The organism is Pseudoalteromonas ardens (genome assembly GCF_030125445.1).
In the GTDB taxonomy this organism is placed as follows: Bacteria; Pseudomonadota; Gammaproteobacteria; order Enterobacterales; family Alteromonadaceae; genus Pseudoalteromonas; species Pseudoalteromonas ardens.
Window position 1 is genome coordinate 57,672 of record NZ_JASJUV010000002.1, and the last position, 461,373, is coordinate 519,044.

Annotated in this window: 398 protein-coding genes, 4 tRNA genes and 1 pseudogene (2 of these 403 running past the window's edge); 184 read left to right on the forward strand and 219 right to left on the reverse strand. The window is 46.0% G+C overall.

All coding sequences use genetic code 11. The annotated features are described in order from the left end of the window. The 12 genes from QNM19_RS05255 to QNM19_RS05310 all read left to right on the forward strand — a co-directional run. On the forward strand, positions 1-2,959 hold the 3' portion of the coding sequence (locus QNM19_RS05255) for an NAD-glutamate dehydrogenase (protein ID WP_284026439.1). The gene continues 1,880 nt to the left of window position 1, outside the view; only the last 2,959 of its 4,839 coding nucleotides appear in the window; its start codon lies beyond the left edge, outside the window; the stop codon is at positions 2,957-2,959. Between the two features lie 247 nt (positions 2,960-3,206). Beyond that, the gene (pyrD, locus tag QNM19_RS05260; RefSeq protein ID WP_058795247.1) at positions 3,207-4,217 is read left to right on the forward strand and encodes a quinone-dependent dihydroorotate dehydrogenase; all 1,011 of its coding nucleotides are present in this window, start codon (positions 3,207-3,209) and stop codon (positions 4,215-4,217) included. A 242-nt stretch (positions 4,218-4,459) separates the two neighbouring features. Next, positions 4,460-4,990, forward strand: a complete 531-nt coding sequence (locus tag QNM19_RS05265) for a cell division protein ZapC domain-containing protein (RefSeq protein ID WP_049865510.1) — start codon at positions 4,460-4,462, stop codon at positions 4,988-4,990. 111 nt (positions 4,991-5,101) lie between these two features. Continuing rightward, positions 5,102-7,213 (forward strand): bifunctional 23S rRNA (guanine(2069)-N(7))-methyltransferase RlmK/23S rRNA (guanine(2445)-N(2))-methyltransferase RlmL, encoded by a 2,112-nt coding sequence (gene rlmKL / locus QNM19_RS05270; protein ID WP_049865511.1) that lies wholly within the window; start codon positions 5,102-5,104, stop codon positions 7,211-7,213. Then, on the forward strand, positions 7,206-7,436 hold the full coding sequence (locus QNM19_RS05275) for a glutaredoxin family protein (protein WP_010386060.1): 231 nt from the start codon (positions 7,206-7,208) through the stop codon (positions 7,434-7,436). Before rlmKL ends, QNM19_RS05275 begins: the two co-directional genes overlap by 8 nt. A gap of 1 nt (position 7,437) precedes the next feature. After that, complete coding sequence (gene uup / locus QNM19_RS05280; RefSeq protein ID WP_049865512.1) at positions 7,438-9,351, forward strand: ATP-binding cassette ATPase Uup; 1,914 nt, start codon at positions 7,438-7,440, stop codon at positions 9,349-9,351. A gap of 11 nt (positions 9,352-9,362) precedes the next feature. Then, entirely contained in the window at positions 9,363-11,084 is a 1,722-nt protein-coding gene (locus tag QNM19_RS05285) for a DUF3466 family protein (protein ID WP_049865513.1), read from the forward strand. A gap of 696 nt (positions 11,085-11,780) precedes the next feature. Then, positions 11,781-14,942: a glycosyl hydrolase family 18 protein gene (locus QNM19_RS05290; protein WP_284026440.1), complete on the forward strand. Its 3,162-nt coding sequence runs from the start codon at positions 11,781-11,783 to the stop codon at positions 14,940-14,942. A gap of 48 nt (positions 14,943-14,990) precedes the next feature. Then, positions 14,991-16,580: a lytic polysaccharide monooxygenase gene (locus QNM19_RS05295; protein ID WP_284026441.1), complete on the forward strand. Its 1,590-nt coding sequence runs from the start codon at positions 14,991-14,993 to the stop codon at positions 16,578-16,580. Between the two features lie 19 nt (positions 16,581-16,599). After that, positions 16,600-19,242 (forward strand): glycosyl hydrolase family 18 protein, encoded by a 2,643-nt coding sequence (locus QNM19_RS05300; RefSeq protein WP_284026442.1) that lies wholly within the window; start codon positions 16,600-16,602, stop codon positions 19,240-19,242. Between the two features lie 83 nt (positions 19,243-19,325). Further along, the gene (locus tag QNM19_RS05305) at positions 19,326-22,082 is read left to right on the forward strand and encodes an Ig-like domain-containing protein (RefSeq protein ID WP_284026443.1); all 2,757 of its coding nucleotides are present in this window, start codon (positions 19,326-19,328) and stop codon (positions 22,080-22,082) included. A 149-nt stretch (positions 22,083-22,231) separates the two neighbouring features. Next, complete coding sequence (locus QNM19_RS05310) at positions 22,232-22,948, forward strand: hypothetical protein (RefSeq protein ID WP_049866389.1); 717 nt, start codon at positions 22,232-22,234, stop codon at positions 22,946-22,948. A gap of 99 nt (positions 22,949-23,047) precedes the next feature. Here QNM19_RS05310 and QNM19_RS05315 read toward each other — a convergent pair whose 3' ends face one another. From QNM19_RS05315 to QNM19_RS05325, 3 genes are all read right to left on the reverse strand, one after another. Then, positions 23,048-23,455, reverse strand: a complete 408-nt coding sequence (locus QNM19_RS05315; protein ID WP_010386095.1) for a type 2 periplasmic-binding domain-containing protein — start codon at positions 23,453-23,455, stop codon at positions 23,048-23,050. A 10-nt stretch (positions 23,456-23,465) separates the two neighbouring features. Then, complete coding sequence (locus tag QNM19_RS05320; RefSeq protein WP_284026444.1) at positions 23,466-24,539, reverse strand: porin; 1,074 nt, start codon at positions 24,537-24,539, stop codon at positions 23,466-23,468. 184 nt (positions 24,540-24,723) lie between these two features. Continuing rightward, positions 24,724-26,343, reverse strand: a complete 1,620-nt coding sequence (locus QNM19_RS05325) for a methyl-accepting chemotaxis protein (RefSeq protein ID WP_235412632.1) — start codon at positions 26,341-26,343, stop codon at positions 24,724-24,726. A gap of 553 nt (positions 26,344-26,896) precedes the next feature. Here QNM19_RS05325 and QNM19_RS05330 point away from each other — a divergent pair. Both QNM19_RS05330 and QNM19_RS05335 read left to right on the forward strand, forming a co-directional pair. Further along, complete coding sequence (locus QNM19_RS05330) at positions 26,897-28,096, forward strand: porin family protein (RefSeq protein WP_284026445.1); 1,200 nt, start codon at positions 26,897-26,899, stop codon at positions 28,094-28,096. 10 nt (positions 28,097-28,106) lie between these two features. Further along, positions 28,107-28,511, forward strand: a complete 405-nt coding sequence (locus tag QNM19_RS05335; protein ID WP_010386100.1) for a type 2 periplasmic-binding domain-containing protein — start codon at positions 28,107-28,109, stop codon at positions 28,509-28,511. On the opposite strand, the gene QNM19_RS05340 is transcribed toward QNM19_RS05335, so the two are convergent. Then, positions 28,508-29,227, reverse strand: coding sequence for a substrate-binding periplasmic protein (locus QNM19_RS05340; RefSeq protein ID WP_284026446.1), 720 nt, complete (start codon positions 29,225-29,227; stop codon positions 28,508-28,510). The genes QNM19_RS05335 and QNM19_RS05340 overlap by 4 nt on opposite strands. Positions 29,228-29,563: 336 nt before the next feature. On the opposite strand from QNM19_RS05340, the gene QNM19_RS05345 reads away from it, so the two are divergent. Then, positions 29,564-32,365, forward strand: coding sequence for a tetratricopeptide repeat protein (locus QNM19_RS05345; RefSeq protein WP_049866277.1), 2,802 nt, complete (start codon positions 29,564-29,566; stop codon positions 32,363-32,365). Positions 32,366-32,488: 123 nt separating this feature from the next. Continuing rightward, on the forward strand, positions 32,489-32,899 hold the full coding sequence (locus tag QNM19_RS05350) for an MAPEG family protein (protein WP_049866276.1): 411 nt from the start codon (positions 32,489-32,491) through the stop codon (positions 32,897-32,899). Between the two features lie 15 nt (positions 32,900-32,914). Here QNM19_RS05350 and QNM19_RS05355 read toward each other — a convergent pair whose 3' ends face one another. The 6 genes from QNM19_RS05355 to QNM19_RS05380 form a co-directional block, all read right to left on the reverse strand. After that, positions 32,915-33,391 (reverse strand): hypothetical protein, encoded by a 477-nt coding sequence (locus tag QNM19_RS05355; protein ID WP_049866275.1) that lies wholly within the window; start codon positions 33,389-33,391, stop codon positions 32,915-32,917. 101 nt (positions 33,392-33,492) lie between these two features. Further along, positions 33,493-33,882: a DUF6463 family protein gene (locus tag QNM19_RS05360; RefSeq protein ID WP_049866274.1), complete on the reverse strand. Its 390-nt coding sequence runs from the start codon at positions 33,880-33,882 to the stop codon at positions 33,493-33,495. Further along, complete coding sequence (locus QNM19_RS05365) at positions 33,879-34,418, reverse strand: TetR/AcrR family transcriptional regulator (protein WP_049866273.1); 540 nt, start codon at positions 34,416-34,418, stop codon at positions 33,879-33,881. Before QNM19_RS05365 ends, QNM19_RS05360 begins: the two co-directional genes overlap by 4 nt. After that, complete coding sequence (locus tag QNM19_RS05370; protein ID WP_049866272.1) at positions 34,415-34,915, reverse strand: DUF2867 domain-containing protein; 501 nt, start codon at positions 34,913-34,915, stop codon at positions 34,415-34,417. The genes QNM19_RS05365 and QNM19_RS05370 overlap by 4 nt, the downstream gene beginning before the upstream one ends. Before the next feature lie 371 nt (positions 34,916-35,286). Continuing rightward, a complete protein-coding gene (locus QNM19_RS05375; RefSeq protein ID WP_284026447.1) occupies positions 35,287-36,072 on the reverse strand; it encodes a nucleoside-binding protein in 786 nt (261 codons plus the stop codon). A 129-nt stretch (positions 36,073-36,201) separates the two neighbouring features. After that, a complete protein-coding gene (locus QNM19_RS05380) occupies positions 36,202-37,515 on the reverse strand; it encodes a Na+/H+ antiporter NhaC family protein (RefSeq protein ID WP_049863426.1) in 1,314 nt (437 codons plus the stop codon). A gap of 453 nt (positions 37,516-37,968) precedes the next feature. On the opposite strand from QNM19_RS05380, the gene dapB reads away from it, so the two are divergent. From dapB to QNM19_RS05415, 7 genes are all read left to right on the forward strand, one after another. Next, positions 37,969-38,772 carry a 4-hydroxy-tetrahydrodipicolinate reductase gene (dapB, locus tag QNM19_RS05385; protein WP_049863425.1) on the forward strand — a complete coding sequence of 268 codons (804 nt, stop codon included), beginning with the start codon at positions 37,969-37,971 and terminating at the stop codon, positions 38,770-38,772. 206 nt (positions 38,773-38,978) lie between these two features. Beyond that, a complete protein-coding gene (carA, locus tag QNM19_RS05390; RefSeq protein ID WP_010386112.1) occupies positions 38,979-40,115 on the forward strand; it encodes a glutamine-hydrolyzing carbamoyl-phosphate synthase small subunit in 1,137 nt (378 codons plus the stop codon). A 17-nt stretch (positions 40,116-40,132) separates the two neighbouring features. Beyond that, on the forward strand, positions 40,133-43,351 hold the full coding sequence (gene carB, locus QNM19_RS05395) for a carbamoyl-phosphate synthase large subunit (RefSeq protein ID WP_010386113.1): 3,219 nt from the start codon (positions 40,133-40,135) through the stop codon (positions 43,349-43,351). A gap of 45 nt (positions 43,352-43,396) precedes the next feature. Further along, positions 43,397-43,873 carry a transcription elongation factor GreA gene (gene greA, locus QNM19_RS05400; protein ID WP_010386114.1) on the forward strand — a complete coding sequence of 159 codons (477 nt, stop codon included), beginning with the start codon at positions 43,397-43,399 and terminating at the stop codon, positions 43,871-43,873. Between the two features lie 130 nt (positions 43,874-44,003). Further along, on the forward strand, positions 44,004-44,318 hold the full coding sequence (locus tag QNM19_RS05405) for a TraR/DksA family transcriptional regulator (protein WP_049863424.1): 315 nt from the start codon (positions 44,004-44,006) through the stop codon (positions 44,316-44,318). A gap of 13 nt (positions 44,319-44,331) precedes the next feature. Beyond that, positions 44,332-44,583 carry a YdcH family protein gene (locus QNM19_RS05410; protein ID WP_049863423.1) on the forward strand — a complete coding sequence of 84 codons (252 nt, stop codon included), beginning with the start codon at positions 44,332-44,334 and terminating at the stop codon, positions 44,581-44,583. Positions 44,584-45,613: 1,030 nt separating this feature from the next. Further along, entirely contained in the window at positions 45,614-47,005 is a 1,392-nt protein-coding gene (locus QNM19_RS05415; protein ID WP_049863420.1) for a hypothetical protein, read from the forward strand. Between the two features lie 107 nt (positions 47,006-47,112). Here the strand turns inward: QNM19_RS05415 and QNM19_RS05420 are convergent, their stop codons facing one another. After that, positions 47,113-48,096 (reverse strand): IS30 family transposase, encoded by a 984-nt coding sequence (locus QNM19_RS05420; protein ID WP_049863419.1) that lies wholly within the window; start codon positions 48,094-48,096, stop codon positions 47,113-47,115. A gap of 264 nt (positions 48,097-48,360) precedes the next feature. Here QNM19_RS05420 and QNM19_RS05425 point away from each other — a divergent pair, with 264 nt between their 5' ends. The 3 genes from QNM19_RS05425 (at position 48,361) to QNM19_RS05435 (ending at position 53,136) form a co-directional block, all read left to right on the forward strand. Beyond that, entirely contained in the window at positions 48,361-48,657 is a 297-nt protein-coding gene (locus tag QNM19_RS05425) for a hypothetical protein (protein WP_049863418.1), read from the forward strand. 843 nt (positions 48,658-49,500) lie between these two features. Further along, positions 49,501-52,278 (forward strand): collagenase, encoded by a 2,778-nt coding sequence (locus QNM19_RS05430; protein ID WP_156202175.1) that lies wholly within the window; start codon positions 49,501-49,503, stop codon positions 52,276-52,278. Between the two features lie 90 nt (positions 52,279-52,368). Beyond that, positions 52,369-53,136 (forward strand): transporter substrate-binding domain-containing protein, encoded by a 768-nt coding sequence (locus QNM19_RS05435; protein ID WP_284026448.1) that lies wholly within the window; start codon positions 52,369-52,371, stop codon positions 53,134-53,136. A gap of 77 nt (positions 53,137-53,213) precedes the next feature. Here the strand turns inward: QNM19_RS05435 and QNM19_RS05440 are convergent, their stop codons facing one another. The 4 genes from QNM19_RS05440 to QNM19_RS05455 form a co-directional block, all read right to left on the reverse strand. Then, the gene (locus QNM19_RS05440; RefSeq protein WP_049863414.1) at positions 53,214-53,654 is read right to left on the reverse strand and encodes a VOC family protein; all 441 of its coding nucleotides are present in this window, start codon (positions 53,652-53,654) and stop codon (positions 53,214-53,216) included. Between the two features lie 95 nt (positions 53,655-53,749). Further along, positions 53,750-55,708, reverse strand: coding sequence for a pre-peptidase C-terminal domain-containing protein (locus tag QNM19_RS05445; protein WP_049863413.1), 1,959 nt, complete (start codon positions 55,706-55,708; stop codon positions 53,750-53,752). 21 nt (positions 55,709-55,729) lie between these two features. Then, the gene (locus tag QNM19_RS05450) at positions 55,730-56,410 is read right to left on the reverse strand and encodes an Lcl C-terminal domain-containing protein (protein WP_049863412.1); all 681 of its coding nucleotides are present in this window, start codon (positions 56,408-56,410) and stop codon (positions 55,730-55,732) included. Further along, the gene (locus QNM19_RS05455; RefSeq protein ID WP_284026449.1) at positions 56,407-57,822 is read right to left on the reverse strand and encodes an ethylbenzene dehydrogenase-related protein; all 1,416 of its coding nucleotides are present in this window, start codon (positions 57,820-57,822) and stop codon (positions 56,407-56,409) included. The genes QNM19_RS05450 and QNM19_RS05455 overlap by 4 nt, the downstream gene beginning before the upstream one ends. Before the next feature lie 263 nt (positions 57,823-58,085). Here QNM19_RS05455 and QNM19_RS05460 point away from each other — a divergent pair, with 263 nt between their 5' ends. The 7 genes from QNM19_RS05460 (at position 58,086) to QNM19_RS05490 (ending at position 66,795) form a co-directional block, all read left to right on the forward strand. Continuing rightward, positions 58,086-59,294 carry a sensor domain-containing diguanylate cyclase gene (locus QNM19_RS05460; protein WP_049863410.1) on the forward strand — a complete coding sequence of 403 codons (1,209 nt, stop codon included), beginning with the start codon at positions 58,086-58,088 and terminating at the stop codon, positions 59,292-59,294. Positions 59,295-59,405: 111 nt separating this feature from the next. After that, the gene (locus tag QNM19_RS05465; RefSeq protein WP_197094235.1) at positions 59,406-60,461 is read left to right on the forward strand and encodes a DUF2066 domain-containing protein; all 1,056 of its coding nucleotides are present in this window, start codon (positions 59,406-59,408) and stop codon (positions 60,459-60,461) included. 1 nt (position 60,462) lies between these two features. Beyond that, a complete protein-coding gene (hda, locus tag QNM19_RS05470; RefSeq protein WP_049863408.1) occupies positions 60,463-61,167 on the forward strand; it encodes a DnaA inactivator Hda in 705 nt (234 codons plus the stop codon). 192 nt (positions 61,168-61,359) lie between these two features. Continuing rightward, complete coding sequence (gene pheS, locus QNM19_RS05475; protein WP_049863407.1) at positions 61,360-62,340, forward strand: phenylalanine--tRNA ligase subunit alpha; 981 nt, start codon at positions 61,360-61,362, stop codon at positions 62,338-62,340. A 13-nt stretch (positions 62,341-62,353) separates the two neighbouring features. Beyond that, positions 62,354-64,741, forward strand: a complete 2,388-nt coding sequence (gene pheT, locus QNM19_RS05480; RefSeq protein ID WP_049863406.1) for a phenylalanine--tRNA ligase subunit beta — start codon at positions 62,354-62,356, stop codon at positions 64,739-64,741. A 2-nt stretch (positions 64,742-64,743) separates the two neighbouring features. Beyond that, positions 64,744-65,043 (forward strand): integration host factor subunit alpha, encoded by a 300-nt coding sequence (gene ihfA / locus QNM19_RS05485; protein WP_010384797.1) that lies wholly within the window; start codon positions 64,744-64,746, stop codon positions 65,041-65,043. A gap of 189 nt (positions 65,044-65,232) precedes the next feature. Next, complete coding sequence (locus QNM19_RS05490; protein WP_284026450.1) at positions 65,233-66,795, forward strand: EAL domain-containing protein; 1,563 nt, start codon at positions 65,233-65,235, stop codon at positions 66,793-66,795. A gap of 53 nt (positions 66,796-66,848) precedes the next feature. On the opposite strand, the gene QNM19_RS05495 is transcribed toward QNM19_RS05490, so the two are convergent. Then, positions 66,849-68,471, reverse strand: coding sequence for an alpha-glucosidase family protein (locus QNM19_RS05495; protein WP_049863405.1), 1,623 nt, complete (start codon positions 68,469-68,471; stop codon positions 66,849-66,851). Between the two features lie 727 nt (positions 68,472-69,198). On the opposite strand from QNM19_RS05495, the gene QNM19_RS05500 reads away from it, so the two are divergent. The 7 genes from QNM19_RS05500 to QNM19_RS05530 all read left to right on the forward strand — a co-directional run bounded on the left by QNM19_RS05500 (position 69,199) and on the right by QNM19_RS05530 (position 82,085). Then, a complete protein-coding gene (locus QNM19_RS05500; protein WP_049863404.1) occupies positions 69,199-72,108 on the forward strand; it encodes a TonB-dependent receptor in 2,910 nt (969 codons plus the stop codon). A gap of 66 nt (positions 72,109-72,174) precedes the next feature. After that, complete coding sequence (locus QNM19_RS05505; protein ID WP_049863403.1) at positions 72,175-73,683, forward strand: tryptophan halogenase family protein; 1,509 nt, start codon at positions 72,175-72,177, stop codon at positions 73,681-73,683. Between the two features lie 166 nt (positions 73,684-73,849). Beyond that, positions 73,850-75,706, forward strand: a complete 1,857-nt coding sequence (locus QNM19_RS05510) for an alpha-amylase family glycosyl hydrolase (RefSeq protein WP_417712152.1) — start codon at positions 73,850-73,852, stop codon at positions 75,704-75,706. Between the two features lies 1 nt (position 75,707). Continuing rightward, the gene (locus QNM19_RS05515; protein ID WP_049863402.1) at positions 75,708-77,198 is read left to right on the forward strand and encodes an MFS transporter; all 1,491 of its coding nucleotides are present in this window, start codon (positions 75,708-75,710) and stop codon (positions 77,196-77,198) included. 20 nt (positions 77,199-77,218) lie between these two features. Continuing rightward, positions 77,219-79,612: a glycoside hydrolase family 15 protein gene (locus QNM19_RS05520; protein ID WP_284026452.1), complete on the forward strand. Its 2,394-nt coding sequence runs from the start codon at positions 77,219-77,221 to the stop codon at positions 79,610-79,612. Between the two features lie 343 nt (positions 79,613-79,955). Continuing rightward, complete coding sequence (locus QNM19_RS05525; RefSeq protein ID WP_284026453.1) at positions 79,956-81,344, forward strand: fibrinogen-like YCDxxxxGGGW domain-containing protein; 1,389 nt, start codon at positions 79,956-79,958, stop codon at positions 81,342-81,344. A 354-nt stretch (positions 81,345-81,698) separates the two neighbouring features. After that, a complete protein-coding gene (locus tag QNM19_RS05530) occupies positions 81,699-82,085 on the forward strand; it encodes a DUF805 domain-containing protein (RefSeq protein WP_049865911.1) in 387 nt (128 codons plus the stop codon). Positions 82,086-82,107: 22 nt separating this feature from the next. On the opposite strand, the gene QNM19_RS05535 is transcribed toward QNM19_RS05530, so the two are convergent. Then, on the reverse strand, positions 82,108-82,482 hold the full coding sequence (locus tag QNM19_RS05535) for an isochorismatase (protein WP_049865912.1): 375 nt from the start codon (positions 82,480-82,482) through the stop codon (positions 82,108-82,110). A gap of 108 nt (positions 82,483-82,590) precedes the next feature. Between QNM19_RS05535 and QNM19_RS05540 the strand changes: the two genes are divergently transcribed. Beyond that, positions 82,591-83,463, forward strand: coding sequence for a LysR family transcriptional regulator (locus tag QNM19_RS05540; RefSeq protein ID WP_049865913.1), 873 nt, complete (start codon positions 82,591-82,593; stop codon positions 83,461-83,463). A 12-nt stretch (positions 83,464-83,475) separates the two neighbouring features. On the opposite strand, the gene QNM19_RS05545 is transcribed toward QNM19_RS05540, so the two are convergent. Continuing rightward, a complete protein-coding gene (locus tag QNM19_RS05545; protein ID WP_082225562.1) occupies positions 83,476-84,255 on the reverse strand; it encodes a substrate-binding periplasmic protein in 780 nt (259 codons plus the stop codon). 370 nt (positions 84,256-84,625) lie between these two features. Here QNM19_RS05545 and QNM19_RS05550 point away from each other — a divergent pair, with 370 nt between their 5' ends. The 5 genes from QNM19_RS05550 (at position 84,626) to QNM19_RS05570 (ending at position 89,493) form a co-directional block, all read left to right on the forward strand. Further along, positions 84,626-85,819: a serine hydrolase domain-containing protein gene (locus QNM19_RS05550; protein WP_049865915.1), complete on the forward strand. Its 1,194-nt coding sequence runs from the start codon at positions 84,626-84,628 to the stop codon at positions 85,817-85,819. Between the two features lie 111 nt (positions 85,820-85,930). Then, a complete protein-coding gene (locus QNM19_RS05555; RefSeq protein ID WP_049865916.1) occupies positions 85,931-86,830 on the forward strand; it encodes an NAD-dependent epimerase/dehydratase family protein in 900 nt (299 codons plus the stop codon). A 79-nt stretch (positions 86,831-86,909) separates the two neighbouring features. Continuing rightward, entirely contained in the window at positions 86,910-87,893 is a 984-nt protein-coding gene (locus QNM19_RS05560) for a hypothetical protein (RefSeq protein ID WP_058795297.1), read from the forward strand. 121 nt (positions 87,894-88,014) lie between these two features. After that, the gene (locus tag QNM19_RS05565; protein ID WP_049865918.1) at positions 88,015-88,818 is read left to right on the forward strand and encodes a DUF2071 domain-containing protein; all 804 of its coding nucleotides are present in this window, start codon (positions 88,015-88,017) and stop codon (positions 88,816-88,818) included. A gap of 45 nt (positions 88,819-88,863) precedes the next feature. Continuing rightward, a complete protein-coding gene (locus tag QNM19_RS05570) occupies positions 88,864-89,493 on the forward strand; it encodes a DsbA family protein (RefSeq protein ID WP_049865919.1) in 630 nt (209 codons plus the stop codon). 51 nt (positions 89,494-89,544) lie between these two features. Here QNM19_RS05570 and QNM19_RS05575 read toward each other — a convergent pair whose 3' ends face one another. The 3 genes from QNM19_RS05575 to QNM19_RS05585 form a co-directional block, all read right to left on the reverse strand. After that, complete coding sequence (locus QNM19_RS05575; protein ID WP_049865920.1) at positions 89,545-90,222, reverse strand: hypothetical protein; 678 nt, start codon at positions 90,220-90,222, stop codon at positions 89,545-89,547. A gap of 4 nt (positions 90,223-90,226) precedes the next feature. Further along, positions 90,227-90,988, reverse strand: coding sequence for a HEAT repeat domain-containing protein (locus tag QNM19_RS05580; RefSeq protein ID WP_284026454.1), 762 nt, complete (start codon positions 90,986-90,988; stop codon positions 90,227-90,229). A 230-nt stretch (positions 90,989-91,218) separates the two neighbouring features. Then, positions 91,219-91,347, reverse strand: a complete 129-nt coding sequence (locus tag QNM19_RS05585; protein ID WP_257721228.1) for a hypothetical protein — start codon at positions 91,345-91,347, stop codon at positions 91,219-91,221. 619 nt (positions 91,348-91,966) lie between these two features. Between QNM19_RS05585 and QNM19_RS05590 the strand changes: the two genes are divergently transcribed. Further along, positions 91,967-92,905, forward strand: a complete 939-nt coding sequence (locus QNM19_RS05590) for a hypothetical protein (protein WP_284026455.1) — start codon at positions 91,967-91,969, stop codon at positions 92,903-92,905. Positions 92,906-93,187: 282 nt separating this feature from the next. Here QNM19_RS05590 and QNM19_RS05595 read toward each other — a convergent pair whose 3' ends face one another. After that, positions 93,188-94,399: an endonuclease/exonuclease/phosphatase family protein gene (locus QNM19_RS05595; RefSeq protein WP_284026456.1), complete on the reverse strand. Its 1,212-nt coding sequence runs from the start codon at positions 94,397-94,399 to the stop codon at positions 93,188-93,190. Positions 94,400-94,515: 116 nt separating this feature from the next. Between QNM19_RS05595 and QNM19_RS05600 the strand changes: the two genes are divergently transcribed. Beyond that, a complete protein-coding gene (locus QNM19_RS05600) occupies positions 94,516-94,956 on the forward strand; it encodes a hypothetical protein (RefSeq protein ID WP_049864360.1) in 441 nt (146 codons plus the stop codon). Between the two features lie 69 nt (positions 94,957-95,025). Here QNM19_RS05600 and QNM19_RS05605 read toward each other — a convergent pair whose 3' ends face one another. Continuing rightward, a complete protein-coding gene (locus QNM19_RS05605; protein ID WP_284026457.1) occupies positions 95,026-95,859 on the reverse strand; it encodes an alpha/beta fold hydrolase in 834 nt (277 codons plus the stop codon). Positions 95,860-96,016: 157 nt separating this feature from the next. Between QNM19_RS05605 and QNM19_RS05610 the strand changes: the two genes are divergently transcribed. The 6 genes from QNM19_RS05610 (at position 96,017) to QNM19_RS05635 (ending at position 101,657) form a co-directional block, all read left to right on the forward strand. Next, positions 96,017-97,381, forward strand: a complete 1,365-nt coding sequence (locus QNM19_RS05610) for a DASH family cryptochrome (RefSeq protein ID WP_049864359.1) — start codon at positions 96,017-96,019, stop codon at positions 97,379-97,381. Next, positions 97,378-98,829 (forward strand): FAD-binding domain-containing protein, encoded by a 1,452-nt coding sequence (locus tag QNM19_RS05615; protein ID WP_049864358.1) that lies wholly within the window; start codon positions 97,378-97,380, stop codon positions 98,827-98,829. Before QNM19_RS05610 ends, QNM19_RS05615 begins: the two co-directional genes overlap by 4 nt. Before the next feature lie 3 nt (positions 98,830-98,832). Then, positions 98,833-98,985 carry a DUF2256 domain-containing protein gene (locus QNM19_RS05620; protein ID WP_082225421.1) on the forward strand — a complete coding sequence of 51 codons (153 nt, stop codon included), beginning with the start codon at positions 98,833-98,835 and terminating at the stop codon, positions 98,983-98,985. After that, positions 98,978-100,540 carry a cryptochrome/photolyase family protein gene (locus tag QNM19_RS05625; RefSeq protein ID WP_284026458.1) on the forward strand — a complete coding sequence of 521 codons (1,563 nt, stop codon included), beginning with the start codon at positions 98,978-98,980 and terminating at the stop codon, positions 100,538-100,540. The genes QNM19_RS05620 and QNM19_RS05625 overlap by 8 nt, the downstream gene beginning before the upstream one ends. A 62-nt stretch (positions 100,541-100,602) precedes the next feature. Next, positions 100,603-101,253, forward strand: coding sequence for a flavin reductase family protein (locus QNM19_RS05630; RefSeq protein ID WP_049864357.1), 651 nt, complete (start codon positions 100,603-100,605; stop codon positions 101,251-101,253). A 26-nt stretch (positions 101,254-101,279) separates the two neighbouring features. After that, positions 101,280-101,657, forward strand: a complete 378-nt coding sequence (locus QNM19_RS05635; RefSeq protein WP_049864356.1) for a hypothetical protein — start codon at positions 101,280-101,282, stop codon at positions 101,655-101,657. Positions 101,658-101,673: 16 nt separating this feature from the next. Here QNM19_RS05635 and QNM19_RS05640 read toward each other — a convergent pair whose 3' ends face one another. The 3 genes from QNM19_RS05640 to QNM19_RS05650 all read right to left on the reverse strand — a co-directional run bounded on the left by QNM19_RS05640 (position 101,674) and on the right by QNM19_RS05650 (position 103,502). Beyond that, on the reverse strand, positions 101,674-102,030 hold the full coding sequence (locus QNM19_RS05640) for a DUF6768 family protein (protein ID WP_049864355.1): 357 nt from the start codon (positions 102,028-102,030) through the stop codon (positions 101,674-101,676). After that, positions 102,027-102,545: an RNA polymerase sigma factor gene (locus QNM19_RS05645; RefSeq protein WP_049864354.1), complete on the reverse strand. Its 519-nt coding sequence runs from the start codon at positions 102,543-102,545 to the stop codon at positions 102,027-102,029. The genes QNM19_RS05640 and QNM19_RS05645 overlap by 4 nt, the downstream gene beginning before the upstream one ends. A gap of 63 nt (positions 102,546-102,608) precedes the next feature. Beyond that, on the reverse strand, positions 102,609-103,502 hold the full coding sequence (locus QNM19_RS05650) for a LysR family transcriptional regulator (RefSeq protein ID WP_049864353.1): 894 nt from the start codon (positions 103,500-103,502) through the stop codon (positions 102,609-102,611). 98 nt (positions 103,503-103,600) lie between these two features. Here QNM19_RS05650 and QNM19_RS05655 point away from each other — a divergent pair, with 98 nt between their 5' ends. Next, the gene (locus QNM19_RS05655; RefSeq protein WP_049864352.1) at positions 103,601-104,587 is read left to right on the forward strand and encodes a zinc-dependent alcohol dehydrogenase family protein; all 987 of its coding nucleotides are present in this window, start codon (positions 103,601-103,603) and stop codon (positions 104,585-104,587) included. Positions 104,588-104,939: 352 nt separating this feature from the next. Continuing rightward, positions 104,940-106,277 carry an N-succinylarginine dihydrolase gene (astB, locus tag QNM19_RS05660; RefSeq protein ID WP_049864351.1) on the forward strand — a complete coding sequence of 446 codons (1,338 nt, stop codon included), beginning with the start codon at positions 104,940-104,942 and terminating at the stop codon, positions 106,275-106,277. Positions 106,278-106,288: 11 nt separating this feature from the next. On the opposite strand, the gene QNM19_RS05665 is transcribed toward astB, so the two are convergent. Next, on the reverse strand, positions 106,289-107,059 hold the full coding sequence (locus QNM19_RS05665) for a transcriptional regulator (RefSeq protein ID WP_049864350.1): 771 nt from the start codon (positions 107,057-107,059) through the stop codon (positions 106,289-106,291). 175 nt (positions 107,060-107,234) lie between these two features. On the opposite strand from QNM19_RS05665, the gene QNM19_RS05670 reads away from it, so the two are divergent. The 12 genes from QNM19_RS05670 (at position 107,235) to QNM19_RS05725 (ending at position 119,505) form a co-directional block, all read left to right on the forward strand. Further along, a complete protein-coding gene (locus QNM19_RS05670) occupies positions 107,235-108,257 on the forward strand; it encodes a M23 family metallopeptidase (RefSeq protein ID WP_284026459.1) in 1,023 nt (340 codons plus the stop codon). Positions 108,258-108,364: 107 nt separating this feature from the next. Beyond that, positions 108,365-108,799, forward strand: a complete 435-nt coding sequence (locus QNM19_RS05675; RefSeq protein WP_284026460.1) for a GNAT family N-acetyltransferase — start codon at positions 108,365-108,367, stop codon at positions 108,797-108,799. 107 nt (positions 108,800-108,906) lie between these two features. Then, positions 108,907-109,794 carry an ABC transporter six-transmembrane domain-containing protein gene (locus tag QNM19_RS05680; protein WP_049864348.1) on the forward strand — a complete coding sequence of 296 codons (888 nt, stop codon included), beginning with the start codon at positions 108,907-108,909 and terminating at the stop codon, positions 109,792-109,794. Beyond that, on the forward strand, positions 109,784-110,926 hold the full coding sequence (locus tag QNM19_RS05685) for an efflux RND transporter periplasmic adaptor subunit (RefSeq protein WP_049864347.1): 1,143 nt from the start codon (positions 109,784-109,786) through the stop codon (positions 110,924-110,926). Before QNM19_RS05680 ends, QNM19_RS05685 begins: the two co-directional genes overlap by 11 nt. Then, on the forward strand, positions 110,923-114,015 hold the full coding sequence (locus tag QNM19_RS05690; protein WP_049864346.1) for an efflux RND transporter permease subunit: 3,093 nt from the start codon (positions 110,923-110,925) through the stop codon (positions 114,013-114,015). The genes QNM19_RS05685 and QNM19_RS05690 overlap by 4 nt, the downstream gene beginning before the upstream one ends. Positions 114,016-114,069: 54 nt before the next feature. Beyond that, a complete protein-coding gene (locus QNM19_RS05695) occupies positions 114,070-114,969 on the forward strand; it encodes an AraC family transcriptional regulator (RefSeq protein WP_049864345.1) in 900 nt (299 codons plus the stop codon). A gap of 22 nt (positions 114,970-114,991) precedes the next feature. Further along, on the forward strand, positions 114,992-115,315 hold the full coding sequence (locus QNM19_RS05700; protein ID WP_049864344.1) for a gamma-glutamylcyclotransferase family protein: 324 nt from the start codon (positions 114,992-114,994) through the stop codon (positions 115,313-115,315). A 161-nt stretch (positions 115,316-115,476) separates the two neighbouring features. Further along, positions 115,477-117,222: a PAS domain S-box protein gene (locus QNM19_RS05705; RefSeq protein ID WP_284026461.1), complete on the forward strand. Its 1,746-nt coding sequence runs from the start codon at positions 115,477-115,479 to the stop codon at positions 117,220-117,222. Positions 117,223-117,494: 272 nt separating this feature from the next. Continuing rightward, positions 117,495-117,662, forward strand: a complete 168-nt coding sequence (locus QNM19_RS05710) for a hypothetical protein (RefSeq protein ID WP_156202262.1) — start codon at positions 117,495-117,497, stop codon at positions 117,660-117,662. A gap of 328 nt (positions 117,663-117,990) precedes the next feature. Next, positions 117,991-118,419 carry a hypothetical protein gene (locus QNM19_RS05715; protein ID WP_049864343.1) on the forward strand — a complete coding sequence of 143 codons (429 nt, stop codon included), beginning with the start codon at positions 117,991-117,993 and terminating at the stop codon, positions 118,417-118,419. Positions 118,420-118,511: 92 nt separating this feature from the next. Beyond that, the gene (locus QNM19_RS05720) at positions 118,512-118,871 is read left to right on the forward strand and encodes a MerR family transcriptional regulator (protein ID WP_284026462.1); all 360 of its coding nucleotides are present in this window, start codon (positions 118,512-118,514) and stop codon (positions 118,869-118,871) included. 61 nt (positions 118,872-118,932) lie between these two features. After that, positions 118,933-119,505 carry an NAD(P)H-dependent oxidoreductase gene (locus QNM19_RS05725; RefSeq protein WP_049864342.1) on the forward strand — a complete coding sequence of 191 codons (573 nt, stop codon included), beginning with the start codon at positions 118,933-118,935 and terminating at the stop codon, positions 119,503-119,505. 321 nt (positions 119,506-119,826) lie between these two features. Here QNM19_RS05725 and QNM19_RS05730 read toward each other — a convergent pair whose 3' ends face one another. Together QNM19_RS05730 and QNM19_RS05735 are read right to left on the reverse strand one after the other, a co-directional pair. Beyond that, positions 119,827-120,222 carry a hypothetical protein gene (locus QNM19_RS05730; protein ID WP_284026463.1) on the reverse strand — a complete coding sequence of 132 codons (396 nt, stop codon included), beginning with the start codon at positions 120,220-120,222 and terminating at the stop codon, positions 119,827-119,829. A 157-nt stretch (positions 120,223-120,379) separates the two neighbouring features. Continuing rightward, a complete protein-coding gene (locus QNM19_RS05735) occupies positions 120,380-121,189 on the reverse strand; it encodes a fascin domain-containing protein (RefSeq protein ID WP_284026464.1) in 810 nt (269 codons plus the stop codon). Between the two features lie 276 nt (positions 121,190-121,465). Here QNM19_RS05735 and QNM19_RS05740 point away from each other — a divergent pair, with 276 nt between their 5' ends. Both QNM19_RS05740 and QNM19_RS05745 read left to right on the forward strand, forming a co-directional pair. Then, entirely contained in the window at positions 121,466-122,329 is an 864-nt protein-coding gene (locus tag QNM19_RS05740) for a hypothetical protein (protein ID WP_284026465.1), read from the forward strand. Positions 122,330-122,965: 636 nt separating this feature from the next. Beyond that, on the forward strand, positions 122,966-124,417 hold the full coding sequence (locus QNM19_RS05745) for an alkaline phosphatase (RefSeq protein WP_197094396.1): 1,452 nt from the start codon (positions 122,966-122,968) through the stop codon (positions 124,415-124,417). Between the two features lie 220 nt (positions 124,418-124,637). Here QNM19_RS05745 and QNM19_RS05750 read toward each other — a convergent pair whose 3' ends face one another. The 7 genes from QNM19_RS05750 to QNM19_RS05780 form a co-directional block, all read right to left on the reverse strand. Beyond that, positions 124,638-124,979 carry a hypothetical protein gene (locus QNM19_RS05750; RefSeq protein ID WP_049866192.1) on the reverse strand — a complete coding sequence of 114 codons (342 nt, stop codon included), beginning with the start codon at positions 124,977-124,979 and terminating at the stop codon, positions 124,638-124,640. Beyond that, a complete protein-coding gene (locus tag QNM19_RS05755; RefSeq protein ID WP_284026466.1) occupies positions 124,976-127,027 on the reverse strand; it encodes a right-handed parallel beta-helix repeat-containing protein in 2,052 nt (683 codons plus the stop codon). The genes QNM19_RS05750 and QNM19_RS05755 overlap by 4 nt, the downstream gene beginning before the upstream one ends. 205 nt (positions 127,028-127,232) lie before the next feature. Beyond that, positions 127,233-127,679: a ferric iron uptake transcriptional regulator gene (gene fur, locus QNM19_RS05760; protein WP_049866190.1), complete on the reverse strand. Its 447-nt coding sequence runs from the start codon at positions 127,677-127,679 to the stop codon at positions 127,233-127,235. Between the two features lie 102 nt (positions 127,680-127,781). Then, positions 127,782-128,309: a flavodoxin FldA gene (gene fldA, locus QNM19_RS05765; RefSeq protein WP_010384732.1), complete on the reverse strand. Its 528-nt coding sequence runs from the start codon at positions 128,307-128,309 to the stop codon at positions 127,782-127,784. A 14-nt stretch (positions 128,310-128,323) separates the two neighbouring features. Continuing rightward, positions 128,324-128,602 carry a LexA regulated protein gene (gene ybfE, locus QNM19_RS05770; protein ID WP_010384731.1) on the reverse strand — a complete coding sequence of 93 codons (279 nt, stop codon included), beginning with the start codon at positions 128,600-128,602 and terminating at the stop codon, positions 128,324-128,326. Next, positions 128,602-128,823: a DUF2788 domain-containing protein gene (locus tag QNM19_RS05775; RefSeq protein ID WP_010384730.1), complete on the reverse strand. Its 222-nt coding sequence runs from the start codon at positions 128,821-128,823 to the stop codon at positions 128,602-128,604. The genes ybfE and QNM19_RS05775 overlap by 1 nt, the downstream gene beginning before the upstream one ends. A gap of 86 nt (positions 128,824-128,909) precedes the next feature. Continuing rightward, on the reverse strand, positions 128,910-129,683 hold the full coding sequence (locus tag QNM19_RS05780; RefSeq protein WP_284026467.1) for an alpha/beta fold hydrolase: 774 nt from the start codon (positions 129,681-129,683) through the stop codon (positions 128,910-128,912). Between the two features lie 125 nt (positions 129,684-129,808). Here QNM19_RS05780 and seqA point away from each other — a divergent pair, with 125 nt between their 5' ends. From seqA to QNM19_RS05865, 17 genes are all read left to right on the forward strand, one after another. After that, entirely contained in the window at positions 129,809-130,351 is a 543-nt protein-coding gene (gene seqA / locus QNM19_RS05785; RefSeq protein WP_049866480.1) for a replication initiation negative regulator SeqA, read from the forward strand. Positions 130,352-130,360: 9 nt separating this feature from the next. After that, positions 130,361-131,998: a phosphoglucomutase (alpha-D-glucose-1,6-bisphosphate-dependent) gene (gene pgm / locus QNM19_RS05790; protein WP_284026468.1), complete on the forward strand. Its 1,638-nt coding sequence runs from the start codon at positions 130,361-130,363 to the stop codon at positions 131,996-131,998. Positions 131,999-132,115: 117 nt separating this feature from the next. Further along, positions 132,116-133,147 carry a succinylglutamate desuccinylase gene (gene astE, locus QNM19_RS05795; protein WP_049866481.1) on the forward strand — a complete coding sequence of 344 codons (1,032 nt, stop codon included), beginning with the start codon at positions 132,116-132,118 and terminating at the stop codon, positions 133,145-133,147. Between the two features lie 244 nt (positions 133,148-133,391). Further along, entirely contained in the window at positions 133,392-134,609 is a 1,218-nt protein-coding gene (locus QNM19_RS05800) for a thiamine pyrophosphate-dependent dehydrogenase E1 component subunit alpha (protein WP_010384724.1), read from the forward strand. Then, positions 134,609-135,586 (forward strand): alpha-ketoacid dehydrogenase subunit beta, encoded by a 978-nt coding sequence (locus tag QNM19_RS05805; protein ID WP_010384723.1) that lies wholly within the window; start codon positions 134,609-134,611, stop codon positions 135,584-135,586. Before QNM19_RS05800 ends, QNM19_RS05805 begins: the two co-directional genes overlap by 1 nt. Before the next feature lie 10 nt (positions 135,587-135,596). Further along, positions 135,597-137,147, forward strand: coding sequence for a dihydrolipoyllysine-residue acetyltransferase (locus tag QNM19_RS05810; RefSeq protein WP_284026469.1), 1,551 nt, complete (start codon positions 135,597-135,599; stop codon positions 137,145-137,147). A 192-nt stretch (positions 137,148-137,339) separates the two neighbouring features. Further along, positions 137,340-137,897: an LON peptidase substrate-binding domain-containing protein gene (locus QNM19_RS05815; protein WP_049864139.1), complete on the forward strand. Its 558-nt coding sequence runs from the start codon at positions 137,340-137,342 to the stop codon at positions 137,895-137,897. Positions 137,898-138,000: 103 nt separating this feature from the next. After that, entirely contained in the window at positions 138,001-138,660 is a 660-nt protein-coding gene (locus QNM19_RS05820) for a sigma-70 family RNA polymerase sigma factor (protein WP_010384719.1), read from the forward strand. Beyond that, positions 138,653-139,303 (forward strand): ChrR family anti-sigma-E factor, encoded by a 651-nt coding sequence (locus QNM19_RS05825; RefSeq protein WP_049864163.1) that lies wholly within the window; start codon positions 138,653-138,655, stop codon positions 139,301-139,303. Before QNM19_RS05820 ends, QNM19_RS05825 begins: the two co-directional genes overlap by 8 nt. Positions 139,304-139,564: 261 nt before the next feature. Next, the gene (locus tag QNM19_RS05830; protein ID WP_049864140.1) at positions 139,565-140,050 is read left to right on the forward strand and encodes a nuclear transport factor 2 family protein; all 486 of its coding nucleotides are present in this window, start codon (positions 139,565-139,567) and stop codon (positions 140,048-140,050) included. Then, on the forward strand, positions 140,035-140,760 hold the full coding sequence (locus tag QNM19_RS05835) for an SDR family NAD(P)-dependent oxidoreductase (protein ID WP_049864141.1): 726 nt from the start codon (positions 140,035-140,037) through the stop codon (positions 140,758-140,760). The genes QNM19_RS05830 and QNM19_RS05835 overlap by 16 nt, the downstream gene beginning before the upstream one ends. Then, the gene (locus QNM19_RS05840; protein ID WP_284026470.1) at positions 140,757-142,010 is read left to right on the forward strand and encodes an NAD(P)/FAD-dependent oxidoreductase; all 1,254 of its coding nucleotides are present in this window, start codon (positions 140,757-140,759) and stop codon (positions 142,008-142,010) included. The genes QNM19_RS05835 and QNM19_RS05840 overlap by 4 nt, the downstream gene beginning before the upstream one ends. Then, positions 142,010-142,822 (forward strand): DUF1365 domain-containing protein, encoded by an 813-nt coding sequence (locus QNM19_RS05845; RefSeq protein ID WP_049864142.1) that lies wholly within the window; start codon positions 142,010-142,012, stop codon positions 142,820-142,822. The genes QNM19_RS05840 and QNM19_RS05845 overlap by 1 nt, the downstream gene beginning before the upstream one ends. 3 nt (positions 142,823-142,825) lie before the next feature. Next, positions 142,826-144,103 (forward strand): SAM-dependent methyltransferase, encoded by a 1,278-nt coding sequence (locus QNM19_RS05850; protein WP_049864143.1) that lies wholly within the window; start codon positions 142,826-142,828, stop codon positions 144,101-144,103. After that, a complete protein-coding gene (locus QNM19_RS05855; RefSeq protein ID WP_049864144.1) occupies positions 144,081-144,593 on the forward strand; it encodes a DUF2878 domain-containing protein in 513 nt (170 codons plus the stop codon). Before QNM19_RS05850 ends, QNM19_RS05855 begins: the two co-directional genes overlap by 23 nt. Next, positions 144,586-145,173, forward strand: a complete 588-nt coding sequence (locus QNM19_RS05860) for a chalcone isomerase family protein (RefSeq protein WP_049864145.1) — start codon at positions 144,586-144,588, stop codon at positions 145,171-145,173. Before QNM19_RS05855 ends, QNM19_RS05860 begins: the two co-directional genes overlap by 8 nt. A gap of 6 nt (positions 145,174-145,179) precedes the next feature. After that, the gene (locus tag QNM19_RS05865; RefSeq protein ID WP_082225407.1) at positions 145,180-145,707 is read left to right on the forward strand and encodes a DUF3833 domain-containing protein; all 528 of its coding nucleotides are present in this window, start codon (positions 145,180-145,182) and stop codon (positions 145,705-145,707) included. 349 nt (positions 145,708-146,056) lie between these two features. On the opposite strand, the gene fabA is transcribed toward QNM19_RS05865, so the two are convergent. Next, positions 146,057-146,572 carry a bifunctional 3-hydroxydecanoyl-ACP dehydratase/trans-2-decenoyl-ACP isomerase gene (gene fabA / locus QNM19_RS05870; protein ID WP_049864164.1) on the reverse strand — a complete coding sequence of 172 codons (516 nt, stop codon included), beginning with the start codon at positions 146,570-146,572 and terminating at the stop codon, positions 146,057-146,059. Positions 146,573-146,943: 371 nt separating this feature from the next. On the opposite strand from fabA, the gene QNM19_RS05875 reads away from it, so the two are divergent. The 5 genes from QNM19_RS05875 to QNM19_RS05895 all read left to right on the forward strand — a co-directional run bounded on the left by QNM19_RS05875 (position 146,944) and on the right by QNM19_RS05895 (position 150,381). Then, the gene (locus QNM19_RS05875) at positions 146,944-147,798 is read left to right on the forward strand and encodes a 6-carboxytetrahydropterin synthase (RefSeq protein ID WP_049864147.1); all 855 of its coding nucleotides are present in this window, start codon (positions 146,944-146,946) and stop codon (positions 147,796-147,798) included. Beyond that, positions 147,791-148,639 (forward strand): M23 family metallopeptidase, encoded by an 849-nt coding sequence (locus QNM19_RS05880; RefSeq protein WP_049864148.1) that lies wholly within the window; start codon positions 147,791-147,793, stop codon positions 148,637-148,639. Before QNM19_RS05875 ends, QNM19_RS05880 begins: the two co-directional genes overlap by 8 nt. Beyond that, positions 148,636-149,067 (forward strand): acyl-CoA thioesterase, encoded by a 432-nt coding sequence (locus QNM19_RS05885; protein WP_049864149.1) that lies wholly within the window; start codon positions 148,636-148,638, stop codon positions 149,065-149,067. Before QNM19_RS05880 ends, QNM19_RS05885 begins: the two co-directional genes overlap by 4 nt. Before the next feature lie 277 nt (positions 149,068-149,344). Next, positions 149,345-149,899 (forward strand): GNAT family N-acetyltransferase, encoded by a 555-nt coding sequence (locus tag QNM19_RS05890; RefSeq protein WP_049864150.1) that lies wholly within the window; start codon positions 149,345-149,347, stop codon positions 149,897-149,899. Between the two features lie 134 nt (positions 149,900-150,033). Then, the gene (locus QNM19_RS05895) at positions 150,034-150,381 is read left to right on the forward strand and encodes a hypothetical protein (protein ID WP_049864151.1); all 348 of its coding nucleotides are present in this window, start codon (positions 150,034-150,036) and stop codon (positions 150,379-150,381) included. 47 nt (positions 150,382-150,428) lie between these two features. On the opposite strand, the gene QNM19_RS05900 is transcribed toward QNM19_RS05895, so the two are convergent. Genes QNM19_RS05900 through QNM19_RS05920 form a run of 5 tightly spaced genes read right to left on the reverse strand, consistent with a single transcriptional unit; the run spans position 150,429 to position 155,951 of the window. Beyond that, the gene (locus tag QNM19_RS05900) at positions 150,429-151,766 is read right to left on the reverse strand and encodes a Na+/H+ antiporter family protein (RefSeq protein ID WP_049864152.1); all 1,338 of its coding nucleotides are present in this window, start codon (positions 151,764-151,766) and stop codon (positions 150,429-150,431) included. 4 nt (positions 151,767-151,770) lie between these two features. Then, positions 151,771-153,717 carry a transglutaminase TgpA family protein gene (locus tag QNM19_RS05905; protein ID WP_049864153.1) on the reverse strand — a complete coding sequence of 649 codons (1,947 nt, stop codon included), beginning with the start codon at positions 153,715-153,717 and terminating at the stop codon, positions 151,771-151,773. Further along, on the reverse strand, positions 153,707-154,657 hold the full coding sequence (locus QNM19_RS05910) for a DUF58 domain-containing protein (protein WP_049864154.1): 951 nt from the start codon (positions 154,655-154,657) through the stop codon (positions 153,707-153,709). The genes QNM19_RS05905 and QNM19_RS05910 overlap by 11 nt, the downstream gene beginning before the upstream one ends. Before the next feature lie 2 nt (positions 154,658-154,659). Continuing rightward, complete coding sequence (locus tag QNM19_RS05915) at positions 154,660-155,571, reverse strand: AAA family ATPase (protein ID WP_049864155.1); 912 nt, start codon at positions 155,569-155,571, stop codon at positions 154,660-154,662. Continuing rightward, positions 155,568-155,951 carry a response regulator gene (locus QNM19_RS05920; RefSeq protein ID WP_010384695.1) on the reverse strand — a complete coding sequence of 128 codons (384 nt, stop codon included), beginning with the start codon at positions 155,949-155,951 and terminating at the stop codon, positions 155,568-155,570. Before QNM19_RS05920 ends, QNM19_RS05915 begins: the two co-directional genes overlap by 4 nt. A gap of 548 nt (positions 155,952-156,499) precedes the next feature. Here QNM19_RS05920 and QNM19_RS05925 point away from each other — a divergent pair. Continuing rightward, complete coding sequence (locus QNM19_RS05925; protein WP_049864156.1) at positions 156,500-157,408, forward strand: substrate-binding periplasmic protein; 909 nt, start codon at positions 156,500-156,502, stop codon at positions 157,406-157,408. Between the two features lie 198 nt (positions 157,409-157,606). On the opposite strand, the gene QNM19_RS05930 is transcribed toward QNM19_RS05925, so the two are convergent. The 7 genes from QNM19_RS05930 to ggt all read right to left on the reverse strand — a co-directional run bounded on the left by QNM19_RS05930 (position 157,607) and on the right by ggt (position 164,786). Further along, positions 157,607-158,179, reverse strand: a complete 573-nt coding sequence (locus QNM19_RS05930; RefSeq protein WP_049864157.1) for a MiaE family protein — start codon at positions 158,177-158,179, stop codon at positions 157,607-157,609. Positions 158,180-158,298: 119 nt separating this feature from the next. Further along, on the reverse strand, positions 158,299-158,940 hold the full coding sequence (locus QNM19_RS05935; RefSeq protein ID WP_049864158.1) for a sulfotransferase: 642 nt from the start codon (positions 158,938-158,940) through the stop codon (positions 158,299-158,301). Continuing rightward, positions 158,940-159,314: an MAPEG family protein gene (locus tag QNM19_RS05940; protein WP_049864159.1), complete on the reverse strand. Its 375-nt coding sequence runs from the start codon at positions 159,312-159,314 to the stop codon at positions 158,940-158,942. Before QNM19_RS05940 ends, QNM19_RS05935 begins: the two co-directional genes overlap by 1 nt. A gap of 48 nt (positions 159,315-159,362) precedes the next feature. Further along, complete coding sequence (locus QNM19_RS05945; protein ID WP_049864160.1) at positions 159,363-160,061, reverse strand: SIMPL domain-containing protein; 699 nt, start codon at positions 160,059-160,061, stop codon at positions 159,363-159,365. Between the two features lie 83 nt (positions 160,062-160,144). Next, the gene (locus QNM19_RS05950; RefSeq protein WP_049864161.1) at positions 160,145-160,960 is read right to left on the reverse strand and encodes an ABC transporter substrate-binding protein; all 816 of its coding nucleotides are present in this window, start codon (positions 160,958-160,960) and stop codon (positions 160,145-160,147) included. 194 nt (positions 160,961-161,154) lie between these two features. Then, positions 161,155-162,849: an NAD-dependent malic enzyme gene (locus QNM19_RS05955; protein ID WP_284026471.1), complete on the reverse strand. Its 1,695-nt coding sequence runs from the start codon at positions 162,847-162,849 to the stop codon at positions 161,155-161,157. 173 nt (positions 162,850-163,022) lie between these two features. Continuing rightward, complete coding sequence (gene ggt, locus QNM19_RS05960; RefSeq protein WP_049865235.1) at positions 163,023-164,786, reverse strand: gamma-glutamyltransferase; 1,764 nt, start codon at positions 164,784-164,786, stop codon at positions 163,023-163,025. Positions 164,787-164,868: 82 nt separating this feature from the next. Between ggt and rrtA the strand changes: the two genes are divergently transcribed. After that, positions 164,869-165,441, forward strand: a complete 573-nt coding sequence (gene rrtA, locus QNM19_RS05965) for a rhombosortase (protein WP_049865233.1) — start codon at positions 164,869-164,871, stop codon at positions 165,439-165,441. A gap of 42 nt (positions 165,442-165,483) precedes the next feature. Here the strand turns inward: rrtA and QNM19_RS05970 are convergent, their stop codons facing one another. The 5 genes from QNM19_RS05970 to QNM19_RS05990 all read right to left on the reverse strand — a co-directional run bounded on the left by QNM19_RS05970 (position 165,484) and on the right by QNM19_RS05990 (position 171,255). Beyond that, the gene (locus tag QNM19_RS05970) at positions 165,484-167,958 is read right to left on the reverse strand and encodes a S9 family peptidase (RefSeq protein WP_049865232.1); all 2,475 of its coding nucleotides are present in this window, start codon (positions 167,956-167,958) and stop codon (positions 165,484-165,486) included. Positions 167,959-168,281: 323 nt separating this feature from the next. Then, positions 168,282-169,223, reverse strand: a complete 942-nt coding sequence (locus QNM19_RS05975; protein WP_049865231.1) for a YeiH family protein — start codon at positions 169,221-169,223, stop codon at positions 168,282-168,284. 68 nt (positions 169,224-169,291) lie between these two features. After that, positions 169,292-170,440, reverse strand: a complete 1,149-nt coding sequence (locus tag QNM19_RS05980; protein ID WP_082225487.1) for a 5-(carboxyamino)imidazole ribonucleotide synthase — start codon at positions 170,438-170,440, stop codon at positions 169,292-169,294. Positions 170,441-170,442: 2 nt separating this feature from the next. Then, positions 170,443-170,925, reverse strand: coding sequence for a 5-(carboxyamino)imidazole ribonucleotide mutase (gene purE / locus QNM19_RS05985; protein ID WP_049865230.1), 483 nt, complete (start codon positions 170,923-170,925; stop codon positions 170,443-170,445). Between the two features lie 129 nt (positions 170,926-171,054). Continuing rightward, complete coding sequence (locus QNM19_RS05990; RefSeq protein WP_049865229.1) at positions 171,055-171,255, reverse strand: hypothetical protein; 201 nt, start codon at positions 171,253-171,255, stop codon at positions 171,055-171,057. A gap of 238 nt (positions 171,256-171,493) precedes the next feature. Here QNM19_RS05990 and QNM19_RS05995 point away from each other — a divergent pair, with 238 nt between their 5' ends. Continuing rightward, a complete protein-coding gene (locus QNM19_RS05995) occupies positions 171,494-172,015 on the forward strand; it encodes a TetR/AcrR family transcriptional regulator (protein WP_049865228.1) in 522 nt (173 codons plus the stop codon). A gap of 70 nt (positions 172,016-172,085) precedes the next feature. On the opposite strand, the gene QNM19_RS06000 is transcribed toward QNM19_RS05995, so the two are convergent. The 4 genes from QNM19_RS06000 to QNM19_RS06015 all read right to left on the reverse strand — a co-directional run bounded on the left by QNM19_RS06000 (position 172,086) and on the right by QNM19_RS06015 (position 174,792). Further along, entirely contained in the window at positions 172,086-173,705 is a 1,620-nt protein-coding gene (locus tag QNM19_RS06000; RefSeq protein WP_049865227.1) for a PepSY-associated TM helix domain-containing protein, read from the reverse strand. Continuing rightward, positions 173,702-174,013, reverse strand: a complete 312-nt coding sequence (locus QNM19_RS06005; RefSeq protein WP_049865226.1) for a hypothetical protein — start codon at positions 174,011-174,013, stop codon at positions 173,702-173,704. The genes QNM19_RS06000 and QNM19_RS06005 overlap by 4 nt, the downstream gene beginning before the upstream one ends. Continuing rightward, complete coding sequence (locus tag QNM19_RS06010) at positions 174,013-174,267, reverse strand: hypothetical protein (protein ID WP_049865225.1); 255 nt, start codon at positions 174,265-174,267, stop codon at positions 174,013-174,015. The genes QNM19_RS06005 and QNM19_RS06010 overlap by 1 nt, the downstream gene beginning before the upstream one ends. Positions 174,268-174,339: 72 nt before the next feature. Next, positions 174,340-174,792, reverse strand: a complete 453-nt coding sequence (locus QNM19_RS06015) for an HPP family protein (RefSeq protein ID WP_082225488.1) — start codon at positions 174,790-174,792, stop codon at positions 174,340-174,342. 136 nt (positions 174,793-174,928) lie between these two features. On the opposite strand from QNM19_RS06015, the gene QNM19_RS06020 reads away from it, so the two are divergent. From QNM19_RS06020 to QNM19_RS06035, 4 genes are all read left to right on the forward strand, one after another. Further along, a complete protein-coding gene (locus tag QNM19_RS06020) occupies positions 174,929-175,495 on the forward strand; it encodes a TetR/AcrR family transcriptional regulator (RefSeq protein WP_049865223.1) in 567 nt (188 codons plus the stop codon). 76 nt (positions 175,496-175,571) lie between these two features. Next, the gene (locus QNM19_RS06025) at positions 175,572-176,879 is read left to right on the forward strand and encodes an oligosaccharide flippase family protein (RefSeq protein ID WP_284026472.1); all 1,308 of its coding nucleotides are present in this window, start codon (positions 175,572-175,574) and stop codon (positions 176,877-176,879) included. 119 nt (positions 176,880-176,998) lie between these two features. After that, on the forward strand, positions 176,999-177,394 hold the full coding sequence (locus QNM19_RS06030; protein WP_049865323.1) for a glutaredoxin family protein: 396 nt from the start codon (positions 176,999-177,001) through the stop codon (positions 177,392-177,394). Between the two features lie 102 nt (positions 177,395-177,496). After that, entirely contained in the window at positions 177,497-178,537 is a 1,041-nt protein-coding gene (locus QNM19_RS06035) for a tetratricopeptide repeat protein (RefSeq protein ID WP_284026473.1), read from the forward strand. Between the two features lies 1 nt (position 178,538). On the opposite strand, the gene QNM19_RS06040 is transcribed toward QNM19_RS06035, so the two are convergent. Then, positions 178,539-179,165, reverse strand: a complete 627-nt coding sequence (locus QNM19_RS06040; protein WP_049865320.1) for a hypothetical protein — start codon at positions 179,163-179,165, stop codon at positions 178,539-178,541. Between the two features lie 90 nt (positions 179,166-179,255). On the opposite strand from QNM19_RS06040, the gene QNM19_RS06045 reads away from it, so the two are divergent. Further along, positions 179,256-180,125, forward strand: a complete 870-nt coding sequence (locus tag QNM19_RS06045) for a LysR family transcriptional regulator (RefSeq protein ID WP_049865319.1) — start codon at positions 179,256-179,258, stop codon at positions 180,123-180,125. A gap of 434 nt (positions 180,126-180,559) precedes the next feature. On the opposite strand, the gene trhO is transcribed toward QNM19_RS06045, so the two are convergent. Next, positions 180,560-181,546 (reverse strand): oxygen-dependent tRNA uridine(34) hydroxylase TrhO, encoded by a 987-nt coding sequence (trhO, locus tag QNM19_RS06050; protein ID WP_049865317.1) that lies wholly within the window; start codon positions 181,544-181,546, stop codon positions 180,560-180,562. Between the two features lie 237 nt (positions 181,547-181,783). Here trhO and QNM19_RS06055 point away from each other — a divergent pair, with 237 nt between their 5' ends. Both QNM19_RS06055 and QNM19_RS06060 read left to right on the forward strand, forming a co-directional pair. Then, the gene (locus QNM19_RS06055; RefSeq protein WP_049865316.1) at positions 181,784-183,115 is read left to right on the forward strand and encodes a DEAD/DEAH box helicase; all 1,332 of its coding nucleotides are present in this window, start codon (positions 181,784-181,786) and stop codon (positions 183,113-183,115) included. Next, positions 183,112-183,954, forward strand: a complete 843-nt coding sequence (locus QNM19_RS06060; protein ID WP_417712156.1) for a CvfB family protein — start codon at positions 183,112-183,114, stop codon at positions 183,952-183,954. The genes QNM19_RS06055 and QNM19_RS06060 overlap by 4 nt, the downstream gene beginning before the upstream one ends. 57 nt (positions 183,955-184,011) lie before the next feature. Here QNM19_RS06060 and QNM19_RS06065 read toward each other — a convergent pair whose 3' ends face one another. Further along, on the reverse strand, positions 184,012-184,863 hold the full coding sequence (locus QNM19_RS06065; protein WP_284026475.1) for a GNAT family N-acetyltransferase: 852 nt from the start codon (positions 184,861-184,863) through the stop codon (positions 184,012-184,014). 659 nt (positions 184,864-185,522) lie between these two features. Here QNM19_RS06065 and QNM19_RS06070 point away from each other — a divergent pair. From QNM19_RS06070 to QNM19_RS06085, 4 genes are all read left to right on the forward strand, one after another. Beyond that, the gene (locus QNM19_RS06070; RefSeq protein WP_284026476.1) at positions 185,523-186,809 is read left to right on the forward strand and encodes a hypothetical protein; all 1,287 of its coding nucleotides are present in this window, start codon (positions 185,523-185,525) and stop codon (positions 186,807-186,809) included. 157 nt (positions 186,810-186,966) lie between these two features. Further along, positions 186,967-187,440: a peroxiredoxin gene (locus tag QNM19_RS06075; protein ID WP_049865313.1), complete on the forward strand. Its 474-nt coding sequence runs from the start codon at positions 186,967-186,969 to the stop codon at positions 187,438-187,440. A 122-nt stretch (positions 187,441-187,562) separates the two neighbouring features. Continuing rightward, positions 187,563-187,859, forward strand: coding sequence for a DUF6966 domain-containing protein (locus tag QNM19_RS06080; RefSeq protein ID WP_049865312.1), 297 nt, complete (start codon positions 187,563-187,565; stop codon positions 187,857-187,859). Continuing rightward, positions 187,849-188,433, forward strand: coding sequence for a GNAT family N-acetyltransferase (locus QNM19_RS06085; protein WP_049865311.1), 585 nt, complete (start codon positions 187,849-187,851; stop codon positions 188,431-188,433). The genes QNM19_RS06080 and QNM19_RS06085 overlap by 11 nt, the downstream gene beginning before the upstream one ends. 60 nt (positions 188,434-188,493) lie before the next feature. On the opposite strand, the gene QNM19_RS06090 is transcribed toward QNM19_RS06085, so the two are convergent. The 4 genes from QNM19_RS06090 to QNM19_RS06105 all read right to left on the reverse strand — a co-directional run bounded on the left by QNM19_RS06090 (position 188,494) and on the right by QNM19_RS06105 (position 191,939). Then, positions 188,494-188,781 (reverse strand): transcriptional regulator, encoded by a 288-nt coding sequence (locus QNM19_RS06090; protein ID WP_284026477.1) that lies wholly within the window; start codon positions 188,779-188,781, stop codon positions 188,494-188,496. Next, positions 188,774-189,253 (reverse strand): hypothetical protein, encoded by a 480-nt coding sequence (locus QNM19_RS06095; protein ID WP_284026478.1) that lies wholly within the window; start codon positions 189,251-189,253, stop codon positions 188,774-188,776. The genes QNM19_RS06090 and QNM19_RS06095 overlap by 8 nt, the downstream gene beginning before the upstream one ends. 160 nt (positions 189,254-189,413) lie before the next feature. Beyond that, positions 189,414-190,541: a PAS domain-containing protein gene (locus QNM19_RS06100; RefSeq protein ID WP_284026479.1), complete on the reverse strand. Its 1,128-nt coding sequence runs from the start codon at positions 190,539-190,541 to the stop codon at positions 189,414-189,416. Positions 190,542-190,730: 189 nt separating this feature from the next. Next, positions 190,731-191,939 (reverse strand): metallophosphoesterase, encoded by a 1,209-nt coding sequence (locus tag QNM19_RS06105; RefSeq protein WP_156202506.1) that lies wholly within the window; start codon positions 191,937-191,939, stop codon positions 190,731-190,733. Between QNM19_RS06105 and QNM19_RS06110 the strand changes: the two genes are divergently transcribed. Then, positions 191,926-192,054: a hypothetical protein gene (locus QNM19_RS06110; RefSeq protein WP_284026480.1), complete on the forward strand. Its 129-nt coding sequence runs from the start codon at positions 191,926-191,928 to the stop codon at positions 192,052-192,054. The genes QNM19_RS06105 and QNM19_RS06110 overlap by 14 nt on opposite strands. Here QNM19_RS06110 and QNM19_RS06115 read toward each other — a convergent pair. The 3 genes from QNM19_RS06115 to QNM19_RS06125 form a co-directional block, all read right to left on the reverse strand. Next, positions 192,046-194,835 carry a TonB-dependent receptor gene (locus tag QNM19_RS06115; RefSeq protein WP_284026481.1) on the reverse strand — a complete coding sequence of 930 codons (2,790 nt, stop codon included), beginning with the start codon at positions 194,833-194,835 and terminating at the stop codon, positions 192,046-192,048. The two genes, QNM19_RS06110 and QNM19_RS06115, sit on opposite strands and share 9 nt — an antisense overlap. 522 nt (positions 194,836-195,357) lie before the next feature. Then, positions 195,358-196,284, reverse strand: coding sequence for an electron transfer flavoprotein subunit alpha/FixB family protein (locus QNM19_RS06120; protein ID WP_284026482.1), 927 nt, complete (start codon positions 196,282-196,284; stop codon positions 195,358-195,360). After that, on the reverse strand, positions 196,281-197,033 hold the full coding sequence (locus tag QNM19_RS06125) for an electron transfer flavoprotein subunit beta/FixA family protein (RefSeq protein ID WP_049864465.1): 753 nt from the start codon (positions 197,031-197,033) through the stop codon (positions 196,281-196,283). Before QNM19_RS06125 ends, QNM19_RS06120 begins: the two co-directional genes overlap by 4 nt. A gap of 175 nt (positions 197,034-197,208) precedes the next feature. Here QNM19_RS06125 and QNM19_RS06130 point away from each other — a divergent pair, with 175 nt between their 5' ends. Together QNM19_RS06130 and QNM19_RS06135 are read left to right on the forward strand one after the other, a co-directional pair. Beyond that, complete coding sequence (locus QNM19_RS06130) at positions 197,209-198,858, forward strand: electron transfer flavoprotein-ubiquinone oxidoreductase (RefSeq protein WP_049864464.1); 1,650 nt, start codon at positions 197,209-197,211, stop codon at positions 198,856-198,858. Positions 198,859-198,972: 114 nt separating this feature from the next. Then, positions 198,973-199,455: an acyl-CoA thioesterase gene (locus QNM19_RS06135; protein WP_010384630.1), complete on the forward strand. Its 483-nt coding sequence runs from the start codon at positions 198,973-198,975 to the stop codon at positions 199,453-199,455. A 28-nt stretch (positions 199,456-199,483) separates the two neighbouring features. Here the strand turns inward: QNM19_RS06135 and QNM19_RS06140 are convergent, their stop codons facing one another. Further along, positions 199,484-200,278: a MipA/OmpV family protein gene (locus QNM19_RS06140; protein ID WP_049864463.1), complete on the reverse strand. Its 795-nt coding sequence runs from the start codon at positions 200,276-200,278 to the stop codon at positions 199,484-199,486. 345 nt (positions 200,279-200,623) lie between these two features. On the opposite strand from QNM19_RS06140, the gene QNM19_RS06145 reads away from it, so the two are divergent. Next, positions 200,624-201,385 carry a response regulator gene (locus QNM19_RS06145; protein WP_049864462.1) on the forward strand — a complete coding sequence of 254 codons (762 nt, stop codon included), beginning with the start codon at positions 200,624-200,626 and terminating at the stop codon, positions 201,383-201,385. Here QNM19_RS06145 and QNM19_RS06150 read toward each other — a convergent pair. Beyond that, on the reverse strand, positions 201,382-201,735 hold the full coding sequence (locus tag QNM19_RS06150; protein ID WP_049864461.1) for a hypothetical protein: 354 nt from the start codon (positions 201,733-201,735) through the stop codon (positions 201,382-201,384). The two genes, QNM19_RS06145 and QNM19_RS06150, sit on opposite strands and share 4 nt — an antisense overlap. A gap of 150 nt (positions 201,736-201,885) precedes the next feature. Between QNM19_RS06150 and tsaA the strand changes: the two genes are divergently transcribed. The 3 genes from tsaA (at position 201,886) to QNM19_RS06165 (ending at position 205,409) form a co-directional block, all read left to right on the forward strand. Beyond that, a complete protein-coding gene (gene tsaA / locus QNM19_RS06155) occupies positions 201,886-202,596 on the forward strand; it encodes a tRNA (N6-threonylcarbamoyladenosine(37)-N6)-methyltransferase TrmO (RefSeq protein ID WP_049864460.1) in 711 nt (236 codons plus the stop codon). Positions 202,597-202,754: 158 nt separating this feature from the next. Beyond that, positions 202,755-204,479 carry a proline--tRNA ligase gene (locus QNM19_RS06160; protein WP_049864459.1) on the forward strand — a complete coding sequence of 575 codons (1,725 nt, stop codon included), beginning with the start codon at positions 202,755-202,757 and terminating at the stop codon, positions 204,477-204,479. Between the two features lie 129 nt (positions 204,480-204,608). Then, positions 204,609-205,409, forward strand: a complete 801-nt coding sequence (locus tag QNM19_RS06165; RefSeq protein WP_010384619.1) for a UDP-2,3-diacylglucosamine diphosphatase — start codon at positions 204,609-204,611, stop codon at positions 205,407-205,409. A gap of 48 nt (positions 205,410-205,457) precedes the next feature. Here the strand turns inward: QNM19_RS06165 and QNM19_RS06170 are convergent, their stop codons facing one another. Genes QNM19_RS06170 through QNM19_RS06180 form a run of 3 tightly spaced genes read right to left on the reverse strand, consistent with a single transcriptional unit; the run spans position 205,458 to position 208,262 of the window. After that, positions 205,458-206,666 (reverse strand): ABC transporter permease, encoded by a 1,209-nt coding sequence (locus tag QNM19_RS06170; protein ID WP_049864458.1) that lies wholly within the window; start codon positions 206,664-206,666, stop codon positions 205,458-205,460. Continuing rightward, positions 206,659-207,444 carry an ATP-binding cassette domain-containing protein gene (locus tag QNM19_RS06175; RefSeq protein WP_049864457.1) on the reverse strand — a complete coding sequence of 262 codons (786 nt, stop codon included), beginning with the start codon at positions 207,442-207,444 and terminating at the stop codon, positions 206,659-206,661. Before QNM19_RS06175 ends, QNM19_RS06170 begins: the two co-directional genes overlap by 8 nt. Then, on the reverse strand, positions 207,441-208,262 hold the full coding sequence (locus QNM19_RS06180; RefSeq protein WP_049864466.1) for a DUF3025 domain-containing protein: 822 nt from the start codon (positions 208,260-208,262) through the stop codon (positions 207,441-207,443). The genes QNM19_RS06175 and QNM19_RS06180 overlap by 4 nt, the downstream gene beginning before the upstream one ends. A 182-nt stretch (positions 208,263-208,444) precedes the next feature. Here QNM19_RS06180 and QNM19_RS06185 point away from each other — a divergent pair, with 182 nt between their 5' ends. Both QNM19_RS06185 and QNM19_RS06190 read left to right on the forward strand, forming a co-directional pair. Further along, entirely contained in the window at positions 208,445-210,076 is a 1,632-nt protein-coding gene (locus QNM19_RS06185) for a M28 family metallopeptidase (protein ID WP_049864456.1), read from the forward strand. A 72-nt stretch (positions 210,077-210,148) separates the two neighbouring features. After that, on the forward strand, positions 210,149-211,315 hold the full coding sequence (locus QNM19_RS06190; RefSeq protein WP_049864455.1) for a putative manganese transporter: 1,167 nt from the start codon (positions 210,149-210,151) through the stop codon (positions 211,313-211,315). Between the two features lie 666 nt (positions 211,316-211,981). Here the strand turns inward: QNM19_RS06190 and rmf are convergent. From rmf to lrp, 7 genes are all read right to left on the reverse strand, one after another. After that, positions 211,982-212,152: a ribosome modulation factor gene (gene rmf, locus QNM19_RS06195; RefSeq protein ID WP_049864454.1), complete on the reverse strand. Its 171-nt coding sequence runs from the start codon at positions 212,150-212,152 to the stop codon at positions 211,982-211,984. 517 nt (positions 212,153-212,669) lie between these two features. Then, a complete protein-coding gene (gene serS, locus QNM19_RS06200; protein ID WP_049864453.1) occupies positions 212,670-213,959 on the reverse strand; it encodes a serine--tRNA ligase in 1,290 nt (429 codons plus the stop codon). Between the two features lie 11 nt (positions 213,960-213,970). Beyond that, the gene (gene crcB, locus QNM19_RS06205) at positions 213,971-214,357 is read right to left on the reverse strand and encodes a fluoride efflux transporter CrcB (RefSeq protein WP_417711866.1); all 387 of its coding nucleotides are present in this window, start codon (positions 214,355-214,357) and stop codon (positions 213,971-213,973) included. Continuing rightward, complete coding sequence (locus QNM19_RS06210; RefSeq protein WP_049864452.1) at positions 214,357-215,709, reverse strand: replication-associated recombination protein A; 1,353 nt, start codon at positions 215,707-215,709, stop codon at positions 214,357-214,359. The genes crcB and QNM19_RS06210 overlap by 1 nt, the downstream gene beginning before the upstream one ends. Then, positions 215,702-216,355 (reverse strand): outer membrane lipoprotein periplasmic chaperone LolA, encoded by a 654-nt coding sequence (lolA, locus tag QNM19_RS06215; RefSeq protein ID WP_284026483.1) that lies wholly within the window; start codon positions 216,353-216,355, stop codon positions 215,702-215,704. The genes QNM19_RS06210 and lolA overlap by 8 nt, the downstream gene beginning before the upstream one ends. Beyond that, positions 216,355-219,021 carry a DNA translocase FtsK gene (locus QNM19_RS06220; RefSeq protein ID WP_284026484.1) on the reverse strand — a complete coding sequence of 889 codons (2,667 nt, stop codon included), beginning with the start codon at positions 219,019-219,021 and terminating at the stop codon, positions 216,355-216,357. Before QNM19_RS06220 ends, lolA begins: the two co-directional genes overlap by 1 nt. A gap of 68 nt (positions 219,022-219,089) precedes the next feature. Next, on the reverse strand, positions 219,090-219,569 hold the full coding sequence (lrp, locus tag QNM19_RS06225) for a leucine-responsive transcriptional regulator Lrp (protein ID WP_010384600.1): 480 nt from the start codon (positions 219,567-219,569) through the stop codon (positions 219,090-219,092). A 139-nt stretch (positions 219,570-219,708) separates the two neighbouring features. Between lrp and ald the strand changes: the two genes are divergently transcribed. From ald to QNM19_RS06270, 9 genes are all read left to right on the forward strand, one after another. Beyond that, positions 219,709-220,830: an alanine dehydrogenase gene (ald, locus tag QNM19_RS06230; RefSeq protein WP_284026485.1), complete on the forward strand. Its 1,122-nt coding sequence runs from the start codon at positions 219,709-219,711 to the stop codon at positions 220,828-220,830. Between the two features lie 136 nt (positions 220,831-220,966). Beyond that, on the forward strand, positions 220,967-221,803 hold the full coding sequence (locus QNM19_RS06235; RefSeq protein WP_049866214.1) for an HDOD domain-containing protein: 837 nt from the start codon (positions 220,967-220,969) through the stop codon (positions 221,801-221,803). A gap of 169 nt (positions 221,804-221,972) precedes the next feature. Beyond that, a complete protein-coding gene (locus QNM19_RS06240) occupies positions 221,973-223,847 on the forward strand; it encodes a methyl-accepting chemotaxis protein (protein WP_049866213.1) in 1,875 nt (624 codons plus the stop codon). Between the two features lie 86 nt (positions 223,848-223,933). Then, positions 223,934-224,527 (forward strand): PilZ domain-containing protein, encoded by a 594-nt coding sequence (locus QNM19_RS06245; RefSeq protein ID WP_049866212.1) that lies wholly within the window; start codon positions 223,934-223,936, stop codon positions 224,525-224,527. Between the two features lie 54 nt (positions 224,528-224,581). Beyond that, positions 224,582-225,625, forward strand: coding sequence for an agmatine deiminase family protein (locus QNM19_RS06250; RefSeq protein ID WP_284026486.1), 1,044 nt, complete (start codon positions 224,582-224,584; stop codon positions 225,623-225,625). Positions 225,626-225,630: 5 nt separating this feature from the next. Continuing rightward, complete coding sequence (locus QNM19_RS06255; protein WP_049866211.1) at positions 225,631-226,521, forward strand: carbon-nitrogen hydrolase; 891 nt, start codon at positions 225,631-225,633, stop codon at positions 226,519-226,521. A 115-nt stretch (positions 226,522-226,636) separates the two neighbouring features. Then, a complete protein-coding gene (gene mfd / locus QNM19_RS06260) occupies positions 226,637-230,110 on the forward strand; it encodes a transcription-repair coupling factor (RefSeq protein ID WP_284026487.1) in 3,474 nt (1,157 codons plus the stop codon). Next, entirely contained in the window at positions 230,107-230,952 is an 846-nt protein-coding gene (locus tag QNM19_RS06265; RefSeq protein WP_049865996.1) for a CsiV family protein, read from the forward strand. The genes mfd and QNM19_RS06265 overlap by 4 nt, the downstream gene beginning before the upstream one ends. Positions 230,953-230,963: 11 nt before the next feature. Continuing rightward, positions 230,964-231,212 (forward strand): hypothetical protein, encoded by a 249-nt coding sequence (locus QNM19_RS06270; RefSeq protein WP_010384588.1) that lies wholly within the window; start codon positions 230,964-230,966, stop codon positions 231,210-231,212. Between the two features lie 124 nt (positions 231,213-231,336). Here the strand turns inward: QNM19_RS06270 and QNM19_RS06275 are convergent, their stop codons facing one another. Continuing rightward, on the reverse strand, positions 231,337-231,864 hold the full coding sequence (locus QNM19_RS06275; RefSeq protein WP_049865995.1) for a GNAT family N-acetyltransferase: 528 nt from the start codon (positions 231,862-231,864) through the stop codon (positions 231,337-231,339). A gap of 100 nt (positions 231,865-231,964) precedes the next feature. Here QNM19_RS06275 and QNM19_RS06280 point away from each other — a divergent pair, with 100 nt between their 5' ends. Next, positions 231,965-232,168, forward strand: a complete 204-nt coding sequence (locus QNM19_RS06280; protein WP_049865994.1) for a hypothetical protein — start codon at positions 231,965-231,967, stop codon at positions 232,166-232,168. Between the two features lie 564 nt (positions 232,169-232,732). Here QNM19_RS06280 and QNM19_RS06285 read toward each other — a convergent pair. The 11 genes from QNM19_RS06285 to bioB all read right to left on the reverse strand — a co-directional run bounded on the left by QNM19_RS06285 (position 232,733) and on the right by bioB (position 241,825). Next, entirely contained in the window at positions 232,733-233,137 is a 405-nt protein-coding gene (locus QNM19_RS06285; RefSeq protein ID WP_082225570.1) for a DUF3574 domain-containing protein, read from the reverse strand. A gap of 75 nt (positions 233,138-233,212) precedes the next feature. After that, a complete protein-coding gene (locus tag QNM19_RS06290; RefSeq protein WP_049865992.1) occupies positions 233,213-234,547 on the reverse strand; it encodes a hypothetical protein in 1,335 nt (444 codons plus the stop codon). Positions 234,548-234,667: 120 nt separating this feature from the next. Then, the gene (locus QNM19_RS06295) at positions 234,668-235,015 is read right to left on the reverse strand and encodes a 2OG-Fe(II) oxygenase (protein ID WP_284026488.1); all 348 of its coding nucleotides are present in this window, start codon (positions 235,013-235,015) and stop codon (positions 234,668-234,670) included. A gap of 50 nt (positions 235,016-235,065) precedes the next feature. Next, complete coding sequence (locus QNM19_RS06300; RefSeq protein WP_284026489.1) at positions 235,066-237,054, reverse strand: methyl-accepting chemotaxis protein; 1,989 nt, start codon at positions 237,052-237,054, stop codon at positions 235,066-235,068. Positions 237,055-237,228: 174 nt separating this feature from the next. Beyond that, positions 237,229-237,447, reverse strand: a complete 219-nt coding sequence (locus tag QNM19_RS06305; protein ID WP_049865946.1) for a DUF7661 family protein — start codon at positions 237,445-237,447, stop codon at positions 237,229-237,231. Positions 237,448-237,516: 69 nt separating this feature from the next. Beyond that, the gene (locus QNM19_RS06310) at positions 237,517-237,762 is read right to left on the reverse strand and encodes a Rho-binding antiterminator (protein WP_049865945.1); all 246 of its coding nucleotides are present in this window, start codon (positions 237,760-237,762) and stop codon (positions 237,517-237,519) included. 4 nt (positions 237,763-237,766) lie between these two features. Further along, on the reverse strand, positions 237,767-238,198 hold the full coding sequence (locus QNM19_RS06315) for a hypothetical protein (protein ID WP_156202433.1): 432 nt from the start codon (positions 238,196-238,198) through the stop codon (positions 237,767-237,769). A gap of 5 nt (positions 238,199-238,203) precedes the next feature. Next, on the reverse strand, positions 238,204-238,899 hold the full coding sequence (gene bioD / locus QNM19_RS06320; RefSeq protein WP_049865943.1) for a dethiobiotin synthase: 696 nt from the start codon (positions 238,897-238,899) through the stop codon (positions 238,204-238,206). Continuing rightward, positions 238,896-239,651 carry a methyltransferase domain-containing protein gene (locus QNM19_RS06325; RefSeq protein WP_049865942.1) on the reverse strand — a complete coding sequence of 252 codons (756 nt, stop codon included), beginning with the start codon at positions 239,649-239,651 and terminating at the stop codon, positions 238,896-238,898. The genes bioD and QNM19_RS06325 overlap by 4 nt, the downstream gene beginning before the upstream one ends. Next, positions 239,648-240,781 carry an aminotransferase class I/II-fold pyridoxal phosphate-dependent enzyme gene (locus QNM19_RS06330; protein WP_049865941.1) on the reverse strand — a complete coding sequence of 378 codons (1,134 nt, stop codon included), beginning with the start codon at positions 240,779-240,781 and terminating at the stop codon, positions 239,648-239,650. The genes QNM19_RS06325 and QNM19_RS06330 overlap by 4 nt, the downstream gene beginning before the upstream one ends. Further along, positions 240,782-241,825 (reverse strand): biotin synthase BioB, encoded by a 1,044-nt coding sequence (gene bioB, locus QNM19_RS06335; protein ID WP_049865940.1) that lies wholly within the window; start codon positions 241,823-241,825, stop codon positions 240,782-240,784. A 114-nt stretch (positions 241,826-241,939) separates the two neighbouring features. Between bioB and bioA the strand changes: the two genes are divergently transcribed. After that, a complete protein-coding gene (gene bioA / locus QNM19_RS06340) occupies positions 241,940-243,229 on the forward strand; it encodes an adenosylmethionine--8-amino-7-oxononanoate transaminase (RefSeq protein ID WP_049865939.1) in 1,290 nt (429 codons plus the stop codon). Between the two features lie 173 nt (positions 243,230-243,402). After that, positions 243,403-244,740, forward strand: coding sequence for a KamA family radical SAM protein (locus QNM19_RS06345; RefSeq protein WP_010384549.1), 1,338 nt, complete (start codon positions 243,403-243,405; stop codon positions 244,738-244,740). A gap of 68 nt (positions 244,741-244,808) precedes the next feature. Here the strand turns inward: QNM19_RS06345 and QNM19_RS06350 are convergent, their stop codons facing one another. After that, positions 244,809-245,243 (reverse strand): AAA family ATPase, encoded by a 435-nt coding sequence (locus tag QNM19_RS06350; protein ID WP_010384547.1) that lies wholly within the window; start codon positions 245,241-245,243, stop codon positions 244,809-244,811. Between the two features lie 361 nt (positions 245,244-245,604). On the opposite strand from QNM19_RS06350, the gene asnS reads away from it, so the two are divergent. Then, the gene (gene asnS / locus QNM19_RS06355) at positions 245,605-247,002 is read left to right on the forward strand and encodes an asparagine--tRNA ligase (RefSeq protein ID WP_010384545.1); all 1,398 of its coding nucleotides are present in this window, start codon (positions 245,605-245,607) and stop codon (positions 247,000-247,002) included. 54 nt (positions 247,003-247,056) lie between these two features. Here asnS and QNM19_RS06360 read toward each other — a convergent pair whose 3' ends face one another. The 4 genes from QNM19_RS06360 to QNM19_RS06375 all read right to left on the reverse strand — a co-directional run bounded on the left by QNM19_RS06360 (position 247,057) and on the right by QNM19_RS06375 (position 250,627). Continuing rightward, a complete protein-coding gene (locus QNM19_RS06360; protein WP_049865363.1) occupies positions 247,057-248,277 on the reverse strand; it encodes a glycoside hydrolase family 18 protein in 1,221 nt (406 codons plus the stop codon). Positions 248,278-248,424: 147 nt separating this feature from the next. Further along, the gene (locus QNM19_RS06365) at positions 248,425-249,006 is read right to left on the reverse strand and encodes a cytochrome P460 family protein (protein WP_049865362.1); all 582 of its coding nucleotides are present in this window, start codon (positions 249,004-249,006) and stop codon (positions 248,425-248,427) included. A 10-nt stretch (positions 249,007-249,016) separates the two neighbouring features. Further along, entirely contained in the window at positions 249,017-249,622 is a 606-nt protein-coding gene (locus QNM19_RS06370) for a cupredoxin domain-containing protein (protein ID WP_049865361.1), read from the reverse strand. Between the two features lie 12 nt (positions 249,623-249,634). Further along, positions 249,635-250,627 (reverse strand): cytochrome-c peroxidase, encoded by a 993-nt coding sequence (locus tag QNM19_RS06375; protein WP_049865360.1) that lies wholly within the window; start codon positions 250,625-250,627, stop codon positions 249,635-249,637. Between the two features lie 169 nt (positions 250,628-250,796). Between QNM19_RS06375 and QNM19_RS06380 the strand changes: the two genes are divergently transcribed. Further along, entirely contained in the window at positions 250,797-253,217 is a 2,421-nt protein-coding gene (locus QNM19_RS06380) for a methyl-accepting chemotaxis protein (protein WP_049865359.1), read from the forward strand. A 113-nt stretch (positions 253,218-253,330) separates the two neighbouring features. Here QNM19_RS06380 and QNM19_RS06385 read toward each other — a convergent pair whose 3' ends face one another. The 16 genes from QNM19_RS06385 to gyrA all read right to left on the reverse strand — a co-directional run bounded on the left by QNM19_RS06385 (position 253,331) and on the right by gyrA (position 267,446). Then, positions 253,331-253,639 carry a hypothetical protein gene (locus QNM19_RS06385; protein ID WP_049865358.1) on the reverse strand — a complete coding sequence of 103 codons (309 nt, stop codon included), beginning with the start codon at positions 253,637-253,639 and terminating at the stop codon, positions 253,331-253,333. Positions 253,640-253,696: 57 nt separating this feature from the next. Then, positions 253,697-254,314 (reverse strand): FKBP-type peptidyl-prolyl cis-trans isomerase, encoded by a 618-nt coding sequence (locus QNM19_RS06390; protein ID WP_049865357.1) that lies wholly within the window; start codon positions 254,312-254,314, stop codon positions 253,697-253,699. Positions 254,315-254,490: 176 nt separating this feature from the next. Beyond that, positions 254,491-254,856: a hypothetical protein gene (locus QNM19_RS06395; protein WP_049865356.1), complete on the reverse strand. Its 366-nt coding sequence runs from the start codon at positions 254,854-254,856 to the stop codon at positions 254,491-254,493. 51 nt (positions 254,857-254,907) lie between these two features. After that, a tRNA-Ser gene (locus QNM19_RS06400) sits at positions 254,908-254,998 on the reverse strand. Positions 254,999-255,129: 131 nt separating this feature from the next. Next, a complete protein-coding gene (locus tag QNM19_RS06405; RefSeq protein WP_049865355.1) occupies positions 255,130-255,501 on the reverse strand; it encodes a hypothetical protein in 372 nt (123 codons plus the stop codon). A gap of 184 nt (positions 255,502-255,685) precedes the next feature. Then, positions 255,686-256,123, reverse strand: a complete 438-nt coding sequence (locus QNM19_RS06410) for a nucleoside deaminase (protein WP_049865354.1) — start codon at positions 256,121-256,123, stop codon at positions 255,686-255,688. Positions 256,124-256,421: 298 nt separating this feature from the next. Beyond that, positions 256,422-256,835 carry a UBA domain-containing protein gene (locus QNM19_RS06415; protein WP_049865353.1) on the reverse strand — a complete coding sequence of 138 codons (414 nt, stop codon included), beginning with the start codon at positions 256,833-256,835 and terminating at the stop codon, positions 256,422-256,424. Positions 256,836-257,057: 222 nt separating this feature from the next. Further along, a complete protein-coding gene (gene pyrF, locus QNM19_RS06420; protein ID WP_049865352.1) occupies positions 257,058-257,768 on the reverse strand; it encodes an orotidine-5'-phosphate decarboxylase in 711 nt (236 codons plus the stop codon). 35 nt (positions 257,769-257,803) lie between these two features. Beyond that, positions 257,804-258,967, reverse strand: coding sequence for a lipopolysaccharide assembly protein LapB (lapB, locus tag QNM19_RS06425; protein ID WP_049865351.1), 1,164 nt, complete (start codon positions 258,965-258,967; stop codon positions 257,804-257,806). Then, complete coding sequence (locus tag QNM19_RS06430) at positions 258,964-259,227, reverse strand: lipopolysaccharide assembly protein LapA domain-containing protein (RefSeq protein ID WP_082225503.1); 264 nt, start codon at positions 259,225-259,227, stop codon at positions 258,964-258,966. Before QNM19_RS06430 ends, lapB begins: the two co-directional genes overlap by 4 nt. Positions 259,228-259,242: 15 nt before the next feature. Next, positions 259,243-259,533: an integration host factor subunit beta gene (gene ihfB / locus QNM19_RS06435; protein WP_010384523.1), complete on the reverse strand. Its 291-nt coding sequence runs from the start codon at positions 259,531-259,533 to the stop codon at positions 259,243-259,245. Positions 259,534-259,591: 58 nt separating this feature from the next. Beyond that, on the reverse strand, positions 259,592-261,259 hold the full coding sequence (gene rpsA, locus QNM19_RS06440; RefSeq protein WP_125717586.1) for a 30S ribosomal protein S1: 1,668 nt from the start codon (positions 261,257-261,259) through the stop codon (positions 259,592-259,594). 94 nt (positions 261,260-261,353) lie between these two features. Continuing rightward, the gene (cmk, locus tag QNM19_RS06445; protein ID WP_049866296.1) at positions 261,354-262,061 is read right to left on the reverse strand and encodes a (d)CMP kinase; all 708 of its coding nucleotides are present in this window, start codon (positions 262,059-262,061) and stop codon (positions 261,354-261,356) included. Positions 262,062-262,276: 215 nt separating this feature from the next. Then, entirely contained in the window at positions 262,277-263,554 is a 1,278-nt protein-coding gene (aroA, locus tag QNM19_RS06450) for a 3-phosphoshikimate 1-carboxyvinyltransferase (protein ID WP_049866295.1), read from the reverse strand. Then, positions 263,554-264,636: a 3-phosphoserine/phosphohydroxythreonine transaminase gene (gene serC, locus QNM19_RS06455; RefSeq protein WP_049866294.1), complete on the reverse strand. Its 1,083-nt coding sequence runs from the start codon at positions 264,634-264,636 to the stop codon at positions 263,554-263,556. The genes aroA and serC overlap by 1 nt, the downstream gene beginning before the upstream one ends. Before the next feature lie 146 nt (positions 264,637-264,782). Beyond that, a complete protein-coding gene (gene gyrA, locus QNM19_RS06460) occupies positions 264,783-267,446 on the reverse strand; it encodes a DNA topoisomerase (ATP-hydrolyzing) subunit A (protein WP_284026490.1) in 2,664 nt (887 codons plus the stop codon). A gap of 182 nt (positions 267,447-267,628) precedes the next feature. Between gyrA and ubiG the strand changes: the two genes are divergently transcribed. The 5 genes from ubiG (at position 267,629) to yfaE (ending at position 273,089) form a co-directional block, all read left to right on the forward strand. Further along, positions 267,629-268,339, forward strand: a complete 711-nt coding sequence (gene ubiG, locus QNM19_RS06465) for a bifunctional 2-polyprenyl-6-hydroxyphenol methylase/3-demethylubiquinol 3-O-methyltransferase UbiG (protein WP_284026491.1) — start codon at positions 267,629-267,631, stop codon at positions 268,337-268,339. Continuing rightward, positions 268,336-268,983 carry an HAD family hydrolase gene (locus tag QNM19_RS06470; RefSeq protein WP_049866283.1) on the forward strand — a complete coding sequence of 216 codons (648 nt, stop codon included), beginning with the start codon at positions 268,336-268,338 and terminating at the stop codon, positions 268,981-268,983. The genes ubiG and QNM19_RS06470 overlap by 4 nt, the downstream gene beginning before the upstream one ends. Before the next feature lie 366 nt (positions 268,984-269,349). After that, complete coding sequence (gene nrdA, locus QNM19_RS06475) at positions 269,350-271,635, forward strand: class 1a ribonucleoside-diphosphate reductase subunit alpha (RefSeq protein ID WP_049866282.1); 2,286 nt, start codon at positions 269,350-269,352, stop codon at positions 271,633-271,635. Positions 271,636-271,686: 51 nt separating this feature from the next. Next, on the forward strand, positions 271,687-272,817 hold the full coding sequence (gene nrdB, locus QNM19_RS06480; protein ID WP_049866281.1) for a class Ia ribonucleoside-diphosphate reductase subunit beta: 1,131 nt from the start codon (positions 271,687-271,689) through the stop codon (positions 272,815-272,817). Further along, on the forward strand, positions 272,817-273,089 hold the full coding sequence (gene yfaE / locus QNM19_RS06485) for a class I ribonucleotide reductase maintenance protein YfaE (protein WP_284026492.1): 273 nt from the start codon (positions 272,817-272,819) through the stop codon (positions 273,087-273,089). The genes nrdB and yfaE overlap by 1 nt, the downstream gene beginning before the upstream one ends. On the opposite strand, the gene QNM19_RS06490 is transcribed toward yfaE, so the two are convergent. Beyond that, positions 273,081-273,605 carry a YaeQ family protein gene (locus QNM19_RS06490; RefSeq protein WP_049864701.1) on the reverse strand — a complete coding sequence of 175 codons (525 nt, stop codon included), beginning with the start codon at positions 273,603-273,605 and terminating at the stop codon, positions 273,081-273,083. The genes yfaE and QNM19_RS06490 overlap by 9 nt on opposite strands. A 141-nt stretch (positions 273,606-273,746) precedes the next feature. On the opposite strand from QNM19_RS06490, the gene QNM19_RS06495 reads away from it, so the two are divergent. Next, a complete protein-coding gene (locus QNM19_RS06495) occupies positions 273,747-276,314 on the forward strand; it encodes a TonB-dependent receptor (protein WP_049864700.1) in 2,568 nt (855 codons plus the stop codon). A 267-nt stretch (positions 276,315-276,581) separates the two neighbouring features. Here QNM19_RS06495 and QNM19_RS06500 read toward each other — a convergent pair whose 3' ends face one another. The 3 genes from QNM19_RS06500 to QNM19_RS06510 all read right to left on the reverse strand — a co-directional run bounded on the left by QNM19_RS06500 (position 276,582) and on the right by QNM19_RS06510 (position 280,018). Then, a complete protein-coding gene (locus QNM19_RS06500; RefSeq protein WP_049864699.1) occupies positions 276,582-277,130 on the reverse strand; it encodes an NAD(P)H nitroreductase in 549 nt (182 codons plus the stop codon). An 82-nt stretch (positions 277,131-277,212) separates the two neighbouring features. Further along, positions 277,213-277,914 carry an HvfX family Cu-binding RiPP maturation protein gene (locus QNM19_RS06505; protein WP_049864698.1) on the reverse strand — a complete coding sequence of 234 codons (702 nt, stop codon included), beginning with the start codon at positions 277,912-277,914 and terminating at the stop codon, positions 277,213-277,215. Positions 277,915-278,056: 142 nt separating this feature from the next. Beyond that, complete coding sequence (locus QNM19_RS06510; RefSeq protein WP_284026493.1) at positions 278,057-280,018, reverse strand: FAD-dependent oxidoreductase; 1,962 nt, start codon at positions 280,016-280,018, stop codon at positions 278,057-278,059. A gap of 241 nt (positions 280,019-280,259) precedes the next feature. Between QNM19_RS06510 and sppA the strand changes: the two genes are divergently transcribed. Both sppA and ansA read left to right on the forward strand, forming a co-directional pair. After that, positions 280,260-282,131, forward strand: a complete 1,872-nt coding sequence (gene sppA, locus QNM19_RS06515; RefSeq protein ID WP_284026689.1) for a signal peptide peptidase SppA — start codon at positions 280,260-280,262, stop codon at positions 282,129-282,131. Positions 282,132-282,220: 89 nt separating this feature from the next. After that, complete coding sequence (ansA, locus tag QNM19_RS06520) at positions 282,221-283,231, forward strand: asparaginase (RefSeq protein WP_049864696.1); 1,011 nt, start codon at positions 282,221-282,223, stop codon at positions 283,229-283,231. 68 nt (positions 283,232-283,299) lie between these two features. Here the strand turns inward: ansA and gndA are convergent, their stop codons facing one another. Further along, positions 283,300-284,673 carry an NADP-dependent phosphogluconate dehydrogenase gene (gene gndA, locus QNM19_RS06525; RefSeq protein WP_049864695.1) on the reverse strand — a complete coding sequence of 458 codons (1,374 nt, stop codon included), beginning with the start codon at positions 284,671-284,673 and terminating at the stop codon, positions 283,300-283,302. Between the two features lie 319 nt (positions 284,674-284,992). Here gndA and pyk point away from each other — a divergent pair, with 319 nt between their 5' ends. Further along, positions 284,993-286,426: a pyruvate kinase gene (pyk, locus tag QNM19_RS06530; RefSeq protein ID WP_049864694.1), complete on the forward strand. Its 1,434-nt coding sequence runs from the start codon at positions 284,993-284,995 to the stop codon at positions 286,424-286,426. Positions 286,427-286,495: 69 nt separating this feature from the next. On the opposite strand, the gene QNM19_RS06535 is transcribed toward pyk, so the two are convergent. The 4 genes from QNM19_RS06535 to QNM19_RS06550 form a co-directional block, all read right to left on the reverse strand. Further along, complete coding sequence (locus tag QNM19_RS06535) at positions 286,496-287,320, reverse strand: LytR/AlgR family response regulator transcription factor (RefSeq protein ID WP_049864693.1); 825 nt, start codon at positions 287,318-287,320, stop codon at positions 286,496-286,498. 4 nt (positions 287,321-287,324) lie between these two features. Further along, a complete protein-coding gene (locus tag QNM19_RS06540; protein WP_049864692.1) occupies positions 287,325-288,395 on the reverse strand; it encodes a sensor histidine kinase in 1,071 nt (356 codons plus the stop codon). 164 nt (positions 288,396-288,559) lie between these two features. Beyond that, positions 288,560-289,804 (reverse strand): amidohydrolase family protein, encoded by a 1,245-nt coding sequence (locus QNM19_RS06545; protein ID WP_049864691.1) that lies wholly within the window; start codon positions 289,802-289,804, stop codon positions 288,560-288,562. Between the two features lie 10 nt (positions 289,805-289,814). Next, the gene (locus tag QNM19_RS06550) at positions 289,815-291,197 is read right to left on the reverse strand and encodes an amidohydrolase (protein WP_049864690.1); all 1,383 of its coding nucleotides are present in this window, start codon (positions 291,195-291,197) and stop codon (positions 289,815-289,817) included. A gap of 620 nt (positions 291,198-291,817) precedes the next feature. Between QNM19_RS06550 and QNM19_RS06555 the strand changes: the two genes are divergently transcribed. Then, positions 291,818-292,177, forward strand: a complete 360-nt coding sequence (locus QNM19_RS06555) for a DUF3718 domain-containing protein (protein ID WP_284026494.1) — start codon at positions 291,818-291,820, stop codon at positions 292,175-292,177. 85 nt (positions 292,178-292,262) lie between these two features. On the opposite strand, the gene QNM19_RS06560 is transcribed toward QNM19_RS06555, so the two are convergent. After that, entirely contained in the window at positions 292,263-292,955 is a 693-nt protein-coding gene (locus QNM19_RS06560) for a DUF445 domain-containing protein (RefSeq protein ID WP_049864688.1), read from the reverse strand. 135 nt (positions 292,956-293,090) lie between these two features. On the opposite strand from QNM19_RS06560, the gene QNM19_RS06565 reads away from it, so the two are divergent. After that, positions 293,091-293,945 carry a fructosamine kinase family protein gene (locus QNM19_RS06565; RefSeq protein WP_049864687.1) on the forward strand — a complete coding sequence of 285 codons (855 nt, stop codon included), beginning with the start codon at positions 293,091-293,093 and terminating at the stop codon, positions 293,943-293,945. Positions 293,946-294,023: 78 nt separating this feature from the next. Then, a complete protein-coding gene (locus QNM19_RS06570; RefSeq protein ID WP_010384490.1) occupies positions 294,024-294,227 on the forward strand; it encodes a CPXCG motif-containing cysteine-rich protein in 204 nt (67 codons plus the stop codon). Between the two features lie 156 nt (positions 294,228-294,383). Here the strand turns inward: QNM19_RS06570 and QNM19_RS06575 are convergent, their stop codons facing one another. Then, positions 294,384-295,025 (reverse strand): riboflavin synthase, encoded by a 642-nt coding sequence (locus tag QNM19_RS06575; RefSeq protein ID WP_049864702.1) that lies wholly within the window; start codon positions 295,023-295,025, stop codon positions 294,384-294,386. A gap of 138 nt (positions 295,026-295,163) precedes the next feature. Between QNM19_RS06575 and QNM19_RS06580 the strand changes: the two genes are divergently transcribed. The 7 genes from QNM19_RS06580 (at position 295,164) to QNM19_RS06610 (ending at position 302,202) form a co-directional block, all read left to right on the forward strand. Then, on the forward strand, positions 295,164-296,519 hold the full coding sequence (locus tag QNM19_RS06580; protein WP_049864686.1) for an MATE family efflux transporter: 1,356 nt from the start codon (positions 295,164-295,166) through the stop codon (positions 296,517-296,519). Then, the gene (locus QNM19_RS06585) at positions 296,491-297,480 is read left to right on the forward strand and encodes a DUF3080 family protein (protein WP_049864685.1); all 990 of its coding nucleotides are present in this window, start codon (positions 296,491-296,493) and stop codon (positions 297,478-297,480) included. The genes QNM19_RS06580 and QNM19_RS06585 overlap by 29 nt, the downstream gene beginning before the upstream one ends. A gap of 126 nt (positions 297,481-297,606) precedes the next feature. After that, positions 297,607-297,683: transfer RNA gene (locus QNM19_RS06590), tRNA-Val, on the forward strand. Between the two features lie 42 nt (positions 297,684-297,725). After that, positions 297,726-297,802, forward strand: a tRNA-Val gene (locus tag QNM19_RS06595). Positions 297,803-297,843: 41 nt separating this feature from the next. Then, a tRNA-Val gene (locus QNM19_RS06600) sits at positions 297,844-297,920 on the forward strand. Between the two features lie 891 nt (positions 297,921-298,811). Then, the gene (locus QNM19_RS06605) at positions 298,812-300,008 is read left to right on the forward strand and encodes a sugar ABC transporter substrate-binding protein (protein ID WP_284026495.1); all 1,197 of its coding nucleotides are present in this window, start codon (positions 298,812-298,814) and stop codon (positions 300,006-300,008) included. Next, the gene (locus QNM19_RS06610; protein WP_284026496.1) at positions 299,980-302,202 is read left to right on the forward strand and encodes an ATP-binding protein; all 2,223 of its coding nucleotides are present in this window, start codon (positions 299,980-299,982) and stop codon (positions 302,200-302,202) included. The genes QNM19_RS06605 and QNM19_RS06610 overlap by 29 nt, the downstream gene beginning before the upstream one ends. Before the next feature lie 171 nt (positions 302,203-302,373). Here the strand turns inward: QNM19_RS06610 and QNM19_RS06615 are convergent, their stop codons facing one another. Further along, on the reverse strand, positions 302,374-303,120 hold the full coding sequence (locus QNM19_RS06615; protein WP_284026497.1) for a type 1 glutamine amidotransferase domain-containing protein: 747 nt from the start codon (positions 303,118-303,120) through the stop codon (positions 302,374-302,376). A 290-nt stretch (positions 303,121-303,410) separates the two neighbouring features. Here QNM19_RS06615 and QNM19_RS06620 point away from each other — a divergent pair, with 290 nt between their 5' ends. The 4 genes from QNM19_RS06620 to QNM19_RS06635 all read left to right on the forward strand — a co-directional run bounded on the left by QNM19_RS06620 (position 303,411) and on the right by QNM19_RS06635 (position 310,094). Continuing rightward, on the forward strand, positions 303,411-305,489 hold the full coding sequence (locus QNM19_RS06620) for a winged helix-turn-helix domain-containing protein (RefSeq protein WP_284026498.1): 2,079 nt from the start codon (positions 303,411-303,413) through the stop codon (positions 305,487-305,489). A 197-nt stretch (positions 305,490-305,686) separates the two neighbouring features. Further along, positions 305,687-306,958: an efflux RND transporter periplasmic adaptor subunit gene (locus QNM19_RS06625; RefSeq protein ID WP_049866519.1), complete on the forward strand. Its 1,272-nt coding sequence runs from the start codon at positions 305,687-305,689 to the stop codon at positions 306,956-306,958. A gap of 12 nt (positions 306,959-306,970) precedes the next feature. Further along, positions 306,971-307,687, forward strand: a complete 717-nt coding sequence (locus QNM19_RS06630; protein ID WP_049866520.1) for an ABC transporter ATP-binding protein — start codon at positions 306,971-306,973, stop codon at positions 307,685-307,687. Next, positions 307,680-310,094, forward strand: coding sequence for an ABC transporter permease (locus QNM19_RS06635; RefSeq protein WP_284026499.1), 2,415 nt, complete (start codon positions 307,680-307,682; stop codon positions 310,092-310,094). The genes QNM19_RS06630 and QNM19_RS06635 overlap by 8 nt, the downstream gene beginning before the upstream one ends. A gap of 48 nt (positions 310,095-310,142) precedes the next feature. Here the strand turns inward: QNM19_RS06635 and QNM19_RS06640 are convergent, their stop codons facing one another. The 4 genes from QNM19_RS06640 to QNM19_RS06655 all read right to left on the reverse strand — a co-directional run bounded on the left by QNM19_RS06640 (position 310,143) and on the right by QNM19_RS06655 (position 314,757). After that, positions 310,143-311,699, reverse strand: a complete 1,557-nt coding sequence (locus tag QNM19_RS06640; RefSeq protein WP_284026500.1) for a SulP family inorganic anion transporter — start codon at positions 311,697-311,699, stop codon at positions 310,143-310,145. A gap of 112 nt (positions 311,700-311,811) precedes the next feature. Beyond that, positions 311,812-312,270: an Lrp/AsnC family transcriptional regulator gene (locus QNM19_RS06645; RefSeq protein ID WP_010387187.1), complete on the reverse strand. Its 459-nt coding sequence runs from the start codon at positions 312,268-312,270 to the stop codon at positions 311,812-311,814. Between the two features lie 54 nt (positions 312,271-312,324). Beyond that, positions 312,325-312,966 carry an MBL fold metallo-hydrolase gene (locus QNM19_RS06650; RefSeq protein WP_049865654.1) on the reverse strand — a complete coding sequence of 214 codons (642 nt, stop codon included), beginning with the start codon at positions 312,964-312,966 and terminating at the stop codon, positions 312,325-312,327. Continuing rightward, positions 312,967-314,757 carry a M14 family metallopeptidase gene (locus QNM19_RS06655; protein ID WP_049865655.1) on the reverse strand — a complete coding sequence of 597 codons (1,791 nt, stop codon included), beginning with the start codon at positions 314,755-314,757 and terminating at the stop codon, positions 312,967-312,969. A 141-nt stretch (positions 314,758-314,898) separates the two neighbouring features. Here QNM19_RS06655 and QNM19_RS06660 point away from each other — a divergent pair, with 141 nt between their 5' ends. After that, positions 314,899-315,729 (forward strand): SDR family oxidoreductase, encoded by an 831-nt coding sequence (locus QNM19_RS06660; protein ID WP_284026501.1) that lies wholly within the window; start codon positions 314,899-314,901, stop codon positions 315,727-315,729. A gap of 57 nt (positions 315,730-315,786) precedes the next feature. Here the strand turns inward: QNM19_RS06660 and rplT are convergent, their stop codons facing one another. The 4 genes from rplT to thrS all read right to left on the reverse strand — a co-directional run bounded on the left by rplT (position 315,787) and on the right by thrS (position 319,113). Then, positions 315,787-316,146, reverse strand: a complete 360-nt coding sequence (gene rplT / locus QNM19_RS06665) for a 50S ribosomal protein L20 (protein ID WP_010387194.1) — start codon at positions 316,144-316,146, stop codon at positions 315,787-315,789. Between the two features lie 15 nt (positions 316,147-316,161). Beyond that, positions 316,162-316,362, reverse strand: coding sequence for a 50S ribosomal protein L35 (rpmI, locus tag QNM19_RS06670; protein ID WP_010387195.1), 201 nt, complete (start codon positions 316,360-316,362; stop codon positions 316,162-316,164). 204 nt (positions 316,363-316,566) lie between these two features. Then, on the reverse strand, positions 316,567-317,130 hold the full coding sequence (infC, locus tag QNM19_RS06675) for a translation initiation factor IF-3 (RefSeq protein WP_010387196.1): 564 nt from the start codon (positions 317,128-317,130) through the stop codon (positions 316,567-316,569). Between the two features lie 72 nt (positions 317,131-317,202). Next, positions 317,203-319,113: a threonine--tRNA ligase gene (thrS, locus tag QNM19_RS06680; protein WP_284026502.1), complete on the reverse strand. Its 1,911-nt coding sequence runs from the start codon at positions 319,111-319,113 to the stop codon at positions 317,203-317,205. Between the two features lie 237 nt (positions 319,114-319,350). On the opposite strand from thrS, the gene QNM19_RS06685 reads away from it, so the two are divergent. From QNM19_RS06685 to QNM19_RS06695, 3 genes are all read left to right on the forward strand, one after another. Further along, positions 319,351-320,355, forward strand: a complete 1,005-nt coding sequence (locus QNM19_RS06685; protein WP_049865658.1) for an endonuclease/exonuclease/phosphatase family protein — start codon at positions 319,351-319,353, stop codon at positions 320,353-320,355. A 75-nt stretch (positions 320,356-320,430) separates the two neighbouring features. Next, positions 320,431-320,892 (forward strand): DUF3010 family protein, encoded by a 462-nt coding sequence (locus QNM19_RS06690; RefSeq protein ID WP_049865657.1) that lies wholly within the window; start codon positions 320,431-320,433, stop codon positions 320,890-320,892. A gap of 208 nt (positions 320,893-321,100) precedes the next feature. After that, a complete protein-coding gene (locus tag QNM19_RS06695; protein WP_284026503.1) occupies positions 321,101-322,945 on the forward strand; it encodes an ABC transporter ATP-binding protein in 1,845 nt (614 codons plus the stop codon). Positions 322,946-322,961: 16 nt separating this feature from the next. Here QNM19_RS06695 and QNM19_RS06700 read toward each other — a convergent pair whose 3' ends face one another. Next, entirely contained in the window at positions 322,962-323,576 is a 615-nt protein-coding gene (locus QNM19_RS06700) for a TetR/AcrR family transcriptional regulator (protein ID WP_284026504.1), read from the reverse strand. Between the two features lie 460 nt (positions 323,577-324,036). Between QNM19_RS06700 and QNM19_RS06705 the strand changes: the two genes are divergently transcribed. The 3 genes from QNM19_RS06705 (at position 324,037) to QNM19_RS06715 (ending at position 330,390) form a co-directional block, all read left to right on the forward strand. Beyond that, a complete protein-coding gene (locus tag QNM19_RS06705; protein ID WP_049866022.1) occupies positions 324,037-325,212 on the forward strand; it encodes an efflux RND transporter periplasmic adaptor subunit in 1,176 nt (391 codons plus the stop codon). A 4-nt stretch (positions 325,213-325,216) separates the two neighbouring features. Then, complete coding sequence (locus tag QNM19_RS06710) at positions 325,217-328,390, forward strand: efflux RND transporter permease subunit (protein WP_049866021.1); 3,174 nt, start codon at positions 325,217-325,219, stop codon at positions 328,388-328,390. A gap of 296 nt (positions 328,391-328,686) precedes the next feature. After that, positions 328,687-330,390: an AMP-binding protein gene (locus QNM19_RS06715; RefSeq protein ID WP_049866020.1), complete on the forward strand. Its 1,704-nt coding sequence runs from the start codon at positions 328,687-328,689 to the stop codon at positions 330,388-330,390. Positions 330,391-330,451: 61 nt separating this feature from the next. Here the strand turns inward: QNM19_RS06715 and QNM19_RS06720 are convergent, their stop codons facing one another. Beyond that, on the reverse strand, positions 330,452-331,873 hold the full coding sequence (locus QNM19_RS06720) for a flavin monoamine oxidase family protein (RefSeq protein ID WP_284026505.1): 1,422 nt from the start codon (positions 331,871-331,873) through the stop codon (positions 330,452-330,454). A gap of 414 nt (positions 331,874-332,287) precedes the next feature. On the opposite strand from QNM19_RS06720, the gene QNM19_RS06725 reads away from it, so the two are divergent. Continuing rightward, complete coding sequence (locus QNM19_RS06725) at positions 332,288-336,376, forward strand: hybrid sensor histidine kinase/response regulator (protein WP_284026506.1); 4,089 nt, start codon at positions 332,288-332,290, stop codon at positions 336,374-336,376. Positions 336,377-336,884: 508 nt separating this feature from the next. On the opposite strand, the gene QNM19_RS06730 is transcribed toward QNM19_RS06725, so the two are convergent. Next, positions 336,885-337,280 (reverse strand): hypothetical protein, encoded by a 396-nt coding sequence (locus QNM19_RS06730; protein WP_049865245.1) that lies wholly within the window; start codon positions 337,278-337,280, stop codon positions 336,885-336,887. Positions 337,281-337,592: 312 nt separating this feature from the next. After that, the gene (locus tag QNM19_RS06735; protein ID WP_049865244.1) at positions 337,593-338,594 is read right to left on the reverse strand and encodes a hypothetical protein; all 1,002 of its coding nucleotides are present in this window, start codon (positions 338,592-338,594) and stop codon (positions 337,593-337,595) included. 677 nt (positions 338,595-339,271) lie between these two features. On the opposite strand from QNM19_RS06735, the gene QNM19_RS06740 reads away from it, so the two are divergent. Beyond that, positions 339,272-339,859 carry a formylglycine-generating enzyme family protein gene (locus QNM19_RS06740; protein WP_082225490.1) on the forward strand — a complete coding sequence of 196 codons (588 nt, stop codon included), beginning with the start codon at positions 339,272-339,274 and terminating at the stop codon, positions 339,857-339,859. A 142-nt stretch (positions 339,860-340,001) separates the two neighbouring features. Here the strand turns inward: QNM19_RS06740 and QNM19_RS06745 are convergent, their stop codons facing one another. The 6 genes from QNM19_RS06745 to QNM19_RS06770 all read right to left on the reverse strand — a co-directional run bounded on the left by QNM19_RS06745 (position 340,002) and on the right by QNM19_RS06770 (position 346,840). Then, positions 340,002-340,622 carry an ankyrin repeat domain-containing protein gene (locus QNM19_RS06745; protein ID WP_284026507.1) on the reverse strand — a complete coding sequence of 207 codons (621 nt, stop codon included), beginning with the start codon at positions 340,620-340,622 and terminating at the stop codon, positions 340,002-340,004. A 165-nt stretch (positions 340,623-340,787) separates the two neighbouring features. Further along, positions 340,788-341,501, reverse strand: a complete 714-nt coding sequence (locus QNM19_RS06750; protein WP_049865241.1) for a hypothetical protein — start codon at positions 341,499-341,501, stop codon at positions 340,788-340,790. 514 nt (positions 341,502-342,015) lie between these two features. Then, entirely contained in the window at positions 342,016-343,737 is a 1,722-nt protein-coding gene (locus QNM19_RS06755) for an FAD-binding oxidoreductase (RefSeq protein ID WP_049865240.1), read from the reverse strand. A gap of 149 nt (positions 343,738-343,886) precedes the next feature. Further along, positions 343,887-344,783, reverse strand: a complete 897-nt coding sequence (locus QNM19_RS06760; protein ID WP_049865239.1) for an ADP-ribosylglycohydrolase family protein — start codon at positions 344,781-344,783, stop codon at positions 343,887-343,889. Positions 344,784-344,911: 128 nt separating this feature from the next. After that, positions 344,912-345,382, reverse strand: a complete 471-nt coding sequence (locus tag QNM19_RS06765; RefSeq protein WP_049865238.1) for a DUF3291 domain-containing protein — start codon at positions 345,380-345,382, stop codon at positions 344,912-344,914. Between the two features lie 330 nt (positions 345,383-345,712). Next, positions 345,713-346,840, reverse strand: coding sequence for a serine hydrolase domain-containing protein (locus QNM19_RS06770; RefSeq protein ID WP_284026508.1), 1,128 nt, complete (start codon positions 346,838-346,840; stop codon positions 345,713-345,715). A 501-nt stretch (positions 346,841-347,341) separates the two neighbouring features. Between QNM19_RS06770 and QNM19_RS06775 the strand changes: the two genes are divergently transcribed. After that, positions 347,342-348,313 carry a transposase gene (locus QNM19_RS06775; protein WP_284026509.1) on the forward strand — a complete coding sequence of 324 codons (972 nt, stop codon included), beginning with the start codon at positions 347,342-347,344 and terminating at the stop codon, positions 348,311-348,313. Between the two features lie 219 nt (positions 348,314-348,532). Here QNM19_RS06775 and QNM19_RS06780 read toward each other — a convergent pair whose 3' ends face one another. The 10 genes from QNM19_RS06780 to QNM19_RS06825 all read right to left on the reverse strand — a co-directional run bounded on the left by QNM19_RS06780 (position 348,533) and on the right by QNM19_RS06825 (position 364,100). Continuing rightward, positions 348,533-349,129: a hypothetical protein gene (locus QNM19_RS06780; protein WP_284026510.1), complete on the reverse strand. Its 597-nt coding sequence runs from the start codon at positions 349,127-349,129 to the stop codon at positions 348,533-348,535. 518 nt (positions 349,130-349,647) lie between these two features. Beyond that, the gene (locus QNM19_RS06785; protein WP_049865819.1) at positions 349,648-350,235 is read right to left on the reverse strand and encodes a hypothetical protein; all 588 of its coding nucleotides are present in this window, start codon (positions 350,233-350,235) and stop codon (positions 349,648-349,650) included. A 1,428-nt stretch (positions 350,236-351,663) separates the two neighbouring features. Beyond that, positions 351,664-352,107: a hypothetical protein gene (locus tag QNM19_RS06790; RefSeq protein WP_049865818.1), complete on the reverse strand. Its 444-nt coding sequence runs from the start codon at positions 352,105-352,107 to the stop codon at positions 351,664-351,666. A 358-nt stretch (positions 352,108-352,465) separates the two neighbouring features. Next, positions 352,466-355,171: an nSTAND1 domain-containing NTPase gene (locus tag QNM19_RS06795; protein ID WP_049865817.1), complete on the reverse strand. Its 2,706-nt coding sequence runs from the start codon at positions 355,169-355,171 to the stop codon at positions 352,466-352,468. 357 nt (positions 355,172-355,528) lie between these two features. Continuing rightward, complete coding sequence (locus QNM19_RS06800) at positions 355,529-358,339, reverse strand: bifunctional aconitate hydratase 2/2-methylisocitrate dehydratase (protein ID WP_082225549.1); 2,811 nt, start codon at positions 358,337-358,339, stop codon at positions 355,529-355,531. Positions 358,340-358,578: 239 nt separating this feature from the next. Then, entirely contained in the window at positions 358,579-360,588 is a 2,010-nt protein-coding gene (locus QNM19_RS06805; RefSeq protein WP_284026511.1) for a ThiF family adenylyltransferase, read from the reverse strand. A 9-nt stretch (positions 360,589-360,597) separates the two neighbouring features. After that, entirely contained in the window at positions 360,598-361,347 is a 750-nt protein-coding gene (locus tag QNM19_RS06810; protein ID WP_284026512.1) for a PEP-CTERM/exosortase system-associated acyltransferase, read from the reverse strand. A gap of 357 nt (positions 361,348-361,704) precedes the next feature. Then, positions 361,705-362,760 (reverse strand): succinylglutamate desuccinylase/aspartoacylase family protein, encoded by a 1,056-nt coding sequence (locus QNM19_RS06815; protein WP_239444754.1) that lies wholly within the window; start codon positions 362,758-362,760, stop codon positions 361,705-361,707. Then, entirely contained in the window at positions 362,747-363,652 is a 906-nt protein-coding gene (gene rimK, locus QNM19_RS06820; RefSeq protein ID WP_049864791.1) for a 30S ribosomal protein S6--L-glutamate ligase, read from the reverse strand. Before rimK ends, QNM19_RS06815 begins: the two co-directional genes overlap by 14 nt. 1 nt (position 363,653) lies before the next feature. Beyond that, the gene (locus tag QNM19_RS06825) at positions 363,654-364,100 is read right to left on the reverse strand and encodes an ATP-dependent zinc protease family protein (protein ID WP_049864792.1); all 447 of its coding nucleotides are present in this window, start codon (positions 364,098-364,100) and stop codon (positions 363,654-363,656) included. A 339-nt stretch (positions 364,101-364,439) separates the two neighbouring features. On the opposite strand from QNM19_RS06825, the gene QNM19_RS06830 reads away from it, so the two are divergent. Then, on the forward strand, positions 364,440-366,959 hold the full coding sequence (locus QNM19_RS06830) for a TonB-dependent receptor plug domain-containing protein (protein ID WP_049864793.1): 2,520 nt from the start codon (positions 364,440-364,442) through the stop codon (positions 366,957-366,959). A 105-nt stretch (positions 366,960-367,064) separates the two neighbouring features. On the opposite strand, the gene QNM19_RS06835 is transcribed toward QNM19_RS06830, so the two are convergent. From QNM19_RS06835 to QNM19_RS06845, 3 genes are all read right to left on the reverse strand, one after another. Beyond that, positions 367,065-367,532 (reverse strand): hypothetical protein, encoded by a 468-nt coding sequence (locus QNM19_RS06835; protein WP_049864794.1) that lies wholly within the window; start codon positions 367,530-367,532, stop codon positions 367,065-367,067. A gap of 249 nt (positions 367,533-367,781) precedes the next feature. Then, complete coding sequence (locus QNM19_RS06840) at positions 367,782-369,134, reverse strand: M24 family metallopeptidase (RefSeq protein ID WP_284026513.1); 1,353 nt, start codon at positions 369,132-369,134, stop codon at positions 367,782-367,784. A 252-nt stretch (positions 369,135-369,386) separates the two neighbouring features. After that, entirely contained in the window at positions 369,387-370,094 is a 708-nt protein-coding gene (locus QNM19_RS06845; RefSeq protein ID WP_284026514.1) for a hypothetical protein, read from the reverse strand. Between the two features lie 348 nt (positions 370,095-370,442). Between QNM19_RS06845 and QNM19_RS06850 the strand changes: the two genes are divergently transcribed. Further along, a complete protein-coding gene (locus tag QNM19_RS06850; RefSeq protein WP_049864797.1) occupies positions 370,443-371,387 on the forward strand; it encodes an energy transducer TonB in 945 nt (314 codons plus the stop codon). Between the two features lie 144 nt (positions 371,388-371,531). Here the strand turns inward: QNM19_RS06850 and QNM19_RS06855 are convergent, their stop codons facing one another. Continuing rightward, positions 371,532-372,533 carry an FHA domain-containing protein gene (locus QNM19_RS06855; RefSeq protein ID WP_049864798.1) on the reverse strand — a complete coding sequence of 334 codons (1,002 nt, stop codon included), beginning with the start codon at positions 372,531-372,533 and terminating at the stop codon, positions 371,532-371,534. A gap of 301 nt (positions 372,534-372,834) precedes the next feature. Between QNM19_RS06855 and QNM19_RS06860 the strand changes: the two genes are divergently transcribed. After that, the gene (locus tag QNM19_RS06860; protein WP_049864799.1) at positions 372,835-375,429 is read left to right on the forward strand and encodes a serine/threonine-protein kinase; all 2,595 of its coding nucleotides are present in this window, start codon (positions 372,835-372,837) and stop codon (positions 375,427-375,429) included. 6 nt (positions 375,430-375,435) lie between these two features. Here the strand turns inward: QNM19_RS06860 and QNM19_RS06865 are convergent, their stop codons facing one another. Next, positions 375,436-375,966, reverse strand: a complete 531-nt coding sequence (locus QNM19_RS06865; RefSeq protein WP_049864800.1) for a hypothetical protein — start codon at positions 375,964-375,966, stop codon at positions 375,436-375,438. 209 nt (positions 375,967-376,175) lie between these two features. On the opposite strand from QNM19_RS06865, the gene QNM19_RS06870 reads away from it, so the two are divergent. Beyond that, entirely contained in the window at positions 376,176-376,934 is a 759-nt protein-coding gene (locus QNM19_RS06870; protein ID WP_049864801.1) for a glycoside hydrolase family 18 protein, read from the forward strand. Positions 376,935-376,948: 14 nt separating this feature from the next. Here QNM19_RS06870 and QNM19_RS06875 read toward each other — a convergent pair whose 3' ends face one another. Next, a complete protein-coding gene (locus tag QNM19_RS06875) occupies positions 376,949-377,350 on the reverse strand; it encodes an ACT domain-containing protein (protein WP_049864802.1) in 402 nt (133 codons plus the stop codon). A 356-nt stretch (positions 377,351-377,706) separates the two neighbouring features. On the opposite strand from QNM19_RS06875, the gene QNM19_RS06880 reads away from it, so the two are divergent. The 4 genes from QNM19_RS06880 (at position 377,707) to QNM19_RS06895 (ending at position 382,762) form a co-directional block, all read left to right on the forward strand. After that, positions 377,707-379,215, forward strand: a complete 1,509-nt coding sequence (locus QNM19_RS06880; protein WP_049864803.1) for a helix-turn-helix domain-containing protein — start codon at positions 377,707-377,709, stop codon at positions 379,213-379,215. Between the two features lie 239 nt (positions 379,216-379,454). Then, positions 379,455-380,585 (forward strand): DcaP family trimeric outer membrane transporter, encoded by a 1,131-nt coding sequence (locus tag QNM19_RS06885; protein ID WP_049864804.1) that lies wholly within the window; start codon positions 379,455-379,457, stop codon positions 380,583-380,585. A 10-nt stretch (positions 380,586-380,595) separates the two neighbouring features. After that, positions 380,596-381,453 (forward strand): substrate-binding periplasmic protein, encoded by an 858-nt coding sequence (locus QNM19_RS06890; RefSeq protein WP_049864805.1) that lies wholly within the window; start codon positions 380,596-380,598, stop codon positions 381,451-381,453. Positions 381,454-381,463: 10 nt separating this feature from the next. Then, the gene (locus QNM19_RS06895) at positions 381,464-382,762 is read left to right on the forward strand and encodes a dicarboxylate/amino acid:cation symporter (RefSeq protein ID WP_284026515.1); all 1,299 of its coding nucleotides are present in this window, start codon (positions 381,464-381,466) and stop codon (positions 382,760-382,762) included. A gap of 49 nt (positions 382,763-382,811) precedes the next feature. On the opposite strand, the gene QNM19_RS06900 is transcribed toward QNM19_RS06895, so the two are convergent. The 9 genes from QNM19_RS06900 to QNM19_RS06940 form a co-directional block, all read right to left on the reverse strand. After that, positions 382,812-383,804 (reverse strand): hypothetical protein, encoded by a 993-nt coding sequence (locus QNM19_RS06900; RefSeq protein WP_284026516.1) that lies wholly within the window; start codon positions 383,802-383,804, stop codon positions 382,812-382,814. A gap of 104 nt (positions 383,805-383,908) precedes the next feature. Further along, positions 383,909-384,571, reverse strand: coding sequence for a hypothetical protein (locus QNM19_RS06905; protein WP_284026517.1), 663 nt, complete (start codon positions 384,569-384,571; stop codon positions 383,909-383,911). 184 nt (positions 384,572-384,755) lie between these two features. Further along, complete coding sequence (locus QNM19_RS06910) at positions 384,756-385,661, reverse strand: hypothetical protein (protein WP_284026518.1); 906 nt, start codon at positions 385,659-385,661, stop codon at positions 384,756-384,758. 110 nt (positions 385,662-385,771) lie between these two features. After that, the gene (locus QNM19_RS06915) at positions 385,772-386,590 is read right to left on the reverse strand and encodes a lamin tail domain-containing protein (protein WP_284026519.1); all 819 of its coding nucleotides are present in this window, start codon (positions 386,588-386,590) and stop codon (positions 385,772-385,774) included. Between the two features lie 2 nt (positions 386,591-386,592). Beyond that, a complete protein-coding gene (locus tag QNM19_RS06920; protein ID WP_049866134.1) occupies positions 386,593-387,228 on the reverse strand; it encodes a glycoside hydrolase family 19 protein in 636 nt (211 codons plus the stop codon). A gap of 155 nt (positions 387,229-387,383) precedes the next feature. Then, a complete protein-coding gene (locus tag QNM19_RS06925; protein WP_049866133.1) occupies positions 387,384-388,190 on the reverse strand; it encodes a hypothetical protein in 807 nt (268 codons plus the stop codon). Further along, positions 388,183-389,220 carry an MlaD family protein gene (locus tag QNM19_RS06930; protein ID WP_284026520.1) on the reverse strand — a complete coding sequence of 346 codons (1,038 nt, stop codon included), beginning with the start codon at positions 389,218-389,220 and terminating at the stop codon, positions 388,183-388,185. Before QNM19_RS06930 ends, QNM19_RS06925 begins: the two co-directional genes overlap by 8 nt. Then, a complete protein-coding gene (locus QNM19_RS06935; RefSeq protein WP_049866130.1) occupies positions 389,192-389,890 on the reverse strand; it encodes an ATP-binding cassette domain-containing protein in 699 nt (232 codons plus the stop codon). The genes QNM19_RS06930 and QNM19_RS06935 overlap by 29 nt, the downstream gene beginning before the upstream one ends. Beyond that, positions 389,890-390,642 carry an ABC transporter permease gene (locus tag QNM19_RS06940; protein WP_049866129.1) on the reverse strand — a complete coding sequence of 251 codons (753 nt, stop codon included), beginning with the start codon at positions 390,640-390,642 and terminating at the stop codon, positions 389,890-389,892. Before QNM19_RS06940 ends, QNM19_RS06935 begins: the two co-directional genes overlap by 1 nt. Before the next feature lie 300 nt (positions 390,643-390,942). Between QNM19_RS06940 and QNM19_RS06945 the strand changes: the two genes are divergently transcribed. Beyond that, positions 390,943-392,292, forward strand: coding sequence for a dicarboxylate/amino acid:cation symporter (locus QNM19_RS06945; RefSeq protein ID WP_049866128.1), 1,350 nt, complete (start codon positions 390,943-390,945; stop codon positions 392,290-392,292). A 37-nt stretch (positions 392,293-392,329) separates the two neighbouring features. Here QNM19_RS06945 and QNM19_RS06950 read toward each other — a convergent pair whose 3' ends face one another. Both QNM19_RS06950 and QNM19_RS06955 read right to left on the reverse strand, forming a co-directional pair. Further along, positions 392,330-392,767 carry an energy transducer TonB gene (locus tag QNM19_RS06950; RefSeq protein ID WP_049866127.1) on the reverse strand — a complete coding sequence of 146 codons (438 nt, stop codon included), beginning with the start codon at positions 392,765-392,767 and terminating at the stop codon, positions 392,330-392,332. 84 nt (positions 392,768-392,851) lie between these two features. Continuing rightward, positions 392,852-393,031 carry a DUF6435 family protein gene (locus QNM19_RS06955; RefSeq protein ID WP_049866126.1) on the reverse strand — a complete coding sequence of 60 codons (180 nt, stop codon included), beginning with the start codon at positions 393,029-393,031 and terminating at the stop codon, positions 392,852-392,854. A gap of 272 nt (positions 393,032-393,303) precedes the next feature. On the opposite strand from QNM19_RS06955, the gene QNM19_RS06960 reads away from it, so the two are divergent. Further along, positions 393,304-394,563 carry a phosphatidylserine decarboxylase gene (locus QNM19_RS06960; RefSeq protein ID WP_049866125.1) on the forward strand — a complete coding sequence of 420 codons (1,260 nt, stop codon included), beginning with the start codon at positions 393,304-393,306 and terminating at the stop codon, positions 394,561-394,563. Between the two features lie 138 nt (positions 394,564-394,701). Here QNM19_RS06960 and QNM19_RS06965 read toward each other — a convergent pair whose 3' ends face one another. After that, the gene (locus tag QNM19_RS06965; RefSeq protein WP_284026521.1) at positions 394,702-395,580 is read right to left on the reverse strand and encodes an SDR family oxidoreductase; all 879 of its coding nucleotides are present in this window, start codon (positions 395,578-395,580) and stop codon (positions 394,702-394,704) included. Between the two features lie 88 nt (positions 395,581-395,668). Further along, complete coding sequence (locus QNM19_RS06970) at positions 395,669-396,514, reverse strand: type 1 glutamine amidotransferase domain-containing protein (protein WP_049865274.1); 846 nt, start codon at positions 396,512-396,514, stop codon at positions 395,669-395,671. Between the two features lie 126 nt (positions 396,515-396,640). On the opposite strand from QNM19_RS06970, the gene QNM19_RS06975 reads away from it, so the two are divergent. The 5 genes from QNM19_RS06975 to QNM19_RS06995 all read left to right on the forward strand — a co-directional run bounded on the left by QNM19_RS06975 (position 396,641) and on the right by QNM19_RS06995 (position 406,817). Further along, a complete protein-coding gene (locus QNM19_RS06975; RefSeq protein ID WP_049865275.1) occupies positions 396,641-397,549 on the forward strand; it encodes a LysR family transcriptional regulator in 909 nt (302 codons plus the stop codon). Positions 397,550-397,838: 289 nt separating this feature from the next. Then, positions 397,839-398,123 carry a hypothetical protein gene (locus tag QNM19_RS06980; protein ID WP_049865276.1) on the forward strand — a complete coding sequence of 95 codons (285 nt, stop codon included), beginning with the start codon at positions 397,839-397,841 and terminating at the stop codon, positions 398,121-398,123. A 22-nt stretch (positions 398,124-398,145) separates the two neighbouring features. Then, a complete protein-coding gene (locus QNM19_RS06985; protein WP_049865277.1) occupies positions 398,146-398,517 on the forward strand; it encodes a hypothetical protein in 372 nt (123 codons plus the stop codon). 170 nt (positions 398,518-398,687) lie between these two features. Continuing rightward, complete coding sequence (locus tag QNM19_RS06990; protein WP_284026522.1) at positions 398,688-405,296, forward strand: LamG-like jellyroll fold domain-containing protein; 6,609 nt, start codon at positions 398,688-398,690, stop codon at positions 405,294-405,296. A 219-nt stretch (positions 405,297-405,515) separates the two neighbouring features. Then, complete coding sequence (locus tag QNM19_RS06995; protein WP_049865280.1) at positions 405,516-406,817, forward strand: peroxidase, FMP-type; 1,302 nt, start codon at positions 405,516-405,518, stop codon at positions 406,815-406,817. 78 nt (positions 406,818-406,895) lie between these two features. On the opposite strand, the gene QNM19_RS07000 is transcribed toward QNM19_RS06995, so the two are convergent. Beyond that, positions 406,896-407,243, reverse strand: a complete 348-nt coding sequence (locus QNM19_RS07000) for an Mpo1-like protein (protein WP_049865281.1) — start codon at positions 407,241-407,243, stop codon at positions 406,896-406,898. 65 nt (positions 407,244-407,308) lie between these two features. Further along, positions 407,309-408,301 (reverse strand): CHAT domain-containing protein, encoded by a 993-nt coding sequence (locus QNM19_RS07005; RefSeq protein ID WP_049865282.1) that lies wholly within the window; start codon positions 408,299-408,301, stop codon positions 407,309-407,311. Between the two features lie 414 nt (positions 408,302-408,715). Here QNM19_RS07005 and QNM19_RS07010 point away from each other — a divergent pair, with 414 nt between their 5' ends. Then, positions 408,716-409,462: a hypothetical protein gene (locus QNM19_RS07010; protein WP_049865283.1), complete on the forward strand. Its 747-nt coding sequence runs from the start codon at positions 408,716-408,718 to the stop codon at positions 409,460-409,462. 112 nt (positions 409,463-409,574) lie between these two features. Here QNM19_RS07010 and QNM19_RS07015 read toward each other — a convergent pair whose 3' ends face one another. From QNM19_RS07015 to QNM19_RS07025, 3 genes are all read right to left on the reverse strand, one after another. Beyond that, positions 409,575-410,684, reverse strand: a complete 1,110-nt coding sequence (locus QNM19_RS07015) for a nuclear transport factor 2 family protein (RefSeq protein ID WP_284026523.1) — start codon at positions 410,682-410,684, stop codon at positions 409,575-409,577. An 81-nt stretch (positions 410,685-410,765) separates the two neighbouring features. Further along, positions 410,766-411,794 carry a helix-turn-helix domain-containing protein gene (locus QNM19_RS07020; RefSeq protein ID WP_284026524.1) on the reverse strand — a complete coding sequence of 343 codons (1,029 nt, stop codon included), beginning with the start codon at positions 411,792-411,794 and terminating at the stop codon, positions 410,766-410,768. Between the two features lie 93 nt (positions 411,795-411,887). Next, positions 411,888-412,682: an MBL fold metallo-hydrolase gene (locus QNM19_RS07025; protein ID WP_284026525.1), complete on the reverse strand. Its 795-nt coding sequence runs from the start codon at positions 412,680-412,682 to the stop codon at positions 411,888-411,890. A 325-nt stretch (positions 412,683-413,007) separates the two neighbouring features. Here QNM19_RS07025 and QNM19_RS07030 point away from each other — a divergent pair, with 325 nt between their 5' ends. Beyond that, positions 413,008-414,078 carry an esterase-like activity of phytase family protein gene (locus tag QNM19_RS07030; protein ID WP_284026526.1) on the forward strand — a complete coding sequence of 357 codons (1,071 nt, stop codon included), beginning with the start codon at positions 413,008-413,010 and terminating at the stop codon, positions 414,076-414,078. Positions 414,079-414,251: 173 nt separating this feature from the next. Here the strand turns inward: QNM19_RS07030 and QNM19_RS07035 are convergent, their stop codons facing one another. Continuing rightward, positions 414,252-416,747 (reverse strand): GH92 family glycosyl hydrolase, encoded by a 2,496-nt coding sequence (locus QNM19_RS07035; protein WP_284026527.1) that lies wholly within the window; start codon positions 416,745-416,747, stop codon positions 414,252-414,254. A gap of 549 nt (positions 416,748-417,296) precedes the next feature. On the opposite strand from QNM19_RS07035, the gene QNM19_RS07040 reads away from it, so the two are divergent. Then, the gene (locus QNM19_RS07040; protein WP_049863099.1) at positions 417,297-419,129 is read left to right on the forward strand and encodes a peptide-N-glycosidase F-related protein; all 1,833 of its coding nucleotides are present in this window, start codon (positions 417,297-417,299) and stop codon (positions 419,127-419,129) included. A 417-nt stretch (positions 419,130-419,546) separates the two neighbouring features. On the opposite strand, the gene QNM19_RS07045 is transcribed toward QNM19_RS07040, so the two are convergent. The 3 genes from QNM19_RS07045 to QNM19_RS07055 all read right to left on the reverse strand — a co-directional run bounded on the left by QNM19_RS07045 (position 419,547) and on the right by QNM19_RS07055 (position 422,974). Further along, a complete protein-coding gene (locus tag QNM19_RS07045) occupies positions 419,547-419,978 on the reverse strand; it encodes a hypothetical protein (protein WP_156202143.1) in 432 nt (143 codons plus the stop codon). Positions 419,979-420,081: 103 nt separating this feature from the next. Beyond that, positions 420,082-420,327, reverse strand: a complete 246-nt coding sequence (locus tag QNM19_RS07050) for a hypothetical protein (RefSeq protein WP_049863097.1) — start codon at positions 420,325-420,327, stop codon at positions 420,082-420,084. Positions 420,328-420,673: 346 nt separating this feature from the next. Further along, positions 420,674-422,974 (reverse strand): CocE/NonD family hydrolase, encoded by a 2,301-nt coding sequence (locus QNM19_RS07055; RefSeq protein ID WP_049863096.1) that lies wholly within the window; start codon positions 422,972-422,974, stop codon positions 420,674-420,676. Between the two features lie 145 nt (positions 422,975-423,119). On the opposite strand from QNM19_RS07055, the gene QNM19_RS07060 reads away from it, so the two are divergent. Then, positions 423,120-425,183, forward strand: coding sequence for a winged helix-turn-helix domain-containing protein (locus QNM19_RS07060; protein WP_049863095.1), 2,064 nt, complete (start codon positions 423,120-423,122; stop codon positions 425,181-425,183). Between the two features lie 545 nt (positions 425,184-425,728). Here QNM19_RS07060 and QNM19_RS07065 read toward each other — a convergent pair. Beyond that, positions 425,729-426,085, reverse strand: a complete 357-nt coding sequence (locus tag QNM19_RS07065; RefSeq protein ID WP_284026528.1) for a hypothetical protein — start codon at positions 426,083-426,085, stop codon at positions 425,729-425,731. Between the two features lie 1,049 nt (positions 426,086-427,134). Between QNM19_RS07065 and QNM19_RS07070 the strand changes: the two genes are divergently transcribed. Further along, positions 427,135-427,314 carry a hypothetical protein gene (locus QNM19_RS07070; RefSeq protein ID WP_049863092.1) on the forward strand — a complete coding sequence of 60 codons (180 nt, stop codon included), beginning with the start codon at positions 427,135-427,137 and terminating at the stop codon, positions 427,312-427,314. 431 nt (positions 427,315-427,745) lie between these two features. Here the strand turns inward: QNM19_RS07070 and QNM19_RS07075 are convergent, their stop codons facing one another. From QNM19_RS07075 to QNM19_RS07235, 34 genes and pseudogenes are all read right to left on the reverse strand, one after another. Then, complete coding sequence (locus QNM19_RS07075; RefSeq protein ID WP_284026529.1) at positions 427,746-428,228, reverse strand: DUF6265 family protein; 483 nt, start codon at positions 428,226-428,228, stop codon at positions 427,746-427,748. 574 nt (positions 428,229-428,802) lie between these two features. Further along, on the reverse strand, positions 428,803-430,251 hold the full coding sequence (locus tag QNM19_RS07080; protein WP_284026530.1) for a P-loop ATPase, Sll1717 family: 1,449 nt from the start codon (positions 430,249-430,251) through the stop codon (positions 428,803-428,805). A gap of 519 nt (positions 430,252-430,770) precedes the next feature. Continuing rightward, on the reverse strand, positions 430,771-432,132 hold the full coding sequence (locus QNM19_RS07085) for a sensor histidine kinase (RefSeq protein ID WP_049863088.1): 1,362 nt from the start codon (positions 432,130-432,132) through the stop codon (positions 430,771-430,773). Then, complete coding sequence (locus tag QNM19_RS07090; protein WP_049863087.1) at positions 432,129-432,794, reverse strand: response regulator; 666 nt, start codon at positions 432,792-432,794, stop codon at positions 432,129-432,131. Before QNM19_RS07090 ends, QNM19_RS07085 begins: the two co-directional genes overlap by 4 nt. Positions 432,795-432,835: 41 nt before the next feature. Next, positions 432,836-435,898 carry an efflux RND transporter permease subunit gene (locus QNM19_RS07095; protein ID WP_049863086.1) on the reverse strand — a complete coding sequence of 1,021 codons (3,063 nt, stop codon included), beginning with the start codon at positions 435,896-435,898 and terminating at the stop codon, positions 432,836-432,838. A 3-nt stretch (positions 435,899-435,901) separates the two neighbouring features. Continuing rightward, positions 435,902-436,969: an efflux RND transporter periplasmic adaptor subunit gene (locus tag QNM19_RS07100; protein ID WP_049863085.1), complete on the reverse strand. Its 1,068-nt coding sequence runs from the start codon at positions 436,967-436,969 to the stop codon at positions 435,902-435,904. Beyond that, positions 436,959-437,702, reverse strand: coding sequence for a MipA/OmpV family protein (locus QNM19_RS07105; RefSeq protein ID WP_049863084.1), 744 nt, complete (start codon positions 437,700-437,702; stop codon positions 436,959-436,961). The genes QNM19_RS07100 and QNM19_RS07105 overlap by 11 nt, the downstream gene beginning before the upstream one ends. A 426-nt stretch (positions 437,703-438,128) precedes the next feature. Then, a complete protein-coding gene (locus tag QNM19_RS07110; protein WP_049863082.1) occupies positions 438,129-439,124 on the reverse strand; it encodes a hypothetical protein in 996 nt (331 codons plus the stop codon). 661 nt (positions 439,125-439,785) lie between these two features. Beyond that, positions 439,786-440,226 carry a hypothetical protein gene (locus QNM19_RS07115; RefSeq protein WP_049863081.1) on the reverse strand — a complete coding sequence of 147 codons (441 nt, stop codon included), beginning with the start codon at positions 440,224-440,226 and terminating at the stop codon, positions 439,786-439,788. Positions 440,227-440,488: 262 nt separating this feature from the next. Beyond that, positions 440,489-440,797 carry a hypothetical protein gene (locus QNM19_RS07120; protein WP_049863080.1) on the reverse strand — a complete coding sequence of 103 codons (309 nt, stop codon included), beginning with the start codon at positions 440,795-440,797 and terminating at the stop codon, positions 440,489-440,491. A gap of 84 nt (positions 440,798-440,881) precedes the next feature. Further along, complete coding sequence (locus QNM19_RS07125) at positions 440,882-441,319, reverse strand: DUF6174 domain-containing protein (RefSeq protein ID WP_049863079.1); 438 nt, start codon at positions 441,317-441,319, stop codon at positions 440,882-440,884. Between the two features lie 253 nt (positions 441,320-441,572). After that, the gene (locus QNM19_RS07130) at positions 441,573-441,830 is read right to left on the reverse strand and encodes a hypothetical protein (protein WP_049863078.1); all 258 of its coding nucleotides are present in this window, start codon (positions 441,828-441,830) and stop codon (positions 441,573-441,575) included. A gap of 165 nt (positions 441,831-441,995) precedes the next feature. Beyond that, entirely contained in the window at positions 441,996-442,286 is a 291-nt protein-coding gene (locus tag QNM19_RS07135) for a DUF1330 domain-containing protein (RefSeq protein ID WP_049863077.1), read from the reverse strand. Positions 442,287-442,768: 482 nt separating this feature from the next. Continuing rightward, positions 442,769-443,095 (reverse strand): annotated as a pseudogene (locus QNM19_RS24475) (DUF7684 family protein). Positions 443,096-443,117: 22 nt separating this feature from the next. Then, positions 443,118-444,191, reverse strand: coding sequence for an SMP-30/gluconolactonase/LRE family protein (locus QNM19_RS07140; protein WP_049863076.1), 1,074 nt, complete (start codon positions 444,189-444,191; stop codon positions 443,118-443,120). A gap of 303 nt (positions 444,192-444,494) precedes the next feature. Continuing rightward, positions 444,495-444,815: a hypothetical protein gene (locus QNM19_RS07145; RefSeq protein WP_049863075.1), complete on the reverse strand. Its 321-nt coding sequence runs from the start codon at positions 444,813-444,815 to the stop codon at positions 444,495-444,497. A 281-nt stretch (positions 444,816-445,096) separates the two neighbouring features. Then, positions 445,097-445,885: an alpha/beta hydrolase gene (locus tag QNM19_RS07150; protein ID WP_049863074.1), complete on the reverse strand. Its 789-nt coding sequence runs from the start codon at positions 445,883-445,885 to the stop codon at positions 445,097-445,099. Positions 445,886-445,995: 110 nt separating this feature from the next. After that, positions 445,996-447,126: a serine hydrolase domain-containing protein gene (locus tag QNM19_RS07155; protein WP_049863073.1), complete on the reverse strand. Its 1,131-nt coding sequence runs from the start codon at positions 447,124-447,126 to the stop codon at positions 445,996-445,998. Positions 447,127-447,428: 302 nt separating this feature from the next. Next, entirely contained in the window at positions 447,429-448,613 is a 1,185-nt protein-coding gene (locus tag QNM19_RS07160) for a flavin monoamine oxidase family protein (RefSeq protein WP_284026531.1), read from the reverse strand. 90 nt (positions 448,614-448,703) lie between these two features. Then, positions 448,704-449,306 (reverse strand): hypothetical protein, encoded by a 603-nt coding sequence (locus QNM19_RS07165; protein WP_049863072.1) that lies wholly within the window; start codon positions 449,304-449,306, stop codon positions 448,704-448,706. Positions 449,307-449,448: 142 nt separating this feature from the next. Then, positions 449,449-449,769, reverse strand: coding sequence for a DUF2834 domain-containing protein (locus QNM19_RS07170; RefSeq protein ID WP_049863071.1), 321 nt, complete (start codon positions 449,767-449,769; stop codon positions 449,449-449,451). A 155-nt stretch (positions 449,770-449,924) separates the two neighbouring features. Beyond that, positions 449,925-450,422 carry a DinB family protein gene (locus QNM19_RS07175; protein WP_284026532.1) on the reverse strand — a complete coding sequence of 166 codons (498 nt, stop codon included), beginning with the start codon at positions 450,420-450,422 and terminating at the stop codon, positions 449,925-449,927. A gap of 136 nt (positions 450,423-450,558) precedes the next feature. After that, positions 450,559-450,942, reverse strand: coding sequence for a DUF6678 family protein (locus QNM19_RS07180; RefSeq protein WP_465250999.1), 384 nt, complete (start codon positions 450,940-450,942; stop codon positions 450,559-450,561). A gap of 562 nt (positions 450,943-451,504) precedes the next feature. Further along, complete coding sequence (locus QNM19_RS07185; RefSeq protein ID WP_156202142.1) at positions 451,505-451,882, reverse strand: hypothetical protein; 378 nt, start codon at positions 451,880-451,882, stop codon at positions 451,505-451,507. A 113-nt stretch (positions 451,883-451,995) separates the two neighbouring features. Then, positions 451,996-452,727 (reverse strand): leucine-rich repeat domain-containing protein, encoded by a 732-nt coding sequence (locus QNM19_RS07190; RefSeq protein ID WP_049863067.1) that lies wholly within the window; start codon positions 452,725-452,727, stop codon positions 451,996-451,998. A gap of 581 nt (positions 452,728-453,308) precedes the next feature. After that, positions 453,309-453,818, reverse strand: a complete 510-nt coding sequence (locus QNM19_RS07195; protein ID WP_049863066.1) for a ClbS/DfsB family four-helix bundle protein — start codon at positions 453,816-453,818, stop codon at positions 453,309-453,311. 83 nt (positions 453,819-453,901) lie between these two features. Further along, the gene (locus tag QNM19_RS07200; protein ID WP_049863065.1) at positions 453,902-454,300 is read right to left on the reverse strand and encodes a hypothetical protein; all 399 of its coding nucleotides are present in this window, start codon (positions 454,298-454,300) and stop codon (positions 453,902-453,904) included. A 139-nt stretch (positions 454,301-454,439) separates the two neighbouring features. Next, positions 454,440-454,997: a VOC family protein gene (locus QNM19_RS07205; RefSeq protein ID WP_049863064.1), complete on the reverse strand. Its 558-nt coding sequence runs from the start codon at positions 454,995-454,997 to the stop codon at positions 454,440-454,442. Positions 454,998-455,102: 105 nt separating this feature from the next. Next, positions 455,103-455,288, reverse strand: a complete 186-nt coding sequence (locus tag QNM19_RS07210; protein ID WP_049863063.1) for a hypothetical protein — start codon at positions 455,286-455,288, stop codon at positions 455,103-455,105. 402 nt (positions 455,289-455,690) lie between these two features. Further along, entirely contained in the window at positions 455,691-456,365 is a 675-nt protein-coding gene (locus tag QNM19_RS07215; protein WP_156202141.1) for a DUF6896 domain-containing protein, read from the reverse strand. 111 nt (positions 456,366-456,476) lie between these two features. Continuing rightward, on the reverse strand, positions 456,477-456,848 hold the full coding sequence (locus QNM19_RS07220) for an Imm32 family immunity protein (RefSeq protein WP_049863061.1): 372 nt from the start codon (positions 456,846-456,848) through the stop codon (positions 456,477-456,479). 107 nt (positions 456,849-456,955) lie between these two features. Further along, positions 456,956-457,243, reverse strand: coding sequence for a hypothetical protein (locus QNM19_RS07225; RefSeq protein WP_049863060.1), 288 nt, complete (start codon positions 457,241-457,243; stop codon positions 456,956-456,958). 92 nt (positions 457,244-457,335) lie between these two features. After that, positions 457,336-457,740 carry a hypothetical protein gene (locus tag QNM19_RS07230; protein WP_049863059.1) on the reverse strand — a complete coding sequence of 135 codons (405 nt, stop codon included), beginning with the start codon at positions 457,738-457,740 and terminating at the stop codon, positions 457,336-457,338. A 69-nt stretch (positions 457,741-457,809) separates the two neighbouring features. Further along, complete coding sequence (locus QNM19_RS07235) at positions 457,810-458,151, reverse strand: winged helix-turn-helix transcriptional regulator (RefSeq protein WP_049863058.1); 342 nt, start codon at positions 458,149-458,151, stop codon at positions 457,810-457,812. 106 nt (positions 458,152-458,257) lie between these two features. Here QNM19_RS07235 and QNM19_RS07240 point away from each other — a divergent pair, with 106 nt between their 5' ends. Beyond that, on the forward strand, positions 458,258-459,031 hold the full coding sequence (locus QNM19_RS07240; protein WP_049863057.1) for an SDR family NAD(P)-dependent oxidoreductase: 774 nt from the start codon (positions 458,258-458,260) through the stop codon (positions 459,029-459,031). A gap of 25 nt (positions 459,032-459,056) precedes the next feature. Then, entirely contained in the window at positions 459,057-459,719 is a 663-nt protein-coding gene (locus tag QNM19_RS07245; RefSeq protein WP_049863105.1) for a cupin domain-containing protein, read from the forward strand. A 96-nt stretch (positions 459,720-459,815) separates the two neighbouring features. Here QNM19_RS07245 and QNM19_RS07250 read toward each other — a convergent pair whose 3' ends face one another. The 3 genes from QNM19_RS07250 to QNM19_RS07260 form a co-directional block, all read right to left on the reverse strand. Next, the gene (locus QNM19_RS07250; protein ID WP_049863056.1) at positions 459,816-460,235 is read right to left on the reverse strand and encodes a hypothetical protein; all 420 of its coding nucleotides are present in this window, start codon (positions 460,233-460,235) and stop codon (positions 459,816-459,818) included. 111 nt (positions 460,236-460,346) lie between these two features. Beyond that, on the reverse strand, positions 460,347-460,709 hold the full coding sequence (locus tag QNM19_RS07255; protein ID WP_049863055.1) for a hypothetical protein: 363 nt from the start codon (positions 460,707-460,709) through the stop codon (positions 460,347-460,349). A 464-nt stretch (positions 460,710-461,173) separates the two neighbouring features. Then, positions 461,174-461,373: the 3' end of a hypothetical protein gene (locus QNM19_RS07260; RefSeq protein WP_284026533.1), read on the reverse strand. 439 nt of this gene lie beyond the right edge of the window; the window shows 200 of its 639 coding nt (coding positions 440-639); the start codon falls outside the window, past its right edge; it ends in the stop codon at positions 461,174-461,176.

The window sequence follows — 461,373 nt, forward strand, 5'->3', positions numbered from 1 at the left end:
TGATAAAGTTTCAGCCCGTTTCCGTGCTGCGCTGACGAACGTTTGGAATAATCGTCTTGAGAGCGATGGTTTCAATCGCATGGTTCTGCTGGGTGGCATGACTGGACGCGAAGCGTCAATTTTGCGTGCGTATGCTAAGTACATGCGTCAGATTGGTGTGACATTCTCTCAGTCATACATCGAAAATACGTTTGAGCATTACCCGCACATCGCAGCACAAATTGTTGAGCTGTTTGTGAAGAAGTTCTCACCGGCGAAAAAAGCGGCTGAGAAGACGCTTGAAAAACTGATCGAGAAAATCTACCAGGAACTCGAAAACGTTGCTAACTTGGATGATGACCGCATCATTCGCATGTATGTTGATATGATCAACGCCACATTGCGTACCAACTTCTATCAAAAAGAAGCGGACGAAAGCAACAAATCTTATATTTCATTCAAGATCAACCCGCATGCGATCCCTGAGATGCCTCTGCCGCTGCCTGCGTATGAAATCTTCGTTTATTCACCACGTGTAGAAGGTGTCCATTTACGTGGTGGTAAAGTTGCGCGTGGTGGTCTGCGTTGGTCAGACCGTCGTGAAGACTTCCGTACCGAGGTCCTTGGTCTGGTTAAGGCACAACAGGTTAAAAATACGGTAATCGTTCCTGTCGGGTCAAAAGGTGGTTTTGTTTGTAAGCAGCTGCCAAACGATCGTGAAGGCTTCTTTAAAGAAGGTCAGGAATGCTACAAGATGTTCATCCGTGGTCTGTTAGACATCACAGATAACATCATTCATGGCGACATTATCCCGCCAGTTGACGTAGTACGTCACGACGAAGATGACCCATACCTGGTTGTTGCCGCTGATAAAGGCACCGCGACATTCTCTGATATTGCTAACGGCATTGCTGAAGAGTATAACTTCTGGCTGGGCGACGCATTTGCTTCTGGTGGTTCAATTGGTTATGACCACAAGAAAATGGGTATTACTGCGAAAGGTGCGTGGGAGTCGGTTAAGCGTCATTTCCGTGAAATGGACATTGACTGTCAGACAACTGACTTTACAGCGGTTGGTATCGGCGACATGGGTGGTGACGTATTTGGTAATGGTATGTTGCTGTCTAAGCATATTCGCCTGCAGGCAGCCTTCAACCACATGCACATCTTTATTGACCCGAATCCGGATGCGGCAAGCTCTTATGTAGAACGTGATCGTTTGTTCAATTTGCCTCGTTCAAGCTGGGAAGATTACAACAAAGAGCTTATTTCTGAAGGTGGTGGTGTATTCTCTCGTGCAGCTAAGTCAATCACATTGACCGCTGAAATGAAGAAAATGATTGGCACCAAAAAAGCCAGCATGACACCAAATGAGCTGATTAAAGCGCTACTTAAAATGCCAGCTGACCTACTTTGGAACGGTGGTATAGGTACTTACATTAAAGCTAAGTCTGAATCTAATGCAGATGTGGGCGACCGTGCGAATGACGGTCTACGTATCGATGGTTCTGAGCTGGGTGCGAAAATCTTCGGTGAAGGTGGTAACCTGGGTGCAACACAGTTGGGCCGTATTGAGTTTGCCGAGAAGGGCGGACGTATCAACACCGACTTTATCGATAACGTAGGTGGTGTGGCGTGTTCAGATAACGAAGTAAACATCAAGATCCTGTTGAATGGCCTGGTTGCTGAAGGTGACTTGACTAAGAAACAGCGTGATGAACTTCTGTATGCCATGACTGATGAAGTATCTGAGCTGGTACTGGCAGACTGTTACCGTCAAACACATACGCTGTCTATCACTAAGTCGAAAGGCCCGGCAACGCTGAAAGAGAAAATCCGCTTTATCCATGCATTGGAAAAAGACGGTAAGCTTGACCGTACGATTGAGTTTTTGCCTACCGATGAAGAACTGGCAGAGCGTGCAGCGGCAGGGTCAGATCTGACTCGTCCAGAGCTGTCTGTGTTAGTTTCTTACTCTAAAATGGTGTTGAAAGAATCACTGGTTGTTGATGAGATTTCAGAGAATCCATACTATCGTCAGCTGTTAGTAAATTCATTCCCAATCCCACTGCGTGAGCGTTTTAACGCGGCAATGGATAACCACCCACTGCGTAAAGAGATTATTGCAACTAAACTTGCGAATAATATCGTGAACGACATGGGTCTGAACTTCATGATCCGTATGCACGAAGAAACTGGTGCAACGGAAGCAGAAATCGCGCTGTGTTACTCAATTGCCAGCGAAATTTTTGAAATGAAAGAGACCTGGCAGTCAATTGCAGCATTGGATAATCATATTCCATCAGCAGTACAGACTGAAATGTTGTATCAGTTGCGTCGTACAGTACGTCGTACGACACGTTGGTTCCTGCGTCACCGCAACAAGGGTATGACGATTGAAGAAACCATCGCGTTCTTTGCTCCGACCTTTGCTGATCTGAGCAATAACCTGAACAACTACATGGTTGAAGATGAAAGTGCACGTTTGACAGAAAAAGCCGATGCGCTTGTCGCACAAGGTGTACCAGAGCAAATTGCTATGCGTATCGTTTCTCTGTCTAGTCTGTTCTCTGTAATGGATCTGGCTGAAGTAGCAGCAAACTCCGGTCGCGCGATTGATGTGGTGTCAAACACCTACTTCAAACTGGGTGCGAATATGGGTCTGCACTGGTTCCTGGATCAGATCACTGCACAACCTGTCGCCAACCATTGGCAAGCTCTGGCGCGTGCATCTTACCGTGAAGAGCTGGATTGGCAGCAACGCGCTTTGTCTGAAGTTGTATTGAACAGCTTTGAGGGAGATGACCATGATGTCGATTCACTGATCAATCAGTGGATGGAAAATCAGTCTACCTTGTTGCTACGCTGGCAACAGATGCTGGCTGAATTCAAGACCTCACAAAGCCATGACTTTGCGAAGTTCTCAGTGGCATTGCGTGAGCTGATGTTGTTGAGTCACAACTGTGACACTTCCAAATAAAAAATAACCCGTTAAAATACCCCGGCTTTGCTGGGGTATTTTTTTATCTCAGATTTGAAATTGATACCAAGCCGCTTCATTAAATGAGTCATTTTGGCAAAAATTTTCGGCGATAGTCTGGCAGTAAGTCTACTGTTCGGTGTACTAAATAATAAATTTTAGCACCGTTAGCAGATTCTACTCTTCAAATTAGCTATGCATGAATGCGGGTTGGTGTCATACGTTACTAGGAACTTAAGGAGTCTCAATGTTTTATGATTTAGCGCGTCGTTATATGTTCAGTAAAGATGCCGAGTGGGCTCATGATTTCGCACTCGGAAACTTACGCCGCTTCGCGAATACCCCATTAAGTATGGCCTGGTCACAATCACTTCCAAAGAAACCGGTTAATTTCCTTGGCCTGGAATTTGACAATCCGGTTGGGTTAGCGGCGGGACTCGATAAAAATGCAGAATGTATTGATGCATTCAGCCAGATGGGCTTTGGCTTTATAGAGGTGGGTACAGTTACACCCAGACCTCAGGCAGGTAATGATAAACCGCGCATTTTCCGACTGCCTGAAGCAAACGCAATTATTAACCGGATGGGCTTTAATAATAAAGGGGTCGATAATCTGGTTAACAACGTAAAAGCAGCACGTTATAACGGGATCCTGGGTATCAACATAGGGAAAAACAAAGATACGCCGAACGAGCAGGGCAAAGATGATTACATTCATTGTATGCGTAAGGTATTTGAGCATGCGTCTTATATTACAGTGAATATTTCGTCACCCAATACACCGGGGTTGCGCGACCTGCAATATGGTGAAGCACTGGATGACCTGCTACAAAGTTTAAAGAATGAGCAGATTGACTTGATCGAGAAGCACAAAAAATCGGTTCCGATGTTAGTGAAAATCGCACCTGATGTTGATGCCGTTCAGTTGCAACAAATTGCCGAGTCATTAGTGAACAGTCGTATTGATGGTGTTATTGCAACTAATACCACCTTATCGAGAGAAGCGGTTAAAGGGTTAGAGCACGCCGAAGAAGCCGGTGGCTTATCGGGTCGTCCGGTACGTGAAAAGTCCACACAAGTCGTTAGCGAATTGAAACGGATGACTGAAGGCAAACTACCTATTATTGGTGTAGGTGGGATCGACAGTGCCGCTGCTGCAAAAGAAAAGCTTAATGCAGGCGCAGATTTAGTACAGGTTTACACAGGCTTTATCTATGAAGGACCTCAGTTGATCAAAAAGATCCTTACTGAGATCTAACTGGCTGTTTTATAAGCTTATGAAATAGTTTGTAATTATTTTGCAATATACAGGCGAATTCTGACGCTGGTTTGAAAAACGATCGTTCCTTTGTGGGAAGGATCGTTTTTTCCTTATAAAGATCATTCATATAGCGCGATGATCTAAAACAATTTGTTATTACAAAAATTTTTACACTGTGATAATTCGCGATATACTTCTTCACAGGCTCACACACATAACACATTGATATTGGGAGGTCCATTTTGCAAGCATCCAAAGAGTGGCGTTGGATAAGATGTAGCCACAGAAACAGACTGCTTGTTGATTTGGGTGAAGACCTTCAGTTGTGCACGCCTTTTCGCTTGAGACAGTTAACCGAAGATTCCCTGCATAGCGTCGATTTGAGTGTCGACGAAGCCGCCTTTTATCGTAACGTGTATGATTATTTGCTTGGTTTTAAAGTTTGGTCTGAACCTCAGTGCTGCCAGATAGCGCTTAATGCCACCGCGGCAAAGTTTCATTTACTTCCCGTACAGGCTAAAAGTTGGTTTTTCAATTGTTATAACGGAGGCCAACCCTTGTGCGAAGCTGTGGTTACGTTGCAATCAAGATGCCAGTCAGGTGAATTTCTGATTGTAGATCACAATCAGGAAACCAGCATGTGTATCAATCTGACGCAGGGTTTTATGCTGGATGAAAACATCGAGCTGGAGCAATTTCAGGCCATCAAGGTACTGAATGACAGAGTACACCCCCTGATCCAGGCACATAAGCTGACCCAAACCGCCTGATAGCTTTGCGTATCGGTTTTACCATGCGACACTGCGTACACCCACTCTGATATCCCAGTCTGCCACTTGCTGTGTTATACTCGCTGCAATTGAAATTATTGAGTATTTACATTGCAGTTTATCGCCTTAACGTCCATCGGAATTGAAAACCTGTTGCTTGAAGAACTTCAGTCTCAGGGACTTGAAGTCGTGAAGCAAAGCGTTGGCTCTGTCCGCTTCACCGCGGATAGCCTGGCAGTTCAAAAGTTCTGTATGACAACGCGTTTTGCCACGCGCGTCATGATGCTGATTGATGAACATGAAAACATCAACAATAAAGATGACTTGTACAAGTTTGCGCGTTTTCAGGGCTGGCAGGAGTGGTTCGGTCCTAAACAAACGTTTGCCGTTGAATTCAATGGTACTAACCGGGAGCTAAAGAACACTCAGTTTTCCGGCCTAGTCATCAAAGATGCCATTGTAGATTATTTTCAGGATCTGTATGAGCAACGTCCGTCTGTTGATAAACAAGAAGCCAATGTACGCGTTATTGCCAAGCTCAATAAACAAAAAATCGCGCTATATATCGACTATTCTGGTCCGCGCTTGTCTGACCGAGGGTACCGAACCAAGCAAGGTCGGGCACCGATCCGGGAAAACCTGGCAGCGGCTCTAGTACAACGAAGTGGCTGGCTGAGTGATACCTCTAAGCCATTATTTGATCCCTGTTGTGGTTCCGGTACTTTATTGATTGAGGCGGCCAGTATGGCCCTGAATATCCCAGCTAATCTGAATAAAGATTTTGCCTTCAAACGCTTGCCTGGTTTTCGCGATGCTAAATTTAAAGAGCTAAAAACTGAGTTGAAACAGGCGCAGCTGGATAAACCCTTATGGATCATAGGTCAGGACATTGATGCACAGGTGCTGGAAACAGCCAGAGGGAATGCTAAACGCGCCGGGCTTGAGCAATATATCCGCTTCAATGACGGAGACGCCAGTCAGCTCACTTGTGTCGCCAAGCGTCCAGGCACGTTATTAAGTAACTTGCCTTATGGTGAGCGCCTGGGCTCTATGGCTGAGCTGATTAACCTGTACAGGGGCATGGGGGATCGCTTTAAGAAGCATTACAAAGACTGGTCATTGGCATTGCTTGGCACAGATGAAGCGCTGTTTAAAACACTTAAGCTGTCGTCTAAAAAACGCTACAAATTCAAAAATGGTCCGCTCGACGTGTCCCTCTATTTGTATGATATGGATGAGCGTCAAGTTGCACAAAACGAACAAGCAGGCGCACTGCATTTTGAACAGTCACGGGCGTTCGCAAACCGGGTAAAAAAGAACAAACAAGCCCTGAAAAGCTGGCTCAAGAAAGAGCAAGTAGAGGCCTACCGAGTCTACGATGCGGATATTCCGGAATATAATGTAGCGGTCGACGTCTATGGTGAGAGTGCCGTCGTCTTTGAGTACGCAGCGCCAAAAGAAATTGATGAGCTGGTTGCTAATAAGCGTCTCCAGGACGTGATCACGCTCACCGCCGAAACATTGGATATTGACCCCTCTAACATTGCGGTCAAAGTCCGCAAAAAGCAAAAAGGTCAGGAACAATACAATGCACTCAGTAAGCAAAACCGGGTGCAAGTCGTTGAAGAATTTGGTGCCAAATTCAAAGTAAACTTGTTTGATTATCTGGACACCGGGCTGTTTCTAGATCACCGTCTGGCCAGACGATATATTCAGCAAAATGCTAAGAACAAGCGGGTTCTTAACTTGTTCGCGTATACTGGCAGCGCCTCAGTTCATGCGGCTCTCGGTGGTGCAAAAGCGGTGACGACAGTCGACATGTCCAAGACGTATCTCAAGTGGGCAGAAGAAAATTTTGCCTTAAACGAGTTGCGTAACCCTCGTTTTAGGTTTGAACAGGCAGATTGCCTGAAATGGCTTGAACATGCGCAAGGTCAGTATGATCTGATTTTCCTTGATCCGCCGACTTTTTCGAATTCAAAGCGCATGAAAGAGGTCTTTGATGTGCAGCGTGACCATATTCAGTTGCTAGAATGGGTCAAAAAGATTCTCAGTCCGGGCGGTACCTTGTTATTCTCCAACAACAAACGGGGTTTTAAAATGGATGAAATCGGTTTGATGGGACTTGGCCTGAAAGCCGAAAATGTGTCAGACCAAACCCTGTCGCCTGACTTTAAGCGTAACAAGCAGATCCACAACAGTTGGTTGATCACCCATGGCTAAACTTACCCTGTTTTATACCGATGGCTGTCACCTTTGCGAGCAAGCCTATGAATTGGTGCTACGTTGCGTCGCCAGTGATGCTGTGCAGCATCAGGATATTGTGGAAGATCCGCAATTGATGGCTGAATATCAGACGTCTATTCCCGTACTTAAGTCAACAGACAGTGCCAGAACTTTGTTCTGGCCCTTCACAGAACAAGATATAAAAGAGTTGTTAAAGTAAGATGGATTTAATCAGAATTGCACGGGCCCAACTGGCTTTTGGTACTCATCCCCTGTTAGATCAGGCAGATGCAGTTATTGAAGCGGGTGAGCGGGTCTGTATCGTCGGGCGCAACGGTGCCGGTAAGTCAACCCTGCTCAAAGTCCTGGACGGGCAAGTCCAATTGGACGACGGTGAAATCAACCAGGTCTCCGGGCTAAAAGTGTCGCGGCTGGAACAGGATCCGCCTAAAGGGGCCCAGGGCAGTGTATTTGATTATGTAGCGGGTGGCCTGCCAGATATTGCCCAGCTGCTGATTGATTATCATAACGTCAGCGAAGCGTTGCAGACCGATCACTCGAGTAGCCTGTTGAGCCGTTTGGAACGTTTGTCTGCAGACATTGAAGCTAAGGATGCATGGCGGTTTGAAAGCCGTATCAAGCTGGTACTGACACAGTTGCAATTGACTGCCAATATGAAGCTCGAAAAGTTATCTGGTGGCTGGCTACGTAAAGTGGCTCTGGCTAAGGCTTTGGTGAGTGACCCGGATCTGCTATTACTTGATGAACCGACCAACCACCTGGACATGAGCAGCGTTGAATGGCTGGAGCAGTTCTTAAAAGAATTTAAAGGCGGCATTGTTTTTATCTCGCACGACCGGGCATTTATTCGCGGTGTTGCAACCCGAATACTCGACTTAGATCGCGGTAAGCTTATTTCTTACCCGGGCGATTATGCCAAGTACCTGGACCAAAAAGCCCATGACCTGAAAGTTGAAGAGGCGCAAAATGCCTTGTTTGACAAGAAACTCGCCGAGGAAGAGGCTTGGATCCGTCAAGGGATAAAAGCGCGACGCACACGCAACGAGGGACGAGTCAGAGCCCTTAAAGCACTGCGGGTTGAGCGTAAGCAGCGTGTTGAGCAAGTCGGCAAGACTGACTTTAACATTGAGTCAGCTGAGCGTTCGGGCAAACTGGTATTTGAGGCTCAACATATTGGCCATGCCTTTAAAGATAAGCGCATTGTCAATGAATTCTCGACTTTGGTTATGCGTGGTGATCGGGTTGGCTTAATTGGCCCTAACGGCGTAGGTAAAACGACTTTACTGAAAATTCTATTTGGTGATATTTCTCCGGATAAAGGTAAAGTGAAGCAAGGCGTTAACCTTGAAGTGGCCTATTTTGACCAGTACCGGGAAAAACTGGATGAAGAAAAAACGGTTCAGGACAATGTCGCTGAAGGTAAACAAGAGGTGCAAATGGGCGGTCGCAGCCGTCATGTACTGGGTTACCTGCAAGATTTCTTATTTCCTCCTGCACGCGCTCGTACCCCGGTTAAGGCATTATCAGGAGGAGAGAAGAACCGTCTGTTGCTGGCTAAATTGTTCCTGAAACCTTCGAATGTGCTGGTGCTGGATGAGCCGACCAATGACTTAGACATCGAAACGCTTGAGTTACTCGAAGAGATTATCAATCAGTATCAGGGAACTATCCTGATCGTCAGCCACGACAGGGAGTTTATCGATAATACCTGTAACAGTGTTTGGGCATTTGAAGGTCATGGTAAGGTAACTGAAATTGTCGGCGGCTTTAGTGACTTTGAAGCGTACCGAACACAGCAGCAGGCGCAGCAAAAAGCGCTAGAAAAGCTCGACAAAGAGAAACAACAAGCGAGCGATAACAAAAAATCTGCCAATAAAAACAAATCTGGCAAATTAAGCTACAAATTAAAGCTTGAACTAGAAGCATTGCCGGGTAAAGTAGAGGCTCTGGAAAACGAGCTGGAAGAGCAGCAAAACCTGGTGAATTCACCGGAGTTTTTTAAGCAAGATCCTGAAACGACCCAAACCGCGTTGAACCATTTGGCTGACCTTGAGTCCAAGCTTGAAGCCGCGTTTGAGCGTTGGGAAGAATTAGAAGCATTACAGAATCAGTAGTAAGGATTGAAATGAAATATTCACTTATGGCCGCCAGCATTATTTTCGGCCTATCTGGTCAGGCGATTGCCGCGACCTACAAACTCACTGAATTACCAACCAGCGACATTGGCAAAATGCATTATGTCACTGACGTCAATGAAAGCGGCGATGCTATTGGCCGCGTGACAGGCTTGTTTAATTTGCCAGTCGACATTAGCTATATTGACTTTCAAGACAATTCGATCACAAGTTACTACAATAGCTACAAGGATATCCTGGAGGATAGAGACGAAACCATTTCTTTCACTCTGGATGATATAGAAAATGGTAACGCGCTTTCAACAGATTCAGAAGCACACAACTTTATGCTGGGCTACTTATCGTCTGGTACCCAAAGTGCCAGCGCTGAATTCCAAAAAATCAGTTCTGTCGCTGGCCTCGAATTCACAGGCACCAGTGTTAACCTGGTCGATATATTCGATATAGAATCGCCCGATTATGCAGGTCTGACACGTTCAGTCAGTAATGCGATGACCGCTGTCGCGGCAGACGGCACTGTGGTTGGCTGGGGCTCTGCACCTTTTAAAAAAATCACTTTCACGCCAGAGGGAGAAAGTGAGGAAAAAACCTACTTTGTGCGTGACTGGCATGCTCGCGGGATCGTGATATCTCCGGGTGGCAAGCGCGTAGTATTGGAACCTGCATTCACTGAATATGGTGGTTACAGCATTGCCTCTGATATTACGCTGACTGATGAAGGCAATTATCTGGTTGTTGGCCAGGCGTCGGTAGGCTTGTCTGAAAACAGCCAGACGACGATTACGGACAATTGTGATGACAAAGATGAGCCTGAAGCTGTGTGTATCTGGCGTCAGGGCAGGGGAGTCTATGATCTGCGCGCTTACCAATGGACGCTGGATAAAGACTTCAATGTCATTGATACGAAAGACCTGGGTATCGGTTTGGAGCGCAAAGACGATGAAGATAATCCGTTTTACAGCTCGGCTTATGCCATCAACAAAGCGGGTATTGCAGTTGGCAGGTCCCGAGTCAGGATCGATGATAGCTTAAAGGCTTATGAAGAGCCTGGCTATTACCAGGATGGTCAGTTTTTCACTTTACGAGAGCATGATGACTTTTATCAGTCCGGATATGCTCTGGACATCAATGATAGTAATGTGATTGTGGGGTACGTAGGCAGACAAAACCAGGGCACGTTATTTGACGTGAACGGGTTTTACTACGATATGAATGATAAAACCTTGGTAGAGATCCCAAGTTATTTCAGTGGCTCCGACACGCATGTCCGAGACATTAACAACGCCGGTTATATGGTCGGTGACGGCGAGACTGAGAAAAACGTATCTAACTCTCGCAGTGAAGCCTTTATGTATAAGATTGGTGATGAAAAGCTAACTAACATTAATGATTTACTACCTTGTAAAAGCGATGAATTCCCCTATACCGTATCCGAGGCGATCCGGATAACGGATGACAATACGATCTATGCGGTTGCTACCAAAACGGTGACCAAGCTAGACTCGTTTGGGAACCCAGACAAGGATTCAGATGGCAACGAAGCATCAGAATCCGTTGTGGTGCCAGTGGTTCTGACTAAAACGGGTAGCACAGAGCTCAGTGAATGTGTTGCGCCGGAAACAGAGACGTATGAGCGTCAGTCTGCATCTCTGAGCTGGTTGTCTTTACTTGCACTTCCTCTATTGTGGGTACGTCGCAGACGCCAGAAATAAGCTATCCGAGGCATACATGAGTATGCCTCGCGCCTCCTTCGATTACAGCTGCTTCTTAATATTACCCGCCCGGGCACTGCTGTGGCATTATTTTTAGCTTCAAAAACGCTCACCATAGGTCATGCAGATTTAGCCTGGCTGACACAGACTCTTTCCTTCACCTTAATCAAAGCGACTTTATTAGCTCGAAAAACGAAATATCCTTTCTTGTCGAACAGATAATTACGCCTCTCTGATTCGTTGCTTTTGTGGCTTCTTGCACTTATGCGTAGGCTTTGAACATTGTTCAATCTTTGATAACGCCTTATTTTTTGTAAATATATCGTATTGAACCGTGCAGTAAATACTGTTTTTTAGATCCTTAAGTACTACCATTTAAAAATTTAGCCATCCTTACGGCTGTTCTTACCAGTTCGCTTTGTAAATCTAATGATACAATGTGGAACCTTCCAAATACCTCGCCATTCATAAATATGCAACAAATAAATAATCTTTATATTTATCATATGCATGGTGCGAATTTTTATCGATGTAGTTGTGTTTTTAACAGTAAAAATGTACTAGATTATTATTGTTGACTAGTTACTTGTTATGTTTTTTTGTCTCGATAAACTTCATCCGCCTGCATCTGAGATAGAGATGTAATGAAGTTCTATTGATGTCAGGTTAAAAATAAAAACAAGTGAGGATGCATTTATGCAACTAGTTAACATAAAAAAGCCAACCGTTAAGCTTAGCGCAATAGCGCTGGCATTAATGGCACACCACGCGAGTGCGGCGGTGGATTGTAGTGAGATACCTCAGTGGCAGGCAGGACAGGTGTATACATCTGGCCAGCAGGTGCAACAAGATAACATAGCTTATCGGGCAAATTGGTGGAACCGTTCATCACCTAAGCTTCGCTCTGGCCAATGGCAGGAGTGGCGTAAACTGGGTGATTGCCAGGGAGGCGAGCAACCTAATCAATCACCAGTGATTGACATGGAGCAGCCGGGTAGTGATATGAGCGTGACGGAAGGCGAAAAGCTTCAGTTCGTTTTCAGTGCACATGACAGCGATGGCATCGTCAGACAGGTTTCTGTGTATCACAATGACGCTTTGGTGAAAGTACTGGACGAGGCCCCATACGTACTCAACTGGAAGGCACGCGTCGGGGATCACATTTTCCATGCTGTTGCGATTGATGACGATGGTGCAAAGTCGGTATCAGCAAAGCGTACTGTTCAGGTAGCAGCATTGCCGCCGGAAGAAAAAAATACCGCACCTGTCTCACGCCTCACAGCTGAATTGCCCAATGAACTGGAAGTGGGTAGCCAGGTCCGGTTGACACTGCGAAGTCACGACAAAGAAAATGACCGCTTAACTCAGGTGTTGACGTTGAATGGTCAAGAGATCAAACGTACTGATCTTGCGCAAGCACACTACGAGTGGTCAGCTGCATCGGCCGGGCGTCATGAGTTCTCTTTGCAGGCAACGGACGAGCATGGCCTGGTGTCAGAAACCATCACGCGTACTTTTATTGTGAAAGCGCCGGGTGACGATAAAACCAGTCAGTTGGATTGTTTGCCTGCCGGTTTATATCGCACACCCGGCGTAACCAGTGCTTATTGTGATGTGTACGATAGCGAAGGCCGGGAGAAAATGGGCGCTGATCATCCGCGACGCGTGATTGGTTACTTTACCAGCTGGCGCCATGGTAAAAATAACCAGCCAAGCTATCTGGTTAATGATATCCCCTGGGACAAGATCACCCATATTAACTATGCCTTTGCCCATGTAAACAGTCAGAACGAACTGAGTATTGGTGACCCAAAAGCTGAAGGCAACGCTGCGACCAATATGACCTGGCCGGGCGAGGCGGGTGCTGAAATGGACCCAAGTCTGCCTTATACCGGGCATTTTAACTTGTTAAACCGTTACAAAAAGCAGTATCCGCACGTTAAAACGATGATTTCTGTGGGCGGCTGGGCTGAAACAGGCGGTTACTTCGATGAAACCGGGACGCGCGTTAACAGTGGTGGGTTTTACACCATGACCACCCATGCCGACGGCAGTGTGAATCATGAAGGGATACAAGCGTTTGTTGCCAGCTCTGTGGCTTTCTTACGTCAGTACGGGTTTGATGGTCTGGACATCGACTACGAATATCCGTCGTCAATGAAAGATTCGGGTCACCCTGAAGATTTTGACATCAGTAACCAGCGCCGTGCTGGCCTGAATAAGTCTTATCAGGTGCTGATGAAATCTTTGCGTGAAGCGCTGGACAAAGCGGGTGAGCAGGATGGTAAGCATTACATGCTGACCATAGCGTCTCCTTCTTCGGGTTACCTGTTAAGAGGCATGGAAACGTTTCAGACTGCACAGTACCTGGATTTTGTGAACATCATGAGTTACGACCTGCACGGTGCCTGGAATGACCATGTTGGCCACAACGCGCCTTTGTATGATACCGGTAAAGACACTGAACTGAAAACCTGGAATGTATACGGTACCAAGGAGTTTGGTGGAATTGGCTACCTCAACACAGACTGGGCCGTGAATTATTTCAGAGGTGCATTACCAGCCGGGCGGATCAACATAGGTATTCCCTATTACACCCGTGGATTTAAAGATGTGCGTGGTGGTGAAAATGGTCTTTGGGGTCGAGCGCCACTGCCTGATCAAAATGCCTGTCCGAAAGGAACAGGGATTGGTGAGAAGAACAAATGTGGTAATGGTGCCATTGGCATCGACAACCTGTGGCATGACATAGAAAATGGTCAGGAAGTCGCTGCCGGGTCGAACCCTTTATGGCACGCCAAAAACCTGCAACATGGTATCAATCCAAGTTATCTGGCTGACTATGGCCTGACGCCTGCTACAGATCCGGATGATGTGATGCGAGGCGACTATGTGCGGCATTACGATGACATCGCTGTCGCTCCCTGGTTGTACAATGCACAGAAAAAAGTCTTCTTGTCGATGGAAGATACTGAATCCATGCAAACCAAGCTTAATTATGTGCTTGAAAAAGGCCTGGGTGGCGTGATGTTCTGGGAGCTGGCCGGCGACTTTGACTACCATGCAGATAAAGGTGAGTACTTCATGGGCTCGACTATGACCAGTCTCGCCTACAACACTTTTAATCAAAATGGCACAGACTACGCCACGGTGCAGGGTGATGCAGAATTTGTTGTGCCTGAGTCAGCGGTTGATATCCGTTTTAACGCCAAAGATTTCCCGGTTGGCGATCAGAATTACCCAATCAGACCCACATTCGCGTTCACCAACCACTCTGAGCTGGACCTGAGCGGGGCGACAATCAGCTTCAATGTGCCGGTCTCAACCTCTGCGATCTTTAAGTCCAACTGGAATGCTCGCAAAAAGCTGGGCATGAAAGTAGAGCATGATGCCAGCAATACACGCGGTAACAACATTGGTGGCTTTGACAACGCATTCCATCGTTTCTCAATTACCCTGAAAAACGAGTGGGGCGGTCAGCTGGAGTCGTTTAAACCAGGCGAGACTGTCAACGCTCAGGTTATGTACTACATGCCGATCACGGGGCCCGTTAACTTTGTCATCGAAAAAGACGGCAAACAATACGCCTTCAGTAGCGAATATCCTCAGTTGCCTGTAGCGAAAAAGTCAGACGACACATCCGGTGGTAATCCACCATCCGGCACGCTTTGCGAGGGGGTTGAGCTGAATAATATCAATCATTACCCACAGTGGCCGCGCACCAACTGGGCCGGCACACCAAGCCATGCGCTTGGTGGCGATATGCTGATCCACAACGGCTACGTTTACAAAGCCAAATGGTGGACCAATGCCACGCCATCCAATGGTGGTGCCTGGCAGCAGGTTTGCTCGCTGTAATCCTCAACAAATAGCGGTGGCATCACTGCCACCGCAGGAGATATCCCTATGAAATATAATAAAACCCTGTCGGCTTTTGCCGTGGGGATGACCTTGGCTGCTGCCAATCAGGCATTAGCGCACGGCTATATGGACTTTCCCAAGGCTCGTCAGGCGATTTGTCAGGAGCAGGGCGGATTCTGGTGGCCAAAAGATGGTTCCAAGATCCCCAATGCAGCCTGCCGCGCCGCATTTTTGAAATCCGGCCATGTACAGTTTATTCAAAAACATGAATTCGCTGCCAATACGGCACATTTTAACGATCAAAGCGCGGTTGAGGCGAATATTCCTGATGGCACTTTGTGTCATGCCGGCGATAAAAACAAAGCGGGCATGGGTTTACCCTCAAAAGACTGGCAGACAACTCCAGTAACGGTCGACAGTCAGGGAAAAGTTAAAATTCGTTATCGGGCGACAACGCCACACAACCCCAGTTTTTGGCAGTTTTATCTGACCAAGCCGGGTGTTGATTTTAAAAACAAAGCACTTAGCTGGGCTGATCTCGAACTGGTACAAAGCCATGGCAATATCGACTTTTTTATGGCACCCGACGGTAAACGTTACTACGAGATGACAGTCGCCATTCCCGAGCGCTTTTCGGGGGATGCGATCCTGTACAGTCGCTGGCAGCGGGACGATGTAGTCGGAGAAGGTTTTTACAACTGTAGTGACATTACCATTGTCAGGGGATCAGAACCTCAGCCACCACAAAGCTGGTATAGCGCCGGGTACTATCTGCGTCAGGGGCAGCAAGCGCATGTTGGCGATACAGTTTGGGTGCGCGTGTTCGACACCAACGGTAAAGAGTTGATCCAGGAAAAGCTCACTATTACTGAGGCTCATCACAACAACTGGCCTGAGTATTTTGCGACTCAGCTCAATGAGGCGTTTGCTTCGCTGATCCGTATTGGCGTGCGGGATGAGAATGGCAACATTCACTTTGATGCAACCAGTCTGGCGAGTAATCAGGTTTTTGTTACTGATCAGACGCATAGCTTCAATCTCAGTGTGGTGGCTAAACCTGCGAATACACCACCTACGGTACACACCCCAGCAATATTGACCGTACAGGAAGGGCAAAGCGCTCATTTGCATGTGCATGCTTTCGATGATCAGCAAAGCACACTGCATTTCGACTGGCAGCTACCGGCTCAAATCGAGCACACCGGCAGAGGCTCAACCATCACGGTCACGGCCCCACAGGTTGATAAAGACACGCAGTTTAGTGGCAAGGTCACCGTCTCCGACGGACAGCTAAGCACCTCTGTCAATGTGGTTATTGCGGTGACTAATCAGGATACCACTCCAACACCACCCGATAGTGACGCCTGGCAGACGGATAAGGTTTATACCGGTGGAGACATTGTCAGCTTTAACGGGAGTCAATACCGGGCCAAGTGGTGGGTTCGCGGACAGCGGCCAGACAGCAGCCATGCCTGGGAGCGCATAGCATCACCTTCTGAACCTCAAGACCAATGGCAAGCCTCAGTGGCTTACGCGGGTGGTGCCGTTGTGCGTTACCAGGGTCAACGTTATCAGGCCCGTTGGTGGACCAGAGGGCAGCAACCAGGCAAGCACAATGTGTGGAAAAAACTATAACAATTCAAGAGGAAAAAACATGTTTAACTATTTGATCAGTGCGGCTGCGGTCGCATCAGCTATATCTGTAGCGACAGCTGTCGCCGCACCATCAACCCCGAGCATCAACTGGAAACCGCAAAACTACTCCTTTGTTGACGTCAACATTTACGGCAGAGGCTCCTACAAACAGCTGATCCAGGCCAAAGAGGTGGTCGATATCGCCATCGAATGGAATGCCTGGTCGGGCAAAGGGGGTGACAGTTACAAAGTGTACTTTGATGACGAGGTGGTTAATGAAGGGCAGCTGGCGAAAGGCACCACCAGTGGGGTGATCCGTTTCCCTTATCATAAATCAGGGCGGCATGAATTGCGCATTGCATTGTGTGATGCGTCGGGTTGCGCCACCTCTGCCAGTAAGCCCATCGTAATTGCTGATACCGATGGTGGACACCTGGAACCACTCAAGCTGAACGTCAACCCCAATAACAAGCAATATGACACCGACCCCAATACCGTGGTGGGTGCCTATTTTGTCGAGTGGGGCATATACGGCCGCAACTTTGATGTAACCCAGCTCCCGGCGGATAACCTGACTCACCTGTTGTATGGCTTCATTCCTATTTGTGGGCCGAATGACTCGCTGGCAGAAATTGAAAATGGCAATAGTCTGCGCGCGTTGAAGTTGGCGTGTGGCAGCTCTGAAGACTATGAAGTGGTGATCCACGACCCCTGGGCTGCGGTGCAAAAAGCCCTGCCGGGGATCAGCAGTAAAGATCCAATTCGCGGTACCTACGCGCAATTAATGGCGCTTAAACAGCGTAACCCGGACCTGAAGATCTTACCTTCGGTGGGGGGCTGGACTTTATCCGATCCCTTCTTTGACTTTACCGACAAAGCGAATCGCGACACCTTTGTCAGGTCAATGCGCGAGTTTCTGACGACCTGGAAATTCTATGATGGTGTAGATATAGACTGGGAATTCCCGGGCGGTGATGGTGCCCACACGGACTTAGGCGCAAGCACGGATGGTGAAACCTATGTGTTGCTGATGAAAGAGCTCAGAGTGATGTTGGATGAGCTGGAAGCCCAGACGGGTCGCGACTATGAACTGACATCAGCCATTGGCACTGGATGGGACAAAATCGAAGATGTGGATTATCGCGATGCTGCGCAGTACATGGATTACATCTTTGCCATGACCTATGACTTTTACGGTGGCTGGAACAATGAAACTGGTCATCAGACGGGCATATATTGTGGTTCACACCTGAGTTCAGATGAATGTCAGGGTACCGGGTTAGATGAGCAAGGGGAGGCAAGAAAAGGTCCTGCTTATACCCTGGATAATGCAATTCAGTTATTACTTAAGCAAGGTGTGCCCAGTGAAAAGCTGGTAGTTGGTGCAGCCATGTACGGACGTGGCTGGGAAGGTGTTTATCCGAACAATGCCCAAATTGCAGATAACCCGATGACCGCGCCGGCCAACGGTAAGTTGCGTGGCAGCACGTCACAGGGCGTTTGGGAAGCCGGTGTCATTGACTATAAAGGGCTCAAGGCACACATGATTGGCCGTGATGAGCAGGGCATTAATGGCTTTGAAGTGGGTTATGACACCACAGCCGAAGCGGCTTATGTTTGGAACCGCGATACAGGCACACTTGTGACCTATGACAGCCCGCGTTCCGTCAGAGCAAAGGGGCAATATGTCCGTGAACACAATCTGGGTGGTTTGTTTGCCTGGGAAATTGATGCGGATAACGGTGATATTCTCAATGCGATGCACGAAGGATTGGCCGGGAAAGTGACTGAGCCGGTACCAGTGAACAAAGCACCAGTAGTTACTATGCCGACTAACCTGACGCTGGCGGCGGGTGACATCTTTATTCTGACTGCTGATGCGCGCGATCCCGAAGGCAAAGCGCTGACTTATCGTTGGTCTGGTGATGCTCAACTGAATCTGCAAAGTGAGGATGACAGCGTTATCGTAACGGCGCCGAATGTCACTCAGGATGCGGTGTATACGGTTAACTTGCAGGTTTCCGATGGGGTGAACAAGGTACAGCGACAGGTCAAAGTACTGGTTAAAGCGCCGGTGGTTGAAAATAAAGCCCCCGTTGTTGGAGATATAGCAAGTATTAGCCTGGATGAAAAGTCCAGCAAAACGCTGACTGTGGGTGCCACTGATCCGGAAGGTAAAGCACTGAGTTATCGTTGGCATGTGCCGGGTCATACCATCAGCGGCCAGGGCGCATCTGTCACTCTGAACGCCTCTGAAGTGGAAAAAACACAGACTGTGACCGGCACTGTGACCGTCAGTGATGGCGTCCACGAAGTGCAGCGTCAGTTTAACGTCACCGTGAAAAACCTGGCTGATACGCCTGATCCGATGCCTGGCGATGGCAAAACCACCTGGGATGCCAGCAAAGTGTATGTAGGCGGTGACAAGGTGTTTTACAAAGGCGTTGAATATCGCGCTCGCTGGTGGACACAGGGGGCGGCGCCTTCCAACGGGGGCGTGTGGCAGGAAATCATCCCAGACGACGGCAAAGTGCGAGCCTGGCGTAGTGACCTGGTTTATACCGGCGGAGACAAAGTTACACACGGCGGAGAAACCTGGCAGGCACGCTGGTGGACTCGAGGTCAGACGCCAGGCACTAACGGTGTGTGGCGCAAGCTATAAATTAACCTGCTGTTATGGATAACCCGATTAGCGCAGGGATGCGCTTCCAACAAATAAAAACAACGAATAATAAGAGTATAATCATGTACAAATTATCACCCATAGCGTCTTTTCTCGGTGCGATGAGCGTGTTTGGTGCCGCAGCCAGCACAGCACCAGTGAGCATTCATAGCGATCAGCAACTTGAGTCACAGCTCATTGAACAATTGCAACAATCAACGCGTTTTTTCCAATCTCGTCAGGCAGGCACGCAGCCGGGTTTTGATTTTAAAACCCACAGTCGCAGCAAAGATGGCAAACACCTTCGTCGTAGCCAGTATTATCAAGGGGTCCGCGTACACGGAGGGGAAATTGTAACTCACCATGATGCACAAAACTTGTTTAGTGTGTGGTTTTCACCGGAAGGGGATATCACTGGGATCAGTGGTTCAGTGGTACCGGCTCCCAGGCTGGATTCAATTGTTGCGTCAATTGATGAAGCACAAGCACTGAGTAGTGCAAAGGACAGTATTCCGGATCTATTGCTCACTCATGATGAGCAGGTTGAACTGGTGGTTTATCCATACCAGAATGGCTTTAGATTGGCATATATGATCACTTTCTTTGCTGAGACAGAGCACGCCCCCAGCAGACCGGAGTTTTTCATTGATGCACACAGTGCCGAGATCCTGAGTCATGTTGAGACTCTGACCCATGGAAAAATTGGCACAGGCCCCGGCGGCAATGAGAAAATCGGCCGCCATTACTACGGCGAGGATAAGCCTAAGTTTTATGCGACTGAGCGTGACGACGGACGCTGTGCGCTGGCGCATGATGACATTCGCGTGATCGATATGGAACATGACATCAGCAATACCGAGACCTTCGTGTTTGATTGCCATGAGAACCAGCATAAGTCAGTCAATGGTGCCTATTCTCCGCTCAATGATGCCATGTACTATGGTAAAGCGACGCTGGAGATGTTTGATGACTGGTACAGCAGCCGAGCACTGGAAGGCGATTTGGTGATGCGGGTGCACTACCGCGAAAATTATCTCAACGCGTTCTGGAATGGCAAAGAAGTGACGTTTGGTGATGGCAACTTGTCTCGTTATGGCGTATATCCCTTCACATCGCTGGGCGTGGTCGCCCATGAAATTGCCCATGGTGTGACTTCGCAAAACTCAAAGCTGGTTTACAGCAGCATGTCAGGTGGGGTGAACGAGGCGTTTTCAGACATGACGTCGGAGGCATTGGAGTGTTTTCTGAATCAGGACGCCGATGGCAATTGTGAAGTGGATTGGTTAATCGGTGCCAGCATTTTCAAAAACCGCACAGCGCTGCGCTATATGGATGATCCAACCAAAGACGGCAAATCTATTGGTCATGCGGATGACTACACCATAGGGCTCGACGTTCATTATAGTTCAGGGGTATTCAACAAAGCTTTTTATCTGCTGTCTACCACACCCGGTTGGGGCGTAAAAAAAGCCTATGAGGTGATGTTGCATGCAAATAAACACTACTGGGTGTATAACGGTAATTTTGAGTCGCTGGCTTGCGGTGTAACGGATGCGGCTGAGGAACTGGGTTACGATATCAAGGAGGTTGGCGCGGCATTCAAACAGGTCGGCGTGTTTGCCTGCACAGAAAATAAAGCCCCTGAAATCACCATAACTAACCCGGAAGAGGGCAGTCGTTTTAAGATTAACTCAGCGCTGACTTTCAGTGCTGATGCGCAAGATGACTATGGTGAAGTTGCTAAAGTGACCTTTATGGTGAACGGTGAGCAATATCAGACATTAACCGAGGCACCTTTTGAGGTGCGCTGGCAAAGCGATCAAACCGGGACGTATCAACTGAGTGCGATAGTAGAAGACAATGAAGGCTTGCGCGTGAATTCTGAGCCGGTGCGGTTTACGTTAATCGACCCGAGCCAATGTCAGACACCCCAATGGCAAGAAAGTCAGGTCTATGTGCAGGGCAATAAAGCTGCCTTTGATGGCTATGAATACACCGCTAAATGGTGGAATCGTGGTCAAAGTCCTGCGCATAACTCGGGTTCCTGGGGAGTATGGCAGCGCGGCGTTGAGTGTAGCCAGACTCAGGAGCAGCCAAACCAGGCACCTGAACTGATCTTCTTGTCACCTGAGAACAACCGCGAAGTCACAGAAGGTAGCCGGGTAGCGGTGGCACTAAGCGCAATCGATCAGGATGGTGAAGTGAAAGAGGTGCTGATCAGCGTGAATGGCCAGCTATTGACTGAGCTTACCCGAGCACCTTACACGTTTAATTTTAATGCTCAGCAAGCTGGCGAATACACCTTGAGTGCGGTTGCAGTGGATGATGACGGTGCGCGCTCTCATGTTGTCACACGGGCTATTAAAGTGACACCAAGTCAGGGTGAGGTAAATGCACCTGAGGTGGTTTTAACCAGCCCCAAAAATGGTAGTCAGTTTGCCCCTGAGCAGCCAATTATGCTTCAGGTTCAAGCGTCGGATAAAGATGGTGATTTGGCTCAGGTCCGATATTTCATTAACGGCAAACAAGTCGCAAGCAGCAATCTTGAGCCTTTCAGTGCGTCGACGACTCTGAGCGAGGCAGGGACCTACGAGTTGTATGCCGTGGCCAGCGATAAGAGCGGCTTGCAAACGCGTTCAGCCACACACCAAATTAGCATCAAAACGAAGGCACCTGGCTGTCGGACTCGTGACTGGTCTGCTGGCACAGTATATACCGCTGGTGATCAGGTGAGCTATAACGGAAAGCTGTATCAGGCAAAATGGTGGACACGTAATCAAGTTCCGGCTGATAACTCAAGCCGCTGGGCAGTGTGGAAAGTAATTGGGGAGTGTAAGTAATCAACTTAAGGGCCTGAACTGCTTTTGTATCAGGCCCACTTTGCCTATTGCGTAATGAGACAAAAGGTAACATTAAATAACACGCAACTGGTTGGTCACTATTATACACCCAGATAGAATGCAGCGTAGAGCTCGTTTAAGGAAAAATAATGAAGAAACGCACATTCATAGCACTCATACTATCGGGTATTCTGCTTGGCTGTGGTTCAGGCAACAGTGAGCCCACGTATGGTATAACAGGGCCTGTAAAGCCACCGAAACCGAATGTAAAAAGCACTAAGATAGTCACTCAGGGGTTTGAAGTGAGCATCTATAATCGACTGGTCGAGCAAGATGCAGACGATCCTGAGTACAATCGAGATACACCTTATCAGGTGAATGAACCTGTCACTTATCGGGATATCGTATTTGGCCTCGATACGCAAACAGAGTCGGTAAAATTGGCGTCCGGGTTTGACACATTTACACCGTTTCAGTTGATCTCTAAAGCCTATGCTTTGTCGCCGATGCCCCCTCAGACAGAAGAAAGTATTGTATCATTGGATATCACTTCAGCAATGGATTTTAGTCAGCAATACCCCTCCGGGAGCAATCTGAATGCATTATTTTCGGTGACTTATGATGACGCACTCAACAGGTATTATTCCTATCATAACGACACGAAAACGTTTTTCACAGTGGATGAGTTTTTGCAATACGGTCGCGATGGAGAGGCGTTGAACGCAGGCTTTACACGCAACCTGGTGTTAAATACAGGACCTGAGTATCCTGTAAACATGACTTTTTACATCAGGATAGAATTGGATAACGGGAAAGTCTTCTCGTTAGAGACGCAAGAGATAACCTTTCAGGTTCAGGGCGAATAAGGTAGGAATAATTCACTGTTGTTTAATGCCGGAATTGCAACATGAAAGCCGGTTCAGATGAACCGGCTTCAGACTGATATAAAAGCACCCTCAAAGCTGTTAAAACTGTTGCACTACTTTCACAGCATCAGTGACCGAATCGGAAGAGACAAAGCCAATTGTATCCGGGTTTGCAGAAACCATTTTGATGACTTCTGCGTCATTAGAAACTTCCTTAGGTGGTGTGCCTTTACCTGTAAAGATAAGTTTAGACCAATATGCCTTGAGCTGAGCAGAAGACTTATTGAGTGCTTTGCTATTAAACTCATCGGTGATCGGGTTACCCGGCTCTTGTGACACCGGGATCGCTTTATTCCCATTGGAAAAAGATTTCTCTTTGCCAGTAAAAATACGGTTGATTGTTGAGGTATCAAAGCTACTGCCGTTGCTGGGGTGAACAATCACGGATACGCCAGCATAAGCATTAAAAGCCGACGACAATAGCACTGCGTATATTAAATTTCTCATGTCATTTCCCCTAAAAAACCAAATCAATACCAAAAGTGAGAGATTCACTGTCGCCTGCTACTGCCAGTGCAGTCGAATCATCTTCGACTTTGTCATATTGTACTTTGAAGGCTGCGGAAGGATGGAAGTCCCATCTAACCCCAACGGCACGAGTGTCATGCTTCTCCGGATCGTCTCCATCTTTTTGTTCAAAGTTGGAATACATAATGTATGGGGTGATGGTGTCGAATCGGTAACCAGCACTGATCATGTAAGTATCTAAGTCACCATCTAGGTCCAGCCGGTTAAACTCAGTTAAGATAAAGACATTGCCAAAATCTGCATTGGCGGCCAGACCATAAAATTTGCCATCCCGGCTGTCTTTACCATTCCAAAGCTCAGGTTCACCATTGCGAAAACGCTTGTTCGTATAGCGCATGTGAGTGACTCGCAACTCAAGCCAGTCATAGCTGAGTTGTACCACACCGCCTAAAATATCTTCCCAAATCTCCCGGGTAGGGGTTTGGAAGAAGAACTCAGACAAGAGTTTATTTTCTGTGTCGTCTTCGCGCCCTGTATATACGTTAGCAGAAATGCCCCAATCTCCGATTGCCCCGCTGTACAACAGATTGGCACCTTCATAGTTAAATATCTGCCAGGTATAGTTGTCGGCCGGGGCCCGCATCCACACATATGCGTACCCTACATCATAAAAATCAGAGTAATAAAACAAAGGTAAACGCTTTTTACCGACCTGAAATGTCCAATTGTCGTTTATTTCGTATGAGGCATAGGCCCATTCAAACTCTGCATCGTAATCATTGGCACCCCTGGCGACAATTTGACCCGTGACGCTTAAACCTTCACCCAGGTCGCTGCTGATCTGCAAACCAATCAGGGATTCAGGCGAAAAGGATAAGTCCTCTTTATAGGCGCTCACGATGGGATAGTCAGCCAGAAAAGTAGGTTCCAGACCGAACTGAGGGACACCCGAACCACTTAACACCTGGCCACCTGTCATACTGGCGAACCCAGATATGTTGACCTCGGCATGAAGTGTCGTTGATGCTAACGCTGTGACCAAGAGAGTATATTTTAGTTTCATGGATAGCTCCGCTAAACTCGTGTTGTTGGCACTGCTAAGTATAGTTATATATGCAAAAAAGAAAGGTTTTTTGCATAAAATGTGAGCAGTTTCGTGGGCTTTGTGAAGGAAGCCAGGAAGCTTTAGACACATGCCTTCGACCGGGCTGAAGAGCCCGGGAAAGACACAATTTGGCACGCCAAATCTAGAGTTTGAACTGACTGGTCGCTGACACTAACCGATCAGAAGCCTGATGCAGTCTGTGAGAAACATCATCGAGGTCGCTGAAGGATGCGTTAACCTGTTTCTGTCCTTCATTCATTTTTTCAATCGTATCGGCAACCTGAGCTGCCACAGAGCTCTGTTGTTCTGTTGCAGACGCAATTTGATTGTTCATTAGCGTAATATTGGCGATTTTACTTTGGATCTCTTCTAATGCCTGCCCGGCTTTTAGCGCTCTGGATTCATTACTGCTTGCCTGTTCATCCGCCTGGCTCATCATTTTAACGCTGCGCTCAGCAGCATTTTGCAGTGAGTCGAGCATTGTGCGTATTTCTGTCGTGGCATCACCAGTGCGCGAGGCCAGCGTACGCACTTCATCAGCAACCACCGCAAAACCCCGGCCTTGTTCACCTGCCCGGGCAGCCTCGATGGCAGCATTAAGCGCAAGCAGGTTAGTTTGCTCAGCGATTGAACTAATCACGTCCAAAATGGATGAGACATTGCCGGTGCCTTTAGCGAGATCATTGACCGCCTCGGCCGCTTCGCCAATCTGTTGGTTTAGCTCTTTCGAATTAGCTATGGTATCGGTTACCGCTGAAAGGCCATTGTGTGCTTCTTGCTCGGTTTCATGCGCAGCGGTGTTCGCCGCAGATGCAGAGTCGCTGATGCTGTCGATGGATTGAATGAGTTCATTAATCGACTGTTGTGTTTGCGCTGCCTGGGCTGATTGCTGATCTGTCACTCTTCTTACTTTTTCAGTGCTGTGTACCAGCTTCTCTGAGGTATCAAGGAGTGGTTGTGAAACGGACATAACCCCATTGATAGCAGTGGTGAGTGTATCCATAAATTTATTGAAGTTGAGCGCTGTGCGGCCTAGCTCATCGTCACCTAGTACTTCAATACGCTGATTTAAGTCACCATGCCCATCTGCAAGTTCACTTAACGAGCTCCGTAATTCATTGGCAGTGAAGCTGATATTGCGAGCAACAGACAGTGCCACAATTACCAGCAGAATCGTCAGCACCACGCCTGACTGGATTGATAGCCACAAACCGTCATTACCGCTTTCATATGCTTTTCTTATGGTACTTTGAAACAACTCGTCGACACTTTTTTGGTAGGCCGTCAGGCCGTTTTCAGCTTTTTCAAACAGGTCTGATTTTTGTTTCGCAAGCGTAGGAAGTGTACTGAAATCAATGGTGTCATTGATCATGCCTTGTGCGAGCCGCTCAGACAGTGTTTTGTATTCGGCAATGACTTCGAGCTGGTTTTTGATCAGTGTACTGTTGTCAACATCTAATACGCGCAGTTCATCGAGGTTGGCTTTCAGATCTTGCACCGTTTGCAAGGCTTGATTCATGACATCGTTATCGGCAAACGAGACGGCCTGGCTGAACAGCTCATCTGCCCGGCGGATGAGAACACTGTTAATTGTGGACAGTTGAACCGTTTTGTAAATTTGCCGTTCTAGCAGTACGAGCTCTTTTTGAGTGTTCTGAAAGGCAAAGAAATTGATGAGCAGGTTAGCAGTGAACACGGAGACAGACAGAGCAACAATCAAACTTATTTTGTAAAACAGTGGTAGGTTTTTAAACCAATGCATAACCGAGTTCCCCAGTATTAAAACACCAAACTATCAACTGAATGACCGCCCATACCTGCACAGGCGCGATGCTAGTCCAACACAGTAACAAGTCTTAGCCATAAACGCTCAATTTGCCAATTGTTTGTAAAAATTAAATAAAAAAGGAATGACTTAGTCTTTGTTACATTGTCAGCGGCCTGTATCGGTCTGTGTGTACGGCACTGTAATATAAGCGCCTTGCCCAAGTCTTGTGACTTTTTAGTAGTGCAATGGGTGCTCAGGAACAAGTGGTTATATGTCTTTAACTGTCAGAAATATAATGGTTTTTAGCCTCTGAGAAATCCGCTTTGCTCAGTATTTGCTGCTGTTAAGAGGCGCTCAGGCGCATGAATGTTGTGAGAATAATCTGTAAGTCGTCCTGTTGACGACAGCGTGAGAGGCTGACCAGAGCCGGTATTACCTGCATCAGGAAATTAAAATATCCCTGCTAGCAAAAGGATTAAGTTGCGCTAGGGTTAAAAGGCGTTATGTAACTCTGCGCGCACTGAAAGACTAACGGGTAGGACTAACTATGAACTGTAATTATGCTTTGAAGTGGGTAATTGGAGGCGCTTTGGTGACGAGCAGTTTCGCCAGCTACGCCGACGTCGTGTTTAATGGCTTTGCTTCTCTCAGGGCGACTGCTGCCGATAGTGATGGGGGCACGTCACCATTCGAGACACTTGAGGGGGACGGCGATATCTCGTTTTCTGACGAATCTCTTTTTGCGCTTCAGGCACGAGCGGACCTGGGGGGGGGCCTCAGTGCGACTGTTCAGTTGCTCGCTGAAGGTAAAGGCGATTTTGACGCAGAAGCGAGGTGGGCGTATGTCAGTTACGAAATTAACCCACAGCATACTATCAGCATGGGGCGCTTTGCCAATCCCAGCTTTTACCAGTCTGAGTACCAAAATGTTGGCTATACACACAACTTTGGTCGTTTGCCCAAAGCCGTCTACATCGGATTTGATTTCACCACAATTGAAGGGGTGTCTTTAGACAGCAACTTTATTTTTGGTGACTATGCATTGTCGACCAAAGTACTGTACGGCAGCTGGCGCGGAACGACCTTTCTGGCCGCAACACAGCAGGACGAATCTTTTGGCTTCAAAGACGAGCTGTCTGTCAGGCTCGAATTATCTAAAGACTGGTGGACCGTGTACGGTGGTTTCTTCATAGTCGAAATAGAAGGCGGCACGGTAGATACTAATGCGATCCTTGGAGGCGCTCAGGGGGCAATTGAACTGGCTAAGTCTCAGGGGGCAACAGAGCAGCAGGTTCAGGCGTTCAGAGACGCTGTGGTTTGGGATGGCAAAAATGGCCTCTATGGTTACACGGGTTTTCACATAGATTATGACCGCGTCATTTTGGATGTGGAATATGCCGATTACGGCGTTGAAGACTCGAGTGATGGATTTAATCAGGTCTGGTACACCGCAATTGGTTACCGTGTAGTCGATGATGTCATCGTTACAGTACATCACGAAAGGTTTTTGCAAGATAACAAAGACTTGGATTTCCTCAATGGCGTAGACCAGCCAACTTTGAGAGCGACCGGGGTTGCGATTCGAAATAACCTGGCAATGCGAGAGTTTGATGGTGTCGGCCTGTCTGTCAGATACGATTTCCATCCTAATGCAGCGTTGAAGTTTCAGTATGTAAGCGGTGAAGACTCCCGGCCTTCAGTCGGAGATTATTCGATTTGGACCGCGGGCGTCGATTTGGTCTTTTGAGGGGAAAGTAATGAAAGCGATTATATTTACGGGCTTGATTGGCTTGTCTTCTTCATGCTGGGCTGTTGATGTCGTTGTCCATCCCTCAAATACGGCTGCGTTGGACAAGAATCAGATAGAGCAAATATTCCTGGGCAAGTTGAAAACCTTTAATGGTGCCGGTAAAGCCGTGCCAGTCAGTCAGTCCGATACAAGTGCTGCCAGTGAAGAGTTTTACAGCAAAGTGATCGGTCGCAGTGCCAGCCAGTTAAAAGCCTACTGGTCTAAGCTCCTGTTTACCGGTAAAGGACAACCGCCAAAAAAGCTGGCCAATGATCAGGAAGTACTGGATATGGTGAAAGGAGATGCCAGTATTATCGGTTATGTCACCAGTGGCAGTGCGGATGACAGTGTCAGGGTCATCGCCTCTTTTTAACGTAAAAGATCATGAAACTGATCAACCACGTTTGAGTACAGGAAGCTTTGTTCCAGCAAAGCTTCCATCAGGCCTTCTTTCTGTGCTTTTATGATTGCGGCTTCCAGCTCTGATTTATAGGGTAGGCAGGCGCTTTGGTTAGAAAGCACTAAGTAAACAGGATTGATATGCACGGGCTCCGGGAGCATAGCCAGTGGCAGAGCTTGCGCGCTGTAGAGGTTCAGCCAGCTACTGATGGCCTGCCACTGAGGCGCAATAAAGTAGTCGATACGTTTCATGGACAGCATCTTTAGTGCTTTCTCAACGCTGTCTGCGGTAGTGAGGGTAAGCTGAGTCAGATCAAAGCCTGTGTGACTTAGAGTCGCTGATTTTTCGCCGCGCAAGGTAGCACCTCTGAGCTGGATAAGCTCTGTCATGTTAGTGAGGGATATTTCCTCACGTCGATAGAACACACTGTGCGCTGAGGTGGTTAAAGCAGGCTCCAGGTAGGTAAACCACTCACGAGGATAGTCCGCACTTTGCAGCCCAACCAGCATGTCAATGTGACCGTCTCTGGCCCATTGTATTGCCCTGAGCCAGGGCATGGGTTTAGTGACTTCAATTTGCGTGTGTGCAGGTAAAACTTGCCGTACAAAATCAAAGCCAATGCCACGCAACTTGTCTTCATGGATAGCATAACTTATCGGCGGGGCATCCGGACTACCTCCCATGCGCATCAAGGTACACATTGCAAAGCTCGGAGCACTAACAAGAAAGCAAAACAAGAAGGTTGTTAAATTTGCATTATTCCACACAACTTTGCCAGATAAACGTGAGTACTTGCTGGTATTAGTTATAGCTCAGTTTCGGTGGTTTTTCTTGATGAACTGTGTCGTATAAGGGGATTGGTGCCCCACAAAAAATGGTATTCAAGTTGAAAATGGTCGTGATTGATTATTGATGGGCTGGTGAAACGGACGGGGCGGCAAAACAATATCATTGAATTATACTAACATATTCAATAACAGAGATGCGCCTTCTTAACATCTGAAGTAAGGGAAACGGGTGGTTATATGTCCGAAAACACCGCTGATTTTAAATATCTGGTGTGCTTTGTTTTGTGCCTGACATTCAGTGTGGCCGCTGTCGCTCAAACGTCTTTATCGGCCGAGCTGATGGCAGAGAAGATAGCAAGCGCAGAAGGAAGTGAAAAAGTAGAAGCAATCATAGACTATGTTGCGCAACACTTTCATTTTCATACTGCCGAATCACTCACTTATGGCCAAGTAGGGCTTTCATTGCTGGCGGACAACCCCAATGATGACCAGAGTGCCCGATTGTTGAGTCACCTGGCCCGTGCCCACATATCGAAACGAGAACTTAACCAGGCTAAAAAGCTGGCTGAGCGTGCGAATATACTGGCAGTACAAAGCCGGATCGAGGCTAATCAGATATTGGCTAAGCTGGTCTCTGCGGATATTGCGACGCGACAGCAGAATGTTGATATTGCTGAAGCTGATCTTGTTACCGCTATGCAGTTAGCAACGAATACTGGCCATGACAGGTATCTTGCTAGAGCCCGCCAGTTGTCAGGTGTACTCAATATTCGGTTGATGCGCTTCGATGACGCCTTAGCTGACTTTCTTCATAGCCTGAATTTATATCGCAAATTACAGGATAACTACCGGGCATCTTCGATACACCAAAGCCTGGCCTCTTTGTACAGAAGAATGAACCTCTATGAAAAGGTGTTGTTTCATCAAAACAAGGCCATCCAGATTGCAACAGAGCTAAACGATGAAAGAAAGCTGGCAATTTATTACAGTAACATGGGCACTTATTTTGAAGAGATTGACGACTTTCCCAATGCCATCGACATGCACCTTAAGTCACTTGCCTATAAGGAAGCACTAGGCTATAGCATGGGCATGATCCACACCTACAATCGCCTCGGGTCTGTGTACCGGTTAGCGGAGGATTATAGCAACGCTGAAAGCAGTCTGATGGAAGCCTTGAATCTGAAACAAGCGACCAATCGCTTTGACACGAACATTTCGACCTATCTGGATCTGGGGCGTTTGTATATAGATACCGGTGAGCTGAAAAAGGCCGAAGCGTATCTTAATAAAAGCTTGCCGTTGTATCTGGGCTCCCCGTGGGAAGATCGCATTGCTGAGATTTATCAGGCGTTCGCACAATTGTCGTTGCAGCGGGGAGCAACCCTGCAAGCAATCGATGAATATCTCAGAGCCATTGAGATAGCCACTGAGCATCAAAGAGATGCCCTTGTGATGCAGTATCAGCGCGAACTTGCGCAAGTCTACGAGCAGGCCGGGCAGCCTGTGCAGGCAGTTCACTACCTTAATGCCTATTTATCTTATCAAAACGAATGGGAAAACAGGAATAACCAGTACCGGCTCAGCGCATTAAGTGTTGAGTTCGATGTGGAAGAAAAGGAACGTGAAATTGCTGAACTGGTGCAAGAAAATCGCATTAAAGACTTACAGATAGAAAAGCAGGCATTTCAAAAGGGGGTCGTTCTTATTGCCTTGGTGCTGGTATTTGGTACTGTGTTTTTCTTGTATTTCTGGTACAGCAAGAATAAACAGCTAAAAATCGAGCAGCTGGCGTTAAAGCAGGTGAGTAGTGTTAAAGAGCGACTCAGTCTGGCTCTATGGGGGAGTGGTGATGAGCTGTGGGACTGGGATTTGGCAGCAGGCGTGATTACACGAGACAACCAACAGAGTAATTTGCAACTACCTGCTGCCGAGATTGGCTCAGATCTCAGTGTCATAAAAGGATCCGTACACCCTGAAGACTATCCCGAATTAGAACAAGCATTTAATAAGCACCTGGAGGGGGAAACAGAATTCTATGAGGTGAGCTACCGCGTCAAAACCACTCAGGGGAACTGGCTTTGGGTATTAGATAGAGGAAAAGTGACAACCCGGCATGAAAGCGGTACGGCCGTCAGGGCATGCGGTACAATTAAGGATATCTCAGCACTTAAGCGTACGGAGGTCGCTTTGGCTGAACTGAATAAATCCCTTGAAGAGCGTGTTGAGGAGCGAACCGAACGCTTAAAACAATCCAGGGATGAGCTGGCCAACACGCTGGATACGCTGACCAGGACGCAGTCAACGCTGGTAGAAGCACAAAAAATGGCCTCGCTTGGGCGTCTGGTCAGTGGTGTTTCTCACGAGCTCAATACGCCTTTGGGCACCACGGTTACAGCCTGCTCGGTGCTGACCCAGGCACTGTATGGATTTAAGGACAAACTGGCGCAAAGCAAACTGACCTTAAGTGATACGCAGGCGTTTATTGATGTGTCCGAGTCCAGTGCACAGCTGATAGAGAGTAACACAACGCGGGCAGCGCAATTGGTGAAGCGATTTAAGCAGGCATCTGCCCACGAATACACCAGCAATCAAGATCGTGTTGAGTTAAAGGCATTCCTTGATGCGTTTGTTGGGTGTCATGTTAGCAAATCAGTCAGTTTCAATGTTGACTGTCCCGCGTCTGTTTCCGTGCGCTTTAATAAACAGGCATTGGAGCGGGTGTTAGAAGATTTACTTATGAATACGATACAGCATGGGTTTGATTCATCTCACGGGGACGTTTGGATCACATTATCGTACGATGAAGCGCAGGTTAAACTGAGTTTTAAAGATGCAGGCAAAGGTATCGCAGACGACACACTGGCGCACATTTTCGAACCATTTCACACTACCACCCGACACCAGGGCAATGTAGGGCTGGGTCTTTATATGGTATTTAATTTGGTGACTTTTGTACTGAACGGCGAAATTAAGTGTATATCTGCGCCTGATAAGGGTTGTCTGTTCGAAATGGTCTTTCCGGCAGACAGGGCATAGTCAAGGTTGCGTTAGGGTTAGGTCATCTATTTTACTGCAGATTTAATCCTACAGCGATTGACACACCTGGACAAAATAGGTCACTGTGTTTGCACCTAAATTTTATACAGCAAGGAAGTCAGTATGACAGACCTTTTGGCCCCATACCAGTTGAGTATTTTAGTGCTTGGATTATCAGGCTCTTTGTTCTTAGTTCAATTGGCGATTGTAGATATTATGGCAATTAAACAAAAGCACCCGCCGGGTGTGGCGGTGACGCAGGATCCGAATGATCTCTTGTTTCGCTGTAATCGCGTGTTCGCTAACAGCAATGAGACTGTGGGGATCCTGATATTGGTGGTGATGTTTGCGATGTTTTCAGGGGCCAACCCCAGTTGGTTAAATGGACTGGCTGTGGTGTATTTAGCCTCCAGAGTCGGTCATATGGCTTGTTACTACCTAGGAAAAAAGCTTATGCGCAGCGTCTCTTTCGGCGTCTGTTATATTAGTTTATTCGCTATCTTTGGCATAGGGTTGTCTGCCTGGATACGCTGAATGAGGCAGTAATTGTCAGGTTATGGCGCGAATAATGATCCCGGGGTCCGTGATCCCTTCTTTTTTCAGCGCCTCCTGAATGTTCTTGATTATGTCGAAATATTGCTCCTGCAACTGCATCAGATACTGGCTTTTCATTTCAGTGAGCTGCTGTGTTGCTTCATCGGGCGTACGCTCAGCTTGCAACTCCATCAGCTCCTCTTTAAGTAACGTGATTTCTTCTTTAATCTCCTCCAGGCGCTCGAGCATACGTTGAATGTATGCCGGCACATCCTCATATTTTTCTTCATCTTCTTTGGCTTTTTCCCCGGACAACACATGCTTGTCTTCATTAGACAAGGTGATACCCTGAGCTTCCTCAGCTGTGTCAGTAGCCGCGGCAGCTGCCTGCTCTTCGCTGGTCTTTTCTCCGGCTGGCTCTTTTGCAGGCGCTGGTGGCTTAGTTTGAAATGCGGAAATATCAGTGGTGGCCTGATGGATGATAAATGTCATTGCACGTTCCTTGGGTCATTCATGCGCGAAATACACACCGAATAATACTTTTATCTTATTCTGTATCGGCAGGGATAGTGACACCTTTAGGAAAAAAGTAACTATAAATGCGATGACTTGCGGTACCTTAGGCCTGTTATTGATGGCACTAACGCCAGGAGAATGAGCAGGTAGCCACCCGAGAGCGGCATAATGAACACTATTAGCAGGCCGAGGGTGAATAAAGCCGGGCAAAGCAGCTCTGGCAAAGGCACATCGTGTTTCTGGAGGTGTTTCAGGACACACCCTAACAGAATAAACAGCGACCCGCAGACCAAAAACCAAACGATGGCTTCGCGGTCAAATAACATCATGTCTTGTTTTATGGTGCTTGCGAACCAGCCTTCCTGATGCATTGCAGTAAGCACCTCCCAGCCCATCAATAGACCTACCAGGTTATGTAGCAGGCCGATGGCAATCAGGCCATAACTCATGAAATAGGGGTGTTTCATAATAGTTCCTTCAGTTGTGTTTTTGCCTGCTGTGAACTCAGTGCCAGACAGTCCTGAACGGACAGGCGAGGGTAGAGCTGTTGCAGCCCGAGGAAGCTGGCATAGCTGGTTGTTGCCAGGTGTTCTGCGCGCGTTTGATCCAGACCTAATTCGAGATAGCAGGTTTTAAGATAGTGCTGGCGCTGCGTGTCTATGGTACACAAATGGTGCTGGATGCTGGCATCTTTCAGTGCCCAGGCGCGAATATGCAATTCGGCTTCAATGTCTGTGGCTGCAATGGCCTCATCAAGACGTTCCAGTCTGGTCAGCGGACAGGGCTGCGTATCCGCAATGGCGATCAGACGTGTTGTAGCCTGTTCATACCAGTACGTCATGAGCGCATCTATGAATGCCTGGCGATTTTTAAAATGATGATAAAAAGAGCCTTTGGTCACTTTTTTACGGGCGCAAAGTCGGTCTATTGTCAGGGCATCAGGGCCACTGCTGATCAGCGTTTTTAAGGCAAATGCCAGCCAGCCTTGTTTTGCATCACTCATAATCGACCCGCCTTCTTTGCGCCCTGTATAACACTGCGAGCAACGACATAATGAAAGGGCAAGATGGCGTTGAGGTAAATACGCCCCGTTAGGGTCTTTGGGTTGACCAAGGTGGATACAATCACGGAACTTTCCTGCTTTTTTACACTGAGATAAAAAACCATGTGGCGATCTTCCGAATAACTGATGATCTCCTCCGGGTATTTCTCACACACGTTCAGAAAACCAGCCTGATCACCTACGGCAAGCTCATTACTGGCTGGGGTCATGGTCTCTTGTCCGGTGGAAAAGCCAAATACAGCGACCAGCTTGTTTCTGAGTCGCATCAGCCGTGTTACCCAACCAGGCATGGTATTAAAAATCCGGTATTGCAGCTGACTGGGGGTCAGGGTGGGGGTGTCGAGCGCAATTTGTAATGCATCACGGAAATGGTGTGGGCCTGCTTTTGCCTGAAGGCGATCGGGCTCAGGGGTCAGGCTAGTGATAAGACTGAACATAAAACAACTCCTTCTGAGATTGAATGAACATACCATACAGTATGGTATGTTTTGTGGCAATGAATTTGCCCGTTTTTTATTCAGGAATATTTATAAGACGTATTTAATACCAATTTCACTTAATACCTGATCTATTTGAAGGAGCAAATAGGACGCTAACAGCGTTAAAAATTTCTCATTTAGAACAACTAAATAGCAAAATTTTTGCCTCGCCTATAGGGATGTAGGTGCCTCAGCGGTAGCAGGACGCGGGAGCGGTGTTATCGACCCTATTTTCTCGCCTCAAAATAGCTCACTTAATTAAGCAAATTGGTATAAAAGTGAAATGAGAAAGCCGGGCCTGAACAGAGGGCCCGGTCAAACAGTGTAGCTTAAAACGTCCAGGCAAGGTGGATCTGGGGGACTGATTCGTCGGTGTCAGTGCCCAGTTTATTTTGCCAGTATTGCCATTCGAGACCGAGCATGAGCTGGTTTTCAGGCATCTCCAGCGCGTGACCCAGATCCCAGCGTAAAATAGGTTGTGCCAGCAGCCAGTTCTTCACATCGCCACCGACTTCATTATCACGGCCCGTGAGGTATTCAACGTGACCGGTGAATTCAAACTTGTGGTCGCCCAAAGAGAATGGATAGCTCCAGGCTACATCCAGTATGTAACTGTTGGTTTCTTTCGGTGCGCCACCGGCGTTAACGCCGCGGCTGTCATCGATGTAGGCAGTTAAAGTGGTCGCGAAGAAATTAAACCCTTCGAGGTTCCAGGACAGCTTCACGCCTGGCAGGTATTTCATGACTTTGGCATCACCGGCGGCGTTAAAGCCCATCACAATGCCCACGTCTTGTAATGGTGAGTTATTAAACTTCAGGCCCGCCAGTTTCCCCAGGCTAAAAGTCGAATACCATTCACCGTAAAAGTCGCCATCTTGATGACCATCATCCAGGTCATCTGTACTGTAATCGATAAAGAAAAAGTTATCGCCATAGCGGTAGCCCGAGGCATGTTGCAGGGAGTAGATTGTCTGATTTGCTTTTTGCTGACTAAACGGGTTTTTGAACTCGCCATGGTTAATGTGTAATTGCGTATTACTCCAGTCCGCGGCAGTGACCGAGGTTGTTGTGAGCGTAAATCCCAGTGTGAGCGCAGTAAAAATAGGTGTTTTCATTGTTTCTCATGTTTGTGGGGTTATAAACAGCTGAATTATATACGCAAAATACTACAGAAAAGGAATAAAAAACTAATAATTTATTAATGCGAGGGAATGAATGGCATCCGCTTGGATGCCATTGAAGTATCAGTCTTTATGACGACGAATACAAATCACAGCGACCGCTGTAAATGCCAGAATAAAGCAATAAAAAGACGAGGTAGACACTTCCCACGGGCTGATCTTAAAGGTTGCACCCAGTAACAGCGCTTGTGCGCCATAAGGGAGGGAGCCTTGCATTACACAGGCAAAAATATCCAGCAGGCTGGCTGAACGTTTGCCTGAGATCTTTCCATCATCGGCCAGCTTTTTAGCAACGGGCCCAGCAACAATGATACTGACAGTGTTGTTCGCAATACACAGATTGCTGGTCAATACGAGCGCTGCAATGCCCAGTTGATCAGCCACTTTTCTGTGCCATTTGGCGATGAGCGCAGTGATTGCCTGGATCTTATGTGCCAGATAATCCAGTCCACCATTAACGCGAATAAATTCAGACAAACCGCCAATGAACATAGAGAGCAGGAAAATCTCTTGCATGTCACTGAAGCCTTTATACACGTCTTTGACAAAGGCAGCGCCCTGGTAATCACCGGTGAATCCCATCAGGGCGGCGAAAATAATGCCACTAAAGAGCACCACAAAAACGTTAATACCTACCACAGCCAGTACCAGAATAAACGCATAAGGTAACACCAGCAGCCAGTCAAAAGGCTTGGTTTCAACGGCTTGTGGCTCAGGTGTCAGGAACACCAATAAGGCAACGGTGAGTGCGGCAGCGGGCAGAGCAATTTTCAGGTTTTCCCTGAATTTGTCTTTCATTTCACAGCCCTGAGTACGGGTTGCCGCTATGGTGGTGTCAGAAATAATTGATAAGTTATCTCCAAACATCGCGCCTGAGACTATGGTACCGGCCATCAGAGCCGGATCGATCCCGGTTTTGATGGAGACAGCGTAAGCAATGGGGCCGATGGCGCCTATGGTACCCATGGACGTCCCCATCGCGGTTGAAACCACGGCCGCGATTAAAAACAGTCCGGGTAATAGCAGACTGGGTGGGATCAGCGATAAACCGGCATTGACCACTGCGTCAACGCCCCCTGTGGCACTGGCCACCGACGAAAAGGCGCCGGCAAGCAAGTAGATTAAACACATGGTGATGATATTGCTGTGCCCGGCACCTTTGATAAAGGTTTCAACGCTCTGGTTGATGGTACCTTTGTTGATCCAAAACGCGATCACTATGGCAGGTAAAATGGCTACCGGTGCAGGTAACTGATAGAAAGCATAATCGACCCCCTGTGATTGCAGGTACAGACCCGCGCCCAGGAATAGGCCAACAAAGGTTAAAAGAGGTAGCAAAGAAAGCTTTGCTTGTGTGTGATTTAAGTTTGGCTGCATAGCACTCCCCAAAAACTAACCACAGCCAACGGATCCATTATTAGCTGCATTTAAACTACGTCGCCCGCAATAATTGAAATCGGCGAGGGCGGAAGTTTATATGGTTAGACGTCCAAAGTCCATGGTGTTTCGTTATTATGTTTATCTTCCCGGTAACGGAGTGTGCGCTGAGCACATCGACATGATTTACAGCGGTTGAAACGCCTTTTTGGTAAAGCCAGTCTTACTCGAAGTATTAATCAGGCCTGCTTCACAGCGGTCCATGACGGGATAGATTAGTATTATTGTCAACTGACTATGACACAGAGATCGGGTAAACTCTAGGCCACAAAATCAATCATCCAACTAAAAAGCTGGGTGACTGGGCTTATCTCTCTTGCGCTGAAAATCGGGAAAATACGTTTCCGTACCACTGAACAGGGTGGAAAATCTAATACAAAGGAAAACCGCAATATGACGAAAATCGGTATTTTTGGCGCCAATGGCCGCATGGGTCTGGCGCTGATTGAAGCAGTCCAACAGTCTCAACATTGCCAGTTAGGTGGCGCGTTTGTCAGAGCATCATCGCCACATTTGGCTCAGCCCATTGCTAATTTACAGCCGCAAGCGCCAGCCGGGTCAACTTTTAGCGCTGAGCAACAACTGGGCGATGAGCTGGATGTACTGATCGACTTTACACTACCAGAAGGCATGCTCGGCCACCTTAAGCAAGCTGTGGCGAACAAAACGCCGATGGTGATCGGCACAACAGGGCTCAATACAGAGCAAATGCAGGCATTGGAAGACGCGTCCAGGTCAGTCCCGATCGTCTTTGCACGTAATTTTAGTGTGGGTGTCACTCTGATGCTGGACCTGGTACAGACCGCCGCGGCAAAGCTTGCAGATGAAATGGACATCGAAATTTTTGAAGCCCACCACCGCAACAAAGTAGACGCGCCTTCGGGCACTGCACTGGCGATTGGTGAAGCCATTGCAGAAGCAAAAGGCTGGGATCATGAGCAGGTTGCACGCTATGACCGAACTCAGGTACATGAGGCAAAAAGTCAACAAGAAATTGGCTATTCAGTGCTCAGAGCTGGCGATATAGTTGGTGAACACACAGCTTATTTTGCCACCATGGGAGAAAGGCTGGAATTAACACACAAAGCAACATCAAGATTAACCTTCGCATCAGGTGCTGTAAGGGCTGCACAGTGGTTAAAAGATAAGCCAAACGGACTTTATTCCATGCAAGATGTGCTTGGATTGAAGAAGTAAGCTTACTATTTTAGCGTGTTCGTTATAAAAAGTCGCTAAAAACCTTATTTTTTTATTTTTTACGTGAATTATTAGACGAATCTAAGAATGTGCTGTAGACTATAACGAATTTGCCAAAATTTTAATAACTGCGTGTTACCAAGCGCTTTGTAGACGGGAAGATAAGCGCTGGCTTGCTCCCGTTTTTTACTATCTAGGAGGTTAACTTGACTAAATCCGCTCTCTTAGTCCTTGAAGACGGCACTGTGTTTCGCGGTACTGCCATCGGCGCTGACGGCCTGTCCGTTGGTGAGGTAGTATTCAATACGTCTATGACGGGATATCAAGAAATTTTGACGGATCCTTCTTATGCAGAACAGATTGTGACGCTGACTTATCCACACATCGGGAATACCGGTACTAATAGTGAGGATGAAGAAGCCGATAAAATCTGGGCTAAGGGTCTGGTAATTCGGGATTTGCCATTGCTTGCAAGTAATTTCCGTAACGAGCAATCGTTAAGTGACTACTTAAAAGCACGCAATATCCTTGGGATTGCCGATATAGATACGCGTAAGCTGACGCGTATCCTGCGTGATAAGGGCGCTCAAAATGGCTGCATCATCGCGGGCGATGAGATTGATGAGCAGCAGGCACTGGAAGCGGCAAAAGCGTTCCCAGGCCTTAAAGGGATGGATTTAGCGAAAGTCGTTACAACAGAACAGACTTATGAGTGGCGTGAAGGGAGCTGGACTTTAGGTCAGGGCTTCCAGACTCTGAGTTCTGAGGAAGAAAAATTTCATGTTGTAGCGTATGATTTTGGTGTGAAAAAGAACATTCTTCGTATGTTGGTTGACCGTGGCTGTAAACTGACAGTAGTACCTGCAGAAACCTCCGCTGCAGAAGTGCTGGCGATGAATCCAGACGGTATTTTCCTGTCTAACGGCCCTGGTGACCCTGAGCCATGTACTTATGCAATCGATGCGATTAAAGCCTTCTTAGAAACTGATACGCCTATCTTTGGCATTTGTTTGGGCCATCAGTTACTGGCACTGGCTTCTGGTGCGCAGACGGTGAAAATGAAATTCGGTCACCATGGCGGTAACCACCCGGTGAAAGACCTGGAGCGTGACGTGGTAATGATCACAGCACAGAACCATGGTTTCGCAGCGGACGAGGCCACTTTGCCAGATAACCTGCGTGCAACGCATAAATCGTTGTTCGACGGTACCTTGCAGGGTATCCATCGTACTGACAAGCCGGCTTTCAGCTTCCAGGGTCACCCTGAAGCGAGCCCGGGTCCGCACGATGCAGCACCGCTGTTCGACCACTTCATTGAATTAATGCAAGCACGTAAAGCCTAATTAGAACCGGAGTAACAATGCCAAAACGTACCGACTTAAACAGCATACTGATCCTGGGCGCAGGCCCAATCGTCATCGGCCAAGCCTGTGAGTTTGACTACTCTGGTGCTCAGGCGTGTAAAGCGCTGAGAGAAGAGGGCTACCGGGTTATTCTGGTTAACTCAAACCCGGCAACCATCATGACTGACCCGGAAATGGCAGATGCGACTTACATCGAACCAATTCACTGGGAAGTGGTTGAGAAAATTATTGAAAAAGAAAAGCCAGATGCGGTTCTACCGACTATGGGTGGCCAGACTGCGCTAAACTGTGCGCTTGACCTGGACAAGCATGGTGTACTGGCTAAGCACGGTGTTGAGCTGATCGGTGCAACTGCGGATGCCATCGACAAAGCAGAAAACCGCGAGCGCTTCGACGTTGCGATGAAAAACATTGGCCTTGAGTGTCCTCGTGCCGAGATTGCGCACTCAATGGACGAAGCGCACGACGTTCTGTCGCGCATTGGCTTCCCGTGTATCATTCGTCCTTCTTTCACCATGGGTGGTACCGGTGGTGGTGTTGCTTACAACATGGAAGAGTTTGACGAAATTTGTACCCGTGGTCTCGATTTGTCTCCGACCAACGAGCTGTTGATCGACGAAAGCTTGCTGGGCTGGAAAGAATACGAAATGGAAGTGGTGCGTGACAAAAACGACAACTGCATCATTGTGTGTTCTATCGAGAACTTCGACCCAATGGGTGTTCATACTGGTGACTCAATCACAGTTGCACCAGCACAAACGCTGACTGACAAAGAATATCAGATCATGCGTAACGCCTCGATGGCGGTACTGCGTGAGATTGGCGTAGAAACCGGTGGTTCAAACGTTCAGTTCGGTGTTAACCCGGACGATGGCCGTATGGTTATCATTGAAATGAACCCGCGTGTATCGCGTTCATCAGCACTGGCATCTAAAGCAACCGGTTTCCCGATCGCTAAGATTGCAGCTAAGCTGGCAGTGGGTTATACCCTGGACGAGCTACAAAATGACATCACAGGCGGTGCAACTCCTGCGTCATTCGAACCGTCAATCGATTACGTTGTGACTAAGATCCCACGCTTTAACTTCGAGAAGTTTGCCGGCGCTAACGACCGTCTGACTACACAGATGAAGTCAGTGGGTGAGGTGATGGCCATTGGTCGTAACCAGCAAGAATCACTACAAAAAGCACTTCGTGGTCTGGAAGTGGGCGCAACAGGTCTTAACCCAATCGTTGCACTGGACGACCCGAAAGCGAAAGAAACCATCATTCGTGAACTACGTGAGCCAGGCGCTGAGCGTATCTGGTATATCGCCGATGCAATGCGTCACGGTATGAGCGTAGAAGAAGTGTTTGAGCTGACCAAAGTTGACCGCTGGTACCTGGTTCAGATTGAAGACATTCTGAAAGACGAAGCAACCATCGCTGAAGTGGGCATGGCCGGTCTGAACAAAGACTTCCTGCGTCGCCTGAAGCGTAAAGGTTTCTCAGATCCGCGTATCGCAGAGATTGCGGGTGTGTCTGAAAAAGAAATTCGCAAGAAGCGTCACCAGCTGGATATCCTGCCGGTTTATAAGCGCGTTGATACTTGTGCAGCAGAATTCAGCTCAGACACGGCTTACATGTACTCATCTTACGATGAAGAGTGTGAAGCGGCACCATCTGACAAAGATAAAATCATGGTAATTGGTGGTGGTCCTAACCGTATCGGTCAGGGCATCGAATTCGATTACTGTTGTGTACACGCTGCGCTGGCAATGCGTGAAGATGGCTACGAGACCATCATGGTTAACTGTAACCCTGAAACGGTTTCAACTGACTACGATACGTCAGATCGTCTGTTCTTCGAGCCAATCACATTGGAAGATGTGCTTGAAATCGTTCGCGTTGAAAAGCCAAAAGGTGTGATTGTTCAGTACGGTGGTCAAACACCACTGAAACTGGCACGTGACCTTGAAGCGAATGGTGTGCCTGTAATTGGTACTTCTCCCGACGCAATCGACCGCGCGGAAGACCGTGAGCGTTTCCAACAGCTGGTTGAGCGTCTTGATCTGCTTCAGCCTGAAAACGCAACGGTCACGTCACTGGAAGAAGCGATTGCGAAATCTCAGGAAATCGGCTTCCCACTGGTAGTACGTCCTTCCTATGTACTCGGTGGTCGTGCGATGGAAATCGTGTATGACGAAGATGATCTGCGTCGCTATATGACCGAAGCGGTATCTGTGTCTAACGAAGCACCAGTATTGCTGGACCGCTTCCTAGATGACGCCATTGAAGTAGACGTTGATGCGATCTGTGACGGTGAGAACGTCATTATTGGCGGTATCATGGAACACATTGAACAAGCCGGTGTTCACTCTGGTGACTCAGCTTGTTCATTGCCAGCACACTCTCTGTCTCAGGAAATCCAGGACGTAATGCGCAAGCAAGTGCGTGACATGGCACTTGAGCTGGGCGTGGTTGGTCTGATGAATACTCAGTTCGCAGTCAAAGACGGTCAGGTTTACCTGATTGAAGTGAACCCGCGTGCTGCGCGTACCGTGCCGTTTGTTTCTAAAGCAACGGGTGTTGCGCTAGCAAAAGTGGCAGCACGTTGTATGGTTGGCCAGTCTCTGGAAAGCCAGGGTGTAACTAAAGAAGTAATCCCACCTTACTACAGCGTAAAAGAAGTGGTACTGCCATTTGCTAAGTTCCAGGGGGTTGACCCAATGCGTGGCCCAGAGATGCGTTCTACGGGTGAAGTGATGGGTGTTGGTGAAAACTTCGCCGAAGCCTTTGCAAAAGCGCAATTAGGTGCATCAAACGCTTTACCACGTGGTGGTCGCGCGCTACTATCTGTTCGCAATGGTGACAAGGCACGTGTTGTTGAGTTGGCTAAGACCATGAAGGCCATTGGCTTTGAGCTGGATGCAACCAAAGGTACAGCACAAGCTCTGGAAGACGCCGGCATCGAAGTACGTCGCGTAAACAAGGTATTCGAAGGTCGTCCGCACATTCTTGACCGCATCAAGAATGGTGAGTACAGCTACATTGTTAATACCACAGAAGGCCGTCAGGCTATCGAAGATTCGAAGGTGTTACGTCGTGGTGCACTTCAGCATAAGACTAACTACACCACTACGCTCAATGCAGCGTTTGCAAACTGTACAGCTAATGAGGCTGATGACAGAAGTTCTGTAAACTCTGTTCAGGAGCTACACCAGCGTTTGAACTAAGAAGAACAAGGCCAGAGCGTAAGCTCTGGCAATGAGTGAGATACTATGCAATCAATTCCGATGACAGTACGAGGCGAAGAAATGCTTCGTGAAGAACTGAACCACTTAAAGAAAGTCGTCCGTCCAAAGATCGTTGCCGATATCGCGGAAGCCCGTGAACATGGCGATCTGAAAGAAAACGCCGAGTACCATGCTGCACGTGAGCAGCAGGGATTCTGTGAAGGCCGCATCCAGGAAATTGAAGCCAAGCTGTCAACATCACAGGTCATTGATGTCACAAAAATGGCAAACAATGGCAAAGTGATCTTTGGCAGCACGGTGACCATAGTCAATGTTGATACGGACGAGGAAGTGACCTACAAAATCGTAGGTGATGATGAGGCAGATATTAAAAACAATCTGATCTCAGTTAACTCGCCAATTGCACGTGGTCTGATCGGAAAAGAACTGGATGATTCAGTGAGCATTCAAACTCCTAACGGTAGCGTTGAATACGACATCATCGAAGTTGAATATGTCTAGATTTGTCTAACCTATAGCACCAAAAACCCGACCCAGTGTCGGGTTTTTTATTACCCACTCCTTAACCTTGTGCCAGATCAAAGAGCCACAAAAGCAGCGCGTTATGATGAGTTTAACAAAGGAGAACATCATGACTGCTGACCAACTAAATAGTTTTCTCAAAACTAAACAAAACGAACTGAGTCAACGGATAGCCGCCATTGAAGCCGATTTTAGAAAGGGCCGGTCGGCCAACTTCGCAGAGCAAAATACAGAGCGTGAAAACGACGATGTACTGGATGAAATTCACCAGGAAGCGAAGCAAGAGCTGGTAATGGTGAACCAGGCGATACTGCGTATAGAGCAGGGGGCTTATGGCTTGTGTCAGCATTGTGAAGAACAAATCAACCCGGAGCGCTTAAACGCTCTGCCTTACACAACGACTTGTATTAAATGCGCAAAATAGAAAGGACCGTATTATGACAATTGAAAAACATGATCTGCACCACGAGTTTCCTGAATACAAAGACGAGATCCACCACCTGAAGATGAACGACGCACACTTTGCTCGTTTGTTTAAAGAATACCATGAGTGCGATCATGAGGTACATCGCATAGAAACCGGCGCAGAGAACACCTCTGACGCTTACCTTGAATCACTGAAAAAACAGCGCTTGCACCTAAAGGACCAGCTGTTCTCTATTATTAAGAAGTCGCAAACCGTTGCTTAAGATGAATAAGGCTTAACTTGAACTGTCAGATTTGGTTGATAGAGCTTAATCTGACAGTTTTGTGTGTTAGAAGCGGGGGTTTAGTTATTAGTCGTTTGTGCTCCATAACGAGCTGACGTTAATGCGTTAAGTTCGGCTTTGAGCGAATAATGTACGTTGGTAGCAAGCAAAGCTATGTAAGCCTTTTTACAAAGTTCCCTGATTTCGTCCTGTAACATTATTACTCGCCGGTTTGGGGATAAGGTGACAAGCTGGAATTTGCCGCTATGTTATCTCATGTTTACATTAGCAATTATTAGTGGAATTATGAAGGTATGGGTCTGTGAATTTATCGGTGTGCCACTTAAAAAATTGCTTGGATGAGTTTGGAAATGATCTAGATATCAGCACACTGATACGTAAGACACCTAATGCCAGACATTTAGCGTTTGACTTGAAAAGTTGTACGCGGACTATAGCGAAGTTGCACATTCTTATGTCCCAGAAAAATTAGATCTTCTTAGCCTGTGTGTAGATAAAGAAACTCTAGCACCCTCTCCAGAATTTGATGAAAATAGCTTTGTTAACTTCCGTCGTCTTTTTTACTTGTAGCTCAGTATTATTATTGGATAACAGAGCAATATACAACGTGGTTTCCCGAATACTCTAAAGAGGAAGACTGCAAGCTATTTACACGTTGTTAGCAAGCGTATGAACGGGTCTATTATACTAATCCAGAGTTTTCTAAAGTCGGAGCCGCGGAATAAAACATAACAAATTGCTTAACAGAGACTCTTAACGTTTGGCGAATTCAGTCGCAATCTCAGCTCCGTGTTTATGACACAATATTCAAGTTAAGTGGCATCGCGTTGTCGATTATTAGCAAGGCTTTAACTGTTTTTGCATAGGTGCCTACCTTATCTATTGAAATATAAGAGTATATGTGTAGAATGTTTTCGTGATTGACGAGGTGGTCGTTAGAGACTCTTATCATTAACTTGATAAGCACGGGTGCGAGCCCCGTCGCCTCGTCCCATTCAGAGGTTATATAATGAATTGTGAAAATCTCTTATCGTGGAAAATCGTACTGGAACTTCCCGAATCATTGCAGCCGGAAGTTGAATTAAGTAATTTGTTTAACTCGAAAACAGGTAACTCATTCTTAAAGGGAATTGGTGGGTTTTCTGACCGAACTTTCTCTCCTGAAGTTCTAGATCCTACAAATGTATTTCATAATGCCTTAAATAAAGTCAAGTTATCGCTTGGGTTTAAAGGCAGGCGTTTTCCGTACACTCGCTCTGATGATCAGCAACTGAATGTAAATATTCGTCGTTTTGGTGCTCGAGTTGTTACAGTTACAATTCAGCTTAAAAAGCCGTTAGTATCAGATGAAACGGAAATCTATGAATTACAAAAAATTTCCAATCATCCAGATGTTTACACAATGGCTAAAAGCATATGTGGTTTAATCTTATCTGGTGACTTCAACGATTTTAATACAGTACACTCCCCTAAAGTCTACCCGTGTACGCAGAGTTTAATTTTAGGGGAAGATAATTGGATTTCGGATAGTAGAGCGGTTGAAATATTAACGAGGCATATTGAACCTAATAAAAATATTGTTTCTAACGTTATTTCAAAGAATGCGAATCATCAATTAGACGCCAGTAATATATTGGTTGATCGTCAAGGTATATTTTACAGAGTTCCAGAAAGATTGGTGAATAGTTATTCTGTAAACAAAAAATACCTTGGAACATGTAATATTTTTGAATATGCAGTAGCTTTGTCAAAAATGTTAGAGAAGAAACACTTTGAGAATTTAGATTTTGTTACGAAAGACTTCTTAAGGAAATTAATATTAGAGCCAGAGCTGGTCATTTTGCATAGTGTTACTTCTCTTGAAACATGGAAGCTGTTAGTTTTAGAATTCAAACTTGATTCATTACTTTCCAAAGTTTCTCTTGAGCCAGAACCTAAAACAAGGCGAAAAAATTGGTGGGAATTTTTCACTAATATCTCAACCGAATCAAAACGGTTTTGGGTTATAAGCTTGATTTTTGCAGCTGTTTTTTGGGCATTCCAGCAATCTATATATTTCGATAAACTGACAGGTGTTTTCTCTATGCCTGAAATTGAGGTGATTACACCCGGTGATCAAGAATCAATAGAAGTTTCTGATAACATAGTCTTTATCAAGTGGGAGGAAGTTGACGAGGCTTCTAAATATGTTCTTCAACTTAAAGTTCTTGATTCAGGCAAATGGGTTCTACCGCCAGTTGGTCATCGTTTAGTAGTAACAACCGCGCAAGCTGAACTAACTGTGTTACAAAAAGGCTCTTATAAATTTTCAATTGAAGCTTATGATAGTCACGATGATCAGATTGCTAACTCTGGTGAATCCTTTTTCGATGTGGCTGCCAAGAAAGTCAAGGATAATTAAATTGGATTGAATGGATATATATGGACGCTCCAGCGATGTGGTAAATGTCCAAATAGCACAAATAGCAGACACCCATTCCAAAACTTGTCTGTCATACAACGGCAGGTTCAACTTGGAAGTGCACCAACTCTTTCATTATAGATTTCAAGTGGAGTTTTGTAATCAAGGCACCTCCTGGGCCTTGAGTTTAAATTATGCTCTATTTCTTGTATCTGTTTATGGCTTACAGTTGAAAAATCAGTACCTTTTGGTAGGTACCTTCGAATTAGGCTATTTATCTGCTCAACAGCTCCTTTTTCCCAACTATGATAAGGCTGACAAAAGTAAGAGTTGCACTGCAAGGCCCCGTTTACTTTTATGTGCTGGGCATTTTCAGATCCATTGTCATAAGTAATCGATAGAACAAATTCAGCAGGATGTGGGCTTAAGCGTTTTATTATTGCATTGCTTGTTACTAATGCACTCTTGGAGCCTAGCTTGGTTATATGCACTAGCCGTGTTGCTCTTTCCATGATGACATTCAGTGCTGACTTTTTGTGCTTGGACACTATGGAGTCGCTCTCCCAGTGGCCTAATTGAGAGCGTTCATTTATAAATGCGGGCCGTTCCAGGATGCTTGTTTTCATTAAGCATTTTTTACTATATCGACGTGATGGGTACTTTTTTCTGCGCCTTTTGTGTTTTCTAGCCAAGCACGCTATGAGTTCAGGGGGCGAGCTGTAAACGAACTGATAGATTGATTCATGGCAGACATAGGGGGCTTCATTAGTAAGCTTGAGACGTCCTGATATAACCTGAGGGGACCAGCCTTTCCTGAGCTTATCTAAGACATACAGGCGTGTCTCTGAAGTCTTCAGCTTTTCACGTTGAGCGCGTTTACTCATTCTGGCCTTGTACATATCATGAGCTGGATTTGGATAATAGGTTGGTACGTAATAGTCATAGATATTCCTTTTGAGCTCTCTACTAATAGTGGAATGAGAGCGATTTAGTAAACGTGCAATTTCACGTATCGTTTTATCCTGATAGTGAAACCAATTAAAAATAAGCTTCCGTTCTTGATGACTCAAATGACAGTATTTTTGACCCATTTTGCACCTCCAAAATAGCTAACTTAAACTATAGTGGTGCACTTCAATCTAGAACATAGGCACAATAGGTCTGTGAATTTACCGGTGGGTGTCACTTAAAAAAATTGCATGTCTAGAGAGCGAAATAAAAAAAATGTTAGAGCGGCCGTCCGCTGCTCATTCACCCAAGCACACACCTACATACTTTGAAACGATTTGTCATACTCATCTGGACCCACCTTTGCTACACTTCCTGAATCGTCGTCACCGCATATTGGAAGTTTTATGTTTTCTTTAATCAAAGGGTTATTGTTTAAGTCTCTAAAGCACAAGGCGGGCCGAAAAGTAGCCGATGCTGTTATTGAAAAGTGTGTTGAGCAGGGTATGGAGTATATGCGCGGACGAGGTGGCGCTGCGCCACAGAAGACCAGCGAGCTGGACGGACTGATTGTCGGGCTCAATAACCTGACTGCCAGGCGATTGCCTGATGGTCAATATCCGATCAGATTAGAGCATCAAACCCTGATAGTTACCATTGAAAACCATGGGATTGTGTCTATTACGGAGTTACACACCGATTAGTTAAGATCAGACAGAGCTTTGACTTATTTGAAGTTAAGCACAGAAGTGGATTGTAATATTCCTGTCTGAACGCTATGTAAGTATTTGGAAATGTTTAAAAAACATTAACCACCTACGAAAGTCGTTAGCCTGAGTCAGCTGTCGGCTTAGTAAAAGGCTTCCTTTTCCTCACCCGTGTTTAAGGTTGCGCGCTATACAAGCTGAGAAACAGACTCTTGGCATCGTGTCCCACTTCGTATGCTGGCGCGCAAAGAGACTTTGGGTGTCTTCTTCGGGTTGTACATTTGAGTACCATTTTACTTGCCAATTCTTCCAATCCATATCAATAACACCAGGGCCACTCAGAAAGCACCGATGTTTATGGGCTCTGTTGAGTGGATTCAATTACCGCGCCTGTAATGTGAGTAGTGTGCGTTGGTACGTCCCTCATTTTGCTGCAATCGCGCAACTCTCTCATTCCGGCATGCATCTTCGCCAGTTTAACAGTCAGCCTTACGGCAACTAACTGACTTTTTTGGTTCAACCTGCTGCACTTTCTTTTGAGTATGAGTTAACAAGTGGTGGCTATACAACCACCCGCGGAGCAGCCTTTGTTGATGAATTTGCTACTAATTTTTTGCTCAATTGTCTTTTTTATGAGCAATCTCGTGAAGTTAAACATTTTTATTCTTTTCATAAAACCGATAACTTTCTGACTTAAATGAATAAATTATGCTTAAAAGGAAATGCTAGGTGGTATATTCAATAAAATTATATAAATTATATTGTATACACTGTGTGCGTGGTGTTAATAATATGTCACCTCTTCTGGGGTTTGGATACACATTTTAAAAAGGTCAAATTATGAAAATAAAAGCAATACTCGCTGCGCTGCCCTTGCTCTGTGCAAGTGTAGAAGCCGCGCAACAACATGTTGAACGACACTTTAAACCACTGAGCGTGGCCGATCTGCAGTTAGCACATGGCGATGAGGGCCATAATCACGCAGTACAGGACAACGCGCCGACAGCAGCACGTGATACTGCGCTGCATTCTCATTTGCCCGTGATGATGCAGATGGCGTCTGAGCAGGTTGATCTTGCCAGTGGCTGTGACTTAACCGCATTTGCTAACGCGAGTGCTTCGACAATCGTGGCACAGATCACGGGGCAGGGTGCAACCTGCGTTAATGATCTATTCAGTGCACCGTCGGCGACTCAGGTGGCGACATTTACATCGGCCAAAATGTTGGCTGCGGCGCAGCAAGCGACGACCCTGTCAGGCAGCTATAGTGGCACCGGCAGCAGCGAGCTGGAAGCGCTGTTTTTGTTTATTCGCGCGGGTTTTTATGTTGAGTTTTACAATGACTCAGTGAGCTTTGATCCCACAGTGCAGAGTACAGTTCGAAGTGCCCTCGATGCCTTTGTGAATAACCGTCATTTCTATGACAATAATGATGCGCACGGAGAGGTGCTGAGTGAAGTCATGACGACGATGGACTCTGCTGAGTTACAGCACGTTTATCTGCCTGTAGTCAAAGCCTGGTTATCTCGCTGGAGTGAAAGCTATGCAACCAGCTGGCATATGCGTGGTGCGGTGAATGGGATCTTCACCATTTTATTCCGGGGTCAGTGGAATAGCGATTTCGTTACGCTGGTTGGTAAAGATACCGAACTGGTTAGCTTGCTGGCTAATTTCACCAAGCAAAGCTGGATGGTGGGCTCGGACGCAGAATTCATGATTATTAACGCGGGCAGAGAACTTGCCCGACTGAAAAACTATCAGGGTACGCCTATCCAGAGCTCGGTTGATACTGCCCTCAAAGCGCTATTTTCGACTTATCAGAGCTATGGTTATGGCGATGGGATCTGGCTTGGTGCCGCTGATGTTGCGACCTACTACGCGGATTGTAATGATTTTGGGATCTGTGGATTTAAAGAGGAGCTGACCAACAAGGCCTTGTCACAGACCTATCAGTGCAGCAGCACAATCCGTATTCGATCGCAAGATATGACCCAGGCACAACATCTGTCAGCGTGTGACACCATGGCGGCGGAAGAGACCCGCTTCCATACCATGCTGGAAACCAATCAAACGCCAGTTGCTGATGACAACAATACAATGCTGCAGGTGAACATTTTCAACAGCAGCAGTGACTACAAAAAGTATGCTGGACCAATTTTTGGTATTGGCACGGATAACGGCGGTATGTACCTGGAAGGTGATCCGAGTGTGGTTGGCAACCAGGCAAACTTCATTGCCTATGAGGCCAGTTATGCCAAGGCTGATCACTATGTCTGGAATCTTGAGCACGAATACGTGCATTACCTGGATGGCCGTTTTGACCTGTATGGTGACTTTAACGCGCCAACCGAGGCAATTGTGTGGTGGAGTGAAGGGGTTGCTGAGTATGTGGCAAACCTGAACGACAATCAGCGCGCCATTGATACGATTAAAGACGGCAGCACCTATCAGTTAGGCGAAGTATTTGAAACCACTTATGATGGTTTTGACCAGGATCGTATCTATCGCTGGGGTTATCTGGCAGTACGCTTCATGATTGAAACACATAAAGATGAAGTCAATGCAATGCTGGGGGAGACGCGGGTTGGCAACTGGAGCGCCTATAAAACGCGTATGAATAAGTGGGCCGCACAGTACAGCAACGAGTTTACTCAGTGGACCCAGCAACTGGCCGGGGACACCAATCAGGCACCAACAGCCGTGATCAATGGGCCTTACCAGGGCACTGCTGGGTCATCGGTCAGCTTCAGCAGTCAGGGCAGTTCAGATCCTGAAGGACAAAGCCTGAGCTATCTGTGGCAATTTGGCGATGGCGCGCAGAGCACCCAGGCAAGCCCCACACATACTTACGGGGATGCCGGAAATTACACGGTGACATTGAAAGTAACCGACAGTGAGGGATTGGCACATCAAGTGACCACTCAGGCCGTGATTGACGCAGATCAGGGGATCACTGAGCTGCAAAATGGTCAGGCAGTGCGAATCGCTGGCGCCCAGGATGAGCTGAAGTACTTTAAAGTCCAACTGCCGGCCGGGGCAACTGATCTGACGGTCAGCACTAGTGATGGCACGGGTGATGTTGATTTGTACCTGCGTCATGGTCAGCAGCCCACGCTGGACACCTACGATTGTCGACCTTATGTAGGCGGTAACGCTGAGCGATGCGATGTTGCGACACCTCAGGCCGGAGAGTATTACATAATGCTCAGAGGCTATAACGCATACGCTGATGTGAGCTTGGTTGCAAGCTATACAGCACCGGTTGCGGGTTTGCCGGATACTTGCGTGGATCAGGGCAGTGTCTCTGGTGGCCGACTATCTGCTGATCAGGCTGTTTGCTTAAGCGATCAGGATCCTATGTGGTTTAGCCTGGAGAATGTGAGTGGTCAGCAGAGCATTCGCATTGAAACCGCGCATGGCAATGGTGATTTGACGCTTGAGTACAGCAACCAGGGCTGGCCTGACGGGAGCAATGTTGACGCCCGCTCTGAGCGTGCAGGCAATGGTGAATGTATCAACCTCAGCGGGCAAAGCCAGTACTGGGGATATTTGAAGGTGAGCGGTGCACCAAGTGGAGCCACTATCCAGGTTACTTATAACGATGGCTGGTGTAACTAAGGTTAAGACTATTTAACAAATGTGCTTGAAGGTTGGAGAGACAGGCTCTAGATTTAAAGGGTCTTCTCCAGCCTTTTGTGGCAGCTATTTGTGAAATTAAACCTGTTGATTAATGGCCTTATCTTACTTTTACTCAGTGTACTATTGCCGTTGCACGCAGCTGAGCGGCTGAACATCTATGTCTACCACAACAAACCACCTTATATCATGAATCAGACAGAGCAGCGCGGCCTGTATTTTGACTTTGTAGCCTTACTCAATGCGTCTCAGTCCCATACACGTTATCAGCTGGTATATCTGCCACGCAGGCGTATTGAACGAGATCTTAACGAGCAAACCCTCGATGGTGCTGTTTTGGGGGTTCACCCTGTGTGGTTTAAAGATCCCGACAAATCGCGTTATTTGTGGAGTGCAGCGCTGATGTATGACACCGATGAATTTGTCTCTTGTGCAGAAAACCCCTTTGAATACGATGGTGCAGCTTCTATGGCCAACAAAAAGTTTGGTGGCATTTTAGGCTATCATTATTTTCGCACGGTTAAGCCGGTAAACGCGGGTGCGCTGGAGCGAGTTGATGCAAACAGTGAAGAAGGTTTGTTGGAGCTGGCACTGAGAGAGCGTGTTGATTTTGCGATTGTCAGCCGTTCAACACTAAACTATTTTATCAAAAAAAATCGCTGGCAGGAGCACTTCCATCTGTCCAAACAACCTCATGAAACTTACTATCGGGCAATGCTTTTACCAAAACAACTTCAGCTCCAGTTTGAAAAGTTATCAGCCATACTCAGCGATGAAGAATTTCGCAGCAAGCTGACTCAATTATTAAGCCGTTATCAGATAGATGCAGGTCCGGGCTGAGTCTTGCGTGTTTATATCGGGCCCAGGTTTTGAACCCGAATGTGTCAATCAATGACTGTCGTTAAGACAGAACCGCGCTACCAGCTGCCGGTATTTTCCATGCTTAGCCAGGGCTCTTGTGGTGGCAGTGGCTCGCCTTGTTGCAATAATTCAATGGAAATACCATCAGGGGATTTGATAAAAGCCATGTGCCCGCATCTTGGTGGGCGGTTAATGGTGACACCTGCAGCCTGGAGCTTTTCACACAGTGCGTAAATATCTTCTACGGCAAAGGCTAAATGCCCGAAGTTGCGCCCGCCAGTGTATTGTTCAGTATCCCAGTTATAAGTCAGTTCAATGGTGGGAGAAAAGTGCGTTTTAGCTTCTTCCAGTTGGCCTGGTGCCGCCAGATAAACCAGTGTAAAACGGCCTTTTTCACTGTCTTTACGTTTGACTTCCACCAAACCGAGTAGGTCACAATAAAAGCTTAATGATGCGTCGAGGTTCTCGACCCGAACCATAGTATGCAGATATTTCATAAATTTGCCCCTTTAAAGTCAGGACTGAAAGATAAGGGCATATCGAGAAAAATCAAGGAGAGCAGGCGGATTGCTCTCCTGATTGCGTCAGACTATCAATACTCTGCGGTCAATGTGACATCGCTGAAGCCTTTATAGGCTTTCACAGAAATATGCCATGTACCGGTTTGAGGTTGAGTTTGTGTGCACGTTTCGGCATTGCCATCTTTGTAAGGGCGGCAATCGTAGCTTGAAGAGGTTGGCTGGGCGCCATAACGAACATACAGATCGGCATCACCGCTGCCGCCGGAGGTACTGACGGTGAGCTTAGTGGCACTGGCTGGCACATCAAAGGTTTTATGGATCCAGTTGCCTGTTGTTGCATTCAACCCAGTCCAGACTTGTTTATTACCATCTCCCGGTGGGGTGCCCAGATCATATTGGCCGACAATGGATACACCGGAAAACGCCTGATAACCCCGAACCACGATATAATAAGTGCCTGCTTGTGTCGGATTGATGCTGCAACTTTCATTATTACCATCTTTATAGGGGCGGCAATCATACGTTGAGGTCGTGGGTTTTTGTGCAAAGCGTACGTAGAGATCGGCATCGCCACTGCCACCGCTCATGGTAAAGCGCAGGTTGCTTGCTCCTTCTGGTACAAGCATGGTAAAGACCTTTTCACTGTCAGCGGCGCCTGACAAGTTACCGACAGACTGGCCGTTTTGCAGCTCATTGCCCGGGTCAACCGGGCCACTGTCTCTGTCGATGATTGACAGTGAATTGGCTGCGCGCTTGAGTGTCATGGTTTCTCCAAGCTCACTGGCATACCACCAACTGATATTGGCAGGCAGCGCCAGCGCATCGGCAGCACGTTGTTCGCGTGTGAGCGTATCAGCGCCAGCTGTGAATTGGGCGGTTTGTACTTTCAAAGTGTCGGGTGCCACACTCAGTACTTTAAACTGTTGAATGCTGGCTAAATCAATCGTCCAGCTTTTCGGATCGTTGGCAGAGCGTGCCGGGGCACCCCAGCTGCCTTCACCCACATACACGGTACCGCCAGTGGTGGTTTTGGTAAATCCGGATCCTGAAGGCTGCAAAGCTTCGGTCAGCTTGTTGATGTGTGTATCGGATTCCACGACCAGGTTCATACCATGCTGATAGAACAAATCAGCCCACCAGGTATGTAAAATCGTATTGTCTGACTTACCAGAGTAATGGGGATACATGGGCTTATGGTATTGGGCAATACGCCACTTGGTGCTAGCGCCATTACTTTGCAAGTCTTGTTTCAGCCAGTTGTTCATAGCCGTCGCATAGGCAGACCAGCCGCTGTCTTTATATTGGCTGTTTAGTGTGTATACACGCAGGAGATTGGCAATATTAAAAGCGCCATAACTGTCTTTATTGGTGCAGGCACCATCTTTGTCAAAATCTACGCCGAATACCTGACAAAGCGTTTTAAAATTGTCGCCTTCATGGTTACCAAATGTTGCCACAAACGGGTAGATGCGTTTGTAGTTTTGCCCGTCGATCACGTCGTTTGAAAATGTCAGTTGCCAGTCTTTGAGGTACTCTCGCATTTCCTGAGCAGAATTGGCATTGGTATAGTCACCACCATGCATGATAAACAGAGGACGGATCTTTGCGACCAGTGCGTTGCCTTCACGTCGAGTCGTCCAGCCTGTGCGGGTGTCTCCGCCAGCGATGGCGACGAACCCTGTACTAGTTTGAGGGGCAGTCTTGAACCATAAGCGCTGGCCACATCCGGTGCTGTCGCATACACGATAGTAAATAGCAGTATTGGCACTTAGTCCGGTTAACGTCACAAACTCGCTTTGCAGGCTCCCATCAAAAACACTCGTTGCTGTTGGTTGCACTGTCGTCCAGCTTTGCTCATTCGTTGTGGTGCCATATTTAACGTAATGGTTATTGCCGCCAGTAGGGGTATACCCCACAGTGGCCTGATGACTGGGGTTGGCGTCCCAGATCAGACGATGATAATCACTGGCGCTGTGGGCAGTGGTGGCATATAAAGCAACCGTGGTGAGGCCCGCTAAAAGCACTCTCATAGACTCGTTTCCTGTTGTTGGTTAATGGGTCACACCTTTGAGGCGTGTAGATTGAAACTCTGTGGGTAAGTCGGCCACCAGTAACACAAACGCTGCATTACGATAGGGTAGTGGGTATTGCTCCCCGGTATGAAAGTTGACAGCAGTCGCACCTTGTTTGAAGCGTTGATAATGGCCCGAAAGAGGCTGTGAATGATCTGAGCTCCAGTAATCTCCATGCTTCATATGAGGGAAAAAGTCCTGGGCGATATGCACATGTCCGGGGCGTGCCGGGTTTTGCAGCAAGCTGCTTAATTCACCACTGGTAGGCAGGCGCCAATGTGTCAGACCACATAAGGCTGTCTGTCTGGCTCGGTTAATCAAATCCTGAGTGTCACATCGCGAAGATTCGAAGTAACAATCTCCCAGGTTTGCTTCGCCTCTGGCCTGGCTTTGCTGGGTCTCGTCAGCAGACAGATACCAGGAATACGTCCAGTAGCCGTCATGGATGTTTTCGCTGTCGGTTTTGACTTCCCATACGAGGTCTCTTTGGGTGTCTAACACACAAGACCAGGGACCTTGCCAGGGGGACAATGCATTACCTGATTGATCCAATTTAACAAATCTAGGGTGTGGCTGGACGACTGGACTCAAAGGTTCTATCCACAACAATGAGATAACAATGACAGCGGTCGCCAATGACATTAATAGACGTGTGATCATAGCGGGTACCTTAAGATGGCTGGACGAATGTGGCGGGTATGTGCCACCTGAGCATGGTCAAAAGCGGAAAACCACATGCAAGTACCACTTTCAAGTGGCACATCATGTAAAGAGCCGGTGTTGTGCTTGCGCACTAATTCAAGGGTCCAGATACCACTGTCCCAGCTACCTCGCGCTCTGACATCGGCTCGATCTCCCTCGAATCGATTAGAGCGGTACAGAATAGATGAGAGCTTGCTTCCGGGTACAAACATATCCTTTTTCTTGTGATAAGGCGTACTGCCAAACCAGGGTAAGACGTTCAGGTGCACATTGTCTTCGTCTGGTAACCGTTTTGGGATGACGGTTTCTGATGTGTACCACTGCCAGTTCATCACATAGGCACCACTTTCTTTGCCATCAGGCTGATACCCGGCGGTATAGCGGCGCTGCCCTTGCTGCACCAGGGCCGGTGGCCCAAAAAAATTATCATCAGCCTGATACATGTCATTGGTTCGCACCGCTTTCCAGTGCCATAAGTCTCGTATTTGTCCATCCATACTGGCGTGGAACCCCTTGCCGTGCCAATTGGGTGGTTTGCCCTCTAGGGGGCGATGGCCGAGATAGGTGGTATTATCGGCCCCGCTTGAACACGAGCGGGAAAGCATCACAGCCAGTTTGTCTTCGTAGAAAGTTCGCTCGTCAAATTGGTAAAAGCCATTTTGTTGGATTTTCCAGCCGGCCTTAGTTTTTAATAAAGGCAGGTGGTTGGTACTCATGCTGGGATCGGTCCAACGTATCAGAAAGTAGCTTTCATACTGATTGGCCAGCGCCTGCACGCGAATGGTGCTGCGGCCATCATTAAAGTTTGCGCCGCCATGGGTTTCTATGGTGTAAACAGGTGCCCTTGTCCAGTGCGTTTCATCACCGTGCCCATCTATGTCAATGAACTCACTTGGACTCAGTGACGCGACTTCAAGTGTGTCTGCCGAATAGCGAGTGCTGGTGAATAACAGAAACCCCAGTATGCATACAGAGGCAAGGATAAGCGCACCTTGTTTCTCAATGTGTGACGGGAGGAGCGCAAACAACACGCGCTTGCCATACTGAATAAAATAAATCCAGCCATGGATGAGCAGGTAAAGCAGCAATAGCCAGACACTATAGAAGTGCAACGGCTGCATCTGTGCAACATATACACCGGCCCAGAGAAACCAACCCGAGCAGAGCAGGCTTAATATAATCAGATACCCCAGACGGTTAACCCAAAGGTGGTATTGGTTTGGGTTGCTGCGATAGGGTCGCCATAGTGAAAGCGACAAATAACTTATCGCCAGTACACTAAGGATACTGGCACTGGCTATATGCCATGGGTATAAGTCGCCCTCAGGCAGCAGTGGACTAATGACCATCAGCCAATCTTGTGTTAGCAAAGAAAATCTTAAACCGGTAAGCAGGCTGCAAACCACCAGTAAGATGACCAAGGCATGAAGAAGGACAAACGTGACTCTACGCATCGTGATTTTTGTTATTCGTATGTTTAAATAGTGTAAACATAAATGGTTGCAGTTTTATGTCAAGCACTAACTTATGAGTAAATTCATATGTGCACCACCGAATTATTCACAACGCAATCTGATAAAACCTCGACTAAACTAAATAAGTGCCCGACGAAAGGTGAAAAAGTGAGAACCGGATGAATGAGTTTTTGTCAGAGACGACGGAAGAAGCCCTCGACAGCGGAGAAGTGATTGACAGCATGACAGACATAGTGGCCTGCTTAAATACCAGTGATTCTATCCAACGGTTTTTGTTGGACATACACTGTATTTTGCAAAAGGTGACGTATGCGGATAACTTTTATGTCGTGCTATATCGGGAAGATGGCAGTCTGACCTTCCCTTATTTTCATGACGTAAAGGATGACATTGACCCGGAAGATTTAGAAGCACTGTCTCTGGACGAAATCGCCCATTCATTAACAGCCTATGCTTTGCAGTCGCAAAATGTGTGCAACTACACCACAGAGCAATTGAACGAAATGGTGGCAGAGGGACGGTTAAATATCATCGGCACAGTACCAAAACAATGGCTTTGTTTTCCCCTGGTTAATCGCAACAACTTTATGGGCGCATTTATCATTCAGTCTTATCGTCGTGAGGATGAGTACTCTGGTGTGATTGTCGATGTGCTGTTTACGATTAGCCATGTGATCTCCTCGGCCCTGGATGCGTTCAATAACCAGCAAGCTTTGGTCGAAGCGAATACGGTTTTGCAAAACTACCAGGGTGAATTAGAAATCAAAGTCGCGGAGCGCACCCAGGAGCTCGAATCGAGCCTGGCTGAGTTGCAAAAAGAAATTGGTATTCGTGAGGCATTGCAACAACGGTTGGAGCACGAAGCGTTACACGACACACTAACGGGCCTGACGAACCGGAAATTTCTGTTCCGTGAGCTGAATAATCTTGCAGAGCGGTCAAAGCGTGGTTCGGTTACCGTACATATTTTGTATCTGGACTTAGACGACTTTAAACCGATCAATGATAATTATGGCCATCACAGTGGTGATATCGTGTTGCAGGAAGTTGCCAAGAGAATACAGGGTGAACTACGTGTTTACGATGTGCTGTGTCGCCTGGGTGGGGATGAGTTTGTGGTGGTCCTGTCTGATCCACTCGAAAAATCAGTGCTAATGCAGATCTGTTCGCGCCTTATTACTTGTATCTCTTCCCCTATTCAACTTGAAGGTGGTCAACAGGTACAGTGCGGGTGCAGTATCGGCGTTGCCAATAACAATGGGGTGTTCAGTGCTGAGGCCCTGCTAAAGTGCGCTGACAGTGCACTCTATTCATCGAAAGAGCTGGGCAAAAACCAGGCATACTTTTATGAACAAGCGTCGGTTTGACGATAAATCCCGCAACCCGGCATCTGCTAATTAAATTCTCTCTGCACTGGCTTTTGCTTTGCAGCGTCGATTGCATTAGGATCGGGTTTTCTCCTTAACTTTTTGGTTGTTATGGCACTGAGATTATTTTTACTGGGTTTGTTTGGCTGGTGTATGGCTGCAAGCGCGGTTGAGGTAACAGACCTATACGAAGCCACCTTACAGGTGGACAACAAAACTCGTGCAAAGCGCGTTGTAGCCAGTCAGCAAGCGCTGGACCGTGTGATCCAAAAGTTGACAGGCCGCACGGAGCATTTAAATCACCCACTCATTCGGCAAAGCAAAAAACGTATTTCTGATTATATGCTCAAGTATGAGTATATCGAATCTGCGGATGGTGATATCAAAATACGCGTCAGGTTTGAGGCAGACAAAGTAGAGCAGCTGGTCAGAGACAGCAACTTGCCGTTATGGGGCAACCGCCGTCCCATGATTGCAATCTGGCTGGTGATAGAAGACAACCTGAGACGAGAATTTGTTACCCAGGAAAGTTACCCCCAATTGGAGCGGTTAATTTATGACACCGCAGCAGAGTGGGGGATCCCCGTTGTTGTACCTTTGATGGACTTGACCGATCGCGCGCAGGTCGGCATTGCTGAAGTGTGGGGAAATTTTTCGGAGCCGGTTGAAGCCGCTTCGATGCGTTATAACGCAGAGCGGGTCATAACCGGCCGTTTGTTTAAACAACCTAACAGCAGCAGTTGGCAACTCGATTGGCGTTACACAGATACGGATCAGTTTGAATCGACCCAACAAGTGGGTGACAAGCAGCAATTACTTATCGCCATGATTAACGATATGTCAACGGCACTGGCCGCTGAATATGTGATAGATCCTAATCGTTCATATGCGACCAGTAGCACCGTATTGACTGTAGATAAGCTGACTTCATTTAGCAAAATTGAACTGGCCAGAAGACAGTTGCTAAGCATTAGCACCGTGCAGGACGTCGATGTCATTTATCGTCAGGGGGATCTGGTTAAGTTTGAAGTTGAACATGGTTCATCAGTCGTTGATCTGCAAAAGTCACTCAAATTAGAACGCGCATTTAGTGTCTATGTTGACCCTCGTGCGTTTTATCAGGTTGCCAGTGCAAATAACCTCAGATATAGCTGGGTAGGGCAATGATATGATGCAGCCAATGCAAATGGCGTTACCCGTTACTTTACCTGATGACGAAACTTTCAGTGCTTATTTTGGTGGTGAGGGGTCGCTTGAAGTGACGCATCTGAAAAGTGCGCTTGAATCGGGCCAGCAGGATTTTCAGTTCACTTATTTGTGTGGCCTGGGTGACTCAGGTAAGTCGCATTTACTTTATGCCACTTGTATCCATGCGCAAGAGCAGGGCCTGTCGACCATACTGCTGTCGCTCAGAGAGGTGATTAACTTTGGTCCGGCGGTGCTCGATGGCCTGGAAACTCTGGATGTTGTGTGCATTGATGATGTGCATTTGGTAGCAGGTGATGAGCCCTGGGAAAAAGCCCTGTTTAATTTTTTCAATCGCTTCAACGAACCCGGAAAGTGCCTGGTTGTGACCGCAGATCTGCTGCCGAACATGCTCAATTTGAGTTTGCCTGATCTGGAATCAAGATTTACCTGGGGGACCACCTTTCAGATCCGTTCAATGAGCGATGACGATAAGGCCGAAGCACTGGTAAAACGTGCAAAAATGCGGGGCCTAGAACTTAGTGATGAATGCGCGCGATTTTTACTAACCCGGCTTAGCCGCGATATGCGTGCTTTGCTGGATGTGCTTGATAAACTGGATCATGCTTCAATGGCTGCCCAGCGAAAATTAACTATCCCATTCATTAAGACGACTTTGAATTTGTGAACCTCACTTGTGGAATTTTTGACCGTCGACGTCACAAATTCCACAAGAAACGCTAAACCAGCCCAAAATCAACCAACAACCAGCAAATTGTCCATGAAAAGCCCCTAATTTGGGCTAGAATCTGCCCCGTTGTTTCAGTTATTATAATCGATTCAATGAAAGGCAAATGACCTCAACAAGATCAGGTATAGAATGAACTTAGAGAATATTTTAGCGCAAGCGCTAGACGCCGTTGCTAACGCGAGCGAAGTTGCGCAACTTGAGGAAGTCAGAGTTAACTACCTTGGTAAAAAAGGTGAGATCACTGGACTACTAAAAACCCTGGGTAAACTGGCACCAGAAGAACGTAAAGAAGCGGGTCAGGTGATTAACCAGGCAAAAAATCAGGTTCAGACCGCGATCAACGAAAAGCGTGACGCGCTGGAGCAGGCTGCTCTTGCTCAAAAACTGGCGGCAGAAACCATTGATGTAACACTGCCTGGCCGTACGGCACCACAGGGCGGTTTACACCCGGTAACACGGACCATTGAGCGTATCGAGCAGTTTTTTGGAGAACTGGGCTTTGCGGTTAAGTCAGGCCCGGAAGTAGAAGATGATTTCCATAACTTTGACGCGCTGAATATTCCAGAGCATCACCCGGCTCGTGCTGATCATGACACCTTTTACTTTAACCCTAAACTGGTTCTGAGAACACAAACCAGTGGTGTTCAGATCCGTACAATGGAAGCTGAGCAGCCGCCTCTGCGTATTATTTCTCCGGGTCGAGTGTATCGTAACGATTACGATCAGACACACACGCCGATGTTCCACCAGGTAGAAGGCCTGATGGTCGATACGGATGTGAGTTTCACTGAATTGAAAGGTATTTTGCACGACTTTTTACGTAACTTTTTCGAAGAAGACATGGAGATCCGCTTCCGTCCTTCTTACTTCCCGTTTACTGAGCCGTCAGCAGAAGTGGATGTGAAAGGTAAAAATGGTAAGTGGTTAGAAGTGTTAGGCTGCGGAATGGTGCATCCGAACGTATTGCGCTCTGTGGGCATTGACCCTGAGAAGTACACTGGATTTGCATTTGGTATGGGCGTAGAACGTCTGACCATGCTGCGCTATGGCGTAAACGACTTACGTGCTTTCTTCGAAAACGATTTAAAGTTCCTAAACCAATTCAGATAAGAGCGATACAACAATGAAATTTAGTGAAAAGTGGTTAAGAGAATGGGTTAATCCTGCGATTGATACCGAGGCTCTATCTGAACAGCTTTCAATGGCCGGACTGGAAGTCGATGGTGTCGACCCGGTTGCGGGTGACTTCGAAGGCGTGGTGATTGGTGAAGTGGTTGAGTGTGGCCAACACCCGGACGCAGACAAATTACGTGTAACCAAAGTCAATGTTGGTGAAGACGAGTTGCTGGATATCGTGTGTGGTGCTGCGAATTGCCGCACAGGTCTGAAAGTCGCAGTGGCGAAAGTGGGTGCTGTACTGCCAGGTGGCTTTAAAATCAAAAAAGCAAAATTACGTGGCCAGCCGTCTCATGGCATGTTGTGTGCTTTTGAAGAGCTGGGCATGGCAGAAAGCTCTGACGGTATTTTAGAGCTGCCAGCAGATGCGCAAATTGGTCAGAACATCCGCGAATACTTTAACCTAGACGACGTCACCATCGACGTTGACCTGACTGCTAACCGCAGTGATTGCCTGGGGATCAAAGGCCTGGCACGCGAAGTGGGGGTGTTAAATGGTATTGATGTCAATGAGTTGGCTATTCCAGCTGTTGAGCCAACCATTGATGACAAAATTGAGATTGAGCTGGTAAACAGTCAGGCTTGTCCTCGTTACCTTGGCCGCGTGGTTAAAGGTATCAACCTGGATGCAATCACACCTCTTTGGATGGTTGAAAAGTTACGTCGTTCAGGCATTCGCTCAATCGATCCGGTTGTTGACATCACTAACTACGTATTACTTGAGTTGGGTCACCCTATGCATGCGTTTGACCTAAGTGCCATTGAAGGTGGTATCAAAGTACGTAGTGCTGCTGAAAACGAAGAGCTGGTATTGCTTGATGGCAATACGGCCAAGCTGAAGCCAAGCACATTAGTGATTGCTGATCACAATAAAGCGCTGGCGATGGCCGGTATCTTTGGTGGTGAAAGCTCAGGTGTTAAAGAAGGCACTACAGACATCTTGCTTGAAAGTGCATTCTTCAGTCCTTTAGCAATTGCTGGTCAGGCACGTAGCTATGGCCTGCACACTGATGCATCACACCGTTATGAGCGAGGAGTGGATTATCAGTTACAGCATGATGCAATGGAGCGAGCAACGGCCTTGCTACTTGAAATTGCTGGCGGTCAGGCCGGTCCGGTTGTAGAAGCCGTGTCTGAAGCTGATTTGCCTGAGGCAAAATCTGTGACACTGCGCCGTGCACGTCTTGATCGTGTCATTGGTTATCATATTGCTGATGAAAAAGTGACGGATATCCTGACGCGCCTTGGTCTGGATGTGGCGTTTGCTAACGATAGCTGGACTGCAACTGTACCAAGTTATCGTTTCGATATTAGTATTGAAGAAGATCTCATCGAAGAAGTTGCACGTGTGTTTGGGTATAACAATATTCCAAATGTAGCACCGACAGCGGCATTAAAGATGACCGATCACCAGGAAGCGCGTTTACCCGTTTCTCGCCTGCGTAATGAACTGGTCGCACGAGGCTATCAGGAAGCAATTACCTACAGCTTCGTTGATCCTAAGAAACAACAACTGCTGCACCCTGAAAGCGATGCTTTGGTACTACCACATCCAATTTCGGTGGAAATGTCTGCGATGCGCGTAAGCCTGATGCCAGGGTTACTTAATGCTGTAGCCTACAACCAAAACCGCCAGCAGGCTCGCATCCGTTTGTTTGAACATGGCCTGAAATTCGTTAAAGACGACACCGCAGAGAACGGGGTTCGTCAAACACCGGTGATCGGTGGTGTTGTATATGGCAACACGCACAATGAACACTGGGGCATTGAAAGCCGTAAGACTGATTTCTTCGACGTGAAAGGTGATGTAGAGGCGTTGCTGGCTTTATGCAATGATAAAGCGCGTTTTAGCTTCAAAGCGCAACCAAGTGATGGTCTGCACCCGGGTCAATCTGCTGCCATTTATGCCAATGGTGAGAAAGTGGGTTATATCGGCGCGGTTCATCCGCAGCTGCAAAAATCACTGGATCTTAATGAAACTGCGTATGTTTTTGAAGTTGAAACAGCAGCGATCGCTGAGCGTAAGCTTCCAGAAGCCGTTAGTATCTCGAAATTCCCGTCAAATCGCCGTGATATTGCTATTTTAGTTGCAGATGATGTAAAAATAGGCGATATTTTAGAAAGCATTGAGAAAGTTGGCGGAAATCAATTAGTTGACCTAAACTTATTCGATGTGTATAAGGGCAAAGGTATTGAGCCTGGTTATAAGAGTTTAGCCATTGCTCTAACACTGCAAGCCGTTGATAGAACGCTCGAAGAGAAAGACATCAACGACACTGTAGAAATCGTCGTGGCCGAATTGGCCAAACAATTTAATGCATCGTTGAGGGACTAGATATGGCGCTTACTAAAGCCGACATAGCTGAACACCTATTTGAGAAATTGGGGATAAATAAAAAGGATGCCAAAGACTTAGTTGAAGCGTTTTTTGAAGAAATCCGCTCAGCGCTGGAAAGTGGAGAGCAGGTAAAGCTGTCCGGTTTTGGTAATTTCGACCTGCGTGATAAAAAAGAACGCCCTGGTCGTAACCCTAAAACTGGTGAAGACATTCCCATCTCGGCACGTCGTGTTGTAACTTTCAGACCTGGTCAGAAGTTAAAAACACGTGTAGAAGTGGGAACCAGCAAAAACCTGTGATCACGCAGACGTCTTTGGGTTAGTGCGCAGGCATGTTCTGCTGCGTTACCTTCAGCTAGATATCTGTATGATAATTAAGAAACCCCGGCATCAACCGGGGTTTCTTGTCATAAAAATTTAATTTACCTGTTTTACCATCTGGCCTTTGTATTTGTTTGGAGTGCGAAGTTGATCCAGGGTAATCACTCCTTGACTAATCGTATAAAAAATATCTGTGTTGCGTGGTTGATAAGCTCTCTGCTATTTGGCTCGTTGGCGATTTTTGTCTACGTGCAACAGAAAGAAGCCGCAAAGCAATCCGTTCAGGCCGCCTCCGAATTGATCCGCCAGGAGCTCGATTCGCAGCTTCATAATATTGATGTCTTTTTAAAACATGCTGAGCGCCTTGATGAAACGTGTGACGCTCACACCATCTCTTTGATGCGAGAGCAGGTGTTCATTAATCCGGCGTTGAGTGAGATTGGCATCGTCGATGAATATGGCCGATTACTGTGTAACTCATTTGGCCGTCTGATGCCCCCCGTACAAACCACAGAGCCCATAAAACAACCCGGCTTGAGATATCATGGCCCAATCATTACTGACTTTTTGCAAGTCCCTGCGTTTGTGTTGGCGCGCACACGTAGTGATGGATTTGAAGTTAATGCCTTACTACCAACCAGCTGGTTGAGTGATACGTTAGATATTACCCGGCATAGAAACCTGGCTTTTATTGCTTTGCTCGATGGTGAGTCCGGCGTGCCCATATTTTTGCGTGGTAAGTACACTTTACCTTTGGGCGAGACGATATTTCCCATGACGGATGTGCTGGAGTTTGAAGGGCACTTTGACGATGGCACGCAGAAATATATCTTTGCACGTCCGCTTGCCGCTTTACCGCAGCTAACTATTATGGTGTCGAGCGATGCCAAACGACTTTCCACCATCCAACCTGTATGGTTGTTAACGCTGTTGCTTCTATATTGTGGCTCATTGGTGGGGCTTACTATGTTGCTCAACCACTACGATAGCCGGGTATTGAGTAGCCGGGCATTATTGCTTGGGGCTATTAATAAACAGGAACTATTTAATGTTTATCAGCCTCTGGTAGATGCAACGACCCGGGAAGTTGTTGGGGTTGAGGTGCTGATCCGCTGGCAACATCCTGTGGAGGGGGAGCTGAGCCCAGCCTATTTTATTCCCGAAGCAGAGCGGGATGGCAGTATTCTTGATTTGTCGATTTATCAGATAGAAAGAGCGCTGACTGAATTGCGTGCGATTTTACAAAGTAAACCTCACTTCAAGGTGTCGTTTAACGTGAACGGGTATTTGTTGACTTGCGCAGATTATCTTGAAGTTCTGCACAAAGCGAACCAGGTTATCCCGAAACTCACCATAGAGCTGACAGAGCGGGACGTGTTATCACAGGCACAAATACACTCCGTTCTGCAGTCGTTGGTAAGCTCTGGGGTCGAGATAGCGATAGACGATTTTGGTACGGGCTACAGCGGGTTGCATTATCTGCAGAGTTTTCCGATTGACTTGTTGAAGATAGACCAGACCTTTGTTGCCTCTATTGGTATGGATAACCTGCAGTCCCCTGTACTGAATGCGATGATAGAGATGGCAGCTAAGCTCGATAAAAAGCTGATTGCAGAGGGCGTAGAAACGGCGCATCAGGCAGAGTATTTATCCCGTCAGGGTGTGTGTGTGCATCAGGGCTGGTACTACTATAAAGCGATGCCAATACATAAACTCAAACAGGTGTGTTAAGGCCAGCCTGTGAATAGAAAAAGCCCCGAAATCGGGGCTTTTAGGTCAAGGGGTTATAATGAGGCAAAGTAACAGCCATATCCGGGCAGGGACAGCAGGCCTTGTTCATAGCGACCATTATGATGGACTAACTCCTGGTGTTGCGCATGGTGGCTAATGTTCAGTGCGAGCTGAGCAGGCTGCTCGCTCAGGTTGAACGCACATAGCACTGTTTTTCCCTGATAGCGCCGATAAAATGCCAGCACAGGTTCCGGGCTATCTATGAACTCGATATCACCAACCTGTAATTCGGGCATTGTATTCCGCCATGCCATAAATGCCTGATAGCGGGCCAAAATTGAATCTTCCAGGCCAGCTTGCTGAGAAACCGCTTGTGACAGATGTGCTGGTGATACAGGCAACCAGGGTTTTCCTTCGCTGAAGCCTGCATGCTTAAGCTCGGTATGCCAGGGCATTGGCGTGCGACAGCCATCACGTCCCTTAAAGTTCGGCCAGAACGTAATGCCATAAGGATCCTGTAAATCTTCAAATGCGACATCGGCTTCACCCAGGCCCAGTTCTTCGCCCTGGTACATACATACACTGCCACGTAATGACCCCAACAACGCAGTGAGCATGCTCGCCTGGCATGCGTCAACGGTTTTACCGTCTTTAGACCAGCGGCTTGCAACGCGTTCTACGTCGTGGTTACTGAACGCCCAACATGGCCAGCCTTCGGTCATGACCGCTTCAAGGCGAGAGACGGTTTCACGAATGTAGCTTGCACTGTAGTCTTTGGTCAGTAACTCAAAGCTGTAGCCCATGTGCAGCTTATCACCGCCGGAGGTATACTCAGCCATGGTTTGAAGAGAATCCTCGGATGAAATCTCTCCCAGACTGACCGTGCCAGGGTAGCGGTCGAGCAGGGTGCGGATTTCTGCCATAAACGCGAGGTTTTCCGGCTGAGTATTGTTGTAATAATGGTACTGAAATGCATAAGGGTTGTCTTCGCTAAAACCACGGCCCTGACGTAATTCCTTTGGTTTTGCAGGGTTGTCACGCAGCTGTTGATCATGGAAGCAAAAGTTAATGGCATCCAGGCGGAAACCGTCAACACCTTTTTTCAGCCAGAATTCGACATTATCCAAAACCGCCTGACGTACTTCAGGATTGTGGAAGTTCAAATCCGGCTGCTCAGTCAGAAAGTTATGGAGATAGTACTGACAACGGCGAGAATCCCACTGCCATGCAACACCACCAAAGATAGACAGCCAGTTGTTTGGCGGGCTGCCATCAGGCTTGGCATCAGCCCAAACGTACCAGTCAGCTTTGCCGTTTGTTTGGCTGGCACGGCTTTCGCTAAACCAGGCATGTTCATCGGAAGTGTGGCTAAGTACCTGATCAATAATGATCTTAATATTACGCTGATGTGCCTTGTCGATTAATTCGTCAAAGTCATCCAGGTTACCAAACATCGGGTCAATATCACGGTAGTCGCTGATATCATAGCCGAAGTCTTTCATAGGAGACTTGAAAAATGGCGAGATCCAGATGGCATCTACGCCGAGCGACTTAATGTAATCGAGCTTGCTAATGATCCCCTGAAGATCGCCAATTCCATCATTATTGGTATCGCAAAAGCTGCGGGGGTATACCTGATAGATAACCGCGCCTTTCCACCATTCATTATGAGCCATGCACTTTCTCCTGCGCCGTGCAGCTGGTTGCCGTATCCGCTCTGCCTCTGGAGCCATCTCGCAACTCAATGTATTGAGGGGCTTAATAACTGTAGTCAATTCAAACGAGGTGAGGTCAGATTATGATGTAAACAAGATACGACAACACTAAATATTAACAATGGCGAAGAGCATACGACATGCGTTGATATGAGTAAAAAGTCTGCATACGTATGCAGCATAATTAGTTGTCATTAGATTAATATAAAAGCCGGATTTCAAACTTATTGGTGCTCTTTACCAATATGTGATTCTACCTAACATTACCTTCTCTCACCTGTGTTACAGTTAGATTAATTGGTAATACCAATTATCAAATTGGGTATGCAGCAGAAAAACTCGATAATTTTGGCGGCGTAATCGTTGGCAGTTATTTGATTTTCGTTAAAACTTAGTAAATTGAGCTAAGGTGTAGCACGGACTGTTTGCCATCAGATTGTTGCGATAACATTTATAAAGGTAACAGGGGGTTAGCGCGATTAGGAGTGAATGTTCTGTGAACAAAATGAAATGGAGGTTGCGTTGAATACGTATGCATAAAGTTGTTTGGACGTTGAAGGCAGCGCTACTATTGCCGCTGACAACAAAATTACCGCCTTTAAAATCGTTGTAGCGCTTCACGGTTCACCGTGTGACGAATAAACAAACAACTAGGCGTCATAAAAATGGTTAATTGGGATAAAACACTATGTCTATGTTCAAACCAAGCATGCTAACAGTTGCGCTTATGGCCGCTGGCGTTAGCCACTTTTCGGTCGTTGCAGAAGAAGAGAAAGCAGCAAAGAAAGAGGATGTTGAAGTTATCGAGGTACGTGGTATCTCTCGTAGTATCATCGCGTCAATCGATAAAAAGCGTTACAGCGACACAGTAGCAGAAGTCGTTGATGCTGGTGATCTGGCATCTTTGCCCGATGTTTCCATTGCAGACTCTCTGAGCCGTTTGCCAGGTGTGACAGCGGTGCGCGCAAGTGGTCAGTCATCTCAGTTGAATATTCGTGGTATGAACGGCGACTTTATTCAGACAACACTTAATGGCCGTGAACAGGCAAGCACCAGTGGTTATACAGCGGGTAGCCGCTGGATATCGTTTGACCAGTACCCGTCAGAGTTGATCAACCAGGCTGCTGTATACAAGTCGCCAAAAGCCTCTTTGGTAGAAGGGGGTGTTGCAGCAACAGTTGAACTGAAAACAGCAAACCCGCTTGAGGCTAAAGAGCAGCACAACTTCAATTCATCAGTTCGCTATTCATACAATGACGCGGCATCTGATGTTGGCGCCGATTCAAGTGGTGAGCGCATCAGTTTCTCTTATCAGGGCAAATTCCTGGACGAAACTTTGGGTTTTGGTATTGGCGCAGCATTTCTAAACCAGCCAAATAATGCGATTGATTTTTCAGCACACAAGCCAACGCGTGTTAAGAAAGAAGTGCTCGATGAAAATGGAAACGTCATAGAGAAAATTGATAACTGGCAAGACTTTGATGGCGACGGCGTTACCGAAAACTCTTTAGATGGCTTTCAGCTTCGCTCTGCGAAGGGAAGTGATGAACGTGTCGGTATAATGAGTACCTTGGTATATCAACCAAACGACGCTTTAAAAGTTCAGTTTGATTACTTCCGCTCTGAGTTTGAGTCTGAAGATAAAAAAAGTGGTCTCAATATTGAAGGCATTTCCAAAAATGTAAACGAGCTATATACCATTAGCAATGTGGCTGTGAACGATGAGTTCCTGACCGCAGGCGATGTGGTTGTAACAGATACTGCTGGCCCTTGGCTTGAAATGCGTAGTGAAGACCAGTCAACCGAGTCTACAACTGATAGCTTTGGTTTGGGTCTTGAGTATGTTACTGATAAGTGGGAACTGAAGCTAGATTTCGCACACAGTGAAGGCGAGAAGACTCGTCGCGATATGATTGCGTCAATGCATGCATATGAATATTCAACTATCACCCTTGAAGACGGCAGTTCTGCACTGGCCTGGCAGGAACTGAGAAACCAGACTTTTGGTTTCGAACAAAGAGCGAAAAATTCTCCTATCCTGACACTGGGAACGGACTACACGGACCTATCTCATATGCGCCTTGGTGACTGGGAGCAGTTCCCGCATGAGTATACGGACGAGCTGGACAGCTTTAAGGTTGATTTTAAATACCATGTAGAAGCTGGGTTCATCTCGTCTATTGAAGTCGGTGCACGTTGGTCAGATCGTGAATTTACCGATAAGCGTTCAACATTCCGTTGGGGTCAACGTGAAGGCCAAAATGGCTATCAGATGGCAGATGGCACGATTGTGACCAACAAAGGGTGTGAATTCAATCACCAGAATCATGCCTGTATGCCACATAAATTGGACGGTTTTGTAACTGTTGAACACACGCGCGGCTTCGATTACCTCGAATTAGATCTTGTAGGTATCGCGGACGCGGTATTTGGCCCGGGCAATTACGATGCACAGCAAACCTGGGAACACAACTGGACACTGATTGAAAGTGGTGCGGTGAAAGAGGAAGTGCTTGCCGGTTATGTCATGGCAAATATTGACACCGAAGTTGGAGATATTCCGGTCACAGGTAATTTTGGTGTGCGCGTTGTTAAGACAGATACAAAATCTGTTGGTATTCAACAAATCCAGGGTGGAGAAGTCGGTGACAAAATTGTTGACGATAATGGTGTAGAGCGCACTGACTACCGTCATGTGGAATATGGCCCTGAATATACAGATACTTTGCCATCACTGAACCTGAACTTCCGCATCAGCGATACAGATCAAATTCGCTTTGCTGCGGCAAAAGTGATGGGGCGTCCGCCAGTGTATCAGCTTCGTGGTGGTGCTGGTTCATGGGCTGATACCGCTAATGACGGAACAAGCCAACGATACAATGTGTGGTCCAAAGGTAACCCGAATCTGGACCCGTTCCGAGCGGATCAGTTCGATTTGTCTTATGAGCGCTACTTCGAAGATGGTGGTGCGTTCGTTGCTGCAATTTTCTGGAAAGACATTGAAACTTTGATCAAGAGCACCACTTATTTGGAAGGCGAAGTAGATTGGTCGTCGATTGGTCTTGAAGCGCCAGAAGGGTTTGTTGAAGGTCAATATCAGACATCTCACAACATCGAAGGTGGTTACATCAAAGGGGTTGAGTTGGCATACACCACAATGTTTGACAATTTGCCTGGTATTTTCTCTGGACTGGGCTTCAATGCGAACTACTCATACAGTGACAGCGAAATTGGTGTTGAGGGCGGAGCAAGCTTCAATGATGCTAAGCTAGCACTACCTGGCTTGTCAAAAAATGTCTGGAGTGCCACGATATTCTGGAATATCGATGCGTTCACAACACATTTGAATGTCCGTTATCGTGATGAGTATGTCTATGAAGGTGCAACTCCCGGAGGTTCAGCATTTGCAATGGCGGATGAGTACACTGTGGTTGACTGGCAGGGCACTTATGATTTTGAAAATGGCTTGCAGGCCGTGCTTCAAATCAACAACCTGACTGATGAGCCAAACACCACCAACTATGGTACGGCATTGGCAACTGGCGAGTACAAAGAGTTCGGTCGCCAGTACTTCTTAGGGTTTAACTATAGCTTCTAAGCACCGAGCGTGATCTGATATAAAGCCACCAGTTTTCTGGTGGCTTTGTTTTATGAGGTGAAAATGATGAATAAAAAGAGAATCGTGATTTTAGGCGGTGGTACAGCAGGCTGGATGGCGGCTAACCTGATGGCCAAAAGCTGGCAGGACCAGCCGATTGAGATTGCCCTGGTCGAGTCACCGGATATTGGCATCATTGGCGTGGGCGAAGGCTCTACTCCCCAGTTCAAGGGGTTTATGGACTTTATGGGGATCAGTGAAGCGCAGTGGATGCCAGCGTGTAACGCAACTTATAAAAATGGCATTCGTTTTATTGACTGGTCAACGCGTCCTGGCTTTAGCAGCTACTTTCATCCCTTTCCTTCACAGCCCGACGATTATTCAGCGCCAGCCTTCTTTCATAACAGCTTTGTTCGAAGAAAAGCGATTGATGTAGCAGGCCATCCAGACCCATTTTTTCTTACTACCTATCTGGCCGAGCAGGCTAAAGCCCCAATCGCTGCGCATCATTTTCCGTTTGAAATTAACTATGGCTATCATTTTGATGCCGGTAAGCTTGGGCTCTTCTTAGCTCAAACAGCCCGCGATTTGGGCGTTGAGCACATTCAGGCCAATGTCAGCGATGTGCGTAAACATACAAATGGTGACATTGCAGCGTTGGTGTGTGAGCAGGGAACGGAAATTACAGGTGATGTATTTATCGACTGCTCGGGCTTTCGCAGTTTGTTAATGCAGCAGCATCTGGACGTGGGCTTTGAGTCTTTTGCCAACAACTTGTTTAATGACGCCGCTGTGGTTTTGCCAACAGAACAGGGTGATGTGATTTCTTCTGAAACCCAGTCCATTGCCCGCAAGTTTGGCTGGAGTTGGCATATACCTCTGACCAACCGCATTGGTAACGGCTATGTCTACAGCCGACGCTATTGCGATCCGGATAAAGCTGAAACCGAATTACGTACCGCACTGGGTTTGCTGGACAGTGACGTTGAAGCCCGTCACTTGACCATGAAGGTGGGGCAGGTCAAAAAGCATTGGCACAAAAACTGTCTTGCCATTGGATTGTCACAAGGGTTTATTGAGCCGCTGGAAGCGACTGCGCTTCATATTGTTCAGGAAACCGTTCAAAGCTTTATTGAATGCTATCAGGACGGCGAGTTCACCGATAAGCTCAAAACCAGGCATAACCAGTCACTCGATGCCCGTTACCAGGCCATTCGCGATTATATTGTGGCGCATTATCGTGTAAACAGCAGAGCCGATACACAATACTGGCGTGATAACGCGAACAACAATCAGCTTTCGCGTTCTTTATATGACGTATTGCAAACCTGGGTGTCGGGCAAAAATTTATCGGATGAATTACATCGTCAGGATATCGACAAGTATTATCCCTCCGTCAGTTGGCACTGTTTGCTCGCTGGTTACGGTATCTATCCCGAGCAGTCTCAGTTGATCGCTGGCAATGAGGCGGCAAACAAGTACGACTTATCACAGGTACAGGATTACATTGCCCGATGCGGATTAAACTTTGAAGACCACCGCGCGCAACTTGAGCGTTTGGCCCAGATGCGATAAATCGACGATCTTTGTCCCTGAGCAGAGTTTACATTTGGGCACTAAGAATATTGAACATGACGTGCGGATGAATAGGGGCTCTGAATACGTATGCAAGCGGTTCACCCGTGATTACCAAGTCAGTAGACTCATTGAAAATACTAAAAATGACAACATTATGATGACAATAAAACCGTTGGTGGTCGCGCTTGGGGTGATCACGGGCTCTGTGGTACTGAGCGCTTGTAACAGTATCAATGACAACAAGACTTCATTAGCTGTAGCGAGCAACGCTGCAGCAGCAACACAACAGACAGAGGCAAAGCCAGTTGTTTATCAGGTATTTACCCGCCTGTTTGGGAATACCAACAGTAACAACACTCCGTGGGGTACAAAGGCGCAAAATGGAGTTGGAAAATTTGCCGATTTCACGCCTAAAGCGCTGGCTGAAATTAAAGCCATGGGCGTTAGTCACGTCTGGTACACTGGCGTATTGCATCATGCTTTAGTAGGCGACTATACCAAATATGGGATATCAGTGGACGACCCGGATGTAGTCAAAGGCCGCGCAGGGTCCCCTTATGCCGTTAAAGACTATTACAACGTTAATCCGGATCTGGCCATTGACCCAGCCAACAGACTGGCAGAATTCGAAGCCCTGATAGACCGCACTCACGAAGCGGGTATGAAAGTGGTGATTGACATAGTCCCCAATCATGTCGCTCGTAATTATCAATCGCTTAGTGCGCCACAAGGCGTAAGCGACTTCGGTGCGAACGACGACACGTCAAAGACCTATGCCCGTGATAACAACTTTTACTACGTTACTGGCCAGGATTTTCGTGTCCCGAGCTCAGATGATTATCAGGTGCTTGGGGGCGAGCAACACCCACTTGCCGATGGTCAGTTCGTTGAAAGCCCGGCCAAATGGACAGGCAATGGCGCACGTAAAGCGCAGCCTCATATTCATGACTGGTATGAAACCGTTAAGGTCAATTACGGTGTAAAACCCGATGGCAGCTATGACTTTGCCACCTTGCCGGCACACTATGCCACGCTTGACTACCGTGCCCACTATGCATTCTGGCAAGATAAAAAACTGCCAGACAGCTGGTATAAGTTCCGCGACATCACCTATTACTGGCTTGATAAGGGCGTAGATGGCTTTCGTTATGATATGGCCGAAATGGTCCCCGTAGAGTTCTGGAGTTTTCTCAATGCTTCAATCAAGATGAAAAACCCCGACGCCTTCTTGCTTGCTGAAGTATACAACCCAACGCTTTATCGTGCTTATATCGAGCAGGGCAAAATGGATTATCTGTACGACAAAGTGGGCTTTTATGATTCACTGAAAGCTCTTATGCAGGGCACAGGTACCGCCCAGGCAGTACTGGATGTGCATACCAGCGTAGAAGATATCGCACCGCACATGCTGCACTTTCTGGAAAACCATGATGAGCAACGTATTGCCAGCCCGGAGTTTGCAGGCGATGCGAATAAAGGTAAGCCGGCGATGGTGGTCAGCCATTTGATTAGTAAAGCGCCAACACTGCTGTACTTTGGCCAGAGTGTAGGTGAAGACGGATCAGAAATGGCCGGATTTGGCAAACCCAGTCGCACCAGTATCTTCGATTACATCGGTGTACCGGCCCATCAGGCCTGGATGAATGATGGTAAGTTTGATGGTGCTTTACTGAGCGAAGAGCAAAAGGCGCTGCGTGCTTATTACCAAAAACTGATGAACATGGCCTCTTTCAGTGCGATAGCGCAGGGCGAGTTAGTCTCGACACCAGTCATAACGCGTGGCGGTCAACCCGCAACCAAAGTCATTGGGTTTGCCCGTCAGAGCGATTCACAACGTCTGGTTGTGATCAGCAACTTTGATGCAGATGCCCCTCAAACTGTCACTGTCACTTTGCCAGATGGTTGGCAGGGCAAAGCGGTTGACAGACTTGAGCAATATGGGCAGGTTTCGCTCAGCAATCATCAGCTGACAGTCACTCTGGCCCCGCTGGCCAGTGCGGTCTTTGAATTAGAGAATTAATATGCAAAAACATAAACCACAACTCAGCTTCTGGCAGATCTGGAATATGTGCTTTGGCTTTCTGGGGATCCAGTTTGGCTTTGCACTGCAAAACGGTAATGTCAGCCGGATCTTTCAGACATTGGGTGCCAAAGTTGATGATATTCCAATCCTTTGGGTTGCCGCGCCACTTACAGGCTTGATCGTACAGCCAATTATTGGTTACTGGAGTGATCGAACCTGGGGGAAACTTGGCCGCAGAAGACCCTTCTTCCTGTATGGCGCCATTCTGACGACCTTGTCGTTATTCTTTATGCCTAATTCTCCCACGCTCTGGATAGCAGCGGGTATGCTGTGGATCATGGATGCCTCTATTAACGTGACCATGGAGCCATTCAGAGCACTGGTAGGTGACAACCTCAACGAAAAACAACGTGCCAATGGTTATGCCATGCAGAGCTTCTTTATTGGTATAGGTGCTGTCGTGGCATCGGCTTTGCCCTGGATGATGACCAACTGGTTTGGGATCAGCAATACCGCAGAGCCGGGTCAGATCCCAGAGTCTGTAAAGTATGCTTTCTACTTCGGTGGTGTGGTGTTATTTCTGGCGGTAGGCTGGACCATTCTGAAAACCAAAGAATATAGCCCGCAACAGCTGGCTGAGTTTGCCGGTGAAGCGGTTGAAACGCAAGCTAAGCAAAGCTATCAGGTGATCAATTATGCCCGTGCCGCACTTATTTCCGGCGTGATTGGGGGGAGCATTTTGGCTGCTGTGATTGGGCTGCAGCTGGAAAAAGAGCTGTATTTGCTGAGCGGGCTGTTTTTATCCTTTACGCTTGTCCTGCTAATTGCTGGTTACCTTCAGCAGCGCGGTAGCACCTCAGGTGGCTTTTATAACGTTATCTACGATGTCTTTACTATGCCAGGCACCATGCGCCAGCTTGCAGTGGTGCAATTCTTCAGCTGGTTTGCCTTGTTTGCTATGTGGATATATACCACCTCGGCGGTCACCAGCTTTCACTATGGTACGACAGAAGTAACCAGTAAAGCCTATAACGATGGTGCTGACTGGGTGGGTGTACTGTTTGCCGCCTACAACGGTTTTGCCGCACTGGCTGCGGTGTGTATCCCGGTAATGGTGAATCGTCTTGGCATGCGCGGCGCACACTGTATCAACCTGTTGTTGGGTGCTGGTGCGCTATTGAGTTTTAAAATGATAACTGATCCTGGCTTGCTCTGGTTGCCTATGGTTGGGATTGGCTTTGCCTGGGCCTCAATCCTTTCACTGCCTTACGCCATGCTGAGTAACTCATTACCAGCGCATAAAATGGGCGTATTTATGGGGATATTTAACTTCTTCATCGTGATCCCGCAGTTGATGGCGGCCAGTGTACTAGGGCTGATCCTGAGAAACCTATTTGATAATCAACCGATTTTTGCATTAGTGGTTGGTGGTGTGTCGTTCCTGCTTGCAGCAGTTGCTGTAATGCGGGTGAAAATCGAACAACAATAACACCACCGCAAGGAGACTTTATGAAAAAACTTTCTAGTTTAACTCTGGCATTGGTTGCCGCCGGACTTGTTGGCTGTGGCAGCGCGAATAACGCGGTTGAGTCACAACAGGCTGCGCCGGGCGCACCGGGTGACAAGCCATACTGGGCCTATTCAGGAAAAACCGGGATTGGTACCTCTTATGAGGCCTACAAGCAAGGGCAGTATTCTGATGAGGCAAGTACAGAAACCGTTTCCAAAGTGTGGTTTTCTATTGCCAAAGGCATGATCACAGAAACTATGTTTGGCCTGATCCATCAGGCTCAGATCAAAGACATGCAGTTTATTGTCACCGGCCCGGATTTTACGGTAACGGAGCAAGACGCACTGGATGTCAGTATTGATTACCTGGACAAAGACGCACAAGGTCGTCCGCTGTCTTTAGCATACAAAGTGATCAGCAAAGACAAGCAAGGCCGTTTTACGCTTGAAAAACACATATTCACCGACCCTGACGGGCAAACCTTGTTCGTTCGCGCGAAAGTGGAAACTGAACTGGATGGTGTGAAGTTGTTCGTTAACGTAAACCCGTACGTAAATAATAATGGGTTGAATGACTTTGCTAAGGTAGCGGACGAGGGTCTGGTTGCCTGGGAAGGAGACAACTACCTGACATTGCAAAGCAGCAGTGGTTTTAAACAGGCAAGTGTTGGCTTTACTGGTCAAAGCGATGGTCTGGCGCAGCTTAAGGCAAGTCATTCAATGGCACAGCGTTACACCAGCACAGGCGCACAAAGCGGCAACGTTAATTGGCTGGCGGAGCTGGGTGACGTGGATCAGCAGGCGACATTCGACCTGGCACTGAGTTTTGGCAAATCGCAAAGCACGAGTTTCCAGGAAGGCGCTCAGTCACTTAAGCGTGGCTATCACCAGGTACTGGCCCACTACAACGGTGAGGGCGATATGATTGGCTGGCGCGATTACCTGAGTAGCCTTGAGCCTATGCAGAAGCTCAGCGGTTATACGGCCGATCAGGGCAAACTACTTTATACCAGTGCTTTGGTGTTAAAGGCGCAGGAAGATAAAACCCATGCAGGAGCGCTCATTGCGTCTTTGTCTAACCCTTGGGGTGACACGGTTGCAGCTGAGCAAGGTCATACCGGTTATAAAGCGGTGTGGGTGCGCGATTTCTATCAGGTGGCGATGGCATTTTTGGCCATGGGTGACCCACAAACGGCATTGACTGCGTTTGAATATCTGGAAAAAGTACAAGTTACGGATAAGACGCCTGGCAATCAAGGTGACACGGGCTGGTTCTTACAGAAAACCCATGTTGACGGTGAGCTGGAGTGGGTTGGTGTGCAACTGGACCAGACTGCCATGCCAATTATGCTGGCGTGGAAACTCTGGCAGGCCGGTGTGCTGAGCGATGAGAAGCTTGTCTATTGGTATAAGCGCATGTTGCAACCCGCAGCTGAGTTTTTAGTCGAAGGTGGTCTGGCCAAAATCCTCTGGAACGATACCCAGATCACACCACCAGCCACACAACAAGAGCGCTGGGAAGAGCAGGATGGCTTTTCTCCGTCGACTACTGCGGCCATTATTGCCGGGCTGGTTGCCGCCAGTGACATTGCGAAACTGGCCGGTGATAACGCAGGCAGTGATCGTTACATGGCAACCGCTAAGCGTTATGACAGTGAAGTGGAATCGACCATGTTTACAACTGAAGGCAATCTGCCGTCTAAGCAAAGTGACGGTAAATACTTCTTCAGGATCGGTAAAGATGCTAACCCGAATACAAATACCAAGCTGAGTGACAACAATGGCCGTGCGGGTATGGACAAGAAGCAGATCATTGATGGTGGCTTCCTTGAGTTAGTACGCTATGGCGTAAGAGCCGCTGATGCGAGTAGCATCACGAATACGTTGCCAGAGTATGAAGATGAAAACCTGCCTGAGAATCTACGCGTAAAATATAGCTTTAATTTTGCCGGCGACCCGAATAGTTATCCGGGCTACCGTCGTTATGGCAACGACGGTTACGGTGAAGACGAAATACGTGGCACGAACTATGCTGAGCAGGGTCAGAACACGGCCGGTCAGCGTGGTCGGGTATGGCCTTTCTTTACCGGTGAACGCGGCCACTACGAGATTGCGGCAGCCAGCCAGGCTAATACATTGAATGACAAAGCGGTACAACGTATCAAGTACACTTACATCAAAGGCATGGAACATTTTGCCAACGAAGGCCTGATGCTCCCTGAGCAGGTCTGGGATGGCGTGGGCGTAAATCCGTTTGGCTACACGCTGGGTGAGGGCACTAACTCTGCAACACCACTGGCATGGACACATGCTGAGTATGTGAAGCTGGTTCGCTCTTTGGCAGACAAGCAAGTCTGGGATCATTATCCGATCGTGGAGCAGGCGCTTAAATAAGCGTGCTGCAATACTGATAAAACGCGGTATTCCATACAGGACGCCGCGTTTTTTATTGTCTCAAAACTTTTATGCTGTTACTCATCAACTATTGGTCATCAATAACTAACCATTGATGTTGTTTATTGGCCTGGTAATGCGAAACACGGGAATTGTAAGCGATACCTTAAATTATCAGTGTCAAACGGGCTTGCAACTCGTCTGTTCAATTGTTTCATTTCATACTTTTGTTTATTAACTTCGAAATTTTTAATGTTTTATGGCGAGTTTTCTGGGGGTGTTGTAACATTACTATCTGATTTTACTTAGGAAAATAAATACCCAATACCCATAAAGGAAAAAAATGACTAAAAAAACTATATTGTCGTTGGTTTTGGCATCGGCATTTACCGCCAATGCACAGGATCTGCAATCTAACCAGCTGACAAATCAGGGAACAGTTATCACTAAAACCGCTCAACAGGCGCTCTTTGCCGGTGTACCGAGTTTTAACGATTCCAGTGCTGGCACTGTATCAGTTATTGATAACGGCGATGGTACGGTGAGCGTTTCATTTTCACAGTGGCCCTATCAGAATGGCGCGCATCTGAGTGAAACGGTACCAACCTTTGTAATGGCTCATGGACGTCATGTACAAGCAGATGGTTCAATCTGGGAAGTTGGTACAGTTGACCTCAATGGCAGCAGCACAATGCAGTCCTATACTGAAACAATGCCGCAGATACCCTATGTCTTTTTGACCGGGCAAACGCGCAACGGGTCGGAGTCCTACACTGCAAGAGCGAGCCATGTAACACGCCTTGGCTTTAACGCGCAAGTCCAGTATCAGGAAAGCAGCGTCGGTACAGAGGTAAGTGAAACCGTCGCTTATCTTGCAGTTTATGCGCCTTATACCGAAGGTCGACTGGACTCTGGTATCTCTTATAAATTTGATCAGGTAAAAGCGACAGACCAATTAACTCCGGTAGGTGAGCATGACATTTTCCTTCAGGAAGAACAGTCTAAAGATGCTGAAATAACGCATACTACCGAGGTTATTAATGTACTTGAATTGAATGGCCATTTGTTTGCACAGGATATGACGACTCTGGGTGGTGATACAATGACCATTCGCGCTAATCTGAACGTTCGCGAACCAGAAGCGCCAGAACCACAAAGCTGTCAGGCAATTCTGAGTGCAGATCCAAGTGCACAATCCGGTTACTATACGCTTGATGTCGATGGTAACGGTGGCCTGAGCGAATTCACGACTTACTGTGATATGGAATATCAAGGCGGTGGCTGGACTTTAGTCAGTATCAGGTTTGCGCCCAATAAAAACTACGATGGCTGGCCAAATGACTTAACTGGCTTCATGGTTGAGGCGCAAAACATTACATCTTTTGATGACAATTACCACTTACCAGATGCACATTGGCAATATATCAAAGATACCTATAGCGAACTGATGATGACAATGCCTACGTTCAATGGTGCCTATGCGATCGCTGATATAGCAGTGCTTAAAAATGCCAATTGTGTGCCTCTTCAGGATACGCTAGGTTTAATTCCGGGCGAGACTGGAGAAAGAAGTTATCGGTTGTTCTGGCATGAAAACTCAGGTTGTTCAGGCTCTGGTTCTGATTATTCAATGCTGAATTATCAGAATATTTACGGCTATTCCAAAATTTATAAGTCCACAAATATTGTGACTTACGTAAGCCAACAGACTTCATATGTGTATGTTCGCTAATGTAACCTAATTAGATACAGTGTTTTAAGCAATGCTGTTTTGTAATTAGGCAGGCCTGTCTGAGCAAATCTGGGATCACTACCCAATTGTTGGGCAGGCACTTAAGTAATTGTGCGATATGCTGATAAAACGCGGTGTTCCATACAGGGCGCCGCGTTTTTTATTGGCCGTATGTACAATAAGTCTGTCCATTGGCATGTCTACACGTATTTGGCTGCGAAAAGGGTTGTGACTTTGTTTTGTCAAAAATAATATATAGTCTGATAAGAGGTAAACGCTAATGGTGCTTTGGACGCCATTAACTGTTACGCCTATGGTACAAGAATTATGGAAAATTCATAAGGAGAAGGGATCGTGTTAGAAATTTACTTATCTGTTTTTAAAAACTGTTTCGAATTTAAAGGACGGGCAAGGCGTAAAGAGTACTGGGTGTTTATACTAGGCACTCTCTTAGTCTCTGTGGCACTTGGCCTGATTGACGTTATGCTTGGTCTTTATTCAGACGAAACCGGTCTCGGTCTTTTAAGCGGCCTTTATGCCCTGATTATAATCATTCCCAGCATTGCCCTGAGCATTCGCCGTTTGCACGACACCGGGCGCAGCGGTTGGTGGATCTTGCTCTCTTTAATCCCACTGATAGGTCCAATCGTGTTGATTGTGTTTTATGTCATGGACAGTAAACCGGGTGAGAACGAATATGGTCCTAACCCGAAGGAACAATTACATAATACCGTTTCGTAGTGTATGTCAGTAACTGGGTGGACTAACGTTCACCCAGGATCTCAAAATCATCACTGTGCAGGCGGGCTTTGCCGTCTTGCCCGACAACCCAATGTTCACCATGAATTTTGCCAAACGCTTTGTTCATGGTCCAGTTGGCACTCAGTAAGTAGCCAGTTTCCGGGTGTTTCTCCCAGACTACATCGGTATAGATAACATCGCAAAAACCCTGCTCGATGATACCGCGCCAGAAAGTTTCTATGTCCTCTGGAGAGGTAAATTCGCCAATTGGCCGTGCCAGCATAGTGCAGGTTGTCGAGTATTGCTCGGCACAACCGCGCGCATCTCCGTTATTAAATGCATTCTGCCATGCAGCTATACCTGCTTTGCAAAGGTCAAGTTCTTGTTGTGGTGTCATTAGAAGATTCCGCTCTTTTTGTTTTCAGTAAGATAAGTGTAGAGGTTTTCATTGGTATGAAAAACAGAGATAATTAAAAACACTGTTTAATTAAATTACACAATAAGAATGCGCCAACTTGGAAAAATGTCGCTGTTTGCCCATGTTGTAGAGGCCGGTTCGGTATCCGGTGCGGCAGATAAATTAGGTTTATCAAAATCTGTGGTCAGCCAGCATTTAAAAACGCTTGAGCAAGATCTCGGGGTCGTGCTTATCAAGCGAACAACCCGTCGGCAGTTTCTGACTGAGCCTGGCAAACGCTTTTATGAGTCCTGCAAGGCACTCAATCAGATTGCAGCAGATGCCTGGGAGAATATTCAGGCGCAACAGAGTGAGCCGGAGGGCAAGGTGCATATCACCGCACCCAATGCACTGGTAGAAACATTGCTCGCGCCTGTTATTGCAAATCTGATACAGCAATATCCGGGCGTCATTATTAAGTTAACCTGCGAAGACCAGCAATTGGATTTGATGGCACATGATATTGACATTGCTATTCGTATTGGTGTTTCGAAAGACAGTACGCTCAGGCAAAAGCGTTTAGGGGCATTTCGTGATGTGTTGTGCGGACATCCCCGTTTTAAAGAAACCTCACTGGAACAGTCGCCCTATGTTGCTAACGCCTGGGAAGGTGAGACTATTGCATATCAGTTTGTCTCCGCTAACGGTGAGCTTCAGACGTTCAGCCCCCAAGTGAGTTGTATCACCAACGCATTTCATAGCACGGTCTCTTTGATCCGTAGCGGGGCGGGAATCGGTTTGATCCCAGATTTTTATTTGCATAAAGGTCTGCCTGATATCACAGCCTTGTTGCCAGATGAAAGTTTGCCAGAAAACCCGGTGTATTTACTTACCCCTTTTTCAAAGCATGTTCCCATGGCTGTAAAAGTGTGTATAGACGAACTGAGTAAGCACATTCAGGCTCAATTATTAAATACATAGCAAGCGCATGCACTATCGATAGTGTTCATCTCTGAGCCCATACTTTTCAGCAATACTCGCCAGGCGACCGTCCAGTTGCAGCCTGAGAACACCGAGGTCGAGTGCCAAAGTTAATTGCTCGCTATTTTCAAGGCGCGGAGAAAAGGCGATGTAAGCAGGCTCCAGCGGGCTGACCGAACCAACTGATTTGATTTTGTCACTGATCCCGAGCTGTTTGGCCTGGTACCAGACAACGGGGCCCGCATCAACATAAGCATCTATCCGTTTACTGGTTAATAATCTGAGACTGCGTGCCACAACATCGTCACCCGTTATCAGCGTAATGTACTTATTGGGAGAACTACGATGTGATTTTATGTATGCATTCAGCAAATGGCCATAGTCATATCCCTGTACAGCGCCGAGGCGGACTTTGTTCAACGAGTGTTGGTTTTTGTATGTCCATGTGTTGTCGGAAAGAGTAAACAAAGTGTTTGGACTTAGCCTCAGTATGGGCACTTTTGGAAAGAGAAAATCCGGTGCATCGTCTTTGAAGGCACCCACAATGGCGTGTATTTTTCCTTCCCTGGCCTGATGGATGGCCCTGAGCCAGGGCATTTCAATGTAACGAACTTCATACCCCGAGATGGCGAGCGCCTCTGTGGCAACATCAATCATGAATCCCTTATTTTTGTCTGAGTCGCGACAATTTACCGGGCACCAGTTATCGCCTGCGATCAGCACTAGCTTGTCGTTACTTGAAAATACTTCAATCGAGAACACGGATAGGCAAAAAAGTATGATGCGTAGCATATCGGGGTAAATTGGTGGCGATACTGGGAGTCTAGTCAATAAACGGCGGTCCGGCAATGTCACGAATTATCGTGTGGTCCATCCGGGCTTGCAGTCGAAATCTCAGTATGCCAAAACCGGAATGTATATAGGGTGAGCTTTGCGTGCTCTATGACTAGGCTAAGTAGAATTTTTACTATAACAGGTGTTGGCATGAGCATAAGAAGGCTGGCAGGGTGATGGACTTATTTTGAATTGATTTTTACAACTGTATGATTTTACTGTTTATATCTCGACCTGAAGACAAAGTCATTGAGAAGTCATGGGTAAATCAGGTGTTATGAGAAGAAATTAACTAGCTTAACCACCTGTAGATAACAGGAGGGTTAACATGACCAAATATACATTCGCTACACATTTTATCGCTGCCGCAATATTAGGTAGCGTGAGCTGCCTTGCCGCGGCAAACTGTACCAAACCAGCAGAAGCCACCGCAGCAGAGCTGCAAGGCGGCTATCGGGATGTTTCTGAACTCAGTCAGGCTTTTATCGATACAACGCCTGAGCGCAGGGGCGACGGAGTGACTGTTGGTACCTTAAATACCAAAAGTCGCAAAGACATGTTGGTGAAGCTCGCTAAAGAGATAGAAAATAACGCACATGGGCATTTCGACAGCTTACTGATTGCACATAAGGGGCAGTTGGTTTTCGAATCTTATTTTTCTCGTGGCCGTATCAACTTGCCGCATTATCAGGCATCTGCGACTAAGGTATACACGGGCCTGGCACTGGGTCGGGCAATCCAACTGGGTTATCTGAGCATGGCCGATTTAGACAAGCCTTTGGTAAGTTTTTTAAAGGATCTGGATCATAGCAAACTTACCAGGGGGAGCGATAAAATTACGCTTAATATGGCACTCACCATGCGCTCCGGGATTCGGCTTGATGACAGCCAAAAAGAGGCGCTGGACAAAATCTCTAAACAACTGAAAGGGCAGCAGCATGCACAGGCATTATTGGAGCGCAGTGCGCCAATCGGTGCTGATTCACTGACATTCAAATATCAGGATGACCCTATGTTAGTGATGCATGTGATTGATGCTGTGGTGCCGGGAACTGCTGAAGCTTTTATTAAAAAAGAACTACTTGATAAACTTGATATCAAAGCATATCACTGGCAAACCGCTGACAATGGTCTGCCTGAAGCAGGCTGGCGGGTCAATATGACGTCACGAGATATGCTTAAATGGGGGACTCTGGCACAAAACAAAGGCGTGTGGCAGGGTGAGCAACTCATTCCTAAGGAATACATTGCGAAGGCAGTCAGCCCGCAGCTCTATACTGGCGATGACGACATGTTTGGTGGTGGCAAAGATGTGTCTAAACAGGGCTATGGTTACTACTGGTGGAACGCTGAGTTGAAAAATGGTGACAGACAATTTTACAGTGCATCGGCTCAGGGAGGTGGAGGTCAGTACATTATTTTAATTGAGGAACTCGATCTTGTCGCGGTTGTCACAGCGAGTCGCAGGGAAAATAACACGCTGCAATTAATGGCCGAGCGAGTAATCCCTGCCTTTATGTAGTTAACAGTACAGACAACGTCTATCGATGCGGCGTTGTCTGTTGAAGTGGTTCAATAACCGCTGTAAAGTCCGCAACTGCTCTTTGTTCAATAATCAAATAAGGTTGAAATAATGAAAGTGCTGGTAACGGGCTCTGCGGGCAGAGTTGGACGCGCCATCTACATTAAGCTCATGGCACAGCATCAGGTGGTTGGGATTGATAAAACACCTTGTTCAACTGCGGATTTTGTCGGGGATATCAGGGACAGCCAGTTGCTCAACGAGGCGCTGCAGGGCGTAGAAGTGATAATACATACTGCGGCTTTACATGCACCGCATGTCGGGCGTGTTGAAGACAGTGCGTTTCAGCGCATTAATGTTGATGCAACAGAGCAGTTGGCATTGGCCGGCATAAATGCGGGTATAAAGCACTTTGTATTCACCAGCACTACTGCACTGTATGGTTATGCATCGACTCCCAAGGGGATGGCAGGTTGGGTAACGGAAGAGACTCAACCGCAGCCCAAATCGGTATATCACCACAGTAAAATAATCGCAGAACAAAAATTAGCCGAAATAGCAAAGCGCTTTAATTTACCTGTTACTGTACTCCAAATGTCCCGGTGCTTCCCCGAGCCTGCAGATTTGATGGCAGTTTACAGGTTAACACGCGGAATTGACGCCCGGGATGTGGCCAGCGCGCATCTGTGTGCAATAGAAAAACGCTTGCCTGGCTTTCAGCGCTTTATTGTGTCTGGTGCAACACCTTTTAGCCCCGCTGACTGCAAACGCTTATACCTGAATGCCGCTGAGATTATTTCTGAAAGATGTCCGGGGCTGCTTTCGGCATTTGAACAACGAGGCTGGGCTTTACCCGATTCATTGGACAGAGTATACGACTCATCCGCGGCACAGCTGCATCTTGGCTGGCGATCAGAGCATGGGTTTGAGCAGGTTCTGGAGATGTTAGATGCAGAATTCGCCGAGGTATTGCCTGCTATAAATCAAAACAGAGATACTCAGGCCCAATAAACACATTTGCTGTCAATTGTTGCTCAATATTTGTTCTCCTTTGCCGATATCAAACTACATGGATGGGAGCGGAGGAGCTATGAAAATTGAAAATGCACAAGTCAACATCAGTAACCAGCATGAGGGTCAGAGTCATGTTTATGAAAAGCGTACAGAGATCACTGAGTTGCCCGGGCCTGAGAACGTCAATTCGGCACAGCCGGGTAATGGTGAGCAAGGGATGGCGGGCGAGGTGGCTGATGTAGACAATACAGCCACTGATCTGGATATGCAAACCAGTGCCAGAATGTACATCTTAAAGTTGCTGGTAGAAAAACTCGCGGGCAGTGACGTGCAGTGGTATGACGCTGTGGTCGGAAAAGACATCTCGCATGCTGAAATGTCACAGATTATGTCTGCGTCAGAGCAAGCACCCGCCACAGAAGTGATCGTAGAGCGGTTATCGCACGAGAGTCAGGCCAACGTCTTTAAGGCGGATGGTCAAATTCAGCTGGAAAATGGTGAGACTATTAGTTTTGCCTTTAAATCTGTATTTGCTCAGTCTCATACCAGCTATGAGCGAACCATTGAGAATGTTGATATGAAGGACCCGTTGATCATCAGCTTTACCAATCGCGCTGTTGAGCTGGATACTGAACGTATGGACTTTGATATTGATGCAGATGGCAATAAAGACAATTTTGCTCAGCTGAAGAAGGGATACGGCTATCTGGCATTGGATCTAAACCAGAACAATCAGATAGATGATGGTAAAGAACTGTTTGGTGCGCTCAGTGGTAATGGGTTTGCCGACCTGACTCAGTATGACGATGATGGTAATGGCTTCATTGATGAAAATGACGATATTTTTGATAGCCTTAAAGTCTGGGTCAAAAACAAAGAGCAGGACGAGTTAATATCACTCCATGACGCCAATATAGGCGCCATTGCACTACACAATGCTGATACGCCTCTGAATATCAGAACGGATGGGGCGTTGCAGGGCGCGATCCGTAAGTCCGGTTTTTATCTCGATGAAAATGGTAAACCTGGCCTGGTCCAGCAGGTTGATTATGTGGTGTAGGAGTCGAGTTTTATACCAGCGCGACCAATAAGTTCACTCATTCCGGGGGCGCGTGTAGGGTAAAGGAACGGCCTTGTAGGGAAAATGACAAGGCCGTTTACCGAGAAAGAAGGAGCGACCTATGGACTCTTTGTCATTCAAAGACTTTTTAAAGCCGAGACCTGCACCTACGGGCATAGATGTGCTGTGTAAGCTTCAGCATTTTGCGATCATTACGTATGCTGTTGATGTTAGGAAATTTGCCGGCCTATTTCCGGCGCGCTTCAAGCTCGATACGGTGATGATAGATGGCGTGGAAAAGGGGTTAGTTTCTGTCGTGCCCTTTATCGATGTTGACTTTACTTCGGCTGTTTATCCTTTCCCCAAGTACACGATGGGGCAAACCAACTACCGTATCTATATCATCGACAGGGATTCAGGGGAGCGGTGTGTCTGGTTTCTTGGTACCACGCTTGATTCTTGGACGCGCATTGTGCCCAGCATGCTCTGGAAGCTTCCCTGGTATAGTGGCAAAGTGGTTTTTGATTGTGATTATGACCAATCACAGGAGGTATACCGCCGTTATAAGATGCATACCACAGCACACTGGGCACCCGCCAGTGTTGAATTGATGCAGCACAAAGATGCGCTTATTGAGTTACCCGGATTTCCTGATACTGAAACGGGGCTTGTTTACCTGACTCACCCTTTAACCGGGTTTTACTACCGGCGTGATGGGCGTTTGGGCACTTACCGTGTATGGCACAAAGAACTCAAGGTTTCGTCTGCGATTTTGAAATCCGCGAACTTTGGTTTACTCTCTCGTCTGGATCTGGTTTCTGACGCGGAGCAGCAAAAGCCACATAGTGTGTTAGTGGAACCAATCAATGAGTTTACAATTTACCTGCCTCCAAAAGTACTGAATACCAGCCCGGAGCATGCTTGAACAGTAACTGGATTGCGTCGGGTTATACAGCTGAGTGAGAATACAATGCAATTTATCTATGTAATGGACCCCATGTGTGGCTGGTGCTACGGATTTCAACCTGAATTAGAGCGGTTTTTAACGCCTTATCCCGATGCACAGGTGAGCTGGATAATGGGGGGACTGGCACCAGATACGACGCAGCCCATGGCGGAAAGCTTAAGAGATACGATTGCTTCGTATTGGGTTGAAATAGAGCGAAGAACATCGGTTACGTTTAATCATGACTTTTGGCATCTCAATACCCCTGTGCGTTCAACCTATCAGGCTTGTCGAGCAGTCATTGCTGCGCAAAGCCTGGCAGAGCAAGGATCACAAAAGCATGGTGCAATGGTTATGGCTAAGACCATTCAGGCAGCCTATTACCAGCAAGCTAAAAACCCTTCGTTAGATGCCACCCTGGTTGGATGTGCAATGGCCATTGGCCTGGACGACGTGCAGTTTGAATCGGCATTGCATGCGGCTGAAACTGAAGCGCAATTTCAGCAACATCTGGATATTGCGCGGCAGCTTCAGGTAACAGGCTTTCCGGCACTGTTTTACGTTAACGAAAATGGATACGCTTATCCGCTGACTCTGGGGTTTTGCTACGCTGACGACCTGGCCCAGCGATTGGCGTCCTGCATCAAGAAATAAAGTACCGAATGTCACCAAATATAAACAGGTTCATTACAGGCAGGTCGCTCTTCAGGTGAGTACTTGCTGGAGTTTTTGCAAGTAATGCGCGCTATCCATGGCATTGCCAAAGGAGATCACCCGTTTCGATTGTGTATCAACGAACAGAGGCTTGGCTTTTTCACCACGATCGACAATGATATTCAATGACATAGATAATTCGTCTGGTGGGCTCTGTGAATGCAGGTCTCGCGATTTATCCATGTAGAGCACACACCCTTCGTCTAAAATGAAGTCTCCATTAAAGTGAATATCAATTTCTTCACCTTCTTTATAGGGGCTACCTTTATGCTGATATTCATACATATGCGTAGTATAGCCAGTGCCAGAAAGCCCCAAGGTTAATAGTTCAAAATTATGGTCGTGGCACAAGCCGTATGCGAACAGATTCTCGTCTTCTTGTGAGTATTGATGGTCTGTTCTTGGTTCCCACACGACAGCCCTTAACATAAGGGTATCATCCTGATATAGGACGAATGAATTTTTGCCATAGGAGTTGGGCGTTGCTTGCTCTAACGAGTGGACAATATGGTCGAGTACGTCAGAAATACTATGCCTGAGCCCCATTAACTGCTCTACTAACCCTGGGGTGTCACACAGCCTCTGACCTTCAACTAAATTGTTTTTAATAAATGTCAGTAACCCTTCAATTGAAGTGGCTGCAACGGCTTTTGGGGGATAAAATTCCATAGAACTAACACGCCTTTTCAAATTCAGTTAATTGGGTGAGTGTGGCATTGGCTTGCGCCCTGACGATGTGACAAGGGTCCTCTAAAAACTCGATTAAAATGACCTTAGCCTGTTGGTGGTCGACTTTAAATAACTCAACCAGGGCTTGCCAGCGTATGGCGTTGACTTTGTGCTTGGTTAGTTTTACGAGGTAGGGGGCCGCTGTTGTGCCAAATTGAGGTAAAAAACCAGTCAGGACCTTATATCTTTCGAGGTCGTGTGTGCCTGAGTAAGTTGCGATCTTTCTTCCCGAGACAGTGTCGTAATAAGGGCAAACCTCTCTGGCTACGGACTTATTGTGTAGTGCGACCACCACCTTTTCTTGTGCGCCATGAAATACATAGGCATGGTTGTTTGGGCTGATTTTCAGTTGCCTTGTATTAATTGGCAAAGTCTCTGTTGAGAGTATGAGTGAGTCATCGTGTTCTGAGTAGATACTCACAGCATAATGATGTTCGGAAACAACGCTGTATAAAGATTCAGAGGAAAATGTTGTTGCGACGTCGCTTGGTGTTGTATATGTATCCAGCGTGAGCAGCAAAGACCAGTTATCGTCTTCGTACAGTGTTATGCCTTTGCGGCAAATTTTACCAAGCGTTGTGTGCTCAACCATGTTCAAAACTTGCGTTTTAAAGTCTTGCCTTTCAACAAAGTCATGGAATGCGCTCTCAACACACTCAACTGAGTTGCTGACAGACAACACACGGATAAAACTATCAGCTATCATGTATTTTCCTTACCTGCTGGGTAGTATTAAAACCTGAAATGGAGATAAAAGAAGTAGCGACAGAGCAGCCGCTACTTCTTTTGTGTCATCGCGTATTGCGCTTATTTGATGCCGATGAACTCAGGCGGAATAGACGTGCCGGTACCGCCAGCGATATCTTTCAGGCTCAATGCATCGATAGTGACTGGAGTAAATGTTTTAGATTTGCTCATTTTATTTTTCCTTAATTATTAGAATTTAATGTTGTCGATAGGGTCTTTGTAGCCGATAAAAATTGGCCGATCGATACCGCCACCTGCAACATCTTTTAGGTGTAGTGCTTCAATTGTTTTTGGTTTAAATGTTTTGGATTTACCCATAACTTTTAACTCCTAAACGTATTTTTTATTTGTATTAGTAACCTTCAGGAAAAGTAGGTGTAGTTTGGGGCTCCTTTGCGACCCGAAACAACATCTAAACTGTCAACGGATTGCGTCTTCATAGATTGTTACCTTTTTCCTTCTTGTTCTGATGTCGATAATCAGAGGTTTCTTGGTGCTTTCCCTGATCCCGACAACCCACAGAATGAATAACAAAAGCGCTAAATGCAAAATCTTCAATAAATACATATATCTATTAATTACAATTAGTTAGGGGGTTTTGTTATAGCCCGATAACAACTAGGTTGGTCTGTTATATGACTTGGTTAAATAATGGCTTGTTGATTGCTATTTGAAATGACGATGCTTGCACTTCTTTGGCTCAATTCTGTGTTGCTTGAGTATATGTATGTATGTATTGTGGCGGACGTACTTTGTGCTGTTGTCAACAACGAAATTAAGCCGGGTGAATGCTATGGGGCATAAGATAGAGAAACGCGCCTTTGTCATATACCGGATAAAAAAACAGTGGGTACATGTTTTACATTAGTTTACACGGCGCGCTGCACCAAACCTGATACATTGCCCTTAAATGTTTGCAGAACTTAAGGACAAAACCATGAAAATCAAACAATCTATTTTGCATTTTCTATTCGTTGCCGGTGCGATGGTCGCTGATGTAACTGCCGCTGAACCAGCACAAGGCAGTGATACATTATGGCTAGGTCAGAAACCGCCAGGTACTCAGCCACAGCAGTTTGCCCCCGATGTGGTATCTGTTGAAGGTCGGTATGAATTTGGCGTGTCGTTTTCTCCGGACCTGCGAGAAATGTACTTTACCGCTTTAGAAGTGGTTGAGGGAGCAGATACCTACCCACAGATTTACCATACAAAGCTGTCAGAAGGGCACTGGACTAAACCTGAAAAAGTGAATTTCACCCAGGGCAAAATGGCCTATGAGTTAGTCCCCTATGTGAGTCTGAATGAAGACAGGGTATATTTTACAGCACGTCAACCTGACTCAGAAGACTCCGGTATCTGGTATGTACCTCGCAGCAACCGCAGCCATAAAGCCAAAAGGTGGGAGTTATCACTCAATACTGGTCGCTTGTCTGATTTTAACCAGGCAAGAAATGGCGATTTGGTCTTTACCAACATGAAAGAGCGAAAGATGTATATTGCCGAAAATAATGCCGGGGATATCTCAACACCCAGGCCGATGGATATCGCGTTTGGGATCCATGGCTTTATGTCACCAGATAATGATTACTTGCTGGTAAATGCAAGACACCGAAAGGACGTGAGCAGAAAAGACAGCGATTTATTTGTGTATTTCAGAAAGGAAAGCGGCGGGTGGTCTGAACCTGTAAATCTGGGCAACCACATTAATACACCCCATTTTGAAACCGTACCGCGTGTTACCCCTGATGGTAAATACCTCTTTTTTGGTCGATATAATGAGCCTGGCGGTATTTCAAACATTTATTGGGTCAGCACGAGTGTGATACATGAACTAAAAACGACCTATTTTGAAGGGCTAAATGCTGAACGGTTGTGATCATAGCGAAAGGTGTTGACCCCGACTTTGCATAAAGTGATTTGCCGGGTCCTATGTGATAGGCGCTAACCAGCAGTTATGGTCGTTTGAACTATTAGATTATATGTTCAAAAAGCGCCTTGTTGATGTGATGATGTCAGAAGGTCATTTTAAAGAAAGCCAAATCAGTTAAAGCTGCTAGTGGCTTTCTTATACATTTTGTGAGGGCTCGTAAGGCACTGTTATGCCATGTGCCTTATCTAAAAAACAGTCAAGAGTAGGTGAACCAGTTAGCCTGTTTTGCTAGTTGTTACAATGTGCATCTGGCAGCGTGATATCGACCCATACCAGACGGTGATCGGAAGAGGATGCTCTGTCGGCTACAAGCTCTGCACCAGCCTGGTTATTTGCAGGCCAAAATACGCCGCTGGCGCTGACTGTCAGGTTGGCAGACGGTAATACATAGTCTGCGCGCATGCCCCAGTGCGCGGTGTGTGAAGCCGCATGTTTGTTGTCGGGCTTATTGAGCCGTCCCCCCTCAGAGGTAGGAGCCGGGTAATGATTTACACGCGGATGCTTCAGTAACTGATCAATCGCACCTGGATATGCATCGCCATCGACAGAGCTGGCATTTAAATCACCTAAGATGACAAATGACTGAGCGGCAAATCCACCACGTTGACCCATATCATCATAAAGGTAGGCGTTACCGGTTGAGCTAATGTAGTCTTTCCACAGCCTGAGCTCATCGTGATTACGCTTGCCGTTTCTGTCCTCGGGTCCATCAAAAACGGGAGGAGTTGGGTGACTGGCTAATACGTTGATCTGCTGATTGCACACTTGTACCGGAATATCCCAATGCGACTTGGATGACAAGCGCATGGCCGCAACTTCTTCTTTTGAGTACCAGCTGCTGCCATCTGCCTGAGTCGGCATCAGATTGTTTGGCATATCTTTCCACAGAAAGTGTTGAAAAGTTCTGATCTGATCCTGCTGAATTGGATATCTGGATAACAACACCATGGCATATTGGCCCGGGTATTTGCCAAAGCCATAATGTGTCAGGCGGGCATTTTTGTCACCAGCAAACGGCGTCTCTACACCCGTGTTGACCGGCGCCAGATACACGTAGGGGTATTTAATCGGATCAAAACCGTTCTGAGATACTTCAAGATAATCGCGCTGGAACAGGTGAATGCCTTGCTGGGGATCTGCAATGTAATCGAACTCGTTCAGCAGAATAATATCAGGTCGGGTACGCTGGATGATCTCTGCGATATTATTGATTTGACTGAAATCACCACTTTTCAACGCCACAGTTAACGCATTATCCGATTGCATTTTGTGGTTTGTCATATCGTAATTGGTTGCTTCCATACTGACGTTAAACGTCGCTACTCGTAGCGTTTGATTATCTTCCGACATTTTTTCAGAGGCCGTATTGGTTAATGTGCTCTGACAGCCTGCGCTCAACACAGCCGTTGCCAGCACGACAGGTAAAAAGTTTGCTTTCATTGTTTGCCTGGTCAAATTAAAACTGGCTTAACTATAGCGTTTTTCGACAACAATATGTGTTAATATTTCGTTGGATGTTTGATTCTAAGTCTAGGTTATATAAGGAGCTTGCCTGCATGGGTCGTCAATATGGTATCGCTTTGTTGTTGTTTGCTGCGCTGAGCGCCTGGCTGGTCGCTGGTGCGCATTTATCTTGTATCTATTTCGGTCCACAGTGTTATGCCGCACAAATGGCACCGCCTTTTGTTGTAGAATCGGCGCAGGTAGGCACTATGCTGGCGCCTATTGCCACCATCGCGGCGTCTGCAATTTTTGTTATTCTAGGCTGCTATGCTTTATCTGCAACCGGACTCATGCGGCGATTACCCTTGCTTAACGTCGGGATATATAGCATCGCCTTGGTGTGCATTATTCGTGGGTTATTGCCAATTCAGTTATATGTTCGCCACCCTGAAAAAATTAGCAATGCGGTATTTTGGATTGGTGTTGCCTGGCTGATTGTTGGATTGTGCTACTTGTTGGGGTATCGTGCGGTGAAAAAACAACGCGCGGACTAGCTTTTGTTTACTACGTGCCCGGCACAAAGATCAGGGCACTGTAGAGTGCCCTGTACGAGGTCATCAAACTCAGAGCCTGGCTTTTGCTACCATGGCCTCTATGTGTTTTATCGCAATCCAGGGGTCTGATTCATCAAACAGGTGTGAGGCGTATTTCATCGTGACTGCCTCGGTGTTTTGATTCAGCGTAGCCAGTTTCTTTTGGGCGTCATTCCAGGTTTGTGTGTAAACGTCTATATCCGGGTAACTCATTTTGGTTTGTCTGATTGTCACGTGCGGAATACCGCGAGAAAGCACGGTAACAGGCAAGTCTGCTTTTATTGTATAGAGCGCAGAGTGGCTTGAGGCTTCTTCAAAATCTTCGAACGAATTATGCTCGCGTTCCCAGTTAATAATCATCTTCATCGTGTCCCAGCCTGATTTGGACATCTGCGCTTTCATCGCGTCGTACCAGGATTCATGAACCGTGTCTATCAGGACCAGGCCTTTTACTTTATCCGGATATTTGCTGGCATAGGCACGTGCAACAAACCCGCCGAATGAATGGGGCACCAGGACCAGTGACTCAACCTTCAGGTGCTTAACCAGCCCGGCCAGCTCATCACGCAGTTCGGTCATGGTTCTGACCTTGGGGTTGTCATATTGACTCTCGCCATACCCAGCGCGGTCGTAAAAACATAGCCGGTAGCCTTTGGGGTTGGCGTTGTGGTAGGTATTTTTATAAGTGGTGTGTGCATCCAGGCCCATACCGGATACCAGCAGGGCGGTGACTTTGCCTTCGCCCTGACACGCATAGGCGATTTTCTTCCCGGCAACCTCCGTATACTGGTATTCGTGTTGGTGCTGGGCGGCATGGCCCGAAAATGTTGCGCCTATAAGCACGGCGGCGGCGAGTTTGTTCATAGTGCAAGTTCCTGTTGTTGATTATTATTTAGTCCGCTGATAAATAGCATAGCGCAGAACTTACTGAACTTTCAATAAATAATGAAAGTTCAGTGTTGAACTTTTTCTCTGCTCAGTCCGTAAGACAAGGCATGCTAACAATCCGACAGGGCTGCGCGTGAAAAGAACGCTTTACTGGTTTACTCAAGACCTTAGGCTGGACGACAATCTGGCACTCGATTTTGCCACTCAAAACAGTGACCAGATATTGTTTGTGTATGTGATAAACCCAAGGTATCGCATACAGACCAATTATCATTGCAAGCTGCTCGGCGACAGGCAGGCAACTTTCATTGCTGATTCACTATTAACACTCAGTAGCCAACTCGATAGTTGTGGGCACAGTTTGTTGGTTGTTGAAGGTGAGCCACATCAGGTTTTGCCACACCTGGTATCAAAATACGAGATAGGCCAGGTGATTTGCGCTGAACAGGTAGGGCTTTATGAACGCAAGTCCGTGCAAAAAATACGCAACGAGTTGGGATCTGTCCCGCTGCACAGCTTCTGGCAGCATACTTTGTTTGAGCACACCCAGATACAAACTGTGAGTCGTGATTTAGGCAACTTTACTCAGTTCAGAAAACGCGTAGAAAAAGCGCCCTTATCGGTTGTAACATCGTGTCGCTTCGACCCATCGCGGCTACCTGCTCCCCTCGTCACAGTATGCGGTGCAAATGAGCAGGGCATATTGCATCAGTGGCATGCACAGCGCCAGGATCGATTGACTGAAACCAGAGTGCCGCTGGACTTTCCCGCCGGGGAGGAAGCCGCGCAAGCTCATCTGAGGGATTATTTCGACAGTGGTGTTGCCCGCAGATACAAAGAAACCCGCAACGCGCTGGATGGCTGGCTTAACTCAACCAAAATGAGTCCCTATCTGGCGTTAGGTAATCTGTCTCCGCGCCAGGTTTGGTGGGCGACAGAAGCATTTGAAAAGCAGGTTGTGGCGAACGAGTCGACCTACTGGATCAAGTTTGAACTGCTGTGGAGAGAATATTTTCAGTGGCTTTGTCTCAAGCTTGGGCCGCAACTTTTTCGATTTCAGGGGCTAGCTAAATCCAAGCCTTTGACCACCTTTATGCCAGAACGTTTTACTCGCTGGTGCCAGGGTAATACACCTGTGCCTTTAGTGAATGCGCTCATGAACCAGCTTAATGAAACCGGTTACATGTCAAACCGGGGCCGGCAAATTGCAGCCAGTTATTTTGTGAATGAACTGGGACTGGACTGGCGCTATGGTGCAGCTTACTTCCAGCAGCAATTACTCGATCATGATGTCGCATCAAACTGGGGAAATTGGCAGTACATAGCGGGTGTGGGTGTCGACCCGCGCGGCGGACGCCATTTTAATATTGAAAAACAGGCTCAATTGTATGATGAGCTGGGTCTGTTCGTGCAAAAGTGGCGCGGTGAGCAGGGCGTTTCATCTGTGGACAGTGTGGATGCAGCAGACTGGCCAACTTTTGCTGAGGAAGACATATGAGTGTGGCGGTCGTCTGGCTCAAGCGTGATTTAAGGTTATCCGACCACGCACCTTTGTGCCAGGCCATTCAAAGTGGTCATCCCGTACTACTCTTGTATTGCTTTGAACCCATGTTACTGGACGACCCGCATTATTCAGCTCGCCATTGGCAGTTTGTTCTGCAGTCTTTACAGGACATCAATGAGCGAGTTTCGTACGGATCTTTGTGGGTATCGGACAAACCTGCATTAGACGCTTTACAGCAGGTCCACGAGACCTACCAAATCGCCGGATTGTACTCTCATCAGGAAATCGGTCTGGCAAACACTTTTGAGCGGGACAAGGCAGTAGCAACTTGGTGCGCGGCAATGGGGATTACCTGGGCCGAATTTCGTTGTGGCGCAGTACTAAGAGGGCTGACACAGCGGCAAAACTGGGATAAACAATGGCAAAAAACCATGCGTGAACGCTGCGCTGATCCTGATTTGTCACAAGTAAATTGGTTTTCACCAGACACGACGTATGCCCAACTGAGCGATATTCAACAACGCTTCAATGCACCGCCGGGCACTTTTCAGCCTGGTGGTGAAGCTCAGGCACACCGTATTTTAGCCGAGTTCTACCAGGGACGAGGCAAAGGGTATGCCTATAGTTTATCCAGCCCGTTACTCAGCCAGCAGGCGTGTTCGCGTATGTCTGCTTATCTGGCCTGGGGCAATATCAGTTTGCGTCAGGTGTATCAGAGTGTGTTAGCTCACTGGCAAATGGTGGGCTGGCGTCGCACTCTGGTGGCCTTTTCTTCCAGGCTGCATTGGCATTGTCATTTCATTCAAAAGTTCGAAAGTGAATGTGACATGGAGTTTCGGCACATTAATCGGGGTTATGACCTCTTGCCTCGCTGCACCGGAGAGGAAGCGCAACAAAGGCTAGCCGCCTGGGAAACAGGTAATACTGGCATTCCTATGGTGGACGCCTGTATGCGGTGTCTGATTGCCACGGGTTACATCAACTTCCGTATGCGCGCTATGTTGGTGAGCTTTTTATGTCACCACCTGGAGCTCGACTGGCGTTTGGGTGTTGCCCATCTTGCCCGGGTCTTTTTAGACTTCGAACCGGGTATTCACTATAGCCAGTTTCAGATGCAGGCGGGTGTGACTGGCATCAACACCATTCGCATTTACAGTCCGGTTAAGCAAGGCGAAGAAAAAGACCCGCAAGGAGAGTTTGTCAAAACCTGGCTACCAATGCTCAAAGATGTGCCTGCTCCTTTGGTTCATAAACCCTGGGAGCTGTCGCAGATGGAACAGCTGATGTATGGCGTGGTGCTTGGGGAGGATTATCCTGAGCCCATTGTCGATTTAAAGCTAAGCTATAAAGCAGCGCAGGAATTACTGTGGCAATGGCGCAAAAGGCCTCAAGTGAAAAAAGAAGCCCAGCGGATCCTGAAACGGCACGTACGTCCGAGCTAAGGTATGAAGAAATCCCGGTTACCAGAAAAAACCTGCCCGGTTTGCCTGCGTCCTTTTTCCTGGCGCAAAAAATGGCAACGCGACTGGCCCAATGTGAAATATTGCTCCAAACGGTGTGCGGGCAACAGGCAAAAAAACAGAGAAACACATGAGTAAACAACTTAGATTGATCCTGGGCGATCAACTTAATGCGGGTCATAGCTGGTATACAGAAAAGTCCGATGAGGTGCTTTATGTTATTGCTGAACTGTATCAGGAGACGAATTATACCCGGCACCATGTCCAGAAAATATGCGCGTTTTTTGCTGCAATGAAAACATTCGCACAGGCACTTAAGTCGGCAGGGCACCATGTATTGCATCTGACACTGGATGATACGCAGGACTTTGCATCGCTACCTGAGCTGCTGACCCATCTGATCAGGGAGCATAATATCGGTCACTTTGCTTATCAGTTGCCGGATGAATATCGGTTGCGCACTCAGCTGTCACAGTTTTGCGACACACTGTCAGTTACTTCGAGTGTCTATGATACTGAACATTTCTATCTGGCTAATGACCAGCTTGGCAGTTACTTTAAGCCTGATAAACGGCATCGGCTGGAACATTTCTATCGCAAGATGCGCGGTGAGTTTAATGTGCTCATGGTCGATGGAGAACCGCTTGGAGGACAATGGAATTTCGACAGTGATAATCGCAACAAACTCAAAGCGGCCGATCTTGCAGAGATACCCGAACCGCTGGTGTTTGCTAACGAGGTTGGTGATATTTTGGCACGGCTCAAGCGACATCAGGTCAAAACCATGGGGCAGGCAGATGAGCATCTGCTGTGGCCCGTTAACCGTGTGCAGGCAAAGTCCCTGCTGACGTTCTTTTGCCAGCATTGTTTACCGTCATTCGGGCGTTTTCAGGATGCCATGACGGGCAAACTAATTGAGCTTGGCGAAGACCGTGGCTGGAGCTTGTATCATTCTCGCTTGTCATTTGCCATTAACGCCAAAATTCTCAGCCCCAAAGTGGTGGTAGATGCTGCGATTGCTGCATTTGAGCAGTCTCAGGGAGCCATCAGTCTGGCACAGATAGAGGGATTTGTGCGCCAGATCATTGGCTGGCGTGAGTTTGTCAGGGGCATTTATTGGGCCAATATGCCAAAGTATGCTGAGCTCAATCATTTGCAGGCCACACGCAGCTTGCCTGCCTGGTTCTGGACGGGCGAGACCAAAATGCGCTGTCTCAGTCACGCTATCACACAATCTTTGACCTTTGCGTATGCCCATCATATTCAGCGCCTGATGGTCACTGGTAACTTCTGTCTGGTGGCTGGCATAGACCCAGATCAGGTGGACGCCTGGTACCTGGGGATTTACATCGACGCCATAGAGTGGGTAGAAATGCCAAACACCCGGGGTATGAGCCAGTTTGCCGATGGTGGCATTGTTGGCTCCAAGGCTTATGCAGCCAGCGGAAACTATATTAAAAAAATGAGTGACTACTGCGGCGACTGTGCTTACAAAGTGACAGAAACGGTCTCTGAGTCAGCCTGTCCGTTAAACGCCTTGTATTGGCACTTTATGCAGCAACACCATACGCAATTCGCCAGTAACCCGCGTACAAAAATGGTGTATAGCAACTGGCTGAAGAAGTCTGAAGAAGATAAGCAGGCCGTGCTCAAACGCGCACAATACTTGCTTGACCATATCGAACAGCTTTAACACTGCCGTCCAAACAAACGTAACAATACACAGAAACAGTGAAAAATGAGGAATTTATACAGATGATCAAACAGCTCAGCCGGGAAGACATAGCCAATATGCAAGAGCGGGAAAGGGCACGACTGATAAACAGCTTGTCTGGATTTAAAAGTGCCAATCTGGTCGGTACTCAGGATGCACAAGGTAACCCCAATTTGGCTATCGTCAGCTCGGTCTTTCATATTGGTGCCAATCCGCCGCTGATAGGCATGATCATCCGCCCTGATACGGTGCCCAGAGACACACTGAGCAATCTCCAGGCCACAGGTCATTACACGCTAAACCATGTTAACTCGACCATTTGGCAGCAAGCCCACCAAACCTCGGCGCGTTATGCCCCGGGCGTATCTGAGTTTTCAGAGGTCGGACTGGACACTCAGCTGGCTGATGGCATCACAGCACCTTATGTCGCACAGAGCCAGTTGAAATTCGCTTTGGCATTACGAGAAGTACAGAAACTGGAGATCAATGGCACCCTCTTAGTGATCGGAGAGGTCTTTGATATTCAACTGCCGCACGACAGTATAAAAGCGGATGGTTACATCGACATTGAATCTTTGCATACCGTGGCTATTTCCGGACTGGATAGTTATCATGAAACACGAAGGCTTGGCCGATTGAGCTACGCCAAACCTGAGCACCTACCCAGACAACTTAACCTGAATGGGGAGTAAATCACTGAGCGTGAATAAGGAGTTTTATGACCAAAGAGGCACTGACATTAAAAAAATTGGCACACGTGATGGCCGCTGTTCAGTTGGTGTCGTTCAATAGTGTGGCACTGGCTGGGCCAAAAATAGCGGTAACCAATACCCGGGAGACTGGTGTTTATATTGTGTCAGTGTCCGGCTCTGAACAAAGCACCACTTCGTTGTTGGCACGCTGGCAAAATAAAGCAAGTGCCTTGTGTAAAGGTGGAGGTTACCGGGTTGAGCCCAATGGTCAGCCTGTGGTGCATGACAAGCGATGTAGTGATGCAGTGGTGTCTGGTCCTGATGGCCTGCGCTGCCTTGAAGTTGATGCCAGCGTATTTGGCAAAGTAGTATGTGAGCAGGCCCCACCTTCAGTTTCGCGCTAAAAGCAGGGCCCGACAATTATTTGGCTTGAAGTCTTACTGCGAGGTGCGCTATTTCTCTTAGGACACTCTGGCGATTCATTTCCATAAAAATCCAAAGTTTGGTGGCGATCTGTACAAGCAATCCGGTGATAAACCACACAGCCCAGAACACCTGATCCATGACTGCGGTGGCGATATAAAACCGATAACCGCTGTACACAAAGCCGATGGTGATCAGCAAAGCGCTGATTGAAGCCAAGATCACCCAGAAACGGGTATTGCCCTGATACACGTTGCCCAGCATAGTGAACAGGCCTTTTTCCTGAGCAAGAATGGGATCTATCTGATGTTGTTCTTGCTGTAATGCTCTACTTATCTCTTTGTCTAAATTCATGCTGTTTGCTCCTCGTTAACCATGGCACGCAATTGTGCCCGTGCGCGGTTTAATCTTGATTTAACGGTACCCTGGGGGATATCCAATATATTGGCAATGTCTCTGAGCGACATCTGCTCTAAGTAAAATAAGTACACACAGTGGCGCTCTTCGTCGGCCAGCCGGTTTATAAGCGTCAGGACACTCAGCGAGGTATCCAGATCTGGTGTCTCGAATGCCTGCGCCGGCTGGGTCTCTTCGAAACGATGTTCTGCCTGTTTAAGGTCGACAAAGCGACGGTAAATGGCGCGGAACACCCAGGCACGAAATGCACTGGGCTCTTTAAGCTGATTGAGCTTTTTGGCGATGTTAGTCCAGACATCCTGGCAGATATCATCGGCACTGGCACTTTGGCCACTGAGCTTCATCGCAAACCGCCAGCTTGGCTGATAAAACGCTTCACATAAGCTTTCGAACGCACGCCGGTTGCCCTGTTGGGCTGACAATACCAGTAATGCGGCCTTTGATGGTTCCATGCTATTCCTTTGGGCTTTTCCTACAAGACGGCGCAGCATGTAAAAAGGTTCACGCGCAGCAAATTATTTTTCCCAATAGGGGATTTCGCCAAAGTAGCTCACCAGATAATCAATAAAAACGCGCACTTTGGGCGCCAATAGTCGGGAGCTGGGGTACACCAGCCAGATAGCGGTATTAGATTCGAGCGGATAGTCAGGTAATACCTCGACAAGTTGACCCGAGCGCAATGCTTTATAGGCACTCCAGCGCGAATTAATGGTTATCCCTAGCCCCAGTTGACAGGCCTCTCTGATGGCGTCTCCGTTATCAGCACGTAGCTGACCTTGCACTTTAATGGTTTGATGACCTTGAGGTGTCTGAAAGGACCAATGTTCCAACCCGGCCAGGGTGATACAGGCATGCTCCGCCAAGGCTGAGGGGTGTTCCGGGTGCCCATTTGTGGCCAGGTAATCCGGTGAGGCGCAGAGTAATCGGGTGTCGGTGGTCAGCTTTTTGGCAACTAGTGTGGAGTCCTTGAGTGCGCTGTTACGTATCGCGAGATCAAAGCCGCCCTCGACCAAATCGGAAATGGTGTCAGACAGTTTCAGGTCGAGTTTAATTTCCGGATACCGGGTAAAAAAGCCGGGCAGAGCAGGCAAGATGTGCATTCTGCCAAAGGATGCTGGCATGGTTAGCCTCAGCGTACCACTGGGTTTAGTACTGCCGGCGCCAATGGCGGCTCGTGCGGCCTCAACCCCATTCAACACATCTTCGGCATGGGGCAAAAACGCCAGCCCTTCTTCGGTCAAAGACACTTTGCGTGTTGTGCGATGTAGCAGTCTGACCCCGAGGTCGGTTTCGAGCTTACTAATATGACTGCTTGCGACTGCGGCTGACAGCCCCAGATCCTGGCCGGCCTGGCTAATGTTACAGGTGGCGGCGATGCGTACAAACAACTTGAGATGCTCAATGTTCATTATTAATAAAATGTATAAAGTGATTATTAAATTCAGTCTATTATCAATAAATAAAAAGGCAAGTATAGTTTTAGTCATCAATACAGGAGAGCATAATTATGAAAGCAATGGTTTTAAATCAATACGGTGAAGAGGCTGCGTTTACTTTAACTGAGGTAGTTAAACCTCAAGTGACGGCAGGTCACGTTCTGGTGCAAGTAGCGGCAAGCAGCGTCAACACGGTTGATACTATGATCCGCACCATGGGCGACGCCTTGCCTTTGTCACCGGCCTTACCAGCTGTACTCGGGATGGACTTTGCGGGTACCGTGGTTGAAGTTGGAGAGGGCGTAACGGACTTTGCCGTAGGAGACGAAGTCTACGGGTGTGCCGGTGGTCTGGCTGACTTACCAGGCGCATTGGCGGAATTTATGCTGGCCGATGCCCGACTCATTGCGCGTAAACCCAGTAATCTGAGTATGCGAGAAGCGGCTGCTTTACCTTTAGTAGGGATCACGGCTTATGAAGGGCTGCAACGGGCTGGGATCGGGGCAGGCCAGCAAGTGCTGGTACATGGCGGCTCTGGCGGTGTTGGACACGTTGCTGTGCAATTAGCTAAGCACTTTGGTGCACGAGTATATTCGACCGGTGGCGGCGATGCCCAACTTGAGCTGATCAGTCGCCTGGGCGCGGTACCGATTAACTATAAAACCGAACAAGTTGCAGACTATGTGACTACCCATACCGAGGGCAGAGGATTCGATGTGGTCTTTGACTCAGTAGGCGGCGCCAATATGGCCAACTCGTTCGAAGCCGCAGCATTGAATGGTCATGTCGCCTCAACTGTGGCTATGGTGGACCTTGACTTGTCAGTGGCGCACTTTAAAGGACTGTCTTTGCATGTGGTCTTTATGCTGATCCCTATGCTGCATAACCATAAGCGTGAAGATCATCAGCAGATCCTGAATGCCCTGACAACGATAGTTGAAGCCGGAGCGCTGGTACCCGTGTTGGATGAACTAGGTTTTGAGTTGTCGCAAGCAGGTCTGGCGCATGCGCGGCTGCAAAGTGGTCAGGCGATGGGCAAAGTGGTGATTGACGTATAACGAATACGCGCTTAGTGCTTAATTTTAAAACCCCCGGGTTGAGTGTGGTATACCGCACTCAGCCTGTACTTAAAACAACTCATTTAATTGCTCCCCCACACGATTGCTTTCTTTTTGTCATTTCACGCTCAAATTTTTGTCATATTGATTGAATTACGACTAACTTATAGAAGTTTTGTCTGCTGGCACAGGTTTTGAACTTACCTTTGAGCTAACGTGCACAGGCACAATAGTAACCTTATGAATAATATTGATTTTTTATTTCATTCTCTTAGTTGAAAATAGAACAATAATAACCAATCTGGTGCAATGCTCAGCAAAATAAAGGCGCTCTGCACCAAAAGGGGGCAACATGAACTACTACGAAGTAAATTTTGATGGCCTGGTCGGCCCAACACACAATTATGCGGGATTGTCTTATGGCAATGTAGCATCCAAATCAAATGCCAACAAAGTATCCAACCCGAAACAGGCGGCATTACAGGGGCTCGAAAAAATGTGGCACCTGGTTCAGCTTGGCTTACATCAGGGCGTCATAGCGCCTAATGCTCGTCCGGATCTGCGTACCCTCAGAGTATGTGGGTTTAATGGTACAGACGCAGAGGTGATCAGCCAGGCTGCGAAATCTCAGCCTCAGTTGCTCAAAGCCTGTTACTCGGCGTCTTCGATGTGGACTGCGAATGCAGCGACGGTATCACCCAGTTGCGATAGCGCGGATGGCAAATTGCACCTTACACCTGCAAACTTAAACAATAAATTGCACCGGGCTATCGAAGCGCCTCAGACCAGCCAGATTTTAAAAAGTATTTTTAACAACAATGACTATTTCAGCCATCATGACGCATTACCTCAGCATCCGATGTTTGGAGATGAAGGTGCAGCTAACTATACTCGACTGGCTGACAGCTACGGACATCAGGGGCTGGCGTTATTTGTCTATGGTGAAGATGCTCAGACTCAGGTTAAGCCGCAGCTATTCCCTGCGCGGCAAACTCGCCAGGCTTCTGAAGCGGTTGCGCGAAGTCACCAGCTCGACCCGCATAGCACCTTATTTATTCAACAGAATCCTGAAGTGATCGATCAGGGTGTGTTTCATAACGATGTCATAGCCATAGGCAATGAGAATGTGTTTCTGTTTCATGAGCAAGCCTTTTATCAGCAGCAAAAGGTGATTGAACAAATAAACTCCGCCTATCGGGGTGACAGACCACTTCACCTTATTGAAGTAAAGAATGCCGATATCAGTGTTGAAGAAGCGGTAAAAAGCTACATATTCAATAGTCAGCTTGTTAGTTTACCTTCAGGCGGTATGGCCATCATAGCGCCGGGGGAATGCCAGACCGTGGGGAAAGTTGAGCAATATCTGTCGGCGCTGTGTCAGGCCAGCAACCCGATCAGTGAAGTAATATATATGGATCTTAAGCAAAGTATGCAAAATGGCGGTGGACCGGCTTGTTTGCGACTAAGAGTGACGTTATCGGAGCAGGAACTCAATGCGGTGAATCAGGCATGCTTGCTGGATGAACACACCTATCAGCGCTTGAGAGACTGGATAAACAAACATTACCGCGACAGGCTGAGTGAGGCCGACCTGGCTGATCCCAATTTGTTAACTGAGAGTCAGCAGGCGCTGGATGAACTAACGCAGCTGATGAACCTGGGCGCCATTTACCCGTTTCAACAAGAATAAGCCGAAGGGCCCTAATCTAACGCAATGATGGGGGCTTCATTAAATACGTCGGTATTGAGCGGATGCATAACCAGAGTAACCTGAAAGTCAGGTTGCTCACTGTGCTGCGCAAAGGCCTGCTCCGCTATGTGGGCGTATTTGCTGACGCTATCTTGTAATTCCTGCCACATTTTATCCCGTAGTATGGACGGCATTCTCATTGGCTTAATTAAGACATGCTGCTCTGGCGTACTGGTCGGAGCCATAACAGCATCAAGTGTTTGCGCCATGTGTTTACAGACGGACTGTTTTATTACCAGACTGTCTGGAGCAAACCCCAATGGCGGGTGTACTAAAAATTTGAATTGGTTATTGGGGTGTAATGTCAAAAGCTCAATATCCTCAAGCGCCCGTAAATATCGGTAACTGGAAAGTGCGCTCAAATTAAACTCAGTGGCAATGTGTTCTACTGTTTGCTGATGATAAAACAGCCGGGAAAAGTAGCTTAACAAATGTGGTTGTTTTGCAAAGGCCTGATCCTGGCGCGCCGTAAAGTAGGTGTGCTCAGGGGTATCTTGTACACTCTCGCTCAGTAATTTTGCGGCGTCCAGGTCGCACAGTTCTGCCAGCGTTAACAGCCGGTTCAGGCTGATGTCATCCTGATTGAGCATTCTCTTCACGGTATTTTCTGACACATCAAACAACCCGGCAACGTCCAGGTAGGTCAACTCCCTGACCTTTAGTTGTGATTTAATTTTATCAAGACAGCGCCTCACGACGTGCTTGTTCAGCTCCTTGGTCATTCGTGTTACTCCGGGATAATAAGCATCAAGGTATCACAATATAAAAATTTAAGTATCAAAATATGGTCCTTTATAACTTGTTATTGTTGAACCATTGTACTGAATGGCGGGGATGGCTAGAGTGTCAGCCAGACAGTAAGCAGTTTATTGAATATCAGGCAAAGGAGTAAAGAGTATGGCCAAAGAGTTAGCATCGAGCCGGCACAAGGCGTTTGCATTTACCTGGCTGATCCCCATGGTGATGGCAGTATGCGCTACTATCGGTGTGCAGCTGCTCTGTCAATGGGCCTGGCAGTTCCGTTTGTCGGTTCCAGCCAAGTTGGGCTTGTACTTTTCTGTTCATTTTGTCAGTGCTTGGTTACTAAAAAGATATATTGTGATTCTCTCTGGTGAAGACGGTGAGCGACATCCCGGATTAAACTGGCCTCGTCCGGGCATTCATCGTTATCTTGGTCGTTATGGTATGGTCTTGACGGCGCTTCCCTCTATGGCGCTGACGCTTTTGAATCCCATGCTGTTATTTCAACAGGTTAAATTACTTGTTTGTCAGCTGTCGGTTGGAAAAAGAATATCGACACGGGCAACAGACATTGCTGGATACAAAAATAAGGTGTGTTATCGCTTGCCGTTTGAAGGTCGCTGGCTGGTTTACAACGGCGGCAACTCACCTGCAACCTCTCACTCCTGGGATGTGCTCTCGCAAAGATATGCACTGGACTTTGTGATGGTCGATCACACTTATTCACGCCATAAAGGTAACGGTCTGAATGTGCGGGATTATTATTGCTTTAACCAGCCAATTGTTGCGGCGGCAGAGGGGGAAGTGATTTCGGTGTTTGATAGAGTCGCTCAGGCACCACTGCCAGGGTTTGGGTTAATAGACTTTCTTTGTTGTCACTTTGCTGGTAATCATGTTGTGATCAGGCATGCACCCGGTGAATATGGTTATTATGCTCATCTTAAAAAAGGGTCAATTTCGGTTAAACCTGGAGACAGCGTAGGCCAAGGGGAGCTACTAGGGGTATGTGGATTTAACGGTTTTACCAGTGAACCCCATTTACATTTCCACCTCCAGGATCGTCCCGATATTTATTATGCAATGGGGTTGCCTGTTGAGTTCATTGGGGTTGAGGGTGAAGGCGTGCATTCTGACGCTATACACCTTAGCCGTGGCATGCAGGTGAACCAGAGGAAATAACTGGCCTGCACACTTTTTAATTAAGTGCTTGCTTTAGTGTTGGGGTCAAAGGTTTAATGGGGCAATAACAAAAAATCAATCATGCCACCATTTTTAGGGAGTATAAAATGCCGGCCTATACAATTAGTTGCGATCCTAAACGACTCAACTTTGATCTCATTCACGATTTTATTTCAGACTCCTACTGGGCTAAGGAAATCCCCCGCGAGGTCATGAAACAGGCCATTGAGCACTCCTTGTGTTTTGGCGTCTACACTGACACGGCTGAGCAGGTAGGATTTGCCCGAATGATCACGGACAAGGCAACGTTTGCGTATTTGGCGGATGTATTTATTGTGGAGGCGCATCGAGGCAAAGGGCTAAGCAAGCAGCTTGTCGATACCATTATGCAACACCCGGACCTTCAGGGCTTACGCAGAATCATGCTGGCGACTAAGGATGCGCATGGTTTGTATGCGCAATTTGGTTTCGAGACGCCGGACGACCCTAGTTTGTTGATGCAGATCTGTCGTCCTGATCTATACACAAAATGCGCTGAATAATGACCTGTTTTAAGTGACCCGGAAGCAAAAGCGCAATCTGGGACACTTTTTTATCGCTTTGATCTGTAACACTGGCCGCAAGTTTTGTAGTACTTGCGGAGCCAGTTGTGAAACTCCTGAATAAAATTTCTTTTGCTGCGATTATTCGCACCAGTCCTTTCAAGATCTTTGTCACCTGGAGTATGGTGATCTTAGAGAACATTCTGTTGATCTTACTCCCTTTGTTTATTGGCTATGCCATCGATGGGGTGCTTGACCAGTCTCTGACGCCTTTGTCCTGGTTCGCCTTAGTGCTGGTGGCATTGGTAGCGATAAGCGTGATCCGTCGCTTCTATGATACCCGTGTATTTGGTGATATTCGGGTCAGACTGGCCGAAATGTTGGCATTTAAATTACGCGCCGCGCCTGTATCGATCAAGGACGCGAGGCTAACCATGTCACGTGAACTCGTCGATTTTCTGGAAAATGATTTACCTGGCGTATTCACGGCTGTGATACAGCTTGTCGCGACTGTGGTTATCCTAGCTTCTTTTCATCTCTATCTAGCATACAGCGTGATACTTGCCGCGGCGTTAATGTGTCTCATCTATGCTTTGTTTCATGATCGTTTCAGTATTTTGAATAGCAAGCTCAATGATCAGCTGGAACAGCAAGTCTGGGTGTTGAGTCACCGACCACTTGGTGCGATCAGTGCGCATTTTGAGCGACTTAAACGATGTGAAATTCGCCTGTCAGATACTGAAGCCTGGGTGTATGGGTTGATCTTTCTAGTGTTGTTTACGGCTGTACTGGGTAATTTATGGATGGTGCAGTTTATCCCTGATATCAGTGTCGGTCAGGTGTTTTCTATTGTGACTTACTCCCTTGAATTCGTAGACACGGCAATCATGCTGCCTGTCACACTACAAACCCTGTCAAGACTGAGCGAGATCAGTAAACGTCTTAATCAGCCGATTGACTCAGTGACCCAGATGGAGGTGATCCATGACGTTTAAAACCCGTTTTCCGGCCATTGTAGCCGCGAGCACACTAACACTGGCCCTGTTAGTTGTTGTGCTTCTGACACCAGAAGAGCCGCAACCAGAGAAGGATGACGAGCACTTCCCCGTGGTATCTGTACTTGAGGTAGAACGCTCTGCTGTCACCCCGGGCTTAACAGTGCAGGCAAGTACTCAGGCGCGCTGGCCAATCGAGTTAAAAGCGACCAGCCGTGCTCGCGTGGATTATCTGGATGTTGAAATGGAACCTGGCCAGTTAGTGCAAAAGGGCAAAGTACTGGCTCAGCTTGATACCCATTTACTTGAAGCTCAATTATATGACGCTCAGAGCACGCTCAAACAGGCAGAGCTTAATTTACAGCGACACTTACATGAACAGTCGGTTGCTAAGACGATGCGAACTGCTGTAAACAGCAGCGCATTTGCCACAATGGAACCCCACATTGCCGCAGCCAGAGCTGAGCTAAAACGTGCGCAACAAAGCCTGTACAGCGCACAGCGACTGCTCGACGATGCTGTTATTGTGGCACCATATGATGGTTTGATCACGCAGCGTCTGGTGAGTCCGGGAGAGTGGGTTGAAGCAGGACAGGCTTTGTTTGAGCTGGTGGCCAGTGACAGCCTGGATGTTCATGTACCTTTGTCGCAGCGAGACTGGAACAGGGTCTTGGATAGCCTCGAAGATGGGCGCATAACCGTGCGTGGTTATACCGGGGGGACGTGGCCGGCATCTGTTCGCTATCTGTCTCCGCTTATCAATGAAACTACGCGTCAGCGCACACTGGTGCTGTCTATACCGGATCCTTATCGACAGGTGGTTCAGCTAAGACCTAATCAACAGGTCACCGTGCGTTTTGAGCTAAAAGCTGAAGACGGTTTATATGAATTGCCATTGAGCGCAGTAGATCCCGATGGCGCAATCTGGATTGTGACAGAGAAGCAAACGTTACGACGGGTAACGGTGACCACTGTAGAAGTCAGAGCAGACACCATGATTGTGTCGCTTAACGAAGCGCTGCCAAATGCCTTTCAACTGGTACGTTATACACTGCCCTCCATGGTGGCAGGGAAACGTGTAGAGCCACATAGCGAGACGGTGCAGATAGCTGACAAACTGGAGGCGCTATGAGCTGGTTAAGTAAATGGTTTATCAATAACCCGGTGGCTGCCAATTTGCTGATGGCAATGGTGATCGCGGGCGGCCTGCTGGCATTCGGTCAGCTTAGGGTGGAATCGTTTCCACAGATTGCGCCGTCCAGTATTAGTATTCAGGTCGCTTATCCGGGTGGCACAGCCAGGCAAATTGATGAAAGTATCACACAGCGTGTTGAAGAGTCCGTCAGTGCTATTGCAGGCATTAAACAAATAACCAGTCAATCACAGGCTGGGTTATCAACTGTGACGGTGCGAAAAAAGCCTGATGCGGATTATGACAAGTTGCTGGAAGACATACGTAATCAGGTGAATACGATTAGCCACTTTCCTGCGCAAGCAGAAAAACCTATAGTAACACGCGATGAATTTACCAATCTGGCAGCGTTTGTCATTGTCTCTGCTCCACGCAGTGACGATGCATTGCAGCAGGTGGCAAGGCAGGTAGAGCTGGCGCTAAAAAAACATCCGGATATTTCCAGTGTCAGCAACTGGGGCGCACGTGAGCCCAGGTTATTTATCGAGCCACAACCTGCTGCCTTGTTGAGATATGGTATGACGATAGAACGGCTAGCCAGTGCGATAACACAGGCGTCGCTTGAAACACGAAGTGGACAACTTAAACATGAGGGAAGCCGCATAACCTTGCGTGGTGATGGCTATATTAATGCGTTGGGCGAATTGAGAAAGTTGCCCGTGATCAACGGGTCTGCTGGTGAGGTTACCCTGGGCGAAATTGCCACTGTGCGCCGTGGCTATGAGCAAAGCGATGCTATCGTGCGTAATAATGGCATGCCAGGTATCGCGTTGATGGTCAGCACCAGTCAGAGCGACAATTTACTGGATGTGAGCGAAGCGATCAGTGACACCCTTGCTGAACTTAAACCTCTGCTGGCAGAGGACATCATCATCACCACCATGGCAGATATGGCCCCTTACATAGAAGAGCAGCTGGAAAGGCTCGGCACGAGTGCCTGGCAGGGGTTACTCATTGTGATCATATTATTGGGCATATTTCTGAATCTCAGGCTGGCGTTCTGGGTAGCGGCCGGTATCCCGGTCGCTATTTGTGGCACCTTGTATGGCATGCAGCTGCTTGACTACAGCCTGAACGATATTACTTTGTTTGGATTCATTCTCGTATTGGGTATTTTGGTAGACGATGCAGTTGTGGTAGGTGAAGCGATTGATGAACACCAAAATCGCAATTCGAATTACAAGCAAGCGGCATACACAGGAGTTGAATCTGTCACAGTGGCAACCGTATTTGGTGTGCTGACAAGTATTGCGGCATTTTCACCTATGCTGTGGATCAACAATGATCTGGCGAAGCTGTTCGCTGGCTTTTCAGCGGTTGTGATTCTGGCGCTGTGCTTTTCATTGGTTGAGAGTAAATTTATTCTGCCATCTCACCTGGCCGCGATGTCTCGTCAGGGCACCCGCAGCGGACTCATAGCAAGCATTCAGAGCAAGGCACGCTGGGCGCTGAGTCAGTTTATACTTCATATCTACACACCCGCATTGCGCATAAGCCTGAGGCACAAAAGGTCAACCCTGGTGGTTTTTCTATCCGCTTTTATACTGGCTTATGGTTTATGGCTGGGTGGTGCGATACGCAGTACTTTGTTTCCTGAAATTCCGGGTCGATATGTGACCGCCAAAGTAACTTTGGAAGAGGGGGCGCCCTTGGGCTTGCAGGTCCGGGCATTGAGTCAGCTTGAATTGAGTGCAAGAGCCACAGGTCAGGCATTGCAAGCCGAGCATGGCCTGAGCACAAACCCGATGAAGAACATTCTGGCCTGGTCCAATGGTTATGGCGACCTTGAAGTCACTGCTGAACTGACATCGGGAGCATTAAACGCGCTACCTGCAAACACTTTGAGCAATACGTGGCGCAAGCAAGCTGGTAAAATAGAGGGGAATTATGCGCAGCACTTCAGTGCAGCGGAGCCTCCAGCAGGTGGAACTTTCCTGGCTATTTCATCGCCCGATGGGCGCTTAGCTAAGCAGATCAGTGATCAACTCCGTGACAGGCTAACTGCATTACCCGGCGTAAAAGACGCCCGAGATGATTACCAGGCTGCACAACGGCAAATTCGGGTCAGGCTGAATGCATTTGGTCGACAGCTGGGGCTGACGCAGTCACACATAGCTGAACTGGTAGCTAATACCTTGGGTGAGCGCGAAGTACACCGATTACTTTATCAGTCACAGGAATTAAAAGTTGTACTGCGTTTTCCACAGCATGCTGTGCGAACTGAACATGAGTTACTGGATATGCGCGTGATGCTCGATGATGGTCAGAGTGTTGCACTGGGAGATGTTGCTGAACTGAATTATCAGCATGAGCCTCAGATGTTGCAGCGTCGTGATCGTGAACGGGTGATCAATCTATACTGGTCTCAGGATCGGGCTGCAGGATCGCCAGAGCAAACACTGGATCTGTTGCAAAGTGATATTGAAAAACTCACCAGCCAGTTTCCACAAGTGACCGTTAAACCTGCGGGAGAGTATGAGGAAATAGAAGAGGTCAACAAGGGCTTTAAGGCTGCGCTTATACTGACCTTAATGCTCATTTACGTGTTACTGGCAATCCCGCTGAAGTCCTATTGGCAGCCCTTAATTATTATGGCTGTGATCCCATTCGGATTTGCCGGTGCTATTTTTGGCCACGCCATCATGGGCCTGCCAGTTAGCTTGCTGTCTTTGTTTGGCATGATGGCCATGACAGGTATTGTGGTAAATGACGCACTGGTACTGATAACGCGCTTCAACACTGAATACCGTCAGGGCATTACGCCATCCCAGGCATTGCTTAATGCAGGCACCGGTCGTTTTCGGGCGATTTTTCTGACCACTATAACCACAGTGTGTGGCTTGTTACCTTTGTTGTTTGGTACGTCTGAGCAGGTACAGTATTTAAAACCTGCGGCGGTATCTTTGGTGTTCGGAGAACTGTTTGCTACCTTGATCACCTTATTTTTAATTCCGGTGTTGTTAGGCATGTTTCATCGCAAACCTTTGCCCGCAGCGCAATCTGCACATGAGGCAGCCACGCAAAGTTGACTTGGGGCACGGCCTGGGCGATAGTGTTCGCCCCGGAAAAACCTGTGAGCCCGTATGTCAGCAGACAAAGATCCCGCTTTTAATCTGGTGCCAGAAATTGCTTTGCTGGCGCCGCTACCTGAACATATGCGAAAGCGATTTGAGCAAGCATTGTTACTGATGCACGAGCAGTTAGAAGAGGGCTTTAGCTGGCAGCAAATAGCCAAAAAGAGCGCTATTTCATCTTTTCATTTTCATCGCCAGTTTAGCAAACTCTTCAACGAAACACCGGGCCGATACCTGAGTCGGATCCGGCTGCAATATGCGGTTTACTATTTGCTATATCACGAGACGCTGTCTATTACTGACATTGCGCAGTTATGTGGTTTTGCGTCGTCGCAGGCATTGGCTAAAGCGCTTAAGCGCGAGCTGGGAACCACCGCAAAAGCGATCCGCCTGATGGCACAGCAGGCAACGCCTCAACAAACCAAGGTTTTGATGGATAAACTGGCACATCCAGGAGATTCCGGGTCGCTGGAAAAGCAGCTGGCAGAAGCGCTGCCATGTACGCTCGAGTACTGTGAAGCGCGTTACATCAAAGCTGTTCCCAGTGATACCTCTGACTGGGATCAGATCCTGGATCATTATGGGGAGCAGTCAGTAGGCTTGCTGGGTATTACAAAAACGACCGAGCTGGAGAAAAGCTGGTCGGCCATAGAGACTCAGATTGCAAAATCAGTCGAGCCAGGTGAACCCCATGATGCGGTGATTAAAAGCGGTCATTATTTTTGTTGCCGGGCATATCTGTTGTCCGATGTAGCCTATAGTCAGGTACTTCAAACTTTGTTTGAGAAAGCACAGCAGGCAGGATATAACATTGATCCCGAAGGTCATTTCATCGAGTGGATCGAGGGGGTGGATCTGGAGCAATATGGTGGGATCACGATGCAGTTTCAGATCCCCGTTATCGCCTAATCAGATAGTCCAGGAGCAGAAAATGGCGCGTTTATTTGTCTACGGAACATTAGCACCCGGTCGTCCAAACGAGCATATTCTCGCTGGGCTCAAAGGCCAGTGGCAACCTGGCTTTGTCAAAGGCCATTTGCAAAATCAGGGTTGGGGGGCTGAGTTAGGTTATCCGGGCCTGACTTTAGACACGGGCGCGGGGGAAGTATCAGGTTTGGTGTTTTGCTCACCTGAGCTTGATGATCACTGGCAGAGGCTCGATGAATTTGAAGGCGAGCACTACAACCGCGTAATAGCGCAAGTGCGGTTAGACAATGGTGAAATAATATCTGCTTACGTCTATACCTTAGCTTAGTGAGCGGGTAGCCAAATCTGATCAGTCAAGCGTATCAATAATTGACACTTTTCGAAAATTCAGTCTACGTTTAATTAACCGCAGTTTAATGCCTGTGTGATTATTGCGCAGTTTGTTGAGCTTGCGAGCGCGTGCTTTCACCTTTGCTCAGAGGTTAATTGATGATCCAGTCACTCTTCTCTAATAAGTCGGATAACACTCAGGCTATCCTAGATCAGGCTATTGATGCCGTGATCAGTATTAACACCAAAAACAATGTTACGTATATGAACGAAGCAGCGGAAAAGCTGTTTGGCTACAGTAGAACGGAGGTGATTGGGAAAAACGTGAAAATGCTCGTCCCGCGTGAATTTTCAACCAATCACGATCAGTACGTCAATGCTAATCGTAATGGCGGCCCGGACAAAATTGTTGGCACGGCTCGTGACATTCAAATAGAAACCCGCAGTGGTGACAAGAAGTGGTGTAGCCTGTCTTTATCTAAAGTACGTCAGTCTGACGGTATTCATTACACTGCTTTTATTAAAGACATTACGGTGCAAAAAGAGGCTCAGGAGCGCATTGATCAGACGCTTGAGCAGTGTATTGATGCCGTTGTGTCGATTGACCACAATAATATCGTGACTTTTTTTAACCCGGCTGCGGAGCGCTTGTGGGGTTATCAGCGTGACGAAGTCATTGGCCATAATGTGAAAATGTTAGTGCCCAGAGCGATACAGGGAAACCATGACGAAATGGTTAATCGCAATCGCCGCACCGGTGAAGATAAAATCGTTGGTACTTCCCGGGATGTTGAGATTGAACGTAGCGATGGTGAGGTGCTTTGGGCCAATTTGTCGCTATCCAAAGTCAACGTGGCTGGGAAAATTGCCTACACGGCATTTGTTAAGGATATTACCGAAGAAAAAGCACAACGTGATCAGATAGCATTGCTTTCTCTGGTTGCTAATGAAACCGATAACTCTGTGATCATTACCGATTCAAACGGGTTAATTGAATATGTGAATCCCGGCTTTACAAAGCTGTCTGGCTACGAACAGCACGAGGTGTTGGGTAAAAAACCTGGTCATGTTTTACAGGGAAAACATACTTCACCCGATACCAAGAAGCGCATTAAAAAGAATCTGGAACAACGCACCCCGTTTTATGAAGAAATCCTGAATTACACCAAAGAGGGTGAGCCTTATTGGATCAGCCTGGCTATTAACCCGGTATTTGATGAACAGGGCAGCTTGATACGCTTTGTCTCAATTCAGGCGAATGTTGATAGCACTAAACGCGTCGCATTAGAAAATGATGTGCGACTGAAAGCAATTGGTGAGGCAAATATTGTTCTGGAGTTTGATCCACAGGGAGAGCTGACGTTGATCAATCCTATGGGACTCAGTGCACTGGGCGCCACGGATCAGCGAGCAGTACAACAACTGCTTAAAACGCTGTCAAGCTATCTCAGTGATGAACAATGGCAGTCGATACGCACAGGCCAGTTCGTGAAAACACAACTTGCTTTGCCTACCGGCCTAAGCGAAGTACAAATAGACGCTGCAATTTCTCCGGTGTTGGATGAAGATGGCAAGCTCAATAAAATTCTGCTCTATGGTACGGATGTTTCAGAGCGCAACGCAGTCCTTACTGAAACACATCACGCAATGGCACAAGTGCTGTCTAAGATCAGCACCATCATTAATACCATCAACAGCATCTCAGATCAGACTAACTTACTTGCACTGAATGCGGCGATCGAATCAGCCCGAGCCGGTGATGCTGGCAGAGGCTTTGCCGTAGTTGCTGATGAAGTAAGAAGTCTTGCGATGCGAACCACAGAGTCCGCAGGAGAAATTGGTGGCCTGATCGACGAAACTCGCCAGCACGTTGATCAACTGAGCAGTTATATTCAGGCCAAGTGAATAATGGCAGAGAACAGTTAGTGCTGGCAGGACAGACATGTTGATGGAGGTTGTACAGGGAAATGAATTGGAGCGCTGGACAATAGAATTAGCTTGGCCTGTTCTTCAAAAAGAAGTTGAGTCCTTGTTTATAAACTAGGTAATTGGTGTGCCTGAAATATGAAGTTTCCATGAAATATTTTTTCATCTGGGTTTTGTGATTGCTTTTTGAACAAAATAGCAACACACTGGTTGTTACCAATATTGGTGCAATCATGTAAAGGAGAATAACAATGACATTGGTACTCAACAAGAAGAAGGTAAAAAACCTGTCTGAGCAGGCGGTCCTGACAAATGGTAAAACTCGTCAGATTGGCGGCGCTATGTCTGCAACGGGATGCGGTCCTATCTCAGATCCAAACTATTCTTGCCCTGTTTCTGTTAACGGCTATTCTTGCTAATTAAGGGCAACACTAAGGGGTAGGTCTGCATACGGCCTGGCCCTTTACTAATACCTATTTCACTAAATACCTGTTCAATTTGAAGGGGCAAGTGTGACGCTAACTGCGTTATAAGGTATGAGCTCGAAAAATTTCGCCTCGCCTAAATGGATGTAAGTGCCTCAGCGATAGCAGGACGCGAGATCGGTGTTATCGATTCTATTTTCTCGCCTCAAAATAGAACACTAATATTAAGCGAATCGGTATAACACTTCTTCGAGACGCGTATAATTTCAAGAAAACAATATGGAGAAGTAGCTCTGTAGAATCCAGTACAGGAGAAAGAACAATGGACTATAAACATACCCAAATCGGCACCGCTATATTGGCCGTTATGGGCACATCTGCCTTGGTGCTTGCATACAGTGCTATTGTTAAACCCGAAGACAACGCGAATTTTGCCTTTCTGGTTGTTGGCGTTATCGCCATTTTGTTTAGTTCGCTGACTATTAAAATAGGTGAGGGGCAGATCCGTTGGTTTTTCGGCCCGGGTTTTTGGCGTAAATCACTCGATTACACACAAATAGACTCGGCAAAAATTATAAAAACTAAATGGTACAATGGCCTGGGTATTCGCCTGCTATCTACCGGCTGGCTATATAATGTCTCCGGTCTGGACGCCGTAGAACTCAAACTAAAAGATGGGACCACTGTCAGCTTAGGCACCAACGAACCCGAGAAACTGCTCGAAGCGATTAAAAAGGCGCTTGAGAGTTGATGGCATGTTGAGGATGGGCCAAGCCTAGTATTTATTTAAGGATTTAACCTTATTGTGATTATAATTGACGCAGGCGTCGATTTTTCAAGGAAATGGCAGTGTATATAGGTGAAGTGGCAAAGAAAACCGGTTTATCCGTCAAAGCAATCCGATTTTATGAAGAGAAAGATCTGATCATAGCACCGAAGAGAAAAGGGGTGTATCGGGTTTATACCCCAGAACATATTGAGGTGTTGAAACTGATCTCAGAGGCTAAGGACCTGGGGGTAACCTTATCAGAGCTGAAGGGGGTCATTAAATATCACAATGGCAGCGCAAATTGGACTGAGATTAACGCTTTTCTTGTGGTGGTAAAGCAAAGACTTGAAAACGAGTTGCAGGCCATTTCTGAAAAAATAGCCAAGTTAGATATCTGCATAGGCTCAATCAATTCTTGTCAAAAAACAGCTTGACTCTTCCCTTAACGGGAGACTCTAAGATGTTCATTGTTTACCTAAATTGAAGAGGAAAATAATGAAAAAAGTCTTACTGTTGAATGGCAACCCAAAACAAAGTAGTTTTACTCATCATCTGAGTTCTGAGTATCAACATCAAGCTGAAAATTCAGCAATGGTTCGTCGCTTTAATTTATCAGAGATGAATTTTGATCCAAACTTGGCGTCGGGCTACGATGAAGTTCAGGAGCTGGAAGCTTGCCTGAGTGATTTTGTTGAAGCGCTTATTTGGGCCGAACATATTGTAATTTTTACACCTGTCTGGTGGGGCGGGTTGCCTGCAAAACTCAAAGGGTTATTCGATAGGGCGCTCTTACCCGGAATGGCGTTTTCTTATAAAGATGACAGTGCCAGCGTTGTGCAACTGCTGACTGGTAAAACGGCAAGAGTCATATTAACTATGGATGCGCCACAAGAGTTTGCTGAACAACAATCCGGGCCGGTCCTGGAGCAGCTGAGTCTTTATACGCTTGAATTTTGCGGCATTAACAAAGCTGAGGTTACGCTATTTGGCTCAGTTATTCTATCGGATGAAAGTCAACGGAATACGTGGCTCAAAGAGGTACGTTTTCTGGGGGCCAGTATAAGTTAACAATTAGCCGTCTGTCGCAGCAATGCCAGTCAGTTAAACTGATTGGCATATTTATAGGGTATTTCGTTGGCTTTCTCTTTTTTCCTGGAGTCTTTTCTGTCAAATCTTGCGTCCGCTAATGCAAATGGTCGCAGCGTCCCCATTAGCCGTTCATAATACATTGTTACTTTAATGGCACTTAGCGTGGTAACGGCGATACAAAATGCTTTTATGTACTTCATTGAAAGGCCAAAACTCAACCTTACGGTTCTCGTTTTTATGATCCCTTGTTGGCTTTACACAGCTGTCTGAACCAGGATTTCATCTCCACTAAATTTGATTTCAGTTCTTTAATGTTCGCTTTAACCGTATTTTTTCAAATGAAATGCCAACAGTTATAAAGAGCAGTAAGACCCCGATATATGCAGTGCCCAGGTAGAGAGGAGGTAAAGAAAAGTTTCCTAATCGAAAACTTGAAAGTGACATGGCAAAAAGCCCGCTCATTAAAGAACAAATAGTGACATGTGTATAGGATAATCTAAGCGAGAATTTGCCGCAGATAGAAAAAATTGCTGCACAGCCAGATAGTACACAAGTAATGATTGCTTCTGTTCGATGTATGATTGCCATACTTGTTATGTCAGGTGCAAACGGATAGATTGGATTTTCCGGCGCGAGAAATACGCCAATCAATAGTCCCAAAACAGAAAGCGCTTGAAGTAAAACCAGCTTTTTCAATATGTTTTCTCGCGACACAGAGCGCTTCACTATGACATATCTACCTTGGTTGATCAGGCCCTACAAGCTGACATTTTAATGATTACTCTCAAGTGTACCGGATATCATGATAATCGTAGCATGGCTGTTTTTACAGCCATGCGGATTTTTGGTTTGTCTAAAAGTGAATTTTAAACATTTCCCAGGAACATGGGTATGTAGCATTGCAGCCAATCACCGTTGGGTAGACATTTGCGCCAGATCCTCCGTTACCAGCCGCTTGCACGTAATATCCGTTAACAGACTTGAGGGCGACTTTGTCTCCGTTTTGTATCAAAGCGCCAGGGTTGTTTGGTATTTCGATGGTAAACGTTTCCCAAATGGATGCTGCGGTTCTGTTGGCGTTGAGTTCAGCACCTCCACCTTGCTCTGCAACAAAGTAGTAGCCTGAAGTAGTCTGAATATGGACCTGATCGCCACTATTTAAGTCGCCACCGTTGATATCAATCAGATTAAACTGCTCCCAGGGCCCAATAGCCAGACGGTTTGCATTCACCGTGCTACCACCATTACCTTCCGCGACGAAATAGTATTGTCTACCTGTTTCAAAGGATACGTTCGAATAGCTTGTCGGGCCGCAGGGGAGGGTAGTAAAGGTGAGATCTTCACCCTGAATGGTTGTGCGGGGTGGTTTGGGGTCACCTCGAAACCGAAAGTGATACTGTGTGCCGCAATTCAGGTTGGAAATTTGTGCGCTCACAGGACCATTAACACCAGGGGGAATTGCCAGTGCACCACTTCCGTAGCTAGTCGTTTGCCCATAGTCAAAAACCTCACCACTGAGACCGATTGTGGAAGAGGAATATCCGTTCAATTGAGCTGAAGTTTGCGTGATATTACTGGCTGGTTGGGTTAGATACTGGGTTCCGGCATGTGCCAAAAAAGTGCTACTAAATAACGCACACAACATAAATTTTGAGATAGTCATAGCCTGGCTCCTTGTGTGAAAGGCTGTCAGGGATAACAGCCTTGAAAGTTTAGGTGCCGACGCTACAAATACTATTACACTGCCTTACATGGCTAAACATGTATAGAACATGAATTCAGGTCGACTACGCGTATTAGCTTTGTAAATAAAAAGGGGTGTTTGTGGTGCCTGGTAATTGATTGTAAGCAACTGTCATTTAGACTTTTTAACATTTCAAAAAATGTTAGTGTGCACATGTTTTCGGATGACAACTCATAACTAAAAAGGAATATCAGTATGAAAAACAAATTAAATGCACTACTAAAAGTATCATCACTTATCGTGTGTAGCTTTGCAGCCACAGTCTACGCACAGGACAGCTCACCTATGTCTTGCTATTGGCAAGTAGAGAAACAAAACGAGGTCGGTACTTGGAAAAACCAGGTATGTACAAACCCTGTAGATGCGAATTTACCGGATGTATTAGTCGCCAATAGAGTGAATATTCCGAGCTACGGCGTTTGCAGTATAAATTGGCTAGATGGGTACCGAACTGAGCTTAAAGGCACAGTGAAAGTCGAGGGAAATAAGGCTGACTGTTGGGGACATGCTTTGTCTTTTAAGCCGGCGTTAGATACACGAGTAGTCGATGGGTTTGAAGAAAAGCGCCTGGATTGCCGCTGGAGTGATGAGGGAAATAGCGCTCATAAATTAATGTGTGAAGACATTGAAGGACGCGAACTAACTACGCCCATTGCGGCTAAAATGCAAGCTGCCGGTTCTACAGATTGTGTCATGAGCTTTAACGACTTTACGCTCAACTATTTCTCAGGTGGAGTAGCCGTCGTAGACAAGAAGCCCACCCATACTGCCTGTGACGCAGGTCCTGTTTACTTTAGAGCTTACCCGGCTCACCGTATGGTGGACGGATTTGAAGACACCTTGCTGCAATGTACGTGGCGAGATGTTAACGCCAGTGCTCGTATTAAGTCTTGTTCTAACGTAGGTACATCAAATAAAGACGTGACCGTAGCGATTGAAGTGAATGGCAGACTGCAGTCCTTAATAGATACGGTAAATAATCAATTATCCGATGGGGAAATTGTCGAAGACAACACCCTTAACCCTATCTATCCGGCGCTTTACTTTAGAAAATACTAGAGCGGGATGAAAAGTGTAAGTCAAATGGCCGCTGGGTCCGTTTAGGATAATGAAATAGGGCTGTATGGGACACTAGACAATATATTTGCTTAAGAGCCCAGTATTATCTGGGCTCAACATCTATGTAACTCCTCCGAAAACCCTTTTTAAATTGCTACTTCAACATACTTTATATGGGAAGGGTGTGTTGCTCCGCAGATTGCACTTTCCTGTGATCTTTCTTTCTAACCTGCCCGGGTAATAGAGATAAAATCCACCAGTCAGATGAGCTTAATAATTGTGCTAATCAAATGTCGTTACATACCATGCATTTAGCTTTACTACAGTTGGCTCCCGAAAACTCTGCTTAAATACGGCAGGGTGGGACCCGATAAGCAAATATAGAATTATTTGGTGGTGTTATGTTATATAATAACATTTGTTTGTGTGCTAAAAGCACGAAATACATTGATACGACATTGGTATGTCATTTATATGACTACTGAGATCCATTTGAAAAACGAGTACCTGATGATGATGCATACTCTCTTAAGAACAACCCTTGTTACATCTGTAATATTTGCGACTTCCTGTGCTAATCACACCGAGTCTGATCCCAAAACGACAAAAACCGCAGCACCTAAAAATATCATTTTAATGATATCTGATGGTAACGGATTCAATGGCTGGCTGGCCGCTGACTATTATCAAGGCCTGGCTGGTAAGCAAACTTATCAGGTTACGCGCCCGGATGGCACTGCGCCATTGGTCTTTGGGCTTGCTCACAATGCGCTCAATCTGATTGATGCGCAGGGATTGCCATTACCAAAAGGGACAGACGTTGCTAATGCCGCAGGGGCTGTTGCGCAGGGGTATGACCCGACAACTCGCTGGACGCGTTTTGAAAATGCCATGATCAATGATTATACGGCCTCTGGTAGCTATACCTCCTATACTGACAGTGCTGCCGCGGGTACGGCACTGATGAGTGGCCGAAAAACTTCGGTTGGCCGCATCAACATGGACTGGAGCAACAGTGAGCGATTTGAAACCATTGCGCAACTCGCCATGAAAGAGGGCCTGTCCGCAGGGACGGTAACCTCCGTGATGATATCTCATGCGACACCTGCTGCGGCGATAGCGCACAATAGCTCTCGCAATAACTACGCAGATATCTTTAATGAAATGCTGGCATCAGATCTGTCTGTTATTATGGGTGCTGGCCACCCGTTGTATGGTGCGAGTGGGGATATCAAAGCACTTGCTGATGATAACGATTATAAATATGTCGGTGGGGAGCAAACATATACGTCACTTACTAATCAAGATGCTCGCGAGGGTACGTCTTATATCGATTCGCTCGCCGATTTTAAAGCGCTTGCTCAGGGTAAAAATGTCCCTCAACGCGTGATTGGTATTGCTCAGTCGGGCTCTACATTACAGGCCGGAAGAGAAGCTTTACCTGATGACAATACGCCTTCGGGTATGGCGTACAACACCAATGTTCCGGGCTTGGCAACTATGAGTCTGGGAGCGCTGAATGTACTTGAACAAGATCCCGATGGTTTTTTTGTCATGATTGAAGGCGGTGCAGTTGACTGGATGGGTCACGCCAACAACATGCCCAGATTTATAGAAGAGCAGATTGACTTCAATAAGGCGGTTGATGCCGTTATTCAATGGGTAGAAACAAACTCAAGTTGGGATGAAACATTGTTGATCATAACTTCGGACCATGAGTGCGGTGGGATCTGGGGAGAAGGGACCTGGACAAATAGCGCTGGCGGCTATGTGGCAGAAGACAGAAGCAAAGCATCCCTGGAAACAGCACGTTTTCATCCTGAAGAAGATACATTCAATGCGTTTTTTGCCGTTCAGAACCGTGGTAAAGGTAATATTCCCGGTTATCAGTGGGCTTCACGTAATCACACCAATGAGCTAGTACCGTTGTGGGCAATAGGAGCCGGCAGCCAGCGTTTTAATGAGTTTACTCGCACAGATTTAAAAGCAGCGGAACTGTGGGGTGAGCACTATAAGTGGGACGGTAACTACGTTGATAACACAGTTGTGTTTGAAGTGATGGAAGCTGCGCTACTACGCAAGCCATAATTTATATTAGAGTTTCAAAGAAAAAGCCGACACCTGTCGGCCTATTCGATTAAAAAACAACTTTATTAGTTAGCGTATTATTCAATATTTTTACACGCATCTTCGTTGTTGTCCTTACTACGCAAGTAAAGAGAATAGTTGGTTAGCCAGTTTAAAGCGGAGTGAGCATTTAATAGAGACACTAACCAAAATTTAAGGTACCACGCGCGAAATTTATATTTTAGTTTAATGATGGCATCAATCTAAGTTTTTCCGCAGCCACATTGTAGTTACTCACATGACAGTCATAACCCACGGGATAACTTAGACTGATTGGATTATTCGTTGCATAAGCTGTTAGTAGTACTGACAACATACCGTTAACCTCTGGCCGGCTCATTTCTCCAATATAGCGCCATGTCGCAACCCCTGCGTTATTTACTTGAGTTTTAGCTAACAATTTACCATTATTTTCAATTTGAATGTTTTCAACATATAGATTACTACATTCTATGGCTTGAACCGACATGGCTTGAACAGAAAATAGTAAAGAAAGTGCGTATATACGAGGTTTTATTGTCATAATATTCCTATGGGTAAAGTAAAGAATGGGGGGTTATTAGTAGCTGTCCAGCTTCCAGTGTTGCAAACTGCTTTGGTGCGAGTACCAGAAGCTTTGGGCTCTAAATAAATACAGTAGGGTAGTAGATCTTCTAGATCAATCACTGGTTCGTAAAACGTTGCTTTCCAATTTCCATTATAACATACATCTTGTGTATGAGAGCCGAGTGAGCCAGCCTCCCAATACATACAGTATCTTGATAGTGCCTTTAAGTCAGGTGTAGCTCCGTCAAAGCTGGGGTAATTCGCATATTGGGGGCCCATATAACTAATCAAGCGCCTGTCTGAAAAAAAGGTTTCGACACTCAGCTTTTTGCTTTTATCAACAGATAGAGTTGAATTCTCATTACAGTGAAAATCTACTTCTGTAACAAATTTATAAAAATTACTATCCTTAATAGTATGATTTTTCGGGCAAGCCTTTAAGTTTTCATGATCGTAGAATGTATAACTGTTAAACTTTCTGCAATCTGAATTTTTATGGCAAAGCTCAATTTTTTCATTGCTGTTTTTATTTGTCAATATACTTAATGTGCTGTATAGCCAAGCCGGCTGTTCATATTTATATTTATTTTCATTTTCCTTATTATGGAGGTTGTTCATTGGTTTTCTAACATTGCCAAAGAGGTGTGAATCAATAGTATCTTCTAAGATAATACTACCATTGTTGGTGGAAATGTTTCTGAGGAACGTATTATGTGGACCATTTACACCCCAATACTTGTCGGCATGTATGACATTCACCATGTTTCCCTCAAACAAATTGGCATAAGGGAAGAAGCCATGAATTGAAATGTCATTCTTGCCTTGCGCTTCTCTAGAGTAATTATATGCAATAACATTATGATTAGCGCCACGAGATACTATCATTGAGTGTCTGAGCTTTCTAAATACATTGTTATATACTAGGTTACCCGTTGAAGCATCATTAATAAAAACACCATAGCCAAGGCCTTTATCATAACTTCTGGAATCAAGAAAATATGAGTTAGAGACAGCTATGCTCTTGCTATAAGATATTTCAACATGCGCATGCTTTGACATATAGCTATAGATGTTTTTTACCCAGGAGTCAGCCGCATATTTAAAGTAAATATGTTTATTTCCAGCATAAGAGTTTTCACAGACATAGCGGTCTTTGTCGCTCCACTTTTCGCAACCTCTGGTTGACATGATGGATATATTTTCTATGCCGACTTTTCTGATAGCATTAATCTTAAAGTGATTGAAAATGTTACCTTTTTCTTTATTTGGTTTTAGCCTTTTGTTTTCATCAATATAGTTAGAGTAGTATTCATTTCCATCATTCTCATACGGGTCTTTTGATTTGTATTTGCTTTTGAATTCTTCTAATAAAAGTAAACCACCCGAACTCTCTTGTCCTTCATCAGATATTGTTCCAACAACATCATAATGTGATACATGATCTTTTTCGTCTTTGCGCCTAAAGTTCCAAATCATGTTTTCATCTGGTAGTGAATATAAGTTTAGGTTTCCAGCAATACTAGAATCTTCTTCAAGGCTTCCCAACACATTTATGACGGAATTATCTTTGAAAGAAGAGTAGTTTAAATGTGGATCATATAGAAATGTAGTTCGTAGTGTTTTTTTAAAACGTCCTTTTATATCATCTGTATGTATAGGGATACCTCTCAATATGGTATAACTCTTCATGTTTATTGGTGAGTCGAGGATAATTTTTAGAGCCGGAAAATTAATAACAGAAATATTACCTTTTCGACCACAAATTTCAAATTGGTCAGCTATGACGTTGTTGATAATCTTGCTGTTAATCAAATCAGAGCTTAAAAAAGTATAATTACACTCTGGTTTTACATCTATCTCTTCTCCTAAATTGATGAGCCTAGTTGTATTTTCCCACTTACGTTGCATTTCAATAGGAATGTTACTTAATATTGTTGAAGCTTTGCTACCTTGGGCTAGAGCTTCGAAACTTAAGCACAAAACTAAAACAGAAATAAGAGTTGAGCTTAGTTGCTTTGTTATCAACGTTTCTCTTCCTTTTAATATATAAATCAATCTTTGGCCATCTATAAAATAAGAGTGGGGCCTTTAATTTAAGTACTAGCCTTAAGGTATGCCCTATGGTGTTGGTTTATGAATTGAGTTTACAAGCGTGAGTGTCATAGAGGTTGGATAAATCAAGTGCATAAAAAAGGCCGACAATAGTCGGCCTATTTTAAACAGCAATTTATTAGTTACCGTTTTCATCCGCGTAGTTTTTACACGCTTCTTCATCGTTACACTCGCCGTACAAATACAGTGAGTGGTTGGTCAGTTTAATGCCGTTTTCTTTAGCAATTTCTTCCTGACGTCGCTCGATGAGTTCGTCTTCAAACTCGATTACTTTACCACACTTAAGACAAACCAGGTGGTCATGGTGTGTACTGCCTGACAATTCAAATACAGACTTACCACCTTCAAAGTGGTGACGGGTCACAATGCCAGCGTCATCAAACTGGTTTAATACGCGGTAAACGGTAGCAAGACCAATTTCTTCGCCTTTGTCCAGTAGGATTTTGTATACGTCTTCGGCACTGATATGCTGGTTATCAGGACACTGCAAGATCTCTAAGATCTTAATGCGTGGCAGGGTAACCTTTAAACCCGCTTTTTTTAGCTCTAAGTTGTGATCAGTCATTAATCTGTCTCAATTTGTCTAATTTCAGTTACTACATAAGTCTAGCACGACACAGACTTAAAAATAGTGCGCTTGGGATACTTACCCGGGGTTAAAGTGGAATTAGTCTTCCAGCTCGCTTAGGCACATTTCTTCATATACCTGAGCAGACCACTTCTTCACGCGCTCTTCAGTTAACTCTGGCTGACGGTCTTCATCAATACCCAGGCCAACAAAGTGACTATCGTCTACCAGGCCTTTTGATGCTTCAAAGTCATAGCCTTCAGTAGACCAGTTACCAATCACGATTGCACCGCGCTCAGTTACAATGTCGTTTACCATACCCATTGCATCTAAGAAGTACTCGGCATAGTCTTCCTGATCGCCACATCCAAAGATAGCTACTAGTTTACCTTCAAAGCTGATCTCTTCCAGTTCCGGGAAAAAATCATCCCAGTCACATTGAGCTTCACCGTAGTACCAAGTAGGGATACCAAAAAGAAGTAAATCGAATTCTTCGATATCTGCTTTGCTACTCTTGGCAATGTCTTTCACATCGACTAATTTTTTACCCAATTCTTTTTGGATCATTTTTGCAACGTGTTCGGTGTTACCCGTGTCACTGCCGAAAAAAATACCTACGCTTGCCATTAACTACTTACCTTTTATCTATTAATCGCTAATTTTTCTTGCAAAATGGTTTCTATTAGCGCGCTACGACTGATGTTTTGCTCTTCCGCCATATCGCTTAACGCCTGATATAGCTCAGAGGAAATTTTAAACTCAACGCGCTTTAACCCTCTTGCCCTGTCTCTTTTAATCTGATTGCGCTTATTGATCTTTAGCTGCATCTCTCTGGGGAGAGGATTTGTCTTAGGCCGACCAGGGCGCTTTTCATTTTCAAACAAGTCGATAGTGGTTCTATCTAATTCAGACTTGGCCATTAACCAACACCCGCACCTTGCCAAAATACCTGTATCAGGCCCTTGGCGATAAAGCCTGAGCACCCTAAAAATAGCACTAACCAGACTATGTATCGACCAAACTTGGGCACGTCTCCCTTCTTTAGGACGTCCTGAATGGCCATACCTATAAAAAAGAAAATCCCGGCGAGAGCAAAGTAAAGACCAAGGGTTTCAAACTCATTCATAAATTCGTTGATCATCTTTGCACTACTCAAAACATAAACGGCGGCTACTATACCATACCTATAACCGATAAATTAAGTTTGCAGCGAAAAAACTGCGGTAATTATTGAATAAAATCAATAATTGAACGATTGACTGCCTGTGGTTTTTCTGCGTGCAGCCAATGTCCGGCACCTTGGATAATTTTTGCTCTGGCATTGCTAAAGGACTGCATAATGGCGTCTCTATGCTGGGCCTCGATATAATCTGAGTTGTTTCCTTTCAGGAACAGCGTATCACACAAACAAGAATGAGTTGTATTAATATTTGAAATGATCTTATTGTAATTGGCTTCTATGACGCCGAGGTTAAAGCGCCACTCAAGTTGGCCTTGCTCATTTTTAGCCAGGCTCTTAAGCAAAAAGCCACGTACGCCTTGTTCTTCTATATAGGTTTGCATTATGGCATCGGCTTCGGCGCGACTGGCAACCTGAGCCGTTGCAACCGCATTTAAGGCGCGGATAATCGTGTCATGGCGAGGGTGGTAATCTACCGGGGCAATGTCCAGGACAACCAATTTGTTGATTTTACGCTCGTCCAGCATCGCAACTTGCATTGCTACTTTACCACCCATGGAATGACCGACCAGGTGTGCTTGATTAATTTTCAGGTGTTCAAGCAAGTTAAGGACGTCCTGAGCCATACTGGTGTAATCCATCACATCGCTCTTAAACGACTGACCATGATTGCGCAAGTCCAGGTTTATTACAGTGAACGATTCACTTAGTGCGCGGGCTATAATATTCAGGTTCTCCAGCGAGCCAAACAGGCCGTGAAGTAACACAACAGGCTCGGCACTGCCCAATGGCTGTCCCGATAATTTGTAGTTAAGCAACATAATACCTCCGGATACGGCGCATAGTGTGCCAGTGTTGAAAGCAAAATCATAGCCGTAGAGGAATAAGTTAAATTTAGATATAATCCCGTGAAGATGCAGTAGATGTATAAAATGACAGGACAAGCATGAAAAAAATAGAGATAGATGACGAGCTATATCAGTACATTGCCAGTAACACGCAAAGTATTGGTGAAAGCGCTTCCCAGATCCTGCGTCGTTTATTAAACCTGAACTCAGTAGCACAGCCAGCTGAGGAGACCGTACAAGCAGCAGAACCCGCTGCGCAACCAGAAGCCGAACCGCAGCAACCAGTGGTTTCAAATGAAGCTTCAGGTAACGTATTTGATATTCTCAACAAAGAAGAGCTAGCTATGCAAAAAGGCGTAGTAGGGCGCTTTTTGTTTATTCTGGCGGCGTTTCACCGTAGCCACAAAGCAGATTTCCACAAAGTGTTGGAGATCAAAGGGCGAGATCGCATTTATTTTTCGACCAGCAAAGCTGCGCTGCTCGAAAGCGGTAGTAGTACAAACCCGAAAAACATCGCGGACAGTCAGTATTGGGTTATGACAAACTCAAACACGACACGCAAGAAAATGATGTTGCATGAAGTTGCGCTCATACTTGGTTATTCGGCGCAACATGCAGAAACTATCCGAGACTACCTATAAGGAAATGTGATGGCAAATCACCCCAATGCAGGCAAACCAGCACCGTTAAGTCAGCTGGCGAATATTCCCAAACTGGTATCGGCTTACTACTTGAACGAGCCTGATCTTGAGCAAAATCCGGAGCAGTGTGTTGCTTTTGGTACGTCAGGTCACAGAGGCTGTTCGTACAATGTGAAATTCAATGAGTCTCACATTCTGGCCATTACTCAGGCTATCTGTGATTACAGAAAAGCGAACAATATCTTTGGGCCACTGTTTTTAGGCAAAGATACGCATGCTTTATCTGAGGCTGCGTTTAACTCTGCCATCGAAGTACTGGTTGCCAACGAAGTCCATGTTGTTACGCAGGAAAACGACGATTACACCCCAACGCCTGTGATCAGTCACGCTATTGTATGCCATAACCAGACTCATCCACATGAGCTTGCTGACGGTATCGTGGTAACACCTTCACATAATCCACCTGAAGATGGCGGCTTTAAATATAACCCTCCCAATGGTGGTCCAGCCGACACCGATGTAACTAAATGGATTGAAGATCGCGCCAACCAGTTACTGACAGAAGATTTGGTTGAGGTGGAACTGTTTCCGTTTGCTAAAGCGAGTCGCTCAGGTTTTGTAAAATATGTCGATTTGATCACACCTTATGTTGAAGACCTGGCAAATATTGTCGATCTGGATGCGATTGCTAAAGCGGGAGTGCGCATCGGTGTCGATCCTTTAGGTGGTTCTGGCATTAATTTCTGGCCGGTCATTGCCAAACAATATGGGTTGGACTTAACCGTTGTCAACGAGCAGGTTGATCCACGCTTTGCTTTTATGCCGTTGGATAAGGATGGAAAAATCCGTATGGATTGTTCCTCGCCATTTGCAATGGCGAACTTGGTAGAGATCAAAGACGACTATGACATTGGCATTGGTAATGACCCGGATTATGACCGCCATGGCATCGTCACCAAAGACGGACTAATGAACCCAAATCATTTCCTGGCGGTATCCATTGACTATTTGCTTAAACACCGTAACTGGCGCAGTGATATTAAAATCGGTAAGACGTTGGTTTCGAGTGCCATGATCGACAAAGTGGTCAAGGGCAATCAGCGAGAAGTATACGAAGTACCGGTTGGCTTCAAGTGGTTTGTCGAAGGCCTGAGCGAGCAATGGTTGGCATTTGGGGGTGAGGAAAGTGCTGGTGCCTCTTTCTTACGTTTGAATGGTGAGGTCTGGAACACGGATAAAGACGGCTTTATTCTTGGTCTGCTTGCTGCGGAAATTCTGGCTGTAACAGGTAAAACTCCGTCTCAATATTATCGTGAACTTGAAGCACAATACGGCGCACCGGTTTACAAACGGATTGATGCACCTGCAACGTCTGAGCAAAAAGCCAGGCTGAAAGCGCTTAGTCCGCAAGACGTTACGGCAAACACGCTTGCAGGCGATGCAATTACAGATATTTTAACTGAAGCACCGGGCAACAGCGCGGCCATTGGCGGTTTGAAAGTTGTCACTGAATCGGGCTGGTTCGCCGCACGCCCTTCAGGCACAGAAGACATTTATAAAATCTACCTTGAGTCGTTTAAAGGCGAAGCACACCTCGCAGAGCTGGAGCAGGCGGCCAAGGCATTAGTGGATGGCGTGATCCGCTAATTAATATTATAAAACAAGGCCATACATGTGTGATGGCCTTTTTTATACCTACTATCTTAGTTGTGGAAGTCTGACTTCCCGGCTACTCTCATTTCTCTCACAAAAGGTGGTGTTTGTATGTACCTTGATACGTTAAAACAAACTGGAGATTTCCTGACTTTGACTCGTAATAACGAGTTTTCTCTTGCCGCTGAGCAATTTACGCTAAGCAACGGCACTTTGGTTGAAGTAAAAGATACCGGCGTCATCCAGTTTACACCTGCCACTTATGGCGATAAAGACATTGTTCTGTCCAGTGCAGTCCATGGTAATGAAACTGCCCCGATCGAAATATGCGACGCGTTTATTCAGGATGTCATTCTGCAACGAATTGAACTGGCTCATCGTGTATTATTTATATTTGGTAACCCAAAATCCATCAATATTGCCGAGCGTTTTGTCGATGAAAACCTCAATCGACTGTTTAATGGTGCTCACGAAAACCGCACCGATAATCCGGAGCAGATCCGTGCTGCGAAACTCGAAAGCTATGTAAGTGACTTTTTCACCAGCGTGCCAGAAGGGCGCTATCGTTGTCATTATGACCTGCATACCGCAATTCGTGGTTCAAAAAATGAAAAGTTCGCCGTTTATCCATTCTTGCATGGAAAACCCTGGAAGAAATCACAGCTTCAATTCATGTTGGCATGTGGCGTCAACACCATATTAATGATGCGCTCAGCGGCCACGACATTCAGTTATTTTTCGTCATTTCAATTCGGTGCTGATGCCTTTACTGTGGAACTGGGGCAGGTCAAGCCTTTTGGGCAAAATGACATGTCGCGCTTTAGTGCAGTAAAACAAACCTTGAAAGCATTAATTAGTCAAGAAAGTGTTGAATATGATGAATTCAATGCAAGTGACTTCGAATTGTTCCAAGTGCACCGTACGATTAACCGAACTTGCGATGCGTTTTCATTCCCATTCCCTGATTCTGCGGTAAATTTCACCGGTTTTGCAAAAGGTGAGTTGCTTGCAACAGATGGCGATACAACCTATTTTGCGGAGGTTGAGGGTGAAGCAATCATTTTCCCGAATGCCAAAGTTGCGCTGGGTCAACGTGCATTATTAACAGTCGTGCCGCTTGAAGTCGACGAAAACTTTGTATAACCCTTTGTAAGTAAAGCGCTTATCAAAGCGTATCAAAAACTTTCCAGATCAAAATGTGCAAATTAGCGGTTATTCATCTAGGATTAGTTGAATAACCGTTTACGTTAACGTAAAGTGGCAAAAGCTTTAATTTAATTAATTTGCATTTACCGCACTAATTATTCAAATCTCTAATCGCGGATCCGGCCCATTTTTAGCGGCTTTGGCGTTGCAAATTAGTTATGACAACAAGAGAAGGTAGGTTATGACTAACCCCAATAACATATCGTTGAATATCAGCCATGCGCTCGAATTTATCGATGGCCATGCACTTAACATCCCGACGCTGAAGATACTCAGCGAAGACGGTGACATTTTAGATGGCGCCACTGCACCTGACTTAGATAAAGAGACGGCGCTGCGTATTTACTCAACCATGCGCTTTATCCGCCTGTTAGATGAACGTATGCAGGCGGCACAGCGTCAGGGCCGGATTAGCTTCTACATGCAATGTTTAGGAGAAGAGGCAGCAATTACCGCTAGTGCGGCTGCGCTCAAGCAAGAAGATATGATTATGGCGCAGTACCGTGAGCAAGCTGCGCTTCATTATCGTGGATTCTCACTTGAGCAGTTTATGAATCAGCTGTTCTCAAACGAAAAAGATTTGGGTAAGGGCCGTCAGATGCCGGTTCACTATGGTTCGAACGAATTACATTATCTGACCATTTCATCGCCACTTGGCACACAGATCCCACAAGCGACGGGCTATGCCTATGGTCAAAAGCTTAAGCACATTGATGCACAAAGTGGTGAGCTCAGCAGCGAGATTGACAATGTAACCATCTGTTACTTTGGTGAGGGTGCCGCGTCAGAGGGTGACTTCCATGCTGGTTTAAACATGGCCGCAGTACACAAAGCCCCAGTGTTATTTTTTGCACGTAACAATGGATACGCTATCTCGACCCCTGCTGATGAACAGTTTAAAGGCGACGGTATTGCTTCTCGTGGTGTTGGTTATGGCATTAAAACCATTCGTGTGGATGGTGCAGACACCCTGGCTGTGTATGCCGCCACACAAAAGGCTCGGGAAATTGCAGTGACTACTGGCGAACCTGTGCTGATTGAATCCATTGCTTACCGCCTCGGTGCGCACTCTACATCTGATGATCCTTCTGGTTATCGTACGAAAGATGAAGAAGCTGAATTCAAGTCAAATTGCCCGGTGGCGCGCTTCAAGGCTTGGTTGCTGAAGCAAGGCTGGCTGAACGAAGAAGAAGATGAAGCACAAAAAGACAAGATCCGTGAAGAGATCCTGGCTGCACTGAAAGTCGCTGAGAAGATACAAAAACCTGCATTGGAAGAGTTGGTTTCCGACGTTTACGATACGCCAATTCCGGCACTACAAAAACAATACGAAGAATTAAAAGAGCATATTAAACAGCATCCGGATGCGTATCCAATTACGGCTGGGAGGATCAAATAATGGCTAAAATGAACATGCTGCACGCCATTAACTCGGCGCTAGACATTACCATGGCAGAGCACCCGCAAGCGTGTATTTTTGGTGAAGATGTGGGTTATTTTGGTGGCGTGTTCCGTGCTACCTCCGGCTTACAGGAAAAATACGGTAAACATCGTGTGTTTAACACGCCACTGACAGAGCAGGGTATTTTGGGCTTTGCGAATGGTCTTGCTGCGTTTGGCGCACCTGCACTGGCTGAAATCCAATTTGCTGATTATATCTTCCCTGCATTCGACCAGATAGTGAACGAGTCTGCGAAATTCCGCTATCGTTCAGGTAATGAGTTTAATGTGGGCAACCTGACTATTCGTACACCTTACGGCGGTGGTATTGCGGGTGGCTTGTATCACTCACAATCACCTGAAGCTTATTTTGCTCATACGCCAGGTCTCAAGCTGGTTGTGCCGCGTAACCCATATCAGGCAAAAGGCCTGCTGCGCGCCTGTATCAAAGATGATAACCCGGTGATTTTCTTTGAACCTAAGCGTCTGTACCGCGCCTCAACAGGTGAAGTGCCTGAGGGCGATTACACCATCGAAATTGGCAAAGCTGAAGTGGTTAAAGAAGGTAAAGATGTGACCGTGCTAGCCTGGGGTGCCCAGATGGAAATCATTGAGCAAGCAGCTGCTAAGGCTGAAGAAGCCGGGATCAGCTGTGAGATCATCGACCTGCGCTCGATTTTGCCGTGGGACGCTGAAACAATTGCTAAGTCCGTGACTAAAACTGGTCGTCTGGTTATCAGCCATGAAGCGCCGATCACCAATGGATTTGGCGCTGAGATTGCAGCCACGATCCAAAAAGAGTGTTTCCTGCACCTGGAATCGCCCATTGAGCGTGTGTGTGGTCTGGATACGCCTTATCCACTGGCACTGGAAAAAGAGTATGTACCGGATGCACTTAAAGTATTCGCTGCAATTAAGAAGTCAGTAGAGTTTTAAGGGACGGGTCATGTCAAAAGAATTTATTTTACCTGATATTGGCGAAGGGATCGTTGAATGCGAACTGGTCGAGTGGCTGGTTAATGTCGGTGATGAAGTGAAAGAAGATCAGCCAATTTGTGATGTGATGACAGATAAGGCGCTGGTTCAGATCCCGGCCGTTCATGACGGTGTGATCACCCAGTTGCATTATGCTAAGGGTGACATTGCGAAAGTGCATGAACCACTGTTTGCTATGGATGTTGCTGGCGAAGCACCTGCACCCGTTAGTAACGTGAGTGACAGTGATTCTGTGGCCCCGACATCAGCTGCGCATTTAGAAGACTTTATTTTGCCAGACATTGGTGAAGGTATTGTTGAGTGTGAGATCGTAGAATGGTTGGTCTCAGAAGGCGACGAGATTAAAGAAGATCAGGCTGTTTGTGATGTAATGACAGATAAAGCGCTGGTGCAAATTCCAGCTAAGTATGATGGTGTTGTTGAAAAACTATATTATCAGAAAGGCGATATTGCTCAGGTTCACAGCCCGCTATTCCAGATGCGCCTGGGTGCTGATCATAGCCCGAAACAAGATGAACTGGCTGTACATAAACCACAATCTGTGAAAGAAAGTAAAGCACCGTCTACACAGGCTACCGCGCCGGCGAAAGTAAATGGCAAAGCGGTCGCGTCTCCGGCAGTCAGACGCCGCGCGCGTGAAATGGACATCGATATTACCCTGGTACCTGGTTCAGGCAAGAATGGTCGAGTATTCAAAGAGGATCTGGAACGTTTTGCGCAGGGTGGTAACACGGCCGTTGCTCAGGCTACACCAGCTCAAGTTGAACCTTCAGCAACTACGCCGGTTGGTGCAGGATCAACTCGGGTTGAGGCTATCCGAGGTATGAAAGCAGCGATGGCCAAGCAAATGGTGGCGTCTGTTTCTACCATCCCACACTTTACCTACAGTGATGAAATTGATCTGACAGAACTGATTGCACTACGTAAGTCTCTTAAAGAGCAGTATGCAAAACAAGGTATTAAGCTGACAATGATGCCATTCTTCATTAAAGCTCTGTCTCTCGCAATTAAAGAGTTTCCAATCCTTAATTCGCAGGTCAACGATGAGTGTACAGAGATTACTTATTTTGATGATCACAACATAGGTATGGCTGTTGATAGTAAGCTCGGCTTATTAGTTCCTAACATTAAGCAATGTCAGAATAAGTCAATTGTGGATGTGGCTGAAGCAGTTACGCAGTTAACAGATGCAGCACGCGAAGGGCGAGTATCACCAAATGACCTTAAAGGTGGTACGATTTCAATTTCGAATATCGGTGCAATTGGCGGTACAACGGCGACCCCAATCATTAATAAACCCGAAGTTGCTATTGTGGCATTAGGTAAATTACAACATCTGCCACGTTTTGATGCACAGGGCAACGTGGTCTCACGCTCGATTATGCAAGTCAGCTGGTCTGGTGACCATCGCGTAATTGATGGCGGAACCATTGCAAGATTTAATAATTTGTGGAAGTCTTACTTAGAGGAGCCGGCTAAAATGATGATGGCTATGCGCTAATCGTCGATTTTGCTAGTTTCTTACTTGTTGTAAAGGGCCTTTACGGCCCTTTTTTAATGGCTTCTATTGTAAAAATTTAAGAAATGCACTCAAAATGGCTACATGGATTTTGATTGATCCGTGCTACCTCCTCACTCGTATTAACAGACAGATTCAACTGTTTGGCCTTATTTTATGATCCAAAGCGTGCAAATGGCACTTTTTCCATTACCTGTATTCCTATTACCCGGCGGTGTCACCCGGTTGCGGATTTTTGAGCAAAAATATTTGCGTATGGTTAAAGAAGCCGGCGATGACCGTCATTTTGCTATTGGCTTGTATAAGTCTGCTACTGAGTATCAAACTGCGCCATGGGCAAGTTGGGTCGAAATCATTGATTTTGGCTCAGCAGAAGATGATATTCTTACGATAGACGTGAGATCAAAGGGATTGCTGGACATTGAGAAGGTCTGGATGGAGTCCGATGGACTGCGTCAGGCACATTTTACTGAGAGAATGCATTGGACGAGGACAGAGCTGCTGCCCAGATATCAACATATCAGTGATGAACTGGCTCGCATCTTTAATCAGAACCCAGAATTAGCTGCACTTTACCCTGAGCCCAGGTTTGAGGATGCAGCCTGGGTGGCGGGACGTTTTCTGGAAGTCTTACCTTTTTCTCCAGAGCACAAAGAGGGATTTTGTGAATCAGACACTCTCCCTCAGGCGCTAAAATTCCTCGATACCATTTTAACAGGACAAGAAGACTGATAAATTCGCTGACTTAGTGATCTAACTTATTTGGTCAGGCGTACAATAATCCGAGAAGCAATAAAACCGTTTTTATACTTCCATAATCTATGGATGTGAGCTAATGATAGAAAAGAGCCGACAGCAAAGTACCGAAACGCCACAGGGGTCAGTTATGAAAGACGTTGCTGCTACACAAACATCGGAGCAACGCTTGCTCAGCGCTGAGCAACAGGCGCAGTTGTGCGATTGGATGGATCGTATTGCAAATCAAAGAGACAGAAAGGCGTTTGCCTGCTTATTCAAGTGGTTTGCACCAAAAGTACTGCATTTGGGTCGTCAACGTTTTGGTGATGCAAGTCAGGCGCAGGAGCTTTTGCAGGAAAGCATGGCAAACGTGTGGCGAAAAGCACATTTATTTAATTCTGAAAAGGGTGCTGTAACTACGTGGATATACACTTTGGTCCGTAATCAGTCTTTCGATATGCTGAGAAAGATGCAGACCAACCGAGAAGACAATCTGAGTGAAGATATTTGGCAGCAACACAGCAACGAGCGTGATGACAGTGCCGAGTTCTCTGACCACCTCCTTGACAGACAGCTTGTTGAATACGTAGAAAAGTTGCCTGAAGAGCAAAAAAATGTCGTTAAGGGCATTTACTTTCAGGAACTGAGTCAGGAAGAGCTGGCAAATCAACTGGGGATACCTTTGGGTACAGTTAAGTCTCGGCTTAGATTGGCATTAGGTAAATTAAAGGCACACATGGGGGAGCATCATGATTAAATACCACCCATCCGAACAAATCCTGCAATCTTATGTTCAGGGAGAACTGTGTGCTTCGTTGAGCGTAGCCGTGAGTATGCACATAGATATGTGCCCGCAGTGTCAGAGGCTAGCACATCAGTTTGAAACAAGCTGTGCCCACAGTTTTATTGGCGAAGATTTTGAGCCGCAGAGTGAAGACAACTGGGATGACCTCATCGCGCAGATCACTGAGGATACCCTGCTTGAGGAAAGGCCATCACCTGTACCCCTCGAGATAGAAGTAAAAGGGGAACAATTCGTACTGCCTTCGAGCTTACATAACGTCGGCCTCAGTGGGTGGCTGAAACTGGGTAAGCTGTCCCGGTCGAGGCTGAATCTGGGCGATGGCAAATTACACGCAAGCCTATTGCACATTGAAAAGGGCGGGAGTGTTCCTCAGCACACACACAAAGGGTTTGAGCTAACGTTACTACTGTCCGGCGAGTTTAAAGATGAGATGGACAGCTATGTGCCCGGCGATTTTATTATGCTTGATGGTGAGCACGAGCATTCGCCAGTCGCCACTGAATCGTGCTTGTGTTTTACCTTAGCTGACGATGCATTGCATTTCAGTCAGGGCTTGAGCCAGTTATTCAATCCTATTGGTAAATTGATCTACTAACCCAGAATTAAGTCTCGACTTAATTCCTCCTTCGACTTGAGCACAAAGCCAGCCTTTGTGCTTTTTTCGTTTCTAGGGTACTGATTTCAGGCGCTTTATCAAAAAACCTGCTAATGTACTAAAGAGAACGACAGTATCCAGTGAACAGCTGCTACATACCTTTACATCAGTCAGGGAAACGATGACAGGAACCTGAGGCTGATTGATCTTATGCCGGTTTGAACACGTATTACAGGACATAGTGACAGAAAGGATAAAGTAATGACCGAACAACCAGACTGGCTCGACAACTTTGTAAGGATTTACAATAAGCTAGACAGAGATACCTTACATTTATTAGCAGAGATCTATCACCCCGACATTCAATTTAGCGACCCGCTTCATGGGATCAATGGGCTGACCAACCTGAGCACATACTTCAGCGATATGTATAGCAACGTGATTAGTTGCCAGTTTGATATTCACCACAGCTTGTCGCAGGGCGATCAGGCCGCTTTGTACTGGACAATGCGCTATCGTCACAACCGCCTTGGCAAGGGACAGGAAATATGCGTTGAAGGCCACTCTTATCTTAAAGTTCAGGATGGCAAAGTAATAATGCACCGGGATTATTTTGATGCAGGCAGTTTGCTCTATGAACACATTCCACTAATGGGAATGGGGATACGTTGGTTAAAAGCCCGGGTGTCTGGCGAGCAAAGTGGTGGTGTGGCGAACAAGGGAGCGCAGGCATGCCCGAAGTTTTAATTACTGGCGCAAGTTCCGGAATAGGGCTGGCTCTGGCCAGGCGTTATCTTGAAGCCGGATATATAGTGCACGTCTGCGGCCGTAGCAAAGAAAAACTTGAATCGGTGTTACCTGAGTCAGAATACATCCGTCACTGGTGTTTCGATTTAAGCGATAAAGCTGCAATATTTGATGTAGCTGAACGATTGCCACCTTTAGATGGCATCATTCTCAATGCCGGAGGCTGTGAGTACATAGACGATGCACGTCACTTTGACTCTGCATTGTTTGAGCGCATCATCAGTGTCAATCTAATTTCAGTCGGGTATTGTCTGGAGGCCTGGCTTGGCAAGCTTGCTCCAGGCGCTTTTTTGGTGTTTGTCAGCTCATCAGCCAGCTATTTGCCGTTACCTCGGGCAGAAGCCTATGGCGCGTCGAAAGCGGGCCTTACATATCTTGCTAAAACAATGGACGTAGATTTGGCAGGCAGCGGTATTCAGGTGAGCGTTGTCCACCCAGGTTTTGTTGATACGCCTTTGACGCAAAAGAATGATTTTCCGATGCCTTGTCAAATTACCAGTGAACAGGCTGCTGAACGCATTTTTAGGGGTGTGGAGAACAAGCAGTTTGATATTCACTTTCCACGCAGGTTTACCTATCTGCTCAAATTCTTTGGTTGGTTGCCACATACCGTTTGGCGCCGCCTTGCCGCAAAATGGATAAAAAGATGAAAAAAATAGCCGTCATTGGCAGTGGCGTTTCAGGTATGGTCTGTGCGAGATTGCTCAGTACCAGGCACGAAGTACACTTGTTTGAAAAAAGAGAGCGTCTTGGCGGGCACACCGCGACAAAAGACGTGGAGTATCAGGGGCAAACTTACCAGGTTGATACAGGCTTTATAGTTTATAACGACAGAACTTATCCGAACTTCATTAAGCTGATGGACAAGCTTGGGATCCAGGGGAAACCGACGGAAATGAGTTTCAGTGTTCATAACAAGGACTCCGGCCTTGAGTACAATGGTCACGACCTAAATACCTTGTTCGCACAAAGACGTAACCTCTTCCGGCCTCGGTTTTGGCGTCTCATTCGGGAGATTGTGCGTTTTAATACATCAGCAAAACAGCGCTATGCTGACGATAATTTTTCGAGTCAGGAAACGTTAGGCACTTTTCTTGAAACCAACAACTTCAGCGACTTTTTTGCAGAGCATTACATTTTGCCGATGGGCGCTGCTATCTGGTCTACTAGTTTACAGAAAATGAAAGAGTTTGAACTGAAGTTTTTTGTGCGATTCTTCTATCATCATGGTTTGCTGAATATCAGTGACAGGCCGCAATGGTATGTGATCCCTGGTGGCTCAAAGCAATATATTGCCCCATTATTACGGGGTCTTGAGGGGAATATTCATCTCAGTGCCGCTATATCCAAGGTCACGCGTGAAAATGGCCTTGTGCAGCTTCACTTTAGCGACGAAGTTCGTGAATTTGATGAGGTGGTATTTGCGTGTCATAGTGATCAGGCGCTTAGTTTGCTGGGCGACCCGAGCTCGGATGAAACCAGTGTGCTGTCAGCAATTCCCTACGCTCAAAATAGTGTGATACTGCATACAGATACGCAATTATTGCCAAAACGCCGCCTCGCCTGGGCTGCCTGGAATTACCTGCTCGATAATAACGAGTCCCGGCCAGCGGCAGTTACCTACAATATGAATATATTGCAGGGCATCGAAGCACCTTGCACATTCTGTGTCACCCTGAACCAGGAAATTGAGCAGGACAAGGTGCTAGGCCACTATCAATATGCACATCCTGTATTTAATACTCAAAGTATGGCAGCGCAGCTGCGTCGAAAGGAAATTTGCGGGAAGACACAAACGCATTTTGCCGGTGCCTATTGGTACAACGGCTTCCACGAAGACGGTGTGCGCAGCGCCGTCGATGTGGCTGCAAGATTCGGTATTAGTCTGGACGATTTGTAATGAGTGATAATGCGACGCAGACATCACCTTTATATGTTGGTCAGGTAAGACATAGACGCTTTGCGCCTGTCTATCACGGTTTTTCGTACCGCTTGTACATGCTTTGTCTGGATGTTGAAAGCGATGCTTTCACCCAGGCCGGTCAGAGTTTAATTGGTCCACAATGGTATCGGCCAATCCGCTTTTGCCAAAAAGACTACCTCAAAGGTGATCGCGGAACATTACAACAACGTATAAAAAACAAAGTCATAGAGCTTGGTGGGCAGTGGCCCGGCGGGCGCATCAAAGCGCTGGTTCAGGGACGTTGTTTGGGTTTGTACTTTAGCCCACTCAATGTCTACTTCTGCTACGACGAGCAGGGAAACTGCAATCTAATGCTGGCCGAGGTGAGTAACACACCATGGAACCAGCGACACTACTATCTGGTGGATATTAGTGAGTCGCAAAGAACAGATAAGGCATTTCATGTGTCACCATTTATGTCACTGGATATGCAATATCTGTGGCGCGTTAAGGCGCCTCCTGAACATGGCTCCGGGCAGCTGTTGTTGCATATCGAAAATCATGCCACGGCAGAACACGACTATAAACAGCAGGGGACTTTGGTGAACGATAAACTCTTTGACGCCACTATGGCACTCAAGTCAAAGCCGCTCTCGTTGAGAAACTTGCTTGGTCTGGGGTTGTGTGTGCCCTCTATGACATTGAAGATATGCCTGGCAATTTACTGGCAGGCCTTAAAACTTTGGGTGAAGCGTGTGCCGTTCATACCGCACCCCGAAACTCACTCTAACTGTAATAAAGCGAAGTGACACATGGAACAAAATAGCCAAACCATCCCCAAGCCTGCCACGGCATCATGGTGGCATAGTTTAATGATCAATAAAGCCAGAGGATTTATCTTTAAGCTGTTGGAAAATCTGGAGCATGATCGTCTCGAAATCATCGAAGGAAGTGAGAAGGTTGTGTTAGGCGCGATGCAGCCCAGGATCCATGCCACTATATTCGTGTCCGATCCAAGCTTTTACCTGGATGTATTGAAGGGTGGTGGGATTGGTGCTGCTGAAGCATTTATCGATGGCAAATGGGCAAGTTCAGAGTTGACTAGGGTCATACGCATTTTTGCTTGTGCTCAGTCACAACTGGACGAACTTGAAGGCAAGATGTCCTGGTTAACTTCACTCAAAAACCGCGTTTTTCATTTCGGCAACCGTAACAGTGAATCCGGCTCAAAACAGAACATATTGGCACATTATGACCTGAGTAATGATTTATATCAGTCGTTTCTTGACTCGACTATGATGTATTCCAGCGCGGTCTTTGACACGCTCGATCAGTCCCTTGAACAGGCGCAAAACAATAAGCTCAAGATCATATGCGATAAACTCGACCTGACCGAGCAGGATCACCTGTTAGAGATTGGCACGGGGTGGGGCGCACTGGCATTATTTGCAGCCCAAAATTACGGTTGTAAGGTGACCACGACGACCATATCAGATGCACAGCATGAGTTTACTGCGCAGCGAATTAAATCAGCTGGCTTAGAAGGCCAAATCACTTTGTTAAAACAGGATTATCGGTTGCTGGAAGGCAAGTACGATAAGCTGGTTTCTATCGAAATGATTGAAGCTGTGGGACACAGTTACATGGCTGGTTTTTTTGCAAAGTGTAGCAGCTTGCTGAAGGATAATGGTTTGATGCTGTTACAGGCCATCACCATCGCAGATAAACGCTATGACCACTACAGAAACAATGTTGACTTTATTCAGCGCTACATATTTCCCGGTGGCTGTTTACCATCGATCGCAGTGATGTCTGATCACCTTGCCAAGCAAACAGATATGGTTGTGCGAGACATAGATGATATCGGTCTGCATTACGCTCAAACACTTAAGCGTTGGCGTGAGCAATTTGAGCAAAACTGGCAGCAGATCCGTACTTTTGGCTTTGACGAGCGATTCCGACGGTTGTGGCTGTTTTATCTACAGTACTGTGAAGGTGCTTTCTTAGAACGTGTTATAAGCACGCATCACCTGGTAGCTCGTAAGCCACGACATATTGGGGTGAATGATGCGCAATTTTTGGCTGATTAATCTCATAATCTTTCAATCTGTGTGGTGGTTGTGCGCCTTATTCACAGATCAGGCTGTGCCTTTGGTTGGGCTTTTGTTTTTGCTGCATTTTGCCCTTTCACCAAGCAGGAAAGCTGACGCCCGGAGTTTGTTGATTTTACCGCTTGGGTTGGTTGTTGACCAATCGCTCTTTCTTTTGGGTGTAATAAGTTTTGTGGACGGCTATCAATGGCTACCGCTGTGGCTTGCTCTACTTTGGGGTCACTTTACGCTGACGCTCAACCATAGTCTGAGTTGGATGAGTCGCTATCACTTTGGCATACAGGGGGCGCTTGGTGCGGTATTTGGCGCACTCAGTTATATCGGTGGGATAAAGCTCGGTGCGCTGAACACGGCACTCTCACTGACAAATGTGTTTTTGATTTTTGCTGCTGTTTGGGCCGTCGTTTTACCTTTGGTAGTACACCTCAACGGTCGAGTGGGACAGCGCCCGGGAGTACAACATGTTTAATCAATTGAGTAAAAAGCTAGTCGCGTTGGCGATGTTGTCAGTACCTTTATTAGTTCCGTTGCAGGCAAGTGCCTCGACGGCAACACAATTGTCTACGCTAGAACTTCGAGGTACGGCCGATTTACGCTATCTGTTTTGGGATGTCTATTCAGCAGCATTGTATACCGGTGGAGAAGCATATCAGGCAGACCAGTTTCCACAGGTGTTGAGTTTAACTTACAAACGCGACATAGAAGCGCAGGAGCTGGTTGATGCCACGCGAGAACAATGGCAAAAGCAAAAATTGGTACTGGACAACGCTGAGCAGTGGCTGAGGCAACTGGTACAACTCTGGCCTGACATACAAAAGGGCAATCAACTTATCCTGGTTGTGGACCGTGACAAGCAAAGCCGCTTCTATTTTCGTCCTGACCCGGGGGCAGAGGTTAAAAGTGCTTTGTCAGAAGCTGAGCTGAAAACGTCTGCGCGTTTTCTCGGCGCGATTAATGACCGAGCCTTTGGCCCTGCGTTTTTGGCCATATGGCTATCAGAAAAAACCACAGAGCCAAAGCTGAGAGAGCAGCTCATTGGAAAAAGGTAAATCATGATGAAAGTAATTATGGCCTTGCTGCTGATTTTTGTACTCAGTAGCTGTACCAGCAAAACCATTGCTGACTATAGTGAAACAAAGCCGGACCTGGCACTGGAGCATTTTTTTAGTGGTGAGTTGACCGCATATGGTATTGTTCTTGACCGAAGCGGCAATCTGACACGACGTTTTGAAGCCGATCTGGTAGGCACCTGGGAGGGCAACAAAGGCGAGTTAAAAGAATGGTTTCGATTTGACGACGGAGAAAAGTCAACCAGAATCTGGCAGCTTGAAAAAACGGCCGACAATCTTTATAAAGGCACCGCAGGGGACGTGATTGGCGTAGCGCAGGGTGAAACTGCAGGCTCGGCGTTGTACTGGCGCTACCAATTGGAGATCCAATATCAGGGCTCCCCATTGGAAGTTACTCTGGACGACTGGATGTATCTGGTGAATGAAAAGCGCTTGTTTAATCGCACTGAGATCATTAAATGGGGCTTCAAAGTCGGCGAGGTTATTCTAATCATAGAGAAACATGACAGTTGAAGCTGTTTGTCATGTTCACTAACAAAGGCCTGTAAATCAGGCCTTTATTGTTTTCAGCGTATGAGTGCAACCTACCAAGTTCTCTGCCAAATTTATGCTTACCATTACCTTATATCGAGAAAACGTGTTTTTTATCTACGGTTTTAATAGCGTCATGATTGCTTTGGGGCAGAAAGAAATATGTCACTTATTGGCTTTTTTGTTAGCTGAGGGAATAGCAGTACATTGCGTGTGACTCCAAAAACAAAATCAAGGACATCGTTTTGGTTTGAGGCTGGTGCGAATGCGTTGAAATAATAAAAGCCCGTCTAATTCAGACGGGCTTTTACATCAGTGCGATTGAAATAGATTAAAACGCACTTGTATCCTGAAACAGGCCTACTTTTAGATCTTTTGCTTCGTATATAACGCGACCGTCAACCTCTACTGTGCCGTCAGCAAGGCCCATAAACAATTTACGCTTGATAACGCGCTTCATGTCTACACGATATGTTACTTTCTTAGCCGTTGGTAGGATCTGGCCTGTGAACTTAACTTCACCTACACCCAATGCGCGACCAAGGCCCGGTCCACCAGACCAGCCCAGGAAGAAGCCAACGATCTGCCACATGGCATCCAGGCCCAGACAACCTGGCATTACCGGATCGCCACGGAAATGGCAGTCAAAAAACCACAGATCAGGGTTAATATCTAGCTCAGCGACGATCTGACCTTTGCCAAACTGGCCACCATCTTCATTAATCTCGATGATACGATCCATCATCAGCATGTTATCGATTGGCAGACGACAGTTGTTCTCACCAAACATTTTCCCTTCAGCGCACAGGATCAGTTCTTCTTTTGTATAGCTATTTTTTGGTTCCATAATCATCAGTCTTAGTCTTAAATTGTCGCTACTTTAGCTTACACTTGTACGCCAAACAACTCTGAACAGTTAAAATTTGCATGTTCCATGAGCACTTTACTTATCAGGTGATATATTTTTATCTTCCTGGCCTTGTAAGCTTGGCTGCTTTATAACCGCAAGGTTGTTTTTTATACATCAATTGGCGTGCATTTTTATCTATCAGAGCCATAACTAAGGCACACTATGCTCAGGGGGTTCTAAAGTGAATGAAAATCATTCAATGAGTGCCCCTAGATAGATTATTTCTTTGTTTCTGGACCTTTCAAGGCGATTTTTGCTTTAAAAATCTTTATAATTGAATCAGTCATTCTTAATGTTAGCGGAAGTTTATGATCCTTTTTGTAGATGCCTTGACGGTAATTGATTTTTCTTACTTGTGTGGTAAACGAGGCGCGGTGGGTGAAAGCTGGATTGTCGATATGACACTGCATGGCCAGCTAAATGAAGAGTCTATGGTATTAGACTTTGCCAAAGTAAAAAAGCAGATCAAGGCCATTATAGATGACACGATTGATCATAAGTTGGCTATCCCAAGCCAGTTGTCATGCAACTACGCATCACAAGATGGCAGAGTGAGTTTTGACGGTTTGTTCGGCGGGCATCACCTGGCAATGAGTGCGCCTGAAGAAGCCGTTTGCATTGTCGAAGGTGCTGAAATTAATGAAGCCAGTGTCATTGCTTTTCTTAAGCAACAAATTTTGCCAAAAATGCCAGATAACGTAAAAGATGTAGAGATTGAATTACGTCCTGAGCCGAGCCGCAGTTTCTATTACCACTACAGTCATGGCTTGAAAAAGCACGATGGTAATTGTCAGCGTATTATTCATGGCCACCGCTCTGATATTGGCATCTACCTGGACGATATTAGTATGCCGCGCTTGCAAAAAGAATGGGCAGAGCGCTGGCAGGATATCTACCTGGGGAGTCAGGAGGATCTAATCGATGTGAGTGACTTACAATACGTTAAACCACACGGTGATGATTATGCATTTGCCTATACGGCCTCTCAGGGCTATTTTGAATTAGCCATCAGTAAGGCGCGTTGTGATTTGATCCCCTGCGACAGTACTGTAGAGTGCTTAGCCGAATATCTTGCTGGAGAGATCAAGGCTCAGTATCCTGATAGAAAAGTTAAAGTTAAGGCGTTTGAAGGCGTCGGAAAAGGAGCGATCGCTTATGCCTGATTGGCTGAGTAAAGCGAAAAAGACCGGTATACTACTGGCCGGTATGCTGGTGAATGTTAGCTCGGGTCATACCGTTGAACTAAAAGGTTCGTTGACCCAGGGGGGGTTGGTAATCGCCGAGTTGGCTGGAGTACAATCTGCCAGACTTAACGACAAAGAGTTAGCTATCTCACCTGAAGGAAAATTTGTTTTTGGTTTTGGTCGAGATGCTGAAACAGAACACACCCTAAGCTGGGTTGATCAAGGCGGCAAAGCACATTCAAAAACCTTGATGATTACCACGCGCGATTATGACATTGACCGTATTACTGGTGTAGAGAAAAAGTATGTATCTCCGCCAAAGGACGTTTTAGCCCGGATCCGTAAGGAAGGTGCGCAAGTTAGTGCTGCCAGAAGTAAGCTAAGTACTTTATCTTATTTCGACGATCCGGTTTATCGGCCAGCAAAAGGTAGAATATCGGGTGTGTACGGCAGCCAGCGTTATTTTAATGGTCAACCCAGAAGGCCACATTTTGGGTTAGATATTGCCAATAAAACGGGCACGCCAGTACTTGCTCCCGTAGCTGGTAAAGTTGTATTTGCCAACCCTGATCTCTACTACAGTGGTGGTACGCTGATCCTGGACCATGGATATGGCATTACCTCTACCTATATACATCTCAACAAGCTTCATGTTGAAGAAGGGCAGATAGTTGAGCTGGGCGATCATATCGCCGATATAGGTGCCACAGGCAGAGTAACCGGACCTCACCTGGACTGGCGTTTTAATTGGTTTAATGAACGCTTAGATCCTCAACTTATTATGATTGATAAACTCGCAACGAAAAGCAGTAAAGAATGACACAAACAGATAAAGACGCAGTAATTGCACAAAGAATTAAAGACTCGCAAACCTCGGTTACTAAAACCGTTTTCCCAGGTCGAACGAACCACCACAATACACTGTTTGGTGGTGACGCACTCGCATGGATGGATGAGGTTGCGTTTATCGCAGCGACGCGTTTTTGCCGCAAACCTTTGGTTACCATTTCATCAGACAGAGTCGACTTTAAAGAAGCAATCCCGGCTGGTACATTTGCCGAATTGGTTGCTAAAGTAGCCCATGTAGGTAATACCAGTTTAAAAGTCGAAGTTCATATCTACCTGGAGACCATGCATAAGGACGATAAGCACTTAGCTATCTCTGGTAGCTTCACGTTTGTTGCTGTTGATGACAACCACAGACCAACACCTGTTGTATGCGATCAAATGCTAAATGGGTTTAGCTAATCAATTTTTAAATCTTTAGGTTACAATAGCCAGATAGGAGTTTTTAACTCCTTTACACCATAAAGAACACATCATACATAGGTGTGACTAATAATTATCTTTGCATCAGAAGGGGTTGTTTAGATAAGCTCTGCCAAAGGGAGGTTAGTTCGACTCTACTTTTACGCTCGAGATTGCAAAAATCTTTCACAGGCTTTATAAAAGAAAAGACTTAACGTGACACTCGGGACAACGCAAATAACCAAGAGCAATAAGGAATATTATCCAGAAGGAAGTTATGGAACATCGCATTTCTACACACTTATACCTCACTCCGTTAAATACTGACCATGCAGGCACATTGTTTGATGCAGTTGAAGCGAGTCGTGAAAGCTTGCAAAAATATTTACCGTGGGTACAAAAGCTAACTGAGCTCCGAGATGCAGAGACTTACATTGACGAGCGGACTCAGTTAGCAAACACAGAATATTTTGCCATCATGCAACGGAATCGTTTTATCGGAGTCTTTGCGATTAAACCCGCTAGAGCCCACAGCACTTGTGAAATAGGCTATTGGCTTATTAATAAAGCAAGGGGTAAGGCGGTAATCAGCAGGGTATTGGGTGTCGTGTTGCCTTATCTGAAAAACGTTCGCCAAATAGATTATGTAGAATTTCACTGCCTGGAAAATAACAAGGCGAGTATCAAAATAGCAAAGCGGGCAGGAGCCTCGCTTATTGAGTGTTATTCAACTAAATCTGAACTCAATGCAGCACCACGTTTGATGTGCCTTTATCGGACTTACTTGCAGGAGTGTGAGTCTTTATGCTCAGGTTATACGAGATTTTCATAAATCTCAGGTACAATTGCGTTCCTTTTTTTAAAACTACCCGCAATTCTGGGGTAGTCATAACCTGTAAAGCAGTGGGAAATAACTGCTTATCATTTAAACTTAAGGCTAAGCAACAGGAATTTCAGGATAAATTCATGATAAAAAAAACACTACTATCTGTGGGCTGTATACTTGCACTAAGCAGTTTTGGCACGTATGCCAGTGGCAAATGGCATACATCAAAAATCAATTCAGTATACCCAACCTCTCAAGGCGGTTTTGTGCTGACCTTTAAAACCAATGCGCCTGGTTGCTCACAAGCAATTAATTCAGCAAATAAGTATCACTATGTTGAAGTAAATAAAAATAGTATGACTATGGAAGGCGCCAATAAGATCTATTCATTAGCCCTGATGGCAGCAGCGTCAGGTAAGGCAATGAGTTTCTACTATGATAGTACAAGCGACAAGTGTTACATCAACAGAGCCCACGTGCAGTTTTAATTAAAACTATGATCAGAAAAGTCGACCAAAGGTCGACTTTTTTGGTTTTACAGCACCATTGCAGCTATCCAGCCAAAGACTAACAATGGAATGTTGAAATGAATAAATGTGGGCACCACCGAATCCCAGATGTGATCATGTTGACCATCTGCATTTAAACCCGAGGTTGGGCCTAATGTAGAATCAGACGCCGGTGAGCCTGCATCTCCCAGTGCGCCGGCTGTTCCGACAAGAGCAACTGTGGCCATTGCAGAAAACCCGACTTCCATAGATAAAGGAACGAATAGGGTTGCAATGATAGGCACGGTCGAAAAGGAACTGCCTATGCCCATAGTGATAAGCAAGCCTACCAGTAAGATCATGGCTGCTGCGAGCGGTTTGTTCTCTCCAACAAAGTCAGCACAGGCGCTCACCAGGCTGGCCACATCACCGGTTTCTTTCATAACGGAAGCAAACCCTTGCGCTGAGATCATAATAAAACCAATCATGGCCATCATAGCAACACCTTTGCTGAAGACGTCTGAGCTTTGATCCCATTTGACAATTCCGAACAGGCTGAACATCATAACCCCAACAAGGCCACCTAATATCATTGAGCCGCTGACGTTTTGTGCGAGTAGCGAGCAAATGATCGCTAGGGTACCAGCAACAATGACTTTACGTTTTTCGGCATTATTAAGTTGGGGTTTGTCCGTTAGTTCTTTCGCCTGAGATTGCTCATCGTAAGTATAGTCGCGCTTTTTTCGGTAACTCACAAACACAGCAATAATCAAACCTGCCAGCATACCCAGAGCAGGAATAACCATAGCGTAAGGCACCTGTGTATTGACAATCTCAAGGCCATTATCAACCAGGTTTTTATGCAAGATAGAGTATAAGTAAATACCACCAAAACCATAAGGCAATACCATATAAGACGTTGCTAAACCGAAAGTTAAAATACATGCAATGGCACGACGATCGATATTTAACTGATTAAATATCACCAACAATGGAGGTATAAGGATCGGGATAAATGCAATGTGTACTGGAATGAGATTTTGTGAGGCAACTGAACAACCCAGAATAATGACCATTATGAGCATACTCAGCAGCTGGCTTGAGTTTTGTTGATTGCCATGGACCAGAGACAGTAATTTATCCGCCAGGATTTGGGTTAAACCAGACTTAGATATCGCCACTGCAAAAGCACCTAACATCGCGTAGCTAAGGGCAATCTCTGCGCCACCGGATAACCCGGAGTTAAATGCATTCAGCGTATCTGATAGCCCTAAACCTGCACTCAAACCAGCAACCATAGCACTAATTGTCATTGCAACAATCACGTTCACTCTAAATAGTGTCAGGCCGAGCATCAGCAAAACACCAATAATAACAGCATTCATAATGTTATTTTTTCGCCTTTTTTATTATTAAACGGCCAAGCGCTTTCATCCTTGTAGCTTCAGCTTTGGTTAATTGCGCTCGGGAAAATCTTGATTTTACAAAATATTGGTTAAATTCTTCCAGTTCTTGAGACAAGCCAGGATACTGCGACTTTAAACTCAATAATGCCTGTGAGGGCGTCAACTTATGTAACTCTTCTCCTGCTATTTTACAAATAGCATGATGAAGTTTGACTGCCTCAGGTAATTTTACCAATTGCTTGCGTTGCAGATACCAGAATCGGGCTATAAATATGGCTATTAGCAATAAAAACACGCTCAATGCCGGCAATAATCTGTGGTACTGCCCAAATAAATCTCGCAATAATCTGGATTGTTTTTGATGATCAAAGTTCAGTACCCAACGGGTCCACTGATAATCAAGTTGTTCAATCTGGAGTCTTACCCAATTTACCAACGCCAGATTAGAATAGGTCATCAGACTCAGGCCAAGGTTGTCTTTAAATTCTTCTTCCAGCTGGGTTAATTCAGACAAAGATCCGATAAGCCTATCCGGTGCTACCCAAGCGGTAGGGTCCAAACGATACCAACCTTGCTGAGGAACATAATACTCTACCCAGGCGTGCGCGTCGTATTGATAAACACTGTAATATCCGCGCTCTTCATTATATTCTCCGCCTAGGTATCCCGACACGAGCCGGGCAGGGATACCAGCTGCTCGCAACATAAAGGCAGCACTAGCAGCGTAATGACCACAGAACCCCTCTCGTGTCTCAGTTAAGAAAGTGTCAATACTGTCTCGGTCGCTTATCGTTGCAGGCTTAAGTGAGTAACTAAATCTATGTTCGATAAAGTACTGCTTCATCAGCTCTATAAAATCAGCGGTATTGTCTGTCGTACTATCCCATCGCATTGCCATGGCTGTTGCAAGCGGATTGATTTCTTCTGGTAATGCGGTATTGAGCCGATATTGCCAATTGACCATACCAGCCCCTGAAACATGAATAGGCGTAACCTGATATTCCATACTACTACTCAGGTGATTCTGCATAAATAAAGTGCCAAAATGATTGGTATTCACACCCCGTGTAGCAGACTTTGCCTGGCCCAGATTGTATAACCAGGTTTTACCTGATGGCCTGGCGATGACAGTGTAACTTGCGCCGACTGCACGATAAGGTGCTTGTAAGGGGACGTCGTGATGTGCTGAAACCCGCCAGCGCTTGCCGTCAAACTTGTCATGGATTAAGGTTCGCCAATAAAATGGCGGTTTCATCTGAGCATTATCAGGAAGAATCGCCCTGAAAACTAACTCGTCAGAGCGAGATAACTCTGATATTTCAAACGGGTCTATGTCCTCAGAAAGCCCGGTTTGTGTTTTTTTTGCGCCGGGGAGCTGCCAAAATGGAGAAACTTTCGGCAAGAGTACCACCATAATGGCGGCCAGAGGGAGCGCGAGTAGCAAATGCTTTGTGGCTTGTTTCATTGCGCTGCGTAATTCTATGTCATGTTCGATCCACAACATTTGCGCCAGGTTGATCACCAGAAGTGCAAGCACAAATAGTAAAGACAGAACATTCTGAGAGAAGATAAAAAAGCAAGGGTAAACGAAAAAGTTGAGTAACTGCACAGACATGGCTTGTTTCTTTGTTTTTGCCTGAATGGTTTTTAATGCGCATGCCCCCAATAGTAATGAAACGAACATTTCTACCAGATTAGAAAAGCCGATTGCGACAAACACAACCAGTATAATCGTGAAGGCCAATAGGTTAATCAACTTTTCGGATGGGCCTTTAACCAACTGTTTATGAATAGAGAGCTTGAAAAGCACGATAAGCAACATGGCACAGGTAAATACCAGGCCGAAACTGTCCACAAGCAGGATGCTGACTAAGCCATAGAGAAGTGTTGTCAGTAAGGTTTGAGACCCTAGCAGTTTGTCAGAAATCACTCAACGCCTCCAGACACTTCTCTCTATGCTTATCTCCTCGATCAGCGCTCACCTGAGCGGCATTGCTTAATCGCAGGGCAAACATATCACCTTGCTTATCTGCTTCAAGTACCTGATAACACAATTTCGACAAACGACTTTCCTTGTTGCCATCGTGTGCTGAATAATCAAATGTGTGCTGAGAATAATAGCTATCACCACTGTATTGCTTCACCAGAAGTTGCTGACTCTTTGCAAAATGCCGCCAGGAAATACGGCTTTTACTTACCCCTGGCCTAAAGCGCTCTAAACCATCGAAGTTCTCATGACTTTGTGTGCTTTGATGTACGTACTGTCCCTGTTCAGCCGTTGCTTCTTGCTCACTGAATGTCAGCTGACAAGCCAGCGGAGCAGGGTAGACACAAAATGTCTTGTCTGTGTTCAGGTAAGTCCAGACGCGGACCAGGCCGAAAGGGTAGCTACTCGATAGTTTAAGCCTGCCAAGCTGGTAGCGTCCTCGTAGCTCAGGGTGCAAAAACATAGAAACCACCTTAGTACCTTGCTTATGGTTTTCATTACAGTCGCTAAAATCAAAGTCCTGGCTGACAATATCCAGTGAGTAGCAATCATGGGGCATATTGAGCTTTACCAAAACTTCTACCGGTTTAGAAGCAAAGTTGTTCTTAACATCCAGCAACTGAATCGTCAGGCCATGTAAGTTAAGGTAACCGTATATCAAAGCCAAAACCAGAATAAGCAGCATCACATAAGCGACCCCAAGGATCAGATTATTCTGATAATTACTACCTAAAATAAAATTGAGGATCACCATGCACAAAAAAAAGGCGCCCTGTTTAGAAGGGACAATATAGATATTATGGTGAGAAAGGGTAAGTTGCGCAGCGCTGTGCTTACGCTTGATCATGTCAGCCAGCCAGGACTGTAACCAGTCACTGCCCATGATTACAATACAACCGCAACGTTATCAAAAATCCCTTTTACCACATCATCGAGTTCATTGGCGGAAATATTCAAGCGATGTCCTGCGACGGCCGCAAACACAGCCTGCACATCATCAGGTAATGCGTAATCACGCCCTTGCGTAAGTGCATAAGCACGCGTGGCAAGGCCTAATGCGATACTTGCTCGTGGTGAAAGAGGATCACTAAACTGACCACTGTGGCGTGTGAAATTCACCAGGTTAATGATATATTGTACAACTGAGTCAGACAGATTAACGGCGATCACTGCCTGCTGCAGGGCACCCAGCGCAGTCAGTTCTAATACGCATGACAGCTCGTTGAGGGATTGCCTTTGCAGGTTATTGCCCAATATCAGGCTCTTCTCGGCATGCTCATCAGGGTAACCCAGGCTAATCCGCAGGAAAAAACGATCTAGTTGAGATTCTGGCAAAGGATGTGTACCTGACTGATGCAAGGGGTTTTGCGTGGCAATGACAAAAAACGGTTCTGGTAATGGGTGTGACTTACCATCAACTGTCACCTGGCGCTCTTCCATTGCTTCTAGCAGGGCACTTTGCGTTTTTGGACTGGCACGGTTGATTTCATCTGCCAGTAACACCTGACTAAAGATGGGGCCAGGGTGAAAGTCGAAACTCTGTTGTTGTGTGTTAAATACACTCGAGCCGGTAATATCGGCGGGTAACAGATCACTGGTAAACTGAACACGCTGGTAACTTAATCCAAGTACATTGGCAAGGCCGTGGGAGAGGGTGGTTTTACCCATTCCGGGTAAGTCTTCAATTAGCAGGTGCCCTTTACATAGCAAACAAACAACGGCCAGCCGGATCTGCTCTTCTTTACCTAATATCAGCTCTGAGAGCTGAACGATTATCGCTTCTGTGGTTTTATTCATGCAATCATTTCAAGTCTTTTCATTACTGAATCAACTTTTTTCGCGTTAAAGGGCTTAGCAATAAAGCCTTTCGCTCCCAATTCCCAGGTATTTTGCACGTTTTCCAGGCTGTTGTGTCCTGAACACATAATGACATGAACATTGGGGTAGTTTTCATTAATATACTCAAGGATTTGTGTACCATCGGTATCAGGCAGCTCGATATCCAGGAAGATAACATTAGGAGATTTTTCTGCCATCAAAGGCATCGCTGATTTAAAGTCCTCAGACTCATAGACTTCTTCAAAACCCAAGTTTTCAAGAATATCTATCAGGTAACTGCGCACATCCTCAACGTCATCGATGATCAAAATTGGTTCTAGGGGTCTGACAAGTTCCATATTGTATTTTACTTCTTTTGAACGACAAGGCTAATACTAAGACAAGCGCAATGTGAGCTCAATGGCAATTTATAAATTAACGGTAAATTCATCATAGCGATAAGATAGCGTGTAAGTAGAAAACCCATTTAACGTCCCAGCTTGGCATGATGGCCATGATAGTTATCGCAGTGAGATGCGCTAACAACGAATAGTGCCAAGGCATGGCTGAATGCAGGCACATGTCGTTTCCATTCAATTTTCCTGACTAAGATAACCAACTCAGAACTAGAACTAGCATTGTGGGCTAAGCTCTGAAATGTCTGTTTTGGGTTGAGTAAGGATTGACTGAATTCGGAGTAAGGAAAAGAGTGACAATGCCAAATATTCACAAATGTCCGATACCGTCTAGTATAGGACATTACTTCAATCATAAAGCTATCAAAAGAGAGCTTGTGTTCATCATATTATTTACTTCCCATAATTTACGTTATGTTAAATTAGGTATTTGTGACAACTACTCTGATTGTGACTAAGCTTAAGATCAGTGACATTATGAGCTTTTAGCAATGCCAGTTGCCTTGTTTTTGTTATACAGTTTATTTTCGAGCTACTCTTTTGCTACCGATACAAATGGTAAGCAAATCAGCGTGACCTATCGAGATTATAAAGGTACGCATATTGTTACTGGTCGAAAAATCGATGGCTACTCCTTTCAGTACAATATGAATGCAGCCAAGCAGGTTCAAGTGACAACCCTGGAATGGCAGCCCTACATTGGGCAAAACCTGTGTAAACAAGGCTGGGTTATGCAGGCAGTAATTGCGTTACTGCACAGTCAAAATTATGGTGCAACAGTTACATTCTATCCCTGGGCGCGAGCTGTAGCCTATGCGGAAAGTGGCAAAGTAGATGTACTGGTCCCGGAATACTTCATTGAACCAGAAGCCCCCTCGGATACTTTTCCTGGCACACGTCGTTTGGATCATCTCACACTCAGCGAGCCATTTGGCTGGGGTCTCATTGCGCTTTATAAACGAAAGAACTACAACACAGACCATTTTACCAACCTGGCAGCACTGGCGGATGAACGGATTGGTGTTGTCCGGGGTTATCAGAATACTCCCGAGTTTGACCGTTTAATGGATGCAGGCAAATTCAATGTCATCGAGGCTGTTGATGACGCCCACAATATCAGGCTGTTAATGGCTGGGCGCGTAAACTTAATTATTGGCGATCCGGAAGTCATTGAGATGGAGTTCGAAGCATTATTTCAAGACAATAGCAATTTATCTCGAGTGCAAAACTTGGTGATGGTTGAGCCCGTATTGCAAATGAACGGCTTGTTCTTTGCTGTTTCAAAGCACAATAAAAACGGGAAAACCCTGTTATTTGAGCTTAATCAGGCTATCGCTGAATTTAAAAAGTACGGCGTTCTGGATGAAATAAAATACAACACTGCTAAAAGCTGCAAATAGTGTTTATTTTCAGTTGTGTTATAGGAAATACCGGAGCGCCCTGCTTTTCGTGCCCAATTCATTGACTCGTCACTTTTAATTGTCGTTGAAATGTCTCGTGTGTGTCAAAAAAGGGAGCAGAGTTACCGTCCCTTTTTCATTCTACGATCAATTTAACATAACAGAGATTAGCCTGTTTTCAGGTTAGCTAATGTTCGATTAATGCAATGCAGCGGTAAATGGAATACTTTCGCAGATCTCGGCTTCCGCAGTCAGTATTTCTTCCAGACGCGCATCGATTATAGCCTTGTCAAAATATTCGTAGCCGAGTTCAACAAACAGGTTTTTATGCTTTTCTTCTGACTTAGCAATGGTTACGTAAAAGTCTTTTTCTTTACCTTCAGGCAAGGCTTCTGCCACCAGAGAAAAACGCTCATGCCCCCTCGCCTCAATCACCGCGGCAACTAACAGGCGATCAATTAGAAACTCTTCTGAGCCCTGACGAAATAAGGCACGCATTTTTTTAATGTAAGGGTCGGCTTTGTCATTGCCCAAAGTCACACTGCGATCGGTCAATAACTTAAGTACCTGCTTAAAATGAATCATTTCTTCTATCGCAAGATCTGCCATCGCCTTTACCAGCTTTATTCGATCAGGATAATGACTCAACATTGACATGGCCATGCCAGACGCTTTTTTCTCTGCTGCTGCGTGATCTTGCAAAAAAGTATCAAATTCAGCCATCACTTTATGAGTCCATTCAAATGGAGTATGGAATTTTAATTCAAACATGTTTTATTTGTTTAGTTACCAGTTTCCTGGCATTTTACCCAAGTACGGCATTGTATTACAACGCTGCTCTAAGCCAATTTTGATTTACGCCGGTTGGTATCGGACATTACTTTTACCCACTATGTAATTGAGCTGTATAAAATACTATCTCTGTCTGCTTTACCTTTTCTGGTCGACTCGATTTTTAGTGGATGAACAATTTGTTTCCAGGCTGTCACCTTTCCGCCCTGATTAAGGTTTGGCATACGGCTATCCGCGTTAGTATGAATATCGAGAAAGCTCGAAAGGCGATGTATGCTATCCTGGTGCGATACATCTAGTATTAAATGCCCTATCTGCTTCGCCTCTAAAAAAACCAATAGTTCATTACGATGCTTGTTATAAATATCAATAAGATACTGATCAGATGCGATGTTTTCAGCACTTAAGTTTTCAAAGGTATCAAAGTAACAACGTTTAAGAGTGTCATTGAAGCCCCCTTGCTGAGTCTCTAACCTGGGTAGCATACGAGTGAGCAATTGTCTGACAGAGGGCACCCAGTTTGCCATCGCTCTTTCGAGATAAACAAAGCGACTGTCTGGGTATAAATCAGCAAGTTTTTTATAGTCGTTAAAGACAGGTGTATCTGCAATCACCTGTGCCTGATCCAGTGCATCACGGGTGTAGGCTGTATGTGCTGTTTTAAACCCAAATTCGAGAAATGCAGCACATACGCTGGTAGTACCGGTTCTTGGCAAACCAGCAATAAAGATTTTTTTCATTAAACAAAATAACAATAAAGATTAATAATCGACAGGGCCAGTAATGACAGGAAACTGAGTGCCATACCTATGACGCGCATTTTAAGCTTCGTCTTGTTGAGCGCAATCGAATGTAAAACCCGACCAGCTAAATAGGTGCCGCCTGTGATGTATAACCAAATTACCTGGCCTCCCTGAAATTCCAGGGCAAACAACAAGATTAATAGTAATGGCGTGTATTCCATGAAATTACCATGGGCACGGATCGCACGTTCCAATTCGGGGTGCCCACCATCTCCAAGGGAGACTTGATTCTTATGACGTAAACCTATGATATCAAAGCTGAGTTTGATATAAAAAAGTGTAAATATTGCAGCAAAAAATCCTGTTATCATGACGCAGACCTACTTGTAAGTATTATAAGTAGGTCCAGTATAGGGGGTTTACTCAATAAAATATACTGCATAGACCTCTGCGGTTAATGTCGTATCACCAGTATTGTAAGCTTGGCTTACGTCCATAGATTCAGCAGCCATCATTTTACCTCGGGCGTAAGGCTGTACCGGCACGCTCATCGGTGAAAATGAAACAGAATACAAACGGCCCAGGTCAACATCAAAGTCATCGGCCAGCTCTCTGGCTGCCGCCTTTGCCTCTTCAATGGCTGATTTCTTAAGCTTTTTCATATATTCGGCTTTGTCTTCAACGACAAATTCAGTGTTATTAAACTGATTGATGCCACTGTCCACAAAAGCCTGAAGCAAGTTTGGATATTCGGCGAGATCTTTTAGTTTAACAGTCAGGCTGCGATTGACTCTGAAACCTTCGAATTCCTCTTCATTAGATTTGCGATTGTAACGTGTTTGACGATGAACATTGAGCTGTTGCGCATGGATATCCTTGCTCTTAATGCCAAAGTCTTTCGCTATCTGGATCGCCTTTGCCATGATTTGGTCAACATTCGACTTGGCTTCAGGCAACGACTTGTGTTTTTCTGTTATCGCGACACGAATGATGGCGGCATCAGGCTGCACTTCCATAGACGACATCCCTTTAACGTACAAATGTGGGCCCTCTGGTAAACTGCCTGCGTGTGCACAGGTACTGATCGCAAATGCAGCAGCGGCTAAAAGTGAGCGCATGAACGCCTCCTTACTTGGATTCAACAAAATGTGTGGTTTATAAAACCACATGCTTTGCGCCAATTAAAGCACAAGTTTGTTAATCAATGCTGAATGTTATACGCTTTGTGTAAAGAGCGAAGTATAAAGGGTTCTTCCTGCTCAAAGAATAAGCCGGTATGCGCTGATATAATTGCGCGCTGTAAGTCTGGTCTTTGCAGCGCGGATTGTAAAAAGTCGACGGCGCGCTTACCCTCATTTGACTTCGCACAAGCGATATAACCAAAAATGGTTAACCCGGCTTCTTCTATCGCATGAAAACTATAGCCGTTGAGCGCCTGCGCTGATGGATGTTCATTAATGAACACAGAGCTATATTCAATAATGCCATCCAATTTCCCCTGACTTAACATAGTTCTTAGCCGAAAAGCGCTTTGATTCCCTTGTGATATCCAAAAAGCCCTTCGGTTTTCTAAAATAAAATTGTCGATATCCAGACCATAAGAGCGACCCTCTGAGACGCCTATATTAAGCCCCATTCTGACTATGGTGCCTAGTGACACTGTATCTGGAATATTCGGTTGATCTTTTAATATCAGTCGGTTGGCAGGAAAAGACATCAGCGGATAAGGTGTAAACAGTGCCATGGCTTCTCTTTCTGGCGTTTTTACTTTGTTATACAGGCATGCTTTGGGATTACGTACCAGCTCACGCCATTCTCTTTTTCGGCTGGCCGGCATGAATGTCAGGATTAACTTATCCTCGAGTGTTTCTTCGAGTTTAAGCAGCAGTTGTGTGGCGAGGTCGGCCGGGGCTTTGTTTGAATCAGGAGAATAATCCGACACAATGTCTATGTGAATAGGATCACTGCGTAACCCAATAGAAAAAAACAACAGTGCTATCATGAAGGCATAGCGCATTTAGTTCACCTACATCGAACATCAATGCAAAGCCGGTTTTGCTGGGATCCTACTACAGAGCAAAATGGGGTCGGATTGCACAGACTTTCTATCAGTGCTCCATGCACAGCCCAACGCTATGTGTATAGCGTTTCATACTGATAATAAGTGTGGCGCAAAATGTGTAATTGCGCCACACCCTTTATATTGCTGGTTTAAACACTACAACGTTTGTAGTTACGGTACTCAGGCAACCAGTAGTTTTTCTCAATTGCAGCCCAAATGAGGTCTTCCGGCATTTCCAGCGCCACGCCCTCTTCCATCGCTTTTTTTGCCACAGCAAACGCAATGCGTTTACTGAGTGGTTCGATTTCAACAAGTGAAGGAAGTAAGCTGCCTTTTCCTGTATTAGCCCAAGGAGAAGACTCTGCCAACATTTCACTGGCAATCATCAGCATAGATTCTGTGATGCGCGATGCTTTTGCTGCCAACACACCCAGACCAATACCTGGGAAAATATAGCTGTTATTACATTGTGGAATAGTGAATGTTTCACCATTAAATTCCACTGGATCGAACGGACTACCAGTCGCGACTATCGCCTGGCCTTTGGTCCATTCAATCACATCTTTCGGATGGGCTTCAACCTGACGAGAAGGATTACTCAGTGGGAAAATAATAGGCCGTTCACACCCAGTGTGCATAGCCTTTATGACCTGTTCAGTGAACAGCCCCGGCTGACCTGATACACCGATCAGAATGTCAGGTTGCGCGCAATGCATAACATCCAGCAAAGAGGCATATTCACCACTGAAGCTCCAAGCCTCCAGTGCAGATTTCGACTGAACCAAAGCTGCCTGGAAGTCACGTAACCCTTCCATGCCTTCCGTTAGCAGGCCATAACGGTCAACCATAAATATCTGGCTACGCGCCTGTTCATCAGAAATGCCTTCGGACACCATCTGCGCAATGATCTGCTCTGCAATACCACAACCAGCAGAACCAGCACCGACAAAAACCACCTTCTGTTCAGATAATCTGGTGCCTTTAACACGACAAGCTGCCAACAGTGAACCTACGGTAACAGAGGCTGTTCCCTGAATGTCATCGTTAAAGCAACAGATCTCATCACGGTAACGGCTCAGCAATGGCATAGCATTGGGTTGTGCGAAATCTTCAAATTGCAGCAAAACATTAGGCCAACGGCGTTTTACAGCTTTGATAAACAAATCCAGGAACTCGTCGTACTCTTCCTGAGAAATACGTTTGTGGCGCGCCCCCATGTACATTGGGTCATTAAGTAGCTTTTCGTTATTTGTACCTACATCAAGCATCACAGGCAAAGTGTAGGCCGGGCTGATCCCACCACAGACGGTGTACAACGCGAGCTTACCAATCGGAATACCCATACCACCAATCCCCTGGTCTCCCAGGCCCAGAATGCGCTCACCATCTGTCACAACGATGACTTTTACCTTATTTTTAGTCGCGTTGCGCAAGATATCATCGATTTGATGACGCTCTTCGTACGAAATAAACAAACCGCGAGAGCTACGATAGATGTCTGAAAACTTTTCACATGCATCCCCCACCGTCGGGGTGTAAATGATGGGCATCATTTCTTCAAGGTGATCACGGACCAAACGGTAATATAAAGTTTCGTTGTTATCCTGAATGGCACGCAGATAAATATGCTTGTTGAGGTTGTCACTGAAACTAGAGAACTGTTGGTAACAGCGTTCGACTTGCTCTTCAATGGTTTCAAAGCGTGGCGGCACGAGACCTGTGAGGTTAAAGTTTTCTCGTTCGCGCTGACTAAATGCACTGCCCTTATTTAATAGCGGAGTTTCTAAAAGCGTTGGGCCAGAGTATGGAATGTAGAGATAATTGGGATCGGATTGTTTAGTCATATTTACAAGCTGTGACTCGGTAATTTAAGTACAAGGAATTATTATTGCGCAAATGCATTAAAATTCAATGAATTTTAAGCATGTCAGACCAATAAAAAACGGCTCTGTTTACACATGGACAATGCGTAAACAGAGCCGTACATTATACGATAAATCCCAAATAATCGCCAAGGTTACTCGCTGGATTCTCCCATAGCAGCCCCTTCTCTGCGAGGATCCGCTCCCCCCACTAACTGGCCATCAGTAACTTCTATGGCGTGAATACCAGAATTAAGGTCTCTGACGCGTACAACATGGCCTTTTTCCTCTAGAATTGGCTTCAACTTTGCCACGTCAGTGCCTTTCTCAAGTGTTGTGTATCGGTTGCGATTGGTTACCCGAGGTAAGTCTATCGCCTGTTGTACAGACAAGTCCCAGTCGAGTACGCCAATCACCGTTTGCGCGACATAATTTATAATTCGACTGCCACCTGGAGAGCCAACTACCAATTTGAGTGAACCATCTTTATTAAACACCATCACCGGCGACATCGAACTACGTGGCCGTTTATTCGCTTCTACCCGGTTAGCAACCCATAAGTCACCCACTTTAGGTGACAAAGAAAAATCTGTCAGCTGATTATTCAGCAGATAACCATTTACCATCACGGTTGAACCAAAAGCCATCTCAATCGATGAAGTCATGGAAACAGCATTCCCCTGAGCGTCAACAATCGACAGGTGTGTGGTTGAAGGTAATTCGTAACTGTCGTCCTGAGCATAAGCTAACGCGCCCATACTCGGGTCACCAATAGGAAAATCATTATTGTCTTTATCGCTAATTAATGAGGCACGTTGCTTAAGGTATGCTGGGTTTAACAAGCCTTGTGTTGGCACCTCAACAAAATCAGGATCTGCGATATAGTAGTTTCGATCGGCAAACGCCAGGCGAGAGGCTTGAGTAAACAGATGAATGGCCTCTGGGTCGTTTGGTTTATACTGGCTAAGCTTCTTACCCTCCAGTAGTTTTAGGATCTGTAACACAGCAATACCACCGCTGCTGGGCGGTGCCATCGAGCATACTCGGTAACTATGATAGTTGGTACAAATGGGCGCTCGTTCTTTACTATGATAGTTTTTTAGATCCGTCAACGACAAGGTACCCGGGGCAATTTCGGCTTTTTGCACAGCACGTACGATGTCATCGGCATTTTTACCTTCATAGAAGCCTTTGAGGCCAAATTCAGCTACTTCCCGGTACAACTTTGCCAATTGAGGGTTACGTAATAATGTTCCTGTTTCAAGTGGTTTACCGTCAGGATAAAAATACTCTTTGGCAGGAGACAATTTAGTTAGTCCCGGGTTCAGTTCCTTCTTTAATAGCATGTGTAACCGAGGAGATACCTTAAAGCCATTTTCAGCTAACGCGATTGCCGGTTTGAACAAGTGACGCCACTTGAGTTTGCCATACTTGTCATGTGCTTGTTTTAAAGCATGCAAAATACCTGGCGTACCAACAGAGCGGCCACCTACAACGGCTTCAATCCACCGCACCGGTTTGCCTTCTTTGTCTAAAAATAACGATGGTTTTGCCCCTTGCGGCGCCGTTTCACGACCATCAAAAGTTGTCAGGTATTCATTTTCTTTATCATAGTGAAGAATAAACGCACCACCGCCAATACCCGAAGACTGCGGTTCTACCAGTGTCAGTACCAGCTGAGCAGCAATAGCAGCATCAATAGCACTACCACCTTGTTGCAGCATTAACTGTCCTGCTTTACTGGCATGTGCATTGGCTGCAACTACCATATACTTTTTGGCGATTTTTTCTTTTTTAAGCTGCAATCCGGTCGCAGCCTCGGGTTCTCTGACTTCTCTGGTGTTACTGTCTAAAGCTGAACAAGTGAATGGCAATACGGCGCCAAGCGCCAGAGCGGCTAGTGATAGGCGATGTTTCATAGAGTCTGGAAATTCTTCTGATAGATGATTGGCATCATAAAAGTAAACAGGCACAATATGCAAAAAAATTCTAAGAAATATTATGTTTGATCTGCCATTAGCGCCCCGTTACGTTTTGCCGCCTGCGATTTTGATTGCCTTTTGTACTTTGCTTATGTTGCCGCCTGTTCAGGAGTTATTGCTCTTTAACCGTGAGTTGATCGAGCAAGGCGAGTTGTGGCGGGTCTGGACCAGCCAGTATGTTCACACCAATTGGATGCACTGGTTACTGAATGTCATTGGTATCGGGTTTATCTGGGTATTACATGCAGAATACCGCACGCCCAAAACTTATGCGATACACCTGCTGCTACTCGGGCTTTGGACCGGAATTGGTATTTGGCTATTGTGTCCGGATATCCGTATTTATACCGGATTAAGCGGGCTCCTTCACGGTGTGATCGTCTGGGGAGCGATAAAAGACATCAAAGTCGGTGAAAGAACCGGAATTCTGTTATTTTTAGGTATTCTAGGTAAGCTCGCCTGGGAACAGTACGCCGGACCCAGCGCTGAAGTGGGTGCGCTTATTTCATCGCGCGTTGCCATTGAGTCGCACTTGATTGGTGCTGTTGGCGGTATGGTATTGGCCTTGCCTTTACTATGGCAAAAAAAATAGCACAGCGGTGGCGCAGCCCGAATGACCTGCGCCACACATCAACTATAAGTTTTCTTTAAACAACTTATAGATGCGACGATATTCGTCCAGCCAGCTCGAAGGCTGCACAAAGCCATGCGGTTCTACCGGATAAATTGCCGTTTCATAGTTTTCTTTCTCCAGTTCAATCAATCTCTGCACTAACCGAACCACATCCTGGAAAAACACATTGTCATCAATCATTGGGGCATTGATCAACATAGGCTTGTTGAGGCCTTCAGCAAAATAAATCGGTGAACTACGACGATATGCAATTGGATCATCCGCCGGGCGATTCAGAATATTAGACGTGTAAGGGTCGTTATAATAAGCCCAATCTGTAACAGGTCTAAGTGCTGCCCCAGCCTGGAATAATTCAGGCTGCGTGAACAAAGCCATAAAGGTCATAAATCCACCATACGACCCGCCATAGGTGCCGACTGCGCCCTTATCAACATTGACGTTCTCAACCATCCAGTTTACGCCATCAGCCAAATCTTCGATCTCTGGCTTACCCATATGACGATAGATGGCCGTACGCCAATCTCGTCCGTATCCCTTTGATGCCCGGTAGTCCATGTCCATTACCACATAGCCTTCGCTGGCAAGTAAAGAGTGAAACATAAACTCGCGGAAGTACACTGACCAGCCAAGATGAGAGTTTTGCAGATATCCCGCACCATGGTTAAAAATCACCGCTTTACGCGTATTGCCTTGCTCTCCTTCCTGATAATCTGCAGGATAGTAAACTTTCGCATAAATAGGTTGATCGGTATGGCTAGATGGTACCGCAACGACTTTAGGTGCAATGAGCTTTTTACTTAAAAACGCGTCTGATACTGTATTTGTAATTTGTTTTACTTCACTTCCAGGTTCAGCGTTTGCAATGTATAGCTCTGGAGGCATAACAATTTTTGAATGCGTCAACAAGAGTTTGCTTTCATCCGGACTCAATACATAATCTGTCATACCATTGAGATTGGTTAATGTCTCCAAATTGCCAGATTGCACACCTACGCGGTATATTTCGTAAATACCAGGGTGCTTTTTATTCGCTTTAAAATAGATTGCAGCGTTGTCTTTGGTTAGCGTCAACTCTGAAACTTCGAACTTTCCTGATGTTAATTGGGTCGCTTTTCCATTCAGGGGCTTGGTGTACAAATGGCTGTAACCTGACTCTTCAGACAGATAGTACAGCGTGTCTTTGTTATTGAGCCAACCAAAATCGTTGTGTGTGTAGTTCACCCATGCTTCATCGTGCAGACGATGCTGAGACACGAGTTTGTTGTTACTAAAGTCAACTGTGGCTATCCAACGATCTTTGTTATCCCAGGATTCAAGCATCACCGCAACTTCAGTTCCCTGCGTATTCCATTGGATGGGAGATTGGTCCCAGCCCCAATCAAGTATCAGTGTGATATGACGTGGTGCTTGTTTACTGCTATAGGTCTTACCCTGTGCCTCTGCATTTTCTCTCCTGACATCAGCGAGCACATCTTCATCAAAACCTGGTAACGCGTCGTATCTCAGTGATTGCTGCTGCTTGGTGTTCAGGTCAATAACTATCAGTGTGTGTTCAACCGGTTTATTATCAGCAACGCGACTACGAGCCTTTACCGGGTCGATGTTGCCATCCTGAGTCACATAGTTTGGCATGATGTCCTGAGCACTACGTTCAGGTATGTCTTTGGTCGTAGCTACGATGAGTTTGTCGCCTGACGGAGACAAACTGCTCTCTACAATGCGCTGGTCTTTGCCCAGGTAAAAGAGATTATTGTCTAAGGTGCTATTTTGATCTACCAACGCTTTTTTCCGGCTCTGTGCGTCTTTGGCGTTCTTGTGCTGCAGCGCTACATAGCTAATCAATTGATGCTGTTCTTGTGCAATATAACTGGTTGGCTCAGTGACTCCCAATGGTGCATCTTTGACAATCAATTTAGCCAGCTCGGTTGTCAGGCCGGTGTTAAGGTCAATCGCATAAAACGTATTGTCTGCTAGATACGCAAGTTGTCCTGAAGTCAAAAACTGAAGTTGCTCAGCTTTTTGACTTGATTTGGTCAACTGCCTTACCTGGTCACTGATGATATCTTTAACAAACACATTTCCCGCAAAAACATAAGCCTGTAGCTTACCATCTTGTGAATAAACAGCATCACCTGCACCTACCTGGTGTTTATCAGATAAGTCGACCTGTTCAATTCCTTGTCCATCGTACTTAAACGTGTCTCTTAATTTGCTCCCTGATTGTTTTTGCTTAAACAAAACAGATTGGCTATCTGCACTCCAAAATCCGCCTTCAGGCTTTCTGCCAAGCCAGTCTGGATCAGCCATTGCCTGTTCCAGGGTAATCGCCTGAGAGCCGGTTGCTTCGACAGTTGTCGCTATAGTTGCTTGGGACGTGATTTGGGAGTTTTGATTGTTATTACTGTTTTGTGTGACCTGACAGCCAGCTAAAAATAACGCGGATGCCACGGCGAGAGAAGTAAGAGATTGTTTCATTTTATGAATTATCTAAAATTGCAATTGAAGCCTAATTTAAGCAAATGAAGCCAGATAATTCGAACAATTTTAGACAAACAACCAGACAGAGCGTTTATTGCAAAAAAAAGGCCAGTAAAGCTACTGGCCAAATACTCTCTGCGCTCACATAGTCGTTGATGGACAACGAGTATGAAATGAGGCCTATCCACGCCTCATAAAAGTAGACCAGCGATTGACAGAATAAGTTCCAAAAAAATTCATTTTTTTTATTTTTTTTGTAATCCCCTGATCTGCTATGCGGTATTAACCCTTCAGTACTTATTTCGCAAGGCCTGTGCCCTTTAAAGTGTGATCAGCCCATCCAAAATCAGTAACAGCATAACGCCACTGACGATAAACCATAGTATCGATGCCATAGCGAACGGCCGCCAGCCACTTTGACGCAACATTGCCATGGACACACCACTGCCTATCAGAAACAAGCTCGCAACCAACACTGATTTAGCACCACTATAAAGTACGGACCACACAGATTGGTAGTTTGGCAACCAGGTATTGATCATAGCCGCGGCAATGAAGCCGATAATGAACAAAGGAATACTGGCTTTTTCAGAAGAGCGCCAGAACACACCTGCCATAGCAGCATAGGGCACGATCCACATCGCTCTGGTAAGTTTAATCGTTGTTGCCATCGTAAGAGCAACGGGCCCATATACTGAGGCTGCAGCTACGACGCTGCTGGTGTCGTGAATTGCCAGTGCACTCCATAAAGCAAATTGACTTTCTGAAAGCGAGAAGTAATGCCCAAGCCAGGGAAAAATGAGCAGGCCTAGCGCATTCAAAGCGAAAATGACACTCAGCGAAATGGCGATTTCATCCTGCCTTGCTTTGATCACTGGGGCCATCGCTGCAATCGCACTGCCACCGCAAATTGCTGTGCCAAATGAGATCAGGGTGCCTGTATTACGATTAAGTCGAAATACCTGACTAAGAATTTCGCCCAAACCTATGATTGCGGTGATACTGATGATGGTTAAAACCAGGGAGCTACGACCGACAGCGAGTACTTCTTCGATATTGACGTTAAATCCCAAGCCAATGACGGCCAACTTTAATAACCATTTTGATGCGTTGTTGGATAAATCAGGTAACGGATTACCCAATATAAGAGCAAAGCCAAGTCCGATGAACAGTGCTGAGGAGGCGCTGGCAAATGGCGATAGCGCAAATAAGAAGACTAATAAAAATAGCGCTTTGTGAAAGCCGGGTCGTTCTAATAACATATGTACGCTCGCACGCAGTCACCAGATAAAATTGCGCCGGATAATGATAATCACGGCGCACTTATACCCTAGTTAAGGATTAGGGCATGGCTTGTTTCGGCTATCCCTGGGTAAGCTGATTCAGGGAGTATTTCAGCCAGGTCAGCAAGACGCTCGCCAAGCTCGTGCAGACTGTTAGCTGACACGTTGATATGACCCATTTTTCTGCCTGGTTTTGCGGCTTTTCCATACCAGTGGCTGGTTACACCTGGTATCTGCAATACGTTAGTTGGAATGTTTTCCTGTCCCAAAACGTTGACCATGGCTGTTGGCCTGATCAGAGTGGTATCACCTATAGGCAAGCCCGCGATGGCACGGATATGATTTTCAAACTGACTAACGTGACTGCCTTGTTGTGTCCAGTGCCCGGAATTGTGCACTCGAGGTGCTATTTCATTGACCAATAACGTGCCGTTGACGTCAAAAAACTCAATTGCCAGGACACCAACATAATCAAGCTCACTGGCTAATGCTGAGAATGCCGATTCTGCCTGAGCTTGAATTGCCGACTTTTCTTTACCTGCGATAGATAATGTTAGCACGCCGTTGGTATGCTGATTTTCCGTCAGCGGATAGATGCGACATTGACCACTGCGATCTCGCACACCTATGATTGACACTTCACGGTCAAATGGGATCATTTGCTCAGCGATAATGGCATGAGGTGCTGCATCGGTACCGGCTGCCAAAAACTCGGACATTTCCTGCCAGATTGTCTCAATTTCATCATCATGCTTTACACGCCATTGACCTTTGCCGTCATAGCCTGCCTGACATGTTTTAACGACAAGCGGTTTGCCCAACTTTTCAATTGCTGCCAAAAAATGGGGTTTTTCTGTGATCAATGCATATGGGGCACAGGCTACCTGCGCTTTTTCAAGCAAGGCTTTCTCTTTAGCTCGGTCACCACCGGTTAGTATGGCTTCGGCTCCAGGGTAAAATTTCCCCGTTTGCTGACATACCGACAAAACATCCGCCGGAATATGTTCAAACTCAGCAGTAATGGCGTCGACATCCGCTATTGCTTGCTCCAGTGTTGCACTGTGTGCTTCGAACGTTACCGGGTTAATAATTTGCTGAGTCGCGACATCGTATGCAGAGACCTGAATATCTAAGTGCGTAGCAGACAAGCTCATCATGCGAGCTAACTGGCCTGCGCCTAAAACTAATACTTTCATTACTACTCTGCTGGGTTAGGGTTAGCCAGAATGGTTTCAGTTTGCGCCTTTCGGAACGCCTCGACCTTGTCGAAAATCTCTGGCTGTTGACAACCCAGTATTTGAGCCGCGAGCAGCCCTGCGTTTGCTGCTCCAGCGTCACCAATTGCCAGTGTGCCGACAGCGACACCTTTTGGCATTTGGCAGATAGACAATAATGAATCAACACCATTCAGCGTTTTCGATTTCACAGGCACACCTAACACGGGCAAACTGGTAAATGCAGCAGCCATTCCAGGTAAATGTGCAGCTCCGCCGGCGCCTGCAATAATAACTTTGATGCCCCGCTCTGCCGCTGAGGAAGCGTAGTCAGCTAACAACTGCGGTGTACGGTGCGCAGAAACAACTTTTGTTTCGTATTCAATACCGAACTTATCCAGCATATCTGCTGCATGTTGCATTGTAGGCCAATCGGACTTGGAGCCCATAATGATGCCAACGGTCATAATTATTCCTCAGTTTAAATTGAACGATTTAGGCGCAGTTTTTTGGGGTATGCGCCAACTTCAGGCGTATTATACCCAAGTGGCGCGGCAAAGCGAATCGACATTTCCATACTAAGTAGATTCGCCAGATTAACCCTCCTGTACTCCAATCTCGGATTGACCAACTTGCGCTTCGCGCCAATGGTAGAAAAATGCGTCAGGGCCTAAAATCAAAAAGAGTAACGCTAATCCGCCTGGGACCAATACGGCTTTAAGCACCGGGCCAAGGACATAACTGTAAAACAGAATAAAAGGAATAAACAAAACATAACCAATCATTCGCTGCAACATATAACCTCCTTCATAATTATTGAGCGCGCTCACATTTTTAAATGAGCACGCTCAATTGTCAATATAAAGTGGCCTGTATACATTACCAATACACAAAAATGATCTGCTCTATCGCATCAAAGTGATTACCTTCTTAGTTACTAGAAAGTCTGCTAAGATACTGATTAAACGGTTGTTGTTTATATTTGGGTGGTCGTTTATCATGGTATGATGATGAAAAACATGATACTAAACCGCAATGAAGAAAAGCGAAAAAACAAAACAGCTAATCCTGGACGAAAGCTGGCAATTGTTTATTGCACATGGCTACCAGGAGACCTCTACCCGTCAGATAGCCAAAGCAGCGGGTATCGCAGTGGGAACTGTTTTTAGCCATTTCCCAAGTAAAGTGGACATTCTCAAAACAGCAATGCACCAGCGTATCGATGCAGTTATCGAAAATGCCATCAGTACAGATCAACATCATTCTGCCCGGCTAAAGTTACGCCACTATGCCAGCCACCTATTCACTTTTTATTTGCAACACCGTGAATTCAGTCAGGCACTACTGAACGATTTGCTTTGGCATCAAGCCTACTTTGCCGATCAAATATCGGCCTTTAAAGCGCTCCTTTTTGCAGAGCAAGAGTACGACGAAATAAAAGCAACCGTGATGATGGACTGTTACTTTATGACCCTGATCCAGGGCTTGTCCGATCCCGCCTCCTGTAAAGACAGTATGCTGCGACTTCTTACTAATAAGCTGACCTTGCTTTACTAAAAGATATGTATGATGTGTTCTACTAATGGGGTAAGTAAAGGCAGAGCAAACCATGCCCTGCCTTTATCACTTAGCTGTGTTTGACAGCCAGTTCAGATTCAGACGTATTCGCGTTCCTTTTTGGTAAATACCAAATACTACCAGGCTCATTATCTGCCGCCCTACGTTCAACGTATGCAGACATAAACCAAAATAAACATCCAAACAAGAATGCAACACACTCCACCATCAAAGTGCCCAGACTATCCGGCGTCCACAGGTCTAATGCAGGCGCCGTGGCAGCCAGTACAGAGGTTATGGGTATCAAAGCACACAATAGTGCCAGCACTTTCAATCCGTAAATCGCTGTTCTGGCGGGACCATAAACGAAGGCACTTATCAGCACACATGCAAAACACGCATAGTAAACAAACATATAGGCCTGATTAATATTGACCGGTGTGAATGTCAGCCATTTGTTGCTAGCAAATACGGCTGCGATACCAATCATTGCTCCAAGGCTTACACCTACGGTCAGTGCGCCCATAACACGATAAGAACGCCGCTGCACGGTGCCCTTTTGTCGCCTTTTTTCTAACCAGAGAATGTTACCCGAATAGAACAAACAGGCACCCGCCATTCCCATGAAAAAATACGCCCAGCGAACAAGGTCACCACCATAACTACCAAAGTGCAAACTGAAGAAACTTGATACAATCCTCGCCCAGATCGTTTGTTCTGGATTTGCAACGCTGGAAGACACCACCTCAAGTGTATAAGGGTTTATAAAGATAAAGTCGTGTAGCGCCCCTCTAGCCACTTCAGCGTCATTAACGACATCAATGGTCGCAAAAGCAGTTGGCTTATTGAGATTGTTGAGTTTTATCTGAACGACCTGATAGCCTGGAGCATGAGATTGGGCCGCTGCAACCAACTCGCTCACCTTAGGTAAATCGGCAATATTGCGTTCAATCTGTGAAGGTGGATTGCGAGGGAAAAGAGGTTTATCACCATACAACTGAGCAAGCCCACCATATAGCAGATCATGGAAAGCAAATACGAACACCGTAAATGCAATCACAACATGAAATGGCAAACTGGCAATACCCAACAAATTATGTCCATCCAGCCAGAACCGTTTTCTCTCTCCCTGGTTGCGAACAGCAAGGAATCGTTTTACTAATGTGGGTAACAGAAAGATCACGCCCGACACCAAAGCCAGGAAATACAAACCGGCAGCAATGCCTAGTACGAAGACGCCAGCCTGTGTATGACCAATTTCTCCTCCGATCCCTGCAGTTCGGTGTAGCATATCCAGTAACGCAGATAAAGCATTGACGGGAACCAGTTCAGTAACCAGCTGGTTATTTTCATCCAAGGTTGCATGCCAGCGAATATCATCCAGCCTCAGTCCCCGTGTCGACCCCTGTTCATACCAGCTTACCGGCGATAGTGCTTCATTAAAATGCAGACTGACACTGTCGCTGGCTTTAGGATGGGTTTGTAAAACGGTATCCAGTAGTACATCGTAGCGCTCAGGTTCAATTGAACTCATCTGATGTTTTGTTGGCGTCGCCCAACGGTCAATCTCAGGCGCAAACATCACCAAAGCGCCTGCAAAGAAACCGATAAACAGCAATAAACTGGAGGTGATCCCCGTCCAGGTGTGCAAACTCTGGTAAGTTCTCAGAATATCAGCTCTTACCTTCATGACACCCCCCTTAAAATCGCTAATACGGCAAAGCACGCAGCACTGACGGAAAGCAGGTATAACCAAGCCTGAGCACCACTTCTAAACATATAAGTAAAACTCAGAGCCAGCAACCAAATAGGTACACTCAGCCACATGTTAAACTGAGTCCGCCACAATAATTCCGTGCCACTAATGGAAGACGTCAGCCCCGACGGACCAAACCAGGCGAACAGCCCGACCATAGAGAAGCTTAATAGCCCGCCTCCAATAACGCCGGCCAGCGTTTTACTTAACCAGTCAGGTTGTATTGGCGTATAGTTTTTCATTATTTATCTCTCACCATCAAAACCAAAAACGGAATAAACATATGCGATAACATAATCACCATTAAGCAGATAAACAGGCTAACAGGTAAACTCATACCGCTATAAAAGCCAAACAATGCGACTATGAATAAGAAGTAAGCCAGGATACGCCAGCGACTGTTTATGTGTTTTTTCCGCCAGCGCTGGTTCTTGTTGCTGAGATAAATTACTGCGGACCCTGCGATGAGCGCAAAGACCAGTATAAAAGTAAGCACTTTTCACTCCCTGTCATAACGTGAAGACTACCCTGTCCATTATACACAAACAGCATTGATAATCACTATTATTTACCTTACTGTAAATTTGCTATTCGCGCTTCGTTTTTTGAACGTCAATTTAGGCCAACGCGCGCATAATGAATGGTAACTTCGGCCCAGTATGACCAAGCAAACTGCGCCGGTTAAAACAGGAAATAACAAGAATGTCCAGCTCTGAGCGCTTAGCATAATAAACAGTGGATTTGCGCCGGCTGGCGGATGCAGTGTTTTAGTTAACACCATGAGCGATACAGCCAGGCCCGTTGCCAGTCCAAGCGTAATCGCATTAACAGGTAAAAAAGCAATAAACACAACACCGACCAAAGCAGTCAGGCAATGACCAACAATCACATTACGTGGTTTAGCAAGCGGGCTATCGGGCACAGCAAAAATTAACACACAAGATGCTCCAAAAGCAGCCATCAATAGCCAATATTCTTGCTCGTTAGGCCCAAGCAGCGCGAGTACGGTGATGGCCATCATAGAGCCCAACCCTGCTGATAGAGAAACTGTCCAGTTAGACACACACCCTCCTTTAAGTAGACAGATTGTTCTACAGCCAATGTAGACAAATCTGTCTACTCATGTCAAGATAAGCTCAAACGTAAGGAGGCAAGATATGTCAGACAAGCGAGCGTTATTACTAAACAGTGCATTAGAGTTATTTTATCAAAAAGGCACAGGCGCTGTTGGGATCAATGAGATCATTGCATATAGCGGAGTTGCTAAAAAAACTCTCTATCATCACTTCAGTTCAAAAGACGATCTAATCCTTGCTGCTTTAACACTTCGAGATCAGAAATATTTGCGATGGCTCGAAGCAAAACTGGCTGATGCCCAAAGCAATGAAGAGCTGGTTAAACGCCTATTCTACGCGCTTCATGACTGGTTCAATGATAGTGTCACAGAACTTGGCGGATTCCGGGGTTGCTTTTTTATTAATACAGCCAGTGAGTCAGTGACGCTGGACCGGCAAATTCAGGACCGCTGTGCCAGTCATAAAGTAGCTGTCAGACAGCTCATCACGGATAACCTGCCCCAACCCAACGACCGGCTCGTCGATGCACTGTGTTTACTCAAAGAAGGTGCTACGGTATCTGCGTTTGTACAAGGCGATAAGCAAGCTGCGCTACGCTGCATAGATATTGCTCTGGCATACGATACACAAGCGCCTTTTCAGGTGTAATGTCGTGAAATTTAACCAGGTAACTCGGTACACTATAATTACAAAAGTCCAATCAAATTCACTAGTGGCCTAAATCGTGCAGCAAGACAAATATCTGAAACAGGGTGCTCTGACACTCTGTGCATCCGTTATCATCGGCTTTTTGGCTGATTATGCCTTTAACCTGAGCCTGAGTCGTACACTAAGCGCACACGAATATGGTGATTATAAAGTAGCTTATGCCTATGCCACTATCTGCGGCGTATTGGCCCTGCTTGGTGGCGATCGCGTCGCGCCTAAATTTTTGGCCAAGCCACTGGCCAACAAAGCAACGAGTGAAGTCGGTGGATTCGTCATTTTCTTCTGCAAAATTGCAGCCGGTATTTCGTTTGTGCTCTTTTCACTCGCTTATCTGAGTGGCTACCTCCATTTAGGGAGTTGGTCGCCAGATGAACATCATGCGCTGCTTTGGATCTCGGCAGCAATTCCCCTTATCGCGGTGGGTGCGATGTTGAGCCGGGTGTTACAAAGTGCAAAATTATTGATATACGCTAATCTGCCATGGCGCATCGTGCTACCTGTTGGGAAAACGCTGGCAATCTTGCTATTAGCCTCTTCATTGGACCAGGTGCACCTTTGGCAAGTGATCATTGCTGGTATCGCAATCTTAGCAATCATCACGACATCACAACTTTTCATTCTCTACAGAAAAAACCTCCTTACTTTGTCCCCTGTCATACCGGTTCGCAACCAGTCGCAGCTTTTGGCAACCTCTATTCCGATGATGCTGGCTATGTTAGTGACAATTGCTATCTCCCAGCTGGATTTATATATGCTTGAACTATTGGCGCTGGAGCATGAAGTTGGACACTATGCTGGAGCTGTTACAACCTCACATATGATCCCTGTTGCACAAGTCAGTGTGATTGCACTTTTTGTACCTTTACTTGGGCAAGCGTTAGAGAGAGGCGAAGAGTACGCCGAGCGCGTGCTATGGCAAGGGCAGAGGGTTATGCTTGTCATCATTTTAATACTGACAGTTGGACTATTGATCTCAGGCGCACATCTATTACAACTATTTGGGAAAGATTTCTTTTCCGCCCATGACGCACTCAAATACCTGATTTTGGGGTCATGCTTTTGGGCGGTCACAGCATTTGTTTCTACCTGGCTGCAATACACAGGTAGAGGGAAGTACGTGGTCATCATTGGCCTGTTAACACTTGTTACGGATGCAGTGCTAAATTGGCTGCTTATTCCCATACATGGTATTACTGGTGCCGCAATTGCAACCTGCATTGCGCTCTGTGTAGCGTCATTACTCACCTGGAGTACATTCATAATATGCAGAAAACGATCTTATTCCAGTGCGACTATTCAATCAACTCAGTCAGGTCATCGTTAATTTATCGACTGTCGTCGATTATTTATTAAAATAATTGACACAATCTGTACCCTTTTGTAACTTTAACGTGCCTGCTAGTTTGCAGACTGGATCAAATAAAAACAATAATAAGGAAAATTATGGAGCAACGAGCTAAACGAAGTGCGGTGTTTATTCTGATGTTATTACTGGGTTTAAGCCTGGGCGTCATGCTCAAATATGGCTATCTAAAACTGCTTCATCATCCGAATATAATCACGCAAGATACATCTGCCCATTACGAGGGAACTAACAAGCGTGTGATTTTATACACCACGCACTGGTGCCAATACTGTAAACAGGTCCAAGATTACTTTAAAAAGCATAATATTGATTACCTGAGCAGAGACATAGAATCCAATGATCAAAAGATCAACTTTCTGTTTGACAGCCTTAAACGCGCTGACATCCCACAGATCATTATTGGTAACAAAGTCATTACTGGTACAAACCTGAGTGTGGTGGAGAAAACGCTACGAGAACACGCTTTTCTCTGATGCAGACCTTTTCAAGGCGTATACCTAATACGTAGACGCCTTTCCTTTATTGCGCTATCTTAAAAAGTGTTTCGTCGTTCACTCACTTTTCTGGAGTATGCGTTGCACTATAAGTTGTTACTACTATTCATCAGTATACTATATGGCTTAGCTGCTTCAGCCACACCTCAAACACAATCTGGCCAACGATCCTCCGCGGATATCCTGAGAGAAGCCGAAGACTATATTATTGTTGAACCTTCACATTCTTATCAGCTGCTCAGACAAATTAATTCAATAGACAACCTCACGCCCGCACAGCAGATCCGCTGGCATTTAATCAAGGTACGTTCTGCTATAGCCACAAATAATTTAAGCGACATAGAAGCAGAGCTGGCTGCCCTTATTAAGTTACAGCAACACACTGACTTTAAAGATCGCCTTCCGAGTATACTCAGTGCAATGGGCATCGCGCTAAGACGCCTCGGCTATCTGGCAGAGGCCAAATCTCTATATACCTGCGCGCTGGCACTTGATGTGACTGAAAAAAAAAGAATGGCGCTACTGATCAATCTTGCCGTTTTATCCAGGCATATGAATAACTACCAGCTTGCGAGACGATCCTACAAATCTGCAAAAAGCATCGCACTCAGGCTCCATCATGAACGTGCACTGGCAAACGTCAACAATAACCTGGGCACATTGGCACTAGACGAAGGCAAAGTCGACATGGCAGAAGTTTACTTCCGAGAAGCCCTGGTTGGTTATCAGTCTAGTGACAAGCGCTCGGGCAATATTACAGCGGGCACAAACCTGCTACTGGTGTTTGCAATTCAGGGGCATACGCTGAATTTCCAGCGTCTTATCAGCCCGATTTCAACCTTGATAGATGCTTATCCAGATGCGACCAAAAAAGCGCTGTTACTGTGGCTAATAAGCGCGAATGATGCAAACCTAGGCGTGACACTCCCGCAAAACACGAAAGACAACCTGATTTCAGCTTTTGAGCAACTTGAGAGCGTCAAGTTGCAGCAGCTGATCCAGCGGCATCTGGCCCCCAAAGTGCAGGTTGTAGTCACGCCAGGCGAGCCCCCTGCCCGCTTTACAAAAACAACACCAGCCTGGTTACAGGGGCGCTCTTTTTGTATTGCTAAGGAGTCGTAGCTTAACGTTCAATAAAGTCCTGTGTTTCCAGGTATAAGGAACGAACAAATTCTAAATTCAAGGGGGTAGTTTTATCCAAAGGTTTACCGGTCTTGCTATCCAGCAAACGCGGTAAAGTTGCATGGTCACGACATCTCGCTTGAATAAGCTGATCGAAGCTAGGTAAATGGCCGATTTTATGCACCAGCAAACAATCATTCATCTTGAGTGGTATGATGTAGTACTGGCCGTTGTCAACCAATGCCACAGGCTCATCGAGCAATATCTTTGTTACTTTGAGTGTTACCCCAGTTAGCGCCTGAATACCACCTCGTTCAAAATGCCCTTGATAAACATGACCGTTCACCCGAACCAAATCCCCACTGCGTAACTTGTCAAGTTCGAAGGCTCCAGGCGCAAACGTCACTAATGAGTTTGAGTTAATTAACTGCATCAAAGATTTTTGTTGCTGCTCTTGGGCTTGCACTTCAAAGATGAGTTGTCGAGCATGCATCCCCCTCGGAAGTGGCAAATGAGAAGCGATAATTTTGTGTTCAACGTTTACCAATGCCAGTCCATGCACACCAAAGCTATTGTGCTGATGAGCGAAAACAATTGGCGTAAACAATACCAATAACCACTTAAACAAAGAAAGGTCCTCTATTTTTATCAAGTTCCTGGCAAGTTTAGGGTATATTTAGTTCCACATCGTTACCAAATTTTAAATTATGATTCCAAAATGGAAATATTAGAACTAATTCGATTTGTCGAGATTGCGAATGCAAAGACGCTTCAGAGTGCAGCGACCAACCTACACACTACACCAGGCGCATTATCCAAATCATTGAAAAAATTAGAGTCTTCACTGGGTATATTGCTATTCGACCGAGTCGGAAAGCAATTGGTCCTTAACGAAAATGGTAAACGCCTGTTACCTGAGGCGATTAAGATTTTAGACATCAAAAATAACGTAAAAGCCATGTTGACCCCCACCAGCCCTGTTTTTAATTGCCGAATCTCCGCGCCGGCTATCCTCCAATATCGCTGGATAGGCATTATCGGTGCTACGGCTCGCGATATCCAAATAGAATATGAAACCGACTTCGAACTGACTGCACTCGAAAAAGTTAAAAAAGGCGTGGTTGACATAGCACTGACAACTCAACTGATCCAGCCCCATTTGAATGAGGACCTCGAAATGGTCACAATTGGAGAGCTAACGTTAAACTTAGCGGTTGGTAAAACCCACCCATTAGCCGGCAAACGCTCAGTGACCTCAGCAGAGCTTGTGAACTACCCATTCGCTGTACCAAATACGTCTCCATTCTGTGGTGAATTACGTGGGTTAAGTTGTGATGGCTGGTCAAACAGCAGTCTAAAAAGAGAAGCAAAATGGATTGTTAACGATTACGCAGCGCTGTGTGAACTGGTCAAGTACGGCCTGGCCGTTGCTTATTTACCTGATTACATGATTGAGGCCTGGCAGCTCATTCAACTTGAAGTGGCTTCAAATCTAAACAACGATACTGAACAGGTGTGTTTGATTTACCGGCAACATGCGCCTGCCTGGATAAAAGCACTGGCTGAAGAGGTTAAACCATTTAGTTGATGAATAGCAGTACGCATCTCCCCCTGTTCAGATATTCATATTCTAATTGATATGTTATAAGCAACTGATTTTTATATATTTATTACTTTAACAGTGCAACTATGCTATTACTGTCATTGAGCTTTGTAAATAAAAAAAGGAAATTTAGAAATGAAATTAAAAGCACAGAAAATCAAACAACTTTCCAAGTCAGCTCAGTCACTTAATCCTATAATGACACCTCAGATAGGCGGCGGTTCTGCAAACTGTCACACAGATGGCGTCACATGTGCTTCAGAGTTTTGTTATTCTCGCGAAGCCCACACAGACTGTAGTGACCTGCTTAAATAATTGCCAGGGTTTAGTTTGCCTAGCCAGACACAAATCAAATGCACTTGATTTATAAACTAAAAAAGCCAGCAATGTGCTGGCTTTTATGATCTTAATACACAGTTTTAAGCTGATTTAGCGCGTTGTGCGTCTTTCTTCGCTTGTTTTTGCTCTTTACGGGCACGTAAAGTTTCCTGCGCTTCATGACCGATATGGCCCTCACCACGCTGCTTTGCCAGTTCCATTTGTCTTTGACGCTCTGCAAAACGGGCTTTTTGCTCTTCGGTCACATTATCATGACAGTGATGGCAGGATACACCTTCCATATATTCCGGACGCTGCATTTCTTCTGCGGTGATCGGCATACGACACGCGTGGCACTGGTCATATGAGCCCTTGTTCAAATCATGATCAACGGCAACGCGGTTATCAAATACAAAGCACTCGCCTTCCCACATCGTTTCTTCTTTGGGCACGTCTTCCAGATATTTAAGAATACCGCCCTCAAGGTGGTAAACTTCCTCAAATCCCTGCTCCTTCATATAGGCAGTAGACTTTTCGCAGCGTATGCCACCAGTACAGAACATCGCTACTTTTTTATGCTTAGCTGGGTCCAGATTCTTCTCGGCCCACTCTGGGAACTCGCGAAACGTTTTTGTATTCGGGTCGATGGCATTTTTGAACGTACCGATTTCAATCTCATAATCATTCCGCGTATCAACCAAAACAACGTCAGGATCAGAAATCAAGGCGTTCCAGTCTTGTGGCTTAACATAGGTACCAACCACTTCTTTAGGATCGATGCCCTGAACACCCATTGTCACGATTTCTTTTTTCAGCTTAACTTTAGTGCGATAAAATGGGCACGTCTCGTCGTATGATTCTTTAAAAACGATGTTGTCCAGGCCTGGTTGTTTATCAAGCCACGCCAGTAAGGCATCAATACCTTCACGTTTTGCAGCAACCGTACCGTTGATCCCCTCTTCTGCCAGTAACAAAGTACCACGCACTTCATTGGCTTCCATAACATCCAGCAAAGGCTGACGGATCGCCTGATAATTTGGCAAAGAAACAAACTTGTATAGCGCACATACAACAAAATGGTTATTCATAACTTTCTCTTTAATAAGCTTTATAACAGCCTACACTTAAGCACGACGTGTAAGCACTTAACCGGATCGCAAATCCGGCGCCAGGCGCGATATTTTACGGATTTTAAGGATAATTGCAAAACCGTTTATCCCTAGTGACCAAAGAACTCACACAAAGCACTGCAAAGTTATGGTGGTAGTGGAAGTTAGTTTGTTATAATGCTGCGTTTTAGAAAATAATTACTGGAGAAAAGTACCTTGAGATTTTCCGAACTGGGTCTTGACCTGCGCTTTGAAAAACAATTAGAACACCAGGGGATCACAACCCCGACCGAGATCCAGGCTCAGGCCATCCCTACAGCCCTTGCCGGGCATGACACCTTTGCTCAGTCAAAAACGGGCTCCGGAAAAACTCTGGCATTTTTACTTCCTGCCGTGCAACGTGTGATGAAACAAAAGGCGCTCAGTAAACGAGACCCACGTGTGCTTATCGTTGCTCCAACCCGAGAGCTGGCCACACAGGTATTCAACCAATGCCGTTTGTTAATTGCAGGTACCGCCATGTCTTGTACAAAAGTACTCGGTGGTGAGAACTTTAACGACCAGGTAAAAGCGCTTCGCAAAGACCCACACTTTGTTATTGGTACGCCTGGTCGTATAACCGATCATATCGAGCAACGCAGTTTGCAGCTTCACGGCCTTGAATTGTTGATCTTTGATGAAGCCGATCGGATGCTTGACTTAGGCTTTGAAAAACAGCTTTCTACAATTAACAATGCGGCTGATCACCGCCTGCGTCAGACTTTGTTATTCTCTGCAACGCTTGAGCATGCTCAGGTCGAGATCACATCAAGAGATTTACTTAAATCGCCAAAACGTATCCTGCTCAGTGGCAGTAACGAAAAGCATGACGATATTCGCCAGGCAATGTACTTTGCTGATCACCTGGATCATAAAGAAGCACTGCTTAAACATTTTGTACAACAAAGCGATGTAAAACAGTGCATTATTTTTACTGCGACTCGACAAGATACTAATCGCTTCAGCGACATGCTTAATGAACTGGGAATAAAGGCCGTTGCGCTCGCAGGCGACCTGGCACAGAGCAAGCGTCTGGATATTATGGATGCATTTAGCCGTGGCTTATTTAAAGTGCTGGTTACCACAGACGTGGCATCGCGAGGCCTGGATCTGCTAAATGTATCACACGTCATCAACTTTGATTTACCCAAGCAGGCAGAAGAATACGTTCACCGAATTGGTCGTACCGGGCGTGCTGGTTTCAAGGGAGACGCGATTTCCTTTGTAGGCCCTAAAGATTGGAAAAGTTACGAAGCCATTGCTGCTTATCTCAAAGAGACAGTCCAGTTTCAGTCTGTCGAAGGGTTAGAAGCCAAGTTTAAAGGCTTTAAGCCAAAAGTAACTAAGCCTAAACAGAATACCAAGCGTAAACCAGCGGACACCAAAGCTAAGGCAAAGCGCGTCCTTAAGCGCAAACCACAACAACCGAAAAAGGCGATCCCGGCACCGTTTGATGTCGATGGACACGCACCACTAAGAAGAAAGCCTAAGAAGCCAACCGAGGAATAAAGATGCTAGGTACTACACAGTTTTTAATGATCGAAGAGATCTGTGCCGAAGGCGCATACCTGGACGGCAAAGAACAGGGCGATGTTTTCTTGCCTCTCAAAGAGCTACCGGACCACCTCGAAGCGGGTGACAACGTTGAAGTATTTGTGTTCAGTGATAATCAGGGCCACCCCTGTGCCACCACACAAAAGCCGCTTGCGCAACTGGGCGAGTTCGCCCTGCTGCGTGCCAAGCAGATTAATAAAGTAGGTGCCTTCTTAGATCTTGGGATCAGTAAAGATGTATTAGCGCCATACAACGAGCAAAAACCTAAAATGCGCGAAGGATACAGCTACCTGGTAAAACTCTATCTGGATAACGCCAGTAAACGTCTGTGTGCTTCAAGTAACCTTGGGAAATTTTTAAATAAAACGCCTGCGCAGTACAAAAAATTTGAGCAAGTTGACTTAATTGTCGCCGCGAAAACCGACCTTGGCTATAAAGTCATTGTTAATGAACAACACTTTGGCATGGTATTTTTCAATACCGTATTTAAGCGTATGTATATAGGTCAGCGCATGACGGGTTATGTCAAACAAGTTCAGGAAGATGATAAGATTGACATCTTACTCGAAAAACCGGGCATGGATAAAATCTCAGAGCTGGGCGACCAGATCCTTAAAAAACTCGAAGATAATAATGGGTTCTTGCCACTTGGTGACAAATCAGACCCAGAGCTGATTAAGAAAACTTTCTCCACCAGCAAAGCCAACTTTAAAAAAGCCATCGGTGGCCTGTTCAAACAGGAAAAAATCCAAATAGAAGCGACATCTATCTCTTTGACTAAATCAAAAAAGTAATCTCGCTTTTAACTTTCAGCAAAAATGGCGCCATCTAGTGCGCCATTTTTGATGTATTTACCCTATCTCAAAGGACGTTACACCAAATGTTCTTTTAATTTCAATATCAGGGATCGTTTGCGTATACATACGCGCAGTGTCAAATACCGGTATCATATTGCACTTTTCAGCAAGGTTAACAGCCTCTGCATTACACGCTGGCACATCCAGGAAAACAGGCTTCCCCTGTGCAACCTTTGAACACAAAGCCCCAATTATCGCGTTGGCCTGCGCCTGTTCTTTGGTAAATAATGGGCCTATTTTATAGCCCTCCCGGCATTGCCTGATCACCCCTATTCCATGAAGCACGCCGTCTACCACCACACCAACTGACGATGCGTTTTTCTGGGCCAACCAGGCACGCCAAAATTCAGCTCTTTGCACAGGAAAAAATGGCATTAGAAAGTGCTCTATGGTTTCGATAGACAAGGAACTAAGATCTACGAGGTACTCTGATCCTTGAGCTGCCAACATATGACTCATGCCCTGGTAGCGGCGATTGGCATGCGCCAACACAAAGCCAGATTTTTTGTAATTTTCTTGCTGCTCAACCACACCATCCAGACCAATATTACATCCTTCCAGTCTGGCTATGGCCGCCTCCCAGATTTTCAAACCAAGCCCCTTGCCCCGGTATTCAGGTTTGACTATATAAAACCCGATAAAGCCAAACGAACTGCCATATTTTACGGCAGAAATCACAGCGACCGGCTCATCATTCAGCAGCCCAATGAGAAACCCCTGAGGATCAGCCTGATAGTAACAATGTGCATCTTCAAGCCCCGGGTTCCAGCCTTCTTGTGCCGCCCAGTCGATTGCTAAATTCACCTCATCACGGGTCATAGTACGAATTGTATACTCTTTATTCATAGCGCTAGCTCCTTGTGTACAGCGATGGCTGACATAACAGTGTACCAGCACTATAAACCTATGGGTGGGAAAATAAAGTCCGACTAGCGCTAGTTAATGAACGCAACGTAATGCCACAAACCGGGATAAAGGCAGCCCAGTGAAACTAAAAAGAGTGATAAAAGAGCTGCCACCAGGACCACCCATTTAGGATGTAATTCATTACCATCCGGGTTGTCCGGCCCACCAGGGAGCTCTTCAGGCAAATGAATTATTTGGCTTAGAATTATGAACAAACACAGGCATATGGCACAGAAAAGTAAACTCAACTCAGTAATATAAGACAGCCCGAGTGCCATACAAGGCACGGTTAAAGCCGCATTTCCAGCGCACTGCCAGTATCTGTTCATCAGGCTTACACCTCATATTTGATTTATATTGATCTCCTGTACCAATTAAACACTTAAGACTGAAGATACCGAAGCACGCTCAATTGTCACTATAACACCATTTGGTTAAACAACGTTCAATGTGTTTCGCACACCAAAATGTTTCAGTGCATAGCCCGGATCACACATACAAGACTCGAAATGAACAGATCAGTGTAATACCCAGTAATGGTAACTTCTTGCCATTGCTCTACAGTAGAAAGGACCGTCTCGATATTGAAAGGAATTGTTATGCACCCCCTTAAGCTTTCCCTGATCACAGCTGCTATTACAACATTGCTGGCCTGCTCCACCGAGCCTACAGGCTCTGGAAATACAGCTTCCAGTCAGGACCCCCTGTTTTGCCCAGCCAATATGAACTGGGTCACTAATCCTAATAATCCACCCAGTGAAATTCCGGGTGGCGGGCAAAACTTGTGTCAGTTTTATCAATTCTCCTGGCAATGGTTTATTTCCTTGGTGAATGCGCCAGATGGCAATGAGCGTACCTTTTTAAATGAGGAGCGCTATCGCATATTCCTCGGTGGTGGCCAGGATTCCTGTGCGCCTAATACATTGCAATCTAAATTATTTGTCAGAGGTGGTAAGGACCCCCAAACCACAGACGAAGACTTTAAAGCGCCCCACGAAATGAACCAGGCGTTAAACAATGCCGTCTTGTACGACCAAAATGGCAACATCGTATTGTACGAAACCCGGTTTGATAGTGGTATGTGTGATGTCGCTCAGGGCTCATCAACACTGCCAGCCGGTACAACCGAGATTAAAACCTCCTGGCGCAAGATCAGCGAAAAAGACAGACCTAATTATGTCTGGGTAAGATCAGATACCAATAACAATGGAGAGCTGGATGCTGATGAATTATATGGCATGGTAGGCTTTCACTTAGTAATTAGCACCCCAGAACACCCTGAATTTATCTGGGCTACCTTTGAGCACAAATACAATGCGCCAGATTGCCAAAAGGCCAACCAGCCCATCTCAGACTGGAGCTTTGCCAGCGAGCAATGTACCGCCTCATTGCCTACGCCGGATGCTAACTGTGAATTCAACAAAACCTTAGATCCTGACAAGAAAGGTGATTCACCACTGACGGGCACGCCCACTGAAGTCTGCCAGGTTTATGCGCAAGGTACAGCTCAGGGCGACAACCAGGCCGAACATAACAGAGCGAATATCATCTCCCTCAATGAGCAACTGAATAAAGTGTTTAAGCGCATGCCTACCTACAATTCACTGCGTGTGCTCGCAAAGTATGAACTGGTGGGTGGGCTCTGGTTGAACGATGTCACACAGCCCTCAAGCAACCGCGACAATCAGCGCGGCTCCATTCAGCTAGCCAACACCACCATGGAAACCAACGCACAACAAGGACGCAAGTTCAATGAAGTGATCTATACGGGTCCACATAACTTGACACCCGCGACAAACTGCTTTGATTGCCACGCTTATTCAGGCCCGACCAAAAACGCTGGCGTTAGCCATATTTTTAACTCTATACATGGCTCAAGCAAATAACGCCCCAAAATCAGTGATAACCTGAGTCGTTCAGGTTATCACTATGAAGCCAAAATAATTGCAAAAACATGTATTAACCCTGCATTTTATCTGTGTTTAAGCTGCGATTTTAAGTCTAAAATAAGCTTAATCTTAGTAATATCCGATGAGGAAAATCATGATTGAACAAGGGCAAGCCTTACCAAAGACGACATTAAGTGAATTGACTGCAGATGGCATGGTCACGCATCACAGCGACGTGCTGTTTGCAGATAAAAAAGTTGTCTTGTTTGCATTACCTGGCGCATTTACACCAACCTGCTCTGCAGCTCACTTGCCTGGTTACGTCGCTCTGGCCGACAAAATCAAAGCCAAAGGTGTCGATATCATAGCGTGTGTATCTGTAAATGATGCGTTTGTAATGAAAGCCTGGGGAGAAGCGCATAATGCAAGCGAAATTATGATGCTCGGTGACGGCGATGCCAGCTTTACTAAAGCATTGGGGCTGGAAATGGATACTGAAGGGTTTGGTGGGATCCGCTCACAGCGCTATGCCATGATAATCGACAATGGTGTAGTGACAGAGCTTCTGGTTGAAGCACCAAAAACCTTTGAAGTTAGTAAAGCAGAAGTGATCCTTGAAAAATTGTAATTTACAATAACATGTCCTGAGGGAGTGTCGGCACTCCCTCTGTATTTCACCGGTTATACTTTTTACTTTCCTACCGTATTAAAACACAATAAGCTAATACAAAAAGCCAGGCAGGTAACTTCATGTCACAACTCAGTGAATCATTGATGACTGTGCTTGACGACCTTATTAGAATTTCAAAAGAAGATAGGAATGGCAACTGGCTAGTCTGGTACGAGCCAGTCAAAACCCAGCTCAATCGATGCGAACTAAGCGCTCCTATCAAAATACTTCAGGCTTATGGAGGTATGTGCTCTTTTAATGAACATGTGCTCACTGAGCTATCGAGGTTTGATGCGCATTTCAGTCCGCTTCAATCACAAGTCTGGCAGCGTAATCATCAAAGTCCAGACTCTACAGGCTTACCTAATGCAGATTAACATTGAGCACGGTTGGGATATCATACACAGTCAAACCATTGCGCAAATTTACGACAATGCGTTTGGTGCTAAACTTGCCCGTGCAATCCCCGACAAAGCAAAACGGCTCGACTTGCTCGAACATTGTTTTATGCCAGAATATTCCTTTGTTGCTTTCAATAATGGCCAGCCAGTCGGAGTCGCAGGCTTTAGTGACCAAAATGGTGCGCTCACAGCGGGCATCGAATTTAACGGATTATTCCGTCATCTTGGCATTCTTGGGGGACTGCGTGCTTGCGCTATTCTTAGTTTATACGAGCGCAAGCCACAATCACGAGAGTTAGTGATGGACGGCATCGCGATTAACGAGTCACATCGCAGCAGAGGCATCGGCACTCAGTTACTGGACAGCATTATCAGTTATGCACAGGCACATCACTATTCATCAATCCGCCTGGATGTGATCAACAGTAACCCCAGAGCGAAAAAATTGTATGAAGCAAAAGGTTTTGTTGCAGTTAAAACAGACTACTTTCCATATCTGAACTGGTTACTCGGCTTTTCAGGGTCAACCACCATGCAGTTAACCCTGTAGCTAGTTACAGAAACGACCCGTCCTTTTAATAACTGCGAGCTCATCTTATTTCAAACAACCTCAGAGGCCAACAATCTTCCGTAATGCGGCAACATGCCCTCTGTAAGCGGCCTCTCCCTGTACAGTCAAAGAAAGCCAGGTGCGCTGACGAGCAAAGCTGGTCCTTTTGTTGACTCTGAGATAGCCAGCCTGCTCAAGGGCTTTTACGTGCTTAGATAAAACCGAATCGCTGACCTCCAGCTGTGTCTTTACTAAAGAAAACTCCATTTCCGCTATGTTTTCGAGTAATGCGCAGATCTGTAAACGGTTATGTGCATGGATCAGTGGATCAAAACAAGATTCAGTCATTGCCTTTATCCTGCGATATCCACTCCCCCGTGGGAAGCTTATGCAATACTGCAAAACTCAGCATGCCGATCACAATCCCGGCGACGTAAGCAAAATGCCAGTACCCCTGCTGAGTAAAATAGTGGCCCAGTAACACGATAAGTGCACTCGTAAAAGCCAGTGCAATATTATGGACTCCGGCTTGAGACTTAGAAATCATGCTTTTTGCTTTTATGCCGAGGCCTTTAAGATAAAAAGACCAACTCATTACCAGTACAATTAATGTACCTACAGACACGAAAGTTACGAAAGTCCACATACTACTCTGACTTGCCTGGGCACTCGCCGCAGTTGCAAGTGCAGCTAACACACTTATTAACCCGTTGAGCCAAACAGGTGGCCTGAATTTCAACAGGGCAAACCTTTTGCCTTCGGCAGACATCGCCAACAGAGCTTCAGCTGATTCTACCCCTACCTTATTTTCTTTATTCATAGTCACTCCTTTACTTTCCAACATGGAAACTAAATGCTAGCAGCGACTTTCCACGTTGGCAAGTGAATAAATATTACACTGCTTTATTCAAATTCACAGTGCGGTACGTAGGAAGGTAAAGATCAATAGTTGGATAGGATTTTATTACCTGAATGAAGAATTATTGACCGCCGATGAGGGATAACAGCTGCTCACCCGCCATAATGGCATTACTCTCCCCGGCAAATACATTATCCGTTTTGCGCTCTATAAACACCTCATTCAGCCAGCTACTGATGTCCTTGTTAAACATCAGCAAAAATTCAATGGGAAAAGACGGGTCCGTTGCGTGACTGTCCAAACGCTCTGCGACCTCATCAATCATCAAAGCACCATCATTAAACTCAATGCAAAAGTACAGTGTGTTTGCCAGCTCTTTATATAATCGCGCCACATTTTTAAACCTTGCTTCAGAGTATCCATTGAGTTCTATAAGACCCGTTTCTGATTCCAGCTCATTGAGTGCCCCAACAATAGACTCCACATCATCTTCCTCAATGGGGCTGTCCGCCCAGAAATCATCTGCGCTCATAGCCTGTTTATTCAGGCGCTGATCAGTGCTCACATCCGATTGTTCATCCAGATCAAAAAACAACTCATCAAAACTGTTCTCATCAGGTTCCTGATAAGGAAAAGCTTCCTGAAATAGCTCGACATTGTCCTTCAAGTGCAGTCTGCCGTTTAACAACTTAGCACTTCTTTTTAGCGCCCTTAGCACAGAATCCGAAGCATCGCCAAAGCGATTGCCCTGACGCGCTGAATCCTGATAAAACTGTTTAAAAACATCGGTTGATTCGCGTATTTGCCTGACCAGGCGGCGCATGTTTGTCAGGTCTTTTTGCAACGAAATATAATGAGTGACCTCTCCTGCCTCATTGGTTATTGCCGAGATATTCCATTCCACCGGATACATTGAGCCGTCTTTTCGGTAGTTGACCGAAGACCCATAGAAATAGCCGTTTTCCTCCAGTGCCGGGCTCAATCTGGCCAGGACTCTGCGATTACTTTTTGGCCCTTGTAAAATGGCCGTTGACTGGCCTATCAGTTCTGCCAGCTCATAGCCTGTATGACGGCAAAACACCCGGTTTGCATAAACAATCCGATATCCGTGGTTACGATCCGCATCCGTGACAACTATGGCATGCTGTGAGCGCATCAATATTTGCTTGAGTAGTTCAATTGGAGAAGAATTCTCAAGCAACTGACCAAAAAACAAGGTTTCTTCCATCGAGGGATCATTGGTATTCATTGGCAACTCAACTCATATTCGACCATAACAACGCTCTGCCCGACTCATGACAGCAAGCGGTATACGCGTCATATTGTGTGAGTTTAACTATAGTGCAATTTACCGAATACCATGATTTTTTTGATCTGCGTCAAAGTAATTTTTCTGGGGTAACACGCCTGTCAAGTCGCAAAGCCACCCCAGTTGTCATCAGTCACTGCGTTTTGCAAAACTGAATACCTGCTCGGCCTCGAGCTTACCGCTTTGATCATGGGGTGTGGTATAAAAAGACACATTCAGCTTATCCTGGTCATTATCCAGTTCAATGTGTGCAAACCCCCAAATAAAGCTTTTAGACCACACCAGGTCATATTCCGGATAGCGCTTTTCCTGTTGCTGCGCAAACGGTGTATGGGTGCCACGCATTTTTGCAGCGGCCCCGCTGATTATCAGGGGTAGTTTAGGTTTAGAATTACCGGGCATAACGCGACTACAATCATCCGTTAATAGCTCTAGATCATGTTCGTGACCGGCGATGTACGCATCTGCATATTGGCATAACTCGGGTAAAATCAGCCGTCTCAACACATGGCCTTCATCATATTTAGTGCCACCTATCGACCATAATATATGATGCCCGTACACCAGTTTCCACTTTGCTTTGGAGTTTTTAAGGCCATTGGCCAGCCAAGCTAATTGCCGGTGATCTTCTCCATTAACCGGCTCTTCATGACGCTCAATATCTTCTACTTCTGCCTGTCCGGCAGCCAGAGCACTTGCCAACCCCTGTTCGCTGCCATCCGGGCGTAACGGGATCTCGTAGTAGTGTTGGCCCGAAAGCAGCATATTGGTATCGAGTACAAACAGTTCGACATCATTACCCGGCTCACCTATGGTGTAGCTGTAGTAACCTTGCTCAGACATAGTAAAGTTTGGTTGACTTGCCATCCATTCAGTTTGTAGCTTGACCCCTTTACGTGACGTTTTCCAGTCGTGGTTGCCCAGAGCAGAATACACAACTAACTCTGGTTGCTGCGTAAATAACGGCTGCAATGGTTTTAGGATCAGATCGTTCATGCGTTGTTGATCATCTTTCCCATCATTTGCGCCGGCGCCATCAGGGTAAATATTGTCGCCCAGTTGAATGGCAAAATCACACCGTTTTAGCTGACACAATGTTGCCATGGCCTTACCCGTTGCCAGCGCCCCCGTCTGCTCGGTGGCAATGTCTGTGTCAGGGTAAACATAAACGGGGGCATGATTGAACTCACTCATCGGGCGATGATCTTCGAGCCAATCCGCTTTTTCAGCCGCGATAAATTGCGCCTTATTTTTAGGCTTCTGAATATGTTTTACTTTCGGATAATCAGGGTGATAACCCCCATCACCAAACGCCAGGAAAGAAATGTTGGCCGACATCACAGGGCTCGATATTAATAAAGAAGCGCTGATGCAGGAAAATGCAATGCGTTTTAAAGTCATAATTTTAAATGTGCCGGGTCAGCCCGGCACGCTCCAACAAGGATTAGAATGAAGTGTAGGTAAAGCCTAATTCGAATGAACGACCATATTGCTCATACTGAAAGTTGTATCTTTGCTCACCGTGATAAATGTAGAGTGGTTCATCCGTCAGATTGACGGCGTTAAAGTACATCTGCATTTGCTCATTGAAGTAGTATTTAACGCTCAAATCTAACTGCATGTGGTCATCCTGATACACACGTGCATCATTCTCGGTGCTCAGGTAGGCCTTACTTTTGTAGTTACCACTCAGACGCGCACTTATGGTGTCATCTTCGTATCCAACCATCAGGTTTGCCACGGTATCCGACTGACGAGTCAGTTTGTCATCTGCGTCAATTAAGGTGGTATTAGCTGAAAACATCAGGCCATTTTTGAAGTTTTTGCTGTAAGCCAGTTCAATACCTGTTAAGTCTGCCTCGCCACCATTTACGAATTGCATGACCTTTTTATAGCCCGCCCACTGTACCTGATCCTGCACTTCCTGCTCAGTGATAAAGTTATCGATTTGCTTGTGGAATAAACCAGCAGACATAACGCCTATACTGCCTGTGTAGTATTCAATGGACAAATCCAGGTTCTGAGACTCATACGGGTCCAAGTTTGGATTGCCAACTTCACCTTCTCGCTCTGTCACCACCTGACCATCGTCTTCGTCTGTTTCACTTTCGAGTAGCTGATAGGCTGCAGCCTCTTCAAATCCCGGACGCGCAATGGTTTGGGTATAAGCAAAGCGTGAAATCAGATCATCGTCCAGCTCGTAGCGCAGAGTCAGATTTGGTAGCAAATGGTCGTAGGATTTCTCAACTTCCCAGGGGGTGATATTGACTTGCTCGGTGTCCGCTAATTTATCTTTTTCCAGTGAAACCTGATAACCCCGCGTGGTGTAGTCAGTATCCTCGTAACGTACACCCGTGATCAGGTTTAGTTTACCAAAATCAATGTTGACCATGGCATACAACGCACTGACGGTTTCATCTGAGCGATAGCTGCGGCCCTTTGACTCGATATCGGTTTCCTGATCGTTTCGCTCAAATGCAGCCTGATTTTGCGCAAAGTAGGCCTGCAATCCGGATTCGGATAAACCCGGACCAAAGTCGCCCAGGTCATACTCTGGTGCACCCGTTTTAAACTGCTCTGCCGTCACATCATCAAATCCGCCGTCGTATACCACAGCGTTGACTGAGTTCAGCTTTTCACGGTCGCGATACTTAGCGCCAAACTTAAGCTCTGCATTATGTCCAGCGATAACCAGATCTTTAGTCAGATCTAATTTAAAGCTGGTTGCTTCATCTTCGCTCAGATTATTTTCGTGAACAATTTCGTCGAGTTCAAAACGGCTTAATTGATGTGCGGCCTCACTCCGAGACAAAATCGGGGTGTCTCCCAGACTGGCATAGCCCAGAGTCAAATCTTCCCCGGCAAACGCTATATCCAGTCGATCAGGCTCTTGCTCATCTGATTTTGAGTAAACCAGACTGTATTCTACAAACCAGTCTTTGATCAGATGCTCACCACCCGCGACCACAGACAAAATGCTTTGTTCCTCGTAGCGATCTTTGCTGTCCCGGTCCATTTCAGCACCGCTAAAGTACGCCATCGTATCGCCTGATTGCCCGCTTAAATAATTGCCTTTATCGAACTTGTATTCATTGCGCAGACGGAACTCGTCGTCTGAGAATTCGCTGTACATGGTTCTCAGATAGTACTTATTGAACAATCCCTGATGCAAATCCAAATTCAGGGCAGCCCCCAGGCGCTCTCGGGTGATGGTATAGTGACGCTGTTCAATTTCCTCTGCACCAAAAAAAGCCACTTCCTCGCCGGAATTGGCATCTTCCATTTCCAGCTCCATCCAGCCGCCATCGGTTTCCATATTATGTGAGCCAAATTTGCGTTCAAACCAGGATACCGCCGTCGCTACGCCCAGCTGAGTCTGGCTGCTAATGTCATAAATATCGCTGTAGCTAACGGACAGTTTGGGGCTGCTTTTTTCAACCTGTTCATTGTAAGCGCCCTGAACATTAAAACTGTAGCTTTCCCCTTCACGGTCAAATGCACTCAGGCTTTTCACTTCGATACTGCCACCAATCGCATTGGCATCCATATCTGGGGTGACTGTTTTGCTCACCTCGAGGCTCTGAATAATTTCACTTGGCAGCACGTCCATTGCTACACTGCGCACACCCCCTTCAGGAGAAGGTACAGCTGCGCCATTGATAGTCACATTGTTGAGATTAGGATCAATTCCCCGGATCCCAACAAAACGGCCTTCACCCTGATCTCGGTCGATGAACAAACCCGGCAGACGTTGCAATGCCTCGGCCGCGTTCTGATCTGGTAACTGTCCGATGCTGTCTGCACTGACGATGGACTTGATACCATCCGCATTTTTTTGCCGGTTCAATGCGCCTGCTTGCCCGGCGCGTTGCCCTTTAACGATTATGTTATCCATTTCCCCCTGGTAGGCGCTAAGCTGAACCCGGGTTTTGGTCACTTCATTGTCTTTGATCACCACTTGTTTAGTGACAGATTGCGCACCAATATAGCGCACTTCAAGCGTGTAGGTTCCGGCTGGCAGATTGATGAACCTGAACTCACCATTGCGCTCGGAGCTGACTTCACGTCCCAGCTCCTTAATAATAACTTTGGCCCCTTCAAAGCGGGCTTTGTTTTGCTGATCCGTCAGTTCACCTTGCAACGTATTAGCAAGTGCTGGTGCACTCATCACGCCAAGTGCTAAAGCAACGCCCGCACAGGCCTTGGAAATCACGGAAGGTAGATTATTTTTCATATTTTTTCTCGCACAGGAAGAGTCGTTTATAAAATCCGCGAAGACCTTAACCGGGCTCAATGACCGAATTATTGCAATCCCTGTGGGTACAGCCTCTATTCGACTGCAATGAGGGCCGTTTAAAGCCATTTTGAGCTAAAATGTCCCCTCTTCAGGCTTAAACCTGCTGCCATTTATGAAAAAAGCTGAATTCTTCTGCGCGCCTAAACACTTCCATGAGCTATTTTAACCCAGTAAGAACATTGTTCGGTGATTCACTATGCTGCAACCATGGTTCGCTAACTACATGATCACTGTTACTTTTGATTAGAGTAACTGACTGATGGTAAGCAGTGCGCAGCACCTTATAATTGCGATTTCATAAATAGCATGGGTTCAGAAAATAAAGTGAGAGCAATCTGCGGACTGAGTTCTTTTGCGGCTATTGAGTGGAGTGAAAAGGCAATCAGGTTTAGTGAGCAGTAAATGAGAAAAAAGCCGCGGCACTATCGTACTCACGGCTTTAACAACCAGAATTTATTTTTACAAAGCTTGTTCGAGCTGAGGTAATACATCGAACAGATCGGCGACCAGGCCGTAATCAGCCACCTGGAAGATAGGTGCTTCTGCATCTTTATTGATGGCAACGATGACTTTCGAATCTTTCATGCCTGCCAGGTGCTGAATTGCACCGCTGATACCAACAGCAATATACAAGTCTGGTGCAACAATTTTACCTGTCTGACCTACCTGCATATCATTGGGTACGAATCCAGCGTCAACCGCCGCACGAGATGCACCAATAGCAGCGCCTAATTTGTCGGCAATACCATCTAGCAATGAGAAGTTCTCACCATTTTGCATGCCGCGACCACCGGAGATAACCACAGGGGCCGCCGTCAGCTCAGGGCGCTCTGATTCTGTTTGTTCAACACCAACAAAACTACTTTGGGTATTTTCAACCGAGGTAGCCAGTGTCTCAACAGCAACAGGTGCTTGCTCACCAGCCGCATCAAATGCGCTGGCACGAACAGTAATGATTTTCTGCGCTTCCAGTGACTTAACTGTCGCAATAGCATTACCTGCGTAGATCGGGCGCATAAAGGTGTCGGCATCAACAACGCCAACAATCTCAGAAAGTTGTGACTTGTCCAGTAACGCAGCAACGCGCGGCATGATGTTTTTACCTGTGGTTGAAGCCGCAGCCAGAATATGACTATAACCTTCAGCCAGCGTAATCACTAGATCAGCGGTACTTTCTGCCAGTTGATGATCCAGCACACTGTCGTCAGCCAGCTTTACCGCCGTTACACCGGCAATTTGTGCAGCAGCCTCTGCAACAGGACCCACATTATTACCCGCAACCAGAACATGAATTTCAGCGCCAAGCTGGCTAGCTGCATGAACGACTTTTGCCGTTTCAGGCTTTAATACACCATTTTCGTGTTCAGCAATGACTAGTACGCTCATGAGATCACCTTAGCTTCAGTTTTTAATTTATTGACCAGTTCTTCTACGCTTTCAACAATGATGCCCGCTTCACGTTTAGCAGGCTCTTCCACCCGCACAAGTTCAATACGTGGCGCAAGGTCAACGCCCAGCGTGTCTGCTGCGATAACATCCAGCGGTTTACGTTTAGCTTTCATGATATTTGGCAATGAGGCATAACGAGGCTCATTCAAACGCAGATCTGTGGTTACAACCGCAGGTAAGTTCAAGGCCACTGTTTGCAGACCACCATCTACTTCTCGGGTCACAATGGCTTTACCATCTGCAATCTCAACATTAGATGCAAAGGTTCCCTGAGGACGCTTCGTTAATGCTGCTAACATCTGACCAGTTTGATTGTTGTCAGAATCGATAGACTGCTTACCCAAAATAACCAATTCAGGGCTTTCCTGCTCTACCAGCTTTGCCAGAAGTTTAGCTATATGAAGGGATTCAAGTTTTGCATCCGTTTCAATATGAATTGCTTTGTCAGCACCTAAAGCCAGCGCGGTGCGTAGCTGTTCCTGACACGCTTTGTCACCGATTGAAACAGCGATCACTTCGTTGGCTTTACCGGCTTCTTTTAAGCGAATGGCTTCTTCTACCGCGATCTCACAGAACGGGTTCATTGCCATTTTTACATTGGTCAGATCAACATCGCTGTTGTCGGCCTTGACTCTTGCCTTGACATTGTAGTCAATCACGCGTTTGATTGGCACAAGTACTTTCATGGTTACTCCATCATCTGGTTATTCTATGGGCTGACGTACACGTCAACAAAACAATTTAATGAAACCAGACTACTTCCTGTTGACGTAAACGTCAACCTAAAATAACCTTAGCTTAACCTTAACAAAACTAAAGCCTCGTTTTAGTTAAACTACCGTCAATCTATGTGAGGTAAAAATGGTCGAACGCGAAACCATGGAATTTGATGTCGTGATTGTTGGCGCGGGCCCTGCGGGCCTGTCGTGTGCGATCCGACTTGCGCAACAGGCACAGGAAAAACAACAAGAACTGATGATCTGTGTCGTTGAAAAAGGCTCTGAGGTCGGAGCACATATATTGTCTGGTGCTGTCTTTGAAACTAAAGCGCTGGACGAATTAATCCCGGATTGGGCCGAAAAAAATGCCCCTGTCACCACAAAAGTGACGGAGGACGAAATCTACCTGTTTAAAGATCAGGACAAAGCCACCAGCATTCCGCACTTTGCGGTCCCCAAAACGTTTAAAAACGACGGCAATTATATTGTCTCTATGGGCAATGTCTGCCGCTGGCTGGCTGAACAGGCTGAACAACTGGGCGTGGAGGTATTCCCTGGGTTCAGCGCTCACTCGCTGATAGTCGAAGATGATGAAGTGAAGGGCATCATCACCGGTGATATGGGTGTTGGCAAAGATGGCGAGCCAAAAGACAGTTACATGCCCGGTATGGAATTGAGAGCCAAATACACCGTCTTTGCAGAGGGTTGTCGTGGCCATCTGGGCAAACAACTGATCAGCCAGTTTGCACTGGATAAAGATGCCACACCTCAGCACTACGGTATTGGCTTTAAAGAGATCTGGCAAATTGACCCGGCAAAACATCAGGAAGGTAAAGTTGTCCATGGTACGGGCTGGCCACTCGATAACGAAACCCACGGTGGTTCGTTTATGTATCATGCAGAGAATAATCAAGTCGTGATCGGGTTGATCATAGATCTGAACTACAAAAACCCGTATCTGAGCCCGTTTGATGAGTTTCAGCGCATGAAACATCAGCAGGTCTTTAAAGACACGCTGGAAGGTGGTGAACGCGTTGCATACGGCGCCCGCGCCATTGCCAAGGGTGGCCTTCATGCTTTACCTAAAATGCACTTTCCGGGAGGTCTGCTAATAGGGTGTGATGCCGGTACGCTGAACTTCGCTAAAATCAAAGGCAACCATACGGCGATGAAATCGGGCATCATTGCCGCAGATACCATTGTCACGGCGCTGGAAGAAGACGCTCATCGTGCTGAGTTAAACGAATTTGCTGATAACTTCAAAAGCAGCTGGCTATATGACGAGCTTTATCAGTCACGTAACTTTGGCCCGGCCATGCACAAGTTTGGCCGTATCTTAGGCGGTGCTTACAACATGGTTGACCAAAACCTGTTTTCAGGTTCATTGCCATTTACACTCAAAGATACCACGCTGGACCACGCATCTCTTCGACTGGCAAAAGATTCTCAGGAAATTAACTACCCCAAGCCTGACGGCAAGCTGAGTTTTGACAAGCTTTCATCGGTGTTTTTATCCAACACCAACCACGAGGAAGAGCAGCCTTGTCATTTGCAGCTCAAAGATGTGACCATTCCGATCCAGGTTAACCTTGAGCAGTATGCAGAGCCCGCTCAACGCTACTGTCCAGCAGGCGTCTACGAAGTCAGCGAGACTGAAAACGGCGATAAGCAGTTTGTGATCAATGCACAAAACTGTGTCCACTGTAAGACCTGTGACATCAAAGATCCGAGTCAGAACATCACCTGGATGACTCCAGAGGGTGCCGGCGGCCCCAACTATCCAAATATGTAATCCAACCCGGCAGGTGCCACCTACCTGCCGTAAACACCCTTTATCCTAAATTGCCGGGGCAAAATGCCCCTTTTTTTCTATACTTAAGCAAACGTTGAGATAATGAGGTGCCCCATGGCGCAGCAATCGGAAGTCGTGTTTCGCTTTTTAGCAGAGCCAACAGACGTAAACTTTGGTGGCAAAGTACATGGCGGTGTGGTGATGAAGTGGATAGATCAAGCGGGCTATGCCTGTGCAGCAGGCTGGAGTGGCGCCTACTGTGTTACTGTATCCGTCGCAGGTGTACGTTTTCACCGCCCTATTTTGGTTGGCCAGATTGTAGAGGTTTCAGCGCGGATTGCACACACCGGCAAAACCAGCATGCAGATATTCATCCAGGTACGATGTGGCGATCCACAAAAACAACACATGGTAGAAACCAATCACTGCATAATCAGCTTTATCGCTATGGATCAGGCTGGGTACCCCATTCCGGTTGCCAAGTTTGAGGCAAAAACGAAAGAACAAAAAGCGCTGGAGCAATATGCCATTCAGATGAAGGAAATTGCGATTCAAACAGAGTCTTTATTACAAAACACGCTGGATCAGGGTGACTGATCCAGCGCTTACACAAGCCCTTTAAGGACTAAAACTGATACATTGCACCGATGAAGGCCACATCCATCGTATCATCGCCAACAAGCGGGCTCTTGCTGATAACATCATCCAGCTCCGTTCTGCTGACACTGCCAATCAGTGTTATCTCAGGCGTGATTTGATAATACGCGTTAAGTCCAAAGGTGACGTTTATCGCATTGTCATCAGTCTGATAGGCTGTCCGTCCAACTGATGCGTTGATGTTCTTACCGCTTATCCCGTAAACAGTGTTCACATAATCCGAATCAAGCCAACGCACCTGTGCCTGTGCGGAAATGCCAAACCCGTGGCTGCTCTCATATAATGGAACTTCTGCGCTCAGAGCGAAGTTGGTGGCATCTGATTCATCAGACAAATCAGTGTGGCCGGATAAACCAAACCATAAAAACTTTGCCCCGTAATTCAGTACCAGCTCGCCATCTGGCGCATCATAGCCTTCAAACACTTTGCTATCAGAGCTGTTGTCTCCAAACAGACTATCATATCCTTCGTTACGGTAGCCCAGACCCGCATAGGCACTGAACACGTCATTAATGTTCAAAAACTGATAGCCAATGGTACTGTCTTCATTAGAAAACCAGTTGCCTTTTTTAATGTCTGCCATCGGGACCAGAGCAAATTCACTTTTACTGCCCTGCCAAGGCAGATCCGCAACCAGCACACCTGCCCCCATTTTTACGTCCCAATCGTCGTTGGCTGGCTCTTCTGCGTGACTGCATACGCTTGTTATTGCCATGCACAAGCCAAGCGCTCGTACTACGTTGTGTTTAGTAATCCCGTTCATAATGAGTTCCTTTGTCTCTATAAATTTGCATTAGCGCTGAGGTATTAATCATCAGAGGGCTTTGGAGACCTAAGCAGAATGCCTGGCCAACTGCCCCTGAACTTCACGGCTTCATAATGCGCTGAAATAATGCAAAACTCAGTGAGGACCTTGTGAGCAACTGTTATTTTGTGCGACATTTCAAAACAATTATTCACATAACCAGCTTTTAACGGCTCTATCTTGTGGGTAAGTCACTCATTTTGGAACGGTTTAAAATTATCTGATCCAACCCTTATCAGCTGGTAAGAGCTGTGCTATGATTGCCGCCGGCTTAAAGAGTGGTCAAATATAGAGCAAACAGTAGTGAGAAATGTCCGATTTTTGGTGGTCGATGATTGTACCACTGTACGCAATGTTGTGCGTAACATCATTAAGACGCGTCTGGGTTCTGAACAGGTGATGATGGCCGCTGATGGTAAGCAGGCACTCCAGATCCTAAAATCAAAGCCAGTCGACATTATTATCTCTGACTGGCAGATGCCTGAAATAAACGGCGAAGAGCTGCTTTATGAGGTCCGCAACAGCGCAAAGTTTAAGGACATCCCTTTTATCATGATGACCTCTAACGGTGAACGCGATTTTGTGATTACTGCAATACAAAATGGAGTGAGTCATTTTGTCGTTAAGCCTTTCAGAGCAGACAAACTGGAAGCCGCAGTCAATAAATCATGGAACAGTGCCAGTAAACGAGACTCAGTCAGGCACTCGGCTCTGCCATCACATGCAATGCGGATCATTGCCTCTGATGCCTTATTGGAAGCCAAAGTGCATAACATCAGTCATACTGGTATGCAGGTTTATACCAATTATGTTGATGCCCTGAAGCTATACAAACTTACTGAATTTAACCTCAGCTTTGACAATTTTGACGGGACTCATGCACTGAGCCTCTCCCCGCTCTATGGCACCATAGTGCGAATAGAAGCAAATGACGGACCTGAACAGGATTGTTTGCTTGGTGTACGCTTTGAGTTAGAAAAGTGCAGTGAACAGGTTCAGAGGAACCTGGACAAATTGATGAAGCGCCTCAACAACGTGGTGCCGGATATCGTTGATAATAGCTAGATGACCTGCCTAGCGAGTTCAAATACCGTTTTATTGGTGTGTTTAATCAGCTCATGACGCGGCATTTCGCATTGTGACATCACCTTGTTGACGACTAACTCTATTTCACATTGTAATGCCGTATTAAACTGGGTGGCACGCACACTGCCGTCGCCCACACCAGCGAATAAAGGCTGTAAGAATGCCCGGCGCTTACGCAACTGCTCAACCACCAGGGGGGTCACCGGTGACTGCTCCGAAAACACTTTGCGACAAATATTGCTGACCAGGCGGCTGTAAGTCGGCTCCATCATATTTGAGATTAACCCCGTGTGTTGCCCACCTGCCTGACTACTTTCTAAACTAAACATTTAACAAACCAATACATAATGTAATAACCCGATCCTAGCTACAAACCTAAGTCTATGGAATTACACTCGATTACAGCGCTCGGCAGTTACATTTGTTCGATGCGTATTACATCGTTACAATACGCGCAAATTTACTAGCCGGAATAAAGCGTGCAATTCGATATACAGCCAATCGGTGTGATCCGCTCACCATACAAACAAAAGTTTGCCATTCCCAGACAACCCCGCTTAGTGCCAGAGGCAAAGGCCAAACTGGTATTTTGCGACGAATTCAACCGCGAAGAATTTGTACGAGGGATAGAAGAGTTCAGTCACCTTTGGTTGTTATTTCGCTTTCATGAAACCGCTGACAAAGGCTATTCTGCATTAGTGCGGCCACCACGGCTGGGGGGCAACGAGCGTAAAGGCGTATTCGCAACCCGCGCCACCTTTCGACCTAATGGTATTGGTATGAGCGCAGTGAAACTCGAAGGCGTTGAGTACAAAAATGGTCAGTTAGCACTCTTGCTATCTGGCATTGATTTGCTGGACGGCACGCCCATTGTTGATATAAAGCCTTATCTGCCCTACTCTGACGCGCTGACAGACGCTGCTGCCGGATTTGCAGATACTCGCCCTGAAACGGCAATGACCGTCAGTTTCACTGAACAAGCCGAAACATTTATTCGCACCCAGAGTGATTACCCTGAGCTTAAAGCCTTTATAACCAATGTGCTCAAGCAGGACCCACGCCCGGCGTATAAGAAAAAGAAGGCAGAAACGCAGAGTTATGGTATGAACCTGTATGACTTCAACATTCGCTGGATGGTTGATGGGGAGCACAACCAGGTGCTAGAAGTGACTCATATCCAGCCGGATTGAGCAAAAACTCCTCAGCCATCGGAACAGTCGCTTTTTCACGATAAATAAAGCTTTTTAAGCGGTTTTAGCGCTGTTAAACTAACCCGACAAAAATACTACAACAACGTAGGGTTGCGTGGTCGATTGGCCGAAGCAATCTTCATTTGAACGGAACAAGTATGCGTACCAGTCAATATATTTTAGCGACTCAAAAAGAGACGCCTGCAGATGCAGAAGTGATCAGCCACCAGCTGATGTTACGTGCGGGCATGATCCGCAAGTTAGCCTCAGGTTTGTACACCTGGTTACCCTCCGGCCTGAAAGTGCTGCGTAAAGTAGAGAACATCGTACGCGAAGAGATGGATAAAGCCGGCGCCATCGAAATGCTGATGCCCATCATCCAGCCTGCGGATCTGTGGCAGGAATCTGGCCGTTGGGAACAATTTGGTCCTGAGCTGCTGCGCATCAATGACAGACATAACCGTCCATTTGCGCTGGGTCCGACACACGAAGAGGTGATCACCGATCTGGTACGCCGTGAAGTCAGCAGCTACAAGCAGCTACCTCTGACTTTGTACCAGGTTCAGACTAAGGTACGCGATGAAGTACGCCCTCGTTTTGGTGTGATGCGCGCGCGCGAATTTACGATGAAAGATGCCTACTCCTTCCACCTGGATGAAGCATGTCTGGAAAAAACCTATCAAGTAATGCACCAGGCTTATTGTAACATCTTCGAGCGCCTGGGACTGGATTACCGCCCGGTTATCGCAGATACCGGCTCTATTGGTGGCAGCGTATCACATGAATTCCACGTTCTTGCTGAATCTGGTGAAGATGCCATTGCATTCAGCACCGACAGTGATTATGCCGCTAACATCGAAAAGGCCGAAGCCGTTGCGCCATCAGAGTCTCGCCCTGAGCCTTCGAAAGAACTGAATACTTTCGATACGCCTGAAGCAAATACCATTGCCGAACTCAAAGAAAAGCACGGTGTTAAACCACACCGTGGTGTTAAAACACTGATCGTCTACGGTGCACCGGACGAGGACGACCAGCGTGGTCTGGTTGCTCTGATCCTGCGTGGCGACCATGAGCTGAATGAGCTCAAAGCAGAAAAACTGCCACTGATAGACGCGCCGCTGGAAATGGCCAAAGAAGAAGACATAGTTTCAGCCATTGGCGCTAAGCCTGGTTCACTGGGCCCGGTTGGTCTGAACATGCCGGTTATCGTTGATCGCAGCGCTGCGGTAATGGCCAATTTTGTCGCAGGTGCAAACCAAAATGGCGTGCACTACAGCGGCATTAACTGGGATCGTGATGTCACAGATTACACGGTTGCTGACCTTCGCAATGTGGTCGAAGGCGATCCAAGCCCGTGTGGCAAAGGCACACTGCAAATCAAACGCGGCATTGAAGTGGGTCACATTTTCCAGCTGGGATCTAAGTACTCAGAAGCCATGAGCGCCGGTGTATTAGGTGAAAGCGGTAAAAACCAGGTGATGACCATGGGTTGCTACGGGATTGGTGTATCACGCATTGTCGCCGCTGCGATTGAACAGAACAACGACGATTACGGGATCAAGTGGCCTCAGGCCATTGCTCCATTCGAGCTTGCGATTGTACCGATGAACATGCACAAATCTCATCGTATTCCGGATATTGCTCAGAAGTTCTATACCGATCTTCAAGCGGCTGGCGTTGAAGTGTTATTCGATGACCGTAAAGAGCGCCCGGGTGTGATGTTTAACGACATGGAATTACTTGGTGTGCCATACACGCTCGTGATTGGTGAACGCAACCTGGATAACAATCAAGTTGAACTGAAAAACCGCCGTACAGGTGAAAAACTCATGCTGGACATCGATTCTGCGGTAGCAGAAATTGCCAAAGCCTTGAGTAAATAAACCTTCAGACAGAGCGCAGATGGCTGCGCTCTGTATCTTTCTTTGCTGTCATAATAGCTTCTCTTAACTGCCCTGATTTTGTCATCCGCCGTCTCTAACTTAGGGTTTATTACGCTCGAGAACATGGCTATGACACAAACCTACTATCCAACAATTTGGATCTCCGATGTTCACCTCGGCTATAAAGACTGCAAAGCCGACTTTCTGCTGGACTTTCTTAACAGTACTCGTTGCGATACCTTATATTTGGTTGGCGACATCGTTGATCTTTGGTCTTTAAAACGTCAGTTCTTTTGGCATCCAAGTCATTATCAGGTGCTGGAGTGTATTCAGCGCAAAGCGGAAAATGGTACCCGGGTTATCTATATCCCCGGAAACCATGACGAAACCTTTCGCAATTATGTGGGTAAAACGCTGTTTCACGTCGAAGTGCACAAAACATACGTGCATACCACGTCAGCGGGTAAGCGGTTCTTACTTTTACACGGCGATGACTTCGATTCCGCAACCCGATACAACAAACTGATCAGCATTATCGGCGACGCGGCCTATGACTTTTTGCTATTTCTCAATCGCTGGACTAACCGGATCCGAAGATTATACGGCGGTCATTACTGGTCTTTAGCATCCTGGCTCAAAAACCGTGTGCACAAAGCCCGTGAAGCCATCCATGCCTTTGAACAAGCCGCTGTACACGAAGCCAAAAAGCACGGTGTCGATGGCATCATTTGCGGCCATATTCACCAACCAAGAATCTCGGTTATGGATGGTATCGTGTATTGCAACGATGGTGACTGGATTGAAAATTGCACAGCGCTGGTTGAAAATGAGCAAGGCCGTATTGAGCTGTTGCATTGGTCAGATATTAAGAAAGTGCTGACTGTCGTTGAGCCTGAAGCCAGTTCACCACAAGATGTGAAAGCCGCTTAAGCAACTAGCATGGTTAAAGTCTGCTTTTATCCATGCTAGTTTTTTGTTTCATCTGAATAACACCTCTTCGCGGCTAAACCAGCGCACACAGCATGCCAGCAGCGCGGCTGCGAGCAGGATTGAAGCCAGGAAAATCATGCCCACGGCCTGATAGTCTACCGTTCCTTTCACGATTTCTTTAATCGCCAGCGCCACATTGGTGATGGGGATCCAGGCAGTTTTGGCATTTAACGTCATATTGGGTAAAACAGACACTACTATGGGCACAAACACCAACATACTCAAAGGCCCCATATAATTTTGCGCCTCTTTGAAGCTACGCGCATATATCGATATCGCCAGTACCAAAGATGACAACATCATCGCTACAGGCAATAATAATGCAAAAATGAGCAAAAAATCCCATTGGGTCACACTCGCAAATGCACTCAGGATAGGGTCAAGCGCCCCAAAACCGCTGGCTAATCCAATCCAGATGGACATACTGGACACAGTTACCAGTGCACAGGCTATAGAACTGAGCAGTATAGTGAGAAACTTGCCCAAAACTAGCTGAGTACGAGTCAATGGTGTCAGCAACAAAGTTTCCAGTGTACCCCGCTCTTTCTCACCAGCCCCGAGGTCAATAGCTGGGTAACTGGCTCCCATTAGTACCAAAGGGATCAGCATATAAGGGATAAAAGCACCGATTTTCTCGCCGATATTTTCTCGCCGATCAGCTGTGTCCACTTTTTCCATCAGCACCGGCTGAAGCACCGCGTCTTGCTTATCAGTGTCCACACCGAGCTCACTGAGCGCTTGCTCCGTCAGTTTGGCTGAATAGGTATCAATGACCTTTTTTATCCTGCTATAAATGTAATTGATCGACTGAGCATCATTAAACACCACCTGAAACCGGCTCTGTTCGCCCAGAGCTAACTGTTTGTCTGGCGCCGCCGGGATATAGATACCCACATCGATAATGCCCTGCCTGACTGCATCACGCAGTGCAGAGACACTGTCAAGCTGAGCCTCTCCTTGGTATCGTTTAAAACTGCGGTGGTAGAACAAGGTGTCTGAAAAAGCAGGTGCGTAGTCTTCGTTGACGACAAAATAGGTATGGACTTTTTGCTCTGCTTCGAGCGCCGCCTTAGACGTTAAAAAAAACACAAAAGCGAATAAAACAGGAAAGATTACAATGGGCAACGCAATCACAAAGAACAGGGTTTTTCTGTCCCTAAGTAGCTCTCTGAGTTCCTTGAACATGACCTCAAACATCTTGTGCCTCTCGAACAATGTTTAAAAACGCCTGGTTAAGCTCCCTACTATTCCCTTGCTCACGAAACGTCGCCAAATCTCCGTCAAAGCAACTGACCCCCTTATCAATCACGCACACCCGATCACACAACATATCCACTTCATCCAGATGGTGAGTAGAAAAAATGACCGGCGTGCCCTGTTCTTTTAACTGCCTGATAAAAGTCAGCACGGTTTGCTTGGTCATGATGTCCAGGCCTGTTGTCGGCTCATCCAAAATAACCACCTGGGGTTCGTGCACCACGGCCCTGGCGATATTGGTTTTTTGTTTCATTCCGGTTGACAGGCTCTCGGCTCGCTTATCAAGAAATGAGGTCATATCGAGTGTCTCATACAACAACTCACAACGAGCTTTCAATGGCTTGCCTTTAAGGCCGTGTAATCTGGCAAAGTACTCAACGTTTTCTTGCGCACTCAGTCGCCCATATAACCCTGTTGTGCCAGACAAAAAACCGATACTACGCCGGCCGTGAAGCGGTTTTTTAACGATATCCTGTCCACCGACAAAGATTGCACCACTGTCAGGTGTGAGCGCAGTAGATAGCATCCTGAGGGTGGTGGTTTTGCCCGCCCCATTGGGCCCAAGTAACCCAAGTACCTCCGCCTGCTGGCATTGAAACGAGACAGACTCGACAGAATGAAAATAACCATCGCGTTCTCGAGGATCGCTACTGGTTTTATTTTTGTTGTGCTCCTTGCTGAGCTTGAAGCGTTTTTTTAAACCTTCAACCTGTATCACTGAGTATCCTTTTTCTTAATCGGCTGCCGCTTGGGGCGAAAGTAGTCGGTATCACTGTAAAAAGCCAGATCCTGTTGCCCCTGATACCATTGTGGGATCCCAAGCAAGGGTAATGGCGACATCTGTTGGTTATTATCTAACAGTCCTTGATGCTCTATCATATTAACCAGTTTCTGGTCCAGATGGCGATACTGAAGTTGCAAAGGCAGATGATAAAAGGCTTCATCAACTTCGACACAAACCACTTTACCCGTTAAACCGATAAAGGGCTTGGTCAGCATTTCATAATTCGCATGACCAAAGGTAAATGGCAACAGATTATGATGCCACATCGCACCGTATTCATAGAAAATCTCCTGCCACTGATGCGCTCTTAACGCACTTTGCCAACTCAAGTCAGGTATCGCGAGCACGACACCACATTCGTCAAACAGCGTCAGGGCATTGCGCTTTTTACTGCGTTGCTTCAGGCCGTGCTCTGCGATTTCCTGCATATGCAAACGGTTAAGCAAAGACTTAGTTTGTGGAAACAGGCACCAAATCAGGGCACCAAAAAAATCGTGCCAGTTGTTCTCACGGGTCGGAATGCGATGTGTATGCGCAATGATCTCCTCGTAGTACAAAGTTTCGCTTTCCAGCTCACTGTTTGGCGTAAACACAATATCGCGGCTTTGCGTGCTGTCTTTTTGTTCATTCAGCCAAGTGAAAGATGGCCAGTCAGAATGATGACTGAGTGCAAATAACTCTTCTAAATGCTCAAATGGCGCCTGATTGAACAGGTCTGCATGCCAGTGTTCTGGCGCGGTAAATTTATTCATATTGCCGATTTGTCTTTCTCTGGCATAGTTCAAAGCCGCCATTTTACCTCAGCGCGCCCCCTTATCCCAGCCGACTCTGTTCAGTAAATGCACAAACCCGTCAATTGTCGCCAAAAGTCGAAATATCAATACAAATGACGTTATACTAACGGCGTATAACAACAAGCGAAGATAATAACACTATGAAACTAAAACTAGCGCTAAGCGCACTTTCTGTTGCTGTGTTAGCTGGCTGTATGGCAACACAAACTAATCAGCCTGGCGACGTAAATGCCGCTTATAACAGCATTAATGCAGAACAACTGGCCGGACATATCAAAACCCTGGCCTCTGATGAGTTTGGCGGTCGAGCGCCGTCTACAAAAGGTGAAGAGCTAACCCTTGCCTACCTGAAAAAGCATTTCACAGAGCTTGGCTTCCAGCCGGGCAATGGCGATAGCTTCTTCCAGGAGGTACCTCTGGTCTCAATCGAAGCCGATGCAAACATGACGTTGAGCATTGGTGGAAAAGACTACGAATACAAGAAAGACATGGTAATGGGCACAGGTCGCATCAGCAAACTGGAGTCTATTAAAGACTCTGAGCTGGTCTTTGTCGGCTATGGTGTGAATGCTCCGGAGTATGGCTGGAACGATTATGAAGGCCTGGATGTGCGTGGAAAAACGGTTGTCATGTTGGTCAATGATCCGGGCTTTGCACGCAAAGATCCAGCTCTTTTCACCGGCGAAGCCATGACCTACTATGGACGCTGGACCTACAAATATGAAGAGGCGAGCCGTCAGGGTGCCGCTGGTGCGATTATCGTTCACGAAACAGCACCTGCCTCTTACCCGTGGAGTGTTGTTGAGAACTCCTGGAGTGGTCCTCAGTTTGGCTTCCAAAAAGAAAACAACAATATGGACCGTGTCGCGGTAGAAGGCTGGGTTACCAGTGACGTTGCCAAAGAGCTGTTTGCAAAAGCTGGCCTGGACTTCGCACAAGCGAAAGAAAAAGCCGCAGCTGGCGCGTATCACGTCGATATGGGTGATTTGACCGCTTCTGTTACCGTGAAAAGTAAGATCAGTACGTCAACGTCTTATAACTTCATCGCGACTTTGCCTGGCGAAAAACACAGTGATGAGCACATCATCTATTCTGCTCACTGGGACCACTTAGGCACTGATCCTAACCGTAAAGGCGATAAGATCTACAATGGCGCGCACGATAATGCAACCGGCACCGGTGGCATGATCGAAGTGGCAGAAGCGTTCAGCAAACTACCAGTGAAACCAGACCGCTCTATTACTTTCCTGGCGGTTACCGCGGAAGAACAAGGTCTTTTAGGCTCCAAGTTCTATGCAGCGAACCCCGTGATTGCAGCCGACAAAACAGTTGCTAACATCAATATGGACAGCCTGAACTTGCTAGGTAAAGTGAAAGACATCAGCGTCGTAGGTATTGGCAAATCATCACTGGATGAGATGCTGGAAACGGCTGCTAAAGAGCAAGATCGCGTTGTTTCCGGCGATCCGCGCCCGGCAGCTGGCGGCTACTACCGTTCAGATCACTTTGCCTTCGCTAACATGGGTGTACCAGCAATGTACGCAGGTGGTGGTACAGAAGCGCGTGATGAAGCCACGGCACAATACCGTAAGCGCATGAGTCTGGTTTTACGTGGTTGTTATCACCAACCGTGTGACCGTTACCGCGATGAGTGGGATTTGAGCGGTGCTGTACAGGATCTTCAATTGTTCTTCCAGGTCGGTTATGACATTTCACAACAAAGTGAATGGCCAACCTGGAAAGCAACCTCGGAGTTCCAGCGCAACAAATAAATGCAAATGATATTGATTTTCATTTGATAACATTTTAAAGTGCAACTGTGTTTTTAACCGGTTGCACTTTTTATGCTCTCACAATCCTACTCTGTCACAACCAGAGGTAAATCAGCACTCTCCTCCTTTATAGCCAACAAGCGATTACTGCTTCCTTTGTTGATCTGCCTGGCGATTCTTTTCGAACCATTACGTGAACTGACTATCGGAACACTTGCCGATGCGTTTTTTCAGGTAAGCGTATTTGTTGCCGGCACACTCGCAATTTATTACTTTCTGGTCGACCGACTGCCACAACTAGAACTCAGCTACCTCAAAGCAAAATCCCCGGCACTGGAAATTTCTATGGCCGCAGTATTGGGTGCTCTGCCAGGCTGCGGTGGCGCCATTATAGTAGTTACTCAGTTTACAAAAGGCCAGGCAAGCTTTGCTTCAGTAGTCGCCGTGCTGACAGCAACCATGGGAGATGCGGCTTTTTTACTTCTGGCTAAAAAACCAATTGAGGGGCTTACAATCATCACTCTGGGTATTGGTGTAGGGATAATCAGTGGTTTGGTCGTTAATCTGCTACACAAACCCGGATTTTGCCAGCCGGATGCTCAGAATAAAAATATGATTGAATGTAAAGCGCCCTCAAGTGCTATCCGTTTCAGTGAACCTGTATGGCGCTGGGTACTTGTGCCCTGCCTTGTGATAGCTTTACTTATCGCATTTAACACGGATTTAGGCATACTAACACAGCCAATTGAACTGGCAGGTGCAGCACTTGCCCTGTTCGCACTCACTATCTGGGCATTGTCTTCTAAAGGCCAAAGCTATCGGGAAGTCACCGCCGAGGACGATGAACAAGATCCCCCTTCTAAGCTTGCCAAGGTGATCCACGATACGCACTTTGTCACAGCCTGGGTGGTCGCCAGCTTTATGCTCTATGAGCTGTCTGTCGCTCTGTTTGGCTTAGATCTGGCCGCCTGGTTTTCTCAATACGCCGTTTTCGCCCCACTTATCGCAATTGCCATAGGTATGTTACCAGGCTGTGGTCCTCAGATAGTGGTAACCAGTTTATATATTCAGGGAGTTTTACCCTTTAGTGCGCTGGCGGCCAATGCTGTGGCGAACGATGGAGATGCATTATTCCCGGCTATGGCACTCGCCCCCGGTGCTGCGGTCATGGCCACACTCTACTCAGCCATACCGGCACTTTTTGTGGGTTATGGGCTATATTACTTTGCCCATTTGTAATTTCTCGCGCTTTGCCCAATAGACTTGATAGACAGGCCAGGCACCCAGTCGTGCCTGGTCGAGCATAAGCCACCAAAGCTCCTTACTCCGAACCTTGACTTTCGCACTCTCAGCGCTACCAGATAGGCATTCGCGCGAGTTTCTTTGTCCATACCTGAAAACCCCTCTAGTACTTCGGCTCATTGCTCTCGAAACGACTCCACAATCACGGTAATGAACTGTCTCATAACTAATACGCTCATTAGCCCTGGTCTCATACCAATTTGCTTAATGAAGTGTTCTATTTTAAGACGAGAAAATATAGTCGATAACTAGGCGAAAATTTGTGAGCCTATGTCTCAGGCATAAGGTTCAAAATGAGAATTTTTTAGCACCATTAGCGTCATATTTGCTCCTTCAAATAAAACCGGTATTTAGTGAAATTGGTATTAGCTATAAGTTAACAGGTGCATTGTGCACCACAGCGATACATGCACTTTGCCGTATTAACAGCGGTAAAAAGCGCAATGAATTTAATGCGGGGTAATACCAAATCTAAACACGCTATTTTGATGCCCTGATGGTGCAAGAAGATCAGAAGTTAAGAAGAAGGGCTAAAATACAAAAAAACAAAGCCCCATGGGAGGGGCTTTCGACCTTGCTTAGTCATTAGATATTTATAGGAATTTAGGTTTTGTACATGTTGCGGTTATCAATGGCCTCTCGCCAACCCCCCAACCATTCTGATCTGTGCTCTATTTGCTGATATGGACATAAATCTTTGGACCGGCCCGCTAAACCTGCTTTGAATCCCTGGGCATGTGCTCTTTCTAAACGGTCTCTTTTCTGTCTCTTCATAGGTAAATTCCTCACCTTTCATATTTTTCGAGTTGCTTTCGTCTTAACGACATCCACATTTAATAAATAGTTAATAAATTCGTAAATATCAATCCGTACGAAGCACGACAGGGTCCTCTGTACACTTTGATTCAGTGCTTCGCCGCAGGCTGCCTGACAGCCGATAGCTCGAATTTCATCTAACTACTAACATTTCTACTATTGCATATGGTTAAACAACGGCCGACTGTGAACGCGCTTTTTCGCCAGACACACGTCGACTAATTCAGGATTGGCCAAACCTTCAAAAACAATAAATCATATATCGTTTTCACATGCAACAAGCGAACGATGACTGGCAAGTAACAAATATGGGGAATGAGAAAATTAATGCATAAAACAAGGGGGAACCATAAAAATCATCTAATTTAAGTAAAATATCAGATTGTTCATTAAAGAATTAACGTAAAAAAACATTCATTAATTTGTAATAAAAAAGGCCGCTAGAATGCGGCCTTAGATCAACGCGTTAAGCGTTTTACTGGATTTTCTCAAGACCACCCATGTACGGTCTCAATACAGTAGGTACGACAATAGAGCCATCTGCTTGTTGATAGTTTTCCAATATTGCGACCAAAGTACGGCCAATCGCCAAACCTGAACCATTTAGTGTGTGCAGCAACTCAGGCTTTTTCTCACCTGCACGACGGAAACGCGCTTGCATGCGGCGCGCCTGGAAGTCCTGCATGTTTGAGCAAGAAGAAATTTCACGATAAGTGTTTTGCGCTGGCAACCAAACTTCAAGGTCATAAGTTTTTGCCGCACCAAAGCCCATGTCGCCGGTACACAGAACGACTTTACGATAAGGCAGCTCCAGTGCCTGCAAAATACCTTCAGCGTGGCCTGTCAGCTCTTCCAACGCAGCCATTGAATCTTCAGGCTTAACCAGCTGTACTAATTCTACTTTATCGAACTGATGCTGACGGATAAGACCACGTGTATCACGACCATAACTGCCCGCTTCACTTCTGAAACATGGCGTATACGCAGTCATGCGAACTGGTAGCTCTTTCTCGTCGAAAATCTCGTCGCGTGCGCAGTTGGTCAGAGGTACTTCAGCAGTAGGAATTAGGCTGTAACCGTCTTGGTCTTCGCTTAAGGCTTCCGTATGAAACAAATCTTCAGCAAACTTAGGTAACTGTCCCGTGCCGTACAAGCTTGCTTTGTTGACCAGGTAAGGCACACACATTTCGGTATAACCGTTTTGATCTGTATGCGTATCCAGCATAAATTGCGACAATGCACGGTTAAGACGAGCAATACCACCACGCATTACCGTAAAGCGAGAGCCGCTGAGCTTAACGCCGGTTTCAAAATCCAGGCCCTTGCCCAACGCTTCACCCAGATCGACGTGATCTTTAACTTCAAAGTCAAACGCTTTTGGCTCGCCCCATTTGCTCACCTCAACGTTTTCGCTTTCATCAGCGCCAACAGGTACATCTTCAGCAGGTAAGTTAGGTAAGGTGGCAGCAATATCCTGCAGCTGAGCCAATACTTCATCCTGCTCTGTTTTTGCGGCACTTAGCTGATCACCCAGATCAGCAACGGCATCCAGTAATGGCTGAACGTCTTCACCTTTTGCTTTGGCCTGGCCTATCGCTTTGGAACGGCTGTTACGCTCGCTTTGCAGTTCCTGCGTTTTGATCTGAAGTGTTTTTCGTTTTTCTTCCAGCGCGTTAATAGCAGCCACATCGAGCTCAAAGCCACGTTTTTTCAAACGCTCTGCTGCTTCCTCAATGTCCTGACGTAAATACTTTGCATCTAACATAGTTTATTCTTTTAACCTTTTTGCATGACTAAGCACAGGCCTATCCAGGCCATGAAAATACACATCACGACATTCAACACTATATTCAGTACCATTTTCATTATCTGGCCTTGCTGAAGTAACAGCAAAGAGTCCATAGAAAAGGTAGAAAATGTCGTTAAAGCACCCAAGAAGCCAATCCCGACCAAACTTTTGGCCGGAGATACTTCAATGATCTGCTTATCAATTAATCCGTAGAGAATGCCCATCAACAGTGAACCCAGAATATTAACGGTCAACGTACCAAAAGGGAATCCCTTACCCAAGAGTTTTAAGGTGATATCACTAATAAAAAAGCGCAGGCAGGCGCCAAAAGCACCACCGGTTGCAATCATCAGGTAAGTTTTAATCAAATCCATCAGTGATTATCTTCGTCTTGATAGCGTTTCTGAACACTTTGTTCATTTAAAGAACGCAAGTAGCGGAGTTTTTCGGAAATTTGTTTTTCTAACCCTCTGTCACTGGGCTCATAGTAGCGACGCTGCTGTATCTCCGCTGGAAAGTAACATTCACCGGCGGCAAACGCACCCGGTTCATTGTGTGCATATCGATACTCCTCACCAAAGCCGAGTTCTTTCATCAGCTTGGTGGGTGCATTACGCAGGTGCTCCGGCACCGGGAAGTCAGGATCGCTGGCGGCATCCTGCTTAGCCTGATTGAACGCCATGTAGACGGCATTACTTTTAGCCGAACTGGCCAGATAAATCGTTGCCTGCGCTATGGCCCGCTCTCCTTCACTGGGACCAACCCGGTGATAAATATCCCAGGCATTCAACGCCACTTGCATGGCACGAGGATCAGCATTGCCTATATCTTCAGTCGCAATTGCCAGTAACCGTCTGGCTACATAGAGTGGATCGCCACCACCGGCAAGGATCCGACAATACCAATACAACGCGGCATCCGGGTCGCTGCCTCGCACAGATTTATGAAATGCCGAGATCAGGTCGTAATAGATATCGCCACCCTTATCGTATTTCGCAAGGTGCGACGGTAAGACTTGTTTTAGCACTGCTTCATCGATTAACACTTGCCCTTCACCATTGGCACCCAGATCAGTGGCTTGCTCAAGCAGATTGAGCGCTTTTCTGGCATCGCCATCCGCAGCACGAGACAATGCATCTACAACGGCATCATCCAGTGTAATTTGCAGGCTTCCAAGCTCGGTGTCCTGAGCCAGTGCCTGACGCAATACCTGAGTAAGCTCGTCAAGGCTAAGCGGCTTTAGCGTATAAACGCGCGCACGGGATAAAATCGCATTGTTCAGGGCAAATGAAGGGTTCTCAGTGGTCGCGCCGATAAAGATAAAAGTGCCGTCCTCGATATGTGGCAAGAAGGCATCCTGCTGTGACTTATTGAATCGATGAACTTCATCGACAAACAAAATCGTGCGAGTGCTACTTTGGCTTAGGCGATTCTTCGCATCGAGCACTTGCTCACGGATCTCCTTGACACCAGCTGTAACCGCAGATAACTTGCACAGTTGTGCATTGGCATGGTGTGCGATGATTTCAGCAAGCGTGGTTTTACCCACGCCGGGAGGCCCCCACAAAATCAAGCTATGGCAACGCCCCTGAGCAATGGCCCGACGCAACGGACTGTCAGCACCAAGAATATGACTTTGCCCAATATAGCCATCCAAGTTGGACGGGCGCATTCTCGCCGCCAAAGGCCTGACATCGGGCGCAAAATCAAAACCCAGGTTAGTCACTTTGTGTCTGGTCGTCGACGACCACCCCTTCTGGGATCACAAACTTAAATTGATCGGCTTCCACCGGACCATTTATCTGCGCATCGCTGAACTTAAAGCTGGAGATCTGACCTGAAGAATCTGTGACGTTCAACTGGCCAATTTTCAAACCGCTGTCAGCAAACAAAACATCCAACCGCTCCACCTGAGCACCGGATTGAATAGGCTCAATACGATAGCCGCCAGAAATTTCTGACACCTGATACTTCTGCCATTGCTTTGGGTCTTGTGTCGTCAGCAACACAAATGGCGTTGTGTCTATCAGACCAAGTGTATTAAGAATCGTTGCTTGCTCAGCAAAGCTGTCAAAATAAACCGTACGAAGCCCATCTGAAACCAACAAAGTTTCATCAGGCTCATTCTGTTGCCAGCGTATTTTAGCGGGGTATTGCAGTACTATTTCGCCCTTACCGGATTGGATAAGGTGTCCGTCCTGATCAATCACACTTTGTTCAAACTCGGCCCGAAAGCTCTCCAATGCTTTTAACTTATCTTTCAAAGACTGCGCAGCAACACTCACTGTTTGCGTTTTATTCGCTTGTGTTGCATATACTGCCGGATTAGCCCCGACAATACATAAAGCCAGAATAAGTGGTTGTAACTTCATTAATTTGCTCCACCTTTAGGCACCAATACTTCTCTGGCACCATTGTGCCCTGGCGCACTCACGACGCCGGACATTTCCATTTGTTCAACCAGGCGAGCCGCGCGGTTATAACCAACGCGTAATTTTCGCTGAACGCTAGACACAGAAACCTTACCGGTTTCAATGACAAACGCCACAGCTTCATCGTAGAGTGGATCAGACTCCTCGTCTTCTCCCTCACTTGCCTCACCTGGCAGTAAAATATCTTCTGTGGCTTCGCCACACAGTATGTCATCGATATAGTTAGGTTTACCACGGGCTTTCCAGTCACTGACGACCGCATGCACTTCATGATCATCAACAAATGCGCCATGAACACGTATCGGTACACTGGTACCTGGTGGTAGATACAACATGTCACCCATACCCAACAGGTTTTCAGCACCTTGTTGGTCCAGTATGGTACGCGAGTCGATTTTGCTCGATACCTGGAACGCCATTCGGGTTGGAATATTGGCCTTGATCAGGCCAGTAATCACATCCACCGAAGGTCGCTGCGTTGCCAGCACAAGGTGGATCCCTGCTGCACGCGCTTTTTGCGCGATACGGGCAATTAACTCTTCCACTTTTTTGCCCACAATCATCATCATGTCGGCAAATTCATCGATAACAACAACAATACTCGGCAGCTTATCCAGCTCTTCGGGTTCGTCTGCCATGCCGTCCGTGTCTTTGAACAAGGGATCCAGAATTGGATGGCCGGCTTCCTTTGCATCCAGGATCTTCTGGTTGTAGCCCTTCAGATTTCGTACGCCAAGCGCTGACATCAGCTTGTAACGACGTTCCATTTCGCCCACACACCAACGCAACGCATTGGCTGCTTCTTTCATGTCCGTGACCACCTCACACAGCAAATGCGGAATGCCCTCATACACCGATAATTCAAGCATCTTAGGGTCAATCATAATCATGCGTACGTCTTCAGGTGGTGATTTGTACAACAAGCTTAATATCATAACATTAACGCCGACTGACTTACCTGATCCAGTTGTACCGGCGACAAGTAAGTGAGGCATTTTGGCCAAATCGGCCACCACCGGCTGCCCGGCAATGTCTTTGCCCAGTACCATGGTCAGTGGCGAAGCATTCTGCTCAAACTTAGGGGCATTTATCACCTCTGATAAACGCACGATTTCTCGATTTTTATTTGGTAGTTCCAGACCCACAAAAGTCTTGCCCGGAATAACTTCAACCACACGCACACTGACAGCTGACAGAGAACGCGCCAAATCTTTTGCAAGGCCAGTGATCTTAGCGACTTTAATCCCTGGCGCCAAATCTAGCTCAAAGCGCGTAACAACCGGGCCCGGATAAACCCCCATAACCTTAGCCTGAATATTGAAATCCAATAGTTTTGACTCAACAAGACGAGATACCGCTTCGAGCTCTTCTTCGGAGATTGGGTTTTTCGCTTTATCTGGTCTGTCTAGCAAATCGAGTGACGGTAAAGGATCTTTTGGAGGTTCAGCTTCCAATAATGCTTCAAATTGCTCTTTGGCACTCGGTGGTGGCTGATAACCCGACGTAGGCTTTTCTTTAGGTTTTAAAGGCCGTGCGGGTGATACCACTTTGGTTTCAACAGGCGCAGGTGTATCGTCCAATGCATTCAGCGCCGCTACCGTATCAAACGCTTCATCGTCGACTGCTGAGAAGTTAATTTCCTGCTCAAGAATGTCATCCAGTTCATCGAACACACTGGGTGCTACGGCGATGTCATCGTCATTAGCCATCGCTAAATCGCTTGCCTCAGCGTGACGTACCTCAGGTTCAGGCAAAGACGCCGGTTTTGCGCCAAACAACTTATCTTTTAACTTTTGGGGCTTACTCTTGTTGGACTGTAGTGGGGCATCCGAAACATGCTCGACCGTATCAGACGTTGTGGCCTCAACCACATCTTCAATGACATGCTCATTGGGCTCGTCTTCAACTTGCGCAGCTGCTTGATTTTGCTCAGTACTTTCGAGCAAAGTAGCATTCGGTGGTACAGCGTCTTTACTCTCATCTTGGCTACCACTCTCTGTGACAGCTGCCTTAGGTTCGCCACGATGCTTTATTTTTGCGAAACACCATTTACAGAACGCAACTACTTTTTCGCCAATATAATCGACAAACTCAACCCAGGATACGCCTGTCAACAGTGTCAGGCCCGCAAAGAAAAAGCACAATAACAAGATTGTGGTTCCTGTAAAGTTAAATGCAGGCATCATGGCACTGGCGACCACATCCCCCACTACCCCACCGGAAGAAAAGCTATAAATATCGTCAAAATTGATGCTGCTGATTGCGCTGGCTGATGTGATAAACAAAGTACCGCCTATCAGTCTCAGTCCCAAAGTTGTGTAGTCTAGCTGCAGTAGTTTATGTGGTTTTTTGAACAACAGATAGCCAAACAACTGAATGACTGCCGGCACTAAAAATGCCAGCCAGCCAAAACTGAGTAATAAAATATCAGCAACCCAGGCACCAGCTGCACCTGTGATATTGTTTACCTTGATAAACTCGCCTGTTTGCGTCCAGGCTGGGTCTGCCGGGTCAAAGCTGATAAGTGCGCACAGCGTAAATATCGCTGCCGCGGTGCTGACGATCAGGCCAGTCTCCAGCAGGCGCTGAATACCATTTAAGCGCATTATGTAATACCTAAATACTGTTTCGTTAATTCTAACATGACTTTTTGCACACCTTAGCAAGAATTTCCCTAGGGTGCACAAGGTTTTATCACTTCACCTTGCTCCCCTTTTACTTCTTCCATTACAACATAGGTACGACTTTCACTAATACTGGGTAATTTTAAAAGTATCTCACCTAAAACGCCGCGATACTCAGACATATCCGTTACCCGGGTTTTTAACAGGTAGTCAAAGTTACCTGACACAAGGTGACATTCGATAATTTCATCATGTTGCTTTACTGCCTGATTGAACTGATCGAATACATCAGGCGAGTTTTTATTGACGGTGACCTCAACGAATACCAACAAGCCCTGGCCCAGTTTCACCGGGTCAACAACCGCTTTGTATCCTTTTATGTATCCTTCGCGTTCGAGCTTTTTTACCCGCTCCAGGCAAGGTGTAGCACTCAGTCCTATTCTTCTGGCTAATTCTACATTAGAAATTCTTCCGTCTTTTTGCAGTTCAACTAAAATCTTTCTATCGGTTCGGTCTAACTGAGTATGCATGATCAGTTTTATATCCTGAATATTAACTTAATATAGTGTTATCAACTGCACTCTACACTAAAAAAGGTAGGACATACTAGCAAACCATATCTATAATAGTCGAAAATTTTTACCCCGTTCTTAATTGAGGCGAATTGTTATGATTATTGGTGTACCTAAAGAGATAAAAAACCACGAATACCGTGTTGGTATGGTTCCAGCGAGTGTTCGTGAACTGATTAATCACGGCCACCAGGTAATAGTTGAAACAAATGCAGGTATCGGTATTGGTTTCACTGACGAAGATTATGTTCAGGTTGGTGCAGAAATCCGTGACACAGCGGCACAGGTTTTCGAACAAGCTGACATGATCGTTAAAGTAAAAGAGCCACAGGCTGTTGAGCGCGCAATGCTACGTGAAGACCAAATTCTATTCACTTACTTGCACCTTGCACCTGATTTGCCTCAGACAGAAGATCTGGTTAAAAGCGGCGCAATCTGTATCGCATACGAAACGGTTACTGACAACCGTGGTGGGTTACCATTATTGGCACCTATGTCAGAAGTTGCTGGCCGTATGTCAATCCAGGCTGGTGCTCAGGCACTTGAAAAGTCAAACCTGGGTCGCGGTATGCTACTGGGTGGTGTACCTGGTGTTGAACCGGCGAAAGTTGTTGTGATCGGTGGTGGTATGGTTGGCCGTAACGCAGCACAGATGGCTGTTGGTATGGGTGCTGACGTGACAATCCTTGATCGTAACATCGACGTACTGCGTAGCCTTAACGCGCAATTTGGTAGCCAAGCAAAAGTTATCTACTCAACAGTTGATGCACTAGAGAAGCACGTTATTGGAGCAGATTTAGTGATCGGTGGTGTACTAATCCCAGGCGCAGCTGCTCCTAAACTAGTTACAGCTGATCACATCAAAGCGATGAAGCCTGGTGCTGCAATCGTTGACGTTGCTATCGACCAAGGTGGTTGTATCGCTACTTCTAAAGCAACAACACACGCAGAGCCAACTTACATCGTTGACGATGTTGTTCACTACTGTGTAGCAAACATGCCAGGTGCAGTACCACGCACTTCTACGTTTGCTTTGAACAACGCAACCCTGCCTTACATCATCAAGCTTGCGAACCAGGGCTACAAAGAGGCGCTATTGTCTGACGAGCACTTCCTGAATGGTCTGAATGTTATTAAGGGCCAGATCACATGTAAAGAAGTCGCTGAAGGCTTTAACATGGAATACGTTGAAGCACGTACAGCGCTTGCCAACGCATAATTAAACACTTGGTGTTTACAAAGCCTCGCTTATGCGGGGCTTTTTGCTTTTTATACGCCAGGCTCGCACAGAGTTGCCTGCACCGCTTTTTATTGTCTATCTTTTTATAATAGTCAGGTAGTAAAGGTAGCGTTGCATGGCCATATCTCTCACACAGCAAGAAAAACTCATTTTAAAAACGGTCAATATTCCGCCAAGACCACAAGCACTGTTGCAGTTTTCAGAAGAAGCTAAGCTCCCGGAACCCAACATCACCAAAATTTCAGATATACTACAAAGCGATGTGGCGATCAGTGCTGCTATATTACAGGTAGTGAATTCCGCCGCCTTTCGTCGCAGCCGCGAAATTGACTCCATTGAACAAGCTGTCATGATCCTGGGTTTAAAGCGGCTCATTCCGTTAGTTAAAGCTGTGGCTTTAAAGTCCTCAGTTGATTTACCTGCTGCGCTAAGTGATTTCTGGGAAACGCAATCCGATATTGGTCAACATGCTTCTGTCATTTGTAACCGCCTTAACCGGCCTGCACTGGCAAATCACGCCTACATGCTTGGTTTATTCCATGGCGTTGGGATCCCCATTTTATGCCAGCACTTTGATGACTATCAGAACGTACTGGACAAAGCACAGACAGACGGCTGGACCGAAGCCAGTCAATTTGAGTTTGCCCGGTACCACACCAGCCATGGCACCATAGGTGCATTGCTCGCTCAACAGTGGCGCCTGCCAAAGATCGTGATTAACGTTATTTATTACCAACATGACGTAGACGGTATTCTCACGTCCGGGGAGTTAGATAACATTGGTAATGACCTGCTGTCGATTTTAAAAATTGCCCGCCATAAATCCTATTTAGCAACAACCCCAGTAAGTGAACAAAATCCGGAGTGGCAAGTGATCAAAGACGATGTCATGGATTATCTGGATATTTCTGACGAAGAGCTCGACGAGTTGTGGGGTGAATCATCAGAGTAGAGATAATCCACCCAGCACCTACAAATAAGAACACGATAGGCCGAGATAATTAACCACAGCAGATCTGTTGCGGATCCGCTTAAAACTAATAAAAACTGCATTTAAATGCCTAAATAATTGAAAGTTTCCCCCAATGATTTACCTTTATAAAGGGAAGCAGTTAGGAGATATGCCTGTGAAGTTCAAATTTAAGGTAATAGCCGTTTCAGCCTCAGTGCTCTTTCTGGCCCTGTTATTACTATCACTTAAACAGTATTTTTTACTGAAAGATAATTTACAACAACAAGTCAATGATAGTGTAGGAGAAATCATTCAGGGGATCAGTAATACTGTGACCTCGCAGATGCAAGGTGCCATTGATTTGGCGGTACTGACCACCGGACTGGTGGAACAAAGCGACTCACTTAAACAAGCCCTGCCCCTGATCTCACAGCCCAAATTAAAAGAAACATTTTTATTGATTGGCTATGGTGAAGACGCAACCGGAAACTATGTTGCAAGCGATCCCGGCTGGGATCCAGGACCAACCTGGGACCCTCGGGTGCGCCCATGGTTTGCCGGCGCTAAACAGGCCAATCAACTGATTGTGACTGCACCTTACGCCGATTCAGTGAGTAAAGAAATTGTGGTGTCTGTCGGCACACCCGTTAAAAAAGGTGGCCGTTTCCATGGCGCAATCTTCTTTGATGTTAGCCTCGCCAAACTCGGTAATATGATCAATTCTTTTGAACTATTTGACTCCGGTTTTGCGTTTATGGTGAGTAAAGATGGCACCATTATTTCGCACCCAGATACCGAGTTAAATGGTCAGCAAGCAAGTCAATTTTTAGGCCGAACCCAGGTGTCCCAAACGGTGCAGGAAATCAGTATGAATAACCGCACCTATTTGATCACCTTTAAGGACGTCGAAGGTTTGGACTGGTATGTGGGTGTCGCGCTCGAAAAAGACAAAGTATTCGCTGCTGTCGATACGATGGCTCAGGACGCCACTTTGTTTTCACTCATCGCAGTGATTGCGGCCGTTGTTGTATTGTCATTGGTCATTAACTTGCTCCTTAAGCCCCTTGAAGACATCAATGTGGCGATGGCCAATATTGCCCAGGGGCACGCTGATTTGACTGTTCGCCTTGAGGCGTCTAACGAGCCCGAATTTGCGTCACTGGCTGAAAACTTCAATCGCTTTACTTCCCGGTTACAAACACTCATTGCTGATATTCAACAACTTGGACATGAAGTATTAGAAGATGCCCGACAAACTTCCACAGGGGCCAATCAGGCCACTATGGCCATAGAGCAGCAGCTTAACGCGCTCAATACGTTAACGACTGCCACTGCGAACATGTCTAGCACAGAACAGCAAGTCGCAAGCACAGCACAACAGGCCGCCGACGCCATTCAGAACACCGACAACCTCGCCAGCAATGGTGAAACCATAGTTGCAGAGTCAACCGACGCCATTACGGATTTATCGGCACAAATCAAACGCGCTGTGGATGTTGTCGCTGAACTCGAAGTATCGTCCTCAGGCATAGAGCAGATATTATCGGTCATCAATGGGATTGCCGAGCAAACCAACTTGTTAGCGCTAAACGCTGCCATTGAAGCCGCACGGGCTGGCGAATCTGGTCGCGGGTTTGCGGTGGTTGCTGATGAAGTTAGAACCCTGGCACAACGCACACAAGAAGCAACAACCGAAATTAAAGCAATGATAGATCAGCTGCAAAGCGGTGCTCAAAGCGCGGTTGGTGTTATGAATCAAAGTCAGACCATAGTGGAAAAGTCGGTCAGCAAAGCCAATGACACCCGTGAAGCACTGGACGCTATTCGTCAGTCTATTGCCAGCATTGTCGATTTAAATGTCAGTATCGCTAATATGATCAGCGAGCAGAAACACGTAGTAGAAGAAGTCAATAACAATGCTTCTCAGATCCGTAACCTGTCTGACACTGTGTTTGATGAAGCCAAAGCAGTTGATCACACAATGCAGTCTCAGGTGGAAAAAATTGCTAAGCAGGAAGACATGTTAGAACAGTTCAGAGTGTAAACTTGCCACTGATGTAATACTAGCGAGTGAGGTTAAAACTCGCTAGTATATGGATATAAAGACAGTAATAAGTAGCATTTCGGCATATGCATAGCGACCTTAAAGACACTTTCGAGCAATATTTTCAGATTGCCGAATCTAACCAGATTAACCTGTACCCTGTTGACGCCAACATGGTGCCCAAAAGTCAGGCTCAACTAGAAGCTGCCATTCCGCCTCTGTTCAGGCTCGCAAACGAAATTAATGAACTAGACCTAAATGCGCTTAGGCCACTGCGAAACCTGGGTGATATCGCCAGCGATTTGGCTGCGTATCTTCAAGCCCAGTCACGTAAAATCGACCTAATCATGAGTCATATTCTGGCCACGGAACAACCTGAGGATGAACTACTCAGATGTGACAGTTATGGTGGTGGTGGCATCACAGCCACACTTGAGCAAGACTACGACCTTGGCCAGGACTTCAGAACCAAAGTATTCTTACAACATGAAGCCAGCGCCATATTTTGTTATGCCCAGGTGATAGACAAAGAAACGCTTGATGCGGGCTTTCGTTATACCCTGGCCTTCACTCAAATTCGCGATAACGATCAGGAACTGTTAGTCCGCGCCAGCTTGCATGCCCAAACCCGGCAGTTAAAAAAGCGTCAGTCACCTGACGAAAATGAACAAAATAGCTGACAGCTAAGCTGTCAGTGCTAAACTAGTCGTCTACTATTTTTGATTGATTACACCATGAGTTTTACACTTTTACCCGAGTGGGCAACACAAGATGCCGTGATGCTTACCTGGCCACATCAAGATACTGATTGGGCAGACATATTACCCCAGGTTGAACCCGTTTATATCGCTTTGTGTCAGCAGATCTCTCAAGTTGAGAAGGTCGTTATCGTAGCGCATAATACCGAGCTCAAAGCACATATAGAACAAAAACTCACAGCAGCAGATGTCGACATGACACAAATTGTGTTCGTGGATGCCCCCAGTAACGATACCTGGGCGCGTGATCATGGACCACTGACTACGCAAGACGCGTCAGGTCGACTCTCTATAAAAGACTTCACCTTTAATGGTTGGGGTAACAAGTTTGCAGCTGAGCTTGATAATCAGGTTAATGCGCACCTGCACGCTCAGGTGATTAATCCCCAAAACCACTATGAAACTATTGACCTGGTGCTTGAAGGCGGTGGGATAGAAATCGACGAAGCAGGCACTTTGTTAACCACGTCTGAGTGCTTGCTTAACCCAAATCGTAATCCGCACCTGACTAAAACCGAGCTAGAGCAAAAACTGAGCGAAATTTTAGGTGCCAAACAGTTTCTCTGGGTAGACCATGGCTTCCTGGCCGGTGATGATACCGACAGTCACATTGATACGCTGGTCCGCTTTGCTCCTAATAATACGCTGGTGTACGTCAGCTGCGACGATCCAAAAGATGCGCATTATGCAGCCCTCAGTGCGATGGAGACACAACTGAAGTCATTCCGTACGCCACAAGGCCAGCCATATAACCTGATAGCCCTGCCCTGGCCTAAAGCCGTATTCAATGATGAAGGCGACCGTTTGCCGGCCACCTACGCAAATTATCTGATCATCAATGATACCGTTTTGATGCCGCTCTACGGCGATGACAACGACGCCCGCGCACTGACTCAATTGCAAAGCGCACACCCGGAGCGTACCGTCATTGGCATTGACTGCCTGCCTATTATTCATCAGTTTGGCAGCCTCCACTGTATCACAATGCAGCTACCCGCCGGATTTTTAAAACAGGACTAATTTTAATGAGTAACAACACGTTGAAAGTCGCACTGGTTCAGCACAGTAATAGCGCCGATTTACAAAACAACCTGGATAAGTCCATTGCCGGGATCCGCGATGCAGCGGCTCAGGGCGCGAAACTCGTGGTATTACAAGAGCTGCACCGCAGCCTGTATTTTTGTCAGACTGAAGACACCGACCTGTTTGACCTGGCTGAGACTATTCCGGGCCCAAGCACCGATGTATTTTGTCAGCTTGCCAAAGAGCTAAACCTGGTAATTGTCGCTTCGCTTTTCGAAAAACGTGCAACCGGCTTGTATCACAATACAGCAGTTGTCTTTGAAGCCGATGGCAGCATTGCCGGTCAGTATCGAAAAATGCACATTCCTGACGATCCGGGCTTTTATGAAAAATTCTATTTTACACCAGGCGACATGGGCTTTACGCCTATCCAAACCTCTGTAGGTAAACTGGGTGTATTGGTATGTTGGGATCAATGGTTCCCGGAAGGCGCGCGCTTAATGGCCATGGCCGGTGCTGATATGCTGATTTACCCAACTGCAATAGGTTGGGACCCTCGCGACGAGCAGGACGAACAAATTCGTCAGCGCGACGCCTGGATGATCGCACAACGCGCCCATGCCGTATCAAATGGCCTGCCCGTTTTAAGTGTTAACCGTGTTGGCCACGAAGCCGACCCAAGCGGCCAAAGTGAAGGGATCCAGTTCTGGGGTAACTCCTTTGTCGCGGGGCCACAGGGCGAGTTACTGGCACATGGCAGCGAATCTGAAGAACAACTTTTGGTGGTTGAACTTGATCAGAGCCGCAGTGAGTCCGTCAGACGCATTTGGCCATACCTGAGAGATCGTCGTATCGACCATTATCAGGACCTGTGCAAAATTTACCGGGATTAACCTATCCCAAAACGGCCTCGACATAGCGTCAGGCCGCTTTGCTTTATTATCGCTAAGCGCGAGTCGAATTACATTAAGTGCAATAAAAACAACATGCAGTAACAGGAGTATATGAATGGCAACAGCGCAGTGGAACAAACTTCCCTGGGTCAAATCACAAAAGGATAAAATCCATTGGGGCCAGCTGGTCGGTAGCAGTATGTCCATTGCCATCAGTGAAGGCGTCAGACAACATGATGCACTGGTTGTGGTGGTGACACCTGATACGCCAAGTGCATTGCGCCTGGAGACTGAATTAGGTTACTTACTGGGTGAGGACAAGGTTCATGTTTTCCCCGACTGGGAAACCTTACCCTACGATCACTTTTCACCCCATCAGGATATCATTTCGCAGCGCCTTGCCAGCCTGAATTCCCTGCGACATCAGCATCAGGGCGTATTATTACTGCCTGTGTCCACGTTAATGTTGCGTACTGCACCACCTGAATTTATTTATGGCAATGCCTTACAGTTTAAGGTCGGCGACTCACTGGATGCACAAAAGCTCAAAGAAACACTGGCTCAGGCCGGATACCGTAACGTACAGCAAGTGATGGAGCACGGCGAATTCGCTGTCAGAGGTTCTATCATCGACCTGTTTCCAATGGGCAGCACCACGCCATTCCGACTCGACTTTTTCGATGATGAACTAGACAGCATTCGACTCTTTGATATTGAGACGCAGCGCTCCAGCGAACAAATAAAGTCCATCGATTTATTACCCGCTCATGAGTTCCCAACCAACGACGAAGACATTGAACGTTTTCGTATTGCATATCGGGAAACCTTTGGTGCGAGCAGCGAACAAGATTCCATTTATATGCAGGTGACCCGAGGCAACTGGCCTGCCGGTATTGAGTATTACCTGCCGCTATTTTACGAAGAAATTGCAACCATTTTTGATTACCTGCCAGAACAAGCCGTGTTTATGCACCTGGGTGACATCGAACAGGCTGCCTCTGAGTTCTGGCTGGACGTCAATAATCGCTATGAGAACCGACGGGTTGACCCATTGCGCCCCCTGCTGGAGCCAGTGCGCCTTTATCAGAACGTCGAAACCCTGTTTGAAGGGTTTTCGCGTTACCCCAGAATTCGCCTGAGCGAAGCAAGCCTGGGCACCAAGGCCGGGCATACCAATCTCGGCGCCCAGCTGGTGACTGATGTCCGTGTTGACCACAAACAGACTGATCCCTACAAGCCACTGCTGGATTACATTACCGTACAGAAAAAGAATAAAGGCCGGGTGTTATTCAGTGTGGAGTCGGATGGTCGCCGCGAATCTCTGATGACCTTACTCAAGCCAAGTGGCCTGAAGCTCAAAGAGTTCGATAATTTTGCTAATTTCGCCAGTGCGCGCAACGATGTAGGTCTGATTGTCAGTCCGCTCGAGCGCTCTGTTATGCTCGATGGAGACAAGCCTCTAAGTATTCTGACTGAGCAAGAATTACTGGGTATTAAGGTATCACAGCGCCGTCGTCGTAAACACAAATACGATCAAGGCCAGGATGCACTTATACGCAACTTGGCAGAGCTCAAAGAAGGCCAGCCAATTGTCCACCTGGATCATGGAGTCGGTCGATACCTTGGCCTGCAAACCATTGATGCCGCTGGTGTTGCCACAGAGTTTGTGACCATCATCTATGCCAATGAGGCCAAGCTCTATGTGCCCGTATCTGCACTACACATGCTAAGCCGATATTCCGGGGGCGAAGAAGCCTCAGCTCCGTTGCATAAACTCGGCTCAGACGTCTGGGAAAAAGCCAAACGCCGCGCCGCCGAAAAAGTCCGGGATGTAGCCGCAGAGCTGTTGGACATCTACGCTAAACGTCAAAGCAAACCGGGTCATTTATTCAAACTCGACGGCCAGGCCTATCGCGAATTCAGCGATACCTTCCCGTTTGAAGAAACTGACGATCAACGTAACGCCATTGACGCCGTACTGGGAGATATGCAAACCCCTCTGGCAATGGACCGGCTGGTGTGTGGTGACGTTGGTTTTGGTAAAACGGAAGTGGCCATGCGAGCGGCCTTTGTGGCGATAAATGACAACAAACAAGTTGCCGTGCTGGTGCCTACCACCTTGCTGGCGCAGCAACACTATGAGAACTTCCGCGACCGCTTTGCCTCCTTGCCCATTGAGGTTGGCGTATTGTCCCGCTTTAACAGCACGAAAGAGCAAAAAGACACCTTGGACAAGCTTGAAAACGGCCAGCTTGATATTGTGATCGGCACCCACAAGCTGCTGCAACAGAGCATCAAGTATAAAGACCTGGGCTTATTGATTGTCGATGAAGAACACCGCTTCGGGGTAAGACAAAAAGAAAAGATCAAACAGCTGCGCGCCGATGTAGACATACTCACGCTCACAGCGACGCCCATTCCACGAACCCTAAATATGGCCATGAGTGGCATGCGTGATCTGTCTATTATTGCTACGCCACCCGCAAAACGCCTGGCAGTAAAGACCTTTGTGCAGGAGCGCAACGATGAGGTGATCCGCGAAGCCATCCTGCGGGAAATTAAACGGGGTGGTCAGGTATACTTCCTGCACAATAATGTCGAAACCATAGATAAAACGGCAGCCGACATTGCCGCACTGGTGCCTGAGGCCAGCATTGCCATTGCGCATGGTCAGATGCGCGAAAAAGAACTCGAACAACTGATGAGTGACTTTTATCATCAGAAACACAATGTGCTGGTATGTACCACCATCATAGAAACAGGTATAGATATTCCGTCAGCCAATACCATCATCATGGACCGTGCCGACAAGCTGGGTCTGGCACAGATGCACCAGTTACGTGGCCGGGTTGGTCGTAGCCACCATCAGGCTTATGCCTACCTGCTGACCCGCAACAGCCAGACGCTGACCAAAGATGCCGTGAAACGGCTTCAGGCCATTGAATCACTTGAAGACCTCGGCGCCGGTTTTGCCTTGGCGACGCACGATTTGGAGATCCGGGGCGCGGGTGAACTACTGGGTGACGAACAGAGCGGTCAGATTCAGACTGTGGGCTTTACCCTCTACATGGAAATGCTGGAGCAGGCTGTACAAGCGCTCAAAGACGGAAAAGAGCCGACCCTGGAGAATCTGTTACAACAGCAAAGCGATGTGGACCTGAAAATTCCAGCACTACTGCCCGATGACTATATCCATGATGTGAACATGCGCCTGAGCATGTACAAGCGCATTGCCAGCGCCAATGATGAAGACACGCAGGACGAGCTAAAAGTTGAGCTGATTGACCGCTTTGGATTACTACCGGATGCCGCGAAAAATCTCTTTAGCGTTCAACTTTTGAAATCAAAAGCGGCTAAACTGGGGATCACCAAAGTGGAAGCCAACCAAAAAGGCGGCTACTTTGAGTTCAGTGCCAGTACCACGGTTAACCCGACATTCATCATTGCTCTGATACAAAGCAACCCGACTGTGTACCGCATGGAAGGTGCCAGCAAATTGCGCTTTAATATCGAAGAGAAAAATGGTCAGGAACGTTTAAAACTGGTAAATGCAATGATTGACGACTTTCAGAAAAAGGCGGTGGCATGATAAGGACAGCCCTTTCCCTGACATTACTGAGCGCTGCGCTGCTGACCTCTGCTTCGGCCAGCGCAAAACGCTGGTATGAAGTTGAGCTGATTGCCTTCGCTCAGCAGGATAACGAGCAACTGCAAGAGGATTTTACAATTGAAAATCCCGAGCTGGATTTAAACCGAACACTGGACCTGCTCACTAAAGGCTACAACAGTGCCGGCCAGCAGGCTTGTCTCAATGGTGACAGTCGTTTTGATCCGCGCACTGTTACCAGCCGCTTTGTGCAGCAAGATGCGTCTTGGCACTGCGCCGATGGCGTAGACTATATGGCACAGTATCAACAACTGCCGCTGACGCCCCATGCAGAGCCACAGGACCATAAGCAAAACATTTACTTGCTCAACGAGGAGCAGCTTAAGTTTGACAGCGTGCTCAATAAGTTAAAAAAGAAAGGGCTGGAGCCAATTTTGCACACAGGCTGGCGCTTTCCCGACCAAAGTAAAAAGCGCGCACCAAACATACTCGTATATGGCGGACAAAAGTTCGAGCAACCCGCCAGCTATGTGGCCCGCTTAGGTGCCCCGGACGATGGCTTTATCAGCCTGCTGGGCGAACCTAAACAGGTTGCGCAAAAAGAACAAGATCCAACCCTGTGGCAGCTACAGGGTTGGATGAAAATCCACATACGTCATTATTTATATGTTACAAGTAACTTTGACTATCATTACAAAAGTGATGAAGGCGACCTACAAAGCGCCAGAATGTCTCAGTTTACCCGTGTATACAGCGGCGACATTCATTATTTAGATCATCCCAAAATGGGGATCATCTTCCAAATCAGAAAATACAGACACTGACGGACACTATTATGAAAAAAATTTTAACCCTGACTCTGCTCCTCGGCCTGGCCGCCTGCTCCAAAGTAAGCATGGAAAACTACGACAAAATCGAAGTGGGTATGGACAAAACTGAGCTGGAACAAATTCTGGGATCTGCAGATCAGTGCGAAGAAAAAACCCTGCACACTAACTGCACCTGGGGCAACGACAGTAAACACATTAAAGTGACTTTGGTATCGGATAAAGTCACGCTGTATAGCAAAAAAGGGCTGGAATAGGCGCTACTCGTTAGCTAATACACATTTGAGGTACCCGGCATCAAATCCGGGTATTTTCTTTTGCTATAGGTGCCAGCTAACGATCACTTAATATCACTAAACTCAACATACAAAAGTATCACGCTTAACTGGCAGCTCTCGATCTCGATACAACAGGCAACTGGCTTGTATAAAGCTCAAAAACACATACGCTCCCGCTGCCAACTTGCTGAAACCCACTCCTGCCGAGTAACCGCTGACAGGCGATATTTGCCTGATGTACCTTGCCAATGACCCGGGAAACCTTGCAACCAGGCACCAGCTTGTCCAGCACATTTAAAGCTGCACTGAGCACCTCTGAGGCCAGCCCCTGATGCCAAAATTTTGGTTCAAGCTCGATGCCGAGGTGAATATGTTTTGCCTTTACGTCACAGTCATATAGTCCAATAGTCCCTATAAACACACCCTCATGTTCAATGGCAAAGCGCCCGCCATATCCTTCATAAAAGTCGTCTAAATCGGCCTGTAACATTGCTCTGACTTCCTGCTGTGTCAGTTGCGTTCCGTAATCATTATACTGACTTACCAAAGGGTCATTTAACAGCGCCACCAGCGCCGGTACATCACGATAATTCACCGGCCTCAGCAGTAATCTGGGTGTTTTAATTTGCATGGGGTTCCATCATCTAAAAGCTTTCAATAAAGCCCTCTCTTTTACTCAGAATTAGTATAAACTATCGGACCTTAAGTAACAGCCGTCAGGAGTCGTTAAGATGAGCGAAGAGTATATTGTCATTCCCCCCACCACCAAAGTATGGTGCCCGGAAAAAGGCGAAGGCTGGACACTGACCGGGATCACCGGTATTGAAGAAAATACCTCAGTAATGTTCAGCGGCGTGCGCTACACCATTCCGGCACAGAAGATTGTAGAAGAACTACTGCCAAATTATCAGGCAAGAGAAAAGGAGCAAGGGTAATACCCCCTGCTCAACCCCGCGATGTTGACATTGAAAGTCTCGCTTCAGTCAGCTGGGGTTATTCACTCTGAATAAAGACTGATTCTCACCAACCTAATTTCAGAGCTGTCATATACAAGAGAATATTTCTCTTCCAGTATTTCCAAGCAAAAAGTGCCTATAATGTGATTTTCAACCGATAAAAAGCGTTCATAAAGCCTCGCCGATAACGCTTCCTGCCTGGGCCCTTCTCCCGCTTCTTCAACACCATATAGGATATCATCCGATGTATCCGATAGCCTTGCTTGGAGGGTGTCCGTTCCAAACCGATAACGTACCTGAGACAGTTTTACAAGGATTTGCATATACTGACGCGCACAAAGTTAAAACACTAAAAGACTAATAATTTTACGCATTAATGCTCTCATACATTGCCAGGAAAACACTCGGATTTTGATTTTCCCAAAGAGCCATAAACAGTGCCGACCAAAAGACAATGCTTAAAAACAGTATTTGCCTCATCATTACTTCTGGATTCATGGCGTGATCTCTCACCTATTGAATACGCTTTTAAAATATAAAAGGCTATTGGCCATTGGAAGTACTGCCATAATCAGGCCCGATAAAGCTCCACTCAGCAACCGGCACTTTCACTATCATCACGGAATCCTGTTTGAATTTTTTAGCATACAGAGATGCCAGTGTTTTGGCCTTTTTAACGCCTTGTTCGTCTACAATCACGGTCACGACTTTCGAGCGCTCTGGCTTACCTTTGTAGTAACCCACTGAGTCCACGACATTAAAGCCATCAAAGGTCTTCACTATCTCGCCATTTTGAAACGCCTGCCATTGCTCCAGCGAGACACCGCCGCCATCTGGCAATGACAGCCCAAAGAACAACCTGAGCCGATAGACCTCATCGGCGTAAGAAGGGAATGTACTTAGTAGTATAAGGATCAGCATGAAAAAGGAACAAAGCATCCTTATCATTATTCACTCCATCAAGTAAATTTATATTATCTCTATCAATGAGATATATCACTCAAAGCCCTGACTCGACAATAACTACCAAGCAAGAGGCTTATCTTCATTTTTCCAAAACAACCAGCGTCTACACTCTGTGTGCCCGCCAGTTCCTATTTCATATTCTTTTCGCTTGCCCGTATCCAACTCTATAATAGAGATATACCCAGCACAGGTAGAACAGACTAGCTTAGATTCGTCTGATGATAAATCAATGTCACCAATATTAGCACCGATATAATGCTGCCAATGTCGTTCACCGTTTTCACCAAACGCCCTCAAGTGACCATTTGCATCGCCAATTATAAATTCATTGTCCCTGTGAACGCCTGCGTATACTCTTGCTCCATCTTCGAGAATCGGTGTGTATTCATTATCTTCGTATGGTTCAGTTTTAAAATCGGGTAAGTGGCTTGTTGATAAGCCAATCGTAACGCCATTGTAGAAGTGACAAGAGTTCAAGGCGATCATGTCTGAGTGTTTACTAAAAATGGCATAGTGCGCGTATTCACTGAGATTCCCAATATCACCGATGAGGTTGTAATTTGCATCCAGAATTCTATGCGTACTGTTTTGCTCACCTATCGCAATAAACCTCCCATCTGGAGAAATAGCGCCATGCGCCATGCTCAAGTCCACGGTCAACTCACGATCTGGTAGCTCTGTTTGCATCCATTCGAACTGTCGAACTAAGTCTTCTTTTGTCGGTAACAAACGAACACTCTCATTATTACTTAAAACAAAAATGCCTTGTGAGCTTACAAATAACACCTTTTTACCATCTGGAAACGGGATCAACTGTGATGGCCTTGGTGGCGCATCAAAAGCTTTAACATCAAACTTATCTGGCACACTTTCAAGACCCGTTGGGTAGGAAAATGATGACACCTCCCGTCCCAGCCAACCTTCAGTCACCGAAACACCATTATCCTTACAATAGGCGAAAAACTTTTTATTCGGACTGCTACCGAAATAACTGATGCCCTCTATGAGTTTAACCGACAAGTCATCGATTTCTGCCACATACCCTTCTTCATGGAAGGCCCCAACTCTCGCGACAACCCGTCCGTCATCGAGAATGGCAACAACGGGAATGCTTTGACCATTTGATTCCAGTTCAGGGATCATGGGGCTATGAGCCAAAGGCCAATCTTCCCTTAGCTTAGTTACATCCCCTTTTTCATTAGCTTTCCTTATTTCTTTCAGCAAATGAGAAACTAACTTTTCCCGTCCGTTATCCTCAGGTACCGCACCTGCCTCTTCCCAGCCATCTTTCAGTCCTTTGTCTACATAAAGGTTTACCTTTTTCGCAAAGTCCAGAGTTTTTACTTTCCATTCTTTTTGGACACTTTTCTTAGTTCTAAATATATTTATCATTTCTAGTCAGTTTCGAACTTGCACCTAATTTCACAACAACAACACAAATAGCTCTCATCGTGAAGTCTTTTCAATTAAGCTTGCCCAGTTTAGAGCTATGATCATTAAATTAACGCAGTATCAACTTGTTCTCACCCAACCAATACTCAATACGTAGCGACTACCCTCAGCGATTCTGCTTACAGCATGAGGTTCTGTATCAGGTCTGAATAATTTAACCCTTGACCAGTTCAGCAAGGTATTCTGGCAGATGAATTCGCCGCCTTGTTTGGCATGTTTGAGGATAATATTGAGCCGGTAATGTTTACCGGTGGTGACCTGATCCACGTGCTGTTTGATTTCACTGCCCGCCGGGAAATGGATCAGGTAACAGTCGAATTTAATGGGCCAAATTGCACCGCCTAACAGCATTTTATCGTAGCCCGAGTCCTGTCTTCCTGGTTCCCAGCGCCATAATTTGTTCCACATAACCTGCACTCACATAATGTCCCGCGCAGAGCGTGTTGATAATACTGCGCTTAATCAATTTTAAAATTGTCCATAGTACGCTGTAGTGTATCACTGTTCAGTTTCATGTCATCAAAGAGTCGCTTTAACGCCTGCGAGGTCTTCAGTTCCTCATTTGCTGCATCTAATACTGCTGTGGTGTTACTGGAAATATCCTGTGCAACAACCGATTGCTGCTGCGCTGCCGTTGCGACTGAGGTCGTGAGTTGCTCCACATGAGTACTATGGTCACTCACCTGCATGGAGACCTGCCGGGTTTGTTCCACCTCACTCATGATATTGCTGGCCAACCCGGTATTTTCTTTAATAGCATTCACCACATTGCGACTAATGTCATTCAGGTTGCTGAGTAATGTCGAGATCTGCTCTGATGAGCCTTTACTGTTATTGGCAAGCCCCCTTACTTCATCAGCAACCACCGCGAAACCCCGACCATGCTCACCTGCTCTGGCCGCCTCAATAGCCGCATTAAGCGCTAACAGGTTAGTCTGATCGGCCACACTGCGGATAGAATCCAGGATGGTGTTGATCTCTTCCACCTGTTGCTCCATATTCAATGCCATTTCATTGACCTGCTCCATATTCTGCGACAGTACATGCATGGCATCCAGATTACGCTGATTGTCTTCAAGTAACTTTTTAGATTCATCGTTAAGCTGGTCACTGGCGTTTAACGTGTCTGATGCCGCTTTTGCGATGTCTTCGCTGGTTGCCGCCATTTGTTCAATGGCCGCAGCGATATTGGTGGCGAGACTCTGGGTGCGCTGCGCATCTTCAGTCACATGACCAGCGGCTTTTTCCATTTGATTACCAAGCTTAGTCCCTACATTAATGGACTTAGATAACCCCACCAGCAGATCCTTAAAGGCATACACTGTATTGTGAATAGACTCTGAGATTTTACCCAGCTCATCACTGGTTTTTAGCCTCACATCTAAGGTCAGGTCGCCATTGTTTGCGACTTTAGTCAAAATACCGGTTAACTCATTCAGCTCACTTCGCAACGAAGTAAACAAATGTGTATTGATCACTATGATAATAAGCATAAAAATCATGAACAACACAAACAACCAGGTCATTTGACTGATCAGATCTGCTTTATACGCCTCACTGATTTCACGCGTATGTGCCCACTGGCTGTCGAGTAAAGCTTTGACGTCCTTAATTTGCCCGGTCGCCTGCGAAAACCACTGTCCACTATTGGGCAGCTGTGTATAATCAATGTTATCACCCGTGGCAATGGCGGTGATCACTTTGTCAAGCGCCTGCGCACGGCTATCAGACATCAGCTGTTTATAGGTATTCAGCGTATCTCCTGACAGCGCCGTTTCTAACTGCTCTTTTAACAAAGTAAGTTGCAGCTGATAGTAAGCGAGGTCTCGTTTAACAGCGTCATTGGCAGATTGCCTCGCCAGCACCCCATTCACTTTGCCCCGTAATTGCCCTTTGCGCTCCTTGCTCTGCGCCATCAAAAATGCGATGGACAAGTTGGACGCCAGCTCCCGGTTTGTGACATAAGCCTGCATACGCATCGCGGTATTCAGAGCAAGTTGATTGACATGACTGTAATAATTAAATGCATTTTTGCCCTGCTGTTGATCCACCTGACGCCGCAATGCGCTCTTTTCTCTCAGCAGTGTAAACAAATTAGGTAGCCACTTTTGCACTTTGTCATCTTCTTTAAACGCACCATTGTACAAACCTTCCAGCGCAGCAACGGAAGCATCCGCTTTGATACGTTGCGCCGCAACAGCTTGTCGGGTTTGCCCGGTAGGATTGCCCAAAAAGCCAGCCGTGAGCCCACGCTCAACGGCGTGATGATGCGCCACCTTTTCCATTGCATCCAGTAACCCTATGTAAGCAATATCTTTCGAGGTTGCTTCAATATCTTGCCAATATTGGTAGACGACTTTGCTAAGCAGTATAAGAATAAAAATAAGTAAGGCAGCTGAGCTAATAATAGACAATTGAATTATAGAAAAGCGCTTAAGCAGATTCATGGTGTCTCCGGTATTCACTTAATGAACCCAATCAACTGCTTAATGACTGGATATCCTTATTGCTATTAAAGATAGTCAAAAATCTGCAAAGTCGACACTATCTGAGCTGCGACTATCGTAGGCATGTCTGCGCTTTGAAGGTACAGCTAATCATCCCAAGAGGCGACACACCTACTATTCGAGCAATATCACCCTGGGATAGGCTTCTGAAGAGCGTTCATGATAAATGTCGTCGAGATATCGAGCTAGTTCAGATTCATCCAGCTCGGGTGGGATCACGACATCATATACCCTGGCGCGCATACCCGTGTCAGAATCATTAAACAGCTGCCATTGTGCCTCAACCCGGCTTACTGACATACGTTTGCCAAATACATTAAACCTGAATGTCATCCGTACTCCTAAAAAATAAAACAAAGCATAACAAGCAGTTTTTACTATTTGGCCAGGAAAGTCGACAGGCTAGCTAAAAAGCTTTTCACTAAAGTGTGGGTTGGTGGTATTGATTGTCAATTTGGTGATTTGGGTCAGTTGCACTAGGCTGGCTTGGTCCCCCACACTCAGCTTTAAACACTCATTCTTCTGCGTATCACGGCACAAGTCCAGGGCCACGCCCGAGAGCTGTTCACCGCTACGCAGGTTGATAGTCACCGGATAGTGAAACAAGCAAACAATCTCAAAATAGTCGTAGTCACTACAACTGATCATACACTTATTCTCCTGTTTCAAGTTTGCCAATGACGATCCGGTTCACTGAGTGCTGTCGGAACAAGTTTGACGCCGTAATGACATCTTCAACTGACGCGTCTGGAGATATATACAACCAAACACTTTGAGTTGAGTCCTCAAAGCGTAACTTATCTATTAATTCACCAAGCTTGCGGCTCTCACTCTCAGCCAGAGGGTAACTGATCTTTTCATACCTAAAGTATATATGGCCACTCGCTAGCAATTGCACTTTAATCGCTCTGTCATGCGCACAACGGTAGTGGCAATGGTTGATTGCCTTTCCCTGAATAACAGGCACAACCTGAATGGGGGTTTCTCGAGGAATAACAAACAGTAGTAACAGCAGGGCCAAACTCAGACCCGCGTAACTCAGTATAGAAAATACCGAGTTATCGCTGCGGTGCTGTTGACGCAAGTGGGTCACGCATTTGCGCTGTGCTGAAGGCCCAATAAATCGAGCAAAGCACTGTGGATTTGCAATTTAGGTGTCCCTTCGCTGTACGGCGCTACTCCAAGCAAAGGTGCATTTAATCGTTGTTTTAAGGTCTCCAGGTTGGCTTCATATTCCTGCATGGCAGGATCTACCTGGTTGGCCACCCACCCTACGCAGTTCAAACCGGCTGCACTAATTGCTTGCTCAGTCAAAAATGCATGGTTCAGACAACCCAGTTTCATCCCAACAACCAGGATCACGGGCAATTGCTCCTGTTTAATCCAGTCGTACAAGAATTGGGTGTCGTTGATAGGTAACGCCCAGCCACCCGCGCCTTCAACAAGCGTATACTCTGCACCTAAGGTACTTAACTCACGATATTTTTCACTCAATGCCTCACAGCTAATGGTCACCCCGGCACGCTGCGCAGCGATATGTGGTGCAATAGGTGGCTCGAAACAAAATGGATTGATCTGCTCATATTTGCCGTGCACAGAAGCCGCTTCCATGAGACTCAGCGCATCTTCGTTCACAAGCTGGCCAAAGGCTTCTTCAGCGCCTGCTGCAAGCGGTTTAAAGCCGAGCGCTTTCTTGCCTCTTTGCGCCAATAACTTAAGCAGCAGCGAAGACACATGGGTTTTGCCCACTTCAGTGTCTGTACCAGTGATAAAGAATGCACTCATAATTTAGTTAGCTCCATTAAGGCGACCTGATAACTCAACTGTGCCCGACCATTCGTAAGCGGGTACCCAGCCAATAATTTACGATATTGTGCTTTTCCCAGCAAGCCGCGACGCTGGCCTTCATGCTGTAATTGATTGGCGCCAATCGCCTTTACTGATTTAAAGGCCGCCTGAGCCGTGCTAAAGGTTTCTTTCAGACACATCAATTCAGCATCATCAATGTCAAACCCTGCATCATCGGCGTATGTCAGTAGCGCATCAAATGGGGTAAAGCGATTAACATGACAGTGCGCGTCGACGCTTTGCCAGGCCTGCTGTATTTCATACAAAGAGCCGTCGGCTACAATACTCAAGTAGGCTTTCCCCCCGGACCTTAAAATCCGCTTTAGTTCTGTAAATAACGTAGCGTGATCCTGACTCCATTGAATCGCAAAATTACTAAAAATAGCATCAACGCAGTTATCCGCGAGCGGCAAACTGTCCATATCCGCACAAATTTTAAGTGCACCTTCAGGGCCTTGCCCTAACATACCAGCGCTCAAATCCAATGCTACTAATTGCGCACAACGCTGACTTAACGCGTCGTAATGCTGCATGGGACCTGCGCCTAAGTCTAATAGCCTGTTACATCGCTGAGTGATTTTCTTAAGTAAGATTTCTGCGGCCTGTTGCTGGACATTCGCATGCTGCACGTAAACCTGAGATGCACGCGAAAAACGCGAGGCAACCTGTGCTTTTACTGAAACACTCATATCGCCTCCTTAAGTGCATTGAGCAAGGTATCTATGTCTGCTGAGGTGTGTGCCGCCGTCAGCGTAATACGTAACCGGGCTGCATTTTGCGGTACTGTCGGTGGCCGGATGGCAGTCAACCATATTCCCTGCGCTTTCAATTGCTGTTGGGCTGCGAGCGCGTTATCTGCCGAGCCAAGCACGACAGGCTGTATGGCCGTTGTCGATGGTAGAACCGGAATACCCAGTTGCGCTGCCGTTTGGGTAAAATAGGCAATGTTATCTTTTAATACTGCTCTTTGTAAGCTGGCACTGCGTAACTTAGCAAACTGCTTAATTGCAATTTCTGTCAGCATTGGTGACATCGCCGTGGAGTAAATGTATTCGCGGCTAAATTGCAATAAATACTGCTGCACGCGCTGACTACATAACACCGCTGCGCCCTGACAAGCCATCGCTTTACCAAAGGTGATCACCAATAACTCCGGTTTAATACCACTGTCGATGCTGCCAAGCCCGTTATCACCCAGCACGCCCAGTGCGTGGGCATCGTCAACCATCAGCCAGGCATTGTGCGTCTTTGCAAGCTGAGCGATATCCACCAAAGGCGCGCAATCGCCGTCCATCGAGAATACACCTTCAGTCACGATCAGCTTGTTTTTTGCTTTAGACTTTTCCAGTCGCGCACGCAAATGAGTGATATCGTTGTGATTGAACCGCGTCAGCTTAGCCTGACTGTTTAATGCACCATCCAGCAAGCTGGCATGATTAAGCTTGTCCTGAAACAACTCAGATTCACGCCCCACAGCAGGATCGTTAAATAGCGCCTGAATCACGCTGGTATTCGCTGCAAAACCACTGGCGAACAGCAATGCCCTGTCGTAACCAAAAGCATCACACAATTGTGCCTCAAAAGCCGAGTGGACTGATTGAAACCCCGTCACCAGCGCCGAGCTGCGACTGCCAGGTTGTGCCGTCAGGCTCAGCGTTTCATCGGCCAAGGCAAGATAATCATTACTGGCAAAATTCAGGTAAGCTTCGCCGTCAACTTCGATTTCACGGGCTGACACTTTACCAACACACTGACGATGACGCAGTAAAGATGCCGCAGCCCGAGCTTGGAGGGCTGCATCGATGAACTCAAAAGCCATTTAGTTGGCTTCGTAGAACAATTCAGACGTTGCTTTATCTGCGATTGCAGAATTCAGAGACGCTTCATAGGCCTCGTCTGAGTAATCCTGACGTTTCTCCGGTTGCATGCCCAGCTTTTTAAGCAGGTTCATATCTGCATCAGCTTCCGGGTTTTCCGTGGTGAGTAGCTTGTCGCCATAGAAAATAGAGTTTGCACCAGCAAAGAAACACATAGACTGCATTTGCTCATTCATTGCTGTACGACCCGCAGATAAACGCACATAGCTGTACGGCATCATAATACGTGCAACCGCAATGGTGCGGACAAACTCAAAGTGGTCCAAATCATCAACGTCTTCAAGGGGGGTACCAGCCACTTTAACCAGCATGTTAATTGGCACACTTTCTGGTTGTTTAGGCAGATTCGCCAGCTGCATAAGCAGACCGTACCGGTCAGAGGCTTGCTCGCCCATACCCACAATCCCGCCCGAACAGACTTTCATACCTGCATCACGGACGTGGTCGAGTGTATCCAGGCGGTCCTGATAAGTACGTGTAGTAATGATCTGTTCATAATACTCAGGTGACGTGTCCAGGTTGTGGTTATAGTAATCTAAGCCTGCTTCTCTGAGCGCATGTGCTTTGTCATTATCCAGCTTACCCAGCGTCATACATGTCTCAAGGCCCAGCTCTCTGACTTCGCGCACCATCTTTTCGATGTAGGGCATGTCGCGATCTTTTGGATCAGACCAGGCAGCACCCATACAAAAACGCGTTGCGCCCTTTTCTTTGGCCACCTTGGCTTGCGCAACCACTTTTTCGACTTCCATCAGGCGTTCACGTTCCAGATCGGTTTTATAGTGGCCCGACTGAGGACAATATTTACAATCTTCAGGACAAGCGCCGGTTTTAATAGACAAGAGTGTAGAGATCTGTACTTCATTGGGATTAAAGTTTTTTCTGTGGATGCTCGCGGCATAAAACAACAGATCGTTGAATGGCATTTCAAATAGTGATTTAACTTCTTTATGCGTCCAATCGTGACGTACTGTGCCCAATTCCATAATTATTCTCTTCTTTTGACTGACATTTTTTAGTCAGTTGTTATGACGGTCATTGGCTTAGTCTACTTCTTGCTTTACCATTGTCAACACAGACCACTTAAGCAAGGTTTACAAGTGAGCAATAATAACGCAATTGATTTAGCCTTTGATAAAGCACATATCTGGCATCCCTATACCTCCATGCTGGATCCGCTGCCCGTTTATCCGGCCAGTCATACACAAGGCAATCGCATCCATCTGGAGACTGGCGAAGAATTAATTGATGGTATGGCATCCTGGTGGAGCGCTATTCATGGCTATAGTCACCCTGATATTGTGGCAGCAATCACTGAACAAGCAGGCAAGATGAGTCATGTGATGTTTGGCGGACTCACGCACGCTCCGGCTGTTGAGTTATGCAAAAAGCTGGTGGCAATGACGCCAGCACCACTTAAAAAGGTGTTTCTGGCTGACAGCGGCTCGGTCAGTGTTGAGGTGGCAATTAAAATGGCCCTGCAATACTGGCTAAGTAAAGGGCATACGCGCAAAACTAAACTCATGACTGCCCAAAAAGGGTATCATGGTGATACCTTTGCCGCCATGAGCGTGTGCGATCCAGTCAATTCCATGCACAGTATGTATCAGGGTTTCCTTCCGGAGCATATTTTCGTACCCGCACCATCCGGGCGCTTCAATGAGCAAGCCTGCGAAGAAGAGTTACAGCAACTCGAAGCGTCATTTGAGACGCATCATCAGGATGTTGCGGCATTTATCATTGAGCCAATAGTGCAAAACGCCGGTGGCATGAACTTCTACCACCCGGACTATCTGAAAAAGCTCCGTTCACTGTGCGATAAGTATGACGTTTTGCTGATCCTTGATGAAATAGCCACAGGCTTTGGCCGCACCGGAAAGTTATTCGCCTGTGAGCACGCTGACATCAGTCCAGATATCCTTTGTCTGGGCAAAGCTCTAACCGGGGGCACAATGACACTCTCTGCAACGCTTACCACTGATGAAATAGCCGTTGGGATCAGCCAGGGCGAAGCCAAAGTACTGATGCACGGCCCTACTTTTATGGGCAACCCACTGGCCTGCGCTGCCGCTAATGCCAGTCTGTCACTATTGCAAAGCAATGTATGGCAGCAGCAAGTGCAGCGTCTGGAGCAAAGTTTACGGATGCTTGAACAGTGTAAAGCGCTGGATGCCGTGCAGGATGTCAGAGTGCTCGGTGCAATTGGAGTTGTTGAATTAAACCGTACAATTGACGTGGCGAAAATACAGCGTTTCTTTATCGAAAAAGGCATATGGATCCGCCCGTTTGGCAAACTCATTTACCTCATGCCCCCCTATATCACATCGGATGAAGATATTGCACACCTGGCAAAAGGCATCTATCAGGCCATCGAACAGGATGCGTATTAATTAAGAGCAGCACCGCAATAAAGTTCGACAAAAAATGCAAAGTTGGTAATTTTTTTGCCAATTTTGCAATTATTTACGATATTTCATCGATTGTACCTGAAATCATTTCACGGCTTTGTTAGACTAGGCGACTTTGATTGTAAATTCCGAATAAAGTCGAGAATCGAGCTACTATGCAACAAACCGTCAAATTGCAGCCAGCTGAAGCTTATCAGCCGCCACGCTTTACTGTTTATCAACACCGTCAGATTGATAAAATTGAGCAACTTGAAAAACTGCCTGAGCACCTGCGCTTCCAGATGAAGGTGGTTGCAAACGTTTTCCCTTTCCGCGTTAATAACTATGTTATTGAAGAACTCATTGACTGGGACAAGGTGCCCAACGATCCCGTTTTCCAGCTTACTTTCCCGCAACGTGGCATGCTGGACGATGAGTCTTATGAAGAAATGGCAGCGCTGCTAAAGCGCGAGCATACGCCAGAAGAAGTCTTCGAGCTGTCGACTAAACTAAGACAAAAGCTCAACCCGCACCCGGCCGGTCAGATGGACAAAAACGTCCCGACCTTTGACGGAGAGCGTGTAGAAGGCATTCAGCACAAATATAAAGAAACCGTCTTGTTCTTCCCGGCACAGGGCCAGTACTGTCACTCTTATTGTACTTTCTGTTTCCGTTGGGCACAGTTCGTAGGTAAAGCAACACGCTTTAACAACAACGATGAAGAGCTGCTGCACAGCTACCTGGAAGAGCATACCGAAGTCACCGATCTTCTTATGACAGGTGGCGACCCAATGGTAATGCGTACAGTAAAACTGCGTAAGTACCTAGAAGCGCTAAAAGAGCCGCGCTTTGATCACATTCGTACTATCCGTATTGGGACCAAATCTCTGACTTTCTGGCCATTCCGTTATGTCACAGATCCAGACGCACAAGATTTATTAGCACTGCTCAAAGAGCTGGTTGATGCCGGAAAGCATGTGTCAATCATGGCACACGTTAACCACAAGCAAGAACTGCGCACTGACATTGCCAAAGAAGCGATTAAGCTGCTGCGCAAAACGGGTGCCCAGATCCGGACGCAGGCCCCGCTACTTAACCACCTCAACACCGACCCTGAAATGTGGTCTGAGATGTGGAAAGAGCAAACTCAGATGGGCATGATCCCATATTACATGTTTATTGAGCGTGACACCGGCGCCAAGCGTTACTTTGAGTTGCCGTTGTATAGGACCTGGGAAATTTTCCGTGATGCTTATAAAGAAGTTTCGGGTGTGAGCCGCACGGTGCGCGGACCTTCTATGAGTGCGGGTCCAGGTAAAGTCGAGGTCTCAGGAGTGACTGAAATCAACGGTGAGAAAGTATTCGTGTTGCGTTTCATTCAGGCACGTAACCCGGATTGGGTGCAAAGACCTTTCTTTGCCAAATATGATGAAGAAGCGACCTGGCTGGACGGCCTCAAGCCGGCATTTGGCGAAGAGAAGTTCTTCTGGCAGGACGAATACGACGCCATGTAAGACATCAATGCATAAGAAAGCCGACATTCATGTCGGCTTTTTTTTATTTGGTAAACCACTGTTTATGTTTACCATTCAAACATATACGCCATTTTGCTAATGGTTCTCAATGCGACGCCATGTGTGTTGCGCTTGGCATACAAATGCTGCATCGACTTATCTTTAACTTCACCAACAATCACTTCTTTGACCTGATACCCCATCGCCTGTGCGGCACTGGCATAGGCCACAAACTCCCAGCGTTTGATATTGGGGTTATCAGCTATCACCAGCGGGATCCCCTCAGCCAGCGCATTGATAAAGCGTGCCAGGTTCAGATTATGATATTCCGGTAACCTGAACTTCTCAAAATGGTACTCGCCTTGCTCATTATGAAAGTAATCATCTGTTGCACATATGACAAATTGTGTCTCGTCACCCGCCACCAGCTCGTCAGCCAGCGCATAGGCGTAATGTGTTTTCCCAGAGCCAGGTAATCCCCGTAATATAAATGCCTGTTTCATCTATTGAACGACTTATATCCAGTTTTTCTTAGTAGTAGAGTGACATAATGCCATAATTTTCGCATTTAAGTAATTCATCGAGTACCTGCAAGCTGTTTTTTAGTATCGAATCACCAAACCACTCTCTATCTCCAGGAAGGAACAGATCAAATGGTCAATTATCGAGCTTACATCCCCTTTCAGTTGCTATTAGATGTAAAAAAGCCCAAAGAAATTACCCTACTCTGGCATTTGATGGTTTTTTTATGTGTCTATCGCAGGTAAGATACGACATAGCTGACTGCGCAAAAAGCGTGGTCATGGCAGTGAGTTAAACAACACACGCAACAGACTAATTATAAATAATCATTTTGGAGTAAAGATGAGCCACACAGCGATAACGGAGCTACTAGCAGGCACCGTTGCGGTAGACAGCCAGGTTACTGTAAAAGGCTGGATCCGTACACGACGCGATTCAAAAGCGGGTATTTCATTCCTAGCCGTCCATGACGGTTCTTGTTTCGATCCTATTCAAGCCGTAGTCCCTAATTCGCTTAATAATTATGAAGAAGTGACTCGTCTTACCGCAGGCTGCTCTGTAGCCGTTACCGGCGTTCTGGTAGCCTCTGAAGGTCAGGGCCAGGCATTTGAAATTCAAGCTAACAAAGTTGAAGTACTGGGTTGGGTTGAAAATCCGGATACCTATCCAATGGCCGCTAAGCGTCACAGTATCGAGTATCTTCGTGAGCATGCTCACCTGCGTCCGCGCACTAACGTAATTGGTGCGGTTACCCGTGTTCGTAACTGCTTGTCACAGGCTATCCACCGTTTCTTCCACGAGCGTGGCTACATGTGGATCAGCACGCCTATCATCACAGCAAGCGACTGTGAGGGTGCCGGTGAAATGTTCCGTGTTTCTACACTGGATATGCAAAACCTGCCACGTACTGACAAAGGTGATATTGATTACAGCGAAGACTTCTTCGGTAAAGAAGCGTTTCTGACTGTATCTGGTCAGCTAAACGGTGAAACCTATGCCAGCGCAATGTCAAAGATTTATACTTTCGGCCCAACATTCCGTGCTGAAAACTCCAATACATCGCGCCACCTGGCTGAGTTCTGGATGGTTGAGCCAGAGGTTGCTTTTGCCGATCTGGACGACATCGCTGCCCTTGCTGAAGATATGCTGAAATATGCCTTTAAGGCCGTATTGGATGAGCGCCGTGATGACATGGAGTTCTTTGCCCAGCGTATCGAAAAGCAAGCTATCACACGTCTTGAGTCATTCATCGACAAAGACTTTGCTCAGGTAGACTATACCGATGCTATCGAAATCCTGAAAAATTGTGGTAAGAAGTTTGAATTCCCGGTTGACTGGGGCGTTGATCTGCAATCAGAGCACGAACGTTACCTGGCTGAAGAACACTTTAATGCACCAGTCGTTATCAAGAACTACCCGCGTGACATTAAAGCCTTCTACATGCGTCAGAATGAAGACGGAAAAACCGTTGCGGCGATGGACGTTGTAGCACCGGGTATTGGCGAAATCATCGGTGGCTCTCAGCGTGAAGAGCGCCTTGATGTTCTGGACCAACGCCTTGAAGAAATGGGCCTGGATAAAGAAGATTACAGCTGGTACCGCGACCTACGTAAGTACGGCACAGTGCCACACTCGGGCTTTGGTCTGGGTTTTGAGCGTTTAGTTGCTTACGTAACAGGTATGGGCAACGTCCGTGACGTTATCGCCTTCCCGCGCACAAAAGGCAGCGCAACCTACTAATCTTATTGAGTGTTAAAAAGCCCCTTCCGGGGCTTTTTTTATGTCAGCTGAACCTTATCGGGCTGCTACATAATTCTGACATGCACCCAATTCGGTATATCTGTGTGCATGACCTTCAGTCATGGGTGCAACACCATGTAATGGACCTCCATTAACACGCCAGTTTTTCCCTTCAAAACTCACAACATCCCCTGTTTGATACACACTGGGGTATGGTTGCCAGGCGTCACTGCAAGGCTGACACTTAGGTAGCACCTCACCAATGGCATCTAACAACTTATTCTTATCTCCGCGTGCGTCCTGATGGAGCTCCCAGATAAAAATGCCGGGATAGCCATTGTCGGCAACAAATTGCGATTTTGTGCGAACCAATTCAGGGGTTTCCCAAAAGTGCAGATAATTATCCATTTCATAGAACCCTGCGTTGTAGTCCACACCTAACCCATCAACAAAGGTTTCTACAATCTCACGCGCTGTGTACGTTATCACCGGGCCACTGACGCCATCAGGGAATGATTTGTTATAAAAAGGGATCCCCAGACTGGTTTTACTCACGTCGTACTTAGTGATCATGCTCTGGCTCCATTGCGCAGGATTCACCAGACCATCATGGATATACGACCAGGCTGCGTGATGGTTTTTCGGTGAGCCACCCCAGCCTCCGGTGTAGTCGTAGGCCATAAAGCGAATATAATCGGCATGCTCATCCAGATCTGGATGAAAATTAATGCCAGACCAGCCACCAGCCTGAACATCTACGCTCACTTCAAGGTGTGCGGGTAATGCAGCTCTGAGGTCTTTGACCAGATTAAGCAAATAACCACTCTCAACCGGGTTTGGCTGGTTGTAGGTACTCCAGTCTTCCCAGTCGACATCGATACCGTCCAGGTTGTGTAGCTCAGCGTAAGCAACCAGGTTTTTTACCAGGTTCGCTCGCGCCTGTTCGTCCATTGACAGGAAGTCAACCCCGGCACCGCCGACTGAAATCATTACACCGGTATTGTTAGCGTGCGCGTGTGCCACAATGTCATCAATATAGCGGTCGGCCTCAAGCGTGTTCAGCGTACCATCGGCATTAGGATAGGCAAATGCCACTATAATATGAGTGAGTTTATCAGTGGCTAGATCCTGAACATCCAGCTGACCACCCGCAGGATAATCCCAGGTGGAGTAAAAGCCTTCTACCCTTGGGCAAAATGAGTCTTGTGCCCAGGCCGCCTGCATTGAGAGACCAGATATAGCCACAGCTAAAGTTAGACAGGTTTTCTTAAACATAACGTGCTCCATGTTGTATAAATATTAAACACAACAAATATCACGTTAACAAAAAATTTAAAAATGAAGATTTATAATAATGCCTTGCACCCGGGCGCGTACTGTTGCGCATTTTAGCGCGCCCTTGTCAGTGTAATACTCAATTATTCACTTACTCTTTGAATAAAAGTTCGCAAAAATGTAATCCCGCTCTTTGATACTTTCGTGGCAACTGGCACACACTTTTTGTATTGCACTATCCGTGCCTTTACCGGCTAGCAGTACTTTCCCTTGCTTATCGAACTGCACATATTCCCAATCACCGTGCGTAGGCGAGTAGCCTGGCTGACGTTTAATCATCATAGTGATTGTCAGAGCTTCATGGGGCGACCCCAACTGAGAAGAGAAATTCTCTTTCAAAACAATCGTGCCCGGTGAATAAGACTTAAAGTTAGGCACCGGCTCTTCTTCGTCTTCATCCTCATCGTAATCCTGATAGAGCCGCAAATACTCCAGATAATTGCTTTCATACACTCTGACATCTTTATTCAGAAACACGACGATAAATTGTTGCCAATGTAGGCCTGAGTGCTCAAACCCCGTTACGCGTGTCCAGTCTGTACGGTAATCGCTCAGCTCAGCCTGATACTGTGGCGGTATTTTAAAGGGGTAAACCCCAAATGGATCTGCAATGACCTGGCCTGATGCAGCAATAAGACCAGCCGCCAGCGATAGCAAAACGCGTTTCATACGCTGCGCCTTATTTTAAAGTTAAACTTAAATTGGCTCTGAGTTTTCCCTTGTACATCACTTCTACCGACTTTGCTTCTCCAGGAGAAAGCGTAACCTCGACCGGCTCATATTTAGGAATTTGTAACACAAACGTGCTGGCAGATCCGGCGTCTAAGTCGATTGTATAAGTTTTTTGTTTTTTCGTGAAAGGCAGTACCTGGTATGTGTCAGAATTCACGTTGGCAATGTAACTGCGCATTTTTGGATGGATTTTGCACCCAATGCGAGTCAGTGTGTTTTCTGACCAATCAGCAGACACTTTGGTTGTCTGACCCTGATTCATCAAACCCACATCAAATTTAACACCTGAATTGGGATCATTGGCAAAAATATTATGCTGAAATTCATCTGAGTTTTTAAAGGTGATCTCACCATTTTTACCCACCACAACCACTTTTTTGTCGAACACCTTATTCGCCTGGTCCAGTTCAGCAGCTTTAGGCCCTGCCCCATTTTTTGCATACAAGATACCTGCAAAAGGCGGCTTTTTAACGAAAGTAAGTTCACCGGTTAGTGTGGCAGCCTGTGCATTAAAAACCATGCACAGGCCCAGCGCTAGCATACGTTTAATCATGGTGTTTTTCCTTTATTGAGGAATGATTGGTCGTTGGATCACAACGGGATCGGTCAACGCGGCCATAAAGGCAACCAAATCCGCCTTTTCCTGAGTTGATAGGTTGAGTGGCACAATGAGCGGGCTTACATTTTTTGTGCCCACAGCACCCTTATCATAGTGCTCCACGACCTCTTCGAGCGTGCCCAATGAACCATCGTGCATATAAGGTGCACTCATAATAATATTTCTTAAACCCGGGGTTTTAAATGCCCCTCTGAATTGCGCACTTTTGTCCAGTTCGAAACGTCCGTTATCTTTATTATCTATTCCGATATTATGGAAGCTATCGTCTGTAAAATTTTCACCATCATGGCATTTGGTACACCGCCCCTTGCCAACAAAGACACTTAAGCCCCTGATTGCTGAAGGTGACATAGCAAATTTATTGCCCGCCAGATATTGGTCAAAGGGCGAGTTATCACTGATGATGGTTCTTTCAAAGGCGGCGATGGCCCGGCCGACATTTTCAAAAGAAATCTCGCCATAAATTTGCGCAAACTCGTCCCGATAGAACTTAACGTCTTTTAAACGCTTGACCACATCTTTTGGGGTCATTTGCATTTCCATATCAGATACCAGAGGCCCCAAAGCTTGTTCTTCCAAAGAAGCGGCTCTGCCGTCCCAGAAGAAAGTGACAGACCAAGCCAGGTTATACAAGTGCGGCGCATTTCGACCCAGAATATCTCCCCCACTACCAATGCCTTTGGCCAGACCGTCACTGAACCCCAATTCAGGGTTATGGCACGTTGCGCAAGACTGATTATGGTGCCTCGAAAGCCGGGTATCATAGAATAGCGTTTTGCCCAAAAGGATCTCTCTATCGCTTGGCTCCTCGTCATCCGGGTACTCAATGTCATCTTTATCAGGGGTGCCTAGCCCCCCTATGTTCATATCAGCGTTGGCCCCTGCTTTCACGCTGGCTATGCAAATTGCTGCAATCAAAACCACTTTAAACGTGCTCATTTTCCCCCCTTCGACAACAAAGTTAAGGTTAATTTTTGAACTACAGCAAGGATTGACTATATTTTTCGATAATGCAAAAAAATAAACCCTATCACGCAACACCTGTTATATGAGTATTGCCTTATCTGCCAGGGCAGTTTCTTCGTGCTAGTTTATTAAGTGAGAACAAATGGATATATCACGCATCGTGCCAAGTATCGCGATACAAATGTTAATTGCATTTGGTATCATCACGTCGCTCGGTATCTTCAGTAATTTTTTCGTCTACCTGAATACAGGCTCTATCGGACAAAGCTTTACGCAATTTTCATCGGTGTCATTACCTCTGGTGAAAGCGAATTCAGATTTAAGAATGGCGATACTAGAAACTCAGATTTCTTTGAAAGAACAAATCATCACAGGAAACAGCCCCGAAGAAAGACGCAACTCCATCGCAGCCAGACAAGCAGCCTGGAACAATATCGACAAGCACTTTGCGCAATTACAAGCACTGGCGCAGCAAACCGGCTTTGAAAATCGCATTTTAAGTACCATTGAACAAAACCTGCGCCAACTGAATTCAGAGCAACAAGTTGTCTCCGATATTAGTAATACTGTAGACAACGAGCCCGCAGTAAAAATTCTGGTCACCCAGGCTATACCGCTGGCTGAGTCTATGGTAGGGCTCTTATCAGAGCTCATAGAGTCCGAGCTTGAAGAAGATCCCGACGAAGAGCGCATGGAACTGTTCAAGCTCCTGGTTGACTCAAAAATGAGCTTTGCAACCGCGATCTCCGAGTTACGCGCCTTCCTGTTGACAAGGGAACAAAAAAATATTGACGGTTTCGATCAAGCCTGGTTTGCAAACAGCGATGCGTTTGTCGCCATTCTGGACGATTACGAAGAGTTGTTCAGTGAAGCTCAACTGATGAAATGGAGCGCTTATAGTGAAGAGCGGGAAAAAATTGCGCCACTGACGATTTTAGCCTTTGAGAAACAAGCAAGTCCGGATGCAAACTTCGCCACCAAGCACTTACGCGAAGTGATTTCTCCGTTGACTAAACAGATCTTTGCGCAACTCAATGAACTAAACTCACATGTTGCTCAGGTATCTGCAAATGGGATTACCACCGTTGAAACCGCACTCAGCGATATGTTTATCGTCATTACAATCGCTTCCCTGATCACAGTGATTATTGCCAGTTCAATCAGTCTGCTGTTCAGTAACAAACTCAAACAACGTATCCAATTGCTGCTGGAGCGAGCGCAAAATATTTCCGTCGGGAACTTTCAGACCAAAGAAAGCTACTTCTCAATGCACCATAAGGATGAATTAAATCAACTTTCGGAAAGCTTTAATCATATGACACTGTCGTTGTCTTCGACTATTTCAACAGTCCGACGGCAGTCAAGGCAAGTTGGACATTCAGCGCACCAGGTTGCAGCAATTGCGACCGAAATCAGCTCCGTCGCGAAAAGCGAAAATGACGGTTACAACCAGGTGATGCAGGTTATTGACTGTTTTATGGAACTGCTGCACGAGTCAAGTAACGCCATAGAACAAAGCAAGGGCGTCCTGGACCAGGCCAGGCAGGAAGCCGACTCAGGGATAGCAGCTGTAAACAGTAATTTAGAAGAAATGAACAGGACAGTCGAAGTGGTTGAGGTTGCCTCCAAAGAAGTCGGAGAGTTACAGTCTGCCAGCGAGCAAATCGAAACGGTAACAGATGCTATTTCAACAGTCGCAGATCAAACGGCACTGATCGCACTGAACGCCGCGATTGAAGCAGCCAGAGCTGGAGAACAAGGCAGAGGCTTTGCGGTTGTTGCCGATGAAGTCAGAAGCCTGGCAAAGCGCACAGCCGCCTCCACTGATGAAATCAGACAGGTCATTACACAACTACTGACTAAAGTGTCGGATGTCATCAATTTAATGACTAATATCATAGAGCAGGTCAATATTAGTAAAACGCGCTCTGACGAAAGTGGCCAGGCACTGAAAGCCATGACCCTCACGATTGACAGGATAGTCTCCGCCAATGAGCAAATCGCCGATCGGTCAAACCGTCAAAGTGATCAGATGATTGAAATGCAGCTGAAACTTCAACACTTGTTTGCATCACTCCAGCAAAATGCAGAAAAAGCCCAAATGGTCTCTATGATTGGCGGGGATTTATATCAGACGTCAGAGTTGGTCAATAACTTAATGGACAGCTTCTTCTTCGATGAAGATAAAGACTCTTATATTCAGCAACAGCACGAGAAAAGGCGCTCTGACAGAGTTGAAGCAAAAATAAAACTCAACATTGAAACAGGTGATCAGATCTATTCAACGATTACCCGGGAATTAAGCTGTGTTGGTTGTGGCGTTATTTTGAGTCAGCAGCTAAACCAGGAGCTGGATATTAACAGTACCGTAGTCCTGACCCTGTACGAACCAAAGAAAAATTACTCCGAATATATGCAACAGCAGCCACTAAAAATACCAGCCAAAGTAATCAGAAAAGAAGATCGCTCAGATGAGCATGCCTACTATGGCTTAGAGTTCGATGTACGAGATGCTAACCAGGCTAAAGTATTGGAACAACTGTACGCATTTTTTGATGAGTAACGAAAAAATGTCGTAGTAGAGGCGATTTGTCTATTGACCCTAATGCAGTATCTCACAAACTCTTGTATTGATTGTGGATACTGCTTAAAAAAGCGTAAAAAAGGCTACATGCTTTAGTCATATACCTTCATGTTTACTAGCTTATAAGCATTTCTGTAAGGGTAACCCGTCTGACAGTCACCAGCACCATTGGCCCAGACCTTCTTTCCGGACATTTGTGCTGCTAGTAGCATAGAAAATAGCGCCTTTTCATACTCAGAGCTCAGCGGCAGATAGTAACGTGAACCACAACTAGAGTTTGGTTTGCTAAAATCGACTAAAATGATGTTGTTAGCGCCTGACAGCGTAACGGTACCAGACGTTTCCTTAGAAGCGAGTACAAGGTTAGGTAAGAGCAAAAGTAGTAGTAATAGTTTTTTCATGGTTATCTCCTTTAAGTATAAAAGAGGCTGCTAAACTAAGCAGCCTTAGTACTGAAATTAAAGAACTTCCAGTAATTCAACATCAAAAATCAGAGTTGAGAATGGTGCAATTGAAGCACCAGCACCGCGCTCACCATAAGCAAGGTCATGCGGTACGTATAGACGCCACTTAGAGCCAACAGGCATTAGCTGTAGTGCTTCAGTCCAGCCTTTGATTACGCCGTTTACCGGGAATTCAGCTGGCTGACCGCGCTCGTAAGAGCTGTCGAATACGGTGCCGTTGATCAGTGTGCCATGGTAGTGAACACGAACTGTAGAATCAGCAGCTGGCTTGTCGCCCTCACCGGTTTCGATTACTTCGTACTGCAGACCAGACTCAGTTACAGTGATTTCAGCGCGCTTTGCATTTTCTTCCAGGAATGCAGTGCCTTCAGCAGCCAGTACTTTGGCTTCTTCTTCACGACGCTTTTGAATTTCTGCATTGATTTTTTCGAATGCAGCCTGGATCTCAGGGATTTCTACACGGAATGCTTCACCGGCGTAGGCATCTTTCATACCTTCGAATACCGAGTTCAGGTTCAAACCTTCAAATGGGTTAGACTTAAGCTGTTCACCCATTTGCAAACCAATACCATAACTTGCCTTTTCAGCATCTGTGTTGAATAAATCTGACATATTAGATCCACTTATTTATCAGTTTAAAAGAAGCGGCAGTGTATCACAGCGTACTGATGACTAACAGGGAGGTGAATAACTTTATAAAACAGCGCGCAAAGGCGCTGTCAGTCAGCTCAGTGGAAAGGCCACACTTACCATGCAACCTCACAGCTTGATTGGATAGCCTAGTCTTGCTAGGCTTTATCTTGGTTTTTAAGCTTAAACTCTCTGACGATGAAAGTTGCAAACGGTAAGCTCAATGTCAACCCGATAATTAATTCGTTGCTATAGCCTGCCAGCCGCTCTGTAAAATAACAACCGAAACCTACGACCCCAAACGCAGCAATCACCACACTGGCAATCATAGGCAGCAACTTTTCGTACTTGGTGATGATATGGCCGACTAACAAATTAAAAGCGAAGGTATATAACAAAGTAATCCAGATACTGGGGTACGTTTGCCCGTCAATTGCCAGCACCAATGCAGCCTGCAAGCCGCTCAAATAGAAAAAACTGAAGATCACCCATAACGAACTATGAATAACAACCTGTTTAGTCATCACTGCCTCCGAACGAAAAAAACCGCCGTATAGGCGGTTTTGGGAATGAGGTGGCGGAGAGATAGGGATTTGAACCCTAGATACGCTATTAACGTATGCCGGTTTTCAAGACCGGTGCTTTCAACCACTCAGCCATCTCTCCGTTGTTGGCGCGAATTCTAAGGTGCTGAGATAAAAAAGTAAAGTCCTAATTCAGTTTTTTGCAAAACCCGCGTGCCAAATGGTTGCTTTTTATACGCCCAAAGAGATACCAGCAGTATTATTGAACACTCGCTAATAATACTGCTTAGGTCTTCTCGCAACCCATGCACCTATGATGCTTAAACCAACACACATGAGTATCACCAATGCCATATCAACAATCCCCTGTGTCGAGTCTATCACCGGATAAAGATGCTCCAACAATAAAGGGATCACTGACATAACAGCAACGCAACTGAGCACTTTAAACGCACGACTAAAATCAAAGCGCCGGCTATAGTTCATCCAGCTGGTTAAAATGAGTAGAAAACAGGCAGGTGATAACAGCGCCAGCCAAACTTCACTGATGTGAGGCAGCATGATACCTGTTGAAATACACCCTAATACACCCCAAACAATCCAGGTCCACCAATTCTCCCGTTCTTTTAAAAATAGATTGCCCATTACTATTCTTCTTATAATTGTGTTCTGAGACTGCCAGACAATAGCCTAACAAAGATTCAGGTCACAAAACAACCGCAGGACGAATAATTAGTGCACTAAGTTCCCTTTTTAATAACAGATATCATTTTATCGGTCCGTGGACGCAACTGAGCGATGTATTTATTTCGTTTGATGCACAAATAACTCACTCACCGATATCTTCATTCCATAAATCTGGACGGGCTTTAATAAACTCATTCATCATATTGATACATTCAGAGTCCTGACGGACTTCAAGCTTAACGCCATGCTCTGCAAGCAAGGTCTCGCTCCCCATAAAGTTCTTGTTTTCACCAATCACAACATGAGGAATGCCATATAACAAGATTGTTCCGGAACACATGGGGCATGGTGACAGTGTCGTATATAAAGTGCATTCTTTATATACGGATGCACTGAGGCGCCCGGCATTTTCCAACGCATCCATTTCACCATGCAAGACAGTGCTGCCCTTCTGAACCCTCTGATTGTGACCACGTCCGATTATCTGGCCTTTGTGAACCAGAACAGAGCCGATGGGGATCCCACCTGTATCAAGCCCTTTCTTTGCTTCTTCAATGGCTGCAGCTAAAAACTTGTCCATCATTGTACTCCTGATGTTGGCTATACCAATCCGCATAAATCACGATGTCAGTCCAGAACAGAAAGCCTGTGGCTTTGATGCCACACGCAGTGGCCAGCGGTTTGCGCTCAACGAGACCGTTATTCTCCACAAACGACAGGCCATGCATCTAACTCGTTCGGTCATATCCAGATTGCTGTTACTCGGTTTAAAAACTGTGTAACTAACACAGTATTAATTAAATTAGCACGCAATTGAGGATAAAATAAGAATGTTCTAGTCCAGACTAATCCCCGTAATTGTTAGGCTGGTATGCCAGTTACCTTGGAGTCTGGTATCTATACGCTTGGTTAAGCTGCTGAGCTTGAAAATCATCTATTACACCCTGTTTATTCAATACTGCAATGATTGAACCCGGCTTACGAGCCAGGGTAATAGCGATTTTATCAATCTCTACGCTCCCTTTATATTGCTCAAGTACCTGCTTTATATCTTCGTCAGACCAGGGCAAGCCATAATTCTCGGGCAACCCTTTATCCAGGTTATCCTGCTGCTTTTGAGCCAGGGTTTTCTTTACTTTTTTCTGCTTTGGCTGCCATTGCAAAGACTGAAAAAGGGCTCTGATCACATCGGGGTGGTTGTAAGGCGACTGTGCTGGCAGGATTTCTCCTGTGATAGGGTCAATGCCATTGGCGAGGCCATACACTATATTGGCAACTTGTTGCTGGTCCATATCTGCTCCTTGATTATAAAAAACAACAATACGTCAACTTTTTGTAACAATATGAGTGTAGCAGGTATGTTTAAGTAAGGCTGTTTTTTCCCCAATTTGTACCAACCCAAAAGGGTGTAGAGACGAAAAGTGAGAGTGGGAAGTATTAATGTAACCGAGTCCAATTAGTTAAGGCTGCGAGACCAGCGAGCTGGCACAAGCTGGTCTGAAATGCGACAAGGTTTACAAACCCTTAATTGATTCGTTGATAGCGCTCAGGGCCTGAACGGGATCAGCAGCCTGAGTGATAGGCCGGCCAACAACAAGATAATCACTGCCTGACTTTATCGCCAGTTCTGGTGTCATGATGCGCTTCTGATCTCCTGCATCACTGCCAGCAGGTCTTATTCCTGGTGTTACTAAACAAAAGTCACTGCCCAATTCGGCCTTAAGTGTTTGCGCTTCCTGAGCTGAACATACAACGCCATCGAGGCCTGACTCTTTAGCGAGCTTTGCCAAATACACCACCTGCTCCTGAGGGGTCTTATCTACACCGAGTTTGCTCAATTGTGCCTGATCCATACTGGTCAACACAGTAACCGCAATCAGCAGAGGTGCTTTATCACCGTAGGCTTCCAGTGCTTGTTTCGCTTTGCTCATCATTTCAGTGCCACCGCTGGCGTGCACATTGACCATCCACACTCCTAGCTCTGCAGCAGCTGTTACCGCCTTTGCAACTGTATTTGGAATGTCATGAAACTTCAAATCAAGAAACACGTCAAACCCTTTGTCAATAAGCTTAGAGACAAACTGAGGGCCGAAATAGGTAAACATTTCCTTTCCGACTTTTAAACGACATTCATCAGGAGAAAGCTGGGATACAAACGCCAGCGCAGCAGCTTCATTGTCGTAATCCAGTGCAATTAGCACCTTTTTCATTTCTGTGTTTGACATAGTTGATCTATTTCGCCTTATAAAATATCGATGTTTTAATACCCGTCCACACCCTGGCTTGGCAAAATGGATTCCCAAGACTTACAGGAGGGACATAACCAATAAAGTTTGTGACTGGTAAATCCACAATTGCGGCACTGGTAGTCTGGCTTTGTTTCAACGTAAGCAGACACCAGATTGTCGACTTCATTTAATACCGACTGAAACTTATCCTGCCTGGTCGCGAGTAACTTCAATAGAAAACTGAAGCCCCTAATTGAAGGCTCTCGCTTCAAACTGTCGGTAAGATAATCTACTGCTTGCTGAGTATGCCCTGCTTCCACCAAGCCCTCACAATGCTTTATTTTTACCAGCACACCACTGGTTTTCAGTAAATCATTAACTAGTGTATGAAATTCATGCTCGATATTGAGACGTTGATAGCATACGTGCAAGTCTTGCAACACTAGTGGGATGGCACAGGGAAACTGTGAAACCAGCTTACGCCAATAGTAAATAGCTTTGACATTATCTTCTTTGCCAAGCGCATCATGCCCTAGCTCATAGAGCGGTCTGATCGTTGTTCTCGGCAATTTAAGTGCGCGCTCAAGGTAATCAGTAAGATAATCTTCAGAGTCTTGTTCAACTGTCTGGTTTTCTAGTGCGGCTTCACAATAAAAGTTAGCAATTGCAGCGCAGTAAATTTGTTCGGTAAATAGCTCGGCATGACTCTCATACATATTCACGCCCTTTTGCCATTCCCGGGTTTGCGAATAAAGCTGTATGATGGGCGTCAAAGCCTCTTCATAATCCGCTTTAACCAACTCGACCAAATGCTCCTCTGCACTGTCCAGTAAACCCGCCATAATGTAATCTTCGGCGAGCGCTAATTTACAGGATTGAATAACCTGTATGTCCAGACTGGGTTGTTTTAGAAGCAGTTCATGGATCCGGATGGCTCGGTCGAGCTCACCTCTTTTGCGGAATAAGGTGGCGAGTATGAGGTAGTGCTCAACAGAATCAGCACTCACCTCTAGTAACTTAATCAGGTGTTCAAGGCCCTGATCTTCTTCTCTATCTAAAAGAAACTTTAACCCTTTGCTGTATTCTGAGGTAATTTTCCGATTTTGTTCATGGGCTTGATTTTTAGCACTGTTTTTCCCCATGACATAGCCATAAGCAGCTGCTACCGGAAGCAATAGGAAAAGTAACTCAATCATTTACTGCTTTGCGCTTGTATCGATTGATTAACTCTCTGCTGTTGGCGAATTTGCCTCTTTAACTGTGTTATCTTGCCAATGCTCAGTAACAGCCCTAGCACTAAACCAAATACAACACATAAGCTTATTAAACTGGCCAACGGTACCTCTGAACTGGCGATGATATAGTCAACTTTTACTATGGCTGGATTTTGAGTACCCAACACAAAAGCGATTATCACCAGTATCAAAAATAATCCTTTTCTTACTACCTGGATCAAACGTTACCTCATTAATCAGTTTTCTAGACTGGCGTTCACGCGGTCACGAAGCTCTTTACCAGGCTTAAAGTGAGGTACGTACTTCCCATCCAGCTCAACGGTTTCACCTGTTTTCGGGTTGCGACCAGTACGAGGTGAGCGATAGTGGAGAGAAAAGCTGCCAAAGCCGCGGATTTCGATACGATCTGAGCTTGAAAGTGAACCTGCCATCTGCTCTAAAATCTCTTTTACCGCATTCTCAACGTCTTTGACTGGGACGTGAATATGTTGCTCAGCAAGTTTTTCGATTAGTTCTGACTTTGTCATAGCGTTTCCTTTAGATAAAAAAGAAGGGCAAAAGTGCCCTTCTATTTAAGACTGAATATTAGTCTTTTTGAGCGTTTTTGAAAGCTGCAGCCATTGCATTTTCAAATGCTGGCTCTTCTTTCTTCAGCTTCTCAAGCGCTTCTTTCTCTTCAGCTTCGAAGATAGCTTTAACAGATAGGCTGATAGTACGGTTCTTACGATCAACACCTACAAATTTAGCTTCGATTTCGTCGCCTGCAGAAACAACGCTAGTTGCGTCTTCGATGCGCTCTTGTGCGATGTCAGCAACACGGATGTAACCTTCAACGCCTTCGATAAGCTCAACAGTTGCGCCTTTCGCGTCAACGTCTGTCACTTTACCTTTAACAATAGCACCTTTTTTGTTTGCGTCTAGGTAGTTATTGAAAGGATCAGCTTCGATTTGCTTAACGCCTAGTGAGATACGCTCACGCTCTGGGTCAACCTGAAGAACGATTGCAGAGATCTCGTCGCCTTTCTTGTATTCACGTACAGCTTCTTCGCCAGGCGTGTTCCAAGAAATGTCAGACAGGTGTACAAGACCGTCGATACCACCGTCAAGACCGATGAAGATACCGAAATCAGTGATAGACTTGATCTTACCAGTAACTTGGTCGCCTTTGTTCTGTAGACGAGCAAATTCCTGCCAAGGGTTAGCTTTACACTGCTTAAGACCTAGAGAAATACGACGACGCTCTTCGTCGATTTCAAGAACCATAACTTCAACAGTGTCACCTAGTGAAACAACTTTTGAAGGGTGGATGTTCTTGTTAGTCCAGTCCATTTCAGATACGTGTACCAGACCTTCTACGCCTTCTTCGATTTCAACGAAACAACCGTAGTCAGTTAGGTTAGTAACACGACCAGTTAGCTTAGCGCCTTCTGGGTAACGACCAGCGATAGCTGCCCAAGGATCTTCGCCAAGTTGCTTAAGACCTAGAGAAACACGAGTCTTCTCTTTGTCGAACTTAAGTACTTTAACTGCGATCTCGTCACCAACATTTACGATTTCACTTGGGTGCTTAACGCGCTTCCAAGCCATGTCAGTGATGTGAAGTAGGCCGTCAACACCGCCCAGATCTACGAATGCACCGTAGTCTGTAAGGTTCTTAACGATACCTTTAACTTCTTGACCTTCAACAAGGTTAGCCAGCAGCTCTTCACGCTCTTGTGAGTTTTCAGACTCAATAACAGCACGACGAGAAACAACTACGTTGTTACGCTTCTGGTCAAGCTTGATTACTTTGAACTCAAGCTCTTTACCTTCAAGGTGTGTTGTGTCGCGTACTGGACGAACGTCAACAAGTGAACCAGGTAGGAATGCACGGATTGAATCAACTTCAACAGTGAAACCACCTTTAACTTTACCGTTGATAACACCAACAACAGTTTCTTGTTCTTCACAAGCTTTCTCAAGGCGGATCCAAGCTTCGTGACGCTTCGCTTTCTCACGAGAAAGGATAGTTTCACCGAAACCATCTTCGATTGCGTCAAGTGCCACATCTACTTCGTCGCCAACAGCAACTTCTAGTTCACCAGCAGCATTTTTGAATTGCTCTGCAGGGATTGCACTTTCAGACTTAAGGCCAGCATCAACAAGAACAATGTTGTTCTCGATTGAGATAACAGTACCTTTAACGATAGAGCCTTGCTCTGCTTCAAAACCCTTTAGGCTTTCTTCAAATAACTGCGCAAAATTTTCTGACATACTAAATACGTCTCATAAATAAACATTCCAATTAGCAACCATGCTGCATGGGGTGGTTGATATAACGTCGGCGTCCTGCCAACGCAGTAAAAATCTAGTTTGATGCAGGTAACTTGCCAGCAGCAATGGTGTCCTGAACTAAAGCCGAGACTTTCGCAAACACCTGTTCCGCATCTAATTCCGTTGTATCGAGCACGATAGCATCGTCTGCCGGCACCAAAGGCGCGACCTCACGGTTCATATCTCGATCATCGCGAGCTTCAATCTCGCTTAAAAGACCATCTAGTGTAACATCCAGCCCTTTATCCTTCAACTCCAGATAACGACGTCTTGCACGTTCTTGCGCGCTGGCTGTTAAATAAATTTTTAGTTCAGCTTGCGGGAAAACAACCGTTCCCATATCTCTGCCATCCGCGATCAGGCCTCTTTCGCTACGGAAAGCCCTCTGGCGACGCAATAAAGCTTCACGAACCCGAGGCAATGCAGCGATTTTAGACGCTGCTGCACCGACTTCTTCGTTGCGGATCGTGTGGGTGACGTCCTCCCCCTCAAGGATCACTCTGATTTTTTTCGTCTCACCGTCTATCGGAAACTGAACGTCCAAATTTGCGGCGAGAGGCACTAAAGCCTCTTCATTATCGAGTGCAATGTGATGATGAATAGCAGCCAAAGACAAAACGCGATAAATTGCGCCACTATCCAACACGTCCCAATCAAGCTTTTCAGCTAATAAACGACAAACCGTTCCTTTGCCCGAGCCGCTTGGGCCGTCTACGGTGATTACTGGCATGACAGCCTGCATTTAAACCTCCCGAAATGCACACCAAAAATTAACTGCGGTATTATACGCAAGTTTGCTGAATAGATCCTTATTGACATGTAACTTTTTGTTTGATTAAAAATTTACGCAAGGTAGCAGGCAGGAACTTAAAGGGCCGACAGCTAGACTAATCAAGCGCTGCCTGCCCTTATAGAATTGCGTAGCTCGGTAGGAAACTCCACTCGAGCTAGCAACCATTATTGACTGACGGAAGACAGAACGTCGAAGTAAGTCGGGAAGGTTTTTGCGGTACAGCCAGGGTCATTAATGATCACGTCGACACCACCCACAGCTACCATAGAAAAACACATCGCAATACGGTGATCATTATAGGTATCGATCTCGGCCAGATTGAAAGTCTCAGGCGGAGTAATTTCGATGAAATCATGCCCTTCTGTCACCTCTGCACCTACTTTTTTAAGCTCCGTTGCCATGGCATACAGGCGATCTGTTTCTTTAACACGCCAGTTGTAGATATTACGAATAGCCGTTTTACCTTTTGCAAACAAAGCAACAGTTGCCAGTGTCATTGCGGCATCCGGAATGGCATTGGCGTCAATATCAACGCCGTTTAACTCACCCTTGCGGACAACAAGCTTTTCATCATGCCAGTCAATATCGGCACCCACCTGCTCCATCACAGAAGCAAAACCAATGTCGCCCTGGACACTCTTACGTCCGACACCATTGATTTCAATCTCACCGCCCGCTATGGCTGCAGCGGCAATAAAATAAGACGCCGATGAGGCATCACCTTCCACCATAATGCTGCCAGGGGAAACGTACCCTTGCTGACCTTTAACATGAAATACCTGATAGTTATCATGACTAACGGACACACCAAACTGCGCCATAACACCGAGTGTAATATCAATATAAGGCTTGGAAACCAACTCCCCTTTTATGCGAATTGTGCTGTCTTTAACAAACAAAGGGGCAGCCATCAGCAATGCGGTTAAAAACTGACTTGATATACTGCCGTCAATTTCTACTTCGCCACCCTCGATTGCGTCACCATTAATCTGTAACGGTGGATAGTCCTTATTTTTTAGATATTTAATATCTGCGCCCAACGCATGTAGCGCATCGACAAGATGGCCGATAGGTCGCTCTTCCATTCTGGGTTCGCCAATCAGGGTAAATTGACCCTGACTTGCTGCTAGTACCGCTGTTAGTGGTCTGAAAGCTGTACCAGCATTACCCAGAAACAACGCTTCCGATGGCGTTTTAAAACGCCCGCCTTGGCCATAAACATGGGCTGACGTTTTGTCTTCGTTCAACTCAACCTTTACGCCCATTTCTGCAAGCGCAAGTAACATATGGCGAATATCATCACTATCGAGCAAGTTATTCACTTGCGTAACACCATCGCACAACGCAGCCAGCAATAACACGCGATTCGACAAACTTTTCGAGCCCGGCAGCGTAACACTACCATTAACTTTATCTATGGCGCTTAATCTAAGCTGTTCCATTAGCTGTTCTCCTTGGCAAACTTATCCATGAAAGCGATCAATGCTTTAATGCCTTCAATGGGCATGGCATTGTAAATACTGGCACGCATGCCACCTACGAAGCGGTGACCTTCTAAAGCGATCAAGCCATTGTCCTCGGCTTGTGCCAAAAACTGCTCGTTAAGAGATTCATCATGTAGCCAAAACGGTACGTTCATCAAAGAACGACAGTGTTTAGCCACCTTGTTGAGGTAGAATGAGGAACCATCAATGTAATCATATAAAAGCGCGGCTTTTTCTTTGTTATGTGCTTCCATAGCTTTAACGCCACCAATTGATTCAAGATACTTGAATACTTCAGCAGCCAGGTACCAGGCAAAAGTGGGTGGCGTGTTGTACATACTCTGCTGCTTTGCTTCAATGGCGTAATCAAGGATAGCGGGCCTTGGCAGTCCTTTACGCTCAAGCAATGTCTTACGTACAATCGCAATACTCAGGCCTGACGGACCGATATTCTTCTGTGCGCCCGCATAAATTAAATCAAAGTCATCCACGTTCATTTCGCGCGACAAAATGTTTGATGACATGTCCGCAACGATTGGCGCTGTTGGGTGCTTTGGCACATCAAACAACTCAATACCATCAATGGTTTCATTAGGACAGTAGTGAATATATGCTGCATTTTCGGGTAAGTCCCACTGTGAGACAGGCAAGACATCAAAGGTGCCATTCTGATCCCGACGTATATCAATGGACTCAACTTGTGTGAACTTCTGGCCTTCTTTAGTCGCCCCGCAGGACCAAATGCCGTTCTCGATGTATACACCGGGCGCATCGTCCTGATGTAGGTTCAACGGAACTGCGGCAAAGTGGCCACGACCACCTCCGTGCATAAACAGGACCTCGAACTCATCTGAGATATTCATCAGACGGCGCAAGCTCGCCTCGCATTCTCGCGCTAGCTCTAAAAACGGCGCGGAGCGGTGACTGATCTCCATCACAGAGACCCCTAAATTTTGCCAGTTAATAAATTCCTGTTGGGCTTTTTTCATAACAGCAGGTGGCAACATCGCAGGTCCTGCACAAAAGTTATAAACGCTCATAGTTTCCTCATTCCAGTTTTTATACTGCACCAGGCAGTGTGCTTATTTATTTTTAACGGACACACATTGTGTGATGTTGTGCGCCCAGAATATATGCGTCGGAGAATAAAAAAGCGGCCTAAGCCGCTTTTTTATATTGAACCAGATTACTCTGGTGCCTGTTCATCAGTGTCAGGCGTTTCAACAAGCTCTGCTTCCCCTTCCAGGGTGTCGTCAATTTCAATCTCTTCGATACGTTGTAAACCAACTACCTGCTCGTCGTCAACCGTTCTGATCAGGATAACACCCTGGGTGTTACGCCCAACCGTCGAGACCTCATTGACGCGGGTGCGAACCAGAGTACCACGATTAGAAATCAGCATGATCTCGTCATTGTCCTGAACCTGTACTGCACCAACAACTCGACCGTTACGGTCTGTGACCTTGATTGAAACAACCCCTTGCGTTGCACGGCTCTTAGCCGGGTACTCTTCAAGTGGTGTACGCTTGCCGTAACCATTTTCAGTGACCGTCAGAATAGCGCCGTCATTCTTAGGTACAATCAATGACACCACTTTGACGTCATCCGGCATCTTAATACCACGCACACCGGTTGCGGTACGACCCATGGGGCGTAAGGCCAGCATTTCTTCACCCGTTTCAGGATCAATTTTTATTTCACCGGTTTCTGAGTCGCGCAGCTTCTCATTGAAGCGTACGACTTTACCATGATCGGTGAACAACATGATGTCGTTATTACCATCTGTGATGTCCGCACCAATCAGATTATCACCGTCATTCAGGTTAATGGCGATAATACCGCTTGCACGCTGACGGCTGTAGGCGGTTAATGGGGTCTTCTTCACAACGCCATTGGCCGTAGCCATCAATACAAACTTATCGTCTTCGTATTGTTTGACCGGCAAAATAGTAGTGATACGCTCATCTGCTTCAAGCGGTAATAAGTTTACTATCGGCTTACCACGCGCGGCACGAGATGCCAGTGGCAACTGGTACACTTTCAACCAGTACAAACGTCCTGATGTTGAGAAACACAGAATTGTATCGTGGGTATTTGCAACCAGCAGACGTTCAATGAAGTCTTCATCTTTCATCTTAGTTGCTGCTTTACCTTTACCACCACGACGCTGTGCTTCGTAATCAGACAGAGGCTGATACTTTACATAACCTTCGTGTGACAAGGTGACAACTACGTCTTCTTCGTTGATCAGATCTTCCAGGCTGATGTCATGTGCTGCTGCTGAAATCTCAGTACGGCGCTCGTCACCATAGTTTTCTTTGATCTCTGCCAATTCGTCGCGGATCACTTCCATCAGACGATCAGGTGAAGACAAAATAAAGAGTAATTCAGCAATGAGATCCAGTAGCTCCTGATATTCGCCAAGGATCTTTTCGTGCTCCAGGCCTGTTAGCTTGTGTAAGCGTAAATCAAGAATAGCCTGGGCCTGTTGCTCAGACAGGTAATACTGGCCATCACGGATCCCCAGCTCAGCATCAAGCCAGTCTGGACGCGCGACATTTTCTTCACCGGCACGCTCAAGCATTGGACGCACTGAACCCAACTCCCACGGACGAGATGTCAATGCAGCTTTCGCTTCTGCTGGAGTCGGTGACTTACGGATAAGCTCAATGATTGGGTCAATATTGGCTAGTGCAATTGCCAGACCTTCCAGCGTGTGCGCGCGATCGCGCGCTTTGCGCAAGTCGTATACCGTACGGCGAGTTACAACTTCACGACGGTGGACAATAAAGGCCTCAAGCATTTCTTTAAGGTTGAAACACTTCGGCTGATTGTTATCCAGCGCAACCATGTTAATACCAAACACAGTTTGCAGCTGAGTCTGAGCATACAGGTTGTTCAGTACAACCTCGCCCACTTCACCACGCTTAATCTCAATAACAATACGCATACCGTCTTTGTCAGACTCATCACGTAGTGCACTGATCCCTTCAACCTTTTTATCTTTCACCAGCTCCGCGATTTTTTCAATCAAGCGTGCTTTGTTGACCTGATATGGGATCTCATTGACGATGATGGTTTCTTTACCGGTTTTTTCATCGGTTTCGATTTCAGCACGGGCACGGATATACACTTTACCGCGACCGGTTTTGTATGCTTGCTCTATGCCTTTCTTACCATTGATGATAGCCGCAGTCGGGAAATCAGGTCCCGGAATATAATCAATTAGCTCATCAATCGTAATATCTGGATTTTGAATCACAGCCAGACAACCATTGATCACTTCAGTCAGGTTATGAGGTGGGATGTTTGTCGCCATACCAACCGCGATACCCGAAGAACCATTGACCAGCAGGTTAGGTACTTTTGTCGGTAACACGTCAGGAATTTGCTCAGTGCCATCATAGTTTGGCACATAATCTACGGTTTCTTTGTCCAGATCTGCCAGCAGCTCATGAGACATTTTTGCCATACGTACTTCGGTATAACGCATTGCCGCCGCTGAGTCACCATCGACTGAACCAAAGTTACCCTGGCCATCCACCAGCATATAACGTAGTGAAAACGGCTGAGCCATACGAACAATGGTGTCGTAAACTGCGCTATCACCGTGTGGGTGGTATTTACCGATCACGTCGCCCACAACACGGGCTGATTTTTTATAAGGTTTGTTCCAGTCGTTACGCAACTCGTTCATCGCGAATAGTACGCGACGATGCACAGGCTTCAGGCCATCACGGACGTCTGGTAAGGCACGTCCAACGATGACACTCATCGCGTAATCAAGATAGGAATTTTTCAATTCGTCTTCGATATTGACCGGGAGGATTTCATTGGCAAGATCAGTCATTTAATACCACTTTCCTTCAGAGTCTTTTCCTTTTGTGTCACACTATAGACATCAAAAGGTTCAATTATTATTAGTTCGACTGGGGATACTATCATAGTTTCTGGGCTAATGCAGTGGCTAAATGACTCGGAAATTTCATCCAATACCGATAGAATGCGCTCAGTTCAACGAGGAAGTTTTTTATGACCGAACATCAAAATGTAGATTTAAGTGAAATTGCAAAGTTTGAAGAGATTGCTGAACGCTGGTGGGATCGCGAAGGTGAATTTAAACCACTGCATGACATTAACCCGTTACGACTAGACTTTATCAACGATCGGTGTGGTGGTTTGTTTGACAAAAAAGTACTCGATGTCGGTTGTGGTGGCGGTATTTTGACAGAAAGTATGGCAAAAATGGGCGCCAAAGCGCATGGTATCGACCTGGGGCAGGAACCACTGAATGTTGCTAAACTACATGCACTGGAAGCAGGTGTTGCCATTGATTACCGCAAGGTATCAGCAGAAGAATTTGCCGCACATCATAGCGCACAATTTGATGTCGTCACTTGCATGGAAATGCTTGAGCACGTGCCCGATCCAGCTTCTATTATTGCAGCTGTTGCAAAAGCAGCAAAACCGGGCGCCGACGTGTTCTTCTCTACATTGAACAAGACTCACAAAGCATTTTTGCTTGCCGTTGTTGCGGCTGAGCGAGTGTTGAAGATGGTACCTCCGGGCACCCACGACCACAACAAGTTCATCCGCCCCTCTACCCTGATAGGCTGGGCCGAAGCTGAAGGCTTGAAAGTGCGCCGCGCTGCCGGTATCAATTATAACCCCTTCGGTAAAACCTTTACGCTGACTAATGACGTCAGTGTTAATTACCTCCTCCACTTTGAGAAACTCGCATGACACAGGCAGTAATATTTGATCTCGACGGCACCCTGCTCAATACCAGTGATGATTTGGGCGCCGCACTCAATCACGTTTTACAACAGCACGAAATGGCCGAGGTACCGCGTACGGTATACAGTCCGGCCATCTCCAATGGTGTAAAGGCGCTGCTGGAAGTCGGCTTTGGAGAACAGCTCAGCAAATTCGACTTTTCAGCTTTAAAGCAACAGCTGCTGGATTATTACGAACAACACATTGCTGTTCACTCTCGCTGCTTTGAAGGTATTGAAGCTTTGCTTCAAGCCTTACAGAGCAGGGAAATTAAAATTGCGATTATGACCAATAAGCCCACTTTTCTTACCCTACCCCTGCTGGCCCAGATCGGCCCGCTTAAGGGCATTGAGGTTGTGGTGTGCGGCGACACCCTGGAAGTTGCTAAACCACACCCTGAGCCACTCTTACTTGCCGCTAAACAATTGGGCGTAGATCCCACCAGGTGTACCTATATTGGAGATGCTGAACGCGACATTGCAGCGGCAAAAGCGGCAGGAATGCGATCAGCCGCCGCCTTGTGGGGCTTCATTCCATCCCTGGAAGAGGCACAAAGTTGGTCTGCGGATCTGAATCTTACTAACCCAGAATCACTCATTTCGTATATTTAGTGGCATTGATTAAAAAATGCCACTATATGTAGTGTTGTGAACTATATTGAGAACAATTTTGCACAGAAAAAAAACAGTCGTGCAGTTTGCAAAATTTTCTTAAAAAAAGAGAAAAATCGATTGTCGTGAGTTGATTTTTTTTTGCTTGCAGCCATGTTGGATAGCAGAAGGTTAGTGTTTGCTAACATAAAAATATTATCCCTATGTTATCCACAATCCATAGAAAGTTGCTCTATTGCAAAATAGCGATAACCCCACTATCTTGTGATCCTCTTTCTAGCGGACACCATATATAGTGGTGAAATGCTAAGCAATTATGAATATGCGATGACAATTACCGCATTCCGGGGGAATACAGGCGTAGCTATGAACCAACAATTATCTGTCAGTAAACGCAACGGCCGTAAAGAGCCGCTTGATTTAGATAAAATTCATCGAGTGATAAACTGGGCTGCTGAAGGCCTGAATAATGTGTCTGTTTCTCAGGTAGAGCTTAAATCTCACATTCAGTTTTATGATGGTATTCGCACCGAAGACATCCATGAAACCATCATTAAAGCCGCCGCTGATCTAATTTCGAAAGATACGCCAGACTATCAATATCTGGCAGCGCGCCTGGCAGTATTCCACTTGCGTAAAAAGGCTTACGGTCAGTTTGAGCCACCTCATTTGTACGATCATGTGACTAAGCTGGTTGAAGACAAGCGCTATGATGCAGGTTTATTGACTGATTATACTCGAGAAGAATATGAGCAGCTAAACGACTTCCTGGAGCATGATCGTGATATGTCGTTTAGTTACGCCGCCGTCAAACAGCTAGAAGGTAAGTACTTGGTGCAAAACCGGGTGACTGGCGAAATCTATGAGAGCGCTCAGTTCCTGTATATTCTGGTTGCAGCCAGCTTATTCTCAGATTATCCGAAAGAAACGCGACTTGATTATATCAAGCGTTTCTACGACGCGGTTTCACAGTTTAAGATTTCACTGCCAACGCCAATTATGTCGGGTGTACGTACACCGACTCGTCAGTTCAGCTCATGCGTACTAATTGAAACGGCAGACAGCCTTGATTCTATTAACGCAACATCGTCTGCTATCGTTAAGTACGTTAGCCAACGCGCCGGGATCGGTGTTAATGCAGGTCGGATCCGTGCTCTAGGTAGCCCTATCCGCAATGGTGAAGCATTCCACACAGGCTGTATTCCATTCTACAAGCACTTCCAGACAGCCGTGAAAAGCTGCTCTCAAGGGGGCGTTCGTGGTGGTGCTGCGACACTATTTTACCCTTTATGGCACCTGGAAGTGGAGAACCTGCTGGTTCTGAAGAACAACCGAGGTGTTGAGGAAAACCGTGTAAGACACCTCGACTACGGTGTTCAGTTCAATAAAACGATGTACGCTCGCTTAATCAAAGACGATTACATCACTTTGTTCAGCCCGTCAGATGTACCTGGTTTGTACGACGCGTTCTTCGAAGATCAAGAAAAGTTCGAACGTCTGTATGTACAGTATGAGCAGGATGAATCAATCCGTAAGAAGCGCATTAAAGCACTTGAGCTATTCTCTATGTTTGCTCAGGAACGCGCGAGTACTGGTCGTATTTATCTGCAAAACGTTGACCACTGTAATACACACAGCCCGTTTGACGCAAAAGTTGCCCCTATTCGCCAGTCTAACCTGTGCCTGGAAATTGCACTGCCAACCAAGCCGCTAAGTCATGTTAATGATGAAGAAGGCGAGATTGCATTGTGTACTCTGTCTGCGTTTAACCTCGGCGCTATTAGCAGCCTGGATGAACTGGAAGAGCTTGCTGAGCTGGCTGTTCGAGCTCTGGACAACTTGCTGGACTTCCAGGACTACCCTGTTCCAGCGGCAAAAAATGCCACTATGGGTCGTCGCACTTTGGGTATCGGTGTCATCAACTTTGCCTACTACCTGGCAAAAAATGGCGTTAAGTACTCAGATGGCAGCGCTAATGGCCTAACCCACAGAACATTCGAAGCCATTCAGTATTACCTGATGAAAGCATCTAACAAGTTGGCTCAGGAACGTGGTGCTTGTCCTAAATTTAATGAGACAACCTACGCAAAAGGCATTATGCCAATCGATACCTACAAAAAAGATGTAGACGGTATCTGTAACGAGCCTCTGCACCTGGACTGGGACGGATTACGTCAGGACGTAATGCAATATGGTATGCGTAACTCGACTTTGTCTGCGTTGATGCCATCTGAAACGTCTTCTCAGATCTCTAACGCAACGAATGGCATTGAGCCTCCACGCGGCCACATTAGCGTTAAGGCCAGTAAAGATGGTATCCTTAAGCAAGTAGTGCCTGAGTACGAGCGACTGAAGGACAACTACGAGCTATTATGGGATATCCCTTCAAACGATGGCTATTTAGGCCTGGTCGGTATTATGCAAAAGTTTGTTGACCAAACTATTTCGGCAAATACCAACTACGACCCGACTAAGTTTGAAGGTGGCAAAGTGCCTATGAAGCTGTTGCTCAAAGATTTACTTACCGCATACAAGCTGGGCGTAAAAACCTTGTATTACCACAACACCCGTGACGGTGCATCGGATGCTCAGGACGAAATGAAGCCTGAGGCTGAAGACGATGATTGTGCAGGCGGCGCTTGTAAAATCTAATCATAGTTAGCGGGTAATTTACCCGCTCTTTTTTGGTGTCGAGAATTATCTATGTCGTATTCTACGTTTAACAGAACCCACAACAATCAATTGCAGGAGCCGATGTTTTTCGGCCAATCTGTTAATGTCTCCCGTTATGATCAGCAAAAATACCCTATTTTCGAAAAGCTGATCGAAAAGCAGCTGTCTTTTTTCTGGCGCCCTGAAGAGGTCGACGTCAGTAAAGACAGATTGGATTTCCAGGCGTTACCAGAGCACGAGAAACACATTTTTCTAAGTAACCTAAAGTATCAAACGCTGTTAGACAGTGTGCAGGGGCGCTCTCCCAATGTTGCTTTGCTCCCTATTGTTTCAATCCCAGAGTTAGAGACCTGGATTGAGACCTGGGCTTTCAGTGAAACGATCCACAGTCGCTCTTACACACATATCATTCGCAACGTCACTAAATCACCTGAGCTAATTTTTGACGACATCGTCGAAAACGATAAGATCAGTGAACGTGCAGAGGCAGTTACTAAGCATTATGACGCATTGATCGAAAAGGTCTCTCTGTACAATCTGTACGGCGAAGGCAAGCACGAAATCAACGGCGAAACAGTGCACATTAATCTGTTTGAGCTGAAGAAAATGCTTTATCTCTGCATTATGTCGGTGAACATCCTGGAAGCGATCCGCTTTTATGTGAGCTTCGCCTGTTCATTTGCATTCGCAGAACGTGAGCTCATGGAAGGTAACGCCAAGATCATCAAGTTGATCGCCCGTGACGAAGCACTCCACTTGTCTGGTACTCAGCACATCCTCAACATTATGCAAGATGGCAAAGATGACCCAGAAATGGCGATCGTCGCTGCACAATGTCAGGAACAAGCGATCCAGATGTTTGTAGAAGCCGCTGAGCAGGAAAAAGAATGGGCAGAATACCTGTTTAAAGATGGCTCTATGATTGGCCTGAACAAAGACATCCTGTGTCAGTATGTTGAATACATCACTAACGTACGCATGACTGCTGTCGGTTTACCTGCACAGTTTGAAAGCAACAGTAACCCTATTCCCTGGATCAATGCCTGGTTAGTGTCTGACAACGTTCAGGTTGCGCCACAAGAGGCCGAGATCAGCTCATACCTGGTAGGTCAGATTGATGCAGAAGTCGATGCGTCTGACTTTGGTGACTTTGACCTGTAATGACAGACAGGCCAGTCAAAAAAATCTTTCTTGACCCTAACAAAGAGCCGCTCCTCCACGCGGCTCACTCCCCTTCACTCCTTGCAACGCTTGAAGCCAATCAGGTTGAAGTTGCCTATCAGTGCAGAGAAGGGTTTTGTGGTGCGTGCCGCGCTAAGCTCTGCCGGGGAAAGATAGCCTACAATCAGGAGCCTTTGGCGTTCGTCCGCGACGGAGAGGTTTTGCTCTGTTGCAGCCAGCCAGTTACCGATGTGATCATTAAGCTAGTGTAGTTTAATGATCTCACTTTGATAGTAATCCACTTTGTCACTCACGCTGATCACCCCATTATCTATGATAACGTCCCAATGCAGGCTACGCGATAAAACACTGGCCAACTGACTCACAAAGTCTGCGGACAGTGAAAAAATACTGATACCCTGTAACGCTATCAGATGAGGTGCCAGTTCTGCATACCAGGCATCAGCGTCAGACACCAGAAAAACCACCTTATTCGCTTGTTTACGATACTTTTGCAGTTCACTCAGGCTGTGTTCCCCAGCATAAATTGCAACGTCTACTTGCCCCTGCGCATTCTCTAGCCACACGTCTGGCTGATGCTTCTCTCTCACGCCCAGCCAGTGCACGCTATCTAAGTAAGACAGACCGCAAAACCCTATCAGCTTTAACACAAAATGCTCCAGTGTTTCAGCTTTTTGCAGCGCTGCAGTGAACACTTCCTGATGATGTGAGCGATGAAACAAGTCTGCAATATTCATTCGCACCTTAAAAACAAAGAGATCAGTCATGATATGTGTACCTGAACCTATCAAACTAACTATATTAAGCCGTCAAAATAATGCAAACTTAAAGAGATAGTATAACATCATTGATACCGCAATAATGCGGTGTTATATTATTGCAAGTATAAACAATTCAGAATGAGTACTATGTTTAAGCAGTCTTTGATTACTTTTGCCATAACCAGCGCAATTTTTTCCTCGCAGGCCTCTGCCGCACAATTAAAAGGTAAAGTGCTGGATACCAATAATCAGCCAGTTCCTAATGCAACGGTGCATTTGCACGGTAAATCACAGTCCGTTAAAACCGATATTAACGGTCAATTTAGCATTAACGTCGATCAAGCCGCTCAGCTGCATGTCAGTAAAGACAACTTTATCAATGAGCGCATTGATGTTACTCCGGACTCGCCTTATGTGACCGTTAAGCTGGCACCAAGTTCAGTTGAGAGCGTCGTGGTATACGCCTCTGCTTTGCACAAAAGTAACATCGAAATGGCCTCTCCTGTCGCCGTTTTAAGTGGTGATGAGCTGAAAAACAGCGCCAAGCCAACACTGGGTGAAACACTCAAACAACTGCCAGGCATTAACGCCAGTTATTTTGGACCTGTATCATCAAGCCCGATCATTCGTGGTTTAGATGGTCCACGCGTTAAAATTACCCAAAACGGTCTGGACAGCAGTGATGCATCTCGCGTCGGTCCTGACCACGCCAATACCAACGATTCTCTGGCTGCACAGCAAATTGAAGTACTGCGCGGCCCTGCTACATTACTCTATGGTTCAGGCGCTATTGGTGGTGTAGTTAATGTGGTAGATAACCGTATCCCGACTGATGTGATTGAAGGAGTTCAGGGCGCAGCGGAGTTCAGCCACGACACCAATTCAAATACCAATACAGTCGCTGCATTATTTGAAGCAGGTAACAACGGCTTTAATTTCCACTTTGATGGGGTAACGCGTAAAGGCGGCGACTATGAAACACCGCGTTTTGCCCTGCCAGGTGAAGAACATGACGACCATGATCACGACGAACATGGTCATGATGAACATGAAGAACATGGTCACAATGAGCACGGTGAAGACGAGCATGGGGAAGAAGCACACGGCGAAACTGAGTACGCAGAACGTGTTGCCAATACCTTTATCGACTCTGAGCAATTTAATATTGGTACCAGCTTCGTTGGCGATCACCTGACGGTTGGCTTGTCTTACGGCCGTATTGAAACCGACTACGGGATCCCTGCCCACTCTCATGAAGATCACGATCACGGCGATGATCATGATGAACACGACCATGATGAGCATGACCACGACGAACATGATCATGACGACCATGATGAACATAGCGAAGACGAGCACGACCACGCACATGGCGCAGAAGAAGAAGCTGTCTTCGCTCGTGTTAAACAAGACAGATGGCAGGCACTCTTTAACTATGCATTGCATAACAACTGGATAGAGTCTATTCAGGTGCGCGCAGGTTTTACCGATTATGAGCACTCTGAAATTGAACATGGTGCAGTTGGAACAACGTTCACTAACGAAACAACTGAACTGAGAACCAATATCGAGCATAGATTGGGCGAGTGGCACGGCATTATCGGTTATCACTTCTCTGACAGTGACTACGCCGCTGAGGGCGCAGAAGCGTTCACCCCAGCGACTAACACGAAAACACATGCATTCTACGTGCTTGAAGAGCGCCGTTTTGGTGATGTAACTTTAGAGCTGGGTGCACGTGTTGAAGACTTCGCATTGTCTAGCAACTTTACGTCAGGCCATGACGAGCATGATCATGATGACCACGGTCACGACGAGCATGACCACGAGCATGAAGGTCATGAAGATGAACACATGGCCGAGGTCATCGACTATACACTGGATACTACTAACTTTAGTGCCTCAATTGGCGCAGTGTATGATTATGCTGAAGGTCACAATGTTGCCGTTAACCTGTCTCGCTCAGAGCGTGCACCTCTGACAGCCGAACTGCTATCAAATGGCCTGCACATCGCCACCTCTACTTATGAGCTGGGCCTTGGCTACCATATCGAAGGTGATGAAGTACACTTCGAGCCTGAGCATATTGAACAGGAAAGATCGACCAATCTGGATATCAGCATCAGACGTTTCATTGGCGATTTTGGTTACACAGTAAACTTCTTCTACAATGATGTCTCGAATTACTATTATCAGCGTAATACCGGCTACATGTATACCGGTGAACACGGCATTGAACTGGCTGACCACCATCATGATGGTGCCCTGCCCGTTTATCAATTTGAAAGTGCCGATGCTGAACTATATGGGTTTGAATTTGACGCCCACTATCAGATCGATGCACGTAACCGCATTAAAGTCTATGGTGACCACCTAAGAGCAGAATTAGATTCGGGCGAATATCTGCCACGTATTCCAGCTAATAAGCTGGGTACGAGCTACCGCTTTGAACTTGAAGATTTTGCAGCAGAGCTGAGCGCCACGCACTACATGACACAGGACAAGTTAGCGCAGTCAGAAACAAAAACCGACAGCTATACTTTACTAAATGCCAGCTTCAGTTATGACTTTAGTCTGTCAGGAGTGGATCTGGTTGGTTATGTGAATGTCGACAACATCACCGATGAACTTGGCTTTGTACACAGCTCATTTATCAAAGAGCAGGCCCCGTTGCCAGGACGTAACTTCAAGTTAGGGATCCGTGGTTACTTCTAAGTTTGTAGGCTCTGTTTTTCTTGTTAGCTAATAGCAAAAGACAAACAGTTCCTATCTGAGCCCAATGCCGCTGCAAAGCGGCATTTTCTTTATTAGCCCTGCCATAATGATAAGCACCGTTAGAACCGGTTTAGAAGGCCTGCACACTCACACGATTTAATGCGACCAATGCGCACCATACAGGCCCTATCAAGCTGTGCGTCGAACCAACCGACTTTGATAATGTATTCGCCTAACAACGTTAGAAAATGCGGCTGGCTGCAAGGGTTACAATTGAGTAAAAAAGTCTTCAGGCTGGTGTCTGACAGGTTTAGTACAGTGTACGGTGGGTGTACCCAGATACAGATAACCGACGATTTCATCCTGTTCATTCAATCCCAGCTGGCGCTTCACTGAGCTACTTTGTGCAAAGTAACCCGTTCTCCAGACGCCAGACAGGCCCTGAGCAAAGGCCGCCTGCTGCATTGCAAATACGCTACAGGCTGCACTCTCTACTTGCTCAATTCTGGGCACTTTTGGATGTTCCATATAAGGAGAAACCGCGATAACCAGCATAGGGGCACGCTCAGGCAAAGATTTCGCACGGTCGATGATGCGTTGCTCTTGTTGCTCCTCAATCGCAGCCTGATAAAAGATCTCGCCCAGTTTCTCTCTGCCGTGTTCCTCAACCAAAATAAAGCGCCACGGCTTTAATCCACCGTGATCCGGCACCTTAAGGGCTGCTTTTTTTATTACTTCCAGTTGAGCCGCATCAGGGCCAGGGAATGACAAGTTGCTGTCGGATTGTCGCGTTGTTAATAGTTCAATGGCATCCATTTGTAATTCCATAAATTTCTGTTAGTACCCTATTCTAACGCGACACCGACGCAAAAGTTTAGTGTCTGCTTTCAAAAACCGCTTACGGCAAGTAATTTTGCTCAGGTTCCAGTGGCTTTCGAACCCAATAGTCCACACTAAAGTAGCGTCCACCTCCGGTAAACAACAGGCTTATCAACATCGCAAAATAGATAGCCGCGAATTCAATACCATTGTTCAGGATCACCGGATTGCCATACTCATAAAGATATTCCGGCAGGCCATTCGCTGCAACGATCTCTTTGATACGCGACAACCGATCAGCGACTTCTGTACTGGCTTCCAGACTCTGCTTCGCAGCATCGCTGCCCAACCAGGCAAAAACCTGTGCTGCACTGGTATCCGGATTACTGGGGGCGACGGAAAACCAGCCGTTATGCCAATGCACCTGAGTTGCAGCGACGAACATGGTCACAGCAAGTGGGATGGACACCAAACGTGTGGCCAAGCCAATTAACAGCAACCAGCCGCCGAGAAACTCTGTCCAGCCCGCCAGAAAAGCCAGCAAATCGGGTGCCGGTAAACCAAGCCCCCAGTCTGAATTACCAAACCAGGCCACCACATTCTCATCGGCCAGCAAGCGCGACAGGCCAGTAATATCAGGGTTGGCGAGGTTTAGTTTGCTGTAACCGGCTATGATCATGACCGGTGCCAGGATCAACCTGAGCATCAACGGCGCCAAACCGTCGAGCAAGGCTAATCTATTAAGAAAGGTACGATAAAAGGAGTAGAGTGATTTAAACATAAATAAAGTCTGTTATAACTGATGTTATAGAGTGTAGACCTTAAATCACCGTTTTTTATTGCAAATAGTATGGTTTTAAATAGCACAAAACACGGGTGATATGCCCAACAAGCATGCCCGTGCTTTGTCTGTCCTGGAACGATTATATTTTTCTGGCAACCTGAAGGGCTTCATAGATAGCCCGTTTAGCATCAATGGCTGATGCCAATTTGGCTCCGCCAATCACATACTGATTCGCTGGCATAGCCTCTTTGTCAAACAACGCATCGTTAGAGGTTTGTCCGATACAGGCCACAACCGTGTCCACGTCCAGCACACGCTCTTTACCCGCTTGCTTAACCAACAAGCCTTTGCTGTCAAACGAGATATACTCACACTCGGCAATCTGCTCAACATTGTGATGTTTGGCAACAGCTCGGTGGATCCACCCCGTTGTCTTACCTAAGTTACTACCAAAGCGTCCTTCACTGCGTTTAAGCATGTAAAGTTTTTTCCCAGTTGCGGTATCTGACGGCTGGCATTCAATCCCCCACTGCGCTTTGAACTCATCGATACTCTGATCCGCCTGCTCAGCGAGAAAAGCGACCATGTCGAAACCAATACCACCAGCACCCAGGATCGCAATTTTGTCTCCGAGTTCAACTTCTTTGCGGATCACTTCATCGTAAGCAAAAACACGTTTGCCATCGCTGCAAGTTATTCTGGACTGTCTGGGGCTTACACCCGTTGCGAAGACAATATCATCATAAGACTGAGCCATAGACGACTCGTACTCGCAACCCAGCTTCATGGTCACGCCCAGACGCGCGACTTCCTTCAGGAAGTAATTTAAGGTGTATTTAAAGTCTTCCTTACCTGGTATGCGCATTGCCAGATTGAACTGACCTCCGGCATGTTCGTTCTTATCAATCAGTGTAACTTTGTGTCCTTTCTTAGCCAGATAGCAGCTGGCAGACAGGCCTGCAGGCCCAGCGCCCACAACCAGCACTTGCTTAGGGCTGTTGGTGCGCTCCAGTGGATAATCCAGCTCATAGCCGGCCTGTGGGTTAACCAGACAAGTTGCCCGCTTACCTTTAAACACGTGGTCAAGACACCCCTGATTACAGCCGATGCAAATATTGATCTGTTCAGGTTTATTTTCAGCATACTTATTAAAGAATTCTGGATCCGCAAGTAATGGCCGTGCCATGGAGATCAGGTCGGCCTCGCCCTGGCTCAGAATGTCATTAGCCAGTTCAGGTGTGTTAATTCTGTTCACAGCCACGACTGGAATGTCGACCACGTCTTTTAGACGTTTTGACGCTTCACGAAACGCACCGGCGGGTACCATGCTGGCAATCGTCGGGACGCGCGCTTCGTGCCAGCCAATGCCGGTATTTAGAATATCGACACCGGCTTCTTCCAAAGCTTTGGCCTGGAGCGTGACTTCTTCTGCTGTCGAACCATTGGGGATCAGATCCATAACGGACAGTCGGAACACGATTATGAATTTAGCGGATACCTTTTCTCTTACAGCGCGTACCACATCAACCGCCAAACGCATGCGATTTTCCAGCGTTCCACCATATAAATCCTGGCGTTTGTTGGTATGCTCAGCCATAAACTCGTTGATCAGATAACCTTCAGAGCCCATGATTTCAACCCCATCATAGCCCGCTTTTTCTGCCATTTTGGCCGATTTAGCAAAGTCTTTGACGGTATTGCGGATCATACTCAAGGACATCGATTTTGGCGTGTATGGATTAATGGGTGCTTTAATATCACTGGGTGCAACATTAAACGGGTGATATGCGTAGCGCCCTGCATGTAATAACTGAAGGCAGATTTTACCGCCATGCGCATGGACAGCATCGGTGTATGCGCGGTGCTTAATGATGTCATAGCGGCTATTAAATGAAGAAGAAATCGGCGTGAGTTTGCCACGCAGGTTTGGGCTATACCCACCGGTGATGATCAGGCCTACCCCACCTTTCGCGCGCTCTTCATAAAACGCTTTGAGCCGTTTCCTGTTATGCCACCCCTCTTCAAGGCCTGTGTGCATCGAGCCCATGACCAAGCGATTTCGCAAATCTGTGTTCTTCAATTGTAATTTTTGTTCTAACATTGCGTGCCCCAATGTAACTGGTCTTACCTGTGAACATTAACGATTTTATATTTTTTCGCAAGCAAAAACCGCGACTAATTTCTGTTAAATACGATTCAATGATAGAAAAGTGATTGATTTTTGGCCCATCATCGCCAAATAAATACTTAGTTACGTTTTTGTTCTAACGACGCTGCGGCAACTAAGTTATGATTAACAGTGAGTACATTCCACTAAGACATTCAGAGGTATAGCTTTGAAATTGATCGGTAAATTTTTTCTTGGGATCTGGCACGCGATAAACTTTTCGCGCCGCCTGATCCTCAACTTTTTGTTCTTCTTCCTGATTATTGCGGCAATGATCGGTATTTTCTCAACAGAGGAGCAACCTCAGGTAGCTCAGGACAGCGTATTGCGCCTGAACCTGTCTGGAAAACTGGTTGAGCAGCTGACTTATGTTGACCCAATAGACGCAGCGATGGGCGACGTCTTCGGTAAACAAGACTTGCCCAAAGAAATGCTGGTCGACGATGTTGTCGACACCATCAATACAGCAGCCCGCGACCCACGCATCAAAGCACTGTACTTGGATTTGCGTCATATGCACTATGCACACCTGGATAAGCTACGTGATATTGCAAGTGCTATTGAATTATTTAAAGAGTCAGACAAAAAGGTCTTTGCGCATAGCCCCTATTTTAGTCAGTCTCAGTATTACCTGGCCGCTCACGCCGATGAGGTGTCTGTTCACCCGTATGGCGGCATTAACATCAGTGGCTATGGCTCATACCCAATGTACTTTAAAGAAGCACTGGAAAAGCTTAAGGTCACCCAACACATTTTCCGGGTAGGCACCTATAAATCAGCAGTTGAGCCATTCATTCGTAATGATATGTCTGCGGCCGCGAAAGAAGCCAACAAACTTTGGCTTAACACTTTGTGGTCTCAGTATAAAACAGACGTGGCAAGCAAGCGAGGATTTGAACTTGCCAACTTTGACGAAACGCTCACGCAATATGTAGATAAAATGGCCTCGGTTACCGGCGACTCTGCGCAATTTGCCTTAAAATATGGCTGGGTTGATTCACTTGAAACAGATCAGGAATTCAACCAAAAAATGATTGACCTGGTCGGCACTCAGAACAATGGCAAACGCTTCAAGCAAGTCTCGTTCGAAGACTACTATGCAAGTACCGCGTCGCACGATTTTGGCCCGAATCCATTTACCGAAAAAGTCGCCGTAGTGGTTGCGAAAGGCACGATTGTCGACGGCAAACGTAAAGCCGGTATGATAGGCGGTGACTCAACAGCGGCTCTGCTACGCAAAGCAAGACTGGATAACAAAGTTAAGGCTGTGGTGTTGAGGATTGATTCTGGTGGCGGCAGCATGTTTGCTTCCGAAGTCATTCGTAACGAGGTACTGGCCATCAAGGCCGCCGGAAAACCTGTGATTGCGTCTATGGGCTCGGTGGCAGCGTCAGGCGGCTACTGGATTGCGGCATCTGCTAACGAAATCTGGGCCTCACCCAGTACCATTACAGGGTCTATTGGTGTCTTTGGGACCATTTTAACTTTTGAGAATTCGCTGAAAGAATTAGGCGTGTATTCAGATGGTGTGGCAACAACTGAACTTAAGTCGTCCTCTATATCCCGTGGCCTGGATCCTAAGTTTGCGGATGTATTGCAAATGGGCGTGGAAGATGCTTATAACAAGTTTATTTCAGTGATAGCAGATTCCCGTAACCTGCCAGTCTCTGATGTAGATGATGTCGCGCAAGGCCGGGTTTGGCTTGCTACTCAGGCACATGAGTTTGGGCTTATCGACCAGCTTGGTACCAAACAGCAGGCGATTGAAGCGGCGGCGAAAATGGCCAACCTTGAACATTACGATGTCTATACTGTTGAGCAAACCCTGTCAGAAAAAGAGCAGCTGCTACAGGATATTTTCGGCTCAGCGACTGTACAGTCATTGCTTTCAGTATCAGATGATACCACGCTGTCATTAAATCCGATTGCTCATGAAGGACTCAACCAGCTTTTCTATCAGGTTAAGCAAAGTGCTGCGATGATCACACAGTTTAATGATCCTAACAATATCTATACCTTGTGTACCACCTGCATCGTGGGTGAGTAAGGAATGTCTCAATGATTTGACTGCATTGTGATGCTGCAGTTGATATAATTAGCCCGGACTAGGATCCGGGCTTTTTTTTAGGTACCAGAATGAAAAGAAAAAAAATCTATATTGCCTATACAGGCGGCACAATTGGCATGAAGCAATCCAGCCGGGGATACGTACCTGTTGCTGGATATCTGACCGAGACAGTAAAAAGTAATGCTGAATTTACCCGAGAAGAGATGCCCCTGTTCGACATTCATGAATACTGCCCACTGATCGATTCATCTGACATGTCGCCACAACACTGGCAGCTGATAGCCGACGACATTAAGAGTAAATACGAAGAGTACGATGGGTTTGTCGTACTACATGGCACAGATACCATGGCCTACACGGCTTCGGCTCTGTCGTTTATGTTCGAAAATCTGACCAAGCCTGTCATTATCACAGGTTCACAAATTCCGCTGTCACAACTTCGCTCTGATGGCCAGGTCAACTTGCTTAATGCTATGTATCTCGCCGCCAACTACCCTATTGCTGAAGTAAGCTTGTTTTTTAATAACAAGCTATTTCGGGGTAATCGTGCCATCAAAGCGCATGCTGACGGATTTGACGCCTTTGCCTCTCCCAATATGGCCCCTTTGGCTCAGGCTGGGATTAATATTCAATTACTCGAAGGCCAACTTAGTCCATACGTGGATCAAGCCTTGCGCGTCACGCCCATTGCATCACAGCCCATCGGCGTACTGCACCTGTATCCAGGTATCAGTAGTACTATGGTGACCAACGTCCTGCAGAGCGATATCAAAGCCCTTATTTTGCTGAGCTTTGGTGTCGGCAATGCACCTCAGCAAGAGGACATTCTGGATGCCCTTAAAGCAGCCTCGGACAGAGGCGTCGTGATCGTTAATTTAACCCAGTGTATTCAGGGTCAGGTAAATATGGGTGGCTATGCGACAGGTAATGCCCTGCTCAACTGTGGTGTCATTAGCGGATACGACATGACCTTGGAAGCCTGCCTGACAAAACTACATTACTTATTTAGCCAGGGCCTCGAACTAGAAACCGTACGCCACCTGATGCAGGACAATCTACGCGGTGAGCTGACTCGGTAAATCTCATCATCGTACATATAAAAAAAGCCCGGGCTTACGTCCCGGGCTTTTTTATTTGATCAGACAAATTATCTGACTTTCGCGTCAATTTCAGCTAAGTCGGTCAGGTGACAAGACTCACCACTGTGGGTCTTAATCCCGTGCTCACCGAAATAATCTCGCTGTGCCTGAACTAAATGGCCATTACTTGGCGTGCTCAGTGTAGCGATGTATGTTTGTGTTGAAGCCAATACAGGGAACGCTAGGCCACTCTGAATTGCCTGACCAGCAATTTTACGTAAAGCATTAGCAGGCCCTTCTTGTGTATCCAGGAACTCAACACCTTTAGCAATATCGTCCAGATAATCCGCTCTGATGATACAACCCGCACGCCATGTCTGAAGTGTTTTGTCCAGATCAACTTTCCACTGATGGGATCTGGAAGCGCCTTTGATAAGTGCCAAGCCCTGGCGATAACAAAGCAGGCTGGCAAAATAGAAGGCATCTTTAAGTTCATCCAAATCCAGGTCAACACTGTTAGTTGCACGCTGGGCATACGTCATTTCTTTCGCTGCTGGTGTATCTATGGTGTTGGTTAAGTGTCTGGCTTGCACGGCGGCAACCAAAGAAGGAACCGCAATGCCAAGCTCAAGCGCATTTTGTGCAGTCCAGAGGCCAGTTCCCTTCGCGCCCACTTTATTGTCGATAAGATCAACCATAGGTTCATTCTGATCGCTCTCCAGGCTCAAGATATGGCTTGAAATTGCGAGCAGATAGCTGTTAAGCGGCCCTTCAGACCAACTTTTAAACACCTCTGCGACCTGAGCTGGGGAGCGGCCGGTACCAATGCGTAACAACTGATACATCTCTGCGATAAGCTGCATCAAGGCATACTCAATGCCATTGTGTACCATCTTCACAAAATGGCCACTGGCCGACTGACCAACACGTGCGAAGCAAGACTCACCATTATGTGTAGCTGCTACTTTTTCAAACCAAGGAATTAAGCGCTCCCAGCCGCCTTCTGAACCACTGGCCATCATGGCAGGTCCGTGTCGGGCCCCTTCTGCGCCACCCGAAATTCCCATCGTGGCAAATTCGAACTTGTTTTGATACTTAAGTTTGCGGGCAATACCATCTTTGTAGTTACTGTTGCCACAATCAACAATGATGTCGCCTTTTTCTACACCCGCTTCAATTAAATCCTGACACACCTTATCAACCAGCTCACCAGCCGGTACCAGAAGCAAAACAGACCTTGGCGTATCCAACCGCTTAACCATGTCAGCAAGATCGGAAACAATGTGAAGGCGCTCGGCAATCCCCGACGACTGCGCACAACTCAATAGTTCTGCACCCGCGTCCGGGTTTTTATCATAGGCAACTAATGTCATGCCCTGTTCTATAAGATTTAGCGCGAGGTTTTTCCCCATCACACCCAAACCAACTAATGCAACTTGCATTAAGTTTTCCTCCTCGGTAACAAATTCAATAGTCTTTCGGTAGCGTACCGTCATTATACCCAAGCTGAGTCGGATATAAAGCGTTCAACTGACCTCACTGATCCCGTCTACCTGATTGTAAATCAATCAATTTTAGATAAGTACGGCATGTTCTTGACAAAAAGTCGTGATTGACGCCACCTGACACCGGTGTCATAATCAGTTCATATAGATCATATAATTTAATTTGCATGTTAAAAAGGGCTATAAGATATTTCTTTCTTAAAACCCAGCAAGTTATCCAGATAAAGTCACCGAGACAAGTCAACAGGAGAACCTGATGCTTAGACGCACAAAGATCGTAGCAACACTAGGGCCAGCTACAGATAGAGATAATAACTTAGAAAAAATCATTCGCGCAGGTGCAAACGTTGTTCGTTTGAACTTCTCCCATGGTGTCGCACAGGATCATAAAGACCGTGCAGAAGCCGTCAGGGAAATTGCAAAAAAATTGAACAAACACGTCGCAATTCTGGCTGATTTGCAGGGACCCAAAATTCGTGTTTCTACATTCAAAGACGGTAAAGTTAACCTGGAAGTAGGTGCTAAATTCACTCTGGACGCTGAACTTGAAAAAGGTGAAGGCACCCTCGAGTCTGTTGGTATTGATTACAAAGAACTACCAAATGATGTAAATGCGGGCGATTTACTTCTGCTGAACGATGGGCTTATCCAGTTAACGGTAGATAGCGTTGCGGGCAATAAAGTCCACTGTACAGTTACCGTCGGCGGAGTCCTGTCAAACAATAAAGGGATCAACCGATTAGGCGGTGGTCTGACTGCCCCTGCATTTACCGAAAAAGACAAAGAAGATTTACTTACTGCGACTGAAATTGGCGTTGACTATATTGCCGTTTCATTCCCGCGCAGCGGCGACGACATGCGCTACGTTCGGGGCCTTGCTGAAAAAGCAGGGTCAGACGCACAACTACTGGCTAAGATCGAACGTGCAGAAGCCGTTGATTCAGTTGAAGCGATTGACGACATTGTGCTGGCCTCAGACGCTGTGATGGTTGCACGTGGAGACCTGGGTGTCGAAATTGGTGATGCAGCCTTAGTCGGTAAGCAAAAGCAAATCATTAGCCGTGCACGTTCATTAAACAGAACAGTAATCACTGCAACGCAAATGATGGAATCTATGATAGATAACCCGATGCCAACCCGCGCTGAAGTCATGGATGTGGCGAACGCCGTACTGGATGGTACTGATGCTGTTATGTTATCAGCAGAAACAGCGGCTGGTGACTATCCTGAAGAAACCGTCGCAACGATGGCGCGTGTTTGTCTTGGTGCTGAATCACAGCCACAAACCCATATTTCAAAGCACCGTCTGGACAGCATGTTTACCGACACGTCAGAGACACTTGCCCTGTCTGCTATGTATGCAGCAAATCATCTGACTTCAGTAAAAGCCATCGTCGCACTGACTGAGTCGGGGAATACATCGAAATTGATGTCGAGAATTAGTTCTGGCTTGCCAATCTATTCACTTTCACGACATGCCAGAACATTAGGCCAGACAGCGCTTTATCGGGGCGTTTATCCGGTACATTTTGATTCTACTCGGTGTAATGAAGAATCAACCGTTCGCGATGCGCTAAATACTCTGGTCGAAACAGGTGCGCTGGAACAAGGCGATACGGTGATCCTGACTCACGGTGACGTAATGGAAACCATTGGTGCAACCAATACAATGAAAATTGTCACCGTTTAGAAAGTCTACATCCGGGTGGCATCGCTGCCCGGATAATCCTTCCCTCTCAAATAAACAGCAAAGAAGTGATTAGCTGGCCAATGCAGCTTTTACTTTATCACGGTAGCTTCGACTTACTTTGAGCTCCTGGCCATTTTCTAACACCAATAAATACTCGCCACTACTTTGCGTAACCAGTTTACTGATCTGCTTGGTATTTACGATGGCTGAACGATGAACACGCACAAACAATTTAGGGTCTAATTCCTGCTCCAGTTCCTTCATTGTTTTACGCAAAATATGAGTTTGTCCGTCAGAGCAGTGCAAGCACATATAATCTCCCGCAGCATCAATCCACTGGATAGAAGCGGCAGAAACACGAATAATTTCCCCCTGCTCTTTTACCGCGATAGACTCCGGATATTTTTTGTCTTCAATGGTGTCACCAGTGGCCAATTTACGCAGAATTTCTTCACAGTTATTGCCTGTGATACCGGCAACGAAGCTGGCGAGCTTTTTCTTGTGAGCATTATCTTGTTGTGTTTTCAAATAGCTATGCACTTTTTCAACCGCCTGTTTTAGTCTGTTGTCATCTACGGGCTTTAGGATGTAATCTAAAGCATGAATTTCAAAGGCTTTTACTGCATAATGATCAAAAGCAGTGACAAACACGATGGCTGGCAATGGCTTAACACTCTCACTGAGCGCTCTGGCCACTTCAAACCCATTCATGGTTGGCATTTGAATGTCGAGGAATACCAGATCGATTTGCTGACTGGCGCACAACTCAAGCGCTTGCTCCCCTGAGCTGCACAACTCGATAACATCTATGTCTTCTATCTGTTTTAAGCGCACAGCCAGGCCTTTTCTGGCTAGGGACTCATCATCTACTATTAGCGTTCTGATTTTGCTCATTACTTTACTTCTCAGCCTTTTCAAAAGGAACTCGTATATTCACCTTCAATCCAGAAGGCGTATTGTGCGCGAGCACAAATGAATAATTGTTTTCGTATAATGTTCTTAGTCTGTCCTGGGTATTAGCAATACCAACCCCCTGAACATTACTCAACTGACCATTTTCTATGGACGCACCCGGCCCGTTATCACACACCTCTAACAATAGCTCATTGGCAAAAACCTGAGCTCTTATCTCGATTTTGCCACCACTGGCCATATGCGCAATAGCATATTTGATAGAGTTTTCAATTAACGGTTGCATGATCAAACTAGGCACCAATGCTTGCTTAGCTTCTTCAGTGATATCGAAGGCCACTTCCAGACGCTCATCAAAGCGCACCTTCTCTATATTCAGATACAGCTTGAGTGCATGTAACTCCTGTTCAAGCGGTACTTTTTTTATCGGATCTGTGTTTAGCGTATAGCGCAGGAAATCACTCAGCCTGGACACCATCTGGTTAGCGTCTTTGTTCTCTTCAACCAATACCAGTGTTGAAATTGCATTGAGTGTATTAAACAGAAAGTGAGGGTTAAGCTGGTAACGCAGCATTTTAAGCTGTGCTTCATGGGCCATCGTATTGGCTTTCAGTGCCTTTTGTCGTTCACTTTGCAGTAGCTGATAGTACTTAATACCAAAGTACAAGCCACTCCAACACAAAATGATGTAAACGGAGTCTAAACCTTGCTGAAGATAGTAATACCACTCTTCGGGCCTGTATCCATGCCGGTAAATCTCCCACATGTTAAACTTTTGAACGACAGACCACAGTGTTCCTGTCAGATAAGAGGTACTAAAAACCACAAAGATAAGCAATAATGGCTTTGCGTTCCATACTTTACGATAGAGATAACGCAATGGCACTGTCATCAGACAACCGGCATAGGCGTTGAGCACGATCACAAAAACGTAAATATCGCGCATTTCGAATACTTTTGAACCTATGTAGTTTACCAATGCATAGCCTATCCAGCCTGCAATTTGTAAAACCCAGAAAAATCGCTGTCGATTATCGACCAGAGCTTGCCACTTCAAACGTTTATAACCTCTTAAGACTTAGCCAAATTATATCCTATGGCAGCCCCATTCAACAGCGCCAGCGGTCTTACTTTTTTAACGGTTAAACGCAAATTTACAGAGCAAAAATTGGATTTTTAGGCAATAAAAAAGGCCCTGACGGGCCTTTGTCGATATCTTGGTTACTTAGTATACGCGCGAGGCATATCTGAGTCTGTGGTGTAGCGGTCTCTTAATTTATCGTGGCGAGATTCTGTACTCACTTCTTCACCATTGATCCAGAGTTTATCTAAGGTAGTAGTAAACTCAAATGGGTCGGCGCTCCAAAGCACCAAATCGGCACGCTGACCTGAAGCAATCTTACCGCCATCCAGGTCAAATACATCTGCGATATTGCTACTGACCGCTTTTAGCGCCCCTTCGTAACTCATACCATGTGCAACGGCGATGCCCGCATCAAAGCGCAACTGATACAAATTGTGCGCCCCCTCAAATGCAAACCCAGACAACAGCACTTTTACGCCAGCACGTTCAAGTTCACCCGCGTTAGTCAGATCAGCATGTAATGAACTAAAGCTGGTAGGCAGGTTAGACACCGCACTGATGACCACAGGAACATTCGCCTTCGCGATTTCCTCTTTGACCAAAACAGCATCGTTTACGCCCCAAAGAACCAGGTTAAGGCCAAACTGCTCTTTCACCTTCAGTACTTCAAGAATGTCAGACGCGCGCTCTACTTCCACAACAACTGGCATTTCACCTTTCAATACTGCGGTCAGTATCTGCTCTTCCTGACTTGGCTTTTTCGCCGCTTTCTTGTCGTCTTTCTTGCCCTTCTCAGACAGCTTTTGCTGTTGGCCTTCAAGCTTCTCTGTCAGGGTTTTGTATTTCATTGCACGCGACCCGCTGCCGCTTGCATCCATGTCCACCAACAACGCAGTACGCGTTTTCAGTACACTGTTAAACTCACCGGATAGGTCCACTACAAAGGCTAGCCCTTCGAAAATGCTTTTTCCGCCATGTGGCACAACCACATTTTGGGTGATACCGCCTTTGCGACCATATGGGATCAGTGACGAACGCGGGTTGAATGCCGGACTGGCATCAAAGTCCACGTCAGCTTTATCATCACCTGCATCTCTGGAGCCGGCCACAGCGCTCACTTCAACCAGTCCAAGCTGGTTCATTGAGCCAATAAAACCAGGCGTCAAAACTCGGCCTTTTGCATCAATCGTCACATCGGCCTTGACACTCGCTGGGTTAATCGCAGTGATAGTGCCATTTTCAATTACCACAGTCGCCCCTTCCAGGGTACCCGCGTCAGTCAAGGTATGAACCTTAGCATTGGTGATCGCCGTAATCTGAGCAAATGCGGCGGAAGACGCCAGCAGTGCACTAGTCAATAAAGAAATCTTAAACTTATTCATCATTTACTCCTTAGCGCTGACCCAGCATAAAATCACTCACCGCCTGATATTTCTCATCGAAGCGGTCATATACTTTGGCACCGTCGATATATACGGTTTCGGCTTTAGAATAAACGCTAAATGGATTGCGGTCCCAGATAACTATATCCGCTTGCTTACCTTGTTTGACCGACCCGGTTTTCTCTTCGATACCGAGCGATTTAGCCGCATTATAGGTGATCCACTTAATTGCATCTTGCTCTTTAAGCGAGAACCCGGCCTGGTTCGCAGTATTCATGATTTTGGCAGCTTCATGATTCAAACGTTGGATTGTGGTGTCTGAATCAGAGTGAACAACGGCACATGAATTTTTAACGGCATCCACGATTGCAACGTTTTCCGGCACCATGTCGTATGCTTCCATTTTGAAGCCCCACCAATCCGGCCACAATGCGGCACAGTTGCCATTCTCTGCGAGCAGATCAGCGACTTTATAAGCTTCAATACCATGATGGAAGGTACCCGAATGATAATTGAACTCTTTAGAGAGGTCGATCATCATTGCCATTTCTTCTGCTTTATAACAGTGATTGTGGATCAGGATCTCGCCGTCCAACACACCACGCAGCGTATCCAAACGAATGTCACGTTTTGGTGCATCCGGGTTCAGCCCTGCCGCATAAGCCGCGTCATACTGTTCCCATGCCTGTTTGTATTCGGTCGCTTCAGCCCAGGCGGCACGATACCCCGCCATGTTACCCATGCGCGTATAAGGTGCGACACCCTTACCACCATAAACACGTTTCGGGTTTTCACCACAAGCCATTTTCAGACCATAGGGTGCATCCGGAAACTTCATGCCTTGCATCGTTGGTGATGGCACGTTCTTCAGCGTGACACTGCGACCACCAAACAGGTTGGCAGAACCAGGCAGGATCTGTAATGTGGTGATCCCGCCTTCACGCGCCCGGTTAAAACCCGGATCCTGTGGCCAAACTGAGTGCTCAACCCATACCTGGGCAGTATTTGGCTTAGTGATCTCGTTACCATCGGCATGAGACTCTACAGAAGGGCTTGGATAGGCACCCAGATGTGAATGTACATCGATTATACCTGGTGTGACCCATTTGCCCTGAGCATCTATGGTCACGTCAGCCTGAGCGGACAGGTCTTTCCCTACCTGGCTGATTTTGCCGTCTTTAAGCAATACATCCGTGTCTTCCAACAGCTCGCCTGTACCAGTCAGTACAGTTGCATTGGTAATTAAAGTAGAGCCTGAACTATGCGGCTGGTAGGTACTTGGGTATGGATTTTTATCAATGGTGACTTTTTCTTTCTGAGGGCCTTTGTCCTGGCACCCTAAAAGAACTGTACTTAATGCAAGTACAATCGCCGTCGGCTTGAATTTTTGCATCATATTTCTCTTATTTTTCTGCGTGATTGATCACCCCGCAGAGTATTGGCTTACAATTGACGTAAAATTGCAACTAAGTTTCGACAGTTCACAATATAGCTCGGCCATCTGCACATTTCGAGTTTTCTCCCTGCAATAGAGACTACGCTGACTTTAAACCACCTGCTGTGGGCTCTAATGGCAATCATAGAATCAAGCATATCCGCCTGAGCAGCAGCTATTTTTTATACATCAATGCAGCGAACTCAGGCGCTACTCTTAGAAGTGTTGCAAACTCAGTACTGCGCATATTGTCGGCAGTATGCAATGTCGACAAACCTGTATTGCAGTCACAACCAGAGAAGTATCGACATACTTTTGACACAGGTATTAATCTAAGCTCAATTAAAGGAAAACATCACTATAATGAAACAAAGAAAAATAGTTAATCGAAAAAAAATTGCCCTGACAAAACATATTATTCTCTTACGCCTGAAACAACTATAGCATTAAAATCAATTTGTTACTTAGCATTTTTACAGCAGACATAGTTACTTACATTCGGTTATTTCACGGTTACAGCATTTTGCAACATTCACATCAATACTTGTTGTGAGCTTTGTATAAATCTGGAGAAGATCATGAAACTTGCCGCGACTTTAGTGCTTTCCCCCCTGCTATTGGCCACCAGCCTGACTGCCAGCGCAGGAGAAGTAGAATTTGTAGGAGCAGACAACAGCATCGCGACACAGCTATGTGTCGCAGTGGGAACTAACCACCGTCTGACTTTAATTAAAGAACTAACGGAGCATCGGATCAGCCGCTCTATTGTTGCCAATAAACTCACCTGCAACGATATGCCAGTGCCTCAGTTCGCCAAAAAATTTGGCCTGCATAAAACTGCGGGGCTGCTGAATATCGACTTTACCACTGACACATCAATCACAGACATTGCGATGACCGAAAACACACAGACAATCGTCATTTCTGGTTCCAGATAAGTGTCAGTCATCCATTCGGCGCATCGTCAACAGCTACTACCTAGCACGATGCGTCCATATAAATGGTTTTCAATCTAAATGCCCTTTAGACCAAAGCTGCGATAAGCCCAAACAGGCCACCGAAGACACCACCCCAAACCACCAGCCAGCCAAGGTGCGTGTGGATCATGTCCTGAACAATACTTTTTACCATCGCGGGTGTGAGTTCTTCTAAACGCTCTTCAACCGCATGTTCAATGGCTACTTTCACAGCATCAACCGACTGCCCGCTGCTCAGCAGTCCAGAGAGCTGCTGTTGAAACTCTTCCCCTTCACTGATTTCAAACAAGGCTTCTTTCATTTTATCGGTGAAGCTGTCTTTCATCGGCTCAATCGCTTCTTTGCCGCCCACCATGGCCAACATCGCCCCAAACTGAGAAGCCTCAATCACCTGTACCAGTTTATTGAATGCAGGTGACAAGTCGGTTTGCGTAATGACTGGCTTCAGATCCAGCTGAATCTCATTTTTTTGTGCGAAACTACGCAACTTATCTTCGTTAAAGAACTCTTCGAGTATCAGTTTACGAATGGCGCTTTTAAATTCTTTAAATTTAATAGTGATCACGCCCGACCCATAGAGACCCGGCACTTTCTCAAACAACATGTGTATTGCAAGCCAGTTTGTCACAGCCCCTGATAAGGCAAATAAGCCCATAGTCCATAACACATCGTTCTCTAATAACCAGCCAAGCAGTACAACCACAGCGGCCAGGATATTCGTCGCTAAACTTTTACTCATCAGTGCCTCTTATGATCTGAGTATTTTGCCCGGCCGCATATTGTAGTGAATTTAAATCTCTCTACAAGTATTTGTGTTATAGCAAAAATCGACCATAGTTTAGACTATGTGTGGTACTCAAACCTTGGCGGGACTATGTGGAATCTCGTAAACCAGTATATCAGTGATGCAATTCATGAACATTTCGAGTTTACCCGTAAAACGCAATTGCCCTGCAATGCGCACGCTCGGTTGTTTAAAATCGAGAATGATCATCACTGCTACCTGGTTAAGGTAGATCATATTCAGGCGCTGGAACGCTTTGAGTGCGAAGCCCGCAATCATGACACACTGATCCGGGACAGCGACTTTCTGGTTGCCGACACCATCACCATCGGCTCAAGCATTGAGTTTTGCTTTTTGGTGCTTGAATGGCTCGAGACGTCAGGAGAGCTCGAAGATTGGTATACCTGTGGCACCACACTTGCCAAGCTCCATGCTCGCCACGAACAGAAAATGTATGGGCTGGAAGAGGATAACTACTTTTTCGATTTGGCTCAGCCAAACCAGTGGCATAAAAAATGGGAAGTATTTTTTGCCGAAGAGCGGATCGCCTGGCAATTACAGCTATTGGCGGAAAAAGGGATCAAACTGGTCGATATCGACCAGTTTGTTGAACGTATTAAACCCATGTTGCCACATCAAGTTGCGCCATCTTTACTACATGGCCACTTTTGGCGTGGCAATATCGCCTTTTCCCAGGGTAAACCCTGTTTATTTTGTCCCTCTTGTTATTATGGCGACAGAGAAATAGATCTCGCATCCAGCGAACTCTTTGCGCCTCTGCCACATGCATTTTATGAAGGGTATGATAGTGTTTACCCAAGAATGGAAGGGTATGAAGACCGCCGACGTATCTATCAACTCTACCCTTTGCTATGCCACGCAAATATGTTCGCAGGGGATTACCTGAAGCAGGCCGCCAATCACATCGACGACCTTTGCAAATAACTGCAACTTTACTGTAATACTCCACAATGCTGCTATAGTTATTAATGTAAAAAACGGAAAACTCGTTGGAGTAAACTCATGAAGCAGCTGTATGACCAACGTATTAGTTGCCCGCATTGTGGCCACCATATTTTTGTTAGTCTGGATGCCAGCGAAGGTGATCAGGACTACTATGAAGATTGCGCAGCTTGTTGCAACCCGATCCATCTGAATATGCATATAGATTACGCAATTAACAAGCTTGAACTGAGGGTTGATGCAGACGACGAACAGGTTTTTTAATGGGCACTGACAGTGCCCACATCACCATATGCTTTAGAACAACAGCTGTTACTCACGGTATTCAATGTCTCTTCAGATACCAGCGCAGCAACGATGCCAGGCTGTATCAGCGGTATTATCGCCTCGAAATCAACGACTCGCACCACCGGGATGGTATCACAACGAGAAATTGCCCCTGTTTTTACGCAGGTAATGCTCTACCGTGTTCACTGTCGTGTATGTCTGCTGGTCAACTTCAATGTTAAACAGATCGCCAACGTGGGCTGTACCAATATTGGTCAATGCCAGTGTTTCTGGAATAAGATGAAGCCAGAAGCCATCTTCTTCAAGTTTGCCAACAGTCAAACTTGCACCGTTAACACTGATAAACCCCTTATAAAGAATGTATTTTTTCCACTGCTCAGGAATGGCAAGTTTAATCCGGCAATTATCAGCTTCCTGGATATATGCCATGATGGTTGCCTGACAATGCACATGGCCGGACACAATATGCCCACCCAACTCAGTACCAAAGGTCACGGAGCGTTCAAAGTTAACCCGACTGCCCTGTTGTAGTATACTCAAATTGGTCAACTGGAGCGTTTCGTCGATCACATCAAAAGACACCTGCCCGACGACGTCTGCACCTCTTACTTCAAAATCTGTAACGGTCAGACAACATCCATTGATTGCGATACTCGCACCATGAGTCAATTTTTCCAAATATCGGCTATCAACCGACAACACCAGCTTCATGATCCCTTCGCGCAACACAGCACTAACCACTGTCGCTTGAGTCTGTACAATTCCGGTAAACATAACACTCAGATTTTCGAGAATAATGCCGCGCAGTGTAACCCAAACACTCATCAGATTAAACTGCGCTTTTATCAGATAAAAGTGGTAAGTTTTAAAGAAGTTTTTTAAGATTAACGTTTTAGGAAGTCCAGACTCAGTATGAAATTTGCTTTATGGGAAGCAAAGCGCCTGGTGCGTCTTGCCACCCCCGTCTTTTTTGCCCAAATCACGCTGGTACTTATGTCGGTTGTCGACACTATGATGGCAGGACAAGTCAGCGCCGAAGATCTCGCTGCACTGTCAATTGCAACCGGCACCTGGAACCCGATGATCTTTTCTTTACAGGGTATTCTATTAGCAATCACCAGTATGGTTGCATACTGCGATGGGGCCAAACAACGTGACGGTATTAAAACGTACTTTCAGCAGGGTATCTACCTTGCACTAATACTCTCTTCACTTGGGTTTATTGCCAGTGCCTTCACTCCTTTGGTCTTTGCACGTATCGGGGCAGCGAGTGCTATCACAGACTTAGCACAACAGTACATTGATTTCGTAAAATGGGGACTACCTGCTTTTTTATTGTTTTCAGTCTACCGTAATGTCACAGAAGGCGTAGGTAACACAAAAGCGGCCTTGTACATTAGCTTGCTTGGACTGGTCGTCAATGTTTTTGCCAACTATGTATTTATCTATGGCAAATTAGGCATGCCCGCGCTGGGCAGCGCGGGGTGTGGACTCGCAACAACATTAGTATTTTGGGTCATGGCCATCGCTCAGTTAATTTATAGCTTCAACAATAAATATCTCGATGGACACTGGTTGATCACAGCCTTCGCACGGCCGCATGCTGCAACCTTATTTCAAATAGTAAAATTGGGTTTGCCCATTTGCCTCGCAACGTTTTTTGAAGTGACCTTATTTGCCTGTATTCCGCTATTCATTGCAGATCTCGGGGCCATCGCTGTATCCGGACACCAAATCGCAGCCAGCGTAACGACCATTCTGTTTATGCTCCCTCTTAGCCTTTCCATGGCGATCGCAATACGTATTGGAACCTTATCAGGAGAAGGCAATTACCCCAAACTGGTCAATTCGGTCTACACCAGCTTTGTCTGTGCCGTGGTAGTGTCAGTGATTGTTGCGACCTTTACCTACGTGATCCGAAATGAGATTGCCTGGGTATATACACAAAATGCCGAAGTGGCGTTACTGGCCTCTGGGATAATCGTGCTGGCGTGTATTTATCAACTGCCAGACGCCTTGCAGGTTGCAGCAAATGGTGTGTTACGTGGATTAAAGTACACCAGCCCCATCACCATAGTCACCTTTGTGTCTTACTGGCTGATTGGGTTCAGTCTCGGTTTTGTGCTGGCAAAAACAGACATACTGACACCGGCCATGGGTGCCAGAGGGTTCTGGATAGGCATTATCGTCGGCTTGACTTGCGCCGCTATATTACTTCTTTATTTTGTGAGGAAACGGCTTGATACGTTACGCCCCGATCCTGTTTAGCCTGCTACTGGCAGTGGCCTGTACTCCCACTGCCAGTGACATCAACCAGGAATATGCCAACAGGCTGGCCAATGTGCTGGACATCCCTCCGCCCAGCATTGACAAACTATCCCCTATCGCTGAATACACAGCCACCAGGCCTGAAGCCTCTTTTAAGCTCTCTGTATTGCAGCTAGCCAACCTGGGACATTGTGCGCTGGCCCAGGACGTAGCACGACACAATAACCAACTCGGTAAACTGGCTGTCCCCAGCGAGGTTTTCAAATATCAGGTTCGCTTTATCCAGCTGGCTGAACGTTGTATTCAGGATACCAAAACTCAGGATCCGGAAGTAAAAAACATTCTAAGCCAGGCAGGCGAAGAAAAACGCACAGCACTGCCTCAGTATTTCGCATTTATGCTCTCAGCAGAGCCTGAACTAAACCAATTTAACCGGCTGACATTTGAAGAAACAGACAAACGAGGCACGGACAATGAGCTCAAGGCAAATGAGGGCCTGGCTGCGCTTGCATCCGTAGCAAACAGTTTACTTGCCCCTGAAAACATTGACCCACAGAAAATAACGCCAGCCTTGAGTAAATTAAACAATAACAGCTATGTCCAGACTTTACTGACCAGTGCGCGCAGACAAATAAGCTGGAACCACAGCTTAACAGCATGGCTGTCGCAAATTGATCTACAAGAAACGGTCTGTCCTGAAGGTAAAAACAAGAAAAAGGCTCAGGTGTTGCATAACATCTTCAACAAATACGCTATTTCACAATTGCAACCATACCAATCTCAGCTCAGTATTCAGTTACAGGAACTGAGTAACTCGTTCGCTCAAATTTCACAAGCCATCCCTCACCCGTTATATCCGGACCATGCAGCGGCACTGTTGACAGAGCTGAAGTCGTCAAGCAGACAGCATGCTCAATGGTGGCAAGGCTTCTACAAAGTGTGTAAAGTTGCACCGGTATGAGCGAAAAAAGTGCAAACAAACATTAATTTAGCAAATTTACTTGATCCCTTCGAACGCTCGCTATATATTAGCGGCCGTTGGCAAGTGACGTAATGCAACAAAACAGTCATAGTTGCTCAACATTGTACGACCGTAGCTCAGTTGGTTAGAGCACCACCTTGACATGGTGGGGGTCGGTGGTTCGAATCCACTCGGTCGTACCAATTAATCTTAATAGATTAATGCTTTTAAGCGTTTATTATTGTACGACCGTAGCTCAGTTGGTTAGAGCACCACCTTGACATGGTGGGGGTCGGTGGTTCGAATCCACTCGGTCGTACCAATTAATCTTGATAGATTGATTATTGAAACGCTTACTATTGTACGACCGTAGCTCAGTTGGTTAGAGCACCACCTTGACATGGTGGGGGTCGGTGGTTCGAATCCACTCGGTCGTACCAATCTACTAATTAAAATCCCCTTGCAGCACAACCCTAGCTCATCTATTCAGAGCAACACCACTCTCTATGACCCGGTCCAGAGGTCGGCGATTCAAATCCACTCAGTCGTACCAATCTACTAATTAAAATCCCCTTATAGCACAACCATAGCTCAGTTGGTTAGAGCACCACCACTCTCTATGACCCGGCCCAGAGGTCGGCGATTCAAATCCACTCGGTCGTACCATTCTACTAATTAAAATCCCCTTATAGCACAACCGTAGCTCATCTATTCAGAGCAACACCACTCTCTATGACCCGGTCCAGAGGTCGGTGGTTCGAATCCACTCGGTCGTACCAACCTACTAATTAAAATCCCCTTGTAGCACAACCCTAGCTCAGTTGTTTAGAGCACCACCACTCTCTATGACCCGATCCAGAGGTCAGCGATTAAAATCCACTCGGTCGTACCAACCTACTTTTGTTATTAATTAACTCCTCAATTGTAAAACCGTAGCTCATCTAATCAGAGCACCACCACTCTCTATGACCCGGTCCTATCAGCAGTTCGAATCCGCTCGGTCCGACCAACTTCTCATATTCCCTTATTCCTTCACATATAAACATTCACACGACATTAAATCACGCCCTTCTTAATCAGCGTCCTTTAAGCCTGTATATTGTAGCAATCTCAAAAGTCGTACTACCTTTTTAATTCAACCACCTCTGAGTCTGCTGGTTTCAACTTACCTCTACGTCACTTTAAATCCCAACAGCCTATCTCATAGTTGTCATAACCGTTCGCTATCATGACACCTTATCGATTCGTATTGGTCTTCACACACGCCTCAGGTTGCCCTGGCCATAGAATTTGCTATACATTAAATAGACTATCACTCACTAAGGAAGGCCATGTCTGGCAGGTTAAGTTTGACTCTTCTACTCATGCTGATGACGAGCCTGTTCAGTAGTTTGGGATATACCAGTCAAAAACCACAACAATCGTTGACCATTGCCATTGGATTGGAAAATTACGACTTTAAGCCCCTGTTTGCCGAATTCACCAGAAAAACTGGTATCCAAGTTAAGGTGGTTGAATTTGAAAATAACACACTCAAATCGGAGTTATTACTCAGAGCAAGTAATAATGCGCTACCGGACGGCATCATAGTTCCTGCGGATTACATGGGACTGACAGCACTCAACTTATCTGAAGTGCCTGACGACTGGCTGTCCACACACCTGATAGAACAAGTAAAATCCAACATCAAAGCCAACGGCACAACACTTGGCGTACCTATCGTTTTTGGCAATCACCTGATGCTGTATTACAACAGGACGCTGGTAAGCCAACCTGCTAAAAGCTGGCAACAACTCCGCGCACAGCAGCAAGCCCAGGGTGTTGAGATAAGCTGGAATTATTATGAGATGTACTGGTTTAGGGCATTTCTGGGCACCTTTGGTACGCCACTGATTTTGAATGGTCATGTGAACCTGGACACACCAGCGATGATTCGCGCTCTGCGTTGGTATAAGTCGCTCAAAGAAGAAAACTGGCTAGACGTAGAATGTAACTACGAATGTACGGTTAATCGATTTTTGGCTGGCGAAGTTGCCTACACCATCAATGGCTCCTGGATGTTCCAGCGCTTCTCCGAGCATTTTGCTGACAAATTAGGGGTCGCACAATTGCCCAGCCTGAATGATGCACCTATGCGATCCTACTTTTCATCACATGTCATGGCCTTTCCCAATAATGCCCTGTCGGGTCCCAAAAGTGCAGAACTTAAGCGCTTATCTGAATTCTTACAATCCTTGCCGGTACAAACCAACTTTTGGTCGTCAATTAATGCTCTGCCTGTCGATAAGCGTGCATTAGACACGTTGAAAATACAAAGCATTGCGCAGGTTGAGGCGCTTATCACAACACTGGAATACACTCAGCCGATGCCCAACGAAGCACAAATGGCCTTTGTGTGGGAAGCAATGCTGAAAGGCCTTACACGCCACCTTGCTGGCGTGCTGGATGAACAACAGGCCGCCCATTTCATGCAACATATCGTAGAAAAGTCGATTAACTATGAGCAAGAAAAAAAACCTGGTCAGTGAATTACAGCTTAAAGTCGGCACTATGGTCCTGGTCTTGTTAATCATTGCCCTGGCCCATTTCGCCTATAGCGCCTGGACACAAGCCAATAAAATCGCATCAGATACCGTTGCACAACGCGCAACCAGCCTGTCTTTGGACATAAAAAACAGACTGGCCGAACTGACATTTCAGGTCGCACACTACAGCGACCACCGGATCCTGGCAGAGTTGCCTTTAAACCTTTTGTATACACAATATGCGCTTAAGGAGATCCGAGAGCTGGTATCCAAATCTCCATTGGTCAAAAGTGTGATGATCAGTGATGGCTCCCCTTACATTGTTGAAGGGTACCCTCTTTATACTTTGCACTGGGCAACCCCTTCTATCATAGAGCACACCGCTTCTGTCATTAACGAAAGTGCACGCGAGTTGATGGTCAGAAAGCTCTTAATCAGCAACACAGAGCTGGGGGTTAACGCTTCCCGCGGAGGTACGCTATTTATTGCCGTACCATTGCGTCAGACGTTGCCCTCTCTTATCGACCCATTTCGCTATACCGGCGTGCTTTTTTTTGAATTAGATGTCAGTCAGATGGCAATTGAACTGGCGGATTATGAATCACTGACAACCTTTTCAGATGAGCAAATGTGGTTTCATAAGGGGCATCAACTCGACGCGGGTCTCAATGCAACCCACCCCATTTATGAGCGTAACACCGAAGGCCTGAACTTATCGCTATCCCTGTCTCATCAACACAGCGCTTATACCCAGGAGATACTATATGCCATCATCAGAAGTGCAATGCTGGCATTGGGCGTATTGATCATACTTTTCTGGTATCTGGCCTACGTCAGCCGCAAAGTTACTACGCCCATGAAGCAGCTTGAAAAACACTGTATGTCACTGACATCAGGCAACTATGAACAGAATAATGCGAATCTCGAATATGAAGAGCTAAAAACACTACAAAAAACCCTTAACAAACTGGTCGGCACCGTCAATACACAGGTCACACAGCTTAAGCAGGAGAAAGTGCGAGCCGAGCAATCAGAACTGGCCAAAGCGCAATTCCTTGCCACCATGAGCCACGAAATTCGCACCCCGATGAATGCGATTCTGGGCGTTTTTCAGCTTTTAAGACAGGAAGACCTTCATGCACAAGAGCGCTCCCTTGTTGAGCAAGGCTATACCTCTTCACAAACCCTGCTCGGCCTGGTGAATGACATACTCGACTTTTCTAAAATGGAAGCAGGTAAACTCACACTCGAAGTTCTGGCTGTGGACATTCCACATTTATGCCAGGAGATCATTCAGGAATACCAACATGTGGCCCGTGACAAACAGGTTACGCTGGAGCTGGACGCACAGTTAAAGCCGCACTTTTCAGTCAGGCTCGCAGATCCCCTAAGGTTAAAACAAATTCTCCGTAACCTGCTATCAAATGCAATCAAGTTCACAGAACAAGGTTTGGTAATTGTGAGAGCTAAAGGAAACAGCAATGGACTCACGATAGAGGTCTGCGATAGCGGAATTGGTATGACCCCTACCCAGCTTTCCAACCTGTTTAAACATTTTCATCAGGCCGACAATTCAACCACTCGAAAATATGGCGGTTCCGGGCTGGGACTGGCTATCGTCAAACAGCTGGTGGAACTCATGCAAGGAGACGTGACGGTCACAAGTGTTGCAGGAGAAGGCAGCCAGTTTACGGTCACGCTCCCGCTGAAAAGTGTTAAGCCCACAACTCAGTTTGCGCTCGCAGATAGACAAACGCAACCTGAAGTCCCAGATTTGCGCGGTGTTAAGGTACTACTTGCAGAGGATAACCTGATTAATCAGCAGATATTTTCAGCCATGATGAAAAAGACCCATGCCACACTCATTATGGCGGGTAACGGTAAGCTCGCCATGGAGTGCTTTAATGAAGATCGACCTGATCTTTTCTTTGTTGATATTCAAATGCCTGTCATGGATGGTATAGAGGTTTGTCAACAGGTAAAAAGCACCGACTATCACAATCCACTCATCGCCATTACAGCGAATGTACTCCCGGAAGATGTCAACCGATATCTATCGCTCGGATTTGACGATTTTGTTGCGAAGCCAATTGATATGCAGACCCTGTTCGAGACCATTACCCGAGTATTGGACAAGCAAGCACTGGCACAACCAAACTCTGCAAAGTCGGGTATATCAGCATCAGACAGCAAATAATCCGTTAGTACGATATTCACCGCTGACCGCCCGGGTAAATACCCAAGACTTCCTTGTCCAAAAGTTGCTACAAATACTGCATTTTCGAGTGAAGCCCCATTGTATAACAAGCCTCTGCTTCAAAGGTAGATGAGTACAGTTATGCGCTGTTACACGATGAGTTTCATCAACTCACTCCTGCAAAGCGATCAATAGCGCCTCTGCCATAGGTATTGCTGACACCGGATTTTGCCCGGTTACAAATTGGCCATCTACCACAACATTCACCTCACCTTTTTTTGCAGCAACAAATATCGCGCCAAGCCTGGTTGCCTCATCTTCAATCAAAAACGGATAATGCGTCCGGGCAAACCACCCCTCCTCGCTATTCGCTTTGCCCGTTATACGCCTGTTTGAGATCAGCCGGTGACCACTGTCATTCTGTAAGTTCAGCAAGGCAACGGTGCCATGACAATCCGCAGCTATAATGCCACCTGCTTTATAAATGGCCTCTGTAAGCACCTTTGCTGGGGCATGCGCCGTCAAGTCAAACATTGGTCCAGCCCCGCCCGCATAGTAAACAGCCAAATAGTCCCGGCTATCGCGTGTTTCAATGTCATACGGTTCGCTAAGTTGTTGCTTAAGCGGCGAACTATCCAGCCAGCGTAATTGCGCCTCTTCCAATCTCCCTCTGGGGTATCCAGGCTTGCCGGTACTACTTGCGAGCTCAATCTCATACCCAGCATCGTGTAGCACCCGGTATGGGCCAACAACTTCAGGTAACCAAAAGCCGTGCTTGTCCCCAGAGATAATAAACAGAACTTTGCCTTGTCGCGCTTCTGCAGATAAAACGGGTAAGGAGAAAGTCGCCATCAAGGCCAACAAAACAAGCCTTTTCACCAATACCAGAAAGTGGGCACTATGAAATTTACACATCATAAAGATCCTTATTTGAGTTCAACTTCCGCTCACCTTATCGACTCGTGCTCACTGACACATGAAGTAACGCTGATTTATTAAGGAATTTTCAGGATGGAACAGTGACTTCACTGTGACCAATATTTTATTACTTTATATTTTAATAGGTTAAAAATATAAAACGGGAGTCAATAAAAAGACCTGGATTTACGTCAGCTTAAAAACTAGCGTATTATCTGAATTAACCAACTCACACGTTGGCGTGTACAAAGATAATAACAAGACCATACAGTACCAGGCAGGAGCCTATTTTGAGATACCTGAGATTTGAACACCTGATCATTGACACCCATAACCAGATCCTAATCCGTAATGGTATCTCAGTAACGCTGGCACCAAAGGTGTACGATCTCCTCTATTACCTGGCGCGCAACCAGCAACGTATAATTAGCAAAGATGAATTAATGGATGCAGTATGGCAAGGTACACTCGTAACGGATAACGCTATTAGCCGGACTCTGGTCAAGGTGCGTAAAGCACTGGGGGATGACCCCAAATCCCCCAACTTCATTTTGACCGTGCCGCGCAAGGGATATCGCATGATCTCTGTGTTTGAAGAAACAGACCATATCCCCGTGCAGATAACAAACACCCACAATGCTGATCCAGTCAATCACCAGCTTACTTTGAGCGCAGTCAGAATTAAGCGGGCTACTTTATCTGCTATTGCCTTGTCGGCTGCCACTGTTATTGCAGGGGTGTTTCTGTATTATCCTTATTCGTCGCCTGAACTGAGTATAAACAAGCAAGTCAAACCATTTACGCGCGCACAAGGCGAGGAGTTATACCCCCGCCTGTCGCCAGATCTCAAAACGCTCGCTTATGTCAAAAAGACGAAGCAGCTGAGTACACTCATCGTCGAAAATGTCAGCACACATACTCAGCAACAGCTATCAATACCCCTTGCGCGGTTTAGTCGACCAAGTTGGTCACCTGATAGTAAACAGCTTGCATTTGTCATGCATACACCGCAAACATGTGGCATTTACCTGGCCCGTCTGGCGCACTTGCGTACGCAATCACAATGGCAGAAACTCAGCACGTGCGGCAGCAAAAGCAAACCCGCTCTGGTATTTTCAAAAGACGGGAAAAAGCTATATTTCAATGACCGCACATCAGATGAGTTCGGCTATCAGGTTTTCCAAATTGATTTAACTCAGGGACATAAGTCAATCGTCAATCAACCTATTACCAACGGTCGTGGGAATTATGCCTTTGACCTTTCACCAGACGGTCGTTCGTTGGTTATGTTAAACAGTGAATTTGGGCCTAAAACACGTATTTACACGCTTGACCTCGCCTCATCAAAACTAACCCAAACCGCACAACTTGACTACCTAATGCGCTCAGCCATCTGGCATCATGACAGTCGCAGTTTGATTCATCCGGCCCCACACCCGGCTTATGAGTTGTGGCAAAGTACCGTGCAAGGCGATAAATTGACAACCGTCATTAGCAACACGGCGCGTGTCAAACATCCAGCCAGAATCGACAATGGGACAGATTTTACCTTTGTATCTTATCTATTGGACCGGGATATCTATTTACAGCGCAGTAAAGACAATGAAGTGCAACCACTGGCAAACTCGTCGGTTATGGATTATCTGCCCACGATGACAGATACGTCATCACATTACGCCTTCGTTTCTAAGCGCTCAACACACGCCCAGATCTACCTGGGTGATATTACTCAGCCGCTGGCGGAGCCTGTTCAACTGACCTCTAGTAAAACCTCTGGTCGCTTTTACCAGCTCGTGTTTTCTCCCGATGGAAATCGCTTGCTTAGTTTGGGTGATAATCAGCTTCTCATCACAAATATTACCACGTTAAAAACCGACTCCCTGCCTGTCACCGATATGGCTATCAGGGGGGTCAGCTGGCAATCAAACAATCAATTGTTGTTTTCCACGACCAGAAATAATCGCTGGCAGCTGGTACGTTTCGATCTGACAACACTTGAAGCCGAGCTTATTTTTCCCGACTTTATGGGTGGGATCTACAGCAAACACGATGACGCTTTTTACCTGTTACACCGTAAGACAGGTCAGGTATTCAAGCACACAGATTCAACCTCCGAAACCGTAGCCTTATCACTATATTGTACAACGCACCTGCCCAATCGAAAGCTTACTCTACAACGCGGAAAACATGGATTACATTGTTCAAAGGACGATCAAAGCCATGTGTACCTCCCAATCACATCGGCAGATAAAGTAACCTGGCCGCAGCAGATTGATAATGCAGATTATCAGCTTTCAGCACATGGAATAATCTATACACGTCTGCAACGTACCACTGCAGATGTCATGAGAACACACAACATTCAGTAAGACGTTTTCCGATTGTGATATTGCCTCAACATCACGCCACCTGTTAAACCATTAATTATATTGATTTTAGTGATGACCACTTTGAGTGGTCATAACTTTTCCGCTAGCCATCACACCTTTTCCTAGTTTGTTCCTGACTCCTCTTTGCTGCTCAACAATACTGAGCTGCGTTTTTATTCACAGGATCAGGAGCCAGTATGGATAAACCCATCCAACCCAAATTTTTGCGCAGACGACGCGTCGTTATTACGTCACTCGTCACTGCTTTTATTGTGGTTTCAGCTACAAGTATTCAGGTGTTCAGTGCTCGCTTTCAGACGTCAGGGAAAACCTATAACGTCAGTCAGAATACACTTGAATTCAGTACGGCGCACCGCACCAACTTTACTCACTACCTGCCGTTGCGTGGTGTTGTGGAACCACAAGATACCGTCTTCATAGATGCAATCGATGGCGGACGTGTTGACTCTTTGTACGTTCAGGAAGGTGAGCGGGTTACTCAGGGGCAGCCATTGCTCAAGCTCAGTAACACGGACCTGCAACTCAGGGTGTTGGCTCGCGAAGCAGAAGTATCCGAGCAGATTAACGACATGCGCAACACGCGCCTGGCTGTTGAGCAAAACCAACTTGCGTTAGCACGAGACATCATTGAACTCGATTTTGCCGTTCTTAAATTGGAAAAAGAGTTGGCACGCCAGCAAAAGCTATATGAACAAGCCTTAGTGCCACGGCGCACAGTGGAAACACTCAGGGATGAACTTAACTATCAAGTGACATACCGTGAAACAGTAAAACAAAGTCAGCAAAAAGAAGCATTATTACAACAACAACAGCTCACCCAGCTTTCTCAAAGTATTGCAACCTTGCAATCTAACCTCAAGATATCGCAATCCAGCCTCGACAAACTCACTATCCGCGCCCCACGCGATGGTCAGCTGACATTTATGAACGCCCGGATTGGTGAATCCATAACACCCGGTGAACGGCTTGGTCAGGTCGACCTGATAGACAAATTCAAAATCAGTGCGCACATCGACGAATTTTATATAGACCAAATCTCGATGACACACGTTGCTATGATGAAAGTTGGACAAGCAAGCGTCCCGTTGACTGTAGCCAAAATTTTCCCAGGTATCGAAAACGGTCGATTTAAAGTTGATTTTCATGTCCAGAACCACCCTGAACTGCCCGCATTAAGACTCGGACAAAGCCTGTCACTGGAGCTAAACCTAAGTTCTGAGAACACTTTGCTAGTCGTTGATAATGGAGCGTTTATTCAGTCTACCGCAGGAGCCTGGGCATTTGTTGTAAGTCCAGATGGGCACAGTGCGTCCAGACGCCAAATCACACTTGGCCGTCGCAACCCTGCACAAGTGGAAGTCATTTCAGGCCTTAATGCCAACGAGCGACTGATCACCTCTTCATATAACCGCTTTGCTGACGCAGAGCACCTTTCTCTCATCCCTTAAGGTAAAACAATCATGATCATATTGAATAATGTCAGCCGCTCATTTATTGCGGAACATATCGAGACCGTCGCGCTGGACAAGCTCTCCCTATCAGTCAGCCAAGGTGAATTCATCACGATTTTAGGGCCATCAGGTTGCGGTAAGTCATCTTTGCTCAATATTCTGGGCATGCTGGATGACATTGATGAAGGCAGCTTTGTGTTCAAAGGTACTGAGTTAGCTTCTGCATCTTCATCAACAAAGGCACAATTGAGGAAAAAACACATTGGGTTTATTTTTCAGAATTTCAACCTGATAGACGAACTCACCGTAGAGCAAAATATCGCCCTGCCACTGCATTATCAGCAACTCAATAAAGCACAACGAGCCGCCCGAGTTGAAGAGGTGCTTCACCGCCTGGATATCGCTCATCGCCGCACTCACTTGCCAGCTAAGCTCTCAGGAGGCCAGCAACAACGAGTTGCGATTGCACGCGCAATAGTCACTCAGCCAGATTTGATTCTGGCCGATGAACCAACGGGCAATCTCGATTCCAAAAACTCAGCACAAGTCATGGAAATACTTCGCCAACTCAACATGATGGGAACAACCATTATTATGGTGACGCATGCTCAGGAGCAAGTTCAGTACGGCACTCGGGTTGTTCGACTTATGGATGGCAAAATACAGCAAGACAGCCCGGTTTCTGCTCAACGCACATTGTGCAAACAGGAGGTATTAAGTGATTAATCTTTTATTCACCATGACATGGCGTAATATGCTACGTAGCAAACGCACTACGGTCATCCAACTACTCAGCTTAATCATCGGCCTGACCTGTTTTATGTTGATCCAACTGTATGTCGCTCATCAACATAGTTTTAATTCACACTTCAAAGATGCAGACAATATTTACCGGATTAATCTGCTTAGAGATGATAATCGACCTCAAACGCTGACTCCACTTCGGCTTGCAGAGGAACTTACCAGTAACTTCCCGGAGATCGCAGACACAACTCGTATTTCGGTCAGTACGATATCCGTCAGAAATTCATCTGGTGTATTTTCTGAGCGTGCACTTTTCGTTGATGAGAACTTTTTCTCATTTTTTGACTACAGCCTGATTGAAGGAGATGTTCACACGGCACTCCTGGCGCCAGATAAAGTGGTATTACATGAAGCACAAGCGCTAAAGTACTTTTCGCGCAGTACTCAGGTTATTGGTGAACAGCTTAACATTAACGGTAAATCCTATCAGGTAGCCGCGATAATAAAGTACTCAGCTGCCCCATCCACCATCCCAAGTGAGATAATCTTACCTATCCAGAACTATTTTCAACAGCTGCCAAATGAGCGCTGGCGAACATTGTGGAACTTCAATGCGACCATCACATTTGCAAAAGTCACACAAGCAACAGCAATAAAGTCACTGACTGCAAGTATTAGTGACTATTATCAGCAACGCGTTGAGGGGTTATCATCTTATAAGCGTTACCGAGTCATGCTCGAGCCCTTGCTGGATGTCTATCTAAACGCTACTGCGACGCGCAGCCTGATCCCTCCGGGCAGTCGTGAGATGGTAGACACCTTTGTGTTGATATCTTTTATGTTGTTAGTGCTGGCCTGTATAAACTTCACCAATTTGGCCACCGCGACTTCTTTACGGCGCGCAAGAGAGGTAGGAGTAAAAAAAGCACTCGGAGCGAGTCCAAACCAGCTGGCTTTGCACTATTTGATTGAATCCTTATTTATCACTCTACTTGCCCTGGGAGCGGCACTCGCTTTGACCGTGATGCTATTAGGCGCATTTAATCAACTGATGGGGTCGCAAATTGCACTCACCCTCTCCTTCAAACATATTCTCACGCTTATACTCACTTTATTATGCGTTACGCTTCTTGCGGGAGGCTATCCTGCTCTATTTCTTAGCCGCATGAACGCCGCTTTGGTACTCAAGGGAGTGATAGATGCAGGAAAGGGAGGAGTACTGTTTCGCCGCATTCTCATGGTCATACAATTTATCATTGCCATGTTACTGTTGATCGCCAGCACAGTGGTCAGTCATCAGATGCACTACCTGAGTACAATGGCACAAGGCTATGACAGAGAAAATGTCCTGATCATCAACCGTGGTGCTGCTGTCTATCAGGACTTCAAGCGTCAGGTGTCAAGATTTGCTGATGTTGCCTCCCTGAGCATGTCACATACTATCCCTACCAAAGCGACACGTACATCAGCGATTGTAAGAACGCAAGAAACGCCCGGTAATGAAATATGGGTTGGTAATAACCCGATTAGCTATGATTATTTCAGGACGATGGGTATTACGATTCTGAGCGGCCGGGTTTTTCAACGTCAGTTCCCCGGAGATCCCTACTTTGAGGATAACCAGAATGCAGGGAATACCCGCGGAAACTTAATAATCAATGCAACGCTGGCAGCCAAGCTGGATGCTGATCCCAACGATATCATAGGCCGCTTTTTGACACTCGGCAGTGCCAGCGAAGGGTTACATCGCCACCAGGTCATCGGCGTGGTCGAAGACACCCATCATGTAGACGCCAGCCAGCGTGTACCTCCTATGATATATGTATTGTCAGAAAGTCCTGAAGACATGGCACTTCGGTGGATAGCTATCAGGCTGAAATCCGGATTCAACCAAGATGTGCTTCGACAGCTGGAACAGGCTTGGCTCGCGTTAGACAGCAACAGAGCCTTTAAGTATGAGTGGTTGTCAGGCTTATTTGATGCGCAATATCATAATCAGGCACAGCACCTGCAACTACTCGAGCTATTTACACTGATCGCACTGGTCATGTCTGTTGCTGGGTTATACGCAGTGGCTGCTTTTACCCTATTACAAAGCCTAAAGGAAATAGCCATACGGCAAATCATGGGCGCAAAAAACTGGCAAATTTATGCGTTGTTCCAATTACGTTTTGGCATTCTGGTACTGATTGCAACGCTTGTCGCATTACCGATCGCGTTTGTTTTACTCAGCGACTGGCTGAATCAGTATATCTATCGAGTTGAATTACCTACAAGCGCCTTCGTTATGAGTTCACTTGCCTGTTTGGCAGTCGCAGGGGTAACCGTCCAGATGGTGGCTTTGAAAGCAGTGCGAAGTCGCCCTGTTGACACATTAAAACGTGAATAGCTCGACTATAAAAAGGAGAAGCCCCTCATAAGGGGCTTCTTAAAAAAGTTACGCTAACTTGTCTGATGCAACTTTGTATTTTGGATCTTCTATCACATTTACTTCCACCAAATCTGCCGCTTTTGCCAGTAACTGCTGACAATCCTGACTCAGGTGACGCAAATGCAATTTTTTACCGGCCTTAGTGTACTTTTCTGCAAGTGCATCAATGGCTTCAATTGCACTGTGGTCGGCAACTCGGCTATGTTTGAACTCAATGATCACATCAGCCGGATCATTTGCCACATCAAACAACTCAGCAAAATTCTTTACAGAGCCGAAGAATAATGGGCCATGTAACTCATACACTTTTGAGCCCTGCTCATCAATATAATTGCTGGTATAGATATGTTTAGCGTGCTCCCAGGCGAATACCAGCGCCGAGACAATCACACCAACACATACTGCGATAGCGAGGTCGGTCACCACTGTGACACCAGATACCAGGACAATTACGAACGCGTCGCTCTTTGGAATGCGCTTCATCAGGCGGAAGCTGGACCACTCAAAAGTGCCCAGTACAACCATAAACATCACACCTACCAAAGCAGCCAATGGGATCATTTCAATCAGGCTGGCAGCAAACAAGATAAAGGCAAGGAGTAATATCGCAGCGGTAATACCAGACAGACGACTACGACCACCTGAATTAATGTTAATCATCGACTGACCGATCATTGCACAGCCACCCATTGCACCAAATACACCACAGGTCATGTTTGCAGCACCCTGGCCAATACACTCTCTGTTCGAATGGCCACGCGTTTCAGTGATCTCGTCAATCAGGGTCAATGTCAGTAATGATTCAATCAGACCAATTGCGGCAAGGATCAGTGCATATGGGAAAATAATCGTGAATGTTTCCCATGTCCAGGGCACCTGAGGGATATGGAATTCAGGGAAACCACCAGCAATAGTCGCATCCAAATTACCACTCATATCTTTAAGGTAATCCAGTACGTTGCGTGTATCCAGGTCCAGTCCAATCACCAAGCCTGTAACCACCAGAATTGCAGCCAGGCTTGACGGTACTGCCGTTGTTAGTTTTGGTAGGAAGTGGATGATTGCCATCGTCAGTGCCACCAGACCAGCCATGATATAAAGCTGCTGCCCCTGCATCCACTGCAATGTGCCAGATCCATCCATCACCTTAAACTGGCCAAGCTGAGCCAGGAAGATCACGATGGCCAGACCATTTACGAAACCGAGCATCACCGGGTGCGGCACCATACGAATAAACTTACCAAGCTTAAATACGCCTGCGAGGATCTGTAAAACCCCCATCAGCAACACTGTCGCAAACAGGTATTCAACACCATGTTCAATCACCAGGCTCACCATAACGACGGCAAGCGCACCGGTTGCACCAGATATCATACCTGGACGACCGCCAAAAATAGACGTGATCAAGCCCACGATGAACGCGGCGTATAAGCCGACTAATGGATCGACATGTGCGACAAACGCAAATGCGACAGCTTCAGGTACCAACGCCAGAGCGACGGTCAATCCTGACAGTATGTCGTTCTTAGCAGAGCTGGGCGCTTTGCCTATTAGATTAAACATTTAAATCCCCAAGATTATTACTACGACAGAAAAGCGCTGGATCCTAGCAAAATCCAGCGCTTTTAACAAATGAGATACATTATAGTTGAGTTTCAGGTCTGATGTATGACAATCAGATTGGCAGGGCTGTAGTCCGCTTAACGCACGTCATTGTGACGTTTGAATGAACTTCCTGAACATATTCCAGGTTGAGCAGATTATCTCTGACAAATTGCTCATACCCTTCTATACCGCGAGAAATAATGCGTAACATGAAGTCCATAGTGCCTGCCATCGTATAGCACTCTGTGACTTCGTCATAGCTCATGATCAATTTTTCGAACTCAGCAAGGTTATTACGACCGTGGTTAGATAACTTAACATGAGCATAAACAAGCATATCAAAACCAAGCTGTTTCTCATCCAGCAAAGCAACTTTTCCTTTGATATAACCATCTTGCTCGAGTTTGGCAATGCGACGCCAACAAGGTGACTGGGACAGCCCTACTTTATCGGCGATTTCTGCCGTAGATAAACTCGCATCTTGCTGTAATAGCGCTAGTATTTGACGATCAACCTGATTTAATGACATATTTTTCTTAATTTTTAATTAGTTAAATGAATACAGTGCCGATAGACTCAATTATCAGCCAAACCGCCCGCTCATAAAAGGATTATGTCGCTGTTCATACCCAATCGACGTATCTTCACCATGGCCACTCATCACCCGAGTCGCCTCTGGCAAAGTGAATAGCTGAGTCTCGATAGAACGTTTTAACAATGCAGCATCTCCCTTTGGAAAATCTGTTCTGCCGACTGAACCTTTGAACAAAACATCACCAACCAATACAGTTGCACTCTGTGGCTCATAAAACACGACATGACCCGGAGTATGTCCGGGACAGTGGCGCACTTCTAGTTTCAGCTCGCCAAGTTCAATGCATTCGCCATCTTCAAGCCAGCGTCTGGGAAAAAACGCAGCTTGCGGTGCAAAGCCAAACATCTGAGCTTGCATAGGTAATGCATCAAACCAAAACTTATCTTCGCGCTGTGGCCCGACAATATCAACCCCTAAAGCTTCAGATAACACCTCACTGGCACCAACATGATCGAGATGCCCATGAGTAAGTAAAATCATTTCAACTTTAAGTGTACGTTCCTTTATAACAGACAATATTTTATCAACATCGCCTCCCGGGTCAACCACTGCGCACAGTCCAGTGTCAGGACAACAAATGATCCGACAATTCTGCATAAATGGTGTGACGGGTATGGTGATTACCTGCATTTATTTTTCCTTAAAGGACATGAGTATCGGATACTTCAGATAAGCCTGATCGTAGTAAGGCGTACGCTGATATAGCCACTCCATTCTCGCTTTTGGATTTTTCGCAAAGGCTTTATCCTCGCTGATTTTTTTATCAAACGCCAGCGCCATTGCCGGATTGTCTTTTAACATTTTCCGGGCAAAAGGTTCAAGCGCATAATTTTCAACGTACTCAGTGCGCTGGAACACACCAGGAAAATCACCCCAGGCGAAAAACGAGTCAGGCGCTTTAGGATGAAGCAAATGGGTTACCAGCTCTCCATTGGCTTGCTGGGTTGGTACTCTATACCAACCTGATAAACTCAGAGAGGTCGACACAGCCTGCTGTTCAAATTCGGCGCTGACACGAAAACGCCCTTCAAATGGGGTGTCTGCAAATTGATAGGAAGTTATCGCAAGCTGAACCAAATCATCAGCCAGCACATCTGTGTTCAGTTGTTCAACCGTGACCCCATGGAGTTTGAGTTTTTCCACTGTGCTTGTGTAAGCAGGCGGAATGTAAAACGCACTCGGCACTTTTACCTTAACTTTTGTTACTTTTTGCCAATATACGGGGAGTTGCTCATACAACTTAGGTTCGCCAAGATATTTGGCTTCCATTTGACCAGATAACGCACTTTCGAAGCGTTTGTAGGCAATACCTTTAAACGAGATCAGCGCCGGTTTTTCGGCATAACTGCGCTCGACAATCAGCTCATCCGGCACAAAATGTTTCTCTGTCTCGACAGCTTTTGCTAACGCCAGATGATGTTCAGACAGTGCATCAATAACGCCATCAACAAATACATAAGTACCCAATACTCGTTGCTTGTATGGTTTCAGAGAGTGATTTTCTAACAATATACTAGGAAGTGCCTTAATATCTGCCCAGCCATTCGAAAAACGCGGACCAGCCACCCAACCCGCGAGTCCTTTTTTAAAGTCCCGTTTGTCCATTACAAACACCAAAGGACCCGGCTCATGGCCTTGCTGGCGAAGTTTTTCGTCTATCATAGGAGTAAAGTGCTGCTCCAACACTTTAGCAACAGCGGGCGACTCACTGGCAAAGCTGGGATTAAACCCATAGGTGATATCATATTGATAGTCAGCGCCATCGGTCACATGCAAATCAAGATACATAGCAGGCTGGTACTGATTGATCACTTGCATAACGGCCCTTACACCCGGCGTATCGAGCTTAGTGTAATCACGATTAAGGTTCAGATTAAGCCCATTAGTTCGGTAACCCATAGTCGCTGGACCACGCTGGTTAATGCGGTTGTAGGCGCTTCTTCTTTCGTGACCATCGACATTCAGGACGGGAATAAACAATATATTGACCTTGTTAAGCACATCACGTCGTTTGCCTGTTGCTATGTCGCGCAAAAGCATAAACATAGCATCTTTGCCGTCTATTTCGCCTGCGTGGATCCCAGCCTGGATCAGCAATGTCGGTTTGTTGTTATTTTTCAACATAGCTGGACTGAACTGATTTACCTGAGACGCAATCAGCATTTTGATATCGCGGCCAGCATCACTCTGCCCTATCGTAACTGCCTTAAACTGAGTTGGGTTCGCCGCGACCAGACGGTCGATAAATGCCATCGTTTTTGCATAGTCCGGACTTTCCAGACCTTTGCTCAGTTCAAAATCTGTGGTGAGTGGTCCCTGCTCCTGCATCAGGTCAACACTCTTTCCCTGCCAATCTTGCAGCGGTGGTAAATGACTATTCAGATTTACTGTTGCACTTAGCAAAACAATGCCTAAATTCATAAACAATCTTTATTTCTATCTATCAATATAATGATTATATCAATATTTAAATTAACAACTTACAATGTGCGGTGATTCTACAAAAATTCACAGTTAATCGCGAGCTAACTTTTGGCACTGCGAAAAAACATGGATAAACACATGACAAAATCGATTTTAATCACAGGTTGCTCCACCGGCATTGGCTATTACTGCGCCAAAGCGCTTCATCACAGTGGGTTTCGCGTAGTGGCGTCGGTGCGCAATCCTGAACACTTGACGCGCTTTGAAGCTGACGGCATACCCTGCATCCTGTTGGATCTAGCGGATGAAGCGTCTATCAAAAAGGGGTTTGATGAGGCTGTTGCGCTGTGCGACGGAAAGCTCGATGCGCTGTTCAACAATGGCGCTTATGGTCAGCCCGGCGCGGTAGAAGATTTACCAACCGAGGTATTACGCGCACAATTCGAAACCAATTTGTTCGGCTGGCATACCCTGACGCGCCTGGCAGTTGCCCATATGAGAAACCATGGTGACGACAGCCGCATCATTCAAAACTCATCGGTGCTGGGACTCGTCGCTTTGCCCTATCGCGGCGCCTACAATGCCAGTAAATTCGCGCTGGAAGGACTTACGGATACACTTCGTATGGAGCTAAACGGGTCGAATATTCAGGTAAGTCTGATAGAGCCAGGTCCTGTCTTATCTGATTTTCGTCGCAATGCGCGCATTGCGTTTGAGCAGCATATTGAAATAAACAGCAGCGCACATAAAGCAGAATACGAAGCACAATTGGCCCGTCTGAATGCGCAGTCTGCACCGCAAAAGTTTACCTTAGGGCCTGATGCTGTCTACGAAAAGCTCGTGCATGCACTGACAGCAAACCGTGCAAAGCCAAGGTATTATGTCACCTTTCCGACCTACTTAATGGGATATCTTAAGCGTCTGCTTAGCTCAGCCTGGCTGGACAAAATTTTGCTCAAAAATAGATAGGATCAAAAAAAGGAGCCATAGGCTCCTTTTCTTTCAATCGCTTAACTTAATATAGAATTAAGCTGCAAGACCTTCTTTTGCTTTAGCAACAAGTGCTGCAAAAGCTACCTGGTCGTATACTGCGATATCAGCTAGGATCTTACGATCGATTTCAACAGATGACTTTTTAAGGCCATTGATGAAACGGCTGTAAGAAAGGCCGTTTTGACGTGCAGCAGCGTTGATACGTGCAATCCATAGTTGACGGAAAGTACGTTTCTTAGCGCGACGGTCACGGTAAGCGTATTGACCTGCTTTAGTTACTGCCTGGAAAGCTACGCGATAAACGCGTGAACGCGCTCCGTAGTAACCTTTAGCTTGCTTTAATACTTTTTTGTGACGTGCACGTGCGATAACACCGCGTTTAACTCTTGCCATTTCTGATATCCTCTATTAAGCGAATGGTAACATACGATTGATAAGACCCAGGTCATTCTTATGAACCATAGTCTTGTTACGTAGGTGAAGTTTACGCTTAGAAGATTTCTTAGTCAGAATGTGACGAAGATGCGACTGTTTACGCTTGAAACCGCCAGAAGCAGTTTTTTTGAAGCGCTTAGCAGCACCTCTGTGTGTCTTTAGTTTGTAAGACATTGCAATAACTCCAAATGATATTGCGTTAACGTTATGCAAGCAGGCGGATGATAAACATCACTTTGTTGGCCTGGTATGCACCCTAATCCCGGTGAAAGGCCAAATGTGACCTTTACTTAGGTACCGGTTAACTCAGGTGGCTAATGCACTTTAAACCTGAGTTAAATTCTGTCGATCGTTAAATCGGCGCGTATTATGCCTTGCTTAAGACTTTTTCGCAATAGGTGCCATCATCATAATCATTTGACGGCCTTCAACCCGATTCGGGAATGACTCTACCTGAGCCACCTCTTCCAGGTCAGCTTTCAAACGATTAAGCATTTCAATGGCAATTTCCTGGTGAGCCATTTCACGGCCACGGAAACGAATGGTGATTTTCGCTTTGTCGCCCGCTTCAAGGAATTTGCGAAGGTTACGCAGTTTAACCTGATAATCGCCTTCGTCCGTGCCAGGACGGAATTTGATTTCTTTAACCTGGATCTGTTTTTGCTTTTTCTTTTGTTCTTTTTGTAGTTTTGCTTTTTCAAAAAGGAACTTACCATAGTCCATAACTTTACAGACTGGTGGCTCTGCATTTGGACTGATCTCAACCAGGTCCAGGCCGGCTTCTTCTGCAAGCGTTCTTGCTTCTCTAATAGAAACTACGCCCGCCTGCTCGCCTTCAGCGTCAATTAAACGAACTTCTTTTGCTGATATTTCTTCATTGATACGATTTTTCTGAGCAGTAGTTTGCCCTTTTTTGCCGCCTCTAATGGTACGTTCCTCCAAAAAGTCAAAAATATATTGTGCGAAAAGCGATTTGAATTAAGTGATAAGCCTTTCGCACAGGTTTACTATAAATTAACGTCTGTCTTTAATCTCTTCGCTGATTTTAGCGATGAAATCATCCACAGAGAACTTGCCCAGGTCTTCACCTTTGCGCGTTCTTACCGCTACTTCTTGTTGTTCAACTTCTTTGTCACCGACAACAAGCAGATAAGGGATACGTTTTAAAGTATGCTCGCGGATTTTAAAGCCAATCTTTTCATTTCTCAAGTCAGCACAGGCTCTTATTCCCAGTTTATTCAGTTTTTGTACAACTTCGTGCACATAGTCTGCCTGTTTGTCGGTGATATTCATGATCACCACTTGCTTAGGCGCAAGCCAGGTTGGGAATAACCCTGCGTACTCTTCGGTCAAAATGCCGATGAAACGCTCTATTGACCCTAACACCGCACGGTGGATCATCACCGGCGTTTTACGTTCATTATTTTCCGCTACATACGTCGCGCCTAAACGGCCAGGTAAAGCAAAGTCTAGCTGCACTGTGCCACATTGCCAAGCACGCTCAAGACAGTCATACAAAGTAAATTCGATCTTAGGGCCGTAGAATGCACCTTCGCCCGGCAAATAACCAAATTCGATATCATTTGCTTTTAGTGCATCAGCCAGTGCTTCTTCAGCCTTGTCCCACATTTCGTCATCACCGATACGTTTCTCAGGACGCGTTGAGAGCTTTACAACAATTTTCTCAAAGCCGAACGTCGAATAGGTATCATAGATCATATTGATACAGGCGGATACTTCATCCATTACCTGCTCTTCGGTACAGAAGACGTGCGCATCATCCTGAGTAAAACCACGCACACGCATCAGGCCGTGCAATGCACCTGATGGCTCGTTACGGTGACAACAGCCAAACTCTGCCATACGCAGCGGCAGATCACGGTATGACTTCAGACCTTGGTTGAAGATCTGAACATGGCCAGGACAGTTCATTGGCTTTATTGCATACTCACGCTTCTCAGACTCAGTGGTGAACATCGCATCCGAGTACTTGTCCCAGTGACCTGATTTTTCCCACAAGCCACGGTCCATCATCAGCGGACCTTTAACTTCTTCGTATGCATATTCACGTAGCTTTTCACGCACGAATTCTTCTAATTCACGATAGATGCTCCACCCATCGTTGTGCCAGAAGACCATGCCCGGCGCTTCTTCTTGCCAGTGCCACAAATCAAGCGCTTTACCAATTTTACGGTGATCGCGTTTCTCGGCTTCTTCAAGGCGTTTCAGGTAAGCTTTCAGCTGTTTCTTATCAGCCCACGCTGTGCCGTAGATACGCTGCAGCATTTTATTTTCGGCATTACCACGCCAGTATGCGCCAGCCACCTTCATGATTTTGAAGTGGTGGCAGAATTTCATGTTTGGTACGTGTGGACCACGACACATATCAACATATTCTTCATGATGATACAGACCCGGACGATCATCTTTTTCAATGTTCTCATCCAGGATTTCTATCTTATAAGTCTCGCCACGCGCTTCAAACGCATCACGCGCTTCTTGCCAGCTTACTTTCTTTTTAACAACGTCGTAATTGGTTTTGGCTAGCTCAAGCATACGTTTTTCGATGGCATCGAGGTCTTCCTGGGTCAGCGAGTGCTCCATATCGATGTCGTAATAAAAACCATTGTCTATGGTCGGGCCGATCGCCATTTTCGCTTCAGGGAAAAGCTGTTTAACCGCATGGCCGATCAGGTGAGCACAAGAGTGACGAATGATCTCTAAGCCATCTTCATCTTTGGCTGTGATAATTTCTAATTGTGCATCCTGTTCAATCGGATCACAGGCATCAACACGCACACCGTCTACACGACCTGCAATGGTGGCCTTAGCCAAACCAGGGCCGATGTCTTGAGCGACTTCTAAAGTTGTAACCGGGTTTTCAAATATACGCTGACTGCCGTCAGGGAGAGTAATTACTGGCATGATAATTCCTACTTACAGTGGTGACACCTACAACGCATCACATGTACTAGTTTAAGTTAATTGTTTTAAATTTGATGCCCATCAACACTTTTACGAATAAGCATTGGCTGAACAGTGGTATACTGTCGGTGTCCGGGGACTTTCAAACGCAGCGCCCATTGTGAACGCTCACGTGACGAGTTGCAAGGAAAAGACTAAGATTAAGCAGGGATTTTGGCTAAAATGACGGGGAAAACCATGGCACAGAAACACTCATACAAGTTTGCATCTTTTAATTTGCTGAACTTTGCTGCGCCGCCCTATTCTTTTTACCAGCTGGAAGAATCGTATAACGACACTCAGTGGCTGACCAAAACACAGTTCATTACGGGCCTGATCCAATATATGGACCCCAGCGTAATTGTGTTTCAGGAGGTATTTAGCCCCGAGACACTGGCCACCTTGTGTGAAGATCTGGGACTGCCTTATTTCGCAACCGTTGACACCCCAAAACCGGACTTGGTTTACCCAAATGTGCTGTTCAATCCCATTGTCGCCATTGCCAGCAAATTCCCGTTTAAGAGCTTTACCCCGTTGGAACCGTGCCCCGAATTACTGGAATATCTCAACAATCAGCATCAATTTAAGTTTAACCGGACCCCAATAAAATGTAGCTTCGAGCTGCCTGGCTTAGGCCTGACAACCGTTTATGCCGTACACTTTAAATCCCAGCGAGTTCACTCAATGGCCCACATGCTGGGCAACACTCCTCAGGAGGACCCTCTTCTGACTTTATTGCATCAAACGGTTGGCACCATGCAATCACAAATATCCCGCTCACTCGAAGCCTCTATTGTCTATTATGATGCACTGAAGACACAGCGCGAAAAAGGCGCCGCGACACTGGTGATGGGCGATTTTAATGATCACATTGCCAGTCCTGCGCTGTCTTTTATGACACAACAGTTCCCAACCAGCGCCATCCATCAGGACTTTAACAGCGTCGGGCTGTTCGACAGTTTTTGTCTGGCCGATAACCAACTCAGTTTCGGACAAAAACCCCCCACACATTATTATCAGGGAGTGGGCAATACGCTTGACTACATTCTCGCCTCCAAAGAGTTCAATCCAAACCTTGAGCAGAGCAAGGTCAGGCGTCTCACGTATCATAACTACGCGTCGCACTTAGACCCCAAACGAGACGAAGAAGACATTCGCTATTCCGATCACGCGGCCATCGCCATCGAAATGATACTGCAATAAGTTCTCGGTCATGATGAGCTGTGATATGATCCTTACTTATAACGATTTATTTGACCAGTTAATGGGAAACCAACAATGAGAACACTCGGTGTAGAGATTACCGGCAGCGAGGCCCTGCTGTGCCTTCTGAGCAAAGAAGAAGACGTTTTTGATATTCGCGATATTCGCCAGACTCGCTTTACACTTGGCAATATTGGCCAGGACACAGACGCAATGCGCAAATTCCACTTCGATTTTGCCAAACTGGTAGAAGATTACAAAATTGACTCTATAGCCATCCGCCAACGTGCCCACAAAGGCAAGTTTGCTGGCAGCGCAGCGGGCTTTAAAATGGAAGCCGCGCTCCAGCTTATTGACGGCACTGATGTGAAGTTATTGTCTTCTACGGAAGTGAAAGAACAGCTTAAACGTAACCCTGTGCCTGTTGACTTCGCCGATACTGGCCTGAAAAAGTATCAGGAACAAGCGTTTCACAACGCCTACGTATTCATTATGCGTAAAACTTACGGTCATGAAGACGCCGAGCCGGCAGAATAATTATTGGCCCGGCGAATGTGCCGGGCTTTTTCTTTGTATAACCAGCTAACACATTCTCCCCTTTCACTTTTTCTAATTGTCACTTGGTTTTAATACAGGTTCTGAGTTATAAAGTACGTTTGGTGTGTGCTTTTTATGAACAAGCTAGGTTTGCACATCCCATCGACTTGCAGGGTCATTTCGGCACTGTCATCATGCAGGAGGCACTATGCTTAAGTTGTTTGAACGATTCACCGTACCATTCCCGTCACGCCCGGCAACACAGCCACCCCAAGGATTACTGGCATTTTGCCGGTTTTACACGAAAGGAATGGAGTTGCCACTGCTGCTAATGTCACTGAGCGCTGCTATCTTGGCCACACTGGAGGTCATGTTATTTGGCTTTATGGGCACGCTGGTAGACTGGATGCAGGCATATCCGCCTGCCGAGTTATTCGAAGTGAAACGTCAGGAGCTCACCATGATGGCCGCAATTACGCTCATTGGCCTGCCCTGCCTGGTGTTTTTTCACAGCGCAATATTACATCAAAGTTTGTTGGGTAATTACCCAATGGCTATTCGATGGCTGGCACATCGCTATTTGCTCAAGCAAAGTGTGTCTTTCTATCAGGACGAATTTGCCGGACGCATTGCAACCAAAGTCATGCAAACAGCGCTGGCTATCCGCGAAGCAGTGATGAAACTGCTGGATGTGCTTGTTTACGTCGTTGTGTACTTTGGTGCCATGCTCGCACTGGTCAGCGACAGTGATATGAGAATGATGATCCCCTTACTGATATGGCTGGCTTTGTATATCGGCATGCAGTTTTATTTTGTTCCCCGACTCAAACAGGTAGCCAGCAAGCAGGCCGATGCACGTTCGCAAATGACCGGCCGCATAGTCGACAGCTATACCAATATCACCACTGTTAAGCTGTTCTCGTATAACAAACGGGAAGAAACTTATGCCCGTGACAGCATGAATTTGTTTATTGAACCCGTCTATGCCCAAATGCGACTGGCAACGCAACTGAATGTCAGCATACAAACACTGAACTTCCTGCTGGTCTTTAGTGTTGCGGCCGGCTCGCTCTACCTGTGGTCACTCAGTGCGATCAGCAGCGGCGCCATCGCGATTACCATTGCCCTGGCATTGCGTCTGAACGGTATGTCCCAGTGGATCATGTGGGAAGTATCCAGCCTGTTCGAAAACATCGGTACCGTCATCGACGGTAAAAATACCTTATCAAAACCACTGGATGTCCAGGATCAGCCCAATGCCCCGGCCTTAAGCGTAACTCAGGGCGAAATCCTATTTAACGATCTGCACTTTGCCTACAAACGCCAGCAGCAATCGGAGCAGCATACCGTTATTCAGGGGCTGAGTCTGACGATTGCACCGGGCGAAAAAATCGGCATTGTGGGCCGTTCGGGTGCAGGAAAATCGACTTTGGTAAACTTACTACTGCGCTTTTACGACGTTCAGCAAGGCACCATCAAAATAGACGGACAAGACATCTCGCAGGTCGATCAGGAAAGCCTGCGCGCGCACATAGCGATGGTGACACAGGATACCGCACTGTTACATCGCAGTGTGCGGGACAATGTACTGTATGGCCGCCCCGATGCCAGTGAGGAAGACTTACTCAAAGCCATCGACAAAGCCGAAGCAAGTGAATTCATAAAATCGCTTGAAGACAACGAAGGTAACACGGGGCTTGATGCTCAGGTTGGTGAGCGCGGCGTTAAACTCTCGGGGGGACAACGTCAGCGCATTGCCATTGCCAGAGTACTACTTAAAAACGCCCCGATTCTCATTCTGGACGAAGCAACTGCGGCTCTGGATTCCGAAGTAGAAGCGGCAATTCAGGATAGTTTAGACAGCCTGATGACGGGCAAAACCGTGATTGCAATTGCGCATCGCCTGTCAACCATTGCACAAATGGACCGACTGATAGTAATGGATCAAGGCCAAATTGTTGAACAAGGTACACATGATGCGCTGCTCTCACAGAGTGGCATTTACGCCAAGCTGTGGGCACATCAAACCGGCGGTTTTATTGGCGTTGAATAAACAACAGCCTGGTGGCTCAGGTCGGTTGTTGCGTGACGTATTTTATCCCACCACAAAACAACTGACAGGCCTGATCAACAAAAGCATCCAGATCCGCTTCAGTCAGGGGCGCCTGCCAGCGGATCGCTTGATCCCAAAACGTCAGCCGCTTCAATGCGCCCCAAAAAAAAGCAGCGGCAAATGGCGCTGAGAAAGTGCCGAGGCAGCCTGCCCTCGAGGCCTCTTCAAACCACAGACTCATGGCTGCTTCACATTGACTGAACTTGCTATTGAGCCTGTCTGCCTGCGCCTGACAACGCATAGACTCGATCATCACTATGCGGGATAGCTTGATGTAGTCTTCATCCGACAGTAAAGACACGGCACTGTCAGCCAGGTGTCTTAGTTGCACTTCAAAATCATAGTTAGGGATAAACTGAATGGTCGTAATCGGTTGTATTCTTTCAATTAGCGAAATAACCACGGCATCAAATAGGGCTTCTTTCGTTGCGTAATGCTTATATAAAGTGCGTTTGGAAACCCCGGCAGCACTGCATATCGCTTCCATTGTGGTCGCCTGTAGACCCCGTTGTGCAAATTCTTCTACCGCTGCGCTTAATATTGCTTGTTGTTTTTCAGTAAGCTGGGTCATTAACTCGGTCATCAGTTTGAAATTAACAGCAGTTTAACTTAAAAAGGTCCAATATTAAAGTAAACACATGCGTATACACAACTTCAAAAAAGTACACGGCATCGTTTACCTTAAAACAAATAAAGTATACACTTGCGTATACTTGCACTATTGTCGAACTATCTCAGCACTGTGCAGCCTGCTGATAAATCACGCATCATAGGCAATAAACAGTGCTTTTTATTCATTCGGTTCGTTCTGTTTTGGTGTAAACAGTGCGAAGCACGACAAGGTATTCACTGGCATTAAAGCAAAATCTCGCAATGACGATGCGGCACACGCAAGTCGAAAAGCAGTGCTACACTTACTTGAATGGTTTTTAACCACGCCAGCGAACAAATGCAAAATAAAACCCAATAAAAGAGAGGCATACTCGTCTCTACTCAGGAATAAAAAATTTTAATCAGGATTTGGAGTGTACATGTATCCAGCCCATAACAGCAGTCGTGTAGTACACCTGGCAACAGCGGTATTGTCTGCACTAGCTATTTCTGCCTGCTCAGAGGCACCTCAAAGCCAGGGTGGTCCATCCATGCCACCTGCGCATGTGAGTATCAACAAGGTCACAACCCAGAGTGTGCCGTTCAATATCGAACTGCCAGCCACTCTGGCCGGTGATAAAGAAGTTGAGATCAGAGCGCGTGTATCCGGGCTCATTGAGTCGCGTAACTTTGAAGAAGGCCAGTACGTTAAAGCGGGACGTTCTTTATTTACCATTGAGCTTCGTCCCTTACAGCTGGAACGAGACAAAGCAGAAGCCGACCTCAATGCCGCAAAAGCGAATGTGGCACAGGCAAAACGTGAGAAAGACAGGCTTGAACGACTCAAAGATGAGCGTTCCGTTTCAAAACGCGATTTTGATAACGCCGTTTCCGCCTATGAAGTTGCCATCGCCAATCTGGACTCTGCCAAAGTGGCACTCAGTGAAGCACAACTGGACTTAGAATATGCGCAGGTTAAAGCGCCTGTCTCAGGGATCATGGGTCGAGAGTTCGTTTCTCAGGGCAGCTATGTCTCCGGGCCGACCGTACTGTTAAGTGAACTCACCGATACCGGCAAGATGCGGGCACGGTTTGGGTTTTCTGAACGAGAGCAGCTGGCTATGCGACAGGATGTTGAAAATGGCACACTGAGCCTGCCTAAGAATAATGAGTTTAATGCCACCATAGTGCTTCAGGATGGCTCAGTCTATGCGCATTCAGGCAAAGTCGATTTCTCGGATGTCCGGGTAAACCGTTTTACTGGTACCAGTGAATTACAGGCCCGGATCAACAATCCGGATGGTGAGCTGCGTCCTGGTCAGTTTGTCCGCGTTCGTTTGTCCGGTGCAGTGCGCAATAACGCCATTGTGCTGCCGCAACGTGCCGTATTAGACAACGGCACAGGTAAATTTGTCTATCTTGCTACTGAAAACGAGCAAGGCATGACCGTTGCTCTGCCTGCGCCAGTTGAGGTAGGTGAATGGGTCAATCTGGATGGCAAAAACATGTGGGTGATTCGACAGGGCCTGACCCCTGGCCAGCCCGTGATCGTTGAAGGTATGGCGCGCATATTCTTCCCAGGAATGCCCGTTAGCGTGAGCGGCGAAGGAGAATAATCGTATGTTCTCTAAGTATTTTATTGATCGCCCGATCTTTGCTTTTGTGATCTCTATTGTCATCGTACTGGCAGGCCTGGCCGCAATGCGCACCCTGCCTATCGCTCAGTATCCGGAGATCGCACCGCCTCAGGTTCAGGTAACGGCTTTTTACCCTGGCGCATCTGCCGATGTCCTGGAGCAGACAGTGGCTGCCCCGATAGAAAATGCCATCACAGGCGTTGAGGGCATGATGTACATGGAGTCAACCAGTACCAGCTCTGGCACAACCACTATCACAGTGACGTTTGAGATAGGTACCGATATTGACCAGGCTGCGGTCGACGTCAACAACCGGGTAAAACAGGTTGAGGCGCGTTTACCGGAAGAGACACGCCGGCAGGGTGTGGTTGTTGCAAAAGGCTCATCCAGCTTCTTGCAGGTTCACGCCTTCTATTCACCGGACGGAACTCGTTCCAGCTTGTGGACATCAAACTATGTCACCATGAATATCCTCGACCGTATTAAACGTATCCCCGGCACCACCAGTGTACAAATATTCGGGGCCAAAGATTACGCCATGCGGGTCTGGATCCGCCCTGACCTCATGAGTCAGCTTGGTGTCACTGTTGAAGAGGTCACCGCAGCCATTCGTGAGCAAAACTCACAGTATGCTGCCGGTACCATAGGAGCCACACCAACCAGTAGTCAGCCTCAGGAGCTGGTTTACAGTGTAACTGCTAAAGGCCGTTTATCTACGCCTGAAGAATTTGAAGCCATTATCATTCGCGCAAACCCGGATGGCTCTACCCTGCGCCTTAAGGATGTCGCGCGAGTTGAGCTGGGCTCCAAAGATTACAATTTTGCCGGTACCTTTAACGGAAAAGAGGCGGTACTTCTGGGTGTCTTTTTACAACCAGGTGCCAATGCGCTGGATGTAGCGAACGAAGTAGAATCCGTGATAGCAGAGCTTCGTCAACAGTTTCCTGTTGGCCTGGATCATGGTATTCCGTACGACACCACACGCTTTGTGGAAGTGTCCATTCGTGAAGTATTGATCACCCTCGTCGAAGCTATGGTTTTGGTATTTTTGGTCGTTTACCTGTTCCTGCAAAACTGGCGCGCCACCTTAATTCCGACTCTGGCAGTACCGGTTTCTTTATTAGGCACATTTGCCGGGCTGTATATGCTCGGCTACTCCATCAATACCCTGACACTTTTCGGTATGGTGCTGTCTATTGGTATCGTTGTTGATGATGCCATCGTAGTACTGGAAAACGTCGAGCGGATCATGCACGAGCAACACCTCAATGCTCGTGAAGCGGCCATTAAAGCGATGCAGGAAGTAAGCGGCCCTGTTGTGGCTATTGTACTGGTATTGTGCTCAGTGTTTGTACCTATCGCGTTCCTGGGTGGGTTAACGGGTGAATTGTTCAGACAATTTGCGATTACCATCTCGATATCCGTCAGTTTATCAGGCGTGGTCGCGCTGACCATGACCCCGGCGCTGTGTGTCATGATCCTCAAACATGAGCACAAGCAAACCGCGGGGTTCTTCTTATGGTTCAATAACTGGTTCCAGCGCGTCACCGGCCGTTATGTGGGCTCCGTGAGCTTTATGATAAGACGTGGCTTGCTTGGTGTGGTGCTGATGGCCTCTATGGTCGGCGCAACCATGTTTATATGGCAAAAAACACCGGGGTCTTTGGTCCCGGATGAAGATCAGGGCTTCTACATCGCCGCGGTGTTCCTGCCTGATGGATCATCACTTGAGCGTACCGCTGCAGTGGTTGAAGAAGTTGTCGCTGCCGCCCAGTCTAATCCGGCCAATGAAAACGTAGTTGCTTTTACTGGGTTTGATTTTATTGGTGGCGGTTACAAAAACAGTGCTGCGACGCTGTTCATCACACAGAAACACTGGGATGAGCGCGAAATCGACACGAAATCACTGGTTGGCGAGTTGTTTATGAAGACCGCTGGGATCAACGAAGCGCTGGTTCTGGCCTTCAACCCCCCTGCTATATTCGGCCTGGGCACCACCGGGGGCTTTGAGGTTTACCTGCAAAACAAAGCGGGGACAGACCCTGAACGTCTCAAGCAAGGCATGCAAATGCTAATGGGCGAAGCACAAAAGAGTCCGATACTTGCGGGTATTCAGACACTGTGGCGTCCGGATGCACCGCAGCTTAAAGTTCACATGGACCGGGAGCAGGCTCGTGCTATGGGCGTGAATATCAACTCAGCATTCAACGCGCTGGCAGCCAACCTGGGTAATTACTACGTCAATGACTTCAATAAGTTCGGTAGAGCCTGGCAGGTGCTGTTATCAGCTGAAGCTGAGTTCCGTATGACACCAGAAGATGTTGGCCGTATCTATGTGAAAAACAACCGTGGCGAAATGGTCCCGATCTCAGCATTCACTGACATTGAGTACAGCCGAGGGCCGGAAACCCTGCAACGTTACAATAACCTGTCTGCTGTTAAGCTGATGGGTAATGCAGCGCCGGGATACAGCTCTGGTCAGGCCATTGCAGAGTTTGAGCGTATCGCAAAACAGGTTCTGCCTCCGGATATGACCTTTGAATGGACAGCCTCTGCTTATCAGGAAAAGCGCAGCTCAGGTACTACTGGCCTGGCACTTGGACTGGCTGTTGTGATGGTATTTTTAATCCTCGCGGCACTTTACGAGCGCTGGTCTCTGCCTATTTCGGTGTTACTGGCACTGCCTTTTGGTACCTTTGGCGCACTTATTTCCATCTGGGTTGCAGGCTTAACCAATGATGTTTACTTCCAGATTGGCCTGGTCACCTTACTTGGTCTGGCCAGTAAAAACGCCATTCTGATCGTTGAGTATGCACTGATGAAGACACAGCAAGGCTGGAGTCCGGCAGCAGCTGCACTGGAAGCAGCGCGGCTGAGGTTTCGCCCTATCATTATGACTTCGCTGGCCTTCATTCTGGGCGTAGTACCTCTGGTATTGAGCTCAGGCGCAGGTGCAGGTGCGCGTCATAGTGTAGGCACCGGGGTCATGGGCGGCATGCTTGCTGCAACCTTCCTGGCAGTGTTCTTCCTGCCCTTATTCTTCTACTGGTTAACGGCGAGACGTGTTTCTGAGAAACGCTCTAAACAGGAACTCAGTGAAGAGATTGCACAGCAGCACAAAGCTGAGCATGTAGATACTAAAGAAGATCTGGCCTAACTTTCCAGGTCGAATACAAGCGCCGATCACTCAATGAGTGCCGGCGCTTTTTTGTTATTTACCGGAATAACCTTCCTAACTCATTCGCTTACTTTTGATAACGGTTTCTTTATTGGCTGTTCACCCTATTCCCTTAGCCATTAGTCTAATTTCATGCCGATTCATCGGCTCTCGCTTGCAATGGGGCAAACTTTGTTATTTCTTTGAGTTATAACTTATTACCATTTTAAGCTCCCTGACTGGTTTCATGGGTGTGTCAGATAGTAAAAAGCAATGACAACAACAAGGAATAGATCATGACAACATCAGCAATGAACCCGACCCTCAGTTATCACCGTGGAACCTCTGACACGCCTTTACTTGATCAAACCATTGGTGACTTTCTGGCGCACATTGTCGAACGGTTCGGCGACCGTGAAGCAATTGTTGTTTGCCATCAGCAACAGCGCCTCAGTTACCGGGAATACCTTGAGCGTATTGATGAACTGGCAGCCGCCCTGTTACATTGTGGGATCCAGCCAGGCGACAGAGTTGGGCTCTGGTCGCCCAATAACCTTGAGTGGTCTCTGGTGCAATTTGCCACAGCGCGGATCGGTGCCATTATGGTGTGTCTGAATCCGGCTTACCGACCTGCCGAACTCGAGTTTGCGCTCAATAATGCGGGCTGTAAGATGCTCATTATGGCCACCCGGTTCAAGCACAGTCACTATGTCGATATGCTTGAAGAGCTCGCTCCGCAGTTGGAACAGCATACTTTTGGTGAGCTGCGTGCTCCTAAACTGCCTGATCTGACCCATGTTGTGGTGATCCCCCAGCAAGGAGAGTCAGCCCCAACAGGGTTGTGTGACTTCAATCAGTTGATTTCACTCGCGTCAGATCAAGATTACAACACCCTGCGTACTATTGGTGCCAGATTAAGCCCCAACGACGCCATCAATATTCAATTTACCTCAGGAACAACCGGCAACCCCAAAGGCGCCACATTAACCCATCGGAATATTCTCAATAATGCCAATCTGGTTGCGCAGACCATGCAACTTACAGAGCAGGATAAGCTCTGTATTCCGGTGCCGCTGTACCACTGTTTCGGTATGGTGTTGGGTAACCTGGTCTGCCTTAGTCAGGGGGCCTGTGCGGTGTTTCCCAATGATGCTTTTGATCCGCTTCTGACACTACAAACCGTCGAGGCCGAACAGTGTACGGCGCTGCACGGTGTGCCCACCATGTTTATCGCACAACTGGAGCACGAACAGTTTAACCAGTTCGACCTGAGCTCACTCAGAACCGGCGTCATGGCGGGTGCCACTTGTCCGGAAAAAGTGATGCGTGATGTGCAGACAAAAATGCACATGACAGACATCTTAATTGGCTATGGCCAGACCGAATGCAGCCCCATTAATCATATTACTGAAGTGTCCGCTCCATTGATTAAACGAGTGACCACTGTCGGTCGTGCCATTGCCCACACTGAAGTGAAAATCATTGATGAAAGTGGTGAGCTTACTCCCAGGGGTGTACCCGGCGAGGTGTGTGCACGTGGATACAGTGTCATGCAAGGCTACTGGCAGGATGATGCCAAAACCCAGGCAACCATAGATGCGCAAGGCTGGCTGCACTCTGGCGATCTGGGTGTAATGGATGACGAAGGGTATGTCACCATTGTGGGGCGCATCAAGGACATGATCATCCGTGGCGGCGAAAATATTTACCCTCGAGAGATCGAAGAAGTTTTGTATCATCACCCTGACATTCAGGATGCCGCGGTATTTGGGATCCAAGATGAGAAATACGGCGAGGAAGTTTGCGCCTGGCTACAGCTAAAGCCGGAGCATTATGTTGAGGAGCAAGCCATTAAAGCTTACTTACAAGATAAGCTCTCCTACTTCAAAGTCCCCAAACATATACGCATCGTAGATGCCTACCCGATGACGGTGACCGGGAAACTACAAAAGTTCAAAATGCGTGAAGCAATGGAAAAGTCACTCAACGAACCGGCTTAAACAAGGGCTAAAACGCACGTTTAGCCCCATGCATCAATGACAAAGTCATCTACAAATGAGATTACAGGCTAAACAGCTGGTGATCCAGTGCCTGGGCAGCCTCTTCCGCTGCCCGATACCCTGAAGCAACCGCACCTTCCATATAACCTGTCCAGATGTCTGCCGTTTCTGTTCCGCAGAAATGAAAAGACCCGAGCGGTTTTTTCAGATTATCGGCAAACTGAGTGAGTTTGCCAACTGCAAGAGGAGATTCACACCCCCTCTGATAAGGTACAGCCTGCCAGTCTGTCTCCACATAATCCACAGCCTCAAATGCCTCATTGCCAAAGAATTGGCTCAGAACTTCAAGTACCTGTTCCTTGCGTTCATCCAGCGACAACGCGCGCATTGCGTCACTACTATTTACAAATACGGTAAGTAAACCCGGTCCATTGCTGTTACGGGAACAGTCAAAAGTACTGGTCAGCACCTCGTTTGGGATGAATGAAATACCACTCAAGCCCTGCGCACGCCAAAATGGTCGGGTATATAACAGGTGGGCCTTGATGCTGCCTTCACTCGTATCCCATTGCTCAATAAGTTGCCTTTTATTCGATAACAACGGCGGCTCGAACTGAATATTACCGAGTAAACTGGGTGCCATGGCGAATATCACACGCTGACACAAAATAACTTGCCCGCTCTGGCAGCTGACCAGGCAAAATTCGCCGTGATCCTCTACTTTGGTCACAGCATCAAATTGCACATGTTCTGCCAACTGCTGTTGCAGCGCCAGACAAATCGACTGTGCTCCCTCTTTGATAATACGGTCCTGCGCCCCCCCGGTGATGACTTCTAGTTGCTCAATACTGCCAGCACTTCGTATATAGTGGAGTAAAAATAAAAAGGAGATTTGTGCGATCGGAGCTGCTAAAAATGAGCGGACGGAATAATCCAATTCTTCTATCGCAGTGGCGGAATAACCTTGGCCCACACACCAATCATAGGCAGTTATACCATCCCAGGCCTGAGCGCTCTGGGCCAACCAGGGTGCGTGTATGGGTAAGCTTGCCGCCAACCTATTAAGGGTTGCACGTATTGTAGCCAATTCATTTTGCACTTGCGCTGGGAGATCATCTTGCGATATTGGCTCCCCCTCCTGTGGCGTTGTAAAGGTCGAAAACCCCAACTCAGCAATTAGAGATTGCATATGAATATGCGTCGCACCTACCCACTGTGCACCGCCATCGACAATATGACGCTCTCCGTCTGTTGTTGTCACCTGTTGATTCAAAGTCCGCCCGCCAACCCGGCTTTTTGCTTCAAGTAGCTTAAAGTGGTAGCGGTTTTGGTCTGACAACTGCTTTGCCGCCGCCAGCCCGGCTAACCCACCCCCGATAACAACAATATCAGTCACATCCTTGACACTTTCAAAGTTAACATTGTCCAGCACTTGAGATGCCAAGTGCTTTAAGTTAGTAGTATGATCTGTTGGTGCTTTCATTTTTCTATCCTTGTATGTGGTGATAACTAAGTTGTCTAAACATCTGCACACTAGGATAAGAGCCTGGGACTCGTTTAAGTATGTATTTGTTGTCAGCGAATGTGGCAAAGTGTGAGAGAGTGCTGGAAACCATCAAGGTTGCGTTCATATTTCAGTCGTTTTGACATCGTTCCAAAGCAATAGACCGATAAATGTCGGCACTATTTTGCTTAATGGCATAAACAGTATTGGGATAGACTGAAACCTGCTCAGCAAATAATAAATTTTTAACAGTATAAACAACTGAATGCATAGAAATCGTTCGCAAATTCAACTAGCCTAGTAACACGAGCTCCGCTTTTTAAGCATCTTCTTTGGTTGCCAATCATGCATTTGGGTAAACGGCTTTTTGTAGTCTATTTTAGTTTGGTCTTGATGGCTGTTACGCCAGCGCTGTGTTTTGGCAGCATCCCGGTACTTGCTAATCAATACTCAGTTAAAAAGCTGACTGCTGAGGACGGCTTCGTCTCATCCGAAATTTATTCCATCATACAAGATCAACAAGGCTTACTCTGGTTTGGCACTGCAGAGAATGGCGTGATGCGCTATGACGGCCGAAAAGTCACCCTGTTTGAATTTGATGGCCAAAGTGACACTGGTTTATCGCACAATGATGCTGGCAACCTGATGTTAGATAGAAATGGGGACATTTGGATTGGCACCTGGGGCGGAGGTGCCAATCGCTATGATCCGAAGTCCGGACAGTTTGAAAACTTTCTTCATGACCCTAAACAACCAACCTCAATTTCAGCAAACCGGATCCAGTCTTTATACCATGACCTGGATGGGTCAGTCTGGCTGGGCTCATATGATAGCGGGCTTAATCGCTACCTGGGGCAAGGTAACTTTGAGCACGTCAGTAAGAGCACTGACTCTGTTACTGGGCTATCCCACAATCGGATCTGGGATATAGAAAATGATGGCATGGACCGCCTTTGGATAGCCACAAGCTACGGCCTGAACCTCTATGATAAAACCACTCAACGCTTTAATTACTTTTTCCCGGACCCAACAAACACCACCCCAACCGGTACCAATGAAATCAGGCACATTTTAAAAACGTCGCATAACAAGCTGTACATCGGAACCCAGCAAGGTCCTTTTGCATTCGACCCAGCCAGTGCTGAGTTCAGTAAAATTGGCCCTGCAGATGGCACTCACCTGGGACAGGTTAACTCCATGATCGAAGATCAGGAGGGTTACATCTGGTTTGTTACCAGTAAAGGCGTGTTCAGAAAACACCCGTCGAATGAAGAGTTAGTACAGCTGGAACTTGAGTACAATAATGGCATGCGAATTATATTTGAAGACAATGCCAAAACACTGTGGATCACCAATGAAGTGCACGGTATTTTTAAGCTGGTACCACATCGTAAATTCAAATCCATCAGTAACTCGATGCTCAAAGCGCCAAATGGCATTGCCGCGGATAAAAATGGCGACCTGCTCGTCGTCAATTCGACGTCTCACTTACTCAGGTGGGATGTCGCATCACAAACCCTGCACCCTCTCTCTGCGCCGTTATTTAATGAGTCTAATGGCTTTAGTGAAAATCGACTTCTTGAACGCCCTGTTTTACATCTCGATGGTGATGCCACTTTGTGGGTCGCGCAGGATGAGGGGTTAGCCCGGTTCAACCTGGATACACGTGCCGTGACGCTTATTCGCTATCCAAAGGATGACCCAAACCACAGGCAATTTCGGGAAATAAGAGCACTTGCCGTTGATAAACAAGGCAACCTCTGGGTAGGGACATACAAAAACGGAGTTTACATTTATAACCCGGATGATGATACCTTCAGACACCTTGATACCTCTTATGGCTTGTCACACCCAGAAGTATTAACCATATACAAAGATAATGCGCATAATATGTGGGTCGGCACCGGTAACGGTGTAAACCTATGGCTTGAAAAAGAGCAGATTTTTCAACCCTTTGTGAATAACCCCTATCGTGAGGACAGCCTGCTTGGCAGCATTGTACAGGATATCTACCAAACCCAGGACGGGCAGATCTGGATTGCCACCCAACAAGGGCTCAACCTGTATCAGGCCAAGACGAATAACTTTGCGCACTTTAGCACGCAAAATGGCCTGCCAAGTAACTTGATCCGCGCTATCTCGGACGATATGAGAGGTAATTTATGGCTAACCACAAACCGAGGCATCACTAAGTTTTCACCGTCAACGGGTAAAGTGAGTAATTTTGACAGCCATAATGGATTGCTTGGATTAAATTACTATTCCGATAGCCTGGTCAAAGCCAAACGAGATTTGCTCTTTACCAGTAGCCAGCGCGGTATCGAATATTTCAGCACACGTCCTTTGCAATCAACTCTCAAAGATCCAACGCTTATCTTGACGGGCTTTAACAAGATGGGACAACCCGTAAAACTGGATAAACCTTACTCCTACGTCACAGATATCTACCTCACCTACCTGGACTATATTTTTTCTCTTGAGTTTTCCGTGCTCGATTTTGTGTCACCTAATAAAAACCAGTATGCCTATAAACTCGAAGGCTATGACGACAATTGGATAGACATTGGTAACCGAAATTCAGCCACATTCACGAACCTGGATGGCGGCAATTATACATTTCAGGTAAAAGCCACCAATAACCGGGGTGAGTGGAGTGAGCAACTATTATCAATTAACTTGCACGTTGCCCCGCCTCCCTGGAAAACCTGGTGGGCGTACACACTCTATGCCATAGCCTGTGCCTTGCTCATCTTTACTGTGATATATCTGCGCACCCGTATGCAAAAAGCGGAAATCAATCGCCAAAAACAATTCGTAGTACAGCTTGAAGAACAAGTTTCACAAAAAACGGCTTCTTTGAAGTCACAAGCAATGGAGCTGGAAGCTGCCCTTAAAAAAGCGGAGCAAGCAACCCGCCTGAAATCTGAATTTTTGGCTAACATGAGCCATGAGATAAGAACACCAATGAACGGGGTGTTGGGCATGCTGGAGCTTCTTAAGCACAGCGAATTGACACCTGAGCAGGAGCATTCTGTCGGCATTGCCAGTAGCAGCGCTCACTCCCTACTCAGTCTGATCAACGATATTCTGGATTTTTCGAAGATTGAGGCCGACAAACTGGAACTTGAGTTCATCGATTTCGACGTCAGGCAGCTATTTGAGCAGCTGGCTGAGTCTATGGCGCTTGGTGCTCAAACGAAAGGGGTAGGCTTAGTCGTCGACCTGACGGGTGTCCAAACAGCTATGATTAATTCAGACCCAGGTCGGATCCGACAAATCGCAGCAAACATCCTGAGTAACGCGATCAAATTTACTGAGCAAGGCGAAATCGTGATGAGCGCATCACTGACTCATTCTATCAGTGATGACAAAACCATGCTTACCTGTCGCATTCAGGATACCGGGATTGGCATACCAGAGGAGATGCTGTCGAGCTTGTTTGATTCCTTCACTCAGGTTGATGCTTCTACCACCAGAAAATATGGGGGGACTGGATTAGGCCTGAGTATTACCAAACGGCTGTGCCAGTTGCTGGGTGGTGATGTATCTGTTTCTAGCACCATTGGGCACGGCAGTTGTTTTGAGTTCACATGTCAGGTCAACCCATGTGAAATCACAGAGCCAAATGCCCCCGCATTTTCGTCATTAAACATCCATGCCCTGCTAGTCGATTCAGATACCTCAAGTAACGAAGTCATAAAGCATCAGCTCGAACGTTGGCAAGTACAGGTTAGCGAAGCACACAGCGCAGAGCAGGCTTTGCAGATACTCTCTGCAAGCAGCATTGACATTGTGTTTTTCAGTAGAACACTACCTACAATGAGTAGTGAATTAATGACCCGCGAGATCAGGCAAAACCGCCAGCTTAGTCAGCTAAAGCTCATCATGATGACGCTACTGGACGAACAGTTTGATGCGGTTGAATCAAGCCCGGTGCCTTTGGATGGTTACTTCACGAAACCAGCTACCCAACACGATTTAATGAAAGCACTGTCTGGCTTAGAGCCCAGTAAGAATCAGGAAAAGGATACAGGCCCCAGCCACAAACAAAGTCAGGCTGATCCACAAGACTTCCCGTGGGCAAAAGACACCCATGTGTTGCTGGTCGAGGACAATAAAGTCAATCAATTGGTCGCGACGCGGATCTTAGAGCACCTGGGCGTAACCGTAGACATTGCAGAAAATGGCTTAGAGGCATTGGACAAACTGCGCAACACGGAAACCCAAGCTTATACCTTGCTACTGATGGATTGCCAAATGCCAAAAATGGATGGCTATGAAGCCACCCTGCGTATTCGCTCAGCTCAGGCTGGCAATCATTATACCGATATCCCCATCATTGCAATGACGGCAAACGCAATGCAAGGCGACAGGCAAAAGTGCCTGGATGCAGGCATGGATGACTATATAACAAAGCCCATAGAGTCAGCCAAAGTTACCGACAAGCTTGAATACTGGGTAACCAAATCCACTATCACCTGAATGGAATGGCAATTGGCTGGCCCAGTTTACAGAAGCCCTGTGCCAGCCAATACCGGTGAATTATTAAATGATGGTTTTTCTGCTTCTAAACAAACATTACAGGCCCACACAAGAACGCACAACACTGGGTGCCTAGTCCCACAAGTGCACGTAATATTTAGCAAAGAGCTCTAGCCCTGTAAAAACTTTAGGGTCACCTGAGTGACCATCAAGAACCAGTTCAAATGCTTTCGCCATTTGGCCAACTATGTTCAACCACTCATCTTTCAACATATCTATTTCAGCTGCAGATAAATTTGAGGTATCAATATTATCTCTTGCTCAAAGTTCTCTTGATAGCCCCGTAATTTAGGCGCTATATACTCAGCAAGTTCATTTTTTAGGTTATACCAGTGTGGTTGATTGATCACAGATATCCCATAGGCATAGTTCGCCGTAATACCCTGCTACCGGAGCGAAGCAAAGGCTGTTCGGTTACAACATTGAAGCTAATAGCCTTATTGTGCATTTAACTCCCAGACATTTCTTTGCTAACAAGGTTATTGAGTTTAATAAAGTCCTGTACCAGGTCGTCGCATATTTGTTTTGACGCACCGCATCTCGCACTTGTCTCGATATAAATTCTTCCATCATTTTCGATTACCTCTCGCTTTACGAAAGAGGGATGAGCCGGATGATTTGGTGGTGTGAAACTCCACATCACTCTTCCTGATTTCATCGTAGCAATCGTCCATCCTCGCTCATTTCGAACGTCAACAGACGAGTCCTCCTTTAGCCGAAGTAAAGTTTGCTCAACGGTTTCACCGCTGCGATTATACCCGTCATAACCTAGTTCATTATTCGAGGTCGCGGCGCAAGCACTTATCAACACAGTTAACAGAACAATGCCCACAAATTTAGTCATATTTTTCTCTCCATGCATGGCGCCCCATGCAGCGCTCAGTAATATTGGCAGGCTTTTTTCAACGTGACGAGCTGGAAAAAACGTGCCAATGTTAAAAACCCGAGTGGCTTGGTTTATTATTCTCTATTGTTTTTAGTTTTAACCTAACCGACTTCCTTTCACAATGAATATACGAACCTCACCGCTTCAAGTCAATTATTCATTAAAACAGAAGCTATAAAAATTAAAGCGAAAATTCATACGGAAATTTAGCTAGATATCTAACTTTACCACCAGAGGCATACCCTTTATGTATATCTACAACATATCTATTCATATATTTTCAAAGTTCAACTTTAAATCACTTTTCAATAGATCGCCATTTTTATACATAATCAGGGACAAGAACATATGCCCAAGTAAGAATATGTACTCAGCCGCCTCAAAGCTTTCTTTATTCGCATATTCACTGTTCATCCTTGATGCCACATTTCCATGTGTATTATTATTTCTTACGGAGTAGAGGATTGTAAAAATTAAAAAGTAAAGTCTTTGTTTAAATGAAAAAAGCTCAATAACTCCAGAGAAATCACCATTATCCAGTTTGACCTTATTACCATTTAGCATGCGCTTCAAGCTATCTGCTAAACTACGTGTTAAAGCTATGGATTTTTCCTCATCAGATTTTGCAATATTGAGTTGCACAGTCACTTTATCGCTACCAATACCAACATCACATATATCTCGATACTTCTCACCATATGTTTTCTCAATTACACCGTGAATTTCTGGGAATTTATTTTTAAATGTTTTATAGGAAGAAAGCGCGTAAATTTCAGATACACTGCCATTTGATTTAGGGTCCATTATTGCCATCCCCTTCAAAATATAGCTTGCAACAAATCTGTATGTTTTATCTGGAATTTTTTCTATATAAAAGCCCACCAAACTCTCGATGGTATGTTCATCTGTAATTACCACATTTGCATCATTAGCAATGTGCTCAATAACCTTTTCTAGACTTTTTGTATCTGTCAACTGCTTGCAATTTGGATTACCAAACACCTGCTTTAAGTAATAACTGTTATATGAATTATTGATAGCCTTCCACAACGAAGTAAATGCAATGTCAGGGCGTTCTGGCAAAGAATAATATGCGTCAATTACGTGTGATTTAGCGACATACGGCAAGTTATCTGCATCCCAGCGCTCGCTAAAAATTGGGCTTAGAGATTTTAGCCTGGAGTAATCTATATTTAAGTTCCCTTGAATAAGACGCATGTGTTCTTCTTTAGAGTAGTTTTCTATTAAATTTATTGTTGATTGGTTGTGCATCAATAATTCCTGATTATATCATTGTGTATTCACGAGAACGCTGAACCAAGCCAGTAATCAAAACATTCAAAAGCATCCCCCTAAACACTTATCACTATAAATAACAACAAGTTACCATTGTTGTGCGCGTTACTCAAGCCAAGTCAGTTCTATTGTGAACCTTCTATGGACATCCAACATAAAGCTTATGCTCTGCCTATGGACAAGTTCAATTTGGAACTGCGCAGTGAAACATTTGGGTGGTATTTGCGGGTAACGCCCTTCCCCGGACACCCAACCTAAAGTGCATTACACTTATGAACATTAGAATGATGTAGCTGGGTATCTGTGCAACGAGAGATACGTTCGCAAATTGTGGGGTGAACTTTATTACATTTCTAGAAAAACCACTGCTCTTACCATGAAACCGATGTAAGTATAAAAATGAAAATAATAAACACAGCACTTTTTATTCTACTTAGCATGGCTTTGGCTAGCTGCCAGACAACCAGCAAAAAACAGAATACAAAGCGAGCTAAAACAATAAGCTAATTAGTGATAGCCTTGTCAGAATTCCATCTGGTGATTTTTTGATGGGATGTAATTTAGACGACACACAGCGCACAAAAGAATAACCCCCGGTACACAGTCGAAAAATCCCCAGTTTCAATTTAATGAAGCATGAAGTAACTTAGGGAATGTATTTACCCTGCATTGAAGCAGCTATATGCCAAGACAATCGAAGTAAAAGGTTTAAGCACCCATTAAACCACCCAGTTACTATTGTAAAATGGAATGGCATTGTCTATCGATTTATTTCCTGGCTAAATAAGAGCCAAAAATCACGTTTCCGCCTTCCAACAGAAGCAGAATGGGAATACGCGTCTCGGAGTGGCACAACGACTATTTACAGTTGGAGCAATACGCCAGATGGTAAATATGCCAATGGAAGTAATAAACAAGGCTGGCCTGAAGATAGATATTCAAATATTAGCCCTGTAATGTCATATATATCTAATCAATTTGGTTTATACGACATGCAAGGAAATGTTTTTGAATGGGTGCAAGATTGCTGGAATGCAAGAGAGTATGAATACAAGCCCACAACGGAAAAAGCCAATGAAGCTAGAGGCGAGAAATATAATCATTCAGGAATTTGTAAGCGAAGGCTGGTGCGAGGAGGCTCTATGTGGCAACATCCAAAATATTTGCGCTCATCATCCAGATACCGACTTTTCGCAAATTCAGGGTTTATAGATGTGGGATTTAGGTTAGTCAAAGACTAAAAGAGGAGCTGGTGCGTGACCGCAGTGGTCGCATCTAAAACAGCATCAATACACCAAGCTGCTAGTGGTATAGACATCTAACAGAAGTATTCATTATCTATCAAGTTAGCACAATACATGCCTGCATAAATCATAGCTTTGATTAAAAGACATGGCCAAGCTTTAAGCCTACCTCATATTCTAAGCTACCCTTTTGAGGTGGCGATTTTATCGTCCCTCCGGAGTAAATTCCTAGCGCAGTAGTACCAAAGTTATCCTTTGCTGTCAGATGACTTCCTGAATCTATAAGATAAATAGCCATATCAAATTGACCTAGCATTAGGGATTGCATCAATGGAGTCAAACCAGTTTCGGTCGTCACATTGATTTCTGCACCGCTCTTAACTAGTAACTTCAATGAAGCCAGTTTCCCGGGAGAAATCACCCTAAATATTAGCCTTTTACCTAAATTCATTAGTTGTATATTTGGATCACCACCGTATGCTAACAGCAACTCAAGTGGCTCTGTTGATAAGCAGAATGGTGAGTGCGCCATCGCCGATCCATGACCGTCAATATATATATTGGGATCAGCCCCCTCCTCCAACAGAGGTTGCGCAGCGGCAATATCACATTCCTTAATTGCATTCACGAGCTCCAAATTTATATCTCTTTGTTCATCACTGATAAAATTCAAAGTAAGTACTGTAAGTATTATCGCCACCAGTAATATTTTTAATTTATTCAAAATAGCTTTGCTTCTTAAAGCTGTATAAAATTTCAATTATCTCGTCTATTTTGTGTGTTTTACCAGGCCTATTAGTACGCCGACCTGGGTGATGTCAGCAATAAATGAGGTTGCAAAAGCGTGATGTAATCTCAGCCTACAGCGAGTGGCACCGGGTTAAAACCAAGAACCCATTTAGGTAAAACCAATATATGACGCCAATTATTTATTACTTTTAAACACATAATTTCCATGTATATCTTTTTTATTATGAAAAAATGACTGATATGGATAAAGTCTATTTTTTACATAAACAGCGAAGCAAAACAACACTACATTGAAGCTTACCGCTACTGATATTACAAAAGGGTTCTGTTCAAAAATCGCCAAATCATCAAGTACCCCCTTGAACAAGAAAAAACACAAAAGATAAAACCCACCAATATGACCTTTATATATAGTAAAAACCACTATTGAAGGAATGATTAACCCCAATACACTGTAAAACAAAACCTCACTCAATGAACTGGTTAGTCCATTCCCTATTATTAAAATGGCCAAGTGAGTCAAATAAAATACACAAAGTGAAATAACAAATCCAATGTGGACTTTCTTGTTCATTTGTAAAGTGTCTTTTTCAAGTATCTGAGACAAAACCCTGCTGACTTTTACCGGATTGTAATTTTCAGTGCTAAGTTTCCTGTAAACTTCCTCTTTTGATAAACCGCTATAAAAAAGTTTCTTAACCTGCCTTGCAGTGCAACTTTTAAAATTAACTGTCTCGGGCTCTGTGGAACCAATGCTTCCCCCTAACTTTAAGATATAGGACTCAATCTCACTTGCACGTTCGGGGTACTTTTCTTTATCTATTGATTCATAAGCACAATATAAATCTTCCAGACTGTATTTAGTATAATCTACTTTATCGTACACCATATTTCCTACTTTCATTTAATAGTAAATTACTGAGAACACCGATTGAGCCCAACTCTCAAAGCGCCCCTTTTACATCGCTAATTACCCATCAATAATAAGCGTAACCGCCTGGCACCTCAGCCTTCAAGTCTATTGCTAATTTTAGAACCCAATAGCCGATATCAACAAAGTTCATTTTTTCGTTGTGTAAAAATGCTTACCCTAGGTATTTCATAGCCTTAACAGAATAAACACGATTCATAAGTTCGGAGAGACCGGCTATTATAACTGACAAAATGACATTCATCACTTATAACCCACCTATCTCGGACAGCCAGCCTAATAGAAAACTGGTAAATAGCACCGTAGTAAGGAAAAACTAGGGTTAGGTGTCCACGCAGCTAATTAGCCAGTGAAACTGAACAAAGCTACTGAAAACTGGCATATAGAGCTGCCAGAACCACGACTATCTGATATTTATTGGAGTGGCTGGCTGACCCAGTTTTAATGTTCAAAGTCAGCCAGTACAAGTTGATTATATGATGGTTTTTCTGCTTCTAAACAGGCATTTGGAGTCCTGACTCTGGTCGAGTTTAACGCCAATTAGCGACTCATAGCTGTCACCAAAGTAATCTTCTGTTTTCACCGCCGCATCCTTAAAGCTGATAAATGCTCCTTTTGTATCGGGTATATCAAAACTTCGACATGACTCTATCCAGTCTTGTGCTCTGTTTTCATAAAATCGTGTTGAGATCAGCTTTGCGATATCTGCGGGTTCATTACCCTGCGCCGGCTGATCCCACCACGCCTGATACTGAATCGTAAAGGGTCTGTCCTGATAGGGGAATGCACAGCTCACTTTATCCTGTTCTGATAATTGCTGTTTATCTGAATAATATTGGCCACTGATAGCCCCTAAGGTAATGTAAGCTGCGATGTTGCTGTCTGTAGCATCCCCATCTAGCAAGGTAGACTGCAGCGATCTGACCAGCGCTTGTCTGCCAGCACTGCCCCAATTTGAAGTAGGCATTCTCGACGTTATCTTGTGTGGTGCTGGCTCGTCTGTTTCTAACTGAATACCACCGAGTTCTCTGTCCCAACTATCAAAGTCCAGAGAGTAACCAGTGTGATTAGTCGCGGCGTTAAACTCTACTGCATGTGCGCAAGTTCTCTGATAAAACTCGTTGAATTCGTGAATGACGTCATTTTTTTGCTGTTGCTTCTCTGTGTCAGTTAAACCAGGGTCCTGATTAATTAGAGAGACCAGATAATAAGCCCACTGCGTCATCATGGTTTCCAGTTCAGTTTTTGTGCCACCAAAATGACCATTCAGCTGCCAGCTTAGTAGTGCGTTTTCACTGATCTCGGATACACACTTAACCCCTTTTGCATTTACTTTAAGGTTGGTACCGATCAGGTTTGGATTTTGACCAGGTGCGGTTAACTGCTCCCAGGCCGCGATAATATCAACAGCTTTGACCTTTTCAAGCGCCGGAAATGAGTCGCTTTTAATCACAAAACTCTGCGCAATCTTTGGTAATTTAAATGGCTTAAAAACCAATTCTGTGACAATACCATAGCTGAGCCCACCGCCGCCTCGCAGCGCCCATAATATACTGTTGTTCTGATCAGGGTCGCTTTGTGGCTCACGGTCAGATAAGATCGGTTCCTGATTGAGCTCGGCACTCACACCTAAGTACTTTACAGTCCCATCGCCAAGTACGATGGTCGCACCAATCAATCGCTCACATCCCATACCGTATTTACGCGTCCAGGGACCCCAGCCACCGCCCATGGTATAGCCAGCAATGGCCACACTCTGACACGTGCCATGAGGGATACCCAGGTGATATGTATCGAGCTCTGCCTTAATCTTCTCAAAGATAGCACCGGGTTGAATACGCACACCAAACGCTTGTTCAGTGCTGGATGGCAGTTGCGCCTGATAAACATTCACATTGTTCATCAGTTGAAAATCTATCAGTAGTTTGCCGGTTGCAACGCACTCACCTTCGTGGTCATGACCACCAGATTTAACGGCAATTTCAATATCATGCTTGGTTGCATGCTCAATCAGCGTAGCAACCTGTGCCGTATTCTTGACCTGTACAATGGCACTGGGCATAAAATCAAATCTGCGATTAAAAACTTTACGTGATTTGTCATACTCGTCACGACATTCATCAGGGCTAAGTATAATTGGTGGGTTGGCGGCGAATGCTTCAAACAGGTGTTTAAGGTCGTCGATTAAAGACATAGCGACTTATTCCTTTTGTAATAGTTCATAGCTGCATTGTGTGTCGACGCAATAACTAAAACCATTACATCGTGTTACAGCGCTGGTGCATGAACATACCTGTGAAAGTACGCATTCTCCTGGGAGTGTTAAGCCTAACAACCCGCTTGTTAGCTGGCCATTCCCGCTCGATATAAATCCAAAGCGAGCTGCTTAATTTCGCTGGCCATTGTTATTGATTCTCGCCATTCTTTAGGTATTTCACTATATCCATAATAAGCTCCGGCAATTTGTCCACATATTGCCGCTGTGGTATCTGCATCGTTTCCGATATTCGCTGCGAGTAATATTGAATCCTTGAAATTTTCGCCATGGTAAAAGCACCAAAGTGCTGAAATTAAGCTTTCAATCACATAACCGCTGCCAGTAAGCGCCATATAATCCAACGTATTAAAACTAAAGTCAGATATCGGCTGCAACTCAGCGCAAAAATTATCAGGGATGGCTTCGAATATTTCGCTTTTATTATTGGCATTGAACGCTTTATGAATTAAATAGCCAAAAAGCTCGCAAGATTCAATGCATAGAGGAGAACCATGCGTGGTTCGTGAACTTTCTCCCGCATACTTTATACAAGCATCAATATCCCCGAAATAATATATAGGGATAGGCGCCAATCTCATAATAGACCCATTACCAGATGAAAACTTGTCGATGGAACCGCTAAAAGGATTCCTGGTTTCCTGGTACTTTCTCAGCGCCTCAGATACCGTCATTCCTATATCAAAACACTTTCCGTTACTGCTCATGTAACCATCATTATACCAATCACAGTAACGTTTCATTTGATCAGTTGGGTCAAACGTTTTCTTATGGAGCAGGCTATGAGCTAAACATAACGCCATCGATGTATCATCGGTCCACTGCCCTTTTTTCAGATTGAAAGGACCGCCACCGACCATATCCTCAATTGGCTCAAAAGAGCCTCTTGACGCAAATTCCAAGGTAGTGCCTACTGCATCACCACAAGCAAGCCCGACCAATGAACCAATTATCTTATCTTCCAAATCAACTCCATTTTTTCACTTAGCAGCACTAGCAAACACCCATTCCAAAGCTCGTCTGCTGTACATAAGTTCAAAACATGACGAGACATACAAGGTACAGATGGGTGTCTGTGTTTTTTATGATGGATTTAATCAACAAGACCCTTACGTAAACTTTTTGCTTCACTCTCAGTGAAGTTAGCCTTAAAGGTAAATGCATAAGCTGTGTCACCCATTTTTCTGAGGTGTTCCAGTCGCTCTTTAGCTTCATTGAGATCAGGGGTTTGATTGTCTTCGATCCACCAAAGAACATACGTATCTTCTGGCAAACGATGAAACCACTCGCTTTTCCTGCGCATAAAATCGCGATGGTGGGTGCGGAACATAAAATTTTTCAATGCATCTACAGATTCCCAAACCGACATATTGACAATCATATTAGGGTCATCAAAGGCCTTAATAGATGTTGCATCACCTGATTCATCTTTTAGGCGCCAAATAAACCCTTCACTACTTTCCGCTATTCCATTGATTAAATCTAAATTATCGACAAAATCTTTCATTTCCAGACTGTCTAGAGGGTATTTTGCTAACGCTATGTTCAATTGTGCTAATTTCATACACATTGTTCCTTTTGATATTCCGAAAGCGTATAACGCCGTTGTCTGAGAAATCCCCAGATATTTAAAGTTCAAACCAATATAATGAACAGGCTCAGCTTTGTTTGAGCTAGTTCAGCCAAAAACCAGCCAGATAATAACACCATACGTGATACCTCCAGCCTACACGATATGCTCAGAAAAAACTGTCGCCAAATTCATGTGCGCCTTATGAGTGGCGCTAATCCGGTGCCAGTCTTGCTGGTCAACTGAACTGTCAAACCGCCGAGGCATCCATTCCTAAATTCGTGCTCTCCTCCAAGTATGCAGCGAAGCGGAACTGGTCTACTGTTAAGCATCCGACTTTGAGGCTTTGTTATATGCCATCAAATAGTCAAAAACCTTTTCTGAAATAGCTTCTAACTTTGGTTGAGTATTTTCCTCTGCTAAGTTTGTTACGATGAAAATACCAACATTTTTATTTGGATAAATGGCCAGCCAACTAGATGTGCCCATTGAACCACCGCTTTGATAAAGCATCAGTTCATTGGAATCAACTTTAGTTGTGTGCCAATAAAATGCCGAGCCATGGCCCGTCCAACTCTCTTCCAAAAGTTGATGAGAAATAGCTACCTCAGGCTCAGAGGACAATTGGTGTTGCATATAACGTGTGACAGACTCAACGTTTGAAGTTAATCCTCCACTAGCAAACCAATAAGCACTAGCCAAAGGCATTTGATTGCCATTTCCATCTGTACCGACTGTCACTTCACTTACCTCGGATTCTGTACGTCTAAATTTCGTTCCCTGCTCTCCAGACTTGCTCGTGATCATTTCAGAAACCAGCAACTCAAAAGGTTTTTGGTAGACTGATTCCAGAATATATCCGGCTAAATTAGTACCGACGTTTGAATACAGATAGTCCTCACCAGGTGTAGAATTAAGCTGCACTTTTTTAAGATCATCAAAGTAATCATCTCTGGAGTATTTTGATATTTTTTCAAAATATCTGCCTTGCTCAATATCTTCACGACTAACAGCAAAAGATCCTGAAAGACCACTAGTATGGGTCAAAAGGTGTCGTAAAGTTATATATTGGTTAGACAGCTCTAAGTTTTTGTATTTTTTACCTTTAAGGTAATGACGGATGTCTTTATCAAGCTCAACTTTCCCTTCAAGAATGGCCTTAGCAACAACTAACCCTGTATAAGTTTTGGTTAAAGAGCCAATTTCGTATATTGTTTGGTTGTTAGGCATATCGCCATTACTTAACGTCCCTAAATGATATTGGTGAGTATTTTCTGAGTCTACAATCGAAATTGAGACGACCTGCCCAACATTTCCATCAATAAATTCTATGAGCTCATGTTTAGTGTTTGATTCAAAATCTGTTGCATCATGACTTTTACAAGAGGCCAACGCTGCCATTAATGAAATAACCAATATCATTGATTTAGTTTGGGTTATGAATCGGTTCATTTTTTTCCTTTTAATATATTTTGAATATCATTCCTTAGACGATAAGATTCCGTAAAAGGTTTAAATGTTAAATTGACCCAAGGCATCTAGCACCAGCTAGCAGACAGCCACCCCTCACTGAGCACTGGTTTTGAATGGGTGTCACCCTAAATTCTAGTGTCACTAAATTACTGATGTTAGAGTTGGTGTGAAATTGTGATGATGGGCCGCTAGCACCCCATCATCACAATTCAGCTACCTACTTAGCGCTAATGACAACCTTTATTCATGATACATCGGTTGTACTTACAATAAACGAGCTTCCCACATCAGTACCGTCAAGCATAGGCCTATCAACTGGAGACTTAAGGTTTAGCTCTTTATAAGTTGACTCATTCATGATGAAACACTCATCACTGACTGACTAGCAGACACCCATTTCAAAACCCCCACTTCAAAACTTGTATACCATACTGCCACCACCTATGCTTTTAATCTGCTCCAAGGATAAGGACATACCAAATGCCAACGGCACGGAAAAGCCAGGTCAGCTTAGTTGACACAAAATACTACCATTGCATCTCTCGCTGTGTCAGGAGAGCCTTTCTATGTGGTGACGACCCTTTAACAGGCAAGTCTTATGAGCATCGCCGTGATTGGGTTGAAGAAAAGCTACTCCTGCTGGCAAGCATTTTTTGCATTGACGTCTGCGCTTACGCTGTTATGAGTAACCATACTCACATCGTTTTATATGTGGATGACAAAAAAGCCAATCGATTGACCGACAAAGCCATTGTTATTCGTTGGCATAAGCTATTCAAGGGAAACTGGCTGACGCACAAGTTCGTTGAAAATAACAAACTTAATCCGTCCGAGCGTATGATTCTCGACGATATTATCGACAAATATCGTGAAAGGCTATCGAGCATCAGCTGGTTTATGCGGGTACTGAACGAAGACATTGCCCGCAGGGCAAACAAAGAAGATAGCTGTACAGGTCGCTTTTGGGAAGGCAGGTTTAAATCCCAGGCATTACTCGATGAAGCAGCACTGGCCGCCTGTATGGCCTATGTTGACCTGAATCCAATCCGAGCCAAAATGGCAGAGACACCGGAAACTTCTGAGTTCACCAGTATCAAAAGGCGTATTGAACATGCTCATAGTGGAAAGCAACCAAAGAGTCTTCTGCGCTTTGCTGGCAACCCAAGACAAAATATGCCCAAAGGGCTGCCCTTCGAGCTTAAATACTACATTGAACTGGTTGAGCTAACAGGTCGATGCATTCGAGCAGACAAACGAGGCCACATCTGCGATGCTCAGCCCATTCTCGCTCGACTGCAAATCAAGCCCGAAAACTGGCTAAAACTCACCACAAGATTTACCAAAGTATTCCGCGGTGCTGTCGGCAGGCGCCATGCTATGACTAAATATTATGTCCACCTACAAAAGAGGCGACGCGCTAACCTGGCTAACTGTGAACGCCTATTAGGTTAGACCGCCATTATCGAGCTCAAATGGTGACTGTCTCTCTGGCAGGGCTTAACTGTGCCACACAGTAAGAAATTAAGACAGTTCTAGCAGAGGCTGTTCATATTTGAAGCCGTCTACAGTGATATTTCGATTATTTGTTCTAAATATCACTCTCACTCACCCAAAAAAGAGCCTGCCCAACTATTAAATAAACACTCAGTGTTGACTGTCTACTTATATTAATTAGCTACGGCATTCTTTTGGCAAAAAATTCGGAATAAATTCATTAGATGCACGTAAAATCGATTGGAGTGAACAAGAGTAGTTAGGTATTACCTCTGCGAAGCTTTCGCTCGAAATATACTCTAAATGATAAGAAATCTGTAAATTGATTGTTGTGGCCCAACTCGTTTTGTGTTTCTCGGGCAAATCTAGCGACAAGATGTTCTCTGATGCGTAAAGTAGCCTGGAGACAAACCAAGTATACTGCGCCCAACATAAATCGTCTTTACCCTTGCTATCAATGACTGAGATACTATTTGCACCTGTTTGACCTTTATCAGATCCATTGTCTGGGCAAGCCAAACCTGACTGAGGCTCTGCAAAATATGGGGACTCAAAGGCTAATTCTAAATATTGTCCATACATTTCTTTCGCTAATTGCGTTTGCCCCTGTTGTTGAGATGAAGTTATTTGCCGAGAAGCGACTAACACCGTAACTACACCAACAAAAAGCATAACCACTTGAGATACCTGGGATGCTTTTAGCAAAAGAGACTCTTGCGGCTCACAAGAGCAATTTACTTTGACACTAACTGGACGCTTACAAAAACTAAACACTAAACCCTCTTTTTAACTTTGGCAGAGAAACATTCCATATAATAACAATTGAAGTAGTTTCAGTCATATAACGCACTGTTAAGCTGTGCACAAAGTAAAACAGAAGCCGCCGTTTGTCACCATAAATTGAAACTCGCATGAAACTCGCAGACACCCATTCGAAAACTTCCAGAACATAGGGGGTGAGCCATTGACTTGATGAGTCATCCACTTTCACTTATATCTATACAAGAAAACAGTACTTAAAGATGGTACGCCCGACCCCTATTTTTGGAATCTAAATGTATTGAAATAAGCCCCCGCTAAAACACCTATTTTCAAGCAACAAAAAAGCGCGTAAAAACGCGCTTTTTTTATTCATGTGAACCTGAAAGTTCAACCACTTAGGAGGCACTCATTTCCAAAGTCAAACCCCAAATGCAGGACAATCATTGATTGGGTATCTGCATTTAAACCTTCCCATAAAAGTTCTAATAAAGGAACATGCAATGTTGAACGTCTGTGTTTTTTAGTTATATTTACTTGTCTAGCGTTCTAAGATCAAACTCTGTAATAACTTCACCTGTTTCAGCATTTTTCTCTATGGACCTGGTAGGAACCCATTTTTTATCTTCGCGCATACAGGTAATGTAATCTTTTTGAAGCGCATCAATTTTTTCAATTTGTTGAGGCTTAGGCAGACTATTGTACTCTTTCATGTAGTCACCATAGCTTTTCGGCTTAGACGCTTCTTTGTATGAATAGGATGTTTCTCCAGTAGACACCAATATTGCAGCGTTAGCACCATGATACGCACCATTAATATCTAGATCTCTCATCATCCTGTTTTTAATATACGCAGACATATGCTCAATGGATATATTATTCAGCCGACTGCGATCAGTAATAATTTCATCACCTATAGTAAGACCGCCCGCATAAATTTCTGTTTCACATTCATTTTGTGCTTTTATAAACTCAGGATGGTTAGTCAAGACCTCTCCATAATCAGGATGTTCTTGATAAGATACCATAACTGTCTTCACATTTTTTGGAGGAGTATAAGCACTTTTAGTAGCACACCCACTAGTCAATACGACCAAGGCACAAACCAGACATTTTTTCATTTCTTCTCCGAATTTGTCAGTTTACTACCAAGAACCTTAGCGCTATGCCTTGAGAGATCCCCTGGTAATTAAATTTCAAATCAATGTAATTAACACACACAGCATTGTTTTCCTAATTTATTTCGCCGAAAACTAACTAGATAACAACACCATGCGTGATACCACCATCCTACACGATATACTCAGAAAAAACTGCCCCCAAATTGATACCAAGCGCTTTGATTCATTAATGCTGATTTTCATTTAACATAAACTAAGACTTTGCTGATACTCGCAGACTCCCATTCAAAAACTTCTAACACATGACAAGCCAGAAAAGGAACAGATAACAATGGATATCCGTGTTTTTTCCCTCACTGAGCCTGGTTTTGAATGGGTGTCTACTTTAATTGCTTCTACTTTAATTTCCCCTTTGAATGGGTGTCTACTTTAATCTATGTCCGTGTCATTCTCACTGAGCATTGATTTTGAATGGGTGTCTCTTTTAATTCTTGCGACCAAGGCACAAACCAGACATTTTTTCATTTCTTCTCCGAATTTGTCAGTTTACTACCAAGAACCTTAGCGCTATGCCTTGAGAGATCCCCTGGTAATTAAATTTCAAATCAATGTAATTAACACACACAGCATTGTTTTCCTAATTTATTTCGCCGAAAACTAACTAGATAACAACACCATGCGTGATACCACCATCCTACACGATATACTCAGAAAAAACTGCCCCCAAATTGATACCAAGCGCTTTGATTCATTAATGCTGATTTTTACTTAACATAAACTAAGACTTTGCTGATACTCACAGACACCCATTCAAAAACTTCTAACACATAGCAAGCCAGAAAAGGAACTGATAACAATGGATATCCGTGTTTTTTCCCTCACTGAGCCTGGTTTTGAATGGGTGTCACCCTAAATTTTTGATGGATATCCGTGTTTTTTCCCTCACTAAGCGCTGGCTTTGAATGAGTGTCTTCTTTAATTATTTGATTGGGTGTCCGTGTTATTTACACGTTTTGAATGGGTGTCTCTACTTCCGGCCTCTTGAACATATTAAACTTAAATCGGTATTTCACTTCAACGAAACTTTCAAGCGCGGAGAAAACGAGAAATTTGACATGGAAACCGGGCAGAAAGACAAACACCCATTCCTACACTGAATAAAATCGCTCACGAGCACACGTTTTGAATGGGTGTCTCTTTTAACCGCTATTAGGGGCGCTGGATAACCAGTCAAGCCCGGATATAAGACAGAGCAACACATTTATAGCGGACTGGACCAAGCATCAGGCATGGCAACACGGGTAACATAGCGAACGGGATAACGCAAACTCGCTACCCCGCAGGCCTACTCGGCTTGACATCAATGGAGCGTCCATATATGTCTCTTTTAATTCCTTTGATTGGGTGTCCATGTTACTCTGTTATTCCTTAACACTCCCAATACATTCCTTTTGTAATTTTTTTCACCTCTTTGAATACATCCTCTCCAACGTGATCATCAGCAAAAACCTGAGCTGTAGATTTGTTTGGTCTATTTCCACCTCTCAACGAGACAAGAAGGTAGTGGAAGTAACCATCCTGAACTGCTTGCTTAGCAACATAGTCTACGCCATTTTCAACTTCAATTCTGTCAACAGAAAGTAATGCACCTCCTACTACAGTGCCATTAATTCTCACTGGGTTATAGTCGGGCTTATTGCATATCGTCATATAGGCTTGGATGCTATCTTCCAGATCTTCAAGTGATTCATCTGCATGATATACTGGACTCAATCGGGAAGTGGCCCTTAACTCCTCAACAGTATTGATACTAATACATCCGTTCAAAAGGGCCACCACAACTAAAAGTAGATATTTTTTCACTTCTAACACCTCACTTACCTTCCATATAACACTTTTAACACTAGTTGACAGACACCCATTCCAAAGCTTGCCTGCCACTGGGTGTCTGGGTATTTTCTGCAGGCTCTGAACTCACTAGGGGCGCTGGATAACCAGTCAAGCCCGGATATATGTCAGAGCAACACATTTATAGCGGACTGGACCAAGCATCAGGCGTGGCAACACGGGTAACATAACGAACGGGATAACGAAAACTCGCTACCCCGCAGGCCCACTCGGCTTGACATCAATGGAGCGTCCATATATGTCTGCTTATTTTTTGCTATTCATTTAGTACTTTAAGTTCTCGAGAAAGCATTGAATTCAACCTTGACGTATAACGCCGCATTCAGCGGCTTGTCCGCTGCAATGCCTTGTTATACGTTTCTAAGAATTCAATATACTTAAGCATGCCGTTTACGTACCTTTTGCTAGAGCTATCTTTCCAAGTTTTACCCAGCTCATCTTTGAATTTTATTGCAAGTTCTTCTCTGTTATCTTTTGATGTGCCAGACTCTATAATTTCATTAATTAAGATTATAGTTTCAGATCTAATTAAAGCTTGAGCTAAAATCTGTTGAGGACTTTCAAGACTATTAATGCCTTTTGAAATTTCTATGCTTGAATCTTCATTTCGTTTACAAACACCTAAAGAAACCAAATCAGTAACAGAATTTCTTAGCTTTTTAGATTCTTGCTCTTCTAGCGATACAGTCCCTCTATCAACTATCATTTCAATTAGTTCCAGGGAATTGTTTGGTGTGGTGGCAGCAAGAAACAAGTACCCTTTTGCTCCCAATAAACCATATTCAGGAGAGTATTCGGAAGTGGAAAATATAGCTATTTTACTTCCGCTATTAGATACTAAACCTGCGTATTGTAGCCAGTTTAGCATCTTTGTAGCATAGCCTTTTGGTGCTTTTCCGCTTTTATTTGAATACACATTAGCAATGACATCTGCGTATTTTTCATTAGTGCAAAAATCAACTTTTCCTCCATTTGATTCTGATATTTCCGTGTATATCAAATGGTCTTTTAGATGCCCTCGAATAACCTCCGAGGCTTTAGCTTGTATTGTTTTGTATTTTCCTTGGCTACTTTTCTCTATCAATGAAAAGGATTGAAGATCCATTATCACATTAGTTAGAGTTCCTTTTTTAAACCCTGATAAACTCATCAACTCTTCAAATGTTAATTCCTTTCCCTTGTTGATTTTATTAAACACGTTTATAGCCATAGTGACTGTTGCCGCAGGCATATAAGACCAAGGAATAATTGGGGTGTCCCCCGTATTTAGATAATCCCGAAAAACATCCCAATACACAGAAACTTTTTCACCTGTTTTGATTATCAGCCTGTCAACAATGAGGTTATAAACTGTTTGTTGCCCAAACTCTTTTGTAACCTGATAATGGTCTATCGGAGAGTGTCCAGCAACATATCTTAAGCAAGCTATTTCTTTGTCTGGTCGCTCTAGATCCTCTTGAAAAAGTGATTTTATTTGAAATTGGCTGAGTAATAGCTCTTCTTGTGAAACCCCAGATTTAATCTTTTTGAAAATATGTATACATAGCTTTTTTAAAAGCCATGGATAGCCTTGTGATTGCTGGATTAACCTGCCTCTTAAAGATTTATTCAATTTGATGTTAATACTTTTTTCAAATGTCGAAATCATTTTTGATGAATCACCAACGTCGAAATCATCAAGTTTTTTATCTACTCTAAAGTCTTTGAGCTTCGACCACATAGAGTAAGCTGGATTTTCTTCTCCTAGCGTTATCCCACTGCGCCAAGAAAAGGCAACAACTAAATTCATGCTTTCAGATGATACATCTTTAGCAAATCTTTCAAATGCCCTAAACAACCCGAAAAGCTCTTCTTTCATAAAGACTTCTTCGAATTGATCAAAAAATATTACAATAACTTTATTGTTTTTATTTAAATTACTTAGACAATCTCGGAAGCTACTGCCTGAAGTTATATCTTCTATATTCTCAATTTTAAATTCACTATCAAAATCAATGAATCCTTCTTCTATTGCTTTGCCAAACCCTTTTACAATAGCTTCAGCCACGAAAGTTGCCCCTCGAGCTGAACGTACATCGACTGGATACAAGAACAGTTTATTTTTCCATTTTATATTGCGGAAACGTTCAGATAAGAAAGCAACTAAAGAGGACTTTCCATGGCCGGAAGAACCTACCAAAGAAAGGATACGAGTATCTGTTTCGTGTGCTCTAACTGCCTCAAAGTAATCCCATATTTCTTTTTGTATCGTTTCTCTACCTACAAAGTCAGAGGGCTTACATGGCTTATAATCCATAATGTCGTCAGCGACCAATATACTACTAACAACTTCTTTGGAAGGCTTAATAACAGGGCTAGGTGTATTTCTGTCTTTGTTGAATGGAATTAATGGGATGTTTTCAAAGAGATTTTGCGAATCAAGGATTCTTCTTATCTTCTTACAATCACTATCGCTACTTGTATTATATGCAAGTAAACGACTTGCAACACCGTTATCCATCTCTTGAAAAATCCAAGTAAAATCAAGTTCAGGATGGATGACAAGACTGGCGTGTGTAATATTTGGGCTGAGATCAGCTTCTTCGTAAGCTTTAGCTTTTCCAGAGGCTATTAGTGCATCTAATATTTCCTTCCGACCATAAAAGGAATAATCGCAACCATCCATTTTACGATACTCGTCATAGGCCCCTTGCGCATCTTTTCCAAGCCTAGCCGTTGAAAAAAGTGCAATCCTTTTAATCTTCGCACGGATCGACTGAGCATAACAAAGGTCTACTATGGATGCCTCGATATTTTTTGAGTTATAGAATTTACATTCAACATAGACACTACTTCCTGAAGGACTATGTTCCGCAGTAATATCAATTTCCATCCCCGTTTTGCGAACTTCCATTCCTGTAATTTGGTACGACTGTTTCCTTAATATATCGGCACATAATTTTTCGAAAAATGCCCCCTTTTGTGTGTTGGAATAGTTCTCAGGGACAATTACAAATATATCCTGCTCTACAGGTACTACCCTTGTCATCTCAAATCCTTCATATCTCGTATGCCGATGCTCGTATAACAGCTCATTAGCGTGAACACCGGTTAAACCCAGTTCCAAAAACCGTACAGATCCACAACTAAATTAATTTATTCATAATATGAACAATAACCTACCACTATTGTACTAGTTACTCAAGCCAAAACAGCTATGTTAAAACCGAGCCTTGCTCATAGCGAAATGTAAAAGTATGAACAAAACAAGAAACTTAACCCAATAAACAACCACATTCACTTATACCTGTACAAGCGAACAATACTTAGAAACGGCCCCACTTATTTTCACCCAACAAAAAAGCGCGTATAAACGCGCTTTTTTCAGTCTTTTAATCTGTGAAGATTAAAGTACTTTAACAGGTACCGCTTGCTCAGAACCGAACTTAGTTGTCAGTTCTTCTTCAAGTGGGGTGAACGCAGTCAGGTCGATGCCTTCAACAGCAGCCTGGTACTCGTCCATAGTTGGGAAACGACCCAGAATCGTTGAAAGTACTACCAGTGGCGTAGAGCCAAGTAGTGATTCACCTTTCTTCTCGTTAGAATCCGCTACAACACGGCCCTGGAACAGACGCGTAGAAGTTGCGATAACCGTGTCACCTGGTTCTGCTTTTTCCTGGTTACCCATACACAGGTTACATCCAGGACGCTCAAGATACAGGATGTTTTCGTACTTAGTACGTGCCGCTGTCTTCGGATTTTCATCGTCAAACTCAAAGCCTGCGTACTTAGCCAATACTTCCCAGTCACCTTCTGCTTTTAGCTCATCAACGATGTTATACGTTGGTGGCGCAACAACCAGCGGTGCTTTGAACTCGATTGAGCCGTTTTGCTTCTCAAGGTTACGTAGCATCTGCGCGATGATCTGCATGTCACCTTTGTGAACCATACAAGAACCAACGAAGCCCAGGTCAACTGGCTTGCCATCGTAGAAAGAAACAGGACGGATCACATCGTGCGTGTAACGCTTAGAAACGTCTTCGTTGTTTACATCCGGGTCAGCAATCATTGGTTCAACGATTTCGTCCAGGTTAACAACGACTTCTGCGTAGTACTTAGCATTGTCATCAGGTGCAAGTGCAGGTTGCTCACCTGAGTTGATACCTGCGATACGCTCATCAGCCAAATCGATAAGGCCTTGTAACGTCTTCGCTTCGTTCTCCATGCCCTTGTTGATCATAATCTGGATGCGGCTCTTAGCCAGCTCGATTGACTTGATCAACGTTTCATCGTTAGAGATACAGATTGACGCTTTCGCTTTCATCTCTGCAGTCCAGTCAGTGAAAGTGAACGCCTGGTCCGCCATCAGAGTACCAATGTGTACTTCGATGATACGGCCCTGGAATACGTTCTCACCGCCGAATTGCTTCAGCATTTGTGCCTGAGTCGCGTGTACCACATCACGGAAGTCCATGTGCTTAGCCATGGCACCTTTGAAGGTTACTTTTACAGACTCTGGAATTGGCATTGCTGATTCACCAGTCGCCAGTGCCAGCGCAACAGTACCTGAGTCAGCACCGAATGCCACACCTTTAGACATACGCGTGTGCGAGTCACCACCGATGATGATAGCGCGGTCATCCACAGTAATGTCGTTCAGTACTTTGTGGATTACGTCTGTCATTGAGTGGTAAACCCCTTTCGGGTCACGCGCTGTGATCAGACCAAACTTGTTCATGAACGCCATTAGCTTAGGAATGTTCGCTTGCGCTTTTTTATCCCAAACAGACGCTGTGTGACAGCCTGACTGATATGCGCCGTCTACCAAAGGAGAAATCGTAGAAGCAGCCATGGCTTCCAGCTCCTGAGACGTCATTGGACCTGTGGTGTCCTGAGAACCAACGATGTTCACTTTAACACGAACGTTAGAACCAGCGTGAAGTGGTGTTTCAGAAGCAACACCTACCGCGTTACGGTTGAAGATTTTCTCAACCGCAGTCAGACCCTGACCTTCGTGTGAAATTTCTTTTGAAGCCGCGTAAACAACAGGTGCTTCAATACCCAGCGTTTCGGCTGCAAACGTTTGTAGCTTCTTACCGAATACCACAGCGTAAGAACCACCGGCCTTCATGAACTCTACTTTTTGTGGAGTGAATGAAGAAGATACATCAACCAGCTCCTGGTCGCCGTTGTACAGCTTCTGTGCTTTAGTATCGATAGTAAGTACCGTACCAGTCGCTACAGAATATGCTTCTTCCAGTACCGGGTCGCCGTTCGCGTCAGTCACTACGTTGCCGTTTTCGTCGGTTTTCTTCACCCAGTTTTTCAGGTCAAGACCGATACCACCGGTTACATCAACGGTTGTCAGGAAGATTGGTGCAATACCGTTAGTACCCGCTACAACTGGTGCAATGTTGATGAATGGCACGTACGGGCTTGCTTGTGTACCTGCCCAAAGTGCAACGTTGTTCACACCAGACATACGAGATGAACCTACACCCATAGTGCCTTTTTCAGCAATCAGCATAACTTTTGCATTTGGGTGCTTCTTCTGCAGCTCAACAATTTCTTGCTGTGCTTCAGGGGTGATCATACATTTACCGTGTAGTTCACGGTCGGCACGTGAGTGTGCCTGGTTACCTGGAGAAAGTAAGTCAGTTGAGATATCACCTTCACCGGCAATATAAGTAACAACTTCAATTTTCTCTGCAATATCAGGCAGCTTAGTAAAGAATTCAGCTTTCGCGTAGCTTTCTAAGATGTCTTTTGCAATTGCATTGCCCGCTTTAAACGCTGCTTCTAAACGTGACGTGTCTGCGTCATAAAGGAAAACCTGCGTTTTAAGTACGTCAGCAGCTTGCTTCGCAACCGCTTCGTCGTTGCCCAGTGCAAGGTCAAGTAGTACCGCAATTGAAGGACCGCCTTTCATGTGAGAAAGCAGTTCAAATGCAAAGTCCGCAGAAATTTCAGCTACAGTCTCTTCGCCCAGGATAATTTCTTTTAGGAATTGTGCTTTCACACCAGCAGCGCTGGTTGTGCCCGGAAGCGTGTTGTAGATGAAGAAGTTCAGAGAATCTTCACGGTGCTCATGCCCTGTGTCTTTGATTTGGGCAATAATTTCAGATAGCAGATCAGCGCTATCGATTGGTTTTGGACTCAATCCAAGTTCCGTTTTACGGGTTTGGATTTCTTCCATGTACTCATTATACAAACTCATATAAACCTCGTCAGGCAGTAATACGTGTAGATAGAACCGCGCTATTCTACCCTACTTTGCCGTTTCACGTAATCATTTAACTAAAAAAGCCTGTTTTAACGTCACTTTTCTAGTCGGATTCACATTCAGCGTGAGGCTGCTTTATACCAAACATCATCGCTTAGCAAAAATGAATATGTGAAATTCCGACTAATTGTCTAGTGCCGACGAGCGCGTGTTTTTGTTTTGAGAAAGTACGCCTAACCAGGCAACTTCTGACTACCCGTGGCACTATCGCTGAGTACCAGAGTCTTCAGTGAACGCCTCACGGAGCGGGATACGGGCGGTGCAGTTCTGCCCACGCGACCCATAAAGACCAGGTTTTTATGCTCGGGAATGTAAGACTTGTAGAGGCGCTGACATGCCTTTGCCCGCTTGAGGACAGATTGATCGTCTGTAAAGGTCACATCGTTGTCGAGGTAACGGGAGAAAATAACCGGTGTTAACCCCGGCTGTAAGCCAAGCTGCAACGCCTCGGTCATTAACCAAAACCGATAAATCGCTCGCCCGGCCGCCAGATAGTCATTTTTCAGCTTAGCCGGATGTGGCGCGCACAAGGTAAAATGTGCACTGGAACAAATGCCCGGGAGCAGATCTAACTGTATTCTGGGTGCAAACGTGCCAAACAGATATCGATTTAAAAAGGCAACCCGGCTCCATTTTTTAAACGCCCACTGCATCAGCTGGCCCGTACTTTTATCTATACCCAGCGCTTGCTCAGGTATTTTGCTGTCGCTAAATTGCTGGCCCCAATCAATGATCTCCTTATGGACGTGATAGGCCTCTTTCATGGTCAATCTGGTTTTCGCATTTTTAAAGTTCAACCAGGCACACCGCCATTTTTGCGCCAGGCTCTCATAAAAGTTCAGCTTAAACCCGGCAGGTAAGCACTGCTGCAACGCCGCTTTTTCCTCATCCGTTAACGCCCGGGTCCCCATTGGACGACGCTGCACTGTGCGGGTTTTCACATAGGGAAGCAAAGGATCCGGATTTACGTTACTGTCCTGCTCTAATTCAACCTGATAATGGATCGTGTCAGCGAGACCTTCTGGTGTTTCCGTCACTGTCTGGTTCACAACCGCTCGGCAATGGTAGCGACTGGCCGCAATGTCGATGGCTTCCAGTAGCATGCCGTGCGCCAGCTCGCTGGAATGTCCATCCAGGTCATACACACTGTGATCACGGGTATTGCTGGCATAAATGATAAACGTTGTGTCACTGAGCAGTTTAAAACGCCATGGCTGGGTGTTGTCGCCACTGGGCGCCCACTTAGCCAGTTCAATCACTTTTTCCGCCGTCGTCATCGCATTGCTTGCGGGCACAGACTCAGAAAGCCTGGTATCACTTAGGGGCGTCTGTAATTTTTTCCTGACCAGTTTGAACAACAACTGTTGTAACGGGTTACGGTTGCCACCCGGCCGCCATACTTTCTTCATTTTATTACTGAAAGCATCAAAGTGCAGGCTACGCGGCGCGCAGATAACTGGTCCACGATTAAGCAGTATTTTGGCAACCTGAGCCACTGCCACGCCCGTTGCCAGCTGGCATCCAACCACAGTCGAGGGCCCTTTTTTATTTGCCAGGTCCACCGTGGACGGGTCAACCAGTGCCTGTTTTTGCAAATTGGCGGGTGTCAGGCCCAGATAAAATCGAATGTACTGTTCACTCTCTGTATATCCCGCAAGGTCAAAGTACTGCTCAAATGACATTTTACCGGGCAAGAAGTTGATGTACGCAGTCCCCATACCAATGGGCGCAGCCGTCGTCGCCGGAATCCCCTGATCATAGCACTGTGCAAACACCCGCCGCCTGATGCCCAAAACAAAGAAATCCAGTGCATCTATATAGCAATCAACATCCGCTAAAAACTCACCCAGGTTCTGCTCGGTCACCCCCTCACTGAACCCTGTGATCTCAATCTCCGGATTGATTTCTCTGGCCATACGGATCATGGTATCGAGCTTCTTTTTTCCATAACTTGCCGTCGTCGCACCCACCTGACGATTGGTGTTTTCACACCCAAACTCGTCAAAATCGGCAAGGTTAAAACGCGTAATACCCAGTCTGACCAGGGCCAGTAAATGAGAGCCGCCTACCCCGCCTAACCCGGCAATGGCCACCTTTTTACGTTTTAAAATCTGTTGCTCCGTGGAGGTCACCCACCCAATGTTTCTGGAGAAAGCCAGATCATAATCAAAATGCGTATTCATCATCATTCCTCAGGATAATTCACAGGCAAGTTCAGTATTATTTAACTGCTGAGACAGCCGGCGCTCCACGGCCTGGTATAGCTCGCTGAGTACGTCACTGCGTAGCTGCTGCGCCTTAAATTCATGCGTATCAAAGTGGTATACCGCCCTGCACCCTCGGTGCTCAATATCTTCACTGAGCCTGGTCAGGGTCAGACCGAGCATTTTGAGGTGTCTGCTTAATTTCGGACTGGCTAATAATAAGGTGCCCCGACAACCATGCAGTTTGGCAAGCGCGATACAACAAAAATACAAACTGACCGACATAAGCTGAGTATGTTGAGACGCAGGCTGCGACACAGCACCTGGCTCATCCTGGCGATAATCCTTGATATTTTTGCGCCTTACATCAGGCAGCAGTGCCAGTCGGGAGCATTCACTCAACGTGCCCGACTGCAACAAAGGCAACAACAGGCTTGTTTTTAGATATCCACCATACTGGTCCTGGCTGGGTAAGGTTAACGACGAGTTAGGCGAAGGAATGATCAATCGAATACATCCGATATATTCCTTGCTGAGCTTGTGCTGCAACAAACAATGAATGGAATGAGCATCATATTCGTCCCGCTCCAATTGGGTTTGTTGCCTGGCTTCCCAATTCAGCTCATCACAATAAACTTGATGACGGATAGTAAAAACAGCGTCCTTTTGTTTTTGCGACTGCGCAAGCTGCACATCAAACGTTCGCATAAACTCAGCGCCAACAGACATAGGTTCCATATTTTTCCTTCCTAACCTGAGTATTCCCGATGGCTGTGCAGTATAGGGGTGGCCTTTTTTTCGGACTTGGTAGAAACAACGATGTTGTGTGGAAAACAGGGGCACATAGGAGCAGCGAGAGTGGACGCCTCGCTGTTAACACAGATCAGTGTGCCAGCTAAATTTACAAGCAGGACAGAACGGTATTTCCGCTAAATAACTGGCAAATTCCCAAAACGAATCACTTAGACTTTGTGTGCAAAGCGCTTATATAAGCGGGGGTGTTTAGAATACGCTCGAAAGGCAAAACCTGAAGCAGTTTCGCTCTTTTGGCAGGCGCAGAGGCAGCTGGCCAGACACGTCGGGCCAGCTATGTGATCAGTTGTTTAGTTCCGTATCGACCGGCTGCTCTTCTAAATCCAGCTCGTCAATAAACTCACCGAGCTGTTGCTCGACTATGGTGTTGGCATGAGCAAAATAGGCGATATGAAACACCGCATCGCCTTCATTCACCAAAGGCAAAGACTGCTGCCCGATGATGATACCGCTACGCGGCGCCTGGATGGCCACTTCATTGCCCCCCAAAGGGTTGCTGATGTAACCCAGCACCTGCTCTTTATTGACTCGCTCTCCCAGACCAACCATAGCGCGTACTATTCCGTCCGTATGCGCCCTGACCCAGCTGGTGGAATCTGCTATCACAGGTTCAGGTAGCTTTTTCGAGCGCCGGCCTTTGAGCACTTTAAGCCGCCTTAAGACATTCTCGACGCCTTGCAACCCGGCAGCAATTGCCAGCGGGTCAAAACGCAGCGCCTCTCCCCCTTCGTAGGTGATCACCGGGATCCCGAGGTTGCTGGCCTCACTGCGCAAAGAACCATTGCGCAACGTTGCATCTATCACCACCGGCGTACCAAATGCTTTTGCAATATCTGCCGTTGCTTCGCATTCCAGGTTTGCCCGTATCTGCGGCAAGTTTGAGCGATGTATTGCACCAGTGTGCAAGTCAATAATATGCGTGCACTTGCTGGCTACTCGTTTAAAAAACACGTTGGCTACCCTGGCTGCCAGTGATCCCCGCTCCGAACCGGGAAAGCACCGGTTCAAATCCCGCCTGTCAGGCAAGTAACGAGACTTATGTATAAAACCAAATACATTCACCACTGGCACAGCTATTAACGTACCTCGCAATGCTTTGGGCTCTACTTTCGTCAGTAACTGACGTACAACCTCTACGCCATTCAGTTCATCACCATGTATCGCAGCGCACACCATCACCACAGGACCCGCCTCAGCACCATTCACCACCTCGATGGGGATCGTAAGCGGAGAGTGGGTGTACAGTTTTGCCACCTCCAGCGACAGCGTCTTGCGCTCAGCCACCCCTATTTGTGTGTTTAGCAGTGTAAATACCTGGTTTTTCTTAGCCTTTGCCACGCGTCGCGGTCCTCTTACTGGCTGCATTTTTTTCCATAAATTCTATGATCATACCGGCGATATCCTTACCGGTCGCTTTTTCTATGCCCTCAAGGCCCGGCGATGAGTTTACTTCCATCACAAGTGGTCCACGCTCCGAGCGCAGCAAATCGACCCCGGCAACATTCAGCCCCATCGCTTTGGCGGCCGCAACCGCGGTTTTGCGCTCTTCCGGTGTGATCCGAATAAGACTGGCGCTGCCCCCACGGTGCAGATTAGAACGAAACTCGCCTTCCTGCGCCTGACGCTTCATTGCGGCAATCACTTTATCTCCGATCACAAAGCAACGAATATCCGCGCCGCCGGCTTCTTTAATGTATTCCTGCACCATAATGTTAGCTTTCAGGCCCATAAAAGCTTCAATCACGCTTTCTGCTGCTTTGCGTGTTTCCGCCAGCACCACGCCTATTCCCTGCGTCCCTTCCAGCAACTTAATCACCACAGGGGCACCACCAACCATATCCAATAAGTCTTTGACATCATCGGGCTTATTAGCAAACCCAGTGATGGGCATACCCACGCACTTGCGAGACAACAGCTGCAAAGAGCGCAATTTGTCGCGTGAACGGGTGATCGCCACAGACTCATTAAGCGGATAAATCCCCATCATTTCAAACTGACGCAACACTGCACAGCCATAAAACGTCACAGATGCACCAATTCTTGGCACCACTGCATCCACCCCAACGATTTTATCGCCTTTGAAGTGAATTTCGGGCTCGTTAGAATTAATGTTCATATAACAACGTAATACGTCCAGCACCACAGGTTCGTGACCGCGCAGCTCAGCCGCTTCAATTAAACGACGCGTTGAGTAGAGATTTTTATTCCGGGACAGAATGGCGATTTTCATTTTAATTCCTTGCTTCAATTCTTTTCTTAGTCAAATAAGAGGCCGCTGGATCAACGCTGATCCGCCCTGCCATTGCTGTGCGCCCCAAAAGCATGCGAAATTTCATGTTATCCCGGTTTGTCAGCGTAATTTCGATGGGCCAGGCCTGGTCCCCTATGTGCAGCATTGACTGGATCACATAGCGAGACTCCTGATGGCCACCTGAGTCTGTCACCGTGCGCACATCCAGCACAGGGGCTGTACACACGACTTCATACTCAGTATTTTTTTGTTCCGGATGCATCCAAAACCGCACCCAGGGTGCGCCATCTTGCGTGAACTCTTCAACTTTGAACGCATGTAAGCAAGACGTTCTGGCTCCGGTGTCCACCTTGGCTTTGATGCGGCTTATCCCCAACTGAGGCAAAGCCAGCCATTCACGCCACCCAACCATCATTAAAGTCGACATGTTTTGCTCCTTGGTAAAAATGCTTTATACCCTTGAGCTTAACCCTAGACCAACGAAATAATTTTATCCAAAGCAGCAAAAAAACTGATTGAACAACGAAAAATGCATCAACCCGCCCCTGACAGCGCTGCGCATCATTCACCCATCGCTGATTGATGCTTTGTAATCTTATGATCAGCATTTAATGCAATGTAACTAAAAAAGCATAAAAACTTGAGCGGTTATAATTTATAACGAATTCGAATTTCGCATCGAATTTTCCACCTTTAGTATTGCCGTCCTTTTCATGGGCCAGACAACGTAGCCCGTATAGAAATCAACATATAAACAGGAATCTCTATGTTAAGACCGAGTACTCTGGCAGCCAGCATCAGCTTGGTGCTGGGCGCCGCCGCTTCGTTTCAAATTAATGCAGAAGAAAGCCAGGCACCCACAGCCAGTAACACCACTGAAGTGATTGAAGTCACAGGTACTCGCCGCAGCTTGCGCAGTGTTGCTGAAAGCACAGTACCGGTCGATGTGATCAGCATGGATGAAATCACCAGCTCAGGTCAGCTTGAACTGAGCCAGGTTTTGACAACGCTGGTACCCAGTTTTAATTTCCCTAATTCACAACTGGCAGACGGGACAGATCATGCTCGTCCCGCTGTGTTACGCGGATTGGCGCCAGACCATACTTTGGTGCTTATCAATGGTAAGCGTCGCCACGCCAGTGCGCTGCTCAATCTAAACGGTACCGTAGGTCGTGGCTCTACAGCGGTAGACCTCAATACTATTCCAACGGCTGCTATCAAGCGCATCGAAGTTTTGCGTGACGGTGCCGCTGCACAATATGGCTCAGATGCCATTGCTGGCGTGATCAACATTGTGCTAAACGATGCCGACGAAGGCGGTAATCTGTCCGTCACTTACGGTGAATACGATACTCAAATGGCCGGTTCACCTCAGCTGTTGCGTACCTACGAAGATGCCGAAGGCAACCTGGCATTTGACAAAGGCGCAGATCGCGAGCTGAACGATGGTGGCACAACAACCATCAGCGGTAATATGGGTTTTGCATTGGGCGACAATGGATTTATCAATGTGGCTGCTGAGCTGCGTAACAAACAGCCGACCAACCGCTCTGGCATCGATGAGCGCGAACAGTATGCCCGGGATGATAACGGTAAGCTGGATCCACGAGAATTTTCGGCTGAGCGTTATAACCACAGATTTGGTAAAGCCGACATCGAGGATTTCGCACTATTCTACAATGCGGGGTACACACTTAACTCCGAGCTGGACCTGTACTCCTTTGGTAGCTTCTCAAGCCGAGATGGTAATTCCGGTGGTTTCTTCCGTCGCCCACAAGATAGCCGCAACCTCACTGACGTATATCCTGATGGCTTCTTACCGCAAATTGACACCGAAGTGCGCGACTACAGCTTTGCAGTCGGTGCTAAGGGTGATGCAGGTGACTGGCAGTACGACATCAGTACAAATTATGGTCTGAACGACTTCGGCTTTGGCGTATCAAACAGTCTGAACACGTCAATGGGTGCGAGCAGCCCAACAGAGTTTGACAACGGTGCTTTGGTCTACAGTCAGCTGTTGGTTAACGCTGAAGCAAAAACCGAGCTGGACTTAGGCCTTTACGATAGTGTGTTTGTGACACTGGGCAGTGAGTATCGCCGCGAAACTTATGAGATCCAGGCCGGTGAGTTAGCCTCTTACCAGACCGTTTTGGATGCTAACGGACAACCTGTTGCCGCTGGTGGCGCTCAGGTTCTGGCTGGATTTTCACCAGAAAGTGCGGTTGATGAATCACGTCATAACATCGCTTTGTTTGCCGAATTGGATACTTACCTGACAACAGACTGGAACCTGGTTCTGGCAGCGCGTTATGAAGATTACAGCGACTTTGGCTCTACGCTTACAGGTAAGCTTGCCACACGTTATGTAGTTAATGACCAATTGTCACTGCGTGGTGCCCTGAGCACAGGATTCCGTGCCCCTTCTCTGGCGCAGACGTCCTACAAATCAATTGCCACGGTTTTTGAGGACGGTGTCCCTAACGAAGTGGGCTTGTATCCGGTTGATACCCCGGCGGCTGTTGCACTTGGCGCACAACCTCTGGAAGCAGAAGAGTCGGTAAACCTGACTGCCGGATTCATCTACACCCAGAATGCGTTCAGCCTGACGCTGGATGCATATCGCATTGATATTGATGACCGCATTGTGATGTCAGAAAACCTCAGTGGCGACGCAGTTGAGCAGATCCTGCAACAGGCGGGTGAGTTTAACGTACAGCGTGTGCGCTACTTTACCAATGCCATCGATTCTCGTACTCAGGGCGTAGACATTGTAGCGACCTATCGCTTTGACCTGGCTGATTATGGCGATCTTAATCTGAGTGCAGCGTTGAACCTCAATGATACAGAGGTGACCAATGTGAAAGCGAACCCGACAGAGCTGGCTGCGCTGGGCGAAAGCTATCAGTATTTTGCTCGTCGTGAAATTGAACGCTTTGAATCCGGGACACCAGATAACAAATGGAACCTGGTTGCTAACTGGCAGCGTGAGCAGTGGCAGGTCATGGTTAAAGCAACCCGCTACGGTGAGGTCACCGACCCTTCCAGCACTGTTGAAAAAGATGAAGTACTGGATGCCAAATGGATCACTGATTTGGAAGTAGCGTACAGAGTTAATGAGCAGTGGCGCTTTGCCCTTGGTGCCAATAACCTGTTTGATCAATATCCGCAGGATACCGTCAGCAACATAGGGTTCAGTAACTTTAATCAGATCTTCCCTTACTCAGCGTTCTCGGCTTACAGCACCGATGGCCGCTTTGTGTACGGTAAGGTTTCATTTAACTTCTAGTAGTTTGCCTGATTTCCCGGTGGTTATGGCTGATAGCCATCGGGCATTTTTAATATTCATCTTCAACACCCACTCCCCAATGACGATTTTTACATTGCGCTTAAATTACGCCGATTGATGGACACTTAACATCCCGGCTTTAACTTGGTAGTCCATTGGTAACGCCTTATTAAACGCAATCATTTCGTTAAAAATGGCAGCATCAGAAGCGCCTTCTCCTTTCATGCGCTTAAACAAAGCAACACGCTGCGCTGTAACTTGTTCGGCAACTTTATTAAATTCAGCAGCCTGCTCAGCCCACCTTTTTTGTCCATCGAGATCGGTAAGCGGCGGCAAGTCACTCAAGTTAACACTCATTCTGTTTGGAATATAGGTGATTGCTTCGGCCATTTTTCTGGCAAATACAGGGTCAGAGTCAACCTCCTCCCGAAAAGACTCCCATGCATGCTGCACAGACGATGAATTGGCTTGCGTATGTTGGTTACGCGAAGTAGTGGCCGCGTTTTCAGCCTTAACTGATACATGCTGTGACCTGGCGTTCACTGCCCCCTGAATAAAGGTATTTAGAATCATAATCCGCCTCCTTGTGATTGTTTAAAAACCGAGCAATATTTAAGCCATTTTAAAATTCCGTTTAAATAGAGATAATTGCTAACAGACTTGAGTCAGGGGTGCCACATTGAGGCGTTAAATTGCCGCACTGAACACACCGATTTGCCGCTTTAAAGCGCCTGGGGTGAGCATATAAATTGTGCGCCAAAATTAGGATTTACCTGACAAAACAAAGCCCGCATGTGCGGGCTTTGTCTAGCTGGTTAAGCGCTATCGAATAAGGTGCCATTGCGTTTGTCGACCGGCCAGATACCACACCTGCTTACCATCAAATACCGCATCTTGCTCTAGCTTGATTTGGATCCATTGATCATCCCATTCCGGTAACTGGGTTTTAATGTTACCTTCAATGGCATAGACAGTGTTTGGATGGAGTTTCCAATCCCCCTGTACAGGCGTTGGTCCCTGATTATCCCACATACCTATGGTTGGTCCCGGCGCATGACCCACAAATCCTAGCGGGTGGGTATAGGTGCTGCTCACGATCCCTGCCGCCTCACTTTGTTTAATGGTATTGGCCAGGATCTCATTGCCCGTTAAACCGGTTTTAAAGTTACTGGTTAAAATATCCTGCCAACGATTACCCATCGCCATAGCCTGTTTAAGACCCTTCGGCACATCCGTTTCGTGCAATTTTAGTACGTAGCCCATTTCTTGTGTATCTGTACACTGATTGAGATAACAAATCCCCACATCGGTGTGAATAATATCTCCAGGTAAAATGGTGCGATTATATTCGCCAATAAACACGTCTTGTTCGGTGGTTTTGTCACCCTGGCGCTGAATGTTCACATACGGTTGAAACCAGGGTCTGAGCTGGAGTTCTTCGAAACGCTCGCGTAAATACCATTCTACATCTTTGGTGGTGGTTACACCGGGTGTGATCACCTTATTAGAGAATGCTTCAGCAATGACACGTCGTGCCAATGTTACGGCTTGAGGGTATACGTTAAGCTCTTTTTGGCTACGCGTCTCCAGCCAACGGATCACCAAGTCTTCAGCGCTTACCAATCGTTCTTGGTATTTCCCGGGTAATACCTTCAATAGTTGCTGATGTAACCCAACACTCAGGCCATCGGCCAGTGCCCAGTCTTCGCTTACGTTAATGCCGATGCGTTTTGGATCACGCTCAGCAATGACTTCAGCCAGACGCTGCCATTGTTGTGCCTTGGTGCCCCCCTTCCACACTGTCGGGTACAAGTCCCCAATGGGGTAACGACTGACACTAAAACGCTCTACACTACCATCAGCTTGCTTTGAGAAAACCAGTAAAGTTGTACGCCGCGCCGCAAAAGTAGGTTGCGGCACAAGCGTATAAAACAGCTTGTCCTCACCATACTCTCGATTAATCACCAGCCACATATCCAGATCAGCTTCTTGCATCAGCTTAGGAAGTAAATTATCCAGTCGGTCTGTCACCATGTCATTAATGGGCTGAACACGCTCTCGGAATGACAATACATTGGGCAGCTCAGCTATCTGCCTGCCCTGCGCATATTCTTCTGCCAGGGAAGGCATGCTCATCGCGCATAAGGTCAAAAGTAATCCAATAGTTCTCTGCATAATTGTCCTGCTATTTGTTGATTTTCTATTAAGCTGTGGTCGGTCAGACCGCACAACCATATAGGTATTATTAGTCAGCGGTTTTCAATCATATTGCAGGTTTTGGGGGCCAGTAAACTATTCGGGATGAATGTCTACAGGTGTTGTAGGTGCACTATCTCAGGCAAAGTGACAGGCAGACACATAGCGCAATTCAATGACAAGGCTGATCGTTGCTAAAGCGGTCAGCCATGCATGCTCAGTATGACTTAGTTATTTAGCCTCACTTAAAATTTGCAAATTATCGGTAACGCCTTTGGCCATTGGCACCAGGAAAATTTGTGCTTCCTTGAGGCGCTCAGTTGGTACGCCAAGAATATATTGGTCGCCAAACTTATACATTTGTTGTGACTCATAGCGGCTTGTTTGACGCCAGAAAAGGTCTCCCTGTTCATTGTAGCCATCAATTTGCAGGATAATTTCTGGTCTTAGCTCAATAAAGTTGGCGTTTAGCTCTTGTGCGCCAACCGCCAAGTCAGAGCGCTCAGTATAATAAATGGTCACAAACAGATTTAGGTAAGCCCCCTCAACCAGAGGGTATTCATACTCAACGCTTACCAGCTCGTTATCGTCACCGTATTGCATACTCACTTCAGACTCTGTTACAGGGTTCAGTGGTAGTGCAGCACGCTGGCGAATGCCATCAACCAGAGTCGTTTCAAAAGTATGTAGCTGCTCCATCAACTCATTTCTCTGAGCCGGGTCAAACATGTCCAGGATCTCCTGAACGCCCTTAATGGCTTTGGTTACCTCTGAATAATCACCAGACAGATTTTGCTCTGGATCTCTGATCGGTGCCAGTTCTACCTGCAATGTGCGGATATTGATATTGCCCTGATAATCATGCGTCAGCGGTTTACTGGCGCACCCAGCGACTAAAATCATCAAACCCAGTAAAAAGAAATGTGTTAACGTTTTCATATTGCCCTTTTGTTTAATCTACTTTGCTTTCATTCAGCACCAGTACTCACGGCGTCCTCTGTAAACAGATTTCTGCGCCACTCCTTTCCCCCCGTTAAGCAGGTGAGAATATCCACTTGCGCGCAATAATAACCTATAGAACACTTCTGGCAATAGTGTCTTAATGTATTCCAATTGTGAGAATAAGTAGATTAGCAAATAAATGAGTGTCAACTTACTGGTACAAGGATATACCGGGCCTGAAACACCATAACCGTATATTTGTCCACTTTGTAAGCTAAATCGGAAACTCATCGGCCAAATGCTGCCATATGATATAAACTGACCTGAGCAACTGGGATAATTAACATGAAAATGAAATTACTTTGTCTACAACTCGCAGCACTCATTGCACTGAGCGGCTGCCAGTCTTCCGGTAAATCTCACCAAACTACTACAGGCGCAAACGGGCACTGCAACCCCCTTAGCTACCAGTGTCATCAACAACGTAAAAATAGCCCAATCAGCCCATCAATTCTGGCCAAACTTGAGCAGGCTGATACACTGAGCCGTTCAGGTAAAATACTTCCTGCAATGGAACTTTTAGAGGGCCTGACCCCAGCTACTAATGCTGAGACTGCTGCAATAAACTATCAACTTGCGCTGGTGCACGATCGCAACCAAATGGACCATATGGTGGTATATTACGCACAAGCCGCGCTGTCCGGGCAACATTTGGACTCAGAAAAACACGCGACACTGTTACGCCTTGAACTTCTGAGGTTATTCAGGCTGGGGTATTTTGATGAGGCTAAAAGTAAGATCGGTGCCTACTACACATATATGGAGATAACAGCAGACAGATACCTGGACCCGGTGCTGCTTTACATTGCCTTACAGCAGGATGATAAAACGGCAATGAGTACACTCAGAGAGAAAATGAATAAAAGCCCTCAAAAGTCAGATGCCTACGCCAGTTTTGTCGCACTGACCTCAGTGAAAATAGAGCAAGCAAAGCAACCCAGGTTTTCTTTACCCATGGAGCCCGTTGTTAAATATCAAGTGCCGTACGACTATCCGAGAGAAGCAGCTTCCCAGGGAATTGAAGGCCAACTATCGCTACAATTTGATATCGATAATCAGGGCAAGCCCGTTAACATTACAGTCTTAGAATCAAGCCCTACAGGCGTTTTCGACCAGGCTGGGATTGATGCATTAACGCAATGGCGTTACCTGGTCAATCTGGACACGAATGGCAAAGTGATCGACGGCCAGGCAATTAACATTGAATTTCGCTGGGGCCTGAATTACTAACCGTTTACCCGCTTTCAAACCAGAACAGGCCTTATAACAGGCTCAATTTAACGACGTAACCTGATACCCAGTCATAACAGAATAAGCCTGAAAACGACTTGGGCTTATTCTGATTACTAGGTTGCAACAAAGCAAACTTTGTCGCTAACCCACCATGAGCTCATCATGCTGTTGATACAAGGTAGACGCTTCAAGCTGCTGGCCTTTCACAATACTGAAATGCCTGCCACCAAAACGGACTCTCCCTCGCTTGCGCTCAATAAGAGATTCGGCCATGGATTTATCTTTCATACGGTCAACAAACTGCTTGCGTGCACGGTGGATCTGAATATTGATATGGCTCTCTGTCAGCCCTAAGTCACGCGATAATTGCTTCACCGACACCCACCCCTGTGACGCATCATCGACTTGATGTTGCATATCTTTTACCTTGTATCGCGCCAATAGTGCGGTCAGATAATGGTGTGTCCGGGTTTCAAAATCGACTTTTTCTTGCGCTTGCTTCACCTGTAATTCAGCATACTCTTCATCCTGGCTCAGTGTGAACAAATATTCTAAGTCACCAGGATCAGTTTCAGCCACTTCTGCAGTACACTCCTGCTGACTTGCTCGTGTCTGGATCAAGCTCCAGACCTGTTGCGCAAAGCGCAGTTGTTCACCATCGGTGATGCTAACCGGGTGTTCAGAGCCAACTTCCTCATAACACCAGGTCTGCTCTGTGCTATTAAAATACACGATCAGCTCAGGATCTGACTCGCTGGGTAACAAATGGTAGTTTTCCAACTGGATCACCGGCTCCTGACCATCAACCAGTTCGTCATGACTATAGGGCACCAACAAGTCTTCTGGTGGTGCCAGGTCTGTGACACTGAAACTGTGACAACTTGAGTCGGAAAACCGAATTTCGTCATTTATGTTTAATGCAACATCCTGGTTGTAAGGCACTCTGACATCATTTAACCAGGTGCCATTACGACTCAAATCACGCAAAAACCAGTAGCCCTGTTGCCATTCAATTACGGCATGGATCCGCGAAATAGCCAATTCATCAAAGCAGCTATCCACGGAGTGTTTGAGTCGCCCAAATCGATGAAATGACTTTAAATATAAATACTTAGATTGCTGTTTATGCTTTAACGTGGCCATAGTCGCTCCTCGATAACGGCTCCGGGAGGCTGTCACATATCGTGTTAAGCCAAAACCCAGTTTACTGTCCCTTTATAAGCATAACACCGTTTGCTGAAAACACAGATTTCACCACATTACACCTAAATATTGTTATATTCAAAATAGTTACTTCTGGCCTCTTAGCGGATAAGCTGGCATTTGATTTGCTTAGACGTTACTATGACAATTCGGTACATATGGCGCTTTTCCAGGCCACTTTCCCGACATAATAAATACGTTTAACGCGTTGCCATCCGTAAGGCACAAGATAATAGATAACATGGATAAATCGCACCAACCTTCACACACAGCGCAGCCAGCGGATCACACTATCAGTGCCCGGCAAACTGATTTACCCGAACATTATCATGTTACAAAAGTGTTAGGGAAAGGAGGGATGGGTGAAGTATTGCTTGCAGAAGATACCCGGCTCAACCGTCTGGTTGCCATCAAGCGACTTAAGATACAAGGCACAGATGAAGATATCTCTGTTGCAATTGCTGAGGCACAGATCCTCGCAAGACTAAATCATACTCACATCGTTCAGCTTTACGACATAATAACGACGCCCTCGCAAGTCTTCCTGATCATGGAGTACGTTGATGGCAACACCCTGCTTTTTCACCAGAAAACTCACGTACTAACCCTCGAGCAGAAGCTCTCACTGCTGATACAAATCGCCAATGGCGTTGCAGCGGCCCATCAGTGCGGTGTGATCCACTGCGACCTGAAGCCGTCTAATATCCTGATCGATATAAACCAGCTAGTCAAAATCACTGATTTTGGCATTGCGCGCCTCAATCAGGCACATGAAGATGAGCACACCACTAAAGTGCATCAGAGCCATGGCAGTATATTGGCTGCCTCTGCGGAACAATTACGCGGCGATCCCCTGACTCCCCAGTCAGACTTGTTTTCTTTTGGCGTACTGGCGTATGAACTTATCAGTGGGCGACACCCATTTGGCAAAACCAAGATACGTGGACGTGTTTTAAATGGCGAACATGATGATGCCAAAGAAATCTTACCTGCTCTACCAGAGTCACTCAGCTGCCTGTTGAACCAGCTACTTTCGGCCACCCCAACGGAGCGTCCGGCAGATGCCAGACAAGTGGCCAAGCGTTTGGAACAAATTCTGATAGCACTCACACAAAACGCGATATTAGAACAAGAAACTGTGCCGCTACACGCTGAATCTGAACAGCAAAACAAGACACCTAAGATCAGATGGTACACGAATCGTCGCGTCGTATTTTTGGCTTCGTTTTGCATCATGGTGCTTACGCTCATCACCTTTTTCCTAACCTTGAATGGCTCAGAGCGCACGGACAGCACTCGTTATATTGCAGTGCTCAAGCCACCACAAAAAAGCGTGGTGAGTGCAACCATCAACCAGGCTATCAGGCAATACATTCTGCAAAATGAAGGGTTGGAACTGGTGGTTTATAACCATGAGGCCTATCCCAGCCTTAAAGAAGTGGCCCGCGCAACGGGGGCCACTGATATTATTACCAGCGAATTAGACTGCTCTGATGCCAGCTGCGAAGTCACATTCAGCAGATTATACGGCAACAAATGGACTGTTCAGCAGCAAGTATCCTGGCCTATGCCAGCCAACACGCACCTGAATAACTTCTACACGGCTCAGCAGCATGCCGCCAAACTATTTGGAGAAATTGCACCAAAAAAAGTGCAACGCTGGAAGATAAACCAAAAAGAATATCTGGATTATCTTGCCATATATGAAGATGTTCACACCAATGGGGCCTACAACATCGAAAGTCTCAACAGACTTGAGGTACTTTTAACTGACGCTCCTGCACTTTCTGCCGCATATGCCTTGCTGGTCGATGTTGGATTGAATATTTACCATCAAAGTAAAGACAACGCGATACTGACTCGGTTGAGCATGAGGCTTAATAACGCGCCCATAAACTATAAACAAAGTGTCCTTTTTCAAAGAGAAATGATGTTTCTGGCGCTGGAAAAAAATGATATGCAAGCATTTGACGTGCATTATGAAAAAGCCAAAGCCAAGTCACTCAGTGACTACGACGCGCAAATCATTTTAGCGCTCAAAGCGAAAAAACAAGGCGCGCTCGACCAGTCTATTGAGCACCTCGAGCAGGCACTTGCTTTGCGTAGTAGCACTGATGTGATGTTTAACCTTGCCAATGATCTGTATCTAAATAGTCAGTTTGAACGTGCGGTCTTCATGTTGAATAAAATTATTCAAATCACACCCGATGACTACCTGGCGAACCAACTGCTTGCAGACATCTTTATGGTTCAGGGACAATTAGATAAAGCCATCAGTCGATATCGGATCGTAGTGCAAAAAGACCCGCAACCCATGGACCTGAATATGCTGGCGTTAACCCTGATGCTAGCTCAACAATATCCGGCAGCGCTGGAAGTCGCCAGAACTCTGCCTGATGTCGAAAATAATACCTTGTTTTTACTGAACCTTGCCGACATTGAAAAACTCAATGGGAATATGCAAGAAGCAACGCAACATTATCAACGTGTTATCCATTTAAATGCCGATCAGCACTCGATGTACGAATTGCTCGACAAAGCGCAAGCGTACGCCCAGCTGGGTCAGTTTGAACAAGCAATCAGCACCTTAAATCGTGCAATTAAGCTTTCTCCTGACAACAGTGAGTATGCTTTCACCGCAGCCCTGGTGTATACATTGGCCAACGAGCAAACGTCTGCAATCGTTCATGCCAAAGCGGCATTAGAAGTGGGCTACGGCACAGTTTGGTTTAATTTACCCTGGTTCAGGCCTTTGTGTGGTAATCCGGGCTTTCTCGCATTATTGACACAAGAAAGCCCGCTATGCAGAACTAGCCCTCAACCTGAGGGCCTTTGATTCTGTTTAGCCTGGCTTATTTCTTCGCACGCCCACTCTCGGGTCCTGTGAGTAGAATATTTCGTTCAGTTGCCCCGCTGAGTTATTTAACCTCACAGCAACGAAACGAAAATCAATGGTTTCGAACATGTCACCCGGCAAAGCGGCATTGCGAAGCACATTATCAATCGTCAGCACCAGGGTTTTACCTGAGCTTTGTACTTCTGCCGTCAGATTATAATCCTGTGCATCTTGCTCACTGGACAGAGAAATACCATTTTGCCAAAAGCGCCAGTCTCCGGCAGTGCACTCTTCCATCTCAACAATAAAAACAGCCTGTTGTTTTGAGATAAGCGCACGGCGAGCATTATCTGAAATGCCAGGTATATCACCCAGATCAAACTCAACATTGAGTTGAGCATCTTCCGACACTAACTTATATTCTCCACAGTCCGGATCGTAGTATTTTAAACCCCATTGTTCACTCGTACCCGTCGGGCTAAGTCGAAACAAAAAACTCTTACTGTTGAGTTCTACACTCATAACTTCATTTTGCATTTTCGTCATTCCTTATCGGTTATGTCGCAGCTCAGCTTACTTCGTGTTTAGAAAAAACACCAATGAAATCCGCCAATTATTATTCTTTTTATCACAACAAAAATTCTCTTACCAGCGCATGTAATAGAATGTAATACTGGTGTAATGGTCTGTGTAAGCAATTCTCTTCATAGTATTGTCCCAGATAGGTAAACTGTTAAGTTATCGTTATGACATTTGAACATAATTCACGCCCTGCAGAGATCGAAAAATGCTATACTGATTGCGAAAAAGTAATGTATATCAGTGGTGTACAAGTAAGACCTGCCGGCATTGACGGGGCCAGGCTTGTCGCCGTCGGCGGTGCACAGGCCTTTCAGGCACATCTGGATGCAACCCGCGCAAATTACCCTAACACCCGATTATTACTCACTCTTTCACCTGATGATAACGGCTGGCGCTATCTCAGCCAGGACATTAACGGTCGCCAGGGGTTTTGCCAGAGCGTAGTCGATTTTTTGCAATATTATGATTTGGATGGACTCAATCTGGATGCTGCCTCTTACTATGCTCAACTGGAAACACAAGCAATCAGCGGAAGCACGCGTTATCAAAACCTGATAACCATTTCCTCCCATGATTTTGACGCGCTGCTGTTAGGTTTAAAATATCAGTTTGGCCAGGCAGCACGAATTTGCGGACAAACTTACTTATTAACGCAAGTGACTAACAGTACGGGGCCGCTACTAAACCATAGCTATGCTGGAGAACTGGCACCCAATAGCGATGCTATCGGAGAAATGCAAACCCAGGTAAAAAGTAAAGGCCGCTCAGTCTGTCTGAGCGACAAAGAAGCCGCCACACTGAGTGGCGGTAGCTGCCATGCCAGGATGAGCGGCGTTATCAAATACCGTGGAAACACGCTCAATCACACACAAGAGCGAGATTATTTCAGATATAGCCGTTTTGTAAATTTGATAAATGATTAGAGCTGATAAGACAATCAGCTTGACGCCGCCAGGGCAGTCAGCGCGCTCAAAGCGGCCTGTGCATGGCTGGTCTGTACAAAAATATGATCGTGATAAAATGCAGCAACCACATTGGCACTGATCCCCTGCTCGGTCAGGCATCGCGAAACGGCGGCAGTGAGACCAACGGCATCCAGACTGGAGTGGACGGTCAGAGTTATCTGATTAAATGGCCCTTCAAATTCAAGGCCATACTGCTGCGCAGCTGCTTTCTCCACTATCAATGTTAAGCCTTCGGACTCCTGAAAGGTTGCAATCGGATTCAGTGGTACATACTCCTCAAGGCGACCCGATACAGTGCAAAATACATATTCAGCTTCATGCAAAACGGGTTCCATGGTTTTAAGCAATGCTGCCAATTCAATAATGCCTGCCATTCTTATTGTTCCTTTTTCAGGTTATTTAAACACAGCTACACTCTAGCAAACTCAAAGTACAGCGCCAAATTCGATAAAGCTTCTAGACTGAGGCAAAACAGAGTGCAAAAGCATTAAATTAAACATATAAAACCCATCTTATTCAATTAAAATTAACCCATGTGTAATGAGAAGTAACTAATACTTCGTAGTTTACCCCGATTGAATCCTGAATAAATTCCTTAACTTGTAATCATCAACCACCTAAAAAACCTTGTTTGCAGCCATACAGCCAGGTAATAAGTCACTGAATAGGCAGACTTATTGCTTAAAAAGGAGTTTGGACAGACAAAGTTGTTATTGCTTTGGAGTCAACGATGAACGAGTTAAATCACCCGGCGACACGCCATATGTCGCCTTTCGAACAACATGCGCCCCTTACCAAATCACTCAGCCGATATCTGAACAGCCGGCTGCCGCCACATCTGCTAAAGCAGGTACAGCTGGAAGTCAGCGACTTCAATAACCCGGCCAGAACACATATCTATTTCAATCAAAACACGCAATGTACAAAAGCCGAACAACACAGCTTTCCAATTGTCTATCAGCGAAAAAAGATTGGGGCCCTTAACCTGATTAAGACTCAGGATACACAACCAAATAAAAACCAATTGTCGCTGATAACCAGTCAACTCGCCGTGTTGGTCAGGCGTAATTCTGTCCAGTCTCTGTCACGCCATCACCTTGGGCATGCCATTACTCTGGCGGGCTATAGTGAACCCATCATGGCGCTGGAAAAAACCATAGAACGGATCGCAGAAAGCAATTGCCCCGTGTTTATCCAGGCGGAACCGGGTAGCGAAGTGCTTGACGTAGCCTGCAAACTGCATTTTAACGGCCCATCCAGTACACATTCCTTCTATGAAGTCGATTGCGCGAGCCTGAATGACACCCAATTTTCTGAAAAGCTCCGCCATATTGCTAGTCGCTTCAAACGGGGCTGTGTATTTCTTAATAACCTGGAAAGCCTCAGTCAAACCCAACAAGGCGTGTTGTGTGATATGCTCACCACCCGCAGCTCTCATATTGGTAATGAATCCGAAGTAAACCTGCATCAGATCAGATTAATTTCTGCCAGCAGCGAAAGTATCGAAAAACAGGTCATACAAGGTCGGTTTTCCGCTTCTCTGTGGCAAAAAATAAACTTCTTTTCAATCACTCTGCCGCCCCTGCGCGAGCGTCACGAAGACATATTGCCGCTGGTGGATTTATTTACAAAGCGACATCGACTGTATCAGGAACAAAGGTTCAGCGAAGCCGCTCGCCAACTGCTTTGCGATTATAATTGGCCCAACAATACACAGGAACTTGAAAAAACGGTACTTCGCTTACTGACCTGCACGCAACGTCCCGAGATAGATGTCTGTCATATCAATGAATTGTGCCCGCAGCTGGTATCTGATAGCCAGTATAACAATGCGAATATAACAACACACTGTATTCAGGCCTTGCTCGATCAACAGTTAAGTGCGTTTTCCAAGTTTCATCCTAGTTTACAAAAAGCGCTCAGCTACATTAGTGCACACTGGCAACACGATCTTTCGCTGGGCACACTGGCGGCAAACGCCTATGTCAGCCCTTCTCACCTGTCCTACTTGTTTAAGCGCACACTCGACAGGAGCTTTAAACAAATTCTCGCTGAACTGAGAATACGGCATGCCTGCCTTATGCTCGAGGAAAACCCCAACATGCGGATCACCGATCTCTGTATGGATGTGGGGTTTGGCGATCTCAGTCACTTTGAAAAGATCTTTCGTCGTTTTACCCAGGTATCTCCTCGCGAGTACAAAAAACGCCTGCAGCAGGCAGTGCACTGTCATCCCTGATAGTAATGCAACCGACTCACAATGTGCCATATACCTATTCCCCGGGTCGTCACAAAAATAAGCCCTCGCTGACTTGTTTGTGCACCCGGGAGACCACCTGAAACATGGCTTGTCTGCGCATTGTCATATGCCGCTAAACACATTGCGGTGATTTGCCCGATTACTTCAGTACTTCCCCTCAGCGTTCTACCTACCCCAGGGCTAAGCTCCTGTTAATTATATAAAAGAAGGAAAAAATCGTGAAAAAGCCATTTCTGTTTGCACTGAGTTCAGTGCTTATCAGTCCATCCGCGAACGCTGCCTCCCAACTTAATCTGTCAGGCTATATCAAGGTCGATGCGCTCTATCAGCTGTCAGGACATAGTGGGGATCGCACTGATTATGCCACCTTAGGACACGGGGAACCGACCAACACCGTCCGGGTTCATGCAAGAGAATCACGAGTCCGAGCAAGCTGGCAAAGTGATCAGCACCCCACCCTGACAGGCGTACTGGAACTGGATTTTTTTGCTGAGGGCTCTTACCCCAGTTCTGGCAGTGAAAAAATTGCTAATGGGTCCACACCTCGCCTCAGGCTCGCCTATATAGATTTCGGGCACTGGCAGTTTGGCCAAAACTGGTCGAATTTTGTCGATGTAGCGAGTTTTCCCGAGACACTCGACTTTGCCAACGAAGCCGGCCAGGCCATGCTGCGTCAGGGTCAGATACGCTTCACTCACCGACACGCCAACTGGCAGTTGAGTGTGGCCGCAGAAAATCCACAAACTGATTACACCAGAACTGAATTCTCTGACCAATCCGATTACATCAGTGCCGATCCCGTGTTCGATATGAGCGCCCGGGCACGCCTGACACTCAGTTCAGGGCATATTTCTTTGCAGTCAGTTTACCGTCAATTAAAACTCGAACACGCAGCTCAACCAACCCCGTCAGAAACTAAAACTGCGTTTGGTGTAGGCCTGTCAACCAAGCTCACGCTCGGTTCGAATGCAACACTTAAAGGTTATTTAGGGTACGGCAGGGGATTAGGGCGTTATACCCAGGAAGCCAACAATTACGCCGCTTATCTGACACCCACAGGACTCAATTTGCTCAACAGCGGTGGAGGCTATCTGGCCTATCAGTATCGCTTTGATGAACACTGGCGAAGTAACCTAAGCCTGGGCACAGTGCACATCTCGCATCCCAAACCCATTACCTCTGACAGCCCTCTGTCTTATAAATTCACCTCACTGCACTTCAACACTATCCATCAGCTGACGCCAGCCCTGTACATCGGGCTCGAGTACGCCCTAGTCCGTCGGGAGTTAACCAATCAGCAAACACACTGGCTACGCCGGCTTCAACTATCAACCAAATATCGCTTTTAAGGACGCGACTATGAAATCCAACCCTTTGTTTCTACTCTGTCTGTTATGTTGTTTATTCATCCCCTCTACCTTCGCAATTCAGTCACCAAGCGATGCCCCCGGTCTGGCGCAGGCGCCCGCACTGGCCAAAATACTCAGCCGCGGCACATTGCGTGTCGCAATGTATCACAAAGATACGCCTCCATTTTACTACCACGACACCCATGGCAAGCTAACCGGTGTTGACGTAGAGCTGATCCGAGGGTTTGCCGATAAGCTAGGGGTTACGCTGAACTTTGATCGCAGTGCCAAAACCCTTAATCAGGCCATTGATATGGTTGCCGAAGGCAAAGCTGACCTGGCTATTTGTAAACTCAGTATCACCTTTGAGAGAGCCAGCCGAGTGCTGTTCACCCGCCCCTATATACGCCTGCGTAAAGGCCTGCTGGTGAATCGCATTTTGCTTCAGCAACAACTCAACAATCGCAGCAAAATTGAAACTATCCAGACACTGCAAGGCAAATTGGCGGTGATTGGCAATTCTTCCTATGTCGGTTATGCCAGACAAAGATTCAGCCAGATGACGATCGTGCCCTACCCCACCTGGCAGGACGCCATTCAGGCCCTCAAAGATCAACAAGTGATCGCGGCTTTTCGCGATGAAGCTGAGGTCAAAAAAGTGATAGTCGACAATAAAAACAATGCAATGTCATTACTCACCGTGGTGCTGGAAAAAGACTATGACCCAAAAGGCATTGCTTTGGCACCCAATGCGCACTTTTTAAGAGCGCTGCTCGAATCCTACCTCGATAACCTATCACTGGAACTGAATGCCGACAAAGTCTTGTTCGACTACAACGACGTCATTAATCAGATCCACCGCTATTAACGGAGTAATCATGAATAAGTTTGTATTTTATCTTCACCACCTGAAAAGCAATTGGGCCATCTTTATTGGCGCCGGCGCCGGTATCCATATAGGTCTGAATGAACCCCAATTAATAAAAGTCGTATCGCCACTCGGACAGTTCTATCTCGATATGCTCACGATGTGTGTGCTGCCAATCTTGCTCACAGCAATTGCTTTGAGTATTGGCCGCCTGCTCAATCAACCAGACAGTCAGCGCTTTGTCAGCCGCCTGAGCTGGGTATTTCTGGGCGGTATTTTTGCAGCCAGTGCAACCGGCACTTTGTTTGGTCTGATGTTCAACCCAGGCAGCCACCTGGATACCGCTTCATTAGATGCAATAGGCAACGTGATCCAGGACTTATCTGCAGTCGACCTGGCGGTCGATCTGAATGAAGCTTACCAGCCTCCCAAAGAAAGTTCGCTCCTCCAGGCATTCTTTTTTACCCTGGTCCCCTCCAATATTTTTTCCGCACTGGCCAATGGCTATACCATTAAGGTGCTGTTTTTCGCCATTTTATTCGGATTTGCCATCGGCACCATCAAACACACTGTGGCAGAACACATCTGTACCTCGTTTGAGGCGGTTTACTCAGCTTTTAGTAAACTCGTACAGTGGCTGATGTATGTGTTTCCATTTGGTTTGTGTGGCCTGCTTGCCTCAACGCTGTCGCAAATCGGCTCTGACGCCATTCTGGCCATGATCAAATTTATTCCTGTCGTGATCCTGACTTTTGTCGGCTGGTTTGTACTGATGTGTTTGGTACTGTGGCACCGCACAGGAACCTTCTGGTATTCCCTTAGTGCGCTCAAAGAACCCATTACGGTTTCACTGGGTACCGCAAACTCAATGGCGAGCCTGCCGGCAGCGCTCAGTGCACTGACCGATAAATTTGGTTATCAAAAACAAAAGGTCGATTTACTGGTACCACTGACTTTCAACCTTTGCCGGATAGGTCCGACCCTCTACTTTGCGCTGGCAACCGTATTTGTAGTGCAAATCTATAATCTCGATATCGATCTACTTACCGTGGTGGTGATCATAATAGGTTCAGTTCTGGCAGGCACTGCCACAGCAGGTTCCTCAGGTGTATCCATGCTTACCATGCTGACTTTGGTATCAGGTCCGCTTGGACTTCCACTGGATGCCGTTTTGGTGTTATTCGTGGTGATAGATCCGATTGTTGCCCCCTTTCGGGTGCTGGCCATTGTACACAGCTCATGCGCCATTATCTCGGTAGTGCTACCGAAACCCAACGCAGACGAAAACCGACTCGCACATCAATCTTAGCAGCGCATTCGGGTCGTCAATTAGCGACCCGATGATAGTTCGGACAAAATCAGGGGGACACAAAAGCAGAGCCAGGGTATTGCCTGGTATCAAACTGCGTAAACCCGCGATGATACAATTGTCGGGATAGCCAGTTGCAATGGTAAGCAGCAGCAAGATTAAATTTGTACCAATACGACTCTTTAAATTGACTCAATGCCCGAATGCGACCCGATTTAGTGATCTGGCCATATCGCCGCGCTTGCTCAAGAAAAGCCGTTTCCCGAGATGCTGATCTGCCTTTGTCAGCCAGCTCAGGCATTGTGTATTCACCGAGTAATGACGTCCACAAGCGCTCGCGGCTTATACAGTTCGGCGTTTTTATCATCTGCGAATACAAAGCACACAGCCTGCGATAAATTGCCCGGACACGCGCATTTCTGTGCATTTGCCAGTCGTTACCAGTCAGTTTAAGGGGTTTATTGTGTTGCCAGCATTCCAGCGCGTAACAGGTAGCAAGCCAGCTCTGGCAAAGTGATGGCCAGTGTGACAAAGGCCAGGTACTCTGATAAACGTAAAGACGGCAGCCAAACAAGGCTTCGGACATCCGTCGCACCTCATTGTGATACCGAGACTTAAAAATCACGTCATTGAGCATTCTTCGTGAAAAGCGGCTGTCAGGCTGACACAGCAAAAATGTGGGCAGCCTGTTTAACTGAGGTTTCATTTCAGCTAACCGCCCTGGCATTGGGCTTGACAGGCCCGCTTCGCCAAATGACAGTGCTGAGTCGCGTACTACTTGCTCATACTCACCGAAAGCCGGTAAGTGAGAAAAAGCCAGTTTACAGTAAGCAGGACCAAAACTATCGATATCGTTATCTGCACATCCCGTTTGAACAGGAGTAATATACGCTGAGTCGCAATGCCAGTTTAGGGTCACTTGTGGCATCCGCTGCAACACCCCCTGCCCTGCATACTTCGCCAATCGACGTGCGCTTTTGGGTTCAATATTAAGTGCCAGCCCGGCCAGATAGGTACCATAAAAATGGAACAAGGAATTCATAGAGGCTCCAGAAAGATAAATTGCGTAAAACGTTGAACCAGGCGGCCATTTTGCTTTCCTGGTTCAACACATAAAGGGGCTAGTAAGCCTTTGAGAGAACTGTGCTACTGATTAGCCTGGTGGTGGGCGCGCAGACATTCCGTGAAGCGATTGATGGCCCGCTGCGCAGTCAACTTATCTGGCGTTGATGTTGCCTGAGTCGGGTCACAAGATATTTGCGCAGCTTTAACTCGCTGCTCAATAATGGCCTGAAAGGCCTGCGCAAACGCAAAGCTGCTTAGCTGACAATAAATACGATGTTGTTCGGTACCTGTCTGGTCGTCGCGCGGCAGACTGTAAGAAACCAGGTAAGGCGGTATGTCAGAAACCTTGCTGTGGTTGGCTGCCTGAGGGAAAAGGACGAAATCAGTCGTGCGGTAGCGGTCCATCATGTCATCACAAACAGGGAGGCCACTGGTATTCCCAAGCGCGTAACTACAAAACAACACATCCACACCTTCAAGGAGTTCGGACAATAAGGCATTAAAACCATACCTGACTCCCGGTGGCAGACCTGTTTCTGCCTGTAAGGGGGCAAATGACTCTCCGGTCACGCTGTATTCACTGGCCCAGCTTTGGTGCGGCAAAGTCGGTATAACGCTGTGCCGATTTCGACTGGCCAACGTATAGCCCAAATCGAACAAGTCTGTGACCTCAGGCTGATCTGACAAACAGGCAAATCGACGCCCATCGACCGCCTCACATAAACGAAAACTCAATGTACTCATTTTTTCTGCTCCATAGTTTGAACATTCAACTAGGATCAGAATAAAATTTATCACGCTAATTTATCGGGGGGTTTCTGCGATTTTTTGCTGTAAATCTATGCACTTGTTTATAAAAACATGGCCTGATTAACATGAGGATTGACGGCTATCGCAACTCACCAGCCAACATAATCAGACCATGACACTATGACTGTGCATGGTGACTTGACGTCACTGTATCGATCAGCTCACTGAGCATCAGGTGAATTTGCTCAGGCGTAATACCTGGGTCGCTGGTGAGCTTTTGTTGGATAGCAAGGATCCCAAGGCTGACCGAGGTGAGCTGCTCCAGTTCTTGTAAACGCACTTGTAAAGCCTGTGATTGCGTACTGTTATCAGGCGCAGGCGTGGCTGGCGGAGCAATAAAAGACTGTATCGTTTCAACCACTCGGTCGAGTATTTTGTACACCAGATTAGCCGAAAATCCCCCGACCAATGCCATCGTTATTCTCAGCGCTGCCTGACTGATCTCAGTGCCGCGATGTTGCGCAGCTGTGGCATCAGCTACTGCCTTTAGGTCAATAGGAATAAGTTGTGTAAGAATGATCCCGGCAATCAGACCGACCACAAAACGCACCCAATAAGAACTTTCATATTTGGGATCGTAGCAGCCCGCAGTCACATAACTATTTGCTTTAAACAGCGCGGAAAATGAGGCCCCGATTGCCGCCGCCGCAAGCAAAATTGCCTGTACATAGAGCAGCCGAGTACCTTCCATATCGAACATACTGGCGACCATGTTCTCATTGTTAATATAACTCGACAGACTCAGCGCAATGAGCGCGACCAGTGAGCTGATCGCCACCAGCATCATTTTTCGGATCAGTTTCACCCGACCCAAAAATAATAACCAGGACCCCTTGTGGCTTTCTTCCGCCATCAGCCAGATGGTCTCTGGTTTGGCTGGTGATACCAACTCCGCCAGACGATTGTGTACCCGGGAAAGGTCCCTAGCACCAGTCGCATCCTTGTCCGTCAGGTCTAGTTGATGGAGCATCATCACTGTACTTTCGGGTACCTGCAACCCCTTGCGAAATGCAAATGCCATCATGGCATGACACTCCTCAATGAGTTGCGTCCATGGCCTCAACCGGACCCCTGTAGTCCCGGCTCCGATCTCTTTGCTGACAGCCTGCGTTACCATTATTTGTTCTCCCTGATTCACCAGCGAAACTTGCTCACCAGCTGACCCTGATAGTCAAGCAAACATGTTTCGCCTCCCTCACGCGACCACAGAGCCTGTGGACTATTGAAACTAAACCCGCCAGTTTGTGGATTGCACAGGCTTGTATAAACTCGCACCATGCCCTGAGGACGTAATACTGCGCCAGAGGGAAACTCAAACTGCTGAGATTTATCGCCGCTAATAGACCAGCCACTGAGATCTACCCAGGCCGATCCCAGATTGGCAATTTCGACATATTCATCGTGCTGTGCTCTGTCATAATGGACCTGACTGATCGCAACTTCACAGTGAGCAGCAACACCATATTTCCAGCAGCAGATCTCAGCCCAGCTTACATCCAGCAAAGTCGCGCTGTCCCCCCGGTTATTCCAGATAGGTCTGGCGCTGGCAAAGCTTGGGGTTGAGTCACACTCACTGGTTGCTATGGTGAGCGTTTCCCGCGGGTACAGCAATGTTCGGCGCGGAAAAACCAGCGACTGTCCTTGATCACCCGCGCATAATCTCCAGCCATGTAAATCAACTATTGCCGGGCCCCGATTGAAAAGCTCTATGTATTCTTCCTGATAATTCACATGACAGATCTGGATCTGATGTGCCGATAGCAGTTCAAAACATGTTTGCCACCAGACCGACATGGCATCCACGTCCTGAACAGTGTTACGCGCCTGAACAAAGTTTTCTTTGCATTGCTGTAAAACAAGATGCTCCAGTCTTTGCCAGCACAGTTCGCTATTTTGTAAATAAGCAAAGTGACGACTCAGTTCTATCAGTGACATTTTGCTGATTGCATCCATCGTCACACTCCCTGATCTATCGACATAAACTGTTTGGCACGATTTAAAAATGCCGCCCTGTCCTCCAGGCCATGAATCCCGCCGTTGATTTTTCGCGTGATGGCGACCAGTTCATCCTGATCAGCAAGCCTGTTTAATTTGCGACTTTGCCAGTAAAAGCAAGCCGATCTAACAGCAACCTCCGGCTCACTGCATAGCAATTCAGGATGGCTAAGCAAGTCCTGCCCTATTGCTTCTGAGCATCTTTGATAGTTACTTTTACCTGTCAGCTGTATCAATCCCCGACCGCGATAGCGCCAGCCGTCCCCGGAAGCTTCATCGCCATTGCCCATTCTATCGGCATACACCCGATTGGCTATCAGCTCTGGTTTACGCGCATAATCAGCAGCAATCGTCTCATCATCAAAGTACTTGCCAAATACGGTGCGCAGTGCCACTGCTGAATAATTGAGGTTTTCCTGCTTATATTTCAGGCTGCCACTTTCGTGACCAATTTGTGCTAAAAAGTGCGCCACCCGTAATGGCGTTGTTATCTCGTACTCGGGCAACACTGAGTTGAGCGCACTCAGGTAATAGCGAATGTTATCAACGCTGGCATGGGGCATAATGTCCTTGATAAGGCTTTGTTTAAGCTGCATGGTGGTTATCCTGTGATCTGTTTAGATGACCACCAGTTTGCCTAAACACCGATGCAGAGACTCGGACAATCCCATGCCGGTTCGCTGGTATTCTACGATTTGCAACAGCAAGAATGGCTGTGAATTTGAACTAAGAGAAAGACAAGGATACGGGCCTAGTGGCCGGAGCTGGTCAACTCAGCGAGACGCGTCTGATAATATTGAGCCCGGGCGGTATCTCCGATGGCAAGATAATGCTGCACCGCAATCTCAAAGCAATCAACCAGTCTGTTGGTCAACTCCAAAGAAGCAAAGTGTGCGATCGCAGTCTCAATCGCCTGAGGCACATCATGGTGTTCGAACGTAACTCGCCACAACACATTGTGATAAATCACAAAAGACAAAATCTCTATATTGTTCAGTGTCCTGTCGGCTTTCATTTGTGCCAGTAGCTGCATGTCCTGCTCGGCCTGAAGCCAGTCCAGCCGCTGCGGTGTATACTGCCAACCCACCCAGCGATAGTAAACCTGCTTTTCAGGTTGCTCGCTGTACTGAGCCTGTAATTTGCTCAAAAGCGCCTGTGCTTGTGCCTGCTCGCCACGAGAAAACGCCAGTTTGCTGCGCATAAAATCAATGGCTGGTGCCAATTCAGTATGTTCGAACCTGACAAACTCAGCAGCCTGAGCGATTTTGCCTTCAGCCAGTTCACCTTGTCCTTGCTTAATGTACACCGCCGCTTGCTTGAGCCGGGCCAGTCCCATTTGTGCCACGTCATGCCTTTTACTGGCATATCGATAGGCATTATCGTAATACTGTAAAGCCTGCTGATAAGCCCCCTGCTGACGTTTACGATCCCCCTGAGCCAGCCAGGCTGAAGCCTGCCGCTGATAGGTGTTAACCTGATAATTTCGCTCCGGCGCCGAGGAACAACCGGTCAATCCACTCAGGACGTAAAGTAATATCAGACAAGGTGCCTTAATCATGCATTTCTATCCCTTCGTTGTCGACGGGCGCACTGATCCCCTCTCTGAAAACGGGATGATTATTAAGCGCCTCCAGGGTTTTTTCCATTTGTGTCAAAACTTGCTGCACACTGTGTACAGTCAGGACAAACTGCTCTCGCTCACCGTGTACATCTTTGAGCATTTGCTGCATCACAGTGAGATTCGCATTAAGGTTGTGCAGGACCAGCGGAAGCTGGCTATCGGTGATTTCTTTCACCAGTTCGGTGGGCTGACCATAGGTTGTTAAAGTCGATTGTGCCTGGGTCAGCATACCATCTGTTTTCACCAGGGTCTGATTAAGCTGACTGAGTAATTGCGGCATCTGAGCCAGCCAGACCTGACTCTGCTTAAGGGTTTTCTCAGCTTCAGGTAACAATTCGCTTTCGCGCAATTCTTCACTGACTATCATGATGTGATCACTGATCTTTGCCACTCTGTCGAGTGCTCTGAACAAGGAGCCTGCTTCGGGGTTGTCTTCCTTTTGCAAATTCTGCAAAAGATCCTGAATACTGGTCAGGATCGATTCCACATCGTCTTTTGAGCGCGATACATAGCCAGCAGCGAGGTATTGCTGACCAAGCGCACTATTGATGTGTGGTACCAGTGCTCCTGCTGGCAAGGCCACAAAAGGACCTACTTTGTCTGCTTCAGGCAACAGCAAATCTAACGTCGTCACTTCATCAAAAATAGGATGTTGCTCGCCCGTTAGCAGCGCATATTTTACGACTTTGGTGCTGTATTCTTGAAACACCCAAAACTCAACGTCAATCTCATTGCTCTGCAAATTGAGCTGATAACTGTCAATCCGACCTATTTCCATCCCTTTGAAATATACGGCAGGCAACGCACTCAAGCCGCGCGCGTTATCCAGTACCGTCTTATAATAAACTTTGTCAGCAAAGGTGTGATTATTCACCAGGATCATGATGCAAAATGCAGCCAGAAGTAGCACCCCGGTGAGGCTGAAAGCGATGACTATTCTATTGGCATTTTTGGGCTTGTGCTGCATGCTCACTCCCCAGGGTTAATTCATCCACAAATCCCAAATGCACTTGGTGGTCTGCCAGGCGGGTGATCAACTCCTGACGATTTGAGCAAAGCACCAGTGTCGTTCCTTTTTCTTTAAGGTGCTTAAGTAGCTCTAGCTCATGCTGACACCAGGCGCGGTCAACCTGTGCCATTGGCGCATCCCAAATTAACGCTTTTGGCTCCATGATCAACGCGCGGGCCAGCCCGGCAAGTGACGCCAATCCGGAAGACAAACGGTCAGTGCGTTTATCCAGATATTGAGTTAAACCGAACTGCTGGCAGATCTCCCAGACTTTTTGGCGCTTTTCGTCCGAACTCAGCCGGCTGTGATGGCGATTTAATGGCAATAGCAGGTTTTCTTCGAGCGTCAGGTTGGATATCAGTGCAGATACCTGGAAGATCACTCCCAGATCACGGCGAAAACGCGCATACTGCAACGCCGTCATTGTCGCTATCTGTACGCCATCGATCAGCACATGGCCTTGTTGAGGGCGGGTGATATCACAAATAATGTTGAACAAAACCGATTTACCACTGCCTGAGCGTCCGGTGATCAACAAACACTCTCCCGACCCAACCGTTACGTTTATATTGGCAAGAATAGGTTGATCTGCCACGCTGTGGCTTATGTCTTTTAGTGCTATTTTCATCACCAGTCACCCATCAGAGCAAAATACAACAAAGTGAACATCACATGGATCACACATAAGGCAATCAAGCCCCGACCAACTGCTTTAATATTGCGCTGCGGCACCTCTGTAATCGCACTTTTCACGGTCAGGCCGTGATAGCTGGCAATCAAACTGATCATTAATCCGGAAAATGCGACCTTAGCCAACATGACCACCATATCGAGCCAGTGCAACTGTGCCATGAGCTTAGCGAAAAACGTGCTCAGAGGGATCGAGGCAAATGCATTGCTAACCAGGTAACCGCCAAAAATGCCGCACGCAACAAAGTAACTCATGAGTAATATGAGCGACGCAACCATGCCCAAAACCCTGGGCGCAACAAGGTAGGAGATGGGTGATACGCCCATGGCTATCAATGCATCTATCTCCTTACGAACCACCATATTGCCCAGCTCTGTGGTAATTGCAGTACCCGATCGGGCCAGTACCACAAAGCAAACAATAAACGGGCCGAGATCCCTGACAATGGTTGAAATCAAAATGGCATAGGTCCACTTAACCTGGCCAATGGAAGACAACAAAGGATAGCCCTGTACAATGATCAAAGCACCTATCAACAAGGCAATCAGCATCACCAGACCGAGTGCCTCGACACCAGTAAAACGGATCTGACGTAATAAAATTTCCAGACTAATTGAACGGTGACGATGAAAGACTAAAAAGTCAGATATCACATAGGCTGAAAAAGGTAAAAATCCATACTTAATCATTACTGCTCCCTATTGTATTGGTACAACAGACACAGCATGCTCTGGCCCTAATTGATTCAGTTAACTTTAAGCGTAGCAGTAATTTGGTGTAATACCGTGAACAAAAAGTGATTACTTCAAGAAGCCTGATTTTGTTTGTTAGATTCAGAAGGAAAACTTATCTCAGTATGATGCAAAGAAAGCGTAACCCCGGCTAGAAGTAAGAAGAACTGCGCACATTTGATACCGGTCAATGTTAATTCAAATCACAATGCTAGGCTAATTACTCCAAATCGCGTGCTGCTTAACAGGGAAATCATGATGACAGACAGTCAAACGACAAACGCGCCTGCAGGCTTATTACAGAAGAAACGCCTCTGGCTGCAAATTCTAATCGCACTGGCGCTCGGCATTTCAGTTGGCTTATTGCTTTCTCCACAAGGCGCCGCCCTGGTCAGCCACTCTGCTGCTATGGACATCGCACAATGGGTTGCCCTGCCCGGACGGGTATTCCTTGCGCTGATCCAAATGGTGGTGATACCACTGGTTTTATCTTCCATTATTTTGGGCATTGCAGGTAACAAAGACACTGACTTTTTAAAGAAAGTCGGGATGCGTATATTACCTTACTTTGTCACAACCACCTTCATTGCAGTTATGCTTGGCCTGGCGGTGGTCTATCTTATAGAGCCGGGTAATTATGTGGACAGTGGTTTGTTCAGTGCCATTGTGGATCAATCTGTTCAGGTTGTCGCAACGCAAGCAACACAAACCTCTATACCGGATAAAGTCGCAGCCATCATTCCCGCTAATCCAACGCAATCCACGCTTGATAAAGACATGTTTGCCATCGTCATTTATGCCAGCTTTATTGGCATGGCGCTGACCACCCTGGCAGATCGGCGCAAAACCCTGATGATAGATTTTATGGATGGGATCCAGTCTGTTTCACTGCAAATCGTTAACTGGGCCATGCTGTTGGCACCGTTTGCAGTATTTGGCCTATTGTGTGATATCACCATACGTATTGGTGTGGATGCATTAATTGGGGTTTCAGCCTATGTTGCGACGGTTCTGCTGGGACTCGCAGGCTTGTTGATTATCTATACCCTGGTTGCCTCATTTGTTGCTAAAATCCACCCTCTGGCTTTTTTACAGGCGATCCGCAGCGCACAATTACTGGCATTTTCAACGTCCAGCTCCGCGGCGGTAATGCCACTCTCTATGCGTACTGCCCAGGAGCAACTTGGGGTAAAAAAACCGATTGTGCAATTTATCGTACCGCTGGGTGCAACCATAAACATGGACGGTACCGCGCTGTATCAGGTCGTGGCTGCGATTTTCCTTACTCAGGTATTTGGCGTTGACTTGTCTGTGAACCAGGTCGTGCTGCTGATCCTCACCACAGTCGGTGCATCAATCGGCTCGCCCAGTACCCCTGGAGTCGGTATTGTGATTCTGGCGTCTGTGTTGGCCAGCTTTGGTATCCCTGCTGCGGGCATAGCACTGATACTCGGGGTTGACCGAATTTTAGATATGTGTCGCACCGTCATTAATGTGAGTGGCGACCTGACAGCCTGTGTCGTAATGAACCACTGGTTAAAAGACGAACTGGCTCTGACTGAGCGGGAACAAACAAGTACAAGGATGGATGACGTGATCACAAACTAGTATCATGTACACCATCTAAATATTAAGCCCAGTATTATCAGGCTTCGCAATTGAGCGAAGCCTGTACTTTACATCTGGCCTGTGCCTCTTCAACGGATTGCCCACCCAGACAAAAATCAAGCCGTACAATTTTTTCTTCAGCCTGGGGCGCAGTATCCGACGTCATTGACCATGGCCACTTTTTTAGTATTTTCTTGCCCGGTCTGGATAAAGACGTAGCCGGAATACCGTGCAATAAAACAACCGACTCGGTGTTTCCTTGTGCATCCAAATTGACCTTAAAAATTGCGCAACCAGCTATGCCCTTGCGTGCCAGAGGGACGGGATAGCGAGACTTATGCTCGGCATCAGGTTTCCAGTATACTTGAGCATTAGTTGGCGTAACTTCTGTCAACCTGATATCACCGTACAAGATTTTGGCCTGAGCATTAAATACACTAACAACTGACAAGCCAGCCAGTAAGATATACCGCATAGTAGATTCCTTTTTACATTATTACTTACTGCGGCATTTGTACCATATTCAGACCCACACCGCCATCAGGCAGAGTTGCGGTGATCAGTTGACGTTATTTTTTTCTAACAGCTCAATTTGTTGCCACAGTGACTCAGCTTCCGATGTGAGCATCGCATAGCCGCGAATATCCCCATTACGCTGAGCGTGCATCGCTTGCTCCAGCTTTGCATCATATGCCTTACGTAACTTTTTGACTGGATCGCGTTTTAAGAATTGAAACATGAACGAACATTCCTGATAACAAATTTTGATTTGTTAAACGTATGACTGGTCACTTTAGATCAGCCAGTCTTCGAATGGAGTTCACCGCAAATTTTATCACTCACTTATAGCCGCAAAATTGCGCGGATATCGCCCGCTTTGCATTATTGACCCAGTGTAATCCGCTGTAATTGCCCACTCTGTATCCCTCACCTATATAAATCACTGTGCTCTTTCTCACACACTCGACTGACAACCAAGCGCAGATGCTTTGAACCCACAGGACAGATACCATGACTGACATTTCGACGCTCCCCCTACCCAAGCCCATTAACTGGGATGACATCAGTTCTCTGGCAGAACTTCATATTGCGGGTCTGGATGGCGTTTTTCTTGAAAATCAGCTCAACCTGCTTTGGTACCTCGAAGCACTCGCCGAAGTGTGCTCAGAAACCCACATAGCCCGGCGTAAGGATATCGCAGCTTTCTGGCAACCGTATTTGTATCGTGAGCCTGGTTATACCCTGCAAAGCTTTTTTGCTCAGTGGTTAACTTACACACCCACACCAGACAACCCCGGCCAATACATCGAGTACTGGGACTATCTAGTGAATACAGAATCCGGCCTGAAACTGGCTAACGACGGCTACTTTAGAGGCTGGTTCAGACAATTTCTGAACTTCCATGGCGACTGGATAAACAGCACATCGTCTACCGGCACATTAAGTGCATGGATGAACTACGCTGGGACAGAGCAGCATCCTTTTAATATTAATCATTATGAACGCCCGGACCCTCATAACCCTCAGGGTGGCTTTGGCTCTTTCAATCAGTTTTTCCTGCGTAACCTTAAGCCGGGACAACGTCCTCTTTGCCCCAGAGCCGGCGAGCAAGGCGTTATTGTCTCCCCCTGCGATGGCGGCGTCTTTTTCCTCGATAAGGGCGGCTATGACGTTAACGAAAGTCATGCTAATAACCACTATGTGCTGCCAGGAAAATCCGGTGATCGCTTTAATCTGATAGACGCTATTCCGGGATACGGGCGCTGTTTCATCGGTGGCCCTTTGCTGGATATCTTGCTTTGGTTTACCGATTATCACCATTTTCATGCCCCCGTTTCTGGCACTGTGATTGACCAGGGTTTGTATGAAGGCGCATATAACTATGACTTTGATAACTTTAATCCGCGTCATCCCTATGACCCGTTACCGCCTAAAAATAGCGATAAGGCCGGCTGGTATCAAAAACTGGGTAAGCATCAGCGCTATGTTTGGGTGATAAAAACGCCCGATCTTGGGCTGGTGGCTATGATTGCCATTGGCTTTTGGGGCGTCGGGAGCATAGTGAATGCCATAGAAAATGGCGCTGAGGTGGAGCGAGGTCAATATATGGGTCACTTTGGCTACGGAGGCTCTTCGATTGTCCTGGCGTTTGAACCCGGCAGAGAATATCAATTTAAAGTCGGTGAGCAACCAGTAAGTGGGCCAAATAACCCAACACAAATGCAAGTCAGAGGGTGCCTTGGCCGAGTTGTTCCTCCACTTGAATGGTAACTGTGAACAGGTTGATATTTGGTCGTTATGCGCCTAATGCTTAAAAGCATCCAGGCGCATAAACTATAGGGCATAGTGTCTGGTCATTCCCCAACTCCATGTAGGGAAAAGACCTGCGCACCTCGTTCCACAGTAAAATTATGAGCTTTGTTTTACAGTGAACATCGCGTCCATGCCATAGGCGGCGTAGATATGTTGCATGGCCTTTTCTCGCGCTTCGTTGACCGCTTCAATAACCGGGTTTAAGCCCGAGCCATCCACTGTGGTTCTGAACGGGCGCTCAGATACCTCTGTTTGTAGCAGCGCCAGTACCGCGTCAGCGACCATTTGCGGGCTGGGTGCATTGTCTGCATCGTGACCTTGCTCGGTGCCTGCCCACATCTGTTCAGGCGCATCAGCATGCTCACCGTAGCTTTCGGTAACTGCTTTATCGCTTGATCTCAGCAGATTTGCACCAAAATCTGTCCCAAATCCGCCCGGCTGCACGATTAAAGACTGAATACCGAACTGAGATAGCTCTACGCGATAGTTTTCTGCCAGGCCTTCAACCGCATGCTTCGTTGCGTTATAAGAGCCCAGGAACGGCAATACGAACTGGCCTAGAATACTGGAAATCTGTACTAAAGCCCCCTGCCCACGTTGTTTCATATGCGGCAACAAAGCACGTGTCATACGCTGCACGCCAAACACATTGATATCAAACACACGTTTGAAATCTTCGATATCAAAGCTTTCCTGCCAGCCAAGGGTACCCACGCCCGCATTGTTGATCAGAACATCAATGTGCCCAGCCTGCTCAATTGCTGCTTTTACCCCAAGCTCCACACTTTCATCGTTAGTCACGTCAATATCGATAACATGGATCCCTTTCGTCCTGAGCTCATTGGCAACCGAGGCATTACGCCCTTGCGGGTCGCGCATGGTGCCCACTACGGTAAAACCATTATCCGCCAGTGTGTTTGCAATTAGGTAGCCAAATCCGCTGTTTGAGCCGGTCACTAAAACTGATTGAGTCATACTATTCTCCAGAATTTTCTAAAATCTTGTTTGTCAGGGCACCACAAGAACACTTGCAGTGCGCTTATCTTTCTTTGCCGCAGCGCGGTTATTGATCAAGTTGCTTAAGTAGTGCTAATGCCACACCGATAGACGATTTGTTGTTCTGACCGGTGATCAATTCACGGTCAACCACAACATGCGGGTGCCAGTCTTTTTCACCGCGAGAATAATCACCACCGGCTTTGGTCAGTGCATCCTGTGGCCAGTAGTGCAGTTCGTCACCACCAAGATAATATTGTGTTGCAACGGCTTCTTCAGAGTTACTGAATGTGGTCATGCGATACCCCTCATACACCCAGCCGTCTGCGGGTTTGGCATTCTTGCCCGACTTCATGGCTACCTCAAACTGTGCAGCATTTGGCAGTGCCGAAAGCAAAGCTACCGGACCATGGCAGACTAAGCCGGTTGGTTTTTTCTGGGCATTGAAGTGACGTAAAAATTCGCCCAGTTGCGGGTTTGCTACCAAATCACCCAAAGGTGCATGACCGCCCGGCACAAATACCGCGTCAAACTTGTCGATACCGATTTGCTCTATGCGGGCAAAACTGACAACCGGACTGTCGGTCTTGTCATCAATTTTGAGCTCATTAAATAATGCTTTGTGCGCGTCATAGTTCGCTTTACTGACGTCCAGGAAGTGGTCTGGTGTATCAGATACCGGGTCAAGTCTGGGCGCCATACCTTTTGGTGAGGCAAAGGTCAGCGTGTGACCTGCGTCCAGGAATAACTTAACCGGCTCCATCAGCTCGTTCAGATAAACGCCTGTTTTGTAGTCGTAACCGTTTTTAAGTGTCATTTGCGCGGTATCCGACATAACCACGAGGATCTCATCGGCCAGAGTCAGTGGGCTTGCGATCAATGCTGTTAGTGCTGCGAGTGTTTTTAATTTCATGTTCATCTCCTGAAGTTTGATGACCTGTGTTCTTAACTTGGGTCTAGAATAAGCCGCCCCACTTCATTAATGAAATTAATTGCTCTAATATAGTCATGAACATGATTAATACCCAAAGAGATGAGCATGAGTAACATTTCAGATATCGAGCTGAATCAGCTGCGCCTGCTGCAGCTGATTTTTGAAACAAAAAACCTGACACGGGCTGGAGAGCGAGCGGGTCTGACGCAGTCTGCTGTCAGCCACACCCTGAAAAAACTACGCCACAGTTTTAATGATTCACTGGTGATCCGTCAGGGTAATAAGTTGATCCTGACACCTCGTGCGGAATATCTGCAATCTCAGCTCAATCGCTGGCTGAATGACTTTGAACGTCATATCCTCACCCAGGAACAGTTTGAGCCAGCGCACTCAAGTCGCACATTTTTTATCGCCACCAGCGACCTGGTCGAGCAGTCACTGGCGCCGCTTCTGATCCCACATCTGAGCAAAGTCGCGCCGAATATTCAGGTGGTCTTTGCCAAACTCGATAAGCGCGGTTTTGCCAGTCAAATAGAAAGTGGCGAAGTCGACTTCTCAATCAGCGTGATCGAGTCCAGTCACCCTGCTCTGATGGTAACCACCTTATACAAAGACGATTATGTGTCGGTCGTCAGACATGATCATCCCTGTCTGGATTCTGCACTCGATTTAGCAAGTTTTTGTCGCTACCCGCATATTCTGGCAGGCACAGGGAAAGACATTCGGGGTACCGTGGATGATGCGCTGGACAAGTTAGGACACACCCGAAAAGTCCAATACAAAGTCGCTAACTTCTCCAGCGCCCCATATATAGTTGAAACCAGTGATGCCATCTTTACAGCACCACGCAAATTTGTGGCTGCCATTCGCTCCAAATTCAATATTGCTGAGTTCGAACCGCCTCTGTTGGTGCCCGCTTTTTCAATGAAAATGTACTGGGATATCCGCAATAAAGACGATCAGGCAAATCGATGGCTTCGCCAGGAAATTGCCAAAGTCGCTAAGCAAGGATAAATAAAATCTTGCCCGCTTTTGTACAAATCTCATTTACCTGGCTGATTAATATACATAAAACCACCTTGCCCGAACCGTCGTAAAAAAAGCTCAACCGCCCCAACACCTTTGTGGGGCTAAACACTGCATGACCTGATAACCCCCACCGTTGTGCGTAATAAAATGTAATGTTTTTTTCACAGCTGACTTTGCATACTGATTATAGATTTCAGGTCAGCCTGAATCCGAGTGAATCACACGCTAGTGATAAGGCTTTCGCCTATAACCACCACGAAATGGAGAGATTCAAATGAAAAATCCAAAAATCAAATACTACGATGTCTCGGCACAGTGCTATGACGCGTTGCTTGTTCACCTGAGCCAGGCAGATGGCTGCACTGTCACAAGACAAGATGATAACGATGTACCAACCAGCAGTGTCACGGGTGATAACACAGAGCTTAACCTCACCTATGACCCTCAGGAAAACTCTCTTCTTGTAGAGTACGCTGAAGTGCCTGTTGGATTAGAAACCTATTATTGGGGACATTCATTCCAACGCATTCACCTCATTAGCCGCTCTTTAGCCAAGTAAATTCACTCAAGGAGAAAAAATCATGGGAAACGCATGTACCGCAACCATCAAGATTAAAAATGATCTAAATGACACCATGACGCTCAACGACGCCAACCTGTCCGACGGTAAATGGAGCAAATACCCTAAAGAGTCTTTGGCGCCTGGCTTTAATGACACCGCAGCCAAGGCGGAAAGTAAAGACTGCGCAATGATCGGCCCTGAAGGCTATATCAAATATGGCATACCCGATGGCACCACTTTTATGATCCGATTTAGTGTGCCCTACGGTAACAGCGATAATTACCTTCACTGCACCGCAGAAGGATCAAAGGCGGGCCGCTACAAAATCAGCATCGATGACTTTTCAACTGATGGCAAAAGCCCTTCCGGGACCATTACAGTATCTCGCTAGCGCTTTAAGCCACCGCTCAGCCTCGCCTACAGGTTGACACCATACAATGCGCACTGCGCCAGTTCTTAAATTGCGGTATCAGGATTTTTAGGCCTGATACCGCAGTAATGCAAGCCAACCAATCAGCTTTTAAATTGCGGGCAAAATAGATGTTCGTACAAGGATTACTTATGTTCAATCAATCTTTCCTTGCTATTTCTGATAGCACAGATACCACCCTAAAACTGATAGACCCCGTGTCTGTTGTTATGAACAACAGGGTCTTTGTTTTCGCTCGTCCCGAAGGCAGTAATACTGAAACAATCTACTATCGTGTGCGCCGGGAAACAGCCGGCGCTTCCACCGAGTTCGCACTTTGGAGCGAGTGGTGCTCACTGTCATTGGAGCCGGGCGTTGCAGGTTCCAATCTGTCGGGACTATTGCGTGCGACTGGGATGGACCTAATCACAGTGCCGGCTCAGGCCGCTCATCCAACAGCTGCAGATGCCCCATTTTCGGTCACCGTTGGCAAAGATTTTATCGCAATATTCCGGTTGACCTCAGCAGGCACGTTGCTCATCAATCGACTCGTCGTTGTTGAACAAACAGCTCAAGATGCAACGTCTGAAGAGCAAGATCTGGCCCCTGAAATAAGATTACAACCAAAGTGGGAAGTCAGATACAGAAGAAGTCGCAAAAAGGATACACCTGCTTCAGAAATTGACACCCATGGCTATCGAGACATGGATCAGCTTCCCTTTGTAGAACCTTCACTGGAATTAAGTGGTATCAACGGGTTAACCGCAGGTCAGTTTAGCGTCGTACTGCTGCCCACGTCTAAAGTGGAAGTTGGTCGCTGGTACATATTCTCAGTAAACAACGATAAAAAAGCAGTCACCGTGCACTCATTCGCCCAATCCGAGGAGGGGTTGTTCGACTATGGCAGTGGCATCGAACAACCATTTGAGATAACACCGACCTTACACGACGAAAATGGCAAGCCAGACCCTAAAACATGCTGTGGGGGTATTTCGGCTACGGTTTTTTATGACAGAGAGCCTGCGGACAACCCGCAAAGCCCGATCCGCTCTTTCAAACGTGCGGGGCGCTTGATGCTGACTATTGGCATTGGCAAAGCTGATAGTGATACCGGTGATGGCCTGTGTGTATATGATTTTTCGATCAAGCCCGATGGCAGAATCGCCCGCGCGGAAGGGTTAGTCAGCCCGGTGATAGATGGGACATACAAAGACGGCAACTTCACTCCTTTGCGTGACCCTCGTCCTGTAAACTCATCTTCTCCTGAAGAACAATATTATGTTGTTCCCGATAACGCTGTACATGCTTACCAGGGCGCTACCGTATCGACCGTCGCACTTGGTCAGGTCTGCCCATCAAGTTCTCCCTCGCTATTAGATAGCGCTGATGGCCTAATCCATTGTTATTACCCTGGCAAACCCGATAAAGCAGGACAGACCGCATTCCTGGTTGCTCAATACAACCCCAAGACCACCCGCTTTTATATAGATCAGAGCTGGAAAGCCGGTGAGCAAAGCGGAACGCTGCGCTTCATATCAAACAGAGCGGGCTCAACGATGAATGATATGACGATAGCCATCAGCGACAGCATTGAGTTATTTTGTGACATTCATGTCGATTATGGTAAAGATACCAAAATTGCCGAAGAGTCCTGGCTTGGTATTCCCCGAGACCTAAAACAGTGCGCGGACATTTTAGCAGGTAATGCAGCGTCTGATCCGAGTGACCCCAAAGTAAGAAGCGGCCAGGCCCCCTACTTTGATTACCAGGGACAGCGTTATAGCGCAAACTTGCCACTGGGTGATGCGAACCTTCCAAGTGGCTATTTACGCCTGGTATCTCAAAGGCCCGATATTCGCTTAGACACAGTGTCGGTGTCGCACTGCGACAGTGCGGATTGTATCAATCTGTCGGTCAGGTTAACGGCAGAGAGCGCGTCTCAGACTATCACGCTGCACTGGCCTGGATTGCGCGCAGAGCCCAACCAGGCTGCCGTGATACTTCGCGGAGATGCTGCAAAGTCGACTTACGACTATTCGGTTACCAAAAACGACAGCCTGCTTTACGGTATCGCGACACAAGCGGGTACCATAGTGTTTGGTGCAAACCAGGCACTAACCATGGGCGTAGAAATCGATCCCAATAACCAACAGACCTGTTGCGTTACAATCGTGCCAGCGTCTGGCAAACAAATATCCGTCATGAACGTGCCCATTGAACAGCAGGGATTTATTGATGCGATTTTGAATGACTCCTCTGCTGCAGCGTTGTTTAGTTTTGCGTCACCAGATCCGGTCAACGCCAACGTGATCAGTCAGTTGCAACAAAAAAATCTGGACCTTAGAGCTGGTAATTTACTGTTTGAACCTGTTGTCAACGTCCAGGACTCAGGGTGCCTGGCCGTCGCAGATACAACTGCAAGTATTTTCCAGCGTCATCAGCTGGGCACGGGTGAAGTCAACAGTCCAAATCACTTGGTTGCTGCAACCGCAGTGATCATGTCTGAACCCAATAATGGGCTCAATGGTCAGCTGGAGAGCGGCTCAGGAGTTGCATCCAAGTCAGCCGTTAATGGTGCATGGGTATGGCAGCCAACACCGGAAGCTGTAACAGTGAGCAAAGGAAATGCCATCTCAGTAAGCAATAACAACAAAGCACTCGACGTACTTAACCCTCAACGCGGCTGGACCATCGAAAGCTGGGTTAACCCGGCTTCAGGCACGCCTGCTCAGGTTGCCAATTTTAATAACGGTAAGGCAAGCACACCAGGAGGCGTCGAACCAAGCTGTCTGTTTGGCACCATTGGCAAGCCTGCGCTGGATTTTCATAAGTCTACTTCAGCCTCTGATTTTACGGGGTCTCAGATCCGCTTTGAGGCTGACTCTGTGTTTCTCCCAAAATCAGCGTTTACTTATGAGTGCTGGATTAAGCCTGCCGACAACCCAGCGCCAGAGAATGCTATCGGCAGTATCATTACTGTCCAGCTTCCATCAGATCCAACTGCCCCCTTATTAATGCTCGGATTAAACAGCGTCAGACAGCTGACATTTGATTATATGAATGACAATTATGATCCGGTGACGACGACAGTGAAAGACCTGGCATTGCAGGCTGATATTTGGCAGCACATTGCGTTCACAGGTAAAAAGATCGCGGGTAAGTGGCAATTCAGCCTCTATGTAAACAAGATTCTCGTTCATCAAAGCAACGATTTATTACTGGCAGACAATACTGAGGAGCCCCTGCTTTTCATCGGTACTGATGCGCAAAAAGACCGCACTATGATTGGCAGCTTCAATGAAATGCGTTTTTGGCTATCTGCTCGGAACCAGGTTCAAATTGGGCGCTCAATGCAAATGAGTTTATCAGGCAACGAACCGGGGCTTGCCGGATACTGGCAATTAACAGAAAAGGCAGAAGATGGAGAACCTATCATCAACCTCTGTGACAACACAGTGCGAGCGCCTGATGGCAAGCTAATGATTAACAACCAGCCAGTGAGCTCAAACATCGATGGTGTTTTTTTAAGTGTACTTGCAGGTATTGGCGGTACAGCCCCACTGATCGGACACGGGTTTCTACGGAGCAATTATTGGAACCATATTGCAGCCACCTACCAATCCGGCACGGCAGTTTATCTCAACAACGCCCATGACAGTACAAAGAACGTGCCACTACAGTATGCCACCTGTGGTACTTCCGATACGCTGAATTTGAGTGTGGAAGGCAGCCTGGAAGCATTTATTTTACTTCCGCAACTTGTCGACAATGATGGTGTCATTTTATCCAAGTGGGGCTCCGAACTAGACAACCGTAGCTATCGGTTTTACATCAATGAGCAAAACCAGCTGGCTATGGAGTTGGTTTTACTAAGGCCTGAATATAGCAATGGGTTTATCGTTAGCTACACACCAACAATATATAGTGTTGTTGCCACTCAGACACTCAAGCACGATACGCCTTACCACGTCTTCGGTACCTTCAAAAATGACACAAAAATCGATGATTCAACCCACATTAATAAAACCAAAGGGGTTTTAACCCTCTATATAAATGGCGAAGAAGCAGGATCAGCGACAACAGAGTGGTTTGATAATGCGACCATCTCGGTCAACACTTCTGATGCTGAATTTTGTATCGGCCTGCAGTCCTATACAGGTAATACCACGCCTACTGAGGCAATCGAATCACAGCGGTATATCTCAGCAGTCTTAACCGGCATCAGGATTTGGTCCAGACACGTAGAGCAATCACATGTTTTGAACTCAATGACACGTGTTGACCCGGAAGGTGAAGATGCCGGGGTTATTTCAGCATGGTGGTTTGGTGAACAAAGTGGTCTCGAAGCCAAAGACAAAGTTTCCGGAAATAATGCCAGGCTGAGCAGTGCCAATCTATGGGTACTTTATACGCCGCTCTCTAAAACAACCTGTTATGTGAATGGCTATGAGGTTGGACAATATAGCTCTGCCAAAGCAAGCGATATCAGCGGCTATTGTGATCAATTAAGCCGGTTAACTTTTGGTGCTTACTTGACTGAAGACGACCACTTTGAGGCTCAATATGAGGGGAAAATCCAGGAGCTCAGGGTTTGGTCGGTTGCCAAATCGCAAGCTGAAATCAACAGCGCCTGTCACAGCCCTGTCGTTGGCAGTAGCAAAGAACTCATTGGTTACTGGCCATTCAATGGCACTGCCAGAGACGACTCAGGTCATGGTAACAATGGCTCGCTCGTCGGTGACCCGCAACCTAAGTTCGCCCCCTCAACAGCCCCCGTTGCCAATGAAGCACCAATGGTAAGAAACATTTACTCTGATCATATCACGGACTTTCAGGAGCCAGTTGAAGGGACCCCCGCAGTTGCAGAATATACCAGCACACTCACAACGACACTCGGTGGGCTGGTGTCAGTAATGCAACGGGAATACGCCTATGTCGATGAAAGTTTGACGATTTTACCTAACTTCAAGGTTGGTAACCTGAATATGGTTTATATTGGGCAAGTACAAACGTCGCCAACCCTGATCGGTTTTATCGAAGGCGCTCCCCCGGTACCCAGCGAAAACCTCACACGTCCGTATTATGACAGCGCCACCAGTTATCATGAATACTTTGGTGCCAGCTCTATCGCCCTGAGCGAAAGCAAAGACGTCGAATACCAATTTGAGTACAGCGACTATGAAACAACTCAACTACAGAGCTTTACAACCAATACTGGGGTGTTTGGTCAAACTAAAACAAGTATTGGGACTGGTACCCCCTTCTTTCAAATAGAGGATCAGACATTCAACAACACCTACAAGGTTGGGGCCAAAGTCAGTGTTGAACATCAGGACGGAGAGACATCCGGCTCGGTGCTGAGTACCGGTTTATCTACCAGCATAACAAACCAACTTTCCCTGCGGGGCAACTGGGAGCCGAAACAGCTTAACAATGATGACTATCTCAACCCACAAGTGGGCAGGCGTTTCCTGCCTGACAATACAGGCTATGCACTGGTAGTATCACTTACGGCAGACCTTTATAGCCTGCAAATTGAGTCCTCCGGAGAAATGGCTGGCAAGGTTGTTGTTCCAAACACTGAGATTCCCCCGGATGAGAACATCATTACCTTCCCAATCAACCCCAAATATATTAAAAATGGGACATTGGATGGTAAAGTAGGCCTGGTCAATGATCCGGATTATCCCAATGCAGACTTTCAGCGAGGGAGTTATTTCAATACCAGTGAAGCCTATGTGCTAAAAAACAAAATTGACAAACAAACCAAAGATGCAGAGCTGGTATTCGAACAATTTAATGCTTCAAAACAAGGTCGTTCAAAAGACACCAACCTCAGTCCAGCCAAAGCGATACAGGCATACAACTTTGATGAAGACTATGCGCGACAAAGCCTGGTTAACAAGTATGTTTGGACGGCCGATGGCGGGCTTTATAAAGAAGAGAATCAAGCCATGGCCAGAACACAGGCCAGCTTTAGCGGCGCTTACAACCTGACGTTTGCTGCCGGCCCTAGTGCAGAAATGGAAACCGCGTTTTTCATTGGCGTATATTCTAGTATCGACTCACTGTTCGGCAGCCAAATCAATGTCAGTGTCACAAAATCCCGCTCTGAATCCCGGGGCTTTGGTTTGGAAGCCTCCGTCACGGGCGACCCGACACTGCAAGGCTGGGAACCTGATGCCGATAATGGTTCGGGCGCTTATTCTGCTCAAGCCTGCCCCGGTAAGGTCAATGCTTATCGTTTCATGTCTTACTATTTGGCCCCTTCGACAGACAACTCTGAGGCATTGCTCGATACTGTGATCGATGACAATTGGTACCGATTTAGCAACGACCCCAATGCCATCGCGCTTCGCAGTGCAATGATTAAAAACAACAAGGCCTGGCGAGTGCTTTATCGCACGACCTACGTAAGCCGGGTTCCGCCTCATGCAAATAACTCGGTTGATCAAACGGTCGGGCCTGTGGTCAACCAGGCCATTTCTGTTGAAGACAACCAACTGTTAATTGCTTTGGTTCAAACCGAGCTTGGTACACAGTTACCAACTAAGGTCAATTTAGGTAAAGCCATCATGCAAGTATTTAAGCCGGGTAAGGGTCAATCTGTACTGTCAAATTACCTTCCCTGGTGGCAAGCTTTTATAGACAGCAAAGATCCGAAGGATATTGACACGTTCAATCAACTGCAACTGGATACACTGGAGTTCTTTGTCACTGGTTTTGCCAATGGACAACTGATCAGCACTGCACAACAATAACCCAAATGAGTGAATGATGATGACTAAATACTGTCATCATCATTCATTTCAGCCTTCAGAACCCTCCCTGTAATAAACCGTAATGGTTACCCCGCCTATTTTGGTCCATGATTTTGCTATAGCTGTCAGACAGTTAAACCATAGCTACCTAACACCGTTAATTTGCAGCATCTTTTTAGTGCTTTAACCACTACAAAAGACCAAAACAAGGAACAAGCAATGACTAGCAAGACACCACAATCATCCGTTCGCCCATACCCGGAACTAAAAGACAATGAACCCACAGTGCCGCAATTTGGCGTACTCGATAAACTGCACGGTACCTGGGTGAACTGGAAAGGCGGCCCCAAAGGGCTGCATACGACCCCCATGCCCTCTCCCGGCACTTCTTCAGAAACCGTATTTGGGGTTTTTCATTTCAAATCACAGCAATACCGCGAACAGTTAACCTTTACAAAAGTAAACGCGCCAGTTCGTAACCGTGCAGGATCAAATGAGCAATTTAATGGTCCGGTCAAATATGAAACGGCCATCATAGATAACAACGGCGACCTGCAACACTTTGAGAATGGAATGTACCTGTGGCTGGGTGATAACACTATGCCGTGGGAAGAAAATGGCCAATACCAGAACCCGCGTACCATGTTTTCTCGTCCCTCAACCGTTGAAACGGTTGCAGAGGATGGTGGTGTGCCCGTAATTGGTCCAGGCGAGCAAGGCCCCCAATTTGTGCCGCCCCACTCTATCTCTCGCTCAGGCGTGATCCCCCATGGCACCACGATCCACCTGACGGGTAGCGTAACCAACTTTGACAAGGAAAAAACCCCAGATGCACCCGAAAGACCGGAAATTGCAAAACTGTGGGAGCAACCCTACCTGTCGATTTCTCCCACCATGGGTATAGATCCCGAGCGCGACCTGATCCCGGGTAGCCTGAAAAAGCCATTCTGGACAAACCTGCCACGGGACGAGCAAAGAGACTACCCTGGTCAGCCTGAAGCACATCAGGGCGTCAACAGTGCACGCGCCTATTTCCTGAATATTTTTAATTACGATCAGTATGGCGCTAAGTTCCCCTACACTGTTCAGCCAAACCTGTTACTTTCAGAGTTCAATGAGGACTTAAACTTCAAAAGCTATGATCTGATCGAGTTAGACAGCCAGCATGATACCGGAGTGCAAGGCGCTACCGTAAACAATGTCATGATTGAGCGCTACTGCCGTGTGGTTCGCATGCGCCATCGCATGTGGCTCGAACAGATCATCATTCAGGACGAAGCAGGTAAGGACAAAATCATCGATCAATTACAGTATGAGCAAATCGTAGATTTTGAATTTATGTTTGGTGCCAGTGGCGAAACCACACAGTGGCCGCATATTCAGGTCAATACTTTAAGGCGTCTGGAAGATATTCCAGAAAATGAACGTTATGACGCCATCGAGTTGCCGGAGGAAGAAGAGGAAGAGCCTGTGACCAAACCCAAAGCACAGGTGCATCACATGAACCACAAAGCCAAATAACATAACCTGATTGAGCGCGATTTCTGCAAGCCTGAGACGGCGACAGCATTCGCGCTACATCACTTGCATCATATAACCTTATTTACCCTTAAGCGCTGCATACCAGCCCCCGGTCAGGACAAACTTTGGAAATGTGTAAACTTGCTCCAGAATGATCCGCAACACTGCATTGAGCGCACCCGTAAATGGCGCCGGAGGCAAGGCCTCTTCTTTATGACCTATTCCTTGTGCAATCAGAGATCCCACCATCAACAATGTAGCACTACCGAACAGTGTTATATTGAGAAAAAACAGCGCCGCAAAGCACAGTGCAAAACCCAAAATAAACAGCGGTACCGCGACGATATGTAGCCATAAATTGATCGTCGACTGGTGAAATGTCTCATATCCTTGCCATTGCCAGGCTAAAAGCGCTTTGATTTTCATACTTGTCCTTGTTTTTATCGTCATTTAATAAAACGAAACTATCTCGCTAGCATCGTTCTTTCTCGTTATAGCTGTTGATAAACCCGAAATGGAAATGCCTTCCAGTAAGCCGCATTCACCCCGTCCGATTTTCGATAACGCTCAAATAACTGGCGACGAACCTGGTACATAGCCTGGGCCGGTGAGTGACCCAATTTAAGCTGTGAGAAAAACCCTTGAATAGTAGCACTGGAAGAGTCTCCCGCTTCGTTACTAAAAAGCGGTGCAATCAAAAAGCGATTGTCGTAAGCTCGCAGCGTCTGAATGAAATTATAGGCGCTCCCCATTTGGCAGGAATCCAGATAAATTAACTGAGCACCAAAGTGTTTTAAGTCTCGGTCAGTCAGCGTCGCTGCATTAAAGTCCATCGCCCCGTTCAGCTGGTCTCTGACGCCATGCAAACTCAGCAATAAAACGTCCTGTTTTCTGAACGCTTTAAACTGCGACAAACTAACATCTGCCATCTGATAACTGCGACTTTTTGGGAAAAATTCGGGTAACAAAGCGCTGGCATTGTCTGGATCTGCTGTGGGATCAGCAATAGATAGTCCACGCCAGCTGGCAGAGTAAAACCCATCAGCTGTCACAGACACGTCGTTTAGACTATAGGAGATTGGATACTGAAGAAACAACGGCTTGTTTCTGTATGGGATCAAGCCCAATGCGTAATCAATAGTGGTCTGATCAAGTACAAAGTGAATTTGCTCCGCTTGGTCCAGCAAATGGGCCATCGGGCGCAACAACCCCTCCTCATACCGATTAAGCTGTGCTACGTCCTGAGCAGTAACTTCCCACTCGTCCAGCTTTTTCCACAGGGTTTTAAAGTCTGAATGTATGCTATTGACAGGGTGAGGTACTCGGAAACGCTTTTGCTTGGAACCCAAAGTGGCAACAACAGACACGACAGCCGGCGTCTGAGTAATCCGAACATAAAGCACATCGCTATTTTCTGCCCTTGCAATTTGCATAAACATACAACTATACAGGAGCGTCACTGTCAGCAGTATCATCCTGATCATATTTCGTCTCCCTTGTTCATATTTTTGCTAACTGACTCTATGACTGCGTTAAGCTCACCAAACCAGTCCCTCAGCCCAACACGCTTTATTGTTCATCACAGCAAACTTTTTTACCTACTAAGCGCAGCCTTTAACGACTTGTCCGTATAGAAGCACCATTTCAGGTCTACAGCGACTCCTATTATCCATGTTAACCGGGTAAAAAAACGCCCTGCGCGTTGCTGAATACGATCAACCAGCCTAAAAATACGAACATTTAATGAGCAAGGAAAAATAAACAAGTAATAAATTACTATTTTGGCATGCATACTGCTTATAAATGGCGACTGCTCAATCGGGCAGTATTAAAAACTAACCCGTGGCTTTTAATTCAGAGCCACAGACAATTCATTTTTTCCTAAGGAGTAGAGTAAAATGAAACAACTTTTAATTTCCACCGCCCTTCTGGTTTCTGGCACTTTCTGTTTTTCCTCTCACGCCAGTAATTTAGACCCTGAACTTCAAACCAAACTGGACGACACGTTTTACCTGTACGACTCCGGGCACTACCAGGAAACACTGGACAATGTTCACTGGCTGGTGAAAAAAGGGGTTGCAGTAGACTACGATTTCTATGGCTACCGACTGGGAGTGGTTTTACCACTTTGGCGCAACCTGGCGCAAGATTTTGAGCCGGCTCGCATCAGCTTTAATCAACTACTTGAATCCAGTGTTCAGAAGGCAGTAAATTCACCACAAAACTGCGCAGCTTTTGACGATGCCCGTTCAATGCTCAGACTTCAGCACCGTGTTACTGACATCATTGCTACGTTAGAAGAGAAAGAAGCTGCACACCCTCAGGTATGGTCGCGCTGCTGGGATGACACCGCCACACTTGATGCTGTGGAGCAAACTTCCAAGCCTCTGATCGACGCCTATATCGGCGACCTCTCTGATCACTTTGCTGCCCACTATATTCCCAATATCGAGCAGTATTACAACCAGTGCTCAACAGAAGGCGATTACCGTGAAGCTTGTCAGGACGGCGTGAAAGAGTATCTGACATCAGTCTCAAACGCATTCAGACACGCAGCCATGACCCATTATGGCCTGAATGAAGCCGGTCAGGTCGGCGGTTTAACACTTTCACTGTTACTGAAGTGGCAAGAGCAAAATAACTAATTTGCTCATCTTTGCGTAGAGGCAATTAATTGCCTCTACTTTAAAAGCGGCAAGCATTTTCCCTTTCCCACCTGACACGGCCAGTTCACTGCCCCGCCACCGTGTTACCACCCTAACGCTTATCTAACACCTCTATCATGGCCTCAGCCACCGCCACTGAAGACAAATAGTTTTGTCCGGTGATCAATCTGCCGTCGATTTCAACAAATGGTTTGTTCCTTTCACCATGTAAAAACTCGCCTCCTCTGGCCTTTACTCGCTCACCGATAAAGAATGGGAACGCCTTAAGATACGGTGCGCCCTGTCGCTCAAAAGATTCCGGATAGCCACTAACACGTTTATTGGCCACCAAATACGCACCCGACTTCAGTTTTAAATTCACAATACCAGCGGTGCCATGGCAGACCGCGGAAATAATGCCATTATTTTGCTCGTACACCGCCATCGCAATCGCCTGGATCTGAGGGTGCTCAGCAACTTCGTACATGGCATTGCTTCCTCCAACATAATGCACAGCATGATATTGTGACGCATCGACCTGCTCCGGTGCCAGGCTGTGACCAATTGCATACATGAATTCAGGGTCGTACAAATACTGTTTGTGGATCGGCACAGACGTATTCACGTACGCCAGGCTCAATGCTCCCCCTCGGGTACTCATAAAATCCACCGCATATCCGGCTTTGATAAACGTGTCATAGGCATACACAAGCTCAGAAAAGCTGGTTCCGGCCGGCAGTTCTGTGTCACCGTGAAAGCTTGCACTCGATGCAATAAAGAGGATTTTTTTATTTTTATGCTGAGTACTTTGATCCGTTGCGGTTTTACTGACGATCTGCCATTTCCCAGCTATCTGCTTTAGCAGGATATGATCGACATATGCCTTGTAAGGAGGCGCTACGGTGATTTTTAGCCGCGCCATGGCAATGTCACCGTCGATTGTCAGCGAGAGTACCTTCCCCCGGCGTTGTTTATCACTTTGACGATTAAACCAGTTTGCATACTGCCCGGCTGTCACCGTCCAGAATGGTTTAGTATCATGGGACAGCAACAACTGTGCTTGCGGATGAAATGCGTTTTTGATCCGCGCAGGGTCACTCTCGCGTGTCCCCTGTAAGTAGTCATTTAAAGCATGTAAGACACCCGCTTTATCCGACGCCAGACTATGTCCAGAGCTTATCAAACATAGCAAAATCAGGACGTATTTAAGACAGGTTTTCATGGTGTTTCTCCGGTTAACGAATTTCACCTCACCTTAAAACATAACCTTATAAAACAAGCTCCTGAATTATAATTTAGGTATTCAGCTTGATAATTTGCGAGTCTGTTGCGCACGAAACTGACTCGGGGTTTGACCTGCGTATTTCTTAAATGCGGTGTAGAATGTCGAGCTGGCATTGAAACCACATAATTCCGCAAGGTGTTCCATCGTCAGGCTTTGCTCTTGCAGCAAAAGTGACTGAGCATGCTGTACCCTGTAACGATTAATAAATTGATTAAAGTTACAACCATAATGCTGGTTTAAAAATTGTGACAACTTGGTGTGACTGACTCCCAAACGCTTGGCCAATCTGGGTAATGACATACCAGGGTCGGTAAACAACAACTCGTCGTCGAACAGTTGAGTTAATTTGGTTGATAGTTCATGGCTCTGCTGCGGTGATATCGTCTGCGCAGCGTACTTCTCTTTTGTTCGGCCTCCCCCCGAATAGACCACGATACTCAGATACAACACCATGGAAAATGACAATGCCCCCATGATGTAAGACGTGTACGCCGCTGTATAGTAAGCAAGCCAGATCAGCCAGCCGCCACCTAATACAACAACGGGCAGATCACGCCAGTTTGGTGTGCTTTGTCTTGACCATAAGGCAACCAATTTATGCCGATACAACCAACTTGCCGCTATTAAATACCCAAACCAGGCATAACCTGAACCTCTGTATATCCAGGTTTGCCAGAGTTCCAGATTGCTATGATAGGGATAGACTGCACCAGTGAAGACAACCACGAGCAACCAGACTGCAAAATGCCATCGCAATATTGGGCTGTTTTTGTTCGGATTTAAGTTACGCACACAAAAAGAAAACAAGCTCGGACCAATCAGGCAGCATGCACTGAGCCCCAGTTGTAAAATGTCTTTACTGAGCCCGGGGCTAAAATAAAAAGCAATCGATTTGCCGATACGAATACTCAGCATCAGCAATAGCAGGGATAACCAGGGTGCCCCCGTTATCTCGCGTCGCTTGTGATAAATCCATGCGGCAAGTAAAACTCCGTTAAATGCACCCAGCGAGGCAAAGAAGAACAAAAAGTAGCGTGAGAATTCCATTGTTATGATTATTAGGCCACAGACCCTGCCACTATCGCATATCAACCAGACAACGCCAAGGATGCTCTTCTTTGAGTCACAACAATCAGTGCGCTAGACAGAGCCGCGCTCACGTTCAATGACCTGAATGGTTCTCTCTATAAACCGCTGATAGGCTTTTTGTGGCAAAAATGGTGATTTACCCGAGAGATTAAACCGCTCAACAAGATCAATCACCTTTTTGTTTGTCATAATCTGCTCTATGCTTAGTCCTTGCATGCTCAGTAAACGGATGGTATCCACCCATTCGAGGGTGTTTTTTCTGAACCTTCGCAGCGAGGCTTTATCCGTAGCAACCCCATGCCCCGGAACCACCAGGCTCTGCTCATCGCCAATTCTTAAAACTGTGTCTATCGCATTGTTAAAGCCTGCAACACCGCCTGCATAAAAGGTAGGATGCCAGCTAGTATCGAACACATCGCCGACAAATATGGCATTGCTCGGCTTGTGATAGTAGATGTTATCTGTGGTGGTATGAGACTTCACGGCATGGTGAAACAGACCAAACTGCCTCATCTCTCCCGTCACAAGTTGCGCACCCCGGCTAATAAAATAGGCATTACCACCGGTATGATCTGTATGGGCATGGGTATTAAAAACATGTGTAACGGGCTTTCGGTTGATGGCCTGAATGGCTTTTTCCAGTGCTGCCAAATATTGCTCACCTGGCATAGGGTCAATTAAAACCAAACCACTGGGTGTCTCAACAAGACCGATATTAGTACCGTAGTCTTTCCCGGTCAGAATATGCAAGTGCGGCGACACAGCCTGCACCTGAATACTGGCACTGACCGCAGCGCAGCTCAGTAAGAGCAACGCCATGGCTAATAACGTTTTGAATATGCTCATCACAACTCCTTAGTTATTTTTGTTTTTATAATTGAGCGGTCTACCCTGATACGTCTAAGACATTAATAGAACAGGGTGTTATATAGCAAGCACTAGTTTAAACAATGACCGGGGCTTAACACTCGAGTATCAGGCTGTCAGTGAATGAGCCTATAACTGTGTTGGGACAAACACTGAAACACTTACTCAATAACAAACACCTATTAATTAACATTTAATTTTAAGTAGTGTTTTTATCTTCTGCACTTTTTAAGCTCAATGTGATGCAAACTTCATATTACCTGCGTATATTATTCTGTCCTGAATATTTGAAGTAAAGATCCTTATGCGCAGTTGTCTATTCTTAACCTTACTGGCCCCTTTTTTCGCAAACTCAGCCACTATGCAGCTCGAGTTTTTAGATGAATTTATTGTCCCGGCTGATCTACGCGTCGACGGAGACAAAGTCGGTGGGTTATCTAGCATTGAATACACCAATGGACGCTATTTATTAATCGCCGATGATTCTAAAAAGCCACGCTATTTCCAGGCAAATATAGCGATTAAAGGTCAAAAAATTGAACAGGTTCAGTTCGAAAAATCCCTGCCGTTGGTAAACAAACAAACCCGTTCAGGTGTTGTAGATCCCGAAAGCCTTCGAATAGCGCCGAATGGCAAGGACATTATTTGGACCAGCGAAGGCAGCATTAAATATAAGCATGCACCGGCTATCTTCATGCAGACTGAACAAGGTCTGGTTAACTTTACACTGCCAAAAATGTTCGAGATCAGCAAAACAAGCGGGCCAAGACATAATGCCGTCTTCGAAGGACTCACTGTCGCACACTCAGGCAAAGGTATTTGGGTGTCTGCGGAAGGTGCACTCAAGCAAGATGGTGAAGAATCCAATATTGAGCACGGTAGCCTGGTCCGCATCTCCTATTTTGATTTTGCCTCAAAGAGTATGCAAAAACAGTTCGCCTACTACCTTGAACCTATGGTGAATCGCCCAGAGGCAAAACCCGATGCGTTTCGCACTACCGGTCTGGTCGAGATATTACAGGTAAATGAACACCAACTGCTCACCATGGAGCGTTCATACACGGCGGGTATAGCAGATGGCGGGAACGACGTCAGCATCTACCTCGTTGATTTAAAAAATGTAACCGATACAAGTCAGGTGGCCTCGCTCAACCAGCAATCCGTTCGCCCTGCTCATAAAACTTTGCTATTAGACATGGCCAGCATTAAACAACAACTGGGCTCGAAACACATTGATAATCTGGAGGGCATGACTTTTGGTCCCCGGCTTGCCAATGGCAATATAAGTCTGCTCATGGTGTCTGATGATAATTTCAACGTACATGGCAAGCAGCTGAGTCAGATCCTGTTGTTCGAGGTTAAAACAGGTAAATAAAGGCGTCAGAAAAATAAATGCACTAATCTTTGCCCTTTGAAAATCTGAGTATGACACGGCTTTATGGATAAAAAAGCCCCGGCAAACGGCACGGGGCTTTGATAGGGAATATTCTTTGTCAGCCAGCGGCGCGCTTGCCTCTGGTCAAGTTTACAACCTTATTCATATTGCAGTTATTGAACAGAAGGCGCATAGCTCGGTGGCCTGTGCTCAGCAGCCCCGCCAAACGCTTTGTTAGGCGCTTCACTCAACGAAAAATCCAAAGTGACAGGCTGGTTAATATAGGTTTCATCAATCCAACTCTTCAGACTGGCTTTACCATTGACTTTAAGCACGTCTATATAAATATGCGTGTCTGATGCTTGCGGTGCGTTCAGCGTCAGATTGCCAATGCGTGCGCGTTTAAACTGAGGACTGGACAAAACCAGATCGGCACGGCCCGGGTATTTAGGGTAAAGTCCCAGACTACTGAACACATACCAGGATGACATCTGACCCAGGTCGTCCTGACCTGGAATACCATCTGGCGCATCCAGCCATAACTGCTTCATGGTCTCGCGCACCGTTTGCTGTGTCTTATATGCCTCTGAGGTATGAAGATACATCCAGGGTGACAAGATGGATGGCTGATTTGAGACATCTGAAAACTCCGCTGAATCACGATACAAAACCCAGGTGCCATCTGGTTTGCGGAAATGGCTGTCCAGTCTTTGGATCATGGCTTTGTCACCGCCCAAAGTTTTTGCCAGTCCTGCCCCATCATGCGGGATCATCCATAAATACTGAGCCGGGCTGCCTTCGACAAAGAGATGACCTGAAAACGGGTCAAACTCGTCTTTCCAGCTGCCATCTTTGTTGCGCCCCTGAATATAGCCCAGCGACTCAGTAGCAGACGGGTTGTAGAGATTGCGCCAGTATCCTGCCTCATTCACAAAACGCGAAGCGTCATCATGCTTACCCAGGCGTACTGCCAGCTGAGACAAGGAGAAATAGCTTGATGCCTGTTCCAGTGTTTCCGATGCCCCTTCCCAGCTGTTAGATTGGTCTGAAATATATCCGAGTTGCTGCCATTGATCCAAAGAGGGTTTTTGACCACGACAAAATACCGGACAGCCAACCTCAGACAAATCGAATACTGTAGGCTCTGTCGCGGCTTTGTACAATGAGTCATACGCGCCTGTCACATCAAAATCATCAGCACCAAATGCCACAAAATTTGCAATCGCGATTGTCGACGGATCACCGCTCATGACACCGGTTGCTCCCGCGTTGTGGGTCCAGCGGTCCCATACGCCGTTATACTGGCTCGCCTGATTAAACAATGACTGAGCGATATCGCTACCACGCTTTTTATCTAACAAAGTAACGAGCTGTAGCTGAGAGCGGTATACGTCCCACCCGGAGAAGTTGGCATACTGATGCGTCTGGGTCCCTTCAACAGTATGAACCTGCTGATCAAACCCGACATATTGACCATTCACATCTGAATAGATGTTGGGATGATACAAGCTATGGAACAGCGCAGTATAAAAAACTCTGAGTTTGCTGGTATCGTCAGACTCCACTTTCACTTTAGACAGCGCGTTTTCCCAAGCCGCCTGAGCCTGCGTCCTAACCTGAGCAAAACTTTGCTCTGCCTGTTCTTTTTCAAGATTCTCTCTGGCGTTATCAAGACTCACATAAGAAATGCCAACACGCATTTGTACGGTTTCACCTGCCTCCATATCCAGGTCAACCCATATACCTGAGCCTTTGCCTATATCCGGCCAGCCATTATCGCCGTAGCCCATTCCCCCTTTGGCAGAGTCTTGCCCTGTAAATACCTCATCATCTTTCCAGCCACCTGAACCAGCAATGGCTTTATCCAGCTTAGCGACGAAATGCAGCGTGTAATAGTCTCTTTGGTTGTGCTCGCCGAGATAACCACAAAAATTCCCTGAGGTTACATACCCTGTGACTTCGCCTTTTTGAGCGTCGACTTTGACATAAGCATCGCCGCTACCCAATTGTGAGTATGACGTCCTGAAAAGTAGCTTGGCGTTGTCTGCCTGATCAAAAGTAAAGTTTGCAATTCCCGTGCGGGTTGTTGCGGCCAGTTCAACATTCACACCATTGTCTAAGCCAACCTGATAATAACCCGGTGTAGCGGTTTCATTATCATGGCTAAAACCAGCGCTGTAGTAGGCATTGATTGGATCAGTTGCAGGGGAAAATGTTATGTCTTTGGTAAATGGCATCACAGGAATATCACCTGAGGCGCCTAAACAACCGGTTCCGGACAAGCGCGTAAAGGAAAACCCTTTTACACGACTAGCCTGATAATTGTAGCCGCCTGGGGATACAGGAACACGTTTCTTTTCCTGCTGGATTTTTTTTGAGATCCCTTCAGATTCGGCCAGTAAATCTTCAGTGTACGCATGCTCAGGACCAAAATTAAACATCCCAAATGGCACCAATGCACCCGGCGTCACATTACCGGCCTGCCTGTGGTTAAACGGCCCCTTTGTCCCAATCAAGGGATCCACATAGGATACAACGTCTGTGACATAGTTAGAATTTGCTGATACTTGCGTACCAGCACTTTGACTGGGTGCCTGCCCGCACGCAGCTAAAATAGCGGATGATACTGATACTAAAGCCAGATGCCTGACCACTTTGTTTTGTTTCATTACTGATTCCCACCCAAATGGATCGTTCCAATTTTTTGATATAGTAGTAGTGAACTGGCCATCACACTGCCATTCTTTACAGTATTTACACAATTTTAATGCGCCGATTTAAAGGTTATGAGCGATAATCTGCATTATTGAGACGCTCGCGGTAGGTAATTTCACTTCGCACCAACCAATCACCCGCTGCAGTGCTACCAAAGCTGAGATAGCCCAAAATACCCATCAAACAGCTGATTGTAATAAAACCAGAACCAACTCAAATTGCCATCAAATAAGACAGGATTTCGCTCAGCGCTTACATGCTTTTCAACTACCGGGCCTGGAAAAAAGCCAGAGGAGTAAATGGCAGTATACCTGATAAGTTCGACACGCTTCACACTCTGAGGCAGTACAACACCACCTTCATTCTTCCATAACAAGCTCTGATGTTGGGAGTCCGGTCCACTTTAATAATTTTCAAGCTCAAAACCGAGAAGTTGATATGCCTATGTATCCTTATATGGCACAGTGGTAAAATATTTGTAAATAAACACTCAAGGGTTAAAGATGAAAATCGGGTTTATCTGTCTTTTGCTGTTTTGCACTACCGCACTTGCCAAAGAGCAGCTGCTCACGCCATTCACCTCATTTACCAAACATGGTGATCATACATTTGCCGTCGAACTGGCGAGTCAGGAGAATACTGGCCGACACTTACTTGAAATAGAACTCGGCTGCGCGAGTCAAGGCTGCAGCGACTGGGACTACACAGTGCGATTTGAATGGCAGAAACACGGTATTAGTTATGAGCTGGGCAGATTGATCACGCCTTATGCGGGTTATATGCAACGCGCTATGCATGGTTTTGACCGCAACTGGCGGCGTACCTATACCTTTGATGTGTCACATTTAATCCCCGTGTTACAAGGAAAGGGACTCTTTAATATCCACTATGGTGGCTGGGGCGCCAAACAATCAGCATTCGGCATTTCAGCAAAGCTATACTCTGACACTGAATTCAACAAGCAAGAGGTTCTAAGGGCTATTCCGCTGTATGAATCGGGCTCTGAAGGCTGGCCATACAAAACCTCAGAGTACTTTGATACCTTGCTAACGCAACGCGCCTTTCAGTTTAAGGCCAATGAACAGCACGCCGAAATAAAAATGACCGTATCTTCCCACGGCCATGCTTTGTCATTCGATAACCCGCAAGGTGAGCCGGAGCTATGTGGAGAATGGTGCGACCGCTTCTTTACCATTAAGCACAACAACGACACAATTGTAAAACAGCAACTATGGCGAAAAGATTGCGATATGAGTGCGACCTTTCCTCAGGGAGGCACCTATATTTTCGCCCGTTCCAACTGGTGTCCTGGTGAATCCGTTGTTCCATTCAGTTATGACATAGATACCGCGCAAACAAACAACACAATTGATCTGGACTGGCAACGCTACAGCTGGCAACCCTCTCAGTATGGCAATACAGCACCACGATACATTGTTAATGCTGTGCTGGTTACCTATGCAAAGAAGCCAGCAACCACCGATATTGCGCTAACCCGTATTGTATCGCCCAATGCACAGACTCCTGAGCGATTTGGAATACAGTGCGGCGCCATTGAAGCTGAAATCAAGAACATGGGTAGCGCCGACATCCATGCAGTACAGTTTCACTACGGCATTGCCGGGCGACAGCAGCACTTTTACGACTGGCAGGGTAACCTCAAGCCCGGCGACACGAAAATAGTACGCATCCCTACCCGCTATCTTGGCCAATTCGATACACAAACGGCCCGTATTAGCATCAGTGCAGAGGTGAAAGGAGATGAAAACATGGCGAATAATGATGCTAACGCCTTAATGCATATGCCGTTATCATTATTCAACACACCCAGGCTCAATATTCTGACCGGTAAAATCCCGGATGAAACCAAAGTGGAGTTACGTGACAGGCATCAAAATATCATACAGTCCTGGCATACTTTCAATGCACAGCAGTGGCATGAGTTGGAGTTTGAACAACCGGCGGGATGTTATGAGTTAGTTGTGTATGACTCTGCCAGAGATGGCCTGGCTTTTCCTTTTTTCAATAATCGTAAAGGCCAGGGCGCACTGAATCTGTCCTATGACTTAGACGGAAAAACGGTCACCCATGATTTGCAACCAGACTTTGGCCGCAAGCTCTCTGTCCCTTTCACGCTTGGGTACAAACTTGGCGGATGCGCAGCGCAAGCATGGCAAAGCGACATAGCCTACCGCAAAGGTGATGCGCCGGTGGCGTACCATGGAATCATTTATCGAGCCAGGCACTGGAGCTATGGGTTTCAACCCGACAAATCGGGCCAATATGACGCCTGGCAGCCAGTGAGCTACTGTGACGGTAGTCCTTTAAACGAGTAACTCAACAAGACAACGTCAATGAAGGACACAAACCTATTGAGTGATATGTCCTGCTATTAAAAAGAGCCGCGCCCTTGCCAACTATTTTGCTCTGGCGCGGTTTACTGATGAAGCCGGAATTGACTTCCTGTCAGGATATCACCTTGTTTTTAGCTGTTTCCCTGTGATTATATTAATTACTTTCACTTTGACCTTCGCTTCAGCGTGCTGCTGGTTAAACCGGAGACTTATCCGCATAGCACCCTGTATCGATACATGTGAGATTTCTCTGGTGATCATGGATAACAGCCTACTCGCTCTTTCCATTCGACTCTACCTAAATGCGTTAGGGATTAAGTTCACTGTCTCGGGCATTATGCTTGCAAACTCGAATGGGTGTTCGCAAAAATTGGGGTAAAAATCTACTGCAAAACAGTGCTAACCTTTCTGTTTTTCAATTGCTTCCCTTAACCCGTCTATTTTCTTTTCTAGCCGCTTATCTGAAAGTTCTAACTTGTTGTCCGAAATTGAACTCTCCAGCTTTTTGAGTACAGTTCTTTGATACCCTGTCAGCTCACCTGTACTGATAAAGCGAAAAACCGCTAATGCTTCGTGAGCAATCCTGACATCAATCAGGGCCTGTGAGCGAGTAGCGCCATCCGATATGATTGAATCTCTCAGCTTCAGCAACAACTCGAGCTTTTCAGCAGATAAGACATCTAAATGCTCGAAAAACTCTTTTTTCAATAGAGCTTCATATTCCAGAGTTATCGATTTTTCTTCTGGCGACAGAGCATTTTGATAGGCTTTGGACGGGGTCATTGGCTTGCCGGCAAAACAAAAGAAGCTCATTATCCACAAACAGATCATAAGACACTTCATACTACATCGCCTCTATAAGAGAAATTAGAAAACAACAATATACAAAGAAAGTTAAGAGTAACGAGCATATCTTTTCCGCTCATTAATCACCTCAAGAAACACCACTATCCTGGGCACCTCCGCCAAAGTTCTTACTATCAGGTTTAACCTCACCGTCCTGGCTTTTATAAAAAACCCACAAACCAATAGCGGCCACAACTGGGATTAGCCAAACGATGATTATTTGCGCGACTTTTTGAAACCTTTCCAGATCATGCCTTCTGCCAATAAAGACTGATACCAACATGTTCAGTATTAAAACAATAGCGACAAAAACATACCCGTAATTTATTTCCATAACCCGCTCCTTAGACAGTTTAAAAATATGTCAGTGAGTACATCAATCTCATTATTTTGCAAAGCTCTGTTTAACAGAACGCTAACCCAGGTGCTTTATATAACAAGAATTTACTATCACCTCAAGCCACTGCTATTTGGCCCATAAGAACCGGGCCAAATAGTCTATACGGGCTGTCCATCCTGGCGAGTTTAGTTGCGCGTCTAGATATAAAAGACACCCTGACGATACAACTCGAAGTGAACTTTTAACGCCCCTATTCACACGTTAAGGTGCTTCTGGACTGTCGATAAAAAACCCATTATTACCAGCGCCTTTTCCCTGAGTCCAGAACACATATGACATATCATTCCGTTGTAATCACCTTTTCCATTGCTGTGATGGGTAAATGGATTTTGCTGTCCGTATACCAATTCAGTTGCAACTTTTCTTTTGCATCTGCAATCGTTTCGTCACTGACGTTCATGCCTGTACCCATATTAACTTGTGCCTGCTCGTTCTTATTTACATCCAGAACCAGCGCTATTCTGCTACCTTTGATCAATTTGCGAGCACTCATACGTGTATTCACCAAAGGGATTCTGGTTTTTTGATACGGCACTAATAACTGACGTTTTGAACTGTCGCGTGCAAAACTGGCTCTGCTACGGTAATGAGCTAAATGAAATGCGCGGCCATCAGGCTGTATCTGATACAGGTTAAATCCGATATCCACATCGCGCTTATTGATCGAAATAGAAAAATGACCCGTCGGTGCGCCTGCGTATTTCATATCTTGTTCGAACGCCTCGGATACAAACACCAGCCCGGTTTCACCAGGAAGCTCTGGCTGAATAATATTCATGAAATCAATATTGTGCTGCACTTTTCTGTCAGCAAGATCGACTAGTTGAGTGTGTTTTTCCAGCACTTCTGGTGGCTGCGTTACTAACTCTTGCAACCCGGGCCGCCCCAGGTAAAAATCAATCCCCAGCTGATTAAGTGACGTATAGCTTTTCACATGGTGCCAGCTGTTATCACCCATAAGTTGATAGTTAACCCGATCTTGCACAAGCTCAGGGGCCGGGCGGTTATTCAGCACGTGATCAAACCATTCAAAGACAACTTTTTCGGTGTTTTTGAGGCCCGCAACAGGGTCTAGTTTATAGTTCGTCACATGAGTATCAGGCACAGTCTGCGCCGTCCAATGGTCATAGGGCCCGATCAGCAAACTGTGGTCAGCATCAGGATTATACTTATAGTGCTCTGTCAGGTAGTGTATAGCCGAGATCTGCCCGCCATCAAAATAGCCCGTAACAGATAAAACCGGAATGGTGATATTGGCGAAGTCTTGCCCGAAAGGCACCATAGCTTTGTAGTACTCATCAAACGCAGGATGACGCAACAAAGTTTGGAATAAGGGGTTAGGCCGCCCTTCTATCTTATCTATGTCCTTAAATGGCCGGCCACTTTTGAATAAAGTCTGATTTACTCTGTGCCAGTGAGCGCCATCCGCATATTCTCTGTTATCCATAGTTTTGTTATTTGTTACATGGAATGCCCACTGATAATTGGCCGTTAGAAAGACATTGTTTTCCATCGGCAGCCCCAATGCCGGATGCGCTGCGGCATAAGGAGCAATGGCTTTCAGTGCCTTATGATGATGTTTAGCCGCAGCCCATTGGGTAAACCCGTTATAACTGCCACCATACATGACTACCCGGCCATCGCTCCAGGCTTGTTTACTTATCCAGTCAATGAGTCGGTGTACATCACGCCCTTCATGCTCCCAGGGCTCAATTTTATTGGTACTTAAACGCTTACCCCGTGAATTTGCGACTATGCCGACATACCCGTGCATAGCAGCATATATCGCAGTGCGGACATGCCGTTTTTCGTTCGCATAAATTGTGTGCTGAAATGCCGCTGGTAAAGCTTTAGAGGTGTTTTTAGGGCGCACAACGGTCACGGTATGCTCAATTCCTTCTGCCGTTGTCACAAGCAGCGCAGGTTCAATAATATACTCCTTTTGCCATCGGGCATTTATCAACGGCTGTGCAGTCGAAAATACCAGCTGACTAACCTGGTAGTCCGCGATGTCAGCGGCAAGTTTGATAAGCTCCTGCTCAGAGAGCAACGCCTTTTCTTTCACCTTCATCAACATGTGTAAAAGCTGCTTTTGGGCCCTGTTATTTAATGCACTTAATACCTGATCAAATTGGTATAACGCCTTGTTGTCGAAAGAAGCCAGCTTCGCGCTAATCATGACCATCAGTGCCTCACTCACTGTCTGTCCCGATTGCGTCTTTGCCTCATGATATAGTCGAAAATGGACCAGGTTAGTCTGTGTTTTGTGAGCTCTGAACAGCTTAGCCAGGTCTGGTGTATCGCCGGTAACAAAGCTAAGCTTTAACTGCTCTTCAGCAGACAAGGAGGCCATTGTTTTTTCAGGCAATAAGTTGACCAGTTTTAACAGTGTTGCTACTACCTTGTCGGGATCTGAGAGCAATATCTCATTAGGCTGACCCGATGGCTTTGCGCTTTTGAGTATTTCCGGTATTGGATATAGGGTACGCTCCGCCGCATATGACACAGTAGCTATGCCCAATACTGCTAAAACTGTTGTAAGAACAATTACTTTCGCAGCTAATTTCGATAAAATGTGCATTCCTGATTTCCTGTTTAATAAATCACAGGCAGTGTATTTTTGGCGGGCATTAAAGTAGTGATTAGCGTGAAACTTTTTATGACTTTTGCTGCCTGGGAATTTTTATATAAAAATATCAATAGCTTAAAAACAATAATGAGAAAGCATGCGCTGGCAGATTGAACAATTTACCTTTTGCGACCAAACCCTGACTTTATCCTGGGAAGAACAAAAAACCTCACTTGAGCCTATGGTGTCTGAGGTACTACGATTCTTTTGCCAAAACCCCCACACACTTATTTCCAGAGACGATCTGATCGAACACGTGTGGCAAGGGAGAATAGTAACTGACAACGCCGTCAATCGTGTGATCACTAAGCTCAGAAAAGTGCTGAATGACGATCCCCGCAGCCCTGCATTCATCGTTACCTATCCAAAAAAAGGCTATCAGTTTATTGCCAGTATCAGCGCCATTACGAGCAACGAGCAATCCAGTAGTGACGCAACGAAAGTATCGAGTAAGAAAAAAGAGACGCGCATTAAACTTACCTACGTGATGCTAATTTTAATGACAGCTATATGCACTCTGGGTGCTTCGTATTTCCTTCACCTGTCTATGCCAACTGCTGACCCACTGCGCCTAAACAAGGTAAACGCACTAACCCGCGAACCCGGACTGGAGTTATACCCCCAACTTTCTCCCGATGAGCAGTATTTACTGTTTACAGAAGCTTACGACGGCAGCATTGTGTTAAAACTCAAATCACTCATAACGGGCGAGATGGTAAACCTGGATCATGGACCGGATACATGGGAAGGGCCTGCGGACTGGCGAAAAGATGGTAAAGCACTGGTCTATCTTGCGACAACAACAAACAGCTGCCAGTACTATTTAAGAACATTTGATGCGGGAAAATTAGGCCCGCCGCAGCTTATCCATAATTGTCCAACCGGTAGCTATGGCAAAATTATCTTTACCCACGATCATGATCTGCTGATATACAGCGAAGCTGCTTACCGGGGTGGTCCTGTTAGTTTATTCAGCTTAAGGCTCTCTAGCGGAGAAAAAACGCGGCTGGCGCAACCCCTCCCCATGCCAGGTAGCAACAGTCAGTTTGATCTGCACCCGACCCAGAACTTACTGCTTGTTTCAGCTCCGGATGCCCAACTCTGGCCAGCTCTGTCTGTACTCGACATAACACATAACCAGTTGTCCCACTTGTTCACACTCGATCAACATGCGTGCTGTGCAATCTGGAACCATGCAGGAGACAGAGTCATTACAGTCAGCGACTACCCCGCTAACCAACTTGTTAGCTACGATTTATACGGCCAATCCCCGGCTGTAATTTACACAGGCACCCACGCCATTTCTACGCCTACACGCCACCCGAATGGGCAAGACTACCTGTTCAGTGCAGGTAGCCGTGATCAGAATATCCTTTATTTATCTGCAGATGGCAGTGAGCAAACAGCACTTGGGGTAACGTCCGTTGATGAGCGCTTAGCGCGTTTTTCCGGTGATGGCCAAAAAGTAGCCTATATCAGCCTGGCCTCCGGGCTCGAACAAATATGGATTTACGATCTGATGGCAAAAACGGCAAGTATGCGCTCAAAATTCGACAAAGTCGGGCATATTATTGACTTAAAATGGTCTGTTGATAACCGCTTTATCTTCGCTCTAGCCCATAATAAGCTTCTCCAGATAGACACCCAAACGGGTCTAAGCAAAACACTTAAAGTGCCGCATGGACAGATTGCCGGGCTCTCAGTTAAAGACAACGACAGCATTGCCTTCAGTATAAAAAGCGCGGATAAGTGGCAAGTGCACTACTACAATATTCGCACAGATGAACTGCAAAGCGCCCAACACAAATGGCAATTTGTATCATTCGCTAAAACCCCTGAAGATACAGTGTGGCAGGATAATAATGGTGACTATTTCACCGGCCTGACTCACTTACCGGTAACCTCAGACATCATTAAGCAGGTTCCGTTGATTGTTCAGTATCGCTTCAACTTACGTAAGCAGGCAAATACCTGGCTATGGCAACAAGCAGCAGCACGCCGCTATCCGCTCTATCAGTATGATGAGCAACAACAAACCAGACGCCTCATCGCGACAGCAGATAGTAGCGACTTTGACTGGTACAATAATAAAATCCTTATCAATACCCTCAACTATGAAAACTTTGATATTTACAGTTCAAAAAATGGAGAGCACAGGTAGAAAGTAAAAATATCCGGCAGGTATGAACTTAGCGGAAGATTCATATGACACTACACCTTGCCGACTCTATTTACTATCAACCATTCTTTCATAGAGTGTTAAAGAACCCTTGATAATTCTTGGCAGCATTAACCGCCATACGTTTGATTCTAAAACTAACGTGTATACCATAGCCTCATGGTGGGGATGAATAATATCTCTGACAACCACGTATGCGCTGGCACTTCCCTCCTGGACAGCGCCCAGTATAATCTGAGCCTGATAGCTTCCAAAGCTCCAATCTCGTGCATCCCATACAAGGAGAGCAAAGTTCAAAAATACCTCTTTTTCGGAGCGCTTCGATCTCGCTCTGTGGCAATGCTCAGAAAATCTGGGCTTCGCTGTGAAGGGCCCAAGCACGAAACCGCTAGGTTAGTTCCGCGCCAGAGATATATTAACTGGCTTCAATGTGGTCCTATGCATTTATTTCAATAGCTAACCGTGTTTGGTTAAAGTCTGTTGAGTCGGGCCACATGCCAAAAGTTAAGGTCAACCGATGTTTTCGTTTACCATACCATTGAGCCAATTTTAATACCCAGTAAATCTTGAGCATTACCCCAGTGGTTGCACGTTTTACTCGCAGCTAGATCGACTGACTTCTCACCTGTCGCGTACGCTGTCATTGCTATACTCACCATTTCATCAAAATTTGGCATACTATCATCGATTGCGAAACGTCGCGTTGTGGCGCATGGAGACATACCAGATTTATCACCGTCTATACTAACGAATAAGATACTCTTTGAACCACTGAAGTAAACTCCAGCGCCAATAATTGTTCTTTCTCTAAAATATTCTGTAGCATGTACACTACCCATTGTTGTCATACCGAGTAATAAAACAAATGCTTTTACTCTTTTCATAAGAACCCCTTTATAACCTCTGAAAAATATAACACTCATCTTTTGGTGGAATATTATACAACCCTTTATTGCGTGGAGCTACTACCTGCTCGCTTCAAAAGACTCACCCGATATCGAGCTGGTTTTAATAAACTTACTATGCATGCCTCCTTCGAGTGTCAGCTATTATCTCGAACAGCCGCCAGCCTTATGCTATCGATTTCCTTAACGTTGTCAGAGCCGACTTTATTTAGCTAAAGCACACAGCAACCTCTCTTCGCTCCACTGAAGAGTGTTACATTAGCCATTTACTCCTTTCGAAGTCAGTTCTTTACCTGATTTTCAACACCTGTAGCTTGCCATGTACAGCGTTGTACTGAGGACCTCCAGGGTGGAATAGAAGCGTATGGTTCTTTACACTGCTCACTTATTCACAGGAAGAGTTCTTAAAAACAACAATAACAGTTGTTGAATTTATACGTTGGCAATTCTTTTACCTCGCGTTCAACCACTCCACGCCTCGAGCTTTTCTTTATAAAATCAGTGAGTTGATAAATATTTTCACTTTTACACTCGGTTATGGTGTTGGCTTAGACCTGATGAAGTATTAGGGAACATGTCGTTTAAGTCAGTCAAAAAGACTGTTGTTTCCTATATTGATTGAGCGAATTTAGTTGTACGTGATCAATTATCAAAATCAGACATAGAAATTGAACTTGGACAGAAAATCGTATCAGCTACTGGACAATTGCAACAAAGCCCTCACCGTCTTCGGCAGTTTCAACAGTGGTTTTCTGGAGATGCCTGTAAACCCTCACGGGTACCTATGTTTTTCATCTTACTTCAACTCAAATACACTTTAAGTACCCATTAAGGTTCCTAAATAACAAACTGTACCTAAAGTCGACAATTTCAAAAAATTAAATAAAATATAACTTTTCATTACCAAAAAACTTAGTTATTGTACAAACAGGCCCTGGCATATTGTTGAGCAAAAGTCAGCGTTAGCATCACGTTCAGGGTTCATTTTATAATTAAAAAATAAACAATCTAAAATAAGGAAATATAAAATGAAAGTACAACTAAAAAAGAAAAACCTAAAGACACTTAATGAAAGCAATCAGCTTGCTAATCAAGCGACGCCACAAGTTGCGGGTGGTGCAGAGATCTCTGTCTACCCACAATGCAACCCATCAAACCCTGTGATTTGTTGGACAAATGGTGGCTGGCACGGCTGTGTGACTAAATAATACTAGTTATCTATAACACAGGTTAAAGCCCACCTACTGCGCTTCCGGGAGATATCCAGATGATTCTTCCTAGCGCAGTTTTAAAATAACCGCCCCTACTTCAGAAGAATCACATGAAGTAAATGTCGCCAAATGTTCAATGCTTAGCACTGGTAAATTTGGTAATAAGTGTCAGAGAAACCTGAAATCAGCCAAAGCACTCAACTATTTAAGTAAAACGAATATAAATGTAACTTTTTTATATTAATACTGACTTCTAACCCTACTTTTTAATAGTTGACTGGCAGAAAAAATGAATATTCAGCTATCGAGTAAAATCACAACTTAACGACCTTATGATTGAATTATCTTAGCCAATATATCCTGTACTCAACACAGTATCTGGCATTCCATAATTCTTCAGCTGCTTTTTCACTGGTTACCTGTGTTCCTCACTCACGACTAGCGTTCCCGCTTTTGCCAATGAACTCTATTGAGAAACCCTTACCGTCTTCTCCTGAGACAAAGACTGTAATATTCTTGTCTTTGTTCAACTGATACCTAATTTTGTTGGGAAAATCATGCCGTGAATTTTCGAATACCACAGAATCATCAGCACAACTTATTAATTTAAAGGCTGTTGGTAATGTATTACTGGCAACTTTGGCCAAATAAAAAACCTCTCCTGACATTTCAACCAGTCGAAGCGTTTCGGCGCTCACAACTTTGCTTTTAACAATTGAATACGTTTGACCATAGCCCTCAAATGTTTTCTCACTGACCTGACTCCATGATTCATTGAATTTCAATTTGCTGTTTTCAGAGTGCCAATTGCCTAGCAGCCAATTCATTGAATTCAATGTATTACATACTTCCTCTTTGGCCGAGGATTGAAAAGCCAAACAAAGTAACACCAAACTCATCAGTTTCGACATGGTGATCAACTCCATTGATAATTAGGTTTTTCGAACGCTTGAGAACGTAGTGCACATAGTTCCTCGATTAAAAAGACTATCTATTTTCTCCACCGCATGGGCCCACCACAACCTGCACAACGTATACTGTACATTTATTAGACTTAATTTATGTTTGTTTAGCAACATAAAAACACAACCGCTGCGATTCTAAATTAACCCAACTACTGTCATCAGCAGATGAAGAGTGACCAATGTGTTTACGGACCAAATAGCAGCACTTCGTGTCTCGTTCAGTGTGCCTCAATTCCTGTGACAACTTTTGCTTTAATGATGGATTCTAACCACTGAGCCTTTTTGAGTGTCTTTGATTTGTCGCTAAAGAAAATGGATATATCTGTACATACCTTTGAGCTTTTTCGAATAGTTCTTTATGAGGCTTGGTAAAAGCATAAAAATGTGGCCTTAATCGACTGTGTGAGAAAAATGGTCATTAACCAAAACTCAAGATTCATAGACGATACCGAGCGAGAAACGCCAAATGTAAGGTTAAGCCACCGACGCAATAGTCTCTTACCAAGCCTATTCGGCGGCTTTATTTAGAAACGCCTAAAGCCGCTTGAAATGATGGATGAATTACCCAATCAAGTCCATCATCCATATTTGAATAGTTTTGCAACAAATCAGGCTTATCTTCAAACGTTGAATAGACCAGCCCATTTCCATCATGCTTTGCTCCAATAATGAAGCCAATTTTAAATAAGAAGCGCGCTAGTTGCTGAGGCTCCTCAATCTCCTCACCATCAACCAGAACATTCATATTTTTAAGTACACTATCCTTTATGAATCTCAATAGTTGACTGGTGTTATATCTATATCTCTGTGATGAGAAGCTATTCACTATTAGTGATATATTGTTACATTGATGTATATGCTCTCTTGTTGCATCATCCAACCTAAATTGGCCGTACTCTTCTAGAACTTGCTTTATATGGCCAAATTTAATGCGCGGCTGCGTAGTATCATTTTGATTAACCTTTATTGCTTCATCTGCAGCCATTTTGCAAAGCTGCAAAGCCCACCTTGGACGCCCTGCAGAGTAAGTATGAATTATTCTAAAATTATTAGCTGTGCCACTTCCCCAAGGAAACGGGTTTTCCATCACCTTTCCCAAAGCACCTTTCCAAGTTTCTTGCCTTAAATCATCGAGTGAAACTTCCGAGTTGTTTTTTCTCCCTTCATAACTTAAAACGCGCCCCCCTAGTAACGCCCCCATTTCTTTGTTGCTCCATTTCAAATCAAATATATATTGCTCGACCTTATCTAAAGCTTCATCGGATTTTCTAATAGTTGCCCACACATCACTCCGAATAACTATCCTTATGTAAACACCTTGAAAATTCCTTACGACATCTCGGCAAGCAGAAAAGAAAGTAGACAGCCTTAAACACTCTTTATCCGTGGAGTGGAACGTTGCATCAATATCATCAATCAGCAGATAAATTCTCTCTCTTTTTTTGTCGCCCATCACCCGCTTTAATATTTGCTCTTGGTCAGCAACTCCAATCTTTTCTAACTGAATTGGACCTATCTTATTTTTCAATCTTGAGATTAAGCTTCCTAACAAATTTCTTCTTTTGAATCCTAAGAGCTCTGAATTTTCCACCAATAGTATTTCATCATCATTCGCCGCAAAGCCAATTCTACTTCCCAATTCTCTGTTTATGGCCATGCATATCCTTTGTTGCCAATCATATATATACTCACTGGAGTTCAATTCAACATCTGCTTTTTGAGCGACTAAGTCAGCCCCCTTAATATTTAATACAATTGGCTCGCCTTCGCTTTCTAACTTGTCGGCATACCTATTAATTAGGGCAGATTTTCCCATTCCTTTTTGCGCCCTAGCAATAACGAGTCTCTCATCATCATCAAAGAACTCATCATAATTTTTATGAAAGATAAAATAAGATCTTAGCACCTCCGGGGTTTCATCATCCGCAGCTTCATTACCCCAAAGCTTTTTGTCATCAAGTCTTATCATCTTACTTTCTTCTCCTTAAAAATATTCTCTGGAACTATCAGCACATGAGTGCTGTTGTAAACCAAAAAACCAAAACTTAAATTAAATTTAACATTTTAAACAACCTATCACTTAGAGCTTCAGTCTTCAAGCCTACTGCAATTTATAGGAACCGAACCTCTAGATAAATTAGGGGTTTAGCCTTGCTATCTGGTATTCCTAAGCTCATGCTTTTCATTCACATATGAGAATGACGAGCTCGTAATAGATTTTTGCGAAATGGAAAAATAAGACGCGGAGTAAGTTTGAACGACTCGTATACGGGTTTATAATTCTGCTCTAAACTTGCATAGAAAAATTATTGCTTTGTATATAAGCAGAACCCGGATCACAAGCCGTCCGGCATGACGCTGAAGAATGTTAGCCATTGTTCAATGGCAACTACAATGTTGTCTTGACACAACTCTCGGGCCGCAGGAACGAAAGCAAAGGAAATGACAACAACGCCTTTGCCCGGTTCCCCATAATCAATCTAACACACTAAGCATTTTGCTCAGTAAACACCACTTTAAAGCTTGCACCGCCATGCTCGTTTTTGCAGGTAACGCTGAGTTTTGCATTGTGAAAATCAACCACTTCTTTGACGATAGAAAGGCCCAATCCGCTGCCGGTCAGGGTGGATTGCTCTTGTCGCCAGAAGCGCTCAAACAGACGATCGTAATACTGTGATTGGATCCCCGGGCCATTGTCGCTTACTTCCAGCTCAGTAGTGGTCACTTTTACCTGAATTTTGGCGTTATCCTGCGAGTGTTTTAGGGCGTTTTCGACCAGGTTTTTGATCATAATGTGCACGGCGGCTTTGTCAGCCAGGATCTGACCTGTTTCGGGGTTCGCATCCAGGCTTAATTCTTTATCAAACTGCAGTGCTAATGGGGCAAGCATCATACACACTTCCTGCGCCAGTGCCGACAAACTCACCGGTACTTTGTTATACACCACAAAGTTTTGCGCACGGGAAAGGTCCAGTAGCTGCTGCACCACCCGGGTCATGTACGCCACATCGTTGACAATTTCTTCACGGATCTGGGGCGCAATATCAGCAAGCTGAACCCGGGTGTTTAACACAGCCAGTGGCGTTTTAAGTTCGTGGGCCGCGTTTGCCACGAATCGCTTTTGCTCATCAAAGCCGGCCTCTACCCGCTCCATTGCCTGGTTAAGTGAATTCACAATGGGCTGAATTTCATAAGGCAGGCCTTCATTACTGAGCCTGAAGCTCAGTTGCTCAGGTTTGATCTGCTTTAACTGGCCTGCCACGGTTTTTACCGGTTGCACCACTGAGCGCACAGACAAATACCCGACCAGCATAAACACACCAAATGCCGCAAAAATGGTAATGGCGGTCACCCGGTTAAGTGCCGGTATCACAGCTTCGTTCGCCAGCTCGGTGATCAAATCATTGCGTGCCATATCCAGCAGCAGCGCCTGGCCATTCAGAGTGAGTTCGGTGCGAAATCGATCGACACCCGCCAAATGAGAATATCCAACCGGAATAGTTTCGCTCAGCGCTTCAAACGCAGCCGAACCTTGCTCATTGCTTACAGACTGAAGCAACACCTCGTTATTCGCTGCACGGATAACACGAAACGCAAAGTTATTATACAGGGCATCATAGCCCCATTTTTCAATCACGCTATCAGGAGCATATATCAGCTGCTGCTGTTCAAAACGCAGTGCGTCTGCGACATCTTCGCTCATCCCCTTCATACTGACTTCCAGCGCCAGGTTGGCATAGTTCATCGAAAACAAATGTAAGATCACACCAATGCCGGTAAATACGACAGAGCCAATTAGTATAAAATGCAGGTAAATCTTGCGAGCAAGCGAGTTTTTTATGATCTTCATGCCAGTATATATCCTATGCCGCGAAGCGTTTTAATGGTCACACCAGCTTCTGTGCCATCGAGCTTTTTGCGTATTCGGTGTACCGCTACTTGCAAAGCGTTGTCAGTTACTTCAAACCCCATCGCATAAATGGCATCGTATAGTGCGTCTTTGCCAACAGTCAGTCCAACATGGCGTAACAGATACTCCAAAATAGCCACTTCGGTTTTCCCCATAGAAAGGTTTTCACCACCCACCGTCACTCTGCGAGATTTAGGGTCAAGGGCGAGATTGCCATGAGACAACAGAGTGCCTGTATACTGGCTTGGTCGACGCAGCAAAGCACGCATTCTTGCCAGTAATTCGCCAATGTCGAAGGGCTTGTTGATATAATCATCCGCGCCCAAATCCAGCCCGGCAATGCGGTCATCCACACTACCGCGCGCTGTTAAGATCAAGACAGGCACCGGGTTTTCAGCTTCACGCAGAGTTGCTATCACATCCAGTCCGTCTTTGTCGGGCAGACCCAGATCCAGAATAATGGCGTCGTAATGCCACAGGGCCATTTGATCATGTAGTGCACCCGCACTGGTGGCAATATCGGCAGCATAGCCTTCCTTAGTCATGGCCTGCTGGATAAAACTGGCCAGTTGCAGGTTATCCTCAGTGATCAAAATGCGCATACTAGGTTCTCCATTGTCTGACTTTGCAGTGCTTTTACTCGTTATTCCGTGCATATATTTACCAGGCGTGGCACATCTGCCGATGAGTGCTTGCTACATTTAGGTAGCAGCAATTGCAGTAATACCGGGATGACCACCAGCACCAGTATTGTAGAAGTGATCAGCCCACCAATAACGGCCCATGCCAGCGGTGGCCACAAAGGGCTGCTGGCTGACGTTAGCGGCAGCATGCCCACTATGGTTGTAACCGAAGTTACTATAACAGGACGCACCCGGTTTTGTACCGATAACATGATGGCAACCTGAGTATTTTGACCGGCTTGTACGTAAAGCAAAGTACCGTCGATCAATAAGATAGCATTATTTACCACGATCCCTGTTAATGCCAGAATACCCAATACTGACATAAACCCGAACGGAACCTGTGCCAGACTCAGCATGGCAGGTGCACCTATAACGGCAAATGGAATACTCAACATCACCAGTAAGGTTAAACGCAGTGAGTTAAACTGGAGTATCAGGGCTATAAAAAGTAGCAATGCACCAACCGGCAGCGTTTTCACCAGCGCATTATTGGCCTCACCAGACTCAGCCATTTCGCCGCCAAACTCCAGTTTAAGGCCATAGCGCTGTGCAATGGCTGTTAGTGCTGGTGTCAGCTCAGTGAGTAGTTCAGTCTCATCCACACCGGGCGCCACTTCACTGATCAGTTTAACCACGGGCACACCGTTTCTGCGTTCCAGAAGCGCCGGCTGACCAAGCACCTGAATATCTGCCAGCGCATGCACTGGTACGGGTTTGTCTATCAAAGACGTGAGTACACCAGTATTCATCATGTCCATGTTGTCATGGCTGGAATTCGGGTCGTACAATACCACCGCGGTTGGCTCATCATTAAAACTCACTTGCGTCATCGTCAACCCAGCACTGCGCCAGGCCAGATAGTCGTTGAGCTGGCTTTCCGTCAGACCAAACTGACTAAGGCGTTGCTGATCAAACGTCATCGTCAACTGTGGAACGGGGACTGCGTAATCTTTGCCCGGCGCTTCGAAGCGCGCATCTGTTTTGAGCATGGCAAATACCTCTTCACCGGCACGGCGAAGTACATCGTAATCCTCACCACTTAGCCACATAACCACAGTACTTTCTAATGGCGGTCCCTGGCCCAGTTCACGGGCGCGCAACACGGCCTCTGGATACGCTTTTTGCAAGCTGGTGTTAAGCTGTTCAACCAACTGAGCCATATCTGTATTGGCTTGTGCAGTGAGTACCACACGGCCAATATGGCTTTCATCCGGCTTTTGCGCCAAATTGTAGTAAAACCTCGGGCCAGAAAAGCCATTGAACACTAAGGTGCGCTGGACGTCCGCTCGGGCGCTAATGTCCTCAGCAATCTGGTTCAATATGCTGGCTGTATATAGTTTATGACTGCCCATCGGCAGCTCTACATCCACAATGGCCTGATTGCGGTTGGTTTTTGGAAAAAACTCGCCATCAGCTTGTGGCAATGACATTAATCCAGCGCATAAACCAAAAGCAGCAACCAAAGTCAGCGCTTTATGTTGCAACGTAAACTGCGATAAAGCCAAAGCGCCCTGCTCCAAGCGTTGTTGCAACTGCTGCTGCCAACGTGACGCTCCCAGTTTGCGCACAGGCAAATAGCGGTTAAGCAACGGCACCAATGTCAATGCAATCGCGTAGCTGGCAACAATACACAAAATGACCATTACCGGAATACTGGCAATAAAGTCTGCCACACTGCCCTTGGCCATGAGCATAGGTAAAAATGCCGCTATCGTTGTCACGGTGGCCGCGCATAAAGGGCGCCATAGTTCATGGATACTTTGGATGGCGCTGTGCAAAGGGTTGGTACCAGACGATATATGGCGATTAAAACGTTCGGCAACCACAATACAATTATCGACCATCAGACCAAGAGACAAAATAAGTCCTGCAATCGTCATCTGGTGTAACACCCCATCCATCGCACTGAATGCCGCGATGGAAGATAGCGTGATAGCCACCACCGCAATGCATACACTGGCAGCCCCACTTGCGGACAGGAAAATAAACAAAATAGCGGCAATGGCAATCAGGCTAAGCATTAAAGATTGCATCAGGGCATCTTTGCGTTTTTTGGCCCACTTGGGCTGGAATAACTCAATGCTCACGGTCTCTGCGCCATGGATCTGATTAAACTGCTCAACCAGCTGGGTGATCTGCTCTCCTGCCTTCGCAATGCGGATCCGGTTAGGTACCAGAGTCACCGCAACGCCTAGTTGCTGCTGACCATCCACCCAGAAAGACTCCCGGGCTTTAGGGTCGGTACGATAATGGACATCAGCCACAGTGTATAGGGGTAACTGCTGACCCTGAGCCGTTGCTATCAGAGTATTTTTCAATTCATCGGTAGAGTCTAGTTGAGCCACTGGAGATAAGATCAGGTTAGCTCGGTCACCGGTGAGGCTGGCCACCGAATCTGTATTGTTAGCCGCTGCTATACGCTGTGCAATCTGCAAGGGGGTGATACCCGTTTGCTGCAGAGTCTGCTGTGAAAAAGCCACCGCAATCTGTTGGCCCGGATCGCCCACCAGCTGTGCATTGCGTACCGTGCTAAGTGCCAATAGCTGGTCGCGCAGCGCAATGGCAAGTTGGCGCTCCTGCAACAAATCTCCCTGGCTGCGCACTGACAAAAAAATACCCTGGGTGTCCTGCACGCGATCCATGATGGTCATCGACAACGTCGGATTACTCTGGCGTATTGGCGCAATACTTTCTTTGATCCGTTGCCAGACCTGATCTGTATTGTAAACGGTTTCTTTTAACTCAATATCCAGTGACGCAGTGCCATGTTTTACCTGAGCACTGTAAGCCTGAATCTCATCTATTTGTGCTAACACACGCTCCAGCGGGCGAATGTAACGCTGTGCCAAAGACTCGGCTTCGAGGCCACTGGCATTGAGCACAATCAGACCATTGCGATATGGAAAGGTGGGGTCTTCCTGCTCAGGAGCACTAAACCAGCCCCCCACACCAGCAAGGCACACAATACATATCAAACCCAGGATAAGGCGTGGGTTGACAAACCAGGGCGTTCTATTCACAACTTACTCCTTATAAAGCGAGAGGTTTTGCAGCGTACGACTGTCTGCAAATACCAGTGCAGGTGATTCAAGCGCTTCTGCACTACTTACCAATATATGATTGGCTCGCCCCGTTACGACCTGCACGTACTGGCGTCGTTCAGGGCTCGATTGCAGCACGAGATAAGGCTGACCTGCTTCATCATAATGCAGGACCCCGCCAGGCAGCTGATATAAGCGCTGATCTGAAAGCGGAATTTGTAATTGTACATTCAGGCCCATCCAGCTTTGCTCATGTGCTGCCAGTTGGACTTTCAAAAAAAAGAAAGGAGAGCGAGACCCCAGCGGCAGTACACGCTCTACAATTACCCCCTTAATTGATTCATTTAACGCGGGCACGAATACCTCTACCTGCTGCTGTGTATCGACTTTTAAGGCCACCTCTTCGGGGATTGCAAAGCGGGCATGTAACGCATCGGCCGCCTGAAAGTTCATTACCGTTTGTCCAGCGTCGGCGTACTCTTTTTTACGTACCAGAAGATCGCTCACCACCCCATCAAATGGTGCGCTGATGGTCAGCTCCGCAAGTTGATTGCGCGCGGCATTCACTTCGGCCTGTGCCTTATTTATCTGCTGATAAGCCATATCCAGGTCACGACGAAGCTTGTCCAGCTCAGACTGAGTTTGCAGGTTACGTTTTACCAAAGCCTCAGCGCGCTCGAATTCAGCTCGGGAATTGGTAAACGCTGCATTTGCCCGCTGGAGCTCAGCCCGGGCCTGATCCAGCAGCGCATAGGCCACGGGGTCGTAAAGCTCCATCAAGGCTGTGCCCCGAGTCACAAACTGCCCGGCACGAACCCAGAGCTTTTCTACCCGACCCGATTTCAGCGCAGCCAGCTGAGTGTCTTCTGCGCCTTCAATCTGACCATAAAATACTTTCTTTGGTACGTCCACAACCCGCTCAGGCAACACAGTGGCTAACTGACTGTTAGCTGGCTGATTAGAATCAGCCTCTGTATAAGCGTCACGCTGCTGGTCCTGACAGCCAAGCAGAGCTATCAGACTCAGCAGAACAAGAGGTTTAGAAAACATATACATACCCCAGCAATAGTTGCGCAGCACCAGATTTATCTATCAATGGAGAGTCTTCAATTTCGCTACCGTAGGCGGTGTAGCTCAGGTCAGCCTTAATCATATGGTTTTTACCAAAAAACCAATCACTGGAGACACCCACCTCAACATTCATGGTTGCTTCGCCCACATAAGCCATGCGCCCGACGCGTTGCTCGTTGGGTAGAACACCATAGTAATAGTCAATCAGATCTTCACTCAGATAACTGGCAGACACATAGGGCACGATGCGGCCATCGCCTACATTAAATGGTACGCCATAACTTACACTTGCCTCATACCCTTTATGGGTGCTGGTCACGTCGTGCATAAAAGAAAAGCCAAACTCGCCAAACTCAGTGTCCAGCTCCCCTTCAAACCCAAAGTCGAAACTCATGTCCCTGTCTTCCATGCCCAGAAAAATGTCACCATCGGCTTCTTCGTAACCATCCAGCCGCAACTGACCCACAACCGAAAACTCTATATTTTCTTGCTGCCAGACTTTATAGCTGCCACGCGGACCTAATAATGAAAAATTACCAGACTGAATGGCCAAAGCCGGCACCAGAATGGTCTCATTGCCAACATCTGTATAGCCCTGATCCTGAGAGACAATTGCTGCGCCAATCCCCCATTGAGTGCCTTGGTCCTGGTCGTCAGCCAGAGTAGAAAAGCTCATAAATGCCAGAGAAATCAAAGAAAGTGTTTTGTTCATTACCGTGCTCCGTTAGTCAAACTTACTGTATCGGACAACTCATTTGTCCGGGGTTAAGTAAAACTTAAGGGAACAAACTTTCTTGAAACTTACAGCGCAGTAATTTTTTGAAAATTATGACTTGAGATAATCGAGGCACAGGTTGATCTTAAGGTATCGTAAATAGCTATGAGACTGTGTCGATGCCTGTGAAGAGACTTACTAACTTGTTTAAAATACAGGCCGATAACGAACTGTTAGCCTGCCAATCAGCCACAAACGCCAACAGCTTATTCATTAGGTTTTGGCAGCACACTTTTAATGTGAGCCGGGAAGTAAAAGCTCAACCTTATTCGTCACCGCCTTCAGACCTGACATACCTTGCCTGAAAGCAGCTTCTCGCTAATTGAATGAATTATTGACTCGCAGGGCATGCCTACCACTTTACTACTCGTTCGCACCAGCGCGCTTTATTACGGCTGAAATAAACTGTGCTGGATTATCAAGACCGATAAAAATGTATTCCACCTCGCCTTGCGGCTCAGCCAACTCAATTTTGACATTCGGGTTACCAGCGTAATTGTAACGCTTTACGCACTGGCCTCTTGCCACATATTCATCATGTGGTTGTATTTTGGCGATGTTTTTTAAAGGGATAACAAACGAATGAAACAGGCCATAACGAATAACTAGCTCATTACCAACCAAAGAGACCGGTCTGCGGGACACTGCGCGATACTCAGCAACAAAAAAGACCAAGCTTGCAAAGGTAAGAAAAGTCGCAATATTCGCAGCCAATGGTGACCAGACAAAATGTAAAAATAAATGCATTATCGGCATTTCGAGGACAATCAAGAAAATGAACCCAAGTAGGTTACTCTTTGCGCCATCTTTTTGGTGATACGTAAAGTGCTGCTCACCACAAAAGTGCTCTGCTTTTACTCGCTTTGCAAAGAACGCAAAAGTCCACATCCGTATTTCGAAGGTAAATAACCTCGCCAAAGTGCTGTCACCCAAATACCTATTGACTGATGCTTCAATCACTTTATCCGGGTCTTCGAGCTGACCGATGGCAACCTTAATTGAAAAATATACGGTGATCGCTGCCACCAGCTCGAGCAACAAAATTGCCGCTAAAACAATATAACGGCCGCTTTCAAGGTAATGCCAAAGCAGTTTGCTGTGTTCGGGAATAATATAACTCCCCACCAAAATAGCCAAACACACTAGGACAACCGCTTTTAGCAAGGCTTGCTTAATATTCTTGACACAGAAGAAGCACAAGATGGGTAGTACAAGCAACGCATCTAAAAGATATAGCCACTCAAAGTTTGCATGACCATAATCATTTAGCCAGCTATCTGATTGGTAATAGACCCCCCACCAGATTGAAATACATAGCAGAAATATCACTGGGACTTTTGACTTTATCGAGTCACTCATACACCTTTCCTTTTGATGTAGTACTTAACACTAAACTTTACTCAGAACGCGCTGATTTTTTAACTTGGCAATATCCTATATTGTACAGGCCTGCAGTGCAGTGTTTCAAAAGTAATTTTGAAGGCTTTATGTCACTATACTTGCGCGGTGATTGAGCAATCATTTATCGAATTATGTGTTATTTAACAACAGCAAATCGACGCCACTTAGTGATCTCACAAAAGCTATCATCCCTGTAGCGGTTTTAACTAAGCAGGCTATTCTGAGTGAGCGGTCATTGTATTCCTAAAATATAATTTACCTGCCGACGCACTAGCTCCATCAATTGCTGCGAATATTTGAACATTCCTGTTGAGCAATACCAAGAGCCCCAACGACAAGACAAGGAGATCGAAAATTCAGGGGAGACTATCGGGAGCGCTTTCTTTGGTTCATGTCAGCATTTTTAGATAAATTAAACAGTTACGGGACGTTAATTACCATGTCATAACTAGCCAAACAAGAAGCTAGGCTAGCGTTGTTCACTGGATACTTTGGCTGGCAGCTACTTTCTCTACCTTTCTTAATTACCATGCTATGTAATACGGGTTAACCTGCACTACCCAAGTTTGAGCACCGCAAACTAAAAGCTACTTAACTATCTGGCAAGCTTGCTTAAAAGTCAGTCAATGACGTGCTCTTGCTTTTGCCCGTTCTCCTGTGCCCGTTCCAGGCCTTTTTGATACTCTTGCGCGATCATTTCTTCTATCACTGACGCTTTTTCATTAAAGTCTTTTTCTGATAAATAGCCAGCCTCAAATAGATCCTCAAGCTCATCCAGCTTCTCTTGCAACTGTTTGATCTTTTCAAGATTGACACCCAGGCGCTGCATTATAATGGCCTCTTGCATCTCACCCAAAAAGTTATCGTTGCGGATCGTCGTCTGCAACTCTTTTCGCTGATATTGCAAACTAACCTCAGAGGGTTGAGGCTCGGGCATTTCCAAAGCAAGCTCCTGACTGAAGCCAGAGTCTGTATTTCCACTCCCCGGCAATTTACTGCCAGTGTCGACTTTGTTTTCGGCAGCCAATGGGCCTGTACCGGCCGTTTTGTACATTAACATGGTAATTCCTTGATACATTTCTGATACCTATCTGTATGTATCAAAATTTGAGCCAACTATGAGATTGTCATGTTAGGTAGGTCTGAAGCAGAGTTGAGAAACAGTGTTTGTCCAACATTTAACCAGTATGCGTTCATTACTTCGCAACCATAAAAGCACCTGATACCGGATACAACACCATCAAAAAAGCTTTTCAGCTCGGGCTCGTAAACTAGATACGAACTCTCTGTGCAATTGATTAACTCTCACCCCAGTGTGAGTGTTAAAAATCTATGTCGCCACCATCGCCTTTATTACTGAGCATATAACGAAATAAACGACCCAGACCTCGCAAAAACCAACTTATTACATCGATTGGAAACTCAATAATCTCTTCAAGAACATCCATTGTTGCGCTTTCTGTCTCTCGTTTCCCGCGTTTTTTACTTGGCCAGAGCACATATGATATAAAATACAAAAAACCACCGCCTAGTAAGCAGGTCCAATGAAAGTGGCCGGTCAACACACCCAAAATCAAACAGGTTCCGGTAGAAAAGCCCATAAGGGCTAAAACAACTTTTAACTGTTCCATAGTTCATTTCCTTTTATGCGCCATCTCCAAACGCAGTCAAATCAGGGGAGCTAGTAAACAAAGCAATGAAGCTGACAAGCCTTGTTAGGGCACCTTAAAGTCCTTAATTGAATAACTACATTCATCATCAACAACCTGATCATCCCAGTCAACCTCAATGTTCAGTGGAAAGCCATATAATGGATGGTATTCAATTCGCAAGGCATCTGCATTCAGAATTGCCTCTTTTGCCAAATCGAAGCGCCCTTCAATAGTCACCTTCTGCTTCCCTTCTAATAATTGAGGTTTTCCTTCAACCACTTGCACTTTGCTATAGTCCAAAAACATGCAGGCATCAGTCGCAATAAATGCGTATTCCGTTAATTCAAAGCCTTTCCATTGTATGTTCTGTCTTTCTACTCTTTCAATTGTTTCAGCATTGTTAACCCAATGCATAACGCCCCAAAATGAGATAACCAGTAAAATTGACATGCTCAGTGTAAAAATTGTGGAATATGCACTTTTTGAACTAAAAATTACCATTATTGCTCTCTAACTATTCATCAGGGAAATTAATTCCAAATAGTTATAATATCCAGGAGTGAAAAAACCTTGCCTTCAGCACACTGAGAACCATCCCACGCAGGATTAATTATCCCCAAAACATATAGAACCAACAGAAGAAAGCACGACATGGTTTACCCAGTTTTTACTAGGCGTAGCTACACATCATCACAAATGTGGCTAGCTATCTTATAAAGGGCTAAACAAGCGAACAAGACTGGAATACTCAATATCATGAAAAAACACTGTCGACTAATATCTCACTATCTGCCGCCGACTCCATCAGAATGTCAATTGTTACCCACTGTGCAATTGAAACAGCAACAAACCCTAATATCGAGTAAAATAGAACATTCCCCCAGGGTAACCCTTTAACCTGACTGAATTTATACGCAGCAATACTGACTACTATGGTACTTACTATACCAATCAAAGCCTCAACCGCTTGAGAAACAGAATAAATGATAAAAAAGGCGCTATTTCCTTCCATGCTTCAAAGTCCTATAGACAATGTGCAGTACAACACTTTCACACAAAAATCGGGATGTCGTCCGGGCTCCAGAAAAAGTTTAGCATTGCATTACTAGAAGCTCTGATTCTAAAGCCCTTTTGCTTCAAAGGCCTAGGTTATCTTGTTACTAGCTACTCTGCACTCTTAAAAGCAACCTTCAACTAAGATCAACTTACTCTTAGTTGTGCTATGGCGTATCGCAAACAAAGGTTGTGCCTCTGGATCAGCTAAAAACCCCTTAGCGATATCCTTGCTTGGGAACTCCAGTACAACAACTCTTTCTGGGTGCCAGTCCCCTTCCATGACCTCGGGCTCAACACCCTGGACAACATACCTTCCCCCATGCTTTTTAATAAATTCGGGGATTTCTTTAATATATTTTTTAAAACGAGGAAAGTCGGTGATAGAAAAGTCTAGTATTAAATATCCTTTCAAAATAAGTACTCCTTTATATAGATTAACAATGAAATATCGATGGATCTAACGCCTGCAATAAAGTGTTCACACTGAGATGATAAAGCTCGTCTAGCCTCATACCAAAATGCTGCACTTAATCATTCACCTGACGTGCTTTGTGACTAATCCAAACTCATTGCAATGACTGACTATTTGCAATGAGTATTGTCTCCAGGCTCATATCGATACAAAACTCTCTCTACAGAGAAATAAAGTTCTGTACCTTTCGAGTAACTTTTTTTATTTCCTGCACACGTCAGCAGGGCTGTAACCAGTTAATTCCGCATTCGATTCTTCTAGATCGATAGTGGCTGTATAGGTAGACTCATTCACATATTTCCTTCGGTACTTACACCTACATAAAACACCAGCTAAACACTAGGCGCGTTCAGATGCGGTATACCCACTCGGCGACGCGCAATGCGCCTGCTTCAGTGTATCCGTTAAACGCCATAGTATTGTTACCGAATTACATCTTCATTATTGTTTGGCGAAAGATGTAAAACGACTGTATTTTTCAGTTCAACTAAAGAGTGAAATGCACAATTCCGGGAAAACCAAAAAACGTCTTCCTGGCTCTCATCTTAATGCCAGGTAGTGAATACGAACGACTTTTATGACACGTCGTTGAACTTGAACCGCTGAAGGTTTGCCATGTCTACAGAGGTATCCCATGAACCGCAATCCTTTCTCCAGGACATCATGTAAAGACACCCTGAGTCCACCAGCCATTTGCTTATAGTTTGTTGTCTTGCACTGCTAACTTCCCTCTCAATGACGAACAACACTTTTCAAAGGGCTAGACCCATATTATTGCGCTTTCACGCTTTGACCCAATGTACAGTCAAGTATGAATGGTTCATAAACACTGCCGATCAACAGGTGGTCTTCATAAGGCGCACCAACACTTGAACCAGAGATAGCCTCGCCTTTATTCAGGTATATTTCATCCACTGACATACCCTCGTTTACATTTATCCGAAGTACTTGTGACGCAGAGAGGTTTGCATGATTTTTACTGTGCTCCAGATACTTGAGCATTTGTGGGTGGCCTGCAACCCACAAGTTACCCTCAGAATCCCACTCAAGGTTGTCTAGCCCGCTATCAATTGTCATTTCGTCAATGAGTTGCAACGTTCCTGTTTGCTTATCTCGCGCATAGGTTAACAGCCTCTCACCAGTGGACTCAGAAACATACACTTTTGACGAATCACGGCTGACTTGAATACCGTTTGGGTAGATAAGATCACCAGTTAATTTAGTAATACTACCGTTACTTCCATATGCTATTCCACCGCGCGCCAGACGGCCGAAGGATTCCAAGAGGCGACCAAAACGAGTGAGGCTGCCTCTGTCTATGGTTGCATAAAAACTGTCACTGTTAATTGCCGCAACATCATTTAGGCTATACGGTAAATCTGTTTTAAGTGTTTTTGCACGTTTGAGCGCCCCATCGATAATATCAAAAATGATTACTTCACTATCAGAGCGCTGCTCACTGCCGGGAGCTGATGGGGGGTGATTCACGACAAAAAGCCTGTCAGCTCCATGAGGGTTCTTCCACAAAGAAACCCCATGCGGGTAAAAAGTGTCGCCAAGATCGTGAGACATAAGCATTGGCTTTGAATAAGAGCCTGTTTGATAAGTATATATGCCACCACCTTTAGTCCAATTACGCCTGTCGTGTGCAGAGACAAAAGCCAAGCCATTTGTTGGGTCTATCGTTATATCCTCAGCTCCTACCACACCTTCTACTGTCGTGCAGGTACCTGCAAAGTGCGGTTCAATGGTTTTATAAGCTCCGCTATCAATAACGGTATCCATGACAAAAACAGCCGGCGGTAAGATCAGAACTGCGATACCTATTAAGCACTTTTTTAGCATTCAACTTCCCTTTATTAATTTGTCGGTTCAAGAAAGTAAAAAATATTGATATGTAGATAGGCCAAAATAGCCAATAGTCATTTTTAAGTAACTAAAAGTATTGTAATAATTTGTGATGCATTTTTATGTGAGCTGCATTGGGTAGTGAAGAAACGTTCGCAAAAATGAATTTGGCTCTTGTTAACACGGAAACATGAACAGGCTTGAGAAACCTAAATTGTGAGAAGCCAAAAACGAGATATAACTTGCGCTATATCTCCGCTATCTTTGTTCTTCCTCGTCTCGAGCAAGCAAATTGGAAGGTTAGTTGAGTAGCGTTGTGCTATATAACGAAAAACCACGTGCATCAAAATTAACACAAGGCGAGGATTGAACAATTTGAATCATCTGCTCAAGAAGTTCATATTTAAAATAGGCAACAATTTCACCATTATCGGCTTCTACTTCTGGCACTGGCGCATCATCAGCAACGAACACCACTTGTATACTGTTATAATTAGTCTTGTCTTCGGGTAGCAAAAAAATAATAGCGCCATTATTATAGCTAGGAGCCGGACCACCCGCACACACATTACCCATAAAGATACCATTTTGACTTACTGCACAATTTAGACTTTTACTCATGAGATTTTTCCTTGATACCCAACCATAATGAAGGTTGGTTAGTTTGATAATGAAGTTATCAATCTACAATCCAAGACTTGGGCAGACCATTACATCATATTACACCAGAAAAATGGTAGACGTAACGCTCTCACATGGAGTGTTGAAAGCACCATCCCCTGGAAAATCAGAATGCAAATGGGGATAGCTAGTAAAGCAACAATATTCTTAGAAATGAATGTCATCTGAGTAATTCCGCACTAACGCTTGTAGTAAGTATGCGTCCGCTTTAGCTGCACTTGTTATATGCCCTGTTGCTGTTGATACTGAAACAGGCCCCTTAAGGCATTATAAAGCCCGACGGCCATTGTGAAATCATGCGAATCATTATCAAATTCATCTAATTGCAATTTTAAGTCTAAATGACGATTCCTCATAATGGTTTGCGTCAGGGAATCATAAACTTCGCGCATCTCCCCACCTTCATCCCCTATACCCATATAGAGATAGTTTTGAATCGTTTTTTTGGATTTGAAGTATTTCTTTGTCGCTTCAGATGTTTCCCGGGCTCCCCACCAAACAGCCGGGCTAAACGCTAAATGACTTTGAAAAAGTTTGGGCCGAGACTGAAAACTATGAATAACCAATAAACCAGCTATAGAATGACCCGCTAACACATTAAAATTACTAGTGCGATAATCGTTAGTTACCTTTGGAAGCAGCTCTTCTTCCATAAAATCTAAAAAGTGATCCCCGCCTCCACCTTCGCCAACTGGTCCCCGAGGATCCCTGTTCACCGTTGGTGCAAAATCTTTAAGACGGTTGTTACTGGTTATTCCAACAATAATATGTTCGTATGACCCGTTTGAAAGATGTAATCTATGAAGCATCCCTTTTACTAGCTCACCATCAAGCACATAAAGAACTGGATATCTCTTTGTTGAATTTGTCGCATACGATGAAGGCAGCGCTACGGTAATATCTGGTGTTTCGACTAAGTATTTTGAACTAGGTAATTGCACGGCTGTGAAGTTCGAAGCATCAACCAAAGTCGAAATAAAAAATAGAAGTACTGCGATACAAATTTTCAAAATGCAAATTTCCTTTTATGATTTAGTGTTGCTAACGGCAAACAACGTCCGCCTTTAACTTTTAGTAGTTATTGGCTGATAGGTGCAACAAGCCGAAGCCGATCTAACTATTACGAATTCGACTTTAAGGCTTTGTTATAGGCTATTAAAAAGTCAAAAATCTTATCAGCAATAGCTTCTAACTTTGGTTGAGTATTTCCACCAGCTACATTTGTTACGATGAAGATACCCATGTTTTTCTTCGGATAAATGGCTAGCCAGCTTGATGTACCCATTGAACCGCCGCTATGGTATAATTTTTGTTCACCTGAATCATAGTTATCTGTGTACCAAGAGAATGCCATACCATGGCCAGTCCAACTTTCATCCAAAAGTTGATGAGATATAGCCACCTCAGGCTCTGACGATAGTTGATGTTTCATATAATGCGTGACAGACTCTACGCTTGTAGTTAACCCTCCTCCAGCAAAACTATATGCACTAGACAAAGGCACTCGATTGCCATTTCTTGTCCCTACTGTAATTTCTCCGGGCTTAAAGTTAGTACCTCGGAATTTCGTGTGCTTCTCTCCAGACTTGGTTGTAATAAATTCAGAAACCAGTAAAGCAAAAGGTTTTTGATAAACAGATTCCAGAATATACCCTGCTAAATTAGTACCGACGCTTGAATATAAATAGTCCTCGCCAGGAATCGAGTTCAGTTTGACTTTTTTAAGATCATCGAAATAATTATCTCTGGAATATTTTGACATTTTTTCAAAAGCAACAGCAACGCCTTTCGCTTTATCTTCACTGCTGTAAGCAAAATCCTGCGGGAGGCCACTGGTATGAGTCATAAGATGTCGTAAAGTTATATATTGATTGGACAGTTCTAAGTTTTTGTATTCATTATTTTTTAGGTAATGGCGAATATCTTTATCAAGCTCAACTTTCCCGTCTAGAATGGCTTTGGCAACAATTAAACCGGTATAGGTTTTGGTTATAGAGGCAATTTCATATATTGTCTGATTATCAGGTGCCTCTCCATTACTTAACGTCCCTAAGTGATATTGGTATGTATTTTCTGCATCTACAACAGAAATTGAAACCACCTGCCCAATGTTTCCATCAATAAGGTCTATGAGTTCAGCTTTCGTATTTGATTCAAAATTAATTGCATCATAGCTTTTACAAGAAGCCAAAACGGTCATTAATGAAACAACCAATATCAATGGTAGGGTTTGGGTTATAAATCGGTTCACAATAACTCCTGCGGTTAAAATGTGGAAGCAATATAGCGCTTGCTGCGAAATTTGTCCGATGAGTGCACTTACCTCTCATATAAGAGCACTTACATCCTCTTCTGTAAGCTCGAGCCACTCACGCGCTGTTTGCTTTTCTTCTTAAAGTTTATTTCAGTTGCTCGTTCATTCATAAATGACACACAACACGTCATATCTCTGGCAGAAAAAACCGAGCGAGAAATGAGTGGTGCTTATTGCTGTAAACATGCATGTAATTGTTATCTGTTTCTTGATGAAAAGGCAGCCTTTTCATCAAGAGCCTAGGTCTTCAAAATTTCCTCTACAACACGCCTGGCGCTTTGAGTTGCGTTGTGTACTGCGCCCCAATCCTCTTCTTGCGTGTACGAGTCTCCCGCAAAATACAATTTATGATCGATAGTACTGGAAAGAACACTCGAAATACTCGACGGTGCTATATCTGCCAGGTATGCCGATTGAATATATGGCTCATCATCCCAATTCTGCACCACATGATTTATATAGTTTTGGGAGGCTTTACCATCGAAAACTTGATTTAACTCGTCAAGAATGTAGTCGAGTTGCGCTTGTTGCGAAACCAATTGATACTGCCTGGCTTGCTCACCCACGGCGAAAAGCCCCAGTACATTGAGTGATGTATCCTGGCCGTATGCGGCATCAAAATAGGCACGTTGACCAGCACTTGTTTCACTATCCGGAAAGGTCAAATAAGTCGGATAAAATCTTTCAGCGAAGCGTATAAACACTTTAATCCCCCCCCAAACCGGAGCCTCCCGGATAGCATTCAGTTTGCTATGTGGCAGGGACGGGCTGAAGCTAATAACCTCATTTTGTAGTATTTTCAGCGGCACCGTGACAATGACTTTGTCGACTTTGTAAAGCAATCCATTATGGTCGGTGACAATAACTTTATCTCCGCTATAGTCAATTGACACTACCTGAGCGTTAAAAGTTATCTGTGACTGGATGCCCGGGGCAACATACTCGTCAAAAAAATCAAACCAGGTGGCGTTTATAAATTTTTTATCTTCAAAATCACTGCCAAATTCGTCAAAAATTGGCGAAAGGTTTAGCGCGCCATTTTCAAAATACCCAACTTGGTCCTGCCCTTCATAACCTTGAAGCTCAATAGAGTTTTCCCATGACGATGCCTTTAATACCTTCGTTAATTCGTTTTTTGAGGCATGTAACCATTCCGCCCCCAGCGGGATGGGAAAATCGGCAAATGTGGTCGTGCGTTTCATCCTGCCACCATATGTGGAGGATGCCTCCAGCATCTGGAAGCTTATGCCGCTCTGATTAAGCAGATATCCAGCAGCCAGCCCAGCCGCACCTGCACCAATAATGAGCACAGACCCAGAAAAGTCTGACGACGTAGCGAGAGAACCACTGTCGCTCTTACATGAAGTAAGTGGTACTGATATCCCTAGTAACCCACACATTTTAATAAACTCTCTTCGATCCACCTCACTCCTCCGCTTTAGATGCTAATGGCAAAATTGATGTTCTCACAAAGGAATTGCGTTTCATTAGACCCATCGCAAACAGGGGCGCACTTAATCCGTCCCATGGTTTGCTGAGTTATGATCTTCAGGCTTATCTATCGTTACTATCACGGCTGATAAATGTGGAAATCCCTGCCAAAGAGAAACAGACCCTTCTCCCAAAGAAAAAACGTCACTTTTTAGTTTTGGATAAAAGTACATATGGTGCACAGGGGTAGGATATAACTTGCCGTTGTAAAACATTTTATTATTTGGAGACATCATATAGACTAAAGCAGCAGTTTCGGCAGTTGGCAACTTACCAGCTCGAAAAGCCTCTTCAACTATTTTGTATGTTTCATCATAAGACTTCCCCTCATACAATGACTTCATATGTAGTTCATATGCAGGCAGAACTGTTCTCCTGGCTTGTTCATTAAAGCAAGACGGTTCATATCTTCCATTCGGATCGTGTACTACAGCACAAGTAAAATTGTTTTTTCCTTTTTTTATAGGAATAAATTGTCCATCTCTAAACTTCAGAAAAGTAGCATCTTTAGTAACATGGGATGGTGCCCCTTCACTGGCTCTGGAGATCTCCAGACGATCGCCTTCACTCAGTGAAAAACAGGGCACGGAAGCAAAGGTTAATAGAGCAAAAATCAAATATTTCATCGTGGTTATTATGTCCTTGTATTAACTTACTCAAATATATGTAAGCGTATAACGCCCGCCTAAGAGGCTGAAAATGCTAGGCTAAACTTAGCGACAAAGAAGCGCAGTCTGGCTTTTTACGTCCGAATGCTCGGTCCGTTTGTTAGAACTGTGGTTGAATGGACTGTTTTTCTTTAAAGTAAAGATACATTGGGAGTCCAAACGATACTCCAACCGACAAGGTCCCCAAGACGGCAAAATATCGATACTTCACTTTATGTTTCCCCCCGTCCACTAAGATAAAGCCTATCAGAGCAATCGCAGCAACTAAAACATCAAGCCAGGCCATGATACTAATAGGGTTTGCCACCGCTTCAGTGAACAAAAGGCCAATATCTAATCCATTGGCAACGAGCCAGGGAACTAAGGCTCCATAAGGCAATAATATACCTAACAAAGTAAGAACGAGATAAAACCTGACCATTTCACCATCCTTGCAATTTTTTGTAAAAGCCCTAACGCCACATTAAGGGGGCTGGCACGCAATACAAAAGCTTCTCGCAGTGCTGCTTAAATACTAAACTCGACGTGAATTAAAATACCATGCCTACCAAGCCCCTCTTAAACGCTTGTCAGGTGCTAACCCCCGACTCTTCTTAAAGGCTCTACCTGGTGAAGATAACGTGTAAATGTGTCTTTGGGACGCTCTAGATTATTTTCTGCCAGTACCCTGGATGCCATTCCGCGGTGGTTACTGCCATGAGTCAACAAATGGAGCAATATCTCTTCGATTAACATCTGCCCTGTATCACCATCAACAAACTTAAATGAAACTACTTTTTCTAGATCTTCCCTGGATGCCTCTCCCGCATACTGCACTAACCATGAGTCATTTTGATTCATTGTATCTCGTAGCTCCGATATTGTTGGAGTCTCAATGGTATTGTCACCATTATATTTTTCAGGCTCGCCCAATATTCGACTGATGAAGAGGCTATCAACGACTGTTGTATGGTTTAAGATTCTAACGAAAAAGGTAGCATCACTTTCCGGAAGTCTTGAGAACTGTTGTTCACCAATATCAAGCAATTCATTATTTGCCCACTTTTTATATTGAAACGCCTTAGAAAAGTCCATTCTTTCTCCATTGTTATTCGTTTAAGAGTTACCTAACGCCAGTATTTGCGCGCAGAAACGGTGCGTGACATTTATGCAACAGTGACGCAGCCAGTACTAAAGGCCGAATCTCGTGACTGTCCACAAGATGCAAGTGTTATGGCTTGTAGCCATATATCTTGATGCCATTTTCGTTTGTTTCTAGTTCAAATTGCCCCAAGGAGTTTAGCAGCTCAATTACATGCGAAAGTTCTTGAGTTTTGCACTGTATAGGAGCGGGTTCGTTGCGACAAAAACCAATTTTATAAGGAATCAATAACCACTCAATGACCTTATATTCAAATGGCCGATTTAATGCGCCACAATCACCGACATAATTTTCTCCGAGAGAATCGTAGCCGGGCACGAAACCATGTTTAGGCTCATCCCCACCGATGAGTTTCCAGACACAATGTGCCAGCGTTAAGTTGGATTCGTTGACCACGCTAAAAAGCTGTCTCCACTTAGCATTAGACATACAAGAATACGAATACTTGGCTATTTCCTTTTCTAGTACTTAATTCTCCACAGGCCCTAACAGATGGCAAGACTCCCGCCTTCCTGCGATGCTTATCACTTGCCAGCTTTTATGATTGGAGTCATACGGTTATGAACAATACTACAGTGAACGATGTTGATTTAGCAAAAGATGTTTTGCAGGCTTGCGTGTACGCAAACCGTCAGGTGCGTTTGAATGCAGAAATGACACCGCGAATATTTACACCTTAGGTTGCAAATCAAGAACTGTTTCAGTTTATGGAGGAGTTATAGTCGGCCTGTATGCTAAACACTCAAATTGGCAACAAAAGTTTAAGGCAAATACCATCAGAGATAATGCAATCCTATCGACTGTCGACTTGGCAAAGAGGTTAGGCGACGAAGTGATTGTGTTATGACAGGAAAGCAACCGTGCCAGGCTATACATGAATACGTGCGCTTGATACGTCAACTTGGGAGGCCTCAATTGTGAGGGGTTCCCCCAGCGCCTTATTAAGGGACTGATAATGTTTGCCTAAAATGTGAAATGAAGCGGAACCGAACCAAATGCTAACAGTCTTACACACTTACAGTCGTTTTTGTATTACTCTTGTACAACGATCGTTTGAATAGGTAATTGCCATTTCTAAGTTTTCTAGATTTGATGGGTATCCCTGCAATACTGTTTCTGCGTTATTATTATTAACTTCGTAGGAGATTGGAAACCAAAATTCAGTAACTTCTCCTTTTGTTAAATCCATGCGTTGAATTTTAAAGCCTTCAACTTCTACAGGAGCTGACACAACGACTCTATTCATCTGGGGGTGATTGTCATTTTTATATAAACGATCAGAAATACTTCCAATGACATCTATTTGAATTTTTAGCTGATTCTGTTCTTTAGTGCATTCTGCATGAGCTAAGTTAAAAAAACACAAGAGCTGTAAAAAAATCAGAGTTCTCATATGCATATTACGCCCAAATAAAATACGGAGAATACTTGGCTAAAACTAGCGAAGAATGAGCACCAGCCAAGCGTTTGGCGTCATTTTTGATGCGTTTTTTTATGTTTTCTTAGCTACCAATCTCGCCACTCCTTCCAGTTCTTAAGTAGCCTGGAATTAGCTTGCTGCAACGCAATCACTTGTTCATCAGGCCACCACTGGGCTAAGTCAACACTTTTCAGATTGGGTAAGTTATGCAATGGCTCAAGACTTTTATCAAGCACTCTTGTATTTACAAGGCGTAGACGTTCTAAATTTTTTAAACTCCTGATAGGAGATAGCGTATCTAACTTTTGAGCTGTCCACGTACTTCCGTTTAAGCTAAGAACCTTTAGGTTTATTAATTGAGCGAGCTCCCGGATATCTGAAATATTTTTTATATTCTCAAATTCCAGCCACTTAAGATTAGTTAGTTGCTCAATCCCATTTAAAGTACCTAACTGAGTAGAGCTTCCCAAGTTGAAGTACACTAAGTTAGATAGCCTTTTAAAATTGATGCTCTTTATACTAGAGTGTTTTATCGAAAGGCCTCTCAAATTAGGCATGTCACAAATGGCATCAAAAAGGTTTTGATTAACTTTTGGCGCTACCCATAACATTTCAACACACTCTAAGGTTGGTAATATTTTAGCCCAACCATCTCGCACTTTCTTTTCTTGATATGCACTTAGACCTAACTGATTAGAAGGACCGCACAATATAAGCCTGTCTTTATCAAAGCCTTCTTCAATATAAAACTGCTCTTCTGGCTTATCTAACACCCATTCATAACCTGAATAGTCAGCTTCATTCCAATTAATAGACAAGTGCGTATTCTCCTGAAAACATAACGCCGTGCTCTGAGGATCCCCCAGGCATTCATAGTTAAATCAATGTGATGGATGCTCGCGCTACTCTTTGAACAAATTTATTTCGCCCAAAGCTAACCAGATAATATCACCAAGCGTGACATCACTACCCTACACGATATGCTCAGAAAAAACTGCCCTCAAATGCATGGTCCTGTGTCTTGATTCACTAATACTGGCAACCGAAACTTCGCGCGATAACAATCAACTTTCTCTTATTGAGCTTGGCCGGGAAATTAAAGGGCCTGTCACTGCCAAACACAATATAAAGCGTGTGGTTCACTTACATTGCAATACCGCCATGCATAACAACCGGCTTGCTATTTAACGCTTAAATGCGCGCCTGTCTTGTGGTGCTAAGCGCATGCAAATAGAAGAAAACTTTCGAGACCTGAAAAGGACTCAATTATGAGTGACTCCCCCACTGCCGCGTTAAGTCATGAGCGACGCCACCGCCTTAACTAAGCTATTGTGCCGTGATCACTAACGTCGATTCAAACCAAAAGTAATGAACATTGGGGCTCTGCATCAAAGCTTTGTTATGTGAATTCTCGATTGAAGCGTCTAACTTTTGTACGCACATTTTTCATAGGTGACGACGTATTAAACTGAATCATGCGCCCCAAAGTCCATTGCTCATACCAGGCAACTCCATACAACTCATGGTCACTTAAGCTTGAAATAAGTAAAAGTATTTCATTAACCGTAGACTCAAGCTCAATCAGTAAATCATCGTATTTCCAGTTACGATACTCATCATGGAAGCTGTCAGCGAGCAAGCCCAATTGATTCCATTTGTAGCCTGTTTCCGGAAAATCTACGTGTTGATTTTGAGATTTCAAGCGATACCATTTAAGTACGAGCTTCCCCCAACCAATCAAATAAGCCACCGTATCACTGACGCTGATGAGTGTGCCTTTAATGTTTCCCTCTACGCCTGATTTACGAGCGTTACTTTCTGGAGTTAAACGATAGTCAGCCATCAGTTTCGGAAATATCGAGTTTATGGCTAGCTCAAGTTCGTCCTTATTTCTTGGTACAGAAGACATTTTGACCTCCGGCCACATTAGGCTTCAATAACGGGCCAAGCTTCGCTGCGTCTGGCGCTGAAGGCACGTAGTTGATTGACTTGTTAGATGGCCGCACGAGTGAATGCCACAGACCTACCAGTTACGACAAAATTATCTGTATAAATGTACCACTCTGACCAATCATCAGGCTGCCAAAACCCGTCAAAATGGAAACAATCTTCTTTGCGGGTGCCATGCATAACTTCATTAACCGGAGCTTCTGGGTATGGATGAACAATAGGCGATTGATCGTCATACCAAATTAAAGCCCGCTCTGACTTAACATTGAGGAAAGTAACCGTTGCATTTCTCAACTCGATAACTTTCCCACAAGCGTCTGGGTGCTCAGGAGCTACCATAACGCAATCAAACGATACTTGTACTCTGTCGATATTCCTTTTAACAGATCCGATGGAAGCATCGTGAAAACTGAGCTGATTAAAATTACGCGATATTTCCATAATGCCTTCTAACGCTGCATTAAGATGTAAGCAACGTTACCACCAAAGCTAAGCCATACCATGACAAATACGAGCCCCAGCTTTGAACTGAAAATGCCAAGCATTGGGACTCACCCTTAAAAGCATTGTTAGGATATCGCTAATCAAGCGTACCTAAACTATTTTTATGCACTATTTTCCATTCACTTTTTTGGGAAAAACCTTGCATATTTCTGATCTCATTCTCTGTGAATTTAATCAGCTCTTTTTCAGATAATTCTAAGTTTACAGCAAACTTACAAGGTTGATTAACATGCCATGGTGTATCTGTGAAAATCTCAAATCTATTGTTTTCAGGATCACGAAAATATATGGACCACGTAGTGCCGTGAGATACGGTTTGTACACTGATTCCTGAAATTGACTTTAATGATGAATTGAAACGCTTCAACTCATCAATACCTTTCACTCTAAAAGAAATATGATCTACTGGACTTTCAACACTCCTGCGCGATTGCACTGGACTTAGAACAATTTGATGGTGCTCTTCCAAGCTACGGCTTAAAAAAACCATACCATTTTGACCTTCACCCCTATCAGTGACAACAAAGCCTAATTTACTCGTATAAAAGTTTTCCATCTTTGTTAAGTCTTGAACGTATAATTCAATATGACTCAACTGCATGTTTGGAAAAACAATTTTATCCTTAGTTTCCATTTCCACCCTTATCCTAACGCCTTACTAATATGCGCATACATGCCTGGCTAAGATTAACGATAAAGGAGCACAAGCCAAGCATTTTGCGCCCTTTTGAGTAACTTGTTAGCTTACTTTATATTGAGCTAAGCAACCTTTTCCACACCAAAAATCATAATCAAACGAAGAAGGTGTAGCAACTAACTTTGTACCAAGTTTATATAAGGTTAATAGCCGCTCATTGTTAGTTGCTTTAATTTGTTGCAAAAACTGTTCAACTCCTGCCTTTGAGCAGGTTTCATACTCTGTCATCACAGCATCACCAACAATGATGTCAGCACAGCTTAAGAAGAAATATTTTTAGGGCAACTTACGTCACAGAATAACTCAATAATTAAATCTGCAAAGTGAAGTTCAGCTACAGACAAACCAAAACCTTGAATTGGTCAAGATGAGTCCGGACCAAAATCCCATGCTCAAATTTATTTACTTTGTGGATTCCACTGTTTTTGCATCTTAACGCCTGGAAGCGAAAGCCCGCACAGCAGGCTATTAAAGCTCCGCTACAATTGATGAGGCACGAACCAGGCCCAGCTTTGGCAGCCTCGCACGTAATTGACTTGCTATAAGGAATTAACGTTTTAGTTGTCACAAGTGCAGAGCCTGCGATTACGTATAACGTTGCCATAAGGCACGTCGCATTTGATGGCGTGCTTAGGTGATGACAATACCGATTACACCAAATTTAGTGCCCGTTATTTTTTTAAACAAACCCATTTCCACCATGACATCCATAACCCGAGACATATCATGGTACCAGTCAATTATACCCTCGGGCATACTTAATGACTGTGTTGTATCAATAAACTCAGCAAAGAAATATGGGTCAAGTACACCAAACTCCTCGCCATACCAGATTGGTACCTCAATAACCTGACCAGAATCGATATTTTCGCAAAAAAAATGCGCACCATGATGATAACACCGCCAGCCATCAGGAAAGATCTCTATTTCGTCAGACTTATCCCACAATTCAGTTAACGGAATGTCATTCAATTCGGTGATTTTTCTTGCTAACCACTCTGATTGCTTTCTAAACTCGCTAGCTGCATGCTTAACCTCTGGAGTTATTCGATAAATTTCCGTTCTGGAGATGACCTGCATTATTGTTACGTAACTCCAGTACTTTCGGCTTCCGGCAGCAAAAACACTGTAATTCTCAGGTAATTCACACCTTAATCTGACTATCAATTTATCCCTTTTTGAATGGGACATCCAGGAGGGAAATGCCAGTACTAAATGTCTCTCTCGCTCTACTAATCTTATGAGTTTTTCAACCGATGGCAGGAAAAAAGATGATATGTAATATCTACGAATAGGATCAGGCATTCGACCACCTAACGCCGCCCAAAACGGCTAAGTAATTGTTGACTAAAATGTGAAGCAAAGCAGAACCGAGCCAATTTTATTTATCCGCTACTTTATGGCCTTCTTATGCCGTTAAGCTACCGATACAACCAAGGGCAAACTTCCCAATGCAAAATAACTAGGATCACATAATTCGTCCCAGTGATTGTGTTCACCTGGCACCGCGTCTAAATCGAAATTAAAAAATGATGCTAACACTCTAAGACTTTCCAGATTACCGCTAATCTTAACTCCTTCATTATCACTAAATGTTGCACACGCCACACCAGAGCTAATACACACTTTTAACTGTGCTTCTAGAAATTCATATGGTTCAGGTGAACCCGAGTTATCAAACGTAAATGTACGATTATAGGCATCATTGGCGTTTTCAAGAGAACGCTGAATTTCAGCTAATTCTCGAATAGAGCCTGAAATTTCCAATTCATCAATAGTTCGAAACAACTTCATACCTGTTTAGGTGTATAACGCGTCTCATACCAGGCAGAATTTTTGTTCACAAAATTATGACAGTTTTACGCTGCCTGGTGAAGTAACTTGTTATATTTCGCCTACACGTATGGAGTGGTACAAAGTTCTATTTTACCTTGTTTATCTATATCCCGTAACGCAGCCTTAATTATTGATTCAGATATTTCTGAGACCAAAATCATGTGCGAAGCTCCATAATGAAATCGGACTTTCGTACCTTCTATCCAATCACCACATGCTGACATACCTTCAGGGGTGAAAAAGAAACACCACCTTTTTTCTCCAGAAGTAGTCGTTATAGCTACTTCAATAGCACCTCTTTTATGTCGCTCAATTGGGTCTTCAATTTCGATAAGTTTAATATTCATAATGAAATATAACGTCACCACAGGGGAAATAAGTTGCTTGCTAAAATGTTGAAGAACGAAAACAGAAAACTTTCTCCTTATTTATTAGCTTGTTACATAGCCTTTCGCACCCAAAAAAGATGTAAAACTATATGAATTATTAAGAAAATAGCTGGGCATATAAACAAATAGAACTCAAACCAACCACTACCAATTTCAAATATTTCACCGCCAAAATTAACACCTGACCAATAAGCAAACACCAGAGCCAACAAGCCCAAAATGAGAAATACCAACCGAGTTTTAAGTTTAAGCTTTAACCCCCAACTTACTGAAGTTAAAGCAATGTAGCCAAATATTCCAAATACTGAGGTTACAATCCACTTAAGGCTAAAAACAATAGGCAAGTCAAAAATATTACCAACTGCGCCAACTAAAGCGAAAAGAGCAAGGATCATAAGTAATGTTGATGGAACCCAAGCCAGAATAGTGGTTAACCCAATTAGCAGGTTTCTCATAAGCCTCCTTGGCTATATAGCGCACGCGTATTGGACACGGGCTCGCGAGCGTCCTAATTGATGCACTTGTTATATTTTATTTTCAATTTCATCTTGTAGTTTTTCAAGTTCATCAAGGACTTTCATAAATTTGGCACCGAAATCAGTGACTTTATACTCCACCCTCGGTGGCACCTCATTGTAAGAAATTCGCTCCAGGATCCCAAACTCCGTATTTTTACGCAGGCACTGGTTCAGAACTTTAGTGGTTAAACCTTCAATGCTGCGCACCATTTCACCAGGTCGATTGATCCCATCGGCCAAGAGCTGATAAACCGTAAGAGACCATTTACAGCCATAAATAGTCTCCACCATCTTTGCACTTTCAGTCGGTGCGGTTTTTCTCAAATATTTTTTTTCTCTATCTTTCATAAAGATGTACCAAAAAGTACCTACCTTACCAATTTGTACTTACTTTTTAACGCTAAAGTGATTCGATAAATTATCTCCGTACCTTAACATATATCGGAGAGTATCTATGACAACTTCAAACATTGCATTAATCGTCGGCGGTTCGAGCGGAATGGGCTTTGCAACAGCAAAACAACTCGTCGCTCAAGGGAGTAGTGTTATTATCTTAGGCAACAACGCTGAAAAGCTGGAGTCGGCAAAGTCTCAGTTAACCGCAATAGCGAGCAATGACATTAGTATTGAGACACTACAAGCCAATCTCTATGAGCAACAAGATGTTGACAGAGTCATTCAAGCGCTAAACTCGGACGAAAGGCATATCCAATACCTTGTTAATTCGGCAGGTTACTTCAACCCTAAGCCGTATTTAGAACACGGCTCAGAGGATTATGACGCTTATGCTCTACTGAATCGGGCCACCTTCTTTATAAGCCAAGCCGTATCCCAAAATATGCGTAACAATGGAGGTGGCTCCATTGTTCATATTGGTTCAATGTGGGCTAAGCAGGCTATCAAAGCAACCCCCTCTTCTGCTTACTCCATGGCAAAAGCAGGATTACACGCGTTAACGCAGCATATGGCAATGGAACTAGCCGACCATAACATTAGGGTAAATGCTGTGTCACCTGCGGTAGTGAAAACGCCAATTTACGAAACTTTTATCGACCCGGCAGAAGTGGATGATGCCCTTGCAGGTTTTGACAGTTTCCATCCCATTGGTCGTATTGGCACACCAGATGACGTTGCCAACGCTATCATGTTTCTATTGAACGAAAGTGCAAGCTGGATAACAGGCGCGATTTGGGATGTTGACGGCGGTGTTATTGCTGGCAGAAATTAGGCAACAATCTTTATTGGAGGTCAATATGACTACTTTAATCAATGCAGACTTCAAGCAACGTGTCGTCATTCAACCCGCCGACTATAAATGGGTTGACTCTCCGATGCCTGGCGTTGAACGCATGATGCTTGATCGCGTTGGCGATGAAGTTGCACGAGCGACCTCTATCGTTCGTTACGCACCATACTCTACGTTTTCGTCACACACTCATAGTGGTGGAGAAGAATTCTTAGTACTTGATGGAGTGTTTTCGGACGAGCATCAAAACTACGCAAAGGGGAGCTATGTGCGTAACCCAATTGGTACATCTCACACACCAAAAATAGGTAAAGAAGGTGCAACTATATTGGTAAAGCTACATCAATTTGCTCAGGACGACACAGAGCAAAAAATGATAGACACTCAAAACCAGCCGTGGCACCAAGGGCTTGTAGATGGGCTAACGGTGATGCCATTGCATGAGTTTAAAGGTGAGAAGGTCGCCTTAGTTAAATGGTCACCTCACACTCAATTTCAATCGCACACTCATTGGGGAGGGGAAGAGATCTTTGTACTAGAAGGCACATTTTACGATGAGCATGGCCAATATCCCAAAGGCACCTGGCTTCGTAGCCCCCACATGAGCCAGCATACGCCTTTTACGAAAGAGGATGGCGCATTGATTTATGTAAAGGTGGGTCATTTGTAAATACAACGCTCGCATGAGGCCCTAATACGCTTGCAGGTATTTTGGGGCCTGTTACCGGTCCAGCAAGCGTGTAATGGGTCGGTTTTAATGCATTTGTTAGGTATTTCTGTGCTGTATTTGGCTTTCAATCTTCTGCATAAAGTTCTGTGCGCCAAAGCATCTAAATTTAAAGATCCCGTACGGTGTTGTGACAGCGATGATTTTCGTCAAGAAGCCAAATTCAAGGTCAATATTGAAGATATGCGCTAAAGGAATGCTAAGAGCATTGTCGCCCTTGTGGAATATTTCGTTCAAGGTGTTTGGGGTAAAATTAATATGATCTTGAGTAAGGATGACCGCTCCCCCAACCCAAAGGCCACCATATGCTTCCTTGAACTGGCTCAGGACTGATTCAACTACCAGCCCGTGGAAATCGAAGCCTGACAGGTCTGCCAGATTTCCGACCAGAGATAGATCTTCTTTTGCATCTTCGATTAAAAAGTTACAAAGCTTTTTAGCTATTTTTAAATTTGACATATGCTTCCGTGATGTATGGCCAGCGCCCGCCTAAGCGATAAAAAATTTTGGCGCATGTCTTTGAAAAAAGCGACAGGATTTTGCATCCGAATTGCATTGCTTGTTATAAACCTACTTCAAATACCTAACTAATTTTTCTTTAAAAACCAACCAATAACAACCAGTAATGCAAATAACACTCGAATAGAACTGGAATACGACATTAACGCTGTCTGTTGAATTTATGAAATGAATTCCAGGAAAAACCAACAAAAAATTCGGGATAATTATATTCATAAATTTGTAATCTTTTCGCCATAAATAAGGACTAACAATGCCAATAATTAGCCCTGTAAGAATACCAATTAAAATTGCTAAATCGGCTCTATCATAATTAGCAAGAAGAGCAATCAATACACATAAGCCAAACGCGGTAATCCAAACTGATTTTTCAACAAGCTTTAAGTTATGTCTCGCTAAATCCGAATTCATCATCTATGTTCCATGGGCTTATAACGCCGTTGTGCCCGCATTTACGACTTTATTATGCTTTCATTTCATAAACAAATTTAAAAGCGCTACCTTTCTTTTCAGGTTGCCAACCAGTTTGAAGAGCAGACCTGATGCAATTTTCAGTATCTTTTGGTGTTACAGGTAGTTATATCCAAGGAAATGCTATAGATAAAACAGCGCCAGACTTTTTGGCTGACTCTGCTGCAGCGGTCATGTGGTTTCCAAAAGCGCCCTGACTATATGCCCGTTTGCTTCAAATCGTCCACCTGTACTCTACAGAGTCAACAACTAATTTACGTGATCCTTTCTTCAGGATTGCCATAAGTCAACTGAAAAATAACGTCCTTTTAAGCGTAAAGTAACAGCTTGCTAAAATGTGAAACGAAGTGAAACCGAGCAAGCTGTTACGATTCCGACTTGAAAACCCTAGCTAGGTTCTCTACTTGCTAATTACACTCAATGCTTTTGGTGTGATTAGGTATTGAAAAGTATTTAATTGTCGACCATGTATTTAAAGCCGATGCTGTACCACCCTCTTTGCCTTTTGTGTGTTTTTCAATTAGATTCAAAGATTCTTGCGGTATTGCAGAAAAGAAAGAAGCAAGATAATACCCTGGTTCATCTACGGTAACAAAATACGTTATTT

Bases quoted from the DNA above. Each gene is read 5' to 3' on its own strand.
- pyrD (WP_058795247.1), top strand. From the start codon at position 3,207: ATGTTTTATGATTTAGCGCGTCGTTATATGTTCAGTAAAGATGCCGAG.
- QNM19_RS05275 (WP_010386060.1), top strand. From the start codon at position 7,206: ATGGCTAAACTTACCCTGTTTTATACCGATGGCTGTCACCTTTGCGAG.
- uup (WP_049865512.1), top strand. From the start codon at position 7,438: ATGGATTTAATCAGAATTGCACGGGCCCAACTGGCTTTTGGTACTCAT.
- QNM19_RS05285 (WP_049865513.1), top strand. From the start codon at position 9,363: ATGAAATATTCACTTATGGCCGCCAGCATTATTTTCGGCCTATCTGGT.
- QNM19_RS05290 (WP_284026440.1), top strand. From the start codon at position 11,781: ATGCAACTAGTTAACATAAAAAAGCCAACCGTTAAGCTTAGCGCAATA.
- QNM19_RS05295 (WP_284026441.1), top strand. From the start codon at position 14,991: ATGAAATATAATAAAACCCTGTCGGCTTTTGCCGTGGGGATGACCTTG.
- QNM19_RS05300 (WP_284026442.1), top strand. From the start codon at position 16,600: ATGTTTAACTATTTGATCAGTGCGGCTGCGGTCGCATCAGCTATATCT.
- QNM19_RS05305 (WP_284026443.1), top strand. From the start codon at position 19,326: ATGTACAAATTATCACCCATAGCGTCTTTTCTCGGTGCGATGAGCGTG.
- QNM19_RS05310 (WP_049866389.1), top strand. From the start codon at position 22,232: ATGAAGAAACGCACATTCATAGCACTCATACTATCGGGTATTCTGCTT.
- QNM19_RS05315 (WP_010386095.1), bottom strand. From the start codon at position 23,455: ATGAGAAATTTAATATACGCAGTGCTATTGTCGTCGGCTTTTAATGCT.
- QNM19_RS05320 (WP_284026444.1), bottom strand. From the start codon at position 24,539: ATGAAACTAAAATATACTCTCTTGGTCACAGCGTTAGCATCAACGACA.
- QNM19_RS05325 (WP_235412632.1), bottom strand. From the start codon at position 26,343: ATGCATTGGTTTAAAAACCTACCACTGTTTTACAAAATAAGTTTGATT.
- QNM19_RS05330 (WP_284026445.1), top strand. From the start codon at position 26,897: ATGAACTGTAATTATGCTTTGAAGTGGGTAATTGGAGGCGCTTTGGTG.
- QNM19_RS05335 (WP_010386100.1), top strand. From the start codon at position 28,107: ATGAAAGCGATTATATTTACGGGCTTGATTGGCTTGTCTTCTTCATGC.
- QNM19_RS05340 (WP_284026446.1), bottom strand. From the start codon at position 29,227: ATGCGCATGGGAGGTAGTCCGGATGCCCCGCCGATAAGTTATGCTATC.
- QNM19_RS05345 (WP_049866277.1), top strand. From the start codon at position 29,564: ATGTCCGAAAACACCGCTGATTTTAAATATCTGGTGTGCTTTGTTTTG.
- QNM19_RS05350 (WP_049866276.1), top strand. From the start codon at position 32,489: ATGACAGACCTTTTGGCCCCATACCAGTTGAGTATTTTAGTGCTTGGA.
- QNM19_RS05355 (WP_049866275.1), bottom strand. From the start codon at position 33,391: ATGACATTTATCATCCATCAGGCCACCACTGATATTTCCGCATTTCAA.
- QNM19_RS05360 (WP_049866274.1), bottom strand. From the start codon at position 33,882: ATGAAACACCCCTATTTCATGAGTTATGGCCTGATTGCCATCGGCCTG.
- QNM19_RS05365 (WP_049866273.1), bottom strand. From the start codon at position 34,418: ATGAGTGATGCAAAACAAGGCTGGCTGGCATTTGCCTTAAAAACGCTG.
- QNM19_RS05370 (WP_049866272.1), bottom strand. From the start codon at position 34,915: ATGTTCAGTCTTATCACTAGCCTGACCCCTGAGCCCGATCGCCTTCAG.
- QNM19_RS05375 (WP_284026447.1), bottom strand. From the start codon at position 36,072: ATGAAAACACCTATTTTTACTGCGCTCACACTGGGATTTACGCTCACA.
- QNM19_RS05380 (WP_049863426.1), bottom strand. From the start codon at position 37,515: ATGCAGCCAAACTTAAATCACACACAAGCAAAGCTTTCTTTGCTACCT.
- dapB (WP_049863425.1), top strand. From the start codon at position 37,969: ATGACGAAAATCGGTATTTTTGGCGCCAATGGCCGCATGGGTCTGGCG.
- carB (WP_010386113.1), top strand. From the start codon at position 40,133: ATGCCAAAACGTACCGACTTAAACAGCATACTGATCCTGGGCGCAGGC.
- greA (WP_010386114.1), top strand. From the start codon at position 43,397: ATGCAATCAATTCCGATGACAGTACGAGGCGAAGAAATGCTTCGTGAA.
- QNM19_RS05405 (WP_049863424.1), top strand. From the start codon at position 44,004: ATGACTGCTGACCAACTAAATAGTTTTCTCAAAACTAAACAAAACGAA.
- QNM19_RS05410 (WP_049863423.1), top strand. From the start codon at position 44,332: ATGACAATTGAAAAACATGATCTGCACCACGAGTTTCCTGAATACAAA.
- QNM19_RS05415 (WP_049863420.1), top strand. From the start codon at position 45,614: ATGAATTGTGAAAATCTCTTATCGTGGAAAATCGTACTGGAACTTCCC.
- QNM19_RS05420 (WP_049863419.1), bottom strand. From the start codon at position 48,096: ATGGGTCAAAAATACTGTCATTTGAGTCATCAAGAACGGAAGCTTATT.
- QNM19_RS05425 (WP_049863418.1), top strand. From the start codon at position 48,361: ATGTTTTCTTTAATCAAAGGGTTATTGTTTAAGTCTCTAAAGCACAAG.
- QNM19_RS05430 (WP_156202175.1), top strand. From the start codon at position 49,501: ATGAAAATAAAAGCAATACTCGCTGCGCTGCCCTTGCTCTGTGCAAGT.
- QNM19_RS05440 (WP_049863414.1), bottom strand. From the start codon at position 53,654: ATGAAATATCTGCATACTATGGTTCGGGTCGAGAACCTCGACGCATCA.
- QNM19_RS05445 (WP_049863413.1), bottom strand. From the start codon at position 55,708: ATGAGAGTGCTTTTAGCGGGCCTCACCACGGTTGCTTTATATGCCACC.
- QNM19_RS05450 (WP_049863412.1), bottom strand. From the start codon at position 56,410: ATGATCACACGTCTATTAATGTCATTGGCGACCGCTGTCATTGTTATC.
- QNM19_RS05460 (WP_049863410.1), top strand. From the start codon at position 58,086: ATGAATGAGTTTTTGTCAGAGACGACGGAAGAAGCCCTCGACAGCGGA.
- QNM19_RS05465 (WP_197094235.1), top strand. From the start codon at position 59,406: ATGGCACTGAGATTATTTTTACTGGGTTTGTTTGGCTGGTGTATGGCT.
- hda (WP_049863408.1), top strand. From the start codon at position 60,463: ATGATGCAGCCAATGCAAATGGCGTTACCCGTTACTTTACCTGATGAC.
- pheS (WP_049863407.1), top strand. From the start codon at position 61,360: ATGAACTTAGAGAATATTTTAGCGCAAGCGCTAGACGCCGTTGCTAAC.
- pheT (WP_049863406.1), top strand. From the start codon at position 62,354: ATGAAATTTAGTGAAAAGTGGTTAAGAGAATGGGTTAATCCTGCGATT.
- ihfA (WP_010384797.1), top strand. From the start codon at position 64,744: ATGGCGCTTACTAAAGCCGACATAGCTGAACACCTATTTGAGAAATTG.
- QNM19_RS05495 (WP_049863405.1), bottom strand. From the start codon at position 68,471: ATGGCTCATAATGAATGGTGGAAAGGCGCGGTTATCTATCAGGTATAC.
- QNM19_RS05500 (WP_049863404.1), top strand. From the start codon at position 69,199: ATGTCTATGTTCAAACCAAGCATGCTAACAGTTGCGCTTATGGCCGCT.
- QNM19_RS05505 (WP_049863403.1), top strand. From the start codon at position 72,175: ATGAATAAAAAGAGAATCGTGATTTTAGGCGGTGGTACAGCAGGCTGG.
- QNM19_RS05515 (WP_049863402.1), top strand. From the start codon at position 75,708: ATGCAAAAACATAAACCACAACTCAGCTTCTGGCAGATCTGGAATATG.
- QNM19_RS05520 (WP_284026452.1), top strand. From the start codon at position 77,219: ATGAAAAAACTTTCTAGTTTAACTCTGGCATTGGTTGCCGCCGGACTT.
- QNM19_RS05525 (WP_284026453.1), top strand. From the start codon at position 79,956: ATGACTAAAAAAACTATATTGTCGTTGGTTTTGGCATCGGCATTTACC.
- QNM19_RS05535 (WP_049865912.1), bottom strand. From the start codon at position 82,482: ATGACACCACAACAAGAACTTGACCTTTGCAAAGCAGGTATAGCTGCA.
- QNM19_RS05540 (WP_049865913.1), top strand. From the start codon at position 82,591: ATGCGCCAACTTGGAAAAATGTCGCTGTTTGCCCATGTTGTAGAGGCC.
- QNM19_RS05545 (WP_082225562.1), bottom strand. From the start codon at position 84,255: ATGCTACGCATCATACTTTTTTGCCTATCCGTGTTCTCGATTGAAGTA.
- QNM19_RS05550 (WP_049865915.1), top strand. From the start codon at position 84,626: ATGACCAAATATACATTCGCTACACATTTTATCGCTGCCGCAATATTA.
- QNM19_RS05555 (WP_049865916.1), top strand. From the start codon at position 85,931: ATGAAAGTGCTGGTAACGGGCTCTGCGGGCAGAGTTGGACGCGCCATC.
- QNM19_RS05560 (WP_058795297.1), top strand. From the start codon at position 86,910: ATGAAAATTGAAAATGCACAAGTCAACATCAGTAACCAGCATGAGGGT.
- QNM19_RS05565 (WP_049865918.1), top strand. From the start codon at position 88,015: ATGGACTCTTTGTCATTCAAAGACTTTTTAAAGCCGAGACCTGCACCT.
- QNM19_RS05570 (WP_049865919.1), top strand. From the start codon at position 88,864: ATGCAATTTATCTATGTAATGGACCCCATGTGTGGCTGGTGCTACGGA.
- QNM19_RS05575 (WP_049865920.1), bottom strand. From the start codon at position 90,222: ATGGAATTTTATCCCCCAAAAGCCGTTGCAGCCACTTCAATTGAAGGG.
- QNM19_RS05580 (WP_284026454.1), bottom strand. From the start codon at position 90,988: ATGATAGCTGATAGTTTTATCCGTGTGTTGTCTGTCAGCAACTCAGTT.
- QNM19_RS05585 (WP_257721228.1), bottom strand. From the start codon at position 91,347: ATGGGTAAATCCAAAACATTTAAACCAAAAACAATTGAAGCACTACAC.
- QNM19_RS05590 (WP_284026455.1), top strand. From the start codon at position 91,967: ATGAAAATCAAACAATCTATTTTGCATTTTCTATTCGTTGCCGGTGCG.
- QNM19_RS05595 (WP_284026456.1), bottom strand. From the start codon at position 94,399: ATGAAAGCAAACTTTTTACCTGTCGTGCTGGCAACGGCTGTGTTGAGC.
- QNM19_RS05600 (WP_049864360.1), top strand. From the start codon at position 94,516: ATGGGTCGTCAATATGGTATCGCTTTGTTGTTGTTTGCTGCGCTGAGC.
- QNM19_RS05605 (WP_284026457.1), bottom strand. From the start codon at position 95,859: ATGAACAAACTCGCCGCCGCCGTGCTTATAGGCGCAACATTTTCGGGC.
- QNM19_RS05615 (WP_049864358.1), top strand. From the start codon at position 97,378: ATGAGTGTGGCGGTCGTCTGGCTCAAGCGTGATTTAAGGTTATCCGAC.
- QNM19_RS05620 (WP_082225421.1), top strand. From the start codon at position 98,833: ATGAAGAAATCCCGGTTACCAGAAAAAACCTGCCCGGTTTGCCTGCGT.
- QNM19_RS05625 (WP_284026458.1), top strand. From the start codon at position 98,978: ATGAGTAAACAACTTAGATTGATCCTGGGCGATCAACTTAATGCGGGT.
- QNM19_RS05630 (WP_049864357.1), top strand. From the start codon at position 100,603: ATGATCAAACAGCTCAGCCGGGAAGACATAGCCAATATGCAAGAGCGG.
- QNM19_RS05635 (WP_049864356.1), top strand. From the start codon at position 101,280: ATGACCAAAGAGGCACTGACATTAAAAAAATTGGCACACGTGATGGCC.
- QNM19_RS05640 (WP_049864355.1), bottom strand. From the start codon at position 102,030: ATGAATTTAGACAAAGAGATAAGTAGAGCATTACAGCAAGAACAACAT.
- QNM19_RS05645 (WP_049864354.1), bottom strand. From the start codon at position 102,545: ATGGAACCATCAAAGGCCGCATTACTGGTATTGTCAGCCCAACAGGGC.
- QNM19_RS05650 (WP_049864353.1), bottom strand. From the start codon at position 103,502: ATGAACATTGAGCATCTCAAGTTGTTTGTACGCATCGCCGCCACCTGT.
- QNM19_RS05655 (WP_049864352.1), top strand. From the start codon at position 103,601: ATGAAAGCAATGGTTTTAAATCAATACGGTGAAGAGGCTGCGTTTACT.
- astB (WP_049864351.1), top strand. From the start codon at position 104,940: ATGAACTACTACGAAGTAAATTTTGATGGCCTGGTCGGCCCAACACAC.
- QNM19_RS05665 (WP_049864350.1), bottom strand. From the start codon at position 107,059: ATGACCAAGGAGCTGAACAAGCACGTCGTGAGGCGCTGTCTTGATAAA.
- QNM19_RS05670 (WP_284026459.1), top strand. From the start codon at position 107,235: ATGGCCAAAGAGTTAGCATCGAGCCGGCACAAGGCGTTTGCATTTACC.
- QNM19_RS05675 (WP_284026460.1), top strand. From the start codon at position 108,365: ATGCCGGCCTATACAATTAGTTGCGATCCTAAACGACTCAACTTTGAT.
- QNM19_RS05685 (WP_049864347.1), top strand. From the start codon at position 109,784: ATGACGTTTAAAACCCGTTTTCCGGCCATTGTAGCCGCGAGCACACTA.
- QNM19_RS05690 (WP_049864346.1), top strand. From the start codon at position 110,923: ATGAGCTGGTTAAGTAAATGGTTTATCAATAACCCGGTGGCTGCCAAT.
- QNM19_RS05695 (WP_049864345.1), top strand. From the start codon at position 114,070: ATGTCAGCAGACAAAGATCCCGCTTTTAATCTGGTGCCAGAAATTGCT.
- QNM19_RS05700 (WP_049864344.1), top strand. From the start codon at position 114,992: ATGGCGCGTTTATTTGTCTACGGAACATTAGCACCCGGTCGTCCAAAC.
- QNM19_RS05705 (WP_284026461.1), top strand. From the start codon at position 115,477: ATGATCCAGTCACTCTTCTCTAATAAGTCGGATAACACTCAGGCTATC.
- QNM19_RS05710 (WP_156202262.1), top strand. From the start codon at position 117,495: ATGACATTGGTACTCAACAAGAAGAAGGTAAAAAACCTGTCTGAGCAG.
- QNM19_RS05715 (WP_049864343.1), top strand. From the start codon at position 117,991: ATGGACTATAAACATACCCAAATCGGCACCGCTATATTGGCCGTTATG.
- QNM19_RS05720 (WP_284026462.1), top strand. From the start codon at position 118,512: ATGGCAGTGTATATAGGTGAAGTGGCAAAGAAAACCGGTTTATCCGTC.
- QNM19_RS05725 (WP_049864342.1), top strand. From the start codon at position 118,933: ATGAAAAAAGTCTTACTGTTGAATGGCAACCCAAAACAAAGTAGTTTT.
- QNM19_RS05735 (WP_284026464.1), bottom strand. From the start codon at position 121,189: ATGACTATCTCAAAATTTATGTTGTGTGCGTTATTTAGTAGCACTTTT.
- QNM19_RS05740 (WP_284026465.1), top strand. From the start codon at position 121,466: ATGAAAAACAAATTAAATGCACTACTAAAAGTATCATCACTTATCGTG.
- QNM19_RS05745 (WP_197094396.1), top strand. From the start codon at position 122,966: ATGATATCTGATGGTAACGGATTCAATGGCTGGCTGGCCGCTGACTAT.
- QNM19_RS05750 (WP_049866192.1), bottom strand. From the start codon at position 124,979: ATGACAATAAAACCTCGTATATACGCACTTTCTTTACTATTTTCTGTT.
- fur (WP_049866190.1), bottom strand. From the start codon at position 127,679: ATGACTGATCACAACTTAGAGCTAAAAAAAGCGGGTTTAAAGGTTACC.
- fldA (WP_010384732.1), bottom strand. From the start codon at position 128,309: ATGGCAAGCGTAGGTATTTTTTTCGGCAGTGACACGGGTAACACCGAA.
- ybfE (WP_010384731.1), bottom strand. From the start codon at position 128,602: ATGGCCAAGTCTGAATTAGATAGAACCACTATCGACTTGTTTGAAAAT.
- QNM19_RS05775 (WP_010384730.1), bottom strand. From the start codon at position 128,823: ATGATCAACGAATTTATGAATGAGTTTGAAACCCTTGGTCTTTACTTT.
- QNM19_RS05780 (WP_284026467.1), bottom strand. From the start codon at position 129,683: ATGTTGCTTAACTACAAATTATCGGGACAGCCATTGGGCAGTGCCGAG.
- seqA (WP_049866480.1), top strand. From the start codon at position 129,809: ATGAAAAAAATAGAGATAGATGACGAGCTATATCAGTACATTGCCAGT.
- pgm (WP_284026468.1), top strand. From the start codon at position 130,361: ATGGCAAATCACCCCAATGCAGGCAAACCAGCACCGTTAAGTCAGCTG.
- astE (WP_049866481.1), top strand. From the start codon at position 132,116: ATGTACCTTGATACGTTAAAACAAACTGGAGATTTCCTGACTTTGACT.
- QNM19_RS05800 (WP_010384724.1), top strand. From the start codon at position 133,392: ATGACTAACCCCAATAACATATCGTTGAATATCAGCCATGCGCTCGAA.
- QNM19_RS05805 (WP_010384723.1), top strand. From the start codon at position 134,609: ATGGCTAAAATGAACATGCTGCACGCCATTAACTCGGCGCTAGACATT.
- QNM19_RS05810 (WP_284026469.1), top strand. From the start codon at position 135,597: ATGTCAAAAGAATTTATTTTACCTGATATTGGCGAAGGGATCGTTGAA.
- QNM19_RS05815 (WP_049864139.1), top strand. From the start codon at position 137,340: ATGGCACTTTTTCCATTACCTGTATTCCTATTACCCGGCGGTGTCACC.
- QNM19_RS05820 (WP_010384719.1), top strand. From the start codon at position 138,001: ATGATAGAAAAGAGCCGACAGCAAAGTACCGAAACGCCACAGGGGTCA.
- QNM19_RS05825 (WP_049864163.1), top strand. From the start codon at position 138,653: ATGATTAAATACCACCCATCCGAACAAATCCTGCAATCTTATGTTCAG.
- QNM19_RS05830 (WP_049864140.1), top strand. From the start codon at position 139,565: ATGACCGAACAACCAGACTGGCTCGACAACTTTGTAAGGATTTACAAT.
- QNM19_RS05835 (WP_049864141.1), top strand. From the start codon at position 140,035: ATGCCCGAAGTTTTAATTACTGGCGCAAGTTCCGGAATAGGGCTGGCT.
- QNM19_RS05840 (WP_284026470.1), top strand. From the start codon at position 140,757: ATGAAAAAAATAGCCGTCATTGGCAGTGGCGTTTCAGGTATGGTCTGT.
- QNM19_RS05845 (WP_049864142.1), top strand. From the start codon at position 142,010: ATGAGTGATAATGCGACGCAGACATCACCTTTATATGTTGGTCAGGTA.
- QNM19_RS05850 (WP_049864143.1), top strand. From the start codon at position 142,826: ATGGAACAAAATAGCCAAACCATCCCCAAGCCTGCCACGGCATCATGG.
- QNM19_RS05855 (WP_049864144.1), top strand. From the start codon at position 144,081: ATGCGCAATTTTTGGCTGATTAATCTCATAATCTTTCAATCTGTGTGG.
- QNM19_RS05860 (WP_049864145.1), top strand. From the start codon at position 144,586: ATGTTTAATCAATTGAGTAAAAAGCTAGTCGCGTTGGCGATGTTGTCA.
- QNM19_RS05865 (WP_082225407.1), top strand. From the start codon at position 145,180: ATGAAAGTAATTATGGCCTTGCTGCTGATTTTTGTACTCAGTAGCTGT.
- fabA (WP_049864164.1), bottom strand. From the start codon at position 146,572: ATGGAACCAAAAAATAGCTATACAAAAGAAGAACTGATCCTGTGCGCT.
- QNM19_RS05875 (WP_049864147.1), top strand. From the start codon at position 146,944: ATGATCCTTTTTGTAGATGCCTTGACGGTAATTGATTTTTCTTACTTG.
- QNM19_RS05880 (WP_049864148.1), top strand. From the start codon at position 147,791: ATGCCTGATTGGCTGAGTAAAGCGAAAAAGACCGGTATACTACTGGCC.
- QNM19_RS05885 (WP_049864149.1), top strand. From the start codon at position 148,636: ATGACACAAACAGATAAAGACGCAGTAATTGCACAAAGAATTAAAGAC.
- QNM19_RS05890 (WP_049864150.1), top strand. From the start codon at position 149,345: ATGGAACATCGCATTTCTACACACTTATACCTCACTCCGTTAAATACT.
- QNM19_RS05895 (WP_049864151.1), top strand. From the start codon at position 150,034: ATGATAAAAAAAACACTACTATCTGTGGGCTGTATACTTGCACTAAGC.
- QNM19_RS05900 (WP_049864152.1), bottom strand. From the start codon at position 151,766: ATGAATGCTGTTATTATTGGTGTTTTGCTGATGCTCGGCCTGACACTA.
- QNM19_RS05910 (WP_049864154.1), bottom strand. From the start codon at position 154,657: ATGGGCAGTGACTGGTTACAGTCCTGGCTGGCTGACATGATCAAGCGT.
- QNM19_RS05915 (WP_049864155.1), bottom strand. From the start codon at position 155,571: ATGAATAAAACCACAGAAGCGATAATCGTTCAGCTCTCAGAGCTGATA.
- QNM19_RS05920 (WP_010384695.1), bottom strand. From the start codon at position 155,951: ATGGAACTTGTCAGACCCCTAGAACCAATTTTGATCATCGATGACGTT.
- QNM19_RS05925 (WP_049864156.1), top strand. From the start codon at position 156,500: ATGCCAGTTGCCTTGTTTTTGTTATACAGTTTATTTTCGAGCTACTCT.
- QNM19_RS05930 (WP_049864157.1), bottom strand. From the start codon at position 158,179: ATGTTTGAATTAAAATTCCATACTCCATTTGAATGGACTCATAAAGTG.
- QNM19_RS05935 (WP_049864158.1), bottom strand. From the start codon at position 158,940: ATGAAAAAAATCTTTATTGCTGGTTTGCCAAGAACCGGTACTACCAGC.
- QNM19_RS05940 (WP_049864159.1), bottom strand. From the start codon at position 159,314: ATGATAACAGGATTTTTTGCTGCAATATTTACACTTTTTTATATCAAA.
- QNM19_RS05945 (WP_049864160.1), bottom strand. From the start codon at position 160,061: ATGCGCTCACTTTTAGCCGCTGCTGCATTTGCGATCAGTACCTGTGCA.
- QNM19_RS05950 (WP_049864161.1), bottom strand. From the start codon at position 160,960: ATGCGCTATGCCTTCATGATAGCACTGTTGTTTTTTTCTATTGGGTTA.
- QNM19_RS05955 (WP_284026471.1), bottom strand. From the start codon at position 162,849: ATGACTAAACAATCCGATCCCAATTATCTCTACATTCCATACTCTGGC.
- ggt (WP_049865235.1), bottom strand. From the start codon at position 164,786: ATGAAACATCGCCTATCACTAGCCGCTCTGGCGCTTGGCGCCGTATTG.
- rrtA (WP_049865233.1), top strand. From the start codon at position 164,869: ATGTTTGATCTGCCATTAGCGCCCCGTTACGTTTTGCCGCCTGCGATT.
- QNM19_RS05970 (WP_049865232.1), bottom strand. From the start codon at position 167,958: ATGAAACAATCTCTTACTTCTCTCGCCGTGGCATCCGCGTTATTTTTA.
- QNM19_RS05975 (WP_049865231.1), bottom strand. From the start codon at position 169,223: ATGTTATTAGAACGACCCGGCTTTCACAAAGCGCTATTTTTATTAGTC.
- QNM19_RS05980 (WP_082225487.1), bottom strand. From the start codon at position 170,440: ATGAAAGTATTAGTTTTAGGCGCAGGCCAGTTAGCTCGCATGATGAGC.
- purE (WP_049865230.1), bottom strand. From the start codon at position 170,925: ATGACCGTTGGCATCATTATGGGCTCCAAGTCCGATTGGCCTACAATG.
- QNM19_RS05990 (WP_049865229.1), bottom strand. From the start codon at position 171,255: ATGTTGCAGCGAATGATTGGTTATGTTTTGTTTATTCCTTTTATTCTG.
- QNM19_RS05995 (WP_049865228.1), top strand. From the start codon at position 171,494: ATGAAGAAAAGCGAAAAAACAAAACAGCTAATCCTGGACGAAAGCTGG.
- QNM19_RS06000 (WP_049865227.1), bottom strand. From the start codon at position 173,705: ATGAAGGTAAGAGCTGATATTCTGAGAACTTACCAGAGTTTGCACACC.
- QNM19_RS06005 (WP_049865226.1), bottom strand. From the start codon at position 174,013: ATGAAAAACTATACGCCAATACAACCTGACTGGTTAAGTAAAACGCTG.
- QNM19_RS06015 (WP_082225488.1), bottom strand. From the start codon at position 174,792: ATGATGGCCATCACCGTACTCGCGCTGCTTGGGCCTAACGAGCAAGAA.
- QNM19_RS06020 (WP_049865223.1), top strand. From the start codon at position 174,929: ATGTCAGACAAGCGAGCGTTATTACTAAACAGTGCATTAGAGTTATTT.
- QNM19_RS06030 (WP_049865323.1), top strand. From the start codon at position 176,999: ATGGAGCAACGAGCTAAACGAAGTGCGGTGTTTATTCTGATGTTATTA.
- QNM19_RS06045 (WP_049865319.1), top strand. From the start codon at position 179,256: ATGGAAATATTAGAACTAATTCGATTTGTCGAGATTGCGAATGCAAAG.
- trhO (WP_049865317.1), bottom strand. From the start codon at position 181,546: ATGAATAACCATTTTGTTGTATGTGCGCTATACAAGTTTGTTTCTTTG.
- QNM19_RS06065 (WP_284026475.1), bottom strand. From the start codon at position 184,863: ATGAATAAAGAGTATACAATTCGTACTATGACCCGTGATGAGGTGAAT.
- QNM19_RS06070 (WP_284026476.1), top strand. From the start codon at position 185,523: ATGCACCCCCTTAAGCTTTCCCTGATCACAGCTGCTATTACAACATTG.
- QNM19_RS06075 (WP_049865313.1), top strand. From the start codon at position 186,967: ATGATTGAACAAGGGCAAGCCTTACCAAAGACGACATTAAGTGAATTG.
- QNM19_RS06080 (WP_049865312.1), top strand. From the start codon at position 187,563: ATGTCACAACTCAGTGAATCATTGATGACTGTGCTTGACGACCTTATT.
- QNM19_RS06085 (WP_049865311.1), top strand. From the start codon at position 187,849: ATGCAGATTAACATTGAGCACGGTTGGGATATCATACACAGTCAAACC.
- QNM19_RS06090 (WP_284026477.1), bottom strand. From the start codon at position 188,781: ATGACTGAATCTTGTTTTGATCCACTGATCCATGCACATAACCGTTTA.
- QNM19_RS06095 (WP_284026478.1), bottom strand. From the start codon at position 189,253: ATGAATAAAGAAAATAAGGTAGGGGTAGAATCAGCTGAAGCTCTGTTG.
- QNM19_RS06100 (WP_284026479.1), bottom strand. From the start codon at position 190,541: ATGAATACCAATGATCCCTCGATGGAAGAAACCTTGTTTTTTGGTCAG.
- QNM19_RS06110 (WP_284026480.1), top strand. From the start codon at position 191,926: ATGTTGGCCGACATCACAGGGCTCGATATTAATAAAGAAGCGCTGATG.
- QNM19_RS06105 (WP_156202506.1), bottom strand. From the start codon at position 191,939: ATGTCGGCCAACATTTCTTTCCTGGCGTTTGGTGATGGGGGTTATCAC.
- QNM19_RS06115 (WP_284026481.1), bottom strand. From the start codon at position 194,835: ATGAAAAATAATCTACCTTCCGTGATTTCCAAGGCCTGTGCGGGCGTT.
- QNM19_RS06120 (WP_284026482.1), bottom strand. From the start codon at position 196,284: ATGAGCGTACTAGTCATTGCTGAACACGAAAATGGTGTATTAAAGCCT.
- QNM19_RS06125 (WP_049864465.1), bottom strand. From the start codon at position 197,033: ATGAAAGTACTTGTGCCAATCAAACGCGTGATTGACTACAATGTCAAG.
- QNM19_RS06130 (WP_049864464.1), top strand. From the start codon at position 197,209: ATGGTCGAACGCGAAACCATGGAATTTGATGTCGTGATTGTTGGCGCG.
- QNM19_RS06135 (WP_010384630.1), top strand. From the start codon at position 198,973: ATGGCGCAGCAATCGGAAGTCGTGTTTCGCTTTTTAGCAGAGCCAACA.
- QNM19_RS06140 (WP_049864463.1), bottom strand. From the start codon at position 200,278: ATGAACGGGATTACTAAACACAACGTAGTACGAGCGCTTGGCTTGTGC.
- QNM19_RS06150 (WP_049864461.1), bottom strand. From the start codon at position 201,735: ATGTTTAGTTTAGAAAGTAGTCAGGCAGGTGGGCAACACACGGGGTTA.
- QNM19_RS06160 (WP_049864459.1), top strand. From the start codon at position 202,755: ATGCGTACCAGTCAATATATTTTAGCGACTCAAAAAGAGACGCCTGCA.
- QNM19_RS06165 (WP_010384619.1), top strand. From the start codon at position 204,609: ATGACACAAACCTACTATCCAACAATTTGGATCTCCGATGTTCACCTC.
- QNM19_RS06170 (WP_049864458.1), bottom strand. From the start codon at position 206,666: ATGTTTGAGGTCATGTTCAAGGAACTCAGAGAGCTACTTAGGGACAGA.
- QNM19_RS06180 (WP_049864466.1), bottom strand. From the start codon at position 208,262: ATGAATAAATTTACCGCGCCAGAACACTGGCATGCAGACCTGTTCAAT.
- QNM19_RS06185 (WP_049864456.1), top strand. From the start codon at position 208,445: ATGAAACTAAAACTAGCGCTAAGCGCACTTTCTGTTGCTGTGTTAGCT.
- QNM19_RS06190 (WP_049864455.1), top strand. From the start codon at position 210,149: ATGCTCTCACAATCCTACTCTGTCACAACCAGAGGTAAATCAGCACTC.
- rmf (WP_049864454.1), bottom strand. From the start codon at position 212,152: ATGAAGAGACAGAAAAGAGACCGTTTAGAAAGAGCACATGCCCAGGGA.
- serS (WP_049864453.1), bottom strand. From the start codon at position 213,959: ATGTTAGATGCAAAGTATTTACGTCAGGACATTGAGGAAGCAGCAGAG.
- crcB (WP_417711866.1), bottom strand. From the start codon at position 214,357: ATGGATTTGATTAAAACTTACCTGATGATTGCAACCGGTGGTGCTTTT.
- lolA (WP_284026483.1), bottom strand. From the start codon at position 216,355: ATGAAGTTACAACCACTTATTCTGGCTTTATGTATTGTCGGGGCTAAT.
- QNM19_RS06220 (WP_284026484.1), bottom strand. From the start codon at position 219,021: ATGCGCTTAAATGGTATTCAGCGCCTGCTGGAGACTGGCCTGATCGTC.
- lrp (WP_010384600.1), bottom strand. From the start codon at position 219,569: ATGCATACTCAGTTAGACCGAACCGATAGAAAGATTTTAGTTGAACTG.
- ald (WP_284026485.1), top strand. From the start codon at position 219,709: ATGATTATTGGTGTACCTAAAGAGATAAAAAACCACGAATACCGTGTT.
- QNM19_RS06235 (WP_049866214.1), top strand. From the start codon at position 220,967: ATGGCCATATCTCTCACACAGCAAGAAAAACTCATTTTAAAAACGGTC.
- QNM19_RS06240 (WP_049866213.1), top strand. From the start codon at position 221,973: ATGCCTGTGAAGTTCAAATTTAAGGTAATAGCCGTTTCAGCCTCAGTG.
- QNM19_RS06245 (WP_049866212.1), top strand. From the start codon at position 223,934: ATGCATAGCGACCTTAAAGACACTTTCGAGCAATATTTTCAGATTGCC.
- QNM19_RS06250 (WP_284026486.1), top strand. From the start codon at position 224,582: ATGAGTTTTACACTTTTACCCGAGTGGGCAACACAAGATGCCGTGATG.
- QNM19_RS06255 (WP_049866211.1), top strand. From the start codon at position 225,631: ATGAGTAACAACACGTTGAAAGTCGCACTGGTTCAGCACAGTAATAGC.
- mfd (WP_284026487.1), top strand. From the start codon at position 226,637: ATGGCAACAGCGCAGTGGAACAAACTTCCCTGGGTCAAATCACAAAAG.
- QNM19_RS06265 (WP_049865996.1), top strand. From the start codon at position 230,107: ATGATAAGGACAGCCCTTTCCCTGACATTACTGAGCGCTGCGCTGCTG.
- QNM19_RS06270 (WP_010384588.1), top strand. From the start codon at position 230,964: ATGAAAAAAATTTTAACCCTGACTCTGCTCCTCGGCCTGGCCGCCTGC.
- QNM19_RS06275 (WP_049865995.1), bottom strand. From the start codon at position 231,864: ATGCAAATTAAAACACCCAGATTACTGCTGAGGCCGGTGAATTATCGT.
- QNM19_RS06280 (WP_049865994.1), top strand. From the start codon at position 231,965: ATGAGCGAAGAGTATATTGTCATTCCCCCCACCACCAAAGTATGGTGC.
- QNM19_RS06285 (WP_082225570.1), bottom strand. From the start codon at position 233,137: ATGATAAGGATGCTTTGTTCCTTTTTCATGCTGATCCTTATACTACTA.
- QNM19_RS06290 (WP_049865992.1), bottom strand. From the start codon at position 234,547: ATGATAAATATATTTAGAACTAAGAAAAGTGTCCAAAAAGAATGGAAA.
- QNM19_RS06295 (WP_284026488.1), bottom strand. From the start codon at position 235,015: ATGTGGAACAAATTATGGCGCTGGGAACCAGGAAGACAGGACTCGGGC.
- QNM19_RS06300 (WP_284026489.1), bottom strand. From the start codon at position 237,054: ATGAATCTGCTTAAGCGCTTTTCTATAATTCAATTGTCTATTATTAGC.
- QNM19_RS06305 (WP_049865946.1), bottom strand. From the start codon at position 237,447: ATGACATTCAGGTTTAATGTATTTGGCAAACGTATGTCAGTAAGCCGG.
- QNM19_RS06310 (WP_049865945.1), bottom strand. From the start codon at position 237,762: ATGATCAGTTGTAGTGACTACGACTATTTTGAGATTGTTTGCTTGTTT.
- bioD (WP_049865943.1), bottom strand. From the start codon at position 238,899: ATGAGTGCATTCTTTATCACTGGTACAGACACTGAAGTGGGCAAAACC.
- QNM19_RS06325 (WP_049865942.1), bottom strand. From the start codon at position 239,651: ATGAGTGTTTCAGTAAAAGCACAGGTTGCCTCGCGTTTTTCGCGTGCA.
- QNM19_RS06330 (WP_049865941.1), bottom strand. From the start codon at position 240,781: ATGGCTTTTGAGTTCATCGATGCAGCCCTCCAAGCTCGGGCTGCGGCA.
- bioB (WP_049865940.1), bottom strand. From the start codon at position 241,825: ATGGAATTGGGCACAGTACGTCACGATTGGACGCATAAAGAAGTTAAA.
- QNM19_RS06345 (WP_010384549.1), top strand. From the start codon at position 243,403: ATGCAACAAACCGTCAAATTGCAGCCAGCTGAAGCTTATCAGCCGCCA.
- QNM19_RS06350 (WP_010384547.1), bottom strand. From the start codon at position 245,243: ATGAAACAGGCATTTATATTACGGGGATTACCTGGCTCTGGGAAAACA.
- asnS (WP_010384545.1), top strand. From the start codon at position 245,605: ATGAGCCACACAGCGATAACGGAGCTACTAGCAGGCACCGTTGCGGTA.
- QNM19_RS06360 (WP_049865363.1), bottom strand. From the start codon at position 248,277: ATGTTTAAGAAAACCTGTCTAACTTTAGCTGTGGCTATATCTGGTCTC.
- QNM19_RS06365 (WP_049865362.1), bottom strand. From the start codon at position 249,006: ATGAAACGCGTTTTGCTATCGCTGGCGGCTGGTCTTATTGCTGCATCA.
- QNM19_RS06370 (WP_049865361.1), bottom strand. From the start codon at position 249,622: ATGATTAAACGTATGCTAGCGCTGGGCCTGTGCATGGTTTTTAATGCA.
- QNM19_RS06375 (WP_049865360.1), bottom strand. From the start codon at position 250,627: ATGAGCACGTTTAAAGTGGTTTTGATTGCAGCAATTTGCATAGCCAGC.
- QNM19_RS06380 (WP_049865359.1), top strand. From the start codon at position 250,797: ATGGATATATCACGCATCGTGCCAAGTATCGCGATACAAATGTTAATT.
- QNM19_RS06385 (WP_049865358.1), bottom strand. From the start codon at position 253,639: ATGAAAAAACTATTACTACTACTTTTGCTCTTACCTAACCTTGTACTC.
- QNM19_RS06390 (WP_049865357.1), bottom strand. From the start codon at position 254,314: ATGTCAGATTTATTCAACACAGATGCTGAAAAGGCAAGTTATGGTATT.
- QNM19_RS06395 (WP_049865356.1), bottom strand. From the start codon at position 254,856: ATGACTAAACAGGTTGTTATTCATAGTTCGTTATGGGTGATCTTCAGT.
- QNM19_RS06405 (WP_049865355.1), bottom strand. From the start codon at position 255,501: ATGGGCAATCTATTTTTAAAAGAACGGGAGAATTGGTGGACCTGGATT.
- QNM19_RS06410 (WP_049865354.1), bottom strand. From the start codon at position 256,123: ATGGACAAGTTTTTAGCTGCAGCCATTGAAGAAGCAAAGAAAGGGCTT.
- QNM19_RS06415 (WP_049865353.1), bottom strand. From the start codon at position 256,835: ATGGACCAGCAACAAGTTGCCAATATAGTGTATGGCCTCGCCAATGGC.
- pyrF (WP_049865352.1), bottom strand. From the start codon at position 257,768: ATGTCAAACACAGAAATGAAAAAGGTGCTAATTGCACTGGATTACGAC.
- lapB (WP_049865351.1), bottom strand. From the start codon at position 258,967: ATGATTGAGTTACTTTTCCTATTGCTTCCGGTAGCAGCTGCTTATGGC.
- ihfB (WP_010384523.1), bottom strand. From the start codon at position 259,533: ATGACAAAGTCAGAACTAATCGAAAAACTTGCTGAGCAACATATTCAC.
- rpsA (WP_125717586.1), bottom strand. From the start codon at position 261,259: ATGTCAGAAAATTTTGCGCAGTTATTTGAAGAAAGCCTAAAGGGTTTT.
- cmk (WP_049866296.1), bottom strand. From the start codon at position 262,061: ATGCAGGCTGTCATGCCAGTAATCACCGTAGACGGCCCAAGCGGCTCG.
- aroA (WP_049866295.1), bottom strand. From the start codon at position 263,554: ATGGAACAGCTTAGATTAAGCGCCATAGATAAAGTTAATGGTAGTGTT.
- serC (WP_049866294.1), bottom strand. From the start codon at position 264,636: ATGAGCGTTTATAACTTTTGTGCAGGACCTGCGATGTTGCCACCTGCT.
- gyrA (WP_284026490.1), bottom strand. From the start codon at position 267,446: ATGACTGATCTTGCCAATGAAATCCTCCCGGTCAATATCGAAGACGAA.
- ubiG (WP_284026491.1), top strand. From the start codon at position 267,629: ATGACCGAACATCAAAATGTAGATTTAAGTGAAATTGCAAAGTTTGAA.
- QNM19_RS06470 (WP_049866283.1), top strand. From the start codon at position 268,336: ATGACACAGGCAGTAATATTTGATCTCGACGGCACCCTGCTCAATACC.
- nrdA (WP_049866282.1), top strand. From the start codon at position 269,350: ATGAACCAACAATTATCTGTCAGTAAACGCAACGGCCGTAAAGAGCCG.
- nrdB (WP_049866281.1), top strand. From the start codon at position 271,687: ATGTCGTATTCTACGTTTAACAGAACCCACAACAATCAATTGCAGGAG.
- yfaE (WP_284026492.1), top strand. From the start codon at position 272,817: ATGACAGACAGGCCAGTCAAAAAAATCTTTCTTGACCCTAACAAAGAG.
- QNM19_RS06490 (WP_049864701.1), bottom strand. From the start codon at position 273,605: ATGACTGATCTCTTTGTTTTTAAGGTGCGAATGAATATTGCAGACTTG.
- QNM19_RS06495 (WP_049864700.1), top strand. From the start codon at position 273,747: ATGTTTAAGCAGTCTTTGATTACTTTTGCCATAACCAGCGCAATTTTT.
- QNM19_RS06500 (WP_049864699.1), bottom strand. From the start codon at position 277,130: ATGGATGCCATTGAACTATTAACAACGCGACAATCCGACAGCAACTTG.
- QNM19_RS06505 (WP_049864698.1), bottom strand. From the start codon at position 277,914: ATGTTTAAATCACTCTACTCCTTTTATCGTACCTTTCTTAATAGATTA.
- QNM19_RS06510 (WP_284026493.1), bottom strand. From the start codon at position 280,018: ATGTTAGAACAAAAATTACAATTGAAGAACACAGATTTGCGAAATCGC.
- ansA (WP_049864696.1), top strand. From the start codon at position 282,221: ATGAAAAGAAAAAAAATCTATATTGCCTATACAGGCGGCACAATTGGC.
- gndA (WP_049864695.1), bottom strand. From the start codon at position 284,673: ATGCAAGTTGCATTAGTTGGTTTGGGTGTGATGGGGAAAAACCTCGCG.
- pyk (WP_049864694.1), top strand. From the start codon at position 284,993: ATGCTTAGACGCACAAAGATCGTAGCAACACTAGGGCCAGCTACAGAT.
- QNM19_RS06535 (WP_049864693.1), bottom strand. From the start codon at position 287,320: ATGAGCAAAATCAGAACGCTAATAGTAGATGATGAGTCCCTAGCCAGA.
- QNM19_RS06545 (WP_049864691.1), bottom strand. From the start codon at position 289,804: ATGAATAAGTTTAAGATTTCTTTATTGACTAGTGCACTGCTGGCGTCT.
- QNM19_RS06550 (WP_049864690.1), bottom strand. From the start codon at position 291,197: ATGCAAAAATTCAAGCCGACGGCGATTGTACTTGCATTAAGTACAGTT.
- QNM19_RS06555 (WP_284026494.1), top strand. From the start codon at position 291,818: ATGAAACTTGCCGCGACTTTAGTGCTTTCCCCCCTGCTATTGGCCACC.
- QNM19_RS06560 (WP_049864688.1), bottom strand. From the start codon at position 292,955: ATGAGTAAAAGTTTAGCGACGAATATCCTGGCCGCTGTGGTTGTACTG.
- QNM19_RS06565 (WP_049864687.1), top strand. From the start codon at position 293,091: ATGTGGAATCTCGTAAACCAGTATATCAGTGATGCAATTCATGAACAT.
- QNM19_RS06570 (WP_010384490.1), top strand. From the start codon at position 294,024: ATGAAGCAGCTGTATGACCAACGTATTAGTTGCCCGCATTGTGGCCAC.
- QNM19_RS06575 (WP_049864702.1), bottom strand. From the start codon at position 295,025: ATGTTTACCGGAATTGTACAGACTCAAGCGACAGTGGTTAGTGCTGTG.
- QNM19_RS06580 (WP_049864686.1), top strand. From the start codon at position 295,164: ATGAAATTTGCTTTATGGGAAGCAAAGCGCCTGGTGCGTCTTGCCACC.
- QNM19_RS06605 (WP_284026495.1), top strand. From the start codon at position 298,812: ATGTCTGGCAGGTTAAGTTTGACTCTTCTACTCATGCTGATGACGAGC.
- QNM19_RS06610 (WP_284026496.1), top strand. From the start codon at position 299,980: ATGAGCAAGAAAAAAAACCTGGTCAGTGAATTACAGCTTAAAGTCGGC.
- QNM19_RS06615 (WP_284026497.1), bottom strand. From the start codon at position 303,120: ATGATGTGTAAATTTCATAGTGCCCACTTTCTGGTATTGGTGAAAAGG.
- QNM19_RS06625 (WP_049866519.1), top strand. From the start codon at position 305,687: ATGGATAAACCCATCCAACCCAAATTTTTGCGCAGACGACGCGTCGTT.
- QNM19_RS06630 (WP_049866520.1), top strand. From the start codon at position 306,971: ATGATCATATTGAATAATGTCAGCCGCTCATTTATTGCGGAACATATC.
- QNM19_RS06640 (WP_284026500.1), bottom strand. From the start codon at position 311,699: ATGTTTAATCTAATAGGCAAAGCGCCCAGCTCTGCTAAGAACGACATA.
- QNM19_RS06645 (WP_010387187.1), bottom strand. From the start codon at position 312,270: ATGTCATTAAATCAGGTTGATCGTCAAATACTAGCGCTATTACAGCAA.
- QNM19_RS06650 (WP_049865654.1), bottom strand. From the start codon at position 312,966: ATGCAGGTAATCACCATACCCGTCACACCATTTATGCAGAATTGTCGG.
- QNM19_RS06655 (WP_049865655.1), bottom strand. From the start codon at position 314,757: ATGAATTTAGGCATTGTTTTGCTAAGTGCAACAGTAAATCTGAATAGT.
- QNM19_RS06660 (WP_284026501.1), top strand. From the start codon at position 314,899: ATGACAAAATCGATTTTAATCACAGGTTGCTCCACCGGCATTGGCTAT.
- rplT (WP_010387194.1), bottom strand. From the start codon at position 316,146: ATGGCAAGAGTTAAACGCGGTGTTATCGCACGTGCACGTCACAAAAAA.
- rpmI (WP_010387195.1), bottom strand. From the start codon at position 316,362: ATGTCTTACAAACTAAAGACACACAGAGGTGCTGCTAAGCGCTTCAAA.
- thrS (WP_284026502.1), bottom strand. From the start codon at position 319,113: ATGCCAGTAATTACTCTCCCTGACGGCAGTCAGCGTATATTTGAAAAC.
- QNM19_RS06685 (WP_049865658.1), top strand. From the start codon at position 319,351: ATGGCACAGAAACACTCATACAAGTTTGCATCTTTTAATTTGCTGAAC.
- QNM19_RS06690 (WP_049865657.1), top strand. From the start codon at position 320,431: ATGAGAACACTCGGTGTAGAGATTACCGGCAGCGAGGCCCTGCTGTGC.
- QNM19_RS06695 (WP_284026503.1), top strand. From the start codon at position 321,101: ATGCTTAAGTTGTTTGAACGATTCACCGTACCATTCCCGTCACGCCCG.
- QNM19_RS06700 (WP_284026504.1), bottom strand. From the start codon at position 323,576: ATGACCCAGCTTACTGAAAAACAACAAGCAATATTAAGCGCAGCGGTA.
- QNM19_RS06705 (WP_049866022.1), top strand. From the start codon at position 324,037: ATGTATCCAGCCCATAACAGCAGTCGTGTAGTACACCTGGCAACAGCG.
- QNM19_RS06710 (WP_049866021.1), top strand. From the start codon at position 325,217: ATGTTCTCTAAGTATTTTATTGATCGCCCGATCTTTGCTTTTGTGATC.
- QNM19_RS06715 (WP_049866020.1), top strand. From the start codon at position 328,687: ATGACAACATCAGCAATGAACCCGACCCTCAGTTATCACCGTGGAACC.
- QNM19_RS06720 (WP_284026505.1), bottom strand. From the start codon at position 331,873: ATGAAAGCACCAACAGATCATACTACTAACTTAAAGCACTTGGCATCT.
- QNM19_RS06725 (WP_284026506.1), top strand. From the start codon at position 332,288: ATGGCTGTTACGCCAGCGCTGTGTTTTGGCAGCATCCCGGTACTTGCT.
- QNM19_RS06730 (WP_049865245.1), bottom strand. From the start codon at position 337,280: ATGACTAAATTTGTGGGCATTGTTCTGTTAACTGTGTTGATAAGTGCT.
- QNM19_RS06735 (WP_049865244.1), bottom strand. From the start codon at position 338,594: ATGCACAACCAATCAACAATAAATTTAATAGAAAACTACTCTAAAGAA.
- QNM19_RS06740 (WP_082225490.1), top strand. From the start codon at position 339,272: ATGTATTTACCCTGCATTGAAGCAGCTATATGCCAAGACAATCGAAGT.
- QNM19_RS06750 (WP_049865241.1), bottom strand. From the start codon at position 341,501: ATGGTGTACGATAAAGTAGATTATACTAAATACAGTCTGGAAGATTTA.
- QNM19_RS06755 (WP_049865240.1), bottom strand. From the start codon at position 343,737: ATGTCTTTAATCGACGACCTTAAACACCTGTTTGAAGCATTCGCCGCC.
- QNM19_RS06765 (WP_049865238.1), bottom strand. From the start codon at position 345,382: ATGAAATTAGCACAATTGAACATAGCGTTAGCAAAATACCCTCTAGAC.
- QNM19_RS06770 (WP_284026508.1), bottom strand. From the start codon at position 346,840: ATGAACCGATTCATAACCCAAACTAAATCAATGATATTGGTTATTTCA.
- QNM19_RS06775 (WP_284026509.1), top strand. From the start codon at position 347,342: ATGCCAACGGCACGGAAAAGCCAGGTCAGCTTAGTTGACACAAAATAC.
- QNM19_RS06785 (WP_049865819.1), bottom strand. From the start codon at position 350,235: ATGAAAAAATGTCTGGTTTGTGCCTTGGTCGTATTGACTAGTGGGTGT.
- QNM19_RS06795 (WP_049865817.1), bottom strand. From the start codon at position 355,171: ATGACAAGGGTAGTACCTGTAGAGCAGGATATATTTGTAATTGTCCCT.
- QNM19_RS06800 (WP_082225549.1), bottom strand. From the start codon at position 358,339: ATGAGTTTGTATAATGAGTACATGGAAGAAATCCAAACCCGTAAAACG.
- QNM19_RS06805 (WP_284026511.1), bottom strand. From the start codon at position 360,588: ATGAATACGCATTTTGATTATGATCTGGCTTTCTCCAGAAACATTGGG.
- QNM19_RS06810 (WP_284026512.1), bottom strand. From the start codon at position 361,347: ATGGAACCTATGTCTGTTGGCGCTGAGTTTATGCGAACGTTTGATGTG.
- rimK (WP_049864791.1), bottom strand. From the start codon at position 363,652: ATGAAAATCGCCATTCTGTCCCGGAATAAAAATCTCTACTCAACGCGT.
- QNM19_RS06825 (WP_049864792.1), bottom strand. From the start codon at position 364,100: ATGTCGACTTTAATGATGGTTGGGTGGCGTGAATGGCTGGCTTTGCCT.
- QNM19_RS06830 (WP_049864793.1), top strand. From the start codon at position 364,440: ATGTTAAGACCGAGTACTCTGGCAGCCAGCATCAGCTTGGTGCTGGGC.
- QNM19_RS06835 (WP_049864794.1), bottom strand. From the start codon at position 367,532: ATGATTCTAAATACCTTTATTCAGGGGGCAGTGAACGCCAGGTCACAG.
- QNM19_RS06840 (WP_284026513.1), bottom strand. From the start codon at position 369,134: ATGCAGAGAACTATTGGATTACTTTTGACCTTATGCGCGATGAGCATG.
- QNM19_RS06845 (WP_284026514.1), bottom strand. From the start codon at position 370,094: ATGAAAACGTTAACACATTTCTTTTTACTGGGTTTGATGATTTTAGTC.
- QNM19_RS06850 (WP_049864797.1), top strand. From the start codon at position 370,443: ATGAAAATGAAATTACTTTGTCTACAACTCGCAGCACTCATTGCACTG.
- QNM19_RS06855 (WP_049864798.1), bottom strand. From the start codon at position 372,533: ATGGCCACGTTAAAGCATAAACAGCAATCTAAGTATTTATATTTAAAG.
- QNM19_RS06860 (WP_049864799.1), top strand. From the start codon at position 372,835: ATGGATAAATCGCACCAACCTTCACACACAGCGCAGCCAGCGGATCAC.
- QNM19_RS06865 (WP_049864800.1), bottom strand. From the start codon at position 375,966: ATGCAAAATGAAGTTATGAGTGTAGAACTCAACAGTAAGAGTTTTTTG.
- QNM19_RS06870 (WP_049864801.1), top strand. From the start codon at position 376,176: ATGACATTTGAACATAATTCACGCCCTGCAGAGATCGAAAAATGCTAT.
- QNM19_RS06875 (WP_049864802.1), bottom strand. From the start codon at position 377,350: ATGGCAGGCATTATTGAATTGGCAGCATTGCTTAAAACCATGGAACCC.
- QNM19_RS06880 (WP_049864803.1), top strand. From the start codon at position 377,707: ATGAACGAGTTAAATCACCCGGCGACACGCCATATGTCGCCTTTCGAA.
- QNM19_RS06890 (WP_049864805.1), top strand. From the start codon at position 380,596: ATGAAATCCAACCCTTTGTTTCTACTCTGTCTGTTATGTTGTTTATTC.
- QNM19_RS06895 (WP_284026515.1), top strand. From the start codon at position 381,464: ATGAATAAGTTTGTATTTTATCTTCACCACCTGAAAAGCAATTGGGCC.
- QNM19_RS06900 (WP_284026516.1), bottom strand. From the start codon at position 383,804: ATGAATTCCTTGTTCCATTTTTATGGTACCTATCTGGCCGGGCTGGCA.
- QNM19_RS06905 (WP_284026517.1), bottom strand. From the start codon at position 384,571: ATGAGTACATTGAGTTTTCGTTTATGTGAGGCGGTCGATGGGCGTCGA.
- QNM19_RS06910 (WP_284026518.1), bottom strand. From the start codon at position 385,661: ATGATGGCATTTGCATTTCGCAAGGGGTTGCAGGTACCCGAAAGTACA.
- QNM19_RS06915 (WP_284026519.1), bottom strand. From the start codon at position 386,590: ATGGATGCAATCAGCAAAATGTCACTGATAGAACTGAGTCGTCACTTT.
- QNM19_RS06920 (WP_049866134.1), bottom strand. From the start codon at position 387,228: ATGCAGCTTAAACAAAGCCTTATCAAGGACATTATGCCCCATGCCAGC.
- QNM19_RS06925 (WP_049866133.1), bottom strand. From the start codon at position 388,190: ATGATTAAGGCACCTTGTCTGATATTACTTTACGTCCTGAGTGGATTG.
- QNM19_RS06930 (WP_284026520.1), bottom strand. From the start codon at position 389,220: ATGCAGCACAAGCCCAAAAATGCCAATAGAATAGTCATCGCTTTCAGC.
- QNM19_RS06935 (WP_049866130.1), bottom strand. From the start codon at position 389,890: ATGAAAATAGCACTAAAAGACATAAGCCACAGCGTGGCAGATCAACCT.
- QNM19_RS06940 (WP_049866129.1), bottom strand. From the start codon at position 390,642: ATGATTAAGTATGGATTTTTACCTTTTTCAGCCTATGTGATATCTGAC.
- QNM19_RS06945 (WP_049866128.1), top strand. From the start codon at position 390,943: ATGACAGACAGTCAAACGACAAACGCGCCTGCAGGCTTATTACAGAAG.
- QNM19_RS06950 (WP_049866127.1), bottom strand. From the start codon at position 392,767: ATGCGGTATATCTTACTGGCTGGCTTGTCAGTTGTTAGTGTATTTAAT.
- QNM19_RS06955 (WP_049866126.1), bottom strand. From the start codon at position 393,031: ATGTTTCAATTCTTAAAACGCGATCCAGTCAAAAAGTTACGTAAGGCA.
- QNM19_RS06960 (WP_049866125.1), top strand. From the start codon at position 393,304: ATGACTGACATTTCGACGCTCCCCCTACCCAAGCCCATTAACTGGGAT.
- QNM19_RS06965 (WP_284026521.1), bottom strand. From the start codon at position 395,580: ATGACTCAATCAGTTTTAGTGACCGGCTCAAACAGCGGATTTGGCTAC.
- QNM19_RS06970 (WP_049865274.1), bottom strand. From the start codon at position 396,514: ATGAAATTAAAAACACTCGCAGCACTAACAGCATTGATCGCAAGCCCA.
- QNM19_RS06975 (WP_049865275.1), top strand. From the start codon at position 396,641: ATGAGTAACATTTCAGATATCGAGCTGAATCAGCTGCGCCTGCTGCAG.
- QNM19_RS06980 (WP_049865276.1), top strand. From the start codon at position 397,839: ATGAAAAATCCAAAAATCAAATACTACGATGTCTCGGCACAGTGCTAT.
- QNM19_RS06985 (WP_049865277.1), top strand. From the start codon at position 398,146: ATGGGAAACGCATGTACCGCAACCATCAAGATTAAAAATGATCTAAAT.
- QNM19_RS06990 (WP_284026522.1), top strand. From the start codon at position 398,688: ATGTTCAATCAATCTTTCCTTGCTATTTCTGATAGCACAGATACCACC.
- QNM19_RS06995 (WP_049865280.1), top strand. From the start codon at position 405,516: ATGACTAGCAAGACACCACAATCATCCGTTCGCCCATACCCGGAACTA.
- QNM19_RS07000 (WP_049865281.1), bottom strand. From the start codon at position 407,243: ATGAAAATCAAAGCGCTTTTAGCCTGGCAATGGCAAGGATATGAGACA.
- QNM19_RS07005 (WP_049865282.1), bottom strand. From the start codon at position 408,301: ATGATCAGGATGATACTGCTGACAGTGACGCTCCTGTATAGTTGTATG.
- QNM19_RS07010 (WP_049865283.1), top strand. From the start codon at position 408,716: ATGAAACAACTTTTAATTTCCACCGCCCTTCTGGTTTCTGGCACTTTC.
- QNM19_RS07015 (WP_284026523.1), bottom strand. From the start codon at position 410,684: ATGAAAACCTGTCTTAAATACGTCCTGATTTTGCTATGTTTGATAAGC.
- QNM19_RS07020 (WP_284026524.1), bottom strand. From the start codon at position 411,794: ATGGAATTCTCACGCTACTTTTTGTTCTTCTTTGCCTCGCTGGGTGCA.
- QNM19_RS07025 (WP_284026525.1), bottom strand. From the start codon at position 412,682: ATGAGCATATTCAAAACGTTATTAGCCATGGCGTTGCTCTTACTGAGC.
- QNM19_RS07030 (WP_284026526.1), top strand. From the start codon at position 413,008: ATGCGCAGTTGTCTATTCTTAACCTTACTGGCCCCTTTTTTCGCAAAC.
- QNM19_RS07035 (WP_284026527.1), bottom strand. From the start codon at position 416,747: ATGAAACAAAACAAAGTGGTCAGGCATCTGGCTTTAGTATCAGTATCA.
- QNM19_RS07040 (WP_049863099.1), top strand. From the start codon at position 417,297: ATGAAAATCGGGTTTATCTGTCTTTTGCTGTTTTGCACTACCGCACTT.
- QNM19_RS07045 (WP_156202143.1), bottom strand. From the start codon at position 419,978: ATGATCTGTTTGTGGATAATGAGCTTCTTTTGTTTTGCCGGCAAGCCA.
- QNM19_RS07050 (WP_049863097.1), bottom strand. From the start codon at position 420,327: ATGGAAATAAATTACGGGTATGTTTTTGTCGCTATTGTTTTAATACTG.
- QNM19_RS07055 (WP_049863096.1), bottom strand. From the start codon at position 422,974: ATGCACATTTTATCGAAATTAGCTGCGAAAGTAATTGTTCTTACAACA.
- QNM19_RS07060 (WP_049863095.1), top strand. From the start codon at position 423,120: ATGCGCTGGCAGATTGAACAATTTACCTTTTGCGACCAAACCCTGACT.
- QNM19_RS07065 (WP_284026528.1), bottom strand. From the start codon at position 426,085: ATGAAAAGAGTAAAAGCATTTGTTTTATTACTCGGTATGACAACAATG.
- QNM19_RS07070 (WP_049863092.1), top strand. From the start codon at position 427,135: ATGAAAGTACAACTAAAAAAGAAAAACCTAAAGACACTTAATGAAAGC.
- QNM19_RS07075 (WP_284026529.1), bottom strand. From the start codon at position 428,228: ATGTCGAAACTGATGAGTTTGGTGTTACTTTGTTTGGCTTTTCAATCC.
- QNM19_RS07080 (WP_284026530.1), bottom strand. From the start codon at position 430,251: ATGATAAGACTTGATGACAAAAAGCTTTGGGGTAATGAAGCTGCGGAT.
- QNM19_RS07085 (WP_049863088.1), bottom strand. From the start codon at position 432,132: ATGAAGATCATAAAAAACTCGCTTGCTCGCAAGATTTACCTGCATTTT.
- QNM19_RS07090 (WP_049863087.1), bottom strand. From the start codon at position 432,794: ATGCGCATTTTGATCACTGAGGATAACCTGCAACTGGCCAGTTTTATC.
- QNM19_RS07100 (WP_049863085.1), bottom strand. From the start codon at position 436,969: ATGTTTTCTAAACCTCTTGTTCTGCTGAGTCTGATAGCTCTGCTTGGC.
- QNM19_RS07105 (WP_049863084.1), bottom strand. From the start codon at position 437,702: ATGAACAAAACACTTTCTTTGATTTCTCTGGCATTTATGAGCTTTTCT.
- QNM19_RS07110 (WP_049863082.1), bottom strand. From the start codon at position 439,124: ATGAGTGACTCGATAAAGTCAAAAGTCCCAGTGATATTTCTGCTATGT.
- QNM19_RS07115 (WP_049863081.1), bottom strand. From the start codon at position 440,226: ATGTTAATGTACAAAACGGCCGGTACAGGCCCATTGGCTGCCGAAAAC.
- QNM19_RS07120 (WP_049863080.1), bottom strand. From the start codon at position 440,797: ATGGAACAGTTAAAAGTTGTTTTAGCCCTTATGGGCTTTTCTACCGGA.
- QNM19_RS07125 (WP_049863079.1), bottom strand. From the start codon at position 441,319: ATGGTAATTTTTAGTTCAAAAAGTGCATATTCCACAATTTTTACACTG.
- QNM19_RS07130 (WP_049863078.1), bottom strand. From the start codon at position 441,830: ATGGAAGGAAATAGCGCCTTTTTTATCATTTATTCTGTTTCTCAAGCG.
- QNM19_RS07140 (WP_049863076.1), bottom strand. From the start codon at position 444,191: ATGCTAAAAAAGTGCTTAATAGGTATCGCAGTTCTGATCTTACCGCCG.
- QNM19_RS07145 (WP_049863075.1), bottom strand. From the start codon at position 444,815: ATGAGTAAAAGTCTAAATTGTGCAGTAAGTCAAAATGGTATCTTTATG.
- QNM19_RS07165 (WP_049863072.1), bottom strand. From the start codon at position 449,306: ATGAAATATTTGATTTTTGCTCTATTAACCTTTGCTTCCGTGCCCTGT.
- QNM19_RS07170 (WP_049863071.1), bottom strand. From the start codon at position 449,769: ATGGTCAGGTTTTATCTCGTTCTTACTTTGTTAGGTATATTATTGCCT.
- QNM19_RS07175 (WP_284026532.1), bottom strand. From the start codon at position 450,422: ATGGACTTTTCTAAGGCGTTTCAATATAAAAAGTGGGCAAATAATGAA.
- QNM19_RS07185 (WP_156202142.1), bottom strand. From the start codon at position 451,882: ATGAGAACTCTGATTTTTTTACAGCTCTTGTGTTTTTTTAACTTAGCT.
- QNM19_RS07195 (WP_049863066.1), bottom strand. From the start codon at position 453,818: ATGTCTTCTGTACCAAGAAATAAGGACGAACTTGAGCTAGCCATAAAC.
- QNM19_RS07200 (WP_049863065.1), bottom strand. From the start codon at position 454,300: ATGGAAATATCGCGTAATTTTAATCAGCTCAGTTTTCACGATGCTTCC.
- QNM19_RS07205 (WP_049863064.1), bottom strand. From the start codon at position 454,997: ATGGAAACTAAGGATAAAATTGTTTTTCCAAACATGCAGTTGAGTCAT.
- QNM19_RS07210 (WP_049863063.1), bottom strand. From the start codon at position 455,288: ATGACAGAGTATGAAACCTGCTCAAAGGCAGGAGTTGAACAGTTTTTG.
- QNM19_RS07215 (WP_156202141.1), bottom strand. From the start codon at position 456,365: ATGCCTGATCCTATTCGTAGATATTACATATCATCTTTTTTCCTGCCA.
- QNM19_RS07225 (WP_049863060.1), bottom strand. From the start codon at position 457,243: ATGAATATTAAACTTATCGAAATTGAAGACCCAATTGAGCGACATAAA.
- QNM19_RS07230 (WP_049863059.1), bottom strand. From the start codon at position 457,740: ATGAGAAACCTGCTAATTGGGTTAACCACTATTCTGGCTTGGGTTCCA.
- QNM19_RS07235 (WP_049863058.1), bottom strand. From the start codon at position 458,151: ATGAAAGATAGAGAAAAAAAATATTTGAGAAAAACCGCACCGACTGAA.
- QNM19_RS07240 (WP_049863057.1), top strand. From the start codon at position 458,258: ATGACAACTTCAAACATTGCATTAATCGTCGGCGGTTCGAGCGGAATG.
- QNM19_RS07245 (WP_049863105.1), top strand. From the start codon at position 459,057: ATGACTACTTTAATCAATGCAGACTTCAAGCAACGTGTCGTCATTCAA.
- QNM19_RS07250 (WP_049863056.1), bottom strand. From the start codon at position 460,235: ATGTCAAATTTAAAAATAGCTAAAAAGCTTTGTAACTTTTTAATCGAA.
- QNM19_RS07255 (WP_049863055.1), bottom strand. From the start codon at position 460,709: ATGATGAATTCGGATTTAGCGAGACATAACTTAAAGCTTGTTGAAAAA.